We start from the raw sequence: 459045 nt of genomic DNA, 5'->3' as shown, positions 1-459045 counted from the left end.
CTCCGACGCCGGACCTAGGGTCAAGGCGGAGCTTCGGGAACGATCCGCGGCATCCGGTCGAGGGGAGCCGTCCGAGCGGGCGCTGCGGGGCCCCGCCCCGCAGCGGATGGAGCCGGACGACTACCGAGCGGTGTGTGCGTCCGACAGCGTCAGCTCCGCCGGGTTCTCCTGTGCGGATCCGGTCGCGGTGTGCCGGCCGATGAGCTTGTTCATGACCACGGCGATGGCACCGTCCCCGGTCACGTTCGTCGCGGTGCCGAAGGAGTCGATGGCGATGTACGTGGCGATCATCAGGGCCACCGCGGTCTCGTCGAAGCCGAGCATGCCCTGGAGCAGACCCACGGCGGCCATGATCGCGCCGCCGGGAACGCCCGGGGCGGCGACCATCGTGATCCCCAGCATGAGGATGAAGCCCACGTAGGCCACGTCGTCGACGGGGGTGCCGGTGATGGTCATGACGGCCGTCGAGAACAGCACGATCTTCAGCGTGGACCCGGCGAGGTGGATCGTCGCGCTCAGCGGGATCACGAAGCCTGCCACGGACGGACGGACGCCGTTGGCCTCCGCGCACCTCAGGGTGACCGGGATGGTCGCGGCGGAGGACGACGTGCCCAGCGCTGTGGCGTAGGCCGGCAGCATGTTCTTCAGCAGGGTCGCGGGGTTGCGGCCCACGTAGATCCCCGCGACGACGTACTGGGCGACGAGCAGCACGACGGACAGGGCCAGGGCGACGAGCACCACCTTCGAGAAGGTGGCGACGACCACCAGGATCTGTCCGTTCATGGTGAGCCCCATGAACATCCCGAAGATGTAGAGGGGCAGCAGCGGGATGATGACCAGCTCCACGATGCGCATGATGATCCGGCGCAGGTCGTCCATGCTCCGGTGGAGGGTGTCACCCGGTATGAGGGTGATGCCCACCCCCAGGCAGAAGGCCAGGAGAAGCGCTGTCATGACGCCGAACACGGGTTCCATCTCGAGCGTGAAGAAGCCGGCGAGGGCGCTCTCCTCCGGGTTGGCCAGGGCGTCGACGTCTCGCTCCCCGGCCAGCAGCCACGGGTATCCGGCGCGGGCGACGGCGAAGGCCAGCAGACCGGAGAGGACGGTGGAGGCGTACGCGATGGCGGCGGTCACGCCGAGCCACTTGCCGGCCCCTCTGCCGAGGTCGCCGATGGCCGGGGTGACGAGACCGACGATCAGCAGCGGGACGATGAAGCCGAGGAAAGCGCTGAAGAGGCCGTTGAACGTCAGGAAGACTCGGGCGAGCGGTTCGGGAAAGAACAGACCGCAGGCGACGCCCAGGACGATGCCGAGCAGCACGCGCACCAGGAGGTGGGACGTGAGGGGTTTTTTGGACATGAGCCCATCATCCGACGAGGGAGCGGCCGGGGACGAATCGGGACAGAGGGTCGTCGGACCTGCTTATACAATGGGAACGATCATCATGGCGGACCGTTCTCCGGCCACCGCCGACATCCACGAGAGCCGACCGGCACCGCGTCGGCACAGAGGAGCGGTACGTGTCCGAGTCTTTCCAGCACGGGTCCCGGGACGAGCGTCGGAACGGACATTCCGGCGACCGCCGGTCCGGCGGAGGAGCCGGGCGCGAGGGCGACCGGTCCGGCGCCCAGCCCCGACGCCGTTTCGACGAGGGGCAGCGCGGTCCGGCTCGCGACGGCGAAGCGCGCGGACGCAACTCCCAGGACCGCGGAGCCGCCGACCGGCCCGGCCGCGACCGTCAGGACGACCGTCGTGGCGGGTACGCGCCGCGAGGTGACCGGCGTGATGACCGGCCGGGTGAGCGGGGGTCGCGCCGGGAGGGCGAGGGCTACCGCGGTCGCCGCGACGACCGCCAGGACGAGCGTCGTGGCGGGTACGCGCCGCGAGGTGACCGGCGTGATGACCGGCCGGGTGAGCGGGGGTCGCGCCGGGAGGGCGAGGGCTACCGCGGTCGCCGCGACGACCGGCAGGACGACCGTCGCGGTGGCTACGCCCCGCGAGGCGACCGGCGCGATGACCGGCAGGACGAGCGTCGTGGCGGGTACGCCCCGCGCGGTGACCGGCGTGACGACCGGCCGGGTGAGCGGGGGCCGCGTCGTGAGGGCGAGGGCTACCGCGGTCGCCGCGACGACCGCCAGGACGACCGTCGCGGCGGGTACGCGCCGCGAGGTGAACGACGCGGCGGGTTCCCGGACCGCGACGAGGGCTACCGGGGCCGGCGTGACGACCGGGACGACGTCTCGACCCACCGTCACCGGGCGCCCGAGGTGGACGAGGACATCACGGGTCGTGAGCTCGACAAGCCGACCCGTGCCCAGCTGGGGGCGCTCGAGCCGCGCAACGCCGAGGCCGTCGCCAAGCACCTGGTCATGGCCGGGCGCTACCTGTTCGACGTCCCCGAGCTCGCGCTCGAGCACGCGCTGGCGGCGGGACGGCGCGGCGGCCGCATCGCCGCCGTGCGGGAGGCGACCGGCGTCGCGGCGTACGAGGCGGGTGACTACGCACTGGCGCTCAAGGAGCTGCGCACGTTCCGCCGGATGACCGGAGCCGACATCCACCTGCCCCTGATGGTCGACTGCGAGCGGGCCCTCGGACGCCTGGACAAGGCCGTGGAGCTCGCGACGTCCGAGGCCGTGCAGTCGCTCGAGCCCAGCGAGAAGGTGGAGCTGGCCATCGTGCTGGCCGGCATGCGCCGGGACCAGGGGGACGCCCAGGGTGCGGTGGACGCGCTGACCATTCCGCAGCTGGACAAGAACCGGGGCTTCCCCTACAGCCCCCGGCTGTTCCGCGCCTACGCCGAGGCCCTCCGGGGCGTCGGGAGGGACCGCGAGGCCCTGACCTGGGACCGGCAGGCCGTGGTGGCCGAGGCCGCCCTCGGGACGGGGCAGTTCGCCGAGCCGGAGATCGTCGACTTCGACGACGAGGAGGAGACCGAGCAGGTGCCGGCCGGCGGCGTCGTCCTGGCCGACGCCGAGGACACGGCCCAGGACCCGACCTCGGACCCGGCGGACGCACCGGCCGCAGACGCGGTCGAGGCCTCCGGCGACGATCCGGGCCTCGACCCCGACGGCGGGGCGGACGACGAGAGCGAGGACGTGCTCGACGAGGGCACCGAGGAGGAACCGGACCTGGATCCGGACGACGAGGCGGAGGGCTCGGAGCACGACCTGGACCCGGACGACGACTTCGAGGGCGGCTCCGAGGCCGACCTCGACCCGGACGACGACGAGGATCTCACCGACCTCGACGGCGACGACGCGAGTGACGACGAGCGTGACGAGGCGAGCGACGGCACGGACGGCGGCCCGCGGCGTGGCTGAGCGGCTGCTCGACCGGTACGACGCCGTCCTGAGCGATCTGGACGGCGTCGTCTACGCCGGCCCGCACGCCATCCCCGGCGCACCGGAGGTCCTCCGCCGGATCTCCGAGGACGGCGTGCCCGTGGTGTTCGTGACGAACAACGCCTCGCGCTCCGTCGCGACGGTCGCCGAGCACCTGACGGACCTGGGCGTACCCACGGGCCCGGACGGCGTGGTGAGCGCCGCGCAGGCGGGAGCCGAGCTCCTGGCGCAGCGGGTCCCGGCCGGCACCGCGGTGCTCGTCACCGGTTCCCAGGCCCTGGCCGACGTCGTCGCGGAGGCCGGGCTGGTCCCGGTCCGCGCCCAGTCCGACGAGCCCCGCGCCGTGATCCAGGGCTTCGACCCCGGCCTGGGCTGGGCCGAGCTGGCCGAGGCCGCGTACACGCTGGCCGACCCGGACGTGCTGTGGGTCGCGACCAACACCGACCGCACCATTCCGCAGGCCCGCGGTCTGGCGCCCGGCAACGGCACGCTCGTGGCCGCCGTGGCGGCCACGACGGCGCGGCCGCCGGTCGTGGCCGGCAAGCCGGAGGCCCCCATCTTCCGCACCGCCGCCGAGCGGGCGGGCAGCGCCCGGCCCGTGGTGCTGGGGGACCGGCTGGACACCGACATCCGGGGCGGCAACGCCGCCGGCTTCGCGACGATCGCGGTCCTCACCGGGGTGGACACCGTGCACACGATCCTCGCCGCGTGCACTGCGGAGCGCCCGGACCACGTCGTCGGGAGCCTGCACGCGCTCTTCGAGCCGTACCCCGACGTCGAGGTCTCGTCCTCCGCCGGAGCGCACTCCGCGCGCTGCGGAGCGGCGGAGGCCGAGACCGACGGCACGCGGCTGCGGATCCGCGGCGCCCAGGACGACCTCGACGCCTGGCGGGCCGCGTGCGCGGCCTGGTGGGCGGCGCACCCCGACACCGACGTCCCCGTGGTCCCGGACCCCGAGTGGGAGGCGGGCGAGTGACCGGGGGCGCCGGGGCGCAGCGCCCGGCCGGGGACGACGGCGCAGCCCTGCGCCCGACCGGTCACGCCCGGGTGGACGCCGTGCTGGACCGTGCCGGTGAGCTGGAGGCGCTGCCGGTCGCGGAGCACCCCGGCCGCTACGACGAGCTGCACGCGGCACTCGTCGCCGAGCTCGACGCCGAGCCCGGCACGGTCCCCGCCGGCCTCGTGCCGCGACCCGGCACCGGACAGGAGGAGGCGGCGCACCGGTGAGCTCCCGTCTCGACCAGGAGCTGACCGCGCGGGCGCTGGCCCGCTCCCGCACGGTCGCCGCCCGGTGGATCGGCGAGGGCCGTGTCCTCGTGAACGGCCGCCCCGCGACCAAGCCCTCCGTCCGGGTCGGCCCCGAGGACCTGCTGGAGGTCCGGCCCGCGGACGTCCCGGACTACGTCAGCCGGGCCGGGCACAAGCTCGCCGGAGCGCTCGCGGCCTTCCCGGCCATCGGCGTGGGGGGCAAGCGGTGCCTCGACGCCGGCGCCTCGACGGGCGGGTTCACCGACGTGCTGCTGCGACGGGGCGCCCGGGAGGTGGTCGCCGTGGACGTGGGCCACGACCAGCTCGACCCCTCGCTCCGGGCCGACCCCCGGGTGCGGGTGCTGGAGGGCATGAACGTGCGCTGGATGCGCCCCGAGGACATCGGCGGCCCGGCGGAGCTCACGGTCTGCGACCTGTCCTTCATCTCGCTCACCCTGGTCCTGGAGCCGCTGGCGGCGGCCACGGTGCCGGGCGGTGACCTCGTGCTCATGGTCAAGCCGCAGTTCGAGGTCGGTGCCGAGCGCCTCGCGCGCACGGGGGTGGTCACGAGCGAGCAGGAGCGGGCCCGGGCCGTCGAGGCCGTGGCCGCCGCCGCCCGGGCCCACGGACTGTCGGTCCGGGGCCGGGAGCGCAGCCCGCTGCCGGGCCAGGACGGCAACCACGAGTTCTTCCTGTGGTGCCGCCGGGACCAGCCGTCCTGACTGTCCCCGCCCTCGCGTAGGGTGGTGAGCGGTGCCCGGTCCGCGGGCACGGCGTGCGCCACGGGCCGGTCCCGGTCCTGACGACGCCCGCGCGCACCGAGCAGTCGAGAACGGGAGGACCCGGTGAGCAGAAAGATCCTGGTCATGGCCCACATGGGCCGGCAAGAGGCCAAGGACGCCGCCCGCGACTCCTGTCTCCAGCTGCACGAGGCCGGCCTGGTGCCGGTGATCTCGCGGGCGGACCTCGAGGCGCTCCAGGAGGACGCGGAGCCGCTCGCGCCCGTGGAGGTCATCGAGGAGGACGTCTCCCTGCGGGAGATCGAGCTCGTCATGGTGCTCGGCGGGGACGGGTCCATCCTGCGCGCCGCCGAACTGGTGCGCAGCGTTGACACCCCGCTGCTCGGGGTCAACCTGGGCCACGTGGGCTTCCTCGCCGAGAGCGAGCGCTCCGACCTGCGCGAGTCCGTGGAGGCCATCGTGGACGGGCGCTACACGGTGGAGCAGCGCATGACGATCGACGTCACCGTGTGGCAGGGCGAGAAGAAGGTCCTGCACACCTGGGCGCTGAACGAGGCCTCGGTGGAGAAGGGCGACCGCGAGAAGATGGTCGAGGTGGTCATCGAGGTGGACCGCCGGCCGCTGAGCACCTTCGGGTGCGACGGTGTGGTCCTCGCCACCCCGACCGGATCCACCGCCTACGCGTTCTCCGCAGGCGGGCCCGTGGTGTGGCCAGAGGTCGAGGCGCTGCTCATGGTGCCCCTCAGCGCCCACGCCCTGTTCTCCCGGCCCCTGGTCATCTCCCCGAACTCCATGATGGCCGTCGAGGTCCTCACCCGCACCGACGCCCGCGGCGTGCTGTGGTGCGACGGCCGCCGGACCACCGAGCTGCCGCCGGGCTCCCGGATCGAGGTGGTGCGCTCCCCGAAGGCGGTCAATCTCGCGCGGATGCACCTCACCCCCTTCTCGGAGCGGCTCGTGCGGAAGTTCGAGCTGCCCACGAGCGGCTGGCGGGGGCCGGTGCCCCCGCACGAGGCGGCCGCGGCGCGGACCACGGCCCTGCCCGTCGTCCGCGGCGACGAGGCGCAGGAGCAGCAGAAGTCCACCGTCGGGCACGAGATGCCGCACGAGCCGGACGCCCCGGCGCCCACCGCACCCGCGACGAGTCCGGGGAGGCCGGCTGAATGATCGAGGAGATCCGCATCCACGACCTCGGGGTCATCACCGACGCCGTGCTGCCCCTCGGCCCGGGGCTGAGCATCCTCTCCGGTGAGACCGGCGCGGGCAAGACCATGGTGGTGACCGCCCTCGGGATGCTGCTGGGCAACCGCTCCGACGCCGGCGCCGTGCGCTCCGGGGCGCCCAAGGCCGTCGCCGAGGCCGTCGTGCGGGTGCCGGCCGGCCATCCCGCCGCGGTCCTCGTCGAGGACGCCGGCGGCGCGGTCGACGTCGAGGCCGTCGGGGACGCCGAGGAGGCCCTCGTCACCGTCGCGCGGACGGTGACCGCGGAGGGGCGCAGCCGCGCCCACGTCGGTGGCCGCTCCGCTCCCGTGGGCACCCTCTCCGCGGTGGGCCAGACCCTGGTGGCGGTGCACGGCCAGTCCGACCAGCTGCGGCTGAGGTCCCCGGCCGCCCAGCGCCACGCCCTGGACCAGTACGCGGGGGAGGAGCTGGCCGCCGAGCTGCGCCGCTACCGGGAGCGCCTCGCCGAGTACCGCTCCGTGCAGCAGACCCTGCGCGAGGTCACCGAGCACGGCCGCGAACGCGCCCTCGAGGCGCAGAGCCTGCAGGGCGCCCTCGAGGAGATCGACGCCGTGGACCCCCAGCCCGGCGAGGACGAGCGCCTCGACCAGGAGAGCCAGAAGCTGACCAACCTCGAGCAGCTGCGCGCCGCCGCCCTCACGGCCCACGCCGCTCTGAGCGGCGGGGAGTTCGCCGACGCCGACACCCCGGACGCGACCGCCCTCGTGGCGGCGGCGCACCGGGCCCTGGAGCAGGAGGCCGGCTCCGACCGTGATCTCGAGGAGCTGTCGGGGCGGGTCGCCGAGCTGGCCGTGCTCGTCAACGACATCGCCGCGGACCTCTCGGGCTACGCCTCGGGGCTCGACGACGAGGGCCCCGCCCGCCTGGCCGAGGTGGAGTCCCGGCGGGCCAAGCTCAAGTCCCTGACCCGCAAGTACGGCGCCACCGTGGACGAGGTCCTCGACTGGGCGGGGCGCTCGCGGGCGCGCCTCGACGAGCTGACGGACGACCCCGCGCGGGAGCAGGAGCTCCGGGCGCGGCTCGAGCAGCTGCACGCCGAGCTGAGCGAGCTGGCCGCGCGGATGACCGAACGGCGCCGGGACGCCGCCCACCGGCTCTCCGGTGCCGTCAGCTCCGAGCTCACGGCACTGGCCATGCCCAACGCCTCCCTCGTCATCGAGGTCGAGCCCACCGAGGAGTTCTCCGGCCACGGGAGGGACGAGATCTCGTTCCTCCTCAGACCGCACGCCGCCGCCGCGCCCCGGCCCCTCGGCAAGGGCGCCTCCGGCGGTGAGCTGTCCCGCCTCATGCTCGCCATCGAGGTGGTCCTCGCCGCCGTGGACCCCGTGCCCACCTTCGTCTTCGACGAGGTGGACTCGGGGGTGGGCGGCAAGGCCGCCGTGGAGATCGGCCGCCGGCTGAAGATGCTCGCCCAGCACGTCCAGGTCCTCGTGGTGACGCACCTGCCGCAGGTCGCGGCGTTCGCCGACCAGCACATCCTCGTCACCAAGAGCACGGACGCCACGGTCAGCGACGTGCGCGTGCTCGACGCGGAGGAGCGCGTGGTGGAGCTCGCCCGCATGCTCGCCGGCCACGAGGACTCCGCGGCGGCCCGTGAGCACGCCCGGGAGCTCGTCCGCGGCGCGGTGCTCTGAGGTGCCGCCGCCCGGTGATCCCCAGCACGCAACCGACGTCCTGAGCGGACAAGAATGATAGGGTCGAATTCCGTGGTGAATGCAAACGAAGCCGCCCACGAGGCCGGCGCACAGCAGACCGAAAACCAGCGACCGGGCAAGGTGACCCGCCAGATCTTCGTGACGGGCGGCGTGGCCTCCTCCCTCGGCAAGGGCCTGACGGCCTCGTCCCTCGGGATGCTGCTGCGGGCGCGCGGGCTCTCCGTGACGATGCAGAAGCTGGATCCGTACCTCAACGTCGATCCGGGCACCATGAACCCCTTCCAGCACGGCGAGGTCTTCGTGACCGACGACGGGGCGGAGACCGACCTCGACATCGGCCACTACGAGCGGTTCCTCGACGAGAACCTCGACGCCTCGGCGAACGTGACCACCGGACAGGTGTACTCCACGGTCATCGCCAAGGAGCGCCGCGGCGAGTACCTCGGGGACACCGTCCAGGTCATCCCCCACATCACCGACGAGCTGAAGAACCGCATGCGCCGCCGCGCGCAGGGCGACGACCAGCCGGACATCATCATCACCGAGATCGGCGGCACGGTCGGCGACATCGAGTCCCAGCCGTTCCTCGAGGCCGCGCGGCAGGTCCGCCAGGACGTCGGACGCCGCAACGTGTTCTACCTGCACGTCTCCCTGATCCCGTACATCGGTCCCTCGGGCGAGCTGAAGACCAAGCCGACCCAGCACTCCGTGGCGGCGCTGCGCGGGCTCGGCATCCAGCCGGACGCGCTGGTGCTGCGCTCCGACCGGCAGGTGCCGGACACGATGCTGCGCAAGATCGGCAACGCCTGCGACGTCGACCACGACGCCGTGATCTCCTGCCCCGACGCCCCGAGCATCTACGACATCCCCCGGACCCTGCACACCCAGGGGCTCGACACCTACATCCTCGACTACCTGGGGCTGGACTACCGGGACGCGGACCTGGCGCAGTGGGAGCGGCTGCTCAAGGCCGTGCACGAGCCCTCCCACTTCGTCACGGTGGCCATGGTCGGCAAGTACATCGACCTGCCGGACGCCTACCTGTCGGTCTCCGAGGCCCTGCGGGCCGGCGGCTTCGCCAACGACGCCCGCGTGAAGATCAAGTGGGTGGCCTCGGACCTGTGCGAGACGCCGGAGGGCGCCCAGCGCGAGCTCGGCGACGTCGACGCGATCTGCGTCCCCGGGGGCTTCGGCATCCGCGGCATCGAGGGCAAGCTCGGCACCCTGCGCTTCGCCCGGGAGCACCGCATCCCGACCCTCGGGCTGTGCCTGGGCCTGCAGTGCATGGTCATCGAGTTCGCCCGCTCGGAGCTCGGCCTGGCCGGGGCCTCCTCGACCGAGTTCGAGCCGGAGACCGCCCACCCGGTCGTGGCGACCATGGACGAGCAGAAGCAGTTCGTCGAGGGTGCCGGTGACCTGGGCGGCACCATGCGGCTCGGCCTCTACGACGCGCAGCTGCGGCCCGGGTCCGTCGTGGCCGGCGCCTACGGCTCCACCGAGGTCAAGGAGCGCCACCGTCACCGCTACGAGGTCAACAACGAGTACCGCGAGCGCCTCGAGGAGGCGGGGCTCGTGATCTCCGGGACCTCTCCGGGCGGCACCCTCGTGGAGTTCGTGGAGCTGCCCGCCGACGTCCACCCGTACTACGTGGGCACCCAGGCGCACCCCGAGCTCATGTCCCGCCCGACCCGCCCGCACCCGCTGTTCGACGGGCTCGTCAAGGCGGCCCTCGAGCGCCGTCAGGCCGAGGGCCGCTGAGCCCCCGCCCGTCACCGCACGGGCGTCCCGGTGCAGGCGCCGGTCCTCGCGAGGACCGGCGCCTGCACCGTCTCCCCACCCGCACCCCGCCCGCCGCTCCCGTCGCCCCGCGACGGCGGCCGCTCCGAAAGGGACCCCATGGACATCCGCCACCTCGCACCCGAGGAGCTCTCCGACCAGCTCAGCGTCCGCCGCACGGTGGCCTCCGAGACGGTCTACGAGGGCTTCATCTGGGACGTCCGGCGCGACGAGTTCGAGCTCGCCCGGGGGGAGGACCCGCTGCGGCGCGACTACATCACCCACCCCGGCGCGGTGTCCGTGCTCGTGCTCAACGACCGCGACGAGGTGTTCCTGATCAACCAGTACCGCCGGCCGGTCGGGATGACCATGTGGGAGATCCCCGCCGGCCTGCTCGACGTCGAGGGGGAGGACCCCGCCGTGGCGGCCCAGCGGGAGCTCGCGGAGGAGGCCGACCTGCGGGCCGAGCGCTGGGACGTGCTCGTGGACTTCCACAACAGCCCCGGTTCCTCCTCGGAGGCCAACCGGATCTTCCTGGCCCGTGGTCTCAGCGACGTCCCCGACCACGAGCTCCACGAGCGGGACGGCGAGGAGGCGGAGATCCACGGGGCGTGGGTCCCGCTCGACGGAGCGGTGCGGGCGGTGCTGGAGGGCCGGCTGAACTCGCCCGCCGCGGTGATCGGGGTCCTTGCCGCCCACGCCGCCCGGGCGGAGGGCTACCGGTCCCTGCGCCCGGCCGACGCCCCGTGGCCCGGTCACCCCGACCTCCGGTGACCGGCCTCCCCACCGGCGGGACGTCCGGGACCTCGCCCGGCGCCCCGTCCGGTGACCACCCCGGCGACGCGCTCGACCGCGCCCTGGAGCGCTATCTGCAGCACCTGGCCGTCGAACGGGGGCTGGCCGCCAACACGCTGGCCGCCTACCGCCGGGACCTGCGCCGCTACGCCGAGCACCTCCGCGAGCGGACGGACCCGCCCGTGACCACCCCGGAGGGCATCACCACCGGTCACGTGCGCGACTTCCTCCGGGACCTGTCCGCCGGGTCGCAGGACAGCGCGCCCCTGAGCACCCGCAGCGCCGCCCGCACCCTCGTCGCGGTCCGGGGCGCCCACCGGTTCTGGGTCCTCGAGGGGATGACGCGCACGGACCCCGCGGCCCCCGTCCAGCCGCCCACGCCCGGGATGCGCCTGCCCAAGGCCGTCCCGGTCGAGCAGGTCACCGCGCTGCTCGAGTCGACCGGCACCGACACCCCCCAGCAGCTGCGCGACCGGGCGCTGCTGGAGCTGCTCTACTCGACGGGCGCCCGGATCTCGGAGGCGACCGGCCTCGACGTCGACGACCTCTCCCGGGCCGTGCGCCGCAGCGGGGAACCGGAGGAGAGCGGAGCGGGGATGCCCTTCGTGCGGCTGTTCGGCAAGGGCGGCAAGGAACGGATGGTGCCGCTCGGCTCCTGGGCCGTGCGCGCCGTGGACGAGTGGCTCGTGCGGGGCCGGCCCGCGCTCGCCGCCCGGGGACGAGGCACCCCCGCGCTGTTCCTCAACGCCCGGGGCGAGCGGATCAGCCGCCAGACGGCGTGGACCACGGTGAAGAGCGCGGCGGAGCGGGTGGGCCTGGGCGACCGGATCACCCCGCACACGCTGCGCCACTCCTTCGCGACCCACCTCCTCGAGGGCGGCGCCGACCTGCGGGTCGTCCAGGAGCTGCTCGGCCACGCGTCGGTCAGCACCACCCAGGTCTACACCCTGGTGACCGTCGACTCCCTGCGCGAGGTCTACGCCGCAGCCCACCCCCGCGCCCGGTAGCCGGGGCGGGTCACCGGCAGCGCGTCCCGGCGGGGTCACACACGCGCCGGTGCTTTCGGGAAGGCCCGCCGGCGGCCTAGCCTGGACGCACGCCCGAGCGCTCCGCTCGGCGGACGGACGGGGACGTCATGCGCGAGACCACGCGGCACAGCACACGGCAGACCACGCAGCCCAGCACGCGGAGGACCGGGCGGACGGGCCGGACGCTGCTCGTCCTGCTGTTCGCCCTGGGACTGGCCCTCCCGGGACTGATCCTCCCCGGCCTGGTCACCCCGGCGTTCGGGGCCACGGCGATCCAGGCCGAGCACCAGCGGCTCGGGGGAGCGGACGGCCGGCTCGGCCGGGCCCTGGGGGCCGAGCGGTGCGGGCTCGTCCGGGGCGGCTGCTACCAGAAGTTCGAGCGCGGGACCATCCACTGGTCCCCGCGGACCGGGGCCCGTCCCACGTGGGGTGCGATCCGTGCGGCGTGGGCCGCGCAGGACCACGAGCGGGGGCCGCTGGGCTACCCCGTGGGCCGTGAGGTGTGCGGACTGCGCGACGCCGGCTGCCACCAGGCCTTCGAGGGCGGGGTCGTGGTGTGGTCGCGGCCGAGCGGGGCGCATCCCACCGGCGGCGGCATCCGGGCGGCCTGGCTGCGCCACGGCGCGGAGCACGGCGCCCTGGGGTATCCGGTCTCGGCGGAGTCCTGCACGGGCGGCGGCTGCCGTCAGACCTTCCAGCGCGGGTCCGTCAGCTGGGCCCGCGGCGCCGGAACCCGGGTGGTCCGGGAGATCGACCGTGCCGCGTCGGTGTACGTCGTCGTCAACAAGCGCCGCCCCCTCGACCCGGCCGACCACGTGCCGCGCCCCCTCGAGTCCGTGGGCGGGCAGCTCCTGCGGGCGGACGCCGCCGCGGCGTTCCGGCGGATGCAGCGGGCCGCGGCGGCGGACGGGGCGCCCCTGACCGCGGTCAGCGGCTACCGCTCCTACGCCACGCAGGCCGGCCTCTACCGCGACTACGTGGCGCGCTACGGGCAGGCGCAGGCGGACCTGATCTCGGCGAGGCCGGGTCACAGCGAGCACCAGACCGGGCTGGTCATGGACATCGGCGACCCGAGCGGGGAGTGCGGTCTGCAGAGCTGCTTCGAGGGGACCCCGGCCGGGGCGTGGGCGCGCGAGCACGCCCACGAGCACGGCTTCGTCGTGCGGTATCCCCGCGGCCGGACCGCGACCACGGGCTACGCCTACGAGCCGTGGCACCTGCGCTACGTCGGCGTGCACGTGGCCTCCGGCATGGTCGACCAGGACATCCCCACGCTCGAGCACTACATGGGGCTGCCCGCGGCGCCCACCTACTGAGCCCGCCGCGTCCCGCCCCCGCCCGCCCGGCGCGCTACAGGTGCCGCTCGTCCGGGCCGTTGTACTCGGACAGCGGGCGGATCAGGGAGTTGGCGGCCACCTGCTCCATGACGTGCGCGGTCCAGCCGGTGATCCGGGCGGCCACGAACAGCGGGGTGAACGTGGGGATGTCGAAGCCCATGAGCCAGTAGGTGGGACCGGCGGGGTAGTCGAGGTTGGGCTTGATGCCCTTCGCCTGGTCCATGGACCGCTCGAGCCCGTTGTACAGGCCCAGCAGCTCGCCCCGGCCGTAGTGGGCGACCATCGTGTCCAGGGCCGCCTTCATGGTGGGCACCCGCGAGTCACCGTGCTTGTACACGCGGTGGCCGAAGCCCATGACCTTCTTCTTCGCCGCCAGGGCCTCGTCCATCCAGGCCTTGGCGCGGGTCTCGGCCTCGGCCTCGGTCTCCTCCTTGCGGATGCCCAGTTCCACGAACGTCTCCATGACGGCCTCGTTGGCCCCGCCGTGCAGCGGGCCCTTGAGCGCGCCGATGGCGGCCGTGACCGCCGAGTGCAGGTCCGACAGGGTCGAGGTCACCACCCGGGCCGTGAACGTCGAGGCGTTGAAGGAGTGCTCGGCGTAGAGGATCATCGACACGTTGAACGCCTCGACGACCTGGGGGTCGGCCTCCTCGCCGAAGGCCATCCACAGGAAGTTCGCCGAGTAGTCGAGGTCGTCGCGCGGGGCCACCACGTCCTGGCCGCGGCGTCGGCGCTGGTCGTAGCAGACGACGGCGGGCATCGCCGCGAACAGCTTCTGCGCCTTGGCCAGGTTCGCCGCGGGGGAGGAGTCCTCGGCCTGCGGGTCCTGGGCGCCCAGGACGGAGGCCGCGGTGCGGCACACGTCCATGGGGTGGCAGGTGGTCGGCAGGGCGTCGATGATCGCCTTGAGCTCGGGCGTCAGCGCCCGGTGCTCCCGCTCCCGGGCCCGGAACTCCGCCAGCTCCTCGTCCGTGGGCAGCTCCCCGTTCCACAGCAGCAGGGCGACCTGCTCGAAGGAGCAGTTCGCCGCGAGCTCCTGGACGGGATAGCCGCGGTAGAGCAGGGAGTTGGTGTCCGGGTTGACCTTGGAGATGGCCGTGTAGTCGGCGACGACGCCGGCCAGTCCCTTGTGGACCTCGCTCTGGGTCTCGGTCATGGTGGTCTCCTTCACGTGGTCGGTGCGGTGGGTGCGGTCAGTGGTGCAGCCCGGGGACCTCGAAGTCGAAGACCCCGGAGTCGAACTGGTTGTACCCGTTGTAGTCCACCAGTTCGTAGAGCCGGGCGCGAGTGAGCATCTCCGGCACGGCCGCCTCCTGGGTGCCGTCGGTGCGGAGGGTGTCCAGCACGCGCTCCATGGCGCCCAGGGCGGCGCGCATCAGGGTCACCGGGTAGATGATCATGTTCACCCCGGCGTCCTGGAGCTGGTCGGCGGTGAACAGCTGCGACTTCCCGAACTCGGTCATGTTCGCCAGGATCGGCACGTCCACCGCGGCCCGCATCGCCTCGAACTCGGACAGGTCGGCCATGGCCTCGGGGAAGATCGCGTCCGCCCCGGCGTCCACCAGGGCCTTCGCCCGGTCGGTGGCGGCGTCCAGGCCCTCGACGCCGCGGATGTCGGTGCGGGCCATGATCAGGAAGTTCGGGTCCCGGCGGGCCTCGGCGGCGGCCCGGATCCGCTTGACGGCGGTGGCCAGGTCCACGACGTTCTTGCCGTCCAGGTGGCCGCAGCGCTTGGGGTTGAACTGGTCCTCGATGTGGCACCCGGCCAGGCCGGCGTTCTCGAGCTCCTGGACGGTGCGGGCCACGTTCATGGGCTCGCCGAAGCCGGTGTCGGCGTCGACGAGGCACGGCAGGTCGGTCACCCGGGCGATCTGCCCGGCCCGGGCGGCCACCTCGGGCAGGGCGGTGAGCCCGATGTCGGGGAAGCCGAGCTCGTTGGCGAGTACGGCCCCGGAGATGTAGACGCCGTCGAAGCCCTGCTCCTGGATGAGCTTCGTGGACAGCGGGGTGTAGGCGCCGGGGAAGCGGACGGTGGACGGGCCGGCCAGCATCTCGCGCAGGGCGATCCGCTTGGCCTCGGGGGTGGTGGTGGAGAACAGCATGGCTTAGAAGATTCCCTTCGTGCCGGTGCGCAGGGGATGCGAGGCGGTGACGTTGAGGGCGTCGAGCTCGCCGGCGCCCAGGGCCGGGAGGTTCTCGGCGGCGGCGATGAACCGGTCCAGCTCGTCGTCGGCGACGATCCCGGCGGCCAGCGTCCGCAGCTTGGTGACGTACTGCTCGCGGGCGAACGGGCGGGCGCCCAGCGGGTGGGCGTCGGCCACGGCGATCTCGTCGGTGATCACGGTGCCGTCGGTGAGGGTGATCTCCACCGACCCGCCGAAGGCCTTCTCGCTGATGTCCAGGGAGTGGTAGCGGCGGGTCCACTCGGGGTCCTCGGCGGTGGTCACCTTCTGCCACAGCTCGACGGTGTCCGGGCGTCCGGCGCGCTCCGGGGCGTAGGAGTCCACGTGGTGCCAGGTGCCGTCCTGCAGGGCCACGGTGAAGATGTAGGGGATCGAGTGGTCGAGGGTCTCCCGCGATGCGGTGGGGTCGTACTTCTGCGGGTCGTTGGCCCCGGAGCCGATGACGTAGTGGGTGTGGTGGCTGGTGCGGATCACCACCGAGGTCACGTTGTCGGGGTCCTTTGCCTCGGGGTGCTCGCGGTGCAGCTTGCGGGCCAGGTCGATCCAGGCCTGCGCCTGGTACTCCGCCGAGTGCTCCTTGGTGTAGGTGTCCAGGATCGCGGCCTTGGCCTCGCCCGGGGCCGGCAGCGGGACCTCGTAGGCCGCACCCGGGCCGTCCAGCAGCCAGGCGATGACCCCGTCCTCGCCCTCGTAGATGGGGGTGGGGGAGGTCTGCCCGCGCATGGCGCGGTCCACGGCCTCCACGGCCATCTTCCCGGCGAAGGCCGGGGCGTGGGCCTTCCAGGTGGAGATCTCGCCCTTGCGGGACTGGCGGGTGGCGGTGGTGGTGTGCAGGCCCTGGCCGATGGCGTGGAAGACCGTCTCCACGGGCAGGCCGAGCAGGGTGCCGATCCCGGCGGCCGCGGAGGGGCCGAGGTGGGCGACGTGGTCGATCTTGTGGGCGTGCAGGCAGATCGCCTTCACGAGGTCCACCTGCAGCTCGTAGCCGGTGGCAATGCCGCGGACCAGGTCGTGGCCGGTGGCCCCCACGTGCTGGGCCACGGCCAGGATCGGGGGGATGTTGTCGCCGGGGTGGGAGTACTCGGCGGCCAGGAACGTGTCGTGGTAGTCGAGCTCGCGCACGGCCACGCCGTTGGCCCACGCCGCCCACTCGGGGGAGACCTTGCGGGTGGCGGTGTCCACGCCGTAGAGGCCCGAGCCCGTGCCGCCCGGGGTGGGCGCGTGGGCCAGGGCCTGGTCCCGGGCGGAGACGATCGGGTCGCGGTTGAGGGAGGCGATCGCGACCGAGGCGTTGTCCAGGACCCGGTTGATCACCATCTCCGTCACCTCTGGGGTGACCTCGACCGGGTCGGCGGCGACCTCGGCCATCTTCCAGGCCAGCTGCTCCTCGCGGGGCAGGTTGTCCTTGGACGGGTGGACGCGCACGGAATGGAGAACGGTCATGGGAGTTCCTCTCGTGGGGACGGACGACCGCCGGCGGCGGTCGAAGGGGTGTCCGCGCTCAGCCGGCGGCCTCGAGCGGGGGAGCGGGCTGGACCCACTCCCGGACAGGGGTGGTCAGGACGGCCTGCAGCGAGTTGGCCAGGTGCACACGGGTCGCCGCCTCGGCGAGCTCCTCGGAGCCCTCCGCGACGGCGCGGGCGATCTGGGCGTGCTCGGCGGCGGCGCGCGCGAGCCGGTCGGGGTTGGTGCGGGAGAGCTTGCGCACCCGGGCCAGGTGCAGGCGCAGGGAGCGCTGGGCCGCGGTGAGGTACGGATTGGCCGTGGCCTCGTCGATGGCGCGGTCCATGCGCTCCACGAGGTCGTAGTACCCGGCCCGGTCCGTGCCCGGCCCGTGGAGCTGGGCCACGACCGCCTCGAGCTCGGCGGCCAGCTCCTGGAACGCGACGGGGTCGCGGCGCCGGGCGGCCAGCCGGGCCGCCCGGCAGTCGAGGGCCTCCCGCAGCTCGAACAGGGCGCGGACGTCCTCGAGGGAGACCTGGGAGACCACGACGCCGCGGCCCCGGTGCGCCTCCGCGAGACCGTCGGCGGTGAGCCGGCTGAGGGCCTCGCGGATCGGCGTGCGCGAGATGCCGAAGCGCTCCGACTGCTCGACCTCGCCGAGCACCTGGCCCGGGAGCAGCCGCCATTCGACGATGTCCTCGCGCAGGGCCTCGTAGGCGCGGTCGCTGGCTCGCACGGCTCCCTCCTCGCTCTTGTCGCCCGCGACGGGGAGTGCGCCGCGGACTCTGGGTGACAGGCATCACAATGCACGAGCATTGTATACACAGTTCGGTGCAGTTGACGAGGGATTTGGTCCGGATCGGCTCGATCGTGCATCTGTGTATACAGAGGTCTTGTCGTGTGTGACCTGCACCACTAGGGTGTCCGGCAGGACCGCAACCCCTGGGAGGGACCCATGAGCACCGACCACCGAACACCGCCGCCGGCCGAGGGCTACGCGGAGGTCTACCGCCGCAGCGTGCAGGACCCGGAGGAGTTCTGGCTCGACGCCGCCCGCGCCGTGGACTGGGTGCGCGAGCCCACCACCGCCCTCGACGACACCGCAGCCCCGCTCTACCGCTGGTTCCCCGACGGCGAGCTCAACACCTCCTACAACGCCCTCGACCGGCACGTGGAGGCCGGTCACGGCGAGCGCACCGCGCTCGTCTACGACTCCGCGGTGCTGGGGGTCCAGGAGCGGTTCAGCTACGCGCGCCTGCGGGACGACGTCGCCCTGTTCGCCGGGGCGCTCGCCGCCCGGGGGGTGGGCAAGGGCGACCGGGTGCTCGTCTACCTCCCGATGATCCCGCAGGCCGTCGTGGCAATGCTCGCCTGCGCCCGGCTGGGCGCGGTGCACTCGGTGGTCTTCGGCGGGTTCGCCCCGAAGGAGCTCGCCTCCCGCATCGACGACTCCCGGCCGGTCGTGGTGGTGACCACGACCGGCGGGGTGGAGCCGAGGCGGCGGATCGAGTACATCCCGGCCATCGAGGAGGCCCTGCGGCTCGCCGAGCACGCCCCCGGGACGGTGCTGGTGCACGAGCGCCCGGGGTTCGAGACGACGCTCGAGGACGCCCGGGGCCGGGCCGGGGCCGGCGGGCAGCCGGCCGTCGAGTGGCTCGACTGGGCGGAGGCCGTCGAGGGCGCCGAGCCCGCGGCGCCCGTCCCGGTCGCGGCCACCGACCCGCTCTACGTCCTGTACACCTCCGGGACCACCGGGACCCCCAAGGGCGTGGTCCGCGACAACGGCGGGCACGCCGTGGCCCTGACGTGGTCCATGCGCCACATCTACGACGTCGGCCCCGGCGAGGTGATGTGGACCGCGTCCGACGTCGGCTGGGTGGTGGGCCACTCCTACATCGTCTACGGCCCGCTCCTGGCCGGCGCCACGACCGTGCTCTACGAGGGCAAGCCCGTGGGCACCCCGGACGCCGGGGCGTTCTGGCAGCGCGTCGAGGACCACGGCGTCAAGGTGCTGTTCACGGCGCCCACGGCCCTGCGGGCCATCCGCCGGGCGGATCCCGAGGGCGAGCTGGTGCGCCGGCACGACATCGGCTCCCTGCGGGCCCTGTTCGTGGCGGGGGAGCGGCTCGACCCGGAGACGTACCACTGGGCCGCCCGGGTGCTGGGCGTCCCGGTCGTCGACCACTGGTGGCAGACGGAGACGGGGTGGGCCATCTGCGCCAACCCCTTCGGGATCGAGCGGCTGCCCCTGAAGGCCGGCTCGCCGTCCGTGCCGGTGCCGGGCTACCGGGTGGAGATCCTGGACCCGCTGGGCCGGCCGGTGGAGACCGGCGAGGAGGGCAACATCGCCCTGCGCCTCCCGCTGCCGCCGGGCACGCTCCCCACGCTGTGGGGCGACGACCAGCGGTTCGTGGACTCCTACCTCAGCGCGTTCCCCGGCTACTACGCCACGGGCGACTCCGGCCACGTGGACGAGGACGGCTACGTCTACGTCATGGGGCGCACCGACGACGTCATCAACGTCTCCGGGCACCGCCTGTCCACCGGGGCCATGGAGCAGGTCCTCGCCTCCCACCCGGCGGTGGCCGAGTGCGCCGTGATCGGGGTGGGGGACCCGCTGAAGGGCCAGCGGCCGTCCGGGTACGTGGTGCTCAAGACCGGTGCCGACGTCCCGCCGGAGCAGCTCCGGGAGGAGCTCGTGGCGCTCGTGCGCCGGCAGATCGGGGCGGTGGCGGACTTCAAGGACGTGGCCGTGGTGGAGGGGCTCCCCAAGACCCGCTCGGGGAAGATCCTGCGCAAGACCATGCGGCAGATGGCCGACGGCGAGGACTACACCGTGCCCTCGACGATCGAGGACGCCTCCGTGCTGGAGGCCCTCGAGGGCGTGCTGCGCCCGCCGAGCGGTTCGTGACGCTCCGGCGCACGGCACGGGGTCAGCGGCCGGGGGAGACGTCCTGCCCGGCCCAGCCGTACTCGAGCTCGGGCCGCCCGGGGGTGCCGTGGCGCGGGCGGCGCTGCACGAGGCCCCGGGCCGTCAGGTGCTCGAGGTAGCGCCGCGCCGTGACCCGGGACAGCGTGCTGCGCTCGGCGACCTCACCGGCCGAGAGCCACTCCCCGCCCCGGATCAGCGCGGTGACGGACTCGAGGGTCTGCGGGGACAGGCCCTTGGGCGCGTCCGGGCGGGTGGGCGCGCCCAGGGCCGCGAACGCGCGGTCCACCTCCGCCTGGCCCACCGTCCCGGCCGCGCCCAGGGCGGAGCGGTAGCGCCGGTAGGCGTCGAGCTTCTCCTCGAACACGGCGTAGGTGAAGGGCTTGATGAGGTAGCCGACCACGCCCAGGGTGCTCGCGGCCCGGACGGTCGCCACGTCCCGGTGCGCCGTGATCACCAGCAGGTCCACCGTCTCGCCGCGGGCGCGCAGGGTCCGTGCCACGTCGAGACCGGACATGTCCGGCAGGTTCACGTCCAGCAGCACCAGGTCCACGGGTCGCCCCGCCCGCCGGGCGGCCTGCACGGCCTGCACGGCCGTCCGCCCGGACACGGCGGTGGCGGCCGCCTCGAAGCCCGGTGAGCGCTCGACGTACTGGGCGTGGGCGGCGGCGGTGAGCGGCTCGTCGTCGACGACCAGGACGCGGACCGGCGCGCTCACGGGGCCCGCCCCGCCGCGGCGTCGCGGGCCACCGGGACGGTCACCGTGAACACGGCCCCGCCGTCGTTGCGGTGCTCGATCCGCGCGCCCCACCGCTCGACGACCTCCCGCACCAGGTGCAGGCCCACGCCGCGGCCCTCCGGGCCGGCCGGCTTCGTGGTGACGCCGAGCTCGAACACCTCCCGGGAGAGGTCGTCGGGGACCCCCATCCCGGTGTCGGCGACGGTGATCACGACCGCGTCCCGGGCGGGGTCCGCGGCGTCGGGCGCCCGGGCGATCTCGACCTCGACGACCGGGCGGACCCGGTCGGCGTTGGCCGCGGCGGCCTCGACGGCGTTGTCGACGAGGTTGCCGACGAGGGTCACGAGGTCGGCGGGGGAGACGGGGATCCGGGGCGCGTCCGGGTCGACGACGACCTCCAGCTCCACGCCGCGCTCGTGGGCCGCGGCGGTCTTGCCGACCAGCAGGGCCGCGAGGAACGGGTCGTCGAGGTGGGCGAGGAGGTCGTCGGACAGCACCCGGGTGCGCACCATGTCCGCCGAGGCGAAGCCGAGGGCCTCCTCGTCCCGGCCGAGCTCCAGCAGGGAGACGACCGTGTGCATGCGGTTGGCGTGCTCGTGGGTCTGGGCCCGCAGCGCCCCGGCCAGCGTCGCGGTGGCGCGCAGCTGTCCCGAGAGCCGCGAGATCTCGGTGTGGTCCCGCAGGATCACGATCGTGCCGCGCCCCGCGAGCGCTCCGCGGGCCGGGAGGGCCGAGACGATGAGGGTGCGCTCCCCGACCACGAACCACTGCTCCTGCACGGGCGCGCCGGCGCGCAGGAGGACCGCCAGCGCGTCCGGCAGGTCCAGGTCCGCGACGGGGAGGGGTTCGTGCCGGGCCGGTCCCGGGGCCGCCGGCGCCCGGACCCCGAGCAGCTCCCGCGCCCGGGCGTTGAGCACCTGCACCGCGCCGGTCGTGTCCACGAGCAGGAGGCCCTCCGTGGCCTCGTTGAGCACGGCGTCGTGCAGCGCGTGCACCTGGGCGAGCTCCTCCGGCCCCCAGCCGTGGGTGACCCGGCCCAGGTACCGGGAGCCGAGGGCCGCGACCGTCGCCGACGCGGCCAGCAGCAGCAGCCCGACGAGGAGCACCGCCGGCAGCTGGGCGAGCGCCTGCTGCGAGACGGCCTCGAGGAGGACACCGGTGGCCACGAGCGCCACGACCGCGCCGTCCCCGTCCCGGACCGGGGTGATCGTGCGCACGGAGGGGCCGAGGTTGCCGCGCTCCGTGCTGGTCCAGGTCTGCCCGGCGAGCGCGTGCGAGCGGTCCCCGCGGTAGGCCTCGCCGACCGAGGAGGGCAGGGGGTGCGTCCAGCGGGTGCCGTCCGGGGCCATGATCGTGACGAAGTCGAGGTCCGTGTCCGCGAGCAGCCGGTCCGTGAGCGGCTGCAGCACGGCGTGCGGGTCCGGCCCGCCCACCGCCTCGAGCACGTACGGGTCGTCCGCGAGGGCCGTGGCGAGGACCCGGGTCACCGCCTCGGCGCGCTCCACGACCGCGCCGCGCTCGTGGGCGAACAGGACCAGGGAGACGGCGAGGGTCACCAGCGCGACGACGGCGAGCTGCATCAGGAAGAAGCGCCGGGCCAGGGACATGTCCGCTCCTTGATCTCCCGGTCGTCCCTCCCTCTGTTGTGGTGGGCGTCACGACCATTATGACCACAACACGACAGGGCGCCGGGCCGCGGTGAGACTCGTCACATCGGCCCGATCCCGGGTCCCGCGCTCCACCCCACCGCGCTACCCACCCGAACCGGAGGACAAGCATGGCCACCGTCGCCACGGACCCCGTCGACCCGCAGCCGCCCGCCCAGAAGCAGAAGAAGGACAGGACGCACTACCTGTACGTCTTCGTGATCGTCGCCGTCGTCGCCGGCGCCGTCCTGGGCCTCCTGGCCCCCGAATTCGCCCAGACGCTCAAGCCGGTCGGCACCGCGTTCATCGCCCTGATCAAGATGATGATCGCCCCCATCATCTTCTGCACGATCGTCCTGGGCGTCGGCTCCATCGCCAAGGCGGCGACCGTCGGCAAGGTCGGCGGCCTGGCCCTGGCCTACTTCATGGCGATGTCCACCATGGCACTGGGCATCGGCCTGGTGGTGGGCAACCTCATCCACCCGGGCGAGGGCCTGAACATCCAGGGCTCGGAGTACGAGGTCACGGACGCGGGCCACGGCGACGGGGAGGGCGGGACCATCGGGTTCCTGCTCGGCATCATCCCCACGTCCCTGCTGTCCTCCCTGACCGAGGGCAACATCCTGCAGACCCTGTTCGTGGCGCTCATCGTGGGCTTCGCGCTGCAGCAGATGGGCCCGGCCGGCAAGCCCGTGCTCAAGGCCGTCGGCTACGTCCAGGCCCTGGTCTTCCGGATCCTGATCATGGTCATGTGGGTCGCCCCCATCGGGGCGTTCGGCGCGATCGCCGGTGTGGTCGGCGAGACCGGCGTCCAGGCCATCGTCTCGATGGCCACCTTGATGATCGCCTTTTACCTCACCTGCGTCCTGTTCATCGTGGTGGTCCTGGGCGGGCTCCTGAAGGCGGTCACGGGGATCAACATCTTCCGGCTCATGAAGTACCTGGGCCGCGAGTACCTGCTGATCTTCTCGACCTCCTCCTCCGAGGCGGCCCTGCCCCGGCTCATCGCCAAGATGGAGCACGTGGGCGTCTCCAAGCCCGTGGTCGGCGTCACGGTCCCGACCGGCTACTCCTTCAACCTGGACGGCACCGCCATCTACCTGACCATGGCCGCCCTCTTCGTCGCCTCCGCGATGGGCAGCCCGCTGGCCATCGGCGAGCAGATCTCCCTCCTGGTGTTCATGATCATCGCCTCGAAGGGCGCCGCCGGGGTCACCGGCGCCGGCCTGGCCACCCTGGCGGGCGGCCTGCAGTCCCACCGCCCCGACCTGGTCGACGGGGTCGGCATCATCGTCGGCATCGACCGCTTCATGTCCGAGGCCCGCGCCCTGACCAACTTCACCGGCAACGCCGTGGCCACCCTGCTGATCGGCAAGTGGACCCGCGAGATCGACCTCGTCCAGGTGGAGCGCGTGCTCTCCGGCCAGGACCGGTTCGACGAGTCCACCATGGCCGCCCACTCGCACGGCACCGCCGAGGACCGGCCCGCCGCCGAGACCGCTCCCGGGGCCCGGGTGGAGGACTCCGTCGCGGAGAAGCTCGAGGCCGCGGCCGGCGCCGGAGCGCGCTGACCCGTCCCCGCACCGGGACCCGTGTCCGGCCCGCGCCCGCCGCGCCCCCGAGGGGGCGCGGCGGGCGCGGGCCGTCGTCGTCCGCCGGCTCCACCGTGCCCGGGAATTCGGGGCCGCCCGGCGGCGGCGGTACCCTGGTAGCTGATCGAGTCCAGGAAAACCCCAGGTCGGCCCGTCCGGCCCGGGCCACCCCGTGCCCGGGGCCGGTCCGCCCGAGCGCGACCACGAACGAAAGAGCGGTGCCACGAGTGAGCCAGCAGAGCGACGAGAGGAACCCCGGCACGGGCGAGGCCGGGACGGGAACCGTCGGCCTGACCGGCCGTCCCGCACGCGACTTCCCCGAGCCGCCCGAGCTCTCCACCCACGGGCCCGCCCGGATCATCGCGATGGTCAACCAGAAGGGCGGGGTCGGGAAGACCACCTCGACCATCAACCTCGGCGCGGCGCTCGCCGAGCTGGGGCGCAAGGTCCTGCTCGTCGACTTCGATCCGCAGGGCGCCCTCTCCGCCGGCCTCGGCGCCAACCCGCACGAGCTGGAGCTGACGGTCTACAACGTCATGATGGACCGCTCCGTGGACGTCTGGGACGTGGTCCAGGAGACCGACGTCGAGGGCGTCGACCTGCTCCCCGCGAACATCGACCTCTCCGCGGCGGAGGTGCAGCTCGTCACCGAGGTGGCCCGCGAGCAGGTGCTGGCCAGTGCCCTGCGCAAGCTCGAGGAGCACTACGACGTCATCATCATCGACTGCCAGCCCTCGCTGGGGCTGCTGACGGTCAACGCGCTGACCGCCGCGCACGGGGTGGTCATCCCGCTCATCGCGGAGTTCTTCGCCCTGCGCGCCGTGGCGCTGCTCGTGGACTCCATCGAGAAGGTCCAGGACCGGCTCAACCCCCGCCTGCAGATCGACGGGGTGCTCGCCACGATGTTCGACTCCCGGACCCTGCACTCCCGCGAGGTCATGGCCCGGATCGTGGACGCCTTCGGCGACAAGGTCTTCGACACCGTCATCAAGCGCACCGTGAAGTTCCCGGACGCCACGGTGGCCGCCGAGCCCATCCTCTCCTTCGCCACGGCCCACCAGGGCGCCGAGTCCTACCGTCAGCTGGCGCGGGAGCTCATCTCGCGCGGCGGCGCACCCTGATGCACCCCGAGGAGCCGCCGGTCCCCGAGGGTCCCGGCGGCTTCGCGGTGCAGCTGGAGGACTTCGCGGGGCCCTTCGAGGTGCTGCTCTCCCTGATCGCCAAGCACGAGCTGGACATCACCCGGATCGCGCTGGCCACCGTCACGGACGAGTTCCTCCAGTACGTGCGCGCCCTGCACGAGATCGGCTCGCCCCGCGCCCTCGACGAGGCCAGCGAGTTCCTCGTGGTCGCCGCGACGCTCCTGGACCTCAAGGCCGCCCGGCTGCTGCCGCGCGGGGAGGTCGAGGACGAGGAGGACGTGGCCCTGCTGGAGGCGCGGGACCTGCTCTTCGCCCGGCTGCTGCAGTACAAGGCGTTCAAGGAGGTGGCCGTGCTGCTCGACGAGCGGATGCGGGCCGAGTCCACCCGCCTGCCCCGGTCGGTGCCGCTGGACCCGGAGGTGGCGGCCGTGCTGCCCGAGCTCGACTGGCGGACCACGCCGGAGCAGTTCGCCGCGATCGCCCGCTCCGTCTTCGTGCCCCGCCCCGGGGCGCCCGCGGAGGTCGGGGTGGACCACCTGCACGGGGCCGCCGTGACGGTCCGGGACGAGGCGGAGATCCTCGCCGGGCTGCTCGAGGACGGAGCCCCGCGCTCCTTCCGGGTGCTCGTCGCGGACGCCGGGTCCACCCTCGCGGTGGTCGTGCGGTTCCTGGCGCTGCTCGAGATGTACCGGGACGCGGTGCTCGAGCTCGCCCAGGAGCAGCCGCTGGGGGAGCTGACGGTCCGCTGGACCGGGGCGGGCACCGGGTGGACCGCCGACCGGCTGTCCGAGGACGCCGGAGGCCCGGCGGCCGTCGTCGCGGCCCCGGACGGGGTCCCGGCCGTCTCGGGGGCCCCGGCGTGAGCCCCGCGGCCGAGGACGGACCGGACCTCGAGGCGCTGCCCGGCGGGGTGCGGGCCGCCGTCGAGGCGATCCTGATGGTGGCCGACGAGCCCGTCAGCGAGTACGAGATCGCCGCCGCCCTCGTGGTCCCGGTCGCCTCCGTGCAGCGGGTCCTCGACCGGCTCCGCGCGGAGTACGACGGCGTCGCCGCCGATCCGGGGTATGATGGGACGTTGGCGCCGCGCGGGTTCGAGCTGCGCAGCACCGGTGCCGGCTGGCGGATCCACTCGCGCAGCGAGTTCGCCCCCGTCGTCTCCGCGTTCGTCGCGGAGGGACAGACCGCCCGGCTGTCGCAGGCGGCCCTGGAGACCCTGGCCGTCGTGGCCTACCGCCAGCCCGTGAGCCGGGGACGCATCTCCGCGATCCGCGGGGTCAACGTCGACGGCGTCGTCCGCACGCTCGTGCAGCGAGGCCTGATCCGCGAGCTCGAGCGGGACGGCGAGTCCGGCGCCGTGCTCTACGGCACCACCACGTTCTTCCTGGAGAAGATGGGCATCGGCTCGCTCGACGAGCTCCCCGACATCGCCCCTCATCTGCCGGGCATCGACCAGATCGACCACTACGAGGACTGAGACACCACCATGGCCACTTCACGTTCATCATCCGGCCGCCCCGGGCCCGGCGGCCGCCGCGCCCCCGGCTCCCAGGGCGGCCAGAAGCCCCGCACCGGCCAGGGCGGCACGTCGTTCCAGGGCGGGAAGGGCGTTCCCGGCCGCGGCCCCGCCAAGGGTGGCGCAGCCAAGAGTGGCGCAGCCAAGGGGGGCGCCGGCAAGGGTGGCGCAGCCAAGGGCGGGTCCTCGACGGGCACCGGTCAGGACCGCGGGCCCCGCCCGTTCGCGTCCTCCGAGAAGAGCGCCCGGCGGATGCCCGCCACCCCGTACCGCCCGCCGCACCGCAAGCGCCGGCCCAAGAACCCGCCCGTGGACCGGCTCGACCAGCACGACCCGGACGGGGTGCGCCTGCAGAAGCTCATGGCCCAGGCCGGCGTGGCCTCGCGGCGCGTGTGCGAGGAGATGATCGAGGCCGGCCGCGTGCAGGTCAACGGGGAGACCATCACCGAGCTCGGCATCCGCGTGGACCCGGACACCGTCGAGATCCACGTCGACGGCGTCCGCGTGCAGCTCGACGAGAACCTCGTCTACTACGCCTTCAACAAGCCCGAGGGGGTGCTCTCCACCATGGAGGACCCCGAGGGCCGGCCGTGCGTGGCCGACTACCTCAACCAGCAGAAGAACGAGCGCGTCTTCCACGTGGGCCGCCTCGACGTCGAGACCGAGGGCCTCCTGCTGCTGACCAACGACGGCGAGCTGACCAACCGGCTCACCCACCCCTCCTACGAGGTCCCCAAGACCTACCTCGTGCAGGTCCGCGGGCCCATGGAGAAGGGCGTCGGCGCGGCCATGAAGGCCGGCGTCGAGCTCGAGGACGGCATCGCCTCCGTCGACTCCTTCCGGCTCGTGGACTCCACCCCCGGCCACCTGCTCGTCGAGGTCGTCCTGCACTCCGGGCGCAACCGCATCGTGCGCCGGCTCTTCGACGCCGTGGGCCACCCCGTCGAGAAGCTCGTGCGCACCGAGGTCGGCCCCATCCGGATCGGGGACCAGCGCCAGGGCACCATCCGCCGCCTGTCGAAGACCGAGGTCGGGCACCTCCTCGCCTCGGTGGGCATGTAGGGAGCGCCCGTGACGCAGACCCCCACCGCACCGCCGACCCCCGCGGCGACCGCCGGGCCCGTGCTCGTGGTCGGCGCCGGCCTGCTCGGCGCCAGCATCGGCCTGGGCCTGCGCCACCTCGGCGTGGACGTCTGGCTGCAGGACTCCTCGCCCACCGCCGAGGCCGTGGCCCAGGACATCGGCGCCGGCCGCTCCTGCCGCGCGGCGGGGCAGGACCGGGTGCCGGAGCCGGCCCTCGTCGTCGTCGCCACCCCGCCCGACGTCACCGCCGAGACCGTGGTCGAGGCGCTGGGACGCCACCCGGAGGCGGTCGTCCTCGACATCGCCTCCGTGAAGGAGTCCGTGCTGGAGGACGTGCGCGCCCGGGGCGGGGACCTCACCCGCTACGTGGGCACCCACCCCATGGCCGGGCGGGAGAAGTCCGGCCCCGTGGCCGCCCGCGGCGAGCTGTTCACGTCCATGCCCTGGGTCGTGTGCGACTCGGGCCGCTCCGCGCCCGCGGCGCTGGCCGCGGCGAAGAACCTGGCCGTGGACCTCGGGGCGACGGTCACGTTCATGGACGCCCGCGAGCACGACGCGACCGTGGCGCTGATCTCCCACCTGCCGCAGGTGATGTCCTCCCTGCTGGCCTCCCGGCTGCAGGACACCCCGCTGCACCACCTGTCCCTCGCGGGCCAGGGGCTGCGGGACACTACCCGCATCGCCGCCTCCGACCCGGGCCTGTGGGTGCAGATCCTCTCCGCGAACGCCGCTCCCGTGGTGGCGTCCCTGCACGGGGTGCGCGAGGACCTCGACCGGCTCATCGCCACGCTCGAGGCCCCGCGCGCCCCGGGCGCCCGGCTGGACATCGCCCAGCTGATGTCGGAGGGCAACGCCGGCCGGGCCCGGATCCCGGGCAAGCACGGCGGCGCGCCCCGCGCGTTCGCGGCCCTCACCGTGCTCGTCGGGGACGTCCCCGGGCAGATCGCCCGGCTGCTCACCGAGATCGGGGAGATCGGCGTCAACCTCGAGGACCTGCGCCTCGAGCACTCCCCGGGCCAGCCCGTGGGCCTCGTGGAGGTCTCCGTGCTGCCCAACCGCCGCAAGGAACTCGTCGAGGCGCTCCAGGAGCGCGGATGGAAGGTCGTGCAGTGAACACCGGAACGAACACCGCCCGCAGCGCAGCACCCGGCACCGGGACGCCGGCCGCCGCCGGCCGGCAGCTGGTCGTCGCCATCGACGGGCCCTCCGGCTCCGGCAAGTCCAGCGTGTCCAAGGAGGTCGCCCGCCGCTTCGGCCTCGCCTACCTGGACACGGGCGCGATGTACCGCGCGCTGACGTGGTGGTGCCTCGACCGCGGGGTGGACCTCTCCGACGGCGGCGCCGTGGTCGAGGCCGCCCGCTCCTTCCCGCTCGCCCAGGGCACCGACCCCGACCGGGAGCGGGTGTTCGTGGGCGGGACCGACGTGGGCGTCGAGATCCGCGGCGCCCGGGTGACCGAGGCGGTCAGCGCCGTGGCCACCAACCAGGCCGCGCGGGCGGTGCTGGTGGCCCGCCAGCAGGAGCTCATCGCGGACAGCGGCCGGCGGATCGTGGCCGAGGGCCGGGACACCACCACCGTGGTGGCCCCGGACGCCGACGCCCGGATCCTGCTCACCGCCGACGAACGGGCCCGGATGGCCCGGCGCGGCCTGCAGAACGGCGGCGTCGAGGACGCCGAGCAGCTGCGGGCCCGGGTCGTGGGCCGGGACGCCAAGGACGCGACGGTCGTGAACTTCACCGAGGCCGCCGACGGCGTCGTGACGATCGACTCCTCCGAGCTCACCGTGGAGCAGACGGTCCAGGCCGTCATCGACGTGGTCGTCCGGGCCGCGGGCCGCTCCACCTGAACCGTTCCGCACCGCCTCCCCCGACATTTTTCCGCACCCCGACCGGCCGCACCCGGCCCAGCGAAGGACAGCCATGACCGGCAACCCCGAGAACTCCGCGCACGACACCGCCCACGACCCCTACGAGGCCGAGATCCTCGGCGGCACCACGGACGACGTCGCCCAGCGGCTCGCGGCCATCGACGACGACGAGGCCGAGCAGCGCGCGCAGGCGCTGCGGGCCGGGCTCGAGGACTACGAGCTCGACGAGGAGGACGCCGCGCTGCTCGCCGAGTGGGCGGAGGACGGGGACCAGGCCCCCGTGCGCCGGCCCGCCCCGGTGCTCGCCATCGTGGGCCGCCCCAACGTCGGCAAGTCGACCCTCGTCAACCGCATCCTCGGCCGGCGCGAGGCCGTCGTGGAGGACACCCCGGGCGTGACCCGGGACCGCGTCTCCTACCGGGCCACCTGGAACGGGCGCAACTTCACCCTCGTGGACACCGGCGGGTGGGAGTACGACGCCAAGGGCATCAACGCCCGCGTCGCCGAGCAGGCCGAGATGGCCGTGGAGTTCGCCGACGCCGTGCTGCTCGTGCTCGACGCCACCGTGGGCGTCACCGCCGCGGACGAGGCCATCGTGAAGATGCTGCGCAAGGTCCGGAAGCCGGTGATCCTGGTCGCCAACAAGGTGGACTCCCCGCAGCTCGAGGTCGAGGCCACCTACCTGTGGTCCCTCGGCATGGGGGAGCCGCACCCGGTGTCCGCCCTGCACGGGCGCGGCGCCGCCGACGTCCTCGACGCGGTCACGGACCTGCTGCCGGAGTTCTCCGCCGTGGCCGAGACCGAGCTGACCGGCGGGCCCCGCCGCGTGGCGCTCATCGGACGCCCGAACGTGGGCAAGTCCTCGCTGCTCAACAAGCTGGCCGGCTCCGAGCGCGTCGTCGTGGATCCCCTGGCCGGGACCACCCGCGACCCCGTGGACGAGCTCATCGAGCTGGGCGGCAAGCCCTGGCGCTTCATCGACACCGCGGGCATCCGCCGCCGCGTGCACATGGCCCAGGGCGCGGACTTCTACGCGTCCCTGCGCACCCAGGCCGCCCTCGAGCGCGCCGAGGTGGCCGTGGTGCTGCTGGCCGCGGACGAGGTGCTCTCCGAGCAGGACGTCCGCATCCTGCAGCTGGCCGTGGACTCCGGGCGCGCCCTCGTGCTCGCCTTCAACAAGTGGGACCTCATGGACGAGGACCGCCGCTACTACCTGGAGCGGGAGATCGACCGCGACCTCGCGCACGTGGCCTGGGCGCCGCGGGTGAACGTCTCGGCGAAGACCGGCTGGCACAAGGACCGGCTGGTCCCCGCCCTGGAGACCGCCCTGGCCTCGTGGGACACCCGCGTCCCCACCGGGCGGCTCAACGCGTTCCTCGGCGAGATCGTGGCCGCCCACCCGCACCCCGTGCGCGGCGGCAAGCAGCCGCGCATCCTCTTCGGCACCCAGGCCTCCTCCCGGCCGCCGCGCTTCGTGCTGTTCACCACCGGTTTCCTCGACCCCGGGTACCGGCGGTTCATCACCCGCCGCCTCCGCGAGACCTTCGGTTTCGAGGGCACCCCCATCGAGGTGTCCATGCGCGTGCGGGAGAAGCGGAACCGGAAGCGCTGAGGCGCCCGCCGAGATGAATTCCGCCGGAGCTTGCTGTAATGTGATGCGAGTGCTCGGGGCGGGAACGTACTGAGCACTTCGGGCTGTGGCGCAGCTTGGTAGCGCACTTGACTGGGGGTCAAGGGGTCGCAGGTTCAAATCCTGTCAGCCCGACGATTCGAGGCCGGTGGACCGCGGGAACGCGGACCACCGGCCTTCTCTCGTTCCCGGGGACGGCGCCTCCGGCACCCGTGCTGCCTACCGGCGGGCCCGGGAAGCCGACTCCCGCAGCCGGTCCAGGTCGAGGTCCGGCCGGCCGCCGGCGCTGCCGACCACCTCGGCCGCCGCCGCCGCGGCCCACCAGGCGGCGGACTCGGGGCTCTCCCCGCGCAGCAGCGCGACGGTGAGCGCGGCCACGAACGAGTCGCCCGCCCCGGTGGGGTCCACGGGATCCTCGCCCAGGTGGGGCAGGAGCACGTGCCCGCCCGGCCAGGCGACCACGTCGCCCTCGCCGGTGGCCAGGGCGACGACGCGCGGGCCCTCCGCGAGCAGCGACTCCGCGGCCCGCACCGTCCCCGGCACGTCCTGCGGCGCCCAGCCCACCAGTGCCTCCGTCTCGGCGGTGTCCGCGCGCACCACGTCCGCGGTGCCCAGCACCCGCCGGCGCACCGCCCCGTCCGCCGGGGCGCCGTCGGCCACCACGATCGCGCCCCCCGCCGCGGCCGCCTCGAGGGCCTCCGTCACGGCCGCCCCCGGCTGCTGCAGCTGCACCAGCACGGCGTCCGCCGAGCGCAACAGGTCCCGGCTCGCGCGCACGTCCCCGGCGTCCAGCAGCATCCCGGAGTCCACGTCCTCCAGCAGGCGGCGGACCCCGCGCGGCCCCACGAGGTCGACGAGCAGCGCGGTCGGGGCGCCGGCGCGGCGCACCACGGCGCCGACGTCGATCCCGTCGGCCGCGGCCTGGGCGAGCACCTCCGTGCCGGCGGAGTCGGTGCCCACGACCCCCACCAGGGCGACCTCGGCGCCGAGCTGGCGGCACGCCACGGCCTGGTTCGCGCCCTTGCCGCCGAGCAGCTCCTGCCGCTCGAGCACGTCGGCGGAACCGCCCTCCGCCGGCAGCTCCGCCACGGTCAGCACGAGATCCCGTCCCACCTGTCCGACCACCACGACACCGGACATCCGGCACTCCTTCCTCCGAGCGGCTCCGCTCGCGAGCCTAGAGCACTCCGGCCGCGGAGCCGACGGCGGTCGGGCGGTGCGGGGCGACCCGGCAGCGGGGGCGGAGCCCCGCCGCCGACCGCGGCGCATACACTGCACGGGACGTCGAGTGCTCCGGTCCCCGGGGCCGACCGCGAAGGAGCGCCGGAGTTGAACGACCTGCACACCCTGCCCAAGGCGGAGCTGCACCTGCACATCGAGGGCACCCTCGAGCCCGAGCTCGCGTTCGCGCTCGCCGCCAAGAACGGGGTGGAGATGCCCTACGGCTCCGTCGAGGAGCTGCGGCGGCAGTACGACTTCGAGGACCTGTCCTCGTTCCTCGCGCTCTACTACGCCACGATGGCGGTGCTGCGCGACGCCTCCGACTTCGAGGCGCTGACCCGGGCCTACCTCGAGCGCGCGGCGGCGCAGGGCCTGCGGCACGTCGACGTCTTCTTCGACCCGCAGGCGCACACCGCCCGGGGCGTGCCGCTCGGGACGGTGGTCGACGGCATCCGCGCCGCCCTCGACGCCGCCCGGGCCGAGCACGGCCTGACCAGCACGCTGCTGCTGTGCTTCCTGCGGGACCGGCCCGCCGCGGAGGCCGTCGAGCTCTTCGACTCCCTCGGGGACCAGCTGCCGCGCATCGACGGGATCGGCCTCGACTCGGCCGAGGTCGGCCATCCCCCGGCGCTCTTCGAGGAGGTCTACGCGCGGGCGCGGGCGGCCGGACTGCACGTCGTCGCCCACGCGGGGGAGGAGGCGGGTCCCGAGTACGTCCGGGAGGCCCTCGACGTGCTGCGCGTGGAGCGGGTGGACCACGGCATCCAGTGCCTGAGCGACCCGGAGCTCGTGGACCGCCTCGTCGCGGAGCGGGTCCCGCTCACCGTGTGCCCGCTGTCCAACGTGCGGCTGCGCGTGGTCGACACGCTCGCCGACCACCCGATCCTGGACATGCTCGAGCGCGGACTGCTGGTCACGGTCAACTCCGACGACCCGGCCTACTTCGGCGGCTACGTGGGAGACGTCTTCCAGGACCTGCGCGACGCGCTGGGACTGACCGACGAGCAGGCCGTCGCACTGGCCCGCAACTCGGTGGACGCGTCCTTCGCGGGGACGGAGCGCAAGCGGGCGATCCACGCCGAGATCACCGCGTGGGAGGGCCGCTGAGCGGCCGACACCCGCGAGGTCCCGCGCCCTCGGGCCACGGGGACGTCTGTGCCATAATCGAGCCGACCGCACCCGCCGGACCAGGAGCCACCCCATGAGCAACATCCCCGCCGACCTGTCCTACACGGCCGAGCACGAGTGGATCGCGGGCCCCGACGCCGACGGCGCGGTGCGCATCGGGATCACCGACCACGCGCAGGGCGAGCTGGGCGACGTCGTGTTCGTCCAGCTGCCCGAGGTGGGGGAGAGCGTCGAGGCGGGCGCCGCCGTGGGCGAGATCGAGTCCACCAAGTCCGTGAGCGACATCTTCGCCCCCGTCTCCGGCGAGGTCACCGCGGTCAACGAGGCGCTCGAGGCCGAGCCCGGGACCGTGAACTCCGCCCCCTACGCGGAGGGCTGGCTGTTCGCGGTCCGCCCCTCCGGCGAGGACTACCGCTCCGGGCTGCTCGACGCCGAGGGGTACGCCGCCCAGCTCGACTGACCCGCGCAGGACCCGACCACGCGCGAGCCGGGACGTGTCCCGGCCGCCCCTCCGTGTCTCCACCACCCGGTACACTGACAAGCAACCGGGTGGCTCCGGCCGGTCGCCCGGGGACCGCCGGGACAGGAGGTCGCGGGGCAGGGGTCCCACAGGACCCGTCCACCAACACGTCACCAGTCGAGGGAAGAGATGTCCAGAACCCAGAACGGCTCGAACGCACCCCAGGGGGAGCCGGAGACCACGTCGATCCAGATCGTGGCCGAGGTCCTCTCGCACGCGGCTTCGCACAAGCTCTCCCCCGAGGAGAGCTCGGCGGTCTCCGCGCTCCCGCCGCGCAGCGCCCTGCTCGTGGCCCACGACAGCGGCGGCTCCGGGTCACGCTTCCTGCTGGACCGGGACGAGGTCCCCGCCGGCCGCCACCCGTCCTCCGAGATCTTCCTGGACGACGTCACCGTCTCGCGCCGGCACGCGCGGTTCGTCCGGCGCGGCGACTCCTTCGAGATCATCGACTCCGGATCCCTGAACGGCACCTACGTCAACGGCGACCGCGTGGACAGCGCGCAGCTGGACAACGGCGACGAGGTCCAGATCGGGAAGTTCCGGTTCACGTTCTACCGTTCGCTGCGCTCGCAGTCGGACCAGTAGAAGGGAGCCATGACCGACCCCGCGGAGACCGATCCCCACCGGGACGACGTCCAGCACGAGGCCCGGGTGGGCATCAGCGCCGTGCTCAAGGAGCTCGGCGAGGACCACCCCGGCATCACCGCCTCGAAGCTGCGCTTCCTGGAGGACAAGGGCCTGGTCCACCCGGCGCGCACCGCGTCCGGCTACCGCAAGTTCTCGCGCGCGGACGTGGACCGGCTGCGCCGGATCCTGGAGCTCCAGCGCGACCGCTACCTCCCGCTGAAGGTGATCCGGGAGCGGCTGGACGCCGACGAGGACGCCCGCGCCGACGACGCCCGGCGCACCGCGGAGCCCGCCGATCCGGTCACCGCCCCCCTGCCGGTCGTCAGCGCGCCGCGCACCTACAACCTGCGGGAGCTCGCCGCCCGCACGGGCGCCGGCATCCCGCTCGTCCGGGAGCTCGTGAGCTACGGGCTGATCCGGGAGCAGAACGGGGCCTTCGACGACCACGCCCTCGCCATCACCCGGGCGGCCCTCGCGCTGACGGCCCACGGTCTGGAACCGCGCCACCTGCGCCCCTTCAAGGCCGCCGCGGACCGGGAGCTGGGCCTCGTGGAGCGCGCCGTCGCGCCCCTCACCTCCCGCCGGGACGCCGCCTCGAGGGCCCGCGCGGTCGAGCGCGCCCAGGAGATCTCGGGCCTGTGCCTCACCATCCACACCTCGCTCGTGCGCTCGGAGATCGACGCGCTCCAGGAGCGCGCCGCGGTGGAGGGCTGACGTGGCCGTGCACCAGGTCCTGATGGAGATCGCGGGCGTCCGCATGGACGTGCCGTCGGCGCAGCCCGTCGTCGTCCTCCGCGAGGTCGAGGGCGGACGGCACCTGCCGATCTGGATCGGCACGAACGAGGCGACGTCCATCGTCTTCGCCGTGCAGGGGATCGAGCCGCCCCGGCCCCTGACGCACGACCTCGTGCTGTCGGTGGCCACCGCGTTCGGGCGCACGCTCACCCGGGTGCGGATCCACACGGTGGAGGAGGGGGTCTTCCACGCCGCGCTCGAGTTCTCGGACGGCACGGTCGTCGACTCCCGCGCCTCGGACGCGATCGCCCTGGCCGCCCGCACCGACTGCCCCATCCTGTGCACCGAGACCGTCCTCGACGAGGCCGGTCTCGTGATGAGCGGGGACGGGGAGCTGCGGGAGCCGTCCCCCCGCGCGGGGGAGGGGGAGCCGCAGCTGCCCCCGGAGACGCAGGTCGAGCAGTTCCGCGACTTCCTCGACAACGTCGACCCCGAGGACTTCTGAGCCGTCCCCGTCCGCCCGACACGGGGTCCGGGCCCCTGATGTCTTTGACCCCGTCCCCGGGGAGGTCTACCGTCATAAGGTGTACTCGAGGTGTTCCCGGGGGGATCCGGACGTCTCTGTGAGACCATCCACTCCCGGCGCCGCGAGCACCGGGTCCACGAGCGAGGAGGCGGCGTGAGCGAACGCGAGCAGCCCGGCGGCCCTCCGGCGCACGGCACCCAGGGCGTCCTCTTCGACGACTCCGTGATCCGGGACGAGTCCGTCGGCTACCGCGGCCCCACCGCCTGCAAGGCCGCGGGCATCACCTACCGGCAGCTCGACTACTGGGCGCGGACCGGTCTCGTGGAGCCCACCGTGCGCGGCGCCTCCGGGTCCGGCACGCAGCGGCTCTACAGCTTCCGCGACATCCTCGTCCTGAAGATCGTCAAGCGGCTCCTGGACACCGGCGTCTCCCTGCAGCAGATCCGCACCGCCGTGGGGGCGCTGCGCGCCCAGGGCGTGGAGGACCTGGCCCGGCTCACCATGATGAGCGACGGCGCCAGCGTCTACGCGTGCACGTCCCCCCACGAGGTCATCGACCTGGTGCAGGGCGGACAGGGCGTCTTCGGGATCGCCGTGGGCCGGGTGTGGCGCGAGGTCGAGGGGACCCTCGCGGCGCTCCCCGGGGAGCACACCGGAGCGGACCGCGCCCCCGCCCAGGAGCCGTTGCCCGGGGACGAGCTCTCCGAGCGCCGGGCCCGCCGGCAGAGCGCGGGCTGAGCCGGGCGGCTCAGGACGAGCCGTCGAGCAGACCCTGCAGGATCGCCGTGTACCGCCCGGAGATGTCCTGGGCCTCCGCTCCCGGCCAGCGGTGGATCGGCCAGGCCGCGCCCTGCGCCTGCTGCCAGACGGGCAGGTCCGGGATCACCGGGCTGACCAGCAGGGGGCCGAACAGCTCCTGCAGCTCGTCCAGGCGGTGCCGGTGCTCCACCGACGAGTGCTGGACCTTGTTGACCACCACCCCGGCAGCCGGCACGGCCCACGTGCGGCTCTGCTCGAACTGGGCGATCGCCGTCATCGTGCGCTTGGTGCCCGCCACCGAGAACAGCGAGGGCTCCGCCACCGAGAGCACCTTGTCGCTGGCGGCCCACGCCGTGCGGGTCAGCGCGCTCAGGGTGGGCGGGCAGTCGACCAGCACCAGGTCGTACCCCTGGGCGCCGGAGAGCGCGCGCTCCAGCCGGCCGAGGTCCTTCTCCCGGTACTCGGAGCGGTCGAGGTGGGACGAGCGGGCCGAGCCCGGGGCGACGTCGAGGGCCCTGCTGTCCAGGCCGGCCCGCACCGCCCAGGCCGAGGCCACGACCACGCGCTCGAGCGCTCCCCGGCGCGGCCTGCGCAGCACCTCTCCGATGTCGTGACCGCGCTCCGGGTGCACGCCCAGTCCGGTCGTGGCGTCGGCGTGCGGGTCGAGGTCCACCACCAGCGTGGGCACTCCCGCCTGCAGGGCCGCCGAGGCGATCCCCAGGGTCACGGAGGACTTGCCGACACCGCCCTTGAGGCTGCTGACGCTGACGATCTGCACGGAGGGAACACCCTTCGCTCGCGGGGAAACGGGAGGAGCGGCTCCTCGGGTCCGGGATCGGGGGCCGCGGCGAGGAGACGGCTGCGCCCATCGTAGCCGGGCGGGCGCGCTCCGCCCCGCTCCGGCGCGGAGCCGCCCGCGGTCGCCCCGCCCCCGCGCCGCCGCCGTGTACGCTGACCACGACGTCGCTCTGTGACAGCAGTCACAGTGTGCCCCGGGGTGGCGTGGTTCACTGGTCAGGACCGCCCGCGGACGGCCATGCTGACCGTGTGCGCGACGTTGTCCGACCTTCGACGAATCAGTGCCCGGGTGTCCGCCGAACGGCCCCGGGTGCGGAACGGGTGTTGATGTTCTCCAAGATCCTGGTGGCCAATCGCGGCGAGATCGCGATCCGTGCTTTCCGTGCCGCCTACGAGCTGGGCGCCAAGACGGTGGCGGTGTTCCCGTACGAGGACCGCAACTCGATCCACCGGCAGAAGGCCGACGAGGCGTACCGGATCGGGGAGGAGGGCCACCCCGTGCGGGCCTATCTCGACGTCGAGGAGATCGTCCGGGTGGCCAAGGAGTCCGGGGCGGACGCGATCTACCCGGGCTACGGGTTCCTCTCGGAGAACCCGGACCTGGCCCGTGCCGCCGCGCGCGAGGGCATCACCTTCGTCGGCCCGCGGGCCGAGATCCTGGAGCTGGCCGGCAACAAGGTCGCGGCGCTGAAGGCGGCGAAGCGGGCGGGGATCCCGACGCTGGCCTCCACGGAGCCCTCGGCGGACCCCGAGGAGCTGCTGGCGCAGGCGGAGGGCATCGGGTTCCCCATCTTCGTGAAGGCCGTGGCCGGCGGCGGGGGCCGCGGCATGCGCCGGGTGGAGACCCCCGAGGCGCTGCCCGAGGCGCTGGCCGCCGCGATGCGCGAGGCCGACACCGCCTTCGGCGACCCCACCGTGTTCCTGGAGCAGGCCGTGCTCCGGCCCCGCCACATCGAGGTGCAGATCCTCGCCGACAACGAGGGCGGGATGGTGCACCTGTTCGAGCGCGACTGCTCCCTGCAGCGCCGGCACCAGAAGGTCGTGGAGATCGCCCCGGCGCCGAACCTCGACGAGGGGATCCGCCAGGCCCTGCACCGGGACGCGGTGAAGTTCGCGAAGGAGCTCGGCTACGTCAACGCCGGCACCGTGGAGTTCCTGGTGGACACGGCCGGGGAGCGGGCGGGTCAGCACGTGTTCATCGAGATGAACCCGCGCATCCAGGTGGAGCACACGGTGACCGAGGAGATCACCGACGTCGACCTCGTCCAGTCGCAGCTGCGCATCGCCTCCGGGGAGACCCTGGCGGACCTGGGCATCGCCCAGGACGAGCTGGCCGTGCGCGGGGCCGCTCTGCAGTGCCGGATCACCACCGAGGACCCGGCCAACGGGTTCCGCCCCGACGTCGGGAAGATCTCCGCCTACCGCTCGGCCGGCGGCGCGGGGGTGCGCCTGGACGGCGGCACGGTCTACGCCGGGGCGGAGATCTCCCCGCACTTCGACTCGATGCTGGTGAAGCTCACCTGCCGGGGCCGGGACTACGCCACCGCCGTGCACCGGTCCCAGCGTGCCCTGGCCGAGTTCCGGATCCGCGGGGTGTCCACCAACATCCAGTTCCTGCAGGCCGTGCTGGCCGACCCGGAGTTCCTCGCCGGCAACGTGGCCACCGACTTCATCGAGCGCCGCCCCGAGCTGCTCGAGGCCCGCACCTCCGGGGACCGGGCCACCAAGGCGCTGACCTGGCTGGCCGAGGTCACGGTGAACCAGCCCAACGGGGAGCGGGTGGAGGGCATCGACCCGCGCACCAAGCTGCCCCACTACCCGGGCGACAAGCAGGACGAGCCGTTCCGCTCTCCCTTCGACGGACCCTCCGAGCACACCCCGCCGCCGGGGTGGCGGCAGCGGCTCGTCGAGCTCGGCCCCGAGGGGTTCGCCCGGGCCCTGCGGGAGCAGCAGGCGGTGGCGGTGACCTCGACGACGTTCCGGGACGCCCACCAGTCGCTGCTGGCCACCCGGGTGCGCACCCGGGACCTGCTGGCCGCGGCCCCGGCCTACGCCCACACGCTGCCGCAGCTGCTGTCCGTGGAGGCCTGGGGCGGGGCGACCTACGACGTCGCGCTGCGCTTCCTCGGCGAGGACCCGTGGGAGCGGCTGCGGCTGCTGCGGGAGGCGATGCCGAACATCCCGATCCAGATGCTGCTGCGCGGGCGCAACACCGTGGGCTACACCCCGTACCCGACCGAGGTGACGGACGCGTTCGTGGCCGAGGCCGCGGCCACCGGGGTGGACATCTTCCGGATCTTCGACGCCCTCAACGACGTGGAGCAGATGGCCCCGGCCATCGAGGCCGTGCGCAGGACGGGCACCGCGGTCGCCGAGGTCGCCCTGTGCTACACCGGGGACCTGCTCGACCCGGCCGAGGACCTCTACACCCTGGACTACTACCTCGAGCTCGCCCAGCAGTGCGTCGACGCCGGGGCCCACGTGCTGGCGATCAAGGACATGGCGGGGCTCCTGCGCCCCGCGGCGGCGGCGAAGCTGGTGACCGCCCTGCGGGAGCGCTTCGACCTGCCCGTGCACCTGCACACCCACGACACCGCCGGCGGGCAGCTCGCCACGCTGATGGCCGCGATCGACGCGGGCGTGGACGCGGTGGACGTGGCCGAGGCCTCGATGGCCGGCACGACCTCCCAGGTGCCCGCCTCGGCGCTGATCGCCGCCCTGGCCCACACGGACCGGGACACCGGCATCCCCCTGGAGGCCGCGACCGCCCTGGAGCCCTACTGGGAGGTCATCCGCCGGATGTACGCCCCGTTCGAGTCCGGGCTCACCGCCCCGACCGGGCGCGTGTACCGGCACGAGATCCCCGGCGGGCAGCTGTCGAACCTGCGCCAGCAGGCCATCGCGCTGGGACTGGGGGAGCGGTTCGAGGCGATCGAGGACATGTACACCGCCGCCAACGCCATGCTCGGCAGACTGGTCAAGGTCACCCCCTCGTCCAAGGTCGTGGGCGACCTCGCCCTGCAGCTGGTGGGCATGGGCGTGGACCCGGCCGAGTTCGAGGCGAACCCGCAGAAGTTCGACATCCCCGACTCGGTGATCAGCTTCCTCGCCGGGGAGCTCGGCACGCCTCCCGGCGGGTGGCCCGAACCGTTCCGCTCCAAGGCCCTGGAGGGCCGCAACGTGCGTGTCGGGATCACGGAGCTGGCCCCGGAGGACTCCCAGGCCCTGGCCGGGGACTCGGCCACCCGCCGTGCCACGCTGAACCGGCTGCTGTTCGCCGGTCCGACGCGGGACTACGAGACCAGCCGGGCGAAGTACGGCGAGCTGGCGCTGCTGCACACCCGGGACTTCCTCTACGGGCTGACCTCCGACCGGGAGCACGTGATCTCCCTGGGCAAGGGGGTGCGGCTGCTGGTGACCCTGCAGGCCATCTCGGAGCCGGACGACAAGGGCATGCGCACCGTGATGCTCACCCTCAACGGCCAGCCCCGGATGATCGAGGTCCGCGACACCTCGATCACCTCCTCGGTGCCCGAGACCGAGAAGGCCGACCCCACGGACCGCGGCCACGTGGCCGCCCCGTTCGCCGGGGCGGTGACCGTGACGGTGGCCGAGGGCGACACCGTGGAGGCGGGCGGCCAGGTGGCCACCATCGAGGCCATGAAGATGGAGGCCTCCATCACCGCCCCCACGGGCGGCACGGTCGCCCGGGTGGCCCTCAAGGGCGTCACCCAGGTCTCCGGCGGCGACCTCCTGCTGGCGCTCGACACCGCCGGCTGACCCGGCACGCCCGCGCCGGCACCGCGGCCCCCGGGAGGGCCGCGGTGCCGGCGGGGGCCGCCCGGCGGGCGCGCATAGGATGGGTCGCATGCGGAAATTCGACCTCATCATCATCGGCTCCGGCTCGGGCAACTCGATCCTCACCGAGGACTACGAGGGCCTGGACGTCGCCATCATCGACGGCGGGACCTTCGGTGGCACCTGCCTCAACGTCGGCTGCATCCCGACGAAGATGTACGCGTATCCGGCGAGCGTGGCCCGCCGCGCCCAGGAGGCGGACCGGCTCGGCCTCCACGTCTCGGTGGAGGACGTGCGCTGGCGGGAGATGCGGGACCGGATCTTCGGGCGGATCGACGCGATCTCCCACGGCGGGCTCGAGTACCGCCGGACGCTGCCGCACGTGACGGTCTACGAGGAGCACGTGCGCTTCACCGCCCCGCGGACCCTGCGCACCGCCTCGGGGGAGGACCTCACGGCCGACCAGATCGTGGTGGCCTCCGGCTCGCGCCCGGTGCGGCCGGAGATCCCCGGGATCGACCTGCCCCAGGTGCACACCTCGGACACGGTGATGCGCATCGAGGAGATGCCCCGCCGCGTGGTGGTGGTCGGCGGCGGCTACATCGGCGCCGAGTTCGCCCACGTCTTCTCCAGCCTCGGCGCGCGGGTCACCCAGGTCAACCGCTCGCACCGGATCCTGCGCTACCACGACCCGGAGATCGCCGAGCGGTTCGCCCGCGAGGCCTCCCGGCAGTGGAAGCTGGAGACGGGCTGGTCGCTGAGCGAGGTCGAGGAGTGGGACGGCGACGAGTGCGCCGTGATGGTCACCTTCCGCGACCCGCAGGACCCGGAGCTCGTCATGCGCCTGCCCGCGGACGTGGTGCTGGTGGCCACGGGCCGGCAGCCGAACACCGACGTGCTCGACGCCCGGGCGGGCGGGCTGGACGTGCGGCCGGACGGGCTGCTGGCCGTCGACGAGCACCAGCGCGCCCTCTCCGGGGGCCGCCCCGTCGAGGGCGTGTGGGCGCTGGGCGACATCAGCTCGCCCTACCAGCTCAAGCACGTGGCCAACGCCGAGGCCCGCACGGTGCAGCACAACCTCCTGCACCCCGGCGACCTCCGGGCCACCGACCACCGGTTCGTGCCCTCCGCCGTGTTCACCAGCCCGCAGATCGCCTCCGTCGGCATGACGCAGCAGGAGGCCGAGCAGTGGGCGGTCGAGCAGGGCAGCGAGATCACCGTCAAGGTGCAGGACTACGGGGCCACGGCCTACGGGTGGGCCATGGAGGATCGCACGGGGCTGTGCAAGCTGATCGCGGAGAAGGGCACCGGTCGCCTCCTGGGCGCGCACCTGATCGGGGAGGAGGCCTCCCTGCTCATCCAGCCGCTGGTGCAGGCCATGTCCTTCGGCCTCGACGCGCACACGATGGCGCGCGGCCAGTACTGGATCCACCCCGCCCTGAGCGAGGTCGTCGAGAACGCCCTGCTGGGCCTCGACGTCCCCGAGCACTCACCGCTGTCCCCGGGGGCCCTCGTCGGCGGCCGGTGATCCCACCGGCCGCCGGCCGGCCCGGGGTCAGCCGCGGCCCGGCAGGTGCGCGTGGGAGAGCTTCTCCTTGATCCGCTCCGCCGGGGTGGCGGGGGCCGCGGCCGGTTCGGGGGCGGGGCGCGAGTAGATCTCCTCGATCCGGTCCGCGAAGTCCTGGGCGATCCTGGCCCGCTTGATCTTCATGGACGGGGTCAGGTGCCCGGAGGCCTCCGTCCAGTCTACGTCGAGGATCTCGAAGGCCCGGATGCTCTCCGCGCGGGAGACCGCCTGGTTCGCCCGGGTGACGATGTCCTGGACGTGCTCGACGACCTTCGGGTGGCGGGCGGCCTCCGCCACCGGCATCGCGGGGTCCAGGCCCATCAGCTCCAGGCGGGCGGGGAGCACGTCCTGGTCGAGGGTCACGAGGGCGGCCACGAACGGCCGGTCGTCCCCGACCACCATGACCTGGGAGACCAGGGCCGAGGCGCGGATGGGGTCCTCCAGCACGTTGGGGACCACGTTCTTGCCGCCGGCGGTGACGATGATCTCCTTCTTCCGGCCGGTGAGGGTGAGGGCGCCGTCCTCGTCGAGCGAGCCGAGGTCGCCGGTGCGGAACCACCCCTCCTCGAAGGCCTCGGCGGTGAGGTCCTCCCGCCCGTGGTAGCCGCGCATGACGTGGGTGCCCCGGACCAGGACCTCCCCGTCCTCGCCGATCCGCACCTCGTTGCCCGGCAGCGGCAGGCCCACGGTGCCGATCTTGCCGATCTCCGGGGTGTTGACGGCGATCGGGGCCGTGGTCTCCGTGAGCCCGTAGCCCTCCACGACGTACACGCCGATCCCGTTGAAGAAGTGGCCCAGCCGGGTGCCGAGGGCGGCGCCGCCCGAGACGGCGTGCGTGACCTCCCCGCCCATCGCGTCCCGCAGCTTCGAGTACACGAGCCGGTCGTAGAGGGCGTGGCGCGCGCGCAGCAGCGGCGGGACCCGCCCGTCCTGACCGGCCTTCGAGTACGCGACGGCCGTGGTCACCGCGCGCTCGAAGATCAGGGACTTCGCCCCGCCGGCCTTCTCGGCCTTGAGGCGGGCGCTCTGGTAGATCTTCTCGAACACGCGCGGGACGGCCAGGATGAACGTGGGCCGGAAGGCCCCGAGGTCCGCCATCAGGTTCTTCACGTCCGGGGTGTGGGCCAGGACGGTCCCGGAGTAGAGGGCGATCACCTCCACGAAGCGGGCGAAGACGTGGGCCAGCGGCAGGAACAGGAGCGTCCGGGCGCCCGGGTGGATGATGTCCTCGACGACCAGGGTCGTGTTCTCGCACAGCCGCACGAAGTTCCCGTGCGTCAGCTCGCACCCCTTGGGCGGTCCGGTGGTCCCCGAGGTGTAGATGATCGTGGCGACGTCCTCGAGCCCGCGCGACGTGCGGCGGGCCTCGAGCTCCTCGTCCGGCACGTCCGCGCCGGCGCGCGCGAGCTCGTCGAGGCCCGTGCCGGTGCCGTCCAGGCGCCAGACGTTCTCCGCGGCGCGGAACGGCGTCTCCCGCGAGGCGGCGAGCACGGAGTCCTCGAGGGCCTGCGTCTCGACGAACACGGCCTTGGCGTCGGAGTCGCCCATGATCCAGGCGATCTGCTGCACCGAGGACGAGTCGTAGACGGGGACGGGCACGGCGCCGGCGTACCAGATCGCGAGGTCCGCGAGGGTCCACTCGTAGCGCGTCCGGCTGAGGATGCCCACCCGGTCCCCGGGCTCGATCCCCGCGGCCACGAGACCCTTGGCCACACCCTGCACGGCGGCGAGGAACTCCCGGGCGCGCACCTCGCGGGCGGCCCCCTCCGGCCCCAGGACGGTGTACAGGTGCGGATCCTCGTCCTGGCCCGCCTGCATGAGCAGGAAGTCGGTGATGCGGCTGTGGGCCGGTGGGTCCACGAGGGCGTCGGTCGCGACGTGGCGCATGGGGTTCTCCTCGGATCGGGGTCGGTGGGCCGTCCGCTCCAGTCTAGTGAATTGGCTCACGCAAACCCCGTCAAACGCGGGCGCCGTCGTCCAGCTCGTCGCGGTCGTCGGGCAGGGACCGCAGCAGGTGGCCGATGGCCCCGACCACGGCGAGCAGGCCCCCCACGATGGCCCACCACGGCAGGGAGCCGGGCAGGAGGGAGAGCACCACCAGCAGCACGGGCACCCCGACCAGCACGGTCCAGGACAGCAGTGCCCCGCCGCTGAGCCCCTGCGTGACCGGCCCGGGGTCGGGGGAGTAGGGCGCGTCGTCGTCCCCCGCGTCCTCCGGCTCCCCGGCGCCCTCTGCCCCGGCAGCCTCCGCTCCGGCGTCCTCCGCCCCGGAGGACGCGCCCGGCCCGGCGTCCTCGGGGGACCAGTCCCGGGGCCCGGCGAGGTGCCGGTCCCCGGCCCGGCGCACGTCCTCGAGGTCCGACACGATCCGGCTCCACTCGTCCTCGGGGCCGTGCCCGGCGCCGCCCGGCGTCCCCGGGCCCGCACTCATCGCCGGTCCCCCCGGGAGGCGGGGCGCAACGGTCTCGCGGTGACCGGGTTGCGGCCCGCCAGCAGGTCCTCCAGGAAGCGCACGGACCGCGCCGCGACCACGTCCGCCTCCCGGTCCAGGGTGGCCACGTGGAAGCTCTCCGCCAGCCGCACCAGCTCCACGTCCCCGCCGGCCCGGCGCAGCACCTGCAGGTGCGAGGCGTCCGACACCACGTGGTCGTGCTGCGAGCGCAGCACCAGGACCGGGGCGGTGACCGCGGGCAGCATCCTCCGGGTCCGGGTCATGAACCGGCCCAGCTCGGCGACGCCCGCCACGGGCGTGCGCGGGTAGGCGTGCTCGGTGACGCCCGGGAGGCTGATGTCGTCCCCCACGCCCGGCACGGACGGCACCGCGCGGTGCAGGGCCGGGGCGAGCCGGGCCGTGCGGCTGACGAGGGACAGCGCCGGGTTCAGGGCCACGACCCCGTCGACGGGCAGGGTCGCGGCGAGGTGCAGGGCGAGCGCCCCGCCCATGGACAGCCCGCACACCACCACCACGTCGTGCCGGGCCCGCAGCCGCTGCACGTGCTCGGCCGCGTGGTCGCGCCACTGCTCCCAGCGGACGCCGGCGAGGTCCTCCCAGCGGGTGCCGTGGCCGGGCAGCACGGGCCCGACGACGTCGGCGCCCGCCGCGTGCAGCGCCCGGCCCCAGGGGCGGACGCTGAACGGGACGCCGGTGAAGCCGTGCAGCACGAGCGCGCCCGCGGGCCCGTCGGCCGGATGGTGGAAGGGCGCGCCGGGATCGTCCGCGGCGGCGGGCCCGACGGTCGCGGAGGGGGCGGGCAGGTGCTGGTCCTCGACGGGTGGCGTCATGCGTCCATGATGTCAGGGCGGGCGCCGTCGGCGGGCGGACCGGCGCGGGTGCCCGTGCGGACGTGAGAGAATACCGGAGGCCGGACCCGGTCCGAGCGGCACGGACCCTCGCGACATCCCGATCAGCACGAAGGAGTCCCCTCCCACATGGTCTACATGTTTCTGAAGCGCTACGTCGTCGGCCCCCTGATCAACGTCGCCTTCCGTCCCGAGGTGCGCGGCCTGGAGCACGTGCCCGAGGAGGGCCCGGCCATCCTCGCGAGCAACCACCTCTCCGTCTCCGACTCGGTGTTCATGCCCGTGGCCGTGCCCCGGCAGGTGTACTTCCTGGCGAAGTCCGACTACTTCAACAGCCCCGGCGTCAAGGGCCGGGTGATGGCCGCGTTCTTCCGCGCCATCAACCAGATCCCCATGGACCGCTCCGGGGGCCGGGCCAGCGCGAAGTCCCTGAGCAACGGCGGCCGCAAGCTGCTGGAGGGCGAGCTGCTCGGGATCTATCCGGAGGGCACCCGCTCCCCGGACGGCCGCATGTACAAGGGCAAGATCGGGGTGGCCCGGCTCGCGCTCGAGACGGGGGCCCCGGTCGTCCCGATCGCCATGGTCGGCACCGACAAGGTCCAGCCGATCGGGACCAGGCTCCCGCTGCCCCGCCGCAGCGCCCGGGTCACCACGATCTTCGGCGAGCCCCTCGACTTCTCCCGCTACCGGGGCCGGCAGGGTGAGCACGCCCTGCTCCGCGAGGTCACCGACGAGATCATGCACGCGATCCAGGCCCTCTCCGGCCAGGTCTACGTGGACGTCTACGCCTCAGAGCACAAGAAGCGGCTCGCCGAGCAGAAGCGCCAGGAGACCAAGCAGGCCGCGGCGGAGCTCGTGGGCAACGCCAAGGACAAGGCGCGCAGCGCCGCCCACACCGCCCGCCGGACCGCGGACTCCATCGCCCACCGCGACCGTCCCGGGGCCGCGGACGACGACACCCCACGGCCCACCGCACCCTGATCCCGCGCCCGGCCCCGCCCCGGACGAGACATAGGAAGACATGATGCTCGACTTCACCGTTCCCGACAGCCTCCGCAACCTCGCCTCCCCGGTGCCCTCCGCGGCCGACTACCCGGGGCTGGACGACTGGCGCGAGCTGGCCGCCGACCAGCAGCCGACCTGGCGCGACCACCCCGACTTCGCCGCCTCGATCGCCGAGCTCAACGCGGTCCCGCCCCTCGTCTTCGCGGGGGAGGTGGACAAGCTGCGCGACCGTCTGGCCGAGGTCGCCAACGGCCGGGCGTTCTTCCTGCAGGGCGGGGACTGCGCCGAGACCTTCGAGGGCGCCACCGCCGACCGGATCAGCGCCCGGGTCAAGACGCTGCTGCAGATGGCCGTGGTGCTCACCTACGGCGCGTCCATGCCCGTGGTGAAGATGGGCCGGATGGCCGGGCAGTTCTCGAAGCCCCGCTCGTCCAACGACGAGACCCGCGACGGCACGACGCTGCCGACGTTCCGCGGCGAGATGGTCAACGGCTTCGACTTCACCGAGGAGTCCCGGGTCCACGACCCGCGGCGGATGGTGCGCGGCTACCACACCTCGGCCTCAACCCTGAACCTCATCCGGGCCTTCACCACGGGCGGGTTCGCGGACCTGCGCCTCGTGCACGCCTGGAACATGGGTTTCACCACGAACCCGGCCCACGCCCGGTACGAGTCGCTCGCCCGCGAGATCGACCGGGCCGTGAAGTTCATGGACGCGTGCGGCGCGGACTTCGACGCCCTGCGCACCACGGAGTTCTACGCCGGCCACGAGGCCCTGCTGCTGGACTACGAGCGCGCGCTGAGCCGCATCGACTCCCGCACCCACCTCCCGTACGGCACGTCCGGGCACTTCCTGTGGATCGGCGAGCGCACCCGGGAGCTCGACGGCGCCCACGTGGACCTGCTCTCCCGGCTGCGCAACCCGATCGGCGTGAAGCTCGGCCCCAAGACCACCGGGGACGACGCGCTGGCGCTCATCGACAAGCTCGACCCGGAGCGCGAGCCCGGACGGCTCACCTTCATCACCCGCATGGGCGCGAAGAACATCCGGGAGAAGCTGCCCCCGCTCGTCGAGGCCGTGGAGCGCTCCGGCGCCAAGGTCGTGTGGGTCACCGACCCCATGCACGGCAACACCGTGTCCCTGCCGTCCGGGTACAAGACCCGCAACTTCGACGACGTCGTGGACGAGGTCCGCGGCTTCTTCGAGGTGCACGAGGCGATCGGCTCCTTCCCCGGCGGCATCCACGTGGAGATGACGGGCGACGACGTCGCGGAGTGCCTCGGCGGCGCCGACCCCGTCGACGAGTCCTCCTTCCAGGACCGCTACGAGTCGCTGTGCGACCCGCGCCTGAACCACATGCAGTCCCTGGAGATCGCGTTCCTCGTGGCGGGCTACCTCTCCCGCCGCTGAGCGCGGGACCGGCCGACGGGGCCGGGGCCGTTCCTGCCGTCCGCTCAGACGACGGTGAGGACGACCTCGGCCCCGTCCGTCGTCTGGGCCACCACGTAGCCGAAGGGGGCGCCGAGGCTCTCCTCGACCCGCGCCGCGAACCCCGCCTCCGCGAGGAGCCGGACCGCCTCGTCCACGGGCCTGCCAAGCACCCCGGGCGCGGAGTCGGCGCGGGCCCCGAGGGAGACGGCGAGGTCCACCGCCGACCCCTCGGCCACCGCCTCGCCCGCCTCGGGGTGCTGGCCCACGACCGTCCCGGCGGCGGCGGCGTCGGCGACCGGGCTCCGGGTGCCGGCCGCCAGCCCGGCGTCCTCGAGGCGCGCCCGGGCGTCCTCCTCGGACATCCCGGTGACGTCGGGCGCGGTGGTCCGCACGGGACCGGTCGAGACCAGCAGGACGACCTGCTCCGCGGAGCGCACCGTGGCCCCGGCCTCCGGGTCGGTGCCGAGCACGGTGCCGGCGGGGGCCACCGGGTCCGCGGTCTCGTGCACGGCGACGTTGCCCAGACCGGCCCCGGCCAGGTACTGCTCGGCGAGCTCCGGACCCGCTCCCCGCACGTCCGGCACGCTCACGGTCCCGCCCGGACCGGAGCCCAGGAGCCAGCCCAGGAACGCCGCCCCGGCCACCGCGAGCGCGACCAGGGCCAGCGTCCCCGCCGCGTGCAGGGGCCGGGTGGGCCGCAGCTCGACCTCGGGCCGCCAGGGGTCGGAGGAGCCGCTCGAGGTCCGCGCCAGCAGCGGCCGGCCGGAGACCGCCGGGGCCCCGGCCCCGGCCGCTCCCAGGGTCGCGGCGTGCGGACCCGGCACCCCGGTCCGGCCGGCCGCCGGGCCGAACGCCTCCGTGGGAGCGTCCCGGCCGAGGGCCTCGGTGGGGGCGTGCCGGCCGATGGTCTCCGTGGTGCCGCTCGTCCCGAGAGCCTCCGTGGGAGCGCCCCGGCCGAGGGCTTCCGTGGGGGCGCCCGCCCCGAGGGCCGCGGTGGGTCCGACCGCGGGGTCCAGGGCCGCCGTGGCCGCGCCGTCCGGAGCCGGCACGGCCGGGGTGCCGCGGGCGGCGCCGGGTCCCGGGGGGCGGTCGAGCTCCGCGGGCCGCAGACCCGCCCGGACCGACCGGAGCTCGTCGAGGAAGCTGCCGGCGTCGGGCGGACGCCGCTCCGGCTCCCGTGCCGTGGCCCGGGCGACCAGCCGCGCCACACCGGCCGGGAGACCGGGATCGAGGGTGCGGAGGTCCGGGACGGCGCCGTCCGCGTGGGCGCGGGCCACGGCCAGCGGACCGCCCTCGAAGGGACGGCGGCCGGCCAGGAGCTCGAAGAGCAGGATCCCGGCCGAGTACACGTCCGCGCGGGTGTCGACCCGCTGCCCCGTGACGAGCTCCGGCGAGGCGTAGCCGACCGTGCCCAGCACCGTTCCGGTCGCCGTGTGCTGGTCGACGGCGCGGGTGAGACCGAAGTCCGCGACGGTCACCCGGCCGGCGGCGGAGATCAGCACGTTCTCCGGCTTCACGTCGCGGTGCACCAGGCCCTCGCGGTGGGCCGCCGCCAGCCCGTCGAGGACCGGTTCCAGCAGCCCGAGCGCCTCGCCCGGGGGCAGGGCGCCGCGCCGGCGCAGGAGGTCCCGCAGCGTCGAGCCCGCCACGTGCTCCATGACCAGGTACGGCACCCCGTCCGGGGCGTGGCCCTGGTCGAGCACGGAGACCACGTGGGGATGGGACAGCCGCGCCGCCGACCGGGCCTCCCGCACGAACCGGTCCGCCGCGGCCGGGTCCTCGGCCAGGTGGGCGTGCATGAGCTTGACCGCCACGACGCGCTGCAGGCGGGTGTCCACCGCCCGGTACACGGTGGCGGTGCCACCGCGGGCGATCCGCGGACCCAGCTCGTAGCGGCCCTCGAGGACGGTCCCGGTCAGGTGGTCGGGGAGCGCGTGCTGCACGGGATCAGCCTAGGGCGGGGCGCTGTGCGCAGGCTGGGTCGCAGGTCACGGTCCGAACCGCTTGCGGTGGGTCTTGACGCTCTTGACGTACTGCTTGGTGTCGTCGTACATCCCGTACTTCTTCACCCCGTGCAGGCCCTGGTAGTACGCGGCGATGGCCACGTCGGTGCTGGGCGCGGCGCGGCCCAGCTGCCGGATGATGGCCACGCCGGCGGTGACGTTGTCCTGCGGGTCGAGGAGGTCGAGCTCCCGGCCCACGAGTCCCGAGGCCCAGTCCCCGGCGTCCGGGATGACCTGCATGGTGCCCACGGCGTCCGCGGGGGACACGGCCCGGTGGTCGAAGCCCGACTCCTGGTGGGCGTGCGCCAGGGCGAGCGCCGGGTCCACGCCCATCCGCACGGCGGTGTCGTGGACGAGCCGGCGCATCTCCTCGCGCGAGGGCGCGGGGCGGGCGGCGAGCTGCTCGTGGTGGCGGTTGGCGGAGTCCACCACCCCGTCCTCGTACGTGCGGCCCAGGAAGGTGTCGCCGACGGCGCGCTCGGGCGCCGGCCGGGGCTGCTCGGCCCGCGCGGGGGCGGGGGCCTGGGCGGTCCGCACGGTGTCGGGGGCCGGCTCCGTGACCGACAGCCGCTGGCCCGGGCGCAGCAGCGAGTTCACCGTGAGGTCGTTGCCGTCGAGGAGCGACTGGACCGACACCCCGCGCGCCTGCGAGATGCTCCACAGCGAGTCGCCCGAGCGCACCACGTGCTCCGTCCGGGGCGGCTCCGCCGCGGGCGGGGCCGGCTTCTTCGAAGGCTCGGCCGCCGGGGCCGCCCCGCCGGAGAGGCGCAGCTCCTGCCCGGGCAGCAGCAGCGCCGCGCCGGAGAGGTCGTTCCACCGCATGAGCTCGTCCACGGCCACGCCGTGGCGCTGGGCGACCGCCCACAGGGAGTCCCCGGGGGACACGGTGTGCACGGGGGTCTTCGTCGTCTTCTGGCCGGCGAGCAGGGGCGCCGAGGCCACCTGGGCCGTCTGGGCGGGGGCGGCGTGGGCCACGGTGCCCCCGCCCAGAGCGGCGAGGGCGGCGACGGCGGTGACCGCCGACCCCGTCCGGGCGCGGCGCGCCCAGCCGGGGGAGCGGTCGTCCTGCCGCCCGGAGGCCTCGGCGGAGGTCTCGGCAGTGGTCTCGGCGGTGGTGGAGCGCGGTGCGTCGTTCGGGTCGGTCGTGTCGCTGTCGGGGGGATACGGCATGAAGTAACTCTCTGACGCTGATCGGGGAAGGTGCGGAGGTCTCAGCCGGCTCCGCGGGTCGAGCATACCGTGGCGGGCCCGCGTGGCACGGGCACCGGCGGACGTGGCACTCTGGGGGCGTGAAGAACACATCCGGAATCAGCACCGAGGAGTTCGACCGCCTGGACGGTCTCGTCCAGGAGTGGTTGCCCCTGCCCGACGTCGCCGAGCAGCTCGGCCTCGTGGTCACCCGCGTCCACGGCCTCGTCGACGACGGGACGCTCCTCGCCGTCCGCAACCCGCACGACAGCATCCGCCGGGTGCCGGCCGCCTTCCTGCTGGACGGCGCCGTGGTCGACTCGCTGAAGGGCACGGTGGCGGTCCTGCGGGACTCCGGCTTCACCGACGTCGAGGCGATCACGTGGCTGTTCACCGAGGACGAGTCCCTGCCGGGCCGTCCCGTCGACGCGCTGCGGGACGGGCGCAAGACGGAGATCCGCCGCCGGGCGCAGGCCCTGGCCTGGTGACCCGCTCCTGACCGGCGCGCCGGACCGGCCCCGACCGCGGGACCGGCCCGGCGCGCCGGACTCAGGACGAGCGGCGGACCGCAGCCGTCGCGAGGCCGCGCAGCGCGGCCATCGGCACGGCGTCGGCCCCGAGCCGGTCCAGCGCGGTGAACGCCTCCCCGCTGAGCCGTTCGATGAGCTCCTCCGTGGAGCCCAGGGCGCCGCACGCCGTGATGAGCGAGCGGAGCTCCTCGACGTCCTCCTCCGTCAGCTCCGGCCGGCCCAGGGCGTCCTCGAGCCGCGCGATCTGCGCCTCGCTGCCGAGCGTGCGGACGTAGCCGACGAGCACCGTCCGCTTGCCCTCCCGCAGGTCGTCGCCGGCGGGCTTGCCCGTGGCCGCCGGGTCGCCGAACACGCCCAGGACGTCGTCGCGCAGCTGGAACGCCTCGCCCAGGGGCAGCGCGAACGCGGAGCAGCGCTCCAGGACCGGCTCCGGCGCCCCGGCCAGGGCGGCGCCGAGCACCACAGGGTGCTCCACCGAGTACTTCGCCGACTTGTACCGGATGACGTCCAGGGCCCGCTGCACCGCGCCGTCGCGGTCCTGGCCCCCGCCGGCGACCTCGCCCTGCACGTCGAGGTACTGCCCGGCCATCACCTCGGAGCGCATGAGGTCGAAGACCGCCCGTGCGCGGTGGCCGCCGGGCGCCGTGGTGGTGGCCGCGGCGAACGACTGCTCGCTCCAGGACAGGCACAGGTCGCCCGAGAGGATCGCGGCGGCCACGCCGAAGGCCGGACCGTCCAGGGCCCAGCCCCGGTCCGCGTGCACGGACTCGAAGCGGCGGTGCACGCTGGGGGCGCCGCGGCGGGTGTCGGAGCGGTCGATGACGTCGTCGTGGATGAGCGCGGCGGACTGGAAGAGCTCGAGCGCCGCCCCGGCCCGGACCACGGCCGGGTCCTCCGGGTCGCCGCCCGCCGCCCGCCAGCCCCAGTAGCACAGCCGCGCCCGCAGCCGCTTGCCGCCGGCGGAGAGCGCGACGACGGCGTCCAGCAGCGGGAGGGCGTCCGCCGAGATGCCGCCCAGGACCGCTCGCTGCCGGCCGAAGAACTCCTCCAGCTCCGCGTGCAGCTGCGCCACGAACCGCTCGTCCTCGGCGCGGAAGGCGTCCTGGGGCCGGGCCTGCGGCGCGGTGCCGGCGGGGGCGTCGGGGTGGTGCGGGAGGGGCGGGCACGTCATGGGCGGATCGACCTCGGACTCGGGGCGGCGGCGGACGCCCTCTGCCGGCCGTCCGCGATGTCCGCCCCAGCCTATCGAAGGCCCGGTGAGCGGACCGGGGGGCTCCGCCCGGGCCGGGGCCCGCACCGCGGCCGGGATGTCCGCGCCGAGGGCTAAGCTGTGCCGGACCCGGGAGGAGGACGCGGTGACCGAGACGCCGAGGGACCGGCTGGAGCGCTGGCGGCAGTGCGCCGTGCTGCACGTCGACATGGACATGTTCTACGTCGGCGTGGAGCTGCTCGCGGCCCCTGGGCTGCGCGGCAGGCCCGTCATCGTGGCCGGGTCGGGCGGCCGCTCCGTCGTCCTCTCCGCGTCCTACGAGGCCCGGGCGTTCGGCGTCCGCTCCGGCATGCCCCTGGCAAGGGCCCGGGCGATGTGCCCCCGGGCCGTCCTGCTCGAGCCCCACCGGGACGCCTACGACGCCTACTCCCGCCGGGTCATGGCCATGTTCTGGGACATCACCGACCGTGTCGAGCAGATCAGCGTGGACGAGGCCTTCCTCGACGTCGCCGGAGCGGTCCGGCGGCTCGGCCCGCCCGTGGGCATCGCCCGCGGCCTTCGGGCCCGTGTGCGGGACGAGCTGGGACTGACCGCCTCCGTGGGGATCGGCGCCAACAAGACCGTCGCCAAGATCGCCTCCACCCGCTCCAAGCCGGACGGCCTGCTGCTCGTCCAGCCCGAGGACACCGTCGCGTTCCTGGCGGAGCTGCCGGTCTCGGCGCTGTGGGGCGTCGGCGGGCGCACGGCCGAGACGCTCACCGGCGCGGGGCTCAGGAGCGTGGGGGACCTCGCGGCCGCCCCCGTGCCGATGCTGACCCGCCTGGTCGGACGGGCGGCCGGCCACCACTTGCACGAGCTCGCCAACGGACGGGACCCCCGCCCCGTCGAACCGGTCCGCGAGGAGAAGAGCGTGGGCGCGGAGGAGACCTTCCCCCGGGACGTCGCGGACGACCGCGTGCTGCACGAGACCCTCCTGCGGCTCAGCCACCGGACCGCCTCGCGGCTGCGCCGGCAGGGTCTGCGCGCCCGCCGGGTGGGGCTCAAGGTGCGCTGGGCGGACTTCACGACCATCACCCGGTCGCGAACCCTGCAGCATCCCTTCACGTCCGCCCACGACCTCCTCGAGCACGGCGTGGGCCTGCTCGAGGAGCTCGGGGACCGGCCCCAGCCGGTCCGGCTCATCGGCATCCGCGCCGAGCGGCTGGAGCCCGCCACGGACGCCCTGCAGCTGAGCCTGGACGGCCGCGAGGAGGGGTGGGGGGCCGCCGAGCAGGCCATGGACCGGGTGCACGCCCGCTTCGGCGCCGAGCGCCTCGGCCCCGCCCGTCTCCTGCCTCCCGCACCCCGGAGTCCGGAGGGCAACTCGGAGGCTGTTGACAGCCGTGTGCGCGGTGCCAAATCAGCACCCGACGGTCTATCCTGGTAGCAGGCGGCGCCGGAACAGCCGGGGAATCCGCACCCGAAGGATGAGGAGGCATACCGTGCCACTGTCCGAGCACGAGCAACAGCTCCTGGCGCAGCTCGAGAAGCAGCTCCACGCGGACGACCCGAGGTTCGTGACGAACATGGGGTCCCGCGCCGTCAGGGGTGCTTCCACCCGCAACATCGTCCTCGGGATCGTGATCGCCGTCGTCGGCCTGCTCGTCCTCCTGGGCGGGGTCGTCATCGACTCCATCCTGGTCGGGGTCCTGGGCTTCGTGGTGATGGGCGCGGGTGTCTACGTCGCCACGCTGCGCTCCGGCAAGCCGCGCCCCGGCGGGGAGCCCGGCAAGGGCGGCCCGCCCCGCCGCTCGTCGCCCTTCCTGCAGAACCTCGAGGAGCGCTGGGACCAGCGCAACTCCGGGGGCCCGTCCACCTGACCGGCCCCGCCCGGACCCGGAGCCGACCGCAGGGCGCCGCCCGCTCGAACCGACCCGCCCGGCCCCTCCACCTCCCCCCACCCTGCTGCCGCACGGCGGTCTGCAGGGTCCGATCAGCTCCCCGGTGCACCGCCGGGGAGCTTTTGCATGCCCTGGAGGTGCCGCGGCCGCACCCCGGCCGCACCCCGGGAGCGTCCGGGGAGCGTTCCTCCACCGTCCTCCCCGCGGCCCGCACCGCGGCGTCCTCCACTCTCCTCCCCGCACCCCTCCGCCGGCGCCCGGTGCCGCGGGCCGCGGCGTCCTCCACCGCGCTCCCCGACGCCCGGTGCCGGCGCCCCGCACCGCGGGCCCGGGGTGTCCTACACGCTCCTCCCCGCCGCCCTCCGCCGCGGCGCCGCCGTGCCCACCTGGGGCGACGCCCGTCGCGGCGCCCGGGCGCCGCGCCACGCCGCGGCGCCCGGCCCCTGCGTTCGTTGACCGGGGAGTGAAGTGGAGTAAAGTGGGGCGAAGAGATGGATCTGGGAGAACTCTCGGGCTGGAGAGGCGGTGAGCATGTTTCTCGGAACGTACTCACCCCGTCTCGACGAGAAGGGCCGCCTGATCCTGCCGGCGAAGTACCGGGAGGAACTGGCGGAGGGACTCGTGCTGACCCGCGGTCAGGAACGGTGCCTCTACGTGTTCAGCGTCCGCGAGTTCGAGCGGGTCCACGAGCAGCTGAGGGCGGCACCGCTGTCCTCGAAGCAGGCCAGGGACTACATCCGGGTCTTTCTCTCGGGCGCCTCGGACGAGGTCCCGGACAAGCAGGGCCGAGTCACCATACCGCCGCCGTTGCGGGACTACGCCGGGCTGGGCCGGGAGCTCGCCGTCATCGGCGCGGGCACCCGGGCGGAGATCTGGGACGCCCAGGCGTGGAACGACTACCTGAACGAGAAGGAGGCCGTCTTCTCCGAGACCGAGGAGGAAGTGGTGCCCGGGCTCTTCTGAGCGCAGGGCGGCCGAGACCACCGCGGAGCACGCGGAGCCGCTTCCCGGATGAGATCTCCAGCCGCACAGCCGTCACCGTCCTGACTCACCTTCCCCTGAGCCAGGCCGGATTCGAGGGACGGCCAGCGGATGGGGTTCTGATCCTGGAAGGCCCGCCGCCGCACCACGGCGTCGACCCGGCGCCGGCCACCGAAGACCGATCCACCGTCGACCGCCGAAGAGAGGGCCCATGGCGCAACGCCCAGCCGAGCAGCTCCACGTTCCCGTGCTGCTCGAACGGTGCCTGGACCTGATGGCTCCCGCGCTCGGCGAGGACGGCGCCGTGGCGGTGGACGCGACGATGGGCATGGGCGGTCACTCCGAGGCGCTGCTGCGGCGCTTCCCCGGCCTGCAGCTGGTGGCGATCGACCGGGACCCGCAGGCCCACGCACTGGCCGGCGCGCGGCTCGCCCCGTTCGGGGACCGGTTCCACCCCGTGCACACGACCTACGACCGGATCCCGGAGGCCCTCGGCCGGCACGGGTTCGACCACGCGGATGCGGTGCTCTTCGACCTCGGGGTCTCCTCGCTGCAGCTCGACGAGCGCGAGCGCGGCTTCGCCTACTCCTACGACGCGCCCCTGGACATGCGCATGGACTCCACCGCGCCCGTCACCGCCCAGGACGTGGTCAACGACTACAGCGAGGAGGACCTGCGCCGGATCCTGCGGGACTGGGGCGAGGAGCGCTTCGCCGGTCGGATCGCCCGCGCGATCGTGGCGCAGCGGGACAGGACCCCGCTGCGGACCACGGGCGAGCTCGTCGAGGTCGTCCGCGGGGCCGTGCCGCAGGGCGCCCAGCACCGCAAGGGGCACCCCGCGAAGCAGACCTTCCAGGCGCTGCGGATCGAGGTCAACGAGGAGCTCGACGTGCTGCGCCGGGCGATCCCCGCCGCACTGGACGCAGTGCCCGTGGGCGGGCGCGTGGTGGCCATGAGCTACCACTCCCTCGAGGACCGGATCGTCAAGCAGGCCTTCGCCCGCGGAGCCGCCTCGACGGCGCCGAAGGGCTTCCCCGTGGAGCTCGACCAGCACAAGCCCACCCTGCGGGTCCTGACCCGCGGGACGGAGACCCCCACCCCCCGGGAGATCGACGATAACCCCCGTGCCGCCTCCGCGCGCCTGCGCGCGGTGGAGCGCATCCGAGAGCACGTCCCCCCCACAGCACAGAACGCGCAGAGGTACACGGCATGAGCGGAACCGGACTCCAGCGACGCCCCGTCCGCCCGACCTCCCAGCGCACGGGCATCGGCGCCTGGGCCGGGCGGCGCGGGCAGCGTCCGCCGGTGGAGGGCACCTCCGCCCGCCAGCTGAGCGACCCGGCGCCGCCCGCCGAGGAGCGGGCCGGGTCGACCCGGGCCCCGCTGTCCGTGGTCCCGGGCCGGGCACGCCGGCAGCGGTTCTCCACCGTGGTGCTCAGCCTGGTGGCGCTCGTGGTGGCGCTGGCCTCGATCCTGGTGCTGAACATCCAGATCTCCGGGGGCCAGTACCGGCTCGTGGAGCTGCGCGCCCAGGAGCAGGCCCTCAGCCAGCAGAACGAGGCGCTCACCCAGGACCTCGAGTTCTACAACGCCCCGCAGAACCTCGCGGTGATGGCGACGGACCTCGGCATGGTCCCCGCGCAGGACTCGGGCACGGTCGACGTCACGAACGGGACCGTCGAGGGCGACCCCATGCCCGCGCAGCCCCAGGAGAACCACGAGATCCTGGTCGACCACGCCCACCAGACCGGCTCCGAGGCCGCGGACCGTGCCGCCCAGCGCGCCGAGGACCGCGAGCGGGAGAAGGCGGCGCAGGAGCGGGAGGACGCCGAGCGCAGCGCCCGCGAGGACGCCGCGCCGGCCGGCGCCGCGGACGCGGAGGGCGGCTCCCTCGCGGCCCCGCCGCAGCGCACGCCCGGGGAGTGACCGGGCCACCGGCCCCCGCCCCCGCCGGCAGCAGCCCCCCGGACATCTCCCAGTCGCAACCAGGAACGAGGCAGACACGTGGCACGCGCACGCTCGACGTCCGACGCCCCCCGCGCCCGCGGCATCGGACGCAGCCACATCGGCGTGGTCCTCGTGCTCGGCCTGCTCGTGGTCCTCGGGATCCGGCTCGTGTGGGTGCAGGGCTTCGACGTCGCCGGCCGGGCCGAGGCCGCCGCCGGCGAGCGGTCCCGAACGGAGGTGGTGCCCGCGCTGCGCGGTGAGATCCGCGACACCCACGGCAACGTCCTGGCCCGCACGCTCCAGCGCTACGACGTCACGGTCGACCAGTCCCTGGTGCGCGAGTTCGAGCGTCCCCTGGCCGACGGCACCACCGAGACCGTGACCCCCACGCAGGCGGTGTACCAGCTCGCCGACGCCCTCGAACTCGAGGACACCGAGGTCAAGGACGCCCTCGACGGCGACAAGCAGTTCGAGTACGTGGCCCGCGGGGTCACGCCCGAGCAGTGGAACACCGTGCGCGAGCTCGGCCTGCCCTACGTGTACGGGCAGCCGTCCTCCGACCGCATCTACCCCAACGGCCCGGTGGGCGGCAGCGTGGTCGGCTTCATGGGCGGGGACGACGAGGCGCTCGGCGGGATCGAGCAGACCCAGGACGAGCTGCTGCGCGGCACCGACGGGAGCCGGACCTTCGAGATCAGCGCCGACGGCGTGCGGATCCCGGTGGCGCCCCAGGAGGAGAGCCCGGTGGAGGACGGCTCCTCGGTGCAGCTGTCGATCGACAGCGACGTCCAGTTCTTCGCCCAGCAGGCCGTCACCGAGCGCGCCGAGGAGCTGGACGCCGAGTGGGGCACGGCCGTGGTCATGCGGATCGAGGACGGTGCGGTGCTCGCGCTGGCCGACTCCTCGACCGTGGACCCCAACGACATCGGCTCCGCCGAGGCGGAGGACCTGGGGGCGCGGGCCGTCACCCAGGCCGTGGAACCCGGCTCCACCCAGAAGATCCTCACCGCGGCGGCCGCCGTGGAGGAGGGCGTGGCCACGCCCCGCACGGAGATCACTGTGCCCCCGTTCCTGGAGATCGACGGGCAGAAGATCACCGACGCCTTCGACCACGGCGAGCAGCGGCGCACGTTCACCGGGATCATCGCCGACTCGATGAACACCGGCACCGTCCTGGTCGGCGGCAAGCTCGCCCCGGAGCAGCGCCACGAGTGGATGCAGCGCTTCGGCGTCGGCGAGACCACGGGCATCGAGCTGCCCGGTGAGTCGCCCGGCATCCTCACGAGCGCGGACCAGTGGGACGTGCGCCAGCAGTACACCGTGCTCTTCGGCCAGGGCGTCGCCCAGACCCCGCTGCGCACGGCGACGATCTTCCAGGCCATCGGCAACGGCGGGGTCCAGGTGGAGCCCCGGGTCGTCGAGTCCGTCGTCGCCCCCGACGGCACCAGCACCCCGGTCGAGCGGCCCGAGGGCGAGCGGGTCGTCTCCGAGGAGACGGCCGAGCAGGTGCTCGACATGATGGAGGTCACCGTCACCCAGGGCGGCGCCAAGGAGGCCGCCGTGGAGGGCTACCGGGTGGGCGGCAAGACCGGCACCGCCGAGGCCCCCAGCCCGGAGGGCGGCTACGACGGGTACACCACCTCCTTCGTGGGCGTCGCCCCCGTCGAGGACCCCCAGTACCTCGTGGCGGTCACGCTCCAGCGCCCCCAGGGCGACGTCCGCGCGATCGGCACCACCCCCACCTTCAGCAAGATCATGGGCCAGGTGCTGCGCCACTACGACGTCCCGCCCTCCACCACCGAGCCCGTGCGGATCCCGCTGCGCACGGACGATCCGGAGGAGGACGAGAGCGAGCAGACGGCGCCGGTGGACACCCCGCCGGGCGTCGAGGCACCCGAGGACGGCAGCACCGGGGCGGACGCCCCGGCCGACGCCGAGGAGGGGCCCGCCGCCGACACGGAGGCCGGCGCCGGGGTCGACGCCGCGGCCGGGACCGGGGCCGCCGGGACCGGCGGGACCGCCCCGGAGGCGTCCCGGCGGGCCGACGAGGGCGACTAGACTTCCATATCGCCGTGCCCGGCCACCCCCCGGGCCCGCCCCCCGCTCCCGGCGGACCACCCACCCGCCGCCCAGACCACGAAGGACGTTGATGGACGCGACAGCCCAGCAGGGACACGACGCGCAGACGATGCGCCCCGCCCGCCCCCGGCCGCTGAGCCTCGCGGAGACCGCCCGGCTCGCGGGCGGGACGGCGCCGTCCCGCGCGGTGGAGGTCACCGGCATCTCCCTGGACTCCCGGGAACTGCGCCCCGGGGACCTCTACGCGGCGCTGCCCGGCGCCCGGACCCACGGCGCCCGCTTCGCCGCGGCCGCCCAGCGCTCCGGCGCCGCCGCGGTGCTCACCGACGCCGAGGGCGCCGCGATCCTCCGGGACGCCGGCATCGGGCTGCCCGTGGTCGAGGCCCCGGACCCCCGCCGGTCCGTGGGGGCGATCGCCGCACGCGTCTACGGCTCCCGGCCGGAGGACGGGACCGCCCCGGCCCTGTTCGCGGTGACCGGCACCAACGGCAAGACGACCACGACCTACTTCACCAACTCGGTGCTCCGCGCCCTGGGCCGGCGTACGGGCCTGATCGGGACCATCGAGATCCTCGCCGGCGACGAGTCGATCCCCTCCCGGCTCACCACCCCGGAGGCCCCGCACGTGCACGCGCTGCTGGCGCTCATGCGCGAGCGCGGCATCACGGCGGCGTCCATGGAGGTCTCCTCCCACGCCCTGCAGTTCCACCGGGTGGACGGCGTCCGCTTCGACGTCGCCGGGTTCACCAACCTGACCCAGGACCACCTCGACCTGCACGGGTCGATGGACGAGTACTTCGCGGTCAAGGCCCAGCTGCTCACCCCGGAGCGGACCCGCCGGGCCGTCGTCGTGGTCCAGGACGAGGACGACGTCTGGGGCCTGCGGATGGCCGAGCACGCGCGGGAGCGGCTCGGCCCGGACCTCGTCGACACGATCGCCCTGCGCGGCGGCGTGCCGGGGGACCGGGACGCCGGACCGGGCCGGCACGGCGCGGACTGGACGCTGACCAGCCTGACCCGCCGCGGGATCGGGCACTCCTTCGCGCTGCGGCACCGGGACGGCCGCACACTGCGCGTGTCCACGGGCCTGCCGGGCGACTTCAACGTGGCCAACGCCGCGCTCGCCGTGGTCATGGTCGTGGCCTCCGGGGTCGACGTCGCCGACGTGCAGCGCGTCCTCGACGAGGCGGACCCCCTCACCACGGACGTGCCGGGGCGGATGCAGCTCATCGGCACGCAGCCCACCGCCGTCGTCGACTTCGCGCACAACCCGGACGCCCTGCGCCGCGCGCTCGCCGCCGTCGAACCGCCGGACGAGGAGGGCCGCGTGATCGTGGTCTTCGGCGCCACGGGGGAGCGGGACCGCTCCAAGCGCCCGGTCATGGGGGAGATCGCCGCCCGCCACGCGGACGTGGTGATCATCACGGACGACGACCCGCACGACGAGGACGCCGGCGCGATCCGCGCCGAGGTCGCGGCCGGGGCGTTCGCGGCCCGCGACGCCGGCGCCCGGGCCCAGGAGGTGCTCGTGCTCGAGCCCCGCACCGTGGCCATCCGCGCCGCGGTGGCCATGGCGGGGCGCACCGACTCCGTGCTCGTGGCCGGCCGCGGGCACGAGACGGTCCAGGAGATCCGGGGCGTGGACCACCCGCTGGACGACAGGGAAGAGCTGCGGGCCGCGCTGGCCGACGGGCAGCAGGACCGTTGGGAGAACCGATGATCGACCTCACCGCCGCACAGCTCGCGCAGATCACCGGCGGGCGCGCCGTCGGCGCCGCCGCCGCGGCGCCCGTCGTCCGCCACGTCGCGACCGACTCCCGCGAGGCGCGTCCCGGCACGCTGTTCGTCGCCAAACCGGGGGAGGTCACCGACGGCCACGAGTACGTGGGCGCGGCCTTCGCCGCCGGCGCCGTCCTCGCCCTCGTCGAGCACGAGGTCTCCGACGCCGCGGGGGTCACCTACCCGGGCGTGCTGGTCCCCGACGTGGTGGAGGCGATGGGCCGGCTGGCCGCCTGGGTCGTGGCCCAGCTGCGCGCCGACCACGAGGTGAAGGTCATCGCCGTCACCGGATCCGTCGGCAAGACGACCACCAAGGACCTCCTGCGGGGCATCTTCGCCGCGGAGGGTCCCACGGTCGCGCCCCGCGGTTCGTACAACGGGGAGGTCGGCGTGCCGCTGACCGTTTTCGAGGCCGAGCCGGACACCCGGTTCCTCATCATCGAGATGGGCGCCACCCGGATCGGCAACATCGACTACTTGTGCCGGATGGTCCGCCCCGACATCGGGGTGGTGCTGTGCGTGGGCTCCGCCCACGCCGGCGAGTTCGGCGGGGTCGCCAACATCGCCCGCGCCAAGGGCGAGCTCGTCGAGTCCCTGCGGGCCGACGGCGTGGCGGTCCTCAACGACGACGACCCCCTGGTCCGCCAGATGCACCGTCGCACCGCCGCGCCCGTGCTGTTCTTCGGGGAGTCCCCGGCGAACGCGCTGCCCGACGTCCCGGCCGCCCGGGTGCACGCCTCCGAGATCCGGCTCGGGCCCGGCGGCAGCCCGGAGTTCCTCCTGCACCTCCCGGACGGCTCCGCGCACCGGATCGTCTCCCGGCTCATCGGGGAGCACCACGTCTCCAACCTGCTCGCGGCCGCCTCCGCGGCCTTCGTGGCCGGGGTCGCCCCGGAGCGGATCGCGGCCTCGCTCAACGCCCAGGGCGCCGCGAGCCGGTGGCGGATGGAGCGCACCGAGCGGGCCGACGGCGTCACGGTGGTCAACGACGCCTACAACGCCAACCCGCAGTCGATGCGCGCCGCGCTGCAGACCCTGGCCCAGCTGGGCCGCGGCTCCGCCGGGTCCGCGCCCCGCCGCACCTGGGCGGTGCTCGGGGGCATGCTCGAGCTCGGCGACAGCACGATCGAGGAGCACGACGCCCTGGGCCGCATGGTGGTCCGGCTCAACATCTCCAAGCTGATCGCCGTGGGCGACCTCGCCCGCCCGGTCTACGACGCCGCCCAGCTCGAGGGCTCGTGGGGCAACGAGGCCACCTGGGCGGCGACCGCGGAGGACGCCGAGGAGATCCTGCGCCAGGAGCTGGCACCGGGTGACATCGTGCTCTTCAAGTCCTCCAACGCCGCCGGTCTCCGGGTGCTGGGGGACCGGGTCGCGGCCGACGCCGGGGACGGCGCCGGCGGGCCCGCCCCGGGCAACGACGCCCCGGCGCGCGGCGACCACTGGCGCTCGGCCGGTCCCTTCGTCAACGCCTCCCTCGACCCGAGCGGGAGGCCCACCACCCCGGGCCCCTCCGCGGACGGGAACGAGCCGGCATGATCCAGATCCTCATGGCGGCCTGCTTCGCCCTGGTCCTGTCCCTCTTCGGCACCCCGGCCTTCATCAAGTTCCTCGCCCGGCGCGGCTACGGCCAGTTCATCCGGGACGACGGGCCCACCAGCCACCACACCAAGCGCGGGACGCCCACCATGGGCGGCGTGGCGATCCTCGGCTCCGTGGTGGTCGCCTACGCGCTCACGCACCTGATCTCCGGGGTGCTGTGGCCCTCCTACGGGGGCGTCACCCTCTCCGGGCTCTCCGCGCTGCTGCTGATGCTCGGCATGGGCTTCGTCGGGTTCATCGACGACTACAAGAAGATCGCCAAGAAGCAGAACCTCGGGCTCAGCCCCGTGGGCAAGATCGTCCTGCAGGGCCTCATCGGCACCGCCTTCGCCCTGCTCGTGCTGCTCGTGCCCGGTCCGCAGGGCACGACCCCCGCGTCCTCGGCGATCTCCATCACCCGGGACACCGCCCTCGACCTCGCCTTCGCCGGCACCGCGGTCGGGGCCGTCCTCTTCGTGATCTGGGTGAACCTGATCGCCACCGCCACGACCAACGCCGTGAACCTCACCGACGGCCTCGACGGCCTCGCCACCGGGGCGTCCATCCTCGTGTTCAGCGGCTACCTGCTGATCGCCATGTGGCAGAACACCCACCTGTGCGGAGCCGTGGCCGAGGGGGTCTGCTACGAGGTGCGCGACGCCGCCGACCTCGCCCTCACCGCCGCCGCGCTGGTCGGGGCCCTGGTGGGCTTCCTGTGGTGGAACACCTCCCCGGCGAAGATCTTCATGGGCGACACGGGATCGCTGGGCCTCGGCGGCGCGCTCGCCGCGTTCGCGGTGCTCACCCGCACCGAGCTGCTGCTGGTGCTCATCGCCGGGCTGTTCGTGATCATCACGGTCTCCGTCATCCTGCAGGTCGGCTACTTCAAGCTCTCCGGCGGCAAGCGCATCTTCAAGATGGCGCCGCTGCAGCACCACTTCGAGCTCAAGGGCTGGAACGAGGTGACCATCGTGGTCCGCTTCTGGATCATCGCCGGGCTGTTCGTCGCGGCCGCGCTCGGCGTCTTCTACGGCGACTGGCTGCTCTCCCACGGAGGAATGATCCAATGATCCACGCGAGCAACGACAACCCCGTCCTGGACCGGCCGCGCCTGGCCGGGCTCACCACGTGGGACGCCGACTGGGCCGGGCTGCGCGTGGTCGTCGCCGGCATCGGCCTGTCGGGCTTCGCCGCCGCGGACACCCTGATCGAGCTCGGCGCCCGCGTCGTCGTCGTCGACGGGGCGGACACCCCGGAGAACCGGGCGAAGGCCGACACCCTGCGGATCGTGGGCGCCGCCGACGTCCTGCTGGGGGAGGCGGCCCAGGGGGCCGTGCCCGACGTCGAGGGCGAGCGCCCCGACCTGGTCGTCACGTCCCCGGGGCTGCGGCCCGACCACCCCCTGCTCGTCGCCGCGGCCGCCGAGGGCGTCCAGATCTGGGGCGACGTGGAGCTCGCCTGGCGGGTGCGCGAGCGCGCCGGGCGCAGGACCGCCGAGTGGGTGTGCATCACCGGGACCAACGGCAAGACCACCACGGTCGGGATGACCGCGTCGATGCTGCAGGCCGCCGGGCTCACCGCGGCCGCCGTCGGCAACGTGGGCACCCCCATCCTGGACGCGCTGCGCGAGCCGGTCGAGCACGACGTCCTCGCCGTGGAGCTCTCCAGCTTCCAGCTGCACTGGACGTCCTCGATGTCGCCGCTGGCGTCCGTGGTGCTCAACGTGGCCGAGGACCACGTGGACTGGCACGGCGGCTACGAGAACTACGTGGCGGACAAGTCCCGCATCTACGAGCACACCCGGGTGGCGTGCGTCTACAACGCCCAGCAGGCCGAGACCGTGCGCATGGTCGAGGAGGCCGACGTCGAGGAGGGCTGCCGCGCCGTGGGCTTCACCCTCGAGACCCCGGACGTCAGCATGCTCGGCGTCGTGGAGGACCTGCTCGTGGACCGCGCCTTCCTCGACGACCGCCGGGGCTCCGCCCTCGAGCTCGCCTCCATCACCGACACCGGCCCCCTCCCCACGCCCCACGGCGTGGCCAACGCGCTGGCCGCCGCGGCGCTGGCCCGGGCGGCCGGCGCCCCGCCGGAGGCCGTGCGGGAGGGGCTGCGCGCCTGGGAGCCCGGCGACCACCGGATCCAGGCCGTCGCCACGACCCACGGGGTGCTGTGGATCAACGACTCCAAGGCCACCAACCCGCACGCGGCCGACGCCGCCCTGGCCGCGTTCGACTCCGTGGTGTGGATCGCCGGCGGCCTGTCCAAGGGCGTCTCCTACGACCGGCTCGTCGCCCGGCACGCCGGCCGGCTGCGCACCGTGGTGCTCATCGGCACGGACAACGACTCGCTGCTGGCCGCGCTCGCCGCGCACGCCCCCGAGGTCCCCGTCCTGCGGACCGCCGAGCGTCCCGGCCCCGCGGCGGGCGACGCCGTGATGGGCGAGGCGGTGCGGCTCGCCCACGAGGTCGCCCGGAAGGGCGACACGGTGCTGATGGCCCCGGCGTCCGCCTCGATGGACCAGTTCAGCTCCTACGCCCACCGCGGTGACGCGTTCGTCCGGGAGGTCGCGGACCTCGTGGGACGGCTCTCGTGACGCAGCTGCAGGACCGGGCGGGGCTCGCGGAGACGGCCCGCGGCTCCCTGGGCGGGGCGCGCCGCTTCTGGCGTGCCCTCGTGGACGGCCCCCTCATCCACTCCTACTACGCGCTGGCCGGCTCCGTGCTGCTGCTCACGGCCATCGGCATCATGATGGTCCTCTCCGCCTCGGCGGTCGAGTCGATCTCGGCGCAGGAGTCCGCGTACTCGTACTTCGTCAAGCAGGCCACCTTCGGGGGGATCGGCGTGGTCCTGATGTTCGCGCTGTCCTTCGTGCCCACCGCCTGGTACCGCCGGGGCGCCACCGGACTGCTGGTCCTCGCCGTGCTGCTGCTCATGCTCGTCTTCACCCCGCTCGGACAGGAGATCAACGGCAACCGGAACTGGATCGTGGTGGGCGGGCAGACCTTCCAGCCCTCCGAGGCCGCCAAGCTCGCCGTGGCGATCTGGCTGGCCATGGTCCTGGCCCGGCAGGGCGACGCCGTGCGCGACTGGCGCCAGGCCCTGTGGCCGTCCGGGCTGGGCATCGGGATCCCCGCCGCGATGATCGTGCTGGGCGACGACGTCGGCACGGCCCTCGTCTTCGTGCTGATCTACGGGGCCGCCCTGTTCTTCGCCGGGGCGCCGCTGCGGCTGTTCGCGATCGCGGCCGCCGGGGCCGCGCTGGTCGGCACGCTGGCCGTGGTCACCGCGCCCCACCGCGTGGACCGGATCACCGGCTGGCTGTTCGGCGAGTGCGGCGCCACCGACGCCTGCTACCAGTCCCAGCAGGGGCTCAACGCCCTCGCCTCGGGCGGCTGGTGGGGCGTGGGGCTGGGCCAGTCCCGGCTCAAGTACAACTACGTCCCCGAGGCGCACAACGACTACATCTTCTCGATCATCGGCGAGGAGCTGGGCCTGCTGGGCACGGTGCTGATCCTCGCCCTCTTCGCGGTCATGGCCCTGGCGATGGCCCGCGTCATCCTGCGCGCCCGCAGCGGCTTCGTCCGGATCGCCACCGCCTGCATCGTGACCTGGCTGGTCGGCCAGGCGTTCATCAACATCGGCATGGTCACGGGGGTGCTGCCCGTGATCGGCGTCCCCCTCCCGTTCATCAGCTACGGTGGGTCGTCGCTGCTGATGAGCCTCGCGGCCGTCGGCGTCGTGATGTCCTTCACCCGGCTGCCGCGCCGGATCCAGGTCCCCACCCGCACCCCCCGCCCCCGCACCCCGAACGAGGATCGCGCATGACACCGTCCGAACCCACCACCGGAGGCCCCGCGCCGTCGGTCCTGCTGGCCGGCGGGGGCACCGCCGGGCACGTCAGCCCCCTCCTGGCCGTGGCCGCGGCGCTGCGGGAGCAGGCCCCGGAGGCCCGCCTCACGGCGGTGGGCACCGCGTCCGGGATGGAGACCCGGCTCGTCCCGCAGGCCGGGCTCGAGCTCGAGCTCGTCGACCGGGTCCCGCTGCCCCGCCGGCCCTCCGTGGACCTCGTCCGGCTGCCCGGACGGCTCCTCGGCGCCGTGCGGCAGGCCGGGGAGATCCTCGACCGCGTCCGGCCGGACGTGGTGCTGGGCGTCGGGGGCTACGTCTGCACCCCCGTCTACCTCGCCGCCGCCCGGCGCGGGCTGCCCATCGTGGTGCACGAGGCCAACGCCCGCCCCGGTCTGGCCAACCGGGTCGGCGCGCGCTGGGCCAGGACCGTGGCCGCCGCGTTCCCCGGCACCCCGCTGCGCGGAGCCGTCACCGTCGGCATGCCCATGCGCCGGGAGATCTCCCACCTGGACCGGGAGGCGCTGCGCGCCGAGGCCCGCCGGTCCTTCGGGCTCGACCCCGACCTGCCCACCGTCGTGGTCACCGGCGGCTCCTCGGGCGCCCTCGCCATGAACCGCACCGTGGCCGGCGTCGTCGGGGAGGTCGCCGCGCGCGGCTACCAGCTCCTCCACGTCACCGGCCGGGGCAAGCAGCTCACCCGGGACGACGGCGCGCCGCTGAGCGCCCCCGGCTACGTGCAGGTCGAGTACGTGGACGGCATGGAGCGCGTCTACGCCGCCGCGGACCTGCTCGTGGCCCGCGCCGGCGCCGCGACCGTCTCGGAGGTCGCCGCCGTCGGCCTGCCCGCCGTGTTCGTCCCGCTGCCCGTCGGCAACGGCGAGCAGGCGCTCAACGCCGCCTCCCTGGTGGCGGCCGGCGCGGCGCAGCTCGTCGCCGACGACGCGTTCACCCCCGACTGGTACCGCCGGAACGTGCACCCCCTGCTGGCCGACCCCGGCCGCCTCGCCGCGATGGCCGCCGCGAGCCGCGCCCACGGCGTGCGCGACGCCGACACCGTGCTGGCACGGATGATCCTCGAGGAGGTCCCCGTTGAGCGCTGAGCACGAGACCGACCCCGCGCTGCTGGGCCGGGTCCACTTCATCGGGATGGGCGGCGCGGGGATGTCCGCCGTCGCCAAGCTGATGCTCGCCCGCGGGGTCCCGGTCAGCGGCTCCGACCGCCAGGACTCCCCGGCGCTGCGCCAGCTCCAGGACCTGGGCGCCACCGTGCACGTGGGCCAGCGCGCCGAGCACGTGGACGGGGCGCAGACCGTGGTCGTGTCCACCGCGATCCCGCCCGAGGACCCCGAGTACTCCGCCGCCCGGGCCGCGGGGCTGCGCGTGCTGCACCGCTCCGAGGCCCTCGCGGCCGCGATGCACGGCCGCGCGGTCGTGGCGGTGGCCGGCACGCACGGCAAGACGACCACGAGCGCCATGGCCGCGCTCGCGCTGCACACTGCCGGGCTGGAGCCCTCCTGGGCCATCGGCGCGCACGTGGCCGACCTCGGCTCCAACGCGGCCCTCGGCACGGGTCCGTGGTTCGTGGCCGAGGCCGACGAGTCGGACGGCTCCTTCCTCGCGTACGGTCCGCGGATCGCCGTGGTCACGAACATCGAGCCCGACCACCTCGACTACTACGCCTCCCGCGAGGCCTTCTACCGGGCCTTCGACGAGTTCGCCGCGACCCTGCCCGCGGACGGGCTGCTCGTGGCCTGCCAGGACGACCCCGGCTCCCGGGCGCTCGCGGAGCGCCACCGGTCCGCCGGCGGACGGGTGGTCAGCTACGGCACGGACCCGGGCTCCGACGTCCGGGTGCTCCCCGGGGAGGCCGACGGGCTGCGCACCACCAGCACCCTGCTCCTGGGCGAGGGCGCCGACCGCCGGGAGGAGCGGCTCGAGCTCGTGGTGCCGGGCCGGCACAACGTCCTCAACGCGACCGCCGCCTTCTGCGTGGCCGTCGAGGCCGGCGTCCCGCCCGCGGATGCGGTGCGCGGGCTGGCCGGCTTCCACGGCTCCGCCCGGCGCTTCGACCTGCGGGGCGAGGTGGACGGGGTCCGGGTCTTCGACGACTACGCCCACCACCCGACCGAGGTGGTCGCGGCGCTCACGGCCGCGCGGGAGGTCGCGTCCGGGCACCGGGTGATCGCGATCTTCCAGCCGCACCTGTTCTCCCGCACGCGCGAGTTCGCGGCCGAGTTCGCCGACGCCCTGGCGCTGGCCGACGAGGTCCTCGTCATCGACATCTTCGCCGCGCGGGAGCAGCCCGTCGACGGCCTCACGAGCCGGATCGTCACCGACCGCGCCCCCGCCCACGTCCGCTACGTGCCGGACGGCGCCGACGCGGTCGCAGAGGCCGCGGCGGCCGCACGCCCCGGGGACCTGGTGCTCACGGTGGGCGCCGGGGACGTCACCGCCCTCGGGCCCCGGCTCGTGGACCGCCTCGGAGCCCGCTGATGAGCCGGCACGGCCGCCCGCACCAGCCCCGCTTCGGGGACCCGGCCGGGGACTCCGCCGGGGACTCCGGCGTTCCCGGGCCCGCCGGCGGGCCCGTGCCGGAGACCACCGCGGGCCCCGCGCCCGAGCGGGGCGCCGCCCCCGAGCGCGACCCCGGATCGCCGGCCGGCCCCGGGGGCCCGCCGCGGTCAGGGAGCACCGCCTCCGGCGCGGCCGCGCCGGAGGGCGGGCGCGTGCGCGTGCGCGTGAACGACGGGACCAAGGTCACGCCCCTGGCCGACGAGGACGACCTCGAGGAGGTCCCGGCCGCCGGCGGGCGCTTCAGCGCCTGGCGGCGGCACCGGCAGGAGCGCGCCGCCACCCGCACGCTCACCGCCTCCCGGCTCCCCCCGGTGGAGGAGCCCCCGCGGGCCGGTTCCACGGCCGTGGGGGCCACAGCCGTGGGAGCCACGGTGGTGGCCTTTCCCGCCTCACCGGGGGCGCGGCGCCGGCGCCGGCGGATCGGCGCGGTCCTCGGGGTGCTCGCCGCCCTCGCGGTGCTCGCCGGCGTCCTGTTCCTCTCCCCGGCGCTGGCCGTGCGGGACATCACGGTGCGCGGCGCGGAGCTGACGGACCCGGCTCGCGTCGAGTCCGCGCTCGACGCCTACCGGGGCGTCCCGCTGACGCGGATCTCCAAGGACGAGGTGCGGGAGCGGGTGGGGCGGATCCCGCAGGTCCGCTCCATCGAGGTCCTGCTCGAGCCCCCGCACCACCTCGTGGTCGCGCTGCGCGAGCGCGTGCCCGTGGCCGCGATCGAGGACGACGGGGAGTTCGTGGTCGTCGACTCGGAAGGGGTGGAGCTGATGACCGCCGGCTCCGCGGAGGAGGCGGGCGTCCCCGTCGTCACGGGCGGGCGCGACGTGCTCGAGGGCGAACGGTTCGAGGCCATCGCGGACGTGCTGGCCGCCCTCCCGGAGTCCGTCCTCGCCCAGCTGCGCACCGCCTCGGCCGAGTCGCTGTCCTCGGTGGAGCTGGCCTTCACCGACGGCCGCACGGTCGTCTGGGGCACCGCCGAGGACAGCGAGCTCAAGTCGCAGGTCCTCCGGGAGCTCGTCGAGGCGCGCGGCGCCGGCAGCGGCGTCGAGACCTACGACGTGTCGAGCCCGACCCGCCCCGTGGTGCGCTGAGGGGCGACACCGGGCCTCACGTTCCACCAGAGGTCGAGAGTGCGGCCGAAACGCAGCACGACCTGCGGTTTTGGCGAAAAGTGTCGAAAGCGGTATGGCTTGTCGTGCAGGTGGTCCCCGTCGTTGTTAGGCTTGACCCCGACATCGAACCCGCCGGGGAGCAGCTGACGGCATGAGATTCGACCTTCGATAGAAGGTTGAGAAACGGCTCGCCATCCCCGACCCGAACCATCTCCAGTTAGGTACCCATGGACTCCTCCACCCCCCAGAACTACTTGGCCGTCATCAAGGTCGTCGGAATCGGCGGCGGCGGCGTCAACGCCGTCAACCGGATGATCGAGGAGGGGCTGCGCGGCGTCGAGTTCATCGCGATCAACACGGACGCGCAGGCCCTGCTGATGAGCGACGCCGACGTCAAGCTCGACGTCGGGCGCGAGCTCACGCGCGGCCTGGGCGCCGGCGCCAACCCCGATGTCGGCCGCCAGGCGGCGGAGGACCACCACGAGGAGATCGAGGAGGTCCTCAAGGGGGCCGACATGGTCTTCGTGACCGCCGGCGAGGGCGGCGGCACCGGCACCGGCGGCGCCCCCGTGGTCGCCCGCATCGCCCGCTCCCTGGGCGCCCTGACCATCGGTGTCGTCACCCGCCCGTTCACCTTCGAGGGCCGCCGCCGGTCCAACCAGGCGGAGAACGGGATCGAGACGCTGCGCGACGAGGTCGACACCCTCATCGTGATCCCCAACGACCGGCTGCTGTCCATCTCCGACCGCAACGTGTCCATGCTGGACGCCTTCAAGTCCGCGGACCAGGTGCTGCTCTCCGGCGTGCAGGGCATCACGGACCTGATCACCACCCCGGGCCTGATCAACCTCGACTTCGCCGACGTGAAGTCCGTGATGCAGGGCGCCGGCTCGGCGCTCATGGGCATCGGCGCCGCGCAGGGCGAGGACCGTGCCGTGAAGGCGGCCGAGCTGGCGATCGCGTCGCCGCTGCTCGAGGCCTCGATCGACGGTGCCCACGGCGTGCTCCTGTCCATCCAGGGCGGCTCCGACCTCGGGCTGTTCGAGATCAACGAGGCCGCCCGCCTGGTCCAGGAGGTCGCCCACCCCGAGGCGAACATCATCTTCGGCGCGGTCATCGACGACGCCCTGGGCGACCAGGCCCGCGTCACGGTCATCGCCGCGGGCTTCGACTCGGTGAGCCCGGAGACCAACGCGAACAACACCAACGCGGCCGCCCAGCAGGCGGCGACCACGCGCGCGGCCTTCGGGTCCGGAGCCGGTCAGCCCGCCGGCGTGGGCCGTGCCCCGCAGCGCGGCGGGACCCCGTCCTTCGCCCAGCCCTCCACCTCGCAGCGGTGGGCGCAGCCGGTGCAGAACGACGACGTGCCCGACGACGCCGGCTTCGACGTCGACCTGCCCGCCGAGGCGGAGGCCGGCGCCGGGGCGGGCTCCGGGCGCAAGGACTCCCTGGACTTCCCCGACTTCCTGAAGTGAGTCCGGCCCCCTGGGGGCGGACGCGGTGGACCCGCGTCCGCCCCCAGGGCGCGTTAAGCCCCGCCGCCGGTTCCTCCGGCGGCACGACGAGACACGACGAGCAACGACAGGAGGACCCGGTGCTCTGGTGGCAGGACGACGTCGGGCAGGGCGTCCGGGTGGCGTTCACGGACCGCGGCGCGGGCAACCTCGCCCTGCACACGGGCGACGACCCGGAGGCGGTGCGGGCCCGCCGGGCCGCGCTCGAGCGGTCGATCGGCGTGCCCGGGGGCTCCCTGGTGTTCCTCGACCAGGTGCACGGCACCGACGTGGCCGACGCGGACCGGCACGACCGGCCGGCCGTGCCGACCGCGGACGCCGCGGTCACGGCGACGGGCGTGCCGCTGGCCGTGATGGTCGCCGACTGCGTGCCCGTCGTGCTGGTCGGGGAGGGGCCCCGCGGCCCGCTCACGGGCGTGGCGCACGCCGGGCGCCGCGGCCTGCTCGAGGGCGTGCTCGAGCGCGCCGTCGAGCAGCTGCGGGCCCGGGGCGCGAGCGGGCTGTCGGCCTGGCTCGGCCCCTCGATCTGCGGCAGCTGCTACGAAGTGCCGGCCGCCATGCGCGAGGAGTCCGCGGAGCGGATCCCCGCGGTGGCCGCCACGACGTCCTGGGGCACCCCTGCCCTCGACCTGCGCGCCGGGGCCCGGGAGCGGCTGACCGCCCTCGGGGTCGGCGTCGTCGAGCCGTCGGGGGCCGGCCCCTCCTGCACCCTCGAGAACGAGCGGCTGTCCTCGCACCGCAGGGACCCCGGCTCCGGCCGCATCGTCGGCCTCGTCTGGCGCTCGGGTCCCCGCGGGGAGGACGCCGCGTGAGCGCCGACCCGGCCGCCGCCCTCGGCGGCGACGATCCGCGGACCCTGGAGCTCGCCCGGTCCCTCGACCGGGTGCGTGCCCGGATCGCGGCCGCGGCGCGGGGGAGCGGGGCGGCCGAGGAGCCCGTGCTGGTCGCCGTGACGAAGTTCTTCCCGGCCGCGGACGTGGCCCGGCTGCACCGGCTCGGCGTCCGGGACGTGGGGGAGAACCGGGACCAGGAGGCCGCCGCCAAGGCGCGGGAGGTGGCCGGGCTCGTGGACGGACCCCTCACCTGGCACTTCGTGGGCCAGCTCCAGTCCAACAAGGCGAAGTCGGTGGTGCGCTACGCGGGGTGGGTGCACTCCGTGGACCGGGCCTCCCTGGTCACGGCCCTCGGCAAGGCGGTGCAGCGGCACCGGGAGGCCGTGGCGGCCGGGGACGCGGCCCCCGGGCCGTGCGCCGAGCAGGACCTGACGTGCCTCGTCCAGGTGTCCCTGGACGCCGAGGAGCGCCGCGGCGGCGCCCGCCCCGAGGACGTCGTCGGGCTCGCCGAGCAGATCGCCGGCACCGAGGGGCTGCGGGCCGGGGGCCTCATGGCCGTCGCCCCGCTGGGGGCGCCCCCGGGGCCCGCCTTCGACCGCCTCCAGGAGCTCTCGCAGCGGCTGCGGCGGTCCCTCCCGGAGGCCACGGCCGTGTCCGCGGGCATGAGCCAGGACCTCGAGGAGGCGGTCGCCCGGGGAGCCACGCACGTGCGCGTCGGCTCCGATATCCTCGGGCCCCGGGCGCCCGTAGGATAGCTTGGAGGACGGCCCCGCGGGGCCAGGGCCGTACCGCGTTCCGGGCAGCACCACGGGCGCAGGGCGGTCCGAGGATCCCGGAACTCCCCCCACCGCCGATATCCGCACAGACAGTCAAGGAGAGCACCATGGCCGGAGCGTTGCGCCGCACCATGATCTATCTCGGCCTCGCCGAGACGGACGAGGACTACGACGAGCCGACGCCGTCCCGCCAGGAGCACCAGCCCACCGCCGCGGTCCGCGAGGAGCCGCGCGAGGCCCGCGCCCACGAGTCCACCGCAGTGGCCGTGCCGCGCCGGTCGGCCGAGTACCGGGCGCCGGTCACCCCCATCAAACGCGCCCCCTCCAGCTCTCGAGAGGACAGCTCGACCTTGCGCACGATCACCACGGTCCACCCCCGCTCCTACAACGACGCGAAGTCCATCGGCGAGGCCTTCCGCGAGGGCACGCCCGTCATCATGAACGTCAGCGACATGGGCGACGCCGAGGCCAAGCGCCTGGTGGACTTCTCCGCAGGCCTGGTCTTCGCCCTGCACGGCTCCATCGAACGGGTGACCGGCAAGGTCTTCCTGCTCACCCCGTCCTACGTGGAGGTCGTCGGGCACCCCGCCGGCGGCGAGGACGAGACCGACGACCACCAGGAGGACTGAGGCGGACCGATGGACCTGTTGCTCTCCGTGCTGTACCTGGCACTGCACCTCGTGTACGTCGCGCTGCTCGCGCGCCTCGTGCTCGACTGGGTGCAGATGTTCGCCCGCAACTGGCGGCCCCGCGGAGCCGCCCTCGTCGGGGCCTCCGCCGTGTACACCGTCACCGACCCGCCGATGCGGTGGCTCCGGCGGATCGTGCCGCCCCTGCGCTTCGGCGGGGTGTCGCTGGACCTCGGGTTCCTCATCCTCATCTTCGCCGTCAGCATCGTCCAGGGCATCATCGGCTCGATGCTGGTCTGACGCAGTGCCGGTCTGACGCAGTGCCGGTCCGGCCCGGCGCCTGTCGGACCCGGCCCGCCGGGGACCGGCCTGTACGCTGTAACCGCACGACCACCGGGCGCCGGCCACCGCGCCGCCCCGGCCCCGGTCGGACGGATCCCCCGCCGCGGGCCGCGCCCGCGCTCCGCCCACGAAGGAATGCACCCATGGCTCTGACGCCCGAAGACGTCATCAACAAGCGGTTCCAGCCCACCAAGTTCCGGGAGGGCTACGACCAGGACGAGGTCGACGACTTCCTCGACGAGATCGTCGTGGAGCTGCGCCGCCTGAACCAGGAGAACACCGACCTCAAGCAGCAGCTCGAGGCCGCCGGGCAGCCCGTCGCGCCCAAGGACTCCGCGCCGTCGCCCGTCTCCGAGCCCGGCCTCCCGGTCGCCGAGGACACCGCCGGAGAGACCGCTGGGGAGACCGTCGAGGCCCCCGCCCCGGTCGCCGGCGGTGCGCCGCAGGAGGCGGTGGAGCGGACCTCTCCCGCCGCGGCCAGCACCGGAGCCGCCGAGACCGTCCCCGCGGAGACCGCGCCCACCTCCGGCGCGGCGCAGTCCGCGGCCGGAGTCCTGGCGATGGCCCAGAAGCTGCACGACGAGTACGTCGCCGAGGGCACCGCCGAGCGGGACCGGATCGTCGGCGAGGCCCGCGAGCGGGCCGAGGAGCTCGTCACGGACGCCCAGCGCACGCGCGAGGAGACCCTCACGGCCCTCCAGGAGGAGCAGGCCGAGCTGCAGGCCCGCGTCTCGGGGCTGCGCGCCTTCGAGCAGGACTACCGCACCAACCTCAAGGCGTACATCCAGGACCAGCTGCAGGACCTGGACACCACCCCGTCCCTCGAGCCCGCACCGGCCGCGGACGGCGCCGCCGCCCCGGTCCGGTCCGAGCAGGCCTAGCCGCCGCACCGCGACGCGCACCCCGCGGAGGGACCGGCCACGTGCCGGTCCCTCCGTCGTCGTCCGCCCCGGGCCGCCCCTGGAGGGGCGCCCCCGGGGCGGATGGCTCCCGGGCGGACGTGGCACCATGGAACGGGGCCGACGTCCCCGCCGCCCCGCCACCCCGGGGTGAGCCCGATCCCCGCCCCGCCACCCGAGGAGAGCATGAGCGAGTCCCCCGAAGTCCCCGCCGGAGCACCCGACCGCCGGACCCCGCGGGGCGTCCTCCTCCTCGCCGCGGCCGCCGCGCTGCTGGTGTACGCCGCGGACCAGCTCACCAAGTGGTGGGTCGTCGCGACCATGGAGCTCGGCCAGCGGACGCCGGTGGTCGAGGGACTGCTGTGGTGGCAGTTCATCCGCAACCCCGGCGCCGCGTTCTCCCTGGGGGAGAACATCACCTGGGTCTTCACCCTGGTCATGGTGGTCGTCTCCGTCCTCATCGTGCTCACCCTCCGCCGTGTCCGCTCGGCCGCGTGGGCCCTGGCCCTGGGGCTCGTCCTCGGCGGCGCCCTCGGCAACCTGACCGACCGGCTCCTGCGGGAGCCCGGCTCGGGGATGGGCCACGTGGTGGACTTCATCGCCGTGCCGCGCTTCGCGATCTTCAACATCGCCGACTGCGGGGTGGTCGTGGGGGTCTCCCTCGTGGTGCTCCTGACGCTGCTCGGCCGGGAGCTCGACGGCACCCGCACGGGCGCGGGCGCCCCGGACGCGCAGCGGGTCGAGGCCTCGCCGGAGGAGGAGGGCACCCGTGGCTGAGCCCGAGGAGCACGTGCAGGAGCGCTTCACCGTGCCGCCCGAGCTCGAGGGCCAGCGCGCGGACGCCGCCGTGGCCGCCCTCACCGGGCTCTCCCGCTCCGCGGCCGCCGTGCTCTGCGCCGAGGGCCGCGTGCTGCACCGCGACCGGCCCGTCGCCAAGTCCTTCCGGGTCGAGGCCTCGCAGACCCTCACCGTGCACGTGCCCGTCCCCGAGGACCCGGCCCGGATCGTGCCCCAGCTGGTCGAGGACTTCCGCGTGGTGCACCTGGACGACGACATCGTGGTGATCGACAAGCCGCCCGGCGTCGCCGCGCACCCCTCGCCGGGCTGGAAGGGACCGACCGTGGTCGGGGCCCTGGCGGGCGCGGGCGTCACCGTGAGCACTTCCGGCGCCCCCGAACGGGCCGGTGTGGTGCACCGGCTCGACGTCGGCACGTCCGGGCTGATGGTCGTGGCCCGCACCGAGCGCGCGTACACCGCGCTCAAGCGCGCCTTCAAGGACCGGACGGTCACGAAGGTCTACCACACGGTGGTGCAGGGCCTCCCGGACCCGCTGCGCGGGACGATCGACGCGCCGATCGGGCGCCACCCCGGCTACGACTGGCGCTTCGCCGTGGTCGACGGCGGCCGCGCGTCGATCACCCACTACGAGGTCCTGGAGGCCTTCGGCCGGGCGGCGCTCGTGGAGGTGCACCTGGAGACCGGCCGCACCCACCAGATCCGCGTGCACTTCTCCGCGCTGCGCCACCCGTGCTGCGGGGACCTCACCTACGGCGCGGACCCCGCGCTGTCGGCCGGCCTCGGGCTCACCCGGCAGTGGCTGCACGCCAAGCGCCTGGGCTTCGAGCACCCCGGCACGGGGGAGCCCGTCGAGTACGAGAGCCCGTACCCGCCGGACCTCTCCTTCGCCCTCGAGACGCTGCGCGACGGCGGTCCCGCCTGACCCGGCGGAGCGGCCCCGGCCGGGGGAGCCGGCCGTCGCGGGACGGCCCCGGCGGGGCGGAGCGGTCGGTGCGGACCACTACACTGGTCGGGTGACGACGGCGACCGGCAAGAACAGCTTCACCCACCTCCATGTGCACACCGAGTACTCGATGCTCGACGGTGCGGCACGCCTGGACGACCTCTTCGAGGCCTGCCACGAACTGGGGATGTCCTCCCTGGCGACGACCGACCACGGCTTCGTCTTCGGGGCCTTCGACTTCTGGAACAAGGCCCGCAACGCGGGGATCAAGCCCATCATCGGCGTGGAGGCCTACCTGACGCCGGGCACCGCCCGCTCCGACCGCACCCGCGTGAAGTTCGCCGACGGCGGCCGGGACGACGTCTCGGGCGGCGGCGCCTACACGCACATGACGCTGCTCGCGGAGACCACCCAGGGCATGCAGAACCTGTTCCGCGCCTCGTCCCTGGCGTCCCTGGAGGGCCAGCTGTACAAGCCGCGCATGGACCGCGAGCTGCTGAATACCTACGGCAAGGGCCTCATCGCGACCACCGGCTGCCCCTCCGGCGAGGTGCAGACCCGTCTGCGCCTGGGCCAGTACCAGGAGGCGCGGCAGGCCGCGGCGGAGTTCCGCGACATCTTCGGCGCCGAGAACTACTACTGCGAGCTCATGGACCACGGCCTGGGGATCGAGAAGCGGGTCACCGGCGACCTGCTCAAGCTCGCCAAGGACCTGCAGCTGCCGCTCGTGGCCACCAACGACCTGCACTACACCCACGCCGAGGACGCGAAGTCCCACGCCGCCCTGCTGTGCGTGCAGTCCGGCTCGACGCTGGCGGACCCGAAGCGGTTCAAGTTCGACGCCGACGAGTTCTACCTGAAGTCCCCGGCGGAGATGCGGGAGCTGTTCCGGGACTTCCCCGAGGCGTGCGACAACACCCTGGAGATCGCGGAGCGGTGCAACGTCGAGTTCGACACCTCCGCGAACTACATGCCCCGCTTCCCGACCCCCGAGGGCCACGACGAGGAGTCCTGGTTCGTCGAGGAGGTGCAGCGGGGCCTGCACCACCGCTTCCCCGGCGGGATCCCCGAGGACGTCCAGCGGCAGGCGGACTACGAGAAGGGCATCATCCTGCAGATGGGCTTCCCCGGGTACTTCCTGGTGGTGGCCGACTTCATCAACTGGGCCAAGAACAACGGGATCCGGGTGGGCCCGGGCCGCGGCTCCGGGGCCGGCTCGATGGTCGCGTACGCCATGCGCATCACCGAGCTGAACCCGCTGGAGCACGGCCTGATCTTCGAGCGCTTCCTCAACCCGGACCGCGTCTCCATGCCCGACTTCGACGTCGACTTCGACGACCGCCGCCGCTCCGAGGTGATCCACTACGTCACCGAGAAGTACGGCGACGAGCGCGTGGCCATGATCGTCACCTACGGCACCATCAAGGCCAAGCAGGCGCTCAAGGACTCCTCGCGCGTGCTCGGCTACCCCTTCTCGATGGGGGAGAAGCTGACCAAGGCCATGCCGCCGGACGTCATGGGCAAGGGCATCTCCCTCAAGGACGTCTACGACGAGAGCGCCAAGCGCTACGGGGAGGCCGACGAGCTGCGCGAGATCCTCGCCCAGGACCCGGAGGCGAAGAAGATCTTCGACACCGCCGAGGGCCTCGAGGGGCTCAAGCGGCAGTGGGGGGTGCACGCGGCGGGCGTCATCATGTCCTCGGACCCGCTGATCGACATCATCCCGATCATGCGCCGCGAGCAGGACGGGCAGGTCATCACCCAGTTCGACTACCCCACCTCCGAGGGGCTCGGGCTGATCAAGATGGACTTCCTGGGGCTGCGCAACCTCACGATCATCTCCGACGCGATCGAGAACATCACGCTGAACCAGGACGGGTTCGTCCTCGACCTCGAGAACCTCCTGCTCGACGACGCCGAGTCCTACGAGCTGCTGGCCCGCGGCGACACCCTCGGGGTGTTCCAGCTCGACGGCGGGCCCATGCGCCAGTTGCTCAAGCTCATGCGCCCCGACAACTTCGAGGACATCTCCGCGGTCATCGCGCTGTACCGTCCGGGGCCCATGGGCGCGAACTCGCACACGAACTACGCGCTGCGCAAGACCGGCCAGCAGGAGATCACCCCGATCCACCCCGAGCTCGAGGAGCCGCTCGCGGAGATCCTCAACACGACCTACGGCCTGATCGTCTACCAGGAGCAGGTCATGGCGATCGCCCAGAAGGTCGCGGGCTTCACGCTCGGCCAGGCGGACATCCTCCGCCGCGCCATGGGCAAGAAGAAGAAGTCGGAGCTGGACAAGCAGTACGAGGGCTTCCACGGCGGCATGGTGGAGCGCGGCTACTCGGAGGCCGCGATCAAGGCCCTGTGGGACATCCTCCTGCCCTTCTCGGACTACGCGTTCAACAAGGCCCACTCCGCCGCCTACGGCCTCGTCTCCTACTGGACGGCCTACCTCAAGGCGCACTACCCGGCCGAGTACATGGCCGCGCTGCTCACCTCGGTGGGCGACGACAAGGACAAGCTCGCCCTGTACCTCACCGAGTGCCGCCGGATGGGCATCACCGTGCTGCCCCCGGACGTCAACGAGTCCGCGCTGAACTTCACCCCGGTGGGCACCGACATCCGCTTCGGGATGGGCGCGGTGCGCAACGTGGGCGCCAACGTGGTCAGCGCGATGGTCGAGGCCCGGGAGGAGCACGGCGCCTTCACCTCCTTCAACGACTTCCTCGCGAAGGTCCCCGCCGTGGTGTGCAACAAGCGCACCATCGAGTCCCTGGTCAAGGCCGGTGCCTTCGACCGGCTGGGCCACACCCGGCGCGGACTCGTGCTCTGCCACGAGGAGGCCGTGGACGCCACGGTCGCCGTCAAGCGCCAGGAGGCGGCGGGGCAGTTCGACCTCTTCGGGGGCATGGGGCTGGACGACGAGGACCCCTCGACGTCGCTGACCGTCGCGGTGCCGGACGTGCCCGAGTGGGAGCGCAAGGACTTGCTGGCCTTCGAGCGCGAGATGCTCGGCCTGTACGTCTCCGACCACCCGCTGCGCGGCCTCGACGAGGCGCTCGGGCAGTACGCCGACACCTCGATCCAGCCGCTGCTCGGCGAGGACGGCCGGCCCGACGGAGCCGTGGTGACCGTGGCGGGCATGATCACCTCCCTGTCCCGGCGGATCGCCAAGACCTCGGGCAACGCCTACGCGCGGGTGGAGCTCGAGGACCGGACGGGCTCGATCGAGATCATGTTCTTCGGCAAGGCCTACGCCCCCATCGCGGGCGTGCTCGCGGAGGACCTCATCTGTGTGATCAAGGGCCGGCTGCAGCGCCGGGACGACGGGTCGGTGACGATCTCCGCGCAGGAGCTCACCGTGCCGGAGCTCTCGGCGGACGGGCACAGCGGCCCCGTGCTGATCGCCCTGCCCGAGTTCCGCGCCACGGAGGAGACGGTCAAGGAGATCGGCGCGGTGCTGCGCAACCACCGCGGGGACTCCGAGGTGCGCATCCACCTCGAGACCCGCCAGAAGGTGCAGGTCCTGCGCCTGGGCCCCGATCTGCGGGTGAACCCCTCACCGGCGCTGTTCGGGGACCTCAAGGTGCTGCTCGGCCCGACCTGCCTGGAGGTGTAGCCCACCGGGCGGCGGAGCGCAAGGCCCGGCACCCGGCCGGGCGCCGCGGTGGAATACCATGGAGAGCGTGACTACTGCTGAGACGACCACGACTCCCGTCCTGCGAACGATCGACCTGCGCGGCCGGCACCTGTCCTGGTCCGATCTGCGGGCGGCAGTGCCCCGGCAGAGCGCCACGTCGCTCGCCTCGGCGCAGCAGGCCGTGGAGGAGATCATCGCCGCGGTCCGCACCGAGGGCGCCGTCGCCCTGCGCCGCTACGCGCAGCGCTTCGACGGCGTGGCCCAGGACCGGCTGCGCGTCGACCCGGCGGAGATCCGGCGGGCCGTCGACGAGCTGGACCCGGCCGTGCGCCGGGGCCTGGAGACCGCCATCGAGCGCACCCGGGCCTTCGCGCAGGCGCAGCGCCCGGCCGACGCCCGCGTCGAGGTGGCGCCCGGCGCCGTGCTCGTGCACCGGTGGACGCCCCTGCGCCGAGCGGGGCTCTACGTGCCCGGCGGGCTGGCCGTCTACCCCTCGTCCGTGGTCATGAACGTCGTCCCGGCCCAGGCGGCCGGGGTCGGCTCCGTGGTGCTGTGCAGCCCGCCGCAGAAGGAGTTCGGGGGCCTGCCGCACCCCACGATCCTCGCGGCCGCCGGGCTGCTCGGGGTGGACGAGGTCTGGGCCATCGGCGGCGCCCAGTCGCTGGCCGCCATGGCCCACGGGGTCACGGACGGCGACGACGTCCTCGAGCCGGTCGACACCGTGACCGGTCCGGGCAACGTCTACGTCGCCACCGCCAAGCGCCTGCTCCGCTCCGTGGTCGGCGTGGACGCCGAGGCGGGGACCACCGAGATCGCCGTGCTGGCCGACGACACCGCCGTGCCGGCCTACGTGGCCGCCGACCTGATCTCCCAGGCCGAGCACGACCCCGCCGCCGGCGCGGTGCTGATCACCCACTCGCCCGGGCTCGCCGAGCGGGTCGCCGCGGAGCTCGCCGTCCAGGTCCCCGAGGCGAAGCACCGGGAGCGGATCACCACCGCCCTGTCCGGGCCGCAGTCCGGGATCGTGCTCACCGACGACCTCGACTCCTCGATCGCCGTGGCCGACGCCTACGCCGCCGAGCACCTCGAGATCCACACCGCCGACCCGCAGGAGGTCGCCGCCCGGGTGCGCAACGCGGGGGCGATCTTCCTGGGGCCCTACAGCCCCGTCCCGCTCGGCGACTACGCGGCGGGCTCGAACCACGTGCTGCCCACGGGCGGGACGGCGGTGCACGCCCAGGGCCTGTCCACCACCGCCTTCATGAAGGCGGTGCAGATCGTCGAGTACACCCAGGACGCGCTCGCCGTGATCGGGGAGGACATCGTGGCCGTCGCGCGCTCCGAGGACCTGCCCGCGCACGGCCGGGCCATCACGATCCGCACCGGGAGCTGATCCGACCGTGCACTGCCCGTTCTGCCGTCACACCGACTCCCGCGTCGTCGACAGCCGCACCACGGACGACGGGACGGCGATCCGCCGCCGCCGCCAGTGCTCCGAGTGCGGCCGGCGCTTCACCACGCTCGAGACCACGACCATCTCGGTCATCAAGCGCTCGGGCGTCACCGAGCCCTTCGACCGGCAGAAGATCGTCAACGGGGTGCGCAAGGCCTGCCAGGGGCGGCCGGTGAGCGAGGACGACCTCGCGATGCTCGCCCAGGAGGTCGAGGAGACGATCCGGGCGCTGGGCGCCGCGGAGATCGAGGCGCACGAGGTGGGGCTCGCGATCCTGGCCCCGCTCCGCCGGCTGGACGTCGTGGCGTACCTGCGCTTCGCCAGCGTCTACCAGGCCTTCGACGGCCTGGGGGACTTCGAGGAGGCGATCGACCTCCTGCGCCGGCAGCAGGCCGAGCAGACCGGGCAGCAGACCATCCCCGCCACCGTGGAGCCCATCGGCGCCGCCCGGAAGCGCAGCGGCCGGCGGCCGCGGGGCAAGGGCCTCGAGGGCGTGTCCCAGCCGAGGCTGCTCTGACGACCCGCCCGTGCGGTGCACCGGCTCCGGCCGCCACGTCCCGGCGTGTCCCTTGCCGCAGGCCGGATGAGGACCGTAGAGTGGGGTCCACAACAAGCTCCCGCCGGGGGCTGCGGAGGGGAAGCCGCGGCCCCCGGCGGGTTTTTTTCTGCCCCCGGCCGGATCGTTCCCGCCCGGTCACGACGCCGCCCGGTCACCTCCTCGCGAAGGTGACCGGGCGTCGTCGTCGGACCGGGCTCAGCTCTCGGGCGCGTGCGGGATGCCGGCCCACAGGGCGGCGCCCACGATCCCGGCGTTGTTGCGGAGCTCGGCGACCTTCACGGGCGTGCGCAGCTCGATGAAGGGGAGGAACTTCTCCGCCTTCTTCGACACCCCGCCGCCGACCACGAACAGGTTGGGCGAGAACAGGAACTCCACGTGGCTGAAGTAGCGCTGCAGGCGGGTGGTCGCCCACTTCTTCCACGGCATGTCCTCGCGCTCGCGCGCGGCGGCGGACGCCTTCGTCTCGGCGTCGTGGCCGTCGATCTCCAGGTGCCCCAGCTCGGCGTTCGGGACGAGCTTGCCGTTGAGGATCAGGGCGGAGCCGATCCCGGTGCCCAGGGTGATCACGATGACCAGACCCTTGACGCCCCGTCCGGCGCCGTAGACGGCCTCGGCCAGCCCCGCGGCGTCGGCGTCGTTGAGGGCCTCGACCGGACGGCCGAGCCGTTCGGTCATGAGGCCGTCGACGTCCGTGCCGATCCAGGACTTGTCGATGTTCGCCGCGGACAGGGCCACGCCCTCCTTGATGATCGCCGGGAAGACGATGCCCACGGGCGAGTCGGGGGCGGGAGCCTCGGGACGGGACTGCAGCTCCGCGACGATCTGCTGCATCACCTCCGCGACCTTCTCGGGGGTGGCCGGGCGGGGCGTGGCGATCCGGAAGCGCTCGCCGACGAGCTCGCCCGTGTCGAGGTCCACGATCCCGCCCTTGGTCCCGGTGCCGCCGAAGTCGATGCCGATGACGCGGCGGTTCGGGACGGCGGCGACGTCGCGGTCTGGTGTGGTCATGGGGCGGTCCTCTCGTGGGGCCGTGGTCGGATGATCAGTGGGCAGTCTACGGCAGGGCCTACGGAAGGGTGAGGACGTCCACCCCGTCCTCGGTGACGGCCATGGTGTGCTCGAACTGCGCGCTGCGCCGCCGGTCGCGCGTGGTCACGGTCCAGTCGTCGTCCCACTGCTCCCACTGGATCGTGCCCAGGGTCAGCATGGGCTCGATCGTGAAGACCATGCCCGGGACCATCGGGGTGGAGTAGGACGGCGCGGCGTCGTAGTGGGGGACGATCAGCCCGGAGTGGAACTCCCGGCCCACCCCGTGGCCGGTGAAGTCCCGCACCACGCCGTAGTCGAAGCGCCGGGCGTACTTCTCGATGACGCGGCCGATGACATTGATCTCCCGGCCCGGGCGGACGGCCTTGACGGCCCGGTTCAGGGCCTCCTCGGTGCGCTCGACCAGCAGGCGGGACTGCTCGTCGACCTCGCCCACCAGGAACATCCGGTTGGTGTCGCCGTGGAAGCCGTCCTTGTAGGCCGTGACGTCCAGGTTGATGATGTCGCCCTCCTCCAGCACCGTGGAGTCGGGGATGCCGTGGCAGATCACCTCGTTGAGGGACGTGCAGATGGACTTGGGGAAGCCCCGGTACCCCAGGCAGGAGGGGTAGGCCCCGTGGTCGCACAGGTACTCGTGGGCGATCCGGTCGAGCTCGTCCGTGGTCGTGCCCGGCACGGCGGCCCGGCCGGCCTCCTGCAGGGCGCGCGCCGCGATCCGGCCCGCCGCGCGGATGAGCTCGATCTCGTCCGGGGTGTAGACGTCGCCGCCGCGGCCCTCGTCCGGCTCCGCCCGGCCCACGTACTCGGGGCGGGGGATGGACGCCGGCACGGGCCGGCCGGGGGTCACGGCGCCGGGGGCGAGGGCGCCGACGGGGGCGGTGCCGCCGGGGGCGGGAGCGGTGAGGTTGTGCGTGGGCACGGGGGTCTGGACCTCCTGGATCGGGTGGGCCGGCCCCGTCCGGGCCGGTCCGGGCCTAGGATCTACCCTAGCGCGCCGGGCACGGGGCCGGTCCGGTCACCGGGGCCCGGCGGCCGTCGAGAGGAGAGGTCATGGCCGAGTACTGGTTCAACACCTACACCCACCAGGTCGAGGAGGGCCCGCAGTCGGACTACCGCAAGCTGCTCGGGCCCTACGCCACGCGCGAGGAGGCGCAGAACGCGCTGAAGCTCGCCGCGGAGCGCACCCGGCAGTGGGACGAGGAGGACCGCGCCTTCGAGGAGGGCTGATCCGCCGCGGGCGCAGCACCCCGACGGCCGGGGCGCCCCGGAACGGTGCGCCGGGCGCGGCGGCTCAGAAGCCGTGCTCCGGGGCCGGGAAGGCCCCCGAGCGCACGTCCTCGACGTAGCGGCCCACGGCGTCGGAGACCACCCCGTGCAGGTCCGCGTACTGCCGGACGAAGCGCGGCATCCGGCCCCGGCGCAGCCCCAGCATGTCCTGCCACACGAGCACCTGGCCGGTGGTCGCGGGCCCGGCCCCGATGCCCACGGTCGGGATCTCCAGGGCGGCGTCCACGGCCGCGGCGGCCTCCGCCGGGACCATCTCCATCACCAGGCAGAAGGCCCCGGCGGCCTCGAGGGCGCGGGCGTCCTCCACGAGCGTGCGCGCGGCGTCGCCGCGCCCCTGCACCCGGTACCCGCCCAGGGCGTGCTCGCTCTGCGGGGTGAAGCCGATGTGGGCCACGACGGGCACCCCGGCCTGGACCATGGCCCGGACGTGGGGGGCGAACCACGCCCCGCCCTCGAGCTTCACCGCGTGCGCGCCGCCCTCCTTGAGGAAGCGCACCGCGGTGGCCACCGCCTGCTCGGGGGAGGCCTCGTAGGAGCCGAAGGGCAGGTCCACCACCACGAACGCGCGCTCGACGGCGCCGGACACGGCACGGCACATCGGCAGCAGCTCGTCCACGGTGACGGGCAGGGTGCTGGAGTGGCCCAGGACGTTGTTGCCCGCGGAGTCCCCGACCAGCAGCGAGTCGACGCCGGCCGCGTCGAAGATCGCCGCCGTCAGGGCGTCGTAGCACGTGAGCATCGTGAACTTCTCGTCACGGCGCTTGGCCTCGCGCAGGTGGTGCGTGCGCACCCGGCGCACGTCCAGCGCGCCCGGTGCCGGACGGGGTGTCTCCTGGGTCATGGCCCCACCCTATCGGGCGCGCCCGTCCGCGCCGTCCGGTCCGGCGGGCGCGGCGGGACAGCGCGTTAGAGTGGGCGGGACAGCAGGCGTGCCCGGGCGGCACAGCACTCCCGGGCAGGAAGACGAGGAAGACAACCATGGACCGTCAGCAGGAGTTCGTCCTCAGGACCATCGAGGAGCGCGACGTGCGCTTCGTGCGCATGTGGTTCACGGACGTCGTCGGGAGCCTCAAGTCGGTGGCCCTGGCCCCCGCCGAGGTCGAGGCGGCCTTCGAGGAGGGGCTCGGCTTCGACGGCTCCTCCATCGAGGGCCTGTCGCGGGTCTCCGAGGCGGACATGCTCCTGCAGCCGGACCCGTCCACGTTCCAGATCCTGCCCTGGCGCAGCGAGACGGAGCCCACCGCCCGGATGTTCTGCAACATCCTCACCCCGGACGGCGAGCCCTCGTCCTCGGACCCGCGCGGGGTGCTCAAGCGGGTCCTGGAGAAGGCCTCGGACATGGGCTTCACCTGCTACACGGCGCCGGAGATCGAGTTCTACCTGCTGAAGTCCGCGGACCTCGACGCCGAGGGCCGGCCCACGCCCGTGGACCACGAGGGGTACTTCGACCACGTGCCGGGCGGCGTGGTGCAGGACTTCCGGCGCAAGGCCGTGAACATGCTGGAGGCCGTCGGGATCTCCGTTGAGTTCTCCCACCACGAGGCCGGCCCCGGGCAGAACGAGATCGACCTGCGCTACGCCGACGCCCTGCAGACGGCCGACAACATCATGACGTTCCGCACGGTCATCAAGGAGGTCGCGCTCTCGCAGGGGCTGTACGCGACCTTCATGCCCAAGCCGTTCACCGAGCACCCCGGCTCCGGCATGCACACCCACTTCTCGCTCTTCGAGGGGGACACCAACGCCTTCTTCGAGGCCGGGTCCGAGTTCCGCCTCTCCCGCACGGCCGGGCACTTCATCGCCGGCATCCTGCGTCACGCCCCCGAGTTCACGTCGGTGACCAACCAGTTCGTCAACTCCTACAAGCGGCTGTGGGGCGGGGGAGAGGCCCCCTCCTACCAGTCCTGGGGCCACAACAACCGCTCCGCGCTCGTGCGGGTGCCCCTGTCCAAGCCGGACAAGGTGCAGGCCGCGCGCATCGAGTACCGCGGCATCGACTCCGCCACGAACCCCTACCTCTCCTACGCCGCGCTGCTGGCCGCGGGTCTGCGGGGCATCGAGAACGAGTACGAGCTCCCGCCCGTGGAGCTGGACGACGTCGCGGCGATGAGCTCCGCGGAGCGCCGCGCCCTCGGCCACAACCCGCTGCCCTCGAGCCTGTACGACGCCATCCGGGAGACCGAGGAGTCGGAGTTCATGGCCGAGCTGCTCGGGGAGCAGGTCTACGACTACTTCCTGCGCAACAAGCGCCGCGACTGGAACGACTACCGCCGGGTCGTCACGCACTTCGAGCTCAAGAACAACCTCGGCATCCTCTGACCCCGGACGGACCGTCCCATGACACACCCTCCCCAGTCCGCGGCCCCGGCGGGCACCGTCCCGTCCGGCCGTCTCATCAAGGTCGGCTTCGCGGACACGGGCAACGCCCAGCGCTGGCTCGGCTTCCCGGAGCTCGCCGAGGTCGACCTCGACCGGCTGCTGGAGGGTCTGGCCCTGGCGGCCTCGCCCGATGTCGCCCTGCGGCTCACCGTCCGGCTCCTCGAGGGCTCCCCGGAGCTCGCCGAGCGGATCAACGCCGGCCCTGAGGCCTCCGAGGCCATGTTCCGGCTACTGGGCTCCTCCGAGGCGCTCGGGGAGTTCCTGCTCCGGCGCCCCGAGCACCTGGACCTGCTCGCGGAGCCCGCCGCCGCCGAGCCGGCGGAGATCCCCGGCGAGCAGTTCCGCGACGCGCTGCTGACGGCGGTCGGCGCGGACCCCGCCGCCCGGACCCCGGTGGCCTCCGGGACCGGTGACGCCGCCTGCAGCGCCCTGCGCGCGGCCTACCGGCGGGAGCTGACGCGCATCGCGATCCGGGACGTCGGGGCCCTCTACCCCGCCGACCACATGCCCGCGGTGGGCCGCCAGCTCGCCGACCTGGCCGCCGCGGCCCTCGAGGGGGCGCTCGCCGTCTCCCGGGCGGAGGCGGCGGGGACCTGGGCCCCCGAGACCGTCGACCGGGTGCGGCTCGCCGTGATCGGGATGGGCAAGTGCGGCGCCCGGGAGCTCAACTACATCTCCGACGTCGACGTCGTCCACGTCATGGCCGTCGAGGACCCGGACGGCGCGGAGCCCCTGGACGGGGCGGAGGCCACCGTCATCGCCACGGCCCTCGCCACGGGCACCGCCCGGGCGCTCATGGCCCGCGGCGCGGAGCCCCCGCTGTGGGAGGTGGACGCCAACCTCCGGCCCGAGGGCAAGGACGGGCCGCTCGTGCGCACCCTGGACTCGCACGTGCGCTACTACGAACGGTGGGCCGAGTCCTGGGAGTTCCAGGCCCTGCTCAAGGCCCGGCCCGTGGCCGGGGACCCGGAGCTCGGGGCGGCCTACCGCAAGGCCATCGAGCCGTTCGTGTGGCGCAGCTCCGGGCGCGAGGGCTTCGTCGAGTCCGTGCAGGCCATGCGCCGGCGGGTCACCGACAACATCCCGGCCGCCGAGGGCGAGCGCCAGATCAAGCTGGGCCCCGGCGGGCTGCGCGACGTCGAGTTCACCGTCCAGCTCCTCCAGCTGGTGCACGGGCGCACGGACGAGCGGGTCCGGACCCAGGCCACGACCGAGTCCCTGGCCGCGCTCTCCGAGGGCGGCTACATCGGCCGCCGGGACAGCGAGCAGTTCTCCGCCCACTACCGCTGGCTGCGCCTCCTGGAGCACCGCATCCAGCTGTTCCGGCTGCGCCGCACCCACCTCATGCCGCGGGGCGAGCAGGAGCTCACGGTCATTGCCCGCTCCCTGCGCGGCGCCGCGGACACCGCCCGCCCCTCCGGCGACTCGCTGCTCGAGGAGTGGCGCAAGGTCAAGCGCAGCGTCCGGGGGATGCACGAGCGGATCTTCTACCGGCCGCTGCTGGCCGCGCTCGCCCACCTGCCCGAGACCGACACCCAGCTCTCGGCGGAGTCGGTGCGGGACCGGCTCGCCGCGCTCGGCTACCGGGACCCGAAGGCCGCCGTGCGCCACATCGAGGCGCTCACCCGCGGCGTCAGCCGGCGGGCCGAGATCCTGCGCACCCTGCTGCCCGTGCTCCTGGCCTGGCTGGCCGACGGCGTCGACGCCGACGCCGGGCTGCTGGGCTTCCGGCGGCTCTCCGAGTCCCTCGGGACCACCCCATGGTTCCTGCGCCTGCTCCGCGACTCGAACGCCGCCGCCGAACGCCTGTGCCAGATCCTCTCCAGCTCCCGGTACGTCACCGACCTGCTGGAGAACTCTCCGGAGGCGACCGCCTGGCTCGGCCAGGACGACGAGCTGTGCCCGGTGTCCTTCGAGACGCTGTGGAGCGAGATCCGCGCCCAGATGGCCCGTCACCCCGACCCCGGGGAGGCCGTGCGGATGATCCGCCTCATCCGCCGCCGCGAGGAGCTGCGCGTCGCGCTCGCGGACACCTCCGGACTGCTCGACGTCGAGCAGGTCGTGGCGGCGCTGTCCGACATCGACCGGGTCTGCATCCTGGGCGCCCTGCACGTGGCCGAGCGGGAGGTCTACGACCGGGCCGGCCGGCTCGCCGACGTCCTCGTCGTCGCGATGGGCCGGCAGGGCGGGCGGGAGATCGGCTACGGCTCCGACGCCGACGTCATGTACGTCTACGCCCCGGTGGGGGACGCGGACCCCGCCGCGGCCCGGGAGCAGGCCGAGACCCTGCTGCAGCGGATGGTGCAGCTGCTCAAGGCGCCCTGCACGCCGCCCATCGTGGCGGAGCGCGTGCTGGAGATCGACAACGACCTGCGCCCCGAGGGCAAGCAGGGGCCCATGGTGCGCTCCGTCGAGTCCTACGCCGAGTACTACGCCCGGTGGGCGCAGACCTGGGAGTTCCAGGCGCTCACCCGGGCGCTGCCCCTGGCCGGCAGCGACGAGCTGGCCGACGCGTTCCGGCGGGTCGTGGACCCGCTGCGCTACCCGGCGGAGTTCACGGAGCGCCAGCTGCTGGAGATCCGGCGGATGAAGGCCCGCGTGGAGAACGAGCGGATGCCGCGCGGCGCGGACCCGGCCCGGCACCTGAAGCTGGGCCGCGGCGGGCTCTCGGACGTCGAGTGGCTCGTCCAGACGCTGCAGCTCCAGCACGGGCACCGGATCCAGGGGCTGCGGACCACGAACACCTTGTTGGCCCTGCACGCCGCCGAGGAGGCCGGTCTCGTGAGCGCCGAGGACGCCCTGGCCCTGTCCGCCGCGTGGCGGCTGGCCACGGCGGTGCGCAACGGCAACGTCCTGCGGACCGGGCGCCGCTCCGACGCCCTGCCCGCCAAGCGGGCCGACCTCGAGGCGGTGGCCCGCTGGTGCGGGTACCCCCACGGTTGCGCCGGCCGGCTCGAGGAGGACTACCTGCGCACCACCCGCAAGGCCCGCGCCGTGTTCGAGCGGCTCTTCTACGGCCACTGATGACTGCCATCGTCGGCGGCCACCGACGGTGTCGTCGTCGGACTGTCGGCGGCACGGGGAAGGCCCCGGACCCCTTCGTGGGGTCCGGGGCCTTCCCCGTGCAACGGTCGAATCTGTGGCTCAGACGCCGTAGTACATCGAGAACTCCAGCGGGTGCGGGACCACGGACAGCGGCTTGAGCTCGAACTCGCGCTTGTACTCGATCCAGGACTGGATGGTGTCCTCGGTGAAGACGTCACCGGCGAGCAGGAACTCGTGGTCCGCCTCGAGGGCCAGCAGCGCCTCCTCGAGCGAGGCCGGGGCCTTCTTGATGTCCTTGGCCTCCTCGGCGGGCAGCTCGTAGAGGTCCTTGTCGATCGGGTCGGCCGGCTCGATGCGGTTGCGGATGCCGTCGAGGCCCGCCATCAGCTGGGCGGCGAACGCCAGGTACGGGTTGCACGAGGGGTCCGGGGCGCGGAACTCGAGGCGCTTGGCCTTCGGGTTGGTGCCCGTGATCGGGATGCGGATGCCGGCGGAGCGGTTGCCCTGCGAGTACACCATGTTGACCGGCGCCTCGAAGCCCTTGACCAGGCGGCGGTAGGAGTTCACCGTCGGATTGGTGAAGGCTAGCACGGCCGAGGAGTGCTCCAGGAGGCCGCCGATGTACCAGCGGGCGATGTCGGACAGGCCCGCGTAGCCCTTCTCGTCGTAGAACAGCGGCTCGCTGCCCTTCCACAGGGACTGGTGGCAGTGCATCCCGGAGCCGTTGTCGTTGTAGACGGGCTTGGGCATGAACGTGGCCGACTTGCCGAAGGCGTCCGCGGTGTTCTTGATGACGTACTTGAACTTCTGCAGGTCGTCGGCCGCCCGGGTGAGGGTGCTGAACTTGTAGTTGATCTCGGCCTGACCGGGAGCGCCCACCTCGTGGTGGGAGCGCTCGACCTCGAGGCCCACCTCGTCCAGGGCCACGCACATCGCGTCGCGCAGGTCGGCCTGCTTGTCGACCGGGGAGACCGGGAAGTAGCCGCCCTTGGTGGCGGTCTTGTTGCCCAGGTTGCCGCCCTCCTCCTTGCGCCCGGTGTTCCAGGCGGCCTCGTCGGAGTCGATGGCGTAGAAGGAGCCCTGCGGCTGGATGTCGTAGCGGACGTCCTCGAAGATGAAGAACTCGGCCTCGGAGGCGAAGTTGGCGACGTCCGCGATGCCGGTCGACGCCATGTACGCCTCGGCGCGCTCGGCGACGCCGCGGGGGTCGCGGTGGTAGGGCTCCCCGGTGCGGGGGTTCACGATCGAGCAGGTGACCACGAGGGTCTTCTCGACGCGGAACGGGTCCACGAAGGCCGACGTCGGGTCCGGGATGAGCTGCATGTCGGACTCGGCGATGCCCTGGAAGCCCCGGATGGAGGAGCCGTCGAACAGCTGCCCGTGCTCGAAGAAGTCGTCGTCCACGGACTTGGCGGGGAGGTTGAAGTGCTGCTGCACGCCGGGCATGTCCGTGAACCGGACGTCGACGAAGACGATCTCCTCGTCCTTGATGAACGTGAGGACTTCCTCGGGTGTCTGGAACATGTGCTGTTCTCCTTGTTAGGTGGGCTGGACCGCCGTGCCGGGAATGCTCGTGCGGCGTCCGTTTCCGGGGACAACGCTACGGACCGGGCATTAAGGCTCCGTGTCCCGGTTGTTTCCTCGGTGTTACGCGGAGGACCGCCGGGGAGCCACGGTCTCCCGTCAGTCTAGGGGAGTCCCGCCCCGATACCCTGAGGGGATGATCGACAGACGTGACGTGGGCTCGTGGCTCGAGGGGCCGGGGACCGGCCGGCAGCAGTACCCGGGGCAGCGCCTCGGGCGACCGGAGCAGGGGCCGGGCTCCGTGGGACGCGTGGGGCGGCGGATCGTGGCCCTGGTGGTGGACTGGTTCCTGTGCTGGGGCCTCGCCGAGTGGCTCGTGCCCCGGTGGAACGAGCAGGGCCTGATGACCCTGGCGTTCCTGTTCGTGCTCAACGTGCTGCTGGTCGGCGCGACCGGCCACACCCCCGGGCACCTGCTCCTGGGCCTCCAGGTGCAGGCGCTGGCGGGGCGGCCGGCGGGGTTCGCCCGAGCCGCGGTCCGCTCCCTCCTGCTGTGCCTCGTGATCCCGGCGGTCGTGTTCGACCCGGACCAGCGCGGCCTGCACGACCGGGCGGCGGAGACGATCCTCGTCCGCACGCGCTGAGCGCGGCGCCGGGCGCGGCACCGGGCACGACGACGACGGAGCCCCCCGCCTTCCGTGGAAGGCGGGGGGCTCCGTGCGTGTCGTGGTGCGTGCCGTGGGGCCGGCGGCTCAGCGGCCGCGCATGGCCCTGCGGTCCGGGCGGGCGCGCATCGGGTCCACGCCCTTGGGGATCGGCAGGCGGTTGCCCAGGGTGCTGATCCGCTTGTGCACGGTCTGCACCTCCTGCTGGGTGAGCTTCTTGTCGAGCTTCTTCATCCGCTTGGACAGCTCCCGCAGGGGGACCTGTCCCTCGCCCTTGCCGGTCTTGATGACGTGGATCGGCACGTTCTGGATCACGGGGCCGATCCGGCGGCGCTCCTTGGCGACGAGCTTGTCGACCCGCCCCGCGGGGCCCTCGGTCACGAGGACCACCCCGGGCCGGCCGATGGCCCGGAAGATGAGGTCGCGGGTGCGCGGGTCCATGGCGGCCGGCTGGTCCTCGACGATCCAGCCGCGGCGCAGCGCGGACAGCGCGGCGCCGGCGGCCCCGGGCTGGTCCTCGATCCGGGCGAACGCGGCGCGCTCGGCCCGCCGGGACAGGTAGAAGGAGGCGGCCAGCAGGGCGAACGGCAGGCCGATGAGCAGCCCGGTGATCCAGTTGCCGAGGAGCACGCCGATGAGCAGGAAGACCAGCAGGACCCCGAGGCCGATCAGCAGCATCCACCAGCCGATGTTGGGCTCGACCTCGCGGGTCATCTTGAAGACCTGCTTGATCTGGCCGAGGAACCCGGGCCCCTTGGTCGCCTTCCGCTGCTTCTTCGCCTCGCGCTTCTGCGCCCGGGTGGGCTTCCCGGACGGCTTGCCCGCCGGCTTCCCGGGGGAGGTGGATCGCGACGCGGGGCGCGACTTGGCGTGGGAAGGTGACACGGTGAGACCTCGTCCTGTGGTGCGGTGGCGGTGTTCCGGGGGGACCAGCGGCGTCAGGGCGTCAGGGCGCCCGGCCGTGGTCCGTCCTCCAGTTTAGCGGGTGGGCGGGGCCGCGCCCCGCCGGACCTCAGCGGAGTCGCTGGACGAGCGAGGAGGCCTCCTGGGAGGCGCTGCCGGTGTCCTCGATGTGCGCCAGGTGCTCCGGGATCGCCCGGCCCGACTTCTCCATGGCGCGGGCCCACAGCCGGCCGGCGCGGTAGGAGGAGCGGACCATGGGGCCGGCCATGACGCCCAGGAAGCCGATCTCCTCGGCCATCTCGGAGAGCTCCACGAACTCCTCGGGCTTGACCCACCGGTCGATCGGGTGGAACAGCGGGGAAGGGCGCAGGTACTGGGTGAGCGTGATGATGTCGCACCCGGCGTCGTTGAGGTCGCACAGCGCCTCGTAGATCTCCTGGTTCGTCTCGCCCATGCCGAGGATGAGGTTGGACTTGGTGATCATCCCGGCGTCCTTGCCCTGGGTGATGACGTCCAGGGAGCGCTCGTAGGTGAACGCGGGCCGGATCTGGCGGAAGATGCGCGGGACCGTCTCGACGTTGTGCGCGAAGACCTCCGGCGCGGCGTCGATGACCTGCTGCAGCCGGTCCGGCTTGCCCTGGAAGTCGGGGATCAGGATCTCCACACCGGTGTTCGGGTTCAGCGTGTGGATCGCGCGGATCGTCTCCGCGTACAGCCAGGCGCCGCCGTCGTCGAGGTCGTCACGGGCCACGCCCGTCACGGTCGCGTAGCGCAGGCCCAGCTCCTTGACGGACTCGGCCACCTTGCGGGGCTCGGTGACGTCCAGCAGGTCCGGCTTGCCGGTGGCGATGTCGCAGAAGTCGCAGCGGCGGGTGCACTTGGAGCCGCCGATCAGGAACGTGGCCTCCCGGTCCTCCCAGCACTCGTAGATGTTGGGACAGCCCGCCTCCTCGCACACGGTGTGCAGGCCCTTGCCGCGGGCCAGCGACTTCAGCTCCTGGAACTCGGGGCCCATCCGTGCGGTGTTCTTCAGCCAGGACGGCTTCTTCTCGATCGGCGTCTCGGCGTTGCGCGCCTCGACGCGCAGCAGGCGGCGGCCCTCGGGGGCAACGGTCATGGTCGGTCTCCTTGTCGAGATGTCGACGGTGGTGCGCTCACGGTCCCGGCGGTCCCGGGGGCGGCGCGGGTCAGCTGACGGCGGTGGGCCAGGGCAGCGGACCCGGGGTCCCTGACGGGACGAACTGTTCGCACAACTCGTCCCGGCGGGCGGATATTTCCTGCTCCACGCGCGCGACCACCGTCTCCGGGGTCACGAGCCGGCCCGTCTCCTGCGAGAGGCTCGTGACGGAGGCGTCGGTGATGCCGCAGGGGATGATCCTGCCGAACGGCCGCAGGTCGTTGGAGCAGTTCAGGGCGAAGCCGTGCATGGTGGCCCGCTTGGAGACCTGCACGCCGATGGCGGCGATCTTGCGGTCCGGCCCATGCTCGTCCGCGAGCACCCAGGCCCCGGAGCGTCCCGCCACGGTGGTGGCCTCCACCCCGAGGTCCGCGACGACGGCGATGATGATCTCCTCGAGCAGGCGCACGAAGCGCACGACGTCGATGGGCGTGGTCAGCCGGACGACGGGATAGCCCACGAGCATCCCCGGGCCGTGGTAGGTGAGCTTGCCCCCGCGTCCGATCTCCACGACCTCGGTCCCGTCGGTGGGGTACTCGTGGGGCTCGGCGCGCCGTCCAGCCGTGAAGACCGGGGGGTGCTCCAGCAGCAGCACGGTGTTGTCCCGCTCGCCCGCGACGACCTCCCGGTGCACGTTCTTCTGCAGCTCGAGCGCCGAGCGGTAGTCGACGAGGTGCGGGTCGAAGCCGAGCCGTTCGAAGCAGATGGACATGTCCCCAGCCTATCGCGCGGCGGGGACAACGCGCGCCGGGCGGGGGCTGTGGACGGCGCCCACGGCCCGGGGCGACGGGCGGGCATGCTGGGGGCATGGAGCAGCGCCCCGCCGCGCACGGCGGCCACCACGAGCCCTCCCGGGCCCCGTCAGTCTCCGCCCGGACGCGGCTCGCCGCGGCCGTCCGGGACGACGGGGCGGGCCCCCTCCCCGGCACGCGGATCGAGGACACGCCTCCGCGGCTCCCGCCGGAGGACGGCCTGGAGCCGGTGCGCCGCCTGGGCGGCCGATCGTGGCTGGTGCGGGAGGCCCGGTCGGGGGAGCACTTCGTCCTGCGGCCCTGCCCGGAGGAGCCAGGACCGGAGCGCGACCGGTCGAGGGCCGCGCTCCGGTCGCTCGCGGTCGCCCTGGCGGGCCGGGACGAGGCCTGTCTCGTGGCCGTGCGCGGCCTGCTGGGCCCGGCGGCGGCACCGGCCGGGCTGGTCGAGGACTTCCTGCGGGGCGGCTCCCTCGCCGACCGGCTGGCCGAGCGCGGCCGGCTGGCGCCCGCCGAGGCCGCCGCGGTGCTGCGGGACGCCGCGACCGGCCTGGCCGCCCTGCACGCCCTCGGCCGGTGCCACGGGGAGCTCTCCGCCCGGCAGGTCCTGTTCCGCGGCACCGTGGCCCCTCCGGAGAGCCCGGCCGCGGGCCCGGCGGAGAGCACAGGGGAGCGCACGGCGGCCGCGGACGGCGCGGGGCACGTCGCCGCGGTGCGCGCGGGCACCGCGGCGGGGAGCCCGGAGGAGGACGTCCGCGCTCTCGGGGCCCTCGGGTGGGCTGCGCTCACCGGGCGGGCCCCGGCCCGGGAGGCGCGGCGGGCGCCCCTGTCCCTGCTGTGCCCCGGCGCCCCGCCCGGCCTCGTGCGGGCGGTCGAGGCGGCCCTCGACCCCGACGCCTCGGCCCGGCCCACGGCGGCGGAACTGGCCGACCGGTTCGCGCGGGCCCAGGAGCCGGACCCCGGCGGGCGGCGGGTCGCCGCCGCCCGTCCGGAGCCGGTCCGGACGGGCGGCGGCCGCCGGGCCGTGCTCGTCGGGGCGGCGGCGCTGCTGCTGGCCGCCGGGGGCGCGGTCCTGCTCCCCCTGGGCGGGGCCGGCCCGTCGCCGGACCCGGCGGCCGATCCGGCGAACGCGCCGGCGGCCACGACGCCCCCGGCGCGGTTCCCCTCTGCGGCGCGGTCGGGCCCGGTGGCGCCGGGGTCCGTCGTCGACCCGCCGCAGGACGCCGTCGAGCACGCGGACCCCCGGCGGGCGCTGGGAGAGCTGGTGGCGCGGCGGGGAGAGGCCCTGCGCACCGGTGACGCCTGGCTGCTGGACGAGGTGTACGCCCCCGGCGCCCGGGCCGCGGCGGCGGACCGGGACACCATCGCCCGGGCGGACGGCGGTTTTCCCGGCCTCGTCCTCGAGGCCGAGAGCGTCCGCGACGGGCCGGCGGGGTCCGCGCCGCCGGGCGGGGTCGTGCTGGTGGCCGAGGTGCGGGTGGACGGCCACCGCGGCGGGCCGGGCACGGTCCCGTCCGTGGTGCCGGCCGGGGACGGATGGGTGCAGACGGTCCTCGTCGAGCTGGTCCACGGAGAGCAGGGCTGGCGGCTGGCCGAGGTGGAACCTGCGGCGGGGGCGACGGCCCCGCCGGGAACCGGCTCGGACGGGCAGCTGCGGAACGGACGGGGGCCGGACGGGCAGGAGCCGGACGGACCGGAACCGGCACGGCAGGACCCCCGGGGCTGACGGGCAGCGCCGGGGGTCCGGTCCTCGATGGTGCGGTGGCGGGCGGGGCTCACCAGAGGGTGGCGACCGCCATGTTGATCAGCGCCAGCCCGCCCACGGCGTGGGCGAGACCGGTCGAGACCGTCTCCCCGCGCCTGGTCCTCCGCTGGCCCACGAAGGCGGCGACCGCCACGGCGAGGGCGACCAGCAGCTTCACGGCGACCTTGGCGTGGTTGACGTCAGCCTCGCCCATCTCGTAGACCGCCACGAGCAGAAGACCGGTCACCAGGCTCAGCAGCGAGGCGTGGAACTGCCCGGGGGACACCGTCGGTCGCTTCATGGTGTAGATCCAGGTGCCCACGATGATCGCGGCGCCGACGAGGTGCAGGAAGACGAGGAGTCCGGTCAGGAAGGTCATGCCGTCGAGCCTATCGGAGCGCCGCCGGCGGACGCCGAGAGGGCGTGCCCCTGTGACCAGGAACACGCCCTCTCGGCGTCCGCCGACCCTCCGCAGGTGCTCAGCGGGGGCCGTGGACCGGCACGGGGCCGGTCAGAGGCCGACCTCGGACTCGAAGCGGCCCTCCTCCAGGCGCGCCTTGAGCGCCTGGAGGAAGCGGCCGGCGTCCGCGCCGTCGACCAGGCGGTGGTCGTAGGTCAGCGACAGGTAGCACATCTGGCGGATGGCGATGGTGTCGTTGCCGTCGGCGTCGGAGACCACCATGGGGCGCTTCACGATCGATCCCGTGCCGAGGATCGCGACCTGCGGCTGGTTGATGATCGGGGTGTCGAACAGGGCCCCGAACGACCCGAGGTTCGTGATCGTGAAGGTGCCGCCGGTGAGGTCGTCCGGCGTGATGTTGCCGTCCTTGGCCCGGGAGCCGAGGTCCGCGATCTGCTTGGCCAGGCCGCCGAGGTTGAGGTCGCCGGCGTTCTTGATGACCGGCACCAGCAGGCCCTTCGGGGTGTCCACCGCGATGGCGATGTTCTCCGAGCCGTTGTAGACGATCTCCTTCTCGGCCTCCTTGAAGGTGGCGTTGAGCTTCGGGTGGGCCTGCAGGGCCTCCGCCACGGCCTTGGCGAAGAACGGCAGGTAGGTGAGCTTGGCGCCCTCCCGCTCCTGGAACTTCGCCTTCGCCCGGCCGCGCAGCACGGCCACCCGGGTCATGTCGACCTCGGTCACCTGGGTCAGCTGAGCGGCCTCCTGCAGCGACTCGCGCATGCGCTGGGCGATCGTCATCCGGATCCGCGGGGCCTTCTCGGTGGTCCCGCGCTTGGCGTCCGCCTTCGGCGCGGCCGGGGCGGCCTCCTTCGCCGGGGCGGCCGCGGCCGTCTCGGCCGGGGCCTCGGCGGCCGGTGCGGCCGCGCTCTTCTGCTGCTCGGCGGCGGCGAGCACGTCCTGCTTGCGGATGCGGCCGCCCACACCGGTGCCGGTGAGCGCGGAGAGGTCCACGCCCTCCTTCTTGGCGAGCTTGCGCACCAGCGGGGTCACGTAGGACGAGTTGTCGCCCGTCGGCGCCTCCGCGTTCTCGGTGCGGGCGCCGTCGCGCTGGGCGGCGTCCTGCTGCTCGTCCCCGGAGGTGTCGGCCAGCACGGGCTCGTCGGTCTCGACCAGGGCCTCGTCGCGGGACGGCGCCTTCTCCTGCTTCCCGGAGGAGGAACCCTCGTAGCCCTCGCCGCCGGCGGAGGACTGCTTCGCCGGCTTCTCCTCGGCGGAGGTGTCCGCGGCGGGCTTCTCGGCGGGCTTGTCCCCGGACGGGGCGGAGCCGGAGCCGATGACCGCCAGGACCTGGCCGACCTCGGCGTCCTCGTCCTCCTGCACCCGGATCTCCAGCAGGGTCCCGGCCACGGGAGAGGGGACCTCGGTGTCGACCTTGTCGGTGGAGACCTCCAGCAGCGGCTCGTCGACGGCGACCTCGTCACCGACCTGCTTGAGCCACCGGGTCACGGTGCCCTCGGTCACGGACTCGCCCAGGGCGGGCAGGGTGATCTCGCTGCCCTCGCCCGTCTGCTGGGCCTCGGCCTGCGGGGCCTGCTCCTGACCGGAGGACTCCTGGCCGGAGGACTTCTGCTCGGCGGCCTCGTCGGTCGCCTCGGGGGTCTCGGCCTCGGTCGCGGCGTCCTCGGCCTCCTGGGCGGAGGTGTCCGCGGCGGGCTTCTCGGCGGGCTTGTCCCCGGACGGGGCGGAGCCGGAGCCGATGACCGCCAGGACCTGGCCGACCTCGGCGTCCTCGTCCTCCTGCACCCGGATCTCCAGCAGGGTCCCGGCCACGGGGGAGGGGACCTCGGTGTCGACCTTGTCGGTGGAGACCTCCAGCAGCGGCTCGTCGACGGCGACCTCGTCACCGACCTGCTTGAGCCACCGGGTCACGGTGCCCTCGGTCACGGACTCGCCCAGGGCGGGCAGGGTGATCTCGCTGCCCTCGCCCGTCTGCTGGGCCTCGGCCTGCGGGGCCTGCTCCTGACCGGAGGACTCCTGGCCGGAGGACTTCTGCTCGGCGGCCTCGTCGGTCGCCTCGGGGGTCTCGGCCTCGGTCGCGGCGTCCTCGGCCTCCTGGGCGGAGGTGTCCGCGGCGGCCTCGTCCTGGCCGGACCCGCCGCCGGAGCCCGAGCCGTCACCGATGACGACCAGCGGCGCGCCGACCTCGACGTCCTCGTCCTCCTCGACGAGGATCTCCTCGATCACGCCCGCCACGGGGGAGGGGATCTCGGTGTCGACCTTGTCGGTGGAGACCTCGACCAGGGGCTCGTCGACGGCGACCTCGTCACCGACCTGCTTGAGCCACCGGGTCACGGTGCCCTCGGTCACGGATTCGCCCAGTGCGGGCAGGTTTACGGTTTCTGACATGGTCCGACCGTCTCTCTTTCGGTGCCTTCGATGGTGCGGTCCGGGCGCCGGGCCCGGGTCCGGGGTAGTGGGGGAGGCCCCGCCCGGGAGGGGCGGGGCCTCGACGCGGTCAGCCGTGCAGCGGCGTGCCCGCGAGTGCCATGGCGGCCTCGCCGATGGCCTCGTTCTGGGTGGGGTGCGCGTGCACGAACGCGGCGACGTCCTCGGGGTAGGCCTCCCAGTTGACGATGAGCTGGCCCTCGCCGATCTGCTCGCTGATGCGCTTGCCGATGGCGTGGAAGCCGATGATCGGCCCGTCCTTCTCGCGCACCAGCTTGATGATGCCGCCGGTGCCCAGGATCGAGCTCTTGCCGTTGCCGGCGAGGTTGTACTCGGCGACCTCGACGTTGTCCTCGCCGAACTTCTCCTTCGCCTTCGGCTCGGTGTAGCCGACCGAGGCGATCTCCGGCTCGGTGAAGGTCACCTTGGGGATGTTCACGTCGTCGACGACGGCGGGGTTCAGACCGGCGATCTCCTCGGCCACGAACCGCCCCTGCTGGTAGCCGCGGTGGGCGAGCTGGACCCCGGGGACGATGTCGCCGATCGCGTAGATGTTGCCGACGCCGGTGTGCAGGCGCTCGTTCGGGGTGACGAAGCCGCGGTCCATGGGGATGCCCTGCTCCTCGTAGCCCATGTCGGCGGTGTTCGGGCCGCGGCCCACGGCGACCAGCACGATGTCGGCCTCGAAGACCTTGCCGTCGGCCAGGGTGACCTTCGCCCCGTTGTCGTCCTGCTCGACCTTCTCGAAGAAGGTGCCGAGGCTGGACTTGATGCCGCGCTTCTTGAACTCCCGCTCGAGGATCTTGATGAGCGCGGGGTCCTCGTTGGCGACCAGGTGGGGGAGGCCCTCGATCACGGTGACGTCCACGCCGAAGGACTTCCACATGGAGGCGAACTCGCAGCCGATCACGCCGCCGCCGAGGACGATGGCGCTCTTGGGCACGAAGTCGATCTCCAGCGCCTCGGTGGAGGTCATGATCCGTCCGCCGATCTCGACGCCCAGGGTCTTGGAGATCGAGCCGGAGGCCAGCACGATGTGCTTGCCGGTGTAGGTGGTGCCGTCGACCTCGACGGTGTTCTCGCCCGTGAGCTTGCCGACTCCCTCGATGACCTTGATCTTGCGCATCTTCATCAGACCCGTGAGGCCCTTGAACTTGCCGGCGACGATCTTGTCCTTGTACTCCCGCACGGCCGCCATGTCGATGGAGTCCAGCGTGGTGTGGATGCCGTACTTGGAGCTCTCGCGGGCGTCCTCGGCCAGCTCGGCGGAGTGCAGGTACGCCTTGGTCGGGATGCACCCCCAGTGGAGGCACGTGCCCCCGAGCTTGTTCTTCTCCACCAGCGCCACGGTGAAGCCGAGCTGGACGGCCCGCAGCGCGGCGGCGTAGCCGGCACTCCCTCCGCCGAGGACGAGGATGTCGAATTCGTTGTCGGCCACGTGTTTGGCTCCCTTGCGCGTTGACGTCGTTCCGGGTGGGTCGCACCCGTCCCGTGACGGGTTCGTTTCGTACATACCTTAGCCCTACGCCGGAGGGAGCGACCAGGCGGGCGCTCCCTCCGGCGCAGGGGTGTCGCGGGACCTCAGCCGCGGTCGGCGACCGCGTCCTCGAGCAGCCGCACGAGCGTCCGCACGCCCGCGCCCGTGCCCTCAACCGGGGTGTAGCCGTAGGGCGATCCCTCGTTGAAGGAGGGGCCGGCGATGTCCACGTGCGCCCAGGGCACCCGTGCCCCGTCGGCGCCGCCGACGAACTCGCGCAGGAAGATCCCGGCGACGAGCATCCCGCCGTTCTTGTCCCCGATGTTCTTGAGGTCGGCCACCTTGGAGTCCAGGGACGGGCGCAGGTGCTCGGGCAGCGGCATGGGCCAGCCGTCCTCGCCGGCGGCGCGGGCGGCCTCGGCCACGGCGGTGCGCACCGCCTCGTCGCCCATGATCCCGAACGTCCGTGCGCCGAGGGCCACCATCTGCGCGCCGGTCAGCGTGGCGATGTCGACGACGGCGTCCGGGGCCTCCTCGCACGCGGCCACGAGACCGTCGGCCAGCACCAGGCGCCCCTCGGCGTCGGTGTTGAGCACCTCGACGGTGCGGCCGCCGCGGATGGTGATGACGTCGCCGGGGCGGGTGGCGGTCGACGAGGGCAGGTTCTCGGCCAGGCACAGCCACCCCGTGACCTTCACGGGCAGGCCCAGCTCGGCGGCGGTGAGGACGGTCGCGAGCACGGTGGCGGCGCCGGCCATGTCCGACTTCATGGTCATCATCGAGGCCGGGGGCTTGAGGGAGAGGCCGCCCGAGTCGAAGGTGATGCCCTTGCCCACGTAGGCGTAGTGCTTCGCGGCGCGCGCCGGGGCGTACTCCAGCTTGACGAGGCGCGGACCGTGCACGGAGCCCTGTCCCACCCCCAGGAGCCCCCCGTAGCCGCCCTTGGCGAGCTCCTTCTCGGCGAGCACGGTCACGGAGACCTTGGTGCCCCTGGCGGCCCGGCGGGCGTAGTCCGCCACGGCCTCCGGGTACATGACGTTGGGGGAGAGGTCCACGAGGGTGCGGGCCGCGCGGACGCCGCGGCCCAGGGCGGCGGCGCGGTCGAGGCACCGGCCCAGCGCGGCGCGCGCCACGCCCGGGGCGTGCACGACGGCGGAGGCCAGCGGGTCCTGCACGGAACCGGCGGTCGCCGCGCGCTGGTGGGCGAAGGCGAAGGCGCCGAGGGCGGCGCCCTCGGCGACCGCCGCGGCGTCCTGCTCGGAGTCCACGGGCAGGGCGAGCACCGCGGAGTCGGTGCCGGCGAGCCGCCGCACGGCGGCGCCCACGGCCCGGCGCAGCACCTCGGCGCGCTCCGCGGTCCCGGCGGGCAGGGCGCCGACCCCGGTGAGGACCACCACGGTGAACGGGAGCCCGGACGGGGCCGGCACCACGGTCACCTCGTCGGCGGCACCCTTCACGCGCAGCGCCGCCGCGGCCTCCACCACGGGGGCGAGCCGTCGCTGCTCGCCGACGGGGAGCAGGACACGGCCCGAGCCGTCGCCGTCCTGTCCCTTCTCCACCCCGAGCACGAGCGCGTGGGCCGGCGTCCGGCCCAGGGCCTTGTGCGTGGCGGTGAGCTCGATGCCCCGGGGTTCGAGCAGGTCCTGTACGTCGGGCATGGATCGTCCTTTCGCTGAGGTCTGGACCGGCGGGGCCGGCCCGGTCCGCGGTCGGCGGCCCGGCCCGGCCGGCAGGCGTGCTGTCGATCCTATCCCCGGCCGGCGCGCCGCCGGGGCCCGGACGCACGGAGCGGGCCCCGCGGGATCGGCGGGGAATAACGCGGTGCCCGCGGACGGTTGACATGATCCGGGCGCGCCGTCGGAGGCGTGCTCCCACCGGTCTCCCCACGGACGCCCGGAACCGACCCACCCCAGGAGGAAGAGCTGTGCTGGACCCCACCTCGCTGTACCTGAGCAACCCCGCTCTGCTCGAGGACGCCCGGGTTCGCGGACTGCCGCTGATCGTCGCCCTGTCCGGCTACGCGGAGGCGGGGCACGTGGCCGTGCAGATCGAGCACACCATCACCGAGGCCCTCCCGCACGAGGTCGTGGCCCGTTTCGACCTGGACCAGCTCTACGACTACCGGGCCCGCCGCCCGCACGTGAGCTTCGTGGAGGACCACTTCGAGGGCTTCCAGACCCCCGAGCTGTCCCTCCGGCTGGTCACGGACGGTCTGGGGCGCAGCTTCGCGCTGCTGACGGGCCCCGAGCCGGATCTGCAGTGGAACCGGTTCACCGAGGCCGTCGTGGGCCTGGCCCGGCGGATGGACGTGTCCCTCGTGGCCATCGTCTCGGGAATCCCCATGCCCGTCCCGCACACCCGTCCGTTCATCGTCTCGGTGCACGGCAACCGGGCCGACCTGCTGCCCGCCGAGCACGCGTGGAAGCCGGTCGTGGAGATGAGCTCGTCGGCCGCGCAGCTCCTCGAGATCCGGCTGGGCGAGGCGGGGATCGACAACATCGGCTTCACCGTGCACGTCCCGCAGTACCTGGCCGAGGCGCACCTGCCGCACGCCGCCGTGGCCGCCCTCGAGCACATCAGCGCCGTGACCTCTCTGACCCTGCCCTCGGACGAGCTGCGCGAGGCGGCCCGCGAGATCGAGCGCCAGATCGACCAGCAGGTCGGCGCCTCGCCCGAGGTACAGGCGGTCGTGGCAGGACTGGAACAGCGCTACGATGACGTCGTCGACGCCTCGGTCCCGCGCTCCCTGCTGGTGGGGGACGAGTCCGAGCTCCCCGACGCCGACGAGATCGGCGCCGCGGCCGAGGCCTTCCTCGCCGCCCAGGAGGACGACCAGGACTGAGCCCGGCCGGCGCGCGGGGCGGTCCGGCGCCGTCCGGGGCGGTCCCGCCGTCCCGGGTCCCGGCCCGGTCCCGTCCCCCCGAGAGCGAAGTGCATGCCGTCCGACCGGTACCGGGCCCACGAGCCCGGCAAGGACTCCCGCCGCGCCTACCTGGTCTTCGCGATCGGCACCTTCGCCTACTTCAGCGCCGTGGCGCAGCGCACCAGCTTCGGCGTGGCGTCGGTCGACGCGGCCGAGCGCTTCGGCACCGCGGCCTCCGCGCTGTCGATGTTCTCGCTCATGCAGGTCCTCGTCTACGCGGCGCTGCAGATCCCCGTCGGCGTGCTCGTGGACCGCTTCGGCTCCCGCGTCATGGTCGCCGCCGGGGCGCTGCTCATGACGGCCGGGCAGGTCCAGCTGGCCCTGGCCGACACGGTCGGCGAGGGCGTGGCCGCCCGCGTGCTCGTGGGCGCGGGCGACGCGACCACCTTCGTGTGCGTGATGCGCCTGATCCCCGCCTGGTTCTCCGCGCTGCGCGTGCCGCCGCTGACCCAGTTCCTGGGCGTGGTCGGCAACCTCGGCCAGCTGGTGTCCGTCATCCCGTTCGCGTGGCTGCTCGAGCTCACCGGGTGGTTCCCGTCCTTCGCGGCGCTGGCCTCCCTCGCGCTGCTCGCCGCCGTGCTCGCCGCGACCCTGCTGCGCAACGCGCCCCCCGGGGTGGAGGTCCTGAACCCGGCGCTGGGCCTGCGGCGGACCGGCCGGGTGCTCCGGGAGAGCGTGGCCGAGCCCGGCACCCGGCTCGGCTTCTGGGTGCACTTCACCACCCAGTTCGCGGGCAACACGTTCGTGCTGATGTGGGGCTACCCCTATCTCGAGTACGCCCAGGACCTGTCGGACACCACGATCTCCCTGGTGATGACCTCCTTCGTGGTGACCAACCTGGCCGTGGCCCTCGGCCTCGGCGGGCTCTCCGCCCGCCACCCGCACCGCCGGGTGCGGCTGTCGCTGGGGGTGACCGCCGTGATCTTCGCGGCGTGGACGGTCCTGCTGGTCTGGCCCGGGACGGCCCCCGTCCCGGTGGTGCTGGCCGCCGTGTGCGTCATCGCGATCAGCATGCCGGCCTCCATGATCGCCTTCGACATCACCCGCAGCTTCAACCCGGCCCGCCGCTCGGGCACCGCCACGGGCATCGTCAACGTCGGTGGCTTCACGGCCTCGGTGCTGGCCATCTTCGTCACCGGCTTCGTGCTCGACGTGCTCCACGCCGCGGGCTTCCGCGACGAGCTGTACGCTCCCGACGCGTTCCGGGTCGCGATCGCGGCGCAGTTCCTGGTCGCTGCGGCGGGCGCCGCGGGCGTGCTGGCCACCGTCCGGCGGGTGCGCCGGCAGCACGGGCACGACGCCGCCTGACCGGCCGGCCGGTCCCGTCGGCACTGCACCGCGCCGGGCGCCGGGCCCCCGACCCGCCGGCCGTCCACAGACCGCGCCCCGGCGCGTGCCCCTGTACCGGCCGGTGCCCAGGCTGGGCGCATGAGACAGCACCCCATCCGAGACCCCTTCGTCCCCGTCGTCCGGTGCGCGGCCGACCTGCTGGCCGTCGTGCCGCACACGCTCGGCTACTGGCCCGCCGACTCCCTCGTCCTGTTCGCCGCCGGCGGCGGGACGGCAGGGGCGTGCGTGCGCGTCGACCTCCCGGCCGGCCCGTCCGACGAACGCCTCGGGGAGGCCTTCGTCGCCGAGCTCGCCGACCTCGTCGCCCACGACACCCTGAGCGACCGGGTCTTCGTCATCGTGTACACGTCGCCGCCGCCCGGGGACCCGTCCGGGGCCGCGGCGCCACCCGCCGCGGTGGACGGTGTGCTCGCCGTCGTGGACGAGGCCGCCCGACGCGCGGGGCGGGCGGTGGCGGCGCGCTGGATCGTGGCCGGCGACCGCTGGTGGCCGGCCGAGGACCCGGCCGACGTCCAGGACGTCGCGGACATCGAGGACAGCGCCGTCAACGCCGCGCTCGTGGCCTCGGGCAGCTCCTACGCGGCGGCCCCGCGGCTCGCCATGGACCAGGAGTACGGGGCGCTGCCCGCCGGCACCGCCCGTGCCGCCGGGCAGGCCGCGGTCCGCTGGGCACGGGCCGGTGCGGACGCATGGCACCACCTGGACCGCCTCGGGCCCGCACTGTCCGTCTGGACCGACGTGCTCGCCACGGTCCGGGGCGCGCCGGGGGATGCGGTGCCCGCGGTGCTGGACCACGACGACGACCTGCTCGGCTTCCTGGCCGCGAGCCTGGCCGACCCCGTGCTCGCAGACCTGCTCCTGGCCGCCTGCGCCACGGACGACCTCGACGGCGTCCTCGCGGCCGCCGCGATGTGGGCCGAGCTGTGCGACGACGTCGACGACCGGGTGGACGGACCCGACGCCCCGGGCGTTCCGATCGGGCCGACCCGGGCGCCCCTCCCTCCGGGCGTCCCGCCGGTGCCCCGCCGACCGGCGGCCGGTCGCGGCGGCACCGCGTCCGGCCCGGCCGCGGCCCGGGTGCCCGTGCCGGACGCGGGGGAGCTGGTCCGGCTCTCCCGCGTGCTCTCCGGCGAGTGGGCGGAGACCCCGCACTGGTCGCTGCTCGACACCCTCTACCGGGTGCTCCAGGTGCTCGGCTGGCTCCTGGAGCCCACGGGGCTGGGGCCGGGGCCCGGACCGGAGCCCGGTGCGGGGGCGGCAGGCGGAGCGGCCGAGGACTCCGCGGGGACGGGCGACGCGGCGCGGACGGACGACGAGGCGCGGGGCCGGGCCGTGCTCGCGGGCGTGCTGGTCGAGCTCGCGCAGCTCAACCGGTTCCGGGCGCGCGGCTCCCACACCGCGCACTTCGTGCGCCGGGCCTCGGCGCTGCTCCCCGGACACCCGCCCGCGCTGCGCGTGCTGCGCCTCGCCGACGCCCGGCCCGTGCCGCTCTGGGCCCGGGACCGTGCCACCGCCTGGCACTCCTGAGCCCCGTGCGACGAGCTTTTTCGGGTCCGTCCGGTCGAGCGGGAACAAATCCCGCCCACGGGTGGTTCCGGCTGTCAGGACCCTTCAAGCCCGCCGCGCCGGACACTGCCCGGCGCACGGACTTGACAGGGTCATAGGCGTGTTGCCCCGAGGGCGGACGCCGTGACCGCTCAACGAAAGGCTCTCAGTGTCACCTGCCGCCAGCAACAAGACGACGGACACCGCCGCCGAGACCCCGGGCACCGGGGACGCTCGGTCGCCGTCCGGCACCACGGGCACGTCGCCGCGGGCGAAGACCGCCGCTGCGAAGTCGACCGCGACCAAGAAGACCGTGGCCGCGAAGAAGACCACGGCGGCGAAGTCCACCGCCGCGAAGTCCACCGCTCCCAAGAGCGCCACCGCGGCCGCCTCGACGAAGTCCACGGCCGGCCGGTCGACCGCGACCAGGACCGCCGCGAGCAAGCCCCCGGCCGCACCGAAGGCCGCGGGCCGCAAGAAGGCTGCGGCCCCGGCGGACAAGGACGCCCTGGCCGTCGCCGGGGAGCCCGAGGAGGACGTCGTCGTCACCGACGACGCCGACATCGAGACCGCCCTGACCGACGAGGCCGGGGTGATCGAGCCGGACGTGGACGAGGACGCCGACGCGGAGGAGGAGGCCGCGCCCGAGGACGCGCCGGCCGCCCCCGCGCCCAAGGACGAGAAGACCTCCGGCTTCGTCATCACCAACAACGACGACGACGACGCCCCGGCCCAGCAGGTCGTCTCCGCCGGCGCCACCGCCGACCCGGTCAAGGACTACCTCAAGCAGATCGGCAAGGTCGCGCTGCTGAACGCCGAGCAGGAGGTGGACCTGGCGCTGCGGATCGAGGCCGGCCTGTACGCGGAGCACAAGCTCGCGGACGGGAAGGACAGCCTCGACCCGCAGACCCGCAAGGAGCTGCGCTGGGTCATCCACGACGGCAAGCGCGCCAAGAACCACCTGCTCGAGGCCAACCTGCGCCTGGTCGTCTCGCTCGCGAAGCGCTACACCGGTCGCGGCATGCTGTTCCTGGACCTCATCCAGGAGGGCAACCTCGGACTGATCCGCGCGGTCGAGAAGTTCGACTACACCAAGGGCTTCAAGTTCTCCACGTACGCCACCTGGTGGATCCGCCAGGCCATCACCCGTGCCATGGCCGACCAGGCCCGCACCATCCGCATCCCGGTGCACATGGTCGAGGTCATCAACAAGCTCGCCCGCGTCCAGCGCCAGATGCTGCAGGACCTCGGCCGGGAGCCGACCCCGGAGGAGCTGGCGAACGAGCTCGACATGACGCCCGAGAAGGTCGTCGAGGTGCAGAAGTACGGCCGTGAGCCGATCTCGCTGCACACCCCGCTGGGGGAGGACGGCGACTCGGAGTTCGGCGACCTCATCGAGGACTCCGAGGCTGTGGTCCCCGCGGACGCCGTGAGCTTCACGCTCCTGCAGGAGCAGCTGCACTCGGTCCTGGACACCCTCTCCGAGCGGGAGGCGGGGGTCGTGGCGATGCGCTTCGGCCTGACCGACGGCCAGCCCAAGACGCTCGACGAGATCGGCAAGGTCTACGGCGTGACGCGTGAGCGCATCCGGCAGATAGAGTCCAAGACGATGTCCAAGCTGCGCCACCCGTCCCGCTCGCAGGTGCTGCGCGACTACCTCGACTGACCGGCCGTCCCCGCGCCCGGAGATCCTCCGGGCGCGGGGCGACCACGTCCGGGACCCGCGCACCGCTCCGGTGACCGGGGCGAGGACCGGACACGCAGGAGGGCCCCGACACCAGGTGTCGGGGCCCTCCTGCGTCGACCGCCCTGGGCGGTCGCCCGGTCAGGAACCGATGCGCTCGGTCTCGTCCTGCCAGGTGGCGGCCAGCGGCCGCAGCTTCTGCTCGTTCTTGCGCGCGTGGTGAGCGCAGAACAGCAGCTCACCGCCCGTCGACTCGAGGATCACTCGGACGTAGGCCTGGGCGCCGCACGCGTCGCAGCGGTCGGTCGCATTGAGCTCTCGGCTCTCCAATGTTGCGTTCACGGGATCCTCCTCCTGGGTCGTACTCGTTGCACGGGGCACGGGGCCGCCGGTGCGGGTACCCGGGGTCTCGTGGACGCGTCGGGGTACTGCTCTATACAACCACGACCCTCGGACAATCGATTCCGGCGGAGGCCGTTTTTCGCCCCGGGCGTAGGTCACGGTGCCGGCCGGGGTCGCGTCCGCGTGACCCGCGCCCGGGCCTGCGGTGTCCGCCGCCGGGACTACAGTGGTGGGGAATCCCGCCGTCCCCCAGGAGTCGTATCCCCGTGACACCGTCCCGTTCCGAGTACAACGCCCGCCACCTCTCCGTCCTCGAGGGCCTCGAGGCCGTCCGGAAGCGGCCGGGCATGTACATCGGCTCCACCGACTCCCGCGGGCTGATGCACTGCATGTGGGAGATCATCGACAACTCCGTGGACGAGGCCCTCGCCGGCTTCGGCCACCAGATCACGGTGGTCCTGCACGCCGACGGCGCCGTGGAGGTCCACGACGACGGCCGCGGCATCCCCATCGACCTCGAGCCGCGCACCGGGCTGACCGGCGTGGAGGTCGTCTTCACCAAGCTGCACGCGGGCGGGAAGTTCGGCGGCGGCTCCTACAGCGCCTCCGGCGGCCTGCACGGCGTGGGCGCCTCGGTGGTCAACGCGCTCTCCGCCCGCCTGGACGTCCAGGTGGACCGCGGCGGGAAGACCTACCAGATGTCCTTCCGGCACGGCGAGCCCGGCCGTTTCGTGGACCAGGGCCGGCCCTCCCCGCACGCCCGGTTCGAGCCGTTCGTGGAGGGGTCGGTGCTCGACGTCGTCGGCAAGGCCAAGCGGGGTGTCACCGGCACCCGGATCCGGTACTGGGCGGACGAGCAGATCTTCACGGCGGACGCCCGGTTCAGCTACGAGGAGCTCGCCAAGCGCGCCCGCCAGACCTCGTTCCTGATCCCCGGGCTGCGCATCACCGTGCGCGACCAGCGGGGCCTGCCCGGCACGCCGGGGGAGTTCGGGACCCACGAGGAGGTGTTCCAGCACGACGGCGGGATCTCCGAGTTCGTGGAGTACCTCGCCGCCGACAGCTCGGTCACCGACGTGTGGCGGTTCCAGGGCGAGGGCCGGTTCAAGGAGAACGTCCCGGTCCTGGACGAGAACGGCCGCTCCAAGCTCACGGAACTGGACCGCACGTGCGAGGTCGACGTCGCCCTGCGCTGGGGCATCGGCTACGACACGTCCCTGCGCTCGTTCGTGAACATCATCGCGACCCCCAAGGGCGGCACCCACCAGGCCGGCTTCGAGGCGGCCCTGCTGAAGACGTTCCGGAAGCAGATCGAGGCCAACGCCCGCAAGCTCAAGGCCGGCAGCGACAAGATCGAGAAGGACGACGTCCTGGCCGGGCTCACGGCCGTGCTCACGGTGCGGCTGGCGGAGCCGCAGTTCGAGGGCCAGACCAAGGAGGTCCTGGGCACCCCGGCCGTGCGCCAGATCGTGAGCCGGGTGATCGAGAAGGAGCTGACCGCCAAGCTCACGGCCACCGGCCGCCACGACAAGCAGCAGGCCGGGCAGCTGCTCGAGAAGGTCGTGGCGGAGATGAAGTCCCGCATCTCCGCGCGGGTGCACAAGGAGACCCAGCGGCGCAAGAACGCCCTGGAGACCTCCTCGATGCCGGCCAAGCTCGTCGAGTGCCGCTCGAACGACGTGGAGCGCTCCGAGCTGTTCATCGTGGAGGGCGACTCCGCGCTCGGCACGGCGCGGCTGGCCCGGTCCTCCAACTATCAGGCGCTGCTGCCGATCCGCGGCAAGATCCTCAACGTGCAGAAGGCGTCCATCACGGACATGCTCGCCAACACGGAGTGCGCCGCGCTCATCCAGGTCATCGGCGCCGGCTCGGGGCGCACCTTCGACCTCACCGCCGCCCGCTACGGCAAGGTCATCATGATGACGGACGCCGACGTCGACGGCGCGCACATCCGCACCCTGCTGCTCACGCTGTTCTACCGCTACATGCGCCCGCTCGTGGAGGCCGGGCGGGTCTACGCGGCGGTGCCCCCGCTGCACCGGGTGGAGATCGTCAACGCCGGCGGCAAGGCCAACGAGATGGTCTACACGTACTCCGAGCGCGAGCTCACGGACCTGCTCGCCCGGCTCGAGGCGGAGGGGCGGCGGTACAAGGAGCCCATCCAGCGCTACAAGGGCCTGGGCGAGATGGACGCGGACCAGCTCGCGGAGACGACCATGGACGTCCGGCACCGGATGCTGCGCCGGATCCGGGTGGAGGACGCCGAGGCCGCCGAGCACGCCTTCTCCCTGCTCATGGGCTCCGAGGTGGCCCCGCGCAAGGACTTCATCATCGAGGGCGCCACGCACCTGGACCAGGAGCGCATCGACGCCTGAGCGCGCGGGACGGCGGGCGCACCGAGGGCCGGTGCCCTGGTGCGGCCGCTACGCTGGGCAGGGACGAGCGACCGTCCCCGAGGAAGGACCCCGCATGACCGCCACCGGCCCGCACACCCCGTCCCCCGCACCTGGCCGGCCCCGGCCGGTCACCGTTACCGTGACCGGTGCCGCGGGCCAGATCGGCTACGCCACCGTCTTCCGGGCCGCGGCGGGCGACCTCCTCGGTCCCGGCACCCCCGTCCGCCTGCACCTGCTCGAGCTCCCGCAGGCGCGGCGGGCCGCGGAGGGCACCGCCCTGGAGCTGCAGGACGGGGCGTTCCCGCTGCTCGACGGCGTGGAGGTCTTCGAGGACGCGGACGCCGCGTTCGACGGCGCCTCGGTGGGGCTGCTCATCGGGGCCCGCCCCCGGTCCCAGGGCATGGAGCGGGCCGACCTGCTCGAGGCCAACGCCGGGATCTTCTCGGTCCAGGGGCGGGCCGTCAACCGCGGCGCCGCCGAGGACTTCCGGGCCGTGGTGGTCGGCAACCCCGCCAACACCAACGCCTACATCGCCGCCTCGCACGCCCCGGACGTCCCGCGCGAGCGCTTCACCGCCCTCACCCGGCTCGACCACCACCGCGCGCTGGCCCAGCTCGCCGCGGCCACCGGGGCCCGCGTCGACGAGATCGACGGCGTGGCCGTGTGGGGCAACCACTCGGCGAGCCAGTACCCCGACCTGACCCACGCCACGGTCGGGGGCCGGCCGGCGCTCGAGGTGCTGGCCGGGGGAGGCCACGACCTCGCTTGGGTGGACGACACCTTCATCCCCCGGGTGGCGCGCCGCGGCGCGGAGATCATCGACGTGCGCGGCGGCTCCTCGGTGGCCTCGGCGGCCCACGCGGCCCTGTGCCACGTCCGCGACTGGGTCCTGGGCACCCCCGAGGGCACGTGGACGTCCATGGCGGTCGCGTCCGACGGCTCCTACGGCGTGCCGGAGGGACTCGTCAGCTCGTTCCCGGTGGTCTGCCGGGACGGCCGGGCAGCGATCGTGCCGGACCTCGAGCTGGACGAGTTCTCCCGCGCCCGCATCGACCGCTCCGTCCGGGAGCTCGAGGAGGAGCGGGCGGCGGTGGAGCAGATGGGGCTGCTCGGGCCCCGCCGCTGAGCCTCAGCCGTAGGCCGGGCCCACCGCGTCGATCACCTGGTCGGTGGGCACGCCCGAGCCGTCCCGGCGCCCGTGCTCGGTGGGCAGGGCCCGGGCCACGCCCGAGGCCGCGACCGCCTTGGCCGGTCCGTGCCCCACCCAGGCCAGGGCCAGTCCCGTCTCGCCCTTGAGGAACCGGTGCGCGCGCACCCCTCCGGTGGCCCGGCCCTTGGGCGGGTACTCCGAGAACGGGGTGACCTTCACCGAGTACTGCGACATGCCGGGCAGCACCTCGTCGGCGCGGGCGAGGGTCACGACCACGGGCGTCTCGTCCGCGGCGCGGACCGCCCCGAAGAAGACCACGGCGTCCCCCGCGACCAGCTTGACCCCGGCGACGCCGCCCGCGGTCCGGCCCTGGGGGCGCACCGCACCGGCCTCGAAGTGCAGCAGCTTCCCGTCCCGGGTCACGAACACCAGCTCGTCCTCCGCGGCGGCGGACTCGGCGAGGCCGACCACCTCGTCGTCGTCCTTGAGCGTGATGACCTCCCAGTCCTCGCGGTTGAGCGGATACTCGGGGCTGACCCGCTTGACCACGCCGTTGCGGGTGCCCAGGGCCAGCACCGCGTTGAGCGGCGCGAGCCCCACGAGCCGCTCCCCGCGGCCGAGGGTGAGGAAGTCCTTGACCGGGACGCCGTCGCCCAGCTTCGGGGTGCCCTCGAAGGCGGTCAGCACGGGCACGTCCATCACCTGGACGCGCAGCATGCGCCCGGTGGACGTGACCGCCCCGATCTCCCCGCGGGCGGTGGCGCGCACCGCGGAGACCAGGGCGTCGTGCTTGATCCGCCGGGGCGGGTCCACCAGCGGGACCTGGGAGGGCGTGCGGGCGAGCTGGCCCGAGGTGGACAGGAAGACCCAGCAGGGGTCGTCGGCGATCTCGAGCGCGAGCCCGCCCGCCGCCGTCCGCCCCGGTGCGGGGGCCGCCGCCGCGGCGACGGGCGCCGGCAGGGCCTCCGACTCCAGCAGCTCGGTGCGCCGGTCGTCGCCGTGGACCTCCGCGACCTCCGCGAGCTCCGCGGAGACCAGGGCCCGCAGCCGCGAGTCCGAGGCGAGGGTCTCCTCGAGCTCGGCGATCTCCCGGCGCAGCTCCTCCTGCTCCTTCTCGAGCTCGATCCGCGAGTACTTGGTCAGCTGCCGCAGTCGCAGCTCGAGGATGTGGTCGGCCTGCACGCGGCTGAGGTCGTACACGGCCATGAGCCGTTCCCGGGCCACGGCGGTCTCGTCGGAGGAGCGGATGATCTGGATGACCTCGTCGATGTCGACGATCGCCACGAGCAGGCCCTCGACCAGGTGCAGGCGGTCGCGCCGCTTGGCCAGCCGGAAGCCGGTGCGCCGCCGGACCACCGACAGCCGGTGCTCCACGTAGACCCGCAGCAGCTCCAGGAGGCCCATGGTGCGGGGCCGTCCGTCCACGAGGGCAACGTTGTTGATCCCGAAGGAGTCCTCCATGGGCGTGTACTTGTAGAGCTGCTGGAGGACGGCCTGCGGGTTGAAGCCGTTCTTGACCTCGATGACCAGCCGCAGGCCGTTCTTGCGGTCGGTCAGGTCCACGACGTCGGAGACGCCCTGGAGCTTCTTGGCCTGCGCCGCCTCCTTGATCTTCTCGGTGACCTTCTCGGGCCCCACCATGTAGGGCAGCTGGGTGACGACGATGCCCTGCTTGCGGGGGGAGATCTGCTCGACCGAGACCTTCGCGCGGGTCTTGAAGGAGCCGCGCCCGGTCCGGTAGGCGTCCCGGATCCCGTCGAGGCCCACGATCCGCCCGCCCGAGGGCAGGTCCGGGCCCGGGACGAAGCGCATGAGCTCTTCGAGCGTCGCCTCGGGGTGCTCCACGAGGTGCCGGGCGCCCGCGACGACCTCGCGCAGGTTGTGCGGGGCCATGTTCGTGGCCATGCCCACCGCGATGCCGGAGGAGCCGTTGACCAGCAGGTTGGGGAACGCCGCGGGCAGCACGCCCGGCTGGGTGAACTGGTTGTCGTAGTTGGGCACGAAGTCGACGACGTCCTCGTCGAGGTCGGCCGTCAGCGCCAGGGCGGCCGGGGCCATCCGGGCCTCGGTGTAGCGGGAGGCGGCGGGGCCGTCGTCGAGGGAGCCGAAGTTGCCGTGCCCGTCCACGAGCGGCAGGCGCATCGCGAAGGACTGGGCGAGCCGGACCATCGCGTCGTAGATGGCGGAGTCGCCGTGCGGGTGCAACTTGCCCATCACCTCGCCCACGACGCGGGCGCTCTTGACGTGGCCGCGGTCCGGGCGCAGCCCCATCTGGTTCATCATGAACAGGATGCGCCGCTGCACGGGCTTGAGCCCGTCCCGGGCGTCGGGCAGGGCGCGGGAGTAGATGACGGAGTACGAGTACTCGAGGAAGCTCGTCTCCATCTCGGAGGTCACGTCGATGTCGACGATGTTCTCCCGGAAGTCGGGGGGCAGCTCGTCCTCGGCGGACGGGCGGGAGGGCGCACGGCGGCGTGCCATCACAGCGGGGGGTCCTTCGGTCGTGGGTCGGTCCGGGGCGGGCCCGGCGGCTCGGCGTTCGAGATCGTGCGGGGACGCACCGGGACGCACCGTTGACGGTGCAGGTTTGTCTACTAGCCTGAAGTCTATGGTTCCAGAGACCGCGGACACGGACGACGCCGGGCAGTACCCCGAGTACTGGGAGGCCGACGTCATCCTCCGCGACGGCGCGACGGCGCAGCTGCGCCCGATCTCCCCGGAGGACAAGGACGCGCTCCTGGCCTTCCACCAGTCGCAGTCCGAGAACTCCATCTACCTGCGCTTCTTCTCCTACAAGCCCACCCTCTCCGCCCGGGAGCTGGAGCGGTTCACCCGCGTGGACCACCGGGACCGCGTCTGCTTCGTGCTGGTGCTGGCGGACCGGATCATCGGCGTGGGCCGCTACGACCGCACGGACCGGCACGACGACGCCGAGGTCGCGTTCATGATCTCGGACGCCCACCAGGGGCGGGGCATCGGCTCGATCCTGCTGGAGCACCTCGCCGCGGCCGCGCGCGAGAACGGGATCGACCACTTCTCCGCGGAGGTCCTGCCCGAGAACCGCAAGATGCTCCGCGTGTTCGCGGAGGCGGGCTACGAGCTCACCCGCAAGTTCGACGACGGCGTGGTGGTGGTCGGCTTCGACATCGACCCGACCGAGAAGTCGCTGGCCGTGATGGCCGCGCGGGAGCACCGCGCCGAGGCCCTCTCCATGGCCGACCTCCTCTCCCCGTCCTCGATCGCCGTGATCGGGGCGTCGCGGGACCCCGGCCACGCCGGGCACGCGCTGGTCGAGCACCTCGTCGCCTCCGGGTTCGCCGGCCGGCTCAGCGGGGTGAGCCCCACGCCCTTCGAGCGGGAGGGCATGACCCACGCCACCTCGATCGGGGAGGTCCCCGAGCCCGTGGACCTCGCCGTGGTCGCCGTGCCCGTCGACCAGGTGGCCGACGTCGTGGACCAGTGCGGCGCGGCGGGCGTGCGCGCCGTCGTGGTGGTCACGGGCGGGTACGCCGAGGCCGGCGCGGCGGGCCGGGCCCGGCAGACCGAGCTGGTGCGCCGCGCTCGCTCCTACGGGATGCGCGTGGTCGGCCCGGCGAGCCTGGGCCTCTACAGCACGGCCCCGGAGTCCCGCTTCAACGCCTCCATCCTGCCCACCGTGCCGCGGGAGGGCCCGCTGGGGCTGTTCAGCCAGTCCGGGGCCATCGGCATGATGCTCAACGCGGCCGCGCTGCGCCACGACGTGGGCGTGTCCACGTACCTCTCCGCCGGCAACCGGGCCGACGTCTCCGGCAACGACATGATGCAGTACTGGGAGGACGACGCCGCGACCCGCGCGTGCGGGCTCTACCTGCAGTCCGTGGGCAACCCGCGCAAGTTCTCTCGGATCGCCCGCCGGCTGTCCCTGACCAAGCCCGTGATCGTGGCCAAGAGCGAGGTCACCGGTCTCCGGCTGCCGCCCGGCCACACCGGGCGCACCACCCAGGCCCCGCCGGGGGCCCTGGACGCGATGTTCCGGCAGGCCGGCGTGATCCGCGCGGACACGAGCGAGCACCTCATGGACGTGGCTGGGATCCTCGCCGGCCAGCCCCTGCCCGCGGGCGCCCGCACGGCCCTCGTCTCCAACGCGCTGGCCCTGGGCCAGCTCATGGAGGACCGGTGCATGCAGCTGGGGCTGGACGTCGCGGTGACCCAGGCGGGGGTCCGGACCGCGGACGGCGGGGAGGACGCCCTCGAGGCGCTGCGGGCGGCCGTCGACAGCTGCCTCGGCGCCGAGGCCGTCGACTCCGCCGTGGTCACGCTGATGCCGATCCCGGGTGCCACGCCGGAGCGCGTGGCCGAGCTCGTGGGCCGGGTGGGGCGGGAGCACGGCAAGACCGTGGTGGTCGTCTTCACGGGCAGCACCGAGCCCGGAGCGGTCTCCGCCCTGCACCACGCCGAGGACGGACTGGACGTGCCCTGCTTCGACTCCCCGGGGGCGGCCCTGCGCGCGCTCGCCAAGGTCGTGGACTACACCCGGTGGCGCGCCCAGGACCAGGGCAGCCTCGCCGAGCCGAAGGGCATCGACGCGGAGGCGGCGGAGACCTTCGTGGAGAAGATCCTGCCCAGCGTCACCGGCGACGAGCTGCTCGAGCTGGACGGGGACCAGGCGCGGGAGCTGCTGGAGACCTACGGGGTGGGCCTGCTGCCCAGCGAGCGGTTCACCGATCCCGAGGACGCCCTGGCCGCCGCCGACCGGCTCGGCTACCCCGTGGCCCTCAAGACCACCGACCCCAACCTCCGGCACCGCCTGGACCTGGGCGGCGTGCAGCTCAACATCCAGGACGACGCGCAGCTGCGGGCGGCCATCGAGACCATGCACCGGGCGCTCGCCCCCTTCGGCACCTTCGACCTCGAGGTGCAGGCCATGGCCCCCACCGGCCAGTCGGTGGTGCTCCGGGCCATCGAGGACCCCCTGATCGGCCCCGTGGTCTCGTTCGGGATGGCGGGGGACGCGGTGAACCTCCTCGAGGACTGGGCCCACCGGGTCCCGCCGCTCACCGACCAGGACGTGCGGCGGATGGTCCGCGAGCCCAAGGCCTCGCGCAAGCTCTTCGGCCACCAGGGGGTCCCGGCCGCGGACGTCGACCGGCTCGAGGACCTCGTCGCCCGGGTGGCGCTGCTCAAGGACCGGCACCCCGAGATCGCCCGCGTGGAGCTGAACCCCGTGCTCGTCTCCAGCGGCTCCGTGACCGTGCTGGGGGCCTCGGTCGGCATCGGCAACGCCCGGCAGCGGACGGACAGCGCGCGCCGGGCCATGCGCAGCTAGGCGGGCCCGGACTTCGTGGCGGACACCATAGCCGGTCGGTACACCCTCATCGACCCCATCGCGCGCGGCGGCAGCGGCTCCGTGTGGCGGGCCTGGGACGGCCGGCTCCAGCAGCTGTGCGCGGCCAAGGTGCTGCGCCAGCGCGACTCCGCGGACCTGCTGCGCTTCGCGCGGGAGCAGTCGGTGAAGCTGGACCACCCGCACGTGCTCGCCCCTACGGGTGGGCCGCGGAGGACGCGCACGTGGTCATCGCGATGCCCCTCGTGCACGGCGGCACCCTGGAGTCCGCGCTGCTCGACAACGGGGCCGCCTCGGTGGAGCTGACCGAGGAGGTTCTCGCCCAGCTGCTCCAGGCCCTGCAGTTCGTGCACGCCCAGGGCTGGGTGCACCGGGACGTGAAGCCGGGCAACCTCATGCTGGACAGCACCGGGACGGGCCGCCCCCACGTCCTCCTCTCCGACTTCGGCATCGCCGTGCGCGTCCAGGACGCCCGGCTGACCCGGACGGGCACCGTGGTGGGCACGCCCGGCTACCTGCCCCCGGAGGCCTACGAGCTCACCGACCCGAACCCCGCGCAGGACCTCTACGCGGCGGGCATCACCGCGCTGCGGATGCTCGACCCCTCGCTGGAGCCGCAGGAGAGCCTGGGGCCCAACGATGCGCGCGCCGTGGCGGGGGAGCAGGGCGACCTCGCGGAGCACCTCGCCGCCCTCCTCACCCCGGACCCCGCCCAGCGCCGCGACGCGGCCGTCACCGTGCTCCACGAGCTCACCGCGGGAGCGGCGAGACGGCGCTTCGACCCTGCCCGCACCCGGGACGGCGAGCCGTTCGAGGTCTTCGACGTCCTCGAGCCGCTGCCGGAGCCGTGGGCGAGCCGGGTGCTGACCGGGTGGGACGGCACGGAGGGGACGGACGGGACGACCGGCGCCGGGCTCGGCGGCGGAGCCGCCGCGGGCGCGGAGGCCGGCGGCCGGTTCCCGGACGGCCCCGACACCCTGGACGCCGGCTCCGGGAGCACCGACTCCGCCGGCACCGCTCCCGGCAGCACCGGGCAGCGGACGGCCGGGACCACGGTGGGCGGCGGCGGGCTGGCCGACGCCGGCGGCGCCGGCAGCGGGACGACCGGCAGCGGGAGAACCGGTGCCGGGGGAGTCGACACCGGGGGAGTCCACACCGGGTCGGGCGACGACGAGGTGCCGGACCCTGCCGGGTCCGGGCGCGACGGCTCCGGGCACGGCGGGTCCGGCGACGGCGACGGCGGGGGCACCGGGAACGACCCCGGCCGGGACCGGGCGGGCCGCCGGCCCGCCGGGGGGAGGGCCACGGAGGCGCTCCCGCGGCCGGCGCGGACCGGGCGGCGCCGCGGCGGCCGAGCCGTGACCGGCGTGTTCGTGGTCCTCGTGGGGATGACTGCGCTGCTGAGCGGATATCTGCTGCTCGATCCCCTGGGCTCCGCGGAGCGGGTGCCCGGTCCCGGGAGCTCGCCCACGGTCACGCGCAGCGCCGACACGACCCCGAGCCCGGCGCCGGAGGAGAGCCCCGTGGTGCTGGAACGGGTCTGCGAGGACGTGGGCGGCGGGGAGGAGCGGTGCTACTTCCGGGTGCCCTGAGGGCCCGTGTTGGGCACTGGCGCGGCCGTGGGGGAAAATGGCCCCCATGACGTATTCAGGTGAGCGCGGCCAGCGGCTGGTCGAGGACATCAACAAGGCCGGCTTCTACCCGCAGCTGGTGATCGACGTGGTCCAGGACTCCCTGGACGGCCGGTCCCCGGTCTCCCACCTCGTGCAGCTGGAGACCCACATCGACCGGACGGAGGTGCACCGCCACACCACCGTGCTGGTGCTCGCCGAGGACGTGCTGCACGTGACGCACGTGGACGACGAGGAGTTCGACGAGGGCGGCAGGGACGTGGTGGCACGGGTCTCCACGGAGACGGTCGGCATCTCGCAGATCCGCTCGGTCACGCTGAGCTACTCGTACTACCAGCCGGCCAACTACCGGCCGGACAGCCCGATCTCCGAGGTGACGCTCGCCATCGCGTGGACGGGCACCCTGCACGTGGACCTGGCGCCCGCACTGTGCGAGGACCCCCAGTGCCAGGCCGACCACGGCTACACCGGCACGGCCGCCCGGGAGGACATCGTGCTGCGGATCAGCGCGGAGGCCGACGGCCCGACCGCCGTGGAGGGCGCGCGGGAGTTCGCGCGCACACTGCGCCGGGCCAACCTCTCCCCGCTGACCGACGGCGCGCAGATCGCCCAGCCGGCCCACGGGCGCACGCCGGCTCCGCGGCGGGCGGCCGCCGCCACACCGCGCACCCGGTTCACCGACCGGTTCACCGGCCGGGACAGCGGCGCCGCCCGGTGAGGGCGGTGCAGGAGGTCCTGGCCGCGCTGCCCGCCGACCTGCCGGGGCCGCCGCGCTACGGCAGCCGCTCGGTCGCGGAGGTCATGTCCTCGGCCGCGGCGTCCCTGGGCGTGCCCGGCTTCCGGGACGCGCTGGGGCTGCCCGCCGCCCGGAGGGTCGTCGTCGTCATGGTGGACGGCCTGGGACGGGCCCAGCTGCGGGCCCGCGCCGGGCACGCCCCGGGCCTGGCCGGCGCGCAGGGCCTGGCCACCCTGGACGCGGCGTTCCCCACGACCACGGCGGCCTCGCTGGCGTCCCTCGGCACGGGCGCGGCCCCCGGGGCGCACGGACTCGTGGGCTACGACGTGCTGGACCCCGACCGGGACCGGGTCGTGAACCAGCTCGGCGGCTGGGACGCCGCCGTGGACCCCCGGGCGTGGCAGCCGCTGCCCACGGTGCTCGAGCGCGCCGCCGAGCACGTGGACGTGGTCACGGTCAGCCGGCAGCGCTTCGCCGGCTCCGGGCTCACCGACGCGGCCCTGCGCGGGGGCAGGTTCGTGGCCGCGGAGGGGCCGGCCGCGCGGGTCAGCACCGCACTCGACCAGCTCGCGGCGGGACGCGACGCCCTCATGTACTTCTACTGGGACGAGCTCGACCGCACCGGCCACGCCCGGGGCTGGGAGTCCTGGGAGTGGACGGCCCAGCTCGAGGAGCTCGACGCGTCGCTGCGCCGTCTGGTCGCGCGCCTGCCGGCCGGCACCACGGTGCTGGTGACCGGTGACCACGGCATGGTGGACGTCCCGCGGGACGCGCGCGTCGACTTCTCCGAGCTCCCGGGGCTGCTGGACGGTGTCCGGCACACGGCCGGCGAGCCCCGCGCGGTGCAGCTGCACCTGGAGCCGGACGCGACGGCGCAGGACGTCCGGGCGCTCGTGGCCGCCTGGCGGGAGCAGTTCGGGTCCCGCGTGTGGATCCTCTCCCGGGAGGCGGCCCTCGACGCGGGCTACTTCGGCCCGCCGGCGCTCGTGCGCGACGCGGTGCGCGGGCGCATCGGCGACCTCCTCGTGCTGGGGCGGGAGCCCCTGGCGCTGTTCGACCTGGGCCGGGTCCGCCCGAGCGTCCTGTCCATGGTCGGCCAGCACGGCTCGCTGACGCGCGCCGAGCGGGAGGTCCCGCTGCTGCGCCTGGCCTGAGCGCCCGCCCACCGCGAGCCGGCGCAGGGACGCCGCGACCGGGGTGCCGCGGCCGGGTGAGCCGCCTCCGGGGTGCCACGCCGGGTGAGCCGCCACGGGGCCGCCGCGCAGCGCGGCGATCCGGCCGCCGCGCCGGGTGGACCGCGGCCGGGGGATTGCGCTCAGGGTGCCGGCGAGGCGTCCTCGGTCGCGTCCTCCGTGGTGGCCCCCTCGGTCCCCGCCTCTGCGGCGGCCGGGCCGGCGTCCTCCTCGGCCGCGTCCTCCTCGTCCGGGTCGACGTCCTCCGCGCCGGCCTCGTCGTCCTTCGCGGGCGCTCCCGGGGTGGTCGGACCGGGATCCGCCGGGGCCGGTGCGGACGGGGCCGGCGCCGGGGGCGCGGGGACCACGGGCTGCGGCAGGACCGGGGCGGGCACCACGGGTTCGGGCACGACGGGCTCGGGGACCACGGGTGCCGGGGGGACGTACGGCGCCGGGGGCGCCACGGGCCCCGGGGCCGGGGGTGGCGGTGCCGGCTCCTCCGCCGAGGGGCTCGGCGTGGGGGAGGGCGTGCGCGAGCGCGACGGCGTGGGCGACGCGGTGGGCGTGCTGGTGCGCGTGGCGGACGGCGAGCTGGTCACCGCAGGGGCCGGGGTGAACTCGGCCTCCCGGCCGGCGCCGAAGAGGTCGCGACCGACGCCGCCCAGGTAGAGCGCACCCGCGCCGACCAGGACCACGAGCACGACCGCGCCGAGGACCAGCCCGGCGACGAACCGTCCCGGCCCGGAGCCGCGGACCAGCTCGGCCGGCGCCTCCGGAGCGGCGGAGGCGCCGCGGACACCGGGGTCGCCGGGGTCCGCGGCGGCGGCGTCACGCTCGTCGTCCCCGAAGAGGTCGTCCTGGATGGAATTGCCCATGTCGTGCTGCCCCTGACGTGGTGTCGTCCGTCCGGGCCGCGCGCGGGATGGGGGAGCGCACGAGCCCGGAGGGACGGCGCGGAGCCGTCCCCTGCTGCGTGCACTCTAGCGCGTGCCGGGCCGGCGGCGCCGGACGGCGCGCACCGGCGCCGGGGGCTCAGTCGGACGAGCTGCCGAAGACGATCTCGTCCCAGCTGGGCACCGAGGACCGCGCGGGGCGCCGTGCCTTGGCGGTCTTGTTGCGCGGGCGGGGCCGTTCGGGCGCGGTCTCCTCGGCGGGGCCGGAGTCCTCGGGCTCCTCGCCGGGGACCGCGGGGGCCGGGCCGGCGGAGCGGTCGCCCCGGACGTCGTCGTCCCGGGAGCTCCCGGTCGCGGAGTCCTGGGTCGCGGAGCCCTGGGGCGCGGAGTCCTGGGCGGCGGGGTCCCCGGCCGCGGGCGCCTCGTCCCGGGAGGCGGCGGTGTCCGGTCGCGCCGCGGACCGCTCGGTGCCGTCGTCGACGCCCCGCTCCCGTCCGGCCTCCCGGAAGGTCTCCGAAGCCCTCTCCTGAACGGTGTCCCGGGCGCCGGCGCGAGCGGCGGGCGCAGCGGGCGCGGTGGGCTCGACGACGGGATCGTCGGCGGGCTGCACGGTGGCGGGCCCGTCCGTCCGGGGCGCGGGCTCACCGGCCGGTGCCGGCTCCGGTGCGGGACCCGGCTCGGGGAACCGGGTGGCCGGCTGGAAGGGGCGGTCGAAGACGGAGCTGTCCTCGGGTGCGGCCAGGGGGCGGGGCCGCCGCTCGACGTGCCCCATGCCGCGGCCCAGGATCTCGGCGAGGGCGTCGTCCCCCTCGGCGTCCTCCCCGATGCGCTGCCCGCGGCGGGCCTGCAGGACGTCGAGCAGGTCGTCGGCCTCCACGGCGGACCGGCGCAGCTGCGTGAGCTCGGGGTCGAGGCCACCGTCCAGGACGCCGAGGCCCGTGCCGAGCGGCGTGTCCGGGGTGCCGGCCTCCGTGAGGGCCTCCGCCCACGCGTTCGTGGGACGGACGCTCTGGTTCGCCGGGTTGTAGAGCCACTCGGCCAGCGGCTCGTCGTGGGCTGGCGCGGCGGCGCGGTCGACCACGGAGAACCGGGCGACCACCGCCCACAGGTGGTCCTCCCGCTGCCAGGAGTCCCACTCCAGGGAGGAGGGGTCCACCCCGAGGTCGGCGGCCCGGTGGGCGACGGCGCGGCCCAGGGTGAGGGGTTCGCCCTCGAAGACGGAGTGGTAGCCGCGGTGCGCGGAGCGGTCCTCGATCTCGACCTTCTGGGCCTCGGTGGCGATGTGGGCCCGCTCGGCGAGGATCGGCCACTCGTAGCGGCGGACCCGGGAGGCCTCCCACCCGCTCTCGGCCACGATCTCCTCGACCGTGGCCCCGGAGCGGAACCGGGCCTGGATCTCACGCGGCCCGAACTGGCCCGTTCCCCGCTGGCGGGCGCCCGGCAGCCGCCGGGCGCGCTGGACGGCCAGGCGCAGCTCCTGGTCGATCCGCAACAGGTGGCGGGTGCCTGCCTCGTCCTCGACGACCAGGTGCTCACCGTCGTCGTGCACACCTGCCAGGCGCAACTGCTCCATGCTGTCATTCCTCCGGGTGGTTCTCGGGTGCGCTCGGGGTCGTCGAGCGGGCGCTGCGGGGCGGGTCCGTCGGTCGCGGCCGACGTGCCGGCCCGGACCCGCCCCCAATCCTACTGGCCGTCGCGCGCCCCGGCCGGAGGTCGCTCGCGGACGGGCTCGGCCGCGTGTTCGCGGGCCCGGGACGGGGTTGGATTTTTGCCCTCGGATGGTGAACAATCTACGCGACACAGAGCCCGGAGGGCGGCGCACAGCCGTGCCGGAGCCCGCCCTCGGACCCCGCATTGGAGCGAAGACCGGACATGGCCACTGATTACGACGCGCCGCGCAAGCAGGAGGACGAGCTCAAGGAGGACTCGATCGAGGAGCTGCAGACGCGCCGCACCGATGCGCAGTCCGGCACCGTCGACGAGGACGAGGCGGCCGCGGCCGAGAGCTTCGAGCTGCCGGGCGCGGACCTCTCCAACGAGGAGCTGTCCGTCGTCGTGCTGCCGGCCCAGGAGGACGAGTTCACCTGCGGCTCGTGCTTCCTGGTGCGCCACCGCTCCCAGATCGCCGAGGAGCGGGGCGGGGTCAAGTACTGCGTCGAGTGCGTGGGCTGAGCCCCGCAGGGCCGAGCTCGTCCGGAGGACCGGAAGAACCCCGTCGCGACGGTCGTCGCGGCGGGGTTCTTCCGTGCGGTGGCGGCGGGCGCGCTCACGGACGCGCGGACAGCACCTCGACGATCCGCTCCGGGTGCCGGGTGGAGGTGAGCCAGTACGGCGTGGGGTCCACGGGGTCGGTGATCCGGATCCGCACCACCGGGCCCACGGACGCCCGGAAGTTCATGAAGGCCCGCCCGTCCAGCTCGGGGCCGCGGACCCGGCGGACGTCGTCGCCGCGGAAGGCCTCGGCCTCGCCCACGAACCGTCGCTCGATGCGGGCCCGGCCGACCTGCAGGGACTCGTCGGTGACGACGATGGTGGTGCTGGAGGCGACGAGGGCCACGGCCGTGCCGCCGCCGACCACGACGGCCGCCGCTCCGGCCACCCACGGGTCGATGGGGGCGAGCGCGACGAGGGCGACGACGCCGGCGAAGAGCACGAGCAGCCACATCCACCACGCGGGGGTGAGCTTCTCCTGGTAGAGGATCTCGGCGCCGGGCCGCTCGGAGGAGGACCGGCGGGGTTCGCGGGGGCCGTCGGCCGGGGACGCACTGGAGGACGCAGGACGGGACATGCCTCTAGCGTCTCACGACTGCGCCCGGGGTCCGGCGCGTTAGAGTGGGGCACTGTGAACGACCAGTCGACAGGCCACCGGCCGCCGTCGGGCAACGGGCGCCCGCTCAGCATCGCGCTGCAGGCCCTCGACCCGGACCTTCCCCTGCCCGTGTACGCGAAGCCCGGAGACGCGGGCGCCGACCTGCGCTCGCGCGAGGACGTGGTCCTCGGCCCCGGTCAGCGGGCCCTGGTGCCCACGGGGGTGGCGATCGCGCTGCCCGAGGGGTACGCCGGGTTCGTGCACCCCCGCTCGGGGCTGGCGGCCCGGCACGGGATCACGGTGGTCAACGCCCCGGGCACGGTGGACTCCGGCTACCGGGGCGAGATCATGGTCACCCTGCTCAACACGGACGGCGTCGAGCCCTTCACCGTCCGCCGCGGCGACCGCATCGCCCAGCTCGTCGTCCAGCGCGTCGAGCAGGCCGTCTTCGAGCTCGTCGACGTGCTGCCCGGCTCGGCGCGCGGCGGGACGGGGTTCGGCTCCAGCGGCACCGCCTGAATCCACGAGCAGACCCCCCACGAGCTCACGCCACGAGCCGGCACCGCGTGCCGGCGGAGGAGAACGACACCATGTTCGGTCGCAAGAAGAAGAAGGCCGCGGCGCAGGACGCCGCCCCGCAGCAGCCGGAGGCCGCGCCGAGCGCGGAGGACGCCGCGGCGGCGCGGCGGCGCGAGCCGCAGGGCCCGCTCGACGTCTCCCAGGTGGAGGACCGGGACGGCTACCTCGATCTCGGCGCCGTGCTCGTGCGTCCCCGCCCGGGGCTGGGGGTGCGGCTCGAGGTGGACGAGCGCACGCAGCGCCCCCGTGCCGTCGCCCTCGACCTCGACGGCGGCTCGGTCCAGGTCCAGGCGTTCGCCGCGCCCCGCTCCGAGGGGCTGTGGGACGAGGTCCGCCGCGAGCTGGTGCAGTCGCTGCGCTCGAGCAACGGCGAGCCGACGGTCGAGGAGGGCCCGTTCGGGCTCCAGGTCGTCACCCGGTTCCCCGCCACCGCCTCCGACGGGACCCGCGGCTTCCGCCTCGCCCGCTTCGTGGGCGTCGACGGGCCGCGCTGGTTCGTGCGGGCCGTGTTCACGGGCACCGCCGCGGTGACCGCGGAGTCGGCCGCGGCCCTCGACGAGGTCGTGCGCGAGCTCGTGGTGGTGCGCGGCGACCGGCCCATGCCCCCCCCGGGAGCTGCTGACGCTGGTCGTGCCCGAGGACGCGGTCCGTTCCCCCGCCCCGGACACGGAGCCGGAGCCGGCGCCGGAGCCCGTGCGGCCGCCGCGGCGCGGACCCGAGATCACCGAGATCGGCTGAGCCATGACGAGAACAGGCACCGGCGAGTTCCGGCCGACACCGGGAACCGGGTCCATCGACGTGGTCGCCGAGGCGCCCGTGTGCGCGGGCGACCTCGACCCCTCGACCGCCGCCGGGAGCCGGCGCCGGGTGATGGCAACCGGTCTCGTGGTGGAGGTGACCGTGCCCCCGGTGACCGGCGCGCAGAACTACACCGCCCTGCTCGCCCCGGACTGCCCGCAGGCGCCGGGGGACGAGAGCGTGGCCGCCCCCCGGCCGCTGCGCCTCGTGTGGCACGGCCAGCGCACCGTGCCGGGCGTCACCGCGGGGACGCGGCTGCGCTGCGTGGGCGTGGTGAGCTTCCGGGACGGGCGCCCCTCGATGTTCAACCCGCGCTACGAGATCATCGCGAAGCAGGTCAGCAGATGACGGATCCCCAGGAGCCCGGGAGCGCCGCGGACGGGCCGGGGCGCGGCCACGACGTGGAGCGCTCGATGGCCGCCTACGCCGCGCGCTCGGGCATGCGCCGCAAGGACAACGGTCAGCTCGACGTGCTGCACGCCGTCGGCGGCTGGCGCGGTCTGGCCGAGACGATCCTGCCGGGCTTCGTGTTCCTCGCCGTGCTGCTCGTCGGCAACACCCTCGGGGTCGCGCTCGCCGCGTCCCTGGGCACGGCCGCCCTGTTCACCGTGCTGCGCCTGGTCCAGCGCCAGAGCCTGGTCCAGGCCGTGTCCGGGTTCGTGGGCGTGGGCGTCTGCGCGCTGTTCGCGCGGGCCACCGGCGAGGCGCTGGACTACTACGTCCCCGGCTTCTGGATCAACGCGGCCTGGTTCGCGGGCCTGGGCGCGTCCCTGCTCCTGCGCTGGCCGCTGCTCGGCGTCTTCTACGGCTACATCCGCGGGGAGGGCGCGCAGTGGCGCGACGTCCCGGTGCGCCGCCGCGCCTACCAGGTGGCCACGGTCATGCTGATGGCGATGTTCGCGGCCCGCCTGCTCGTGCAGGTGCCCCTGTACTTCGCGGAGAACCTCACCGGCCTGGGCGTGGCGCGGCTGGTCATGGGCGTGCCGCTGTACGCGCTGACCCTGTGGCTCGCCTGGCTCGTCTCCCGGCCCCCGGAGCAGATCACCGCCCAGGAGCAGGACACCCCCTGAGGCCCCGGGCCGCGCTCAGCTCCGGTGCGGCTCGTGCCGGCCGGCCGTCGTGAACATCGCGCGCAGCTGCGCCTCGCCCTCCGTGGTGGAGACGAAGAACAGCTGGTCGGCGCCCTCCACCACGTCGTCCCCCGAGGGGGTGATGGGCACCCCGTCGCGCAGGATGGCCACGAGCGTCACGTCCGGCGGCCACGGCACCTGGGAGACCATCGTGGCGATGATGGGGTGCTCGTGCGGCACCGTGTAGGCGGAGAGGGTCGCCCCGCCCGTCTGCAGGGTCAGCAGCCGCACCACGTCGCCCACCTCGACCGCCTCCTCCACGAGCGCGGTCATCAGCCGCGGCGTGGACACGGCCACGTCCACCCCCCACGCGTCGTCGAAGAGCCACTCGTTCTTCGGGTTGTTGACCCGGCCCACCGTGCGGGGCACGCCGAACTCGCTGCGCGCCAGGAGGGAGACCACCAGGTTCGCCTTGTCGTCGCCCGTGGCGGCGACTACGACGTCGGTCTCCTCCAGCCCGCCCTCCCGCAGCGTGGAGAGCTCGCAGGCGTCACCGATGATCCACTGGGCCCCGCGCAGGTCCGAGCGGCCGATGACCTCGGGCTTCTCGTCGAAGATCACCACCTCGTGCTGGTGGGACAGCAGCTCCCGGGCGATCGAGGCGCCCACGGCGCCCGCGCCCACGATGACCACGCGCATCAGGATCCTCCCCGGGAGGTGTCGTCGGAGCCGGGCACGTCGTCGGACTCCCGGCGCAGGGAGTTGGCGAAGTCGAGCACGTCCGGGCCGGGCGGGCGGGACAGGACGCGGGACACGCCCTCGACGTCGTCGGTGCGCATCATGGCGTGCACCACGTCCCCCTGCTGGTAGCTCATGTCGGGACCCGGCAGCACGCCCTCCCCGAAGCGCGTCACGAACGCGATCCGCACCCCCGTGGCCTCCTGGATCGCGTCCAGGTGCAGCCCGGACCACGAGTCGTCCAGGGACAGCTCGCCCAGCTGCAGCCGTCCCGAGGCCTCGCGGAAGTCGGCCGTGATCGTCTGCTCGGGCAGGATCCGGCGCAGCGCCTGGTCGGCGCTCCAGCGCACGGCGGCGACGGTGGGGATCCCCAGCCGCTGGTAGAACTCCGCCCGGGAGGGGTCGTAGATGCGGGCCACCACGTGGCGGACCTTGAACGTCTCGCGCGCCACGCGCGCCGCGATGATGTTGGAGTTGTCCCCGCTCGAGACGGCCGCGAAGGCGTAGGCCTCCTCGATCCCGGCCCGGCGCAGCACCTCCTGGTCGAAGCCGAGGCCGGTGACCTTCTTGCCCTCGAAGGACTTGCGCAGCCGCCGGAAGGCGCGGTCGTCCTGGTCGATCACCGCCACGGTGTGCCCGGAGTCCTCGAGGGTGTGGGCGACCATCACGCCGACGCGCCCCACTCCCATGATCACGAAATGCGCCATGCCTCTCAGCCTAGGTCACCCCGGAGGGCGCGGCCCGCACGGGGTGCGGCGGACAATCGGTGCGGGACGGACTACCGTGGGGAGCCGTGCAGAGCATTCCCCGGGCGCTGAGGCGAGCCCTCGTCGGCAAGCCCATCCACAACGAGCGGTTCAGCGACGCCGTGCTGCCCAAGCGCACGGCGCTGCCGGTGTTCTCGGCGGACGCCCTCTCCTCGGTGGCCTACGCCCCCGACGAGATCATCCTGACCCTCGCGCTCGCGGGGACCACGGCCGTGGCGGTCTCCCCGTGGGTGGGCCTGGCCGTGCTCGTGGTGCTCACCGTGGTGATCACCGCCTACCGGCAGAACGTGCGCGCCTACCCCTCCGGCGGCGGCGACTACGAGATCGTCTCCAAGAACCTCGGCCGCACCGCGGGGGTGGGCGTGGGCGCGGCCCTGATGGCCGACTACGCCCTCGTCGTGGCGGTGTCCATGGCCACCGCCGCCCAGTACGTCACCGCGGCGCTGCCCGCGCTCGCCGGGCGGCGGGTGGAGCTGGCCGTGGCCGGGATCCTCTTCGTGGGGCTGCTCAACCTGCGCGGGCTGAAGTTCATGGGCCGGGCCGCGGCCGTGCCCACCTACTTCTTCCTCGCGGTCCTGACCGCGCTGCTGCTCGTGGGCCTGGGCCAGGACCTCACCGGCTCCCTGGGGGACGCCCCCAGCGCCGGCCGGGAGGTCCTGCCGGCCGCCGGCTTCGACGCGGGGCTGGCCGGTCTCGCGGGGGCCCTGCTGGTGCTGCGGGCCTTCTCCTCCGGGGCCGTGGCGCTGACCGGCGTGGAGACCATCACCAACTCGGTGCCCTACTTCCGCAAGCCCCGCGCCGCCAACGCCGCGGCCACCCTGGGCGTGCTCGGGGCGATCTCGGCGGCCCTGCTGGCCGGGGTGCTGTACCTCGCGGACCGCACGGACGTCGTGGTCGTCGGCGACCCGGAGGAGCAGCTGCTCGTCGACGGCCGGCTCCCCGGCCCCGACTTCTTCCAGGACCCCGTGCTGGGCCAGCTCGCGAAGACCGTCTTCGGCACCGACTCCCTGTGGTTCTTCGTGCTCGTGGCCGCGACGGTGGGCGTGCTGATCCTCGCCGCGAACACCGCCTTCTCCGGCTTCCCCACGCTGGCGTCCCGGCTGGCGCGGGACGCCTTCCTGCCCCGGCAGCTGCAGGCGCGCGGGGACCGCTTCGCGTTCACCAACGGCATCCTGCTGCTGCTGCTCGTCGCCGTGGTGCTCACCGTGGCGTTCGGGGCCAACGTCAACAGCCTCATCCAGCTCTACATCGTGGGCGTGTTCGTCTCCTTCACGCTCACGCAGGCCGGCATGGTCCGGCACTGGGCGCGCGTCCGGCGGATGCGCCCGCACCCCGGGGTCCGCCGCGAGCTGTTCGTGCGCCGGGCCGTGGCCCTGGTCGCCTTCGTGCTGTGCGCGGCGGTGCTCGTCGTCGTCCTCGTCACCAAGCTCACCCAGGGCGCGTGGATCACCATCGTGGCCATCGTGGTCCTCAGCGCGGTCATGGCGGGGGTCCGGCGGCACTACGACGCCGTGGACGCCGAGCTCGCGCTGCAGCCCGACTCCCCGGTCCGGGCCCTGCCCTCGCGGGTGCACGCCATCATCTACGTCTCCTCCGTCCGCAAGCCCCTCATGCGCGCCCTGGCCTACGCCCGGGCGTCCCGGCCCTCGACCCTCGAGGCCGTCGTCGTGGACACGAACGCCGCCGCCACCCGCCGGATCCTCGACGAGTGGCGCCGCCTCGAGATCCCGGTGCCCGTCACCGTGCTCCACGCGCCCTACCGGGACACCATCGGCCCGGTCCTCGACCACGTGCGCGGAGTGCGCCGCAAGTCGCCCCGGGACCTGGTCGTGGTGTACCTGCCCGAGTACGTCGTGCGGCACCGGTGGGAGCGGCTGCTGCACAACCAGGCCATCCGGCCGCTGCGGGCCCGCCTGCACCAGGAGCGCGGGGTCATGACGGCCTCCGTGCCCTGGCACCTGTCCTCCGCCTCCGGCCAGGACACGGGCCCCGAGTCCGCCCCCGAGCAGAGAGCGTCCCGCCCGTGACCCCGTCCCACCCCCCGGCCCCCGCCGAGCCCGCCGCCCCCGTCGAGCTCGAGCTGCGCCTGGGCCCCGTCGCCCACGGCGGCCACACCGTGGCCCGCACCGGCGAGGGGCGCGTGGTGTTCGTCCGCCACGGCCTGCCCGGCGAGCTCGTCCGCGTCCGCCTCACCGACAGCGGCCCCGAGGCCCGGTTCTGGCGCGGCGACGTCGTCGCCGTCCTCGAGGCGGACCCCCACCGCCGGACCGAGCACGTGTGGGCCCCGGCCGACCCCCTGCTGACCTGGCGGCGCGGCGAGCCGCCCGTCGGCGGCGCGGAGTTCGGCCACGCCGAGCTGGAGGCCCAGCGCGCCCTCAAGGCCGCGGTGGTCACCGAGCAGCTCACCCGACTGGCCGGGCTCGAGACCGAGATCGTCGTCGAGACCATGCCGGGGGAGGACCCGCAGGGCCGCGGCTGGCGCACCCGGGCCCACTTCGCGGTCGACCCCGCGGGGCGGATCGGGATGCACCCCCACCGCAGCGCGGCCGTCGTCCCGGTGGACGGCTTCCCGCTCGTGGTCCCCGCCATCGACGCCCTGCGGCTCGGGCGGCTCGACCTGCGCGGGGCGGAACGGGTCGACGTCGCGGCCCCCGCCGACGGCGGGACGCCGCTGGTGCACCTGAGCCTGGCCGCCGGGGCCGACCCGCACCGGCTGCGCCGCGAGCTGGCACGGCTCACCGCGGACCAGGACGTCTCCGTCACCGCCCGCGCCGAGGGGCAGCGCGAGCCCGAGACGTGGGCGGGCCGGCCGTCGGTCGCCGAACACGTGGGCCCGCACCGGTGGGAGGTCTCCGCCGAGGGGTTCTGGCAGATCCACCGCGCCGCCCCCGCCCTGCTGCACCGGGAGGTGCCCGCGGCCGCCGCGGCGCGCCCCGGGGAGCACGCCCTCGACCTCTACGCCGGCGCCGGACTGTTCACGGCCGCGCTCGCGGACGCCGTGGGGGAGACGGGCACGGTCCTGGCCGTCGAGGGCTCGCCGGTCACCAGCGCCGACGCCCGCCGCGCCTTCGCCGGCCGGCCGGGGGTCCGTGTCGAGCGCGGGAGCGTCGACAAGGTGCTCGCCCGGACCTGGCCGCAGGCGGCGCCGGCCCGTGGCCGCCGGCCGGCGCGGGGCGGCCGCCCGGCCCGGAGCGGCGCGGCCCGCCCCGACGTCGTGGTCCTGGACCCGCCCCGGGCGGGCGCCGGGCGGACCGTCGTGGACCAGCTCGTGGCGCTGGCCCCGCGCCGGATCGTCTACCTCGCGTGCGACCCGGCCACGCTGGCGCGGGACCTGGGCCGGTTCCGCCGCGCCGGGTGGCACGTGCGGTCGGTGCGCGCCTTCGACATGTACCCGAACACCCACCACGTCGAGACGCTGGCGGTCCTGGAGCCCTGACGGACGCCGCCGCCCGCTGCGTGACGGCGACCGCCGGGAGTCGTTCGGAGTCACCGGGCTCACACGGGCTACACTGGCGGATGACTGTTCACGGGAGAACCTCCGGCCCTTCGCCGGTGTCCTCCCGCGGGCGTTTCCAAGACGGTGGCGAGAGGAGTTCCACGCATATGAGCACAGTGGACAGCTTCGGGGCCAAGGGCGTACTCGACGTCAAAGGCACCGAATACGAGATTTTCCGACTGAACACGCTGGAGGGTGCGCAGAAGCTCCCGTACAGCCTGAAGGTTCTGCTCGAGAACCTGTTGCGCACCGAGGACGGCGCCAACATCACCTCCGAGCACATCGAGGCCCTGGCCAACTGGGACCCCACGGCCGAGCCCAGCATCGAGATCCAGTTCACCCCGGGTCGCGTGATCATGCAGGACTTCACGGGCGTGCCCTGCATCGTGGACCTCGCGACGATGCGCGAGGCCATCGCGGACCTCGGCGGCGACCCCGCCCGCGTGAACCCGCTCGCCCCGGCCGAGCTCGTGATCGACCACTCCGTGCAGATCGACTCCTTCGGGACCTCGGACTCGATCGGGATCAACATGGACATCGAGTACCAGCGCAACGGGGAGCGCTACCAGTTCCTGCGCTGGGGCCAGACGGCGTTCGACGACTTCAAGGTCGTCCCCCCGGGCATGGGCATCGTCCACCAGGTCAACATCGAGAACCTGGCGCGCGTCGTGATGACCCGCGAGGTCGACGGCGTGCTGCGCGCCTACCCGGACACCTGCGTGGGCACCGACTCGCACACCACCATGGAGAACGGCCTGGGCGTGCTCGGCTGGGGCGTGGGCGGCATCGAGGCCGAGGCCGCGATGCTCGGCCAGCCCATCTCCATGCTCATCCCGCGCGTGGTCGGCTTCAAGCTGACCGGCCAGATCCCGTCCGGGGCCACCGCCACCGACGTGGTGCTGACCATCACGGAGATGCTCCGCGAGCACGGCGTGGTCGGCAAGTTCGTCGAGTTCTACGGCGAGGGCGTCGGCGCCGTGCCCCTGGCCAACCGCGCCACCATCGGCAACATGAGCCCCGAGTTCGGCTCCACCGCCGCGATCTTCCCGATCGACGACGTCACCCTCGAGTACCTGCGCCTGACCGGCCGCTCCGACGAGCAGATCGACCTCGTCGAGGCGTACGTCAAGGAACAGGGCATGTGGCACGACCCGTCCGAGGAGATCACCTTCTCGGAGTACCTCGAGCTGGACCTCTCCACCGTGGTCCCCTCGATCTCCGGGCCGAAGCGGCCGCAGGACCGCATCTCGCTCACCGACGCGAAGGCGCAGTTCCACGAGGACATCAAGAACTACGCCACGCACGTCGACGACAACGCCTCCGGCGACACCGTGGACGACGTCGCGGCGCAGTCCTTCCCGGCCTCGGACGCCCCCGGCTACACCGCGGACGACCACCAGTCGGAGGCGGACCGCCCGCGCGAGCACCACGCCTTCGCCGAGGACGGCCGCCCGAGCAAGCAGGTCCCCGTGACCATGCCCGACGGCCGCGAGTTCGAGCTCGACCACGGCGCGGTCTCGATCGCGTCGATCACCTCGTGCACCAACACCTCGAACCCGTCGGTCATGATGGCCGCCGCGGTGCTGGCGCGCAACGCCGTCGAGAAGGGGCTCAAGGCCAAGCCCTGGGTCAAGACCTCGATCGCCCCGGGCTCGAAGGTCGTCACCGACTACTACGAGAAGTCCGGTCTGGTGCCGGCGCTCGAGGAGCTCGGCTTCTTCATCGTGGGCTACGGCTGCACCACCTGCATCGGCAACTCCGGTCCCCTCGAGGACGAGATCTCCCAGGCCATTCAGGACAACGACCTGGCCGTGACCTCGGTGCTCTCCGGCAACCGCAACTTCGAGGGCCGCATCAACCCGGACGTGAAGATGAACTACCTGGCGTCCCCGCCGCTGGTCATCGCCTACGCCCTGGCCGGCAACATGGACTTCGACTTCGAGAGCGAGTCCCTGGGCCAGGACGCCGACGGCAACGAGGTGTACCTCAAGGACATCTGGCCGGACCCGGCCGAGGTGCAGAAGATCATCGACGCGTCCATCGACACGGAGATGTTCACCCGCGAGTACGGCACCATCTTCGACGGCGACGAGCGCTGGCAGAACCTGGACACCCCCACCGGAAAGACGTTCGAGTGGAACCCCGAGTCCACCTACGTCCGCAAGCCCCCGTACTTCGAGGGCATGACGATGGAGACGACCCCGGTCGAGGACATCACGGGCGCCCGCGTGCTGCTGAAGCTGGGCGACTCGGTCACGACCGACCACATCTCCCCGGCGGGCTCGTTCAAGTCCGACACCCCGGCCGGCAAGTACCTCATCGAGAACGGGGTCCAGCGCAAGGACTTTAACTCGTACGGCTCCCGCCGCGGCAACCACGAGGTCATGATCCGCGGCACCTTCGCCAACATCCGGATCAAGAACCAGCTCCTGGACGGCGTGGAGGGCGGCTACACCCGCGACTTCACGCAGGAGGGCGGCCCGCAGGCCGCCGTCTACGACGCCTCGATCAACTACCAGGAGGCCGGCGTCCCGCTGGTCGTGCTGGGCGGCAAGGAGTACGGCTCCGGGTCCTCCCGCGACTGGGCCGCGAAGGGCACCTCCCTGCTGGGCGTCAAGGCCGTCATCGCCGAGAGCTACGAGCGCATCCACCGCTCGAACCTCATCGGCATGGGCGTGCTCCCGCTGCAGTACCCGGCCGGGGAGTCCGCGGACTCCCTCGGCCTGGAGGGCACGGAGACCTTCGACATCCAGGGCGTGACCGGGCTCAACGAGGGCACCACCCCGAAGACGCTCAAGGTCACCGCCACGAAGGAGGACGGCTCCACCGTCGAGTTCGACGCGGTCCTGCGCATCGACACGCCGGGCGAGGCGGACTACTACCGCAACGGCGGCATCCTGCAGTACGTGCTCAGGAACATCGCGAAGTCCTGATCCCAGGGCGTTCGCAGCACGCAGGGGCCCGGTCCGGGAACGGACCGGGCCCCTGCGCGTCGTCGGCCCTGTCGGGGCGAACGAGTAGGATCGGGGGAGCGCGCCGCCCCGGCCCCCCGGGACCGACGGCGCGAGCGACCACGACGCCGAGGACTGCGGGAGAAACCATGAGCGTGCTGGAGCGGGTGTCCGGGCCCGAGGACCTCGCGGGACTGAGCCGCGCGGAGCTGGGCCGGCTGGCCGAGGAGATCCGCGAGTTCCTCGTCACCCACGTCTCCGCGACGGGCGGCCACCTGGGACCCAACCTGGGCGTCGTCGAGCTGACCCTCGCGGTGCACCGGGTCTTCGACTCGCCCAAGGACTCCGTCGTCTTCGACACCGGGCACCAGTCCTACGTGCACAAGCTGCTCACCGGCCGCAAGAACTTCGAGACCCTGCGCCAGGAGGGCGGTCTCGCCGGCTACCCGGACCGGCGCGAGTCGGAGCACGACATCGTCGAGTCCTCCCACGCGTCCTCCTCCCTGTCCTGGGCCGACGGCATCTCGCGCGGCTACGCGATGACCGGTCAGCACGACCGGCACACGGTGGTGCTGGTGGGGGACGGGGCGCTCACCGGCGGGATGGCCTGGGAGGCCGTCAACAACATCGCCTCCGACCGCGACCGCAAGGTCGTCATCGTGGTCAACGACAACGGCCGCTCCTACGCCCCGACCGTCGGCGGCTTCGCCAACCACCTCGCGGAGCTCCAGGCCAGCGTGCAGCAGGGCGTGGACGCCGTGCGCACCGACCGCCGCTACGAGCAGACCCTCGAGACCGTGAAGGACCTGCTGAAGCACTCCGGCCCCGTCGGGGAGATGTTCTACCGCGGTCTGCACGGGATGAAGCAGGGCATCAAGGACGTCGTGGTGCCCCAGGGCATCTTCGAGGACCTCGGCATGAAGTACGTCGGCCCCGTCGACGGGCACGACCTCGAGGCCGTCGAGCAGGCCCTGGGCAACGCCAAGAACTACGGCGGACCGGTCATCGTGCACGCGATCACCGAGAAGGGCCACGGCTACGGGCCCGCCACCGCGAACGTGGACGACCAGTTCCACGCCGTGGGCGTCATCGACCCCGTCACCGGCCGCTCCACGGCCACGAGCTCCGAGCGCAGCTGGACGGCCGTGTTCCGCGACGAGATCGCCCGGATCGCCGACGAGCGCGAGGACGTCGTCGGCATCACCGGCGCCATGCTCATCCCCGTGGGGCTGCAGAAGATGCAGGCCGCCCACCCCGACCGGGTCGTGGACGTGGGCATCGCCGAGCAGCACGCCATCGCCATGGCCGCCGGCATGGCCTACGGCGGCCTCCACCCCGTGGTGGCCCTCTACGCGACGTTCCTCAACCGCGGCTTCGACCAGCTCCTCATGGACGTGGCGCTGCACCGGGCCGGCGTCACGGTCGTCCTCGACCGGGCCGGGGTCACAGGCCCGGACGGCCCCAGCCACCACGGCATGTGGGACCTCGCGCTGCTCCAGATCGTGCCCGGGCTGCACCTGGCCGCACCGCGCGACGAGCCCACCCTGACCGAGGAGCTGCGCGAGGCGGTGGCCGTCGACGACGCCCCCACCGTCATCCGGTACCCCAAGGGCGCCGTGGGCGCCCCCGTCCCGGCCGTCGAGCGGCTGGCGGACGGGGTGGACGTGCTCGCGCGCCGCGGCGGCGAGAGCGGGACCGAGGGCGCCCGCCGGGACGTCCTGCTCGTGTCCGTCGGCGCCATGAGCGCTCTGGCGCTGGACGTGGCCGACCGGCTCGAGGCCCACGGCGTCACCTCCACCGTGGTCGACCCCCGCTGGGTGCTGCCCGTGCCGGCCTCGGTCATCGAGCTCGCCGCCCAGCACCGGATCGTGGTGGTCGTCGAGGACGGCGTGCGCGCCGGCGGGATCGGCTCCCGGATCCGCCAGGAGATGCGGGCGGCGGGCGTCGACACCGCCCTCAACGAGGTGGGGCTGCCCACGGAGTTCCTCCTGCACGGCTCCCGCTCCCAGGTCCTCGCGCGGGTCGGCCTGACCGCCCAGCGCGTCGCCCAGGACACGCTGGCCTCCGTGCTCGGCACCCGGGTGCCCTACGCGCGCCCGGTGCAGGGCGCGGCCGCGGGCCAGGGTGCCGTGCCCGACACGGCCGAGGACGCCCGCGGGGCGTCGCTGCCGCGGTCGCACCGGGGCTGAGCCCCGCTCAGCCGAGCAGGATCCGCCCGTCCGCCACGCTCGCGGGGTACGGCTCCAGCCCGGACTCGGCGGGTCCGGCCAGGACCTCGCCGGTCGTGAGGTCGAACTGCGAGGAGTGGCACGGGCAGACGTAGAGCTCCTCCTGCGGGGCCACCATGCACCCCTGGTGCGGGCACACGGGAGAGAACGCGACGACCGTGTCCGGGTCCGGGCGGCTCACGACGGCCTGTACGTCGTCCCGGTCGAACTTCACCGCTGAGCCCACCGGCAGGTCCTCGAGGGCGCCCGCGTCCACGGGGCCGGACGCTGCGGGGGCGGGGCCGCCGCCCGTCGACGGCGGGGCGTCGGCGGCGCACGCGGTGAGCGCCGCGGTCGAGCCGGCCCCGGCCAGGCCGAGGACCGTGCGCCGGGACGGGGCGGACGGGGTGGTCGGGCGCTCGGGCATCGGGGTCCTCTCGACGGCGGGGTGCGGGTCCGCCGTCAGTCTAGGCGCCGGGCCCCACCCCCGGGTGCTGCCTGCCCGAGGGCGCCCCGTGCGGTGATCGCTGTGAGCGGAGCCGCACGGGGCCGGTGTCCGCCGCGCCGGTTCATCAGTAGGATGATGAAGACATCAGTCAGCGGGACGGTCCGTGCACGACCGGCTCGTCCTCGGGCCCGGCCGCCGCGCCGGGACGGACGGAAGGACAGCACCATGATCAAGCGACTCATCTTCGTCACCGGATTCGGGGTCGGCTTCGTGGTCGGCTCGGCCTCGGGCCGCAAGAGCTACGAGGCCCTCAAGCAGAACGCCGTGAAGACGTGGCACGACCCCAAGGTCCAGGAGAAGGTCTCCGAGGGCACCGACTGGGTGAAGTCCGAGGTGCCCGTGGTCGGCGGGAAGCTGGCCGACAGCGCCAAGAAGGCGGCGGACACCGTGGGCACCAAGGCCGCCGACGCCTCCTCGTCCGTCAAGGAGAAGGTCTCCGGGTCCTCGGCCGGCACGGGATCCTCCAGCGGTGCCGCCGCCACGGGGGCTTCGACCGCCGGGACCTCGACCACCGGTTACGCCGACCTGCAGGACGCGAAGCCGGTGACCCCGGAGAGCCCCCTGGACCCGGCCGAGCCGCACCCGGCCCCCGGCGACACGCAGCACTGACCCGCCGGCGCCCGCCCGCAGCACCGCTGCCGCAGGGCGCGGGCCGCGGGGCGAGCGGAGCCCGGCCCGCACAGGAGGAAGGGCCCCGGCCGTCGGCCGGGGCCCTTCCTCCGTCCCCGGAGGGAGCGGCTCACGCTGCGGGCTCGTCCTCGTCCCCGGCCGGCGGCTGGTCGCGCTCCACCTGGCGCGCCGCGCGCTTGCGGGCCCGCAGCTCCCGCCAGGCCGGGCCGAGGACCGGGGCCGTCAGCTCGACCTGCCACCGGCGCGCCCCGAGGTCCCGCAGGCGGTCCGCCACCGCCTGGTCGGTGGTGCTCTTCGGCGGCTGCCAGCAGAAGCGCCGCAGGTGCTCGGGGGTGAGCAGGTTCTCGGTCGGCAGCTCGTGCGCCTCGGCGAGCTCGGCCACGAGCGGCTTCAGGACCCGCAGCCGTGCTGCGGCCTCGGGGCGCTTGACCTCCCACGCCTTCACGGGCGGCAGGGCGTCGGACTTCACGGTGAAGGGGACGAGCTCCGTGGCCGTGCGGGCCTCGGCGATCGCCCGCAGCCACCGGGGCGCCTCCCGCGCCGCGAGCCGGCCGTGGAAGCCGGGGGTGTCGAGGAGCTGCGGCACGGTGCGCGGCATGGCGGCCGCGGCGGCGACCAGGGCGGCGTCGGGCAGCAGCCGGCCGGGGGCGACGTCCTTGTGCTGGGCGAGCCGCTCCCGCTCCTCCCACAGCCCGCGCAGCGCGGTGAGCTGGCGCCGGCCCTTCACCTTGTTGATCCCCGACGTCCGGCGCCACGGGTCCTGGCGCGGGGGAGCGGGCTCGGCGGTGCGCACGGCCTCGAACTCCTGGAGCGCCCAGTCCAGCTTGCCCTTCTCCCGCAGCAGCTCCTCCATGGCCCAGCGGAGCTGGATGAGCATCTCCACGTCGAGCGCGGCGTAGTTCAGCCAGTCCCTCGGCAGGGGCCGCTTCGACCAGTCCACGGCGGAGTGCTCCTTGGCCAGCGTGTAGCCCAGCAGCTCCTCCGTCTCCGCGGCCAGGCCCACGCGCCGGAGCCCGGCGATGCGCCCGCCCAGCTCGGTGTCGAAGAGCCGGTCCGGCTCCATGCCGAGGGCGCGCAGGGAGGGCAGGTCCTGGGTGGCAGCGTGCAGCACCCACTCGACGCCGGAGAGCGCCTCGCCCAGCACGGCCAGCGAACCGGTGGCCTCCGGGTCGATCAGCACGGTGCCCACGCCCTCGCGCCGCAGCTGCACGAGGAAGGCGCGCTGCCCGTAGCGGAAGCCCGACGCCCGCTCGGTGTCGATCGCCGCCGGGCCGGAGCCCGCGGCGACGGCGGCGGCGGCCCGCTCCAGTCCTGCCACGGTGTCGATGATGGGAGGGATCCCGTCGAACGGCGCCGCGAGGTGGACGCTGTCGGGGATCTCGAAGTCCTCGAAGCCGGCGACCACGGGGGTCGAGGGCTCGTCGGGCGCGGATCGGCGGTCGGCTGGGCTGGTCAAGGAGCGTCTTCGATTCTGTGTCGGCCCCGGCGGGGCGCGGTCGGTTCGGTGGTCAGCGGCGCGGGTGCAGCACGGTCACGCCCCGGGGGTACGGCGGCAGGCCCGCGAAGGTGCAGACCGTGTCGGCCCAGGCCGCCAGGTGCGGTGCCACGTCGGAACCGTCGGGCGTCCAGGAGGCCCGCAGCTCGACGTCGGCCCCCTCCTCCTGGTCGCCGAGCAGACCGAAGCCCTCGGCGAGGACCCGGGACGCGGTGCCGCCCTCCCGAGAATATCCGGCCCGGTGGCGTTCCAGGGCCTCGAGGAGCCAGGTCCACGCGTTCGCGCCCGCCGTGTCGTCGCAGCCGATCTCGCGGCTCGCGGCCGCGCGGGCCCAGGTGACGATGCGGAACGGTCCGCCCCACGCCGTCGGCTCGGACGGGTCGTGCAGGAGCACGAAGCGTCCCGTGGCGAGCTCGTCCTCCGGGGCGCCGGGCGCCCGGTCCGGGACGGCGGCCGCGCCGGCGTCCTGCGCCGCTGCCGGGCCGGCCGTGAGGGCCGGGGCGCGGGACGGTGCGGGCGGTCGCCGCACCTCGGCGCGCACCGCGGCCGCGAACGGCGCGAGGTGCGTCGGGGCCGGGATCGCCGTGAGCTCGACGCCCTCCCGGTGGCCGGTGCGGCGCAGCTGCTCGAGGGCGTCCTGGAAGTCCTGGTACACCTCGGTCAGGCCGTTCACCGCGCTCACACTGGAAGGGTAGGCCGTCGGGGCGTCCCGGCCCCTCGTGCCACGCCGCGAGCGCGCGATCGGCGTGGTCCCGGTCACCCCGGTCCCGTCCGGGCGGGACCGCTCAGGAGCCGGCGGGCACGAGGCGGACGGAGACGGAGTTGATGCAGTACCGGAGATCCGTGGGGGTCGGGAAGCCCTCGCCGCCGAAGACGTGGCCCATGTGCGAGTCGCAGGCGGCGCACCGGACCTCCACCCGCTCCATGCCCAGGGCGGTGTCCTTGATGTAGCGGACCCGGTCCTCGGCCAGCGGCGCGTAGAAGGAGGGCCAGCCGCAGTGCGCGTCGAACTTGGTGTCGGAGCGGAAGAGCTCCGCCCCGCACGCGCGGCACTCGTAGACGCCCTCGGCCTTCGTCTCCCAGTACTCGCCGGTGAAGGGCCGCTCCGTGCCCGCCTCGCGCAGCACGTGGTACTCCTCCGGGGACAGGATGGAGCGCCAGTCCTCCTCGGTCCGTCCGGTGGCGTCGGGGCGTTCGCCGTGCCTGGTGGTCTCGCTCATGGTGTGATCCTCCGGGATGTGGTCGGTGCTCCGGGCGGCGGTCCCCGCACGGGGCCCGCCCGGCGGTCCGCACGGGGCGGCGCGGGGCCTGCGGGGCGCGGACCGCCCGGCCAGCACAACGACGCGTCCCTCCCGGTTATGCCCGGGCTGCGTGGAAGACTGGGGGGCATGCCCCGTCGCCCCCTGCCGGTCCCCGCCGCCCCCGAGCCCCAGTCCGCGACGCAGTGGGCGCGCGGCGCCGTGGTGGGCGCGGCCGTCACGGTGGGGGCGGCGTCCCTGTCCTTCGGGCTCTCGAGCGCGGCGGCCGCCTACTTCGCGCGGCAGGTGGTGGTCCCGCCGAAGTACCGCTCCGAGGACCTGCAGATCCTCGGCGTCACCCGTACCGGCGAGGACGGCGACCCGTCCGCGACGACTCTCGTGCGGCTCCCCGCCACGGTGGACACCACCGTGGCGGGGACCTACAGCCTGCGCTTCGACGCGGGCCGCGGTCACGCCCGGATCGGCGCCATCCGCTCCTACTCCCCCCGGGAGGGCACCGTGACCCGGGTGGTCGAGGAGGTCTACTCGGGGGACCTCTCCCGGGCGACCCGCGGCTTCTGGTCCGGGACGGTCTACCCGGACCCCGGGGCGGCGGGCCTGCCGTTCGAGGAGGTGGAGATTCCGATCGAGGTCGGGCCGGCGCCCTGCTGGGTGGTCCCCGCGGAGGGCGGGCCGACCCCGGAGGGTGAGCGGCCCCGGGTGCTCCCGGGTCCGTGGGCGATCATGGTGCACGGGCGCGGCGCCAACCGGATGGAGACGGTCCGTGCCGTGCCGGTGGCGCGGGAGCTCGGGCTGACCTCCCTGCTGATCTCCTACCGCAACGACCGGGAGGCGCCGCCCACGCACGACTTCCGGTACGGGCTGGGCTTCACGGAGTGGAAGGACGTGCAGACGGCGATCAGCTACGCGAAATCCCGCGGCGCCACCCAGATCGTGCTCTTCGGCTGGTCCATGGGCGGGGCGATCTCGCTGCAGACGGCTGACCTGTCCTTCTACCGGGACGACATCGCGGCCCTCGTGCTCACCGGCCCGGTGGTCGACTGGTTCGAGCTGATCGCCCACCACTCCCGCTCCCGCCGGATCCCCTCGGGGATCGGCCGGCTGGCCACGAACCTGATCTCCCACCCGGCGGGGCGGATGCTGACCGGTCTCGCCGCTCCGGTGGACCTCCAGGCCCTCGACTGGCTCTCCCGGTCCGAGCACCTGCGCACGCCCACCCTGGTGCTGCACTCCGTGGACGACGAGTTCGTCCCGGCCGCCAGCTCCCGCCGGCTCGCGGAGCTCAACCGGCTCGTGGAGTTCGTGCCCTTCGCCCGCGCCCGGCACACCAAGGAGTGGAACGTGGACCCGCAGCGCTGGGAGGACGCCGTGCGGCGCTGGCTGCCCGCCCGGCTGGCCCAGGACGCCAGGACCCTCGGGCCCGTGCGCGCGCAGCGGAGCTGAGGTCCGGTCCGGACCGCGGCGCGGGTCAGGAGCGCAGCGCGGCGGTGCGCCCGCCCGTGAGCCGCAGCAGCTCGGCCGGGGGCAGCTCGACGTCGAGCCCGCGCCGCCCGCCGGAGACGAGGACCGTGGGCCATGCCTCCGCGGAGTCGTCGAGCAGGGTGGGGGAGGGTGTCTTCTGCCCGAGGGGCGAGATCCCGCCCACCACGTAGCCGGTGCGCCGCTCCGCGAGCCGGGGCTCGGCCAGGGCGGCCCGCTTCCAGCCCAGGGCGGCCGCGGCCGCGCGCAGGGACAGCCGCGCGGAGACGGGCAGCACCGCGACCGCCCAGTCCCGCTCGTGCACGACCAGCAGCGTCTTGAACACCTGGTCCGGGTCGCGCCCCAGCGCGGCGGCGGCCTCCAGCCCGTAGGACGCGGCCGCAGGGTCGTGGGCGTACTCGTGCACGGTGAAGGCCACGCGCTCCCGCGCCAGGAGCGCGACGGCTGCGGTGGGGCCCGCACCGCGGGACGCCTTCGCCATGCCGGTGCCCCGGGGCCTCAGGCGTCCTGGAGCTCGCGGACGCGCCGCTTGATCCGGGCCAGCATCGCGGACATCCCGCGCATCCGCAGGGGCGAGACCAGCTGGGTGAGCCCGAAGCGCTCCGGCAGGTCGTCGGGGACGTCCAGGACCTGCTGGGCCGGGAGCCCGTCGAGGCCCTCGTGCAGGATCGAGGCGAAGCCGCGGGTGGTCGGGGCCTCCGCCGGGGCGGAGAAGAACAGCCGCACCGGGGCGCCGGGGCCGGGGACGGCGCCCTCCTCCCACTCGACGGTCAGGAACAGCGGCGACTGGCACTCGACCACCTGCTCGAGCTCCTCCGGGTGCTCGCCCAGGCGGTCCGGCAGCGCCGGCAGGGAGCGGGAGAAGTCGAGCAGCAGCTCGAGCTTGTCCTCCTGCGGCACGGCCGTGAAGTCCGCGACGAGCTCCTCGAGCTGGGCGGGCAGGGCCCCGCTCATCGGGCCGACCCCGGGACCTCGCCGGGCTCCTCGCCGCGGACGATCGGCACGCGCACGGAGTTGCCCCACTCGGTCCAGGAGCCGTCGTAGTTGCGTACCCTGTCGTAGCCCAGCAGGTGCTTGAGCACGAACCACGTGTGGCTGGAGCGCTCGCCGATGCGGCAGTACGCGATGATGTCGTCGTCGGGGGAGAGTCCGACCTCGTCGCGGTAGATCGCCTCGAGCTCCTCGCGCGAGCGGAACGTGGCGTCCTCGGCGGCGGCCCGCGCCCACGGCACGGACGCCGCGGTCGGGATGTGCCCGCCGCGCAGCGTGCCCTCCTGGGGGTACTCGGGCATGTGCGTGCGCTCGCCCGTGTACTCCGGCAGGGACCGGACGTCGATCAGCGGCTGCTCGCCCAGGTGGGCCAGCACGTCCTCTTGGAAGGCGCGGATCGGGGCGTCGTCGCGCTCGACCACGGGGTAGTCGGCGCGCTCGGGCACGACCTTCTCCGTGGACAGCTCACGGCCCTCGGCGACCCACTTGTCCCGCCCGCCGTTCATGAGCCGCACGTCCGGGTGGCCGAACAGCTCGAACACCCACAGCGCGTAGGCGGCCCACCAGTTGGACTTGTCCCCGTAGACCACGATCGTGGTGTCGCGGGAGATGCCCTTGCGCGCCATGAGCTCGGCGAACTCCGCGGCGTCGACGTAGTCCCGGGTGTCGGGACGGTTCAGGTCGGTGTGCCAGTCGATCTTCACGGCGCCGGGCACGTGGCCGGTCTCGTAGAGCAGGACGTCCTCGTCCGACTCGACCACGACGACCCCGGGGTCGTCCCGGTGCTCGGCGACCCACTGGGTGGACACGAGTCGTTCGGGGTGCGCGTACTGCGCGAATTCTTCGTTGTTCTCCACGGCAACGCCCATGGGGACTCCTTCCGGGGTGGGGATCAGGGGAACGGGTCCTCGCGGACCGGCTTCCCCTCCAGGGTAGTGGTCCCGGCGGCGGACCGCCCCCGCCGGGGAGCCGCCGGGGCCCCGGCCCGGCCCTGCCGCGACCCCGTCGCGGCGGTGCCGCCGCCCTGATGACGCGGCGGGCGCGTCCCGGGCGACGGGGAGCCGGTAAAATCGCCGGAGCACGCGCGTGCGCCGCTCGGCGCGCCGAACCAGCGAACCGCCGGGCGCGGCGGACAGAGAGGTCTCCCAAGTGAGCATCCAGATCGAACACCTCACCGAGCGGCGCCCCCAGGTGTCGGCCGACGAACTGCTGTCGGCGTTCCGGCCCTCGGAGCGCTTCGGGGAGGTCTCGTTCGACACCTACCGCCCCGACCCGCAGCAGCCGTCCCAGGCGGAGGCGGTGCGGGAACTGCGGAAGTTCGCGGAGTCCGTCAACCGCTCGACCGGCTCCGGCGGCGGGTTCTTCACGAAGCTCTTCGGCGGGGGCCCCCGCAAGGACGAGGTCCGGACGGGGATCTACCTCGACGGCGGCTTCGGGGTGGGCAAGACCCACCTGCTCGCGTCCCTGTGGCACGCGGTCCCCGGTCCCAAGGCGTTCGGCACCTTCGTGGAGTACACCAACCTCGTGGGGGCCCTGACCTTCCGCAAGGCCGTCGACGCCCTGAGCGCCTACAGCCTCGTGTGCATCGACGAGTTCGAGCTCGACGACCCCGGGGACACGGTCCTCATGTCCCGGCTGATGCGCGAGCTCGCCGACTCCGGCGTGCGGATCGCGGCGACGTCCAACACCCTGCCCGGATCGCTCGGCGAGGGCCGCTTCGCCGCGCAGGACTTCCAGCGGGAGATCCAGGTGCTGGCCGACCAGTTCGAGGTGCTGCGCATCGACGGCGAGGACTTCCGCCACCGGGGCCTGCCGCAGGCCCCGGCGCCGCTGTCCGACGGCGAGCTCGACCGGGCCGTGGAGGAGCACTTCCCGGGCCGCGTCGTGGCCGCCGACCGGTTCGCCGACCTCGTGGAGCACCTCGCGAGCGTGCACCCCTCCCGGTACCGCAAGCTCCTCGAGGGGATCGACGCCGTGGTCTGGCGCGACGTGCACACCATCGAGCAGCAGGCCGTCGCCCTGCGCTTCGTGGTGCTGGCGGACCGGCTCTACGACAAGAACCTGCCGATCATCGCCTCCGGCCGGCCCTTCGACGAGGTCTTCACGGCCGAGATGATGGCCGGCGGCTACCAGAAGAAGTACTTCCGCGCCGTCTCCCGCCTCACGGCGCTGGCCCGCGAGGGCATCCTCGGGGACGTCTCCGCGGTCTGAGCGCCCGCACCCCCTCCGGGCGCCGCGGCGCCCGGAGGGACGGGCCCGCGCGTCGTCAGGGCGCACCGACGACGACAGAGGGCCCCGGCTGGAATTCCAGCCGGGGCCCTCTGTGCACTGCTCGTGCGCGATACTGGGTTCGAACCAGTGACCTCTTCGGTGTGAACGAAGCGCGCTACCACTGCGCCAATCGCGCTCACTGCTCGAAAACCATAACCCACATCCCGGCCGCGGGCCAATTCGGGGGCGGGCACGGGCCGCCGGCACCCACCGCGCCGCGGCTCCCCGGGGGATTTGGCGTTTCGGAAAAAGGTCCCGTAAAGTCTCCACCTGTCAGGAACACCGACGGGTTCCGGCGAACGGAGCGGCTGCGAGGCCGCCCGGAACAGCGATCCCGTCGAAATTTGCACGCCCCGGACCGGCGCGAACACCGCCGGAACGGTTGTGCTAGAGTTCCTGATCGGAAGATCGAGAGATCGACCGAAGCAAGACATGCGGACGTAGCTCAGCTGGTAGAGCACCACCTTGCCATGGTGGATGTCGCGGGTTCGACTCCCGTCGTCCGCTCGCAGTGATCGGCATGAACGATGTCGTGACCGACGGCCCTGTCCGCAAGGACCAGGTCCCGGTGGGGTGGCCGAGTGGTTAGGCAGCGGCCTGCAAAGCCGTCTACGCGGGTTCGAATCCCGTCTCCACCTCGGTGCACACCCACCACGCTTGACGGTCTCCCTCGGGAACCGCCGGTCGAGCGCGATTGGCGCAGCGGTAGCGCGCTTCCCTGACACGGAAGAGGTCACTGGTTCGATCCCAGTATCGCGCACCACCTGGAAGGCCCCGGCTCCACGAGCCGGGGCCTTCGTCGTGCCCGGACACGGCACCGCCCGCCGGGCCCCGTGTCCGAGGCGGTCGGTAGCCTGCGGGGCAGGACCCGGAGCACCGGGACCGCCCCGGGCCCCGGGGCGAGGCGAGGGAGAGGCGACGAGCAGCGTGACACAGCCCAGGCTGGCGGAACAGACCGAGTACGGGCGGATGTACGCGAGGTCCGTGGCGGACCAGGCGACCGTCCCCTCCATCACCACGGTCCTCTCCCGGGCCGCCACGGACCTGGACGGGTGGTACGGCTACTCCGCCGCGCAGGCCGCCGTGCGGGACGACCGGCTGCGCGCGGCCCTGGGCTCGCCGGCCCAGCTGCGCGCCGTGGTGCGCGACGCGGCCAAGGCCGCCGAGCGGCACCGCGACGAGGCCGCCGCGCGCGGGGACCGCGTGCACACCTACGCCGAGCAGATCGCCCTGCGGGCCCTCGGCCGGCCCCACCGGGCCGCGGAGGCGCGGGCCGCGCTGGCCGAGCACGGCGAGGAGCGCTTCGCCTCGCGCTTCGACGAGTGGTGGGACCTCTACGCCCCGGAGCCGCTGGCGGTGGAGGTCACGGTGTGGAACTCCACCGTGGGCTACGCGGGGACCCTCGACCTCGTGGCCCGGATCGCGGGCAAGGTGTGCCTGATCGACTACAAGACGAAGGGCACGGACCGGGACGGGCGCGTGAAGTCCCTGGACCCCAAGGTCGTGACCCAGCTCGTGGCCGGGCTCAAGGCGGAGGAGTCCCTCGTGGACGCGGACGCCGGCACCTGGGAGCCGTGGGCGTACGGCGGCGCGGACCTGCTGCTGGGCGTGGCGGTCGGCGAGACGGAGGTCGTGCCCGTGCAGGCCGTCCCGGCGGTGCTCGAGCAGCACTGGTACAAGTTCTGCGCCCTGCACCGGCTGTGGACCCAGGAGACGGCCCTCGCCGCGGCCGGCCCCGCCCTGCGCCCCGTGCCGCCCCCGCCGCTGCGCGAGCAGGCGTAGGCCGGGAGCGCCCCGCGTGCCCGCGGGGGGATGGGCGGCCCGTAGACTTGCCGGGTCGAGAGCGAGGTCCCGCCATGTCCGTCCTGCCCATCCGCACCATCGGTGATCCCGTCCTGCGCACGCGCGCGGAGGAGGTCACGGCCTTCGACGACGCCCTGCGCCGGCTCGTCGCCGACATGCACGAGACGATGCTGGACGTCGGCGGCGTCGGCCTCGCCGCGCCCCAGGTGGGCGTCAGCGTGCGGCTGTTCACCTGGGCGGTCGAGGGCGGCGCGGGACACGTGGTCAACCCGGTCCTGGAGGTGGGCGAGGAGCCCCAGGAGGGCGGCGAGGGCTGTCTCTCCGTCCCGGGCCTGGCCTACGACACCCCGCGCCGGAACTGGGCCCGGGTCACCGGCCTCGACCAGCACGGCGCCCCCGTGACCGTCGAGGGCACCGGCCTGCTGGCGCGCTGCCTGCAGCACGAGACCGACCACCTGGACGGGCGGCTCTACGTCGACCGGCTGACCGGCGCCGAGAAGCGGGACGCGATGCGGGCCATCCGCGCCGCCGGCTACGACGGCGTGGTGCGCGGCGTGGCCGGGCAGCGCGCCGCGCACGTGGGCACCTCCTTCGGCGCCGGCTCCTTCGGCGCCGGCCCGGCCTGAATCCCACCCCCCCCGTCCCCACCCGTCAGGAGAGCCGTGAAGATCCTCTACGCCGGCACGCCGTCCGTCGCCGTGCCGCCCCTGGTCCACCTGGCCGAGCGGCCCGACGTCGAGATCGTGGCCGTCCTCACACGCACCGACGCCCCCGTGGGGCGCAAGAAGGTGCTCACCCCCTCGCCCGTGGCCGAGGAGGCCGGGCGGCGGGGCCTGCCCGTGCTCAAGGCCAACCGGGTGGACGCCGAGCTGGCCGAGCGGATCCGGGACCTGGGCGCGGACGTTGCCGCCGTCGTCGCCTACGGGGCCCTGGTCCCGCAGGCGGCCCTGGACGCCGTGCCGCACGGCTGGATCAACCTGCACTTCTCCCTGCTGCCGCAGTGGCGCGGCGCCGCCCCCGTCCAGCGGGCCCTGATGGCCGGGGACACGGTGGTCGGGGCCAGCACCTTCCTGCTGGAGGCCGGCCTGGACACCGGGCCCGTCCTCGGCACGATGACCGACGAGGTCCGTCCCGACGACACGGCCGGGACGGTCCTGGAGCGCCTGTCCCGCACCGCGGCGCCGCTGCTGGCGGACTCCCTGCGCGCCGTGGTCGACGGCTCCGCCCGCCCGGCCCCGCAGCAGGGCGACGTGACCCACGCCCCGAAGCTCACCGCCGAGGACGGGCGGGTCCGCTGGTCGGACCCCGCCGTGGCCGTGGCCCACCGGGTGCGTGGGGCGACCCCCGAGCCCGGGGCGTGGACCCGGCTCGACGAGCGCCGGCTCAAGCTCGACCTCGTGCTGCCCCGGCCCGACGTCCGGGATCTCGCCCCGGGCCGGTGCGTCCTGCGCGGGGACGCCGTGCTCGTGGGCACGGGCTCGTACGCCGTCCAGCTCACCCGGGTGCAGCCGGCGGGGAAGAAGACCATGGAGGCCACCGCCTGGGCGCGGGGCCGCAGCACGGAAGAGGAAGTGGTGTTCCAGTGAGCGGGCACGAGGACAGGCAGGGCGGAGACCGGCGGGGCGACCGCGACCGGCGACCGGGAGGCCCGCGGCGCAGCGCGAGGGGCCACGAGCGCAACCGGCGGGCGCAGTCCGACCGCGCCTTCTCCTCGTCGGCGCCCGCGGGGCGCACGCGGCGGGCCGATCCGGCCCGGCTGGCGGCGTTCGAGACCCTGCGCGCGGTGTCCGAGGAGGGCGCCTACGGCAACCTCGTGCTCCCCAAGCTGGTCCGGGCCCACCGCCTGGACCGGCGGGACGCGGGCTTCGCCACGGAGCTGGCCTACGGGGCGCTGCGCTGGCAGGGCACCTGGGACGCCGTGCTGGCCCGGTGCGTCGACCGGCCCCTGGGCGAGCTCGACGGGGCGGTGCTGGACGCCCTGCGCCTGGGCACCCACCAGCTGCTCGCGATGCGGGTGCCCGACCACGCGGCCCTCGACCAGACGGTGGGCCTCGTCCGGGCCGTCATCGGCGCGGGCCCCGGCGGGCTCGTCAACGCGGTGCTGCGCAAGGTCGCGGCCCGGGACCTGCCCGCGTGGATCGCGGAGCTGACCGCCGAGGCCGTCGACGAGACCGCCCGCCTGGGCCTGGCCCACGCCCACCCGGCGTGGGTGGTCCGGGCCCTGCGCCAGGCGCTCACCGCCCACGGGCGGGACGCCGCCGAGCTCGAGGCGCTGCTCGAGGCGGACAACGCCGCCCCCGTGGTCAACCTCGTGGCCCTGCCCGGTCTCGGCGACCTCGACGAGGCCCTCGCCGCCGGCGCGGAGCAGGGGACGCTCGTCCCGGGCTCGGCGCTGAGCAGCGGCGGCGACCTGCACCGGCTCGCCTCCGTCCGGGAGGGCGGGGTCCGCGTCCAGGACGCCGGGTCCCAGCTCGTCGCCCGCGCCCTGCTCGCCGCCGGCCAGGACGCCGACGGCGGCGCCGGGGGCGGGCGCTGGCTGGACATGTGCGCCGGCCCGGGCGGGAAGGCGGCCCTGCTGGCGGCGCTCGCCGACCGGCAGGGGGCGCACCTGACGGCCAACGAGGTGGCCCCGCACCGGGCCGAGCTCGTGCGCCGGGCCCTGCGGCCGGTCCCGGAGCGCGCCTGGACGGTGCGCACGGGGGACGGGCGCGCCGCCGACGAGCTGCTCGGAGGCCGCCCCGTCGAGGAGGCCGGCTTCGACCGGGTCCTCGTCGACGCCCCGTGCACCGGCCTCGGGGCGCTGCGCCGCCGCCCGGAGTCGCGCTGGCGGCGCACCCCTCGCGACCTGGCGGAGCTCGGGCCGCTGCAGCGGGAGCTGCTGCACGCCGCCCTGGACGTCGCCCGCCCCGGCGGCCTGGTCGCCTACGCGACCTGCTCCCCGCACGCGGCCGAGACCCTCGCCGTGGTCCAGGACGTGCTGGCCCGCCGCGAGGACGCCGAGCTGGTCGACGCCCTGGCGCCGGTCCGGGCCGCGGCCCTGCCCGGCAGCCTCGACGGGGACCGCGACCCGTCCCGCCCGTGGGCGGGGGAGTCCGGCCCCGCGACCGTCCAGCTGTGGCCGCACGTCCACGGCACGGATGCCATGTTCCTGGCCCTGCTGCGCAAGCGCTGAGCCCCCGACCGCCCGACCACCAGGAGTCCCCGTGCCCCGCACCTGCATCCACCCCTCGATCCTCTCCGCCGACTTCGTCAACCTCGAGACCGAGCTGGGCCGGATCGCCGCCGCCGACGCCGTGCACGTGGACGTCATGGACAACCACTTCGTCCCGAACCTGACGCTGGGCATGCCCCTCGTGGAACGGATCCTCGCCGTCAGCCCCCTCCCGCTGGACGTGCACCTGATGATCGAGGACGCGGACCGCTGGGCCGCGGGCTACGCCGAGCTCGGCTGCGAGTCGGTCACCTTCCACGCCGAGGCCGCGCGCGCCCCGCTGAAGCTGGCCCGCGAGCTGCGCGCCCACGGCGCCCGCGCCGGGATGGCCCTGCGTCCCGCGACCCCCGTGGAGCCGTACCTCGACCTGCTGCCCGAGCTGGACATGCTCCTGGTCATGACGGTGGAGCCCGGCTTCGGCGGCCAGGCCTTCCTCGACGTCACGCTGCCGAAGATCCGCCGGGCCGCCGAGGCGATCCGGGCCGGCGGGGGACGGGTGGCGCTGCAGGTGGACGGCGGGATCACGGAGGAGACCATCGTGCGGGCCGCGGAGGCCGGGGCGGACACGTTCGTGGCGGGCTCCGCCGTCTACGGCGCGGAGGACCCCGGGGCCGCGATCACGGCCCTGCGCGGGGCGGCCCGCTCCGCGCAGTCCTGAGCCGGCCGGCCGCGGGCCGCCGCGGGCACGGCCTGTGACATAATCGGGGCACGAACAACGTGTTCCGGGGTCGGTGGAAGTCCGAACCGGCGGTCACAGTCCGCGAACCGGACGACCACGTCCCTGCGGGCGCCCAGCGCCCGCACCGACGGGTCGCCCGGCCGAACCGGTGGAACTCCGGTACCGACAGTCACAGTCTGGATGGAAGGCAACACGTTCAACGGCCCTCGTGGCGTGCCGTCGACGGCACCCGCCACGGCGCCGTCCGGACCCGTGGGTCCCGACGGCGGCACCGTTGTCCTGCGCCCCGGTTCCGCCCCGGGAAAGGACGACGTGATGGACCCGCAGCACCGGACCGGCGACGACGCCGAGCGCTCGGTCATGCGGACCGCCCTGCACGCGGCGGCGCGCGGCCCGCGCGGGGCCAACCCTCTCGTCGGAGCCGTCCTCGTCGACGCCGAGGGGCGGATCCTGCACGTCGGCCACCACCGCGGGGCGGGCACCGTCCACGCCGAGGTCGACGTCCTGGAGCGCGCCGGGTCCGCCGGCACCGACCTCCGGGGCACCACCATGTACGTCACCCTCGAGCCGTGCAACCACTGGGGCCGCACCGGCCCGTGCGCCGAGGCGATCGTGGAGGCCGGTGTGCCCCGCGTGGTCTACGGCGCCCCCGACCGCACCGCCGCCGCCGCCGGCGGAGCCGCCACCCTGCGCGCCGCGGGCCTCGAGGTCCGCTCGGGGCTGCTGGCCGAGGAGGCCGAGCGGCTCAACGACCGCTGGGGCGAGACCGTGCGCGCCCAGCGCCCGTTCGTGACCCTGAAGGTCGCCCAGAGCCTCGACGCCCGGATCGCCGCCGCGGACGGGACCAGCCGGTGGATCACGTCGTCGTCGGCCCGCGAGCACGGGCACGATTTGCGCGCCCGCGCCGACGCGGTCCTCGTGGGCAGCGGCACGGTCCTGGCCGACGACCCCCGGCTCACCGCCCGTACCGGCGACGGCGGCGTGGTCCCGCGGCAGCCCCTGCGCGTGGCCATGGGCCTGCGCCCCGTGCCCCGGGACGCCGCGATCCGCGGGACCGACGGTCGGTTCCGGCACGTCGCCACCCACGACCCCCACTCCGCCCTGGCCGAGCTCTACGACGCCGGCGTGCGCCACGTGCTGATCGAGGGCGGGGCCACCGTCGCCGCCGGCTTCCTGCGCGCGGGGCTCGTCGACGAGCTCAGCCTCTACCAGGCGCCCCTCGTGCTCGGGGCGGGACGGCCCGCCTTCGAGGAGCTGGGCATCGGCACCCTCGCGGACGCCTCCCGGTGGCGGCTCGACCCCGCCGGCGGCGGGCCCGTGCAGCAGCTCGGCCCCGACCTGTGGATCCACCTGCGGCCCGTCCCGCCGGACTGAGCGGGCCGCCGGCCCCGAAGACCGACCGACAGACAGACAGACAGACAGAGTCAGAGACCAGGACAGAGACAGAGGTAGCACCGCATGTTCACAGGAATCGTCGCCGGCCAGGGCACCGTGCGCTCGGTCGACCCCCGCCCCGACGGCACGAGCGCCCGCCTCCTCGTGGACGCCGGCCCGCTCGTGGCCGACCTGCCGCACGGCGGCTCCCTCGCCGTCAACGGGGTCTGTCTCACGGCCACGCGCACCGAGGAGATCGGCCCCGGGCAGTTCCTGGCCGACGTCATCGGCGAGACGCTCGTGCGCACCAACCTCGGGGCGCTGGCCGCCGGGGACACCGTGAACCTGGAGCGCTGCGTGCCCGCCGGCGGGCGGCTGGACGGGCACGTGGTCCAGGGCCACGTCGACGGCACGGGCACGGTCACGGTCCGCGAGGACCTGGGGGAGTGGGAGCGGGTCCGGGTCGCCGTGCCCGCCGAGCTCGCCCCGTTCCTCGCCGAGAAGGGGTCGGTCGCCGTGGACGGCGTGTCCCTCACGGTGACGGCGGTCAGCGCCCCCGGTGCCGGGGAGCACTGGTTCGAGGTCGGGCTCATCCCGGCCACCCTCGCCGAGACCACCCTCGGACGCCGCCCCGTCGGCGCGTCCGTCAACCTCGAGGTCGACGTCCTCGCGAAGTACGCCCAGCGCCTGCTGGCCTTCGCCCGGACCGACAGCACCCCGGCGCCGGAGACGGCCCGGACCACGGCAGGAGAAGGAGCATGATGCGGACCAGCAGCACCCACGAGGGGACCGGCCGCGGGGGCGACGGGGCGACCGGGGAGATCCGGCTCGACCCCGTGGGGGCGGCCGTCGAGGCCATGGCCCAGGGACGGCCCGTCGTCGTCGTGGACGACGCCGACCGGGAGAACGAGGGCGACATCGTCTTCGCGGCCGAGCACGCCACGCCCGCGCTGATGGGCTTCACCATCCGGCACAGCTCCGGGGTCGTCTGCGTGCCCATGACCGGGGCGCGGGCCGACGCGATGCGGCTGCCCCCGATGGTCGACGTCAACGAGGACTCGAAGGGCACCGCCTACACCGTCACGTGCGACGCCCGCCTCGGGGTGAGCACTGGCATCAGCGCCGCCGACCGCGCGCTCACCGCCCGGGTGCTGGCCGACCCCGCGGCCGGGCCCGGGGACATCACCCGGCCCGGGCACGTGCTGCCCCTCCGGGCCGCCGAGGGCGGGGTCGCCGTGCGCCGCGGGCACACCGAGGCCGCCGTCGAGCTGTGCTCCCTCGCCGGGCTCGAGCCGGTCGGCGTGATCGCCGAGCTCGTCCACGACGAGGGCGAGATGATGCGGCTGCCCGCCCTGCGCGCCTTCGCCGACCGGCACGGCATCCCGCTCGTGAGCATCGAGGACCTGGCGGCGCAGCTGCAGGAGGACCGCCGATGAGGCCGGACGCCCCCTTGGTCAGCTCCGAGCCCGTGGTGGTGCCCACGCCCGAGGGCCGGTTCGAGGTCATCGGCTGGCAGCTGCCGGGCGGGCCCGGGGACGCGGTCGCCGAGCACCTCAGCCTCACCGCGCCCTCCTCGGACCGCGTGCCCGTGGGCCGGCCCCCGCTCGTGCGGCTGCACTCCGAGTGCCTCACGGGGGACGTCTTCGGCTCCTACCGGTGCGACTGCGGGCCCCAGCTGCACCTGGCGCTGCGCCGGATCTCCGACGACGGCGGCACCCTCATCTACCTGCGCAACCACGAGGGCCGGGGGATCGGGCTGGTGAACAAGCTGCGCGCCTACAAGCTCCAGGACGGCGGGGCGGACACGGTCGAGGCGAACGAGCTGCTCGGCCTGCCCGCCGACGCCCGGGACTACACCGCCGCGGCGGCCATCCTGCACCGGCTCGGGCTGACCCGGATCCGGCTGCTGAGCAACAACCCCGCCAAGGCCGAGCGCCTGGCCGACCTGGGGATCGAGGTGGTCGCCATGGTGCCCAACGAGGTGCCGGCCCGCCCGGAGAACCACGACTACCTCGTCACCAAGCGGGACCGCATGCGGCACCGCCTGCGCCACGTCGACGACCCCACCGCCCACCGCGGCCCCGCGGCGGAGCCCGCCAGCCGGACCGACCGCACCACCGACCGCACGACCGACCGTACGTACGACAGCACCACCGACAGCACCACCGACAGCACCACCGACAGCACCACCGACAGCACCACCAACGGCACAGGAGACCACACCCCATGAGCGGACACGGCGCCCCCGACATCGACCTCAGCACCGACGACGCGAGCGGCCTGCGCGTCGCCGTCGTCGCCTCCAGCTGGCACACCGAGATCATGGACGGGCTGGTCGACGGCGCCCGCCGTGCGCTCGCCGACGCCGGCGTGCGGGACGCGCCGGTCGTGCGCGTGCCCGGCAGCTTCGAGCTGCCCGTCGCTGCGGCCCGCCTCGCCCCGGGCCTCGACGCCGTGGTGGCCCTCGGCGTGGTCGTGCGCGGCGGCACCCCGCACTTCGACTACGTGTGCTCGGCGGCCACGCAGGGCCTCACGGACGTGTCGGTGCGCACCGGCGTGCCCGTGGGCTTCGGCGTGCTCACGTGCGACACCGAGCAGCAGGGCCTGGACCGCGCCGGGCTCGAGGGCTCCCACGAGGACAAGGGCTACGAGGCCACGGCCGCCGCGGTGCGCACCGCGCTGCTGCTGCGCTCCCTCGGGGTCTGAGCCCCGTCCCGCGGGGCGTGCGGGCCCGCGCCGGTCCGGAGGCCGTCGCGGACCCATTACCCTGGTAGTCGTGAAAACCTTCGAGACCCTCTTCGCCGAGATCAGCGACAAAGCCGTGACCCGACCGGAGGGCTCCGGCACGGTCCGGGAGCTCGACACCGGCGTGCACGGCATCGGCAAGAAGGTCGTCGAGGAGGCCGCCGAGGTCTGGATGGCCTGCGAGTACGAGACCTCGGAGCAGGCCGCGGAGGAGATCTCGCAGCTGCTCTACCACGTGCAGGTGATGATGGTCGCGAAGGGTCTGCGGCTCGAGGACGTCTACCGCCACCTCTGAGCCCCCCGCCGCACCGTCCGTCCCCGCCCCACCGAACTCCCTGAGCCGAGAAGGAACCCCATGCTGCGTGTCGCAGTGCCCAACAAGGGCGCCCTGTCCGAGTCCTCCGTCACCATGCTCAAGGAGGCCGGCTACCGGCAGCGGCGGGACTCCCGCGAGCTGGTGCTCGTGGACCCCGAGAACAACGTCGAGTTCTTCTACCTGCGCCCCCGGGACATCGCGGTGTACGTGGGCGGGGGCATCCTCGACGTCGGGATCACCGGCCGGGACCTGCTCCTGGACTCCGGGGCCCACGCCGACGAGGACCTCGGGCTGGACTTCGCCCGCTCCACGTTCCGGTTCGCGGGCCCGGCGGGCGAGTTCTCCTCGATCACCGAGCTGGCGGGCCGGCGGATCGCCACGAGCTACGACGGCCTGCTGCGCGACTACCTCGCCGAGCAGGGCGTGGAGGCCTCCGTGGTCCGCCTCGACGGCGCCGTGGAGTCCTCCATCCGGCTGGGCGTGGCGGACGCGATCGCCGACGTCGTGGAGACCGGCAACACCCTGCGCGCCGCGGGCCTGCAGGTCTTCGGCGACCCCATCATGACCTCCGAGGCGCTGCTCATCCGCAGCCGTGCGGCCGGGGAGCCCGAGGGCCTGGCCGTGCTCCGGCGGCGCCTGCAGGGCGTGCTCGTGGCCCGGCAGTACGTGCTGATGGACTACGACGTTGCCGAGGAGTACGTCGAGGCCGCCACCCGGATCACCCCCGGCATGGAGGGGCCCACCATCTCCCGGCTCGGCCGCGGCAACGCCTGGGCCGTGCGCGCCATGGTCCCCAAGTCCGAGACCAACAAGGTCATGGACGCCCTCTACGACGTCGGGGCCCGCGCCATCCTGGTCTCCCCGATCCAGGCCGCCCGGATCTGACCCCCTTCCCGCCCCATCCCCGCAGCCGAGGAGGTGCCGCCCGTGGGCGTTGCCGTACGTGTCATCCCCTGCCTGGACGTCGACGCCGGTCGAGTCGTCAAGGGAGTGAACTTCGAGAACCTGCGCGACGCCGGTGACCCGGTGGAGCTCGCCAAGCGCTACAACGAGGCCGGTGCGGACGAGCTGACGTTCCTCGACGTCACGGCGTCCTCGGCCGCCCGGGCCACGACCTTCGACGTGGTCTCCCGCACGGCCGAGCAGGTCTTCATCCCGCTCACGGTGGGCGGCGGCGTCCGCGCGGTCGCCGACGTCGACCGGCTGCTGCGCTGCGGCGCGGACAAGGCGTCCATCAACACCGCCGCGGTCGCCCGGCCCGGCGTGATCGACGAGATCACCGGGCACTTCGGCAGCCAGGTGCTCGTCCTCTCCCTCGACGCCCGCCGCACGGGCAACACGCCCTCTGGCTTCGAGGTCACGACCCACGGGGGGCGCACGCTGACCGGTCTCGACGCCCTGGACTGGGCGCAGGAGGCCGAGGACCGCGGCGTGGGGGAGATCCTGCTCAACTCCATGGACGCGGACGGCACCCGGGCGGGCTTCGACCTGGAGATGATCCGCGCCGTGCGCGCCCGGGTGCACGTGCCCCTGATCGCCTCCGGCGGCGCGGGCGCCCCCGAGCACTTCCCGCCGGCGGTGGACGCGGGCGCGGACGCCGTGCTCGCCGCCTCGATCTTCCACTTCGGTCCCGTGCACGCGATCGCCGAGGTCAAGGACGCGCTGCGCGCGGCCGGCCACGAGGTCCGCTGAACGGCCCCGTGGTCCGGGACGGCCACCGGGCGTAGAGTCGACAGTGAGCTGACGACAGTCGCTCGACAGGCCGACCCGAAGGAGAGTCCACCGTGGGACTGAACAGCATCATCAGGAGCTTCACCGGACGTGCCGGGGGGACCGCCGGCCGCCCCGCCGGCGGACGCCGGGGCACCCGCGGAATGAACGCCGCCGGACAGGCGGGCGCGGGCAGGAGCGGCCGCGGTCTGGGCGGCATGCTGCGCGGCCTCCTCAACCGCCGATAGCGCACCGCACGCGGGGCGGCCCCGGAACGGGGCCGCCCTGCACATGCCGAGGACATCCATGACCACGACCGAGCCGTCCGCCCCGGGCGAGAACTCCGGCCCCGCGGCGGACCCGGTCCGCCGGACGTCGTTCGCCACGAACGACGCCGACCGGGGCATCGCCGCCATGTCCGAGCTCTACACGGGTCTCGGCATGCGCCCGCCCACCGACGGCTCGTTCGAGTTGCGCATGGCGGCGGCCTCGACGGGCCCGCTCCTGGCGCACCGGTTCCGGCTGTCCACCTCGGAGTCCTCCGGCACGGGCGACGTCTCGGGCACGTACTCGGTCGTGCACGTGCTGACCGGGCGGCTGACGGTCAGCTCCGGGAAGGAGCGCATCGGCACGACCCTGCCGTTCCTGCTGCCCCAGGGTCTGTACGGCGGCCGGTGGGACGGGCTGCTGGAGCTGAGCACCGTGGTCCTGGACGCCCGCTCGGTCGAGGCGATCGCGCGCAACCTGCTCGGCCGGCCGGACTTCGCGCTGCGCGGACACGGGCAGCACGCCCGTGTCCGCGCAGATGACGCGGTACTGGCTGGCCCAGGTCCGGCACTTCCACCGGGACCTGCTGCCCAACGCGGAGGCGCTGCGCACGCCCCTGGTGCGGGCCGAGGCGTTCCGGTCGCTGGCCGGTGCCCTGCTGCACTGCTTCCCGAACACCTTCCTGGCGCAGCCGGCGCCGTCGGAGAGCGCACGGGCGCTGCCGGCGCAGGTGCGCCGGGCGGTCGCCTTCGTCGACGAGCACCTGCACGAGGACGTCGGTCTCGCCGAGATCGCCGCGGCGGCACGGATGAGCCCCCGGGGGCTGCAGGCCGCGTTCCGCCGGGAGCTCGGGCGCACCCCCGTCGGCTACCTGCGGGAGGCCCGCCTGGACGCCGCCCGGCAGGAGCTGCTCCGGGCCGACCCGGCCGGGGGCGTGACGGTCGCGGCCGTCGCCGCCCGCTGGGGCTTCGGCCATCCCGGGCGCTTCGCGACCGCCTACCGGGCCCGGTTCGGGGAGCCGCCCGCCGCCACGCTGCGCCGCTGAGACCTCAGGCTCGGTCGCCGTCCCGGCAGGTCCCCTCCAACCAGTCCCGCACCGGGACGAGCGCCTCGTCGAGCGCCTGCCCGTCGAACCGCGCCGAGGGGTCCTCCGCCAGGTCCTCCCCGTAGGAGTCGACCAGCAGCTGCACCCGCGCGTAGTCCGCGGCCAGCGCCGGAGGAGCGGCCCCGCGCACGGCCTCGACCTCGTCCTCGACGTCCTGCACCTCCGCCACGGTCGGGCCCGCCGAGAGGCCGGCCGGCAGCAGCGCGAGCACCAGGATGTCGTCGGCGACCGCCGCGCACGCCTCCCGGCGGTCCGGATAGGCGCCCCACGTGACGTCCGTGGCGGGAGCGGTCGACGCAGCGGGGGAGGCCGGGGGCGCCGCGGCCGTGGGGGAGCCGGTCGGCGGGCCCGGGGCGCCGGGGCTCCCGCATCCGCACAGCACCGCGACGACGAGCGCGGCCACCGCCGTGCCGGGGGCGGCGCGCCGCCCCGTCGCCGCCCTGGGATGCATCGTCTCGGTCCCGCCCGCCGTCGCCGCTCTGGTCCTGCTCCCACCATAGGCGCCGCCGGCCCGACCCGGCAGGGCCACGGGCGGGCGGGCACGGCCTGCGGGTGCCGGAACTCCTATCCTGGAGCCCAGAGGGCCGGGAGGAGGACGAACGTGCGTGTCGTCGTCGCCGCCGCCCGGGCCTGCGCCCTGGCCGTCGCGGTCTGGGCCCTGGTCTCGCGGGCGGACTGCGCCTTCGTGACGCGCACCTGCCTGGGGTCGAACCTGTTCAGCTACTTCACGGTCCACAGCGCCGTGCTGCTGATCCTGGCCGTGCTGCTGGCGCTCCTGCACACCGCCGCCGGGGCGCAGGAGCCGGGCTGGCTGACCGGGCTCCGGGCGATGGCCACCACCTACACCGTGGTCTCCGGGGCGGTGTTCGGGGTGCTGCTGGCCAACGCGGAGCTGTTCGGCCACCTCTTCCTCGTCCCGCTGTCCTCGCAGGTGCTGCACTTCGTGCTGCCGGTCTACGCCGTGGCCGACTTCCTGCTGTGCCCGGGCCGCCGGCGGCTGCGCTGGGCCGCCACCTGGGCGTCCACCGTGTTCCCGGCGCTGTGGGCCGTGTACACGCTGGTGCGGGGGCAGCTGATGGGCTGGTACCCGTACTTCTTCCTCGACCCCGCCCTGGTGGGCGGCTATCGCGCGGTGGGCACCTACGCCCTCGGGCTGTCCGTGCTGATCCTCGCGGTGTCCTTCCTGACCGTCGCCGCCACCCGTCTGCCCACCGTCCCGGTAGGGTCGGCCCATGGACGACTCCTCTCCCGCCGGCCCGGTCCCTGATCCGGACGACGCCCAGCTCCTGCGCTCGGTCCGGCGCCTGGTGGACCGCCTCGCCGCCCTGCCGCCCGAGCGCGGGGACGAGCCCACGCCGCTCGGGCGGCACCTGTCCGCGGTGCTCGGCGCGGACGTGCGCACCCTGCCGGTGGTCCAGGAGGACTTCGCCCCGCACCGCCTGGCGGACGTCGACATCGCCCTCGCCGAGCTGGCGGGGGACGGGCCGGGCTCCCTCCTCGGCGTCAGCGGCGGCCGGAGCCGCGACGACCTCGGCCTCGCCGAGCTGCTCACGGCCCCGTACTCCGGGGCCGACATCGGCCCCGTCGACTACGCGACCCGGGCCACGGGCCCGGCCACCGAGCGGCAGGTCGTCGCGTTCGGCATCCGGTGCCTCACCGTGGACGGGGTGCCGGTGGCCGTGCTCCAGCGCATGCCCCGGCCCGAGTACGGCCGGTCGCAGGTGGTCCTGGAGGTGCTCGCCGCGGACCCCGCCGTCTGCGGCACGTTCCTCGCCCGGCTGCGGGCGCTGATGCTCGAGCGCAGCGTGCTGCGCGGCCAGGTGCTCTCGTTCGCCGCCACCGAGTACGGCAGCGAGGCCGGGGCCACGTTCCTGCCGCGCCCGCACGTGCCCGCCGACGAGATCGTGCTGGCCCCGGGCCTGCTGGAGCAGGTCGTGGGGCACGTCGTGGGCATCGGGGAGCACCGCGACGCGCTCCGGGCCGCGGGCCAGCACCTCAAGCGCGGGATCCTGCTCCACGGCCCGCCGGGGACCGGCAAGACCCTCACGGTCCGGCACCTGCTCTCCGTCACCCCGGGGACCACGGCGATCCTGCTGACCGGGTCGGGCCTGCACCTCATCGGGGCCGCCGCCGAGGTGGCCCGCACCTTCCAGCCGTCGATCGTGGTGCTCGAGGACGTCGACCTCGTGGCGATGGACCGGGACCTCGGGCCCGGGCCCCAGCCGATGCTCTTCGAGGTGCTCGACGCCCTGGACGGGCTCGACGGCGACGCCGACGTCGCGTTCGTCCTCACGACGAACCGCGTGGCCGTGCTGGAGCGGGCGCTCGCCGAGCGCCCCGGGCGCGTGGACCTCGCGGTCGAGGTGCCGCTGCCGGACGCGGACGCCCGGTCCCGGCTGTTCCGGCGGTACGCGGGGGAGCAGCGGTTCTCCGCCGCCGCCCTCGACGCCGCGGCGGTGCGCGCGGAGGGGACCACCGGCTCCTTCCCGAAGGAGCTGGTCCGCCGGGCCGTCCTCGCGGCGGCGGTCCGGGGCGAGGACGCGGCGGACGCGGACCTGTCCGCCGCCCTCGACGAGCTCCTCTCCGGTCGGGAGGCGCTGACCCGCCGGCTGCTCGGCCACGCGGACACCGGGGGGTCCCCCGACGAGTACGAGGACACGGGCGAAGACACGGGCGAGGACACGGACGGGCTCCGGTGGTGTGCCCGGCCGGAGGCCCCCTGACGGCTCCGGCGGTCCCCGGCGAACGCCGGGGGACGCCGGGGGCCGGGCCGCCCGGACAGGTCGATAGGATGGGTGGCGATGAGCGAGCAGACCCCCGACACTGGAACCGACGTCCTCGACCCCGCCGTGGCCCGGCGGCTCAAGCGCGACCCCTCGGGCCTCGTGGCCGCCGTGGTGCAGCAGCACGACACCCTCGAGGTGCTCATGCTGGGCTGGATGGACGACGAGGCCCTGCGCCGCACCCTCACGGAGGGCCGCGTGACGTTCTGGTCCCGCTCCCGCCAGGAGTACTGGCGCAAGGGCGACACGTCCGGGCACGTCCAGGCCGTGCACAGCGTGAGCCTCGACTGCGACGGCGACGCCCTCCTCGTCCGGGTCGACCAGACCGGGGCGGCCTGCCACACCGGCACCCGCAGCTGCTTCGACGGCCGCGACCTCGGCGCCGTCGCCGCCGTCTGAGCCCCGCCACCCTCCTCCCTCCCGTCCGCCACCAGGAAGTCAGGTCGACACCCATGCAGGACCTGGGCAGCATCAGCCCCACGCTCGAGGAGTTCCGCGCGCTCGCCGCGGAGCGCCGCGTCATCCCCGTCCGCGTCAAGATCCTCGCGGACGCCATGACCCCGATCGGTCTCTACCGGGCCCTCGCCCTCGAGGACGGGGCGGCCCGGGCGGGCACGTTCCTCCTCGAGTCCGCCGCCGAGGGCGGCGTCTGGTCCCGCTACTCCTTCATCGGCGCCAACTCGCGGGCCACGCTCACCGCCCGGGACGGCGAGGCGCACTGGATCGGGCAGGCCCCGGCCGGCGCCCCCACCGGCGGCAATCCCGTCGAGGCGCTGCGGGACACCATGGCGCTGCTGCACACGGAGCGCTTCGAGGACGTCCCCCCGCTGACCTCCGGGCTCGTGGGCTTCGTCGGCTGGGAGGCCGTGCGCCGCTGGGAGAAGCTCCCGCACCCGCCGGAGGACGACCTGCGCATCCCCGAGCTGGCCATGAACCTGGTCTCGGACATCGCTATCCACGACAACACGGACGGCACCGTGATGCTCGTGGCCAACGCGATCAACTTCGACGACACCGACGAGCGCGTCGACGAGGCCTGGGCCGACGCCGTGGACCGGGTGCACGCGATGCTCGAGCGGCTCGCCCGGCCCCTCGGCCACGGCACGGCCTCGACGCTCACCGGCAGCGACGAGATCCGGGGGGACCTCGAGTCCAAGGTCGACCAGAGCTGGGACCGCACCCTGTTCATGAACTCCATCGTGGAGGGCAAGAAGGCCATCGTGGACGGGGACATCTTCCAGGTGGTCGTCTCCCGGCGCTTCGAGACCGAGTGCACGGCCGACTCCCTCGACGTCTACCGCATGCTGCGCGCCATCAACCCCAGCCCGTACATGTACCTGTACAGCTTCGAGGACGCCGGCGGCCGTCCCTTCTCGATCGTCGGCTCCTCCCCGGAGGCGCTCGTGACCGTCACGGGGGACCAGGCGGTGACCCACCCCATCGCCGGGTCCCGCCCGCGCGGGCGCACGGTCGAGGAGGACCTGGCGCTGGAGCGGGACCTGCTCCAGGACGAGAAGGAGCGCTCCGAGCACCTCATGCTCGTGGACCTCGCGCGCAACGACATCTCCAAGATCGCCGTCCCGGGCTCGGTGGAGGTCACGGAGTTCATGGAGGTGGAGCGCTTCAGCCACATCATGCACCTGTGCTCCAACGTCGTCGGCCGGATGCGCCCGGACGCCACCGCCTACGACGTGCTCGCCGCGACGTTCCCCGCCGGCACCCTCTCCGGGGCGCCCAAGCCCCGGGCCCTGCGCCTGCTCGACGAGTACGAGCCCCTGCGCCGCGCCGTCTACGGCGGCGTGGTCGGCTACCTCGACTTCGCGGGGGACATGGACATGGCCATCGCCATCCGCACGGCCCTGCTCGTCGACGGCAAGGCCTACGTCCAGGCCGGCGGCGGGATCGTCGCCGACTCCGACCCCGAGACCGAGGCCCTCGAGTCCCTCAACAAGGCCACCGCACCGCTGCGGGCGGTGCTGCTCGCCGAGCGGCTGCACGCCCTGGACCTCGACCGGGTGGCCGTGCCGGAGACGGGCGCCGGGCGTGCCTGAGGCCCGCGGCTCCCGGCGGGCGGCGCTGTCCCGGCGGTCCACGGTGGTGCTCGCCACCCTGGTCGCCGCCCTGGCCGTGTTCGCCTGCTCGGCCGCCACCTGGGTCTCCGCCACGGTGCAGACCACGCTCGAGCCCGTGACCGTGGACGTCGCCGGGTCCGACGCCGCGCCGGCCGTCACCGCCCTCGGGCTCGTCGCGGCCGCCGGTGCCCTCACCACGGCGATCTCCGGCCGGGTGCTGCGCACCGTGGTGTCCGTGGTGGTCGTGCTCGCCGGCCTCGGCGCACTGGCCGCGTCCGTGGCCGTGCTGGCCGATCCGGCCGGGGCCGCGCAGACCGCCGTGGGCGAGGCCACCGGCATGATCAACGCCGGCGGCGACTTCGCCGTCACCGCCTGGCCCCCGCTCGCGGCGGCCGCCTCGGCGCTCGTGGCGCTGTGCGGCGCCTGGGCCCTCGTGGCCGGCCGCACCTGGACCGCGGCCCGGCGCTACGAGCGCTCCGGGGCGGACGGGCCCCCGGCCGCGACGGCCCGCTCCGGCGACGAGATCGACTCGTGGGACGCCCTCACCGAGGGCCACGACCCCACCGCCTGAGCACCCTGCCCGCCCCGGGGCCCGGGCCCGCCGCGGCGGGGCAGCGGGCGCCCCGGGGCCCCGTGGGGCGTGCGCGGGCGCGGGCCGAGGGGTGGCACAATGGGACGGGACAGACTGTCAGCAACCGCCGCGCCCCGCCGGGGCCGTGCGCGCGGAGCCGGCCGGCTCCGGCAGGGAAATCGGGAGTGCAACAACATGGCAAACGGAAACGAGATCGTCCTCGACCACACCGGCTTCGTGGGGCACGGCAACACGCTGGCCGCGTGGGTGACCGTCGGCATCATGTCGGTGGGCGTCATCGTCGGCGTGGTGGGCTTCACGGTGGGCAGCACCGCCCTGTTGATCGCGGGCATCGTGCTGGTCGTCGTCGGGCTCGTCGCCGGCGCCGTGCTGAGCAGGATGGGCCACGGCAGCGGCTCCGAGCAGCGCAAGCACGAGGCCCGCCAGCACCAGGGCTGAGACCGGGCCGGCCCCGGGAGCGCGGCACGCGCACGGGCCGACCGGCCCCCGGAAGGGACCGGTCGCCGTCCCCGCCCGGTCCGGGCGCGGCCCACGAACGCACCAGCGCGGCCAGCGCCGCCGAGAGGACAGGAAACCATGTCGCAACAGAGCACCGGGACGGTCCTGGACGCCATCATCGAGGGCGTCCGGGCGGATCTCGCGGAGCGCCGTGAGCGCGTCGGCCTCGACGAGCTCCGCCGGGCCGCCGCGCAGCGGCCGCCGGCCCTGGACGCCGAGTCGGCGCTCCGGGGACCCAGCACGGACGCCGTGCAGGTCATCGCCGAGGTCAAGCGCTCGAGCCCCTCCAAGGGCGCGCTGGCCCCGATCGAGGACCCGGCGCGCCTGGCCGCGGCCTACGAGCACGGCGGGGCCTCGGTGATCTCCGTGCTGACGGAGCAGCGACGCTTCAACGGCTCCCTGGCGGACCTCGACGCCGTGCGCGCGGCGGTGGGGGTGCCCGTGCTGCGCAAGGACTTCACGGTCGACGAGTACCAGATCTGGGAGGCGCGCGCCCACGGGGCCGACCTCGTCCTGCTGATCGTCGCCGCCCTCTCCGACGACGAGCTGCGCCGCTTCCTCGCGCTGACCCACGAGCTGGGCATGCACGCCCTGGTGGAGACGCACACGCCCGAGGAGATCGAGCGGGCGGTCGCCGTGGGCGCCCGCATCGTGGGCGTCAACGTCCGCAACCTCAAGACCCTCGACACCGACGTCGAGACCTTCGGCCGGCTCGCCGGCCTCCTGCCCCAGGACGCGGTGATCGTGGCCGAGTCCGGCGTCGAGGGCGAGGAGCAGATCGCCCTCTACGCCTCGCACGGTGCCAAGGCCGTCCTGGTCGGCGAGGCCCTCGTGCGCAGCGCCGAGCCCGCGTCCACCATCGCGGCCTTCCGCGCGGCCGGTGCCGCCGCGCGCGCCCGGCGGCACGTCCCCGAGGCCGAGGCGGAGGCCGTCGCCGCGGAGGCCGCCTCCCTGCGCGAGGCCCCCGGGCCGTACTTCGGGGACTTCGGGGGCCGGTGGATGCCCGAGTCCCTCATCGCCGCGCTCGACGAGCTCACGGACGTGTTCGAGAAGGCGAAGGCCGACCCGGAGTTCACTGCGGAGTTCCAGCGGCTCTCCCGCGACTACTCGAACCGGCCCTCCCTGCTCACCGAGGCCCAGCGCTTCGCCGCCGAGGCCGGGTGCCGGATCTTCCTCAAGCGGGAGGACCTCAACCACACCGGCTCGCACAAGATCAACAACGTGCTCGGCCAGGCCCTGCTGGCGCGCCGGATGGGCAAGACCCGGCTGATCGCCGAGACCGGCGCCGGCCAGCACGGCGTGGCCTCGGCCACCGCCGCCGCCCTGTTCGGCATGGAGTGCGTGGTCTACATGGGCGAGGAGGACACCCGGCGCCAGGCCCTCAACGTCGCGCGCATGGAGCTGCTGGGAGCCACCGTGGTGCCCGTGACCAACGGCTCCCGCACGCTGAAGGACGCGATCAACGAGGCCCTGCGGGACTGGGTCGCCTCCGTCGAGCACACCCACTACCTGCTGGGCACCGCGGCGGGGCCGTACCCGTTCCCCGCGATGGTCCGCTACTTCCACGAGCAGATCGGCGAGGAGACCCGCGAGCAGATCCTGGCCCAGGCCGGGCGCCTCCCGGACGCCGTCGCGGCCTGCGTGGGCGGCGGGTCCAACGCGATCGGCATCTTCCACGGCTTCCTGGACGACCCCTCGGTGGAGCTCTACGGCCTCGAGGCCGGCGGGGACGGCGTGGAGTCCGGACGCCACGCCGCCACGATCTCGCTGGGCCGCCCCGGGGTGCTGCACGGCGCCCGGACCTACCTCATGCAGGACGAGGACGGGCAGACGCTCGAGTCCCACTCGATCTCCGCGGGCCTGGACTACCCGGCCGTGGGCCCCGAGCACTCCTACCTGCACGACATCGGGCGGGCGCGCTACGAGGCGATCACCGACGTGGAGGCGATGGAGTCCTTCCGGCTCCTGTGCCGCACCGAGGGCATCATCCCCGCCATCGAGACCTCCCACGCCCTGGCCGGCGCGCTGAAGATCGGCCGGCGCTGGGTGGAGGAGCTCGGGCCGGAGGCGGCCGCGGAGAAGATCATCGTGGTCTCCCTCTCCGGGCGCGGCGACAAGGACGTGGCGACCGCCGCGGAATGGTTCGGGATGCTCCCGGACGACAGCGCCGAGGCCGAGCTCGGTGAGAAGGGCGAGCGACTGTGAGCACCACCCGACACGAGACCCCCGGGGCGGACCTCGCCTCCCGCCTCCTGCCGCCGGGCCTGAGCGCCGACCCCGGCTCGAGGCTCGCCGCGCGCATCGCCGAGTGCCGGGACCAGGGCCGGCCGGCCCTCGTCGGCTACCTCCCCGCCGGCTTCCCGACCGTCGACGAGTCCATCGAGGCGGCCGTGGCCCTGGGCACCAACGGCGCCGACGTCATCGAGATCGGCATCCCGTACTCGGACCCCGTCATGGACGGGCCGGTGATCCAGCACGCGACCACCACGGCCCTCGCCAACGGGTTCCGGGTGGCCGACGTGTTCCGCGTGGTCCGTGCCGTGGCCGAGCGCACCGACGCGGTGCCCGTGGTGATGACCTACTGGAACCCCGTCCTGCAGATGGGCGTCGACACGTTCGCCCGCCGGCTCGCCGAGGCCGGGGGAGCGGGGATGATCACCCCCGACCTGATCCCCGACGAGGCCCGGGAGTGGTTCGCCGCGTCCCAGGCCCACGGCCTGGACCGGATCTTCCTGGTGGCGCCCTCCTCCTCGCGGGAGCGGCTCGACCTGGTGGTCAAGGCCGCGAGCGGCTTCGTCTACGCGGTCTCCGTGATGGGTGTCACCGGCGCCCGGGACGCCGTCTCCGACGTCGCCGAGAAGCTCGTGGCGGACACCCGCGCCGCCGGGGCCCAGCACGTGTGCGTGGGCCTGGGCGTCTCCCGCCGGGAGCACGTCGAGGAGATCGGGGCCTACGCGGACGGCGTCATCGTGGGCACCGCCCTCGTGCAGGCGCTGGCCGACGGCGGCCCCGAGGCCGTGGGCGCGCTGGCCCGGGAACTGGCCGGGCGCGCCTGATAGCGTGACGTGGCGCCCCGCCCTCCTCCGGGCGGGGCCGCCCGTCCCGACGACCCCACGAGCCGAGGCCCCACCGCATGCTGCTGAGCGCCGTTCCCCCCGTGCCCGCCCTGATGAGCGCCCCGCTCCGGCAGGGCATCCCCTCCCCGGACTGGTCCGGCTTCTCGCTCGGCCCGCTGACCGTGCACGCCTACGCGCTGTGCATCCTCGCGGGCATCGCGGCGGCGCTGTGGCTGACCACGCGCCGCTGGGCGGCCCGGGGGCTGGACCCGGAGATCGTGTGGGACATCGTGATGTGGGCCGTTCCCGCCGGGATCGTGGGCGCCCGCGCCTACCACGTGCTCATCACCGACCCGGCCGGCTACTTCGGCCCGGGCGCCGACCCCGTCGACGCGCTGCGGATCTGGGAGGGAGGCCTCGGGATCATGGGGGCCGTGGCCTTCGGCGCGGCGGCCGCGTGGTGGGTGTGCCGCCGCAACAACGTCTCCCTGGCCGTCTTCGCCGACGCCGCGGCACCCGGCCTGCTCCTCGCGCAGGCGATCGGGCGCTGGGGCAACTGGTTCAACCAGGAGCTCTTCGGCCGGCCCACCACCCTGCCGTGGGGCCTCGAGATCGACCCCGGCAGCCCGAACTTCCCGGCCGGGCTGCCGGCCGACACGCTCTTCCACCCCACGTTCCTCTACGAGTCCCTGTGGAACCTGCTCGGCGTGGTGCTCCTGCTGGCCCTGGACCGGCGGTTCCGCCTGGACGGCGGCCGCCTCTTCGCGCTCTACCTGGTCCACTACGGCCTGGGCCGGATGCTCATCGAGCTGTTCCTGCGGATCGACCCGTCCCTCATGGTGCTGGGCCTGCGCGTGCACGTGTGGACCGCCCTGGGGCTCGTGCTGCTCGGGCTGGCCCTCTTCGCGGCGGCGGTGCTCCGCCGCCGCAGGGCCCGCGGCGCCGCGGTGGAGCCCTCGCGCGCCTGATACCGCACCGGGGGCCGCACCGGGGCTCCTGGCCGGAGAGTTTTCAGAGCTGTAACATCTGAGTGCTAGATTTTTCCAGCGCCTGACGGGCGGACGGGTGAACCACGTCCACCGCTCCGGTGCACGCCACGATCGTCCATCGTCGGACATTCCTGGAACGGGGCCCTTCCGCCGCCCGGCACCTCTTCGACCACTGCTCGAGGACGTCGGCGGCAGCTCACGATCCGGCGGCACCTCCCGACCGGAGCTCTGCCGCGGGGGCCGCTCCTGTTGACCGCATCCCATGGTGAGGAGACGTCAGTCATGACCTCTACCCCGGCCGGCACCCCCGGTGACACTTCCGCCCAGGGCGGCACGGACCCGCGTCCGGCCGATCCCGCCGAGACCGCGCAGGAGCAGCCGGAGTCCCCGTTCGAGCAGTTCTCCAACGCGCCCGAGGAGCAGGGCCTCTACCACCCGGACGAGGAGAAGGACGCGTGCGGCCTCGCCGTGGTCGCGACCCTCAACGGCGCCCCGAGCCACGAGATCGTCGACGCGGCGCTGACGGCACTGCGCAACCTGGAGCACCGCGGCGCCGTGGGCGGCGACGAGGGCACCGGTGACGGCGCCGGGCTGCTGACCCAGCTGCCGGACGCGTTCTTCCGCGCCGTGCTGGACTTCGAGCTGCCGCCCCTGGGCGGCTACGCCGTGGGCACCGCGTTCCTCCCGCACGGCGGGGAGAACGCGGAGCGGATCCAGGGCGCCCTCGAGGATCTCGCGCGCTCCGAGGAGCTGCAGGTCCTCGGCTGGCGGCCCGTCCCGATCGCCGAGTCCGTGGTGGGCCGGTCCGCGCGGGAGGTCATGCCCTACTTCGTGCAGCTCTTCGTGGCCGAGACCACGCCGGCCCCCGAGGACGAGGCCGCCCGGCGGCGCCTGGACCAGAAGGCGTTCCGGCTGCGCAAGCGCGCCCAGAACCGGTCCGGCGTCTACTTCCCCTCGCTGTCCTCGCGCACGATCGTCTACAAGGGCATGCTGACCACCCAGCAGCTCGAGCCCTTCTACCCGGACCTGTCCGACGAGCGGTTCACCACCGAGCTCGCGATCGTGCACTCCCGGTTCTCCACCAACACCTTCCCCTCGTGGCCGCTGGCCCAGCCCATGCGCACGCTCGCGCACAACGGCGAGATCAACACCGTCAAGGGCAACCGGAACTGGATGCGCGCCCGCCAGTCGCAGCTGAAGTCCCCGCTGCTGGGCCGCAACCCCGAGGAGCTGTTCCCGATCTGCTCGGAGGGCGCCTCCGACTCGCAGTCCCTGGACGAGGTCGCCGAGCTGCTCGTGCTCTCCGGCCGCCCGGTCACCCAGGCCATGATGATGATGATCCCGGAGGCCTGGGAGAACCACGAGACCATGGACCCCGCCCGCAAGGCGTTCTACCGCTACCACGCCTCCTTCATGGAGCCGTGGGACGGGCCCGCCGCGGTGGCCTTCACCGACGGCGTGCAGGTCGGGTCCCTGCTGGACCGCAACGGGCTGCGCCCCGGCCGGTTCTGGGTCACGGACGACGGCCTGGTCGTCTTCGCCTCGGAGGTCGGCGTCGTCGACGTCGGGGACCGCAAGATCGTGCGCAAGGGCCGCGTGTCCCCGGGCACGATGTTCCTCGTGGACACCGCGCAGGGCCGGATCGTCGAGGACGCCGAGATCAAGGCCCAGATCGCCTCCGCCGCCCCGTGGGAGGAGTGGGCCGACAGCAACATCGTCGACATCACGGACCTCCCCGAGCGCGAGCACATGATCCACCCGCGCTCCTCCATCACCCTGCGCCAGAAGACCTTCGGGTACACGCAGGAGGAGCTGAAGATGATCGTCGGGCCCATGGCGGCCAAGGGCGCCGAGCCCATCTACGCGATGGGCACCGACACCCCGATCGCCGTGCTCTCCGAGAAGTCCCGCACCCTGTTCGACTACTTCGTGCAGTCCTTCGCCCAGGTCACCAACCCCCCGCTGGACGCCATCCGCGAGGAGCTCGTCACGAGCCTGCGCGGCTCCGTGGGCCCCTCCGGCAACCTGCTGACCACCGAGCGGGTCCGCACCCGCCAGGTCGCGGTGGACTTCCCGGTCATCGACAACGACCAGCTCGACCAGTTCCTGCACCTCGAGGGCGAGGACGGGATGCCCGCGGCCCTCAAGGTGCGGGGCCTGTACCGCCCCGACGGCGGCGCGGAGTCCCTGCGCGCCCGGATCGCGGAGATCTGCGAGAAGGTCTCCGCGGCGGTGGCCCGCGGCGTCGAGTACGTGATCGTCTCCGACCGCGACTCCAACGGCGCGTGGGCCCCGATCCCGTCGCTGCTGCTCACCTCGGCCGTGCACCACCACCTCCTGCGCTCCGCGACCCGCACCAAGGTGGCGCTGGTCGTGGAGGCGGGTGACGTGCGCGAGGTCCACCACGTGGCACTGCTCATCGGCTACGGCGCGTCCGCGGTGAACCCCTACCTGGCGATGGAGTCCGCGGAGGAGCTGGTCCGCTCGGGCGACCTCACCGGGATCACCACCGAGCACGCGGTGCACAACCTGATCAAGGCCCTGGGCAAGGGCGTGCAGAAGATCATGTCCAAGATGGGCATCTCCACGGTCTCCTCCTACTGCGGCGCCCAGGTCTTCGAGGCCCTCGGCCTGTCGCGCGAGCTCGTGGACGACTACTTCACCGGCACCCACACCCAGATCGGCGGCATCGGCCTCGACGTGATCGCGGAGGAGACGGCCTCCCGCCACCGCCGGGCGTACCCGGCGGACGGCGTGACCGAGCCCCACCGGGACCTCGAGACCGGCGGCGAGTACGACTGGCGCCGGGACGGCCCGCCGCACCTGTTCAACCCCCAGACCGTCTTCCGGCTGCAGCACGCCACCCGCACCGGCCGCTACGACATCTTCAAGTCCTACACGAAGCTCGTGGACGACCAGACGAAGAAGCTGCTGACCCTGCGCGGGCTGCTCGGCTTCACCGCGGACCGCAAGCCGGTGCCGCTCGAGGAGGTCGAGCCCGTCAGCTCGATCGTCAAGCGCTTCCAGACCGGGGCGATGAGCTACGGCTCCATCTCCCAGGAGGCGCACGAGACCCTGGCGATCGCGATGAACCGGCTCGGCGCGAAGTCCAACACCGGTGAGGGCGGCGAGGACGTCGACCGGCTGCTCGACCCGCAGCGGCGCTCGGCGATCAAGCAGGTGGCCTCCGGCCGGTTCGGCGTCACGAGCCTGTACCTGACCAACGCCGACGACATCCAGATCAAGATGGCCCAGGGCGCGAAGCCCGGCGAGGGCGGCCAGCTCATGGCCCAGAAGCTGTACCCGTGGATCGCCCGCACGCGCCACTCCACCCCGGGCGTGTCCCTGATCTCGCCGCCGCCGCACCACGACATCTACTCGATCGAGGACCTGGCGCAGCTGATCTACGACCTCAAGCGCTCCAACCCGCAGGCCCGGGTGCACGTCAAGCTGGTCTCCGAGATCGGCATCGGCACCGTGGCCTCGGGCGTCACCAAGGCCAAGGCGGACGTGGTGCTCGTCTCCGGGCACGACGGCGGCACGGGCGCGGCCCCGCTGAACTCCCTCAAGCACGCCGGCGCCCCCTGGGAACTCGGCCTCGCCGAGACCCAGCAGACGCTGATGCTCAACGGGCTGCGGGACCGCGTGGTCGTCCAGGCGGACGGGCAGATGAAGACCGGCCGGGACGTGATCGTCGCCGCGCTGCTCGGCGCGGAGGAGTTCGGCTTCGCCACGGCGCCGCTGATCGTCGAGGGCTGCATCATGATGCGCAAGTGCCACCTGGACACCTGCCCGGTGGGCGTGGCCACCCAGAACCCGGAGCTGCGCAAGCGGTTCACGGGGCGGGCCGAGCACGTGGTGAACTTCTTCGAGTTCATCGCCGAGGAGGTCCGGGAGTACCTGGCCCAGCTCGGGTTCCGCTCGATCGAGGAGGCCGTCGGGCACGCCGAGGTCCTCGAGACCAAGGACGCCATCGACCACTGGAAGGCGCACGGGCTGGACCTCTCGCCGATCCTGCACTCCACGGTGCTCGAGCACCGGGGCGCGGCGGTGCGCAACATGCGCGGCCAGGACCACGAGCTGGAGAAGCACTTCGACAACGAGCTGATCCGGCTCTCCCGGGCCGCCCTGGAGAAGCGCGAGCCCGTGCGGATCCAGCAGCACATCATCAACACGGACCGCGCGGTCGGCACGATGCTCGGCCACGTGGTGACGCGGACGTTCGGCACGGACGTCCTCGCCCACGACACCATCGACGTGACGCTCACGGGCCAGGCCGGCCAGTCCCTCGGCGCGTTCCTCCCGCAGGGCATCACCCTGCGGCTCGAGGGCGACGCCAACGACTACAGCGGCAAGGGCCTGTCCGGGGGGCGGATCATCGTGCGCCCCGAGCGGGACGCGGTGTTCGAGGCCTCCGAGAACGTCATCGCGGGCAACGTGATCGGCTACGGCGCCACGAGCGGGGAGATCTTCCTGCGCGGCACCGTGGGCGAGCGGTTCCTGGTGCGCAACTCGGGCGCCACGGCGGTGGTCGAGGGCATCGGCGACCACGGCTGCGAGTACATGACCGGCGGCACCGCCCTGGTGCTCGGCCGCACGGGGCGCAACTTCGGCGCCGGCATGTCCGGCGGCGTGGCCTACGTCATCGACCTCGCCGAGACCTCGGTCAACAAGCAGGCGCGCGACGGCGGCGAGCTGCAGCTGCTGCCCCTGGACGAGGCGGACGCCGAAGTCGTGCTGGCGCTCATCACGAAGCACGCCGAGGAGACGGGCTCCGAGCTCGCGGACCGGCTCCTGGCCGACCCCGTGGCCACGCTCGGGCGTTTCACCAAGGTCCTGCCGCGGGAGTACGCCGCCGTGCAGGGCATCCGCGAAGAGGCCCGGACCCAGGGGCAGGACCCCGACGGCGACGAGGCCTGGCACAAGATCCTGGAGGTGACGACCCGTGGCTGATCCGCGCGGTTTCATGAAGGTGACCGAGCGCGTCGACCGCCCCAAGCGGCCGGTGCCCGTCCGGATCATGGACTGGAAGGAGGTCCAGGAGGCCCAGGACCGGGGGGTCCTGCAGAAGCAGGCCGGCCGGTGCATGGACTGCGGGATCCCCTTCTGCCACGAGGGCTGCCCCCTCGGCAACCTGATCCCCGAGTGGAACGACCTCGTGTGGCGGGGCCTCGACGCCGAGGCGGTCGAGCGCATGCACGCCACCAACAACTTCCCGGAGTTCACCGGGCGGGTCTGCCCGGCCCCGTGCGAGTCCTCGTGCGTGCTCGGCATCAACCAGCCGGCGGTGACCATCAAGCAGATCGAGTACTCGATCGGGGAAATGGGCTTCGACGAGGGCATCGTCAAGCCGTACGTGCCCCAGCGCCTGGTCGGCAAGACCGTGGCGGTCGTGGGCTCCGGGCCCGGCGGCCTCGCGGTCGCCCAGCAGCTGACCCAGGCCGGGTTCACGGTGGCGGTCTACGAGCGCGACGACCGCATCGGCGGGCTGCTGCGCTACGGCATCCCCGACTTCAAGATGGAGAAGGAGGTCCTCGACCGGCGCCTCGACGTGATGCGCGCCGAGGGCACCCGCTTCCGCCCCGGGGTGGAGATCGGCAAGGACATCACCTGGGACCAGCTCAAGCGCCGCTACGACGCCGTGGTGGTCGCCACCGGCGCCACCCGGCCGCGGGACCTCGAGATCCCGGGCCGGGACCTGGACGGCGTCCACTTCGCGATGGACTACCTGGTGCAGGGCAACCGCGTGGTGGCCGGGGACGAGGTCGAGGACCAGATCTCCGCGGCGGGCAAGCACGTCATCGTCCTGGGCGGCGGCGACACCGGCTCGGACTGCATCGGCACCGCCAACCGCCAGGGCGCGGCGTCGATCACGTCCCTGGCGATCGGGCGCAAGCCCGCCGCGGACCGCTCCGACGCCGACCCGTGGCCCATGATGCCCAAGGTCTTCGAGGTCTCGACCTCCCACGAGGAGGGCGGCGACCGCACCTACATGGCCTCCACCGTGGAGTTCGTGGGGGAGGGCGGCAGGCTCACCGGCCTGAAGGTCGCCGAGACCGAGTACCTGCCCGACGGCCGGCGCGCCCCCAAGGGCGGCACCGAGCGGGTGATCCCGGCGGACCTCGTCTTCCTGGCCCTGGGCTTCACCGGCAACGAGTCCGAGGACATCACCGAGCAGATCGGCGCCGAGCTGGACGGCCGGACCAACCTGGCCCGGGACGACCGGTACATGACCAGCGTGGACGGCGTCTTCGCGTGCGGCGACGCCGGCCGCGGCCAGTCCCTCGTCGTCTGGGCGATCGCCGAGGGCCGCGCCTGCGCGGCCGCCGTCGAACGGTTCCTCATGGGCTCGACCCGTCTGCCCGAGCCCGTGGCCCCGACCGACCGGGCCATCGACCTCACCCTGTAGGACGGCACCGGGCCCCACGGTCCCGCGGCGCGGGCCGCCCCCTTCCGAGAGGGAGGGGGCGGCCCGCGCCGTCGCACGTCCGGGGCGGGCCGACGGGCCGGGCGCCTCGACACCGGCGGCGGCGTTGGTAGGCTGGGAACGACCTCCCGCCCCAGGGCGGACATCCAGGCAGTGCGGCCGGGAGCTGCGTCGTGTCCTGCGCGACGGAGCCCCCGGCCGCAGTGCTGTGCGCGTCCTCCCCGGTGGCATCCCTCGACCCAAGGCGGCACACATGCGACGAGCAAAGATCGTGGCCACGATCGGCCCGGCCATCTCCTCGTACGAGAACCTCTCCCAGGCGATCCGGTCCGGCATGAACGTGGCCCGGCTCAACATGAGCCACGGCGACCACTCCGTGCACGACGCGTCCTACGAGAACCTGCGGCGCGCCTCGGCGGACGCCGGGCAGACGGTCGCGATCCTCGCGGACCTGCAGGGACCGAAGATCCGGCTCGGCCGCTTCGCGGACGGCCCGCACGAGCTGCTCCCCGGCGACGTGTTCTCCATCACCGTCGAGGACGTCGAGGGCACCGCGAGCCTGTGCTCCACCACGCACAAGGCCCTGCCGGGCGACGTCAACGTGGGCGACCCGCTGCTCATCGACGACGGCCGGGTCGCCCTGCGCGCCACCGCCGTCTCCGACACCACCGTCACCACCGAGGTGGTCGTGGGCGGGGCGGTGTCCAACAACAAGGGCATCAACCTTCCCGGCGTGGCCGTGAACGTCCCGGCCCTGTCGGAGAAGGACGAGGACGACCTGCGCTGGGCCCTGCGCCGCGGCGTGGACCTGATCGCCCTGTCCTTCGTGCGCGACGCCAAGGACATCGTGCGGGTGCACGAGATCATGGACGAGGAGGGCCGGCGGCTGCCGGTGATCGCCAAGATCGAGAAGCCGCAGGCGGTGGACGCCCTGCACGAGATCATCGACGCGTTCGACGGCATCATGGTGGCCCGCGGTGACCTGGGCGTGGAGCTGCCGCTGGAGCAGGTCCCGATCGTGCAGAAGCGCGCCATCGAGCTCGCCCGGCGCTGGGCCAAGCCCGTGATCGTCGCGACCCAGGTGCTCGAGTCGATGATCGACAGCCCGCGCCCCACCCGGGCCGAGGCCTCCGACTGCGCCAACGCCGTGCTCGACGGCGCCGACGCGGTCATGCTCTCCGGGGAGACCTCGGTGGGCAAGTACCCGATCGAGACGATCGAGACGATGGCCCGCATCATCGAGGCCATCGAGTCCCAGGCCCTCGAGCGCGTCCCGGCGCTGGGCACGGAGCCCCGAACCCGCGGTGGCGCGGTGACGCGGGCGGCGGTGACCATCGCCCGGCAGCTCGACGTCAGCTACCTCTGCACGTTCACCCAGTCCGGGGACTCCGCCCGCCGGCTCTCCCGGCTGCGCCCGGCCCACCCGATCCTGGCGTTCACCCCGGAGCCCCTCGTCACCGCACTCATGTCCCTGCTGTGGGGCGTGCAGCCGATCCAGGTCGCGAAGGTCGACCACACCGACGAGATGACCCGGCAGGTCGACCTGCACCTCCAGGAGCAGGGCCTCGCGGGCAAGGACGACCTCGTGGTGATCTGCGCCGGCTCGCCCCCCGGGGTCGCCGGCACCACGAACCTCGTCAAGGTGCACCGCGTGGGCGACGTCGCCGACGCCGGGGAGCTGCTGGGCAGCGGTCAGCGGCGCGAGCGCGTGGGACCGTGGCGGGAGGGGTGAGCAGCCCCCCGGCCATGACCCCCGAGGAGCACTCCCGGGACCTGCGCGAGCACGGGGTCCCCGAGGAGCTGCACGCAGCCTTCCCCGGGCACGGGATGGGCGGTCTCGCCCGGGCGATGGGCATCCGGTTCACGGAGCTCACGCCCGGGCGGGCGGTCGCCACGATGCCGGTCGAGCCGAACACGCAGCCGGGCGGGATCCTGCACGGGGGAGCGCACTGCGTCCTCGCCGAGACGCTCGCCTCGACCGCGGCCAGCGTGCACGCCGGTCCGGGGCGGTACGCGGTGGGTGTCGACGTCAACGCGACGCACCAGCGCGGCGTGGCCTCCGGGACGGTCACCGGCACGTGCACGGCGCTGCACCTGGGCGCCACGCTCACCGTCCACGAGGTCGTGATGACCGACGAGCGGGGGCGGCGGCTGTCCACCGCCCGGGTCACCAACCTGGTGCGGGAGCGGGGCGCCGCGGGCTGACGGCACGGGGGTGGGACGAGAAGACCCCGGACCGAGAGGTCCGGGGTGCTGGTGCCCAAGGTGGGACTCGAACCCACACTCCAGGGGAACCGCATTTTGAGTGCGGCGCGTCTGCCAATTCCGCCACTTGGGCCTGCGGTCGCAGTCCGCGCCGCCTCGGGAGGGCGGCTCCTGCGCTCGACCACTCTACAACAGTTATAGGCTGGGGCTGATCGGACGGAATGCGCGGCGCCGGGCAGTCTGGCGCCGCCGGCCCCGCCGCCCGCGCGGCGCGGGCAACGACGCACCAGCAGCCAAGGAGTCAGCGTGACGGAGCAGCCGAACCCCTCCCCGGCGGAGGAGCCCGAGACCCGCGACGACCTGTCCGGCGAGGCGGCGGAGAACGACCTGCGCCCGGCCCGCCGGGTGGTGGTCGCCGAGGACGAGACCCTGATCCGCCTGGACATCGTGGAGATGCTCCAGGATGCGGGCTACGAGGTGGTCGCGGAGGCCGACAACGGCCAGCGCGCCGTGGAGCTCGCCCGCGAGCACCGCCCCGACCTCGTGCTCATGGACGTGAAGATGCCCGTCCTCGACGGGATCACCGCGGCGGAGCAGATCGCCTCGGACCGGATCGCCCCGGTGGTCCTGCTGACGGCCTTCAGCCAGCGGGAGCTCGTGGAGCGGGCCCGCGAGGCGGGGGCCATGGCCTACGTGGTCAAGCCGTTCACGGTGGACGACCTCGTGCCCGCGATCGAGATCGCGATCTCCCGCGCCGAGGAGATCGCCGCGCTCGAGCGCGAGGTCTCGGACATGAAGGAGCAGTTCGCCACCCGCAAGCTCGTGGAGCGCGCGAAGTCGCTGCTGACCACCAAGATGGGCCTCACCGAGCCCGAGGCGTTCCGCTGGATCCAGAAGACCTCCATGGACCGCCGGCTGTCCATGCGGGAGGTCGCCGAGGCCATCATCAACCAGGTCGCCTGAGCGCGCCGTCCGGCCGCGCGGGCTGACCCGCCGGGCCCCGGCGGACCGCCGGTCCCGGCTCCCGCCCGGCCCTAGGATGGGTCCGTGGAGAAAACGACGCAGCACACGCAGACCGACCCGAGCCCCGAGACCGCTGTCCGCACGGTGACCGTCGGGACCGACACCGACCACCCCGTCGACGTCGAGATCCCCTACCCGGTCTCCCGGCCCGAGCGGAAGCTGCTGCTGGTCGACGGCCACTCCCTGGCCTTCCGCGCGTTCTTCGCGCTGTCCCGCGCCGCGGAGTACGGCGGCGGGCCCGCCTTCGTGACCTCCGACGGCCGGCACACCGAGGCCGTCTACGGCTTCGTGAACACGCTCGTGAAGCTGATCCGCGAGCAGAGGCCCACCCACCTGGTGGTCTCCTTCGACCTCGACGGCCCCACCCTGCGCTCCCAGGAGTACGAGGAGTACAAGGGCGGACGGGACGAGACGCCCGAGGAGTTCCACGGGCAGGTCCCGCAGATCCGCCGGATCCTCGACGCCCTGGGCGTGCCCGTGGTCACCGCCGAGGGCCACGAGGCCGACGACGTCCTCGCCACCCTCGCCCGCCGCGGCGCCGAGCAGGACTACGAGGTGCTGGTCTTCTCCGGGGACCGGGACGCCTTCCAGATGATCGACGAGCACGTCACGGTGGTCTACCCCGGGCGCACCCCGTCCGACCTCAAGCACATGGACGCCGCCGCCGTGGTGGAGAAGTACAAGGTGCCGCCCCAGCACTACCCGGACCTCGCGGCCCTGACCGGGGAGCAGGCCGACAACCTCCCCGGGATCCCCGGCGTGGGCGCGGGGTTCGCGGCCAAGTGGATCCTCGCCTACGGCGGCGTCGACGCGATCCTCGCGCACGCGGACCGCGTCAAGGGCAAGAAGGGCGAGGCGCTGCGCGAGCACCGCGCCGACGTCGAGCGCAACCGCCGGCTCAACCGCCTGATCACCGATCTCGCGCTGGACGTCGACCTCGCCGACGCCGGCCTGCCCGAGCCCGACGCCCAGGCGGTGGGGGAGGTCTTCGACGACCTCGAGTTCGGCGACGGCCTGCGCAACCGGCTCTTCGACGCCTTCGGGCGCCCCGCCGAGGAGGCGGCCCCGCCGGCCGACCTCGGCCTGGGCGAGGTGGAGCGCCCCGGCACCGCCGAGGACCTCGAGCAGTGGCTGGCCGGCGGGGAGGGCCCCGTGGTGCTGCACGCCCTGCACCGCGACGACGACCCCGTGCTGCCGGGCGCCCGCGAGCTCTCCGGAGTGGTCCTCGCCCGCGGCGGCCACCAGCCGTCCGCGCTGTTCCTGGACCTCGCGGCCGCCGACTCCGACCTCGAGTCCGCACTGGCCCGCTGGCTGGCCGACGCGGACCGGCCCAAGATCGTGGACGGGCTCAAGGACGTCTGGAAGTCCCTCGCGGTGCGCGGCCTGCCGCTGGCCGGGGTCGTGGACGACCCCCAGCTCTCGGCCTACCTGCTGCAGCCGGCGCGGCGCAGCTACGAGCTCCCCGCGCTGCTCGAGGACCGGCTGGGCCTGGCGGTGGCCCCCGCCGCGGACGGCCCCGCCGCCGAGGGGCAGCAGCAGCTCGCCCTGGACGCCGAGCCCTGGCCCGCCCCGGCGGTGCTCCGGCGGGAGGCGGAGCTGGCGGTCGCCACCGTCCAGCTCTCCGAGCACCTGTTGGAGAAGCTGGCCGAGACCCACCAGACCGCCCTCCTCACGGACCTCGAGCTGCCCCTGGCCGTGGTGCTGGGCCGGATGGAGCTCGCCGGGATCGCCGTGGACCCCGAGGGGGTGCAGGTCCTGCTCGACGACTTCGCCCGGGTGATCGAGCAGGCGCAGCAGGAGGCGCACGCCCAGATCGCGGAGCCCGTGAACCTCGGCTCCACCAAGCAGCTGCAGCAGGTGATGTTCGAGGAGCTGGGGCTGCCGAAGACCAAGAAGATCAAGTCCGGCTTCACCACCGATGCCGACGCCGTGGCGGAGCTGCTCACCCGCACCGACCCGGACTCCAAGGGGCACCGCTTCCTCGCCGGCCTGCTGGCCTACCGGGACGCCAACAAGCTCCGCCAGACCGTCGAGGGCCTGCAGAAGGCCATCGCCGAGGACGGCCGCGTGCACACCACCTACATGCAGAACGTCGCCGCCACCGGCCGGCTGTCCTCCACCAACCCCAACCTGCAGAACATCCCCGTGCGCACCGAGGAGGGCCGCCGCATCCGCGGGCTGTTCGTGGTCGGGCGCCCGGAGGACGGGCGGGCCTACGAGCAGCTGCTCACCGCCGACTACTCCCAGATCGAGATGCGCATCATGGCGCACCTGTCCGGGGACGAGGCGCTGATCGAGGCGTTCCGCAGCGGCGAGGACCTGCACCGCTTCGTCGGCTCGAAGATCTTCGGGGTGGCCCCGGAGGAGGTCACCGCGCCCATGCGCTCCAAGGTCAAGGCCATGAGCTACGGGCTGGTCTACGGGCTGAGCTCCTTCGGGCTCTCCAAGCAGCTGCGGATCCCCGTCGACGAGGCCCGCACCCTGATGAGCGACTACTTCACCCGGTTCGGGGCGGTGCGCGACTACCTGCGCGGCGTCGTGGAGCAGGCCCGCGAGGACGGCTACACGGCCACCATCGACGGACGCCGCCGGTACCTCCCGGACCTCTCCAGCGACAACCGGCAGCTGCGCTCCATGGCCGAGCGCGCCGCCCTCAACGCCCCCATCCAGGGCTCGGCCGCCGACATCATCAAGAAGGCGATGCTCGGGGTGGACCGGCGCTTCACCGACGAGGGCCTCGGCTCCCGGATGCTCCTGCAGGTCCACGACGAGCTCGTGGTGGAGGTCGTGCGCGGGGAGCGCGAGACCGTGGAGCGGGTGCTGCGCGAGGAGATGGGCGGCGCCGCCGAGCTGTCCGTGCCGCTGGAGGTCAACGTCGGCGCGGGCCGCTCCTGGCACGAGGCGGCCCACTGACCGGCCGGACCGGCGCCCCGGCCGGCCCGCTCCCCGACCCCACCGCGAACGAGGAACCCACCATGGACCCCCAGCACGACGCTCCGACGACACCGTCCACCCCCGGCACCGTGACCGAGTCCTACTCGGCCGGCGGGCACGACTACACCTTCGCGGAGTTCGGCGTGGGCCCCGGCGGCGTCGCGGCCAACCCGGCCGCCGTGGAGTGGGTACGGGCCATCCGGCAGGGCTTCCACCAGGCGGAGCCGACCGACGAGACCCTCGAGCGCACTCTGTCCTGGATGCACGCCGAGCGGGTGCGGCTGCGGGCGGCGTACCCGCACGCCGTGCCGGAGGCGGCACTCCCCACCCGGCGGCCCGTGGCGACCTTCACCTCCTGGGAGGGCTCGCTCAACGCGGGCCGCGGCCGGCTGCTGCGGGCCCGGCTCATCTCCGAGGTCACCGTGCGGCCCACGCACAGCCGCCGCGGGCTGCTGCGCCGGCTCATGACGGGAGAGCTCGACCGCGCCCGGCGGGACGGCTACCCCGTGGCGCTGCTGACCGCGACCGAGGCCACCATCTACGGCCGGTTCGGCTTCGGCGCGGCCACGTTCAACCGCGAGGTCACCGTGGACGCCACGACCCGCCTGCAGCTCAAAGCCCCGACCGTGGGCAGCGTGGAGATGGCCGACGGCGAGGCGGTGCGCCAGCTCGCCCCCGTGCTCTTCCAGCGCTTCCACGAGAGCTCCCACGGGTCGGTGAGCCGGGTGGCCTACCACTGGCCCGAGTACACGGGGGAGTACGCCATCACCCCGCAGAAGGCGGACCCCGAGGTGCGCTGCGCCGTGCACTACGACGACGCGATGCGCCCGGACGGCTACGTGACCTACCGGTTCGAGCCCAACACCTCCTACCCGCTGACCCTGACGGTGCTCGACCTCGTGGGCGCCTCCCCGGACGTGTCGATCGCCCTGTGGGAGTTCGTGACCTCCCTGGACCTCGTGGACCAGGTCCGCTTCGGCCGCGCCCCCGTGGAGGACCCGCTGGTGTGGGCGATGGCGGACCGGGCCAAGTACCGCGTCACCGCGGAGTCCGACAAGGTGTGGGTGCGGGTCCTGGACCCCGCCGCCGCGCTGGAGGCCCGCCCGTACACCTACCGCGGGCGGATCGTGATCTCCCTCGTGGACTCGATGGGCTACGCCGACGGCGTCTGGGCGCTGGACACCAGCAGCGGCAAGCCCGTGGTCGAGCGGCTGGGCGACCGGCCCCGCACCGCCGACGACGACGCCGGGCGCTCGGTCCCCGCGGTGGAGCTGCCCGACGGGGCCGACGTGGCGATGCGGGTGGACGTGCTCGGGTCCCTGTACCTCGGGGCGGTGAAGGCGAGCACCCTCGCGCAGGCGGGGCTGATCGTGGCCCGGGACGAGGACGCGCTGCGGGACCTGCAGGACTTCATGGAGACCCCGACCGCCCCGTACGGCGTCACACAGTTCTGAGCCCGCGCGGCGCGGCGGGTCGCGTGTTGCGCCCCTTTTCCTCCGTCCGTAGACTGATCCGGTGCGTGCTCTGCACGTGCCCTGTCCAGCAATCCTTCGGAACGGCCGCGGTCCGGCCGGACAATCTCCGTTCCGACTGATCACAAACTATCCCCATCGGAGCCCCTACTACATGACCACCACCACCCCGCAGGTTGCCGTCAACGACATCGGGTCCGCCGAGGACTTCCTCGCCGCTGTCGACGCGACCATCAAGTACTTCAACGACGGCGACCTCGTCGAGGGCACCGTCGTCAAGGTCGACCGCGACGAGGTCCTTCTCGACATCGGCTACAAGACCGAGGGCGTCATCCCGTCCCGCGAGCTGTCCATCAAGCACGATGTCGACCCGGACGAGGTCGTGACCGTGGGTGATGAGGTCGAGGCTCTGGTCCTCACCAAGGAGGACAAGGAAGGCCGCCTGATCCTGTCCAAGAAGCGGGCTCAGTACGAGCGCGCCTGGGGCGACATCGAGAAGATCAAGGAGGACGACGGCGTCGTCACCGGCACCGTCATCGAGGTCGTCAAGGGTGGCCTCATCCTCGACATCGGCCTGCGCGGCTTCCTCCCCGCCTCCCTCGTCGAGATGCGCCGCGTGCGCGACCTCGCGCCGTACATCGGCCAGCAGATCGAGGCGAAGATCATCGAGCTGGACAAGAACCGCAACAACGTGGTCCTGTCCCGCCGTGCCTGGCTCGAGCAGACCCAGTCCGAGGTCCGCTCCAACTTCCTGCACAAGCTCGAGAAGGGCCAGGTCCGCACGGGCACGGTCTCCTCGATCGTCAACTTCGGTGCCTTCGTGGACCTGGGCGGCGTCGACGGCCTCGTGCACGTCTCCGAGCTGTCCTGGAAGCACATCGACCACCCCTCCGAGGTCGTCGAGGTCGGCCAGGAGGTCACCGTCGAGGTCCTGGACGTCGACATGGACCGCGAGCGCGTCTCCCTGTCGCTGAAGGCGACCCAGGAGGACCCGTGGCAGCTGTTCGCCCGCACCCACGCCCTCGGGCAGGTCGTGCCGGGCAAGGTCACCAAGCTCGTCCCCTTCGGCGCGTTCGTGCGCGTCGAGGACGGCATCGAGGGCCTGGTGCACATCTCCGAGCTGGCCCAGCGCCACGTGGACATGGCCGAGCAGGTCGTCTCCGTGGGCGACGAGCTGTTCGTCAAGGTCATCGACATCGACCTGGACCGCCGCCGCATCTCGCTGTCGCTCAAGCAGGCCAACGAGGGCGTGGACCCGGACTCCACCGAGTTCGACCCGGCCCAGTACGGCATGGCCGCCGAGTACGACGACCAGGGCAACTACAAGTACCCCGAGGGCTTCGATCCCGAGACCAACGAGTGGATCGAGGGCTACGAGACCCAGCGCGCCGCCTGGGAGCAGCAGTACGCCGACGCCCAGTCGCGCTGGGAGGCGCACAAGGAGCAGGTCCGGAAGTCGATCGCCGAGGACGCCGAGGCCGCCGCCGGCGGCACGACGAGCTCCTCGTCCTCGTCCTCCTCGTCCTCCTCCTCGTCCGCGCCGGCCCCGACCAGCTACTCCTCCGAGGCCCCGGCCGCCGACTCCGGCACCCTGGCCTCCGACGAGGCCCTGGCCGCTCTGCGCGAGAAGCTGACCGGAGCCTGATCCGACAGGCACCGCCAGGCCGTTCCGCACGGCGCTGACCACGACGGCCCCCACCCTTCGCAGGGCGGGGGCCGTCGTGCTGTCCCCGGGGCCGCCGGACCGGCCGGGCGCCGCTCAGGGCCGGCTGCCGGTGGGGGTGTCCACCCAGTCCGTGCCGACGGGCCGCAGGACACCGGCGCCGGCGGTCAGCGAGGCCACGCGGGAGTGCAGCGCGGCGACGGCCGCGTCGTCGTCGGGCAGGGCGAGGCCCAGCTCCGCGCCGGCCGCCCCGTAGGCGGTGTCCAGGACCGTGGTCCCGGCCGCGCGCAGCTCGTTCTCGATCCGGCCCGCGTCCGCGTGGGAGGCGGGGAGCCGGTAGAGCCGCTGCCGCCGGCGGACCACCAGGGACGCGCCGTCGAGGGCCTGGGACACGGCCTCGGAGTAGGCCCGGACCAGCCCGCCGGCGCCGAGCAGGGTGCCGCCGAACCAGCGGACCACCACGGCGCTCACGTCCGAGAGGTCGGTGACGTCCCGGCCGGCGGCGTCCGTGGCGGTGCGCCGCAGCACGAGGGCCTCGAGCATCGGCAGGCCCGCGGTGCCGGCGGGCTCGCCGTCGTCGGAGGAGCGCTGCACGTCCCGGTCCGGGCCCAGGACGAACGCCGAGCAGTGGTGGCGGGCGTCGTGGAATCCGCGCCGCAGCTCCTCGGCCAGGGCCCGGGCCTCGGCCTCCGTGGGCGCCCGGCGCAGCACTGCCAGGAAGCGGGAGCGCTTGATCTCCAGCTCGGCCACCGCCTCCGTGCCCGCGGCGAGCGTCGTGTACCGGGTCGCGCGGCTGAGCAGGGGGTCCGGGTCCATGCTCCCCACTCTAGGCCGGGCCCCGCGCGCCCTCGACGGGACCGGGACGGGGTGCTAGACAGGGGAGCAGCCGCGACCGAGGGAGCAGACATGCGCATCGCCGACACCTCCGACCTCTGGTGGAAGCAGGCGGTCGTGTACTGCGTGGACGTCGAGCGGTTCCTGGACACGGACGGCAACGGCGTCGGCGACATCGCCGGGCTGGCCGAGAGGGTGGACTACCTGGCGGAGCTCGGCGTCACCTGCCTGTGGCTCATGCCGTTCTACCCTTCGCCCAACCGGGACGACGGCTACGACATCACCGACTTCTACGGCGTCGACCAGCGGCTGGGCAGCTTCGGCGACCTCGTGGAGCTCGTCCGCACCGCCCAGGACCGCGGTCTGCGGGTCATCGCCGACCTCGTGGTCAACCACACCTCCGACCAGCACCCGTGGTTCCAGGCCGCCCGCTCGAGCACGGACAGCCCGTACCGCGACTACTACGTGTGGCGGGCCGACGAGCCGCCGGACACCTCCGGGAAGGCCGTGTTCCCCGACCAGGAGGGCGGCATCTGGACCCGGGACGAGATCACCGGGCACTGGTATCTGCACCGCTTCTACCGCCACCAGCCGGACCTCAACCTCTCCCACCCCAAGGTGCGGGACGAGATCGCGAAGATCGTCGGGTTCTGGCTGCACCTGGGCCTCGACGGCTTCCGCGTGGACGGGATCCCCCAGCTGCTCACGCTGGCGCAGGGCGACGACTTCGAGAACCAGGGCGGGTTCACGGACCCGCACGGGTTCCTGCGCGCGCTGCGCAGGTTCGCCAACCGCCGCAACGGCCGGGCCGCCCTGCTGGGCGAGGTCAACCTGCCCTACCAGCAGCAGCTCGAGCTGTTCGGCACGGAGGACGCGGGGGAGCTGACCATGATCTTCGACTTCGTGGCCATGCAGAACCTCTACCTCTCGTTGGCCCGCCGGGACGCCGGGCCGCTGGCGACCGCCCTGAAGAACCGGCCCCGCATCCCGCAGGACGCCCAGTGGGCCAACTTCGTGCGCAACCACGACGAGCTCACCCTCGATCAGCTCTCCGCGTCCGAGCGGGAGGAGGTCTTCGCCGCCTTCGGGCCCGAGGAGCGCATGCAGATCTACGGCCGGGGCCTCACCCGGCGGCTGCCGCCCATGCTGGACGGGGACCGGCAGCGCATCCGGATGGTCTACTCGCTGCTCTTCTCCCTGCCGGGCACCCCGGTGCTGTACTACGGCGAGGAGATCGGCATGGGCGAGAATCTCGCCGCCGAGGGCCGCATGGCCGTCCGCACGCCCATGCAGTGGACCTCCGGGCGCAACGGGGGGTTCTCCTCCGCCGGCGCCGAGGACCTCTCCGGTCCCGTCGTCGAGGGAGAGTTCGGCCCCGCGGCCGTGAACGTGGCCGACGCCAAGCGGGACCCGGACTCCCTGCTGAACTTCGTCACCGCCCTGGCCCGCCGCTACCGCGAGTGCACCGAGCTGGCCTGGGGGCCCGCCGAGGTCCTGGACCAGCCGCGGCGGGAGGTCCTCGCCCACCGGTGCTCGTGGGAGGGCTCCGGCATCGTGGCGCTGCACAACTTCTCCGCCGAGCCCACCACGGTGCCGCTGCGGCTGCCGGACGAGGAGGAGGGCACCGAGCTGCTGGACCTGCTGGGCAGCGGGACGTGCACCCTCGACGCCGACTCCTCGGCCGAGCTGGCCCTGGAGGGCTACGGGTACCGCTGGCTGCGGGTGCAGCGGGCGCACGGGCCCGGCACGCTGCCGGACGTCATGACCACCGTGGCCGGGGCCGGGGAGGCCTGAGCGCCCGGCGGGGCGCGGCCGGGACCGACCGATAGCATGGTCCCATGCTGACCATCGGACTCACCGGCGGGATCGCCTCGGGCAAGTCCACGGTCTCCCGGCGGCTCATGGAGCTCGGGGCCACCGTGGTCGACGCCGACGCGATCGCCCGCGCCCTGCAGGAGCCGGGCCGGCCCGGCCTCGAGGGGATCGTGGAGGAGTTCGGACCCTCCGTGCTGACCCCGGACGGCCGCCTGGACCGGGCCGCGCTCGGCGCCCGCGTGTTCGCGGACCCGGAGGCGCGCGCCCGGCTCAACGCGATCATCCACCCCCTCGTCCGGGCGGAGGCCGAACGGCTCGCGGCCGCGGCCGGGGAGGACGCCGTCCTGGTCGAGGACATCCCGCTGCTCGTGGAGACCGGCCAGCACGGGCGCTTCGACCTCGTCCTCACGGTCCAGGCCCCGGCGGAGGAGCGCGTGCGGCGGATGGTCGAGGACCGCGGCATGACGGAGGCCGACGCCCGCGCCCGGATCGCCGCCCAGGCCACCGACGAGGAGCGGGCAGCCGTCTCCAGCACCGTGCTGGTCAACGACGGCACCGTGCAGCGCCTGCGCGACCGCGTGGACGCGTGGTGGGAGTGGCACGTGGAGCCGCGCCTGGCGTCCACGCCGTCCCCGGAGTGAGCCTCCGCCTCAGGACGACCACGCGGTAGGGTCGTAGCAACCAGAACGCACCACCGATCCACACGACCGACGCACACAACCGAGACACGGCGGCCGTCCGCTCGTCCGAGGCCGAGGGCAGCCGGGGAAGCACGGCGATGCTGAACAGACTGCACGACTCCCTGCGACTGCGGACCAGTCCCACCATCTTCTTCGGCTCCGCGCTGGTGATCGCCGCGTTCGTGGTCCTGACGCTGGTGTTCACGGAGTTCATGGACGCTGTCTTCGCGGACGGCTCGACCTGGGTGATCGAACAGCTCGGCTGGTTCTACATCCTGGGTGTGACCGTCTTCCTGCTGTTCCTGATCTACCTCATGGTCAGCCGCTTCGGTCAGGTCCGGCTCGGGGCCGACGACGAACGGCCCCAGCACACCAACTTGTCCTGGTTCTCGATGCTCTTCGCCGCGGGCATCGGCACGATCCTGATGTTCTGGGCCGTCGCCGAACCGGTGAACCACTTCGCGAACCCGCCCCGGCAGGGCGTCGAGCCGGCCTCCATGGAGGCCGCCACCGAGGCGATGGGCTTCACGCTCTACCACTTCGGGCTGCACACCTGGACGATCTTCACCCTCCCGGCACTGGCCTTCGGCTACTTCATGTACAAGCGCAACCTCCCGCCGCGGGTGAGCTCCATGTTCCAGCCGCTGCTGGGGGAGCGCATCCACGGGCCGGTCGGGCGGCTCATCGACATCCTGGCCATCGTCGGCACCCTCTTCGGCGTGGCCGTCTCGATCGGGCTCGGCACCATGCAGATCAACAGCGGCCTGGCACGGCTCTTCGGCATCTCCGAGTCGGCGCTGTCGCAGATCCTCATCATCGCCGCCGTCAGCCTCGTCGCCTCGGTCTCCGTGGCCCTCGGCCTCGACCGGGGCATCAAGCGGCTGTCCAACACCAACATCCTCATCGCGATCGCCCTGCTGGTCTTCATCCTCGTCTCCGGGCCCACCGTGCTGATGCTCAAGGGCATGGTCGAGTCCGCCGGCACGTACCTGTCGATGCTCCCGGCGCTCGCCTTCTGGAACGACTCGCTCGCGGACACCGGGTGGCAGAGCGGCTGGACCGTCTTCTACTGGGCGTGGACCATCACGTGGTCCCCGTTCGTGGGCATCTTCATCGCCCGCATCTCCCGCGGCCGCACCATCCGCCAGTTCGTCTCCGGGGTGCTCGCCTTCCCCACGCTGTTCTCCGTCATCTGGTTCGGGATCTTCGGCATGGGCGTGTTCGACATCGAGCTCAACGGCGGGGGCGGGCTCGTGGAGGCCGTCGTCGACGAGGGCGACATCCCCGGCGCGATGTTCGTCTTCCTCGAGAACTTCCCGTTCTCCACCGTCACCTCCGCCGTGGGCGTGCTCATCGTGGTGCTGTTCTTCATCACCTCGATCGACTCGGCCGCCCTGGTCATGGACACCATGGGCAGCGGCCACGAGGAGGAGTCCCCGGTGCACCAGCGCGTGTTCTGGGTCGTCGCCATCGGCCTCATCGCCGCGATCCTGCTGACCGCCACCGGCGCCACCGGGCTCGCCGCGCTGCAGAACGTGGCGATCCTCATCGGCCTGCCGTTCTTCATGCTCGGGTACGTGATGATCTACTCGCTGCTCCGGGCCCTGCGCGAGGACGCCGGGGAGGTGGGCGTCCTGCCCACCCGCCAGTGGCGCCGGGTGCTGCCGCCCGAGGAGTTCCGCCGCCGCACCTCCACCGGCGCCGAGGTGGACGAGGAGATCGTCGTGGCCCCGGACTACGTGCACGGCTCGGAGCCGGCCAACGCCCCGGCCATCGAGCACCCGGAGCAGCCCGACTACGTGCGGGAGTACCGCACGAGCACCGGCTCCCTCAAGCAGATCCGCGACGTCGAGTAGCCGCCCGGACACCAGGGACCGTACGGGCCCACCGGCGTCACACCCGCCGGTGGGCCCGGTCCTTGCCGGCACCCGGGCGCTAGACTGGTGATCACCATCACAGTCGGCAACGGGGGACGTCATGGCGCGGAACAGGCAGAACACCAACCGGGACGGCGAGCAGCAGCACCGCATCCTCGACCGGCTCAACGCCATCGCGATGCGCGTCTACGGGCCGGGGGACCGGCTGGCCCAGGCGCAGGAGGGCGAGAGGATGAGCGAGGCCGCCCAGACCTGGTACCAGGAGGTCCAGGAACACTTCTACGTGGAGAAGGACGAGCACGGCAACGAGTACCTCTACCACCGGGACGACTCCGGCGAGGGCACGAACACCGGCAGCTCGCGCAACTAGAACTCTCGCGAAGGGCGGGGAGCCTCCGGAGGCTCCCCGCCCTTCTGCGTGCGCTCTCCGGACGGGCGGAGGCGACGGGACGGCGCCGTGTCGGGTCAGCGCCCCGAGCCCTGGTCCCCGATAGGCTCCGAGAGCGCCGGAACACCCCTGCCCGGGACGCACCCGCCCCTGCACCGAGAGCGAGCACCTGTCGTGACACCGGATCCCCACCCCGTCTCCCGGACCGCCGTGACCGGAAGTCCGGTCGTCCACGTCCAGAGCGAGCAGCGGGAGGACCTGTTCTGGCGCGGCGCTGCGGTGGTCGGCCTGTTCTTCGTCGCGGCCATCGTCGCGCTCTTCATCGGCGTCCCCGTCTGGCTGATGATCGCGTTCTGGAACCCGTGGCTGCTGTTCACTCTGGTCTTCGTGGCGGCCGGGGTCCTGCTCCTGGTCAGGACGGTGGACCTGGTGCGCAGGGGAGCCTGGCACGCCCGCCACCGCTCGACCTATACCCTGCGCGAGACCGGCATCGAGACGACCGAGTGGAACACCTTCGGCGCCGACGCACCGGTCCGCCGGGCCATCCCGTGGGAGGCCGTGGCCTCCGTCGTGGCCTCCTACCGGATCCTGCGCCGCACGATCCTCGTCGAGAACGGCGGCGGAACACTGACCGAGACGGCCCCCGTCCTGCACATCCTGTTCGACCAGGACGGGAGCCGCCGGATCACGAGCGTCCCCTTCTCCTCGCACAAGGACCCCGCGGTCGACGTCTGGATCGCGGCGCTGCGGAAGCACGGCGTGGAACTGGGCTACACCGCCCGGCCGCTCTCGTGGAAGGGCGAGGCCTACCTCGGCCCCGAGGCCCAGCTCGAGCACCTCGCGACCACCGAAGAGGTCATCCCGTTCCCCGCCACCGGCGGGTGGCTGGACAACACGATCCGGCTGGAGAACCGCTGGCATCAGAACGCCGCGCAGGTCCAGGAGCAGGCGGAGCGCCGGGACCCCGCGCTGCGGGAGGCGCGTCAGCGGCCCACCGGCCGGCACTGGATCCTCGGTGCATGGTTCGCCGGCATGTACGCCCTGAGCGCCGGCTTCCTGCTGCCCTACCTGGTGCAGCACGGGTGGTTGCCCGCCGCCGTCTGGCCGCTGGAGCTCCTCGTGGTCCTGCCGGCGGCCGCGCTCTTCTTCCTGCCGCTGCGCCGTGGCCTGCGCTGGTTCCACGGGCTGGTGTGCTGGCTTCTGCTGGTGGTCATCTCCTTCTCGGTGCTGGTGGGCAGCGTGGAGATGGGGCCGGCTGCCGAGCGGACCGCGATGGTCGGCTTCGGGCTGACCGTCCTCTCCGCGGCCCTGCTGTGGGCCCCGTACCTGCTCGTGCAGCGCAGCGTGCCCCGGCACGACCTCGTCGGGGGCCCCGTGTAGTCCGTTCATCGGGGGACAGGCGGGGTTCCTGATCGGTGCGGAAGGGCCCCGTCCCGCAAGTGCCGCCTGCCCGGTCCTGGGCCGGAGTGGCGAGGGAGCCGCCTCAGGGGGCAGCGGGGACGGGTGCGGTGCTGGTGCGGGTGACCAGCTGGGCGGGGAGCACCACGTGCTCGCCGGTCACCGCGGTGTTCTCAGCCGTCGCATCCAAGCGGCGCAGCGCCAGGTCCACGGCGGTGTGCGCGAGCAGGCAGGGGTCCTGGGCCAGGGTGGTGAGGTCGAGGTAGGGCAGGGACGCCTGCTCGGAGTCGTCGAAGCCGACCACCGACAGGTCCTCGGGCACGCACCGGCCCAGGACGCGGGCCTGGCTGATCACCCCGACGGCGCAGCGGTCGTTGAAGGCGATGACAGCGGTCGGCGCGGGGTCCTGGGCCAGGAGCCCGGTGATGGCGGTGGCGCCGCCGGCCTCCGAGGCGCCGCCGCGCACGATCAGCATCTCGTCGACCAGGCCCGCGGCGGCCATGGTGTCCTGGTAGCCGGCCCGGCGCCTCGCCCCGCCGGCCTCGCGGTCGGCGTCGATGTAGGCGATCCGCCGGTGCCCCAGGTCGAGGAGGTGCTCCACGGCCAGCACCGCGCCGCGGTGGTCGTCGGTGGCCACGCTGTCGAAGGCCGCCGCGTCGAAAGCCCGGGTGACGGAGACGACCGGCAGGGTCGCACTGATCTGCTCGAGGCGGGTCCGTGGCAGGGCGCTGCCCAGCAGGACCAGGGCCTCGCACCGGTCGCGCAGCAGGGCCTCCACCGCGGCGTCCTCCGCCCGGTGCGGTGTGACGGCCGAGAGCACGACGTCGTAGCCCCGCTGCTGGGCGGCGGTGTGGATACCGTCGAGGATCTCTCCGTGGAAGGGCTGCACGGGCTCGAAGGCCACCCCCAGCAGCCGGGAGCGGCCCTGGCGCAGCAGCCGGGCACGTTCGTCGCGGCGGTAGCCCAGCTCGGCGGCGACCCGCAGGACGTGGGCCCGGGTCTCCTCGCTGGCGCCGGGGGCGTCGCGGAAGACGATGGAGACCAGGGGCTGGGAGACCCCGGCCGCCCGGGCGACGTCGCGCATGGTGACGCGGCGCCCGGACGGGTGGCCGGGGGCTTCCCGCCCCGGGGCGTCCGGGCTCACGGGCGGGGAACGGTGAAGGCGTCCCGGAATCGTCTCAGCGCCAGCTCGGGGTCGGCGGCGGCAAAGGCCTCCATCGCAATCACTCCTTCGTATCCGGCCTCGGCCAGGGCGGTGGCCACCCGGGGGAAGTGGATCTCCCCGGTGCCCGGCTCGCACCGCCCGGGGACGTCGGCCACCTGGATCTCCCCCACGTACGGGAGGGCCCTCCGGCACAGTTCTACCAGGTTCCCCTCCCCGATCTGGGCGTGGTAGAGGTCCAGGTTCAGCCGCAGGTGCGGACTGTCCACCGCCGCGACCAGCGCCAGGGTGTCCTCGGCCGCCCCGAAGGGCACCCCCGGGTGGTCGACGGCGCGGTTGAGGTTCTCCAGGGTGAAGACCCGCCCGTGGCGCTCGCCCAGGACGGCCAGCCGCTCCAGCGTGCGGGCCGCTGCCAGCCAGTCCGCCCCGGTGACCACCTCGTGTGGCACCACGGGGAGCCCCTGGGGGTCCAGGCCGGTGCCGTGGACGTTGAGCCGGGGGCAGTCGAGGACCTCGGCGGCGGCCAGCGAGTCCTCTGCGGTGCGCAGCAGTTCCGCCGCCCCGTCCGGGTCCACGAGGGCCCCGCGCACGTAGCCGGTCATCGACCCGAACCGGGCCCCGGTGGCGGCCAGGGCGGGCAGGTCCTTGGTGGTCCAGTCCCAGATCTCCACCTCGAACCCGGCCTCGTGCAGCCGGCGCACCCGCTGCTCGAACGGCAGGTCGACGAAGACCATCTCCGCGCTCGCCGCCAGGGTGAAGCCGCTCATCGGGTGGCTCCCACCGGGTCCAGGCTCACCGGGGCGCCGGTGCGGCAGGACTCGATGCAGCCCAGGGCGATCCGCAGCGCGTCCCGGGCCGCCTCCACGCCCGGACCCGGCGAGAGGTGTCCGAGGGCGGTGTCGGTGAAGGCCTGCAGCTCCGCGGTGTAGGCGCCGCGCATCGACTGGGTGTCGGCGCGGACGGTCTCGGCGGCGATGCCCTCCGGGCCGTAGTAGCGCATGCTCGAGGCCGCCAGGTCCCCGGCGGTGACCATGCCGGCGGAGCCGAAGGCCTCCGCCCGGGTGTCGTAGCCGTAGGCGGCCGAGAAGCTGGCCTCGGCGGTGGCGATCGCCCCGTTGTCGTAGCGGATGGTGACCACGGCGGTGTCCAGCAGCCCGGCGTCCTTGAAGTCCGGGGCCACGAGGGCGTCGGCCACCGAGTGGACCTGTACCGCCCGGGCGGCGGGGTTGAGGAAGTTCAGGGTGTCGAAGTCGTGGATCAGGGTCTCCAGGAAGATCGTCCACGGGGCCACCGCGCCGGGGTTCGCCAGTCCCGGGTCGCGGGTGGTCGAGCGCAGCAGCTGCGGGGAGCCGATCCGCCCGGCCTCGATGGCCGCCCGGGCCTGCGGGAATCCGTCGGCGAAGCGGCGGTTGAACCCGATCCGGAACAGCATTCCGTGGGTTTCGACGGCCTGGTGGACCCGGTCGATCTCCTCCAGCGTCATCCCGGCCGGCTTCTCGCAGAAGATCGCCTTGCCGGCCGCGGCGACCTGCTCCACCAGCTCGGTGTGGAACCGGGCCGGTGCGGTGATCACCACCGCCTCCACCTCCGGGTCGGCCAGCAGCTCTGCGATGTCGGTGTAGGCCGCAGGCACGTACAACGCCTCCGCCAGGCGTGCCGCGGCGCCCTCGACGGGATCGGCGATCGCGACCAGTCGGGCGTTGGGCACGGTGCGGGTGATCAGCTCGGCATGGCTGGAACCGATCCGGCCGGCGCCGATCAGGCCGATGTTCAGGGTACGGGGCTCGGACACGGGATTCTCCTTCAGGTCAGGGTTGGAGCGCGGAAGGGGATGCCCGGGAACGGTGTCCTCAATATGTCCTGACAAACCCTTGGCAGAAACACTAGTACGTATTAGTGTGATCGCCAACACCTCTGCCGAACAAGTTTCCGGCAGCGCGTCGAAGGGCCGAGGCCCGGCCAGAAGAGGAGACCTTTCATGACCGCAACGCTGTTCCTGCCGATCGACAGGAACTCCCCGGTGCCCCTCTACCACCAACTCGCTCTCCTCCTGGAAGGGGTAATCCACAGCGGGGATCTGGCGCCGGGCACCAAGCTGGACAACGAGCTCGAGCTCGCGTCCCGACTGCGCATTGCCCGGGTCACCGTGCGCAGCGCTCTGCAGCATCTGGTCGAGGCCGGCCTGGTGGTACGCACCCCCGGATCCGGCACGCACGTCACCCCGCCCCACCGGTGGGCGCGCCCTCCGGCGCACTCCACGTCGCAGCAGTCGCTGTAGACGTTTCGCGACCGTCGCACCGGATGTCGGGTGCGGCAACCGACCGGAGAAGCCGCGAGCCCGTCCGGGCGGCGAAGCGCATTCCGCCGGCACGCCCGCCGGCCTTCAGCGGCGTCCTGCCTTCTCGGCCGATCCCCGATCCACCCGCACGAACAACCCACCATCCGACCGGTGCCGCACACGGTTCGACCGTGCTTCACGAGGTCATCACCCAAGGAGTTCCCATGTCCCACCATTCTCCGAGCGACAGCCGGGTCGCCCTCCCGCCGTTGACCCAGGGGCCGCACCGGAAACGGCTCGGACTGATCTCGGTCGTCGCTTGCCTGGGCGGGCTGCTGTTCGGCTACGACACCGGCGTGACGAACGGCGCCGAGGGGCCGATGGCCCAGGACCTGGGACTGAACCTGCTCCAGCTGGGCGTGGTGATCAGCTCCCTCATCTTCGCCGCCGCCGTCGGCGCCCTGGTCTGGGGTCGGGTCTCGGACGCCTGGGGCCGGCGCAGGACGATCATCCTGCTGGCCGTGCTGTTCTTCGCCGGCACCGCCCTGGTGGTCCTCACCCCCACACCTGCTGAGGAGGGAACGTTCTCCCTGACCGGGTACACGGTCCTGGTCTGCGGCCGGATCCTGATCGGCCTCGCCGTCGGCGGAGCCTCCACGGTCGTGCCGGTGTACCTGGCCGAGCTCGCCCCCTACGAGATCCGCGGGTCGATCACCGGCCGCAACGAACTGGCGATCGTGTTCGGACAGCTCTCCGCCTTCGTGATGAACGCGGTCATCGCCGTCACCCTCGGCGACGTCGTGGAGGGCATCTGGCGGATCATGTTCGCCGTCTCCGCGCTGCCGGCGATCGGACTGTTCATCGGGATGCTGCGCATGCCCGAGTCCCCGCGCTGGCTCACCGAGAAGGGCCGGTACGACGAGGCCCTGGCGGTGCTGGAGACGGTCCGCCCGGCCGACCGGGCCAAGGCCGAGCTGCAGGAGATCGAGCGCATCGCCGCCATCGAGGTCCAGGCCCACCAGATCGGGCTGAAAGCGGTCCTGACGAACAAGTGGCTGCTGCGGATCATCCTGGTCGGCATCGGGGTGTCCATGACCCAGCAGCTGACCGGCATCAACTCCGTCATGTACTACGGCACTCGTATTCTGGAGGAGTCCGGGATGACAGCGCAGCAGGCCGTGCTGGCCAACATCGCCTTCGGTGTCGTGGCGGTGATCGGTGGCATCATCGCCCTGTACAACATGGACCGGCTCGACCGGCGCAAGACCTTCATCATCGGTTTGAGCCTCACCACGACCTGCCACCTGCTGATCGGGATCGCCGGCAACCTGCTGCCCGAAGGCAACCCGGCCCGCCCGATCGTGATCCTCATCCTCGTGGTCGCCTTCGTGCTCTCGATGCAGACGTTCCTCAACGTCGCCGTCTGGGTGTGGCTGGCAGAGATCTTCCCGCTGCACATGCGCGGGTTGGGCATCGGCATCTCGGTGTTCTTCGGCTGGACCATGAACGGTTTCCTGGCCCTGTTCTTCCCCTCCCTCGTTGCCGCGGTCGGGATCTCGGGCACGTTCTTCCTCTTCGCCGGCATCGGCGTCCTCGCCCTGATCTTCGTGGCCACCCAGGTCCCCGAGACCCGCAACCGCTCCCTGGAGGACCTCGAGGAGGACGTCTCCACCGGGGCGATCTACCAGGTCGCCAAGCCCGCCGACGCCCACCAGTCCTGAGCCCCACAGCGTGACCCCTCGCACGCCGGGGACAGGTGTCCGAGACAGGACAGGTCGCCGTTCTGCTCCCCGTGCAGGAACACCAGCGGGGTCCTGGTGCCGGTGCGGTGCATGCCGGCGATCTCCAGGCGGGGTCCGCACCGTCGATGATCGGTCCAGCGGTCCCGCGCTGGGGGCAGCCGTTCCGCCGTCGGTGCTCGACCGGGCCCGCGACCTCGTGGACGGGGCGCTGCCGTGCGGCATCTTCGCGAGGTGCCACAGGGATCGGGAGCCATTTTCCGCATGACGCCTGGTCTGCCGGAGATGCTTGTGGTTAGGGCGAGGTGTGGTCGAGCAGCCGGCCCGCAGTGCGCTGCTGTCGATGGAGGAAGCTCCTGTGGACCACACCCTGCTCGTGCCGGCCCAGGCCGCCCGCCGCGATGATGCCTCTGCTGAGGCGACTCCGGGCCGCCTCCGCAGGAACACCCCTGTTCCCGGCATCTTGGCCGATGCGCGGTATGTCCTGCCGCTGAAGTGGTCCGACGACACCGGCCTGGACGAACTCGCCCACTACCTGGCCGAGGTCGTCACGTGGATGCCCGTCACCGTCGTCGACGGTTCCGCCGAGAAGCTCTTCGCAGCTCATCGCACGGCGCTGCCGGAGACGGTCGAGCACGTGCGCCCCGATCGGTGGCAGGGGGCCAACGGCAAGGTGGCGGGGGTGATGACCGGTGTCCGCCGGGCGGCCGAGGAACGGATCGTGGTGGCCGACGACGACGTGCGCCACACCCGGGGCACCCTGGAGCGCATCGTGGGGCTGCTGGGGGAGGCCGAGGTGGTCCGCCCGCAGAACTACTATCTGCAACTTCCCTGGCAGGCCCGCTGGGACACCGGACGGACCCTGCTCAACCGGGCTCTGGGCGGGGACTGGCCCGGCACCCTGGGCGTGCGCCGGTCGGCCCTGCTGGACGCGGGAGGCTACGACGGCTACGTCCTGTTCGAGAACCTCGAGCTCGTGCGCATCGTGCGGGCGGCCGGTGGGAGAGAGATCGTGGCCCTGGACGTGCTGGTGGGGAGGATGCCGCCCACCGTGTCCCACTTCCTCGGCCAGCGCGTCCGTCAGGCCTACGACGACTTCGCCCAACCCGCCCGTCTGCTCGCCGAGCTGTCGCTGCTGCCCCTGCTGGGCTGGGCGGTGCGGCGACCGGGGCGGTGCGCGGCCGGAGCCCTGGCCGTGTGCGGGGTGGCCGAGTTCGGCCGACGCCGGCACGGGGGAGCAGCGGTCTACCCGGGGGGCACGGTGCTGTGGGTTCCGCTGTGGGTGCTGGAGCGGTCGGTGTGCGTGTGGGCGGCCGTGGTCGTCCGGGCGCGCGGCGGGGTGTCCTACGCGGGGTCCCGGCTGCGCACCGCCGGGCACTCCCGGACCGCCCTGCACCGGCGCCTGTGCGGCCAGTATGAGGACTCGCTGCTGGTCGACGCCGGCCCCGGACGGCTGCGGGGGCGACGGTGAGCGTGGGGACGGGGGCGGCGGGTGCGTGCCCGGTCATCGAGATCGCCGAGGACGACCTGTACGGGCTGATCGCGACCCTCACCCACAACGACTGGCAGCCCACGGGCGGGAGCCTGCGGATCAACGTGGTCTACCGCGGCCACGCGGTGGCCGACCGGGACCTGGACACCAGTCTCTTCCGGCTCCAGGGCGCCTCGAGTGGGCAGATCGAGCCCCACATCCTGCGGAACTTCCGCAAGTACGCCGCCCGGGACACCTCCCCGGGGGACTCGGACTGGAACTGGCTGTCCGTGGCCCAGCACCACGGGCTGCCCACAAGACTGCTGGACCGGTCGAACTCTCCCTATGTGGCGCTGCACTTCGCCACCGCGGACCCGCGCTGCTACGACCTCCCCGGAGCGGTGTGGTGCGTGGCCTACTCGGCGGTGCACGATCTGCTGCCGGCACCGCTGCGCGAGGAGATCACCGCGCACGCGGCGGGCCTGTTCACCACCGACATGCTGGGGCGGGTCGCGTACAGCATGGCCGACTTCGACCGGTTCCGGGACCAGCACGGGCGGGCGGTGCCGCTGTTCTTCGAACCTCCGTCGCTGGACGAGCGGATCGTGAACCAGGCCGCGGTGTTCTCCGCCATGTCCGCGGCCACGGCGTCCTTGCACGAATGGCTGGGCGAGCACCCCGAGCTCTGCCGGAAGGTCGTCATCCCGGCGGGTCTGAAGTGGCGGATCCGCGACCACCTCGACCAGGCGAACATGACCGAGCGCGTCCTCTTCCCCGGCCTCGACGGACTGTCCCGCTGGCTGACCCGCTACTACGGGCCGCGCCGGGAGCAGGGCGCCAGGGCAGAGGCCGGCCTCACCGGCGATGGGCGACGAGCCGGAGCCGCTCCCGGGCTCTGCCCCGGCCGGCTGAGGGTGGACTTCTCGACCGGACCCTGGGGTGGGGTCCCGTCGCCGGACCGGTGAGAAGCGGCTCCCCGCCCGTGGTGGGGAGCCGCTTCTCGTTGTTCCGTGGGAACGAACGGTGTCCGTCGGTGGGCCTCAGATGCGGACCCAGCCGGCGGCTATTCCTTCTTGAGCTTGTCCTGGATGCTGCCAGCGGCCTTCTCCATGATGTTGGGCTGTTCGGTGGTGCCGTAGAACCGGGCGTCCGGGTGGGTGGGAGGCGGCATCGGCACCCCCGCCATGGGCTGGTCCTGGTAGCCGAACTGCCCGTTGCCGTCCGGCGTCGGCCCGGAGGCCCAGGACCCCTCCGCGGCGGCCGCGCCGTCGGAGAAGTTGTAGTAGTCGTAGGAGAACTCGGTGGCCTCCTTGGCCTGCGGGAAGTTCGAGGGCACCGGCATCTGCTCCAGCCCGTCGGCCTGCAGCTCCTTGACCGCGGCCATCCACTGGTTCTGGTGCATGGTGTCCCGCGCCAGCAGGAACGACAGCATGTCCCGGATCCCCTTGTCCTCGGTCATGTGGTAGAGCCGGGCGACCTGGGTGCGGCCCTGCATCTCGGCGTTGACGTTGGCAGTCATGTCCGCCAGCAGGTTCCCCGAGGCGGTGACGTAGGACCCGGACCACGGGTTGCCCATCGAGTCCACCGGCCGTGCCCCGGCCCCGGCCACGATCGCGTGCTGCAGGTCGGTGCCGCCGATCACCGCCGCAACCGCCGGGTCGCCCTGCACGGCGTCCTCGGTGATGCCCAGCGGGGCCTTCTCCAACAGCTGGGCGACCATCGTGGCGAGCATCTCGATGTGACCGAACTCTTCGGCGGCGGTTCCGAAGAGCAGGTCCCGGTACTTGCCCGGGATGTGGGCGTTCCAGGCCTGGAAGCTGTACTGCATGGCCACGGTGATCTCCCCGTACTGCCCGCCGATCACCTCCTGGAGCTTGCGCGCGTAGACCGCGTCCGGGGCCTCGGGGGTGGACTTGTACTGGAGCTTCTGCTGGTGCAAGAACATGCTGACCTCCGTCATCGGCTGCTGCGGCCGGCGGTGGCGCGGCACACCGCGCCCGTGATTCCCGGCTCTGATCTCCACGCTAGTGATCCGGCCCCCAAAAGGGAAGCCTGCTTATTGAATGGAGGGGGGTATCAGATGAGCTGAGGCCGGGCACCCTGGGTCGTTCCGCCCCGGGGTCTGCGGGCGGTGCAAGGTGGGAGTGGGGCAGGCCCGTGGGCGCGCAATCCGTTGGGGGTCAGCAGTTCGACCGGGCTGAGGGGTCTCGGGGACCCGGGTCGTCCCTGCTGGTCGTCGTGCCCGGCCTGCGGCGCGGGACGGAGCACGACAACTCCGTCACGAGCATCTAAAGTGGACAGTGTGCTGATCATCGGGGCAGCCCGGTGAGCAGCGCGCGCACCGTCCGGACCACTCGACCACGGAAGGACCACGCCATGAGCTAGCCAGAGCAGCAGCAGGAGGTCCCCGGCATCCAGGCCGCGATGACCCCCGTCCCGGACTGCGGCGAGCACAGCTACCGCGGCTCCGGCAAGCTCGCGGGCAAGGCGGCCATCATCACCGGCGGGGACAGCGGCATCGGCCGTGCCGCCGCGATCGCCTACGCCCGCGAGGGCGCCGACGTCCTGATCGCCTACCTCGAGGAGGACGACGACGCCCAGGACACCGCCCGCTGGATCGAGGAGGCCGGGCGTCGCGCCGTCCTGGTCCGCGGAGACCTCTCGGACCCGGCCCACTGCCGGGCTGTCGTCGACAGGGCCGTGCAGGAGTTCGGTCGGATCGACGTGCTGGTCTCCAATGCCGCCTACCAGATGAGCCGCGACAGCCTCGACGAGATCAGCGACGAGGAGTGGGACTACACGTTCCGGCTCAACATCGGCGCCATGTTCCACCTCACCAAGGCCGCCGTGCCCCACATGCCTCCGGGCTCGGCGATCATCGGCAGCTCCTCGGTGCAGTCCGACCAGCCGTCCCCGCAGCTGGCGCCCTACGCGGCCACCAAGGCGGCGGTCGCGAACTTCTCCGCCGGGCTTGCGCAGATGCTGGGCGAGAAGGGCATCCGGGTCAACAGCGTGGCCCCGGGTCCGATCTGGACGCCGCTGATCCCGGCGACCATGCCCGCGGAGAAGGTGGGAGCCTTCGGCGACGACGTACCCCTGGGCCGTGCCGGCCAGCCCGCCGAGCTCGCGCCCGTCTACGTCCTGCTGGCCTCGGACGACGGCAGCTACATCTCCGGCTCGCGGGTCGCCGTCACCGGCGGCAAGCCGATCCTCTGAGCCCGGGTCCACCGCGGAGCGGACGGCCGTGCCGACGGGATCCACCGGGACCTCGCCCACGACCGAACGGCACACGGGGGTGGGCCCGCCGGCCGGGAACCGGAATCCGCAACGCGGGGCATCCGAACGGGCTCCGGCTCTGAAGTCGACGGACGTCGTGTCGGGGAGCCGCCCCGACGGGTAAGCCGGATGTCGTGCCCGGCGGGAGAGTTCTTCGCCAGCACCGAACCGACCCGACCCGCCCGGGGGCGCTACTGCTGGGTGTCCGGGCGGGGGGAGCGTTCGCGCTCCTCCACCGCGGAGCGCACCTCCGGGTCGTCGGTGTCGTCGACCCAGGGCTCGGTCTGGCGGTGCTCCTCCACGTGGTCGGGTTGGATGCCGGCCACCTCGCCGGCGACCTCGTGCTTCATCTGGTCGTCCAGTTCCGCGCTGTGCTTGGTGTTGCCTCGCTCGGCCATGTCGATCTCCTTGCAGGGATGGGACGGCGTACTTCGGTGGGACGGCCCGTCAGGCGTTCCCGTCCTCCTCGAGCAGACCCCGCTGGGCGCGGTCGGCTGCTTCGGAGGCGTCTTCCGGCAGCGGGTCGGTGGCCGGTGGGACCTGCCCGGGCGCGTAGTCGGTCAGCCCGGCGGCCACCCGCTCCTGTTCGGTGGCTGCGGCCAGTGCCTCGTCGTCGAGATGCTCGGGCATCCCGGCGTGGCCCTGGTAGATGGGGTCGGGCAGGGCGTCGCCCTCGGGCTCGAGGACGTCGTCGAGGTCCGGCGCGTCGTCGTTGTTCGGGGTGGTCATGGAGAACCTCCTGTGCTGAGCCGTGCCTCCCACCTTAGTGACCTGACTCACGGAGCGGAACCACCCTGGGACCTGGGAAAGGGGCCTGTGGAGGTCCCGCACGTGCTCCTCCCGGGCCGCGTTGAGCAGTCGACCGTAGGCTGTTCGTGCGCATCGCCTGCGTGTTCCGAGTCCGCAGGCGCCGATGCGTTCCCCGACATGAGGACTGCCTGATGACTGACGTCGCTCCGGACCGACCGGCGATGCTGCACCCCGTACCAGTCCAGCGTTCGATCGTCGTGATTCCGAGGGTGCACGACGGCTCCGGCGCCCGGACCCGCTACGGGCTGGTGCAGGCCGAACTGCACCCGGGCGGGCAGATGCTGATCTTTCCGCAGGGCCCGGTGGTCGACCCCGACGAACTGCGCGCCGGGGCGGCGGTGCTGCTGGAGGAGGAGTTCGGGCAGGGCATGTCCGCGGCGGTGATCGCTCCGCTGGGGATCCTCTACGCCGATCAGCGCAAGGAGGAGCGGATCGACGTGCTGCTCGCAGTGGCGCGCCGGACCGATGCCGAGTACGGAGAGGCGCTGGAGCCGGCCGGCATCCCCGGGGTGGAGTGGGCCGATGAACAGCAGCTGCTCCAGCACCTGTGCTCCGGGCGGATCACGGACACCACCACCGCCTCGGCCCTGGCACTGCTGCAGGCCTGTGGTGAGTTCACCCGCTGACCGGCTCACCGACCCCGAGCCGCTCCGATGTGGCCAGGGCGCAGCCGGTCCGCCGCCGCAGCGGGTGCACGGACAGCGCCCCGATTCCCGTCCCGTCCCGGCCCGCGGCGCGTTCGTCGTCCATCGGCCATGCCGGGGCCGCACGCGAAGGCAGCGGCCCGTCGGTCCCCCGCTCCCGCAGCGGGACACCACCGTCCTCGACGGTTCTGCGGGTGCGTCCGTTCGACGGTGTCCCTCGTCCGCGGCATCCCGACCGGTGAGGCCTATAGTGTGCAATGGAAAACTTTGGATGACCGTGGAAGGGTCCCCGTGCGGAACAGTGTGTGCTCATCCCTGACAGCCGTCTGCGTCGTGGTGCTTCTGGCAGGGTGCGCCGTCGGGGACGCGGGGAAACCGGGGGAGACCGCCACGCCGTCCACGACCGCGTCCTCGGCCGGCAGGGCGGAGACCGGGTCGGGGTCTGTGGAGCACGGGCTGGCCGCGGTGTCCTTCGAGGACGCCCCGCGGGAACTCACCGCCCTGGAGCGGTCCCTGCTCGTCGAACCCGGACCGCACGCCGAGGACGGGACCGACGATGAGGTGCTGGCCGCCGCCCGCGAGCGTGATCCGCGCACCGCCGGGGAGTGGAGCGCGGCGATCCTCGCGCAGATCCACGGCGACTACGCCGAGGACGTCAAGACGGTGGTGCGCTTCGACCCGGGCACCGGGGAGCGCGGCGCGGAGCCCACCGACGCCGTGACCGGACCGGTGGGCGACCGGAGCGTGGGCACGAACCACTTCGCGCTCGTCCTGGACGCCAGTGACTCGATGGCCGGGGACTCCGGCGACGGCTTGCGGATGGACGCGGCGCGCACGGCGCTGACCGGGTTCGTCGAGGAGCTGCCGGAGGGCAGCACGGTGAGCCTGCGGCTCTACGGGAACGCGGGGGACACTTCTGCGCCGGGGAAGAAGGAGTCGTGCACGACCACCGAGGTCGCCTACTCAGGTGACGCCGACGCCGCGGAGCTCGCGGACGTCCTCGCCGGAGTGCGGCCCACCGGCTACACCCCACTGGCCCGGGCCATCGAGGAGGCCGCCGCCGACTTTCCCGACGACGCGACCGACGGCATCGTCTACGTGGTGACCGACGGCGTGGAGACCTGCGGCGGCGACCCCGTGGCGGCTGCCGAGCGGCTGAGCGGGTCCGGTGTCGAGCCGGTGATCAACGTCATCGGCTTCCAGGCCGGTGACACCGACCAGCGGGCACTGGCCGACATCGCCGCCGCCGGGGGCGGCGAGTACACCCGCGCCGGCTCCCGGGCGGAGCTCGAGACCTACTGGCGGGAGCAGAACACGGCGATGGCCCGGGCCTGGAACGAGTGGCGCAACACCGAACTGCGGGAGATCAACGAGGCGGGCAACGCCAACAAGCGGCTCGCCAATGAGGTCGGCAACCGCATCAAGCGGACCGCCAACGAGGAGGCCAACCAGGGCAAGCGCGTGGCCAACCTGCTCGGCGCCGACGTGGACGAACAGGTGCGCCGCGAGGTCTGGGACTTCTTCGACGAGCGGGGCGCGACGGTCTGGGACTGGGGCGACCGGACCCACCAGGCCAACTGGGGCGCCGCCGACGACCGGCACCAGCAGGACTGGCGGGCCGTCTACGACCGCGGTGAGGCCAAGTGGAGCGAGTACTACGAGCGCCTGCAGAAGGACTGACCCGCCGCGCGGACGGGTCCGGCCGGAGCCGGCCGCGACGGCGTAGGGCGAGAGCGCCGGAGGCGGCCCGGAGCGGCGACGGGCTCAGCTTGCGCCGAGGGCCGCGCACGCGGCCTCGATGGACTCCGGGGACAGGACGTGGTCGATGGCCAGCACCGCCGCCCCCATGACGCCGGCGCGCTCGCCGGCGACCGAGGGCGCCACACTCAGGTGCTCCGTGGCCAGGGGCAGGGACCGCCGGTAGACGACCTCCCGGATGCCGGCCAGCAGGTGCTCCCCGGCCTGGGCGAGGCTGCCGCCGATCACGATCACGGACGGGTTGATGAGGTTCACGCAGGTAGCCAGGACGTCGCCGATGTCCCGCCCCGCCTGGCGGATCGCCTGCACGGCCAGCGGGTCCCCGGAGCGGACGAGGTCGATCACGTCCTGGCTGGTGGACAGCGTGCCGGCGGTCTGCTCGTTGAGCGTCCGCACGAGGGCGGGAGCGCCGGCGAGCGCCTCGAGGCATCCGGTGTTGCCGCAGCGGCAGAGCAGCTCGTCGCCGCGCGGCACCCGGACGTGGCCGAGGTCCCCCGCGGTGCCCTGGGCGCCGCGCTGGAGCGCGCCGCCGGAGATGATCCCCGCGCCGATGCCCGTGGCCACCTTGACGAACATCAGCTCGGTGGTTGCGGGCCAGAAGAGGCTGCGCTCGCCCAGGGCCATGATGTTGACGTCGTTGTCCACCAGCACGGGCACCTCGTAGTGGGCCTGCACGAGGGCGGGGACGTCGACGCGGTCCCACCCCGGCATGATGGGCGGGTTGATCGGCCGGCCCGTCTCGTGCTCCACGGGACCGGGCAGCCCGATGCCGATGGCGGCGAGGTCCGCGGCGGGGCGGTCCGCGCGCTCGAGCAGCGCGGCGACCGTGCGCACGAGCCAGCCCAGGACCGCCTCGGGGCCCTCGCCGATCGCGAGCGCCTGGCGCTCCTCGGCGAGCTCCCGGCCGGAGAGGTCCGCGAGGATCGCCCGGGCGTGCGTCGCCCCGACGTCCGCGCCGACCACCACCCGGGCGCCCGGGTTGAGGGCGAAGAGCGAGGGCGGGCGCCCCCCGGTGGAGGCGGCCCCGCCGTAGGGTGCGACGAGCCCCAGGGTCATGAGGGTGTCCACGCGGGACGCCACGGTGGAGCGGGCCAGCCCGGTCAGCTGGGCGAGCTCCGCCCGGGTCCTCGGGCGGCCGTCGCGCAGCAGCTGGAAGACTTCGCTCGCCCCCGGGGCGGGCGAGTCCGAGGAGCGCGGCGACGGCGCCGACGGAGGACTCTGTAGCACTTTTTTAGTAGAGCACGCCCCCTTGGGGGGGTCAAGCACGTCACAAACGCACAGTGAGGGAACAACTTTTGCAGGACTGTCGACAGAACTCTGTGGTGCGTGTCACAGTGACCGCATGAACGAGCGCACGAGCTCCCCGGTGCTGGACGTCACCGGCCTGTCGAAGTCCTTCTTCGGGGTGCCGGTGCTCGAGGACGTGGACCTCAGGCTGCACGCCGGCGAGGTGCACGGGCTCGTCGGCGAGAACGGCGCCGGCAAGTCCACCCTGATGAAGGTGCTCGCCGGGGTGCACGAGCGGGACGCGGGCACCGTGCAGATCGGCGGCACCCCCGTCGAGTTCCACCACCCCACCCAGGCGCACGTGGCCGGGCTGTCGACGGTGTTCCAGGAGTTCAACCTGCTGCCCGACCGCACCGTGGCCGAGAACGTGTTCCTCGGCCGCGAGCCGCGCCGGGGCCTGCTCGTGGACCGGCGGGCCATGAACGCGAGGACGAGCGAGCTGCTCGAGGACCTGGGCATCACCAGCATTCAGCCGACCACGACCGTGAGCTCGCTGTCCGTGGCCCAGCAGCAGATCGTGGAGATCGCCAAGGCCATCAGCTACGACGCCCGCATCATCTCCATGGACGAGCCGACCGCGGCCCTCGCGGGCCCCGAGGTGGACCTGCTCTACGCGATCGTCCGCCGGCTCCGGGCGCGCGGCACCGCCATCCTGTACGTGTCCCACCGGCTGAAGGAGATCTTCGACCTGTGCGACACCATCACCGTCCTCAAGGACGGCCGCGTGGTGGGCACCGAGCCCGCCTCCGCCATGGACGACGCCGCCCTGGTGCGGATGATGGTGGGCCGCCCGATCTCCGCCTACTTCCCGGAGGCGGTGCCCGGCACCGGGGTGGGGCGGGAGCTCCTGAGGATCGACGGCGGCGGCAACGACCAGCTCGACGACATCGACCTGACGCTGCGCGCCGGGGAGATCGTGGGGGTCGCCGGGCTCCAGGGCTCGGGGCGGACGGAGCTGGTGGAGGCCGTCTTCGGCGTCCACCCCTTCACCCGCGGGTCCATGACGCTGGACGGCAGGCCGTACACGGCCACCTCGCCCCGGCAGGCCGTCCGACAGGGCGTGGCCCTGATCACGGAGGACCGCAAGTCCCAGGGGCTGAGCCTCGACCAGTCCATCCTGGACAACGCCCTGGGCGTGATCCGCTCCGTCTTCCCGCGGCGGACCGCCGCGGCCCGCAAGGACGTCCCCGGGGTCCTCTCCTCGCTGGAGGTCGTGGCCCGGGACCTGGACCAGGAGGTCCAGTACCTCTCGGGCGGAAACCAGCAGAAGGTCGTCCTCGCCAAGTGGCTGGCCGTGGACCCGCGGGTCGTGCTGCTCGACGAGCCCACCCGGGGGATCGACGTGGGCGCCAAGATCGCCGTCTACAACCTCATGCGCATGCTCGCCGCGGAGGGCAGGGCCATCCTCATGGTCTCCAGCGAACTGCCGGAGGTCCTCGGCATGTCCAGCCGGATCGTGGTCCTGCGCGACGGCCGGATCGCCGGTGAGCTCCCGTCGGACAGCACCGAGGAGCAGGTGCTGCGGCTGGCCACCGGCGCCCGCACGGACGGGGCGAGACCGTGAACGCGTTCTCGAGGCTCACGTCCACCCACATCGTCTACCTCGTGGTGCTGCTCACCGTCGTGGTCGGCACGGTGCTCGTGGGCGCCACCGGGCGCAGCTTCGTCAGCGCCGGCAACATCTCCGCGATCCTCACCGGGACCAGCGTCCTCGGCTTCATCGCGATCGGCCAGACGCTCGTGATCCTGGTGGGGAGCCTCGACCTGTCCGTGCCGTACGTCATCAGTCTCGCGAGCCTGCTCTCGGCCGGCCTCATGGCGAACCAGCCCGGGAACATCCTGCCCGGCGTGGCGCTGGCCCTGGTCGTCTCCGCGGGCATCGGCCTGGTCAACGGCCTGGTGGTGTCCGGGCTGAAGGTCCACGGGTTCATCGCCACGCTGGGCACCGGCCTCGTCGTCAGCGGCTACCTCGCCACCAACTACAAGGGCAGCTCGGGGCAGACCCCCGTCACCTTCCGCCTCATCGGGGCCACGGGCATCGGCCCGGTCCCCATCTCCACGCTGATCATGCTGGTCTGCGCGGGCGCGGCGCTGCTCATGCTGACCCGCAGCCGCCTGGGCCACCACATGTACGCGGTCGGCGGGGACATCCGGGTGGCCCGGATGTCCGGGATCCGGACCGCCACCCCGATCGTGGCCGCCCACGTCATCTGCTCCGTCATGGCCGGTCTCGCGGGGCTGCTGCTCGCGGCGCGGCTCGGGGTGGGCAGCCCCACGATCGGGTCCCAGGGCGGGTACGACCTGCTCTCCATCGCCGCCGTGGTCCTGGGCGGGACGCTCCTGGCGGGCGGCAAGGGATCGCTGGTGGGGACGCTGGGCGGGGTCCTCATCTTCGCGATGATCGACAACATCATGAGCGTGATGCAGATCAACCCGTTCCTCAAGGACGTGGTCCGCGGCATCGTCATCGTCGTCGCCGTGGCCGTCTACGCCCGGCGCCGGGTGGTCAGCCGGCCCGCGCGCTTCGACGACCGGAGCGGACGGACCGCGCAGGAGGTCACGGCATGAGCGCCACCGTCACGGACCGCACCGCGGTCCTGCAGCAGAACCGGTCACCGTGGCACGAGCGCGTGCTGCGCGGGCTGCGGACACCCGGCGGGGCCGTCTTCGTGCTCCTCCTGGTGCTGCTGGTCGCGGCCGTCGCCGTCAACCCGTCCTTCGGCGAACCGGGCTCGCTGATCCGGTTCGTCGGCCGCACGGCGCCGATCGCCATCGCGGCCATCGGGCAGTACTTCGTGATCGTCTCCGGGGAGTTCGACCTGTCCATGGGCTCGGTGGTCACCGCCCAGGTGTTCGTGGCCGGCAACCTCATCGGCCAGGACGACAGCCGGACGGTGCCCGTGCTGGTCCTGATGCTCGTCCTCGGCGCCCTCGTGGGCCTGGTCAACGGACTGGTCACCACGCTCCTGAAGGTGCCGAGCTTCATCGTCACCCTCGGCACCATGCTCGCCCTGCTCGGGCTGGTGCTCTACTGGACGGGCGGCGCCGCGACGGGGAACCCCGCCGACAGCTTCCGGCAGATCGGCCGCGGCGGCATCCAGGACGTCCCGGTCCTGGGGATCCTGCCCTACCCGGTGGTCCTGGTGACGGTCGTCGCGCTCGCCGCCCTCTGGCTCATGCGCCGGCCCTACGGCCGCACGCTCGTCGCCGTGGGCGACAACCCCCGGGCCGCCGCGCTGACCGGGGCCCGGGTCTGGTGGGTGCGCACCCGGGCGTTCATGCTCTCCTCCCTGGCCGCCACCGTGGCGGGGATCATCCTCGTCGGCTACGCCGGCGTGCACCCGTCCGTGGGGCGCGGCTACGAGTTCACGGCCATCACCGCCGTGGTCCTCGGCGGGGTCGTGCTGGGCGGCGGGCGCGGCTGGGTGCTCTCCGCGGCCGCCGGCGCCTTCGCCCTCGAGACCCTCTTCGCGCTCCTGAACTTCCTGGGGGTCCAGTCGACCTGGCGGGACACCGTCCAGGGCGCGATCATCATCCTCGCCGTCGCCGCCGGCACCCAGACCTGGAAGCGCCGCCGGCGCGGCCGGACCGCGGCGGCGCAGGAGCCGAGACGTGCCATCGCAGCACCGCCCACCCCGGGCACCGACGAGGAAGGAACATGATGCGCCGAAGCATCCAGTCAAGGATCACCGTGGTGGCAGCGGCAGCGCTGCTGGGACTGACCGCCTGCACCACCGACCAGTCGATGGAGGAGCCGCCGCCCGCCGAGACGGGGGGCGCGGAGGCCGCCGCCACGCCGGCCCCGGAGGGCGGTGACGAGTGGTTCGACCAGGCGGAGTACGACCGGCAGCTCGAGCAGCGCTCCGCCTCCTTCGAGGGGGACCCGGAGCAGCCCTGGACGCAGTACATCGACGGGGAGACGACCGCCACCGGGGAGTTCGCCGCCGACGGCCCGCAGAAGGTGTGCTTCTCCAACGCCTCCATCTCCAACCCCTGGCGCCAGACCGGGTGGATCACCATGAACGAGCAGCTGAAGGTGCTCCAGGACTCCGGGGTGATCTCCGAGATGGAGACCCGCGACGCCCAGGACGACGACAACACGCAGATCGCCGACATCGACTACTTCATCGCCGAGGGCGAGTGCGACGGGTTCATCATCTCGCCGAACTCGACCGCCGCCCTGACGCCCGCCGTGGAGCGCGCCTGCGAGACCGGCAAACCGGTGGTGGTCTTCGACCGCGGGGTGGAGACCGACTGCGCGACGACGTTCATCCACCCCATCGGCGGCTTCGCCTGGGGCATCGACTCGGCGAACTTCCTGGTGGACAACCTGCAGGAGGGTGACAAGGTGGTGGCCCTGCGCATCCTCCCGGGCGTCGACGTCCTGGAGCAGCGCTGGGCCGCGGCCGAGCGGATCTTCGAGGAGAACGGGATCGAGGCGACGGACTACTTCACCGGCGCCGACCCCACCGAGATCAAGAAGATCATCTCCGACGAGCTCGCCACCGGGGACGTGCAGGGCGTGTGGATGGACGCCGGCGACGGCGCCGTCGCGGCCATCGAGGCGTTCGAGGACGCCGGCGCGGACTACCCGGTGATGACCGGAGAGGACGAGATGAGCTACCTGCGCAAGTGGGAGGACACCGGCCTGACCGGCCTCGCCCCGGTGTACTCGAACTTCCAGTGGCGCACCCCGCTGCTGGCGCTCGAGCAGATCTTCGCCGGCGAGGAGGTCCCCGCCGAGTGGGTCCTGCCGCAGGAGCCGATCACCGAGGAGCAGCGGGCGGACTTCCTCGCCGACAACGAGGGGATGCCGGACGGCCACTACGCCAAGTTCGGCGGCGAGGACCTGCCGGGCTACCCCGACGTCTGGCGGGACCGCGTCATCCCCTGACCCGCCCGACCGCGCCCTGCCCGCCACCGGCCCGGCCCCGGGAGACCCCGGCGGCGGGCGGGGCGCCATCCAGCCCACCGCACCGAGAGGAGGCAGACCCGTGCAGCGCCCGATCGCCGTCAACACCTGGGTGTGGGAGTCCCCCCTCACCGACGCGAACCTGCCCCCGCTGCTGGCGAGGATCGCGGACATGGGCTTCGACGCCGTCGAGCTCCCGCTGGAGAACGTCGGCGACCTCTCGGCCGGGGTGGTGCGGGACGCCCTCGGCGGGCTCAGCCCGCTGCTCGTCGGCGCCATGGCGCCCGGGCGCGAGCTCGTCCTGGCGGACGACGCCGTGATCGCCCGCACCCAGCACTATCTCAGCGCCTGCATCCGGCTCGCCCACGACATCGGCGCGCCGGCCGTGTGCGGGCCCTTCTACGCGCACACGGGCCGGGTGTGGCGGATGGACGCGGCGGAGCGCGCGGACGCCTACACGCAGCTGCGGCGCCGTCTCGCCCCGCTGGCCGCCGAGGCCGAGGCCGCCGGGGTGGTCCTCGGCATCGAACCGCTCAACCGCTACGAGACGTCCCTGCTCAACACCACCGCCCAGGCGCTCGAGGCCCTCGGGCCGCTGCTCGGCCACGGCGTGGGGCTGGCCCTGGACACCTACCACCTGAACATCGAGGAGCGCTCCTCCGCCGACGCCGTCCGGGCGGCCGGCCGGCACCTCGTCCACGTCCAGGTCTGCGGCAACGACCGGGGAGCCCCCGGCGGGGACCAGACGGACTGGACGGGCATCTTCGACGCCCTGGACGCCGTCGGCTACACCGGCGCCCTCAGCATCGAGAGCTTCACCGCCCGCAACGCCAGCATCGCCACCGCCGCCTCGATCTGGCGGCCCCTGGCCGAGAGCCAGGACCAGCTCGCCGAGGACGGACTGGCGTTCCTGCGCTCGTGCGCCGCCCGGTCCCCAGGAGGACACCCATGACCACCACCGTGCCCGACCCCGCCGCTCCCCCCGCCCACGGGAGCGCCCTCCTGGGCGTCGCCGTGCTCGGCCACTCCTTCATGGGCAAGGCCCACTCCAACGCCTGGCGCAACGTCAACGCCTTCTACCCCACGCCCCGCGTGGCGCAGAAGGTGCTGGTGGGCCGGAACGCCGGGCACGTGGCCGAGGCCGCCCGGCGGTACGGCTGGGAGGAGAGCGGCACCGACTGGCGGTCGGTGCTGGAACGGGACGACGTCCACGTCGTCGACATCTGCACCCCCGGCCACCTGCACGCCGACATGGCCGTGGCCGCCCTCGAGGCCGGCAAGCACGTGCTCGTGGAGAAGCCGCTGGCCAACACGGTGGCCGAGGCCGAGCGGATGGCGGCCGCCGCGGCCGCCGCCCGGACCCGCGGCGTCCACTCCATGGTGGGCTTCAACTACCGCCGGGTGCCGGCCCTGGCACTGGCCCGGCAGCTGATCGCGGACGGCCGCGTGGGCCTGGTCCGGCAGGTCCGGGTCAGCTACCTGCAGGACTGGCTCGCCGACGAGCACGCGCCCATGACCTGGCGCCTGCGCCGGGAGACCGCCGGGTCCGGGGCGCTCGGCGACCTCGCCTCCCACGCCGTCGACCAGGTGCGCTTCCTCCTGGACTCGCCGGTCACGTCCGTCTCCGGGACGCTCACCACGTTCGTCCCCACCCGGACGGGGGAGGACGGCCCCGAGCCGGTGACGGTCGACGACGCCGCCTGGGCCACCCTGCGCACCGCCTCCGGGGCGGTGGTCGGCCTGGAGGTCTCCCGCTGCGCCACCGGCCGCAAGAACGCCCTCGGGATCGAGGTCTACGGATCGCTGGGCGGGCTGCGCTTCGACCTCGAGCGGCTCAACGAGCTGCACCTGTTCGACGCCACCGCGCCGCCGGACACCCAGGGCAGCAGCCGGATCCTTGTCACCGAGGCCACCCACCCCTACGTGGGGGCGTGGTGGCCGGCCGGGCACGTCCTGGGCTGGGACCACACGTTCACCAGCCAGGCCGCCGAGCTCCTGCGGTCCATCGACACGGGGACCCCGGCCGCCCCCGGGTTCGAGGACGGCCTGGAGGTCCAGCGGGTGCTCGCCGCCGTGACGGACAGCGCGGCGCGCTCCGGCGCCACCGTCCACCTCTGACCCCGGACGAGCGGAGCACCGCTCTCCCCGACCCGAAGGACCGACGATGGGACACCACCCCTACACGCTGTTCACCGGCCAGTGGGCCGACCTCCCGCTCGAGGAGGTCGCCGAGCTGGCGGCCGGCTGGGGCTACGACGGCCTGGAGATCGCCGTCTCCGGCGAGCACCTCGACGCCTGGCGGTGGGACGACGACGCCTACGTCCAGGACCGGCTCGACATCCTCGAGCGCCACGGCCTCGGGGTCTGGGCCATCTCCAACCACCTCAAGGGCCAGGCGGTCTGCGACGACCCGATCGACTTCCGGCACGAGTCCATCGTGGGACCCCGGGTCTGGGGCGACGGCACGCCCGAGGGAGTGCGCACCCGCGCCGCCGAGGAGCTGCAGCACACCGCACGGCTCGCGCGGAAACTGGGCGTGGACACCGTGGTCGGCTTCACCGGGTCCTCCGTCTGGCAGTACGTGGCGATGTTCCCGCCCGTCTCCCAGGACGTGATCGACGCCGGGTACCAGGACTTCGCGGACCGGTGGAACCCCATCCTGGACGTCTTCGACGAGTGCGGGGTGCGCTTCGCCCACGAGGTCCACCCCTCCGAGATCGCCTACGACTACTGGTCCACGCACCGGGCGCTGGAGGCCATCGGCCACCGCCCGGCCTTCGGGCTGAACTGGGACCCCAGCCACTTCCTGTGGCAGCAGATCGACCCGGTGGCGTTCATCTCCGACTTCGCGGACCGGATCTACCACGTGGACTGCAAGGACACGAAGATGCGGACCGGCGGTGGGCGCAACGGCGTCCTGTCCTCGCACCTGCCCTGGGGCGACCCCCGCCGCGGCTGGGACTTCGTCTCGACCGGACGGGGGGACGTGCCGTGGGAGGACAGCTTCCGGGCCCTCACCGCCATCGGCTACGACGGACCGATCTCCGTGGAGTGGGAGGACGCCGGCATGGACCGCCTCCGGGGCGCCCCCGAGGCCCTGGCCTTCCTGAAGCGCTTCGACTTCGCCCCCTCCGGCGCCTCGTTCGACGCCGCCTTCCGGCAGTAGCCGGCCCGGGGCGGCACCCCGGCGGGCCCCGGTCCGGGGCGTACCCCGGTGTCAGCCGAACGGCGTCGTGGACACCGGCGGTCCGCAGGCGCACGATGGAGACCCACACCGCAGGAGGAACCATGGGCGAGGTCGGCCGGCAGGCCACGAGGGCGGCCGACGCCGCGGACGACGCGACGGACTCCCGCGGGTTCGTCCTCGCGGCCCGCGCCGGGTACGTGGCGGCGGGTCTGCTGCACGTCATGATCGGGGTCATCGCGCTGCGCGTGGCCACCGGCGGCTCGGGCTCGGCGGACCAGTCGGGGGCGGTCGCCGCGCTCGCCGGCAGCCCGGGCGGCACCGTCCTGCTGTGGGCGTGCTTCCTCGGCTGCGCGGCGCTCGCCGTCTTCCTGTTCAGCGAGATCTTCTTCGGCGCGACGCAGCGCTCGGACCGGGACCGGCTCAAGCACCGCGTCAAGATGGGCGGCCAGGCGGTCGTCTACGGCGCCATCGGCGCCGTGTTCGGGACCTACGCCCTCGGCGGCACGAGCGACAGCAGCGGGTCCACCCAGTCGCTCAGCGCCCGGCTCATGGCGCACCCGGCCGGCACTGTCCTGCTGATCGCCGTGGGGCTGGGCCTCGTCGTCGCCGGCGCCTTCTTCGTCCACCGGGGCGTGACGAGGTCCTTCCGGGAGAACCTGAAGAGCCTGCCGCCGGGCACGGCCGGCAGGGCGGTCATGTGGCTGGGCACGGCCGGCTACGCGGCCAAGGGCGTGGCCCTGGCGGTGCTCGGGGTGCTCGTCGTCGTCGCCACGGTGCGCAGCGACCCGGAGCAGTCGTCGGGGCTGGACGGTGCGCTCAAGGCCCTCCAGGAGCAGCCCTTCGGGGCGTGGATCCTCGGGGCCGTGGCCCTGGGCCTCATCTGCTACGGGGTCTTCATGGTGGTCCGGGCCAGGTACCAGCGGATGTGACCGCGCCCTCCCGGCACGCCGTCCGGGGTGCCCGGGGCTGCCGGCCGACCGGCCTTCGCGGGGCGCGGCACGAGGAATAGAATGGTCCCATCCGCACCGCGGTCACCTGGGGGACGCCATGTCTGAAGAGCAGCACACCGTCAACGAGGACGCGCCGTCGTCGGGCTACCGCCTCCTGGACCGGTTGAACCAGATCGCGCTCAAGATCTACGGTGCGGCCGATCGCGTGGCGCCGGAGACCCACGGCGCCGGGGAGAGCGAACGGGCCCACGCCTGGTACGAGGAGTGCCAGAAGCACTTCGTGATCGAGCGGGACGAGCACGGCAACGAGTACCTCTACCACCGCGACGACTCCCGCGGCGGCCCCCGGGCCGGGACGTCCCGCAACTGACGGCCCCGCCCGCGGCACGGCGCGTCAGCGCATCGCGCGCAGCGCGTCCACCAGTGCCGTGGTGCGCCGGCCGAGCAGCCGCGACAGGTCCCCGGTGACGAGGTCCAGGGCGCCGTCCTCGATGTTGGCGTCCAGTGCGACCAGGAACCGCGCGGTGCTCTCGTCCACGCCGGTCCGCTCCAGCTCCGCCAGGTGCTGCTCGGGCGTGAGCCGCCGGTAGGTCACCTCCCGGTCCAGGACCTCGGTCAGCGCGGCGGCCAGCTCGTCGAAGCTCCACGCCACGTCCCCCGAGAGCTCGTAGGTCTGCCCCGCGTGGCCGTCCTGGGCGAGGACCGAGGCGATCGCCTCCGCGTAGTCCTCGCGGGTGGCGCTGGCCACCCGGCCGTCCCCGGCACTGGCCAGGACCACGCCGGTGGTCTCCGCGTGCCGCAGGGCCGGCTCGAAGTTCTCGGTGTACCAGCCGTTGCGCAGGATCGTGAACGGGAGCCCGGACGCGGCGATCGCCTCCTCCGTGGCCAGGTGCTCGTCGGCGAGCAGCAGCTTCCCGCGGTCGGCGCCGAGGGCGCTGGTGTAGACGAGGCGGGAGACCCCGGCCCGGACGGCGGCGTCGACCGCGTTCCGGTGCTGGGGAACGCGGATCCCCACCTCGCTGCTGGAGATGAGCAGGACCGTGTCCGCCCCCGCGAACGCCTCGTCGAGGGTCGCGGGCTCGGTGTAGTCGGCCCGGACGGTGGCCAGGCCCAGCTCCCGGAGGGCGCCGAGCTTCTCCTCGTCGCGGCCGGCGGCCACGAGGTCCGGCAGCTGCACGTCCAGGCGCAGCAGGGAGCTGATGACGTGACGGCCCAGCCGGCCGGTCGCGCCGGTGATGACGATGGACACGGTGTTCCTCCCGGTGGTGGCCCGGCCGCTGCCGGCGGGGCCCGCCGGCACCCGCCCGGCGCGGCGGTGTGTCCTGTGCAACGGGCGGCGCCCGCGGCGTATTTCCGGCGTGCGGCCCCGGCGGCCGCGGGGCCGATCGCCTCCGGAGGAACCCGGCCTCCGTGTCCGGGGCGGCGCGTAGCCTGGTGCCATGAGCCTCGCCCAGAAGATCAACCGTGTCGTCGCCCCCTTCGAGGTCATCTCCGACTACGTGCCCGCCGGCGACCAGCCCCGGGCCATCGAGGAGCTCGCCGCGAGGATCGAGGCGGGGGAGAAGGACGTCGTGCTGCTCGGCGCCACCGGCACCGGCAAGTCCGCGACCGCCGCGTGGCTCATCGAGCGCGTCCAGCGGCCCACCCTCGTCATGGTGCAGAACAAGACGCTCGCCGCGCAGCTCGCCAACGAGCTGCGGGAGCTGCTGCCCAACAACGCCGTCGAGTACTTCGTGTCCTACTACGACTACTACCAGCCCGAGGCCTACGTGCCGCAGACGGACACCTTCATCGAGAAGGACTCCTCCATCAACGAGGAGGTCGAGCGGCTGCGGCACTCCGCGACCAACGCGCTGCTGACCCGCCGGGACGTCGTCGTGGTCGCCACCGTGTCCTGCATCTACGGTCTGGGCACCCCCGAGGAGTACGTGGCGCAGATGGTCACGCTGCGCCGGGGGGAGGAGATGGACCGCGACGAGCTGCTGCGCCGGTTCGTGAACATGCAGTACGCGCGCAACGACGTCGACTTCCACCGCGGCACGTTCCGCGTGCGCGGGGACACCGTGGAGATCATCCCGATGTACGAGGAGCACGCGGTCCGGGTGGAGTTCTTCGGCGACGAGATCGAGTCGATCTACACCCTGCACCCGCTCACCGGGGAGATCATCCGGGAGGAGACGGAGATGTACGTCTTCCCCGCCTCCCACTACGTGGCCGGCGCGGACCGGATGGCCACGGCCGTGAAGTCCATCGAGGACGAGCTCGCCGCGCGGCTGAAGGAGCTGGAGTCCCAGAACAAGCTCGTCGAGGCCCAGCGGCTGCGGATGCGCACCACGTACGACCTCGAGATGATGGAGCAGATGGGCTACTGCAACGGCATCGAGAACTACTCGTTGCACATCGACGGCCGCCCCCGCGGCTCCGCCCCGCACTGCCTCATCGACTACTTCCCGGACGACTTCCTGCTGGTGGTCGACGAGTCCCACGTGACGATCCCGCAGATCGGCGGCATGTACGAGGGGGACATGTCCCGCAAGCGCACCCTCGTGGAGCACGGCTTCCGGCTGCCCTCGGCGATGGACAACCGCCCGCTGAAGTGGGACGAGTTCCTGGGGCGCATCGGCCAGACCGTCTACCTCTCGGCCACGCCGGGCAAGTACGAGCTGTCCCAGGCGGACGGCTACGTGGAGCAGATCATCCGGCCCACCGGGCTGATCGACCCCGAGGTGGTCGTCAAGCCGACCAAGGGGCAGATCGACGACCTCCTCGACGAGATCAACGTGCGGGTCGAGCGGGACGAGCGCGTGCTCGTCACGACCCTCACCAAGCGCATGGCCGAGGACCTCACCGAGTACCTCATGGAGCACGGGGTCAGGGTCCAGTACCTGCACTCGGACGTGGACACCCTCCGCCGCGTGGAGCTGCTGCGCGAGCTGCGGATGGGCACGTTCGACGTCCTCGTGGGCATCAACCTGCTGCGCGAGGGCCTGGACCTGCCCGAGGTTTCCCTGGTGGCGATCCTCGACGCCGACAAGGAGGGCTTCCTGCGCTCCACGACGTCCCTCATCCAGACGATCGGCCGTGCCGCCCGCAACGTCTCCGGCCAGGTGCACATGTACGCGGACCGGATCACCGACTCCATGGCCACGGCCATCGAGGAGACGAACCGGCGCCGGGAGATCCAGGTCGCCTACAACACGGAGCACGGGATCGACCCCCAGCCGCTGCGGAAGAAGATCGCGGACATCACCGACCAGCTCCAGCGCGAGGAGGAGGACACCCGGGAGCTGCTCGCCCGCCGTGCCGCCGCCGGGAAGAAGACCGCGCCGACCGGGGCGAAGGGCGGGCGGGACGCCGTGACGGCCGCGGAGGACAAGCTGCGCCGGGACGGGTTCGCGGCCGCGCCGGCGGAGGACCTCACGGACCTCATCGCGCAGATGACGGAGCAGATGCAGGCCGCGGCCGCCGAGCTGCAGTTCGAGCTCGCCGGGCGGATCCGCGACGAGCTCGCGGACCTCAAGAAGGAGCTGCGGCAGATGCAGCAGGCAGGGCACGCCTGAGCCCGCTCCGGCCGGGACCGGGACCCGGGGCCGCGTCCGTTCCCGGCGTTCTCCCAGGTTCGGGTAGAGTGCTCTCCGCGTAGGGGAGTATCCCTCAGCGCTGCGGTCGTCAGCACGCCGGGCAACGGAGCCGGGCCGGTCGCAGCGACCGCACCTCGGCACCCGGGCCTCCAGCCCGCCGGGGGCGGTGGAGAGACTTGCGGCTCATCGTGATGCCCCGGTCCGCCCCGTTCCCCGGACGACGCCGACCCGCGGGCTCACCCATCTCCAAGCGAAAGAACTCGCGTGCACACACAGCTACCCGCGTGGTTCGAGATCGGCTCCTTCGTCGTTCTCGGCTGCATCCTTCTCTTCGACCTGATCATGGTCGCCAAGCGCCCCCACGAGCCCTCCATGAAGGAGGCCGGCATCTGGGTGGGCGTCTACGTGGCCCTCGCCCTGGTCTTCGGCGCCCTGATGTTCGCCTTCGCGGGCGCCGAGCAGGGCACACAGTTCGTGGCGGGCTGGATCACGGAGTACAGCCTCAGCATCGACAACCTGTTCGTGTTCATCGTGATCATGACCCGCTTCGCGGTGCCGCGGAAGTACCAGCAGGAGGTGCTGATGGTGGGCATCATCATCGCGCTGGTCCTGCGCGGGATCTTCATCCTGCTGGGCGCCACGATCATCGCAAACTTCTCCTGGGTCTTCTACCTCTTCGGCGTCTTCCTTCTCTGGACGGCGTACCACCAGGCCAAGGACGACGGCGAGGACGAGTCGGAGGAGAACGGCCTCATCCGCAGGCTGCGCACCGTGGTCCCCATGACGGACCGGTACGACGGCAACAAGCTGCGCACCACCGTGGACGGCAAGAAGCTCTTCACCCCGATGCTCGTCGTCTTCGTGACCATCGGCGTGACCGACCTGATGTTCGCCTTCGACTCCATCCCGGCGATCTTCGGGCTGACCCAGAGCCCGTTCATCGTCTTCACGGCCAACATCTTCGCCCTCATGGGCCTGCGCCAGCTCTACTTCCTGCTCGGCGGGCTCATGGAGCGGCTCATCTACCTCAAGCACGGACTGTCGCTGATCCTGGCGTTCATCGGCGTCAAGCTCATCCTGCACGCCATGCACGAGAACGAGGTGCCCTTCATCAACGGCGGCGAGCACATCGGGTGGGCCCCCGAGATCCCCACCTTCGTGTCCCTCGGCGTGATCGTGGCCATCATCGTGGTCGCCACGGTCGCCTCGATGGTCAGCCCGAAGGGCCGGTCCGCCCACGCCGTCGCCGAGCTGCACCGGGCCATCGAGGTCTACCGGGGCATCCCGGAGGGCACCCCCACCCAGGAGATCCGCATCGTGCAGGCCGAGCTCGTGCAGAAGCACCGTGCGGCCCGCGGCGCCTCGGAACGCTCCGCCGTGGAGCTGCCCGACCTCCACGAGCACACGGGCAAGACCGCGGAGGAGCACCACAGCGAGAGCCGGCACCTGGAGCACGCGGAGCACCGGGAGGCCCGGCACTGAGCACCACCGCAGGCTGAACGCCCGGGACCGTCCTCGACGGCCCGTGCGGGGAGGGGCCCGGTCCGCCGCACGGCGGACCGGGCCCCTGGCCGTGCCGGCCGGGACGTCCGTATAGACTGGGCCGAGCCTAGGGGAGTATCCCTCAGCGCTGTGGACGTCAGCACGTCGGGTGCCACAACCCGGCCGGACGCAGCGGTCGAGCCCAGCACTGGACCGGAACGGTCCGGCGGGAACGACGGAGAGACTTACGGCTGTCCCGTACTCGACCCCGAAAGCAGAACCATGGAAGTCTCACTCACCGTCTGGATCGTCACCATCGCGGCCATCATCGGCCTGCTGCTCTTCGACTACGTGTTCCACGTGCGCAAGGCCCACGAACCGCAGCTCAAGGAAGCCGCGATCTGGTCCGCGATCTACGTGGGCATCGCCCTCCTCTTCGGCCTGTTCGTCCTCGTCCAGTGGGGCGGCCGGTACGCCGGCGAGTACTACGCCGGGTACATCACCGAGAAGGCGCTGTCGGTCGACAACCTCTTCGTCTTCCTCATCATCATCGCGTCCTTCAAGGTCCCGCGCGAGGACCAGCAGAAGGTCCTGCTGTTCGGCATCACGTTCGCCCTGATCGCCCGCACCGCCCTGATCTTCGTGGGCGCCGGGCTGATCAACCAGTTCGCCTGGATCTTCTACCTGTTCGGCCTCATCCTGCTGCTGACGGCCGGCTCCCTGATCAAGGGCGAGCTGTCCGAGTCCGCCCACGACGAGGCGGACAACTTCATCATCCGCACCGCCAAGCGCTTCATGCACACCTCCGACGAGTACGACGGCGACAAGCTGTTCACCATGGAGAACGGCAAGAAGGTCATGACGCCGATGCTGCTCGTGATGGTGGCCATCGGCGGCACCGACGTGCTCTTCGCGCTGGACTCCATCCCCGCGATCTTCGGCCTGACCCAGCAGACCTACCTGGTGTTCACCGCCGTGGCGTTCTCCCTCATGGGCCTGCGCCAGCTCTACTTCCTCATCGACGGTCTCCTGGACCGCCTCATCTACCTCTCCTGGGGCCTGGCGATCATCCTCGGCTTCATCGGCGTCAAGCTCATCCTGCACGCCCTGCACGAGAACAACCTGGGCTTCATCAACAACGGTGAGCACGTGGAGGTCGTCGAGGTCGGCATCAGCCTCTCGCTGACCGTCATCGTGGGGGTGCTGATCATCACCGTCCTGGCCTCCCTCTACAGCCCCAAGGGCCGGGCCCTGCGCGTGCTCAACGGCCTGCAGACCGTCGCCGAGAAGTACGTGACCCTGCCGCAGGACGCCCCCGCCGGGGAGCGCCAGAAGCTGGCGGAGAAGGCCGCGAAGTACCAGCGGCAGATGCCGAAGATCTCCGACAAGCACCGCCAGGAGCTGCTCGAGTCCGAGAAGCAGTTCCACGAGCTCCTGGACCGCGCCCGCGGCAAGCACCGCGAGTTCGAGCGCACCGGGGTGGGCCCGGAGCCGGACGCCGTGCCGGCCCCGGAGGCCGAGGCCCTCTCGGGCGCCCGGGCCGAGACCCAGGAGTCGGCCGGCACCACGACCCCGGACGCCCCCCGCGGCGGCGGCAGCTCCGCCGTCTGAGCCACCCCCTCCCGGTGCCCCGCGCACCGGGAGCAGGAGCCCCCGGCGCGCACCGAGCAGGTGCGCACCGGGGGCTCCGTCGTCGTGGGAGGGACCGCCGGGCGGCCCCGGCTCAGCGGCCCGTCTCGGTGATGGGCCCCACGTTGTCCACGACCACCGCGGGGAAGCCGTCCTCGTCCGAGGCCCGCAGGTCGATGCGGGCGTTGATGCCCCAGTCGTGGTGGCCGTCCGGGTCGTCGAAGACCTGCACCACGGTCCAGAACCCCGGCAGGCCCTCGGGCTGCTCGTCGATCCGGATCAGCCCCGGCCCCCTCGACTGGGGGTCCGTGTAGATGTCCTCGTGCTCGCCGAAGTACGCGTCCATGGCGTCCGCCCACCGGTCCCGGTCCCAGCCGTGCTCGCCGTCGAGGGCGCCCAGGACCTTGTCCTTCTCGTCCGCGAACAGCTCGACGCGCTGGAACAGCGCGTTGCGCACCATGACCCGGAACGCCCGCGGGTTGGACGTGATCACGGGGGGCTGCTCGTCGATGAGCTCCTCGAGGGAGTCCGCGGAGGTGCCCATGGGGGACTCCTCCCCGGCGGCCAGCTTCTCCCACTCGTCGAGCAGCGAGTTGTCGGTCTGCCGGATGAGCTCGCCCAGCCACTCCACGAGGTCCTCGAGGTCCTCCCGGAGCAGGTCCAGGGGCACGGTCTGGCGCAGCGCCTTGTAGGCGTCGGAGAGGTAGCGCAGCAGGATGCCCTCGGAGCGGGCCAGGCCGTAGAACTGCACGTAGTCGCCGAACGTCATGGCGCGCTCGTACATGTCCCGCACCACGCACTTGGGCGTCAGCTCGAACTGCGCCACCCACGGGGCGCCGGTGCGGTACGTCTCGAACGCCTGGGTCAGCAGCTCCTCGAGCGGCTTGGCGTAGCTGACGTCCTCGAGCTCCTTCATCCGCTCGTCGTAGTCGAGGCCCTCGGCCTTCATCGACGCCACGGCCTCCCCGCGGGCCTTCTTCTCCTGCATGTTCAGGACCTGGCGGGGCTTCTCCAGGGTCGCCTCGATCACGGAGACGACGTCCAGGGCGTAGCCCGGGTCCTCCCGGTCCAGCAGGGTGAGGGCGGCGAGGGCGAAGGGGGACAGCGGCTGGTTGAGGGCGAAGTTCTCCTGCAGCTCCACGGTCAGCCGCCAGATGCGGCCCTCCTCGTCGGGCTCCGGGAGCTTCTCGACGACGCCGGCGGCGCGCAGCTCCTTGAGGATGCCGATGGCCTGCTTCAGCAGGGCGCGCTGCCGCGGCCGCGTCTCGTGGTTGTGGGTCAGCAGGTGCCACGCCGCGAGCACCGGGTCCCCGGGGCGCTGCAGGAGGTTGAGCAGCATCGAGTGGGTCACCGTGAAGGACGAGGTCAGCGGTTCCGGATCGGAGGCGACCAGGGTCTCGAACGTCGGCTTCCCCCAGGACACGAAGCCCTGCGGCGGCTTCTTCCGCACCACCTGCCGCAGCTTCTTCTGGTCGTCGCCGAACTTGGCGTGGGCCTTCTTCATGGCCTTGTTGTTCTCGATGACGTGCTCGGGCGCCTGGACCACCACGGTGCCCGCCGTGTCGTAGCCGGCGCGCCCGGCCCGGCCGGCGATCTGGTGGAACTCGCGGGCGTTGAGCCGGCGGGTGCGCTCGCCGTCGAACTTGGACAGCGCCGTGATGACCACGGTGCGGATGGGCACGTTGATGCCGACCCCCAGGGTGTCGGTGCCGCAGATGACCTTGAGCAGCCCCGTCTGGGCGAGCTGCTCCACGAGCCGGCGGTACTTGGGCAGCATCCCGGCGTGGTGGACCCCGATGCCGTGGCGGACCAGGCGGTTGAGGGTCTTGCCGAAGCCGGCCGAGAAGCGGAACCCGGCGATGAGCTCGCCGATGCGCTCCTTCTCCTCCTTGGTCAGCACGTTGACGGACATCAGGTTCTGGGCCTGGTCCATGGCCTGCAGCTGGGAGAAGTGCACCACGTAGACCGGGGCCTGGTTGGTGCTCAGCAGCTCCTCGAGGGCCTCGTGGATGGGATCCTCGGACCAGTAGTGGTGCAGCGGGATGGGCCGCTCCGCGGAGGACACCGTCGTGGTCGGGCGGCCCGTGAGCTCCGTGATCCCCTCCTCGAAGCGGGAGACGTCTCCGAGCGTGGCGCTCATGACCAGGAACTGCGCCTGGGGCAGTTCCAGCAGCGGCACCTGCCACGCCCAGCCGCGCTGCGGGTCGGAGTAGAAGTGGAACTCGTCCATCACCACGGGCCCCACGTCCGCGTCCCGGCCCTCGCGCAGGGCGACGTTGGCGAGGATCTCCGCGGTGCAGCAGATGATGGGGGCCGCGGCGTTGACCGCGGAGTCCCCGGTGACCATGCCGACGTTCTCCGCGCCGAAGATCTCCACGAGCGAGAAGAACTTCTCGGACACGAGCGCCTTGATGGGGGCGGTGTAGTACGAGCGCTGCCCGGCGGCGAGACCCGCGTAGTGCGCCGCGACGGCCACCGTGGACTTCCCGGACCCGGTCGGGGTCGCGAGGATCACGTTGGACCCGCTCGCGAACTCGAGCACGGCCTCGTCCTGGGCGGGGTAGAGCTCCATGTCCCGGGAGGCGATCCAGCCGAGGAACCCCTCGTAGACCTCGTCCCCGGACAGGGCGTTGGTGGCGAAGTCGCCGCGGTAGTACGGGTGGCCCGGGGTGCCGAGCTCGGGGGAGAGGGCTTCGAGGAGTTTCATCGTCCTCCACTGTATCGGGACGGCGCGCCCCGGCCCGTGCCGGTTCCGCGCCGCCGGGGCCTGCGCGAGGACGGCGGGGCACTGGCCGGGACGCCCCGGGTCCAGCAGACTGGCCCCATGACGCACGTCACCGACCCGATGCCCTCGGACCTGGAGATAGCCCAGGCCGCCCGGCCCCGCCCCGTGAGCGAGATCGCGGCGGCCGCCGGGATCGCCGCCGACCGCCTGGAGCCCTACGGGCGCTTCGTGGCGAAGGTCGACCCGCGCCCGGACGAGGTGTCCACCCCCGAGGAGGCCGCCGCGCGCAAGCACGCCCGCGGCGTGCGGTACGTGGTGGTCACGTCGCTGACCCCCACGCCGCTCGGCGAGGGGAAGACGGCCACGGCGGTGGGCCTGGCCCAGGGCATGGCCGCCACCGGCCGCTCCGCCGCCCTGACCCTGCGCCAGCCGTCCATGGGGCCGACGTTCGGGATCAAGGGCGGGGCGGCGGGGGCGGGGTACGCCCAACTGCTGCCGATGGACAAGCTCAACCTGCACCTGACCGGGGACTTCCACGCCGTGACGGCCGCCCACAACCTGCTGGCGGCGATGATCGACAACCACCTGCACCACGGCAACGCCCTGGGCCTGGACGCCCGCTCGATCACGTGGCGGCGGGTCCTCGACGTCAACGACCGGGCGCTGCGCACCGTGGTGGTGGGCCTCGGCGACCACCAGGACGGTGTCCCCCGCCAGACGGGCTTCGACATCACGGCCGCGTCCGAGGTGATGGTGATCCTCTCGCTCGCCACGTCCTTCGCCGACCTGCGCCGGCGCCTGGGCCGGATCGTCGTGGGCGCCACGTACGACGGCGAGCCGGTCTCCGCCGAGGACCTCAAGGCCGCCGGGTCCATGGCGGTGCTGCTGCAGGACGCCTTCCAGCCGAACCTGCTGCAGACCCTCGAGGCGACCCCGGCGCTGGTCCACGCCGGGCCGTTCGGCAACATCGCGACCGGCAACTCCTCCGTGGTCGCCGACTACGTGGCCATGGCCCACGCCGACTACGTCATCACCGAGGCCGGGTTCGGCGCGGACATGGGCCTCGAGCGCCTGGTCAACGTCAAGGCCAGGGCCTCGGGGCTGACCCCGGACGCGGCGGTGCTCGTGACCACGGTGCGGGCGCTGAAGACCCACTCCGGCCGCTACAGCGTGCGCCCGGGCAGGGCGCTGCCGGCGGAGATGCTCCAGGAGAACCCCGGGGACGTGGAGGCGGGGGCGGCGAACCTGCTCCACCACCTGGCGATCGCCCGGTCCTTCGGGATCTCCCCGGTCGTGGCGATCAACGCGTTCCCCGGGGACCACCCCTCGGAGCACGAGGCGATCCGCCGGATCGCCCGGGCGACCGGGGCGGAGGTGGCCGTGTGCACGGCGGTGTCCGAGGGCGGCGCCGGGGCGGCCGAGCTCGCCGACGCCGTGGCCGCGGCGTGCGAGCACCCGGCCGGGTACACCCCGACCTACGGGCTCACCGAGTCCCTCGAGGACAAGCTCACCGCGGTCGCCACCCGGGTCTACGGCGCGGACGGCCTCGAGATCACCCCGGCCGCGGAGCACCAGCTGGCCCGCTACGAGGAGCTCGGCTACGGGGGGCTGCCGGTCGTCATCGCCAAGACCCACCTGTCCACCACGGCGGACCCGGCCCGCAAGGGAGCGCCCACCGGGTGGTCCCTGCCCGTCCGGGAGCTGCGCGCCGCCGTGGGCGCCGGGTACCTCTACGCGATCTGCGGGACGATGCGCACCATGCCGGGACTGGGCACCTCCCCGGCGGCCGAGCGGATCGGGATCGACGACGACGGGCGCGTCACCGGTCTCTTCTGAGGCCTGCCCCTCCGGGACCGGCCTCGTCCGGGACCGGCCTCGTCGCGGACCTGCCCGGTCCGGGACCCGCCCCGTTCCCGACCCGGAGTGGACGGCTCACCGGCGGGGCAGCAGCTCCTCACCGGGGCCGTGCCGCCGCAGCATGCCCTCGGCGGGCGCCCACCACAGGACGGCCGCCCAGGCGTAGGCGGCCCCGGCCACGGCCGCCAGGTCGGTCCACAGCGACCCGGGGCCGCCGGCCCAGGACCACAGCACCCAGGACGCGGCGCCGCCGACGGCCGCCGCGGCCGGGACGACGGCGAGGGCCCAGGCGGGCTGCACCCACCCCGCCAGGAGCAGGGCACCGACCGCCAGCAGCGCCACGGCCAGCACGGCGGCCCGCGCTCCGGCGCCGTCCGGCACGAGCCCCGGGAGCCCGGTCAGGGCCGCCACGGCCCACACCGCCACCGCGGCCGGCACCACGAGGACCGCCCGCCCGATCTCGTCCAGGCCCTCGCGGCTCGGCACGCGCAGCGCGAGCACCGCGCTCAGGCGCTCCAGTGCGAGCACGCCGAGCACCAGCAGCAGGACCGCGCCCGCGCGCCCGGACGGCACGGCCGCCCCGAGCGGGAGCAGCAGGGACAGGGCGGCCGCACCCGCGAGGGCGGACCGCCGCAGCGCGCCGCCGCGGGCGGCGCCGACCTCCGCGGCAGTGACCGCCGGGACGGCCGATCCCGCAGGCTCCCCGGAGGCGGCCCCGGTGCGAGGAGGCGGCCGCTCCCCGGCGGCGTCCCGGACGGCCGACCACCGTCGCAGCGCGCGCCGCCCCGTCCGCAGGAGGGACAGCACGAGCGCCGCGGCGACCGCCGCGAGCAGGGCGGCACCGGGCCAGGACCACGCCCGTGCCTCCGCGGCGACCGGGCCCGCGGCCGGCCACAGCCCGGCCGTCAGCGCCACGGCGGCCAGGGCGGCGCGCACCGGGGTCACCACCGCGGGCACGAGCACGAGCAGGGGCTGGAGCACCAGCAGCACGACCTCCCAGACAGGGCGGGGCAGGTCCGGGGTGCCCGCCAGGGCCCGCCCCAGCACGCGCACCCCGCGCGAGGCCAGCGAGAGGCGGTGCCCCGGGGCCAGCCGGTCCAGCCCGTCGGCGCTCGCGCCGACCACCGCCCGGCCGCGGGCGGGGCGGCCGTGCCCGGCGTCGCGCAGCAGGGCGTCCTGCAGGCCGGCGACGACGGGGTCGGCCGTCGGGCCGTCCCCGGCCGGGGAACCGCTCGGCGCGCCGGGTGGGGCCGTCGGGGTCATCGGGGGCGTCGAGGGTGTCGGGGGAGACGCCGGAGCGGCCGCCGGCAGCCCGCGCAGGAATCCGGCGACCCCGGCCGCCGCGTCGAGGCGTCCCCACCACCAGTCGTGGGCCCGCCAGTCCGCGGCCAGGAACCCCCGGAAGTTCAGCAGTCCCGCACCGGCCAGCTTGGCGCCCGCCGGCATCCGCTCCTCGGCGTCCGTGAGCAGGCGGGCGAGCTCCCGACGATCGGCCCCCGGCGTGTCGAGGGCCTGCTGGAGGCGGTTCCGGGCGAGCGCCGCCCGGAGCGCGGGGAACGCGTCCGGCGCCGTGGGGGCCTGGTCGCCGCGGATCTCCCCGTAGGCCACGGGGGACACCGCGGCGGGGATCCCTGCGGCGGCCAGGAGCGGGGGCAGGTCCGCCGCGCCCGGCGCCCTCTCCCCGGCGGGGATCCTGGACCAGGGTGACGCCTCCCAGACCGCGCGGCGGGCCGCCCGGCCGGGGACGTCGGCGTCCAGGTGCTCGTCCACCGCGGCGCGCAGTCCCCGGAGCCCGTCCACGACCGCGTCGAGCTCGGCCCAGGAGGCGTCCGCCGGCCGGTGCCCCGCGCCGGCCGCGCCGAGCCAGGGGTCCACGGCCCCGGTGAGATCGGCCGCCGGGTCCGCGACGGCGGCCAGCACGGCGTGGAAGCGCCGGTCGCGCTCGTGGCGGGCGCGCGCCAGCACCCGGTAGGCGCGCTCGCGGGCGAGGGACCGGTCGAATCCCCCGGGCGGTCCGGCCGGCCCGTCGAGGCCCAGCTCCTCCAGCACGCGCACCCAGGACAGCACGCAGGCGGCGGCGTCGAACAGGGCCTGTGCCCCGCGCAGCACCGCGGCGGCGGCGGGGTCCTCCAGCGGGCCCCGGGAGAGGGCGTCGTAGCGCCGGAGCAGCTCCGCCCGCAGCGGGTCGAGCGCACGGGGCGGCCGGGCCCGCAGGGCGTCGCGCCGGGCCAGGGTCGAGGTGAGCTGCCACTGCGCCGGGCGGGTCAGGAGGCGGGACAGCAGGTCGGCGTCGGTCCGGGCCCGGTAGCGCAGGTAGGCCCGGCGCCGCTCCTCGAGGGAGGCCTCGTCCCAGCCCCCGATCAGCGCCGCGAGCGGGTGCAGGCGGCCGCCGGCCACGAGCTGGGCGTCCAGGTAGTCGGACAGGGCCAGGACCTCGTCGTCGTCCGACTCCCGCCGCGGCAGCCGGGAGACCGTGGCGGCGAGCGTGCCCACGAGCCGCGGCAGGTCGCGCACGAAGGGCACGGCACGCTCGCGGTGGGGCGGGTCCGGGTCGAGGTACAGCAGGGCCCGGTCGGCGTGCCGCAGGGACGTCCTGGTGCGCGCGGCCTCGAGGGCCCGGTCGATGGGGATGTTGTCGAACACCCCGCCGTCGACCACGTGGTAGGGCAGTTCCGCGGGGTCGCGGTGGGCGCCGAACGCGTGGCTCAGATCCGGGCGCCCGGCCGCCGGGCCCGGGGCGCCCCGCGGGCCCGGGGTCGGGGCGGACCACACCGAGGCCGGCTCGAAGGCGCCGGGGAAGGAGGACGTCGCCCGGGCGGCGTAGGCCAGCCGGGACAGCGCGGCCGCGGCCTGCGCGGGGGCCGTGTCCCGCCCCGGGATGTCGTTGTCCAGGGACGGACCGGGGGAGCCCGGCTCCGGGGAGGAGAAGTGGAAGTCGCTGCGCCCCTCCGCCGACGCGCTGTAGGGCGAGGGGTCGCTGTCCAGGACCGTCGCGGAGAGCTCGACCGTGACGTGCTCGGCCACCAGGTCCGGGTGGTGCTCCGGGCTGCCCCGGAGCGCCAGGAGCGCCTCCAGCAGCCGTGGCCACAGGTAGTCGTCGCCGCGCAGCAGGGAGTCCACGGGGTGCCGTCCGAGCGGGCGCAGCAGCCGGCCGAGGGCGCCGTGCTCCGTCCAGATCCGGCCGAGGGCGTCCAGGTCGGAGCCCGCGCGCTGGGCCACGGCGTGCACCACGCCGTTGAGCCCGCCGGCGCTGGCCCCGGCGAGGAGGTCGATGTCCACCCGGTCGTAGCCGGCGTCCGCGAGCAGCCGCGCGTACACCGCCGCCCGCTCCTCGAGTGCCGGGTCCGGGGTCTCGGCGGGGTGCAGGAGGTAGGCGTGCAGCGCTCCGCGGCCGTCCCGGTGGATCCGGATGCGGCGCAGGAGGTCCAGTTCGGCCACCGCGCCGCCGATCCACACGGCGAGGCTCACGCCGCCGCGCATCGCGAGGGCGAGGCGGAGGGTGCGGCCGAACGCCGGCGCCTGCCCGGCGGTCGCCTCGACCAGCCCCCGGGACGGCGGCAGGAGGGTCAGCGGCAGGCCCGGGGGCTCACCCGACAAGGGCCGCGAACGCCCGCCCCGGCCCGGGCCGGCGGGTCAGGTCGTGCCGGAGGTCCTCGAGCGCCCCCCGCCGCTCGTGGCCGTCGTCGAGCAGCTCGGCCACGGCGTCCCGCACCTCGGCGGTCGACAGGGCGTTGGGGTCGAGCACCGTCCCGAGCCCCGCCGCCTCGAGGGCCGCCGCCCCGGCGAACTGGTCCGTGGACATCGGCAGCAACAGCAGGGGCACCCCGGCGGTGAGCGCCTCGGTCACGCTGTTGTTCCCGCCGTGGGAGACCGCGACGCTCGCGCGGCGCAGCAGGGTGACCTGCGGCAGGGTGCCGCGCACGAGCCAGGACTCCGGGACCGGGCCCAGCTCGGCGGGCCGGGTCGCCCCGGCCGCGAGGGCGACCCGCACGTCCAGGCCGCGGAGGGCCTCCGCGACCCGGGCGAGCACGTCCCCGCGCACGGACAGGAAGCTGCCGAGGCTGATGTAGACGATCGGGCGGTCCGAGCCGGCCAGCCACGCGGCCACCTCCGGGTCCTCGGCCTCCTCCCGGACGGCCGAGCCCAGGAACGTGTGCTCGGGCAGCGCCCGGGTCCGGTGCTCGTCGTGGAGCTCGCCCGGATAGTTGAGCAGGAGGTCGTCGCCGGTCTCCGCGAAGGCGTCGGCGCTCGCCGGGGTCCCGGGGGCGATCTGCTGCAGGGCCTCGTTCCACTGCTCCGTGAACTCGTCCCGCACCGAGGAGCACAGCCGGTGCAGCGCCTCCAGCTCGGCTGGGGACGGGCGCAGCCGGCCGGGCCACGCGGGCGGGTGCCCGTAGACCTCGCCGTCCACCGTCAGGGCCGAGGGGTGGCCCAGGACCACGTCGGCGTGCCTGATCCCGGAGCCGGTCAGGGCCAGGCGCGCCGCGAAGGCCAGGTGGTCCACGACCACCTGGTCCGGCCGGACGCGGTCCACCACGTCCTGCACCCGCCGGGCGGTGCCCAGCGGGTCCCAGAGCAGGTCGTCGCGCCGGGCCCGGGCCTGGAAGGCCAGGGTCTCCGCGGGGCCGCGGCGGGTGGCGGCGAAGAACCCGCGCAGGGCGTCGTCCTCGCCGGGCGGCTGCTCCTCGGCCCGGATGACCCCGGGGTTGGAGCCGCGGCCCAGCGGCAGGATCTCGACCTCGAAGCCGAAGCCCCGGGCGATGGCGGCGGTCGCGGGACCGGTGGCCACGACCACCCGCTCCCCGGCGTCCCGCCACGCGGTGGCCAGGGTCGCGAGGGGGAACAGGTGGGAGGCGTAGTCCGGGCTGATCACGAGCAGGGTCACGGGGTGGGGCTCCTGTCGGCCGTGTGCGCCACGGCGTCGTCGTAGACGGAGGTGAGGGCGGTCGCCATCCCCTCGATGCTGAAGCGGTCGCGGACCATGGCGCGGGCTGCGTCGGCGGTGCGCTCCGCGTCCGGGTGAACCGCCAGGTCGAGGGCCAGATCCACGGCCCGGGCCAGGGCGGCGGGGTCGCCGGTGTCGACGAGGACGCCGGTGACGCCGTCGGCCACGAAGGTGGCCGGCCCGCCGGCGTCGGGCGCCACGACCGGCAGCCCGGTGGCGAGGGCCTCGACCAGCGCCACGCCGAACTCCTCCTTGAGGCTCGCGCAGACGTAGACGCCGCCGGGGGAGGACAGGCCCGGCCGCCCCCGCCGCACCGCGGCGAGCCAGGCGGCCACGGTGGCGTGGGGACGGTGGCCGGCCAGGAGCAGACCGGCGCTCGCGGCCTCGTCCCGGGGGAGGACGGCGTCGATCCGGGTGAGCTGCTCCCGCTCGTCGGCGGAGGGGGAGACGAGGTCCCCGCCCACGACGAGGAGGTTGCAGCGGTCCCGCAGCCCGGCGTCCCGGGCCCACGCCTCGACGAGCGTGGCCGTGCCCTTCACCCGGTGCAGGCGGCCCACCGTGGCCACGAGCGGCAGTCCGCGCCGGGCGGCGGGCAGGGTTGCGAGCACGGTGTCGAGCCCCGCGAGGTGCGCTCCGGCACCGGTGCGCACCTGCGCGGCGGCACGGTCCACGGCACCCAGGTCGATGCCCTCCGGCACCACCGTGCACCGCCCGGGCTCGTCCAGGTCCACGTCGAGCAGCTCGCGGGCGTCCCGGGCCAGGTCCGGGCGGGGGAAGAGCACCAGGTGCTCCGCCCGCGCCGCAAGGTCGGCGAGCAGGCGCACGCGGAACCACAGGTGCTCCACGCGGTCGGCCGCGCCGAAGCCGGCCCGGGTCAGGGTGCCGGCGCGCTCGCGGGCGGCGACGAGCGCGTGCGGATCGGGGGCCATCGTGAGCACCCACGGGATGCCGAGCTCCGCGGCCACCGCCGCGGCCGCCATCGATCCGACGTCGGCCATGCGCAGGTGCAGCACGTCCACGGGGCCGGCCCGGCGCAGCACGCGCCGCAGCCCCCGTTCCGCGGCCACCCGTCGCGGCCAGGCGTCCGCCATGTGCACCGGGGGTCCGGTGAAGGGGACGACGCCGAAGACGTGCCCCGCCCCCGCCGGACGGGCCGTCGCCGCCCGCGCCTCGTCGTGGGTGCCGCGGGACACCGTGAGCACCCGGGCGACGCCGCCGGGGCTGTCCGGGGCGCTGAGGGCGTCGCCCAGCTGGGCGAGCAGCGTGGCGATCCCGCCGTTGTCCCCCCGACCGGAGAAGGTGAGGTCCCGGTCGATCTCCGCGTGGAGGAACGGCTGCAGGACCGTGAGCCCGTCCCGGCCGGTCGCCGGGTCGGGCTCCACGGCGGCGTGGAGGTCGGCGAGGGCGAGCCGGGCCACGGCGGCGAGCGGACCGTCAGCGTGGGCGCACGCCCCGGCGAGGTCCGCCAGGTCGGCCACGGACTCGGCGCCGGTCTGCCGGCGGTCCACCAGGGCCTCGAGGGCGGCCCCGCGGACGTCCTGGTCCTCGCCGGGACTGCCGGCCAGGGCGCGGAGCTGCGCGGCGGGCCCGGCCCCGGGGACGAGCCCCAGGGTCTCGGCGAGCCGTGCGCGGGGTCCTGCGGCGACGGCTCCCGCCAGGGCGTGCTCGAGGGCGGTCCCGACCGCCTCCGGTGCCGCCGGGGCCCAGGCCCGCAGGGTGCGCTGGGCCAGCATGCCGGGGAAGCCGCCGCCGGCCACGAGGTCGGCGAGGTGCGCTGCGGCGCGGGGGAGGGGCGCGCGGTCGGCGAGGGCCCCCGCGGTGTGCTCCCGCAGCCACTGCTCGTCGTCCAGGAGCGCGGTGAGGAGCGTGTCCGCCCGGGACCCGGGCACGGCGGCGAGGGCATGGACGGCGGCGATCGCCGCGACGTGGTCGTCGCGGCGGCGGATCTCCTCCGCGAGCACGGGCAGCGCCCCGGCTGGGTCCTCCCGGGCCGCCTGCAGCAGGTCGTCGGCGCGGCGGATGCCGTCGAGGATCGAGGGGGCGCGGCGGACGGCCTCGAGGGCCTCGTGCGTCGCCGCGCCGGTGCGCTCTGCGCTCGTTGACGGGGCGCGGGGCGCGGCGAAGGTCATGGGCCTCACCGTAGCCGAGGCCCGGTCCCGCGCACAGCGGGTCGGGGGGATTCTCAGGCTCCTGGGAGCCGGCGCGCCGCCCGCGCGTCGGCACGGCGGCAGAGCAGCGCGAACAGGGCGCCCGAGAGGTTGTGCCAGACCGAGAACACCGCGGCGGGCAGGGCCGCGAGGGGGTTCATGTACTGGGCGGCGAGCCCGGCGGCCAGCCCGGAGTTCTGCATGCCCACCTCCACGGCGGTGGTGCGGCGCACGGCGATCGGCTGCCGCGTCACCGCCCCCACGAGGTGGCCGAGGATCAGGCCCAGGACGTTGTGCAGGGCCACGGCCGCGAGCACGAGCAGGCCCGCCTCCACGATCCGGTCGGCGCTGCCCGAGACGACGATGGCCACGATCACGGCGATGGCCGCCACCGACACCCACGGCAGGGCGGGCAGGGCGCGCTCGACCACGCGGGGCGCGAGCAGTCGCACGGCGAGGCCCGCGACGACGGGCAGGAGGACGATCTTGGTGATCGACCAGGCCATTGCCCCGCCGTCCACCGGCAGGTACTGCCCGGCCAGCCACAGGGTGAGCAGCGGGGTCAGCAGCGGTGCAAGCAGCGTGGAGATCGAGGTCATGGCGACGGACAGGGCCACGTCGCCGCGGGCGAGGTAGGCGACCACGTTGGAGGCCGTCCCGCCGGGCGCGCAGCCCACCAGGATCACGCCCGCGGCGAGCTCCGGCGGCAGCCGCAGCAGGAACACCACGAGCAGTGCCACGAGGGGCATGATCACGTACTGGGCCGCGACGCCGAGCAGCACCGGCAGCGGCCGCTTCGCCACGAGCGCGAAGTCCACGGGCCGCAGGGTCAGGCCCATGCCGAACATGACCACGCCCAGCAACGGGTTGATCCACCCGGACAGCCCGCTCACGGCGCCGGGGGCGAGGAAGCCCACGAGCCCGCCCGCGAGGACGAGCACGGGGAACAGCAGGACGGCGGTGTAGGCGCCGCGGTCGGGCGCGGCGGTGACGGCCGCCGCGGGCCCGGGACCTACCACCCGCGGGCCCGCCACTCCTCGAGGTGCGGGCGCTCCGCCCCCAGCGTGGTCGGCTTCCCGTGGCCGGGGTGGACCACGGTGTCGTCGTCGAAGCGCTCGAAGACGCGCTCGGTGACGTCGTCCATCAGCTGCCGGAAGTCCTCGGGGCTGTTCGTCCTGCCCACACCGCCGGGGAAGAGGGAGTCGCCGGAGAAGATGTGCGCCGGTCCCTGCGGGTCGCGGTAGACCAGGGCGATCGAGCCGGGGGTGTGCCCGCGCAGGCCGATGACCTCCAGGTCGAAGCCGTCGAACTCCGCCGTGTCCCCGTCCTCGAAGGTCAGGTCCATGGGCACGGCGATGTCGGACTCGTCGTCGGCGCCGCACGCCGTCATGGCCTCGGAGCGGGAGCGGACCTCCTCCAGGGCGCGGACGTGGTCCCAGTGCGAGTGGGTGGTGATGATGAGCTGGAGATTGCCGTAGGCCTGCGAGCAGTCGCCGTTGCCGGCGCCCACGAGACCGGCGATGGCCCGGGCGTCGTCGGCCGCGTCGATGAGGACCTGCGTGCCCTCGTCCTTGGACGTGAGGAGGTAGACGTTGTTGTCCATCTCGCTCACGGAGATCCGGCGAATCGTGACCTCGGAGAGGTCGGTGACCTCCGTCTTCGTTGCGATCATGAGGACGAAGGTACTCCCGACTCCTGACACTGGCCAATCGCGAGCGCGCCGGGGCGCCGGGCGGTGTGTCCGACGGCACGGGCGCCGGGGTTGGCTTCCCCACACCGTCCGGATAAAGTTGCGTGAGGCAACAAAACATCAGGGCATCGGGTGGCACCACGCCCGCGTCGTCGTCGACGCGGGACCCCGCGAGAAGCGGGGCGTGCGGACCGGGTGCCCCTTCGTCGTTGTCGCCCCGAACATCCCCGATCCCGGAGGAGCCTCCGTTGCCCGTCTCCCACGACACCGCCGTGGAGCTGGTGCGCGACCTGCTCGAGCTGCAGCGCGTCATGAAGCGCGTCACCAAGACCGACGCCGGCCCGCGCCGGCTCAACCCCACGGCGATCGCCCTGCTCTACTACCTCGACGGCAACGGGCCCCGCCGGGCCACCGTGATGGCCGCCGAGACAGGTCTCGGGCCCTCCGGGCTGAGCCGCCAGCTGGCCGTCCTCGAGGAGGAGGGCCACGTGGAGCGCACCCCCGACCCCGACGACGGGCGCGCCGCGCTGGTCGCCATCACCGAACGGGGCCGGGAGCAGGTCCGGGCCGTGCTGGAGCAGGACGCCCAGCGCCTCGCCGCGCGGCTCGAGGGCTGGGACGAGGAGCAGGCCCGCACCAGCCGCGGGGCCATCAACGAGATCACCACCGTCTTCCTGGACTCCCTCGGCGTGGAGCGCACCACGTCCTGCCGGGACCAGCCGGCCCGGGACCACGCAGACCGAGAGCACGCAGACCGAGAGCACGAGGAGCAGACCGCACCATGACGTCACAGCAACCGACCACCGCACCGGGCGGGGGGACCGGCGCCTCCCACCAGGAGGTCATGCGGGCGCTCACGGGGATCCTCTCGGTCTTCTTCATGGCGATGGTCACCCTCACGATCATCGGCACGGCCCTGCCCGTGATCATGGCCGACCTCGGCGGGGACCAGACCTCGCTGTCCTGGACGGTCACCGGCACCCTGCTCGCCAACGCCGCGACCACGCCCGTCTGGGGCAAGCTCGCCGATCTCTTCGACAAGAAGAAGCTGCTGCAGCTGTCCATCGTGATCTTCGTGCTCGGCTCGGCCATGGCCGGGCTGGCCCCGACCATCGAGTTCCTCATCCTGGCCCGCGTGGTCCAGGGCGTGGCCATGGGCGGGATCATGGCCCTGGCCATGACCATCATGGGCACGATCATCCCGCCCCGGGAGCGCGGCCGCTACGCCGGCTACATGGGCGCCGTCATGGCCGTGGCCACCTCCGCCGGCCCGCTGCTCGGCGGGCTCATCGTGGACCTCTTCGGCTGGCGCTGGGTGTTCCTCATCCCCGCCCCGCTGGCGGTCCTGGCGGCCGTGCTCGTCCACCGCACCCTGCACATCCCGCCGCAGGCGCCCCGCAAGGTGAGCATCGACTGGCTCGGCATCGCGCTGCTGATCGTCTCGGCCTCCGCGCTGCTGCTGTGGGTGTCCCTGGCCGGGCAGCCGGGCATGTTCGAGTGGGTCTCGGCGACCTCCGCGGCCCTCGTGGCCACCGCGCTCGTGGGCTCCGTGCTGTTCGTGCTCGTGGAGCAGCGCGCCGCCGAGCCGGTGCTGCCCATCCGGGTGGTCACCGAGCGCACCACCGCGCTGGCCATCCTCGCGGCCATCGCCACCGGCGCGGCCATGTTCGCCTCGACCACCTACCTCGGCCAGTACTTCCAGCTGGGTCAGGGCTTCAGCCCCACCATGGCCGGGATGCTCATGCTCCCGCAGGTCTTCGGCTCCCTCGTGGGCGCCACGGTCGCCGGGCAGCTGATCACCCGCTACGGGCGGTGGAAGATCATCCTGGTGGTCGCCGCCGTGCTGATGTCCACGGGCCTGTTCCTCGCCGCCACGCTCACGCACGACACCGCGCTGTGGGCCGTGAGCGTCTTCATCTTCCTCGTGGGCCTGGGCATCGGCGCGCTGAACCAGAACCTGGTCCTGGCGGTGCAGAACACCGTGGGGCTCAAGGACATGGGCGCGGCGTCCTCCTCGGTGGCCTTCTTCCGCACCATGGGCGGCGCCGTGGCGGTCGCCGTGTTCGGCGCCCTCATGAGCTCCCACCTGGCCCGGCAGCTCGCAGAGAGCACCCGCGCCCGCGGCGGGGACCCCGCCGCGGTGGACAGCTCCACGATGGACCTGGAGTCGCTGCCCGCCTCCGTCGAGGGCGTGGTGCGCGAGGCCTACGGCACGGGCACCGGTCTCGTCTTCCTGGTCGCCGCCGTCGCGTCCCTCGTGACCCTGCTCGCGGTGCTCCTCATCAAGGAGGTGCCGCTGCGGCGCACCGTGGACATCGTGGAGGTGGACCCCGCCACGGGCCGGCTGAAGGTCGTCACCCGCACCCTCGACGCCCGCGAGGTCCGCCGCCGGCAGCAGGAGTCCGCGGCCGGTGCGCACGCCGAGGAGACCGGTCCGGGCGCGGACGGCGCCGCCGGCGGAGCGGCCCGGGACCGGGTCCGCGAGGACACCTCCACCGGCCCCGTGGACCGGGTGTGAACCCGCCCACGGACCCGGCCCCGATGTCCGGGCCCGGTACTAGAGTGGAGGGCGTGTCTGAGCCGATCCCCACGTCCACCCTGGTCCTGAACCCGTCGACCGATTCCTCCGAAGCCCTCGACGGGCCGGTGACCGCCACCGGCGCCCGGAGCGCCCGCCGGTCCGACCTCACCGAGATCGTGGTGCAGGGCGCGCGCGAGCACAACCTCGACAACGTCTCGCTGACCGTGCCGCGGGACGCCATGGTCGTGTTCACGGGGCTCTCCGGCTCCGGGAAGTCGTCGCTGGCCTTCGACACGATCTTCGCCGAGGGCCAGCGCCGCTACGTCGAGTCCCTGTCCTCCTACGCCCGGATGTTCCTGGGCCGGGTGGACAAGCCGGACGTCGACTTCATCGAGGGCCTGTCCCCGGCGGTGTCCATCGACCAGAAGTCCACCTCCCGCAACCCGCGCTCCACCGTGGGCACGATCACCGAGATCTACGACTACATGCGCCTGCTGTGGGCGCGTGTCGGCCACCCGCACTGCCCCGAGTGCGGCGAGGCGATCAAGAAGCAGACCCCGCAGCAGATCGTGGACCAGCTCCTCGAGATGCCGGAGACGACCCGCTTCCAGGTGCTCGCGCCCGTGGTGCGCGAGCGCAAGGGCGAGTTCGTGGACCTCTTCCAGGAGCTCTCCGCGAAGGGCTTCTCCCGCGCCACCGTGGACGGCGAGACGGTCCAGCTCTCGGACCCGCCCAAGCTCAAGAAGCAGTACAAGCACACGATCGAGGTGGTCGTGGACCGGCTCGTGGTCAAGGAGGGCATCCGCCAGCGCCTGACCGACTCCGTCGAGACGGCGCTGGGCCTCGCCGAGGGTCGCGTCGTCGTCGAGCTCGTGCCCCGCTCGGACGAGGAGATCGCCCACCCGCTGGAGCTGCGCCGCCCGTTCTCCGAGAACCTCGCCTGCCCCAACGAGCACCCCCTGCAGGCCGACGAGATCGAGCCCCGCTCCTTCTCCTTCAACGCCCCGTTCGGCGCGTGCCCGGAGTGCGACGGCATCGGCTCGCGGCTCGAGGTCGACGAGGAGCTCGTGGTCCCCAACCCGGACCTCTCCCTCGTGGAGGGCGCGATCGCCCCGTGGTCGCTCGGCAAGGCCACGAGCGAGTACTGGAACCGGCTGCTCGCCGGGCTGGGCCAGGAGCTCGGCTTCGACCTGGTCACCCCGTGGGGCAAGCTGCCCGCCAAGGCGCGCAAGGCGATCCTCGAGGGCAAGGACTACCAGGTCACCGTGGCCTACCGGAACCGGTTCGGCCGGGAGCGCCGCTATACCCAGGGCTTCGAGGGCGTGATCGGCTACATTAAGCGCAAGCACGCGGAGACGGAGTCGGACAACGCCAAGGACCGCTACGAGCAGTACATGCGCCAGGTGGCGTGCCCGGCCTGCGACGGCGCCCGGCTGAACCCGACCATGCTCGCCGTGACCGTGGGCGGGAAGAACATCGCCGAGACCACCCGCATGCCCATGCGGGACGCCCACGCGTTCTTCCGGGACCTGGAGCTCAGCACCCGCGAGACGAAGATCGGCGAGCAGGTGCTCAAGGAGATCCAGGCGCGCCTGACGTTCCTCGTGGACGTGGGCCTGGACTACCTCAACCTGGAGCGCGCCGCCGCGACGCTGTCCGGCGGCGAGGCCCAGCGCATCCGCCTGGCCACCCAGATCGGGGCCGGGCTCGTGGGCGTGCTCTACGTCCTGGACGAGCCCTCGATCGGCCTGCACCAGCGGGACAACCGCCGGCTCATCGGGACCCTCACCAAGCTGCGGGACATGGGCAACACCCTGATCGTCGTCGAGCACGACGAGGACACCATCCGCGAGGCCGACTGGATCGTGGACGTCGGCCCCGGCGCCGGCGAGCGCGGCGGGCGCGTGGTGCACTCCGGGACCTACGCGGAGCTCCTCGCCAACGAGGAGTCCATCACGGCCGACTACCTCTCCGGCCGCCGGGCCATCCGGGTGCCGGCGCAGCGCCGGGCGATCGACCGCAAGCGGATGCTCAAGGTGGTGGGCGCGCGGGAGAACAACCTGCGCGGCATCGACGTCGCCTTCCCGCTCGGGGTGCTGACCGCGGTGACCGGGGTGTCCGGGTCCGGGAAGTCCACGCTGGTCAACGACATCCTCTACACGGCGCTGGCCAACAAGCTCAACGGGGCCAAGCAGGTCCCCGGCCGGCACAAGCGGATCGACGGCGTGGACCAGCTCGACAAGGTGGTGCACGTGGACCAGAGCCCGATCGGGCGGACCCCACGCTCCAACCCCGCCACGTACACGGGCGTGTTCGACCACATCCGCAAGCTCTTCGCCGAGACCCCGGAGGCGAAGGTGCGCGGCTACCAGGCCGGCCGGTTCTCCTTCAACGTCAAGGGCGGGCGCTGCGAGGCGTGCTCGGGCGACGGCACGATCAAGATCGAGATGAACTTCCTGCCGGACGTCTACGTCCCGTGCGAGGTGTGCAAGGGCGCCCGGTACAACCGGGAGACCCTCGAGGTGCACTACAAGGGCAAGACCATCGCCGAGGTCCTGGAGATGCCCATCGAGGAGGCCGCCGAGTTCTTCAAGGCGTTCGGCCCGATCGCCCGGCACCTCAACACCCTCGTGGACGTCGGCCTCGGCTACGTCCGCCTGGGCCAGCCCGCCACGACCCTGTCCGGCGGTGAGGCCCAGCGCGTGAAGCTCGGCGCGGAGCTGCAGAAGCGCTCCAACGGCCGCTCCATCTACGTGCTGGACGAGCCCACCACCGGCCTGCACTTCGAGGACATCCGCAAGCTGCTGCTCGTGCTGCAGGGGCTCGTGGACAAGGGCAACACGGTGATGACCATCGAGCACAACCTGGACGTCATCAAGTCCGCCGACTGGATCGTGGACCTCGGCCCGGACGGCGGCTCCGGCGGCGGGCAGGTCGTGGCCGAGGGCACCCCCGAGCAGGTGGCCCGGAACACGAACAGCCACACCGGCCGGTTCCTGGCGGAGGTGCTCGCCGAGCGCCCCGTCCCGGCGGGGGCCGCCCGATGACCGCCCCCGTGGTGCTCTGGGACCTCGACGGCACCCTCCTGGACCCTGCCGGGGCGATCACCGGCGGCATCGCGCGGGCCCTGGCCGAGCACGGCCACGCCGTGCCCGAGGACCTGCGCCGGTTCGTGGGCCCGCCGGTGGGCTTCTCCCTGCGGACCTTCACCGACGTCCCGGAGGAGGACATCCCGGCGGTGGTCGCCACCTACCGGGCCCGCTACCGCACCGAGGGGCTCGCGCAGACGCGGATCTACCCGGGGGTGGAGGAGCTCCTGGAGCGCCTGCACGGGGCCGGCGTGCGGATGGCCGTGGCCACCCAGAAGCCCGAGCCCACCGCCGTGCTCGCCGTCGAGCGGTTCGGGCTCTCCCGGTGGTTCGAGACCGTCTCGGGGGCCGCCGACGACGCCGCGGCCGCCCCGCGCGACGGACTGGCCCACGACAAGCCCGCGATCATCGCCGAGGCCCTGCGCCGGCTCGGTGTGACCGCCCCGGACCCCGCGCGCACGGTGATGATCGGGGACCGCCGCTACGACGCCGAGGGCGCGCTCGCCCACGGGATCGACTGCCTGGGCGTCGCCTGGGGCTTCGCCGACGAGGACGAGCTGGGGACCGGCTTCGCCGCCGTGGCCCGGGACGCCGCCGAGCTCGGGGAGCTCCTGGCCCGGTACACCGCCCCGGCCCCGACCGGCAGCTGAGGGGACCGGACCGTGGCCGATCCGGAGAGCTACCGCCCCGCCCGCCAGGACATCCCGACCGCCCCGGGCGTCTACCGCTTCCGCGACGAGTACGGGCGCGTGGTCTACGTGGGCAAGGCCAAGAACCTGCGCAACCGGCTGAGCTCCTACTTCGCGCCCCCGCACGCCCTGAGCCCCAAGACCCGCGCCATGGTCACCACCGCGGCCGGGGTCGAGTGGACCGTGGTGGGCAGCGAGCTGGAGTCCCTGCAGCTCGAGTACACGTGGATCAAGGAGTTCAAGCCCCGGTTCAACATCGCCTACCGGGACGACAAGTCCTACCCCTACCTCGCCGTCACGATGGCCGAGTCCGTGCCGCGGGCCCAGGTGGTCCGGGGGGAGAAGAAGAAGGGCAACCGCTACTTCGGCCCCTACTCCCAGGCCTGGGCGATCCGCGAGACCCTCGACGCCCTGCTGCGGGTGTTCCCCGTGCGCACCTGCTCGAAGGGCGTCTACCGGCGCGCCGAGCAGTCCGGGCGCCCGTGCCTGCTGGGCTACATCGACAAGTGCTCCGCCCCGTGCGTGGGGCGGATCTCCGAGGAGGACCACTACGCCCTCGCGGAGGACCTGTGCCGGTTCATGGCCGGGCACGCGACCCCGTTCATCAAGGAGCTGCAGCGGCAGATGCAGGAGGCCGCCGCGGCCATGGACTTCGAAACCGCGGCCGCGCGCCGGGACGACATCGCCGCCCTGGAGAAGGCCTTCGAGCGCAACGCCGTGGTGCTCTCCGACAGCACCGACGCCGACTTCTTCGCGCTCGCCGAGGACGAGCTGGAGGCCGCCGTCCAGGTCTTCCACGTCCGGGGCGGCCGGATCCGCGGCCAGCGCGGCTGGGTCACCGAGAAGGTCGAGGAGGCCGACGGCGGACGCCTGCTGGAGCAGCTGCTCGAGCAGGTCTACGGCGACACCGCCGCGGACGCCGCCGAGAGCGCCCACGCCGCCGCGCCCCCGTCCTCGGGCGGATCGAAGCACCGGCCCTCCGCGGAGCTCGCCTACCGGGAGGACGCCATCCCGCGCACCGTGCTGCTCTCCGAGCCCGCCGACAGCACCGACCGGCTCGAGGAGTGGCTCTCGGGGCTGCGCGGATCGCGCGTGACGATCGCCGTGCCGCAGCGCGGGGAGAAGGCGCACCTGATGGAGACGGTGCAGGAGAACGCCCGGCAGGCACTGAAGCTGCACAAGTCCCGGCGGGCCGGCGACATCACCACCCGCTCCGCGTCCCTGCAGGAGCTGCAGGAGGCCCTCGACATCCCCGTGCCGCTGATGCGCATCGAGTGCTACGACATCTCGCACGTGCAGGGGACCAACGTCGTCGCCTCCATGGTCGTCTTCGAGGACGGGCTGCCCAAGAAGTCGGACTACCGGAAGTTCTCGGTCACCGGCGAGGCCGCCCGGGACGACACCGCGTCCATGCACGACGTCATCTCCCGGCGCTTCCGCCGCCACCTCGAGGAGCAGGCCGAGCGGGAGGCCGCCGGGCCGCGCACCGGGCAGGTGGACGCCGGGGCCGAGGCCCCGGAGCGGGCGCGGTTCGCGTATCCGCCCAGCCTGGTGGTGGTCGACGGCGGGCCCCCGCAGGTCGCCGCCGCCGCCCGGGCGCTGCGCGAGCTCGGGATCGACGACGTCCACGTGGTCGGCCTGGCCAAGCGGCTCGAGGAGGTGTGGGTGCCGGACGACGAGTTCCCCGTGATCCTGCCGCGCGCGAGCCAGGGCCTCTACCTCCTCCAGCGGATCCGCGACGAGGCCCACCGCTTCGCCATCACCTTCCACCGCAAGAAGCGCTCCTCCGCCATGACGGTCTCCGTGCTCGACGAGCTGCCCGGGGTGGGCCCCGCCAAGCAGAAGGCCCTGCTCAAGCACTTCGGCTCCGTCAAGAAGCTCCGGGCGGCCCGGGTCGAGGAGCTGGAGCAGGTCCCCGGCTTCGGGCGGACCCTCGCCGAGAAGGTGGCCGCCGCGCTGCAGGCCTCCGACGACACCACCGCCCCGGCGGTCAACATGACCACCGGTGAGGTGTTGTCCTGAGCCCGGGCGCGCCGCCGGGGTCACGGCGGGGCCCCGCCGACTTCGTTAGGCTGGGGCGGGACCACGGGCGCAGGCCACCACGACGGGAGACGGAGCGGACATGAGCGAGCACACCGCCGGAGCGGACGTCGGGACGGCGGACGGGACCGACCACGCGAAACCGACCAGCTCGGAGCTGCTCGTCGTGACGGGCATGTCCGGGGCCGGGCGCAGCACGGCCGCGAACGCCCTCGAGGACCTCGGCTGGTACGTGGTCGACAACCTGCCGCCGCAGATGCTGCACACCCTCGCCGACCTCGTCTCCCGGACCCCGCAGGCCCTGCCCAAGCTGGCGGTCGTCATCGACGTGCGCGGCAAGGCCCTGTTCAGCGACATGAAGGAGACGCTGGCCGCCCTCGAGGCGTCCGACGTCGACTTCTCGGTGCTCTTCCTGGACGCCGCCGACGAGGTCCTGGTCTCCCGCTACGAGCACCAGCGCCGGCCCCACCCACTGCAGGCCGGCGGCCGGATCCTCGACGGGATCCGCGCCGAGCGCGCCCTGCTGACGGACCTGCGGGAATCGGCCGACGTGGTCCTGGACACCTCCGCGTTCAACGTGCACGCCCTGTCCCGGGCCGTGGCCGACCTGTTCTCCACGAACGGGCCGGTGGTCCTGCGCCTGACCGTGCTCAGCTTCGGCTTCAAGTACGGGGTCCCCGCGGACGCCAACTACGTGGCCGACGTCCGGTTCATCCCCAACCCGCACTGGGTCCCGTCGCTGCGCCCCCGCACCGGCAAGGACGACGAGGTCCGGGACTACGTCTTCCAGGACGACGGCCCCCGGCAGTTCGTGGACCGGTTCGTCGCCATGCTCGAACCCGTCTTCGCGGGATACCGTACGGAGAACAAGCACTACGCCACCATCGCGATCGGCTGCACGGGCGGGAAGCACCGCTCCGTGGCCGTGAGCGAGGAGGTGGCCCGCAGGCTCGCCAAGCTGCCGCTCGTGACGGTCAACATCCAGCACCGGGACATGGGCCGGGAGTGACCGGCTCGCCCTCACCGCGATGGGACCCCCGATGACCCTTCCTCCCACCGGCGCGTTCCCCCGGCTGCCCCTCAGCAGCGGCGCCGATGCCGACCCCCACCATTCGCCCGACCCCTCCGCCCGGCGGCCCGGCGGCGCCAGCCCCTCCGTGGTCGCCCTCGGCGGCGGGCACGGGCTCTCGGCGAACCTCGCCGCGCTGCGCCGGATCACCCCGGTGCTCACGGCGGTCGTGACGGTGGCCGACGACGGCGGCTCCTCCGGCCGGCTGCGCGACGAGCTCGGCGTCCTGCCCCCGGGGGACCTGCGGATGGCGCTCGCCGCGCTGTGCGACGACTCCGAGTGGGGCCGGACGTGGCGCGACGTCATGCAGCACCGGTTCAGCTCCTCGGAGGGGCGTACCACGACCCTCGACAACCACGCGCTGGGCAACCTGCTCATCGTCACGCTGTGGGAGCTGCTGGGGGACCCGGTGGCGGGGCTCGAGTGGGCGGGCGCCCTGCTGGGCGCCCGCGGCCGGGTGCTGCCGATGTCCACGCAGCCGCTGGTCATCGCCGGCGACGTCCCCGGCGCCCTGTCCGGCGGGAGCGCGAGCGGCTGCGCGGGCGAGGCCGGCACGGTCCGCACGATCACCGGGCAGGCGGTCCTGGCGAAGCAGGCCGACGTCTGCAACGTGCGGCTCGTGCCCCCGGACGCCCCGGCCTGCCCGCAGGCGGTCGAGGCGGTCGGGCTCGCCGACTGGGTGATCATGGGGCCGGGCTCGTGGCACACCTCCGTGCTGCCGCACCTGCTGCTACCCGAGCTGCGGCAGGCGATCTGCGGCTCGCCGGCGCGCCGCTGCGTCACCCTGAACCTCTCGCCGGACACCGAGACGCGCGGCAAGACCGCCGCCGACCACCTGCGGGTCCTGCACGACTACTGTCCCGAGCTGACCCTGGACGTGGTCCTCGCCGACCCCTCGGCCACCGAGGACGGCGCCGACCTCGAGGAGGTCGCCCGCGGCCTGGGCGCCGAGGTCTTCTACGCCGACGTCCGGGCGCACCCCGGCACCGCCGTGCACAACACGCTCCGGCTCGCGGCCGCCTACCAGGAGATCTTCGAGCGCCACCGCTGAGCCTGCCGCCCCACCCCCACACACCCCAGCATCCCCAGGAAAGGAACCGCGTGGCCCTGACGTCATCGGTGAAGGAAGAACTGTCCCGCCTCGAGATCAAGAGGTCCTCGGAGCGCCGCGCCGAGCTCTCCGCCCTGCTGCGCTTCGCGGGCGGGCTCCACATCGTCTCGGGACGCATCGTCGTCGAGGCGGAGGTGGACCTCGGCGCCACCGCGCGCCGGGTGCGCCGCGCCGTCCACGAGGTCTTCGGCCACGACAGCGAGATCGTGGTCGTCTCCGGCGGGGGACTGCGGCGCGGGAGCTCCTACGTGGTGCGCGTCGTCGAGGACGGCGAGGCCCTCGCCCGCCAGACGGGACTGCTCGACTCGCGCGGGCGCCCCGTGCGCGGGCTCCCGCCCGCCGTGGTCAACGGGGCCGTGGCCGACGCCGAGGCGGTGCTGCGCGGGGCCTTCCTGGCCCACGGCTCCCTCACGGAGCCCGGCCGCTCCGCCGCGATGGAGTTCACCTGCCCCGGCCCGGAGGCCGCCCTCGCGCTCGTGGGCGCGGCCCGCCGGCTCGGCGTCCTCGCGAAGGCCCGCGAGGTGCGCGGCGTGGACCGGGTGGTCGTGCGGGACGGGGACGCGATCGCCGCGCTGCTCACCCGGATGGGTGCCCACCAGACGCTCCTCCAGTGGGAGGACCGGCGGATGCGCAAGGAGGTGCGCGCCACCGCCAACCGCCTCGCCAACTTCGACGACGCCAACCTCCGCCGCTCCGCGCAGGCCGCCGTGGCCGCCGGCGCCCGGGTGGAGCGCGCCCTGGAGATCCTCGGCGACGAGGTCCCGGAGCACCTGCGGCAGGCGGGGGAGCTGCGGCTGTCCAACAAGCAGGCCAGCCTCGACGAGCTGGGCCGGCTCGCCGACCCCCCGCTCACCAAGGACGCCGTGGCGGGCCGGATCCGCCGGCTGCTGGCCATGGCGGACCGCCGGGCGGAGGAGCTGAACCTCCCGGGCACCGACGCCGGTGTTGCCGCGGAGGCCCTGCCCTCCTGAGCGGGGCGCGCCGGCGCGGTCACTCCGGGGCCGCGCAGGGAGAGGGCTTTGGTCCCGCGTGGGTTTCCGAGGGTCCGCATCCCTCGATGTGGGATTGTGTGGGTTTGGCGATGAATACCGGGTGAATCTTTCACGACCCCAAGACATCCCAGGGATAACCACGTAGAATGGGACCTGGTTCAACGATCCAGACCCCGACCAACACAGGAGTACCCAGTGACCATTCGAGTGGGCATCAACGGTTTCGGACGCATCGGACGCAACTTCCTCCGCGCGGCGCGCGAGCAGGGCGAGAACATCGAGGTCGTGGCCGTGAACGACCTCACGGACCCGGAGGCCCTGGTCCACCTCTTCAAGTACGACTCCATCATGGGCCGGTTCCCCGGCGAGGTGACGCTCAACGGCGACACCATGAGCGTCGACGGCCACGAGGTCAAGTTCCTCGCCGAGCCCGACCCCGCCAAGCTGCCCTGGGGCGAGCTCGGCGTGGACGTCGTCGTCGAGTCGACCGGCCGCTTCACCAACGGCTCCAAGGCCAAGGCCCACCTGGACGGCGGCGCCAAGAAGGTCGTCCTGTCCGCCCCGGGCAAGGAGATCGACGGCACGTTCGTGCCCGGCGTCAACCTCGACACCTACGACGCCGCGTCGATGAACATCGTCTCCGCGGCCTCCTGCACCACGAACTGCCTCGCGCCCATGGCGAAGGTCCTCAACGACGCGTTCGGCATCGAGCGGGGTCTGATGACCACCATCCACGCCTACACCGCGGACCAGAACCTGCAGGACGGCCCGCACAGCGACCTGCGCCGCGCCCGCGCCGCCGCCCTCAACATGGTGCCCACCACCACCGGCGCCGCCGCCGCCGTGGGCCTCGTGCTGCCCGAGCTCAAGGGCAAGCTGGACGGTTTCGCCGTGCGCGTGCCCGTGCCCACCGGCTCCGTCGTGGACCTCACCTTCGACGCCCAGAAGGAGGTCACCGTCGAGTCGGTCAACGCCGCCATGAAGGAGGCCGCCGAGGGCCCCATGAAGGGCATCGTCAAGTACACCGAGGACCCCATCGTCTCCTCGGACATCCAGGGCGACAGCATCTCCACGATCTTCGACGCCCCGCTGACGAAGGTCATCGGCAACCAGGTCAAGGTCATCGCCTGGTACGACAACGAGTGGGGCTACACCTCCCGCCTCGTCAACGTCGTCTCCCACGTCGGCGCGCAGCTCTGAGCCCGTCGCCGCGCGACGCCGCCGGGGTAGGGTGAGTGGCATGGCTCATGCACTTGACGAACTGATCGCCGACGGCGTCGCCGGGCGCCGCGTCCTGGTCCGCTCCGACCTCAACGTCCCCCTGGACGGCTCCACCGTGACCGACGACGGGCGCGTCCGCGCGTCCCTGCCGGTCCTGAAGAAGCTGGCCGATGCCGGGGCCCGCGTCATCGTGATGGCGCACCTCGGCCGGCCCAAGGGGCAGGTCGACCCGAAGTACTCGATCGCGCCCGCCGCGCGGAAGCTGGCCGAGCTGGCCGACTTCCCCGTGGCGGCCGCCTCCGACGTCGTCGGGGAGGACGCCCGGGCCAAGGCCGAGGCCCTCGCCGACGGCGAGGTGCTCGTGATCGAGAACGTCCGCTTCGACCCCCGCGAGACCTCGAAGGACGACGCCGAGCGCGGCGCCTTCGCGGACGAGCTCGCCGCCCTGACGGGCGAGAACGGGGCCTACGTGGACGACGCCTTCGGCGCGGTGCACCGCAAGCACGCCTCCGTGTTCGACATCGCCCACCGGCTCCCGGCCTACCTGGGCGACCTCGTCAAGCGGGAGCTGGACGTGCTCACCAAGGTGGTCTCCGCCCCCGAGCGCCCCTTCGTGGTGGTCATGGGCGGGTCCAAGGTCTCCGACAAGCTCGCCGTGATCGAGAACCTCATCGGCAAGGCCGACTCGCTGCTCATCGGCGGCGGCATGGTCTTCACGTTCCTCGCCGCCCAAGGGCACTCCGTGGGCGGGTCCCTCCTGGAGCAGGACCAGATCGGGACGGTCAAGGACTACCTCGAGAAGGCCTCCGCGGCCGGCACCGAGATCGTCCTCCCCGTGGACATCGTCTACGCGGCGGAGTTCGCCGCGGACGCCGCGCACGAGGTGCGCCCGGTCGACGCCATCGAGGACGGGGAGATCGGCTCCACCGGTCTCGGCCTGGACATCGGCCCCGAGTCCGCGAAGCTGTTCGCCGAGCGGATCCGCGGCGCGAAGACCGTGTTCTGGAACGGCCCCGCGGGCGTGTTCGAGATGGAGGCCTTCGCCGGGGGCACCCGGGCGGTCGCCGAGGCCGTGGTGGCCTCGGACGCGATGAGCGTCATCGGCGGCGGCGACTCCGCCTCGGCCGTGCGCAACCTCGGGTTCTCCGACGACCAGTTCGGGCACATCTCCACCGGCGGCGGCGCCTCCCTCGAGTTCATCGAGGGCAAGGAACTCCCCGGGGTCGTGGCCCTGGGCGCCTGACCCGCACGCTCCCCGCCACGGCGCCGGGGGCGCCCCGGGGCCGCACGGCCCGGGGCGCCCCCGCCGCCCAGCGCACCACTGCCGAACCGCACGACGAGCGGCGCACCCGCCGCGGACAGGAGTCCCCATGACCTCGCAGACCAACGGTCAGTTCGACCGCACGCCGCTGATCGCCGGCAACTGGAAGATGAACATGGACCACGCCCAGGCGATCACCCTGCTGCAGAAGCTGGCGTGGACCCTGGACGACGCCAAGCACGACTACTCCCGCGCCGAGGTGGCCGTCTTCCCGCCGTTCACCGACCTCCGCTCCGTCCAGAGCCTCGTGGACGGTGACGACCTGCGCGTCGTCTACGGCGCCCAGGACCTCTCCGACCAGGACTCCGGCGCCTACACCGGCGACATCTCCGGCCAGTTCCTGGCCAAGCTCGGCTGCACCTACGTGCTCGTGGGCCACTCCGAGCGCCGCACGGTCCACGGCGAGTCCGACGAGCTGTGCAACGCCAAGATCGCCGCCGCCCACCGCCACGGCCTGGTCCCGGTGCTGTGCGTCGGCGAGGGCCTCGAGGTCCGGCAGGCCGGCGAGCACGTCGCCTTCACGCTCGAGCAGCTGCGCGGCTCCATCGCCGGCCTCGAGGCGGACCGGGTGGCCGAGCTCGTGGTGGCCTACGAGCCCGTCTGGGCGATCGGCACCGGCGAGGTCGCCGGTCCCGAGGACGCCCAGGAGATGGCCGCCGCCATCCGCGCCGAGCTGGCCGGGCTCTACGACAACGGGACCGCCGCGAAGACCCGCATCCTCTACGGCGGTTCCGCGAAGGCCGCCAACGCCGGCTCGATCCTCAAGGGCAAGGACGTGGACGGCGTCCTCGTCGGCGGCGCCAGCCTCGACGCCGAGGAGTTTGCTAGCATTGCCAGGTTCGAGCAGCACCTCGTGACCGATTGATCACGACCCCCTGACCGTCCGCGCCCGCCGGGCGCGGCTGCTCGACGGACACCCCCGAGGGAAGGCCCCAGTGGAAATTCTGCAGAACGTGCTCCTGGCGATCATCGTGCTCACGAGCCTCCTGGCCGTTCTCCTCGTCCTGCTCAACAAGGGCAAGGGCGGGGGCCTCTCCGACATGTTCGGCGGCGGCATGACCCAGTCCCTCAACACCTCGGGCGTGGCGCAGAAGAACCTGGTCCGCCTCACCACCACCACGGCCGTGGTCTGGGCCCTGTCCATCGCGGCCTACGCGCTGACCATGCGCTTCGCCGAAGTGGCCGTCTGAGCCGACGGCTGGTCGAACGACCCCCGGCCTCCCCGGCCGACCACGGAAGTCCGTGCTCGGCCGGGGAAGCCGGGGGTCGTCCGCGCTGAGGGGCCGCCGCATGCGCCCGGCGACGTGCGGTCCCCGCGCCCCGGATCAGCGCCCGTACTGGACCCGCAACGAGGCGTCGTCGGGCAGCACCACCACCGTTCCCTCCTCGACGGACCACCCCTCGTGGAGGAAGAAGTACCGTTCCCCGCTGACGGTGAGCAGGCGCAGCCCGTCGTAGCGGTACAGCGGGGCCTCGGCCGTGCCCAGCTCGTGCGTCGTGACCCCCAGGACGTCGAGGCCCAGTGGTTCCTGGCTGTAGACCTGCGCCCGGGGCAGCCACGGCAGGTTCACCTCGAGATCCTCCGCGAGCCCCCGTCCACGGGCCTCCGCGAAGTTCGAGGTTCCCCAGAAGAGCAGCAGCGCTACGAGGACCAGGAGCAGCGTCGCCTCGACGGCCTGCTGCTCGGCGGGCCGTCGAGGGCCCTCCACGGCAGCGGCACAGCGGCGGATGCGGACGGCCCACGCGGCCACGAGCACGCCGGCGGTGACGAGGTACGGGGCGTACAGGGGGCTGTAGACGCGTTCGGCGAAGAGCAGGACGACCATGAGGCCGATCAGGGCCCCTGCACCGAGCAGAGCCGCCCGCGGCAGTGTGGTCGCCCACCTGCCGGCCGCTCCCCGGTCGATGCGTCTCCGCAGCAGCCGGTCCAGCCAGACCCACAGCATCGCCAGCGCGACCAGCAGCAGCAGCGGCAGGTACAGCGCGCTGATGCTCAGCAGCGCGAAGTCCCGCGTGGTGTAGCCGAACAGGTTGACGTGCAGTCCCATCCACTCGGCCTGCGCCTTCGCGCGAGCCCAGCCGAAGTAGAACACCAGGGCCGTGACCACGGTGGCCGGCGGCCCGATGACCGACACGTAGCCCAGGACGTGCGACCACACGGAGCCGGTCGGGGCAGCGGTCTCCGTCATCGTTGCCGCCCGGTACCGCAGCCGCAGCGGCCCGTCAGGAGCCGGGGGCCGGACATGCCGTCGTGCCGGGGGCGTAGTCCAGGGCGACCGTGCTGAGGGCCGGGTCCTCGAGCACGTAGCCGGAGCCCGAGAGGGCCACCGGCAGCGAACCACCCGCCTCCGGGACCGGTGCCGGGGGCGCCACGAAGAACGGTCCGGTCGATGCCCACTGGATCGGCACGGGAGTCGGGCCCACGGTGACGAACTGCACGCTGCCCACGGGCAGGGCCCGGTCCTGCACGTTTCCGCGCAGGTGGACAGGAACGCCTCCGCACGGCGGCACGGGCACGGCGGACTCGCCGGCCTCGTCCGGCGCGGTCGCGAGCCCCGTGATGGACAGGGGGCAGGCGGTGCCCGGCGTGTCGACGAGCACGGGCACGTCCTCGGGGTGGTCCCGGTGGAACTGCACCAGACGCTGCAGCATGGCGACCGCCGCAACGTCGTGACAGCTCTGCGGCAGCGGCGCGGCAGCCAGTGCCGCCGCCCCCTGGGACCAGAGCGCCTCGTCGTTGGTCACGGCCGCCCGGCACAACAGGGAGGCGGCGTCCTGCGCGCTCGCGCCGGCGAGACTGTCGTGGTCGCACGTGCCGGCGCGCAGGGCCACGTACCATCCCGGTTCTCCGGGACCGACGGGTCCGATCGGCAGACCGCCGATCACGGGAGCGACGCGAGGAGGGGCCGGGGTGCTGCCCTCGCCGCCGCTCCCGCCGCCGGGACCCCCACCGCCGTTGCTCCCACCGCCGGGAGCGGCACCGCCGGGAGCGGCACCTTCGGGAGCGGCACCTTCGGGAGCGGCACCTTCGGGAGCGGCACCGTCGGGAGCGGCACCGTCGGGAGCGGCACCGTCGGATCGGCCGCGGGCGGAGCCGTCACGCCCGGGCCCGGCGGCGTCCTCGGAGCCGGGCTCGGCACTCGGAAGGTCCGTGGAGCCGTCCGAGGTCCGCGCGGAAAGGTCCGATTCCGGCTCGGTGGTCTGCTCGGCCGCAGGGGATCCGTTCGCCGGCTCGGCGCCGTCGTCGGGCCCGCCCCGGCCGCACGCCGTGAGCACCACGAGGACGCCGGCGGCCAGGACGGTGCCGGCGCGGACGGGACGTGCCGGGAACACGACCTCACCGGCCGTCCGCGCTCGTCCGGATGTCGCCACAGGTACGCAGGATCTCCATGGTCATGGATCCCGTTCTCTTCGCCAGGCGCTCGGGTGCCGACTCTCATCGGTGAGCATGACGGCACAGGCGTCACTACGGCGTGACTACCGTCCGGTCACTCGGGGTGCTTCGCCCCGGCGGCCCGACGCGTCAGCCGTCGAGGGCGTCCTGCGTGACCAGCAGCAGCGTCTCCTCGGTCCCGCGCACCCCGGCCCCGGGCGTGCGTTCGATCGGGGCGCCGCCGCGGACGGCCGCGACCGCCCCTGCCTTGTCCGCCCCGGCCACGAGGAACCAGACCCGCTCCGCGCTGTTGATCATCGGCAGCGTCATGGTCACCCGCTCCGGCGGGGGCTTGGGGGAGTCCCGCACCCCCAGCACGGTGGCGTCCTGCTCGTGCACGTGCGGCAGCCCCGGGAACAGGGAGGCCACGTGGCCGTCGGGGCCCAGGCCCAGCAGCGAGAGGTCGAACCGGGGGTACGCCTCCGTCCGCTGCTCCGCGTCGGCCGCCGCCGCCAGCTCGCGCCGGTAGTCGAAGGCGGCGTCCTCGGCGGTGGCGAAGTCGTCGGCGCTGCCCATGTAGTGCACCCGGTCCGGGTTCAGGTCCAGGGCCCCGCCCACGGCCTCGACGGCCTGGACGCAGTTGCGCTCGGCGCTGTCGCCGGCCACGAAGCGCTCGTCCGACCACCACACGTCGACCCGGGTCCAGTCGACCTCGTCCCGGCGGGCGGAGGCGGCGAGGGCCGCGAGCACCGCGGTGCCCATGCTCCCGCCGGTGAGCACAAGGCTCGCCTCCCCGCGCTCCTCCTGCGCCGCCGCGACCACGTCGAGGACCCGCTCCGCGGTGTCCGCGGCGAGCGACTGCTTGTCCGGGTGGGCGATGGTCTCCAGCTCGGCGCTCATGCGCGCTCCTCCCCGGGGGCCAGGACGGACGTCTCGGGTGCCGGGACGGATGCCTCGGCGGCCGGGACCGCACCGGAGTCCGGTTCCGCCGGCTCGTCGGCCGGGGCGTCGTCGGGCGTCGTCCGGTCCCGGTCGGGGAGGTGGCCGCCGTGCTCGGCGAGGAACCGTGCGGCGCCGGGGGTGAGCTCGCCGGCGGTGTCCACGATCTGGGCGATCCGCACGTCCCGCAGGCCGGTCGTGATCACCTCGCCGTAGACCTCGTCGGGGTCCAGGCGCCGGAGCTCCTCGGCGATGCAGGCGTTGAGGTCCCGCACGGGCATGGCGATCTGCTGGTCGGGCTGACCCGGCTGCCGCAGCATCGCCACGGACCGGCCCGGGCGCTCGAGCACGATCTCGCCGTCGTCCCGGACGAGGGTCACCCGGTCGAGGCGGCGGGGCCCGGGGCTGTTGACCAGCGTCACGTCGGCGTCGAGCCGGGTGCCCAGCCACGTGCCGAGCAGCACCACGCTGGGGGAGCGGCCGCACCCCTCCACGACGACCTCGCGCACGGGCGCGGGCTCCGCCTGGTCCAGGACCGCGGCCAGCTGGATCCGCCAGTTGGTCACCCGGGTCCAGGCCAGATCCGTGTCGCCGGGGACGTACCGGGTGCTCAGCTCGGCGAGCGCCTCGTAGGCGTCGTCGCTGCGCGCGGAGTCCGTGATCCGGCGGTGGGCGATCCCGGCGATGGACGAGGTGTGCGGCGAGGGCGGCGGCACCGTGTGCGCCCACCAGGCGACGATCGGGGCGTCCGGCAGCAGCAGCGCCGAGAACAGGGTCTCGGTGGGCTCGGCGAGCTCGCCGTAGCCGTGCAGCACGATGACCTCGGAGGCGCCGGCGTCACCGCCCATGCGCAGCTGGGCGTCGAGCCGGGTGCTCTCCGCCTGGGAGTGCGCCACGTGCACGAGGATCCGGCACGGGTGCTCGTGGCTCGCGAAGTTCGCGGCCTCCAGGGCGGCCTCGGAGTGCCCGGCCTGGGCGAGGATCACGAGCGTGAGGACCCGGCCGAGCGTGACGACGCCGTGCTGGTCCCGCAGCTGGCTCAGCTTCTTGTCGATGGCCGAGGTGGTGGTGTTCTCCATCGAAACGATCACGGTCGCCTCCAGACGCGTCCGTCGCGGGCCAGCAGCTCGTCGGCGGCGGCGGGTCCCCAGGACCCGGGCGCGTAGGGCTCCGGCATGATCTCCTGCTCCGACCAGCACTGCTCGAAGGGGTCGAGGATCCGCCAGGACAGCTCGACCTCCTCGTGGTCGGGGAACAGTGGTGGTTCCCCGAGCAGCAGGTCGAGGATCAGGCGCTCGTAGGCCTCCGGGCTGGACTCGGTGAACGAGTGGCCGTAGCCGAAGTCCATCGTGACGTCCCGGATCTCCGACTGGGTCCCGGGCACCTTGGAGCCCAGCCGGATGGTCACGCCCTCGTCGGGCTGGATCCGGACCACGATGACGTTCTGTCCCAGGTCCTCGTGGCCGTTGTCCCCGAACAGCAGGTTGGGGGAGTTCTTGAACTGCACCGCGATCTCGGTCACCCGCCGGCCCAGGCGCTTGCCGGCGCGCAGGTAGAACGGCACGCCCGCCCACCGGCGGTTGTTGATGTCCACGCGCAGCGCCGCGTAGGTCTCGGTGCGGGAGTCGGCGGGGATGTCCTGCTCCTCGAGGAAGCCCCGCACGCGCTCACCGCCCTGCAGACCGGCCTCGTACTGGCCGAGCGCCGAGTGCGCCGCCCGGTCCTCGGGGACGACGACGGAGGCCAGGACCTTCGCCTTCTCGGCGCGCATGTGGTGGGCCTGGAAGGACAGCGGCTCCTCCATGGCCGTGAGGGCCAGCAGCTGCAGCAGGTGGTTCTGGATGACGTCGCGGGCCGCGCCCACGCCGTCGTAGTAGCCGGCGCGGGAGCCGATGCCGATGTCCTCGGCCATGGTGATCTGCACGTGGTCCACGAACTGCGCGTTCCACAGGGGCTCGAACATCTGGTTCGCGAAGCGCAGCGCCAGGATGTTCTGCACCGTCTCCTTGCCCAGGTAGTGGTCGATGCGGAACACCGAGTCCGCCGGGAACACCCGCTCCACGATGGCGTTGAGCTCCTGCGCGGACTCGAGGTCGTGGCCGAAGGGCTTCTCGATGACCACGCGGCGCCACCCGGAGGCGTTCTCGTGCTGGGCCAGGCCGTGGTCGGCGAGCTGCTGGCAGACCGTCTCGAACGCCTTCGGCGGGATCGAGAGGTAGAACGCGTGGTTGCCGCGCGTCCCCGAGTGCACGTCGAGCTCCTTGAGGGTCGACTTGAGCGCCTCGTAGGCCTTGTCCTCGTCGAACTCCCCGCGCACGAACCGGACGCCGGAGGCGAACTGGCGCCACACGTCCTCCTGGAAGGGGGTGCGGGCGTGCGCCTCGACGGACTCGCGCACCACCTCGCGGAACTGCTCGTGGGACCAGTCGCGGCGGCCGAAGCCGACGAGCGCGAAGGACGGCGGCAGCAGACCCCGGTTGACGAGGTCGTACATCGCCGGCAGCAGCTTCTTCTTCGCGAGGTCTCCCGTCACGCCGAAGAGCACGAGCGCCGACGGGGCGGCGACCCGGACGAGCCGCCTGTCCCTCGGGTCCCGCAAGGGATTGCGGGCGTTGTTGTCTGGCAACGGTACTCCTTCACGTCTCTGCGGGGCCGTGGCACCCACGGGGGCCTGCACGCGCAACGGTCGGCGCGGGAACTCCCGCGCCGACCGTGGCGTGCTCCCATTCTAGGTCAGCGGTCCGGTCGTGCCGGCCGGGTCAGCCGCCGAGGGCGTCGACGGCCTGGCGCAGCCGGTCCACGCCGGCGGCGCGGTCCGCGAGCCGCAGCCGCAGCACGGGCCGCCCGTGGTCGGCGAGGACCTGGGCGTCCCCGTCGGCCTGGGCCGAGATCAGCTCGCCGAAGCTGAACGGGCTGTCCGGGATCTCGAGGTCCGTCTCCGAGGCGGCGGTGATCTGCAGGTACACGCCCTCCGCCGGTCCGCCCTTGTGGTACTGGCCGGTGGAGTGCAGGAACCGGGGGCCCCAGCCGAACGTCACGGGCCGGCCGGTGGCCCGGGCGAGGACGGGGCGGACGCTCTCCAGCTCGGCCCACGAGAGCCGGTCGAAGTACGCCTGCACGGACAGGTAGCCGGTCTCCGGCAGCTGCGCGAGCAGCTTGGCGAGCGCGTCCTCGACCGTCTGCGCCCCGTCGAGCAGCTCCTGCGCCCCGCGGATCTCCACGGGCCCGTCCACGACGTCCGCGGCCGTGGGCTGCGGCTTGTCCTCGAGCAGGGCGCGGGTGGCGTTCTTGGCGGACTCCACGTCGGGCTGGTCGTACGGGTTGATGCCGAGCAGCCGCCCGGCCGCCGCGGTGGCGACCTCCCACAGCATGAGCTGGGCGCCGAGGGAGCCGGAGACCCGCACGACGTCGCCCTCGGGGGCCTGCTCCTCGTCCACGCCGACGAGCTCCACGACGAGGACGTCGGAGGCCCCCGAGGAGGCCTCCGGGGCGTCGCCGGCGCCGACGACGACGGGCAGCACGCCCTTGCCCTCCTTGCCCGTGGACTCGGCGATCAGCTGCTCCGCCCAGTCGGCGAACCCGGCGATCCCGGAGCCCAGGTCCCGGAACACGAGCTTGTTGCGCAGCGGTTGCGTGCCGCCGAGCGCCGCGCCCAGGTGCAGGCCGGGGTTGTCCTCGGCGTCCTCGCGCAGCACCTCACCGGCCTCGTCGGCGTCGTCGAGCAGAGCCCCGACGTCCACGCCGGCGAGACCGGAGGGGACCAGGCCGAAGGCGGTGAGCGCCGAGAACCGCCCGCCCACGGTTGGGTCGGCGGTGAAGACCCGGCGGTAGCCGGCCTCCCGTGCGGACGCCTCCATGGGCGAGCCGGGGTCGGTGACCACCACGATGCGCGAGGCGGCGTCGATGCCCGCGTCCTCGAACGCCCGGGCGAAGACCCGTCGCGCCGAGTCGGTCTCCACGGTGGAGCCGGACTTGGAGGAGACCACGATCGCGGTGCGCTCGAGGCGGTCGGCGAGGGCCGCGCCCACCATCTCCGGGTCCGTGGAGTCGAGCACGAACAGCTCGACCCCGGCGGTCCGGGTGATCACCTCGGGGGCCAGGGAGGACCCGCCCATGCCCGCCAGCACGAACCGGTCCACGCCCTCCGCCGCGAACTCCTCCCGCAGCGCGGTGATCTCGGCGACGAGCGGGCGGGAGACCTCGGCGGCCTCCACCCAGCCCAGCCGCTTGGCGGACTCGTCCTCGGCCGCAGCGCCCCACAGGGTGGGGTCCTGGGCGAAGAGCTTGGAGGCGAACCTGTCGCCCACCAGCGCGGGCACGTGCCGGTCGACGGCCTCGCGGGCGGCGCCGGAGGTCTGGACGGACAGGGAGCTCATGGGTTCTCCTTCGGGTGGGGCGGCACGGACGGTGCTCGGGTCAGGACGGGACAGGCTCAGCGGGCGTTGTCGAGGGCGGCGCGCACGGTGTCGAGCAGCTCCGCCCAGGAGTCCTCGAACTTGGTGAGACCCTCCGCCTCGAGCTGGGCGACGACCTCGTCGTAGGAGATCCCCACGCCGGCGATCCGGTCCAGGAGCTCGTTGGACTCCGCGTAGGTGCCGGTGACGGTGTCCCCGGTGACCTCGGCGTGGTCGAACGTGGCCTCCAGGGTCTTCTCCGGCATGGTGTTCACGGTGTTCGGGGCCACCAGCCCGGTCACGTACAGGGTGTCCGGCAGGGACGGGTCCTTGACCCCGGTGGAGGCCCACAGCGGGCGCTGCGGGTTCGCCCCGGCCGAGGCCAGCCGCTCCCAGCGCTCGGTGGCCAGGGCGTCCTCGTAGATCTGGTAGGCGAGCCGGGCGTTGGCCAGACCGGCCTTGCTCTTGAGCGCGGCGGCCTCGTCGGTGCCGATCTCCTCCAGGCGCTTGTCGACCTCGGAGTCCACCCGGGAGACGAAGAAGGACGCCACGGAGTGGATGGTGGAGAGGTCCTTGCCGTTCTCGAGCGCCTGTTCCAGGCCCAGCTGGTAGGCGTTGATGACCGCGCGGTAGCGCTCGAGGGAGAAGATCAGCGTCACGTTGACGGAGATCCCCTCGGCGATGGTCGCGGTGATCGAGGGCAGGCCCGCCTCGGTGGCGGGGATCTTGATCAGCGCGTTGGGGCGGTCGATGGTCTGGGACAGGCGCTGGGCCATGGCGGCGGTCGCCTCGGCGTCCTGGGCCAGGCGCGGGTCCACCTCGATGGACACCCGCCCGTCCTCGCCCTGGGTGGCCTCGGCGATGGGGGCGAAGAGGTCGCAGGCGTCGCGCACGTCGTCGGTGGTGATGGCCAGCACGGCCTCGTCCACGTCCGTGCCGGCGGCGGCGAGCTGCTTGACCTGGTCCTCGTAGGCGTCGTGCTTGGCCAGCGCGGCGGCGAAGATCGTCGGGTTCGTGGTCACGCCCACGACGTCCTTCTCGTCGATCAGCCGCTGCAGCCCGCCGGAGGCAAGGCGTTCGCGGGAGAGGTCGTCGAGCCAGATCGAGACGCCGGCGTCGGAGAGCTTCTGGGTGGGGGTGGTCATGTGTCTGTCACTCCTCGTGCTCGGGGGAAGGTGGTCGGTCGGTGCGCGCCGGGGCTCAGCGGCCCACGGAGGCGGTGGCCTGCGCGGCGGTGAGGGACTCCTGGGCGGCGGCGGTGACGGCCTCGGCGGTGATGCCGAACTCGCGGTAGAGGGTCTCGTAGTCGGCGGACTCCCCGAAGTGCTCCAGGGACACGGCCCGCCCGTGCTCGCCGAGCAGGTCCCGCCAGGACATGGCGATCCCGGCCTCCACCGACACGCGGGCCTTCACGGCCGCCGGCAGTACGGACTCGCGGTACTCGGCGTCCTGGGCGTCGAACCACTCCCGGCACGGCATGGACACCACGCGGGCGGCCACCCCCTGCGCCTTGAGCTGCTCGCGGGCCTCCACGGCCAGGGAGACCTCGGAGCCGGTGCCGATGAGGATCACGTCCGGGGTGGACTCGGTGTCGGCCAGGACGTAGCCGCCGCGGGCCACGCCCTCGGCGGAGGCGAACTTCTCGCCCTCGGCCTCGGGGTGCAGGTCCGTGCGGGCGAAGGTGGGCACGTTCTGGCGGGTCAGGGCGATGCCGGCCGGGCCGTGCCGGTTCTCCAGCATCGTCCGCCACGCGATCGCGGTCTCGTTGGCGTCGGCCGGGCGCACCACGTCCAGGCCGGGGATGGCCCGCAGGGCCGAGAGCTGCTCCACGGGCTGGTGGGTGGGTCCGTCCTCGCCGAGGCCGATGGAGTCGTGGGTCCACACGTAGATCGAGGGGACCTTCATCAGCGCGCCCAGGCGCACGGCGGGGCGCTGGTAGTCGGAGAAGATCAGGAACGTCCCGGAGAACGCCCGGGTCTGGGAGGACATGGTGATGCCGTTGACGATCGCCGCCGCGGCGTGCTCGCGGATGCCGAAGTGCAGCACCCGCCCGTAGGGGTTGCCGGTCCACTTCGCGGTGGAGCGGGCCTCGGGGATGAAGGAGGGCGCGGACTCGATGGTGGTGTTGTTGGAGCCGGCCAGGTCGGCCGAGCCGCCCCACAGCTCGGGGAACGTGTCGGCGATCGCGTTGATCACCTTGCCGGAGGCCGAGCGGGTGGCCACGTCCTTGCCGGCCTCGAAGACGGGGAACGCGTCGGCGTAGTTCTCGGGCAGCTCCTCGGCGCGGATCCGGTCGTAGAGGTCCGCCCGCTCCGGGTTGGCCTCCCGCCAGGCCTGGAACTGCCGCTCCCACTCGTCGCGGACCTGCTTCATGCGGTCCTGGATGCCGCGGGTGTGGGCGATGACCTCGTCCTCCACCACGAAGGACTTCTCGGGGTCGAAGCCGAGGATCTCCTTGGTCGCCGCGACCTCGTCGGCCCCGAGCTTGGAGCCGTGGATGCCGCCGGTGTTCTGCTTTCCCGGCGCGGGCCAGCCGATGATCGTGCGCAGGGCGATCAGCGAGGGCTTGGCGGTCTCGGCCTTCGCCGCGCGGATCGCGGCGTAGAGCTCCTCGACGTCCTCGACGTAGTCCCCGGTCTTCGTCCAGTCCACCCGGGCCACGTCCCAGCCGTAGGCCTCGTAGCGGGCCAGGACGTCCTCGGTGAACGCCACGTCGGTGTCGTCCTCGATCGAGATGTGGTTCTGGTCGTAGATCACCACGAGGTTGCCCAGCTCCTGCACCCCGGCCAGCGAGGACGCCTCGGAGGTCACGCCCTCCTGGAGGTCGCCGTCGGAGGCGATCACGTACACGGTGTGGTCGAACGGGGAGGTCCCGGCGGGGGCCTCGGGGTCGAACAGGCCGCGGGTGTAGCGCTGGGCGTAGGCGAAGCCCACGGCCGAGGCCAGGCCCTGGCCCAGCGGGCCGGTGGTGATCTCCACCCCGGTGGTGTGCCGGTACTCGGGGTGGCCCGGGGTCTTCGAGCCCCAGGTCCGCAGGGACTCGATGTCCTCGAGCTCCATGCCGTAGCCGGAGAGGAACAGCTGCAGGTACAGCGTCAGCGAGGTGTGCCCGGGGGAGAGGATGAAGCGGTCACGGCCCGTCCACCGGTCGTCGGTGGGGTCGTGACGCATCACCTTCTGGAACAGCAGGTACGCCGCGGGGGCCAGGGACATCGCCGTGCCGGGGTGGCCGTTGCCCACCTTCTCCACCGCGTCCGCGGCCAGCACCCGCACCGTGTCCACGGCACGCCGGTCCTGCTCGGTCCAGGTCAGCTTCTGATCGAGTTCGGTCGCCAAGATTCGGTGCCCTTTCCATTGGGGTCCGCTGCCGTGCGCAGCGGGTGCCGGTCGTGGACCGGCGGTTTGGGTCCAGCTTAGGTCACGCGCATTTCGGGCGTGTGACCGACGGCACCGGTTCCCGGGGCCCCGGACGTCTTTCCCGTCATGTCCGGAGCGGGAACGGACGCCGCCACGCGCTATGCTGTATAGGACCTTCTTCCGCGCCCGCGACCACCGCGCCGACCGCTCCTGCGTGCCGGCGACGCACCGTCTCCGGGCCGACCTCGCGCACGGAGCCGGGGGAACACCACCGCAACCGGGAGCAATGATTCTGTGAACTCACTCGAGACGTCGGGACCCGCAGGACGAGCCGTCCTCGGCAACGGGCACACGGGTGATGCGGCGGCCCCCCGCAGCGAGGGACGGATGACGGCCTCCCGGAAGGTGCGGGCCTACGTGGCCCTCATGAAGCCGCGGATCATCGAGCTGCTGCTCGTGGCGACCGTGCCGACCATGATCTTCGCCCAGCAGGGCATGCCGAACCTCTGGCTCATCCTCAACACCCTCGTGGGCGGCACGCTCGCGGCGGGTGCGGCCGGCGCCTTCAACTGCTACATCGACCGGGACGAGGACCGGGTGATGAAGCGCACGGCCAAGCGCCCGCTGGTCACCGGAGAGGTCACCGACCGCGAGGCCCTCGTCTTCGCGTGGGTCCTCACGGCCGTGTCGGTCGCCTGGCTCACGATCGGGGTCAACGTGCTCGCCGGCGCCCTGGGTGCGGCGGCCATCTTCCTCTACGCGGTCTTCTACTCGATCGTGCTCAAGCGCCGCACCGCCCAGAACATCGTCTGGGGCGGGGTCGCCGGGTGCATGCCGGTGCTGATCGGGTGGGCCGCCGTGACGGGCGGCCTCGACTGGCCCGCGCTCGTGCTGTTCCTGTTCATCTTCCTGTGGACCCCGCCGCACTACTGGCCGCTGTCCATGAAGTACGCCGACGACTACTCCCGCGCCGGGGTCCCCATGCTGGGCGCCGTGGCCGGGGCCCGCACCGTGGGCAGCCAGGTGGTCCTCTACGCGTGGGCCACGGTGGTGTGCTCGCTGCTGCTCGTCCCCGTCGGCGGCGCCGGCTGGGTCTACGCCGTGACCGCCCTGGCCTCGGGCGCCTGGTTCGTGGGCCACAGCCACAAGCTGCACGCCCTCGCGGTGGCCGGCCGGCCCACGGACAAGCAGGCGATGCACGTCTTCCACGGCTCGATCGCCTACATCACCTTCGTGTTCCTCGCCCTGGCCGTCGACCCGTTCGTGGGCGGCCCCGTCCTCTGAGCCCGACGGGGCCGGCGGGCCCCGCGGCGCCCGCGTCCGGCCGGGGGACCGGCCGGACCTAGGATGGTCGCATGCTCAGCATGACCTTCACCGGGCTCGTCGCCTACCCGATCACACCCTTCCAGCAGGGTGGCCGCCTGGACCTGGAGTCCTTCGGGCGCTACGTCGGCCGGCTGTCCCGATCGGGCGTGGACGCCCTGGTGGTCCTGGGCAGCTCGGGCAGCTTCGCGTACCTCTCCGGGGAGGAGCGGGCCGAGGTCGTGGGCGTCGCCGTGGAGGCCGCCCGCGGCTCCGGGGTGCCGGTGGGGGCGGGGATCTCCGCGATGACCACCCGCGAGGTCCTCGAGATGGCCTACGCCGCGGAGAACGGCGGGGCGGACGGGCTCGTGCTCAACCCGCTGTCCTACATCCCGCTCGTCTCCCAGGAGATCGCCGACCAGGTGGAGACGGTCTCGGCGGCCGTGTCCCTGCCGCTGTGCATCTACAACAACCCGACGACGACGGGCTTCACGTACCCGGTGGAGCTCGCCGCCGAGCTGTCCTGGCTGGAGAACGTCAGCGCGTTCAAGGACACCGCGGACTCCCCGGCGGACCTCGCCGCACGGCGGCACCGGTTCGCCGAGCTGGCGGAGCCGGGGACGGCCCACGGGGTCAGCGGGGAGCGGCTGCTCCACGAGGCGGCACCGGACGCCGCGGCCTGGCACTCCGGGATCGCCGCGGTGCTCCCGCGCCAGTACGCCGCCTTCCGGGCCGCGGTGGTCTCGGGCGACGACCGCGCGGTGCGCACCTGGCAGGCGGCGCTGACCCCGCTGATGGAGATCCTGCGCCAGGAGCGGCCCCTGAGCTCCCTGTACGCCCTGGCCGAGGTGTGCGGCGTCAGCACGGCCCCGCCGCGGCGGCCGCTGCTGCCGATCCCCTCGGCCAGCCGGCAGCGCCTGGCCCAGGCCGTCGAGGAGCTGCTCGACGAGGCGCCCGACGAGCGGGCCTGAGGGCCTCAGCCGCGGGACGGGGCCTCGGCCGGCTGCGCCCGGTCGGTGCTGCGCAGCACCGGGGCCGGGGTGCGGGTGACCGCGAAGCCCTTCTCCACGGTGCGGGCCGTGGCCCAGATCAGCACCGCGGAGCCCACCAGGTGCAGGGCCACGGCGACGATCGGCACGCCGTTGAAGTACTGGTAGTAGCCGATGAGCGCCTGCAGGACCAGCGCGGCCAGGAGCACGTTGAGGCTCGAGGCCAGCGGCACGGGCCACCGGTGCCGGCGGGCGAGCACGAGGCCGAGCACCACGGCCGCGACGATCAGGTACACGGGGACCGCGTGGGCGCGGGTGACGAGGTAGGCGTCGAACGCGTGCCGGGCGGTGGTGTCGTCCCCGGCGTGCGGGCCGGTGCCCGTGACCAGGGTGCCCAGGTAGAGGATCAGCGCGGTGAGCACCCCCAGGCTCACCATGAGCCCGCGGACGGTCCGCCGCTGCCCGTAGGCCTGGCCGGGGCGCTCGGCGTCCCGCACGGCGGGCAGGGAGCGCCGCCGGGTGCGGTTGACCAGCACCGTGGCCAGCGCGATCATCGCCCCGGAGATGAGGTAGTGGATGCCCACGATCCACGGGTTGAGCCCGGTGAGCACGGTGATCCCGCCGACCACGGCCTGCAGCGGGATGCCGAGACCCAGCAGCAGGGCGATCCGGAAGAGGTCGCGGTGCTCGTGGCGCAGCCGGAGCACGGCCAGGAACGTCAGCACCGCCACGGCGGCCAGCAGGAAGGTCAGCAGCCGGTTGCCGAACTCGATGAGGCCGTGCATGCCCATCTCGGGGGTGTTGGTCCAGGACTCGTCCGTGCACCGGGGCCAGGTGGGGCAGCCCAGGCCCGAGCCGGTCAGCCGGACGAGCCCGCCGGTGAGGATGAGCACGGAGTTCGCCACCAGCGACGCGACGGCGAGCCACCGCACCCACGGGGTGATCCGGCTCGGCAGCAGGCCGCCGCCGTGCTCGCGGACGTCGACGTCGCTGGGGTCGCTGGCGCGGTTCATGAGTTCACTTCCGGACGGGGTCGGTGCGGCGGGGTCTCCGCGCCCAGTTTATCCGCCTCCGCGGCCCCCGGGTCCCGCCGGCCGGGACGGGCCCTCGGGGCCGGGTCCGGACCGGCGGCTCAGCTCCAGCGGAACCAGCGCACGGCTCCGGCCCAGGCGGCGGCGGCCCAGACGAGGAGCACCAGCACCGGCAGCGGCGTGGGCGCCCCGGTGAGGAACGTCTCGCGCAGGGCGGTGCCCAGCGCGCCGGAGGGGAGCACCTCCACCATCCAGGTGAGCCCCGCCGGCAGCGTGCTCGAGGGGAACAGGGTGCCGCCCACGGCGGCGAGCAGCACCCACACGAGGTTGGTGACGGCGAGGGTCGCCTCGGCGCGCACCGTGCCGGCGAGGAGCAGCCCCAGCCCGGTGAACGCCGCGGCGCCGAGCAGCAGCACCGGCACGGAGACGAGCACGACGGCCGCGTCCGGGCGCCAGCCGAGGGCCGCGCCGAGCGCGGCCACCAGCACGTACTGCACCACGAGCACCGCGACGATCGCGAGCAGCTTGCCGGCGATCAGCCCGCCGCGGCCCAGGGGAGTGGTGGAGAGGAAGCGCAGGACCCCGTAGCGGCGGTCGAAGCCGGTCTGGATGCCCTGCCCCGAGAAGGCGTTGGAGAGCACGCACAGCGCCAGCACGCCCGGCACGGCGACGTCCACGCGGGAGGCGCCGGCCGGGACGGCGGCGTCCAGCAGATCGGTGAGGGTCAGGGCCACGAGGGCCATGAGCGGCAGGATGACCAGCAGCAGCAGCTGCTCGCCGTTGCGCAGCACGGCCCGCGTCTCGTAGCGGGCCTGGGCGGCCACCCGGCGGGCCAGGGAGGCGGGCTCCGGGCGGGGGGCGGTGGCGGTGGGCAGGGCGGGGGCGGTCATCGGATCTCCCGTCCGGAGATGTCGAGGAAGACGTCCTCGAGGGTGCGCGGCTGGAGGGACAGGGACTCGGGCAGCGTGCCGGTCGCGGTGAACCACCGGGTCACGGTCTCGAGCATCGGGGGCGTGAGGACGCCGGTGAGGGTCACGGTGCGGTCGGCGCGGTCCGCCCGGACGCCCTCGAACCCGGGGCCGTCCCACGGGAACGGCCCCGCGCGCAGCTGCTCCGGGGCCAGCGTCAGCACGAGCACGGCAGGGGCGTCGGCGCCGGGGGCCACCAGGTCCGCCACGGACCCCTGGGCCATGACCCGGCCGTGGTCCACGATGTAGACCTGGTCGGCGAGACGCTGGGCGTCGTCGAGCAGGTGCGTGGTGAGGATGATGCACACCCCCTCCCGGCGCAGCTGCTGGACGAGGTCGAAGACGATGTTGCGGGACTGCGGGTCCATCCCGGCCGAGGGCTCGTCGAGGAAGAGCACCTCCGGGTTGCCCGCGAGGGCCGCCGCCAGGGCCACGCGCTGGCGCTGGCCGCCGGAGAGCCGGCGGACCACGGTGCGGTCGAAGCTGCTGATGCCGAGCCGCTCCACGAGCTCGTCCATGTCCCGGGGGCTGCGGTAGAGGGACGCCACGTGCCGGAGCAGCTCCAGCGGGCGCACCGCCTGGGGGAGCCCGCCGTCCTGGAGCATCACGCCCACGCGGGCGCGCAGCGCCGGGCTGGCCCGCCACGGGTCCTGCCCCAGCAGCCGGACAGTGCCGCCCGTGGGCCGCTGCAGCCCCTGGGCGCACTCCAGGGTGGTCGTCTTGCCCGCGCCGTTGGGGCCCAGCAGCGCCGTGATCTCGCCGTGCCGCGCGGTGAGGGACAGGCCGTCGACGGCGTGCACCACGTCGGCGCGCGCCGCGCCCGGTCCGGCCGGGCGCCGGGAGCGGCGCCGGCGGACCGGGAACTCCTTCACGAGGCGCTCGATCGAGAGCGCGGGCGAGGACGCGGGGGGACTCTGGGCGGGCACCGGACCAGTGTAGTGCGGGCGCGCCCGCGGCCCGGCCCCCTTGGCCCCACCGCGCCCCGGGGTTATTATGAGTAAGTCGTGATTCTTGGACGGAGCCCGGTAAGGCTCCACTTACTGGTCAGACCGGAATGAATTACGACATACTCCGGTTGTGTATTAGAAGCGTCCCTTGCGGGTCGCGCGCTGCAGCACGAGAGCCTCCACCCCCGAGCAGGAAGCGAACGGTTCACCCATGACTCAGACCACGGACGCCCGGAGCAGGTCCCGCTCCGGCCCGCGGGCGGAGCAGGAGGAGAACACCCGCTCGCGCGTGCTCGGCGCCGTCCTGGAGCACGGTCCCGTCTCCGCCGCGGACCTCGGCGAGATGCTCGAGCTGACCCCGGCCGCCGTGCGCCGGCACCTGGACGCCCTCGAGCAGCAGCACTTCATCGAGGTCACCATGGTCCGCCGCCGCAGCGGGGGTGCCGGCCGCCCCGCGCGGCGCTACGTCGTCGCCCCCGAGGGCCACGCCAAACTCGGCGACGACTACCTCGAGATCGCGACCGACGCGCTGGAGTCCATCCGCCGCATCGCCGGCCCGGACGCCGTGCACGCCTTCATCCAGGAGCGCGTGGACCGCCTGGAGGCCTCCTACCGCCCCGAGGTCGAGGCCGCCGGGGACGACGTCGCCGACCGTCTGCCCGTCCTGGTGCGGCTGCTCAGCCGCGACGGGTTCGCCGCCTCCACCAACGAGGTGGCCGTCGGCCGCGGCGAGTCCCGCACCATCGTCTCGGCGCAGCTGTGCCAGGGGCACTGCCCCGTGCGCGAGCTGGCCGCCCGCTACCCGCAGTTCTGCGAGCTGGAGACCGAGCTCATCGCCCGGCTGCTCGGCACCGACGTCCGCCGGCTCTCGACCCAGGCCGCCGGCGCGCACGTGTGCACCACGCACGTGCCCCTCACGCGGCCGGGACCCGCCGCGGCACCGACTTCCGTGGACCGCACCGCGGCCCGCGCCACAGACCAGACAACAGAGGAAGGCCGTCATGACTGACCAGATCGCCAGCGGCAACGACACTGTCATCGCCGACATCCTGGAGAAGAACCCCGAGCTCGAGGGCATCGGCACCTACGAGTACGGCTGGGCCGACTCGGACGTGGCCGGCGCCTCCGCGCGCCGCGGTGTCGACGAGGACGTCGTCCGGGACATCTCCGCGAAGAAGAGTGAACCGCAGTGGATGACCGACCTGCGGCTGAAGGGCCTGAAGTTCTTCGACCGCAAGCCCATGCCCACGTGGGGTGCGGACCTGTCCGGGATCGACTTCGACAACATCAAGTACTTCGTGCGCTCCACGGAGAAGCAGGCCGCCACCTGGGAGGACCTGCCCGAGGACATCCGCAACACCTACGAGAAGCTCGGCATCCCCGAGGCCGAGCGCGGACGGCTCGTCTCCGGCGTGGCCGCCCAGTACGAGTCCGAGGTCGTCTACCACCAGATCCGCGAGGACCTGGAGGAGCAGGGCGTCATCTTCCTCGACACCGACACCGCGCTCAAGGAGCACCCGGAGCTCTTCGCGGAGTACTTCGGCACGGTCATCCCCGTGGGCGACAACAAGTTCGCCTCCCTGAACACGGCCGTGTGGTCCGGCGGCTCCTTCGTCTACGTCCCCAAGGGCGTGCACGTCGAGATCCCGCTGCAGGCCTACTTCCGCATCAACACGGAGAACATGGGCCAGTTCGAGCGGACGCTCATCATCGCGGACGAGGACTCCTACGTCCACTACATCGAGGGCTGCACCGCGCCGATCTACAAGACCGACTCGCTGCACTCCGCCGTCGTGGAGATCATCGTCAAGAAGAACGCCCGCGTGCGCTACACGACCATCCAGAACTGGTCGAACAACGTGTACAACCTCGTGACCAAGCGCGCGATCGCCCACGAGGGCGCCACCATGGAGTGGATCGACGGCAACATCGGCTCGAAGGTCACCCAGAAGTACCCGGCGGTCTACATGACCGGCGAGCACGCCCGCGGCGAGACCCTCTCGATCGCGTTCGCCGGCGAGGGGCAGCACCAGGACACCGGGTCCAAGATGGTGCACATCGCCCCGAACACGTCGTCGTCGATCGTCTCGAAGTCCGTGGCCCGCAACGGCGGCCGCGCCGCCTACCGCGGTCTCGTGCAGGTGCGCGAGGGCGCCCACGGCTCGAGGTCCAACGTGGTCTGCGACGCCCTGCTGGTGGACACGATCTCCCGCTCCGACACGTACCCGTACGTCGACATCCGCGAGGACGACGTCACCATGGGCCACGAGGCGACCGTCTCGCGCGTCTCCGAGGAGCAGCTGTTCTACCTCATGCAGCGCGGGATGGCCGAGGACGAGGCCATGGCGATGATCGTGCGCGGGTTCGTGGAGCCGATCGCCCGCGAGCTGCCCATGGAGTACGCGCTCGAACTCAACCGCCTCATCGAACTGCAGATGGAAGGATCCGTTGGCTGACATGTCCAAGCTGAACGAAACGATTCGCAACGCCACGGAGGCCGCCGCCTCCGCGGCCACCGCGGTGGCCGACAAGGCCGTCGGCGCGGCCAAGGACGCCTACGGCAACCTGGGCGAGAAGGTCGACGGGGTCCGCACCGGGGAGGGGCGCGTCGCCATCCCGGGCATGGACCTGGAGGGGGAGCGGCTGGCCCGCGACAAGGTCGAGAACGACACCCTGGTGCGGCACACCGCCCACGGCGACATCTCCGGCGTGCCCGACTCCTCGCGGGCCGGGCGGCGCACGTCCTACGACGTCGCCGACTTCCCGAAGCTCACCGGCCGGGAGGAGGACTTCCGGTTCACCCCGCTCAAGCGCCTCAAGGGGCTGCACGCCGACGCCCTGACCGGCCCCGCGCCCGCGGTGACCGTGGACTCGGACGCCGTGCGCGTCGAGACCGTGGGCCGGGACGACGCCCGCATCGGCAGCGCCGGGATCCCCGAGGACCGCGTCTCCGCCAACGCGTGGAGCAGCGTCACCGAGGCCACGGTGCTCACCGTGCCGCAGGAGACCGAGGTCGCCGCGCCCGTGCTCGTCGACATCCACGGCTCGGACGCCACCCCGGCGGCCCAGCACCTCGTGATCGACGCCCAGCCCTTCTCCAAGGCCCTCGTGGTCCTGCGCCACCACGGCAGCGCCGTGCTCTCGCAGAACGTCGAGTTCCGGGTCGCCGACTCCGCGAACCTCACCGTGGTGACCCTCCAGGAGTGGGACGACGACGCCGTGCACGCCTCCTCCCAGCAGGCGCGCCTCGGCCGGTCCGCGACCTTCAAGCACGTGCTCGTCAGCCTCGGCGGCGACCTCGTGCGGGTCACCCCGTCCACCCGCTTCGACGCCCCGGGCGGCTCCGTGGAGATGTACGGGCTGACCTTCGTGGACGCCGGCCAGCACCTGGAGTCCCGGCTGTTCGTGGACCACTCCCAGCCACACTGCACCTCGCGGGTGACCTACAAGTCCGCGCTGCAGGGCGAGAACGCGCACGGCGTGTGGATCGGCGACGTCCTCATCCGCGCCACCGCGGAGGCCACCGACACCTACGAGCTCAACCGGAACCTGATCCTCAACGACGGCCCGCGGATGGACTCCGTGCCGAACCTGGAGATCGAGACCGGCCTCATCACCGGTGCGGGCCACGCCTCCACCACGGGCCAGCTGGACGACGAGCACCTGTACTACCTCATGTCCCGGGGCATCCCCGAGGACGAGGCGCGCCGGCTCGTGGTCCGCGGATTCCTCTTCGAGATCATCCAGCAGATCGGTGTCCCGGACATCGAGGAGCGGCTGCGCGGGTCCGTCCAGGACGAGCTCGCCTCCGCGAACTACTGATCCGCCGCGCCCGCACGCACCCTTCCGACCCCAGACTTTTTCGACCACAGGAGAACCATCCATGGCAACTCTCGAGATCAAGGACCTGCACGCGTCCGTCGTGCTCGACGACGAGACCACCAAGCCGATCCTCAAGGGCGTGAACCTGACCATCACCTCCGGTGAGGTCCACGCGATCATGGGCCCCAACGGCTCCGGCAAGTCCACGCTGGCCTCCACCATCGCCGGGCACCCCAAGTACGTCGTCGACTCCGGCGAGGTCCTCCTCGACGGCCAGAACGTCCTGGAGATGTCCGTGGACGAGCGCGCCCGCGCCGGGCTCTTCCTGGCCATGCAGTACCCGGTGGAGATCCCCGGCGTGACGACCTCCAACTTCCTGCGCACGGCCAAGACCGCGATCGACGGCGAGGCCCCCTCGCTGCGCACGTGGACCAAGGACGTCAAGGCCGCCATGGAGCAGCTGAAGATCAGCCCCGACATGATCCAGCGCAACGTCAACGAGGGCTTCTCCGGCGGCGAGAAGAAGCGCCACGAGATCCTCCAGCTCGAGCTGCTCAAGCCGAAGATCGCCCTGCTGGACGAGACCGACTCCGGGCTCGACGTGGACGCGCTCAAGGTCGTCTCCGAGGGCGTCAACCGCGCCCTGGAGACCAACGACATGGGCGTCATGCTCATCACCCACTACACCCGCATCCTGCGCTACATCAAACCGCAGTTCGTGCACGTGTTCCACGACGGCCGCGTGGTGGACGAGGGCGGTCCCGAGCTCGCCGAGCGGCTCGAGAACGAGGGCTACGACCGCTACCTGGCCCCCGCCAAGTAAGCGGCTCCGACCCCACCAGCTTTCGAAAGGAGGCCAGCGATGGCCGACACCCCTGCTGAGACCACCGCCGACCCCGCGACCGCGGGCCGGCCCTCCGCCGAGGAGGTCGAGGAGGCGCTCAAGAACGTCATCGACCCCGAGCTCGGCGTCAACATCGTGGACCTGGGCCTGCTCTACGGCTCCAAGTGGGCCGAGGACGGCGCCCTGGTCCTCGACATGACCCTGACCACGGCCGCGTGCCCGCTGCAGGACGTCATCGAGGAGCAGTGCGCGCAGAACCTCGACCCCATGGTGGACGAGTGGCGCGTCAACTGGGTCTGGATGCCGCCGTGGGGTCCCGACCGGATCACCGAGGACGGCCGCGACCAGATGCGGGCCCTGGGCTTCAACATCTGAGTCCTCCTCCGCACCGACGCTGCCCCGCCCACCTCGCAGGAGGTGGGCGGGGCGTCGTCGTGCCGCGCCCCGTTCGATAAGTAACCTTGCGAATTGTGGGTGCGCCGACGCCGCGCGCTCCTACACTGCCGTCATGGGCCAGACCTTGCTCTTCGGGATCGTCGCCTCGAGCGCGCTCGTCATCGGGGCGCTGGTCGGCGTGCGCTTCGAGCTCCCCAAACGCCTCCTCGCCATCCTGCTGTCCTTCGCCGCGGGCGCGCTGATCACCGCGCTGGCCTTCGAGCTGTTCGAGGACGCCTACGAGCGGGGCGGAATCTGGCTCGCCGTCATCGGTCTCTTCGCCGGCGCCGTGGTGTTCACGGCGCTCAGCGCCCTCCTGGACCGCTGGGCGCAGCCGGGGCCCGCCTCCGCGGACGCGGAGCAGCAGCAGGGCAGCGTCAAGCTGGACACCGACGCCGCCGCGGACGAGAGGGCGCCGACGGCCGCCTCCACCGGCGGCGCCGCGGGGCTGGCGCTGCTGGCCGCCGTCACCCTGGACGGTGTGCCGGAGAACGTGGCGCTGGGCGTCTCGCTCACCGAGGGCACGGGTGGGCTGGCCCTGCTCGCGGCGATCTTCGTGTCCAACCTGCCCGAGTCCCTGGTCGGCGCGGCGTCCATGCGCGAGCAGGGCATGTCCCGCGGCAAGGCCGTCCTGCTCTGGTCGGTCTGCGCCGTGCTCCTGGTGGTGGCCGTGCTGGTCGGCGCCGGTCCGCTGGCCGGCAGCGACCCCGAGACGATCTCCCTGCCGCTCGCCTTCGCCGCCGGCGCGGTGATCGCGTCCCTGGCCGACACCCTGATGCCGGAGGCCTACGAGCACGGCGGGCCGGCGGTGGCCCTGAGCACGGCGGCGGGCTTCGCCCTGTCCTTCGCCCTGTCCCTGGCCTGAGCACCGCTCGGCGCTCCCCGGGGGGCGTCACGCCGCGCGTCCCGTGCTCCGCTCGAGCCCGGTCCGTGGCAGAGTCGACGCGTGAACACCGACGAAAAGCGCATCGCCCTGCTCATCGACGCCGACAACGCACCGGCGGCCAAGATCGACGTGGTCCTCGCCGAGGTGGCCCGCCACGGCGCCGCGAACGTCCGGCGCGCCTACGGCAACTGGAAGAGCCCGCACCTGCAGCAGTGGGAGGCGGTGCTGCACGCGTACGCGATCCGGCCGATCCAGCAGTTCGCCTACAGCACCGGCAAGAACGCCTCGGACATGGCCATGGTGATCGACGCCATGGACCTCCTCTACGCCGGATCGGTCGACGGCTTCGCGATCGTCTCCAGCGACGCCGACTTCACCCCGCTGGTGATGCGGATCCTCACCGACGGGCACAAGGTCTACGGCTTCGGCCAGCGGCAGACGCCGGAGCCGTTCATCAACGCCTGCTCGCAGTTCACCTACGTGGAGAGCCTGGGCGAGCCCGCCGAGGAGAAGCCTGGGGAGGCGCCGGCGGCCGCGCCGCAGCAGGCGCTGCGCGGGGACGCCCGGCTGGTCAGGATGCTGCGGAGCGCGGTGGACGCCGCCAGCGGCGACGACGGCTGGGCGCACCTCGGCGCCGTCGGCCAGCAGATCGGCAACCAGGCGTCCTTCGACTCCCGCAACTACGGGTACCGCAAGCTCAGCGACCTCATCGAGGCCACCGGCCTCTTCGACGTCCGCCGGCAGAACCCGGGCGTCCAGGTGCGGGACAGCCGCCGCCGCTGACCGACGACGGTGCACCCACCTCGGCAATCTCGCTACTCTTTAAGACACCGTCCACCAGATGAAATCCATATGCGGCGTGTGGTCGGCGGCACAGGCGCGCTTGTTTTGCTATTGTGATTGACAAGTGGAGCCTTCAGGTTCCTTTGTGGCCGATCGCTGTTAAGCGTGAACCGCGTACCGGGCAGGATATGAGCCCGCCGAGTGCGACAAGTCGAGGAATCGTCATGTCGGAATGCTCGAAGATCCATTACGCCAGCCGTCGGACTGCTGTGGTTGCGATGAAGGCAATAGCCCGCGGTTACGCAAATCGCGGCCTCGATGGCCCCAAAGGGGCGTACTTCTGCAGTTCGTGCCGGTGCTGGCATCTGACATCCAAGCCGGGGATGCAGACTCCGCCATGGGAGAGGCCAAAAGTCCGTCGCTGAACGCGGCACGTCCGTGCCACCAGCTTTAGGAACCCCACTAGTCGTCTACCCACCGTAAGCGCCCCAAAACCAAGCCGATGGTGTTGCGACCAAGCGAGACAGACGCTGTCGCATCTGCTCAGTATTCGTCCGGCGTCGACAAGGCTTCGGATTTCCGTGTTGAGGACGGGTCCGCGTGGCCGCGCAGGTTGCTATTGATGTAGGCCCCATGCCACTACTGTGACCCTTAACCGTGCATTTGCATCGAATGGGGGTACCACATGACCGCAGGCGTCGATACGTCCTTCGACTACCACTCAGACACTCCGGCCGGCAAGGATCCTGACTCCTTCAGCTCCACCCTTCGCAAGCATCACCAACTGCTGTGGAGCAAGGAGCTGCCCTCCGGCGCACGCTTCGACCTGGCACCTGAACCCCGCTCTTACCTCGCGCACCGATCCCCTTTGGGGGTCTTTCGTCTTTCCAGCGACGCCATCACCACCCGGCTGCGGAAACGGGCGTCCCGCGTCCTGCGCGACATCCCGGACAACGAGCTGCCTGAGTGGCGCGGCTACACAGCCGGAAGCACCCTGGTGTTCCCGGGTATCAGAATCGGTGGAAAGCAGAACATCAATGGTGCGCGTGGATTCAATGGCAAGATCGCCGACCGCTTCGACCTGACCTTGGAGTGCATTCGGCGTCACTACCTCCGTGAGCCGAGCCCCCTCGCAGATGTCCTGCACAGGTATGCAGATTTCTTCGCCCTGTTCGAGGACTTCTCCGGGTACGTCGAATTCTTCCTGCTTCAGGACCTCGTCGAGGAGGACGGCGAAACTATCCGGTTCTTCCACCGGTTCGAGGACTTCCGCACCCCGGCCGTACCGAAAAACGCTGACGAATACCTCAATTATCTGCGGCTCAGCAACGATTTCATCACCTCCCGTAACCGCAGGATCGACGCACAACCCTAGAGGCGCAACACGTGAACACCGAGCGGTCCGGTCCCTGCGGCGGAACGAGCCCCTCTCGCCGCCGAAGCCCTGCAATTTGAAGTCGTAGCATTTGGGCAAGCCAGGCCAACATGGAAAGAGTCGATGGCGCGCGACCAGCTCGGCAAGCCGAGTCAGGTGTACCGCCATCCGCGGTTCGACCAGTGCCGAGTCCCCACAGAGCTCGCATGTCCCCACCATCGGATTGGGGGTTTGCGATCACTGTGGGGAGTCGGCGCCCCGGGCGGCGCCGGAGTGGGGACTCGGTGTCCTAGGTGGCGTGACGGCCGGGTGTCAGACGGCCGGCGGGGCGTTCAGGTCGCGGGCGCTGAAGGTGTCGCAGGCGTTGATGTCGCCGGTGCGGTAGCCCGCGTAGAACCACAGCTGACGCTGGGCGGAGGCGCCGTGGGTGAAGTTCTCGGGGCTGACCCGTCCCTGGGTGGTCTCCTGGATCCGGTCGTCGCCGATCGCGGAGGCGGCGTCGAGGGCCTGGTCGAGCTCCTCCTGGGAGATGTCGCCCAGGTCCACGGCCCCTGACGTGTCCCCGGCGGCGCCGCCGGCCCACAGCCCGGCGAGGCAGTCGGCCTGCAGCTCCACGCGCACGGCGCCGGACTCGGGGCCCTGCGGGTCCTGCTGGGCGTAGCCGAGGGTGCCGATCTGGTTCTGGATGTGGTGGCCGAACTCGTGGGCGAGCACGTACTCCTCGGCCAGCGGGCCGCCCTCGGCGCCGAACTGGGTCTGCAGCTCGTCGAAGAACGCGATGTCGAGGTAGGCGGTCTCGTCCGCGGGGCAGTAGAACGGGCCCACGGCCGACGACGCCGCGCCGCACCCCGTGTTGGTCTGGCCCTCGAACAGCTCCACGCCGGGCATCACGTACTGCTCGCCCGTGGCCTGCGGCAGGTAGTCCTCCCAGAACTGGTCGAGGCTCTGCGCGGTGGCGATCATCCGGCAGTCGGTGTACCGGTTGGCGTCCTCACCGGTCCGGCACCGCTCCGCCCGCTCCTGCTCCACGGAGGTCTGCGACCCGGTGTCCTGGCCGTCCCCGCCGGTGATCGCGTCGATGCCGTCCTGGCCGAAGAGCAGCCCCACGACGAGCAGCAGCAGTCCGCCGCCCAGTCCACCGCCCACGGCGATCCCGCGTCCCCGCCCGCCGCCGCTGCCGACGCGGGAGGCGTCCAGCTGGGAGCTGTTGTCGAAACTCATGGCTGAAGTGTAAGCCGTCTGATGGTGGCGCGGGTGCCGGCGCTCAGTCGAAGCCGCGGGCGGCGAGGGCCTCACCGGTCCGCTGGGCGTAGGCGACGGCGGAGATCACCGCCGGGGTCACCAGTCGCACGGGGTTCGGGCGCAGCCCACGGGCTCGCACGGCGTCCCGGAGCTCGCCCACGGCGCCCACGATGAAGGGGATCGAGCGCAGCATCAGGGAGATCGCCAGGCCGATGCGCTCGGGGTCCGCCCCGACCAGCCGCACGGGCGAGCACAGCCACACGACGCCGTCGAGGAGCTCCGGCAGGGGCGTGGTGTGCATCAGGACCCGGGTGAGCACGAGGAGGACGACGATCGTCAGCACCACGTCGGCGGCCATGGCCGGTCCCGAGGTCAGGACGTGGTAGACGGCCAGGAGGACCAGCACGGGCAGGGCGGGGGCGAGTCCCCGCCACCACTCGCGGGCGCCGATGCCCGCGGCGGAGCCCGCGACGAGCAGGAGCAGGGTGAGCGCGGCGGGGACCGGCCACGAGGGCGAGAGCACCACGGCCAGGGTCACGGCGACGATGCCGAGCCCCTTGACCCGGAGCGGGGCGCGGTGCAGGGGGCCGGTGCCGGGGGAGTAGCTGCCGAAGAGGTCCGGGCCCCGGCTCACGGGCGCGCCTCCCCGGGGAAGCCGTGCGCGCACCACCGCTCGTAGGCGGGAACGACCTCCTCGGGCGGACCGTCCGCGACCAGGGCGCCCTCGTGCAGGACCAGGACGCGCGGGGCGGTCGCGGCCAGGCCGAGGTCGTGCGTGGAGATCAGCAGCTGGTGCGGGAGCCCGTCGAGCAGCCCCATGAGCCGCCCCCGGTTGCGCAGGTCGAGGAGGGTGGTGGGCTCGTCGAGGACGAGCACCTCGGGCTCCACGGCGAGCACCGCGGCGAACGCCGCCAACTGGCGCTCCCCGCCGGAGAGGTCGTAGATGCTGTGCTCGGCCCGGTGGCCGATGCCCGCGCGCTCGAGCAGCTCGAGGGCGGCGGTCCGTCGTCGGGCCCGGGGCACGCCGGCCCCGCGCAGGGACAGCTCGACGTCCTCGACCGGGGTCGGCATCACCAGCTGGGAGAGCGGGTCGGTGAACACGAAGCCCACCCGCCGCCGGGCCGCGCGCACGTCCCGGGCCACGTCCGTGCCGTGCACCGTGACCGTGCCCGAGGACGGGCGGACGAGGCCGTTGAACAGCCGCAGGAGCGTGGACTTCCCGGATCCGTTGAGCCCGAGCACGGCCACCCGCCGCTCGCCCAGGCTCACGTCGAGGTCGCGCAGCAGGGTCAGCTCACCCGAGGCGGTGGGCACCGTGACGGTCACGCGGGAGCACACGAGGGCCGCGGCCCCGGGGGATCCGGGCACGGCTCAGCGCGTGCCCGCGATCCGGGGGAACGCCTTGTGCACGCCCACGGCGATGACCGCCGCGAGAACCACCTTGAGCAGGTCGCCGGGCCAGAACACGAGGTCGGCCAGGAACGCGTCCTGGAAGGGCAGGCGCGCGTTGACCACCAGGCCGAGGATGCCGCCGATCCGGATCACCACGAAACCGGCCAGGGCCGCGGCCACCAGCCGCAGGGTGTAGGTGCCGGTGCGCTCGTAGCGGGCGTTGGTGGCGCCGCCGTCGTTGGCCCGGCGGGCCGGGATCAGCCACTGGGCCACGTAGCCGGCCGCGGCCGCGGCGAACGGGAAGGCCAGGATGTAGCCCGCCGAGGGCCCGGCGAGCACGCCGAAGCCGCCGCGGAAGCCCGCGAACACCGGCACGCCGATCAGGCCCACCAGGACGTACAGCGCCACGGCCAGGAGCCCGCGGGTGCCGCCCAGGACCAGGCCGGTCAGGAACACGGCGAGGGTCTGCAGGGTCAGCGGCACCCCCGCCGCGCCCAGGGGGATCCCGGGGAGCACGGACAGGGCGGCCGTGAGGGCGGCGAACACGGCGATGTTCGCGAGGTCCTCGGCGGTGATGGTGCGGCGGCGCTCGACGTTGGTCATGGCACCCAGACTAGGGCTTGCGGGCCCCCGGGGCGGAACCGGTGTCCTCGTCCTGCGCGGGCCCCGCGCCGTCGGCGTCGTCGCGCTGCCGGACGGCGTCGCGCTCCGTGGCCCCGAAGCGTCCGCCCAGGGCCTGCTGGTAGCGCATCCGCTGGTACTTCCAGCGCTCGGCCATGGTGGCCTTGGCCTCGACGCGGTCCTTCGGGTTCACCGGGTCCGGGCCGAGCACCGGGTCGTCGCCGACCTGGTAGCGGTTGGACCAGACCTGGATGACGGCCCACGCCACGGCGGTGTACGGCACGGCCAGGATGGCGCCGAAGATGCCGCCGACCAGCGTGCCGACGGTCAGGGCGAGCAGCACCATGAGGGCGTGCAGGCTGAGGGTGCGGCCCATGATGATGGGCTGCAGGATGTTGCCCTCGATCTGGTTCACCGCGACGATCACGACGACCACCGCGAGGGCGATGACCGGCCCGTTGGTGACCAGGGCGACCAGGGCGGCGATGATGCCCGCGATGGTGGCGCCGACCACCGGGATGAACGCGGTGACGAACACGAGGACCGCGAGGGGGATCGCCAGGGGGACGCCCAGGACGAGCAGCGCGCCCCCGATGAGCACGGCGTCCACCGCCGCCACGAACGCCGTTCCGCGGACGTAGCCGCCGAGCACCTGCGCGCTGCGGTCCACGGACTCCGCGAGCTTGGCCCGGCGCTCGCCGCGGAACCAGCGCAGCGTGAAGTTCCACATCTTCTCGCCGTCCTTGAGGCAGAAGAAGAGCACCACGATCATCAGCACCAGGCCGGTCACGAACTCGGTGGCGGCGCCCAGGCCGCTGAGGGCGCCGCCCGCGAAGGAGCCGCTGGTGACGAAGTCCCCGGCCTGCTGGACGGCGGAGTCGATGGCGGCCGTGTCGACGGGGATCGGTCCGGACTGCACGAGGCGCTGCAGCTCCTCCCAGCCCTCCACCGCCGAGGCGGTGAGCGTGTCCCACTCGCTGCGCACGGCGAGCACGATGCCGGTGAGCACCCCGCCGACGAGTGCCAGGATCCCGAGGAAGGCGGCGAGGGTGGCCAGCAGGTTGGACCAGCCCCTGCGCTCGAGCCACTTCACGACCGGTCCCACGGCGGAGGCCAGGATGAGCGCGACGAGCACGGCGATGAGCACGACCTTGACCTGCAGCAGGATCCAGATCAGCCCGACCACCACGGCGGCGACGAGCAGGGTCTGGGCGGCGCGGGAACCGGCCCGGCCGAGGGAGTCCGCCCAGGGGCTGACGGCGGGGGCGAGGGCCTGGGTGGCCTCCTCGAAGCCGGCGGGCTCGACCCCGGGGCCCGTGGCGGGGGCCGCGCTGGTGCCGGGGTCGGCCTGACCGCCGAGGACGCGCTCGGCGTGCAGCGGCGCCGCACTCGAGCCTCCGGACGACGTGCTGTGCTGCTCGGGGCGTGGGGGATTTCCCATGCGGGCGCTCCTCGGGGCGTGGGTGGCGAAGGGAAGACGGGCACCGCGGACGGGACGACGGCGATCGAGCCAACACTAAGGCGACTGTGGAGGGCTGTCCAACGGTGCCCGCGCGCGGGCCGGAGGGCTCAGCGGGGGTCGTCGACGACGAAGACCGCGGTGAGCACGTGCCGGCGCCGCACGACCACGTCCTGCATCAGCGCGGGAGCCTCGTCGAAGGGCACGACGTCGCTGATCAGGTGCTCGCGGATCTCGCCGCCGTGGGCGGCCAGCAGGCGGATGGTCTCCGCGGACAGCCGCTGACGGTCCCAGGTGTGGGCGAGACCGCGGGGGACCCGGCCGATCTGTGCGCAGCGCAGGCTCAGCCCGTTGTGGTGGAACTCCTCGCCCAGCCGCACCGCGTCCGCGCCCGCGGTGTAGAACGCCAGGTCGATGACGCTGCCCTGCGGCCGAACCGCGCGCAGCGCCGCGTGCAGGGCCTCGGGCTTGCCGCGGCACTGGAACACGAGGTCCGCGCCGTGGTCGCCCGGCCCGTGCCGCCAGCGGGTCTTGAGCACCCGGCCGGGGTCGTCGGCGATGTCCAGGGGGAAGAAGCCCAGCCGCTCGGCGAGCGCTCGCCGTCGGGGGTCGGCGTCGGCGACGGCGACCTCGCGCGCGCCGAGGGCGCGGGCGAACAGGGCCGTCATGAGACCCACCGGGCCCGCGCCCGTGACCAGCACGAGCCGCCCGGCGACCCCGTCGCCGAGCCCGCGGACCGGTCCCGCGTCCGCCGCGGCGTGCAGCAGCCCGTTGGCGCAGATGGGGCCGAAGTGGGCGACGAACACGCCGAGCAGGGGGTCCAGCGCCTCCGGCAGCGGCACCAGGTGCTCGGTGAGCGGGTCGGCGACGTGGGCGGTGGCGTGGCCGTAGGCCGTGGCGAGCACGTCGCCGGCCCGGAACGCCGGCGTGCGGGAGCTCGCCACCCGGGCGACCTCCATGTAGCCCAGGCGGCGCACCGGGTAGCCCTGCTCCGCGGCACCGGGCCGGAACAGCCCGAGCTCGGTGTCGTGCCGGGAGTGCAGCCCCGGGTGGTCGCCCTTGACGAAGGCCAGCTCCGTGCCCGCGGACAGCCCCGTGGCGAGGGTCTCCAGCAGCACGCCGCCGTCCGGGACCGCGGGCAGCTCCTCCTCCACGATCTCGATCCGGTGGCGGGCGGGGACGACGAGGTTGCGGCGGGCTCTCACGGCTCACCCGCCGGTCCCACGCGGTCCGGTCCCACGCGGTCCGGGTCCGCCAGGGCGACGGGCCGCCCGGTGCGCGCCGAGTCGGCGATCGCGCACGCGAGCCGGTGGGTGCGCAGCGCCTCGCCGTAGGGTGCGCGGGTGGACTCGCGCTCGCCGCGCACCGCCTCGAGGAACTCCCGGTCGACGGTCACCCTCGGGTCCTCGGCGGGGGTGTGCTCGGAGCGGTCCCGCGTGCCGTAGGCGGTGAGGCCCTGCTCCGAGAGCTCCAGGTAGAGCCCGCGGCTCACGGTGTGCAGGGCGGCGCGGTGCTTGACCGCGAGCGCCGACGTCGCGGCGAGCGTGGCGACGGCCCCGGAGCGGAAGCGCACGGTCGCGGCGGTGGCGTCGTCGACGTCGCCGTAGTCCTGCGGCGCCCCGTCCGGGGCCCTGCGGATCCCGGCGGCGTACACCTCGACGGCCTCGCCCAGCAGGAAGCGCGCGGTGTCCAGCACGTGGGTGAGCTGCTCCACGACCTGGCCGCCCGAGCGGTCCGTCCGCCCCCACCACGGCACGGGCGGGCGCTTGTCCAGCCAGTAGCCGTTGGCCAGCAGCGGGGGCGCCTCGGCGAGGAGCGCCCGGGCCAGCACGGCGGTGTCGAGGCAGCGCCAGTGGTAGCCGGTGCCCGTGACCACCCCGCTCTCCTCGACCCGGGCACCGATCTGCTCGGCGACGTCCAGGCCCAGTCCCACGGGCTTCTCCACGAACAGCGCCTTGCCGCGCTCCAGGGCGGCGAGCTCGGCGGGCCCGTGGGCGAACGGCGGCACGCAGACGTAGACGGCGTCGGCCGCCACGGCGTCGAGGGCCTGCGCGGGGTCGTCGAACGCGGGGACGTCCAGCTCACCGGCCAGGGCGGTGGCGGCGGGCAGGTGCGCGTCCGTCACCCCGACCACGCGCGCCCCGCCGAGCCCGTGCAGCACGTCGACGTGGCGCCGGGCCACGGATCCCGCCCCGACCAGGGTGATGCGCAGCGTCATGTCGGGTTCTCCTCCAGGAGCCGGTGGTACAGGTCCAGGTAGCGCCGGGCCATGCCCGCCGGCGTCCACTGCTCGGCGGCGTCCCGGCAGGTCTGCGGGTCGATGCTGTCCAGGTCCCGCAGGTGCTCGACCAGGTCGTCCTCCGCCGCGGCCAGGAACCCGGTGCGGCCGTGCTCCACCAGGGAGGGCAGCACCCCCAGGGGGGTCCCCACGACGGGCACCCCCCGGGACAGCGCCTCGACGACACCGGTGGCCCCCGGTTCGGCCCAGCGGTTGGGCGTCAGCAGGGCGCGGGCCGAGCGCAGCAGCCGCTCCTTGCGCTCGCCCGCCACCCCGCCCACCCAGGCCACCGACGTCCCGTCGACCAGCGGCCGGACCGACTCGAGCCAGTACCGGACGTCGGGGTGGGAGCGCAGCGCCTCGTCGCCGTCGGCGAGGCGCCGCTCCAGCTCCTCGGGGTCGTCGATGCCGGCCACGGGCCCGGCCAGCACCAGCGGGATCCCCGCCCGCCGGCAGACGCGGGCGGCAGTGTCCTGGCCCTTGTCGGCGGTGATCCGGGCCAGCACCAGCGCGTGCTCGCCCCGGGGCGCGTCCACGGGCAGCCCCGGGGGCGCGGCCAGCGGCACCACCCCCAGCGTCTGCCGCCGCAGGTTGGCCGGCGCCCGCTCGAGCTGGGACGCGGAGACCGCCGCGAACCGCACCCGGCCCCGTCCGTCGAACGCCGAGTAGAACTCGGGGTGCTTGCGGAGATCCCAGTGCAGGGTCTGCAGCACCGGTGGGGCCGCCGTGCCCATCGCGCCCAGCACGGACGGTCCCACGACCTCCAGGTGGTCGTGCACGAGGTCCCACCGCCGCGGTCCCCGCAGCGCGTCCACGAGGCCCTGCATGTGCGCGTGGGCGATGCCCGAAACCCGGTTGTAGGGCATCGCGATGGAGCGGAACGCGGGCTCGGGCAGGGGGCGCAGGTGGTCGTCGGCCTCGAGCGTGCTGGGGCGCACCGTGGCGAGGGTGACGTGCACGCCGGCGCGCCGGAGCTCCGGCACCAGGGTGGCGACCACCGTCTCGATCCCGCCGTAGCCGGACGGGGGCACGGGCAGCCAGGGGCCCGCGTTGACGAGCACCCGCAGCGCGCTCATGCGACGCGGCCGGCCGGCTGCGCCCGGTACTCGGGCACCTGCACCATGGGCGGGCGCTCGCGGACGCTGACGTCGTGGACCTCGGCGAGGAAGCGCTCCCCCTGGCGCAGGAACTGCGTGAGGCGCCCGCTCTCGTCGGCGACGGGGGAGTCGCAGCGCAGCCGCGCCTGGACCGTCAGCCGGATCTGGGCGGCCATGCGGGCCAGGGCGGCGTCGGAGGAGTTCCGGTGGGACCGGACACCCAGGTCCATCTGCGCCATCGCGTCCAGACCCACGGCCTCCAGCACGTCGATGAGCATCGCGATCTCCACCCCGTACCCGGAGACGAACGGCACCCGTTCGAGCAGGCTCCGGCGTCCCGCGTACTCCCCGGCCAGCGGCTGGACCAGCCCCGCCAGCTGCGGCCAGAACAGGTTCAGCAGCGGGCGGGCCACGAGCTCGGTGACGCGCCCACCGCCCGCCGGCATCACCGTGGCGCCGTCGTGCAGCGGGCGGTCGTAGCAGCTCTTGACGAACTGCACCCCCGGCTCGGTCAGCAGCGGCCCCAGCAGCCCCACGGCGAACTGGGGGTCGAACTCCCGCAGGTCCGAGTCCACGAACGCGAGCACGTCCCCGGTGGTCACGGCCAGGGACTTCCACAGCGCCTCGCCCTTGCCGGGGACGTTGCCGTGGGCGGGCAGGATGTCGGCCTGCCGGTGGACCCGGGCCCCGGCCGCCGCGGCGACCGTCCCCGTGCCGTCCGTCGAGTCGGAGTCGATGACGACGAGCTCGTCGATCAGTGCCACGTCCTCCATGAGCGTGCGCCGCAGCGCGGTGACGATCGCGCCCACGGTCTCGGCCTCGTTGCGGGCCGGGAGCACCACACTGACCGTGCTGCCGCGCTTCCGGCGGCAGAGCTGCTCCGCGGACCACTGGCTGCCGTGGTAGCTGCGGGTGGTGAACCACTGCTGGACGTCCTGTCGCATGCTGCCCGCTTCCGACGATGAGAAATACTGGAAGGAGACTGACCAGTTGACGTCGGACACTACCCAGCGACGGCCCCGCCGAGAAGAGCCCGCCCGGAGTCGGGCGATTGTGTCGGGCGAATGTGTCAGCCTCCGGGCCCGGGCCGCGCAGAAGATGCCCCGGAGAAGGCGCCCGTCCGGCACGTGAGCAAGAACGCGGACCCGGCCCGCTGCGCGGGGTGCCGCCGCGGAACGGGGACCGGTAGAATGGACAGGTTGCCCGGTCAGGGCACCCACTCCTCACCACTGCCTCCCGAAAGGTCTCCTCCGTGATCACTGTCCAGAACCTCGAACTGCGTGCCGGTGCGCGGCTGCTCATGGACGAGGTCAACTTCCGGGTGGACAAGGGGGACAAGATCGGCCTGGTCGGGCGCAACGGCGCCGGCAAGACCACGATGACCAAGGTCCTCGCCGGGGAGACCCTGCCCGCGGGCGGGACGGTCACGCGCACCGGGGCCATCGGCTACCTCCCGCAGGACCCCAAGGTCGAGGACATGGAGCAGCTGGCCCGGGACCGCATCCTCTCCGCCCGCAACCTCGCGGGCGTCGTCGCCCGCCTGCGCCAGGCGGAGCAGGACATGGCCTCCGAGGACGACGCCGTGCGCAGCAAGGCCATGCGCGGCTACGACCGGCTCGAGTCGGAGTTCCTCGCCGGCGGCGGCTACGCCGCGGAGTCCGAGGCCGCGACGATCACGTCCAACCTGGACCTGCCCGAGCGGATCCTCGACCAGCCGCTGCGCACCCTCTCCGGCGGGCAGCGCCGTCGCGTGGAGCTGGCCCGCATCCTGTTCTCGGACGCCGACATCATGCTCCTCGACGAGCCCACCAACCACCTGGACGCCGACTCCGTGGTGTGGCTGCGGGACTTCCTGAAGAACTTCCAGGGCGGGCTGCTGGTGATCAGCCACGACGTGGAGCTGATGGAGATGGTGGTCAACAAGGTCCTGTACCTGGACGCCAACCGCTGCGTCATCGACCTGTACAACATGGGCTGGAAGAACTACCTGCTGCAGCGCGAGCAGGACGCCCACCGCCGCAAGCGCGAGTACGCCAACGCGGAGAAGAAGGCCACCGCGCTGATGGACCAGGCCAACAAGATGCGCGCCAAGGCCAGCAAGGCCGTGGCCGCCCAGCAGATGATCAAGCGCGCCGAGCGGCTCATGAACGGCCTCGAGGGCGAGCGCCAGGCGGACAAGGTCGCGAACATCCGCTTCCCGAAGCCCGCCGACTGCGGCAAGACCCCGCTGACCGCCCGAGACCTGTCCAAGTCCTACGGCTCGCTCGAGATCTTCAACGACGTGGACCTGGCCATCGACCGGGGCTCCCGGGTGGTCATCCTCGGGTTCAACGGCGCCGGCAAGACCACGCTGCTGCGGATGCTGGCAGGGGAGGCCCAGCCGGACACCGGTGAGGTGGTCCCGGGGCACGGCCTCAAGCTCGGCTACTTCGCCCAGGAGCACGACACCCTGGACCCGGACCGGACGGTGCTGGAGAACATGCGCTCCGCCGCCCCGGACCTCGCCGACACGGAGGTCCGCAACGTCCTGGGCTCGTTCCTGTTCCAGGGCGACGACGTGTCCAAGCCGGCCGGGGTGCTCTCCGGCGGCGAGAAGACCCGCCTGGCGCTGGCGACCCTCGTGGCCTCCTCCGCCAACGTGCTGCTGCTCGACGAGCCGACCAACAACCTGGACCCGGCCTCCCGCCGGGAGATCCTCAACGCGCTGCGCACCTACGAGGGCGCGGTCGTGCTCGTCTCCCACGACGAGGGCGCGGTCGAGGCGCTGGACCCCGAGCGCGTGGTGATCCTGCCCGACGGCACCGAGGACCTGTGGAGCCAGGAGTACCAGGACCTCATCTCCCTCGCCTGACGGCGGGCGCCCCTCGCGACGTCAGTCGCGGGCGGCGGAGGTGTGCTCGCGCTCCAGGGCGTCCAGCATCGCGTCCTCCTCGTCCTCCCACGTGGGGCCGGAGCGCCGGCGCTGCGGCCGGGGGCGCATGAGCGACTTGAGGTGGGCCGGCATGTCGTCGGCCATCTCGAGCTGGCGGACGACGAGCTCCTCGTCGCCCTCGCCGATGTAGTTGCCGTCCTCGTCGTAGAACCGTGCGAGCCGACGCTCCATCTCCTGGGCGAACTGGCGGTCCCAGGCGTCGTTGCGGGCCTGCTGCCGGGCGGCGTAGCCCCAGGCCACGAAGAACAGCGCCGCGAACGCGTACCACTGCAACGAGTAGGACAGGTGCGGCCCGGAGTCGATCTCCGGCTCCGGAGCCGGCGCGGGGGCCGCCGCGGGGGCCGGGGCCTCGGCGAGGACCTCGCCGTAGGCCGCCGTCCCGATCGGCCGGTCCCAGCGCTCGCGCAGCTCCTCGAGGTCGATCGAGGCAATCTGGCCCGCGGGGGCGCCGCGGCTGACGGACGGCTCCCCGGGCTGGAGCCGGGCGGTGACCGTCACCCGGCCGGCGGGCGGGGCCGGCACCTCGTCCGGCATCCCGTTGGCCGCCTCACCCGTGGGGATCCAGCCGCGGTCGAGGACCACGACGTCCCCGTCCTGCGTGCGGAACGGGACGAGCACCTCGTAGCCGACGCGTCCGTCCTGCGGCCTGTTGCGGACCAGCACCTGGTCCTCGGGCAGGTACTCGCCCGTGAGCTCGACGGGGTGCCAGGTGAGGCGCTCGTCGTGGACGGCGAACTGCTCGGCGGCGGCCGCACCGGTCAGGGGCTCGGCGCGGTAGTTCTGCGTGATCTTGGCGTTCTCGCCGACCAGGTGGTCGTTGCGGTCCATCTGCCAGCCGCCCAGGTACACCGAGACCACGGCGGCGGCGCAGGCGAGAAGGAAGAAGCCGAGCCACTTGCCGCTGAGCAGGAAACGGTAGTCGTTCATCCCCGGCGCTCCTGCGCGGGGCCGGCGTCGGCGAGGGGGACGGTGTCCTTCCAGAAGCCGCGCGCGCCGAGGAACTGCTCGAGGTCGCCGCGGTGCTCGGGGCACGCCAGCCACGTCTTGCGGCGCTCCGGGGCGTGGATGCGCGGGTTGTTCCAGCGGATCTGCCACGCGGCGTCCGCACGGCAGCCCTTGCGGGAGCACTGCGGGGTGTCGGGCCCGACCGGGGGAGCGTCGGCGCCTCGCGGGGACAGCGATCCGAGCAGGTCGAACTCCACGGCGGTCGTGCTCCTCAGGGTCTTCGGCGGATCCCGGTACGGCCCGCGGCGGGCTCAGGCCGCTCCGCGGCGCCGGGTGGTGTCGTCCTCGACAGTAGCGGAGGAAGCCGGGTCCCCGCTGGGAGCGGTCGTGCTCCCGCGGCCGTCCGGGACGGGGTCGTCCTCGCGGTGCCCGGCGACGAACTCGCCCTCGAGCACGAAGTCGATCGCCAGGGGCGCGGCCGGCGGCCGCGGCTCGGGGGCGGCGGCCAGCGCCGGCGCGGCGGGCGGCTCGTAGTACTGGCTCGTCCGGGCGGAGCGGTCGTTGCTGTTGGCCAGCAGCACCGCCATCCACGGCAGCACGGCCACGCCCAGGATCGCGACGCCGCGCACCCAGATGTTGTCGACCGCGACGAACACGATGAGGCACACGATGCGCAGGCCCATCTGGATGCTGTAGACCTTCATCCGGTGGCCCATGTCCTGCGTGTGCGGCTCCGCGGTGGCGGTGATGGAGTGGACGTCGTCCTGGCCGGCGGCCTCGCCGGTCGTGAGATAGCGCTTGCTCATGGTCCTCCCAACAGACGATCAAGTATCTCACCGGGGTCCGACATCGAGAAGGCGGTCCTCCGGGGCTGCCGTCCGGTCGCCCGCGGCGACCGGTACGATTGGGGGGATTTCCCCGCGGGCCGGCGCCGACCGGCGTGCCGCGCACCCGCGACCCACGACCGAAAGGCCCTCTTCCCATGGCAGACGAGCAGCGCAGCCCGGCCCCCCGCACCGTCCTCGTGACCGGCGGCAACCGCGGGATCGGACGGGCCATCGCCCAAGCGTTCCAGGACGCCGGGGACAACGTGGCCGTCACCTACCGCTCCGGCGAGGCGCCCGAGGGCTTCTTCGCGGTGCAGGCCGACGTCACCGACTCCGCGTCGATCGACGCCGCGTACAAGGCCGTCGAGGCCGAGTTCGGCCCGGTCGAGGTCGTCGTGGCCAACGCCGGGATCACCCGGGACACCCTGCTGCTGCGGATGAAGGAGCAGGACTTCCAGGACGTCGTGGACACCAACCTCACCGGCGCGTTCCGCGTGGTGCAGCGCGCCGCCAAGGGATTCATGCGCCTCAAGCGCGGGCGCGTGGTCCTCATCTCCTCCGTGGTCGGGCTCTACGGCTCGCCCGGGCAGGTCAACTACGCCGCGTCCAAGGCCGGCCTGGTCGGCATCGCCCGGTCGATCACCCGGGAGCTGGGCGGGCGCAACGTGACCGCCAACGTCGTCGCCCCCGGGTTCATCAACACGGAGATGACCGCGGCGCTGCCGGAGGACACCCAGAAGAACTACCTCGCCTCGATCCCGGCCGGCCGGTTCGCCGAGCCGGAGGAGGTCGCCGCCGTCGTGCGCTGGATCGCCTCCGACGAGGCGAAGTACATCTCCGGCGCCGTCATCCCCGTGGACGGCGGCCTCGGCATGGGCCACTGAGCCCCGCCGCCCCCTGATCCCCGCACGTTCCACCGAAGGAGCACCATGAGTTCACTTGCAGGCAAGACCGCCGTCGTCACCGGGTCCTCGCGCGGCGTCGGCGCCGACACCGCGAAGCTGCTGGCCGGGGAGGGCGCCAACGTGGTCGTCAACTACCGGCAGAAGGCGCCCCGCGCCAACAAGGTCGTCAAGGAGATCGAGGCGGCCGGCGGGAAGGCCATCGCCGTCCAGGCGGACATGACCGAGCCCGAGGACGTCCGCAACCTGTTCGCCCGCGCCGTGGAGGCCTTCGGCGGGGTGGACGTGCTCGTGCTCAACGCCTCCGGCGGCATGGAGACGGACCTCGGTGAGGACTACGCGCTCAAGCTCAACCGGGACGCGCAGAACGACACCCTCAGCGCCGCGCTGGAGCACCTGCCCGAGGGCGGGCGCGTGGTCTTCGTGACCAGCCACCAGGCGCACTTCATCAACGACGTCGAGACCATGCCGGAGTACGTGGAGGTCGCCAGGTCCAAGCGCGCCGGTGAGGACGCCCTCACCGCCCGCATCCCGGAGTTGACCGGGAAGGGCATCACGTTCGTGGTGGTCTCCGGCGACATGATCGAGGGCACCGTGACCGCGACCCTGCTCAACCGGGCCCGTCCGGGGGCGCTCGAGGAGCGCCGCGAGGCCGCCGGCAAGCTCTACTCCGTGCAGGAGTTCGCCGAGGAGATCGCCCGCATGGTCACCGCGGACGTCCCCACCGGGCACGTCGAGCTCGTCGGCGGCGCTGACGACTTCCTGGCGAAGGCCGGTCGCCGCTAGGCCCACGGCCCCCGACGACGGCGGGGCGGGCGCCCTCCCGGGTGACCGCCCCGCCGCCGTCCCTGCCGCCACCGGAGCCCGCGGCGGCGCGAAACCGTCCGCAATGTGACGCCGTCCGGCCTCCGGGGGTGCTAATCATGGACTCCACGGCACGAGGCCGATCGCGCCTCGGCCAGGAGCACCTCCGCGCGGTGCGGAGCCGAGCGAGGAGCCACCATGACCCCACAGCCCACCGGACGCCTCGACCCCGGCGGTCACCTCGTCCTCACCCGCACGTTCCGCGCCCCCGTCGAGGAGGTCTGGGCCGCGGTGACGGACCCCGCCCGGCTGGCCCGGTGGTACGGGACGTGGAGCGGTGACCCGGCCACCGGGCGCGTCGAGGTGCTGCTGACGGTCGAGGACCTGGACGAGCCCGAGCCCCTGCTGATCCGCCGCTGCGACCCGCCCCGGCACCTGGCGCTCACCCTGGGCACGGCGGCCGACGCCTGGCGCGTGGACCTCGACCTCCAGGACGAGGACGGCACCACCGTCCTGCGGCTCACCCACCGGTACCCGGACCCCGACGAGGTGGAGTCGGTGGGGCCCGGCTGGGAGTACTACCTGGACCGGCTCGTGGCCGCCGAGACCGGCGGGGACCCGGACGCCGTCGACTTCGCCCGGGACTACCACCCTGCGATGTCCGGGCACTACCGGCCGCTCGCCGAGCAGCTCCGGGCCCGGGACTGATCCCCGCCGGACGGGCCTCACCCGGGGTGGGGGCTCGCGATCCGGATGAGGTTGCCGCAGGTGTCGTCGAGCACCGCGGTGGTGTACGGGCCCGAGACCGTGGGCTCCTGGACGAAGTGCACCCCGCGCTCGCGCAGCCGCTCGTACTCCGCCCGCACGTCCTTGACCCCGAAGCTCGTGAACGGGATGCCGTCGGCCACGAGCGCGGCCTTGAACGGCCCCACGGCGGGGTGCTCGGAGGGCTCGAGCACCAGCTCGACGCCCTCGGGCGCCTGGGGCGAGACCAGGGTGAGCCAGCGGGCGCCGCCGGCGGGGACGTCGTGCTTGACCATGAAGCCGAGCTTGCCGGTGTAGAACAGCAGCGCCTGCTGCTGGTCGTCGACGAAGACGCTGGTGTGGGTGATGCGCATGGGACGCTCCTTCTCGGGTCGGGCGGCGCGGGGCGCGTCAGGAGCCGGCGTCGCCGACGCTGAACATCCAGTGGATGCCGAACCGGTCGGTGCACATCCCGAACAGACCGCCCCAGGGGGCCTCCTCGAGCGGCATCGTGACGGTCCCGCCCGCGCCCAGTGCCTCCCACCAGCCGCGCATCACGGACTCGTCGTCCCCGCTCACGGAGACCGAGACGTTGTCGCCGACGGTCAGGTCCATGCTGTTCGGGGTGTCGGCGGCCATCAGGACCATGCCGGTCCCGGTGGTGAGCATCGAGTGCATCACCTTGTCCTGCTCCGCCGGGTCGTCGCTGGCGCCGTACTCGCTGAACCGGCTGACCGACAGCTCCCCGCCGAACACGGAGCGGTAGAAGGTCATCGCCTCCTCGGCCGTGTCCCGGAACGAGAAGTAGGGATTGAGCAGCATGGGCATGGCCGGGCCTTCCGCGTCGATCGGTCGATGCTCCCATCATGACGCCGTCCGCGGCGCGGGGGAAGCAACCCTGGGAAGCCGCCGGAGGGCTGCGTAACCTGGTGCGCATGAGCAGAACGCAGTACTACGTGGCGGCCAGCGCCGACGGGTACATCGCCGACCGGGAGAACCACCTCGACTGGCTGCTGCAGTACGGCTTCGAGGCCTATCAGGAGCACTACGACGCGTTCCTGGCCGACGTCGGCGCGCTCGCGATGGGCGCGAGCACGTACGAGTTCGTCCTCGACCAGGGGGACTGGGCCTACGGGGACCTGCCGGTCTGGGTCTTCACCCACCGCGAGCTGCCGCGGCCGGCGGGAGCGGACCTGACGTTCGTCAGCGGACCGGTCACGATGCACGCCGAGGCCCTGGTCGCCGCCGCGGGCGAGCGGAACCTGTGGGTGGTGGGCGGCGGGAAGCTCGCGGCCCAGTTCGCGGACGCCGGTCTGCTCGACGAGCTGTGGCTGACCTACATGCCGATCGTGCTGGGCGGAGGACATCCCGTCCTGCCGACCGCAGCGGCGCGCGACCTGCGGCTCCAGCGCACCACCCACTTCGAGGGCGGCGCCGTGGAGCTGCGCTACGTCCTGGAGGGCCCGGACCGGCAGGTGTGGCCGGAGTAGCCGCTCTCCGCCGCCGCGCGCGGCAGCCCGTACCAGGCCGCGGCGTTGTCGTGCAGCACGGCCGCCGCGGCGCCGGCGCCCAGGGTCTCGGCGACCAGCGCGACGTCCGCGTCCCGGAACGGGCGCTCCGCCCGGGTGCTCGGCAGATCGGTGCCGAAGAGCAGGGCGGTCGGGTCCACGGCGTGGATCCGGCGCAGCGCGTCCGGCACGTCGAGGTCGACGCGCCCGAACCCCGTGGCCTTGACCTTCACGCCCCGCTCGACGAGCTCGAGCAGCCGCGGCAGCCCCGCCGCGCTCATGCCGAGGTGGTCGACGCCGGCCCGCGGCAGGCGCCGCAGCACGGGGGCGAGGTGCTCCAGCGCGGCGGCGTCCGCGTAGAACTCGGCGTGCCACCCGGCGAGGTCGTGCACCCGCCGGGCGAGCCGCTCGATGCCGGCAGGGTCCGCGTCGGCGCCGCGGCGGAGGGTGAAGCGCACCGCCCGCACCCCGGCCCCGTGGAGCTCGCGCACCTGCTCGTCCGGGACGGCGGGCGGCAGCTGGGTCACGCCGACGAATCCGGGGCCGAGCTCCGCCAGCGCCGAGCGCAGCCACTCCTGGGCGTGGCCCTGGAAGGAGCCGCTGACCACGGCCCCGCCCGCCACGCCCAGTTCCCGGACCCTGCGCCGGTAGTCCCCGACCGTGAAGGTCGGCGGCAGGTACCCCTGGTTGGGTACCAGCGGGAACCGCGGGTCGACCACGTGCAGGTGGGCGTCGATCATGCGGTCATTCTGCCCGAGACCGTGGGGCGGTGCGCGGGGGCGGGCCGGTCCGGCGGCGCGACCGGGGTGGCGCCCACCCTCGTTGCTTCCGCACACATACACTGCATGCCTGTGACCACCACTGTCCTGACCCCCGACCACGTGCTCCAAGCCGCCGAGGAGGCCCTCGACCGGGCCCGGCGCAGCTACGCCCGGAAGCTGCTGCGCCTGGTGGCCGCCGAGCTGGCGCGCCGCCACCCCGACGCGGTGCGCCTGGACGTGCTCGGTCACGACGGTGACCAGGAGTTCTTCGTCGACGCCCTGCGCGACGCCGCGGGCGACTACGTCTGGGGCGACCCGGGCCGGGTCGTGGTGGTGCGCGAGACGGCCGACGACGAGCTCGGCGGCACCGTCACGGTCGCCGCGCGGGACGTGCGCGAGCTCGTGGGCCGCGCCCTGGACGCCTACGCCGGACCGCTGGAGCGGCTGCTGCACCACGACGAGCAGAGCGACACCTACTGGCTGGACCTGACCGCGCCCTGACCGGCCCCGGGACCGTCCCGGCCTGGGCGCGGCGGCCGTGCCCGGGCGGTGCGGATCACTCCTCGTAGGGGGGCCACAGGCTGACCCCCAGCCGCACCTCGAGGCGGGCGATGGTGTACCCGTCCGGCCAGACGTGCCCGTCCAGGATCCGGGACAGCGCCGTGTGGTCGACACCGGTGAGCGCCCCGAGCTCCCGCAGCGTCCGGGACCCCGCGGCCGCCCGTAAATTCAGCGCGAACAGCCTCGCCCGCTCCGCCACCGGGTCGCCGCAGATCTCGTCCGGCCAGGAGAGACACTGGTCCTGTGGTTCCGGTCGCACCCTGCTCGCCATGGCGGGCAGTCTAGGGACCGGCCCTGAGCATGAACCTGGGATCAGGAGGCCGCGGGCCCGTAGCGGTGCTCCGGGCGGCCCGTGCTCCCGTAGCGGAGCTGGATCTCGACCGACCCGTCCTCGGCCAGTGCGGAGAGGTAGCGCTGGGCGGTGGCCCGGGAGATGCCGACCTTCCGGGCGATCTCCGCGGCCGAGAGGGGCACCCCGGCCTCCAGGGCCGCCAGGACCGAGCCCTCCGTCGCGGACCGGGTGCGCTCGCCGGGGGAGGCGGTCTCGCCCGGGTGCAGGGCGTGCAGGGCGCGGTCCACGGTCTCCTGTGTCAGCGCGTCCCGGTCGGTGAGCAGCCGGCGGTACCGGGCGTAGGCCCGCAGGGTGCGCGCCAGCCGCTCGTTCGGGAACGGCTTGATGAGGTAGGCGAGCGCGCCGCGGCGGACGGCGGTCCGCACGGAGGCCGGGTCGGCCGCCGCGGTGAGCATGATGACGTCCACGTCGAGGGCCCGCAGCAGGTCCAGGCCGAGCGCGTCGGGCAGGTAGACGTCCAGCAGCACGAGGTCGGGCTGGTGGGCGTGGACGGTGCGCATCGCCTGCTCGGCGGTGCCCACGGGGGTCAGCGCCGTGAAGCCCGGCACGGCGTTGACGAAGCCGGCGTGCAGCCGTCCCACGTGGAAGTCGTCGTCGACCACGAGGACCACCAGGTCGTCGCTCATCCTGCACCTCCTGATCTGCCGGCGGACCGTTCGCCGCCGACGTCGGCCCCGGGCCCGGGGTCGCGGACCACGGTACCGGGCAGGCGGGCGCAGAAGACGGCTCCCGGCCCGCCGGGGCGTCCGGGATCGGCCACCCACACCTCTCCGCCGCGCCGGCGGGCCAGCTCCCGGCTCAGGGACAGGCCGAAGCCCTGGCCGTGGACGTCGGGCAGCACGGCGAACGGCGCTGCGCCCTCGTCCCCGGATCCGCCGGCGGGAACGGCGGTGGACCAGCCCTGGGCGAAGATCGGCTCGGGGTCCGCCACGGGGAGCCCGTCGCCGGAGTCGGCCACGACGAGGTGCAGGGTGCCCTCCCCGCCGGTCCAGTCGTCGAGCAGCTCGACCTCGACCCAGCGGTCTCCCGCCGCGCCCTGGACGGCGGCGCGGACGGCGTTGTCCACGAGGCTGCCGATCACGGTGGTGACGTCCTGCGGGTCCGTGATGCGGCCGCGGACGAGGGTGTCGGCGCCGATGCGCAGGCTCACGCCGCGCTCGGCGGCCTCGACGCTCTTGGCCCCCAGGAACGCCTGCAGGTAGGGGTCGCGCAGCAGCTGGGCCCCCTCGGCGGGGTAGCTGAGGGGGCCGGTCTCGGTGACCTCGGCCACGTACCGGCGGGCCTCCTCGGCGTCGCCGATCGCGAGCAGCCCCGCGATGGTGTGCAGGCGGTTGGCGAACTCGTGGCGCTGGGCGCGCAGGGCGGTGCTGAGGGCGCCGACGGCGTCGAGCTGGCGGGTCAGGGACTGCAGCTCGGTGCGGTCCCGGATCAGGACCACCCAGCCCAGCGGGGGCAGGCCCGGGCGGTCGGGCCGGACGGCGCGGGCGGAGAGGATCAGCACGTGCCGGCCGACGACCTGCTCCACGGCCGGGGACGCGGGGGTCGCCGCGGCGAGCAGCGCCGCGAAGGACGCCGGCAGGCCCGCCTCGGCCAGCGGGGTCCCCACGAGCCGGGCGGGCTCCGCCACACCCAGCAGCCGTCCCGCCTCGGCGTTGACCACGGTGATGCGGTGCTCGGGGGAGATGCCGATGACGCCTTCGTCGACCCCGCGCAGCACCGCCTCCTGGTCCTGGGCGAGCGTGGCGATCTCCTCGGGCTCCAGGCCGAGGGTGAGGCGCTTGAGCCGGCGCGCGATCGCCGCGGAGGCGGCCGCGCCGAGGCCGAGGGCGCCCACGGCGGTGGCGGCCACGGGGGTGATGTCCTCCCGCAGGGTGGCGAGCATGTCCGTGCGGGAGATCCCCACGCTGACGGCGCCCACCACGGCGGCGTCCGTACCCGGGGCGTACACCGGGACCTTGGCCCGGGCGGAGCGCCCCAGGGTGCCGCGCTCCTGGCTCGTGACCTCCCGCCCGGCCAGGGCCTCGGTGGGGTCCGTGCTGACGGGCCGGCCCAGCTGCTCGGGATTGGGGTGGGAGAGCCGCAGCCCGGTGTCGTCGGTGATCACCACGAAGAGGGACTCCGTGCGGTCGCGGACCTCCTCCGCGGCGGTCTGCAGGGCGCCCCCGGACAGCACCTCCGGGTCGAGGTCCGCGGGACCGGCGTCGAGCAGGTCCGCCACGCCCGCGCGGACGTCGTCGTCGGCGGCGACCGACCGGGCGATGGACAGCGCCTGGCCCTCGGCGTCGCGGCCCAGCCGCTCGTAGGTCAGCCAGGCGTAGACGCCCCCGCACAGGGCGACGACGAGGGTCACCACGGCGAGGTGCAGCAGCATCATCCGGGCCAGGAAGCCGGGGCGCTGCCGGGGCGCACCGGGTGCCGTCACTGTCTCTCCTCGGGGCCGGGCGCGGTCTCGTGCTCGAGGGCCGCGCGTGCTGCATCCCACTCTACGACCCGGGTCGGCCGCCGGGAGCGGGGTCCCGGCGGGGGCGGGGGATCAGAGGTCGGCGAAGAACCGGACCGCGTCGAGGTTCGGCAGGTTGACCTGGGCGTCGGCGGCCGCGCGCAGGGCGGGCTTGGCGTTGTAGGCCACGCCGAGCCCGGCGGCCGTGAGCATGTCGAGGTCGTTGGCGCCGTCGCCCACGGCGATGACGTCCTCGGGGGCGACGTCGAGCTCCTCGGCCCAGGTCCGCAGGCACCGCTCCTTGACGGTGCGGTCCACGACCTCGCCGAGCACCCTGCCGGTGAGCGTGCCGTCGACGACCTCGAGGGTGTTGGCCGCGTGCCGGGTGAGCCGCAGCTGCTCGGCGAGCGGGGTGAGGACGCCCAGGAAGCCGCCGGAGACCGCCGCCACGGCGTGCCCCTCCCGCAGGAAGGCCTTGACGAGCACGTCCGCGCCGGGGGAGAGCCGGACCGCGGCCAGGACCTCGTCGAGCACGGACGCGGGCAGCCCGGCGAGGGTCTCGACGCGCGCGAGCAGGGACTCGGCGAAGTCCAGCTCCCCGAGCATGGCCGCCCGGGTCACGGCGGCGACCTCGGCCTCGCGCCCCGCGTGGGCGGCGAGCATGTCCACCACCTCCTGCTGGATGAGCGTGGAGTCGACGTCCATGATGAGCAGCTTCTTGCGCCCGGGGTCGAAGAGGGTGGTCGGCACCACGTTGACGTCCACGCCCGGCAGCATCTGGGTCAGCGGGTCGGGGCGCAGGGCGGCGAGCAGGGCGGTCGCGTCGGAGCCGTGCACGAGCGCGGTGAAGGCGTTGTAGCCGGGGACCTCCGAGTCCGGCCCGGCCGAACCGGGGCCGGTGACCCGCACCGTGGAGAAGCGCTCGACCTCGGCGCCGGCGTCCTGCACGAGGGTGAGGATGCGCTCACGGGCCTCAGGGTCCGGATTCTGGGCAAACGCGATGACGGCGAGGTCGGTGGTCATGTGCGCCAGCTTATCGGCAGGCGCGGGCAACGGCCGACCGGGGCCCTCACTCGGGGCGGAGCACCGCGACGTCGGAGACGAGCTCGATGTGCTCGGCCATCGCGCGGGCCGCCCGCTCGGGCTCCCGGTCGCGGATGGCGTCCACGATCGTCCGGTGGGACTCCAGGGACCGTTCGGGGCGGCCCTGCTGGCTCAGGGACTCGATGCGGGTCTCCCGCACGAGTCCGGAGATCTCGGTCATCATCCGGGCCAGGACCGAGGAGTGGGCGGCGGCGGTGACCGCGGCGTGGAACAGCTCGTCGCCCTCCAGCCCGCGGCCGCCGCCGGCGATGTCCTGCGCCATGAGCGCCAGGGCGTGCTCGATGGCGGACAGGTCCTCGGGGGTGCGCCGGGCCGCGGCCAGGGCGGCGATCTTGGTCTCCACGGCGCTGCGGGCGTCGACGATGTCCGGCAGCCGATCGGCGTGCTCGCGCAGTCCCCGCAGCACCACGGCGCTGGAGGGCCGGTAGCGCAGCACCGCCCCGCTGCCGTGCTGCACGTCGATCACCCCGAGCACCTCCAGGGCCACCAGGGCCTGGGCGACGGTGGCCCGGGAGACGCCCAGGCTGTCGGCGAGGTCCCGCTCCGGGGGGAGCCGGTCGCCGGTCTCGAGCCGGTCCTGGATGACGTGGTCCAGCAGCCGCTCCACCACCTGCTCGTAGAGTCGAGGGCGTTCCACCCGGTCGATCCTGTTGGGCCCTGCCATGTCCGTCCTCCCCGGTCGCACGGCGCCGGAGCGTCCCGGCGGCGCGGCACCACCCAGTGGCGTCCGGCCCCTATGCTAGCCCAACGATTGACAAGGACCCCTAGTGCCCTATTGGCTAGTCCAAAACTGGCGGTGTGATCCACACCACTGTTCCCGCAGGAGCTCCACCCTCACCGGCGGGACCGTCCTCGTCCGAAGGAAGACCCATGGGCCCAGAAGTGCTCTCCATCATCATCCTGGCCGCGATGTTCGTCGTGGCCACCGTCCTGCCCGTCAACATGGGGGCGCTGGCCTTCGTGGGCGCGTTCGTGCTGGGGGTGTTCGTCCTCGGGATGGACACCGACCAGATCCTCGAGGCGTTCCCCGGCGGGCTGTTCCTCACCATCGTGGGGGTGACCTATCTGTTCGCCATCGCCCAGAAGAACGGCACCGTGGACCTGCTCGTGCAGGCGGCGGTGAAACTGGTGGGCAGCCGGGTCGCGCTGATCCCGTGGATCATGTTCTTCATCACTGCCGTGATCACCGCCGTGGGCGCCCTGTCCCCGGCCGCCGTGGCGATCATCGCCCCGATCGCGCTGAGCTTCGCCGCCAAGTACAAGATCAATCCCCTGATGATGGGCATGATGGTCATCCACGGCGCCCAGGGCGGCGGCTTCTCGCCGATCTCCGTCTACGGAGTGACCGTCAACGGCATCGTCGCCGGGGCCGGCCTGGACGTCAGCCCCATCGCGGTGTTCCTCTCCAGCCTGGTCTTCAACCTGCTGATCGCCGTGGGCCTCTTCGTGACCCTCGGCGGGCGCGGCCTCGTCTCGACCCGTGCCGAGGACTTCGTGGAGCGGGCCTCCGAGGCCCGCCTGTCCCGCAGCCGGGTCGCCGCCGGGCACGCCGGGGACCGGGACGTGGACTTCAAGGGCTTCGGCTCGGGCATGTACGGTCCCCGTGACCCGGCCGGATCCTCCGAGCCCCCGGTCCGGCGCGAGGGCAGGGACGGACTGCTCCCGCAGGCCGCCACCATCCTGGGCCTGGTCGTGCTGGCCGTCGTCGCCCTGGGCTTCGGCGTGGACGTGGGCTTCGTGGCCATCACCGTCGCCGTCGTCCTGGCCCTGGTCTCCCCGAAGGCGCAGAAGGGCGCGGTCAACAAGATCGACTGGTCCACCGTGCTCCTGCTCGGCGGCATGCTCACCTTCGTCGGCGTGCTGCAGGAGGCGGGCACCATCGAGTACGTCTCCAACGGCGTGGCCGGCCTGGGGATGCCGCTGCTGGCGGCGCTGCTGATCTGCTACATCGGCGCCGTCGTCTCCGCCTTCGCCTCCTCGACCGCCATCCTCGCGGCGCTCATCCCCCTGGCCGTGCCCTTCCTGCTCGCGGGCGAGGTCGGGGCCACCGGGCTGATCTGCGCCCTGGCCGTGGCCTCGACCATCGTCGACGTCTCCCCGTTCTCCACCAACGGGGCGCTCGTGCTGGCCAACGCCCCCGCCGACGTGGACCGCGACGTCTTCTACAAGAAGATCCTCGTCTACGCCACCGGCGTCGTCGTCATCGGCCCGCTGCTGGTCTGGGCCGTGATGGTCGCCCCCGGCTGGCTGTAGCCCGCAGCCCCGCCCCGCCGATGCCCACCGACCCGATCCCGGAGGAACCCGCCATGACCGACATCCAGCCCGCCACCGGCACCCCGCCCCGCACCGACCCCCAGGAGCCCTCGCCGTCCGGCGGCCCCCTGGCCGGCACCCTCGTCGTGGACCTGTCCCGTGCCCTCGCCGGCCCGCACGCGGCCATGATGCTCGCCGACCTGGGCGCGCGGGTCGTCAAGATCGAGAGCCCCGGCACGGGTGACGACACCCGCGGGTGGGGCCCGCCCTTCGTGGGACCCGAGGACGACCCGCAGGCCACGTACTTCCTGTCCTGCAACCGCAACAAGGAGTCCGTGGCCCTGGACCTCAAGTCCGAGGACGGCGGGCAGGTGCTCCGGGCGCTCGTGGAGCGCGCCGACGTCCTGGTGGAGAACTTCCGGCCCGGGGTGCTGGACCGGCTCGGCTTCTCCGTCGAGGAGCTGCACCGCCTGAACCCCCGCCTGGTGGTGCTCTCCATCACCGGCTTCGGCCACGACGGACCGGAGTCCCGGCGCTCCGGCTACGACCAGATCGTCCAGGGCGAGGCCGGGCTCATGTCGCTCACCGGTTCCGGCCCGGACGACCCCCAGCGGGTGGGCGTGCCCATCGCCGACCTGCTGGCCGGGATGAACGGCGCCTACGGCGTGCTGGCCGCCCTCTACGAGCGCGAGCGCACCGGGGCCGGGAAGGTCGTGCGCACCTCCCTGCTGTCCTCGGTGGTCGGGGTGCACGCCTTCCAGGGCACCCGCGCCACCGTGGCCCACGAGGTGCCGCGGGCCCAGGGCAACCACCACCCCTCCATCGCGCCCTACGGCCTGTTCGCCTGCCGCGGCGGGAAGGTGCAGATCAGCGTGGGCAGCGAGAAGCTGTGGCGCACCTTCGCCGGGGCCTTCGGGATCGACCCCGACCGGCCGGAGTTCGCGACCAACGCCGACCGCGTCCGCAACCGCCCGGCCGTGATCGCCGCCGTCGAGGAGGCCTTCGCCGCGCACGGTCCCGAGGAGCTGCTGGAGCTGCTGGCCGGGATCGGCATCCCGGCCGGGAAGGTCCGGACCCTGGACGAGGTCTACGCCTGGGAACAGGTGCGCTCGCAGGGGCTGGTCGTGGGCGTCGACCACGAGGTCCTCGGTCCCGTCGAGCTGCCCGGACCCGCGGTGCGGTTCTTCGCCCCCGGCGACACGGACGAGACGACACGGCGGGACCACGCCGCCCCGCCCGTGCTCGACCAGCACGGTGCCTCCGTCCGCGACTGGCTCGCGGGCACCGCGACCGGGGCCGGCCCCACCGGGAACACCACCGACCCGAAGGCGGAAGCCCTCCGATGACCGCTCAGCCCCTCCCCGAGATGTCCACCGGCGCCCTGGAGGTCCGGCGGGAAGGACCCGTGGCCTGGGTGGTCCTCGACCGCCCCGACCGGCGCAACGCGCTGTCCCCGGCGATGTGGGCGGCCCTGCCGGGCGTGCTGGAGAAGCTGGACGCCGACCCCGGCGTGCGGGTGATCGGGCTGCGCGGGGCGGGCGGGGTGTTCTCCGCCGGGGCCGACATCGCCGAGGTGTTCGAGTGCCTGGGGGAGCCCGGCACCGGGCTGCCCCGCGGCGGGCTGCTCACCGAGGCCGAGGCGGCCCTGGCCGCGGTGCACAAGCCCACCGTGGCGGCCCTGGAGGGGTACTGCATGGGCGGGGCCTGGATGCTGGCGGGCGCCTGCGACCTGCGCATCGCCACGGCCTCCCTGCGCATCGGACTGACCCCGGCCCGGATCGGCATCGTGTTCCCGGCCTCCGGGATCCAGCGCCTGGTCCGCCTGGTGGGCCCCGGCACGGCCTCCTACCTGCTGCTCACCGGCGACACCGTCACCGCCGCCGACGCCGAGCGGTGGGGCATGCTCACCCGCGTGGTGGAGGACGCCGGCTTCGAGACGGCCCTGGAGCAGGTGGTCACGGACCTGACGGGGCGGTCCCAGCTCTCCGTGCAGGCCCACAAGCACCTGATCGGGCTGGCCACTCCGGGCGAGGGCGAGGCGGCCGGGCTCGGCGCCGACGAGATCTCCGAGGCCCTGTTCCGGGAAGTCCTCGACGGACCCGACGCCCGCATCGGGCAGCGCGCGTTCCTGGCCAAGGAGACGCCCCGCTTCCGCTGGGCCGGGGAGGACTTCTGGGCCGCCCGCTCCGGCGCCGCCGGGAAGGGCAGGGAGCACCGCGCGTCGATCATCCGTGGGCGGTGGCCGCGCCGCTCCGCCCGTCCCTGACGGGGTGCGTGCCGCACCGGCACGCCGGTGCGGCGCTCCGCGTGTCCTAGAGTGGCGGGTATGAGTGCTGTGGTGGAGATGGTGGACGTCAGCGTGGTCCGCGGACAGAAGACCCTGCTGGATTCCGTGGACTGGGTCGTCAACGAGGGCGAGCGCTGGGTCATCCTCGGCCCCAACGGCGCCGGCAAGACCACCCTGCTGTCCATCGCGGCCGCCCGCCTGCACCCCTCCCGGGGCATGGTCGACATCCTGGACGAGATCCTCGGCGCGGTGGACGTGTTCGAGCTGCGCCCCCGCATCGGGCTGACCTCCGCCGTGCTCGCCACCCAGATCCCCGACGCCGAGTCCGTGCGCAACTGCGTGGTCACCGCCGCGTACGGGGTGACGGGGCGGTGGATCGAGAGCTACGACGACGCCGACGAGGCCCAGGCGCAGGAGCTCATGGCCGCGTGGGGGATCGAGCACCTGGCGGAGCGCCGCTTCGGCTCGCTCTCGGAGGGGGAGCGAAAGCGCGTCCTGATCGCCCGCGCCCTGATGACCGACCCCGAGCTGCTGCTGCTCGACGAGCCCGCCGCCGGCCTGGACGTGGGCGGGCGGGAGGACCTGGTGGCCCGGCTGGACGAGCTGGCCCGCGACGGGGCGTCCCCGGCGATCGTCATGGTCACCCACCACCTCGAAGAGGTGCCCGACGCCTTCACCCACGCACTGCTGCTGCGCGAGGGCCGGGTGGTGGCCGCGGGCCCCGTCCGCACCGTCATGACGCAGAAGAACCTCTCCGAGACCTTCGGCCTCCCGCTGAAGCTGGTGAAGGTCGGCAACCGCTTCGCCGCGTTCGGCCGGTCCTGACCCGACGTGGTGCCCGACACGCTCGCAGCCCTCGCCGCGGACTTCCCGTTCGAGTGGTGGCAGGCCGCCCTCATCCTGCTCGCCGGCGTCGCCGCCGGACTGATCAACACCATCGTCGGCTCGGGCACCCTCGTCACCTTCCCCGTGCTCGTGACCATGGGCGTCCCGCCCGTGACCGCGTCCATGTCCAACGCGATGGGCCTGATCGCCGGCAACCTCACCGGCGCCTGGAACTACCGCCACGAGCTCGCGGGCGTGGAACGGACCCTGCTCAAGCTCATCCCCTGCTCCGCGCTCGGCGGGGTGATCGGCGCGTGGCTGCTGCTGCACCTGCCCGAGGAGGTCTTCGGCTACGCCGCGCCGGGGCTGATCGTCGTCGCCCTCCTGTTCGTGGTCTTCCAGCCGCGGCTCCAGGCTCTGGTGCGCCGGCGCAAGGACGAGCAGGCCGAGGCCGCCGCCGCGGCGGCCCGGGCCCGGGGGGAGACCCCCCGCACCCTCGACCCGGACCGGGCCCCGCAGCCCGCGTCCCTGTACGTCCTGGTGTTCCTGGCCGGGATCTACGGCGGGTACTTCGTGGCCGCCCAGGGCGTGCTGCTGCTCGGCATCCTGGGCGTCTTCCTGCTCGCCTCGCTGCAGGCCGCCAACGCCGTCAAGGTGGTGCTGGTGGCGGCGGTGAACATCGTCGCCGCCGTGTCCTACATCCTCTTCGCGTTCGACCGGATCAACTGGTGGGTGGTGCTGCTCATCGCCCTCAGCTCCACGGTGGGCGCCTGGGCGGGGGCCAAGATCGGCCGCCGGCTCTCCCCGGTCCTGCTGCGCACCGTGATCGTGGTGCTCGGCGTCGTGGCCCTCGTGAGCCTCGTGTCCCAGCTGCTCTGAGACCGGCCGGGCCCCGGACGGGCTCCGGCTACCATTCGGGGCGGACCCCCTCCGCGGCCCCGACCCCGCCCGCCTCGAACCCCGACCCCGAAGAGACCCCCGTGACCGACCTCCCCCAGATGATCCGCCTCGACAGCGCCGACGACCCCCGGGTGGCCGACTACGCCCGCCTGACCGACGTCCGGCTGCGGCGCAAGCTCGAGCCCGAGCGCGGCATGTACATCGCCGAGTCCTCCAAGGTGCTCCGCCGGGCACTCGCGGCCGGGCACACCCCTCGGTCCTTCTTCATGGCGGAGAAGTGGCTGGAGGACCTCGCGGACGTCCTCGCCGAGCACCCGGACGTGCCCCTGTACGTCGGCCCGGACGAGGTGCTCGAGCAGATCACCGGCTTCCACCTGCACCGCGGGGCGATCGCGGCCATGCAGCGCCCGGAGCCGGTGGAGCTGGAGCGGCTCCTGGCGTCGTCGCACCGGGTGGCGGTTCTCGAGGACATCGTCGACCACACCAACGTGGGGGCGATCTTCCGCTCGGCCGCCGCGCTGGACGTCGACGCCGTGCTCGTCACCCCGCGCTGCGCCGATCCCCTGTACCGGCGCTCCATCCGGGTCTCCATGGGCACCGTGTTCCAGGTCCCGTGGACCCGGCTGCAGCACTGGACGGCCGACCTGCAGCGGATCAAGGACGCGGGCTTCACCACTGCGGCGCTCGCCCTGAGCGACGACTCGATCACCCTCCAGGAGCTGTCGGCGCGCCGCGACGAGCGCCTGGCCCTGGTCCTCGGCACCGAGGGGGACGGGCTGAGCGCCGCCGCCGTCCACCACGCGGACCTCACCGTGCGGATCCCGATGTCCCACGGCGTGGACTCCCTCAACGTCGCCGCCGCCTCGGCCGTGGCCTTCTGGGAGACCCGGCCCTGCCGCTGACGCCCCGCCCCATAACGATTGCTGACCCAGTTCACCCTCACCTGGAGACTTAGCATTCGGAAAGGCGGATCATGGGAGCACCCGCTCGAGCCCACCGGGGCCCGAGGGGTCTTGGAGAAGGTGCATCATGAAGAAAGTCATCTCATGGCTGGCGGCACTCGTGCTGGCCATGGGGCTGGGGCTCATCGTCCCCGGCAGCGCGAACGCCGCGGCCCCGTACTGCGGCATCACGTGGGGATCGGGGGCCAAGGCCCGCAGCGGTGAGGCGACCACGCCCCGCTACCCCCACGTCACGGACGTCCGGGCGGGGCAGCACCGCTGCTTCGACCGGATGGTGATCGACCTCGACGGCAGGCTGCGGGGCTACGACGTGCGCTACGCCCGGTTCACGGGCATCGGCTCCGGCGACCCCATCCCCCTGCGGGGGACCGACCTGGTGATCACGGCCAACGCCCCCGCCTACGACGGCAGGGGCAGGCCCACCTACGAGTTCGACGACCGGCGGGAGCTCGTGGACGTCGCCGGCTACCGCACGTTCCGCCAGGTCGCGTGGGGCGGCAGCTACGAGGCCCGGACATCGGTCGGCCTCGGCGTGCGCGCGCGGCTGCCGTTCCGGGTGTTCGTCCTCGACGGGCCGGGCCGGGGGTCGCGGCTCGTCGTGGACGTCGCCCACCGGTGGTGAGGCGCCGCGGCCGGGGCAGCGGCGCGGGGGGGAACGGCAAGCACCGGGCCCCCCCGCGCCGCGGGACGGCGGGTGAATTTCCACCGGCGATCCGGTACGCTGGACCGCTGGTGCCCGATGCCCCCGCCCTTCCCGGACCGCGCGGACGGACGACGACGGCGCACCGCCCACCGAGCGAAACCGTGGCTGGCAAAATCCAGGCACCGACGACAAAGGTTTGAACCCCATGAAGACTGACATCCACCCGGACTACCACCCGGTCCTCTTCCGCGACCTGGCCTCCGGCAAGACGATCCTGACCCGTTCCACCGCCACCTCGAAGAAGACCGAGACGTGGGAGGACGGCAACGAGTACCCGATCATCGAGGTCGAGATCTCCTCGGAGTCCCACCCGTTCTACACCGGCAAGCAGCGCATCATGGACTCCGCCGGCCGCGTGGAGCGCTTCAACGCCCGCTTCAAGAACTTCGGCAAGTCCAGCAGCTGATCTCCGTCCCGCTCGCGGGGCCCCGCACGATCGCCCGCAGGCCCGGACCGCACCGGTCCGGGCCTGCGCCGTGCCCGCGGTCCCCGGCGTAGGCTGACCCGGGACCACCGGCACGGACGAGGGAAGGACACGGATGGCGCAGGAGCGGCGGCACGGGGAGTACAAGGTGCTGGGCGGCAAGCTCGTGGTCGCGGACCTGGACGTGGTCGACGGGCGGCTGGCCGACGTCTCCGTGAACGGGGACTTCTTCCTCGAGCCCGACGAGGCCCTCGAGGACATCAACGCGGCGCTCACCGGGCTCAGCGAGCACGCCTCCCCGCAGGAGATCGTCGCGGCGGTCGAGGCGGCCCTCGCGCCCGACGTCGTGCTGTTCGGCTTCTCCCCGCAGGCGATCGCCACCGCGGTCCGCCGGGCCCTGGCCCACGCCACGACGTGGGACGACCACGCGTGGGAGGTCATCCCGCCCACCGTCCGCCCCACCCTGGAGAACCTCGCGCTCGACGAGGTCCTCGCCCGCGAGGTGGGCGCGGGCCGGCGCCCGCCCGCCCTGCGCCTGTGGGACTGGGAGGAGCCGTCCGTGGTGATCGGGTCCTTCCAGTCCCTGCGCAACGAGGTGGACGCCGAGGGCGCCCGGCGGCACGGCATCTCCGTGGTGCGCCGCGTCTCCGGGGGCGGGGCCATGTTCATGGAGGCGGGCAACTGCATCACCTACTCGCTGTACCTGCCGCAGACGCTCGTGGACGGGCTCAGCTTCTCGGAGTCCTACCCGTTCCTCGACCAGTGGGTCATGCAGGCGTTCCAGGAGATGGGCCTGGAGGCGTTCTACGTCCCGCTCAACGACATCGCCACCGAGCACGGCAAGATCGGCGGAGCGGCGCAGAAGCGCTTCGCGGGCGGCGGGATGGTCCACCACGTGACCATGAGCTACGACATCGACGCGCAGAAGATGACCGAGGTCCTGCGGATCGGCAAGGAGAAGCTCTCCGACAAGGGGCACCGCTCGGCCAAGAAGCGTGTGGACCCGCTGCGCCGGCAGACCGGCATGGCCCGCGCCGACGTCGTGGGCAAGCTCGTGGAGGTCTTCGCGGGCCGCTACGGCGCCGCGGAGGGCACCGTCCGGGACGCCGAGATCGCCGCCGCCCGCGAGCTCGTGCGCACCAAGTTCGCCACCCCGGAGTGGATCGCCCGGGTGCCCTGACCCGCCCGTGGCCCTTCTCCGCCCCCGGCTCTCCCAGCGACCTCCGGGCGACCTCCGAGCAGCGGCGGCCTAGCATGGGCGCACCGACCGGGACAGGTGCCGCGACCGGCGTCCGCCCGACCCACCGAACGGGGAGCCTCTGATGACCGTCCACGACCGCGAATCCGCCCGCGACGCCGACCGTGGTGCCGAGCGCGCGGCGGCCGCCCCGCACCACGGCCCGGTCCGGCGCGTGCTGCTGGTGCTCCTGGGTCTCGTGCTGGTCCTCGCCCTGGTGGCCGCCGCGTTCGTCTGGAACCTGGGACGGACCTTCGACGCCCGCAAGCAGGTCGTGGACGACGCGTTCCCCGCCGAGAGCGGGCGCCCCGCCGCGGGCTCCGCCCAGGACCGGGGCACCACCGTGCTGCTGCTCGGCGCCGACAGCCAGCCCGGCGGGCGGGCGGACGTGGGCGTCGAGGGGGTGCGGGCGGACACCATCATGCTGGTGCACCTCCCCGAGGACGGCGGCGAGGCCTACGTCATCTCCGTGCTGCGGGACACGTGGGTGCCGATCCCCGGGGTGGGGGAGGCGAAGATCAACGCCGCCCTCGATCTCGGCGGCGTCCCGCTGATGGTCGGGACGGTCGAGGACCTCTTCGGCACCCGGGTCGACCAGGTCGCCGAGGTGGACTTCGCCGGCTTCCAGGCCCTCACCGACGCCCTCGGCGGCGTGACCGTCGACGTGCCCCAGGACTTCGTGTCCAACGAGGGCATGACCTTCGAGCAGGGCCCCGAGCACATGGACGGGGAACGGGCGCTCGAGTTCGTCCGGGAGCGCAAGGCCTTCGAGGACGGGGACTTCCAGCGGGTGGAGAACCAGCGCAACTACGTCCAGTCCGCTCTCGAGCGGCTGCTCGGCCCGCAGACGCTGCTCAACCCGGTCCGGCTGCACACCGTGGTCAGCGACTTCTCGCCCTACCTGACGGTGAGCGAGGGGCTCGACGCGGCGTGGATCGCCGGGCTCGCCCCCGACCTGGCCGGTCTCTCCGCCGGGGACCTGCGGATGACCACGGCCCCCGATCAGGGCCTCGGCGTGTCCCCGGACGGGCAGTCCGTGGTCCTGCCCGACCTCGAGGCGATGGCGGGCATCGGCACGGCCGTCGCGGCGGACGATCTGGGCCCATATCTTGCTACGCTGAACCCTGACGATCAGTAGTTCCCCACCGGCCCCCCGACCCGGCGAGAAACGTCTTCCCCCGCCCGCAGCACGCCCCGTGATCGACCGGGACGGCCCCTCTTGACCCCCCGCGAGAAGGCCATGCCGCACACTCCCCGCCCCTTCAGTCCGGACGACGAGCCCGAGGCCTTCTGGCTGCCCGCGGCCCGGCTTCTCCCCGCCGCCGCGGCGCGACCCGCCGCCCGCGCCCTGCTGCGCAGTCCCTGGCCCGAGGCCGGGGCCGCCGTGGTCCGCGCCCTGGGCCCGGACCCGCGCGCGGAGCGGCAGCTCGAGCACCGGCTCGGCCGGGCCCGCCGCCGGCGTCCCGCGCCGGGCGCGGCCCGGCGCCTCGCCGAGGCCGCCCTGTCCGCGGGTCGCGTGGCCGAGGCGGACCGGTTCCTCGCGCTGGTGCCGCCCGGCACCAGCGACCTCGCCGGCACGCGGGCCCGCCGCCACCGTTACGTCGGCCGGATCTCGGAGGCCGTGGTCGAGCTCCGGCGCGCCGTGGCCGCCGGGCGAGCCACGCCGGGGGAGCGCCGCCGGCTGCTCCACTACGAGGACGACCTGCGGCTGCTCTCCGGCTGGCGTCCCGCGCTCACCCCGGTGGTCGGCTACCGGCCGGAGGCCGCCTCCGTGCTGCACGTGCTGGCCGAGGCCCCGCCGCGCGCCCGGGGCCTCCGCGCGCCGCGCCACCACTCCCTGCTGTCCGCGACCGTGGCCCAGGGCTGGACCGTGACCGCTGTGACCCGCCCCGGTCCCGTGCCCGCCGACGGCCGGTCGCACGGGCCGGCGCCCGAGGTGCTCGACGGCGTCTCCTACCACCGGATCCTGCCCGCCCGCCGCGCGCTGCTGCCCACGGCACGACTGCAGCAGGAGGCGCAGGCCCTGCTCGAACTGGCCCTGCGCGCCCGGCCCGCCGTGCTGCACACGACGAGCCGTCCCGGCAACGGCCTCGTGACCCGCGCGGTGGCCGAGGCCCTGGGCATCCCGTGGGTCTACGAGGTGCGCGAGCTGCCTGCCGACCGGTGGGCGGCCTCCCGTCCCGCCGAGGCCGTCACGAGCGAGCGCCACCGGCTCGACTGCGCCCGGGAGGCCGAGGTCCTGGCCGCCGCGGCCGACGTGGTGACCACGAGCCGTGCGATGGGCGAGCGGGTGCGGGCGCTGACGCGGGCCCTGCCGGCCGGCCCGGTCCCGGTCCGCGTGGCGCCCCCCGCCGTGGACGGCCCCTACCTGGCGGATCCCCGTCCCCTGCGGGAGGCGCGCCGGGTGCTCGGGCTGCCGGAGACGGCCCGGGTGGTGGGCGCGGTCGCGGACCTGGTGGAGCACGAGGGCCTCGACGACCTCCTGCGCGCCGCGGCCCTCGTGCGCGCCGACGTGCCGGAGCTGCTCGTGGTGGTCGTGGGCGCGGGCCCGGCGCGGCGGGAGCTCGAGCGCCTGGCCGCGGAGCTCGGCCTGGGCGACCGGGTCCGCTTCACGGGGCGGGTCCCGGACGAGCAGGTCGTGCAGTACCACCAGGCGTTCGACGTGTTCGTGGTCGCCCGCAAGGACCGCCCGGTCACCCGGGCCGCGGCCCCGACCGAGTCCGTCGAGGCCCTGGCCACCGGGACCCCCGTGGTCGCCTCGCGGCTGCCGGTGCTCGCCGAGACCGTGGCCGACGGCATCACCGGGATGCTCACCCCGCCGGAGGAGCCCGAGACCCTCGCCACGGTCCTGCGGATGATGCTCGAGTGCCCCGCCGTGCGCCGCTGCCTCGGCGGCGAGGGCCGGCGCCGGGTCGTGCCGGGACGGACGTGGCACGGCGTGGCCGCGGCGGCCGCGGAGGCCTACGACCACGTCACCGGGCGCGCCGGGACCGAGGAGGCCTCGGCCTGAGCGCGGTGCGCTCTCAGAGCAGGCCGAGGCGAGCGAGGCGGCGGCGCGCGGCCGCCTCGCTCGGCCCCGTCTCCCCGAGGGCGCGGCCGACCACCGCCAGGGTGAGCCCGGCGGCGCTGCGCGTGGGCAGCGGCACGGGGCCCAGCCGCGGACGCTCGAGACCGAGCAGGTCCAGCCGGTCCCCGGGCAGCGAGTCCACGACGGCGGCGAACAGGGCCCGGTAGCCCGGCAGCAGCACGGGGTCCAGGGGCGGGCGGCGCAGGAACGCCACGACGTCGTCCACGCGCGGGCCTCCGGCGAGGCGGGGGCCGAAGGACCGGAGGCGCTCGTCCAGCTCGGCCTCGGAGCGCGGCGGCCGCTCCACGCCCATCAGCCGGCCCGCCACGGCCCACTCCCGCACGTAGGCGTCCGGCCCGCCCGGGATCGTCCCGCCCCACCGCTGGTGGGAGCGCAGGAACGCGTCCGTGAACGCCAGGTGGACCCACTCGGCGAGCTCGGGGTCGTTCGCGCAGTACGGGCGCCGCACGCCGTCGGCCCCGGTGTAGGTGCCGCGCACGCCGTCGTGGATCCGGCGGACGTGCGCCGAGGCCCGGTGCGCGGCGGTGGTGTCCCCGTAGGTGACGGTGAAGATCCACCGGATGGTCCCGGCGAGGCGCCCCAGGGGGTCGCTCCGGTAGTCCGAGTGCTCGACGACGCCGGCCAGCGCCCCCGGGTGCAGGGCCTGGGTGAGCAGGGCGCGCACGCCCGCGGGGATGGTCGCCATCGACCCGTGCACGGCCCACACCGCCGAACCGGGCCGGAAGTGCCCGGCGTCCTGGCCGTCGGCCAGCGCCAGCTCCCACTCCGGCACGCGGTCCGCCTGTCCGGCGAAGGTCGTGCGCAGCCTGTCCTGCAGCGGCGCCATCAGTCCCACGTCGAGCCCCTTCCGTCCCGGTGACCGGTCGGGCCCATCATGGCCGCCGCCTCCGACATCCGCGGCGGCGCGCCGCGCAGGACCGCGCCCGGATCCGCCACCGGGGCGGGGCCGCACCGGGCAGGGCCGGGAGCTCAGGACCCTTCGGAGCCCCCGGGGACCAGTCCGGCCAGGGGCCCGCCCCGGAGGAAGCGCACGAGGGCGGGGGAGCGGGTGACCACCGTCTCCTGGTAGCGGCCCGGCAGCTCGGGGTCCTTGCCGATGACCAGCTGTTCGACGTCGTCGTCCAGGAACATCGCCATGGTGCCCCGCAGCAGCTCCAGCACCGCGTCGTCGCCGAGCAGGGCGCGCACGGCGCCGGGCAGCCGGACGGTGCGCGCGCCGTCGAGGACCAGGTCGGCGAAGTCGGGCGTGTCGCCCTCCGACCACCGGGCCGTGGACGCGGCGGCGACCGCCCCGACGGCCTCGACCGCGAGGGTCACGACGATGGTCGCCTCCGTCAGCGCCGTCCGGACGTCCTCCGCGCGGCCCCGCTCGCGGTTCCGCCGCCAGCGGCTCGGACGGGTGCGGTCCACCACCAGGTACTCCAGCTGCAGCCTGCCCCGGCAGTCCTCCAGGAAGGAGACGGTGACGGTCTCGGCGGGGCAGTCCTCCCGGACGGCGGCGTAGGCCCGGCGCAGCAGGTCCTGCAGGTCGGTGGAGCCGCGTCCGAGCGTGCGCGCCGAGAGGCGCACGGGCCGGCCGTGCTCGTCGAGGCAGCGCACCGTGATCGGGACGCGTGCCACCGTGGTGTCGAGGGGGGAGTCCACGCTGACGTCAGGCCTTCCTGTGCGGTCGGGGAGAGGTCATCAGTCTAGATGCGCAGTCATGATCTGCCCGCGCCCGACCCGTCGCCCGTTGTGGGGACAACCATGCTCTCACCAGCGGCGACGGCCGGGCCGGAGGCGTTTCCGCGGTCCGGTCCGGCCGTCCCTCCGTACGCAGGGCCGATCAGGGCCAGGAGCCCTCCTCGGCGTGGGCGACGAACAGCTCGCGGATCTCGCACCCGCGGGGCTGGCCGAGGGCGAACAGGACGGCGTTCGCGACGTTCTCCGGATCGTTGAGCTGGGAGTCGTCCTGGGGCTTGTACTGCTCGTCCCGGTCGTCGAAGAAGCGCGTCTTCATGCCGCCGGGGATGAGCTGGGTGACGCCGACCTCGCCCTTGAGCTCCGCGGCGAGGGCCTGGGTGAAGCCCAGCACCCCGAACTTGGAGGCGCAGTACGCCGTCGCGTCCGAGACGCCCTTCAGCGCCAGGGTGGAGGCCACGGTGACGACCCGCCCGCGGGACTCCCGCAGGGCGGGCAGCGCCGCACGCACCGTGGACACGGTGCCGAACAGGTTGACCTGCACGACCTTCTCCCACTCGGTGCTCGCCACGTCCTCGAGCCGGCCGCAGCGGTCGATGCCGGCCGCGGTGACGACCGCGTCCAGACCGCCGGCGTCCGCCACGGCCCGGCGCACCGTCTCGGTCACCGCGGCGGTGTCCGCCACGTCGACCTCGTAGGCGGTGACGCCGGTGAGCGTGCTGATGTCCCGGTCCAGGACGATGGGGGTGCCGCCGTTGTCGCGGACCGCCTCCGCCACGGCGGCGCCGAGCCCGGAGGCACCGCCGGTGATCAGCACCCGGCCGGGATTGGTGGGCTGGAGACTCATGCAACTTCCTCTCTGCTGGACACGGCCGCGCCCACGGCCGGTGCCGCGGGCGGGCGTGCTGCTCCTCGTCGGAACAGGGGGCAGGCGCCGCGGGTGCGGCGGCCTGGCCCTGCTACCGTAGCCGCTCCCGAGCCGTTCATCAGTATGCTCATCAGGACGGCCCCCTGGGTGTCCGCGCCCGCACGGCCGGAGGACGCCCGCCCGCACGGAGAAGGAGTTCCATGACCACCGCTGCACCCGCCACCGCCCCGACGACCGAGCTGACCGTGCAGGATCCGCGGGACGGGTCCACGGTCGGCACCCTGGCCGCCGCCACGGAGGAGGAGGTGCGGGCCGCGGTCGAGACCGCCCGCGCCGCCGCCCGGGACTGGGCCCGGACCGCTCCCGAGGAACGCGGGAAGGCCCTGCGCGCGGCCGCCGACCGCCTGGCCGCCCACGCCCAGGAGCTCGCCGCGCTCAACGCCCGCGAGACCGGCAAGCCCGTCGAGGAGTCCCTGGGCGGGGTCATGGCAGGGGTCGGCACACTCCACCAGTACGCCGAGCTCGGCCCGGTGCACCGGGGCCACAGCCTGCGCGGCAGCGTGCTCGCGGCCGACTACACGGTCGCGGAGCCGCGCGGCGTCGTCGTCGCCCTCACCCCCTGGAACGACCCCGTGGCCGTGGCCGCGGGCCTGCTGGGCGCGGCGATCGTCACCGGCAACACCGTGGTGCACAAGCCGAGCGAACGCTGCCCCCACCTCGGAGCCCGCCTCGGGGAGATCCTCGCCGGGGTCCTGCCGGCCGGCGTGCTCGGCACCGTCACCGGCGGCGCCGCCGTGGGGCAGCTGCTCACGGCGCTGCCCGGCGTCGACGTCCTCGCCCACGTCGGCTCCACCGCCACGGGGGAGGCCATCGCCCGCGCGGCGGTCGGCACCGGCGCCCACGTGGTCCGGGAGAACGGCGGCAACGACGCCCTGGTGGTCGACGACGACGTCGACCCCGTCTGGGCCGCCGGGCAGGCCGCCCTCGGCGCGTTCGCGAACTCGGGCCAGATCTGCGTGGCGGTCGAGCGGATCTACGTCCACCGCGGCGTCGCCGAGCCGTTCCTCGAGGCGCTCGCCGAGGAGGCCCGCCGGCGCAACACCGACGGCACGCTCGCGCCGCTGGTCGACGAGCGGCTGCGCGAGGAGGTCCACCGCCAGGTCGCCGAGAGCGTCGCCCAGGGGGCGGTCGTGCTCGAGGGCGCCCAGGTCCCGGAAGGCCCCGGCGCGTTCTACCCGGCCACCGTGCTGCGCGGGTGCACCCCCGCGATGGCCGTGATGACCGAGGAGACGTTCGGGCCCGTGGCGCCGGTCCAGGTCGTCGACAGCTTCGACGAGGGGCTCCGGCTGGCCGCCGCCGACCGCTACGGGCTGGCCGCCACCGTGCTCACCGGCCGGATCGCCCACGCCCAGCGCGCCGTGGCCGAGCTGCCGGTGGGCACGCTCAAGGTCAACAACGTCTTCGGCGGCGCCCCGGGCGGTGCGGCGCAGCCGCGGCGGGCGTCCGGCGCGGGCTTCGGCTACGGCCCCGAGCTCCTCGACGAGATGACCCAGGTGAAGGTCGTGCACCTGGAGATGCCGCCCGCGGCCGGCTGAGCACTGGCCACGGCCCCCGTGGGCCCGGGCCGCGGAACCCGGGTCCTCACCGTCGGCGCCGGGGCTCGAGCAGCCCCCGGACCCGGTCCGAGGGCTGCTCGCCCAGCTCCACCGCGAGGGCCGAGCGGTACTCCTGGAAAGCCCGCCGGGCCTCGGCCTCGTTGCCGAGAGCGAGGTGGGCGCGGAGCAGCAGGCGCACGGCGCTCTCGCGCAGGGGAGCGGCGTCTCGGACCGTCCGGGCCAGCGCGAGGGCGTGGTGGACCTCCCCGCGGACCAGGCAGAGCTCGGCCCGCTCCTCCACGGCGTTGACGTAGAGCTCCTGCAGCCGGGCCTGCTCCTCGACCACCCAGTCGTCGTACCAGCCCGGCAGCAGCGCCACCCGGGGGCGGTCCAGCACCCAGGCGTCGTCCCGCTCGGCGGACCAGGACGCCACGGGGCGCACGACCAGCTCGAGCAGACGGTGCAGGTCCACGTCGACCGCCCCGGAGAGCGCGAGGTCGCCGCCGCGGCCCGCGAGGGCCCCCGGCACGCGCCGGGACAGGGTGAAGACGGCCGCGCGCAGGCTGCCGAGCGCGTGGTCCTCCGGGCACTCCGGCCACAGCAGGCCGGCGAGGTAGTGCCGGGACCGGGGGCCGTGGACCGCCAGCGCCGCCAGGAGCCGCTGCTGCCGCGCCCCGGTGTGCACCGGGGCGCCCTGCACGGCGAGGTCCCAGCTCCCCAGCAGGTGCAGCGTGATCGGCCTCCGCTCGCCCATGATCCCGCTCCCCCCGGCTGACCAGGCACAACGTCCGCGCCCGGGTTCCACCGCCATGCTCTGCCGCGAGGTGGGGGAAGTCAACGGGATGTCGTGCCCCGCCGCGAGTGCGTCCGCGCCGGGTCCCTGCCGGGTCCCCGCGCGGCGGGGGCCCGGCGGGCCGCCCCGCCGGGGCTCAGAAGCGGCGGCGGACCCGGATGGTGTTGGCCAGGCGCCGGACCTTGGGCACGTTGGTGGAGAGCACGAGATAGCCGGTGAGCGTGCCCACGGTGGTCGCGCCGCCGGCGATCAGGGGGGTGTGGAACTTCCGCCACCGCTCCGGGTCGGACGCCAGGATGTGGGCCATGCCGTTGATGGACGCGGCGATCACCGCGCCGGCCACCACCTGGTGGCCGATCTTCTCGCCGCGCTTGAGCAGCGGCTCGAACTCGTCGGCGCGCAGGTGGACGTCGAAGCCGCCGCGCTCCAGCACCACGATGAGCCGCCGGAGGTACTCGGGGGCCTCCACGCCCATCTGCACCGCGTCCTGCAGGATGTCGCGCACCCGCTTGGCCAGGATCTCGGGGGAGAGCCGGTGCAGCACGAACCGCTGGGCGTACGGGGCGAGGACCGAGACGAGGTCGAACTCCGGGTCCAGGCCGGTGCCCACGGACTCCGCCGTGACGAGCATCCGCAGGAACAGGGCGGACTCGCGCGGCAGGTGCATCCGGTAGCGGCGCAGCATCCCGATGAGGTCGCCCATCAGGTGGCCCACCCGCACCTCGTGCAGGGGCTTGTTCGCGTAGCGGCGCAGCAGGATCGCCACGTCCCGCTCGAGGTCCTTCTTGTTGACGTCCAGCTCCTGCGAGGTCAGCCCCAGCAGCCCCGCGGCGACCCGCCGCGGGTTCTCCTGCACCACGCCGAGCATCAGGGTCACCAGGTGGTCCCGGAACTCGTCGGTGAGGGTGCCCATCATCCCGAAGTCGATGATCCCGATCCGCCCGCCGGTCTCCACGAAGAGGTTCCCGGGGTGCGGGTCCGCGTGGAAGAAGCCGTGCTCGAAGATCATCCGGCAGATGGCCTCGGTCGAGTCCACGGCCAGCAGGTGCCGGTCGAGCCCGGCGGCCTCGAGGGCGGGGTAGTCGTTGATCTTGATCCCGCGGATCCGCTCCATCGTGAGGATCCGGGAGGTCGAGGCCTCCCAGAAGATCTCCGGGACGTGCACCCGGGGGTCGCCCCTGAAGTTCTCGGCCATCCGCTGGGCGTTGCGGGCCTCCGTGAGGTAGTCCAGCTCGTCCCGCAGGGACTGGGCGAACTCGTCCGCCAGACCCACGAGGTCGAAGTGCTGCACCGCCGGCCAGTAGGTGGACAGCAGCTTGGCCAGCTCCGCGAGGATCTCGAGGTCGCGGTTGACCTCCTCGACGACGCCGGGGCGGCGCACCTTCACGACGACGTCCACCCCCTTGTAGACGGCCGCGTGCGCCTGGCCGATCGAGCCCGTGGCGAGCGGCACGGGGTCGATCTCGGCGAGGATCTCCTCGGCGGCGGAGTCGGGCTCCGACTCGATCATCGCCCGGATCCGCTCCGGCGGCACCGGGGGCGTGCTGTCCTGCAGCCGGGTCAGCTCCTGCACGTACCGCGGCGGCAGCAGGTCCGGCCGGGTCGAGACCACCTGGCCGAGCTTCACGAACGTGGGACCGAGCTCCTCGAGGGCCTGCCGCAGGTGGACCGGCTGGCTGTAGAGCTTGTCGGGGTCGATGAGCCGGACCCGGGCCAGCGGTGCGCGCCACTCCTCCTTGATCCCGCCGAGGGCGAAGCCGAAGCCGTGCTTCGAGAGGACCTCGAGGATCTGGAGGAAGCGTTCCCGGCGGCTGATCATCGGCGGGCCGCTCCGGTGCTCATCCGGGCGAGGTAGAAGGACATGAAGCCGGTCGCGACGGCCACGATGAAGCACAGCGCGCTCACCAGCGGCTCGATGCCGAGGAAGACCACGCCCACCCCGCCCAGCAGCACGGTCATGGCCAGCAGCGTCCACACGGCCACGTGCACCCGGCCGAGCACGCCGGTCCCCGGGCCGGCGGAGGAGCGCTGAGCGGACACGTCGTCGTCGTGCCCGGCGCGCTCCGCGCCCCCGGACCCCGCCGCGGACACGGCCAGGCCCTTGCGCCACTTCTTCGCGTTGCGCGAGCGGTCGGCCTCGGCCGGGACGTAGGCGTCCGGGACGGGGAAGCTGCCGCCGGGCGGCAGGAGCTCGGGGACGTCGTTGGGCAGCTGCTCGAACCACTCCGCGGGGATGTCCTCCGGACGCGCGGCCTGGAGGGTCATCGAGACCTCGAAGGCCGAGCCGCGGATGGTGCCCCACACCGCGGTGAGCTTCTCCTGCTGGAAGGCGTGGTCGATGATCGGGATGAACTGCTGGGACATCTGGGTGGAGAGCCGGCCCACCTGACGGCGCTCGTAGAGCACGTCGACGATGTCCAGGGTCTGCCCGTGGTGGTTGCGGACCTTGTTCGTCTCCAGGGTCAGCATCACGCGGCCCTCCCCGGACGGGGGGATGACGCTGTGCAGGTACTCGGCGAACTCCTGCTCGTCCAGGACCTTGATCGACGGGCCCTGCGGCAGCACCGCGGCCTGCGCCGGGGGCGTGTTGAGCGGGAACAGCAGGTCCGGGGCCGCGATCGACAGCCGCGCCGCGGCGTCGACCTCCGCCTGCCCGTCCTGGCGCAGCACCGTGGCCTCCAGCTTCAGCGGCGCCACCGGCGTGTAGCCGGACGCGATGACCCGCGCGAGGTAGGGCCAGTACCGCTGCGCGTCCTGCTGGGCGAGGTGGCCGATCTTGTTGGGCCCGATCCGCACCGAGACGGTGTGGGGGTCGAAGGGGTTGTCCGGCTCCGGGACCAGCGCCGCGTTGCCCGTCCAGGTGCGCAGCTTGCCGAAGGACAGACCGCCGAACACCCGCATGATCTCGGTGTCGTAGAAGTTCTCCGTGACGATCTCCAGAGAGCCGCGGTCGTTGAGCGCGTAGTCGGTCATGGTCTCCCTCGATGGAGCTGGGGCATCAAGTCGTCAATAGCTTCTCACGATTCCCGTGACGCCCGGTCCACCGCCGGGCCCGTACGGTGTCCGCGCTGACTGGTGCAATGATGGCCGATCAGGACACCGGGCGGACCCCGGTGACCGCCCGGGACGAGAGCCGGACCGGGACCCCCGAAGGAGGCGCGCGGATGCCCCAGGGCCAGGACCTCCCGCCCGAGCCGGACCGCCCGGCGGTGGACGTCGACGTGCTGCGCACGCTCTTCCTCAGCCCCGGCGACTGGATCCACCGGCGCGTGGAGTCCGTGCTGATGAGCCCCGACGGGGTCACCCGCCGGAAGGTCTCCCTCGACGTCGACCTCGCCGCGCGCGCCCCGTGGCCGGCCGACGCCGCCGGCCGGCTGCTGGTGCCCGTGACCATCCAGGCCAAGCAGCCCCTGCGCAACTTCGACGCCGTCTGCCAGGGCGACCCCGTCCCGGTCCTCAGCACCGAGGACAACGGGGCGCTCGCCGAGCTGCTGCTGCGCGGACTGATCCCGGAGCAGCTGCCGCTGGCCGAGGCGGCCGTCCTGGCGGACGACCACGTCCCGGCGATCGTGCACGCCCCCGAGCTGCTCGTGGAGGACGCCCTCGACGGGTTCTGGGCCTACTGCGAGCACCTGCGCGCCGTCGTCCAGGAGCTCGTCGACCGGGGGCGGCTGCCGGCGGAGGACGCCGAGCACTGGGAGGCCGACCTCGCCCTGTTCACCACCGTGGCCGACCAGCTGGCCCGCGGCTTCCTGCTGACCTTCGCGCTGCCCGCCGAGTTCGCGGGGCGCCGGCTCGTGCTCAAGTACTCGATGGACGAGCAGTACGCCGCCGGCCGGAGACCGCGCGCCCGGGACCGGCTGCGGCACTGCTGGATGCCCTGGGTGGGTCGGGTCGGCCTGCACGACCTCGCGTCCTGCCGCAGCTTCCACCTGGAGCTGACGGTGCCCCCGGAGGTCCGGCTGCACGAGTTCACGGTCCTCTCGCACGAGGGCGGGCGCCCCGGCGGGCCGGGCGGCTCGCACCGGGCGGTGGACCGGGTGCTCGCCGAGGACCGCGCCGTGCGGCGGTGGCCCGGGGCGGTGCGCGGCCACCTGGCGCTGCGGCCCACGTCCCGGTTCGACGACGCCTTCTGCGAGATGGTGATCCTGCCGGCCCGGCAGGGGATCACGGCGTTCGCCTCCGTGGCGGTCAGCCTCATCACCGCGGTCCTGCTGCTCGTGGGGCTCGTCGCCACCGTGCGGGAGCACGTCCTGGGGCCGGGCTGGCAGGTGCCCTCCGCGGCGGCCTCGATCGTGATGTCCGTGGTGGCGGTGCTGCTGTCCTGGATCAACCGGCAGCCCGAGCACGACATCTCCGTGCGCGTGATGCGCCCCCTGCGCTACGCGCTGAACCTGGAGGCGCCGGTCATGCTGATGCTCGCCGGCGCGGCCTCCGTCCCCTTCACCCCGGTGGCGGCCGCGGCGTACTGGTCGGTGCTCGTGCTGCTGCACGTGCTGTCCCTCGTGCTCGTGGCGCGCACCTGGTGGGTGCGGCGGTCCGTGGACCGGGGCTGGTTCACGTCCCGGGCGCGGCGGCACGGCCGATGACCGGCGGCGCTCTGTTCAGTGGGGCGGCGGCCTCCTACACTGGAGGTGTCACGGAAAGGATCCACCATGGCCTATGACGCCCGGACCGGTCCGCAGGCGCCCCAGCCGCGCCGCGAGCACCGCAACGACTCCAAGGTGAACCTGCTGCAGCTGGGCAACTCGTCGATGTCGCTCGGCCAGAGCCTCGACCGGCGGGTCTTCAAGTCCAACGAGGACGCCCAGCGCGCCGTCGACCGCGTGCTGCGCCGCTCGGGGCGCCCCGCCACCTGAGCCCGCGCCGCCCGGAACCGCCGGGTCCCCCGGACCGTCGCAGTCCCCCCGGTGCGCACCGGGGGGACTGCTGTTGCCCGGAGGACCCGGGGCCGGCCTCGGCGTGCGGGGGTCAGGGGCGCGCCGCCGCCTGCGCCCGCAGCGCCCGCAGCAGGTGGTCCCGCTCCTCGACCAGGATCCGGCGCAGGGCGGCGGGCGCCCCGGCGTGGTTGCTCAGCCACAGCTCCGTGCGGGCGAGCACCGGGTGGTGCTCGGGGTCGTGCCCCGGCTCGAGATCGGCGCCGGCGGGGTAGAGCCCCTGCACGATGCGGGTGGCCATCCCGATGGACCGGCGCGCCCACACCTCCTCCAGCATGGCGAAGTACCGCTCCCGGTACGGCTCCACCAGCTCCGCCGGGCCCAGCTGGAAGCCGGCGACCGTGGCGCTCAGCAGGTCGTTGGACAGCTCGTCACCGGTGATCGCGTCCCAGGCCTCCGCCTTGGCCCGGGGGAGCGGGCGGGCGGCGCGGGCCCGGGCCCAGCCGACCTGCCCGGTGCGGGTCCGGTCGGCGGCGCGCTCCCGTTCCAGGGCGGCGTCCAGGACGGGGTCCTCGCCGTGGCCGGTGGCCGCGAGCGCCGTCCACAGCGCCCAGCGCAGGTCCGAGCCCAGCCGCAGCCCGGGCAGCGCGTCCCGCCCGCCCAGGAGGTCGCGCAACCATCCGGCGTGGCTGCCGTCGCGCCGGGCCGTGCGGGCGGTGAGCCGGGCGAGGGCCAGCTGCCGGTCGCTGCCCGGATCCGCCCGGCGCAGCTCCCGGACGGCGGCGTCGAGCAGCCGGCCCCGAAGCCGGGCCCGCCGGGCGGTCGGGGTGAAGCGCTCGACGGCCTCCACGGCGTGGTCCACGGCGGTGGAGAACATTCCGGTCTGCGGCTCGGCGAAGCCGTGGTCCAGGACGGCGCCCACCCAGTCCCCGGGGTCGAGCTCGGCGTCCCGGGTGGCGTTCCACAGCCCCGACCACAGCTGGGCGCGGGCCATGTCGTCCTCCACGGAGGACAGGGAGCTCAGGGCCGTGGTGAGCGAGAGCGGGTCCAGGCGGGTCTTGGCGTAGGTGAGGTCCTCGTCGTTGACCACCAGCAGCGGCGCGGTCGAGCCCACGAGCTCGGGGACCTCCACGGAGGACTCGGCGGGCAGGTCCACGCTGACCGTGCCGGTGCGCACCAGGACGTCCCCGGGACCGCGCTCGTAGCCGCCGAGCAGCAGCCGGTGCGGGCGCAGCACCCCGGCGCCGGGGTCCTGGAGCAGCGCCGCGAAGGTGACGGTGCCGTCGTCGTCCCGGGCGAGGTCCAGGGCCAGCGAGGTGACGCCGGAGGTGCCCAGCCAGGACTCCGCCCAGCCGCGCACGTCCCGCCCGGAGGCCTCCTCGAGCACGGCCAGGAAGTCCTCCAGGGTGGTGGACCCGTAGGCGTGGCGGCGGAAGTAGGCGCGGCACGCGTCGACGAACGGGCCGTAGCCCACGAACGCCACGAGCTGCTTGAGCACCGCGGCGCCCTTGGCGTAGGTGATGCCGTCGAAGTTCTGCCGGGCGGCCTCGAGGTCGTGGATGTCGGCGACCACCGGGTGCGTGGTGGGCAGCTGGTCCTGCCGGTAGGCCCAGGCCTTCCGGCGGTCCGCGAACGCGATCCACGCCTCCTCGAAATCCGTGGCCTGCACCGACGCGTGCGCCCCCATGAACTCGGCGAAGGACTCCTTGAGCCACAGGTCGTCCCACCACGTCATCGTGACGAGGTCCCCGAACCACATGTGGGACATCTCGTGCATGAGGGTGTTCGCCCGCCCCTGGTACTGGGCGCGGGTGGCCCCGTCCGGGAACAGGTACTCCTCGGTGAAGGTCACCAGCCCGGGGTTCTCCATGGCACCCAGGTTGTACTCGGGCACGAACGCCTGCTCGTACTTCCCGAACGGGTACGGGTAGCCGAACAGCTCGGTGAAGAACGTCAGTCCCTGCCGGGTGAGGTCGAACAGCTCGCGGGCGCCGGTGGCCGCGTCGAGGTGCTCGGCCAGCGAGGCGCGGCAGTACAGGGCCAGCGGCACGGACATGCGGCTGCCGTCCTCGAAGGAGTGCCGCCACTCGCCCGCCACCCGGTGGTACGGGCCCACCAGCACCGTGGTGATGTACGTGGAGATCCGCTCCGTGGGGGCGAACTCGTGGCGCACCGCCCCGGGCCGCTCGGCCTCCGGAGCGGGGGACGCCGCCATGCGCACCCCGTTGGAGGAGACCTGCCAGCCGTCCGGGGCCAGGACCGTGAACCGGAAGGACGCCTTGAGGTCCGGCTGCTCGAAGTTCGCGAAGACCCGGCGGGCGTCCGCCGGCTCGTACTGGGTGTACAGGTAGACCCGGCCGTCGGCCGGGTCCACGAACCGGTGCATCCCCTCCCCGGAGCGGGAGTACAGCCCCCGCCCGGCCACCGTGACCTCGTTGGCCGCCTCGAGGGACGGCAGCCGGATCCGGGCGCCCTCCACGACGTCGTCCGGGTCCAGCTCCCGGCCGTTGACCGTCACCGACTCCACGGAGCGGCCGATGAAGTCCAGGAACGTCTGGGCGCCCTCCTCCGCGGCGAAGCGCACCGTGGTCACGGACCGGAACGAGTCCGCCTCCGGGTCCGGCGCGGTGGACAGGTCCAGCAGGACGTCGTAGCTCTCCACGGCGACGAGCTCGGAACGGTCGGCGGTCTCGCGGCGGGTCAGGTTGTCGTTGCGCACCGTGCCATTGAACCACCCGGGCCGGTCCGCCCGCCGGGCCCTGCCGTGCCGGGCCGCGGACAATCCGGGTCTGGACGGCCGGGCCCCGGGCGGCCGTAGGCTGGGTCGCAACCCCGCCCGCCCGCACCAGGAGGACACCATGGCCGACCAGGACCGCCGGACGGTGATCGCCGGCGCGCTGCTGGGGGCGGGCATCGCCGCCTCCGTGGTGGACCTCGCCGTCTTCCACCTGCTCCTGCACTGGCACCACTTCTACGACCTCTCCACCACCGGTGTCGCCCTCGCCTCGGACGGGCTCTTCCACGCCTTCGGCTGGTTCGTCACCGTGGGCTCCCTCTTCCTGCTGGCCGACATCCGCCGCCGCGGCGCCATGTCCTGGGGCCGCTGGACCGGGGGGCTGCTCGCGGGCCTCGGCGCGTTCCAGCTCGTCGACGGCGTGGTCCTGCACAAGGTGCTCAGGATCCACCAGATCCGCTACGACGTGGACCTGCTGGTCTACGACGCCACCTGGATCGGCACGGCCGTGCTCGCGCTCGCCGCGGGACTCCTGCTCCTGCGCCGGACCCGACCGCACCGGACCGACCGCCCGCGCCGATGACGCACGACCACGGGACCACCGGCTGGGCGCTCTTCGACGCGACCGTGCTCGCCCTGCTCGTCCTGGCCGCCGCCGGCTGGGCCGCGGGGCTGTGGGCGGCACGGCACCGCGACCCGTGGCCGGCGCACCGCACGGTGCTGTGGTTCGCGGGACTGCTGTGCGCCGGCACGGCGCTGGTCGGGCCCCTGGCCGGGGCCGCCCGCGCCGGCTTCACCGCCCACATGGCGGGACACCTGCTGCTGGGGATGGCCGCCCCGCTGCTGCTGGTGCTCGCCGCCCCCGTGACCCTGGCGCTGCGCGCGCTGCCCGTGGCCCGGGCCCGCGCCCTGTCCCGTCTCCTGCGCACGCCGCCCGTCCGGGCGGTGACCCGTCCGGTGGTGGCCGGGACGCTCAACGCGGGCGGCCTGTGGGTGCTCTACACCACCGGGCTGTACGGCACGATGCACGCCTCCGTGGCCGTGCACGCGGCGGTGCACCTCCACGTCCTCCTCGCGGGCTGCGTCTTCACCGCCGCCGTGGTCGGGGTGGACCCGGACCCGCACCGGGGCTCCTTCCGCGTGCGGGCGGCGGTGCTGGTCGGCTTCGTGGCGGTCCACTCGGCGCTCGCCAAGCACCTGTACGGGCACCCACCGGACGGGGTCGGGGCGTCGGACGCCCGCACGGGGGCGCAGCTCATGTACTACGGCGGGGACGTGGTGGACGTGGCCCTGATCGTCGTGCTCTTCGCCCAGTGGTACGCCGCCGGGCGGCCCCGCGTCCGGGCGGCCCGGTCCGCCGCCTGAGAAGCGCTCACGCCCCGGGGGCCGCGTCCCGGCGGGCCTCGAGCTCCGCCACGAGCTCCTCGTGGCGGTCCTGGGTGACGGGGTGGGGGCCGTCGGTGTTGAGCAGGTACTCGTGCTCGAGCTGGCAGACCACCCGGCTGTGCAGGACCTGCAGCTCCACGAGGGGGAGCGCGGAGAGCTCCGCGGGGAAGTCGCAGTCCGGGCTCAGGCACGTGCCGCAGTCCCGGGTGCCCCCGGCGCCGGTGCCGGCCGGTGACGTGGCGACGTCGACGCCGCTCACGCCGCCACCCCGCCCGGCTCGGCGCCGTTCCAGCGCGCGGGTGCCGGCGCGGGCGCACCGGCCGTGGGGCGGGCCGCCTCGGCGAGGCCGAACGGCGCGGGCCGGGTGAGCACCCGGACGGCGCCACCGGACTCCGGGAGGGGGTCGTGGTCGAGGGACCACCGCAGCAGGTCCAGACCGCCCGGGTCCACGTGCTGGGCGCCCGTGAGGTCCACGACGACGGCCGCACCGGGCACCAGGGTGCGGGCGCGGGCCACGAGGGGGGTGAGGACGCGGTGGTTGCGCTCGGTGAGATCGCCGGTGACCACCAGGTGCACGCACCGGGTGTCCAGCTCGATCTGCACGACGACGGACAGGGAGTGGTCCATGGAGGGGTCCTTCCACGACAGGACGTCACGGCCGGCTGCTCGACCCGTGCCATCGAGCCTAGACGCCCGTGACGTGGGTCACCAGTTGCTGTGCCGACTCGTTATGGGACGTGACAGTGCTGCTGGTCCGCCCGCCGAGCGGCCGGGGCGACGCCCGGGGGCCGACACGAGATGTATATCAGCCGCCTGATCGTTTTGTGCCATACTCCGGTTCATGAACTACCTGGGCATCAACGCGATTTTTCATGACCCCGCGGCGGCTCTCGTCGTGGACGGCAGAGTGGTGGCGGCGGCGGAGGAGGAGCGCTTCTCCCGCCGAAAGCACGGCAAGCGCCCCGTGCCGTTCTCGGCGTGGGAGCTGCCCGAGCAGGCCATGCACTGGTGCCTCGCCGAGGCCGGGCTCACGCCCGCCGACCTGGACGCCGTCGGCTACTCCTTCGACCCTGCCATCGCCGCCGAGATGCCGGACGACCCGTACGACCCGGTGCGCGTGGACTACGCCCGGCGCGCCGCCGGGTTCCTGGCCGAGGCGCTGCCGGGCCTGGACCGCGACAAGGTCCGGTTCGTGGAGCACCACGTGGCCCACGCCGCCTCCGCCGGGCTCGCCGCCCCCACGCGCACGAGCAGCGTCCTGGTGGTCGACGGCCGCGGCGAGGCGCACTCGCACCTGGCCGGCCGCTACCGGGACGGGGAGCTGGAGATCCTGCACCGCCAGGCCCTGCCCGAGTCCCTCGGCCTGCTCTACGAGTCCCTCACCGACCACCTGGGCTTCCTGCGCTCGAGCGACGAGTTCAAGGTCATGGCGCTCGCCTCCTACGGAGAGCCCCGCTTCCTGCCCGAGCTGCGCGAGATCGTCCGTGCCACGGGCGACGGCGGCTTCCGTGCCCAGGCCCCCGACTGGACCCGCTTCGCGCCCCGCCGGATCGACGACGGCACCTGGGGCGGCGACCACGCCGACCTCGCCGCCTCGGTCCAGGCCGTGGTCGAGGAGGTTCTGGTGGACCTCGCCACCTGGCTGCACGGGCAGACCGGGGACACGGTGCTCACCATGGCCGGCGGCACAGCCCTGAACTGCGTGGCCAACTCCCGGATCTGGCGCGAGACGCCCTTCGAGGAGGTCTGGGTCCAGCCCGCCTCCGGGGACTCCGGGACCGCCCTCGGCGCCGCCCTGCACCTGGCCCAGGAGGCCGGGGACCTCGGCGCGCCCCAGCCCACCGCGGCCCTCGGGCGCAGCTGGTCCGGCGAGGAGCTCGCGCAGTGGCTGAGCACCGCCCAGGTGCCCTTCACCACCCCGGAGGACCTCGCCGGCGAGGTCGCCGACATCCTCGCCGGCAACGGCGTGATCGCCTGGTTCGAGGGCCGCAGCGAGTTCGGGCCCCGGGCGCTGGGCCGCCGGTCCCTCCTGGCGAACCCGATCCACCCCGACAACCTCGAACGGCTCAACGACGTCAAGGGCCGCGAGCAGTTCCGGCCGGTGGCGCCCATGGTCCTCGAGGAGCGCGCCGCCGAGATCTTCGGCGGCGGGCCGCTGCCCAGCCCCTTCATGCTCTTCGTGCACGACGTGGCCCCCGAGTGGCGCGAGCGGATCCCCACGGTCACCCACGTGGACGGCACCGCCCGGATCCAGACGGTCACCGACGAGGACAACGCCGGGATCGCCGCGCTGCTGCGGGCCTTCGACGAGCGCACGGGCGTGCCCGTCGTCGTCAACACCTCGCTCAACACCGCCGGCCGGCCCATGGTCGACGACCCGCGCGACGCCCTCGAGCTCTTCGGCTCCGCTCCGGTGGCCGCGCTTGTGCTCGGCCCGCACCTGGTCCGCCGCGCCGCCTTCTTCGAGGGGGCCGAGTGACGGCCGCGCCCACGACCTACGCCGTGGTCGTCCCCTCGATGGGACGGCCGAGCCTGCAGTGGCTGCTGGACACCCTCGCCGCCCAGGACGTCGACGCGGACCACCCGGGACCGCTCGAGGTCGTGGTGGTGGACGACCGGCCCGGCGACGTGGAGCCGCTGCGGCCCAGCGTGCCCGGCACCGTGGCCTGGACCGTGCGCACCGTCCGCGGCTACGGGCGGGGCCCGGCCGCCGCGCGCAACCGCGGCTGGCGGGTCGCCCGCCGCTCGGGGGCGCAGTGGGTCGCCTTCCTCGACGACGACGTGGAGCTGCCGGCCGGCTGGGCGCAGCGTCTGGCCGAGGACCTCGCCGCGTGCGGCCCGGAGGTCGGCGCGACCCAGGGCCGGATCGACGTCCCCCTCCCGGGCTCCCGCCGGCCCACCGACTGGGAGCGCAACACCGCGTCCCTGCAGGACGCGGACTGGGCGACCGCGGACATGGCCTACCGCACGGCCGCGCTCGAGGCCGTCTCCGGCTTCGACGAGCGCTTCCCCCGGGCCTACCGGGAGGACGCCGACCTCGCGCTGCGCGTGCGCCGGGCCGGGTGGCAGCTGGTGCGCGGGCAGCGCCGGATCACCCACCCCGTGCGTCCCGCCGACGACCTCGTGAGCCTGCGCGTGCAGGCCGGCAACGCCGACGACGCCCTGATGCGCCGGCTGCACGGGCCCGACTGGCGCCGTGCGGCCGAGGCTCCCCCCGGGGGCTTCCGCTGGCACGCCGCGACGGTCGCCGCCCTGGGCGCCACGGGCGCGGGCGCCGGCGCGGCGCTCACCGCCACCGCCCTGGGACACCGGCCCGCCCGGCGCTCCGCCCTGGCCGCGGCCGGCGCCGGCGCCGCGGCGTGGGGCTGGCTGACCGGCCGGTTCGTGCTGCTGCGCACGGTCCCGGGGCCACGTCCCGGCGACCCCGAGTTCCTGCCCGAGCTCAGCCGCATGGTCCGCACCAGCGTCACGATCCCCGTGGCCGCCGTGCGGCACAAGGCGCGTGGCTGGTGGCGGCACCGGGGGACCGGGCCCTGGCCCGTCCCGGTGCGCGCCGTGCTCTTCGACCGGGACGGCACCCTGGTCCACGACGTGCCCTACAACGGCGACCCGGACGCGGTCGAGCTGGTCCCCGGGGCCCGGGAGGCGGTCGACGCCGTGCGCGCGGCCGGGCTGCGGGTGGGCGTGGTGTCCAACCAGTCCGGCATCGGCCGCGGCCTGCTGACCCGCGAGCAGGTCGACGCCGTCAACGCCCGCGTGGCCGAGCTGCTCGGCCCCTTCGACACCTGGCAGCTGTGCCCGCACGCCCCCGAGCAGGACTGCACGTGCCGCAAGCCCCGGCCCGGCATGGTGCTGGCCGCGGCCGCGGAGCTGGGGGTGGACCCCTCCGAGTGCGTGCTCGTCGGCGACATCGGCGCGGACGTGGAGGCCGCCCAGGCCGCCGGCGCGCGCAGCGTCCTGGTCCCCACGCCGGTGACCCGCGAGGAGGAGGTGGCGGCCGCCCCGGTGGTCGCCCGGACCCTGCGCGAGGCCGTCGCCGCCGTCCTGGCCCCCGCGGCGGACGGGGGGACGGCCGCCCGGCCCGACGCCCGCCCGGTCTCGGCCGGGGCCCGGGGCTGATCGTGGGCCGCACCCTCGCCGTCCGCCTCGACTCGGACGGGGACGTCCTGCTGACCGGGCCCGCGGTGCGGGCCCTGGCCCGGCTGGGGAACCCGGTGGACCTGCTGGCCTCCCCGTCCGGTGCCGCGGCCGCCCGCCTGCTGCCGGACGTGGACGAGGTCCTCGAGTACTCGGCGCCGTGGTCGGGCTTCCGGCCCCCGCCCGTGGACCGGGAGACGACCGAGGACCTGGTGGACGCCCTCGCCGCCCGCGGCTACGACCTCGCCGTGGTGTTCACGTCCTTCCACCAGAGCCCCCTGCCCATGGCGCTGCTGGCCCGGCTCGCCGGGATCGACCGCGTGGTCGCCACGAGCGAGGACTACCCCGGGTCGCTGCTGGACGTCCGGCACCGCCGCGCGGACCCGCCCGGCGGGGGCCACGAGGTCGAGGCGGCGTGTGCGCTCGCCGTCGCGGCGGGCGCCCCCGAGCCCGCCGCCGCCGACCTGCGCCTGGCCGTGCGCCGCCCGCTCCCGCAGCTCCCGGCCGAGGTGTCGGCGCTGCCGGACGGGTTCGTGGCGCTGCACCCCGGCGCCTCGGTCCCGTCCCGCGGGCTCACCGCCGAGCACGCCGGGGCCCTCGCGGCGGGACTCGCCGCGGCCGGGCGCCCGGTCGTCCTCACCGGCGGGCCGGGGGAGCGGGAGCTCACCGCGGCTGCCCGCGCCGCGGCCCGGGAGGCCGCCCCGGACGGCACGGTGCTGGACCTCGCCGGCCGGACCGACCTGCCCGGCCTGGCCGCCGTGCTGGACGCCGCCGCGTGCGTCGTCGTCGGCAACACCGGACCCGCGCACCTGGCCGCGGCCGTGGGCACCCCGGTGGTCTCCCTCTTCTCCCCGGTCGTGCCGCCCGAGCGCTGGGCGCCCTGGGGCGTGCCCGTCGTGCTGCTCGGGGACCAGGGCGCGGCCTGCCGCGGCTCCCGCGCCCGCGACTGCCCCGTGCCCGGCCACCCGTGCCTGTCCTCCGTGCCCCCGGCGGCCGTGCTCGCGGCCGTCGAGGAGCTCGTGCACGGCGCTCCCGGGGCCCTCGCCACTGTTCCCGAACCGGAAGGAGGACGCGGGTGCGCATCCTGACCTGGCACGTCCACGGATCGTGGACGACATCGTTCGTGCACGGTCCCCACACCTATCTGCTGCCCGTCGTCGCCGACCGCGGCCCCGACGGCCGCGGCCGGGCCGAGACCTGGGACTGGCCGGCGGCCGCCGTCGAGTGCACGCCCGAGGAGCTGGCCGGCACCGCGTTCGACGTCGTCCTGCTGCAGCGGCCCCACGAGCTGGAGCTGCTCGAGCGGTGGACCGGGCGCCGGGCGGGGAGCGACGTCCCGGCGGTCTACGTGGAGCACGACACCCCGCGCGGGCCCGCCGTGGCCACCCGCCACCCCCTGGCCGGGCGCTCCGACATCCCCGTGGTCCACGTGACGCACTTCAACCGGATGATGTGGGACAACGGGGACGCGCCCACCGAGGTCGTGGAGCACGGCGTCCTGGACCCCGGACCGCTCTACACGGGACGCACGGCCAGCCTGGCCGCCGTGGTCAACGAGCCCGTCCGGCGCGGGCGGATCGCGGGCACCGACCTGCTGACCGCGCTGGCCCGCGAGCTGCCCGTGGACGTGTACGGCATGGGGATGGACCAGCTCGCCGAGCAAGCGCCCCACATGGCCGGGCGGCTGCACGAGAACTATCCTCAGGAGAAGCTGCACGCGGCGCTCGGCGAGCACCGGGCCTACTACCACCCCTACCGGTGGACGAGCCTGGGCCTGGCGCTGCTGGAGGCGATGACCATCGGGATGCCGGTGCTCGGGCTCTCGACCACCGAGGCGCCCCGGGCGGTCCCGCCCGGGGCGGGGCTGCTCTCCAACGACCCGGAGGCCCTCGCCGCCCGCGCCCGGCACTGGCTGGACGATCCCGGTGCGGCGGCCGCCGCGGGCGCCGCCGCCCGCGAGCACGCCCTGGAACACTACGGCGCGGACCGCTTCCTCGCGGAGTGGGACCGCATCCTGGAGAAGGTGACAGCATGAGAATCGCAATGGTCTCCGAGCACGCCAGCCCGCTGGCCGCGCTCGGCGGGGTCGACGCCGGGGGGCAGAACGTCTACGTGGCCGCCCTCGCGGCGGGTCTCGCCCGGCTGGGCCACGACGTCGTCGTGTACACCCGCCGCGACGACGCCCGGCTGCCCGACGTGGTCGAGCTCGCCCCCGGGGCGCAGGTGGTCCACGTCCCGGCGGGCCCCCCGAGCCTCCTGCCCAAGGACGACCTCGCCCCGTACATGGACGAGTTCGGCCGCTGGCTCGCCCGCGACTGGGCCCACCGCGGGGTCCCCGACCTCGTGCACGCCCACTTCTGGATGTCCGGGATCGCGGCCCGCCGCGCCGCGGAGACGATGCAGATCCCGGTGGTGCAGACCTTCCACGCGCTCGGGGCCGTCAAGCGCCGCCACCAGGGCGCGGCCGACACCAGCCCCACCGGCCGGCTCGCGGCCGAGAACGAGCTCGTCGCCGCGGCGGACCTCGTCCTGGCCACCTGCCGGGACGAACAGGCCGAGCTCCTGGCCCTCGGCGGGGACCCCGCACGGATCGACGTGGTCCCGTGCGGCGTGGACCTCGACGCCTTCGTCCCCGTGCCGCCGCCCGCCGGCGACCGGCGGCCCCGGATCGTGGCGCTCGGCCGGCTCGTGGAGCGCAAGGGCGTGGACGTCGTCGTGCGCGCCCTCGCCGAGCTGCCGGACGCGGAGCTCGTCGTGGCCGGCGGCCCCGCCCGCGCCGAGCTGGACCGGGACCCCGAGGCCCTGCGGCTGCGGGCGCTGGCCCGGGAGCTCGGCGTGGCCGAGCGCGTGGAGCTGCTCGGCCGCGTGGACCACGACGACGCCGCCGCGCTGCTCGCCACCGCGGACGTCGTGGCCTGCACCCCCTGGTACGAGCCGTTCGGCATGGTCCCGCTCGAGGCGATGGCGTGCGCCCGCCCCGTGGTGGGCAGCGCCGTGGGCGGGCTGCTCGACAGCATCGAGGACGGCGTGACCGGCCTGCACGTGCCCCCGCGGGACGTCGCCGGGACCGCGGCCGCCCTGCGCACCCTGCTGGCGGACCCCGAGCTGGCCGCCCGCATGGGGCGCGCCGGGCGGGAGCGCGTGGAGCGGCTCTTCGGCTGGCGGCACGTGGCCCAGGAGACCGAGCGGTCCTACGCCCGCGTCGCCGCCCGGCACCGCCGGGAGCACCCGCCGCTGCTCCGGCAGACCGAGAACTGGCTCGGGGCCCACCTGGACGAGCTGTCGGTCGCCGCGGGCGAGGCCGCCCAGCACGCCGGCGTGGTGGACCGGTGGGGCGCCCGCCTGGCCGGGATGCTCACGCACGGCGGACGCGTGCTCGCCGTGGGCAACGGCGGCAGCGCCGCGGAGGCCCAGCACTTCACCGCCGAGCTCGTCGGCCGCTTCGTCGACGACCGGCGGCCGCTGTCCGCCGTGTGCCTGTCCGCGGAGACCTCGAGCCTGACCGCCATCGTCAACGACTACGGCGCGGAGGAGGTGTTCGCCCGCCAGGTCCAGGCGCACGGGCGGGCGGGCGACGTGCTCGTGGTGCTGTCCACCAGCGGCCGCAGCCCCAACGTCCTGGCGGCGGCCGACCGGGCGCGGGAGCACGGCCTGCACGTCTGGGCGCTCACCGGCCCCGGCCCCAATCCGCTGACCGAGCGGGCGGACGAGTCCCTGACCGTCGACGCGTCCAGCACCTCGGTGATCCAGGAGGTCCACCTCATGCTGCTCCACGCCGTGTGCGCCGCGGTCGACGCGCGCCTCGTCCCGCCTCCTGACGCCGGCCCGGCCGTGCGAGGGGCCTCCGGCGCCCGGGCCGACGGGGCGGCCGTCCGGGCGGGGGTCGCATGAGCCCCGTCCGCATCGTCGTGGTCGGCGATGCCCTCCTGGACCGGGACGTCGACGGCACGTCCACGCGCCTGAGCCCGGACGCCCCGGTGCCCGTGGTCGACGTCGGTGACGTCTTCGCGAGCCCCGGCGGCGCCGGCCTGGCGGCGCTGCTGTGCGCCCTGCCGCCCGCTGTGGGCCCCGTCCCGGTGGAGGTCACGGTGACCCTGCTGGCACCCGTGGCCGCCGACGCCGCCGGCCACGAGCTCGCCGCCGCCCTCGGGGAGGTGGCCCTCGAGCGCCTCGGCCACGAGGGCGGGACCCGCACCAAGACCCGCATCCGCAGCGCCGGCCAGACGCTGGTGCGCGTGGACGAGGGCGGGCCCGGCACCCCGGTGGGCGTCTCGGCCTCGCACGTCTCCGCGGTCCTCGCGGGCGCGGACGCCGTCCTTGTGTCCGACTACGGGGGAGGCGTCACCCGCGACCCCGCCGTGCGCGCCGCCCTCGCGGAGCACGCCCGGACGGGCACGGTCGTCTGGGACCCCCACCCGCGCGGCGGGGAGCCGGTCCCCGGCTGCGCCCTGGTCACCCCCAACGCGGCCGAGGCCGCCGCCGCCCTGGGTGCCCCCGCGTCGACCGGCGCCCGCGAGCTCGCGGGCCCCCTGCGCGAGCGGTGGTCGGCCCGTGCCGTGGCGGTGACGGCCGGGGCCGAGGGCGCCCACCTCGCGACCGCCACGGGCACCGAGCTGGTGCCGGCCGCTCCCGTGCGCAACACCGATCCGTGCGGGGCAGGGGACCGCTTCGCCTCGACCGCGGCCCTGGCCCTCGGCGCGGGCACGGACGTGACCACGGCCGTGGAGTCCGCCGTCGAGGCGGCCGGGCAGTGGGTCGCCGCCGGCGGCGCCGCCACCTTCCGCACCCGCCGCGCCCAGGGCGACCAGGGCCGCGCGCGCCTGCACCCCGGTGCCGAGCGGCTGCCCCGGGAGGTCCAGGACCTGCTGGTGGACGTGCGCGCAGCGGGCGGCACGGTCGTGGCCACGGGCGGCTGCTTCGACGTCCTGCACGCCGGACACATCGCCTCCCTCGACGCCGCGCGCCGGCTCGGCGACGCGCTGGTGGTGCTGCTGAACTCCGACGACTCCGTGCGCCGGCTCAAGGGCCCGGGCCGGCCGGTGGTCGGCCAGGAGGACCGCGCCCGCGTGCTGGCCGCCCTGCGCAGCGTCGACGCGGTCGTCGTCTTCGACGAGGACGACCCCCGCGCGGCCCTGTCCGTCCTGCGCCCCGACGTGTGGGTGAAGGGCGGCGACTACACTCCCGAGCAGCTTCCCGAGGCCGTGGACGTGCGCGGCTGGGGCGGGGAGGTCACCGTCCTGCCCTACCTCTCCGGGCGCTCCACCACGGCGATCCTCCAGCGGGCCGGCCGTGAGGGCTGAGCCCCGCGGCCCCCGCACTGTGGACCCGGGCGAGGTCGGACCGGGCGACGTGCTGGTGCTGCGCGCCCTCGGCCTGGGCGACGGCCTGACCGGCGTGGCGCCCCTGCGCGGGGTCCGGCGCATGCTGCCCCGGCACCGGCTGGTGCTGGCCGCGCCCGAGGGCATCGGCACCTGGCTGGCCGAGCTGGGCGTGGTGGACGCGGTCCTGCCCACGTCCGGGCTCGGCCCGCTCCCGCCGCTGTCCGGCGGGCACGTGGCGGTCAACCTGCACGGGCGCGGTCCGCGCAGCCACGAGTTGCTGCTCGCCACCGGCCCGGAGCGGCTCGTCGCCTTCGCCGCCGCCGGGCACGCCGGCCCCGCGTGGCGGGCCGACGAGCACGAGGTGCACCGGTGGTGCCGGCTGGTGCGCACGGCGGGGGGACCCTGCGGCCCCGAGGACCTGCTGCTGCGCGAGCACGCTCCGGCGCCCGACGGTGCCCCCGTGGTGATCCATCCGGGGGCCGCCTCCGGCGCCCGCCGCTGGCCCGCGGCCCGCTGGCGGACCGTGGCGGAGGCCCTGGCCGCGGACGGCCACCGGATCGTGGTCACCGGCTCCGCCGCCGAGGCGGAGCTGGCCGCGACCGTCACCGGCGGGCTTTCCTCGGCGGAGAACCGGTGCGGCCGGCTCTCCCTGCCGGAGCTGGCCGCCACGGTGGGGGGCGCCGCCGCGGTGCTCAGCGGCGACACGGGCGTCGCCCACGTGGCCACCGCTCTGGCCGTGCGCTCCGTGGTCCTCTTCGGCCCGACGCCGCCGGCCCGGTGGGGCCCCGCGGTGGACCCCGGGCTGCACACCGTGCTGTGGCACGGTGACCCGGCGGCCGCGACGTGGGGCGATCCGCACGCGGACGCCCTGGACGCCCGCCTCGCCGCCGTGACGGCCGACGAGGTCCTCGCCGCCGCCCGCGCCCAGCTCGCCCAGGGCGCCGGGGTCCCGGCCCGGCCCTGAGGCCCGCCGCCCACCACCCGGCCCGTTCGCCGAGCCGTTCCCATCCGACCCGATCCGTCAGGAGCACCGTGAATCCCACAACGAACGCGACCACCGCCGCGAGCGCGACCCGTCCGATCCGCCGGGCCGTGGTGACCGGGGGGACCGGCTTCCTGGGCAGCCACCTGTGCACCGAGCTGCGCCGCCGGGAGGTCGAGGTGGTGTGCCTCGACAACTTCCTCACCGGCTCCGCGGCCAACATCGGCCACCTCGTGGGCGACCCCGGCTTCCGGCTCGTCCAGTGCGACGTCACCGACTACGTGCACGTGCCCGGGGACGTGGACCTCGTCCTGCACTTCGCGTCCCCGGCGTCCCCGATCGACTACCTGAAGCTGCCCATCCACACGCTCAAGGTCGGCTCGATCGGCACCCACCACGCCCTGGGCCTGGCCAAGGACAAGGGCGCCCGGTTCGTGCTGGCCTCCACCTCCGAGGTGTACGGCGATCCGCAGGTGCACCCGCAGGCCGAGAGCTACTGGGGTCATGTCAACCCGGTGGGCCCGCGGGGGGTCTACGACGAGGCCAAGCGCTTCGCGGAGGCCCTGACGGTCGCCTATCGCGCCGAGCACGGGGTGGACACGGCCATCGTGCGGATCTTCAACACCTTCGGGCCCCGGATGCGGCCCTTCGACGGCCGGGCGATCCCCACGTTCATCCGCCAGGCCCTGGCCGGTGAGCCCCTCACCGTGGCCGGGGACGGCACCCAGACGCGCTCCGTCTGCTACGTCTCCGACCTCGTCCGCGGCATCCTCGCCCTGGCCGACAGCGGGCACAGCGGGCCCATGAACATCGGCAACCCGCACGAGCTGTCCGTGCTGCAGATCGCCCACGACGTCATCGCCGCGACCGGCACGTCCTCGGGGGTCGAGTTCGTCGAGCGTCCCGTCGACGACCCCATGGTGCGCCGCCCGGACACCACGCTCGCGACCGAGGTCCTGGGCTGGGCCCCGGAGGTCCCGTGGCCGGTGGGGCTGGAGCGCACCGTCGAGTGGTTCCGGGAGGGCGCCGGCCTCCCGGAGACCGCCGTGCGGGCGCGCTGAGCGCGCGGGCCCGGCCGCGGCGGCCCGGCGGGGCGCTCCACCGGCCGCTCCGCCGTCCGGTCCGCCGGGCGCTCAGCTGACGTAGCGGCGCGCGGCGCTGGCGCGCTGCGACTCCTCCAGCGCCCGGAACCGCCGCTCGACGCGCTCGGGCAGGGGCCGCCGCTCGCGCAGCACCCACGGCGCACCGCGCAGGGCGTCGAGCAGGGCCAGCGCCGTGACCCGGTCCCGCGGGGCGGCGCCGACCACGTCCCGGGTCCGGCGCAGGGCCGCGCGCAGCGGGCGGCGCAGCCAGATGAACCACAGGGTGTTGCGCAGTCCGTGCCGGCGCCGCAGGTGCGGGTCCCGGACCGTGGAGGCCTGGTGGTGGACCACCACATCGGGCAGGTGCACGAGCTCCCACCCCGCGGTCGCGAGGTCCGCCGCCAGCAGCTCCTCCTCACCGCCGAGCCACAGCCGCTCGCTGAACCCGCCCACCTCGCGGAACGCGGTCCGGCGGACCACGGAGGCCCCCGCCAGGAAGCTGCCGAGGGCGGGGCCGGGCATCCACGCGGGACCCTCGACGGGCGAGTGCAGCAGCTCCGCGTTGATCGCGTCCTCCCGGGACCCGGGCTCCACGAGGATCCTGCCCGTGACCACGCCCAGCCGCGGGTGAGCCTCCAGCGCGTCGGCCGCCCGGCGCAGGGACCCGGGCTCCCACCAGGTGTCGTCGTCGCAGAAGGCCACGAACGGTGCGTCCACGCGCTCCAGTGCGACGTTGCGGCCCACGGCCCCGAGGTTGACGGGGCTCGCGACGAGCTCCGCCCAGGGGTGCCGCTCGCGGATCGCGTCCGCGGTGCCGTCCCCCGAGCCGTTGTCGACGACCACCACGTGCGGCCGTTCCGGGAGCTCCCGCAGCCGGGCCAGGGCCAGCAGGGCCTCCTCCCGGCGGTTGTAGGTGATCATCACGACCGCCACGCGCGCGTCGGGGCCGGTCGCGGGCGGGGGTGCGGGGGTGGTCTCGGTCACGGGCTCTCCTCCGGTGCGGCGGGATCGGCGGGGGCGGGGCCGTGCAGCAGCGCGAGTGCGGCCTCCGTGGTCGGGGACACCCGGTGCCGGGCGCGCAGCGCGGCCGGGGTGCGGGGGAGGGCGCGGAGCAGACCGCGGCGCCCCGTGCGGCCGCCGCGCAGCGCCTTCCGCAGCTCGTGCGCCACGACCCGCCAGGGCCGGCGCAGGAGCACGGTGAGCAGGTGGCTGCGGACGAGCGCGACCTGCCGGCGCTCGTCCGAGCCCCGGTGCGGCGAGGGGTGGTGGTGGGCGCGGATCTCCGGCACGTAGGACAGCCGCCAGCCGGCGTCGAAGAGGTCGAGGGCGAGGCGCTCCTCCTCGCCGGGGAAGCGCACGACGTCGTCGAAGCCGCCGGCCGCGAGGAACGCCGAGCGGCGCACGATCGCCCCGCACGCGACGAAGCCGAGCAGCGCCGGGCCGGGGGCCCCGGTGGGGATGCCCAGCGGGGACGCGGCGAGCACGGCGTTGAGCGGGTCCGGGCGCTCCTCGGGGCCCACGGCGATGGACCCGGCGATCAGGCCGAGCCGGGGGTGGGCGTCGAAGACGGCCGCGGCGCGGGCGAGCGCCCCGGGGGCCCACCACGAGTCGTCGTCGGCGAAGGCCACGTAGGGGGTGCGGGCGAGCCGGACGCCGACGGTCCGGGCCACGGCCCCGACGTTGCGGGGCAGCTCCAGCACCTGCACGTGGGGGTGGGCGGCGCGCACCGCCTCGGCGGAGCCGTCCGTGGAGGCGTTGTCCACGACGACGACGGGCCCCTCGTGCCGGCCCAGGTGCGCCACGAGCTCCTCCCGGCGGTTGCGGGTGGCCACGACCACCGTGACGCGGCACTGGGGGTCCGGGGCGTCCATCGTGTCCTTCCGTCGGGTCCGCCGCGCCGCGGCGGCGGTCGCGGTTGCGGTCGCGGGCCCGCCTCCCGGCGGACACGCCCTCCCATCGTAGGGGCACGTCCTCCGGCCCTCCGGCGCACGGCGCGTGACACAATCGGGAGGAGCCTCGGCCACCGGGTTACCGCTGCGAAATACGGCCCGTCCATACTGCACACACTGCCCGCCCCGACCCCGAAAGGCATGTGATCGCCCGACATGTCCGACCTGTTCGAGAACTACGCCGCCGACATGGCCGTGGCGGCGGCCTACGACGAGATGTACACGCCGGACCGGCAGGTCCGCCCCGGCTACGACCGCATCGGCGGTGTCCTCGACGACCTCTCGCTCAGCGACGTCAACACCCGCGCCGACTCCATGGCCCGCTCCTTCCTCGACCGGGGCGTGACCTTCGACTTCGCGGGTGAGGAGCGGCCCTTCCCGCTCGACATCGTGCCCCGGGTGATCACCGCCGGGGAGTGGGACGTCATCGAGCGCGGCGTGAAGCAGCGGGTCCGGGCACTGGAGTGCTTCCTCGACGACGTCTACGGGGAGCAGCGGGTCGTGGCCGACGGGATCGTGCCGAAGGCGCTGATCACCTCCTCCGCCCACTTCCACCGGAGCGTGTGGGGCTTCCGGCCCCCGGGCGGCGTCCGGATCCACGTGGCGGGCATCGACGTGGTCCGGGACCAGCAGGGCGTGTTCCGGGTCCTGGAGGACAACGTGCGCGTGCCCTCCGGGGTCTCCTACGTCATCGAGAACCGGCGGGCCATGACCAAGGGCCTCCCGGAGGCCTTCATGTCGCAGCCGATCCGCGCCGTGGAGGCCTATCCCCGGCACCTCTACAAGGCGCTGCGCGCCACGGCCCCGGAGGCCGCCGAGGACCCCGTGGTGGTGGTCCTCACCCCGGGCGTGTTCAACTCCGCCTACTTCGAGCACACCCTGCTGGCCGGGCTCATGGGGGTGGAGCTCGTGGAGGGCCGCGACCTCGTGGTCCGCGGCGACAAGGTCTACATGCGGACCACCGACGGCGAGCAGCGCGTGGACGTGATCTACAAGCGGATCGACGACGAGTTCGTCGACCCCCTGCACTTCCGCTCCGACTCCGCGCTCGGCTGCTCCGGACTCGTCAACGCGGCCCGCGCCGGGAACGTGACCATCGCCAACGCGATCGGCAACGGTGTGGCCGACGACAAGCTCACCTACTCCTACGTCCCCGACCTCATCCGGTACTACCTCGACGAGGAGCCGGTGCTGCCCAACGTGGACACCTACCGGCTGGAGGAGGACGAAGCCCGCGCCTGGGTGCTCGCGCACCTGGACGAGCTGGTCGTCAAGCCCGTGGACGGGTCCGGCGGCAAGGGCCTGGTCATCGGCCCCCAGGCCACCGCGGCGGAGCTCGAGGAGCTGCGGGCGAAGGTGCTGGCGGACCCGCGCGGGTGGATCGCCCAGCCGGTGCTGCAGCTGTCCACCGTGCCCACGTTCGCGGACGGGGAGTTCAGCCCCCGGCACGTGGACCTGCGGCCCTTCGCGGTCAACAGCGGCGAGGAGGTCTACGTGCTGCCCGGCGGGCTGACCCGGGTGGCCATGCAGAAGGGCTCACTGATCGTCAACTCCTCGCAGGGCGGCGGCTCGAAGGACACCTGGGTGCTCGGCCAGCCGCAGACCCAGGACCTCGACCCCGGCCAGGCCCCGCCCCCGGACGTCGACTCCTCGGTGCACACGTGGCCGGTCTCCGCGTCCTGGCAGGACGAGGGCGACAACGGCCAGCAGCAGCAGCAACAGCAACAGGCCGTGACCACCACCGCGGGCACCACCGCGACGACCCGCACCGGAGAGGGGCCCACATGCTGAGCCGCATTGCCGAGTCCCTGTTCTGGATCGGCCGCTACGTCGAGCGGGCCGACGGGGTGGCCCGGATCCTCGACGTCCACCTGGAGCGGATCACCCAGCTGCCCGTGGGCGAGCAGGAGGCCGAGGTGCGCCGGATCATGGCGGTGATGGGCGTGGAGCCCGGGGACGGCGACTACAGCGTCCGGTCGATGATCCACGAGCTCGCGTGGAACAAGGACTGCCTGACCTCCATCTCGGGCTCCCTGCACGCCGCCCGCGAGAACGCCCGCCGCGCCCGGGAGACCGTGTCCTCGGCCATGTGGGAGTCGCTCAACTCCACGTACTACGGCCTGGGCCAGCACCGCCGCGACGTCGTCGGCACCTTCCGCGTCTGCCACTGGACCATCGAGCGGATGGCCACCGTGCGCGGGCAGACCCAGATGACCATGTCCCACGACGAGTCCTGGATGTTCCTGTCCCTGGGCGCGGCGATCGAGCGGGCGGACATGACGTCCCGGCTGCTGTGGACCCGGTCCACGTCCACCTCCGGCATGTCGTGGGTGTCGATCCTGCACTGCGCCGGCGGGTACGAGGCCTTCCTGCGCACCCGCTACGGCACGTTCAGCGACGAGTCCGCGACCGAGTTCCTGCTCCTGGACCGGCTCTTCCCCCGCTCGATCCTGCACGCGCTGACCACGGCGGAGGAGATCCTCGTGGGCCTGGAGCCGGGTCTGCAGCGGGTCGGGTTCAAGGACGACGCCCGGCGGATCATCGGCGAGGCGCGCACGGCGCTGGAGTTCCACCACGCGGAGGACCTCATCGCGGTGCTGCCCGAGCACCTGAACAACGTCCAGGCCGCGTGCGCGAGGGCGTCGGAGGCCGTGAGCACCAAGTACTTCTCGCACGCCGTCGAGGCGTCCTGGTTCGGAGGCATGCTGTGACCCGGCTCAAGATCGACCACGTCACCCGCTACGACTACAACGACAACGTCTCGAAGTCCTACAACGAGGCCCGGATGACGCCCCTCTCGGACGACGAGCAGATTGTGCTCGAGGCGGAGCTGACGCTGAGCCCGGGGACCGCCACGGTCAGCAACTACCGGGACTACTGGGGCACCCGGGTCGCGGCCTTCGACATCCAGGGCCGGCACCGGCACCTGGAGGTCCGCTCCTCGGCCACGGTGGAGGTGCACCGGCGGCCCGGCGACGAGGTCGCCGACGGGCTGAGCTGGGAGGAGCTGGCGACCCCCGAGGTCCTCGACGCGGTCTCCGACCACGTGCCCCAGACCCCGCTCACCCGGCTCGGGCCCGAGTTGGAGAAGGTCGCCGAGGAGATCCGCAAGGAGGCGGCCGACCCGGCCGCGGCGGCCGCGGCGATCTTCCGGGGCATCGCCTCGCACATGCAGTACGTGCCGGGGGTCACCGGGGTGCACACGGACGCCGAGGCCGCCTGGCGGGAGGCCAAGGGCGTGTGCCAGGACCTCGCGCACGTGGCCATCGGCATGATGCGGCACATCGGGATCCCGGCCCGCTACGTCTCCGGGTACCTGCACCCGGACTACGAGGCGGGCATCGGTACGACCGTGCCGGGGGAGTCCCACGCGTGGGTGGAGTGGTGGAACGACCGCTGGTACGCCTACGACCCGACCAACCACACGCGGCTCACCGACTTCCACGTCACCGTGGCCCGGGGTCGCGACTACACCGACGTCACCCCGCTCAAGGGCATGGTCACCGGCGGCGGCGGCACCTCGGGGCTGCAGGTCCAGGTCGAGGTCACGCAGACCGCGTGACGACGGCGGGGCCGCCCACCTCCCCGAGGTGGGCGGCCCCGCCGTGACGGGTGGGACTCCTAGCTCTCGAAGCGGAAGTTCTTCGGGGCGACCGTCAGCCCGGAGGGCGTCACGGTCAGGCCGCGGGCCCGGTCCTGCTCCGCGTCCACGCCGACCTTCACGCCCGGGGGCACCACCACGTTCTTGTCGAGGATGCACCGCTCCACCACGGCACCCTCGCCGATCTGGACGTTGGGCAGCAGGATCGACTGGTTGACGGTGGCGTCGTTGTTGACCAGCACCTTCGGGGAGAGCACCGACTCGGTCACGCGCCCGCCGGTGACCAGGACGCCGCGCGAGAGGATCGAGTCCGTCGCGATGCCGCCCTCGCCCCTCGGGCCGCGCACGAGCTTCGCCGGCGGGGCCTGCATCTCGTTGGTGTAGAGCGGCCAGGCGTAGTTGTACAGGTTGAACACCGGCAGCGGGCGGATCAGGTCCATGTGGGAGTCGTAGTACGAGTCCAGGGTGCCGACGTCGCGCCAGTACTGCCGGTCCCGGTCCGTGGAGCCCGGGACGTCGTTGTTCGTGAAGTCGTAGACGGCGGCCTCGCCGCGGTCCGCGAACCACGGCATGATGTCCCCGCCCATGTCGTGGCTCGTGTCCTCCTTCGCCTCGTCGGCCCGCAGGGCCTCGACGAGCGCGTCGGTGTCGAAGACGTAGTTGCCCATCGAGGCGAAGAAGGCGTTGGGGTCGTCCGGCAGGGGGGCCGTGCTCTGGGGCTTCTCCACGAAGCGGGTGATCTTCGTGACGTCCTCGGGGTCCGTCTCGATCACGCCGAAGGACGTCACCATCTCCATCGGCTGGCGCACGCCCGCCACGGTGGCGCGGGCTCCGGACCGCACGTGGAAGTCCACCATGTCGGAGAAGTCCATCCGGTACACGTGGTCCGCGCCGACCACCACCACGATGTCCGGCTTCTCGTCGTCGATGAGGTTCATCGACTGGAAGATGGCGTTGGCGGAGCCCAGGAACCACTCCTTGCCGCGCCGCTGCTGGGCCGGCACGGTGACCACGTAGTTGCCCAGCTGGGCGGACAGGCGCCAGGTCTGGGTGACGTGCTGGTCCAGGGAGTGCGACTTGTACTGGGTGAGCACCACGACCTGGAGATAGCCGGAGTTCACGATGTTGGACAGCGCGAAGTCGATCAGCCGGTAGCCGCCCGCGAAGGGCACCGCGGGCTTGGCGCGGTCCTCGGTGAGCGGCATCAGGCGCTTGCCCTCGCCTCCGGCCAGGACGATCGCGAGAACCTTCTTACGGTGGGGCATGGGAACCTCTCTGTCTTCTTCGGCAATCGGGCGCAACATCTCCGCCTCGCGGTGCGGAACCACTCGACAGGCGCCTTCATTGTGTCTTAACAGCCGCGCAGGGGAGTGACCGCTCGCACAGGAGTCCTGATGTGTCTCCCGGAACGGCGCGCACGGATCCCGGCGCGCGATTCCCCGTGGCACCGTGCCGATCCTGCAGTACGCTCGGAACCGTGCGAGTAGATATCTTGTCCAAGGAGTTCCCGCCCGAGATCTACGGCGGCGCCGGAGTCCACGTGTCCGAGCTCTCGCGGGTCCTGGCCCCGCTCGTCGACCTGAGGGTGCGGTGCTTCGGTGCTCCGCGCGAGCCCCGGGTCAACGGCGTCGAGGTCCAGGCCTACCCCGTGCCCGCGGACCTGGCCGGCGCCAACGCCGCGATCCAGACGCTGGGGGTGGACCTCGCGATGATCGGCGACATCGCCGGCGCGGACCTGGTGCACTCCCACACCTGGTACGCCAACATGGGCGGGCACCTCGCGTCGCTGATGTACGGCATCCCCCACGTCCTCTCCGCCCACTCCCTCGAGCCCCTGCGCCCGTGGAAGGCCGAGCAGCTCGGCGGCGGGTACGCGGTCTCCTCCTTCGTGGAGAAGACCGCCTACGAGGCCGCCGCGGCGATCATCGCCGTCTCCGACGGGATGCGCCAGGACATCCTCCGGTCCTATCCGGACGTCGACCCCGACCGGGTCCGGACGGTGCACAACGGCATCGACGTGAGCCAGTGGGTGCGCGACGAGGGCACCGACGTGCTCGAGTCCTACGGCATCGACCCGGCCAAGCCCTCCGTGGCGTTCGTGGGCCGTGTCACCCGGCAGAAGGGCGTGCCGTTCCTGCTGCGCGCCGCGGCCCTGCTGCCCGAGGACGTGCAGCTCGTGCTGTGCGCCGGCGCCGCCGACACCCCGGAGCTCGGGGCCGAGGTCAACGCGCTCATCGACGAGCTGAGGGCCACCCGGTCCGGGGTGGTGCTCATCGAGAAGATGCTGCCGCGCCGCGAGATCGTCCAGATCCTCTCCGGCGCCACGGCCTTCGCCTGCCCGTCCGTGTACGAGCCGCTCGGGATCGTCAACCTCGAGGCCATGGCCTGCGGCACCGCCGTGGTCGCCTCGGCCACGGGCGGCATTCCCGAGGTCGTCGTCGACGGGGAGACGGGCCGCCTGGTCGCCATCGAGCAGGCCCAGGACGGCACCGGCACGCCGGTCGATCCCGAGAAGTTCGTGGCCGACTTCGCCGCCGCGCTGACCGAGGTGGTCTCCGACCCGGTGCGCGCCCGGGAGATGGGCGCCGCCGGCCGGCGCCGCGCCGAGGAGCACTTCGCGTGGGAGTCCATCGCCGAGCGGACCCTGGAGGTCTACCGCTCCGTCCTCTGAGTCGCCGCGGCACCGCACGCCCTCGGCGGGCGGTGCCGGCGCCGGACGGTGAGAGGCGGCGGCCACCGTGGTCCCGTGGGAGAACGGGGCGGCGGCGGCCGCCGCCGGCACAGGTGAGGGGGGTCCCCGGCCGTGTCGAGGGTCCCTGGCACCGGCGGGGACGGGGGGCTCCCCGGTGGCGCGAACGCAACCCTCGAACGAGCATCGCCCCAGGTCAGCTGGAGAATCCTGGAGATGCTCAGCCACCATTCAACCGCATGGCGGGGCGCGGTGGAAGCCGGAAGTGCACTTACTCAGGGGTTTTCATCAAAATTTTCGGCGCGGTCGCGCTGCTCCTCCGGACAGCGGCGCCGATGTGAACGGCGGCCGCGCATGTGGTACCTTATTTTCTGTTGCGTTCAGGAGGAACGGCCGGAAACGGCACCACGTTCGCCCTGGATCCACTCGCGCGGGTGGCGGAATAGGCAGACGCGCTAGCTTGAGGTGCTAGTCCTCGTATTAGAGGGTGGGGGTTCAAGTCCCCCCTCGCGCACAGTGCGATGTCTCAGGACATCGGAAACACCCCGGACCTACGGTCCGGGGTGTTTTTGTGTGTCCGGGGTGTTTTTCTGTGTGCGGGGGGTCGGGTGAAGGTCCTCGAGCCGCTGACGGACACCGACCACGGCTCCCCCCAGTTCACGATCCGCGACGGCGGCGGCAACCTGTGGACCATGGGCACCTGCCGCGGCGCATGAGCCGATGAGGACCGGCGCCCCGACTCGTGCTCCCCCCTGAGCCGTCCTGGCCTGCCGCAACGGGCGCTGGGCGTGCGAGCTCACCCCCTGCACCGCAGTCGGACCACCGTCCTGACCATCGAGTCTTTTGACGGAGGCGGTCGGATGGTTCCAGATCCGACGGTGGCCAGTGTCCGGAGCCGGTTCGACAGCCACGAACGGGAGCGGGGACGGTCTCGCCCATAGGGGGCTGGGCGGTTCGCAGCGCGCCCTCCGTGTTTCAGGAACGGTCGGCGGCGGCCTCCAGGTCGGCGATGACGAGCTTGCGCATCGACAACATCGCGGCCATCACCCGCTGCGCCCGGCCCGGATCGGGATCGGCCAGCAGCTCGACGAGCCTGCGGGGCACCATTTGCCAGGACAGCCCGTACTTGTCCTTGAGCCACCCGCACATGCTCTCCTGCCCGCCGTCGGCGGTGAGAGCTTCCCAGTACCGGTCCACCTCCGCCTGATCGGCGCAGTCGATCTGGAACGACACCGCTTCGCTGAAGCTGAACTCGGGCCCGCCATTGAGCGCGGTGAACGGATGACCGTCGAGCTCGAACTCCACGGTCAGCACCATCTCGGCCGGCCGCGGCCCGGCCTCGCCGTAGTAGGTGATGTCGGTGATCCGGGAGTTGGGGAACACCGTGAGATAGAAGTTCGCTGCGTCCTGGGCTTCGGTGTCGAACCACAGGCAGGGCGTGAGAGTAGTCATGGTGGGATTGTCTGCTTCCGCGCCCGGCCTGGGGAAGGTACAGGGAAGACATGACGACGCCTCGTGCAGAAGAAACTCGAGGGGGCCCGAATGTCGACGCCGTACTAATACTGAGCAGATGGAACCATGGCGAGAAACCACCGGTCACCCATGCGACATGAGGCAGTTTGGTTGCGTGACACTTGGGGGTGCGATCGGACTTCCGGGGACCGGTGGTGCGGGAGGTGTGGTGGGTTGCTGACCCCCGTCTCAGGCTCTGCCGGGACATGCCATTGGTCAAGCCCCGAGAAGTGGTGTAGCGATCTTTCGTAGGGGTCAGGCAGTGAGGGCGGTCAGGGGGTCGGGGATCACCTCGCTTCCGGTGCGGGCCACGGGGGTGAGCCGGCAACGGGTGAGGACCTCGAGTCCGAGGTAGCGGCGGCCCTCGGCCCACTCATCGGTCTGCTCGGCCAGCACCGCGCCCACGAGGCGAACGATGGCGGCTCGGTTGGGGAAGATCCCGACCGCGTCGGTGCGCCGGCGGATCTCCTTGTTCAGCCTCTCGGCGGGGTTGTTGGACCAGATCTGCATCCACACGTCTTTCGGGAAGCCGGTGAAGGCCAGCAGGTCCTCCCGGGCGTCGGCCAGGTGCTCAGCCACCTCGGGCAGCTTCTCGGCGACGTAGTCGATCAGCCGGTCGAACTGGGCGTTCACCGCGGCGGCATCGGGCTGGTCATAGACCGAGTGCAGCATCGCCTTCACGGCCGGCCACATGCTCTTCGGGCAGATCGACATGAGATTGGCCGCGTAGTGGGTGCGGCACCGCTGCCAGGACGCCCCGGGCAGGTGCGCGGCGATCGCGTCCTTGAGACCGGCGTGGGCGTCACTGGTGACCAGGCGGACTCCGCCCAGGCCCCGGGCCACCAGGTCGGCGAAGAACTCGTTCCACGCCGCCCCGGTCTCGGCCGTGGCCACCCGCATGCCCAGGACCTCCCGGTGGCCGTCGCCGTTGACCCCGGTGGCCAGCAGCACGACCGCGTTGACCACCCGCCCGCCCTCTCGGACTTTCATGGTCAGCGCGTCGGCGGCGACGAACGTGAAAGGGCCGGCCTCGTCCAGGGGCCGGTGGCGGAAGGACTCCACGTGCTCGTCGAGGTCGGTGGCCATGCGCGAGACCTGGGACTTCGACAGGGAGTTGATGCCCAGGGTCTTCACCAGCTTGTCCATCCGACGGGTCGAGACCCCGGCGAGGTAACAGTCGGCGACCACGGTGATCAGCGCGGACTCAGCCCGTTTGCGCCGCTCCAGCAACCACTCGGGGAAGTAGGTGCCGGTGCGCAGCTTCGGCACGGCGACGTCGATCGTGCCGATGCGGGTGTCGAGCTCACGGTGCCGGTAGCCGTTGCGCTGCGCAGACCGGGTCGGGGTGGGCTTGCCCCATTCGGCGCCGACCACCGCCTCGGCATCAGCAGACAAGAGAGCGTTGATCACCGTCTGCAACAAGCTGCGCATCAGATCCGGGGACGCGTCGGACAGGGCTTCGCCGAGCAGGCCAGCAGGGTCGACAATATGAGGAGCGGTCATCGTGATGATGTCCTTTCGAGGGTGCTGTGAGAGGTGAACTCGAAAGATCTCACGGTGGCCGCGCTCTCGTCGGCAACGACGAGCAAGACCACCGCGCTACACCACTATCGGGGGCTCAACTATGCCATTGCCCGGCTCACTACGCTTGAAGCATCACATTGGGGCCTCGGTCGCGCCGGGGTGACGGCGGTGGACCTGCAGCGGTTGGTGGTCTGGCTCTGGGATGTGCGGGGATCGGGGGGGCGTTGAGGTGCCAGCTGTGGTGGAGATCCGTTTTCGTTCCGAGGGTGCGGTGCTGGCCGGTCGTTTGTTCCTGCCTCCCGCGGCTGCGCCGGGGCCGGTGGTGGTCATGGCTCACGGCTTTTCCGCCACTGCTCACGGGATGGTCGCTGACCGCTACGCCCAGGCGTTCGCTGATCACGGTGTCGCGGCTTTCCTCTACGACCACCGAGGTGTGGGTCGAAGTCGGGGTGAGCCCCGAGGAGAGATCAATCCGTGGATCCAGGCCCGGGGCTATCGGGACGCCCTCGATGCCGTCTCTGCTTGTGACCGGGTGGACCCCCAGCGGGTGGCGTTGTGGGGGGACTCCTACAGCGCTGCCCAGGTGTTGGCGGTGGCCTGCGTGGACGAGCGGGTGCGCGCGGTGGTGGCTCAGACGCCGGCCTGCGGCCGGCATCCGGCGCCGCCGGACCCGGACGGGGCCCTGTATCGGGGAATGCGGGCCCGGCTCCTGGGCGGATCCGTGCGGGCCGAGCCGGAGCGGTGGCGCGGGCCGATGCCGGTGGTCTCCGCCGACCAGCTCTCGGCGCCTTCGGCGCTGAAGCCGTTGACCGCGCTGCGGTGGTTCCTGGAGTACGGGGCGCGATTCGGCACCGGGTGGGAGAACCAGGTGGTCCTCACCGCCCCGGAGGAACCGATGTGGCTACCGGTGCTGTGGGCCCAACATGTGCTGGTCCCGACCTGTTTTCTGCTGGCCCGTGACGATGAGATGCCCGGCTCGACGACGGCCGTGGCCAGGCAGGCCTTCGCCGCGCTGGGCGGTCCCAAGGAGGTGCACGAGCTCGAAGGCGGGCACTTCGGCCTGCTGTATCACCACGAGCCCGTCTTCGAGCGCTCCGTCGCGATCCAGACCCGGTTTCTGAGTTCGTGGCTGCATGACAGCGAGAGGCCCGGTGACCGCTACTGAGACCCCCGAGGGATCGAGTCGGTGCTGCTTCCCCGCGCTGGGCGTCCCGCCTCTGCCTTGCACCTCAGCGGCAGCACCACCGTAGTCGGTGACGGAATCGGGTGGAGTGCGTAGGGCGCCCGCGCTCCTGAGGCCGTGGACGCGAGACTTTCCGCCGGGGACGGATCCTATGATCGCCGCGGCGGGGTGTGACGGGGGCGGGGCGGCCCCCCGGCCACCCCGCCCCAGTTGCTTCTGCGCGGACCAGTCATCTGGCCAGCACCTCGGATCCCCCCGGAACCACGGTGCGGCCGGTCGACGCGCCAGAAGCTGGAGGATGGTCTGATGCAGATCACCTGTCCCCCTGATACGCCACGATGCTCGCTCCCGCCCCGTCCGGCAATTCCGGGGGTGTGTTGGGGTTCACAACATGACACATCCATGTGCGGTTGCTAATAGGGGTGTTCCGGAGTGGGTGGCTGGTGCGAGAAAGGCTGGTCCGTGTACAGGATCAGCCGCAGACGTTTGAGATTTCGCCGTCGAGATCGTCGAGCACCCACTCCGAGAGCTGTCCGGCGGGCACGAGGAACGTGTCCTCGCCCAGCAGCTGCGCCTCCTGAGCCGAGAGGGGTTCCTTGACGGCCTCGCTGTCGTGGACTGCCAGTGCAGCTGCGTAGCCGGCGGCCAGCTCGGCGGCCCACTCCCGGTGGCCGGCGTAGCAGGGGTGCTCGGGATCGGGGCTGCACGCCTCGAGCCACCGTGCCGGCTCCCGCGGAACGGAGGCGGCGGGCATCGGGTGCTGGTGCAGGTCCCAGGTGACCTCGGCCCAGCGACCCACGGGAGTGGCCACCATGGGGTAGTAGGTGGCAACCCACTGGGTGGGAGTGAGGGGGTGCAGCTCAACGGCCAGAGCCCCAGAGACGGAGATGGTCATGCCTTCTTCCTGTTCGCAGGTGACGGATCGTCTGGCGGTGGCGGCCTGAGGCGCGGTCGCATCGCCGAGTCTGGGGGGCCCGATGGTGATGGCCCAGGGTAAGCACGGGGCCGACAACTATGGAAGCAGGCTGAGCAATGTGACAGCAGGCCGCCTTTCAAGCCCGGGGATGCCAGGCCTCTCACCTGGTCCGGATCCTGGCTGGAGGTCGCCGGTGGGCTGGGTCGGTGTCATGGCCCCGGGTGTGTCTGCTGTTCGGGTCTTTCGTCGCGGCCGTGGGTGACGTTGCGGAGCTCAGCAGAGGAGGGGGCGGTTGGTGTCGGGAGGGTTGCCGCCAGGTGCGGTGCGATGCGGGCCAGACGATCGAGGTATCCGTGGCCCTCAAGCTCGGTCAGCACCACGGGAACACGGATTTTGGGGGTACTGGATCGGGCGGCGAGATCAGCCAGGGCCAGTGCGTTCCCGGCTCCGGTGCAGGCCACGGCCCGCAGAACACGTCGTGCCTCGGCGCTGAGCCGGGGATCAGCGGCGGCCTCAAGAGTGAGAGCCTCCAGCGCCGGGCGCAATGCCTGGAAGACGGCGGCGCGGGCCGCTGGGCCCAGGGTGGAGGCGCCTGAGGTGTGGCGGGGTTGCTCAGTGTCCATCTGCTGCTCCTCCGGTCGCGGCCGGAGGGACGTCGTGGATTCACCAGGACGGTCATCGTCAGGGGCGTGTTGGCCACTGCCTGCTGCGGCTCATCCGTCCCTACCGGTGCGCCGGCCCCCTCGATGACCCAGTCCGTGACCTGTGGGACCGGCCACGTGCACCACCGAAGAGTTCTTGGACCCGGTCACCGTGAAGGAGAGCTGCCGCGCCCTGGCAAGCAGAAGAGACGTCCCCCGACGACTGATCACATGGTCACAGGACTTCTGCCCACCAAGGCGGCGGCATGATCACCGCCGAGGAGCCAGCCCCCCGACTGGCCTCCCTGGCGTGCTCCACGCCGGGCCGACCGGCCCCCCGACCGGCGGCCCTGCGTGATACCCCGAACCTACTCTCTAGTAGGAAGAAGATCCATCTTCATGTTGTCCCCATTTGCGCCACTATTCAGAGCCGCGTGAAGGGCCATGGGGTCCGAGGCGACGATGGTGTGGAAGGGACCTGCGAGGGGGGCATGCCCTGCGGGGCTTCCTGACCGATGCGGCGTCTCTTCTCGGGGGTGTATTGAGGATCCCCGCGGGCATGCGCAAGGCCGGGCCATGCGCCCGGCCTTACGGGTGGGAAATGTCTTTCACCACGAAGACAGTGTGGTCCTGGCGGTAGCCGTTGGCGAGAGGTTTGAGGATGTGGCGCTGGACGGGGCTGACGTGCTTGGTGTCGGAGCACTTCCTCCCCGCAGTCACAGGCCGCGAACCGATCCGACCCATGACCTTGCCGATACCAAGCAGAGCAGCCTGAAGATTGAGGATGACAGTGGATCGCACGGCATGGGATGCCAGACGTCTCGTCGGGAAAATTTGCGTCCGCATGTTTCCGCGGTCGGGCATGTCTCGTATCTATGTACTTTATCAAGGTCTCCAAAAATCGAGTACTCAACGTTAGTTACGAGACAGATGGGTGGACGTGGGCAAGCTGATTGGGTACGCGCGAGTTTCGACGCGGCAACAGGACGCAGACTGTCAAGTGCATGACCTCCTGGCCGCCGGCGTGCGGCGCGCTGATGTCTACATCGACCATGGAGTGTCTGGAGGACGCGCGTCACGCCCGCAGTTCGACCGTGCTGTGGTTGCGCTGGAGAAGGGCGACACATTGGTGATTACCACGCTGGATCGCCTGGGCCGGTCGACGCAGAACATGCTGACCTTCGCCGAGGCGCTGCGGGGGAGGGGTGCCGGTCTGCGGGTGCTCAACCTCGGTGGGGGAGACGTGGACACCGCGACACCGATGGGCTCCATGGTCTTTACCGTCATGGCCGCGCTGGTCCAAATGGAACTGGAGATCAAGCGAGAGCGGATCACCGACTCGGTGGCCAAGCGTCGGGCCGCCGGCAAGGACTTCGGCGGACGGCCCCAGACCTTCACCGACTCCCAGATCCGCAACGCCCTGCGCCTGATCGACGGCGGGGAGCCGGCGACCCAGGTCGCCCGGGACCTTGGGATGTCCCGCGCCACGCTCTACCGGCGGATCCGGGAGCTGCCGGTGCCGACCACCTTGTGAGCGAGCGGTCGTCAACGACTTGAATGCGGCGGAGGTCAGGTTGATGTGCACCGTAGGGTTCGCAGAATCTTATGGAACCTACAGGCTTTCGCAACGGCAACGACAGGTGCAGCAGAGATCCTGAGCACAGGATGGTCCCGGCGGCTGGGGCCGTAAACCCGGGTCCGCTCCGGAGATCGAGGCAATCATGAGTTGGACATCCAGAACGGAGGGGCCCGCCCTGGCGGGTGCCGCCGACGGTGCCCGCAGGTCCTCGAGATGGTGGGACGGCATCGACGCGGCCCGCGGGCTAGCGCTGCTCGGGTTGCTGGCGGTGCCTTTTATGCCCGCCGATGACCACGAGATCCAGGAGTCGACCTGGTCGGGCCTGCTCCTGTCGGGGGCTCCGGTGGCACTGTTTGTCCTGCTGGCCGGGGTGGGACTCGCCTTCGACTCCGGGGGACGATTTCCACACCGAGGCAGGTGGCTGGCCGCTGATCGGATGGGGATGGCCGTGCAGGCGATCCTCATGGCCGCTGTAGGCCTGGGGGCCGGGGCACTGATGCCCGAAGGTGCCCCGGCGGACAACATCTTGATCTACTACGCGGTTTTTCTCGTGCTGGCGATTCCGTTTCTGCACCTGTCGGCGACGGCGTTGTTCGTTTGCGCGGCACTCATGTGGATCGTGGGCCCGCTGCTGATGCAGGCCATGACCGAAGTCATGCCCGCGTATGCCCCCTCCACCCCCACCTCCGTCGACGGGGTGAGCGGGGCCGCGGGCAGGATCTCCCACCTGCTGTTCACCGGCAGTCACCCGATCCTGTCGTACATGACCTGTCTGCTGGTCGGGCTGGGCTTGGGGCGGATGCGACTGCGTGACACGGGGGTCCAGGTCCGGGTGCTGGTGGTGGGAGCATTACTGGTGATCTGCGCCCAGGCGGCCTTCGTGGTGTCCAACGCCTTCGACGGGTACGACCGATTGCTGACCAGCAACCGGACCAGCATGGAGGTGCGGGTGTGGGGCCCGGAGGTGTTGCCCACCGACTCGCCCTGGTGGCCGGCGCTCATTCCCGCGCCCACTGGCACCGCGTGGACGATCGCGGCCGGCCTGGGCGTGGGACTGCTGGTGCTGGGGAGCTTGCTGCTGGCCACCAGGAAGTTCGGGGCGTGGTTGCTGCCGCTGTCGGCACTGGGCGCGATGGGTCTTACCCTGTACACCGCCCACCTGGTGGCGCTGTCCTTCCAGGCCCACTACGACCAGCCTTCTCTGTGGTACCTCCTGCCCTTGGTAGTCGTAGCGCTGGTTGCCCGGACCTGGCAACGAGCAACACTCGGTCCGGGGCCGCTGGAGCGGGTAGTCAGCACCAGCGTGGAGGCGACCCGCCGTGCTGTGCTCCACCGCTCCCACCACAGGTGAACACCAGTCAGGGAAGACCTCCACTACGCCAGGCTTTACTTGGGGCCCGGTTAGCGGCGAACCGTGCTGCGGTAGAAGTTCCTGCTTGCGCTGGGATTCCGCCCGGCGAGTCGGGTGGCAAGGGGGCCTGGAGGCCGATGTTAGGCTTCGCGAACTCAATGGAAGTGATGTCATGCACACCAAAGTCCGAGTCGCAGCGATCGTCGTTCTCCTTCTCGCACTGGGCCTGTTCGCCATTACTGAATGGCTGCCCGCCCTCCTCTTTCTCCCCGCGGCAGGAGGTGCACTCCTGCTGAATGAGTCCGGGATGCTCACACCTGGGCGGCCCCGTAACGACAGGGACCGATCACGCTTCTAATCGTCGCGGGTGCATGGGCATCGGCACGTGCAGTTGAGGTTCCCCTTTTGTGCGTCGTGGTTCCCGCCCGAACCGGCCGGTAGCGTCGTGAGCGTGACGAGTAGCGGCGACGCGGGGGCTCACGCCCGGCTGATGGACGGCTCTGCAGCGCCGACGGTGGGTCAGCTGGCAGTGCGCTCCATACCGGCTTCCTTGGTCGCTGTGGCCGGTCCTCCGCTGGTGGCTGTGGTCCTGCCTGGCGGAACGGGGGACGGATGGTGGTTCCTGGTCGTCTTCTTGCTCTTTGCGTTGGCCGGGCTGGTCCAGTATCTCGTGCAGCCGTCGCAGCCTCGACTGGACAAGCGGGTCAGTCAGGAGCGGTGGAAGTGGGCGCTTTCGTCGGTCATCAAGACCAGGGAGGTGCCGGTGGATCCGGGGGTGCGGGCTACCGCGGCGGCGGTTGCCTGCACCGAGCTCCAGATGTTCGTGGTGCTCATCTTCTTCGTCCTGGGAGTCGTCCTGGGCATGCTCATCCGTCCGGAAGCGCCGTGGTCGAGCTTTCTCGGTGCCCCGATAGGCATGGCGCTGGTGTCTGCCTTCCGGCTCCGCCGAAGCCTGATCTATCTCACGGTGCTGCACGCTCAGGCACGACCCGGCGGGCAGCAGTTTCAGCGTCAGTAGTTGAGGAAGCAGTGCGATACGAGGAGCGTCGCGGAGGCTGCCGCGGTTTCGATGATCTACGGGGTCCGCCGCCTTGGATGTGCGGTTCTTGATCTGGAGGGAGCGCTATTCGTCTCTCAAGCGCTGCTTCAGGCGTTCCAAGCGCTCTTGGTACTCCCGGTCTTGTTTCTTCATTCCTCGCCACACGATGACGAACATCGCGAAAGTGGTCAGAGCACTCACCACGGTGTTCCAAGAGCTTCCGCTGACGACGGTGATCATCACGGTGGTCGCCGCCAGGAGGCCACAGGCGATCGCGAGGGTGCCGCTGATCGGAGCTTTTCCGGTGACCATGGTGCCTCCTGTCGGGTTTCCCTGTCAGCTTCAGGGGTGGGCTTGAGACGTGGCGTGCCGCCGGCGGACCCAGCGTGCAGTGGCCGCTGCCGCTGCGGCGGCGCCAGCAACGACCGCTGATGCCAGCAGCGCCAACACGCTCAGGAAGACGACCGTGCCGGCGATGTCGCGCAGGGCCTGTCCGGGCGGCAGGGCTCCCGGGGTGAACCAGCCGTTGTTCCACACCAGCACCGGGGTGCCCAGCAACGCGGCCAGCAGGTAGGCGGCCGGCCAGAACGCATACGTCTCCACCCGGTGCCCCTCACGCCAGCCGCGCACGAGAGCCCAGGGGACGCTGAGCAGCAACGGCCCGAGCATGGCGACGAGAGGGGCACCGATCACGGCCCCTCCACCCTTGGGGGCGGTGACGATGATCAGCCACAGGCCCGCGGCGAAAGCCAGCGCCAGCACCACCGCCCACAGCAGGATGCGCAGACCCAACCACAGCACCGCCCTAGGCCCGGGGCGCGGGGCAACCGGTGGCCGTGGGTGCTCAGATGCGTGCTCGTTCATCGGTTCTCCCCTCGTGGATGAAGTGGGCCACCGCCAGCAGGGCCGCAATGTCCGTCATGGGCGCGGAGTCCTCTCACAATCCCTAATGGGCTCAGCCACGGCGAAGTCCGTGCCCCCGGCCGGGATCGTGGGGTCGTTCCTCGGCGTGTAGGAGGGTGAGGAAGACCCAGCTGCGGCGGGCCCTGCTGATGAGAACGAGGGCGAACACGGTCAGCAGCCCGGCGATGAACCCCCAGAAGGACGACCAGCGCAGCACCCCGGTGAGGGCGAACGCCACCGCGGCATAAAAGACGAACGCCGCGAGTTCGATCCGCCAGATGGCCACCGCGCCAGCGGCGGCCCGCAACTGGGGGTCCTGCGGCACGGTGACGGTCGAGGAGGCACTGCCGAGGATCCACCCCACCCGATCACGGGCCACGTACTGGGTGGGACGCGGACCCGGTACGTGCGTGCGCCGGGAGACCGAGTTCACCAGCAGGATGTAGGCCAGGGACACGGCCGAGGTCCACAGGCCGCGTTGGTCCTCGCGCAGGACTCCGAACTGCCACCAGACCAGCAACGGCAGACCGACCACCAACAGAGCACCCACCCAGAGGCTGCCCCGAAGAACCCGCAAAGCCGAGGGGATCGGGGTGCTGTCGACCTGTGGAGACGCCCCCTCCTTCGTACGCCCGTCCTGGTCCATGGTGCCGAAGCTACCGCCTGGCACAGCCGGACGTCTCGACACAGAAGAGGGGGCCAGCCTCCGCAGTCGGGCGGATTCCTCACCGGAGGGCCGGCCGCAGAGCGCACAGCGGCGAGCTCGTCGTGCTTCCAAGCTGAGGCCACAGTTGCCGCGCCGGCGGCGAACCAGACGGTCAGGAGGGCGCCGTCGCCTCTCTAAATATGGCTGGCTACCAATCACTTCTCGGAAGTTCGGCGTTGCAGCGGGGGTTCATATGCCCGCCGCGCTGGTTCCCGTTGCGGACGCAGGTGTCTGCAGCGGTTCACGGCGGGATCGGTCGTCGTTTGGCGCTGAGGGGCCGAGCGCAGCGTCTTGGCGGACTCCGTCTGCGTCGTCTGTATGGTTTGGACGGTTTCGGTCTTGACACCGCAGCGACAGAATTTCAAGGTGGCGTCAGACCGTTGCGACGTCGGTGGAGTCGCGCATCTGGGGGATGCCATGCACAGCCATCCATCCGAGAACCACCCCGGTGATTCCGGGGCCCAGCCAGGGGGTACTCCTGAGTGGTTGGCGGAGGCGGTGATGACCATGATGCGCACCGGGCGCATCCCGGGACTGTCCCTGGTCGTGGTCGACTCACAGCGGTCGTTGTACGCCGGCGGGTTCGGAACTGCTGACCTGGCCACGGAGGCGCCCGCGACTCCGGCCACGGTGTATCTGTGGTTCTCCATGACCAAGATCGTGACCGCCACGGCCGCCATGACCCTGGTCGAGGACGGTCGCCTCGAGCTGGACGCCCCGGTGGCCGACTACGTGGACTGTCTGCGCGCCCCGCGTGCCTCCCAGCCCACGGTAGGGCAGCTGCTGACCCACACCGCGGGGTTGTCCAATCCTCTGCCGCTGCGATGGGTGCACCCGGCCGAGCAGGAGCCGCCGGCGGCCGAGGACCTGCTGCGGTCCGTGATGAGGCGACCGCGCGCCTACCGCCACGCCCCGGGGCACAGGGCCCGATACACCAACGTCGGCTATCTTGCGCTGGTTCAGATCATCGAAGCCGTGAGCGGTATGCCGGTGACGTCCTATCTGCGGCAAGCCGTGCTGGATCCGGTGGGCATGACCAGCACCGGGTTCACCTACCGCCCGGAGGCACCAGCCGCAACCGGTTGTGTGCGCGCCCCGCGCGCCGCCGATCCGCTGCTGCGCCGTCTGCTCCCACCCGGGGTGGCCGGGACGCGTCACGGCGCCTACCTGGGCCTGCGGCCCTTCTACGTCGACGGAGCCGCCTACGGCGGTCTGGTCGCCGACGTGACGGATGCCGGACGGTTTCTGCGGCTGCACCTGGGTGATGGCCAGATCGACGGGCACCGCATCCTGTCCGCTGAGACGGCCCGATCCATGCGAGTGATCGAGCACCCGGGGAAGCCCTTCGACCACGGCATCGGCTGGTTCCGCCGCCCCACCCAGGAAACGGGGCAGTGGGTCGAGCACTTCGGGGCCGGCGCCGGATTCTGGAACGTCATGCGTCTCTACCCAGAACACGGCCTGGGCATCGTGGTCATGACCAACAGCACCACGAGCTACGACTTCGAGCCTCTCTTCGGCCTCCTCACGACCGCCTCCTGGTCGTAGCAGGCCCGGGGTATGTCCGTGAGGGGGGGCGTGGGCGTCCGTCGTGCGGCGGCGCCCGGCTCCCACGATCCGTGCGGGCGGACGGCGAGCGGCACCGTGACCGCTCAGGGGTTCGTGGTGATGTCCCCGCCGAGCTCGTCCCGGAGCTGCTGCAGCGGGGCCGCGTCCCTCGAGATGACGACCCAGTTGTCCGCGTGCAGGAAGGAGGCGCCCTGCTCGCTGCTGAGGGTGTTCAACAGCCCCTCCATGCGCTCCTCGGAGTCCGTGACGGCCATGGCCATGCGTCCGTTGGCGCAGTCCAGGTAGGTGGTCTCCGGGTCGGCCGGGGCGCGCAGCTGGTCCGTGCCCGGGCAGTCGATGCCGGCCCCGACGACGTCGTCGCGCAGCGCCGTCGCGTCCTCGTAGGCGGCCCCGCCGGCCACCATCGCCTGGATGTCGTCGGCGGTCGGCGCGCAGCCGGTCAGGGCGAGGGCGGAGAGAGCGAGCAGAGCGGGAACGGGTCGGCGCATGGGACGTCCTGTCGTCGAGGGGATCGGGTGGCGTGCTGGGGCGGGCGTGCGGACGGGGGCGGGCCCGGGTCCGGTGCGCGGTGCGCCGTCCGGCGGCGCCGCGCTCACGGGGCGGCCCCCTGCTCCGGACGGTGGTGCTCGTCGAGGACACGGGTGAGGACCCGGCCCGGGGTGTGCCGGTACTCGGGGTCGATGCGCTCGAGCACGGCGACGATCGCCTCGACGTCGTAGACCACGGACGGGTCACCGCCGTGGTGGCTCCAGCGGCGCTCGGCCACCCACGCCCACACGTGCACGGGCCGGCACCGCCGGCAGGTCCCGTGCTCCGCGGTGAGACAGTCGGGCCCCACCGGCTGGTTGAGCCCGGCGATCTCCGCGGGAGTGCGCCGGTGGCGCTCCACCACGACCCAGAATCTCTCGTCGGGGATCCGGGAGAGGTCCGAGCTCAGACCGGCCAGGGCTTCTCGCGCCCGGACCACGTCGTAGTAGAAGTCCGGCCTCGACCAGGGCGGGACGCGGTGCCGGGCGCGCAGCGCCTCGACCACAGCCGCCTCCTGCGCCGCGGCGATCTCGGCCGCCGTCCGCGGCGACGGGTCCGCGGCCGAGCGCCAGAGGCCGTCGAACAGGGCGGCGCCCTCGGTGCAGGCCTGACGGACCAGCAGCGTGCCGACGTCCGGGGAGCGCCGCTGGGACCAGAGCGCCCCGGAGAGCCGCTCGTAGACCTGTCCGTCGTCCAGGGTGAAGCTCCTCCGGTCGGCGGCCACGACCACACGGCGGGTGGTGGGCTCCCCGGTGGCTCCGGTGCGGGCGGGGATGACCACCGCGCGCGCACCGGGGTACACGGCACCGCCCTGGTTCAGCCTCCGCCGCTCGTCCACCGTCCGGTGACCCCGGCTCAGCGGGCCGGCCGGCGCGGCCGGCTGCGGGACCCGGTCTCACCGCGGCCCGGGGCGGTGGAGACGGCCGGGGCACCGAACGGCACGAGGACCGGGTCGGTCTGCCGGGCGACGGGCTCAGCGGCCATGGTGGTGCTCCTCGTGGAGTCGGAGTCGGGGTCGACGGGCGACGCGGGCGTCCGGTGCCTGCTGGGGGAACCGTAACAGCCGCCGCGCCCGGGGCGGCGGAGGTCGTCAGGCAACGGGCCGGCGGTCCTCCCCGGCGAGGGCGCTCATGCGGTCCCCGGCGGCGTCCATGCCCAGCGAGGCGAGCACCGCGAGCGCGGCCATCCACCGGCGCGGATGGGCCGCCCCGCGGGCGACCAGCCACCGCTCGAGCATCGCGTCGATCCGCAGCGAGGCGGCCTGGACCCCGCACGTCGCCGCGCCGAGACCCAGCAGCAGCGCCGCCCGCGCCGCCACCGGCAGCCGCTGCGCCGCGACGGGGCTCCCGTCGGCCAGGGTCCCGGCCTCGGTGCCGACGTCGACGGAGTCCTCCCCGCCGGTGTTCCGGGAGAGCACCCACGCTCCTGCGCCGGCGACCAGGACTCCCGGCACCACGACGTACGCGGCGCGCACCCGGGGCGACCAGCCGGACGGGGAGACCAGCGTCAGCGCTCCGGCGGCCGCGGAGCTGGTCAGGGACAGCACGAGATTGTTCATGGTTCTACGCTACGTCCCGCGTCCCCGGTCGTCACCCGGTCCGGCCGGTCGTCACCCGGTCCGGCCGGTCGTCACCCGGTCCGGCCGGTCGTCGGCCTACGCTGGGGGCAGGACCGAGAGGGAGGCGGAGATGCGGATTCTCGTCGCACATGCCAGCGCACACGGGTCGACGGCGGAGATCGCCCGGCGGATCGCCGACGTGCTCCGGGACGAGGGCTCGTCGGTCGACGTCGGGCCCATGGAACAGCAGGACGGTCTCGGCGACTACGACGCCGTCGTGCTCGGCAGTGCCATCCACGACCAGGACTGGCTGCCGGTGGCCACCGCGTTCGTCCACCGCCACCAGGCCGTGCTGCGGACCCGGCCGGTGTGGCTGTTCAGCGTGGGGATGTCCGCGGCCCTGCCCCGGATCCTTCGCGGACCGGCCCGCCGCGCCCAGAACCGGCGGCTGGCCGCGTCCCTGCGGGAGGTGGTGCACCCGCGCGGGCACCTGCTGCTGTCCGGGGTGGCGCAGGCCGAGCAGCTGCCGGGCTGGGCCGGACTCCTCCTCCGGGGGACAGGGGGGCGCTTCGGCGACCACCGGGACTGGCCCCGGATCGAGGCCTGGACCCGCGACATCGCCGGGACGCTGAGGACGGCCACCCGCGCCGGGTGATCCGCGGCCGTGCCCGCGACCTCCACCCTGGTGGAGAAGGATGTGCCCCCGAGGCCAGTGTTCCGATCGTCCCCGTCGCAGGGCGGGTGGGCCCCGGTACCCGGGGTCCCAGCCCTCGTCGAGGGGAGCGGTCGGCTCGACCGCAGCCCCGGGCGTCAGCGGCCCGGTCACGGGCACCCGTTCCCAGGAGGTCGTCGTGCCGGCAGCCGCAGCCGCGGGTCTCCCGATCGCGGTGGGACTGCTCGCCGCCTCCCTGCCCGTCGCCGTGATCATGCTGATGCTCGTCACCAGCGGGACCCGGGGCGCGGTCACCGCGTTCCTGTCCGGCTGGATCGCCGGGATCGCCGTCGTGACCGCCCTCACCGTGCTGGTCGTCGACACGACCCTGCCCCGCGACGATCCCGCGCCCTGGGTCGGCGTCCTGCGGGTCGTGCTCGGCGGCACCCTGCTGCTGCTGGGGGTCAAGCAGTGGCGGAGCCGGTCGCTCGAGGGGTCGCAGCCGGCGCGGTGGATGACCGCGGTCGACACGATGACGCCCCCGAAGGCCCTGGCCGTGGCCTTCCTGCTGGTCACGGTGAACCCGAAGAACGCGGTGCTGGTCGTCACGGGGGCGGCCGCGATCGCGACGGCCACGGCGTCCGTGGCGCACCAGGTGCTCGCGCTCCTGCTGTTCACGGGGGTCGCCAGCGCCGCGGTCGCCGCCCCGGTGCTGCTCCACGTGGTCCTGGGGGACCGGGCCGCCACGGTGCTGGCGGCCGCGAAGGGGTGGATGACCGCCAACGGTTCCTGGGTGATGACCGTCGTGCTGGTCGTCATCGGCGCGGTGCTCCTCGGCAACGGTGTGAGCGGACTGCGGTCCGGCTGACCGTGACCGTGCCCCGGCCCACCCGCGGCGGCTGGGGGGCGCCCGCAGGCCCGCCGGGCCCGCGGCGCTCGCGGCGCTCGCGGCGCCGGCCCAGCTCGTGGGCGCTCACCGCCACGAGGGTCATCACGACCAGGGGCAGCACGAACGAGACCATCACGGAGCTGAACCCCTCCAGGGCGTCGTGCTCGGTGGCCGCCAGTAGCACGTACCCGGTGTAGGCGAAGTACAGGACCAGGAACAGACCGCCCTCCCAGCGGGCCACGGCGAACCCGGTGAAGGCGATGGGCAGCAGCGCCACCACGGCGGCCGGCATCCCCGGGATGTCCAGGGCCACGGCCGCCGCCGGTACCGGCAGGCCGCCGTCGACGAGGATCGCCGGCACCCCGAGCACCAGTCCGAGGTTCAGCAGGCAGTTGCCCACGACGTTGCCGATGGCGAGATCCCGCTGTCCCCGGCGGACCGCGACGACGGACGCGGCCAGTTCGGGCCGGGACGTCCCGAGGGCGACCACCGTGAGCCCGACGACGAGGCCGCTGACGCCCAGGGCCGTGGCGACGTCGACCGCCCCCTCGACGAGGACCGTGGCCCCGGCCACGAGAAGCCCCACCCCCACCACGACGAGCACGATCGAGACACCGGCCGAGGCCTCCCCGGCCGGTGGCCCGTCGACATCGGGTGCGGCGGGCGGCCGGTCCGGCTGAGGGTCCGGCGCCCCGGCGGGGGAGGCGGCGTCCCGGCGGCCGATCAGCACCGTCAGGACCCCGTGGACGAGCACCGCTGCGAACAGCACCGTGCCGTCCGTGCCGCTGACCCGACCGTCCAGGGACACGAGCGCAACGTCATGCCGAGCACGATGCGCCCCACGTCCAGGACCGTCATGGGCGCCGGTCCAGAACTGCCGCCCGGGAGGACAGGGGCAGTGCGCGGGATCCGTCACGGCTCGGGTGCCGCGTGGATGCGGACAGGATCTGTCCGCCACGGGGAGGACACTGGACCTGTCACCGGACGCTGCGCCGGAGGCGCCCCGATCAGGAGGGAACCGCCATGACCGACCTCGACGTCGCCGCCTGTGCCGCCGACCAGATCGACCGGCACTGGACCCACCAGCTGCGGCCCCGCCTCGCCGGCCTGACCGACGAGGAGTACTTCTTCGACCCCACCGGCGGGTCCGCGTGGACGGTCCATCCCCGGGCCGAGGAACGCACCCCGATGCAGACGGGCCGCGGGGAGCTCGTGCTGGACTTCGCCTTCCCCGAACCGGTGCCCGCGCCGTTCACGACCATCGCCTGGCGGCTGGCGCACGTCGTCGTCGGGGTCCTCGCCGCGCGCAGCCACGGGCACTTCGCCGGCCCCGAGGCGTCCTACCAGAGCTGGGCGTACGCCGGGACCGCGGAGGAGGCGCTGGCCCAGCTCGACCGCGAGTTCGCCCGCTGGACGGCCGGGGTGCACTCGCTGACGGACGCGGACCTGGCGCGCCCGTGCGGCCCGGCGGAGGGCCCGTACGCGGACCTGCCGATGCTCGCCCTGGTGCTGCACATCAACCGCGAGCTGATCCACCACGGGGCGGAGCTCGCCCTGCTGCGCGACCTGTACGCCCACACCCGCTGAGCCCCGCGCCGCACGACACCTCAGGAGCCCACCGTGCCCTTCCTCACTCCCACCGTCACCGACGAGCGCGACGCCCTGGCGGCCTTCGCGAGCCAGCAGATCCGCCAGGTCGCCACCACCCTCCAGGGCCTCGACGCCGAGCAGCTGCGGGCGACCCCCTCGGCGAGCGCCATGAGCCTGGGCGCGCTGGCCCGGCACGTCCTGTTCATCGGCGGGCACGGTCCGTTCGCAGTGCTCACGGACCCCCACCGGACCTCCGGGGAGCCGCTGGACGACGCCGGCTGGGCCGCCGGGGCGATCCTGCCGGAGGCCGTGCAGCCGGAGGACACCGCCGAGTCCCTGGGCGCGGCCCTGTACTCGCTGGCCGACCGCGTCGAGGCGGGCCTGCGCACCGCGGACCCGGAGGCCCGCATCCCCGTCCCGGACGCCCCGTGGTTCCCAAAGGACCTGGGGACGTGGCCCGCCCGGTGGGTGGCGCTGCACATGGTCGAGGAGAACGCCCGGCACGCCGGGCACGCCGACATCCTGCGCGAGTCCCTCGACGGGCGGACCGCCTACGAGCTCAACGCCCTGGCGGACGGGGAGCCGTGGAGCCCGCAGGACTGACCGGCCCGAGGGGTCTACTCGTCGTCCGGTGGGCGCCTGGTCCCCGCCTCCGGGTCCTCCGGCGGCGGGGCGTCGTCCTCCGCCTCCTCGGGGGGAGCGTCCGCGCGCCGGTTGCTCTCGTCGGTGGTGGCGGTCAGCCACGTCTCGTCGCGGACGCCCAGTCCCTCCTGGCTCGTCTCCGCCCAGGCCTCGTCGCGGTCCGCGGGCTCGGGGTAGCGGTTCATCTCCGGCTCCTGTCCTGCTCGACGGTGATGGCCCGATCCTATGCCCGGGCCCGGCATCCCGCGCACGGCGTCCTGCGCCCGGCCGGGGATCTCCTCAGCCGCCCTCGAGGAGCCGGCGCAGCGTCAGGGCGTTGCGCACGGCGTGGCCGTCGCCGTCGTTGTTGAAGTACGCGTAGACCTCGCGGCCGCCGTGGTGCCACTCCCGGATCCGGTCCGCCCACCAGGCCAGGTCCTCGTCCGAGTAGGAGCCGGCGTAGAGGTGGTGGTGGTCGGGGCCGTGGAAGCGGACGTAGACGAAGGGGGCAGTGGCCTCGAGGACGCAGGGCAGCCCGGCCCCGCTCATCACGCAGTACGCCGCGCCGTGGCGCCGGAGCAGCTCGAAGACCTCCGGGTGCACCCAGCTGTCGTGGCGGAACTCCACGGCGACGGGCAGCCAGTCCGGCAGCCCGGCCAGGAACCAGTCGAGGCGAGCGTCGCCGCGGGCCTGCGCCGGCGCGAGCTGGACGAGCAGCACGCCGCGCCGGTCCCGCAGCTCGTGCCAGGACTCGGCGATCCGCCGGCTCCAGTTCTCGGGCGCGTAGAGCTTCTTCGCGTGCGTCAGTCCGCGGGGGGCCTTCACCGTCATCCGGAAGCCCTCCGGCAGGCGCCGGTTCCAGCCGGCGAAGGTGCTGCTGCGCGGCCAGCGGTAGAAGCTCGCGTTGAGCTCCACGGTGGAGAAGGCCCGGGTGTAGATCTCCAGGCGCTTGGCCGGGGCCGTGCCGGGGGGATAGAGGACGTCCTCCCAGTGGTCGTAGCTCCACCCGGAGGTGCCGATGTGCCAGCCCATGGGCTCCAGGGTAGCTGCGGAGGGCGCCGGGTCCGGCCGTCGCGCCGGGCGCCGGCCGGCCGCGCGGCGGACGTAGGGTGTTCACCGGCACGCACGGCGCCCCCGCCGAGCACCCCGCACGACCCCAGGAGAACGCTCATGACCACCCTCGCCCCCCGGCCCGCCGGGACCCGCTGATGGCGAAGCTCTACTTCCGGCACGGGGCGATGAACTCCGGCAAGTCCACCGTGCTGATCCAGGCCGCGCACAACTACGAGGAGCGCGACCAGACGGTCCTCGTCGCCAAGCCCGCGATCGACTCGAAGGGCGCGGACACCGTGGTCTCACGGCTGGGGGAGTCCCGGCGGGTCGACCTGCTGCTGGCCCCGGAGGACGGGGCGCGCGAGCGCTTCCGGGCCGCCGTGCGGGAGTGCGGACCGGTGCACTGCCTGCTGGTGGACGAGGCGCAGTTCCTCGCCCCGGCCCAGGTCGACGACCTGCTGCGCATCGCGGTGCTCGACGGCGTCCCGGTGCTGGCCTACGGGCTGCGCACCGACTTCCGCACGGAGGCGTTCCCGGGCGCGGCGCGCCTGCTGGCCGTGGCCCACACGGTCGAGGAGCTGCGCACGATCTGCCGCTGCGGGTCCAAGGCGATGTTCAACGCCCGCACGGTGGACGGGGAGCCGGTCTTCGAGGGCGACCAGGTGGCCATCGACGGTGCGGCCGTGTCCTACGAGTCGATGTGCGCCGGCTGCTACCTGCGGCACTCGGACGGGCGCCTGGGCTGAGCCGGGGACCGGCGCGCCGGTCCCGAAACGGCGTCAGGGGGTGACGTCCCGGTCGTCCTCGCGGCCGTGCCGGTCGACGACCGCCCAGAACAGGTCCTCGGGGATCGCCTCGAGGTCGGGGTGCAGGGCGGCGAGCTCGTCGATGATGGCGGCCACGTCGTAGTGGGCGTGCACGTCGCCGCGCCGGGCGAGCCGGTTCGAGGCGATCAGGCCCTCGACGTAGGCGGTGTGGTCGGAGTCGGTGAACGTGCTCAGGACCGCGTCCGCCCACAGCTGCTCGAAGGCCGGGTGGCCCTCGGTGACGAGCCGGACCGGGGCGTGCGCGCCGTCGGGCTCGGCGGGGTCGGCCTCCGGGGCGTCCCGCACCGGTCCGGTGGTCTTGGCGAACCGGGTGCCGTCGTCGACCGTGACGGTCCGGTCGGTCTCGTCGACGACGGTGTGCCGCTCGGTGCGCAGGACGGGCCCGCCGCGGACCACCACGGCGCGGGTGCCGACGCCGGTGGCTCCGCCGACGTGGTGGTGCTGGCTCACGGCGACCTCCTGGGGTCTGCGCTGCGGGGGCGGCCGATCCGCCGAGTGCCTGATGCGCAGAACCTAGCAGGCGGCGCCGACCGCCGAAAGTTTCCGGGAACGCGGACGGCGCCGCCGGAGGGGCTCCGGCGGCGCCGAGGGCGCGGGGTGGACCGGGGCTCAGCCGCCGAGCAGCACCGCGCGGACCAGGTCGAAGAACATGCCGAGGATGGCCGTGAAGTTGGGGTTGAAGAACGCGTCGAACTCGCCGACCAGTCTGATCATGACAGTTCCTTCCGAGGGGGGTGGGTGGGGCCCGGGCCGGGCGCGGATCCGGCCCGGGCCCGAGCCTACCGGGGGTGTTCACAGAAGCACATGGCCTTTCGGCCAGTTCCCGCTCCGGGCCGGCCGGACGCCGGGACCCGTCAGGGGGCGGGAGTGCCGGTGGAGGACGCTCGGCGCGCGTCGTCGTGCGCCGCGGTCTCCTGCGCCGCGGCCTCCATCGCGGCGGCCTTCTTCGCTGCGGCCTCGTGCGCGGCGGCCTCCGCGCCGCCGATGGCCTCGCCGCGGGCCACCATGCCGGCGGTGTCGGAGAGGGGGATCTGCTTGAGGAACACCGCGAGGACGAAGGCCAGCAGCATGAAGGGGATGAGGTACCAGAACACCGGGGCGAGGGAGTCTGCGTACGCGGTGACGATGCCCTCGCGGACGGGCTCGGGCAGCTGCGCCAGGGTCTGCGGGTCCAGGGTGGCGGTCGCCTCCCCGGCCTGGGCGGCGGAGGCGCCGGCGCCGGTGAAGACGGCCGTGAGCTGCTCCGAGAGGTTGTTGGTGAAGATCGCCCCGAAGATCGCCACGCCGAGGGCCGCGCCGACCTCGCGGAAGTAGTTGTTGGTGCTGGTGGCGGTGCCCACCATGGACGGGTCCACGGCGTTCTGCACCACGAGGACGATGACCTGCATGATCAGGCCCAGGCCCGCGCCGAGCACGAGGAGGTAGACGCAGATCAGCCAGATGGGCGTCTCGGCCGCCAGCGTGGTCATGGCGAGCATGGCCGAGGCCGTGACGAGCGTGCCCGCCAGCGGGTAGCCCTTGTACCGGCCGGTGCGGGAGATCCTGAGGCCGGACCAGATCGAGGTGCCCATCATCCCGACCATCATGGGGACCATGAGCAGCCCGGACTCCGCCGCCGAGGTGCCGGAGGACATCTGCAGGAACGTGGGCACGAACGCGATGGCGGCGAACATCCCCAGCCCCAGGGTGAGGCCGATCGCGGTGGCGTTGACGAACACCGGGTTGCGGAACAGGCCCAGGGGGATGATCGGGTCCTCGGCCCGGGTCTCGTTCCAGATGAACAGCGCCGTGGCCACGACCATGCCGCCCGCCCAGGCCCAGGTGGCGGCCGCGCCCCAGCCGTGCTCGGCGTTGCCGCCGAACTCGGTGAAGAAGATGAGACAGGTCGTCGCCACGGACAGCAGCAGGACGCCGGCCACGTCGATCCTGCGGGTCGCGCGCTTGTGCGGGAGGGTCAGGGTGAACCACGCGATGGCGAAGGCGGCGATGCCGATGGGGATGTTGATGTAGAAGGCCCACTGCCAGGTGAGGTGGTCCACGAAGTAGCCGCCGAGCAGCGGCCCCGCCACGGCGGAGAGCCCGAAGATGCCGCCGAGCGGGCCCATGTACTTGCCGCGCTCGGAGGCCGGGACGATGTCCGCGATGATCGCCTGGGAGAGGATCATCAGTCCTCCGCCGCCGAGCCCCTGCAGCGCGCGGAAGGTCACGAACTGCCAGAACCCGGTGGCCAGGGCGCAGCCCACCGACGCGAGCGTGAAGAGGGCGATGGCGACCAGGAAGAGGTTGCGCCGGCCCAGGACGTCGCCGAACTTGCCGTAGACCGGCATCACGATGGTGGTGGCCAGCAGATAGGCCGTGGTGATCCAGGCCTGGTGCTCCACGCCGCCCAGCTCCCCGACGATGGTCGGCATGGCGGTGGAGACGATCGTCTGGTCGAGGCTGGCGAGCATCATCCCGGCGATGAGGGCGGAGAAGATGATCCAGATCCGCTTCTGGGTCAGCACCAGCAGCGGGGCGTCCTGCGCGACCGCGGGCGGGGTGGTGGTCATGGGCTTCCTTCGGTGTCCGGGGGCGGGTCAGAGGTGTCGGGGGGAGTGGCTGAGGGGGTGTCCGCGGCGGCGTCCGGCGTCGTCGGCGGGGCGGTGGCGCCGGGGGAGAACAGGGCCCCGGCGAGGCGGACGTTGCGGGCCAGCAGCTCCGCGAACTCCTCCAGGGGCGGGGACTCGTCCGGGTCGGCGCCGGCCGGCTGGGTCTCGAGGAGCTCGTGGACGGTGTGCCCGGCGAGGTGGGAGACGACGGCGGCGGCCACGCCGGGGAACGGGTCCCGCTCCCCGCAGCCCTGCCGGCGCGCGATGAGCTCCGTCAGCTCGGCCAGCCGGCGTTCCATGGTCTCGGTGAGCCGCTGGAGCAGCACGGGCTCGCGGCGCAGGACGTCCAGCAGCAGGGTCCGGTCGTGGGGGCCCTCCAGCAGGGCGAAAGAGCGCACGACCAGCTCCTGCAGGGCGCTCAGCAGCGGGGCTCCGTCCGGGGCGGAGCCTCCGGCCACGAACTGCTCGCCGAAGGCCTCGAGCGGGTCCCGGACCGGGGTGCCCAGCACGGCGTCGTCCTTGGAGGCGAAGTAGTTGAAGAAGCTCCGCCGGGAGATCCCGACCTCCGCGCAGAGCTCGTCCACGGTGAACCCCGCCAGCCCGCGCTCGGCGGTCAACCGGCGCGCACCGGCGATGAGGGAGCGGCGGGTCCGGCGCATGCGCTGCTCCCGTGCGCCCGCCGTCACCGGAGGCGCCCGAGGTCGAATAGATGTTGCACTCACGACATCATAGTGCAACTTTGCGGCGGGTGGTGCCCCGTGCGCCGTCGTGCCCCCGTCCGTACGCTGGACCACGTCGGCGCACGACCGGAGGAGACCCGTCATGGCCCAGGAACCGGACCCCCGCCCGCGGCTGATCGGGCTGCACGGGCGCAAGCAGTCGGGCAAGGACACGTGCGGCGACCGCCTCGTGGACGCGCACGGCTACGCACGGGTGGCCTTCGCGGACCCGCTGCGGCTGTTCCTCACCGAGCTGGACCCCCTCGTGGGCGTCCGGGACGGCCGGCTCGTGCGGCTCGCCACGGTGCTGTCGGAGGCCGGCGGGGACTGGGGTCTGCTCAAGGACGAGGCGCGGGACCCGGTGCACCGGGAGATCCGGACGCTGCTGCAGAAGGTCGGCAACGAGGCCGGCAAGGCCGTCTTCGGGGAGACGGTGTGGGCGGACCGCGGGCTGGAGACCGCCCGCCGGCTGGGCGGGCCGGTCGTGTTCACGGACGTGCGCTTCGACGTCGAGGCCCAGGCCATCACGGCCGCCGGGGGCCGGGTGGTGCACGTGGTGCGCCCCGGGGCTCCCGCCGCGGAGGACCCGCACCCCTCGGAGGCCGGCATCGACCCGCGCTGGATCACCGCCGTCCTCGTCAACGACGGGACGGTCGAGCAGCTCTGGGCGAAGGTCGACGCGCTGGTGCTCAGCCGGCCGGGTGCCCCGGGGTGAGCCCCACCAGCTCGGCGCTGCGCCGCCACAGGGCGTCCGCGAGCGCGTCGTCGGCCGCGCGGGACGGGGCACGGGCGGGCCGCCTCTTCTCGAAGTAGCCCCCGGAGCGCCAGTCCTCGCCGGCGGCGCCCTCCGCCAGCCACACCAGGGTCTCCGCGCCCCGTTCCGGGGTGATCATGAGCCGGCGGCCCAGGCGCGTGCGGTACAGGAACCGCAGGGGGGTGGTGGTGCCCGAGGCGAAGTTCGTCGCGACGCCCCCGGGGTGGAACGCCGCGGCGGCGAGGCCGTGCGGCCCGTGCCGGCGGTCGAGGCCGCGGGTGAAGAGGATGTTGGCGAGCTTCGTGTCCCCGTAGGCCCCCTGCGGGGACCAGCGCCGGTCGTCGACGAGGACCTCCGGCGAGAGCCGGCCGATCCGGGCCGCGACGCTGGACGTGCTGAGCACCGCCGCGCCGTCCGCCACGAGCCGATCGAGCAGCAGGTGGGTGAGCAGGAAGGGCGCCAGGTGGTTGACCTGCCACGTCATCTCGTGCCCGTCGGGCGTCAGCTCGCGGCGGTCGAAGATCCCGCCGGCGTTGTTGACCAGGACGTCGATCCGCGGCACGGACTCCTGCAGCACCCGGGCGAGCCGGCGCACGTCGTCGAGCCGCGCGAAGTCCGCGGTGAAGTGCCGGAGCCCGAGGGGCCCGGCCACCGCCGCGGTCTTCGCGCCCGATCGCCCGACGACGACGACGTCGTGACCCCGTCCCGCCAGCTCGCGGACGGCGGCGGCCCCGATGCCGTCGCTCGCGCCGGTGATCATCACCGTGCGCCGCCCCCTGCGCCGGTGGGCGTGCTGCTCGCGGTGCTGGTCCTCGTCGTGCTGGTCCATGGTGACCTCCTCGGTCGAGCCGGAATCCCGGTCAGCATAGCGACGCCTCCTGGGCCGCGGGACGGAATAAGCGCGCGGGCGGAGCCGTTGCGGCACGCACGACGGAAAACACCCGGACAGGCACCACAGCTGAGGAGCTGACCATCATGGCCCGTGTTCTGATGATCGTCTCGGCGGCCGACTCCCTCACCATGCGGGACGGCACCGAGCACCCCACCGGCTTCTGGGCGGAGGAGCTCGTCGTCGCCCACCGGGCGCTGCGCCGGGCCGGGCACACCGTCGACATCGCCACCCCCGGCGGGCGCCGGCCCACCGTGGACCGGGTCAGCCTCTCCCCGGACGTCACCGGGGGCCAGGAGCGGGCCGACGAGTTCCGCACCTACCTGGAGGAGATCGACGCCGAGCTCGCCGCCCCCCGCGTCCTGGCCGAGGCCGACGAGCACGACTACGACGCCGTGGTCCTGCCCGGCGGCCACGGCCCCATGGCCGACCTCGCCCACGACCCCTCGCTCGGCCGGATCCTGGCCTCCTCGGACCGGACCGGCCGGCTCATCGCCCCCTTCTGCCACGGCCCCGCAGCCCTGCTCAGCGCCCAGGACGACGGGACGTTCCTCTTCGCGGGCCGCAGGCTGACCGCCTTCACCAACGAGGAGGAGCTCGGCGGCGGCACCGGGGAGAACACCCCCTGGTTCCTGGAGACCGTGCTCCGGGAGAAGGGGGCCGTCGTGGAGACCGGCCCCGCGTGGTCCAGCCACGTCATCCGTGACGCCAACCTGATCACCGGCCAGAACCCCCAGTCGAGCCAGGCCGTCGCCGACGTCCTAGTGGAGGCGCTCGCCGAGTGACCCCCGGCCGCAGAGGCACCGGCGGCGGTGGGAGCCGCCGGGCTCAGGCGCTGACGGGCGTCCTCCCGGCCAGGGCGAGGCCGCGGGCGGCGACCACCGCGTCCCGGAACGCCGGGAACGTGCGGCGGACGGGGCAGCTGCCGTCGGCGGGCACGAAGGTCATGGCCCACCGGTTCCGGCGGAGCCGGTGGAAGGGCACGGCGACGATCTCCACGGAGGGCAGGGCATCGGGGCGCTGAGCGTTCACAGCGGGACCTTTCGGGGGGTTCAGGTCGGGGGCGGACGGGGCCTGCTCCGGGCGGACCGGGGGGATCCGCGGACCGGGGCCCTGCGTGGGGCCCATGGTACCGGGGGCACCGCCCGGCAGGGCGGACGCCTGGCCGGTGCCGACGCCCGGCAGGTACGATCAGCACACTGATCGAGTGAGGAGACCCATGTTCACCCCCGAAGTGGCCGACGGCGTCCACCGCATCACCCACGCCCACGTCAACTGCTACCTGGTCGAGGACGAGGACGGCGTCACGCTCGTGGACGCCGGCCTGCCGAGCATGTGGCCCATGCTGCTGGCGGGACTCGAGGAGCGCGGGCGGCGCCCCGACGAGGTCAGGGCGCTGGTGCTCACGCACGCGCACTTCGACCACGTGGGCTTCGCCCGGCGGGCGCAGGAGGAGTGGCGGCTGCCCGTGCACGGGCACCCGGCGGACGCGCGGCTGGCCGCCCACCCGTACCGGTACCGGCCCGAGCGCAACCGGTTCCTCTACCCCTTCACCCACCCGCGGTCCCTGCCGCTGCTCGGCCGCATGGCGGCGGCCGGGGCCCTCGCGGTCCGGGGCGTGCGGGAGCTGCGCCCGCTCGAGGCCGGGGCCGTCCTGCCGGTCCCGGGCCGGCCGGTGGTGGTCCACACCCCCGGCCACACGGACGGGCACTGCGTCCTGGACCTGCCCGGCCGGGGGACCGTGCTCAGCGGTGACGCGCTCGTGACGCTGGACCCCTACACCGGCCGGCGCGGCCCGCAGATCGTCGCCGGGGCCGCGACCCACGACTCCGCCGTGGCCCTCGCCTCCCTCGACGCGGTGGCCGCCACCGGGGCGCGCACCGTGCTGCCCGGTCACGGGGAGCGGTGGACGCAGGGCGCCGAGGCCGCGGCACGGCACGCCCGCGCGGTGGGCGCCCACTGAGCGAGCCCGGCAGGGTCCGCGGATCGGGCCGGGAGCGGCCGTGGCCGTCGCGACCCCGCCCCACCGGGCATCCGAAGCGTGCTGATGACACTCCCGGGGGCGGCGGCTATCGTGGGCGGCGACCGACGACCCCACAGCGCCTGGAGGACCACCCGTGAAGCAACTGACCGTCTCCGCCCCCGGCGGCCTGGACCGGCTCGAGCTCGGGGAGGCCCCCGACCCGGGCGCGCCGGGCCCCGGCGAGGTCCGCGTCCGCGTGCACGCCAGCTCCCTGAACTACCACGACTACCTCGTGGTCTCCGGCGGGACGCGGACCGAGGACGGGAGGATCCCGCTGGCGGACGGCGCGGGCGTCGTCGAGGCCGTGGGGGAGGGCGTCGACGACCTCGCGGAGGGCGACGCTGTGGTCTCCTGCTTCTTCCCGCTCTGGCAGGACGGACCCCCCGTGGACGGGAACTTCCGGCGCGTCCCGGGAGACGGGCTCGACGGCTACGCCCGGGAGGCGGTGGTGCGTCCCGCCACGTGGTTCACGCGCGCCCCGGCCGGGTGGTCCCACGCCGAGGCCGCGACCATCACCACGGCCGGCGTCACCGCCTGGCGGGCGCTTGTGGTGGACGGCGGGCTCCGTGCGGGGGACGTGGTCCTGGCCCTGGGCACCGGCGGCGTCTCGGTCTACGCCACGCAGCTCGCCAAGGCCGTGGGCGCCACCGTGGTGGTCACGTCCTCCTCCGACGAGAAGCTCGAGCGCGTCCGGCGGCTCGGCGCGGACCACGTCATCAACTACCGCGAGACCCCCGAGTGGGGCCGCGCCGTCCAGGAGCTCACGGACGGGCGCGGCGCCGACCACGTGATCGAGGTCGGCGGCCCGGGCACCCTGGCGCAGTCGATCCGCGCCGTGCGGGTCGGCGGCCACATCTCCCTGATCGGCGTGCTCACCGGGGCGGCGGGCGACGTCCCCACGGCGCTGCTCATGGCGCGCCAGGCGCGCCTCCAAGGACTGCTGGTGGGCAGCCGCCGGGACCAGGCCGACTTCGTGCGCGCGCTCGAGGCGACCGGGCTGCGGCCGGTGATCGACCGCCGCCGCCCCCTCGCCGAGGCCGCCGACGCGTTCCGGGAGATGGAGTCGGCCCGGCACTTCGGCAAGATCGTGCTCGAGCACTGAGCCCGGCCGGTGCCCCGGGGGGCGCGCCCCGGGGCACCCGGGTCACCAGCCGGTGACCCACACCTGACCGGTGGCCGGGGACCAGTTCACCCTGTACCCGTTCGAGAAGCGCTGGTAGACGGTGGCCCCGGTGCGGATCTCGTCGGTGACCGGGTAGCCGTAGCCCCGCTCGAAGCCGGCGGCCTTCCAGGCGCGGCCGATGGCGCCGGTCTCGTGCACCGCACGCGCGCCGTGGGCCCGGGTCCACAGCACCTTGGTGAGCGCCCCGTCCCGGGAGAAGACCTGGTAGGAGGACCCGTCGGCCAGCCGGCGCTCCTCCGTGGTCGGGAAGCCGTAGCCGTTCTCCCGCCCCCCGGCCACGAACTTCTGGCCGATGACCGTGGCGTTCTCCACCCGGTGGGCGCCCGTGGCCGGGCTCCAGTACAGGGTGGACTTGCGCCCGTTCAGGGAGAACTCCTGGTAGACGCCTCCGGCGCGCAGCCCGCCGCGCTCCGCCGTCACGGGCTGACCGACGACCGCGGCGCCGCCCAGGGCGTGGTACTTCGCGCCGATGGCGCCGGCCACGCCGTAGCCTGCCGGGGGCTGGACGGGCGTCGACGTCTCGTAGGTGTAGGCCGGGGCCCCGTTCACGCGCGTAGAGGCGTCCGCGGGCGCGCCGCCGTTGGCGTACCCGTAGAGGTTGACGGTGGAGAGCACCTGCCAGGGCTGCCCGGAGTTCTCGAGCCGGCCGTCCGCGTAGGTGAGGCCGATGCCGATCACCTCGTGGCGCGGGTCCTTGATCGCCTTGTCGTGGGCGGCCGAGGACTTCCACCACGCCACCAGGGCGCGCACGTCCCGGTGGTGTTCCAGGGCGATCACCTCGTTGGCGCTGGTCCAGGGCCCGGTGCGCGGATCGGTGAGGAAGGTGGTGCTGTGCGAGAACTTCTCCTCGACGATCTGCCGGTCGGACTCCTTCTGCACCACCTGGGACAGCGTGGCGGAGTACTTGAGCGGCTTCACGCCGAGGGACTCGCGGTAGCGGTTGATCTCGTCGAGGATCAGCTGGGCGTCGGCCTGACGCGTGGCGGCGTCCACCGCGACGATGTCCTGCGCGGCGGCGTGGGCCGCCGGACCGGCCAGCAGCGAGGTGCCGGCGAGCGTGGTGACGCCGATGCCGGCGGAGAGGGCCAGAGCGGCCATGCGGCCGTGACGGCGCGCGGGGGCGCAGCGATGTTTCGCCATGGGTGCTTCTGCTTCCTGGTCTGTCTGCACGCACGGAGGAACTGGGGGGTTCCGTGCGGCGGGGGGCTATCGTCGTCCGGCCGGACGACGAGACAGATTGGGCTGGGGAAGGCGCCCAGGGAAAGGCTAGGGAATTCCCATTGCAAATAGGAAGTGTGTGAAATTGTTTCGTCTATCACAGGAGAATAACGACGACATCACGGAATGAACCGGACGGCCGGAATTCCCGTGGTTATGGTGAGCGGTTCTCGTCCCGTCCGCGCGGCGAACGCACCGGTGCCGGTGACGATAGGCTGGGAGCGCACGCCCGGAGAAGGAGCCCGATGACCGTCCACGCCACCCGCGCCACCGGCGTCCGGGCCCCGTTGCGGCTGTGCCTCGTCCTCGCCGCCGCCGTCGGCCTGACCGGGTGCGGCCCCGACCTCGGGACGCCCGAGGGCACCACCCGGGCGTTCGTCGACGCGATGGCCGAGCGCGACTGGGACGGCGCCTGCGAGCTGCTGTCCCACGACTTCGTGCACCGGGTCACGGAGGGCAGCTCCCAGTACTGCGGGGTCCACCTCGAGCGGTGGCACCCGGACACCTCCCGCTACGAGACGCTCGCCGTCCAGGGCGAGGCCGTCGAGACCGCCGAGGGGTACCGGCTGGAGGTCGCCCCCGAGGACGCTCCCGGGGAGACTGAGGAGGTCGTCGTGGTCGAGGAGTCCGGACGCCTCGTGCTGCTGAGCTACCCCGGCCGCGACACCGCCGTCCGCTGAACCCCACCCGCCCACCAGGAACCCCAGGAAGGACCGCCATGACCGATCCTCAGACCGTTCCCGCCGCGGCGGCCGCGGCGTCGTCGCCCGAGGGCGAGACCGTCGAGATCTGCCGCAACCTCATCCGCATCGACACCTCCAACTACGGCAGCGGCGACGCCAAGGGGGAGCGGCGGGCCGCCGAGTACGTGGCCGGGCTGATCGAGGAGGTCGGTCTCGCCACGACCGTCCTGGAGTCGGCGCCCGGCCGCGCCAACGTCTTCGCCCGGATCGAGGGCACCGACCCCTCCGCCGACGCCCTGCTGGTGCACGGCCACCTGGACGTGGTGCCCGCGGTTGCCGCGGACTGGTCCGTGGACCCGTTCGGGGGTGAGATCCGGGACGGCATGATCTGGGGCCGCGGCGCCGTGGACATGAAGGACATGGACGCCATGATGATCTCGGTGCTGCGCCACATGGTGCGCACCGGGGACCGGCCGCGGCGGGACATCGTCTTCGGCTTCTTCGCCGACGAGGAGGCCGGCATGGTGTACGGCTCCCACTGGATCGCGGAGCACCACCGCGGTCTCTTCGACGGCGTCACCGACGCCATCAGCGAGGTCGGCGGGTACTCGGCCACCATCGGCGGCCGGCGGGCCTACCTGCTGCAGACGGCGGAGAAGGGCCTCATGTGGCTGCGCCTCAACGCGCAGGGCACGGCCGGGCACGGCTCCCAGATCAACGACGACAACCCGGTCACCCGGCTCTCGAGGGCGCTGACCAACATCGGCGAGCACCAGTGGCCCGTGGAGCTCACCAAGACCACCCGGGCGTTCCTGGACTCGGTCACCGAGCTGACGGGCGTGGAGTTCGACCCCCAGAACCCCCAGCGGCTGCTCGCCGAGCTCGGCTCCGTGGCACGGTTCGTGGGCGCGACCCTGCAGACCACCGCGAACCCGACGATGCTCGAGGCGGGCTACAAGGTCAACGTCATCCCCGGCTCCGCCCAGGCGGGGCTGGACGTGCGCTACCTGCCGGGCCAGCGCGAGATCGTGCTGGCGAAGCTCGCGGAGCTCGCCGGGGACGGGGTGTCCTTCGAGTTCGAGTCGGACGACATCGCCCTCGAGGTGCCGTTCTCCGGCACCGTGGTCGACGCCATGGTCGACGCGCTGCACGCCGAGGACCCCGAGGCGGTCGTGCTGCCGTACATGCTCTCCGGCGGGACGGACAACAAGTCCCTGGACCCGCTCGGCATCACCGGCTACGGGTTCGTGCCGCTGCGCCTGCCCGACGAGCTCGACTTCCCGTCCATGTTCCACGGCGTGGACGAGCGCGTGCCCACGGACTCCCTGGAGTTCGGCTCCCGCGTGCTGCACCGGCTGCTGACCCGGTACTGACCGGCCACCGGCCCCTCCCGCCCCGGTCCGCCCGACCGCCGGAGCACCCACGACCCCGACGACCGCCGACAGGAGCGAGATGCACCCCGCCACCGGACCGCAGCCCGCGACCGCACGACCCGCACCCGCATCTGCCGGAGCCGAGGCCCCCGAGGACAGGGCGGCCGGGGACCTGGTGCCCGAGACCCTGCTCCCGGACGACCTGCTGGCGACGTTCCGCGAGCGCGCCGCCGGCTACGACCGGGAGAACCGGTTCTTCGACGAGGACTTCGCGGACCTGGTGCGGATCGGCTATCCGCTGATGCTGGTGCCGCGGGACCGGGGCGGCCTGGGGTTCACGCTGCAGCAGGCGGTCGCCGCGCAGCGGCGGCTCGCGGCGGCCGCCCCCGCCACGGCGCTGGGCATCAACATGCACCACGTCCTGGTGGGCGTGGCGCACACTCTGCGCCTGCGCGGGGACGCCCGGGCCGAGCGGATCTTCGAGCTGGCCGCGGACGGGGAGATCTTCGCCTTCGGCATCTCCGAGGCCGGCAACGACTCCGTGCTCTTCGACTCCGACACCAGCGCCGTGGCCGTGGCGAACGGCTACCGGATCACGGGCACCAAGATCTTCACCTCGCTTTCCCCCGTGTGGACCCGGCTGATCGTGCACGCCCGCGACGACGCCGAGGAGGGCACGCCGCTGGTGTTCGGCCTCCTGGACCGGGCGGCGGAGGGCATCGAGGTCCTCGACGACTGGGACACCATGGGCATGCGAGCCTCGCAGTCCCGGACCACGGTGCTGCGCTCGGTGCCGATGCCCGCGGAGCAGGTGCTCACCCGCACCCCGGTGGGCCCGAACCCGGACCCGGTGGTGTGGGGCGTCTTCGGCTGCTTCGAGCTGCTGCTGGCCGCCGTCTACACCGGGATCGCGGACCGTGCGGTGGAGCTGGCCGTGGAGATCGCCGGCACCCGGCGGTCCCGCGGCGGGGGAGCGCCCCGTGCCGAGCGCCCCGACGTCCGCCGGCGGATCGCCGAGGCCGCGCTGCTGCGGGACGGGGTGGAGCTGCAGCTGCTCCGGCTGGCCGCGGACGTGGACGCCCTCGGCACCGCCGGCGCCCCGGACCACGGTCCCCGCTGGTTCCTGCTGTTCTCCGGGGTCAAGCACCGGGCCACCGAGGCGGCCCGCGGGGTCGTCGACCTCGCGATGCGCAGCTCGGGCGGGGCCCAGTACTCCCGGGGCGGGGAGCTGGAGCGGCTGTACCGGGACGTGCTCGCCGGGATCTACCACCCGTCCGACGACGAGTCCGTGCACGCGGCCGTGGCCAAGGCGCTGCTGGGCCCGATCGGGGGCTGAGCCCCGCCGGCAGGGGTGGGTCCCGGGCTCAGACGGTGCGCTCCACGCGCATCACCCGGCGGCGCAGCCAGTACTTGCGGGTCCCGCCGTAGAGCAGCACGGAACGGGTCAGCTCCCACTTGCCGTACTCGGCGTGCTCGCTGAGCCGGGCCCGCGCGTCGCCGAGCGGTTCGTGCGGCGCCACGGTCAGCAGGAGGTACTCGTAGCGCTGGTCGGCGTCCCTCGTGAGGGTGGCCGAGCTGGTCCGGACTTGTTCTCTCATCGGTCCCCATTCTGCACGGAATAGCGCTAACGTCTACTCCATGAGCAATGACCCTCGTGCCGCGTTGCAGGCCCTCGTGAGCGCCTTCGAAGAACACCTCGTCGCCGCGTCCAACCGGCGCAGCGACGACGACCCGGCCGTCGACGGCGCCTACATCGCCATCGCCGACGCCTTCGACGCCTACGAGGAGGCGCTCTACGACGCCTACGACGAGGTCACCCCGCTGACCGTCTTCGCGGAGGAGGACGACTCGGACGACGACTCCGACGACGACGACGACTCCGACGAGGACGACTCGGAGGACGACGAGGAGCTCCTGGAGGACAACGAGATGCTCGACGAGGACCTCGTCGACGAGGAGGACTACGAGGACCTCGACGACGCCGACGGGGCGCGCTCGGCCCGCTGAGCCCCGTCCTCCGCACCGCACCCGCAGGAACGGCCCGCACGGCGGGCCGTTCCTGCCGCGTCCGGGCCTGTCCCGCCGTCCCCGGCGCGGAGCGTGCCGTAGGGTGGCCGGGTGAATTGGATCGAAACCATCATTCTCGGCCTCGTCCAGGGCCTGACCGAGTTCCTCCCGGTGTCCTCCTCGGCGCACCTGCGCATCGTGGGCGAGCTGCTGCCCAACAGCGCCGACCCCGGCGCCGCGTTCACGGCCATCACCCAGCTGGGCACCGAGACCGCCGTGATCATCTACTTCTGGCGGGACATCGTCCGGATCCTCAAGCAGTGGACCCTGTCCCTGGTGGGCCGCGTGGAGCGCTCGGACCCCGACGCCCGGATGGGGTGGCTGATCATCCTGGGCTCCCTGCCCATCGGCGTGCTCGGGCTGCTGCTGGAGGACTACATCGACACGGAGTTCCGCTCCCTGTGGATCACGGCCACGATGCTGGTGGTCTTCGGCGTGATCCTGGCGGTCGCGGACCGGGTGGGCCGGCAGGCCCGGCACCTGGACGACCTCACCGTCAAGCACGGCGTGCTCTTCGGGCTGGCGCAGGCGCTGGCCCTGATCCCGGGGGTCTCGCGGTCCGGCGGCACGATCACGGCGGGACTGCTGATGGGCTACACGCGCGAGGCCGCGGCCCGCTACGCGTTCCTGCTGGCCATCCCCGCGGTGTTCGCCTCGGGGCTGTACAAGCTGGCGCAGTCCGTGGGACAGCCGCAGGCGGGGCCCTACGGCATGACCGAGACGCTCGTGGCCACGGGCATCGCGTTCGTGGTGGCGTACGTGATCATCGGCTGGTTCATGCACTACATCTCCAACCGCAGCTACACGATCTTCGTCTGGTACCGCATCGCCCTGGGCCTGGCCATCTTCGTGCTCCTGGGCCTCGGGGTGATCAGCGCCTGAGCCCTGCGTCACCTCCGGATCGGGGGCGGCGGCCGGTCCGGTAGGTTGGGTGAGGCCCCGCGGCCGTCGTCCGATCCCCGAACCACCCGAGGTGAGCATGAAAGCCTGGTCCGCCCGACCCGTTCCCGACCTCCCCGGCGAGGCGGCCCTGCCCGTCGTGCAGGACACCCGGCTGCGGCGGCGGGTGGAGCTGCCCCGGCAGGAGCGGGCGAGCCTCTACGTGTGCGGGATCACCCCGTACGACGCCACCCACATGGGGCACGCCGCCACGTACGTGGCCTTCGACCTGCTGCACCGCGCCTGGCTGGACGCGGGGACCCCGGTGGACTACGTGCAGAACGTCACCGACGTGGACGACCCGCTGCTCGAGCGGGCCACGGCCACCGGCGTGGACTGGCGTGACCTGGCCGCCGAGCAGACCGAGCTGTTCCGCACCGACATGAGCGCGCTGAACGTCCTCCCGCCCCAGCACTACGTGGGCGCGACCGAGGCCGTCGGCTGGATCGTGCCGGCCGTCGAGCGCCTCGTGGCCCGCGACCTCGCCTACCGGGTGGCGGGCCGGGACGGCGAGCCGGACGGGGACGTCTACTTCGACGTGGAGGCCGCGGGCGCGCTGCCCACCGACGACGACGACGCGTGGGTGCTCGGCGACGTCTCCCACCTGACCCCCGAGCAGATGCTGCCGCTGTTCGCCGAGCGCGGCGGGGACCCCGAGCGCCCGGGCAAGCGGCACCGGCTGGATCCGCTGCTGTGGCGTGCGGAGCGCCCCGGAGAGCCTGCCTGGGACGGCGCGTCGCTGGGCCCGGGGCGGCCCGGCTGGCACATCGAGTGCTCGCTCATCGCCCTGGAGCACCTGCCCGCCCCGTTCACCGTCCAGGGCGGCGGCTCGGACCTCGTCTTCCCGCACCACGAGATGGGCGCCGGCCACTGCTGGGCGCTGACCGGCAGGCCCATGGCCCGGCACTTCCTGCACACCGGGATGGTCGGCCTCGACGGGGAGAAGATGTCCAAGTCCAAGGGCAACCTGGTGCTCGTCTCCGCGCTGCGGGCCCAGGGGGTCGATCCCGCCGTGATCCGCACCGCGATCCTCGCCCACCGCTACACCGACGACTGGTTCTGGACCGACCTCGTGCTGGCCGGCGCCGTCGCCCGCGTGGACGCGTGGCGCCGCGCCCTGGCTGTGGCCCCGGAGGGCAGCGCGGCCCCGCTGCTGCAAGCCGTGCGCACCGCCCTGTCCGACGACCTGGACGCCCCCGCGGCGCTGGCGGCGCTGGACGCGTGGGCCGCCGATGCCCTGACCACCGGGACCCCGGGGCCCTGCGGGGCGGACGCCCGGCTGGTCCGGGACCTGGTGGACGCCCGGCTCGGCATCGAGCTCTGAGCCGGCCGGCGGGCCAGGTCCCGCCGGCCGGCGCAGGAACGACACGGCGCAGGAACGACGGAGGGGCGGCACCCGGGACCGGGTGCCGCCCCTCCGCCGTCCTTGCGCCGTCGGCCCCCGTCACCGGGTGCCGGCGGCGCTCACTTCTCGTCGCGGCGGCGGCGCAGGTAGCGCTCGAACTCCTTGGCGATCGCGTCCCCGGTGGCCTCGGGCAGGTCCGTGGTGTCCTTGGCCTCCTCGAGCTGCTGGACGTAGGCGGCGATCTCGGGGTCGTCGGAGGCCAGCTCGTTGACCCCGCGCTCCCACGCCTCGGCGTCCTCGGCGATGGCGTCCAGCGGGAGCGTGATGCTGAGCAGCTCCTCGAGCTCCCGCAGCAGGGCCAGTCCGGCCTTCGGGGAGGGGGACTGCGCCACGTAGTGGGGCACCGCCGCCCACAGGCTGACCGTGGGGAACCCGCCCAGGGAGGCCATGTGGGAGAGCAGCCCCACGATCCCGGTGGGTCCCTCGTACTGGGAGGAGTCGATGCCCAGCTCGTCCTGGAGCTCAGCGGTGTCCGAGGTCTTGGTCACCGGGATGGGCCGGGTGTGCGGCACGTCCGCGAGCAGCGCCCCGACCATCACCACGAAGTCGACGTCGAGCAGGGTCGCCTGCTCGAGCAGCTCCGCGGTGAAGGAGCGCCACCGGTAGGAGGGCTCCCAGCCGTGCAGCAGCACGAGGTCGAGGTTCGTGCCGGGCACGGTGGCGGTGGAGAGCCGGGTCGTGGGCCAGACGATCTTCACGTCGCCGGTCGCCCCCCGCCGCACGAGGGGCCGGGAGAACTGGTAGTCGTAGTAGTCGTCCGAGGTCACCTCGAAGACGTCCTTCGCCCCGTAGTGGGTGGCCAGGAACTGCACGGCGTCCGTGGCGGCGTCCCCGGCGTCGTTCCACCCCTCGAACGCGGCCACCAGCACGGTCACGCGCTCCTGGTCACCGTCCTCGCGGACCACGCCGAACGGCCCCGCCTGGGGGCGGGGGAACGTCTCGTCGAAGTTGTTGCTCACGGAACCCACACTACGCGCCGGGACATCGACGGCAAGAGGCCCCGGCACGAGGGGCCCCGTGTTGCGGCCACTACGATGGAGGCCATGTCCAGCCTCCCGTCCGCGTCCCCCGACGACCTCCTGCCCACCGCCGTGCTGTTCGACATGGACGGGACCCTGGTGGACACCGAGCCGTACTGGATCGAGGCCGAGATCGAGCTGGTCCGCTCCCACGGGGGCACCTGGACCGAGGCCGACGCCCTGGCCATGGTCGGCACCGGGCTGGAGGACGCCGCCGCCGTGTTCCAGCGGCAGGGGGTGCGCTTAGGTGTTCGGGAGATCGTGGACCGGCTCATCGGCCGGGTCGCGGCCCGCACCCGGGAGCGGGTCGTCTACAAGGAGGGGGCGCCGGAGCTGGTCGCCGCCCTGCGCGAGCGCGGCGTGCCCCTGGCCCTGGTCACCAGCAGCGAGGCGCCACTGGCCGAGGTCGTCCTCGACGCCTTCGGCGGCCCGGGCGTCTTCGACGTCGTCGTCACCGGCGACCTCGGCCACCCGGCGAAGCCGGCCCCCGACCCCTACCGGATCGGCGCCGCCGGTCTCGCCGAGCGCGCCGGCCGGCCGCTGGCGCGCGCCGGCATGGTGGCCGTCGAGGACTCCCGCACGGGCATCCGCTCCGCGACCGCCGCGGGGATCTTCACCGTGGGCGTGCCCAACATGGTCCCGCTCGACGACGCCGGCGCCGACCTCGTGCTGCCGAGCCTCGCCGGCGTGGGCCCCGAGGACCTCGGCCGCATCGTGGCCGGGGCCCGCGCGTGAGCCGCCCCCGCAGCGAGGGCATCCCTCTGGGCCGGATCGGCGGGGTGCCCATCACGCTCTCCTGGTCGTGGTTCGTGATCGCCGCGGTCACCGTGCTCCTCTACACCCCCGTGCTGATGACCGCCTACCCGCGGCTCGGCGCGCTCAACTACGCCGCGTCCCTGGGCTTCGCCCTGACCCTGGCCCTGTCCGTGCTGCTGCACGAACTGGCCCACGCCTGGACGGGCCGGGCCTTCGGCTGGCCCACCGGCCGGATCGTGCTCAGCCTGCTCGGCGGCCACACCCACTTCGGGGACGTGCGCAGCACCCCGCTGGCCTCCGCCGCGGTCTCGCTGGCCGGACCGGCCGTGAACCTCGCGCTCGGCCTGGCCGGCTGGACGCTGCTGCGCACCGGGGAGCCGTCGCCCACGCTCGGCTGGGTGCTGCTCGACCTCACCACGTGGGCGAACCTCATCGTCGGCGTCTTCAACGTGCTGCCGGGCCTGCCTCTGGACGGCGGCAGGGTGGTGGAGGCCCTGGTCTGGGCGGTCACCGGCCGGGAGCACCACGGCACGGTGGTGGCCGCCTGGACGGGCCGGCTGCTCGCCGTGGGCCTCGTCGTCGGGGCCGGGGTCACGGGCCTGTGGAACCAGCCCGTCGCCCTCGTGCTCGTCGTCCTCATCGCCGGCTTCATGTGGCAGGGCGCCGGGGCGTCCCTGCGCGGGGCGGCGGTCCTGTCCCGCGTGCACGGCGTCAGCGCCGCCGCGCTGGCCGAGCCCGCCGTGGCGGTGCCGGAGGGCGTCTCCCTGGCCCACACCGACCGGCTGGTCACCGACCACCTCGCCCGCGCCGCCGCCCCGGGCGGCCCGGTCCCGCACGTGCTGGCCGTCTCCCCGGACCGGCAGGTCGTCGGTCTGCTCCTGCCGGCCGCGGCCGACGCCGTGCCCCCGGCCCGGCGGGCCGACACCCCGCTGACGTCCGTGCTCCAGCACCTGCCCGCCGACGCCGTGCTCGACGCCGGGCTGCGCGAGGAGTCCCTGCTGCGGGCCGTCGCCGCCCGGGAGTACCCCCACTACGTGGTGACGGGACCCGACGGCGCCCTCGTGGGCGTGCTGCGCACCGCCGCCCTCGAGCGCCTGCTCGCCGGCTGACGCCGGGCCCCGCCCCGGCCCCCCGCGCCGCGGTGACACAATGGGGGAGGACCCCGGGCCGGCGGAGCCTCCGCCGGCCCCCGCACGACCAGACCAGACCACGCCCTGCCCCGAGAGTGAGCCGATGACCGGAACCGCTGACCACACCGCCGCCCCCGCCCCCGCGTCCCCGCGGGGCGCCGCCAACCGGCGCGGGCCCTTCCGGGCCGGGGAGCGCGTGCAGCTGACCGACGAGCGCGGCCGGATGAACACGGTCACGCTCGCGGACGACGGCGAGTTCCACTCCCACCGCGGCGTGCTCAGCCACGGCGAGCTCATCGGCCGCCCGGAGGGCACCGTGGTCGAGAACTCCGCCGGGTTCCGGTACCAGGCCCTGCGCCCGCTGCTCAAGGACTTCGTGCTGTCCATGCCGCGCGGCGCCGCGGTGGTCTACCCCAAGGACGCCGGCCAGATCGTCACGATGGCCGACATCTTCCCGGGCGCCCGGGTGGTCGAGGCCGGTGTCGGCTCCGGCGCGCTGTCCATCTCTCTGCTGCGCGCGGTGGGGGACGAGGGCCGGCTGCACTCCTTCGAACGGCGGGCGGAGTTCGCCGACATCGCCCGCGGCAACGTGGAGACCATGTTCGGCGGCCCGCACCCCGCGTGGCAGATCAGCATCGGGGACCTCGCCGAGGAGCTCGGCGAGCACGAGGCGCCCGGCTCCGTGGACCGTGTGGTCCTCGACATGCTCGCCCCGTGGGAGTGCCTCGACGCCGTGGCCACGGCCCTGACCCCCGGCGGGGTCGTCATGTGCTACGTCGCGACCGTCACCCAGCTCTCCCGCACCGCCGAGGCGATGCGCGCCGACGGCCGCTTCACCGAGCCCGACGCCTCCGAGACCATGGTCCGCGGCTGGCACGTCGAGGGCCTGGCCGTGCGCCCGGACCACCGCATGGTCGCCCACACCGGCTTCCTGCTCTCCGCCCGCCGGCTGGCCGACGGCTCCGAGCGGCTGGCGCCCAAGCGGCGGGCCTCCAAGTCCGAGTACAGCGAGGAGGACCTGCAGGCCTGGACCCCCGTGGCCCTCGGCGAGCGGGACGTCACCGACAAGAAGCTGCGCCGCGCCGGCCGCGACGCCCTGGGCCTGGCCGAGCGCGCCGCCGGCGCGACCCCGCCGGCCGACGCCCCCGCCCGGGCCACGACACCGGCGGCCGCTCCGGCGGACCCCGCACCCGACGCCGCGTCCGAGCAGCCCCACGAGGAGCGCCCGTGAACGAGACCTCCCCGCAGCAGACCACCGGACCGGCCGGCACCGGACCGTCGGACGCCGAGCAGACCCGCCGGGCCCTGACGAACGCCCAGCGGCAGGTCAACATCCTGCGCGACCAGAAGCGCGCCCTCGACAAGCAGCTCGCCGCCGCCGGCACCCAGAACCAGAAGCTCGTCCGGCTCCTCGACGCGACCCGCACCGAGATCGCCCAGCTCAAGCGCGCCCTCGAGAACGACCTGGTCCCGCCGCTGAGCCAGGGCACCGTGCTGCAGGTCAACCCCGGGCGCACCCCGGTCGGCGAGCAGACGGGCAGCGGTCCCGCCGTCACCGACCGCACCCTCGACGTCCTCGTGGCCGGGCGCCGCATGCGCGTGGCCCTCAGCCCGCTCGTGAGCTTCGCCGCCTGCGAACCGGGCCGCCAGGTCCTCCTCGACCAGAACTACACCGTCGGCGCCGTCCTCGACTACGAGCAGACCGGCGAGATCGCCACCGTCAAGGAGATCGTCGACCACGACCGCGTCCTCACCGTGGGACGCTCCGACGAGGAGCGCGTCCTGCTGCTCTCCGGGCTCCTGCGCCGGAGCCGCCCGGAGATCGGCGACGCGGTCTCCATCGACCACCGCACCGGCTTCGCCCTCGAGCCCATCGAGCGCTCCGACGTGGAGCAGCTCGTCCTCGAGGAGGTCCCCGCCGTCTCTTACGACGACATCGGCGGCCTCGGCCCCCAGATCGAGCAGATCCGCGACGCCGTCGAGCTGCCCTTCGTGCACCCCGAGCTCTACCGCGAGCACGGGCTCACCCCGCCCAAGGGCATCCTGCTCTACGGGCCCCCGGGCAACGGCAAGACGCTCATCGCGAAGGCCGTGGCCCGCTCCCTCGCCGAGCGCGCCGCGGACCGCGCCGGGCGCGGGAAGGCCCTGGGCTACTTCCTCAACATCAAGGGCCCCGAGCTGCTGGACAAGTACGTGGGGGAGACCGAGCGCCAGATCCGCTCCATCTTCCTGCGCGCCCGCGAGCAGGCGGCCCGCGGCATCCCCGTGGTCGTGTTCTTCGACGAGATGGACTCCCTGTTCCGCACCCGCGGCTCCGGGCTGTCCTCGGACGTGGAGACCACCATCGTCCCGCAGCTGCTCACCGAGATCGACGGCGTGGAGCGCCTGGACAACGTCATCGTCGTCGGCGCCACGAACCGCGAGGACATGATCGACCCCGCCGTGCTGCGCCCGGGCCGGCTCGACGTGAAGATCCGCATCGACCGCCCGGACGCCGAGGGCGCCGCCGAGATCCTGCGGCTCTACGTCACCGAGGACCTGCCGCTGCGCCAGGACGAGGTCGACGCCGCCGGCTCCCGCGCCGGGGCCGTCGCCGCCCTCGTGGACGCCGCCGTGGCCCGGATGTACGAGAAGAGCCCCGGCACCCGGTTCCTGCACCTGAGCTACCGGGACGGCACCGAGGAGACCCTCCACTTCAGCGACTTCACCTCCGGGGCGGTCATCCGCAACGTGGTGGACCGGGCCAAGAAGCAGGCCATCAAGGACCTGCTCACCACCGGGGTCCGCGGCCTGGGCCGCGACCACCTGGTCCGCGCGGTGGACGAGGAGTTCCACGAGCAGCAGGACCTGCCCAACACCTCCAACCCGGAGGACTGGGCCCGCATCTCGGGCCGCCGCGGCGACACCATCACCGACCTGCGCGTGGTCCTGCACCGCGACCCGCACCCGGCCGGCCCCGGCGGGCGCCACGCCCCGGCGCCGACCGGACCGACGCCGGCCGGGCCGGTCCCGGGGGAGGGGCCCGCGTGAGCGTCCGCCGCGTCATGGGCGCCGAGACCGAGTTCGGCGTGCTCGCCACCGGCAACCCGCACGCCAACGCCACCGTGCTCTCCAGTCAGGTGGTCACCACCTACGCCGCCCTCGTGCGGCGCCGCCTCGGCGCGTCCCGGACCGCCGCCGGGTGGGACTACCACGGCGAGACCCCCTCGAGGACGCCCGCGGCTTCACCGTCCCCCGCGACCAGGCCGACCCCTCGCAGCTCACCGACGTCGCGCCCGTGCTCACGGCCGAGGAGGTCGCCGCCGAGGCCCTCCGGGAGATCGGGTCCCACGCCGAGTCCCTGGACTGGCGGCAGGTCGTGATGAACACCGTCCTGCCCAACGGCGCCCGCCTCTACGTGGACCACTCGCACCCCGAGTACTCCTCCCCGGAGGTCACCACCCCCCGCGACGCCGTCCTCTGGGACGCCGCCGGGGACCGGGTGGCCCTCGACGCGGTCCGGGCGATCGCCGCGAGCGCCGCCACGACCGGCCTCGACGTCGTGAACCTCTACAAGAACAACACCGACAACAAGTCCGTCTCCTACGGCGCCCACGAGAACTACCTCGTGCCCCGCGCCGTGCCCTTCGCCGCCCTCGCCGCCGGGCTGCTGCCCTTCTTCGCCTCCCGCCAGGTGGTGTGCGGCGCCGGTCGCGTCGGCATCGGGGACCGCGGCGGGCGCCCGGGCTTCCAGATCAGCCAGCGCGCCGACTTCTTCGAGCGCGAGGTCGGCCTCGAGACCACCGTCCACCGGCCCATCGTCAACACCCGCGACGAGCCCCACGCCGAGCGCACCCGCCACCGGCGCCTGCACGTCATCATCGGCGACGCCAACCTCTCCCACACCTCGAGCCTGCTGAAGTTCGGCACCACCTCCCTGGTCCTCGGGCTGATCGAGGCCGGTGCCGCCCCGGACGTCGCCCTCGCCGATCCGGTGGCGGCCCTGCAGGCGATCAGCCACGACCCGGGGCTGACCACCACCGTCCTGCTCCGGGACGGCCGGCGGCTCACGGGCGTCCAGCTGCAGCGGCTCTACCTCGAGGCCGCCCGGGCGCACGAGCACGCGACCGGTGGCCCCGACCCGGACACCCGCGAGGTGCTCGAGCTGTGGGCGGAGGTCCTCGACGCCCTGGAGACGGACCCCCTGTCCCTCGCGGACCGCCTGGACTGGGTCGCCAAGCACGCCCTGCTGCTGGGCTACCGGGAGCGCGACGGTCTGGCGTGGGACGACCCGCGCCTGACGCTCATCGACCTGCAGTACGCGGACGTGCGCCCGGAGAAGGGCCTGCACCACCGGCTGGTCGCGGCCGGCCGGATGCGCACCCTCTTCACCGCCGAGGAGGTGGAGCGCGCCGCCGGCCTGCCCCCCGCCGATACCCGGGCGTGGTTCCGCGGCCGGCTGATGACCCGCTTCCCCGACGACGTCCTCACGGCCAACTGGGACTCGGTCTCGCTCACCCTGCCCGGCGTCCGCCGCGGCGCGCGGATCGCGATGCCCGAGCCGCTCGAGCTGACCCGCGAGGACGTCGACCCCCTGCTGAGCGCGGCACCCGACGCCGAGCACCTCGTCCGCGCCCTCGCCACCGCCCGACCCGCCCTCGTGCACACCGGCTCCCTCGGCTGAGCACCCCGACCACCATCCCCAGGAGGAACCCCGTCATGGCCCAGGAACGCATCTTCGGCACCGGCGCCCAGCGCCGCGAGGAGTCCGAGCTCCCCGAGCCCGGAGCCCCCGCCCCCACGGCACCCACCGCCCAGTCCCGGACCAGCGCTACCAGCGCCGACGACCTGCTCGCCGAGATCGACGGCGTGCTCGAGTCCAACGCCGAGGAGTTCGTGAAGGGCTTCGTCCAGAAGGGCGGCCAGTAGCCCCCATGGACCGCAGGATCTACGGGGTCGAGACCGAGTTCGGCCTCACCCACAGCGCCCCGGGCGCCCGTCCGCTCAGCCCGGAGGAGGCCGCGCGCACCCTCTTCCGCCCCGTGGTGGCCTGGGGCCGGTCCTCGAACGTGTTCCTGCCCAACGGCGGGCGCCTCTACCTGGACGTGGGCTCCCACCCCGAGTACGCCACCGCGGAGTGCGCCACGCTCGAGGACCTCGTCGCCCAGGACAAGGCCGGCGAGCTGATCGTCGACGACCTCCGGCGGCAGGCCCAGGACGCCCTGGCGGAGCAGGGGGTGGGCGGGCAGCTGTACCTGTTCAAGAACAACGTGGACTCGCGCGGCAACTCCTACGGCTCGCACGAGAACTACCTGATCTCCCGGCGCACCGAGTTCGCCCGGCTCGTGCAGATCCTCATCCCGTTCCTGGTCACCCGCCAGCTGCTCGTCGGCGCCGGCAGGGTGCACCCCGCCGGGCCCGAGGACTTCGGCGCCGTCCGGATGGGCGACGACGCCGGGACGCCCAGCTACTCGTTCTCCCAGCGCGCCGACCACATCTGGGAGGGCTCCTCCTCGGCCACGACGCGCTCCCGGCCCCTCATCAACACCCGGGACGAGCCGCACGCCGACGCCGAGCACTACCGCCGGCTGCACGTCATCGTGGGCGACTCGACGATGTCCCAGACCACCACGGCGCTGCGGATCGGGACCACCGACCTCGTGCTGCGGATGATCGAGGCCGGGCAGATCCTGCCCGACCGCACCATGGCGGACCCCGTCCGGTCCCTGCGGGAGGTCTCCCACGACCTCACCGGCACCCGCCCGGTCCTGCTCGCCGACGGCACGCGCCGCTCCGCCCTGGACCTGCAGCACGAGCACCTGGAGTCCGTGCGCCGGTTCGTGGACCGGGAGGGGGCCCACCACGACCGCGTGCCGTGGGTGCTCGACCTGTGGGAGCGGGCCCTGGACGCCGTGGCCCGCCAGGACACCTCCGCGATCGACACCGAGATCGACTGGGCGATCAAGAAGAAGCTCCTCGACGGCTACGCCGCCCGCGACGGCCTGGACCTCTCCGCGCCCCGGATGGCGCAGCTGGACCTCGCCTACCACGACACCGCCCCGGAGCGGGGGCTCTTCAACCTCCTGCAGCGCCGGGGACGGGCCGCGACCTTCGTCCCCGACGAGCGGGTCCAGGAGGCCGCCCGCACCCCGCCCGCCACGCGGGCCGCCGTGCGCGGCCGGTTCATCGAGGCGGTGCTCGCGTCCGGGCACGAGTACACCGTCGACTGGGTGCACCTGAAGGTCAACGACCGCGGCCGGCGCACGGTGCTGTGCAAGGACCCGTTCGCCGTGGCGCACCCGGAGGCCGACGCCCTGATCGCCGCCCTCGGCGAGCGCGACACCGTGGGGCGGGCCCACGGGGACGCCCCCGTGGTCTGAGCCGCGCCGCGGGCGCGCCCCGTCCAGTCAACGCCCAGCGCCCTGCACTAGGCTGGCCGCCGTCCCGGCCCGAGCCGTCCGACCCCACCGCCCCCACCCGGCCCGACCCCTGAGGAAGACACCCGTGCGAAAGACCCTGACCACCTCCGGCGCCGCCCTGTCCCTGGCGCTCGTCCTCACGGGCTGCTCCGGGCCCGGCGTCGACTCCGTGGAGCTCAGCAACGAACCGGACCCGGGCACGGCCCCGTCCGTCACGTTCGAGACCCCGCTCAACGCCGAGGAGGCCGGCGCGAAGGAGCTGCGCGAGGGCGACGGGGAGGAGCTCGCCGAGGGCGACACCATCCTCCTGCAGGCGGCGCTCTTCAAGGGCTCCGACGGCACGTCCATCGGCGAGACCTACTCCCGCGGCGCCGGCCAGGTGCTCCAGCTCGAGCAGGGCCTCCAGGAGTCGATCCCGGAGATGTACGACGCGCTCGTGGGCGCCAAGGAGGGCGCGATCATCGCCTACTCCTCCCCGGAGACCTCCGGGGCCGCCGGCGACGAGTCGACCTCCGTGGAGGTCTACGAGGTCGTCCGGAAGATCCCCACCGAGATCGAGGGCGACATGCAGGACAGCCCCCGGGGCCTGCCGGAGATCACCGAGAACGACGAGGGCGTGCCGGCCGTGGCGAAGCCGGAGGGCAGGGCCCCGAAGAAGCTCGTCTCCGAGTACCTCATCGAGGGCGACGGCGAGGAGGTCGCCGAGGGCGACACCGTCATCGCGAACTACGTGGGCGTCAAGTGGTCCGACGGCGAGACCTTCGACTCCTCCTACGAGAACGGCGCCCCCGCGTCCTTCCCGCTCGACAACGTCATCGAGGGCTGGCAGGAGGGCCTCGAGGGCAAGAAGGAGGGCTCCCGCGTGATCCTCTCCGTGCCCGTCGGCCAGGCCTACGGCACGGAGAAGGACCTGGGCGAGGACTCCGACTACCCGGCCGGCAGCCTGCTCTTCGTCGTCGACATCCTGGCGGCCGTGGACACCCCCGAGGCCCCGGCCGAGGACGAGGCCTCCGCCTCGCCGTCCCCCTCCGCGACCGAGGAGTAGCCCCCGGTCGGCTAAGGTGGCCCGGTGGGCCCCCGAGGCCCCTCCGATCCCGACGACCACCCGTCGACGACCCGACGAACAGGAGCACCCATGTCCTTCGGAGAGCGCAAGCTCGACCGCAGCAAGCCCGAGATCGACTTCCCCGAGGGGGAGGCCCCGACCGAGCTCGTCAGCACCGACCTCGTGGAGGGCACCGGCGCCGAGGCGACCCCCGGCAAGCAGATCTCCTGCCACTACGTGGGCGTGACGTTCTCCGCCGGCGAGGAGTTCGACGCCTCCTGGAACCGCGGCCAGCCCCTCGACTTCACCGTGGGCATCGGCCAGGTCATCGAGGGCTGGGACAAGGGCCTGCTGGGCATGAAGGTCGGCGGCCGCCGCCGGCTGGAGATCCCTGCGGACCAGGCCTACGGCTCCAGGGGCGCCGGCGGGGTCATCGGCCCGGACGAGGCCCTGATCTTCGTGGTGGACCTCCTGGACGTGCGCTGAGGACCCACCGGATGGCAGCCCGATCGACGGAGCGGCTCCTCAACCTGCTCATCGCCCTGGTCTCCCGCGAACGCGGGTACACCCGCGCCGAGCTCCGGGAGGCCGTTCCGTCGTACGCGGAGTCCGCGTCCGACGAGGCGTTCGAGCGCATGTTCGAGCGCGACAAGGCGGAGCTGCGCGACCTCGGCTACCCCATCGAGGAGGTCTCCGAGGACCCCCTGTTCCCGGACGACACGCACGGCCACCGCTACCGGATCCCGCGCGGGTCCTTCACGCTGCCGCCGCTGCAGTTCACGGCGGAGGAGTCCGCGGTGCTCGCCCTGGCGGCCAACGCCTGGACGGACGCCTCCCTCGGGGAGCTCGCCCGCCGGGCCCTGCGCAAGCTCGAGCCCGCCATCGGCGGTCTGCCGGAGGACGACGCCCCGCCGCTGCTGCAGCCCACCCTCACCGCCCACGAGCCGTCCTTCGAGCCGCTGCTCTCGGCCGTGGTGCGACACCGCGAGGTCCGCTTCGACTACCTCGCCCGCAGCACCGACCAGCTCACCACCCGGCGGCTGCGGCCGTGGGGCATCGGCTCCCGCTACGGCAACTGGTACGTGGTCGGCTGGGACCTGGACCGCAAGGACTCCCGCACGTTCCGGCTGTCGCGGATCATGTCCGACGTCACGGTCACCCGCAAGGAGTTCGACCCGCCCGAGGGCTTCTCCATGAACGAGTCCCTGTCCCAGATGGTCTCCCACGCCCCCGCGCGCACCGTGGAGGTGCTGGCCCGGCCCGGCCACGCGCACATGCTGCGCCGGATGGCCGCCCGGCAGGAGCCCGGCGTCGGCGCCGGGGACGGCGTGGACCGGTGGGACCGGCTGCACATCCCCTTCGCGGAGACCGAGATCCTCGCCGAGGAGATCGCCGCGGCGGGCCCCGGCGTCGTCGTGCCCCGCGACGGGGACGGCACCGCCCCCACCATGCAGGCCGAGGTGCGCGCCGCGGTGGTGCGCCGGCTGCGGAGCGCCGAGTCCGCCGTGGCACGGTTCCGCGGCGTGCAGGTCGACTGGAACAACAAGTCCCGCAAGGGCACGCGCAACAAGCTCTCCACCGCGGACCACCTCTCGCGGCTGCTCGAGATCGTCCGCTGGGTCTACGCCCACCAGGGCGCGGAGCTCGAGGAGACCGCCCGCCGGTTCGGGATCACCGACCAGGAGCTGATCGCGGACCTCAACACCCTGTTCGTGTGCGGCAAGCCCGGGCACATGCCGGACCAGCTGATCGACGCGTCCTGGGACGACGGCCACGTCTACCTGTCCAACGCGGACGAGCTCTCCGACCCCGTGCGCCTCACGCAGCCGGAGGCCTCCGCGCTGCTCGTGGGCCTGCAGACGCTGCGCACCGTGCCCGGCGGGGACTCCGAGGCGGTCGCGTCCACGATCGCGAAGGTCGCCGGCGCCGCGGGGGACGCCGGGGTGCTCGCCAACGCGGTGGGCGCCCGCCCCATCACGGACACGCCCGCGCCCGCCCTCGCCGACGTCATGTCCGCGGTGCGCCGCGCCGTGGAGCAGCGCCGCCGGATCCGGATCGGCTACGTGGTCCCGTCCCGCGACGAGCTCACCGAGCGGGTCGTGGACCCGGTCCAGGTGTTCTCCTCCAACACCCACTGGTACGTGCGCGCCTGGTGCCTCGGCTCCGAGGGGATGCGCAACTTCCGGCTGGACCGGATCTCCGCCGTCGAGGACGCCGGGCCGGCGGGGGAGCGCCCCGCCGCCCAGGAGGCCGCCGCCGCGTCCCCGCCCGCCCCCGGCACCCCGGACACCGTGGAGGTCGTGCTCGTCACCGACCGGCGCAGCCGGTGGATCGCCGACCAGTACCACGCCACCCGCACGGCCGTGGTCCGGGTCCCCGGCGGGGCCCGCACCGGGCCGGCGGCCGACCACGAGGCCGCGCTCATCGGGTTCCAGACGGCCGAGGCCGTGTGCGCGCTCGTCACCCGCTACGGCGGCCAGCTCGCGGTCATCGGACCCGACGACGTCGTGGCGCAGGTGGAACTCTGGGTGAACTCTGCGCTCGGCGCCTACGGGGCGTCCGAGCCGGCCTGATCCGCCCGCCTATACTGGAGGGCATGCTCTGGTGGTCCTGGGTCCTGCTGTGGACGGTCCTCGTCCTGCTCGGCGCGGCGTTCCTCGGACTGATGCTGTGGCGGCTGGTGAAGACCTTCTTCGTCCTGCTCCGGGACACCGAGACGGTGGCCGGGGAGTTCGCCCAGCGGTGGGACGACGCGGCCGCCGGGGTGCAGCGCCCTGTCCGGGCCGCCCCGGACCCGGCCCTGTTCACACCGGTGGGGCAAGCCGTGGCCGACTACCGGGTCGGCCGTGACCAACGAGAAACCGCCCGTCTGAGACGCCGCATCGAGCGCAAGGACCGGATGGGCCAGCCGCAGCGGATCAGCGACCTCCGCCGGGCTGAACGGAAAGGAATGTTCCATGGGTAGGCTCTTCGACAGCCCCTTCATGATCCTGATCATCCTGCTGGTGATCCTGCTGCTGTTCGGCGCGCCCAAGCTCCCGGGCATGGCCCGCAGCCTCGGCCAGTCGCTGCGCATCTTCAAGTCCGAGGTCAAGGAGATGAAGAAGGACGACCAGCCGGACGGCTCGGACGTGGTCATCGACGGCAAGGCCGTGGCGCCCGGCCGGGACGGCAGCACCGACCGTGACCCCGGTGCCACCGGCACCGCCTCCGGCACGGACACCCCGCGCGACCCCGAGCAGCACCCCGGCCGCCCTCCGGCCTGACCCCTCGCCCCCTCTCCCGGCGTCCGCCGCCGCCCCGATCCGCCGCACCGGCCGGTCCGCGCCCCCGCCCGGGGAGCGGGCCGCCCGACCGGCCCCGCCGCCCCGGGCGGGCCCCGAGTCCCGAAGGTCCCCATGTCCTCGCAGTCCCCCCGCGGTCCGAAGAAGCGCCGGACCGCGCGCAAGGCCAATCCGCAGGCGCAGATGGCCCTGGCCGAGCACCTGCGGGAGCTGCGCAACCGGCTGATCAAGTCCGCGGTCGCCACCGTGGTGGGCATGGTCGGCGGGTTCTTCCTGTACATCCCGTTCATGGCCTACATCACGGAGCCCCTGCAGCGGCTGGCCTCCGCGGAGGGCAGCGAGGCCTCCATCAACTACTCCGCGGTGGGCTCGTCCTTCAACATCATGGTGGAGGTCTCCCTGGTGCTCGGCCTGGTCCTGGCCAGCCCCGTGTGGCTCTACCAGCTCTGGGCGTTCGTGACCCCGGCCCTGCACCGGACCGAACGGCGCTACGCGGTCGGCTTCCTGGCCGCGGCCGTCCCGCTCTTCCTGAGCGGGATCGCGGTCGCCGTACTCACCCTGCCCACCGCCGTCTACGCCCTCACCGCGTTCACCCCGGCGGGCGGGACCAACTTCATCTCCGCGGACGTGTACCTGCGGTTCTTCCTCCAGCTGATCCTGACCTTCGGCGTCGCCTTCGTGCTGCCCGTGTTCCTGGTGGGCCTGAACATGCTGGGCGTGCTCTCCGGGCGCACGGTGCTCAAGAGCTGGCGGATCGTCGTGGTCCTCGTGATGGTGGTCTCCGCGATGGCCGCCCCGGGCCCCGACCCGATGACCATGTTCTACCTCGCCGTGCCGCTGCTCACGCTCTTCTTCGTGGCCGTCGGGCTGTGCCTGCTCCTCGACCGCCGGCGGGCCCGGAAGGAGGCCCGCCTCGCGGCGGGCACGGGGGCGTCGGCCGACGTCGCGACCCCCGCCGACGAGCTCGGCCGCCTCGGCCACGACCCCGAGGGCGGGTTCCGCACCTGACCCGCTCGGCCCGTCGCGAACGGGCCCCCGGTGGACCCGGCCACGTCCGGGTCGAGCAGTAGGCTGGACGCATGTCCTCCTACGCCGACCGATACCTGGCCGCCAAGCAGCGGGCCGCCCACGCGAGGACCGAGCTCGCCGTGTTCCAGCACCGGCTCGAGTTCGAGATGGACGACTTCCAGACGACCGCCTGCGGGGCCCTCGAGGAGGGCCGCGGGGTGCTCGTCGCCGCGCCGACCGGCGCCGGCAAGACCGTAGTGGGGGAGTTCGCCGTCCACCTGGCCCTGTCCCGCGGGCAGAAGGCCTTCTACACCACGCCCATCAAGGCGCTCAGCAACCAGAAGTTCCACGAGTTCTCCCGGGCCTTCGGCGCCGAGCGGGTCGGCCTGCTCACCGGCGACACCTCGGTGAACTCCGAGGCGGACGTGGTGGTGATGACCACCGAGGTCCTGCGCAACATGCTGTACGCGGACTCGCCCACCCTGCTGAACCTGGGCTTCGTGATCATGGACGAGGTGCACTACCTCGCCGACCGCTTCCGGGGCGCCGTGTGGGAGGAGGTCATCATCCACCTGCCGGACAGCGTCCAGCTGGTCTCCCTGTCCGCGACCGTCTCCAACGCCGAGGAGTTCGGGGCCTGGCTGGACACGGTGCGCGGCGACACGGACGTGGTGGTCTCCGAGCACCGGCCCGTGCCGCTGTGGCAGCACGTCCAGGTGGGCGGGCGGCTGCTCGACCTGTTCCTGGACGACACCACGGTGGAGGAGGCCGCCGAGCGGCTCGAGGGCCCCGGCAGCGACGAGCCCGACGTCAACCCCGAGCTGCTCCAGCTCGCCCGCGCCGAGCACCCCCGCGGGGGCCGCCGGGGCGGCCGCGGGCCCGGGGGACGCTCCCGGGACCGGTTCTCCCGCCGCAACGGCGGCGAGGGCTTCCGGCCCAGCCCCGAGACGCGCCGGGTGTCCCGCCCGCAGCTGATCCGCCGCCTCGACGCCGAGGGCCTGCTGCCCGTCATCACCTTCATCTTCTCCCGGGTCGGGTGCGACGCCGCCGTGCAGCAGTGCGTCGCCGCGGACATCCGGCTGACCGGCGAGAAGGAGCAGCAGACCATCCGCGCCCGGGTGGCCGAGACCGCCGCCTCGCTCGAGGCCGCGGACCTCAACGTCCTCGGCTTCTACGAGTGGCGCGACGGCCTGCTGCGCGGCGTGGCCGCCCACCACGCGGGGATGCTGCCGGCGTTCAAGGAGCTCGTGGAGGAGCTGTTCGCCGAGGGGCTCGTCAAGGCCGTCTTCGCCACGGAGACCCTGGCCCTGGGCATCAACATGCCGGCCCGCTCCGTGGTGCTCGAGAAGCTCGACAAGTTCAACGGCGAGTCCCGGGTGGACATCACGCCGGGGGAGTACACCCAGCTCACCGGGCGCGCGGGGCGCCGGCGGATCGACGTCGAGGGCCACGCCGTGGTGCTGTGGCAGCCCGGGATGGACCCGCACGCAGTCGCCGGTCTCGCCTCCAAGCGCACCTACCCGCTGAACTCGAGCTTCCGGCCCACCTACAACATGTCCGTGAACCTGGTGGCCCAGTTCGGCGCCCACCGCTCCCGCAAGATCCTCGAGTCCTCCTTCGCCCAGTTCCAGGCGGACCGCTCCGTGGTGGGCCTGGCGCGCCGGGTCCGCTCCCAGGAGGAGTCCCTCAAGGGCTACGAGGAGGCCATGACCTGCCACCTCGGGGACTTCTCCGAGTACGCCGCCCTGCGCCGCGAGCTCAAGGACCTGGAGCGTGCCGAGGAGAAGGCCGGCTCCCGGCAGCGGCGCTCGGACGCCGTCGCGTCCCTGCACGACCTGCTGCCCGGGGACGTCGTGGAGATCCCGCGGGGGCGCAACGCCGGCTACGCCGTGATCCTGTCCACCGACCCCAACCGGGACGACCCCCGCCCCTCCATCCTCACCCTCGACCACCAGCTGCGCCGGGTGGGGGCCCAGGACCTGGACGGGCCGCTCGAGCCGGTCTCGCGGATCCGGATCCCCAAGCAGTTCACGGGCCGGACGCCCAAGGAGCGGCGCGACCTCGCCTCGTCCGTGCGCAACGCCCTGCACGAGCACCGGCCCCCGCGCGGCGGCGGCCGCGGGCACACCATCCAGTTCGACCGCGGCACCAGCGCCGCCGAGCGGCGCATCACGGAGGTCCGCAAGGCCCTGCGCGGCCACCCCTGCCACGGCTGCTCGGACCGCGAGAGCCACGCCCGCTGGGCCGAGCGCTGGTGGGCGCTGCGCCGGGACACCGACGGGTTGCTGCGCCAGATCGAGAGCCGCACCAACACGATCGCCAAGACCTTCGACCGCGTCTCCGAGGTGCTGGGCTCCTTCGGCTACCTGGAGACCCTCCCGGACGGGGAGGTCCGGCCGACCCGCGCCGGCGAGCAGCTGCGGCGGATCTACGGGGACCGGGACCTGCTCCTCGCCCTGAGCCTGCGCGACGGCTTCCTCGACGACCTCGACCCCGCCGCCACCGCGGGGCTCGTGACCCTGCTCGTCTACCAGGCCAAGCGCGAGGAGCAGGGGATCCAGCCGGTCCTGCCGACCGCCGCCATGGACCGGGCCGCACAGACCGTGGTGCGCAACTGGTCCCTGCTCACCGACCGCGAGCAGGAGCACCACCTCCCGGCCACCGCGGAGCCGGAGTTCGGGCTCGTGGAGGCCATGCACCTCTGGGCGCGCGGGGCGACCCTGAGCGCGGCCCTGTCCGGCACGGAGCTCGCCGCCGGCGACTTCGTGCGCTGGGCCAAGCAGGTGATCGACATGCTCGACCAGCTCGCCAAGATCGATCTCCTCGACGCCGGCACGCGCGCCCAGTGCCAGCGCGCGATCGCGCTGGTGCGCCGCGGCGTGGTGGCCCACTCCGCGTTCGAGGACTGAGCCGCGCCCTCCCGCCCCGCGCCGCCCCGTCCACCGGCACGACCGCCCCGCACGACCCCCGCGCACCACCGCCCCCGAACAGGAGACCCGTGAGCACCACCGTCCCCGCCCGTCCCGTCCTCTACCGCAACGGCTCCGTCTACAGCCCCGCGGACCCGTTCGCCACAGCCCTGCTGGTCGACGGCACCCGCGTGGCCTGGGTCGGCTCCGAGGAGGCGGCGCAGTCCCTGCAGGACTCCTCCATGGACGTGGTCGACCTCGACGGGCGGCTGCTGGCCCCGGGGTTCGTGGACTCCCACGTGCACGTGACCGAGACCGCCCTGGCGCTGTCCACCCTGGACCTCACGGCGGCCGGATCCCTGCACGAGGTGCTCGACGCCGTGGCCGGCGCCGCCCGCACGAGCACGGGCCCGGTCCTGGGCTCCGGCTGGGACGAGTCCGTGTGGCCGGAGCGCCGGGCGCCGACGGCGGAGGAGCTCGACCGGGCCGCCGGCGGGCGCGAGGTCTACCTGACCCGCATCGACGTCCACTCCGGGGTGGTGTCCTCGTCCCTGGCCCGGCGGCTGGGCCTGGCCGGGACCGACGGGTGGCTCGGCGACGGCCGCGTGGAGAACCTGGCCCACGACCGGGTGCGCGCGGCGGCCCTCGACTTCGACGCCGGGCGCCGCGCCGAGCTGCACCGGCTCGCCCTGCGGCACGCCGCGGCCCAGGGCTACGTGGCCCTCGTCGAGGCCAACGCCGAGCAGGTCGCCCCCTTCGAGGACCTCGTGCGGCTGACGGCCCTCGCCAACCACGGGGTCGGCGCCGAGGGCGCCACTCCTCGCGTGCTGCCCTACCGGGGGGAGCTCGTGGCCACGGCCCAGGAGGCGCTGGCGGTGGCGGAGCGGTTCGACACCGCCCTGGCGGACCTGCTCGGACGCCCCGTGGAGCGGCGGGAGTCGCTCGTGGGGCTCGCCGGGGACCTGTGCGTCGACGGCGCCCTGGGCTCCCGCACCGCCGCGCTGCGCGCCCCCTACGCCGACGCCCCCGGCGACCTGGGGGACCGCTACCTGGACGCCGCGGCCGTGGCCGCCCACCTCGCCGCGACCACGGAGGCCGGTCTGCAGGGCGGCTTCCACGTCATCGGGGACGCCGGGATGGACATCGTCCTCGACGGCCTCGACCGCGCCGAGGCGCTCGTGGGGGAGCGGGCCCTGCACAGCGCCGGCCACCGCCTGGAGCACGCCGAGATGATCGACCCGGAGGGCATCGAGCGGCTCGCCCACCACGCCGTGACCGTGTCCGTGCAACCGGGCTTCGACGCCGCCTGGGGCGGACCGGGCGGGCTCTACGAGCAGCGCCTCGGGGCCGACCGGGCGGCCGCGATGAACCCGATGGCCTCCTTCTACCGCGCCGGGGTCCCGGTGGCCCTCGGCAGCGACGCCCCCGTGGTGCCGCTGTCCCCGTGGGAGACCGTCCGCGCCTGCCTCCAGCACCACGACCCGGAGCAGCGGATCTCCGCGCGGGCCGCGTTCCTCGCCTCCACCCGGGGCGCGTGGCGGGCCGCCCGGCACCCCGACCCCATGCAGGGCCAGCTCGCGCCCGGCACCCCGGCCACGTTCGCCGTCTGGGACGTCGAGGCCCTCATGGTGCAGCAGGCCGAGGGGACCGGCTCCGCCTGGAGCACCGACCCGCGCGCCCGCACCCCCCTGCTCCCGGCGCTCGACGGCGCGTCCCTGCCCGTGTGCCGCCAGACCGTGCTCGACGGCGTCGAGCTGTACCGCTCCGCCGGGTTCTGAGCCGCGGGGCGTCCGGCCACCCCGCGGCGTTCGGATCTTGGTCGCAGGCGCGGGGCAGGTTAGGCTGGACAACTGCTGCCGGGTGGGCTCGCTCGTCCTTAGAAAACAGGCCGGCATCCCCTCAGGGCCGGACTGGTCCGAAGACGAGGGAGCCTGCCCTGTGGTGCGGCAGGCAGACCTCGAAAGGAACCACCCGGTGCGCGTACTGACCGTCATCCCCACCTACAACGAACACGAGTCCCTCCCGACCGTGATGGACCGGCTCCGCCAGGCCGTCCCGGACGGGCACGTGCTGGTGGTGGACGACAACAGCCCGGACGGGACCGGCCGTCTCGCCGACGAGATGGCCGCCGCGGACGAGAACATCCACGTCCTGCACCGCACCAGCAAGGAGGGCCTCGGCGCCGCGTACATCGCCGGCTTCCGCTGGGGCCTGGCCCGGGACTACGACGTCCTGGTCGAGATGGACGCCGACTGCTCCCACCAGCCCGAGCAGCTCCCGCTGCTGCTGGACGCCGTGGGGCGCGGCGCCGACCTGGCCATCGGCTCCCGCTATGTCCCCGGCGGGCGCACCGTGAACTGGCCCCTGCAGCGCCAGCTGCTCTCGCGCGGCGGCAACCTCTACGCCCGGACGCTCCTGGGCTCCCGGATCCACGACATCACCGCCGGCTACCGCGCCTTCCGCCGCGAGACCCTCGAGCGGATCGGTCTCGAGACCGTCGACTCCAAGGGCTACTGCTTCCAGATCGATCTCGGCTGGCGCACCGAGCGGGCCGGCCTGAGCGTCGTCGAAGTGCCGATCACCTTCGTGGAGCGCGCCGAGGGCGAGTCCAAGATGAGCCCGGACGTGACCCGGGAGGCCGTCGTGCGCGTGGCCCAGTGGGGGCTCACCGCCCGCGCCAGGACCCTGGCGGGCAAGCTCACCCGCCGCTGAGCCTCTGACCGGCGCGCTGCCCGGCACATGCGGAGGGCCCCACCCGAACCGGGTGGGGCCCTCCGCATGTGCCGGGCGACAGGATCAGATCGCGTGCTTCTCCCGGTAGAACTCGACGCGCTGGGCCAGGATCTCCTCGAGCTCGTCCGTGCTGCGCCGCTCCAGGAGCATGTCCCAGTGCGTGCGCTGGTGCTTCTCGTTGGGGTTCACCGGCTTCTCGCCGTTGACGATGATCGCTTCCTTGCCGGTCTTCGACACCCACACCGGCGGGATCTCGGCCTCCGCCGCGAAGGTGACGGTGACCTTCTCGCCGTCCGCGGTGCGGTACTCGACGCGCTGGCGCGGGGCCGGCTCGACACCGGCCTCGGTCTCCATGGACTGGGAGCCCAGACGCATTCCCCTGAGGCTGCGGTCGCTCATTGTGGTGGTTCCTCCATAACTGACGGTGGCCACGGCAGTGGCGCACGCTCGGGCTGACGGCGGGTCGCACGGACCCGGGATCCGCTGGGTGCAACGCACGGGCTCCCGGGGTTGTTCCCCGGGGCCCGGGTCCGCCGCGTCAGCGGGCGGCCGGGCCGTCCTGCGGCGGCATCGGGTCGTCGAGGCGCACGGGGGCCTCCGGGTCGATGGTCGAGGGCCGGGGGATGGTGAACTCGTCCGGGTCGACGGTGGTGCGCTCCAGGTTGGGCTGCAGGTCCTCCTCCGTCACCCGGACGGCGTCCGGCTTCACGAGGGGCTCGTCCGCGGACTCGGGCTCCGGCATCTCGTCCCCGTCCGACCAGGTCCGGTCCGGGCCGTCCTCGTCCGGCCTGGAGAGGAAGTCGCCCACGCCCCGCAGGGCGTCGCCGAGCTCGGCGGGGATCATCCACACCTTGTTGGCGCTGCCCTCGGCGACCTTGGGCAGGGTCTGGATGTACTGGTAGGCCAGCAGCTTCTGGGTCGGCCGGGCCCGGTGGATCGAGTCGAAGACCTTCCGGATGGCCTGGGCCTCACCGTCCGCGCGCAGGATCGCGGCCTTCGCCTCGCCCTCCGCGGACAGGATGGCCGCCTGCCGCTGGCCCTCGGCCATGAGGATCCGCGACTGCTTGTCGCCCTCGGCCGTGAGGATCACCGCGCGGCGCTCCCGCTCGGCGCGCATCTGCTTCTCCATCGAGTCCTGGATGGACGGCGGGGGAGTGATCTCCTTGATGTCCACCCGCGACACCCGGATGCCCCAGCGCCCCGTGGTGGAGTCCAGGACCCCGCGCAGCTCGGCGTTGATCTTGTCGCGGGAGGTCAGCGCCTCCTCGAGGTTCAGACCGCCCACCACGTTGCGCAGGGTCGCCGACGTCAGCTGGTCGGCGGCCTGGATGTAGTCGACGATCTCGTAGGTGGCGGCACGCGGATCCATGACCTGGAAGTAGACGACCGTGTCGATGCCGACCACCAGGTTGTCCTCCGTGATCACGGACTGCGCCGGGAAGGACTGGACCTGCTCGCGCAGGTCGATGAGGGGCAGGAGACGGTCCACGAACGGGATGAGGAAGTGCAGACCGGGGGTGAGGGTGCTCTGGTACTTGCCGAGTCGCTCGACGATCCCGGCCCGGGCCTGCGGGATGATCCGCACCGACCTCAGCAGGATGATGAAGACCAGGACGACCAGGATGGCGAGCAGGACGATGACGGCTAGGTCCACGGGTGCCTCTCTCGGTGGTGCCGCTCCGGGCGGCGTTCCCGCCGGGCCGGTGCGGTCTTGGGGGTCAGAAGGACGGGCGCGGCGCCGGCCCGCCGTCGGCGGCCGGCGCGGGGTACGGGGCCACGAGGACGGTGGCGCCCTCGATGTCGTGGACGAAGACGTCGGTGCCGGGGGGCAGCTGCTCGCCGGTGACCGAGCGGGCGCTCCAGGTGTCGCCCTCCCGGCGCACCAGCCCGCTGCGGCCGGTCACGGGGTCCAGGACCTGGCACGGGAGGCCGATGAGCCGGGCGGCGTTGGACGCGGTCCCGGGCGTGGACCGGTTGAGGCGGCGCAGGGCCACCGGCCGCACCGCGAAGATGAGCAGCACCGAGGCGAGGGCGAACGTCACCACCTGGAGCACGAAGTTGTCCGTCACCCAGCTCACCCCGAACGCCAGCAGCGCGGCGGCGGACATCATCAGGAAGAGGAAGTCCAGGGTGAGCATCTCGACGGCGGCCAGAGCGATCACGATGATCAGCCACAGGACCCACGAGTTCTCGACCAGCCACTCCCACATGTCCGTCCCCGGCCTTCCGAATCCGCGTCCGCGAGGGCACCCTCGCCTTGAGCCCATTCTGCCCCACGGGCCTGACAGGACGCTGGAGCGGCGTGGCGGCAGGGCCGTGGCCGGCGTCCCCGGAATAGGCGCTGTTCCGGGGGCGTTGGGATCTCTACCGTGGTCGCACCGGACTCTCCCGGGACCGCGGGACGCCACCGTCCGTCGGTCCGGCCCGGTGCCGGTCCGCCCCACAGACCCCGGCACGCGGGAGGAGGAGATCCATGAAACTCATCACCTCGTTGGCGGTCTCCGCCGCCGGCGCCTGGCTCGCCGGGACGGCGACCGCCGTGGTCGGCCTCTCCGCGCTGCAGTCCCGGCTGCCCGCCCTGATCGCGCGGGGCGTTCCCGCCGAGCCCGACTTCGAGCCCGCGTTCGTCCTGCTCGGCACGGGCCGCTGCGCGCCCGGCGACGACCGGGCGGAGGTGCTGCGGGCCCGGCTCGAGGAGTCCTGCGGCCGGCCCGTCGTCTACGTGGACCTCACCGTCGCACCGGAGGCCTCCGCGCGCCGGGCCGCCCGCGCCCGGGAGCTGGCCCGGGACTTCCACGCCGACCTCGTGCTGGACCACGACGTCGAGGACCCGGCCGGTCGGTCCTGAACGGCGCCGGTCACCCGCCGGTGGTCGTCACCGGCAGCGGCGCGGTGGCGTCGAGCAGGTGGAAGGCCTCCGCGCTGAAGTCGATGGCCACCTCGTCCCCGGCGGCCGCCTCCGGCACCTCGGACAGGTCGAGGGTCAGGACCGTGCCGTGGTCGAGCAGCACCGGGACCTGCTTGCCGCCGACCGTGTAGGTCAGCTCGTTCTCCCGGGACGGGATGTGGTTGACGAGACCCACCTTCTTGGGCTCGGTGGTCGGCTCGGTGCACCCGTAGTCGATGCACCAGCCCGCGGGGAGCGTCTTGACCTGGCTCAGCTCCGTGGTCCAGGAGTAGAGGGTCGTCTCCGGCGGGCTGCTGGCGAAGAACATGCCGCCGACCCGCAGCAGGTCGTAGTAGAGGGAGTCGATCTCCTGGTCCAGCACGTCGCTGGCCCCCGCGTGGATCAGGGCGTCCTGCCCGAGGCCGGCGTCCCGGATCGCGGCCACCGCTCCGTCGAAGCGGTTCTTCTGGGCCACCGTGGTGTTGGCCGTGTCGTTGCGCTCGATGGCGTCCTTGTCCTCCGCCGTGACGGTGGAGAAGTGCGTGGCGATGCCGGCGAGCTCCAGGTGCGGGGCGTCCTCGACGGCTCGGGCCAGGGGGAGCGCCTCCTCGGGCACGACGCCCTCGCGCCCCATCCCCGTGTCGACCCACAGGTGGACCTTCAGCGTCCCTCCCGTGGTGGACAGCACCTGTTCCGCCGCCTCGACCCAGGCGGGGTCCGTGGCGGCGACCTCCACGTCGTAGTGCATCAGCAGCGGGATGTCCTCGATCTGGGCGACGTAGAGCACCGCGATCTTCGCCTCGACGCCGGCCTCGCGCAGGGCGATGGCGTCGTCGAGCTTCGGCACGAAGATGTAGTCGACCTCGGCGGCGTCCTCGATGACCTTGCCGAACACGTCCACGGGCTCGCCGTTCTTGAGCACGGCGCCGAGCTGGACGTTCGACGGGAAGTCGGCCCGGATCGCCTCGGCGTTGCTGCGCACGGTCTCCGTGTTCACCGTGAGGAGGGGGACGTCCTGCGTGCCCTGCGTCGTGTAGGTGTAGGCGGTCTTCTCCCCGACGTCGCTCCCGCCGGACGCGAAGGAGACCTCCACCGTGCCCGGGGTCCCGCGGGCCGGGGCCACGCAGGCGTGGCGCGCGGAGCGGTCGTCGAACTCGCACTCGACCTCCGTCTCGCCGAAGCGGACGGTGACCGGGCCGTCGGTGCCCCCGCCGGTGTCCGCCAGGACCAGGTTCCCGCCCTGCAGGCCGCCGTGCGAGGGGGAGAGGGCGACCGATCCGGAGGCGGTCGCGGGGGGCGCGTCCGAGCCGTCGTCCTGTCCGCAGCCGGCCAGGGCCAGCACCGACAGGGCCAGCACGGAGGTCACCAGCCGGCGCCCCCGGCCGTCCGTCACGATCACAGTGTTCCGTCGTCCCACGGATGTCCTCCCCTTGAACCAAGAATTTGCCGACGCGAATTCAGGTCGGCCACGGCGAGCGTATCGGCGGCCGGCCCCCGAGGCCGGGTCGACGGGGGAATCCCCCCACAAGTGGCCACAAAAGGAGGGCCGGGCGGCGCAACACGAGGACATCGGCTTGCTGACGGCGTCGACAGGGGAGAGGCGCCGGTCTGTTCGGAGCGGGACGGCCGGTCCGCCGTGTCGTAACGGTGCTGCGAGCATCGGCGCGACGACGACGAGCGCGGGCTCGGTGCCAGTGTCCTGTCGGACGACTGTCAGGACGGGCGCGACCGAGCCCAGCACGAGCCCGGCGGCGGAGAGGCCCACGGCCCACCGTTCCGTCGTCGTCCGGGATCTCACGGCGGGTCGCTCCTGCCGGCCCCGGAGCCGCGCGATGAATCCGCGCTGCAGGACGGGGTCGTGTCGTCACGGCAGAGCCGAGCGTCCGGAGCTCACCGGAACAGCCGGAACGACGGCGTGCGCGGACACGGATGCTGAGCGCTGCCCCCCGGACAGCCTGCTCCGCAAAGCGCCGATAATCTGCATTATGTAAAGTAGCGTGGAGCGAAGGCTCCCCTCCGGCCCGTTCCACCCGCTATGTACCACTCCCGAGCATCCCCTGTCGCACACACCTCCGCCGCTCGTCGCACCGACCGCTCCACCGGGACGCCGCGCCGCACCGCACGAGGATGTGGTACTCCTCAGCCACCCCGCCGTCCCGCATTCCGTCACGAGTCCGGCACCCGAGGCGGCCCGGCGGCCCTCCCTGGCCTCCGGGCCCGGACCATCGACCCCTGGTGGAAGGTTGAGACTTTTTTCGCCCGCAGCCCTCAACTCTCAAGGTGCACCTGAGGCTTCGGGAGTCCCGGATCGCGACCAGCGGACGCCGCACTAGACTGCCAGCATGCACACGTCCGCCCCCCTCACCGCCCGCCCCGAGGAACGCACCACGCACCCCGACCCCTGGGCCGCGGCGCTGACCGTGGACGTGCTGCTCGTCCTGCTGTTCGCCGGCCTGGGCCGCAGCACCCACGCCCTGGACGCGGCCGGCCTCCTGATCACGGCGTGGCCGTTCCTGGCCGGGCTCCTGCTGGGCTGGATCGGGTGGCGGGTGCACCGCGCCCCGTTCGCCGTCTGGCCGCGGGGCGTCGCGCTGTGGTCGACGACCGTGGCCGTGGGCATGGCTCTGCGCCTGCTCGTCGGCGAGGGCGCGGCACCGAGCTTCGTCCTCGTCACGCTCGCAGTGCTCGGCGTCTTCCTGCTGGGCCCCCGCGCCCTGGTCTCGGGGCTGCGCGCGGCCCGCTCCCGCCGCCCGCGCTGACCCCTCCGTCCCGCCGGTCCTGCCGGCCCCGCTCCCGCGAAAGGTGCTCCATGCTCACCGCCATCGTCCTCATCAAGACCTCCGCCGACCGGATCCCCGAGGTCGCCGAGCAGATCTCGGACATCCCCGGGATCAGCGAGGTGTACTCCGTGACCGGCGACTGGGACCTCATCGCCATGGTGCGCGTGCACCGGCACGAGGACCTCGCGGACGTCATCGCCGACCGGCTCTCCAAGGTCGAGGGCGTCGTGGGCACGAACACCAACATCGCGTTCCGGACCTACAGCAAGCACGACCTGGAGGCGGCCTTCTCGCTCGGCATCGACTGACGGCCACCCGCCGTCCGGCCTCGTGCCACCCGGCCGGAGCCCGCGCGGCGGTCGGGCGCACGGACAGCAGGAGGCCGGCGGGGGAACGCCCCGCCGGCCTCCGTCGTCGTCGGCCCTCCGCCGGCGCGGCGCCTCAGCGTGCGGTGTGGGCGATCCAGCGGTCCAGGACGGCGCGGGCCGCGCCGCTGTCCACCGACTCCTCCGCGCGCCGCACCGCCGCGGCCATCCGGTCCTGGAAGGACCCCTCGGCACCGGTGTCGAAGGCCACGAGGCCGGCGGCGGAGTTGAGCAGCACGGCGTTGCGCACGTGCCCCTTCTCCCCCGCCAGGACCCGCTCGACCACGCCCGCGTTGTACCGGGCGTCCTGGCCCCGGAGGTCCTCGATCGTGGCCCGGGGCATGCCGAGGTCGAGCGGCTCGAGGTCGTGGTGGTCGACCCGCCCGTCCCGGACCTCCCAGACCTCGGAGGGCGCCGTCACGGTGAGCTCGTCGAGGCCGTCGCCGCCCCGGAAGACGAGGGCCCGGTCGCCGCGGGCCGCGAAAACGCCCGCGATCAGCGGCGCCAGCGAGCGGTCGGCCACACCGACGGCCGAGGCCTCGACCCGCGCCGGGTTCGTGATCGGCCCCAGGAAGTTGAAGGCGGTGGCCACGCGCAGCTGCGCCCGGGCCGCCGCGGCGAAGCGCATCGACGGGTGGAAGGTCTGGGCGAAGAGGAACGTGATGCCCACGTGCCGGGCCGCGGACTCCACCATCTCGACCGGCAGGTCCAGCCGCACCCCGAGCGCCTCCAGGACGTCGGCGGAGCCGGACTTCGAGGACGACGCGCGGTTGCCGTGCTTGACGACCTTCGCCCCGGCGCCCGCGCACACGAGGGCGGACATCGTGGAGATGTTGACGCTGGAGAGCCGGTCGCCGCCGGTCCCGACGATGTCCAGGGCCGGGCCGGGGATGTCGACCGGCCGGGCGTTGCCCACCATGGCGTCGGCCAGCCCGGTCAGCTCCTCGACCGTCTCCCCCTTCGCCCGCAGGGCCACGAGGAAACCGGCGATGACGACGTCGGACACCTCGCCCGACATGATCGTGTCCATGGCCCAGTAGGCCTGGTCACGGGTCAGATCGGTGCCGGAGATCAGGGCGGTGATCAGGTCCGGCCACTCGAAGTGCGGTGCGGTCGTCGGTGTCGTCGTGTTCACGTCCCCGATCGTATCGCCCGCCGCCGGACCGGCCCGAACAGGCTCCCGGGCGTGGGATGTCCCTCGCCGAGGACTTGTGACACGGATCACATCAGGGTCCCGGAGGCCCCCGGATCCCCGGCCTCCCGCGCCCGGACGCGCGGGGAGACGGCGCGCCTCGTCAGCGGGGGCCCTCGGCGCCCGGACACGCGAACCGCCCGACCCCGCCCCTGGTTGGTCCACCGGGAGTTTTGGCGACATAATGTCTCTGTGACGACTGCAACCCATACCCCAGCCAAGCCGGTAGGCGGGTCGATCAACCGACCCAACCTCACCTCAGTGGGCACCATCGTGTGGCTCGCCTCCGAGGTCATGTTCTTCGCCGGCCTCTTTGCCATGTACTTCACCCTGCGCTCCACCGCACCGGAGCTCTGGGCCGAGGAGTCCGCCAAGCTCAACGTCCCGCTGGCCCTCGCCAACACCATCGTCCTGGTGCTCAGCTCGGTGACCTGCCAGTTCGGCGTCTTCGCGGCCGAGCGCCTCCAGCCCCGCCGGGCCGGCGGCCTGTTCGACGTCCGCCGGTGGGGCATGGTCGAGTGGTTCGCCCTGACCTTCCTCATGGGCGCGATCTTCGTGGCGGTGCAGTCCTTCGAGTACGCCGAGCTGGTCGCCCACGGCATCAGCATCCCGGCCAACTCCTACGGCTCCGCCTTCTACATCACCACGGGCTTCCACGCCCTGCACGTGACGGGCGGTCTCATCGCGTTCCTGTTCATCATGGGGCGTGCCTTCATCGCCAAGCGCTTCGGGCACTTCGAGGCCACCTCGGCGATCGTCGTGTCCTACTACTGGCACTTCGTGGACGTCGTCTGGATCGTGCTGTTCCTCGTGGTCTACTTCCTCCGGTAGGCCGCGCCGTCCGGAGGACGCACCAAGCAAACCAACACCGAGTTAAAGGAACGTTTGACGTGAAGGCACTTTCGCAGCAGCGACGCCACCCTCTGGCCGTCCTGGTCCTGATGGTCCTGGCCCTGCTCCTCAGCGGTGGGCTCTACGCAGTCGCCACCACCACCAACGAGGCCAAGGCCCAGACCGAGTCCTACACCGCGCAGGACATCGAGGAGGGCGAGAAGCTGTTCGTCGCGAACTGCTCCACCTGCCACGGCCTCGACGGCGCCGGGACCCCCTCCGGCCCGTCGCTCGTCGGCGTCGGTGCGGCCGCCGTCGACTTCCAGGTCGGCACCGGCCGCATGCCCATGCAGGCCAACGGTCCCCAGGCCGAGCAGAAGGCGGTCCAGTTCAACGACGAGCAGGTCCGTCAGTTCGCCGCCTACGTGGCGACCCTCGGCGCCGGCCCGGGCATCCCCGAGGAGCAGTACCTGGACGTCTCCCAGGGCAACGCCGCCAACGGTGCGAAGGTGTTCCTCGCGAACTGCGCCATGTGCCACAACGCCGCCGGTGCCGGCGGTGCGCTGACCCGCGGCAAGTACGCCCCCTCGGTGATGGACGTCGAGGAGAAGCACATCTACGAGGCCATGCAGACCGGCCCGCAGAACATGCCGGTGTTCAACGACGCGAACATCACCCCCGAGGAGAAGCGGGACGTCATCACCTACCTGAAGACCCTCGAGGACAACCCCAACCCCGGCGGCTTCGGGCTCGGCGCCCTCGGCCCGGTGTCGGAGGGCCTGTTCGTCTGGACCATCGGGCTCGCCGTCATCATCGGGTTCACCGTCTGGCTCACCTCGCGCTCCGCCTGACGGGCCGTGCCGGCAGCGGATGTCGGACCCCGAAGCTACGATCAACTGCACCAAGAGAAGAATGAGGGACCACATGGGAAGCCACAGTGACGGCACTCCCCACCAGTCGGGAACCGTTGCCACCACGGGCACCACGGCAATGGAGCGTTTCCCCGACCCCGGACTGCCCCCGCACCGCCCGCGCCTGACGGACATCGACTCCACGGCCGCCAAGCGCGCCGAACGGCAGGTCGTCCTGCTGTTCCTGATCTCGATCATCGGATCGATCCTGTTCTTCGTCGGGTACTTCGGCGTCCGCGTCGACGGACCCATCTACGACGTCACGAACACCGCGCCCACGCAGGCCCTCCAGCTGCAGAACCTGCTGCTCGGCCTCGGCGTCGCCCTGGGCATGTTCGGCATCGGTCTCGGCGTGGTCCACTGGGCCCGCACGCTCATGCCGGACCACGAGCTGGTCGAGAACCGGCACGCGGTGCGCACGGAGGAGCAGCGCGCCGAGGCGCAGAGCATCCTGACCACGATCTACGACGAGTCCGGGATCAAGCGCCGGCCGCTGCTGCGCAACACCCTCATCGGCGCGGCCGTGCTCGCTCCCCTGCCGTTCGTCGGCATGCTGCGGGACCTCGGCCCGACCGATCTGGACGTCCTCAAGGAGACCATCTGGGACGAGGGTATCCGTCTGGTGCGCGATCCCTCCGGCACGCCCATCAAGGCCTCGGACGTCACCCTCGGCTCCACGTTCCACGTGGTCCCCGAGAACCTGAGCGCCATCGGGCACAACGAGGGCTATCTCGACGAGAAGGCCAAGGCCGTGGTGCTGCTCATGCGCCTCGACCCGGACACCGTCAACGTCTCGCCCGAGCGGGCCGACTGGAACGTCGACGGCATCTTCGCCTACTCGAAGGTCTGCACCCACGTCGGCTGCCCGGTCGCGCTCTACGAGCAGCAGACCCACCACCTGCTGTGCCCGTGCCACCAGTCCACGTTCGACCTCACGAACGAGTGTGAGGTCATCTTCGGGCCGGCTGCCCGGCCCCTTCCCCAGCTGCCGATCACTGTGGACGACGAGGGCTACCTCGTGGCCCGCAGCGACTTCCAGGAGCCGGTCGGTCCGACCTACTCGCAGCGCGGTACCCATGTCGAGGAGATGCAGGGTGAGGCGAACTGATGTCCACGTCCACTGATTACGAGTACAAGCCCCAGACGGGCACCGGCCGGATCGCGAACTTCGTCGACACCCGTGTCGGCATGTCACCGATCGTCAAGGAGTTCGGCCGGAAGATCTTCCCGGACCACTGGTCCTTCATGTTCGGGGAGGTGGCGCTGTACACCTTCGTCATCCTGCTGCTCTCCGGCACGTTCCTGGCCCTGTGGTTCGAGCCGTCGATGGCGGCCCTGGAGTACGAGGGCTCCTACGTCCCGATGCAGGGCGTCGAGATGTCCGCGGCCTACGCCTCCTCGCTCGACATCTCGTTCGACATCCGCGGCGGTCTCTTCCTGCGCCAGATCCACCACTGGTCCGCGCTGGTCTTCGCCGCCGCCGTGTCCGTGCACATGCTGCGCGTGTTCTTCACGGGGGCCTTCCGCCGCCCGCGCGAGCTCAACTGGCTCGTCGGCGTCGCGCTCTTCCTGCTCGCGATCGTGGCCGGCTTCACCGGCTACTCGCTCCCCGACGACGTGCTCTCCGGCAACGGGCTGCGCATCGCCGACGCGATCCTGAAGGCACTCCCCATCGTGGGCGCCTACCTGTCGATGTTCCTGTTCGGCGGCGAGTTCCCCGGCCACGACATCATCGCGCGCCTCTACATCCTCCACGTGCTCGTGATCCCGGCGATCATCCTGATGCTGATCGTCGTCCACCTGTTCATGGTCGTGGTGCACAAGCACACCCAGTTCCCCGGCCCGGGCCGCACCGAGAACAACGTCGTCGGCTTCCCCGTGGGACCGATCTACGCGGCGAAGGCCGGTGGGTTCTTCTTCATCGTGTTCGGCATCATGGCCCTGATGGCGGGCACCACCACCATCAACGCGATCTGGAACTACGGTCCGTACGATCCCTCCCCGGTGCAGGCCGGTTCCCAGCCCGACTGGTACATGGGCTTCACCGACGGCGCCGTGCGCCTCATGCCCGGCACCTGGCCGTTCAACTGGGAGTGGACGTTCTGGGGCATGTCGATCCCGATGAACGTGCTGCTGCCGATGGCGCCGCTCGCGGTGCTCTTCGGGCTCATGGCCGCGTGGCCCTGGATCGAGCGCTGGGTCACGAAGGACGACCGGGAGCACCACATCCTCGACCGTCCCCGGAACGCTCCGTTCCGGACCGCCATGGGCGCCGCCGGCGTGACGTTCTACACGATCATGCTCATCGCGGCCAGCGGCGACCTCATCGCCACGCACTTCAACCTGGCCGTCAACGACGTCCTGTACTGGCTGCGCGCCCTGTACTTCCTGGGCCCGATCCTGGCCTTCATGATCACCCGCCGGATCTGCCTGGCGTTGCAGCGCAAGGACCGGGAGATCGTCCTCCACGGCCGGGAGACCGGACGGGTGCAGCAGCTCCCCCACGGTGAGTTCATCGAGGTGCACGAGCCCCTCGACGAGTACAAGCGGTACCGTCTGGTCAACATGCCCGACTACCAGGTCGAGCCGGCCCAGCCGAACGCCAAGGGCAAGATCACGGCCACGGAGAAGACGCGCGAGCGGATCAGCCGCTTCTTCTTCGAGGACCGTGTCGCCCCCGTCACCCCCGCCGAGCTCGAGGCGGCGCACCACCACCACGAGGCCGACGCCCTCACCACGGGTTCCCAGGACCGGGAGCTCGTGCGCTGAGCCGGCAGCACGCCTGACAGGGCCCCGAGAGGATCACTCCTCTCGGGGCCCTGTCGCATCTGTGGATCCGTCGTCGGCGCTCGGACACAGCTGAGACATGACCGCATGACTCCTCCGACGGCCCTCAGCGCCGTTCTGTCGGGACAGGACCTGCGAACCGCATTCTCCCGGGTCTGCTGCCCCGGAGGCCCGCAGGACCGCGTCCACGCCCTCCTGGCGGGACGCTGCGGCCGCAAGCGACCGGTACCAGCCCGGGACCGTCGGAGCCCGCCCTCGGACCGGCACCGGTCGATGCACCGGGCCGGGCGTGGAGATGCGCGATGGCCACCGCGCGGTCGTTGAGAGCCCGTGCCGGGGCGGCCCGGACGACCGGGGGCGGTTGTCGCCGCCGTGCTCGCCGGCGTCTGTCAACGACGGTCGAAAAGTGAGCAGTAGCGACGGTCGAAAAGTGAGCAGTAGCGACGGCCCAAAAGTGAGCAGTAGCGACGGCCCAAAAGTGAGCAGTGGATGTCGCTAGTTGGCTTGGTGGGTGGTGCTGGGCAGGGAGTCGGTGCCCAGGGTCTTGAGCCGGTAGCTGGCGCCTTTGAGGGTGTGGACCTCGGTGTGGTGGACGATGCGGTCGATCATGGCCGCGGCGATGGTGACGTCGCCGAAGACCTCGCCCCAGCGGGCGAAAGGCAAGTTGCTGGTGAGGATCAGCGAGGCCTTCTCGTAGCGGGTCGAGACGAGCTGGAAGAACAGGTTCGCGGCCTCTTGCTCGAAGGGCAGGTAGCCGACCTCGTCGATGATGATCAGCCGGTACCGGCCCAGCTTGCGCAGCTCTGCGTCCAGGCGCCCGGTGTCGTGGGCGCCCTTGAGCCGGTGGATCCAGTCCACGGCGGTGGCGTAGAGCACCCGGTGGCCCTGCTGGCAGGCGGTGATGCCCAGGGCCGTGGCCAGGTGGGTCTTGCCCGTGCCCGGGGGCCCGAGCAGCACGATGTTGCCGGCCTCGGCCAGGTACCGGCCCGAGGCCATCGCGGCGTAGTCGGTGTGGGTGATCGCCGTCTGGGCAGTGAAGTCGAAGTCCTCGGCGGTCTTGATCGCGGGGAACCCTGCGGCAGTGATCCGCAGCCGGGCCCCGGAGGCATTGCGGGCGCCGACCTCGCGCTCGAGCACGGCGGCCAGGTACTCCTCGTAGGACCAGTGCCCCGCACGGGCAGTGTCGGCGATCCGGGCGGCGGCCTCACGGATCCTCGGCGCCTTCAGCGAGGTCGTGAGGTAGTCCAGGGTCTTGGTCGTCTCAGCGGGTGTGGTGGCCATCAGGCGACCTCGATCCCGAACGCGCGGTCGTAGTCGGCCAGATCCCGCACCAGCGGATCCGGCTCGGCAACCGGGTGGGGGTGTTGTTGGTAGGCCCGGCGCAGCACCGCAGCGGTAGCCACGTGCGCCGGGTCGGTGACCGTGGTCGCTGACGCCCAGCAGCGCGCGTGCTCGGCCACGACCCGGCCCTGGTGACGCACGAGCACCCGATCCAGGTCGGCGGTGACCTCGACCATGGCCCCGATCACGGTCGGGTCCACGGAGTAGTCGTTGCCGGCGACCCGCACGTAGTAGTCCCGACCCAGCCGCACCCACCAGCGGTGCCCGATCGCCGGGGCGACCGGCGGCACAGGGAGCATCGCGGCCCGATCAGCGGCGATCAGCTCCGCCGGCCGGGCGGCGATGGCCCGCACCCGCCGGGTGTTGGCACCCACCAGCCACTGGCGCAGTTGGGCGTTGAAGTCGGCCGGGGAAGCGAAACTGCGTCCGGGCAGGAACGAGGTCTCGAGATAGCCGTTGGCCCTCTCCACGATGCCCTTGGACTCCGGGTCGTAGGGCTTGAGCTGCACCAGGGTTGCCGCCATCGTGCCCATGAACGCGGCCACCCCCTCGGCCGGGCGGCCCCCGCGACCGATGCCGGACTCGTTGTCCCAGACCCACCGCCGCGGCACGCCCTGGATCTGCTCGACCACCAGGTGCCACATCCCGGCCAGCAGATCACCGGTGGTGCGCGAGGGAATCATCACCGCGGTGACGAACCGCGAGGAGGAACAGACCATCACCAGCACCGGCGGTGATCCCTGCTGAGCGTCACCCAGCGGGATCCGTGCCGGCGGGAACCACAGATCGCACTGGACCTGGTCCCCCGGCCGGTAGGACAACCGGTCCGCCGGATCGGGCGGGGCGTACTCGCTGCGGATGGCTCGGAGATTGTCCCGGAACCAGGTGATGGACCCCGACCACCCCACCCGCTCGGCCAGCACCGTGGCCGGTGCTAGCGGACATGCCAATCTCCCTGTAGGCGGACACGTACCTCCCTGCTGACGGACAGCTGATCTCCCTGTTCTCAGCCCCGGGGCCAGGCTCGTGTCGGTCCCCATGCAGACGTCCCTCCGGGGGTTCGCTCGAGGTCTCTGACCACCTTGAGCCATCACCCGCCGGAGGGACGCATGAAGAAGTCTGACAGGGAGATCATGGAAATTCTCGAAGCATATGACGCCACCGGCTCCGCGCACTCGGCCGCGGCCCTGGCCGGGGTGGATCCGAAGACGGTCCGCCGTTACGCCGCCGCCCGGGACGCGGGCCGGCCGGTGACCGGCCCGGGCCGTCGTCCTCGGATGATCGACGCCTACCTGCCGAAGATCGAGGAGTGGGTCGAGCGCAGCCAGGGCACAGTCCGCGCCGACGTCGTCCACGCCCGCCTGGTCGCGGTGGGGTTCCCGGGGACCGAGCGCACCACCCGCCGGGCCGTGGCGCAGGTGAAGGCGGTATGGCGGGCCGGGCACCGGCGCACCTACCGGCCCTGGATCACCGAGCCGGGTCTGTGGCTGCAGTTCGACTGGGGCGAAGGCCCGAAGGTGCCCGGCGCGGACGGGGTGCCGCGGCGCACGTGGCTGTTCTGCGCCTGGCTGGCGTGGTCACGGTTCCGGGTGGTGATCCCTGTATGGGACCAGACCCTCCCGACGCTGATCGGGTGCCTGGATGCGACTCTGGCCCTCATCGGCGGGGTGCCGACCTATGTGCTCACCGACAACCCGAGAACCGTGACCGTCGATCACGTGGCCGGGGTTGCGGTGCGCCACCCGCAGATCGTGGAAGCCGGCCGGCACTACGGCACGCAGGTGCACACCTGCGTGCCGTATGACCCCGAGTCCAAGGGCGGGTCGGAGTCCACGGTGCGCATCGCCAAGGCCGATCTGGTGCCCACCGAGGCGAACCTGCGCGCAGCTTACGGCTCCTTCGCCGCACTCGAGGCCGCCTGCGCGGCGTTCTGCGCCAAGGTCAACGGGCGCACCCACCGGGAGACGGCCAAGATCCCGGAGCACGCTTTGGCCGAGGAACAACGACGGTTGCACGTGCTGCCGGCCGCCCCGCACACCACCGCCCTGGGGGTGACCCGCACGGTGGGCACCGACCAGACCATCCGGTTCGGCTCGGTGCGCTACTCCACCCCACCGGGCCTGGTCGGGGCCGAGGTGTGGGTGCGGGTCGCAGCCGAGGAGCTGGTGGTCGTCGCCGACCTCGACACCCTTCCGGTGGCCCCGGGGTGGGCGGCCGGGCGTGCCGGGCTCACCGAGGTCGCCCGCCACCGCCTCTCGACCCCGGGCAATCCGCGGATCGACCTGGCCCACTACCCCGACCACCCCCAAGACCCCACTGGTGCCCCACGCCCGCCCCGGCCACGAGCCCGCAGCGCGGCGGAGAAGGACTTCCTGGCCCTGGGCGCCGGGGCGCACACCTGGCTGATCGAGGCCTCCGCGGCCGGGGCTACCCGGATCCGGGCGAAGATGGCCGCCGCGGTTGAGCTCGCCGCCCTCATCGGGGCCGGGCCCGTGGACGCCGCCCTCGGGATCGCCGCGGCCGCCGGGCGCTTCAGCGAAGGGGATCTGACCGCGATCTGCGATCACCAGGCCACCGGGGCCACCGCCGCCGGACTCGTGGCCGCCGACGAGACCCACTCCGCCCAGCCCGGCACCGCCGCCTGGGCCACCTTCGGCGCCACCACGACAACCAGCACAACCACCACAACCGAGGAGACCGCTCGATGAACACGGCCACCACCGCCCCGGCAGCACCGCCGCTGCCCGAAGACCTCGCCGCGGTGCTCAAGCGGATGCGGATGCCCTATCTGCGCGCGGCCGCCCCCGAGGTGTTGGCCACCGCCCGTTCCCAACGGTGGGACCCCACCGAGGTCCTGCGGGTGCTGCTGGCCGAAGAGGCCCGCGGGCGTGATGAGGCCACTCGGGCCGCACGCCGCAAAGCCGCCGGACTGCCCGCCGGGAAGACCTTCGCCTCCTGGCGCGAAGCCGATTCCTCGATCCCGGTCCCGACCCAGTCGGCCCTGGCCACCCTGGAGTGGGTGGGGCGGGCGGAGAACCTCGCGATCTCGGGGCCTTCGGGCACGGGCAAGACCCATTTCGTCGAGGCCCTGGCCCATCAGGTCATCGACGCCGGGATGCGGGTCTCCTGGTTCACCCTCGAGTCGCTGACCGCCGCGATCGGCCGCGCCGGGGCGGACGGCTCGATCGGCAAGACCATCGCCCGGATCACCCGGGCCGAGCTCATCGTCGTGGACGACATCGGGATGCTGCCCTCGGGCCAGGCCGCCGCCGAGGCCTTCTACCGCCTCGTCGATGCGACTTATGAACGCCGCAGCCTCGCGGTGACCTCGAACATCCACCCGGCCGGGTTCGACACGATCATGCCCAAGACCCTGGCCACCGCCGCCGTGGACCGGCTCCTGCACCACGCCCACGTGATCATCACCGAGGGCACCTCGCTGCGGCTCACCGAGGCCACCGCCGGACGCGGGGTGGTCCCACTGAACTGACCGGCAGGGAGGTCAACTGACCGCGGACAGGGAGATCAGCTGTCCGCAGACGGGGAGATCACCTGACCGCCTACCGGGAAGTCCCGCTGACCGTTGACAGCCGGCATGGACGGGTGCTCGGCCAGCAGCGCCCGCACGACCGGCTCGACATCGGTGAACGCGTTGGGCCCCGCAGACCTCTCGTAGCGCGGTGGCCGGGAGGCGGCCACGGCCTTGGCGACCGTGTTCCGCGAGATCCCCAGCCGCGAGGCGATCTGGGACTTCGGCACCCCCTCGGCATGCAGCCGACGGATCAACGCCCAATCTTCCACAGTGATCACACTCCAATCGTTGAGTGCTCACTTTTCGACCGTCGCATCTGCTCAGTATTCGTCCGGCGTCGACAGGCGTCTCCGAGGCGTCTCCGGCGGCCCCCAGGCCCGGCGGGCTGGTCCGGCACCGGACGGACGCGGGAGGACGCTCCGTGTCCTCTGGCATCGCGGAGCCTGCGGCGCGGCGGTGACGACCCGGTCAGCGTCGAGAACGGTCCCGCGCGGAACACCGAGCCGCTCGAGGCGCACCATGACCAGGCAGAGGACGCAGTACGGACGGTCGCCAGGGTGCACCGCCCGGGGATGACCCTGCGCCTCGACCTTCGACCGGTGCAACAGGTGCCACCCGGCATCGTCCGTCCGGTCGCGCCGGAACCCCTGAACGACGCGCCGGGCCGCTCGGAGCGGAGGCGCTGGCCGCTGCCCCGGACCGCGTCGTTGAGGCCGCGGACGGCAGTCGGCGCCGGTTCCCAAGGACCCTGGCTGCACCCCGGCCTCTGGAGCACCAGGTACCCCTCACACCGAGCGTCATCGCCGGCCACCCCGGGGCCTTGCAGCGGCAGCGGCTGCCCCGCCGTCGGCCCCCGTTCCCAGGGCCCGCTGTGGCTGGCCAGGTCTCTCCCGTCGTCAGCCCCGTCCCCCGGGATCGCTGTGGCCGCCCCGGTCTCCCCTGAGCTGCGGGCGACGGCCGGCCGCCCGCAGCACGAGGATGCGCAAGGCCCCGGACACCTGGGGTGTCCGGGGCCTTGTCGACGGTCGGCGTTCAGCCGCCCGTGTCAGTGGGCGTGGTCGCCGCGGGAGTACTCGAAGATCAGACCCACCAGGCCGAGCACCGCCAGCGGGGCGGCGAGGCCGAGGATCCACCAGCCCATGGCCAGCGCCGTGAACGCGAGGGCGCAGCCGGTGCCGAGCAGCAGGGGCCACCAGCTCCACGGGGAGAAGTGTCCGTACTCGCCGGCGGACTCGACGATCTCGCCGTCGAGCTTGTCCTCGGGGAGGACGCCACCGGTGTTGCGGTTCACGAGCCACAGGTAGACGGCCAGCATGAAGGACATGGCGCCGACGGCCAGCAGCGCCGGGAACCCGACGAGCTCGTCGAACCGCGTGAGGAAGCCGTAGACCACGGCCACCAGGAGGCTGAAGCCCCCGATGAGGATGAACAGTTTGATGGAGAGTTTCATGCTCAGCCCTTCCGCGTGGCGATGGCGCCGTCGTCGACCGGGGACTGCTGCGGGGACTCCGCGGCCAGCTCCGGGTGGTGCAGGTCCAGCGCCGGCCGCTCGGACCGGATGCGCGGCAGCGAGGTGAAGTTGTGCCGCGGCGGCGGGCAGGATGTGGCCCACTCCAGCGATCCGCCGAAGCCCCAGGGGTCGTCGACCTCGACCTTCGTGCCGTTGCGCCAGGTCGTGTAGACGTTCCAGAACCACGGGATCATCGAGACGCCGAGGAGCATCGCCCCGACCGTGGAGATCTGGTTCATCCAGGTGAAGTTGTCCTCCGGCAGGTAGTCCGCGTAGCGGCGCGGCATGCCGTCCACGCCCAGCCAGTGCTGGATCAGGAAGGTCATGTGGAAGCCCAGGAACAGCAGCCAGAAGTGGATCTTGCCGATCCGCTCGTTGAGCATCTTGCCGGTGAACTTGGGCCACCAGAAGTAGAACCCGGCGAACATGCCGAACACCACGGTGCCGAAGATGACGTAGTGGAAGTGGGCGACCACGAAGTACGAGTCGGAGACGTGGAAGTCCAGCGGCGGGGTGGCCAGGATGACGCCGGTCAGGCCGCCGAAGAGGAACGTGAACATGAAGCCCAGCACCCACAGCATCGGCGTCTCGAAGGTGATCGAGCCCTGCCACATCGTGCCGATCCAGTTGAAGAACTTCACGCCGGTGGGCACCGCGATCATCATGGTCATGAACGCGAAGAAGCTCAGCATCACGGCCCCGGTGACGTACATGTGGTGGGCCCACACGGTCACCGACAGGGCGGCGATCGCGATGGTCGCGAACACGAGGCCCTTGTAGCCGAACAGCGGCTTGCGGGAGAACACCGGGATGATCTCGGAGACGATGCCGAAGAACGGCAGCGCGAGCACGTACACCTCGGGGTGGCCGAAGAACCAGAAGAGGTGCTGCCACAGCACCGCTCCCCCGTTGGCCGGGTCGAAGATGTGCCCGCCCAGGGTCCGGTCCATGCCCAGTGCGAACAGCGCGGCGGCCAGCGGCGGGAACACCATGATCACGAGCAGCGAGGTGATGAGCGTGTTCCAGGTGAACAGGCCCATCCGCCACACGGTCATGCCGGGGGCGCGCATCGCGATGATCGTGGTGATGAAGTTGACGCCGCCCATGATCGTGCCGAAGCCGGACAGGGCGAGGCCGAAGACCCAGAGGTCACCACCGGCGCCGGGCGAGAACGAGGAGTTGCTCAACGGCGTGTACGCGAACCAGCCGAAGGAGGCCGCGCCCTGGGGGGTGAGGAACCCGGCGGTGGCGATCAGCGAGCCGAACAGGAAGAACCAGAACGCCAGGGCGTTGAGCCGCGGGAACGCGACGTCGGGGGCGCCGATCTGCAGCGGGACGATGACGTTGGCGAAGCCGACGAACAGCGGGGTGCCGAACATCAGCAGCATCAGCGTGCCGTGCATGGTGAACAGCTGGTTGTACTGCTCCTTGGTCTCCAGGATCTGCATGCCCGGCTCGAAGAGCTCGGCGCGGATCAGCAGCGCCATGACGCCGGCGATGCAGAAGAAGGCGAACGAGGAGATCAGGTACATGTACCCGATCGTCTTGTGGTCGGTGGACGTGATCCAGTTGACGACCATCCGTCCCTTGGACCGGGGCACCACGCGCGGAGCGACAGTGGCTGCCTCGTCCCGTGAATACTCGAGTGTGGACACCGGTACTCCTTAGTTGTTAAAAGATTCTTGCTGCTGGTCGTCCGCGCCCGGGTAGGAGTCGCGGCTGTACTCCTCGCCCAGGGCCCCGGTCTGGCCGGCGTCGCGCAAGGACTGGATGTGGGCGTCGTACTCGGCCTGGCTGACCACGTTGACGTTGAACAGCATCTCGGAGTGGTACTCGCCGCAGAACTCGGCGCACTTGCCGAAGTACTCGCCCTCCTGCCCCGTGGTGATGCTGATGGTGTTGGTGCGGCCCGGGAACATGTCCCGCTTCTCGAGGAACGCGGGGACCCAGAAGGAGTGGATGACGTCGCGGGAGGTGACCTGCAGCTCGACGTCGCTGTCGACGGGCAGGTACAGGGTGGGCACCCGCTCGGGGACGCCCTCCTCGCCGTCGAGGTGGCCCTGGATGCCGGTGTCCCAGACGTCGTCGGTCAGGTAGTTGAAGTCCCAGGCCCACTGCTTGCCGTAGACCTGGACGGTCACGTCCGGGTTGTCGTCCGGGGCGGTGATCTCGGCCTGGGTCCGCTCGGTGAAGAAGAACAGGGACATGATCAGGGCGATCGGGACGATCGTGTAGAAGACCTCGAGCGGGGCGTGGTACGCCACCTGGCGCGGGTAGCCGGTCTCGTTCTTGCGCCGGCGGTAGGCGATCATGCACCAGAGCATGAGGCCCCAGGTCACCAGTCCCACGACGAGGGCCGCGATCCAGGAGCCGACCCACAGGTCGAGGATCATGTCGGCGTTGTCGGTGGTGCCACGCTCGGTGGGCATCCAGCCGAGCTTCGCCTCTTCCGAGCATCCCGTCAGCGCGGTTGCTGCCAGGACTGCTACCGCAGACACCTTCGCCGTGCGGCGCCGGAGGCTGTCGGTTCGTGTGTGCGAACTCACAGACGGCCCTTCCTCTTCTTCTCGTGCTCGTCGTCTGCGCGCCGAAGGCCCCGATTTGAAGAGCCCGGACACAGTCAGGTGGAATGTTTCTCTCCGAGCTTACCCCGTGTCGCTGACATCTGGTGACACAGTGTCAGCTTCCGCGCGGCGCTCGGAGACCCCTCCTGGAGCGGTCCGCGGGGCCTCCTGGGAACGCCGGGAGGCCCGCCGTCCGGACGGACGACGGGCCTCTCGGGAGGAGCGGACGGACTCAGTGGAAGGAGTCGCCGCAGGCGCAGGAACCCCCCGCGTTGGGGTTGTCGATCGAGAACCCCTGCTTGGAGATCGTGTCCTCGAAGTCGACCGTGGAGCCCTCGAGGTAGGGCACGCTCATCTTGTCCACGATGACCTCGACGCCGCCGAAGTCCCGCACGGAGTCCCCGTCCAGGATGCGCTCGTCGAAGTACAGCTGGTAGATGAGGCCCGAGCAGCCGCCGGGCTGGACCGCCACGCGCAGCCGGAGGTCGGTGCGGCCCTCCTGCTCGAGCAGGGCGCGGACCTTCTGGGACGCGACGTCGGTCAGCTGGACGCCGTGGGTGGGCAGGCCGTCCACTGCGGCGCCGTTCTCGGTCGTGACGCTCATGATGCTCACTTTCTGTGGAGGGGTGCCGCACGGGGTCGGACCGGCGGCGGGTCTGTCACGGGCACAACGGATGGGCGATCGGGTTCATTCCCGGATCCGCCGCCCGGGGCGGGCGGCGTCGTCGAGGGCGAGCAGCATCAGCGTCTCCGCGACCACCGCGCGCTCGAACTCCGCCAGGTGCAGCGACTCGTTGGCGCTGTGCGCCCGGGAGTCCGGGTCCTCGACGCCCGTGATGAGGATGCCGGCCTCAGGACAGACCTCCAGGAGGTCCGCGGTGAAGGGGATGGAGCCGCCGATCCCCGTCTCCACGGCGGGCCGGCCCCACGCCTCCCCCAGCGCCCACCGGGCGATCCGCGCGGACTCCGAGCTCATGTCGGTGCGGAAGGACTGTCCCGTCTCCTCGAGCTCGATGCGCACGTGCGCCCCGAACGGGGCGTGCTCCTCCACGTGGCGCCGGAGGGCCTCCGCGGCCTCGGCGGGGTCCTGGCCCGGCGCCGTGCGCAGGCTCAGCTTCGCGCGGGCGGATGCGGCGATGGTGTTGGCGGCGGTATCCACGGGCGTGACGTCCATGCCCGTGACCGACAGCGCGGGCTGCGTCCAGAGCCGGGAGGCGATCGAACCGCGCCCGGCCAGCCGGACGCCCTTCAGGACCGCCGCGTCGGCCCGGAACCGCTCCTCGTCGTAGACCAGGTCGGTGCGGTCCTCGGCGAGCAGCCCCTCGACGGCGACCGCGCCGTCGTCGTCGTGCAGGGTCGCGATGAGCCGGGCCAGCAGCGTGGGCGCGTCCAGGACCGGGCCGCCGTACATGCCCGAGTGCACAGCGTGCTCGAGCACGGACAGCTCCACGACGGCGCCGACCATCCCGCGCAGGCTCGTGGTCAGGGCGGGCACGCCGACCTCCCAGTTGGCGGAGTCCGCGATGACGATGACGTCCGCGGCCAGCCGTTCCCGGTGGGCCTCCAGGAAGTCCCGGAAGGACGGGGAGCCGGCCTCCTCCTCCCCCTCCACGAAGACGGTCACGCCGAGGCCGAAGTCGTCGCCGCGGTGGGCGGTCGCGGCGCGCAGGGCGGCGGCGTGGGCCATCACCCCGGCCTTGTCGTCGGCCGCGCCCCGCCCGTACAGGCGGCCGTCGCGCTCCTCGGCGACGAACGGTTCGGAGTCCCACAGCTCGCGCCGGCCCGGGGGCTGGACGTCGTGGTGGGCGTAGAGCAGCACGGTCGGCCGGCCGGGCGCGGGCCGGCGGTGGGCGACGACGGCGGGGTGTCCCGGCCCGTCACCCAGGGGCACGCGCAGGATCTCCACCTCCTCCAGGCCGGCGTCCGCGAGCACGCCGGCCACGGCCACCGCACTGCGCTCGAGCTGCGCGGCGTCGAAGGACTCCCAGGCGATGCCGGGGATCGCGACCAGCTCGACGAGCTGCTCGAGGGTCCGCGGCATGTCCGCGCGCACGGCCGCGCGCACGGTGTCGACGGGGACGGGGACGGTCGGGGCACAGGGCTCGCTCATGGCACCCACCCTATGTCCGGGGCCCGGCGGGGGCCGGCAGGTCCGTCGGCTATCCTTGACGGGTGTTTGGACGCAAGAAGGAAGCAGACCGCGCAGGGTCCACGTCGGTGACCGCTGCGGCCGCCCCCACGGAACCGGTGGCCGCCCCGCGGCAGACCCCGGGCAAGGGCCGGCCCACGCCCAGCCGCCGGCAGCAGGAGGCGGCCCGGCGCCGGCCCCTGGTCCCGGAGGACCGCAAGGCCGCGAAGGCGCAGTCCCGCGACGCCGCGCGCGAGCAGCGGATGCGGGCGCAGGCCGGCATGGCGGCCGGGGACGAACGGTTCCTCGGGCCGCGGGACCGCGGCCCGCAGCGCCGGTTCGCGCGGGACTGGGTGGACTCCCGGATCAACGTGGGCGAGTACCTCATGGTTGTCGCGCTGCTCGCGCTCGTCATCCTGTTCTTCCCCGTCCAGGACGTGGCCACCTACGGCGTCTACCTCATCTGGGCGCTGATGATCCTGGGCATCGTGGACGCCGTGCTGTCGACGGCCCGGATGAAGAAGGCCATGCAGGCGAAGTTCGGGACCGTGGAGCGCGGCGTGCGCTGGTACGCCGCGATGCGCTCCTTCACGATGCGCCGCCTCCGCCTGCCCAAGCCCCAGGTCGCCCGCGGGGAGCGCCCCTCCTGAGCCCCGGTCGGCCCGCGCCCGGCGCAGGGCCCGGCCGCGACAGGACTGCCCCCGGACCGCACGGTCCGGGGGCAGTCCTGTGCCCGCCGACGGGGCGGCGGTCGGCGGCGCCCCGTCGTAACGGGAGCCGTCAGCCCCGGTGAGCCGTCAGCTCCAGGCGCGGCCCGCCCGGCGCGCCAGGCCCTGGTTGATGCGGCGCGCCCAGAAGGGACCCTCGTAGAGGAAAGCGGTGTAGCCCTGCACGAGAGTCGCGCCGGCGTCGAGGCGCTCCTGGACGTCCTCCGCCGTGGTCACCCCGCCCACGGAGACCAGCACCAGCCGGTCCCCCACGCGCTCGCGCAGCAGCCGCAGCACCTCGAGGGAGCGCCGCCGCAGCGGGGCCCCGGAGAGCCCGCCGGCCCCATGGGCCTCGATCTCGGCGGGGTCGGAGACCAGCCCCAGCCCGGTCCGGGCGATGGTCGTGTTGGTGGCCACGATGCCGTCCAGGCCCAGGTCGAGGGCCAGGTCCGCGACGGCCAGCACGTCCTCGTCAGACAGGTCCGGGGCGATCTTCACGAGCAGCGGGACGTGCCGGTCCGCGGCCTCGTCGGCCGCGCGGCCCACCGCGCCGAGCAGCGGCCGCAGGCTCTCGATCTCCTGCAGCTGGCGCAGGCCCGGGGTGTTGGGCGAGGACACGTTGACCACGAGGTAGTCCGCGAGGGGGGCGAGGACCCGGGCGCTCTGCAGGTAGTCGTCCACCGCGTCCTCCAGCGGCACCGCCTTGGTCTTGCCGATGTTGACGCCGAGCACCGGACGGGCGCGGCCGCGGTGGTCCGCCTCGAGCTCGCGGCGCGCCTGCGCGAGGCGCGGGGCCACGGCCGCCGCACCCTCGTTGTTGAAGCCCATCCGGTTGATCACGGCCCGGTCCCGGACGAGCCGGAACAGACGGGGCCGGGGGTTGCCCGGCTGCGCCTGGGCGGTCACGGTGCCGATCTCGACGTGCCCGAAGCCGAGGTCGGTGAGGGCGCCGATCCCCTCGCCGCCCTTGTCGAAACCGGCCGCCAGCCCGAACGGGGACGGGAACCGCAGGCCCAGCGCCTCCACCTCGAGCGCGGGATCGGGCCGGGTGTAGACCCGCAGCGCGGTGCTGATCCGGGCGGCGCGCGCCGCCCGGATCCCGAGGAACCCCACCCGGTGGGCCCGTTCGGGGTCCATCCGGGAGAAGACAGCCGTGAAGAACGTAGGGTAGAAGCGCATGGTCCCAGTCTTCCACAGGGCACTCCTCCGGCCGGGCGGCCGCGGAGGGGCTTGACGGACCGGCGCCCCGACGGGCCGCCCGCACGAGGTGAGGGCATGGGTGCTCCCCCGGACCCGTGGGTCCCCGACGTGCTGGGACCCGGCTTCCGCGCGCGGACCGTGGACCTGGACCCCGGCTCCGCCCCCCACTCCACCGCCACGGTGGTCCGCTACCGGCCGGGGGACGTCCCGCTCGTGCCGGGCCGACTGCGCGGGGCCGTGCTGTACCTGCACGGCTGGTCCGACTACTTCTTCAACGCCGAGCTGGCCCGGACGTGCGCGGCCGCGGGCTACGCGTTCTACGCCCTGGACCTGCACGGCTACGGCCGGAACCTCACCGACGAGGTGCTCGCCGTGGAGGAGGGCCGCCCGGGCCACACCACGGACCTCGCGGACTACGACGACGACATCGCCGCGGCGCTCGGCGTGATGGCCGAGGACGGTCTGCCCGGTCCGCGGGGGCGGCTCGTGCTGATGGGCCACTCGACCGGGGGGCTCACCGCGGCGATGTGGGCCTCACGGCACCCCGACCGGCTCGACGGACTGGCCCTCAACGCCCCCTGGATCGGCAGCCACGGCTCCGACGCCGTGGGCGCCGTCCTGCGCCCCCTGGTGGCCCGGCTCGCCGAGCAGCGCCCGGACGTCCCGGTGCGGGCCCGGCTGCGCAGCCACTACTACCGGGTAATCAGCGAGCACGCGGAGGGCGAGTGGCCGATCGACGCCCGGTGGCGGCCCGAGACCAGCTTCGACATCACCCCGGGGTGGCTCAACGCTGTCCTTCAGGCTCAGGGTGAAGTGGCGAAGGGTTTGAACCTTCACCTTCCAGTGCTGGTGCAGACCTCGGCCCGCTCGTGCATCCGCCCCTGGTGGAGCGAGCGGATGCGCTCGGCCGACACCGTGCTGGACGTCCGGCAGATCCGCCGGCACGCGCCCGATCTGGGCACCGACGTGACGCTGCGCTCCTACGAGGGCGCCGTCCACGACGTGCACCTCTCCCGGCAGGCCGTGCGCCGGGCCGCGCAGAGGGATCTCGCCGCCTGGCTGCGCGGTCTGCGACGGCGCCGGCCTCAGGCGGAGGCGCCGGGGCCGGCGACGCGGTCGACGGCTCCGCCGTAGCGCCGGTCCCGCCGGGCGTAGACCTCCACGGCCTCCCACAGGGTGCGGCGGTCGACGTCCGGCCAGAGCACGTCCTGGAAGACGAGCTCGGCGTAGGCGGACTGCCACAGGAGGAAGTTGGAGATCCGCTGCTCCCCGGAGGAGCGCAGGAAGAGGTCGACGTCCGGCAGGTCGGGCTCGTCGAGGTAGCGCTGGACGGTCTTCTCGTCGATGCTGCGCGGGTTCAGGACGCCCGCCCGGGCGTCGGCGGCGATGGCGGCCGCGGCGTCGGCGATCTCGGCCCGCCCCCCGTAGTTCACGCACATGGTGAGGGTGACGACGTCGTTGTCGCGGGTGGCCCGCTCGGCCTCCTCCAGGCGGTTGATGACCGAGCGCCACAGGCGGGGCTTGCGCCCGGCCCACCGGATCCGGATGCCCCACTCCTGGAAGGTGGGCAGCTGGCGCTCCATGACGTCGGCGGTGTAGTTCATCAGGAACGTCACCTCGTCCAGGGAGCGCTTCCAGTTCTCGGTGGAGAACGCGTAGGCGCTGACGTACGGGATGTCCATCTCGATGGCCCCGGCCATCACCTCGATCAGGGCCGCCTCCCCCGCCTTATGGCCCTCGTTGCGCGGCAGCCCGCGCTGGTTCGCCCAGCGCCCGTTCCCGTCCATGACCACGGCCACGTGCTGCGGCACGAACTGCCGCGGGATCGGCGGGGCGCTGGCGCCGCTGGGATGGGCGGGCGGGGCGGCAAAGCCGGGCATGGTCAGCTCCGTTCCACGAGGTTCAGGGACCGGACGGCCCTCTCCAGGTGCCACTGTACGTAGGTGGCCACGATCCCGGCGGCGGCCCGGGCCGTGCGGGGCTCCACGGCGTCGATCCGCTCCCACGCCCCGGTGAGCAGGGCGGAGAGGTGCTCGACGGTCGCGGGGTCGGGGGCGGCGGCCCCCGGCGGGCGGCAGGCCGGGCAGACGGCGCCGCCGAGCGGGGCCGAGAACGCCTCGTGCGGTCCGGGGGCGCCGCACCGGGCGCAGTCGGTGAAGCTCGGGGCCCACCCGGCCGTGGACACGGCGCGCAGCAGGTAGGAGTCCAGGACGGCCCCGGGTTCGTGCAGCCCGCGGGCCAGGGCGGACAGGGCGCCGACGAGCAGCCGGTACTGCTGGGCCGCGGACTCGTCGTCGTTCTCCGTGAACTTCTCCGCGGCCTCGGTCATGGCCGCGGCGGCGGTGTACTTGGCGTAGTCGGCGGCGATGACCGACCCGTAGCCGCGCTTGCCCAGCGCCTGGGAGATGATGTCGAGGTTGCGACCGGTGACCAGCTGCAGCTCGGCGACGTTGAACGGCTCGAGCCGGGAGCCGAAGCGGGAGGTCGTGCGCCGCACGCCCTTGGCCACGGCCCGGACCTGCCCGTGGTCCCGGGTCAGGAGCACGACGATCCGGTCGGCCTCGCCGAGCTTGTAGGTGCGCAGCACGACGGCGTCGTCCCGGTAGCTGCGTGATGCGAACGTCGTCCTGGCCACCGCATCATTGTCCCACGCGGGGCGGACGGCGCAGGCCGACGGCGCAGCGGGACGGGCCGGGCGGGACGACGACGGCGGGCCGCCCCACGTCCGGGGCGGCCCGCCGTCGCACGGTGCGCCGGGCGCTCAGCCCTGGGCGTCCCGCACGGCCCGGTTGACCGCCGAGACGAGGGCCTTCAGGGACGCGCGGGTGGTGTTCGCGTCGATGCCGACGCCCCACAGGACGCGGTCCCCCACGGCGGCCTCGACGTAGCTGGCCGCCTGGGCGTCGCCGCCGGCCGAGAGGGCGTGCTCGCTGTAGTCGAGCACGCGCACGTCCACGCCCTCGGACGCGAGGATCGTCTGCAGCGCCTCGATGGGGCCGTTGCCCTGCGCCGTGCGGTGGTGCTGGACGCCGTCGACGTCCAGGCCGATCTCGAGGGTGCTCTCCCCGTCCTCCTCGGAGGTCGTGGTGATGTTGGTGATCCGGTACCGGCCCCAGCGCCCGGCGTCCCCGTCCTGGACGGTGGGCAGGTACTCGTCCGCGAACACCTTCCACAGCTCCGCGCCGGAGACCTCCCCGCCGGAGGTGTCGGTGTGCTCCTGCACCACGCGGGAGAACTCGATCTGCGCCCGCCGCGGCAGGTCCAGCCCGTGCTCGTTGGCGAGCAGGTAGGCGACCCCGCCCTTGCCGGACTGCGAGTTCACCCGGATGACGGCCTCGTAGGTGCGGCCCAGGTCCTTGGGGTCGATGGGCAGGTAGGGCACGGCCCACACCAGCTCGTCGACGCCCCGGCCCTGCTCCTGCGCGTCCCGGGCCATCCGGTCGAAGCCCTTCTTGATGGCGTCCTGGTGGGAGCCGGAGAACGCCGTGAACACGAGGTCCCCGCCGTAGGGGGCCCGCTCGGGGACGGGCAGCTGGTTGCAGTACTCGACGGTCCGGCGGATGTCGTCGATGTCGGAGAAGTCGATCTGCGGGTCCACGCCCTGGGTCAGCAGGTTCAGGCCCAGGGTCACCAGGTCCACGTTGCCGGTCCGCTCACCGTTGCCGAACAGGCAGCCCTCGATGCGGTCGGCGCCGGCCAGGTAGCCCAGCTCGGCCGCCGCCACGCCGGTGCCGCGGTCGTTGTGGGGGTGCAGGGAGACCACGGTGGCGTCCCGGTTGTAGAGGTTGCGGCACATCCACTCGATGGAGTCGGCGTAGACGTTGGGGGTGGCCATCTCCACGGTGGCGGGCAGGTTGAGGATCATCTCCCGGTCCCCGCCGATCTCGAAGGTCTCGGCCACGGCGTTGGCGATGCGCGCCGCGAACTCGAGCTCGGTGCCGGTGTAGGACTCCGGGGAGTACTCGTAGGTCACGGACGTGTTCTTCAGCTGCTCCTCGTACTTCAGGCACAGCCGCGCCCCCGTGAGGGCGATGTCCACGATCCCGTCCATGTCCTGGTCGAAGACCACGCGCCGCTGCAGGGTGGAGGTCGCGTTGTAGAGATGCACGATCGCCTTGTCGGCGCCGTCGATGGCCTCGTAGGTGCGCTCGATGAGGTGCTCGCGGGACTGGGTCAGGACCTGGATCGTGACGTCGTCGGGGATCCGGTCCTCCTCGATGAGCCGGCGCACGAAGTCGAAGTCGGTCTGGGAGGCGGAGGGGAACCCGACCTCGATCTCCTTGTAGCCCATCCGCACGAGCAGCTCGAACATCTTGAGCTTGCGGTCGGAGTTCATGGGGTCGATCAGCGCCTGGTTGCCGTCCCGCAGGTCCACGGCGCACCACCGGGGCGCCTCGGTGATCACCCGGTCCGGCCAGGTGCGGTCGGAGAGGTCGAACGGGAACTGCTGCTGGTACGGCACGTACTTGTGGATCGGCATGCCGGAGGGCTGCTGGTAGTTGCGCATGGAAGGGGCCTGTTCTGCTCGAGACGTCTGCGGGTGGCCGGGCATCAGGAACTCCGCAACGGGAGGCCGGCCATCCAGTCCTCGGGTCAGGCCCCGTTGCGGCACGTAAGGAGGAGGAGCGTCCCGGTCCGCATGTGTTCAACCTATCACGGGGTGTCCGGCGCGCCGGGTCGCGTTCTCACCAGTCGCCGGCCGCCTGCTGGCAGGTGTACTGCTCCGCGGTCTGACCGTTGAGGTCCCCGGGCAGCCCCGCCCCGAGCTCGAGCCGGTCCCCCTCGCGGAAGTCCTGGCCCACCGACACGAACACCCCCACCACGTCGGTGGTCGGCACGATCTGCGAGGAGGGGACGCCGAGCAGCTCGGCGACCTCGACGGCCGCCTCGTACCACCCCGCGCCGAAGAAGATCTGCGTGCCCGGCAGCTCGGTGGCCTGCGGGCCGGACTCGACGGCCGTGTAGCCCTCGTCCTCGAGCACGTCCGCGATGTCCGCGTCCCGGCCGTCGACGCCGGAGACGTTGGCGACCGTGAGCGGGACCGTGGCCGGGTCGACCGTGGGGGCCGGGACGGCGGCGTCGGGCGACGGGGTCGCGGAGGAGGTCGGCTCGTCGGCCGGCTCCGCGGAGGGCGACGTGAGCGGCCGGTCCTCGCGCAGCGCCTCGAAGAGGTGCTCGGCCGGGTCCGCGTCGAGCTGGAGCCGGTTGGGGTCCAGCGCGTAGGGCTCGGTGGGCGCCGTCACGAAGACCATGCTGCCCAGGTCGATCCCCCGGACCGCCGTGCCGAGGCCGACCACCGTCGGGACGGAGCCGAGCCCCTCGTCGACGTGCAGGTTGCGGGTGGCGACGTCGGCGATCTCGTAGAGCTTCGGCAGGTCCGACAGCGTCCCCTCGTCCTTGATCTTGCGGGCCATGGACGCGAGGAACGACTGCTGGGAGCGGATCCGGCTCGTGTCCCCGCCGTCGCCGAAGGCGGCGCGGCTGCGCAGGAACGCCAGGGCCTGCTCGCCCTCCACGGAGGAGACGCCGGCGGGCAGCTCCAGCCCCGACTTCGGGTCGTCGACGGCCTCGTTGACGCACACCTCGACGCCGCCCACGGTCGAGGACAGCTCCTTGACGGCGTTGAAGTCGGCGAGCATGAAGTGGTCGATCTTGAGGCCGGTCATCTGGTTGACGGTGGCGACCGTGCACCCGGGGCCGCCGTTGGCGATCGCCGAGTTCAGCATCGCGTCCTCCTCCGCCGGGTGGACCTCGCCGGACTCGGGGTCCGTGCAGCGCGGGATGTCCGCGACCAGGTCGCGCGGCAGGGACACCACGGTCACGCCGCTGCGGTCCTCGCTCACGTGCACCAGCATCATGACGTCGGTCAGGCCGGCGCCGGCGCTGTCCTCGTCGTCGCCGTACCGGTCGTTGCCCTCGCCGTCACGGGTGTCGGTGCCCATCACGAGGATGTCCAGCGGGCCGGCCTCGGGGCCGGTCCCGTCGCCGAGGTCGAGCGGGGAGGTGTCCAGGTTGGACTGCAGCCGCCAGGTCGCGGCCACGCCGGCCCCGAGGACCGCGAGCAGGACGACGACCAGCGCGACGGCGGCCCAGCGCTTCCGGGACCATCGGCGGGCGCGGTGGCGTCCGTGGGCGGCGGGGGGCGTAGAGGACACGGTGACTCTCTCCTGGCAGACCCCGGGCGCGGGGCCCGGGGTCGGGGGGACGGCGCCCGGCCGGGGCGCCGGGTGTCATGCTAGTCGCCCGCCCCGGGACTCGGGGCGGGCGACGCGGCGGGGTGGGGGCGCGATCCGGGGGCCCCGGGTGGCTCAGAAGCCCAGGCGGGACAGCTGCTTGGGGTCGCGCTGCCACTCCTTGGCGATCTTCACGTGCAGGTCGAGGTAGACCTTCGTGCCCAGCAGCGCCTCGATGGCGGTCCGGGACCGGGTGCCGATCTCGCGCAGCCGCGCGCCGCCCTTGCCGATGATGATGGCCTTCTGCGACGACCGCTCGACGTAGACGTTGACCCGCACGTCGAGCAGCGGCCGGTCCGCGGGGCGGCCCTCGCGGGGCACCATCTCCTCGACCACGACCGCGAGGGAGTGCGGCAGCTCGTCCCGCACCCCCTCGAGGGCGGCCTCCCGGACGAGCTCGGCGACCATCGTCATCTCGGGCTCGTCGGTCAGCTCGCCGTCGGGGTACAGGGCCGGGGACTCCGGCATCCTGCCGATGAGCAGCCCGGCGAGGGCGTCGACCTGGAAGCCGTCCACGGCGGAGACGGGGATGACGTCGGCCCAGCCCGGGTCGTCGGCGTCGGGCCGGGGCGCGTGCGCGGCCGCGGAGCGGTGGCGGGGCTTGCGGGCGGCCCGTTCGGCGCGCTCGGCGCGGACCCGGTGCTCGGCCTCCATGACGGAGCGGCCCAGCTCGGTGACCGCCAGCAGCTGCTCGGCGAGCTCGGCGCGGGAGACGGTGTCCGTCTTCGTGACGATCGCCACGACCGGCTTGTTGCCGGAGGCCGCGAGCTGCTGGGCGATGAACCGGTCCCCGGGGCCGATCTTCTCGTCGGCGGGCACGCAGAAGCCGATGACGTCGACCTCCGCGAGGGTGTCCGCCACGAGGTCGTTGAGCCGCTCGCCGAGCAGCGTCCGCGGCCGGTGCAGGCCCGGGGTGTCCACGAGCACGAGCTGGCCCTCGGGCCGGTGCACGATGCCCCGGATGGTGTGCCGCGTGGTCTGCGGCCGGCTCGAGGTGATCGCGACCTTCTGCCCGACCAGGGCGTTGGTGAGCGTGGACTTCCCGGCGTTGGGGCGGCCGACCAGCACGGCGAAGCCGGCGCGGAACGGGACCGGCTCCCCGGTGGTGGAATCGCCGGCCCGAGGGGGCACGGCGGGTGTGGGCTCAGACATGGTGGTGGGTCTCCTCCTCGGACTCCTGGGCGGCGGGCTCCACGGCCGTGGAGCCCGGGGGGACCCAGTCGGGGTCCCGGCGGACCTCGAGCTGGCCCACCCGGTTGCGCCGGCCCTCCAGGGTGACGGCCTCGAGGACGATGCCCTCGACGGTGGCGCGGGAGCCCACGATGGGCACCCGGCCGGTGGACTTGGCGAGCAGGCCGCCGGCCGTGTCCACCTCGTCGTCCTCGAGGTCGAGGCCGAACAGGTCGCCCAGGTCCTCGACGCTGAGCCGGGCGGAGATGCGGTAGCGGCCGTCGCCGAGCTCGGCGACCTCGGGCTTCTCCCGGTCGTACTCGTCGACGATCTCGCCGAGCAGCTCCTCGATGAGGTCCTCGAGGGTCACCAGCCCGGCGGTGCCGCCGTACTCGTCGACGACGATCGCCACGTGGATCGACTCGAGCTGCATCTCGCGCAGCAGCTCGTTGACCTTCTTCGACTCGGGCACGTAGCGGACCTCGCGGGCGAGCTCGGAGAGCCCGGTGAGCCGCAGCCCGGTGCCCAGCCGGTGCACCCGCTCGGCGAGGTCCTTCTGGTACAGGATGCCGAGGACGTCGTCGGCGCTCTCGCCGATCACCGGGATGCGGGAGTAGCCGGAGCGGAAGAAGAGGTTCAGGGCGTTGTCCACGGTGTCGTCGTCGTCGACGGAGACCATGTCGGTGCGGGGCACCATGACGGCCCGGACGTTGGTGTCGTCGAGGTCGAAGACCGAGTGCAGCAGCTCCGCCTCGTTGTCCTCGATGAGGGCCTGGCCCGTGGACCGGTCCACGAACTCGAGCAGCTCCTCCTCGGTGAGGTAGCCGGGGGCGATGTTCCCCGCGTCCCGGGTGCCCGAGGAGCCCAGCCGCACGAGCATCCCGGGGACCGGCCCGAGCACGATGCGCAGCAGGCGCACCAGGCCGGCGGTGGCCCGGAGGGTGCCGGCGGCGTGGCTGCGCCCGACCTGGCGCGGGGAGACCCCGGTGAGGACGAAGCCCACGGCGGCCATCACCACGGTGGCCAGGAGGCCGGCGAGCCAGACGTCGTCGAGGCCGTCGAACATCGCGAGGGCCACCGCCACGGCGGAGGCCGTCTCGAACCACACGCTCCAGAAGCGCAGGGCCTGCAGGTGCGCGGTGGGGGTGGCCAGGATCCTGGCGGCGGAGGAGTCGGGGGCGTCCCGGGCGATGGCCTCGGCGTCCGCGCGGGGCAGGTAGGTGAGGCCCGTCTCGGCGGCCGTGAGGACGAACGCCGTGCCCAGGAACACGATCGCCGCGACGACCAGGACGGCAGTGGTCATCATGGGGCGCTACTCCATGGTCTCGACCGGCGCGGGCCGGCCGAGGAAGTCGGTGAGCAGGTCCCGCTGGAGGGCGAACATGATCTGCCGCTCCTCGGGCTCGGCGTGGTCGTGCCCCAGCAGGTGCAGGATCCCGTGGGTGGTGAGCAGGCACAGCTCGTCCGCGACGGAGTGACCGCCGGCCTCGGCCTGCCGGCGGGCGACCGGGGGGCACAGGACGATGTCGCCCAGGGTGCCCTCCGCGGGCTCCTCCGGGGTCCCGGGGCGCATCTCGTCCATGGGGAAGGAGAGCACGTCCGTGGGGCCGGGCAGGTCCATCCACTCGACGTGCAGGCGGGCCATCTCGTCCTCGTCGACCACCGCGATGGACAGCTCCGCGTCGGGGTGGACGTGCAGGCGCTCCAGGACGTGGTCCGCGAGCCGGCCCAGCAGCTCGACGTCGACCGCCTCCCAGGCCGCGCGCTCCCCGGCGGGGACGTCCTGCGGGTCGACCTGCAGATCGAACTCGACGGCCATCAGGCCTCCGCCCCGTCCGCGTCCGGGGCCGCCGGCGCGGCGTCGCGGGCGGCACGGGCGTCGTCCTTGCGCCGGCGCCGTTCGTTGCGGTGCCGGTTGGTCGTGTCGAAGGCGTCGTAGGCGCTGACGATCCGGCCCACCAGCTCGTGGCGCACCACGTCCTCCGCGGTCATCTCCGTGAACGCGACGTCCGGGACGCCGCTGAGCACGTGCTGGACCTGGCGCAGACCGGAGGACGCGCTGCCCGGCAGGTCCACCTGGGTGACGTCCCCGGTGACGACCATCTTGGAGCCGAAGCCGAGCCGGGTGAGGAACATCTTCATCTGCTCGGGCGTGGTGTTCTGCGCCTCGTCGAGGATGATGAACGCGTCGTTGAGGGTGCGGCCGCGCATGTAGGCGAGGGGGGCGACCTCGATGGTGCCCGCCTCCAGGAGGCGGGGGATCGAGTCCGGGTCCATCATGTCGTGCAGCGCGTCGTAGAGCGGGCGCAGGTACGGGTCGATCTTCTCGCTGAGCGTCCCGGGCAGGAAGCCCAGCCGCTCCCCCGCCTCCACGGCGGGGCGCGTGAGGATGATCCGGGAGACTTCCTTGGCCTGCAGCGCCTGGACGGCCTTCGCCATGGCCAGGTAGGTCTTGCCGGTGCCGGCGGGACCGATGCCGAAGACCACGGTGTGCTCGTCGATGGCATCCACGTAGGTCTTCTGGTGCAGCGTCTTGGGACGGATCTTGCGGCCGCGGCCGGAGAGGATGTTCTGGGTCAGGGCGCCGCTGGGGCGGGCGGTGAGGTCCCTGCCGATCAGCTCGAGCAGCTGGGTGATGACCTGCGGGGTGACCGCGGTCTCGCGGCCGGCCAGGACCTTCAGCTCGTCGAAGAGGGTGGCGACGATCTGCACGGGCCCGCTGGGGCCCTCGATGCCGAGCTCGAGACCGCGCGGGCTGGTCGTGAGGCCGGGGAACGCCGTCTCCACCTGGCGCAGGGTGTCGTCCCCGGAGCCGAGGCACCGGACCATCGTCTCGCGGTCGGGGAAGGTGATGACGGTGCGGGCCGTCAGGGGGTGCGTGGTGCCGGGCAGCGTCTCAGTCATGGGTCCGGCCGCGCGGGCCGTGCTCTCGCTCTCTCGTGGGTCGCCGTGGTAGGGACGGCGGACGGGACTCGTCCTCACCCCAGGGTACCGCGCGGCTCCGGCACCGGAGGTCGCCCGCCGCACATTGCGATTTGGTATCGGTCACGCCCGCCGGGGCTCCTCGGCTGGGGGCGTCCACGGGCCCTGTGCTGGAATGGTCCGGTCCTCCGGCAGGGGGACGGGTGCGGCCTCCCCCGGTGCCGGCACCGCCCCACCCGATCCCGGAAAGCCGAGGTGCGCGTCCCCCCATGGCCACTGCCCGTTCCCGGCCCCGGTCCGCCCGCGGCCGGCTCCCCGTGCTCGCCCTGTCCGCCGCGGGCGCCCTGGTCCTCGGCGCGTGCGGCACCGGCCCGGAGCCCGCCCTCGAGGGCACGGTCAGCGCGTCGGGCGCCGCGCCGGCCGCGTCCACCACGGCGAGCACCGCGGACGGCCGGGTGGCCACCACGAAGCTGCCCGTCTACTGGGTGGGCCGCGCGGACGGCGAGGAGCGGCTGTTCCGCGAGTTCCGGGACGCCTCCGAGGCGGCCGCGGCCGTGGACCCCATCGCGGCGGCGGCGGCGCTGATGACCGGGGCGACCCCGGAGGACCCGGACTACCGGACGCTGTGGTCCCCGGTGGACCGGGTGGGCGCCTCGACGTCCCCGGGCGGGACCATCACCGTGGACCTGCCGTCCGAGGCCTTCCGCCCGGACCTGGACGACCGCGAGGTCCGGCTGGCCCTCCAGCAGCTCGCGCACACCGTGACCGCCACGGCGGCCACGGCGGGTCTGCTGCCGGAGGGCTCCGCGGCCGAGGTCGTGGTGCTCGTGGACGGCCGGCCCGACGAGGAGGTCTTCGGGTCCGTGCGCCTCGACGGCCCCCTCCGCCCCGACGAGGCGCTGGAGGCCCCGCTCTGGCTCGACGAGCCCCGGCAGGACGAACGGTCCGAGGGGACCCTCACCCTCTCGGGACGGGCGCTGGACGAGGTGCGGGACTGCCGGTGGACCGTGGCCGGACCGGACGGGGAGCGCGTCTCGAGCGGCACGGCGGACGAGGTCCCGCGGGGCGACGGGACCGCCGGGTTCCGGGCCGAGCTCGAGCTGGCGCCGGGCCCCTACGTGGTGACGGTCGTCGGCCGGGACGCCGAGGGCGGGACCGTGCGCGACGACAAGGACGTGGAGGTCGTCCCCGGCTGAACCGGACGTCCGGGGCTCAGGGGGTCCCGGACGCCCAGCGGCCGAGTGCGGCGCTGAGCACCGCCAGCGCGGCCGGTCCGGCGGTGGAGCTGCGCAGCACCTCCGGGCCGAGCCGGACCGCGAGGGCCCCCGCCCCGGCCAGGACCTCGAGCTCCGCCGGCGCGACGCCCCCCTCGGGGCCCACCACCAGGACGATCCGCTCGGCGCCCGCCCACGGGGCACCGGGGGTGCCGGCGGCGCCGGCCAGGTCGGCGAGGGACTCGTGCGCCTCCTCGTGCAGGACGAGGCCGCGGGTCCCCGGCTCCCCGAGCAGGCGGGCGAGCTCAGGGGTGGCGGACAGGGGCAGCACCTCGGGCCAGGCGGCCCGCCGCGACTGCTTGGCGGCCGCCGCGACGGTGTGCACCCACTTCTCGTGGCTCTTGGCGGCGCGCTCCTTCTTCCACCGCACGATCGAGCGGTCGGCCTGCCAGGGCACCACGGCGTCGACGCCCAGCTCGGTGGCCGTCTCCACGGCCAGCAGGTCCCGGTCGCCCTTCGCGAGGGCCTGGACGAGGACCAGCCGGGGCGTGCGGGCGGGCTCGGTGGTCACCGAGACCACGCCGACCTCCATGCTGTCCCGGTCCCCCGCGCGCAGCTCCCCGGTGGCCCGGGTCCCCGCACCGTCGACGAGCTCGAGCCGCTCACCGGGCGCGAGCCGGCGCACGGTGACGGCGTGCCGGGCCTCCGGGCCGGTGACGGTGAGCGCCGCCCCGGGACCGAGACCGGCGAGCCGGCCCGGCTCGACCTTGAAGACCGGCAGGCTCACAGGTCGGAGAACCGGTCCTTGAGCCGGGAGAAGAAGCCGCCGGAGCCGGCCGGGGAGTTCAGGGTGGTGCCGGTGGACTGGTCCTCGCCGCGCAGCCGGGACAGCTGCTCGAGCAGCTCGCGCTGCTCGTCGTCGAGCGCCGTGGGGGTCTCGACCTCGAGGTGGACGAACAGCTCGCCCCGGCCGCCGCCGCGCAGCCGGGTGGCCCCGAGCTCGTGCAGGGTCACGGTGTGGCCGGTCTGCGTGCCGGGGCCGACGGGCACCTCGCGCTCGCCGTCGAAGGTCTCGAGGGTCACAGTGGTGCCGAGGGCCGCGGAGGTCATGGGCACCCGGACGCGGGCGTGCAGGTCGTCGCCCTGGCGCTCGAACGTGGGGTCGGGATCGACCTTGAGCTCGACGTAGAGGTCGCCGTTCGGCCCGCCTGCGGTGCCGGCCTCGCCCTGACCCGAGAGGCGGATCCGGTTGCCGGTCGAGACGCCGGCGGGGATCTTGACGGTCAGCGGGCGGCGGTCGCGCACGCGGCCCTCGCCGTAGCACTCGTGGCACGGGTGCTTGATGACCGTGCCGAAGCCCTGGCAGGTGGCGCACGGCGCCGCCGTGACCACGGTCCCGAGGATCGACTGGACCTGGCGCTGCACCTGGCCGGATCCGTGGCAGACGTCGCAGGTCTCGGGCTGGGTGCCCGCCTGGCAGCAGGTGCCGTCGCAGGTGGGACAGACCACGGCGGTGTCCACGGTGATCTTCTTCTCCGTGCCGAAGACCGCGTCCCGGAGGGTGACCCGGACGTTGATCAGGGCGTCCTGGCCCTGGCGGGTGCGGGACGCGGGTCCGCGCCGGCCGGAGCCGGCGCCGCCGGCGCCCTGGAAGAAGGTGTCGAAGATGTCGGCGAAGCCGAACCCCGTGCCGGGGAAGCCCCCGCCGAAGCCGGTGTCGGTGCCGTTCTCGTTGCCGGTCGCATCGTAGACGCGCCGCTTCTCGGGGTCGGAGAGGACGTCGTTGGCGTGGGAGAGGCGCTTGAAGTCCTCGGCGGCCTCCGGGCCGGGGTTGACGTCGGGGTGCAGCCGGCGGGCCTTCTTGCGGTAGGCCTTCTTGATCTCTTCCTGGCTGGCGTCCCGGGACACGCCCAGGGTCTCGTAGTGATCGCTCACCGTGGTCCGTTCTGTCGAGAGGTCTGTGGTGGGTTTCGCTGGTGGGCCCCGGGGACGGGGCCCGCGGGGGCTCAGCCCCCGAGGATACGGGAGAGGTAGCGGGCGACGGCGCGCACGGCGGCCATCGTGGACGGGTAGTCCATGCGCATGGGGCCCACGACCCCCACCTTGGACTGCGGCCCGTAGCCGGTGGCGACGACGGCGGCCTCGGACAGGGGGCCCTCGGCGTTCTCCGTGCCGATCCGCACGGCCACCCCGCGGGCGTCCTGCTCCATCTCGGAGAGCAGCCGGAGCATCACCACCTGCTCCTCGAGGGCCTCGAGGACCGGGCCGATGCTCAGGTGGAAGTCCCCGGTGGAGCGGGCGAGGTTGGCGGTGCCGGCCATGACCATGCGGTGCTCGGCCCCGCCCGCCGCGAGGGCGCCGACGGCCTCCGCCACGGCGGCGGCGGCCGACTGCAGCGGCGGGGCGGTGGCCGCGGTCATCACGGCGAGGGCGTCCGGCACCGCGGTCAGGGAGCGCCCGACCACGGCGGCCAGCACCCGGGCGCGCAGCTCGAGCAGCTGGGACTCCTCGAGCGGCGCCCGCAGCACGGCGACGCGCTGCGCCACCCGGCCGTTGGTCGGGATGAGCACCACCAGCACCCGGCCGGCGCCGAGGTCCACGACCTCGACGTGGCGCACGGTGACCCCGGAGGCGTGCGGGTACTGCACGACCGCGACCTGCTGGGTGAGCTGCGCGAGCAGCCGCACGGTGCGCTCCATGACGTCGTCGATGTCCGCGGCGTCGTCCAGCAGCCGCTGGATGGCCCGCCGTTCCGGGCCCGAGAGCGGCTTGACGGCCGCGATCTGGTCGACGAACGTGCGGTAGCCCTTGTCCGTGGGGATCCGGCCCGAGCTCGTGTGGGGGGCCGTGATCAGGCCCTCCTCCTCGAGCGCGGCCATGTCGTTGCGCACGGTGGCCGACGAGACGCCGAGCCGGTGCCGGTCCACGAGGGCCTTGGAGCCGACCGGCTCGCGGAAGTGCACGTAGTCCTCCACGATGGCCTGCAGGATCTGCAGTCGTCTCGGATGGTTCACGTCGCTCCTCCCCGGTTCGTCCACGCCCCCGAAGATGCCCTGGCACTCGGGTGGCCACAGTGCCAACGGCGTCCAGTGTAGCCCCCGTGTCCGACGGCCGGTCGCCCCCGCGGTTTGGTACGCTTCCGGCTGATCCGCGCCGGACGCGCGGCACCGCGACCCGGGAGGACGACCATGAGCCACCACGGCTGGGGGCCGCGCAGCCTCGACGACGACGCCCTCGCCCGCCGCCGGCCGGTCTCCGCGGAGGTCCCGGTCGCCCCGGGGATGATCCTGGAGGACGTCGCGACCGGCTGGGTCGGCGCGGTCGTGTCCCTGGAGACCATCGGCGGGATGCGCGTGCTGGGACTCGAGGACCGGAGGGGGCGGGTCAAGGCGTTCCCCCTGGGACCGGGGTTCCTGCTCGAGGGCGAGCCCGTGGTCGTCGTCGAGCCCCGCCGGGCCCCCGCGGCGCGCAAGCCCTCCCGCACGCGCTCGGGCTCCGTGGCCGTCGAAGGGCTGCGCGCGAGCACCGCCAAGGCCTCCCGGGTGTGGGTCGAGGGCTACCACGACGCCGAACTGGTGGCCAAGGTGTGGGGCCACGACCTGGCGGTCGAGGGCATCGTCGTGGAGCCGCTGCACGGCATCGACGACCTGCCCGCCGCCGTGCGGGAGTTCGGGCCGGGCCCCGGGCGGCGGCTCGGCATCCTCGTCGACCACCTCGTGGCCGGCTCCAAGGAGTCGAGGATCGCCGCGGAGACCATGCGCCTGCCCGGCGCAGCGGGCAACGTCCTGGTGCTGGGCCACCCGTACGTCGACATCTGGCAGGCGGTCAGGCCGCGCACCCTCGGCATCGACGCCTGGCCCGTGGTCCCGCGGGGCACGGACTGGAAGACCGGCACCGCCGCCGCCCTCGGGTGGCCGCACCGCACCCCCGGCGACCTCGGCCGGGCCTGGCAGCACATCCTGTCCCGCGTGGACAGCTACGCCGACCTCGAGCCGTCCCTGCTGGGCCGGGTCGAGGAGCTCATCGACTTCCTCACCGCCCCCGGGGCCTGACCCGGCGCCCCGCGTGCACGGGCAACGCCCAGCAGATCGTCACAAAGGCACACGTGCGCGGGGCCGATCCTCCGCCCTCCGGGCCGGTCGGTAGGATGGTCGTGTCCCACCCACCGTCCGCGGCCCCGCCGCGGTCCCACCGCCGAAGGACATCCGTGCCCGTGCAGACCGACCCCCGACCGAGCCGCGACGACGCCGGGGCCCCGTTCGAGGGCCTCTCCCCCGTGGCCCAGCCGCTGACCGTCACCGAGGACCACCAGTGGGCGACCCTGGCGCACTTCGGCGGCGTCATCGGCTTCCTCCCCTCGTTCCTCGTCCACCGCGTCTTCCGCGGGCGCGGCCCGTTCACGGAGCAGGAGTCGATGGAGGCCATGAACTTCACCCTGCTGCCGACCCTCGTGGTGGTCACCGGGATCCTGCTCGCCCCGGTGCCGTTCATCGGCTGGTTCTTCGCGCTCGCCGCCGCCGCCGCGTGGCTGCTGCTCGCCGTCGGCTCCCTGATCGGCGGGGTCCGGGTCAACCGCGGCGAACCGCACCTCTACCGCTTCAACACCCGGCTCTACGACCGGCTCGTCGAGCGCCTCCGCGAGCGGTCCCGGGGGCGCGCCGCGCGCGGCTGATCCCGGTCCGCGCCGGGGACGTCCCTGACGGACGCATCCGTTCCCGACGGGTGCGTCCGTTCCTCGTGCGGGCGCCCCGGCCGGGGTGCCCCCGTCAGGCGAGCAGCCGCCGCACCACGGCGTCGCCGAGGAGCCGGCCCCGCAGGGTCAGCACCAGCGAGCCGCGCAGCGCCGCCGCGGGCTCCACCAGCCCGTCGGCGATCAGCCCGGCCACCGCGGTCCGCCCGCCGCCGGCCAGGGCGGTCGTGGGCAGGCCGTCGCGGATCCTGGCCTCCAGCATCACCCGCTCGAGGTGGCGGGTGTCCGCGTCGAGGATCTCGCGCCCGGCCGCCGGCGACTGCCCGGCGCGCACCCGGTTCGTGTAGGGCACGGGGTGCTTGAGGTTCCACCAGCGCGTCCCGCCCACGTGCGAGTGCGCCCCGGGCCCGATCCCCCACCAGTCCTGGTTGCGCCAGTAGGCGAGGTTGTGCCGGCTGCGGTGGGCACCGGCGTCCGCGCCCTCGGCGGGCCGGGCCCAGTTGCTCACCTCGTACCACTCGAAGCCGGCCTCGGCGAGGACCCGGTCCGCGAGCTCGTACTTGTCGGCCTGGTCGTCCTCGTCGATCGGCGGGACCTCCCCGCGCCGCATCCGCGCCGCGAGCTTCGTGCCGTGCTCGATGATCAGCGAGTACGCGGAGACGTGGTCGGGCTCGTAGCCCACCGCCGTGCGCACCGAGTGCTCCCAGTCGGCCAGGGACTCCCCCGGGGTGCCGTAGATGAGGTCCACGCTGACGCCCAGGCCGGCCTCGCGCGCCCACCGCACGGCCCGCGGCACGTTGTCCGGGTCGTGCGTGCGGTCCAGGACGGCGAGCACGTGCGGGACGGCCGACTGCATCCCGAAGGACACCCGGGTCACCCCCGCCGCCGCGAGCACCGCGAGGGACTCCGGCGTCACGGAGTCCGGGTTGGCCTCGGTGGTCACCTCCGCGCCCGCCGCGAGCCCGAAGCTCTCCGCGGCCTGCGCCAGGACCGCGGCGAGGTCCTCGGCGGGCAGCAGCGTGGGGGTGCCGCCGCCGAAGAACACGCTGTGCAGCGGGCGGGGGGCCACCCCGGAGTCCTCCAGCACCCGGCGCGCCCAGCGGACCTCCGCCGCGGCGTCCCCGGCGTAGGCGTCCTGGGACACCCCCGCCCCGAGCTCCACGGCCGTGTAGGTGTTGAAGTCGCAGTAGCCGCACCGGACCGCGCAGAACGGCACGTGCACGTAGAGGCTGAGCGTGCGGTCGGCGGAGCCCACCGCGGCGGAGGGCGGCAGCAGTCCGTCGAGCGGGCCCGGCAGGCCCTCCGGCTGGGCGGGGGCCACTACTTCTTCTTGTCCTTCGCCCCGGACTCGTCGGAGGACAGCGCCGCGACGAACGCCTCCTGGGGGACCTCCACCCGGCCGACCATCTTCATCCGCTTCTTGCCCTCCTTCTGCTTCTCGAGCAGCTTGCGCTTGCGCGAGATGTCGCCGCCGTAGCACTTGGAGAGCACGTCCTTGCGGATCGCCCGGATGTTCTCGCGGGCGATCACCCGGGAGCCGATGGCCGCCTGGATGGGCACCTCGAACTGCTGCCGCGGGATGAGCTCGCGCAGCTTGCCGGTCATCATCACCCCGTAGGCGTACGCCTTGTCCCGGTGGGTGATCGCGCTGAAGGCGTCCACCGGCTCGCCCTGCAGGAGGATGTCGACCTTCACGAGGTCCGCGGCCTCCTCGCCCTCGGCCTTCCAGTCCAGGGACGCGTAGCCCTTGGTGCGGGACTTGAGCTGGTCGAAGAAGTCGAAGACGATCTCGGCCAGGGGCAGCCGGTAGCGCAGCTCCACCCGGTCCTCGGAGAGGTAGTCCATGCCCTTGAGCTGACCGCGCTTGGACTGGCACAGCTCCATGATCGCGCCGATGAACTCGGACGGGGCCAGCACCGTCGCGGCCACCATGGGCTCGCGGATCTCGGCGATCTTGCCCTCGGGGAACTCGGAGGGGTTCGTGACGGCGCGCTCGGAGCGGTCCTCGAGGGTGACGTTGTAGCTCACGGAGGGCGCCGTGGAGATCAGGTCCAGGTTGAACTCGCGCTCGAGGCGCTCCCGGACGATCTCGAGGTGGAGCAGGCCCAGGAACCCGCACCGGAAGCCGAAGCCCAGGGCCGCGGAGTTCTCGGGCTCGTAGACCAGGGCGGCGTCGTTGAGCTGGAGCTTGTCCAGGGCGTCGCGCAGGACCGGGTAGTCGGAGCCGTCGATGGGGAACAGCCCCGAGAAAACCATCGGCTTGGGGTCCTCGTAGCCGCCCAGGTTCTCGGCCGCCGGCCGCTGGTGGTTGGTCACGGTGTCCCCCACCCGGGACTGGCGCACGTCCTTGACCCCGGTGATGAGGTAGCCCACCTCGCCCACGCCGAGCCCCTCCGTGGGCTTCGGCTCGGGCGAGATGACCCCGATCTCCAGCAGCTCGTGCTGCGCGCCGGTGGACATCATCCGGATCCGCTCCCGCGGGGTCAGCTTGCCGTCGACCACGCGGATGTAGGTGACCACGCCGCGGTAGGTGTCGTAGACGGAGTCGAAGATCATGGCCCGCGAGGGCGCGTCCGCGTCCCCCTGCGGGGCGGGGACCAGCTCCACGATCCGGTCGAGCAGCGCCTCGACGCCCTCACCGGTCTTCCCGGAGACCCGCAGCACGTCCTCGGGGTCCACGCCGATGAGGTTGCCGAGCTCCTGGGCGTACTTCTCCGGCTGGGCCGCGGGCAGGTCGATCTTGTTCAGCACCGGGATGATCGTGAGGTCGTTCTCCATGGCCAGGTACAGGTTCGCCAGGGTCTGCGCCTCGATGCCCTGCGCGGCGTCCACCAGCAGCAGCGCGCCCTCGCAGGCGGCCAGGGACCGGGAGACCTCGTAGGTGAAGTCCACGTGGCCCGGGGTGTCGATCATGTTCAGCGCGTAGTCCGTGCCCCCCACGTTCCAGGGCATCCGCACCGCCTGGGACTTGATGGTGATCCCGCGCTCGCGCTCGATGTCCATCCGGTCCAGGTACTGGGCCTTCATCTCCCGCGTGGTGACCACGCCGGTGGCCTGCAGCATCCGGTCCGCGAGCGTGGACTTCCCGTGGTCGATGTGGGCGATGATGCAGAAGTTTCGGAGGATCGACGGGTCGGTCGAGGCGGGAACCGGGGCATTGACGGCCAGCGGTGACACGGGCGGTCCTTTCTCCGGGAGAACGTCGCTTCCGGCAGGTCCTGGGGCTACCGGCGGGTGGACCGCGCCGGGGATTCAACTGTCCAGTTTCCCACGTTCGGTCATGGAGAGCCATTTCGGCCCGCGGGGGCCCCGGCCGCGCCGGAGGGTCCCTGGCTAGAGTGGTCGCATGAAGCTCAACCTCGGCACCCTGACCCGGCTCGCCGCCCGCGCCGTGGACGCCTACCAGCGCTCCGGGCGGCGCCGCCCGGAGCCCTCCCGGCCGGGCCGGCGCACCGCCTCGCCGTCCGCGCGGCCCCGGCCCACCGTGCCGTCCCGGGCCGGCGACGGCCTCCCCGCGGGGCTCTCGCGCCCCTACCCCGGGGACTGGACGGGTCCGGTGCGGCCCGTCTACCGGCCGCTGTCCGACGGCGAGGCCGATCCCGGCGAGATCGTGTGGACCTGGGTGCCCTTCGAGGAGGACCACCGCCGCGGCAAGGACCGGCCCGTGCTGGTCGTGGACCGGGCCGGGGACCACCTGCTGTGCCTGATGCTCACCTCCCGGGACCGCAGCAATGGGCTGGAGCAGGACCCGGACTACGTGGACGTCGGGACGGGGCCGTGGGACCCGCGGGGCCGGCCGTCCGAGGTCAAGCTCGACCGCGTGGTCCAGGTGCTGCCCGCCGACGTCCGGCGCGAGGGCGCGGTCCTGCCCGAGCCCCTCTTCGACCGGGTGGCCGGGCGGCTCCACCGCCTGCGCGGCTGAGCCGGCGGCTCAGGACCGCCCGTGTCGGCGCCGCCCGGCGGCGGGGCGCGGTCTGCTAGACTTTTCTGCTGTGTGTCCGCGCTGGTCGTCGGGCACTGCAGGACGGTCGCCACACGGGCGTCCCCACTCCCACTCAGTCACATGGCTGTCCTGTTTGCCCTCACTGACCGAATTCCGCACCCATCGCCAAGGAGTTATACGTGGCCAACATCAAGTCCCAGAAGAAGCGCAACCTCACCAACGAGAAGTCGCGCCTGCGCAACAACGCGTACAAGTCCGAGCTGAAGACGCTGGTCCGCCGCGTCGACGAGGCCGTCGGCGCCTCCGACAAGGAGACCGCCCAGGACGCCCTGCGCGTCGTCTCCCGCAAGCTCGACAAGGCCGTCAGCAAGGGCGTCCTGCACAAGAACAACGCGGCCAACAAGAAGTCCGGCCTGGCCAAGCTGGTCGCCAAGATCTGATCCCGGTTCCCCGCGAACCGCGCCCGCCGCTCCGGCGGGCCGCACGGAGGCCCCGTCCCGCTCAGGGACGGGGCCTCCGTCGTCCCCGGGCCCGTCCGGCCCGGGGACCGCCGCTCAGCGGCGGCCGGACAGGGCGATGGTGGTGATCGCCCGCTCCACCGCGTAGGCGGGGTCCCGCCCCTCGCCCTTGACCTGGGCGTCGGCCTCGGCCAGCGCCCGCAGCGCCCGCACGAGGTCCTCCTCGGAGAAGCGCCGGGACTCCTCCTGCGCCCGCTCCACCATCCACGGGGCCGCCCCGATCCGCTGGGCGAGCTGACCCGCGCCGCCGCGGGTCCCGTGCACCTGGGCGATCGTGCGCAGCTTCGCGGCCAGCGCCCCGACCATCGGGACGGGGTCCACCCCGGTGTCGAGGGCCTGGCGCCACAGCTTGAGGGCGCTCTCGGCGCGTCCGGCCAGCGCGGCGTCCGCGACCTTGAACGCGGTGGCCTCCACGCGCCCGCCGTAGTACTTCTCCACGTCGTCGAAGCTGATGCTCTCGGGCCCGTCGGACAGCAACTGGGCGCACGCGGCGGCCAGCTCGGCCGTGCTGCTGCCCACGGCGGCGGCGAGCGCGCGGGCGGCGTCGGGGTCGATGCGGCGCCGGTGGGTGCGGAACTCGGTGACGATGAAGTCGGTCTTGTCGCGGTCGTTCTTGAGGGGCTTGCACTCCACGACGGCGGCGCCGGCGGCCTTGAGGGCGTCGAGGAGCTTCTTGCCGCGGTTGCCGCCGCTGTGCTCCCAGAGCACGACGACGTCCGGGTCGGGGGCCTGGACGTAGGCGAGGCCGTCGGTGAGGCAGTCGTCGTTCATGGCGGCGAGGTTGCTGACGTGGATGAGCTTCGCGTCGTCGAACAGGGAGGGGCTGGCGAGCGCGGCGAGCTGTCCGGGGGCGTAGGCGGCGGCGTCGACGGTGGAGAGCTCGACGGGGCCGCGCCGGTCCTTGAGGGCGGTGCGGACGCGGTCGCGGGCGCGGGCGGCGAGGTAGTCCTCGGGGCCGGTGAGCAGGATGAGCGGGGTGGGCTCGACGTCGCGCCAGGTGGGTCCGGCGGTGGGTGCGGGGCGCCTCGGTGGGGTCATGGCCGCGTCCTCCTGTGGTGGCGGCCGGACGGGGCCGCCTGCTGGGTGGGGTGGTCTCCAGCTTCCCACGTCCGGGCGACATGTGGTGGCGTGGTCCCGGGTGGTGGGGTCATGATCGTGGCATGCGGAGGGGTCGCGGGGAACGGGTGGCCGGGCGGGTGCTGACGGGGGCCGCCGTCGTGTTCCTGGTGGCGTGGGCGTGGCCCATCCTGGATCCGGGGCTGGAGCCGCGGCTCGTGCTGGTGTGCCGGGTGGTGCTGGGCGCGGTGTGGCGCTGTTCGTCGGGGACTACGTGGTGCGCCTGGTGCGGGCCGGGGACCGGCGGGAGTTCGTCTCCCGCCATCTGCTGGACCTGCTGGTGCTGGTCTTCCCGGTGCTCCGGCAGCTGGAGCTGGTGCGGCTGGTCGCCCTGGTGCTCGTCGTCAACCGGCGGGCCTCGGCGGACCTGCGGGGGCGGGTGGCCGTGCACCTGGCCGGCGGGGCGCTGCTGCTGGGCGTGGTCGGCTCGCTGGCCGTGCTGGACGCCGAGCGGGGCGCTCCCGGGGCGGGCATCACGAGCTTCGGGGACGCCGCCTGGTGGACGGTCACGACCATGAGCACGGTGGGCTACGGGGACCTGTACCCGGTCACCGTGCTGGGCCGGGGTGTGGCGGTGGTCCTGATGCTGGGCGGTGTGGGGGTGCTGGGCCTGGTCACGGCCCTTCTGGCCTCCTGGCTGGTGGAGGCGGTGGCCGCCCGCGGGGGCCGTGACCCGGCCGCGGAGGTCGCGGCGCTGCGGGCGCAGGTGGCGGAGCTGACCGAGCAGCTGCGCCGGCGGGAGGAGCGCGGGCCGGGTCCCCCGGACCGGGGGGCGGGGGGCGAGGACCCGCCGGGGCCCGGGACGGTGGTCCGGGGGCCGGCGGACTAAGGCTCGGCGGGGACGGCACGGATTCGGCCCCCCTCGCGCAGGATATAGGCGCTGCCGTGCTCGTCCGTGCGCACGAGGGGGATCCCCCGGGTGCGCAGGTGGTCGAGGATCCGGGGGTGGGGGTGGCCGTAGTCGTTGTCCCGGCCGGCGGAGACGACGGCCAGCCGGGGTCCGGCCGCGTCGATGACGGCGGTGCCGCCGTTGCGGGCGCCGTGGTGGGAGACCTTGAGCACGTCGACGTCGACGAGCGGCCCGGCGGTGCGCAGGAGGGCGCGTGCGCCCTCCTCCTCGAGGTCCCCGGTGAGCAGCCAGGAGGTGGACCCGCCGTCCTCGCCGGTGAGCTCGGCGCGCAGCACGAGGGAGGCGTTGTTCTCGTCGGCGGAGGACGGGTCGCTCCAGCGCCCCGGCGCGGTCGGTGCCGGGGCGAGGACGGTCAGGCGCAGTCCGCCCAGCGTCCGGGTATCCCCCGGGGCCGGCCGGCGGGCCGGGGTGCCGGGCAGCGCGTCGGTCAGCCCGTCCGGCGGTGCCGCGGCCGCCGTGGCGTACCAGACCTCGCCGATCCGCCCGTGCCGGGCGAGGGCGGGCAGGCCTCCGGTGTGGTCGGCGTGGGCGTGGCTGAGGACCACGAGGTCCAGGTGCTCCACCCCGCTGCGCCGCAGGCACCGTGCCAGGGCCTGCGGGTCAGGACCGGTGTCCACGAGGACGGCACGGCCCGGCGCGGTGCGCAGGAGGACGGCGTCCCCCTGGCCCACGTCGCACAGCACGGCCTCCCAAGCCGGCGGCGGACGTCGGGCGTCCACGGCGGCGCGCAGGGCCAGCGCCGCGAGGACGAGCAGCACGGCCGCGGCGGCCGCGATCCGCCGCCGCCGGCGCCGGCGGGACCGCTCCCGCCAGTGCCCCTCCGGGACGGGGACCGGCGCGGGGCCCTCGTGCACGGTCCCGGACGTCGACCGGGGGCGCCGGCGGCGCACGTCGAGGGCGTGCACGGCGAGCAGGAGCGCCGCGCTCGCCAGGGTCATCAGCAGCACGCCCGGCAGGCCCTGGGGCCACGGGGCCAGTGCCCCGGGGGCCCCGGCCAGCACCCTGGCGGTGCCGGCGACGACACGCGCCCCCAGTGCGCCGACGCCCAGGGGCAGCACGGCCGCCGCGGCGCCCGCCCCGTCGGGCAGGTTCAGCAGCAGCAGTCCCGCGAGGCCGCAGACGGTCACCACCGGCACCAGCGGGGCGGCGAGGACGTTGGCCGGCAGCGAGTACACGGGCACGGCGGGCTGGAGGAGCACGAGCACCGGGGCGCACCACAGCTGGGCGGCCGCGGGGATCGCGACCGCCACGGCGAGCACCTCCGGGACCCGGGTGCCCAGCCACCGGGTCAGGGGCCGCCCGCTCACCACGATCCCCGCGGTGGCCAGCACCGAGAGGACGAAGCCGTACTCGGCGGCGAGCGCCGGCCGGACGACGACGAGGGCGATCACGGCGCCCGAGAGGGTGGCCAGGGAGACGGCGGTGCGCCCCGTGAGGAGGCTGAGGGCGGCGAGTCCGCCCATCACGGCGGCGCGCAGCACGGACGGGTCGGGACCGACGAGGATCACGAACGCCGCCAGGGCGCCGAGGCCGGCGGCCAGGCAGGTGCGCCGCCCCGCGCCGAGGGACAGCGCGGCGTGCCCGGCCAGGGCCGTGACGAGGGCGCAGTTGGCGCCGGAGACGGCCGTCAGGTGGGTCAGTCCGGTGTCCCGCATGGCCTGGTCGAGCTCCGGGCCAATCCCGGAGCGCTCGCCGAAGGTCATCCCGGGCAGCAGCCCCGCGGCGTCGGGGCCCAGTCCTGCGGTGCCGGCCACGAAGCGCTCCCGGACCTGCTCCCGCCGGCCGGGCTCCCGTGCCGGGAGGTCCGCCGGCGGGGCGGCGGCGCGCAGCACCGGGGGTCCGGGGGACGGGGGCCCGGCGGCGAGCACGGCGGTGATCCGCTGCCCCGGGACCAGCCCGGCCCAGGCGGGCCCGTCCGCGAAGACCGTGACGTCGACGTCGGCGGGTCCGCCGCGGCCCTCGTGGGTGACCTGTTCGAGGCGCAGCCCGAGGACCACGCCGGTGCGGTCCTCGTCCTCGTGGCCGGTCCCGGGGGCGGGCGCCGTCCACCGCCGGGGCGGCTCGACCACCTCCGCCGTGACGGCCACGGTCCCGGCCCCGGCGAGTGCCGCCCCGAGCGGGCCGTGGGCGGTCTCGCGCTGGGCGGCCGTGGTGCTCAGCAGCACGGCCGTGACGGCGAGGGCGCTCAGGGCCACGGCCGACCACGGCAGGGCCCGCCACAGCCCGGGGGCGCGGGGCCGCCCGGGCGGGGGCTCCTCCCGCCGGAGGGTGCGGGCCACGACGAGGACCAGGGCGGCGCCGAGCACCAGCGCCGCCAGGTAGAGGGCCCCGGCGGCCGCGACCCGTGCCGGGGGCAGGTGCGCGGCGAGCAGACCGGTGAGCCACGCGCCCAGCGCGGCGGGGACGAGCCGCAGGTCCCAGGTGCGGCCCGGCGCGCGGGCGTCGCGGTGCTCCTGGTGCTCCAGGGCCCCGGCCCACCACTCGGCGGGGCGCCTCACACGCTCACCAGCGGGCCGAGCGACTCCATCAGGGCGGGGCCGATCCCCGGCACGGCGTCGAGGTCGGCGACGGCGGCGAATCCGCCGTGTTGCTGCCGGAACTCCACGATCCGTCCGGCCAGCACGGGCCCGACCCGCGGGAGGGTCTCGAGCTCGGCCGCGGTGGCCGTGTTGAGGTTCAGCGTCCCGCCCGGGGCGGCGCCCTCCGGTGCCCCGGTCCCGGGCGGTGCTCCCGGGACCCCGGGCGGCGCCGCCGCTCCCGGCGCCGCTGCGGCTCCGGGCGCCGGACCGCCGGGAGCAGGGGGTGCGGTCTCGGTGTCCGGGACGAGCACCTGCTGGCCGTCCGTGACGGGGGCGGCCAGGTTCACGGACTCCGTCACGGCGGCATCGGTGAGGCCTCCGGCGGCCTCGACCGCGTCGACGACCCGGGCCCCGGCCTCGAGGGACACGACGCCGGGGCGGGCCACCTCCCCGGTCACGTGCACGTGCAGCGTCGACCCCGCCGCAGGCGGCTGGGCCGCGGCGGACCCCGGCGGGCCCGTCCCGGGTCCGGTCGCCGTGCCCGCACCGGCCACGGCTCCGTCCCCGGCCCCTCGCCCGGTGTCGCCCCCGCCGTCCTGCCCGAGGTCCTGCCCGGGCTCGCCGCCCAGCTCCGCCTCGGCGAGGACGGGCCGCCCGGCGGTCTCCGGGACCTCCCCGCCGTCCCTCCCGGGCCCCAGCACCGTCCAGCTCAGCCATGCGAGCGCGGCCAGGACGATCAGCAGCAGCGAGGCCGGAACCCGGGTCCGGGCGGCGACCGGCCGGCGGTGGGCGGGAGCGGCCACCGGTGCCCCGTCCCGGGGCGACGGCGCCCGGCCGGAACCGGTGGCCTCGCCCCGGGCCTCGGCCAGCAGCGACGCCAGCCGTTCGGCGGGCGGCGGGGCACCGGGCGTGGGAGCACTGCCGGGCCCGGTCCCGGCAGCCGTCGCGCCGGGCGCGGAAGGCGCTGGCGGGACGACGGGCGCGGGCGGGGTGGGGTTCGCTCGCCGTCGGGCGCGCGGCACGGTACCGGTCATGGCCCCAGCCCACCCCGGTCGGCCGCTCCCGCGCGCCGGACGGGGCCCCGCTGGGGACGCGCGCGGGCCGGAGGAGGCCTGTGGAGCCCGGACACCGGCCCGAACACCGGCCCGGCCCCCGGTCCGGGCACCGGCTCCCAGGTGCGGGGCGGGGGCTCGGGCCGGGGGCCGGGGGCGGCGGGGCGTCGTCGTCGTGCTCCCGTGCGGGAGCGGCGGCTCAGGCCACGATGTTGACGAGCTTGGGCGCGCGCACGATCACCTTGCGGATCTCGGCGTCACCCAGCTGGCGGCGGATCGTCTCCGAGCCCAGGGCGAGCTCGCGCAGGGCGTCCTCGCCGATGTCGGCGGGCACCTCGAGCCGGTCCCGGACCTTGCCCTTGATCTGCACCACGGCGGTGACGGTGTCGTCCACCAGCAGCTCCGGGTCGACCGCGGGCCAGCCGGCGACGACGACGGAGCCCTCGTGGCCCAGCGCGTGCCACATGTCCTCGGCCGTGTACGGGGCGACCAGCGACAGCAGGACCGCGACCGCCTCGACGGCCTCGCGCACGGCGGGGTCGGCGGGCCCGCAGCCGGAGTCGATGGCCTTGCGGACCACGTTCACCAGCTCCATGGTCTTGGCGATCACCACGTTGAACTTCGCGGCGTCGAGCAGCTGGGCGGCGTCGTCGACGGCCCGGTGGGTGGCCCGGCGCACGGTCAGGTCCCCGTCGGCCGGGTCGGCCCCGGGGTCGCCGGTCACGTCCTGGGCCAGGCGCCAGGCCCGGGCCAGGAACTTCTGGGAGCCCTGCGGGGAGACGTCGGCCCAGTCCACGTCGTCCTCCGGCGGGGAGGCGAAGACCATGGTCAGGCGCACGGCGTCCACGCCGAACCGGTCGAGCTGCTCGCCCAGGTCCACGCCGTTGCCCAGGGACTTGGACATCGCCCGGCCCCCGTTGAGCACCTGGCCCTGGTTCAGCAGCGCCTTGAACGGCTCGGTGAAGTCCACGAGCCCCAGGTCGAAGAGCACCTTGGTGAAGAACCGGGAGTAGAGCAGGTGCAGGATCGCGTGCTCCACGCCGCCCACGTACTGGTCCACGGGCAGCCACTTGCGGGTCTGCTCGAGGTCGAACGCCGCGGTCTCGTCGTTCGGGGAGGCGAAGCGCAGGTAGTACCAGGAGGAGTCCACGAACGTGTCCATGGTGTCGGTGTCGCGCAGGGCGGGGCCGTCGCAGGAGGGGCAGTTCACGTGCACCCAGGACTCGGCCGCCGCGAGAGGGGACCGGCCCTTGGGCGCGAGCTGCTCGCCGCGCAGGTCGTCGGGCAGCCGCACCGGCAGCTGCTCCTCGGGCACCGGCACCTCGCCGCAGGCCCCGCAGTGCACGATCGGGATGGGCGCCCCCCAGAAGCGCTGGCGGGACAGCAGCCAGTCGCGCAGCCGGAAGTTGACCTGGCGGTTGCCCGTCACGGCGGCCTCGACCAGGCCGATGGCGCGCTCGATGGCCTCGGTCTTCTCCAGCCCGGAGAGCTCGCCCGAGTTGATCAGGGTGCCCTCGCCCGTGGTGGCGGTCCCGGTGACGGCGGGGTCCTCCTCGCCGGTGTCGAGCACCGCGCGCACGGGCAGGTCGAAGGTGCGGGCGAAGTCGAGGTCGCGCTGGTCGTGGGCGGGCACGGCCATGATCGCGCCCGTGCCGTAGTCGGCCAGCACGTAGTCCGCGGCCCACACGGGCAGCTTCTCGCCGTTGAGCGGGTTGACGGCGTGGCGGCCCAGGAACACCCCGGTCTTCTGCCGGTCGGTGGCCTGGCGCTCGATGTCGGACAGCGCCTTGACCTGCTCCCGGTAGGCGGCCAGCTCCGCCGCGTGCTCCGGGGCGACGATCTGCCCGGCCAGCTCGGCGTCCGCGGCGACCACGAAGAACGTGGCGCCGTAGAGCGTGTCGGGGCGGGTCGTGAACACGGTGACCTCGCGGTCCGTGCCGCCCTCGCCGGCGCCCTCGATGGCGAAGCGCACGTGGGCTCCCTCGGAGCGCCCGATCCAGTTGCGCTGCATGGCCAGCACCCGCTCGGGCCAGTGGCCCTCGAGCGCGGCCATGTCGTCGAGCAGCCGGTCGGCGTAGTCGGTGATCTTGAAGTACCACTGGTTCAGGGCCTTCTTCGTCACCGGGGTGTGGCAGCGCTCGCACGCCCCGTTGACGACCTGCTCGTTGGCCAGCACCGTCTGGTCCTTGGGGCACCAGTTGACCGGCGAGTTCTTCCGGTACGCCAGGCCCTTGCGGTGGAACTGCAGGAACAGCCACTGCGTCCACCGGTAGTACTCGGGGTCGGAGGTGTGGATCTCCCGGGACCAGTCCGCGCTGATCGCGTAGCGCTGGAAGGAGGCCTTCTGCGTCTCGATGTTGGCGTAGGTCCACTGCGCCGGGTGGGCGTCGCGCTTGATCGCCGCGTTCTCCGCCGGCAGCCCGAAGGAGTCCCAGCCGATCGGGTGCAGCACGTCGTAGCCGCGCTGGCGCCAGTACCGGGCCACCACGTCCCCCATCGCGAAGGCCTCCGCGTGCCCCATGTGCAGGTCGCCCGAGGGGTAGGGGAACATGTCCAGGACGTAGCGGCGCTCCCGCGAGCCGTCGTCGACGGGCGCGTAGACCTGCTGCTCCGCCCAGAACGACGGCCACGCCGCCTCGATGGCACGGAAGTCGTACCCGGTGGTCTCGGTCGTGTGCTGCTGTTCGGTCACGGTCCTCGCCTTCGCGGTCGTGGACCGCCGCCGGCCCCGGAACGGGCGGCGCGCGGTCGCGTGTGCGGCACCCGGGCATCACGGATGCCCGGCGGTGCGCCGACGGTGGTGGAATCCGTCCCATCCTAGCCCAGCGCCGCCCGGCCCCCCGGCCCGCAGGGGCTAGCATCGACAGCGGGCCGGGACGCACCGGGCGCCTGCCGGGCCCGCAGGGAGGAACCATGGCGGCAGCGGCCGGCGCACGGCACGGCGCGGCGGACGGCGGCGGGCCCACCGGCACGGGCCGCGACGCCGACGTTCCGGGCAGCGCGGTGCAGAACCCCTGGGCCGAGCGGCGCAGCATGGTCCTGGACGGGCACAAGGTGCGCTACTGGTTCTACGACGTCGACCGGGCCCCCAAGCCGCTGCTCGTGCTGGTCCACGGCTTCCGCGGCGACCACCACGGCCTGCAGCTGGTCGCCGACCGGCTCCGCGAGCGCTACCACGTGGTCGTCCCCGATCTGCCCGGCTTCGGCCGCTCCGAGCCCTTCCCCGACCGGCCCCACGACATCGCCGGGTACGCGGAGTTCCTGCGCGGCTTCGTGGAGACCCTCACCGACGGCGCGGTGCACGACGGCGCCCCGCACGGGGTCGCCGTGCTGGGCCACTCCTTCGGCTCGGTGGTCGCCGCGCACTTCTCCGCCGCGCACCCGGCGATGGTCGAGCGGCTGGTGCTCGTCAACCCGATCTGCGAACCCGCGCTGGAGGGCGAGCAGGCGCTGCTGAGCCGCCTGACGGTGGGCTACTACCGGCTGGGCCGGGCTCTGCCCCGGCGGCTGGGCCGGCGGCTGCTCTCCAGCTGGCTCGTCACGGACGCGATGAGCGGGGTGATGACCAAGTCGCAGGACCCCCGGGTGCGCGGCTACGTGCGCCACCAGCACCGCGCCTACTTCTCGTCCTTCGCGGACCGGGACGTGCTGCTGGAGGCCTACGAGGCCTCCGTCTCGCACACCGTCGCGGAGGTCGCGATGCAGCTGAGCATGCCGACCCTGCTGGTCGTGGGCGCCCAGGACGAGCTGGGCTCGCTCGCCGCGCAGCGGACCATGGCCTCCTGGATCCCCCGGCACCGCCTCGAGGTCCTCGACGGCGTGGGCCACCTCATCCACTACGAGGCCCCCGGGCGCACCGCCGAGCTCGTCCACGACTTCCTCTCCTCCCCCGCCCCCGAGCCGGTCCCCGGCCCGCCCCCCGGACCGGACGGCGGGCCGCCCGCGCTGCACGCGCAGGCGCCCCCCGCCGACGCCCCCGCCCCCGACACCGCCCCGTTCACCGGTCTGCAGCGCATCGTGCGCCGCGGGCACCGGGCCCGCCGGGACCAGCAGGCAGGACGCCGCCGGTGAGACTGCTCCTGGACGCCCGCTACACCCGTCTCGACCGCCACGACGGGATCAGCCGCTACGGGGCGAGCCTGGCCGAGGCCGTGGCCGGTCTCGCCGGCGCGACCCCAGGGCTGGACGTGGCCCTGCTCGTCAGCGACCCCCGCCAGCTCGCCCTGCTGCCGGGGCTCCCCCACGTCACCGGGCCCTCCCCCGTGTCGGCCGCCGAGGCCGCCACGGCGCTGGTGCTCAACCGGTACGCGCCCGACGTCGTGTTCTCCCCCATGCAGACCATGGGCTCCGCGGGCCGCCGGCACGGGCTGATCCTCACCCTGCACGACCTCATCTACTACGACCACCCCCAGCCGCCCGGGGACCTGCCCGCCGCCGTGCGCGCGGGCTGGCGGCTCTACCACCGGGCCTGGTGGCCCCAGCGGGTCCTGCTGGACCGCGCCGACGCCGTGGTGACCGTCTCGGACACCACCCGCGAGCTGATCGCCGCCCACCGGCTTACCCGCCGCCCCGTGCACGTGGTGCCCAACGCCCCCCAGCCCGGGTCCGTGCTCCCCACCGGGCAGGCCCTGGCACGGCTGCCCCGGCGCGGCCGGAAGCTGCTCTACATGGGCTCCTTCCTGCCGTACAAGAACGTGGAGACCCTGCTGCGCGCGGCCGGGCGGCTCCCGGACCACGAGCTGCACCTGCTCTCCCGGATCTCCCCGGCCCGCCGCGCCCAGCTGGAGGCCCTCGTCCCGGACGGGGCGCGGGTCGTCTTCCACGACGGGGTGGACGAGACCGAGTACGCCGCCCTGCTCGCCGAAGCGGCCGCCCTGGTGCACGCGTCCCGGGCCGAGGGCTACGGGCTGCCGCTCGTGGAGGCGCTCGCTGCGGGCACGCCCGTCGTGTGCAGCGACCTGCCGATCTTCCGGGAGGTCGCCGGGGGCGCCGCCGGCTACGCCGCGCCCGACGACGACGCCGGGTTCGCCGCCGCCGTGCGCGCCCTCGAGGACCCTGCCCGGGCCCGCGCCCGGGTGCTGGCCGGGCTCGAGCGGGCCCGGGCCTACTCGTGGGATGACTCCGCGCGCGAGCTGCTGGCGGTCGCCCGCGGCGTCCACGAGTCCCGCTCCCGGCACCGCTCCCCCTGACCGGACCGTCCTAACGGAGTCCACGAGCCCCCGCGGGTCCTCCGTCCCGCGGCTACGCTGGACCGGTGGAGACGAGACAGCTGGAGGCCTTCCTCGCGGTGGTGGGGACCGGCACCTTCGCCGGTGCGGCCGACGAACTGGGCACGGTGCAGTCGAGCGTCAGCACCAGGGTCCGGGCCCTGGAGCAGGATCTCGGCGTCCGGCTGTTCGACCGGTCCCGCCGCACCGCCCGGCTGACCACGGCCGGGCTGGTGCTCGCCGAGGAGGCGCCGGCCTGGCTGCACCTCGGACAGGACCTGCGCCAGCACGTGCTCGAGGCCGACGGCGGCCGGCGCGGCTCCTTGCGGATCGGCACGATCAACCCCATCAGCCATCTGGACCTGCCGGGGATGCTGGCCGGGTTCTCCGCCGAGCACCCGCACGTGCAGGTCTCGCTGAGAACCGATCCGGCCGGCTCCGAGGGGCTGCTGACGCGGCTGCGGGCCCACGAGCTGGACCTCGCCGTGGTGTCCCTGCCCGCCCGTGCCGTGGTGCACGACCTGGTGACCGCCCCGCTGGCCTCGGGCGCGCTCGTGCTCATCACGCCCTCCGGGCACCCCCTGGCCGCGGACGCCGCCTCCCCGCCCACCCTGGCCGAGCTGAGCGAGCACCCCTGGATCGACACGGCGGCGGGCCAGGCCGTGCGGCACATCGTCGACAGCGCCTTCTCCGCCGCGGGACTGGTCCGCCGGCGGGCGGTGGAGCTCTCGGACCTGACGGCCGTGCCGGACTTCGTGGCCTCCGGCAGCGGCATCGCCATGGTTCCCCGCTTCGTCGTGACCGGCCGATCGGACGTGCGGATCGTGGACTACACCGGTCCCCGCCTGGAGTGGAGCACGGTCCTGGTCCACCGCCGGGGCCGGATCTCCCAGGTCGCCCAGCGGTTCTGGGACCACAGCCTGCAGCACCCCGCTCCCGCCTGACCCTTCCGGGCCGCCGCGCGGACCCAGGGGCCCGCCGTCGTTCCATCGCGGTTGCCGATGATGTCGATCGCCTCTGATCGTTGGACGCGCGGGGACCTCGGCGGGCATCCTGGGGGCACGCCCCATGCCGACCCGGAGGACCTCCCGGGCCCGCTCCCCTCGCCGTGCTCCGGCGCGCCGCCCCGACCGACCCCGGGCGGCCCCGGCGGACGGGAAGCGCCCCGTGGCCTCTGAGCGCACCTCCCGCGGCGACCCGGCACGACGACGGCGCCACGGCCCGCACCGTTGCCGGCCACGGCACCACGCCGGACCGGGCACCCTCCGCAGCCGGCGGACCCCGAACCCGGGGG

General features: G+C 73.5%; 401 protein-coding genes, 7 tRNA genes, 5 pseudogenes and 1 riboswitch. Of the genes and pseudogenes, 256 read left to right on the top strand and 157 right to left on the bottom strand.

The window, feature by feature from the left end; translation table 11 throughout:
* Window positions 1-120 precede the first annotated feature (120 nt).
* The gene (locus EQG70_RS11520) at window positions 121-1359 is read right to left on the bottom strand and encodes a dicarboxylate/amino acid:cation symporter (RefSeq protein ID WP_109223005.1); all 1239 of its coding nucleotides are present in this window, start codon (window positions 1357-1359) and stop codon (window positions 121-123) included.
* 83 nt (window positions 1360-1442) lie between these two features.
* Window positions 1443-2249: a hypothetical protein gene (locus EQG70_RS11515; RefSeq protein WP_138976471.1), complete on the bottom strand. Its 807-nt coding sequence runs from the start codon at window positions 2247-2249 to the stop codon at window positions 1443-1445.
* A gap of 18 nt (window positions 2250-2267) precedes the next feature.
* Here EQG70_RS11515 and EQG70_RS18330 point away from each other — a divergent pair, with 18 nt between their 5' ends.
* The 10 genes from EQG70_RS18330 to EQG70_RS11465 all read left to right on the top strand — a co-directional run bounded on the left by EQG70_RS18330 (window position 2268) and on the right by EQG70_RS11465 (window position 13141).
* On the top strand, window positions 2268-3320 hold the full coding sequence (locus tag EQG70_RS18330; RefSeq protein ID WP_197723073.1) for an ICP22 family protein: 1053 nt from the start codon (window positions 2268-2270) through the stop codon (window positions 3318-3320).
* On the top strand, window positions 3313-4317 hold the full coding sequence (locus tag EQG70_RS11505) for an HAD-IIA family hydrolase (protein ID WP_109268731.1): 1005 nt from the start codon (window positions 3313-3315) through the stop codon (window positions 4315-4317). Before EQG70_RS18330 ends, EQG70_RS11505 begins: the two co-directional genes overlap by 8 nt.
* Window positions 4314-4568 (top strand): hypothetical protein, encoded by a 255-nt coding sequence (locus EQG70_RS11500; RefSeq protein WP_109244423.1) that lies wholly within the window; start codon window positions 4314-4316, stop codon window positions 4566-4568. The genes EQG70_RS11505 and EQG70_RS11500 overlap by 4 nt, the downstream gene beginning before the upstream one ends.
* Window positions 4565-5311 carry a TlyA family RNA methyltransferase gene (locus tag EQG70_RS11495; protein ID WP_109244424.1) on the top strand — a complete coding sequence of 249 codons (747 nt, stop codon included), beginning with the start codon at window positions 4565-4567 and terminating at the stop codon, window positions 5309-5311. The genes EQG70_RS11500 and EQG70_RS11495 overlap by 4 nt, the downstream gene beginning before the upstream one ends.
* A gap of 123 nt (window positions 5312-5434) precedes the next feature.
* Window positions 5435-6496, top strand: a complete 1062-nt coding sequence (locus EQG70_RS11490) for an NAD kinase (protein ID WP_081994162.1) — start codon at window positions 5435-5437, stop codon at window positions 6494-6496.
* Window positions 6493-8205: a DNA repair protein RecN gene (gene recN, locus EQG70_RS11485; RefSeq protein WP_035924075.1), complete on the top strand. Its 1713-nt coding sequence runs from the start codon at window positions 6493-6495 to the stop codon at window positions 8203-8205. Before EQG70_RS11490 ends, recN begins: the two co-directional genes overlap by 4 nt.
* A gap of 54 nt (window positions 8206-8259) precedes the next feature.
* Complete coding sequence (locus tag EQG70_RS11480; RefSeq protein WP_280115151.1) at window positions 8260-9984, top strand: CTP synthase; 1725 nt, start codon at window positions 8260-8262, stop codon at window positions 9982-9984.
* Between the two features lie 138 nt (window positions 9985-10122).
* Window positions 10123-10776 (top strand): NUDIX domain-containing protein, encoded by a 654-nt coding sequence (locus EQG70_RS11475; protein WP_109268733.1) that lies wholly within the window; start codon window positions 10123-10125, stop codon window positions 10774-10776.
* On the top strand, window positions 10773-11804 hold the full coding sequence (locus tag EQG70_RS11470) for a site-specific tyrosine recombinase XerD (RefSeq protein ID WP_109268734.1): 1032 nt from the start codon (window positions 10773-10775) through the stop codon (window positions 11802-11804). Before EQG70_RS11475 ends, EQG70_RS11470 begins: the two co-directional genes overlap by 4 nt.
* 128 nt (window positions 11805-11932) lie before the next feature.
* Window positions 11933-13141 (top strand): D-alanyl-D-alanine carboxypeptidase family protein, encoded by a 1209-nt coding sequence (locus tag EQG70_RS11465; protein WP_109268735.1) that lies wholly within the window; start codon window positions 11933-11935, stop codon window positions 13139-13141.
* 34 nt (window positions 13142-13175) lie between these two features.
* Here the strand turns inward: EQG70_RS11465 and EQG70_RS11460 are convergent, their stop codons facing one another.
* The 4 genes from EQG70_RS11460 to EQG70_RS11445 are packed head-to-tail and all read right to left on the bottom strand — an operon-like array spanning window position 13176 to window position 17524.
* The gene (locus tag EQG70_RS11460; protein WP_109223012.1) at window positions 13176-14318 is read right to left on the bottom strand and encodes a bifunctional 2-methylcitrate synthase/citrate synthase; all 1143 of its coding nucleotides are present in this window, start codon (window positions 14316-14318) and stop codon (window positions 13176-13178) included.
* 37 nt (window positions 14319-14355) lie between these two features.
* Window positions 14356-15264 carry a methylisocitrate lyase gene (gene prpB / locus EQG70_RS11455; protein WP_035924072.1) on the bottom strand — a complete coding sequence of 303 codons (909 nt, stop codon included), beginning with the start codon at window positions 15262-15264 and terminating at the stop codon, window positions 14356-14358.
* 3 nt (window positions 15265-15267) lie between these two features.
* A complete protein-coding gene (locus EQG70_RS11450) occupies window positions 15268-16788 on the bottom strand; it encodes an MmgE/PrpD family protein (RefSeq protein WP_095651629.1) in 1521 nt (506 codons plus the stop codon).
* A gap of 58 nt (window positions 16789-16846) precedes the next feature.
* Window positions 16847-17524, bottom strand: coding sequence for a GntR family transcriptional regulator (locus EQG70_RS11445; RefSeq protein ID WP_017834267.1), 678 nt, complete (start codon window positions 17522-17524; stop codon window positions 16847-16849).
* A 219-nt stretch (window positions 17525-17743) separates the two neighbouring features.
* Here EQG70_RS11445 and EQG70_RS11440 point away from each other — a divergent pair, with 219 nt between their 5' ends.
* A complete protein-coding gene (locus tag EQG70_RS11440) occupies window positions 17744-19699 on the top strand; it encodes an AMP-binding protein (RefSeq protein WP_109268736.1) in 1956 nt (651 codons plus the stop codon).
* A gap of 22 nt (window positions 19700-19721) precedes the next feature.
* Here the strand turns inward: EQG70_RS11440 and EQG70_RS11435 are convergent, their stop codons facing one another.
* The gene (locus EQG70_RS11435) at window positions 19722-20435 is read right to left on the bottom strand and encodes a response regulator (protein WP_017834265.1); all 714 of its coding nucleotides are present in this window, start codon (window positions 20433-20435) and stop codon (window positions 19722-19724) included.
* Window positions 20432-22063: a sensor histidine kinase gene (locus EQG70_RS11430; protein ID WP_109268737.1), complete on the bottom strand. Its 1632-nt coding sequence runs from the start codon at window positions 22061-22063 to the stop codon at window positions 20432-20434. The genes EQG70_RS11435 and EQG70_RS11430 overlap by 4 nt, the downstream gene beginning before the upstream one ends.
* A gap of 170 nt (window positions 22064-22233) precedes the next feature.
* On the opposite strand from EQG70_RS11430, the gene EQG70_RS11425 reads away from it, so the two are divergent.
* The 9 genes from EQG70_RS11425 to EQG70_RS11385 all read left to right on the top strand — a co-directional run bounded on the left by EQG70_RS11425 (window position 22234) and on the right by EQG70_RS11385 (window position 31065).
* A complete protein-coding gene (locus EQG70_RS11425) occupies window positions 22234-23673 on the top strand; it encodes a C4-dicarboxylate transporter DctA (protein ID WP_017834263.1) in 1440 nt (479 codons plus the stop codon).
* A 248-nt stretch (window positions 23674-23921) separates the two neighbouring features.
* Window positions 23922-24815, top strand: coding sequence for a ParA family protein (locus EQG70_RS11420; RefSeq protein WP_017833723.1), 894 nt, complete (start codon window positions 23922-23924; stop codon window positions 24813-24815).
* Window positions 24815-25699: a segregation and condensation protein A gene (locus tag EQG70_RS11415; RefSeq protein WP_109268738.1), complete on the top strand. Its 885-nt coding sequence runs from the start codon at window positions 24815-24817 to the stop codon at window positions 25697-25699. Before EQG70_RS11420 ends, EQG70_RS11415 begins: the two co-directional genes overlap by 1 nt.
* Window positions 25696-26310, top strand: a complete 615-nt coding sequence (gene scpB, locus EQG70_RS11410) for an SMC-Scp complex subunit ScpB (protein WP_109268739.1) — start codon at window positions 25696-25698, stop codon at window positions 26308-26310. The genes EQG70_RS11415 and scpB overlap by 4 nt, the downstream gene beginning before the upstream one ends.
* 9 nt (window positions 26311-26319) lie before the next feature.
* Window positions 26320-27411, top strand: coding sequence for a pseudouridine synthase (locus EQG70_RS11405; RefSeq protein ID WP_109268740.1), 1092 nt, complete (start codon window positions 26320-26322; stop codon window positions 27409-27411).
* Between the two features lie 9 nt (window positions 27412-27420).
* Window positions 27421-28545, top strand: a complete 1125-nt coding sequence (locus EQG70_RS11400) for a prephenate dehydrogenase (protein ID WP_109268741.1) — start codon at window positions 27421-27423, stop codon at window positions 28543-28545.
* Window positions 28542-29279: a (d)CMP kinase gene (cmk, locus tag EQG70_RS11395; RefSeq protein ID WP_419095466.1), complete on the top strand. Its 738-nt coding sequence runs from the start codon at window positions 28542-28544 to the stop codon at window positions 29277-29279. The genes EQG70_RS11400 and cmk overlap by 4 nt, the downstream gene beginning before the upstream one ends.
* Before the next feature lie 73 nt (window positions 29280-29352).
* The gene (gene der, locus EQG70_RS11390) at window positions 29353-30912 is read left to right on the top strand and encodes a ribosome biogenesis GTPase Der (RefSeq protein WP_017833717.1); all 1560 of its coding nucleotides are present in this window, start codon (window positions 29353-29355) and stop codon (window positions 30910-30912) included.
* A gap of 79 nt (window positions 30913-30991) precedes the next feature.
* Window positions 30992-31065, top strand: a tRNA-Pro gene (locus tag EQG70_RS11385).
* 84 nt (window positions 31066-31149) lie between these two features.
* On the opposite strand, the gene EQG70_RS11380 is transcribed toward EQG70_RS11385, so the two are convergent.
* Window positions 31150-32070 (bottom strand): PfkB family carbohydrate kinase, encoded by a 921-nt coding sequence (locus tag EQG70_RS11380; RefSeq protein ID WP_109268742.1) that lies wholly within the window; start codon window positions 32068-32070, stop codon window positions 31150-31152.
* A gap of 189 nt (window positions 32071-32259) precedes the next feature.
* Between EQG70_RS11380 and EQG70_RS11375 the strand changes: the two genes are divergently transcribed.
* The 6 genes from EQG70_RS11375 (at window position 32260) to EQG70_RS11350 (ending at window position 36425) form a co-directional block, all read left to right on the top strand.
* Window positions 32260-33258, top strand: coding sequence for an adenosine deaminase (locus EQG70_RS11375; RefSeq protein ID WP_109268743.1), 999 nt, complete (start codon window positions 32260-32262; stop codon window positions 33256-33258).
* Window positions 33259-33352: 94 nt separating this feature from the next.
* Complete coding sequence (gene gcvH, locus EQG70_RS11370) at window positions 33353-33739, top strand: glycine cleavage system protein GcvH (RefSeq protein WP_017833714.1); 387 nt, start codon at window positions 33353-33355, stop codon at window positions 33737-33739.
* A gap of 189 nt (window positions 33740-33928) precedes the next feature.
* Window positions 33929-34384 (top strand): FHA domain-containing protein, encoded by a 456-nt coding sequence (locus tag EQG70_RS11365; RefSeq protein ID WP_017833713.1) that lies wholly within the window; start codon window positions 33929-33931, stop codon window positions 34382-34384.
* A 9-nt stretch (window positions 34385-34393) separates the two neighbouring features.
* On the top strand, window positions 34394-35140 hold the full coding sequence (gene ftsR, locus EQG70_RS11360) for a transcriptional regulator FtsR (protein ID WP_232035314.1): 747 nt from the start codon (window positions 34394-34396) through the stop codon (window positions 35138-35140).
* A 1-nt stretch (window position 35141) separates the two neighbouring features.
* Window positions 35142-35666, top strand: coding sequence for a bifunctional nuclease family protein (locus EQG70_RS11355; RefSeq protein ID WP_017833711.1), 525 nt, complete (start codon window positions 35142-35144; stop codon window positions 35664-35666).
* A 174-nt stretch (window positions 35667-35840) separates the two neighbouring features.
* Entirely contained in the window at window positions 35841-36425 is a 585-nt protein-coding gene (locus EQG70_RS11350) for a MerR family transcriptional regulator (protein WP_017833710.1), read from the top strand.
* A gap of 10 nt (window positions 36426-36435) precedes the next feature.
* On the opposite strand, the gene EQG70_RS11345 is transcribed toward EQG70_RS11350, so the two are convergent.
* On the bottom strand, window positions 36436-37224 hold the full coding sequence (locus EQG70_RS11345; RefSeq protein ID WP_017833709.1) for a ParA family protein: 789 nt from the start codon (window positions 37222-37224) through the stop codon (window positions 36436-36438).
* Window positions 37225-37571: 347 nt separating this feature from the next.
* Here EQG70_RS11345 and EQG70_RS11340 point away from each other — a divergent pair, with 347 nt between their 5' ends.
* Together EQG70_RS11340 and EQG70_RS11335 are read left to right on the top strand one after the other, a co-directional pair.
* Window positions 37572-41024 (top strand): pyruvate carboxylase, encoded by a 3453-nt coding sequence (locus EQG70_RS11340; RefSeq protein WP_109268744.1) that lies wholly within the window; start codon window positions 37572-37574, stop codon window positions 41022-41024.
* A gap of 88 nt (window positions 41025-41112) precedes the next feature.
* Window positions 41113-42570, top strand: a complete 1458-nt coding sequence (locus tag EQG70_RS11335) for a mycothione reductase (RefSeq protein WP_017833707.1) — start codon at window positions 41113-41115, stop codon at window positions 42568-42570.
* Window positions 42571-42597: 27 nt separating this feature from the next.
* Here the strand turns inward: EQG70_RS11335 and EQG70_RS11330 are convergent, their stop codons facing one another.
* The 3 genes from EQG70_RS11330 to EQG70_RS11320 all read right to left on the bottom strand — a co-directional run bounded on the left by EQG70_RS11330 (window position 42598) and on the right by EQG70_RS11320 (window position 45891).
* Entirely contained in the window at window positions 42598-44496 is a 1899-nt protein-coding gene (locus EQG70_RS11330) for an AMP-dependent synthetase/ligase (RefSeq protein ID WP_109268745.1), read from the bottom strand.
* A gap of 70 nt (window positions 44497-44566) precedes the next feature.
* The gene (locus EQG70_RS11325) at window positions 44567-45040 is read right to left on the bottom strand and encodes a hypothetical protein (protein ID WP_109268746.1); all 474 of its coding nucleotides are present in this window, start codon (window positions 45038-45040) and stop codon (window positions 44567-44569) included.
* The gene (locus EQG70_RS11320; protein ID WP_017833704.1) at window positions 45037-45891 is read right to left on the bottom strand and encodes an alpha/beta hydrolase; all 855 of its coding nucleotides are present in this window, start codon (window positions 45889-45891) and stop codon (window positions 45037-45039) included. Before EQG70_RS11320 ends, EQG70_RS11325 begins: the two co-directional genes overlap by 4 nt.
* A 147-nt stretch (window positions 45892-46038) precedes the next feature.
* Between EQG70_RS11320 and EQG70_RS11315 the strand changes: the two genes are divergently transcribed.
* Complete coding sequence (locus tag EQG70_RS11315) at window positions 46039-46890, top strand: lysophospholipid acyltransferase family protein (protein ID WP_017833703.1); 852 nt, start codon at window positions 46039-46041, stop codon at window positions 46888-46890.
* A gap of 40 nt (window positions 46891-46930) precedes the next feature.
* Window positions 46931-48325: a class II 3-deoxy-7-phosphoheptulonate synthase gene (locus tag EQG70_RS11310; RefSeq protein WP_017833702.1), complete on the top strand. Its 1395-nt coding sequence runs from the start codon at window positions 46931-46933 to the stop codon at window positions 48323-48325.
* Window positions 48326-48369: 44 nt separating this feature from the next.
* Here the strand turns inward: EQG70_RS11310 and EQG70_RS11305 are convergent, their stop codons facing one another.
* Together EQG70_RS11305 and EQG70_RS11300 are read right to left on the bottom strand one after the other, a co-directional pair.
* Window positions 48370-50289: a protein kinase domain-containing protein gene (locus EQG70_RS11305; RefSeq protein ID WP_109268747.1), complete on the bottom strand. Its 1920-nt coding sequence runs from the start codon at window positions 50287-50289 to the stop codon at window positions 48370-48372.
* A 45-nt stretch (window positions 50290-50334) separates the two neighbouring features.
* Window positions 50335-51519, bottom strand: coding sequence for a lytic transglycosylase domain-containing protein (locus tag EQG70_RS11300; RefSeq protein ID WP_109268748.1), 1185 nt, complete (start codon window positions 51517-51519; stop codon window positions 50335-50337).
* A gap of 119 nt (window positions 51520-51638) precedes the next feature.
* Between EQG70_RS11300 and EQG70_RS11295 the strand changes: the two genes are divergently transcribed.
* Window positions 51639-52025 (top strand): Rv2175c family DNA-binding protein, encoded by a 387-nt coding sequence (locus tag EQG70_RS11295; RefSeq protein WP_017833699.1) that lies wholly within the window; start codon window positions 51639-51641, stop codon window positions 52023-52025.
* Between the two features lie 61 nt (window positions 52026-52086).
* Here the strand turns inward: EQG70_RS11295 and EQG70_RS11290 are convergent, their stop codons facing one another.
* A complete protein-coding gene (locus EQG70_RS11290; RefSeq protein WP_109268749.1) occupies window positions 52087-53238 on the bottom strand; it encodes a polyprenyl synthetase family protein in 1152 nt (383 codons plus the stop codon).
* A 184-nt stretch (window positions 53239-53422) separates the two neighbouring features.
* Between EQG70_RS11290 and dinB the strand changes: the two genes are divergently transcribed.
* The 25 genes from dinB to nrdR all read left to right on the top strand — a co-directional run bounded on the left by dinB (window position 53423) and on the right by nrdR (window position 83397).
* Window positions 53423-54703: a DNA polymerase IV gene (gene dinB, locus EQG70_RS11285; protein WP_109268750.1), complete on the top strand. Its 1281-nt coding sequence runs from the start codon at window positions 53423-53425 to the stop codon at window positions 54701-54703.
* 55 nt (window positions 54704-54758) lie between these two features.
* Window positions 54759-55136, top strand: coding sequence for a DUF3040 domain-containing protein (locus EQG70_RS11280; protein ID WP_017833696.1), 378 nt, complete (start codon window positions 54759-54761; stop codon window positions 55134-55136).
* 552 nt (window positions 55137-55688) lie between these two features.
* Window positions 55689-56120, top strand: a complete 432-nt coding sequence (gene mraZ / locus EQG70_RS11275; protein ID WP_031283112.1) for a division/cell wall cluster transcriptional repressor MraZ — start codon at window positions 55689-55691, stop codon at window positions 56118-56120.
* A 229-nt stretch (window positions 56121-56349) separates the two neighbouring features.
* Window positions 56350-57351 carry a 16S rRNA (cytosine(1402)-N(4))-methyltransferase RsmH gene (gene rsmH, locus EQG70_RS11270; RefSeq protein ID WP_109268751.1) on the top strand — a complete coding sequence of 334 codons (1002 nt, stop codon included), beginning with the start codon at window positions 56350-56352 and terminating at the stop codon, window positions 57349-57351.
* A complete protein-coding gene (ftsL, locus tag EQG70_RS11265) occupies window positions 57348-58064 on the top strand; it encodes a cell division protein FtsL (RefSeq protein WP_241482804.1) in 717 nt (238 codons plus the stop codon). Before rsmH ends, ftsL begins: the two co-directional genes overlap by 4 nt.
* Window positions 58065-58142: 78 nt before the next feature.
* A complete protein-coding gene (locus EQG70_RS11260; protein ID WP_017833692.1) occupies window positions 58143-60143 on the top strand; it encodes a peptidoglycan D,D-transpeptidase FtsI family protein in 2001 nt (666 codons plus the stop codon).
* A 91-nt stretch (window positions 60144-60234) separates the two neighbouring features.
* Window positions 60235-61884: a UDP-N-acetylmuramoyl-L-alanyl-D-glutamate--2,6-diaminopimelate ligase gene (locus EQG70_RS11255; RefSeq protein WP_109222577.1), complete on the top strand. Its 1650-nt coding sequence runs from the start codon at window positions 60235-60237 to the stop codon at window positions 61882-61884.
* Window positions 61881-63482, top strand: coding sequence for a UDP-N-acetylmuramoyl-tripeptide--D-alanyl-D-alanine ligase (locus EQG70_RS11250; protein WP_035924055.1), 1602 nt, complete (start codon window positions 61881-61883; stop codon window positions 63480-63482). Before EQG70_RS11255 ends, EQG70_RS11250 begins: the two co-directional genes overlap by 4 nt.
* Window positions 63479-64594 carry a phospho-N-acetylmuramoyl-pentapeptide-transferase gene (gene mraY / locus EQG70_RS11245; protein ID WP_017833689.1) on the top strand — a complete coding sequence of 372 codons (1116 nt, stop codon included), beginning with the start codon at window positions 63479-63481 and terminating at the stop codon, window positions 64592-64594. The genes EQG70_RS11250 and mraY overlap by 4 nt, the downstream gene beginning before the upstream one ends.
* Window positions 64591-66117: a UDP-N-acetylmuramoyl-L-alanine--D-glutamate ligase gene (gene murD / locus EQG70_RS11240; RefSeq protein WP_052132735.1), complete on the top strand. Its 1527-nt coding sequence runs from the start codon at window positions 64591-64593 to the stop codon at window positions 66115-66117. The genes mraY and murD overlap by 4 nt, the downstream gene beginning before the upstream one ends.
* Complete coding sequence (ftsW, locus tag EQG70_RS11235) at window positions 66114-67349, top strand: putative lipid II flippase FtsW (RefSeq protein WP_017833687.1); 1236 nt, start codon at window positions 66114-66116, stop codon at window positions 67347-67349. The genes murD and ftsW overlap by 4 nt, the downstream gene beginning before the upstream one ends.
* The gene (gene murG, locus EQG70_RS11230; protein WP_109268752.1) at window positions 67346-68473 is read left to right on the top strand and encodes an undecaprenyldiphospho-muramoylpentapeptide beta-N-acetylglucosaminyltransferase; all 1128 of its coding nucleotides are present in this window, start codon (window positions 67346-67348) and stop codon (window positions 68471-68473) included. Before ftsW ends, murG begins: the two co-directional genes overlap by 4 nt.
* Complete coding sequence (gene murC, locus EQG70_RS11225) at window positions 68463-69866, top strand: UDP-N-acetylmuramate--L-alanine ligase (protein ID WP_109268753.1); 1404 nt, start codon at window positions 68463-68465, stop codon at window positions 69864-69866. The genes murG and murC overlap by 11 nt, the downstream gene beginning before the upstream one ends.
* Complete coding sequence (locus EQG70_RS11220) at window positions 69866-71032, top strand: cell division protein FtsQ/DivIB (RefSeq protein WP_095651550.1); 1167 nt, start codon at window positions 69866-69868, stop codon at window positions 71030-71032. The genes murC and EQG70_RS11220 overlap by 1 nt, the downstream gene beginning before the upstream one ends.
* A gap of 248 nt (window positions 71033-71280) precedes the next feature.
* Window positions 71281-72528 carry a cell division protein FtsZ gene (gene ftsZ / locus EQG70_RS11215; protein WP_035924051.1) on the top strand — a complete coding sequence of 416 codons (1248 nt, stop codon included), beginning with the start codon at window positions 71281-71283 and terminating at the stop codon, window positions 72526-72528.
* Window positions 72529-72647: 119 nt separating this feature from the next.
* On the top strand, window positions 72648-73379 hold the full coding sequence (locus EQG70_RS11210; protein ID WP_109268754.1) for a purine nucleoside phosphorylase YfiH/LACC1 family protein: 732 nt from the start codon (window positions 72648-72650) through the stop codon (window positions 73377-73379).
* A complete protein-coding gene (locus EQG70_RS11205) occupies window positions 73376-74155 on the top strand; it encodes a YggS family pyridoxal phosphate-dependent enzyme (RefSeq protein WP_109268755.1) in 780 nt (259 codons plus the stop codon). The genes EQG70_RS11210 and EQG70_RS11205 overlap by 4 nt, the downstream gene beginning before the upstream one ends.
* Before the next feature lie 128 nt (window positions 74156-74283).
* Window positions 74284-74805, top strand: a complete 522-nt coding sequence (locus EQG70_RS11200) for a cell division protein SepF (RefSeq protein ID WP_017833680.1) — start codon at window positions 74284-74286, stop codon at window positions 74803-74805.
* 9 nt (window positions 74806-74814) lie between these two features.
* The gene (locus tag EQG70_RS11195) at window positions 74815-75105 is read left to right on the top strand and encodes a YggT family protein (protein WP_017833679.1); all 291 of its coding nucleotides are present in this window, start codon (window positions 74815-74817) and stop codon (window positions 75103-75105) included.
* Between the two features lie 185 nt (window positions 75106-75290).
* A complete protein-coding gene (locus tag EQG70_RS11190; protein WP_109268756.1) occupies window positions 75291-76028 on the top strand; it encodes a DivIVA domain-containing protein in 738 nt (245 codons plus the stop codon).
* Between the two features lie 204 nt (window positions 76029-76232).
* Entirely contained in the window at window positions 76233-76823 is a 591-nt protein-coding gene (gene lspA, locus EQG70_RS11185; protein WP_017833677.1) for a signal peptidase II, read from the top strand.
* Window positions 76816-77766, top strand: coding sequence for an RluA family pseudouridine synthase (locus EQG70_RS11180; protein ID WP_017833676.1), 951 nt, complete (start codon window positions 76816-76818; stop codon window positions 77764-77766). Before lspA ends, EQG70_RS11180 begins: the two co-directional genes overlap by 8 nt.
* A gap of 91 nt (window positions 77767-77857) precedes the next feature.
* Entirely contained in the window at window positions 77858-81406 is a 3549-nt protein-coding gene (gene dnaE / locus EQG70_RS11175; protein ID WP_017833675.1) for a DNA polymerase III subunit alpha, read from the top strand.
* 58 nt (window positions 81407-81464) lie between these two features.
* Window positions 81465-82820: a histidinol dehydrogenase gene (gene hisD, locus EQG70_RS11170; RefSeq protein ID WP_109268757.1), complete on the top strand. Its 1356-nt coding sequence runs from the start codon at window positions 81465-81467 to the stop codon at window positions 82818-82820.
* A gap of 7 nt (window positions 82821-82827) precedes the next feature.
* Window positions 82828-83397, top strand: a complete 570-nt coding sequence (nrdR, locus tag EQG70_RS11165) for a transcriptional regulator NrdR (RefSeq protein WP_081994156.1) — start codon at window positions 82828-82830, stop codon at window positions 83395-83397.
* A 237-nt stretch (window positions 83398-83634) separates the two neighbouring features.
* Here the strand turns inward: nrdR and ppgK are convergent, their stop codons facing one another.
* Both ppgK and map read right to left on the bottom strand, forming a co-directional pair.
* Window positions 83635-84447 carry a polyphosphate--glucose phosphotransferase gene (gene ppgK / locus EQG70_RS11160; protein ID WP_017834143.1) on the bottom strand — a complete coding sequence of 271 codons (813 nt, stop codon included), beginning with the start codon at window positions 84445-84447 and terminating at the stop codon, window positions 83635-83637.
* A gap of 58 nt (window positions 84448-84505) precedes the next feature.
* On the bottom strand, window positions 84506-85405 hold the full coding sequence (gene map, locus EQG70_RS11155; RefSeq protein WP_109268758.1) for a type I methionyl aminopeptidase: 900 nt from the start codon (window positions 85403-85405) through the stop codon (window positions 84506-84508).
* A 131-nt stretch (window positions 85406-85536) separates the two neighbouring features.
* Between map and EQG70_RS11150 the strand changes: the two genes are divergently transcribed.
* Window positions 85537-85713 carry an SPOR domain-containing protein gene (locus EQG70_RS11150; protein ID WP_017834145.1) on the top strand — a complete coding sequence of 59 codons (177 nt, stop codon included), beginning with the start codon at window positions 85537-85539 and terminating at the stop codon, window positions 85711-85713.
* Between the two features lie 64 nt (window positions 85714-85777).
* Here the strand turns inward: EQG70_RS11150 and panB are convergent, their stop codons facing one another.
* Window positions 85778-86614, bottom strand: a complete 837-nt coding sequence (panB, locus tag EQG70_RS11145; protein WP_095651555.1) for a 3-methyl-2-oxobutanoate hydroxymethyltransferase — start codon at window positions 86612-86614, stop codon at window positions 85778-85780.
* A gap of 137 nt (window positions 86615-86751) precedes the next feature.
* On the opposite strand from panB, the gene glnA (EQG70_RS11140) reads away from it, so the two are divergent.
* The gene (gene glnA / locus EQG70_RS11140; protein WP_017834147.1) at window positions 86752-88092 is read left to right on the top strand and encodes a type I glutamate--ammonia ligase; all 1341 of its coding nucleotides are present in this window, start codon (window positions 86752-86754) and stop codon (window positions 88090-88092) included.
* 18 nt (window positions 88093-88110) lie between these two features.
* A complete protein-coding gene (locus tag EQG70_RS11135; protein WP_109268759.1) occupies window positions 88111-91176 on the top strand; it encodes a bifunctional [glutamine synthetase] adenylyltransferase/[glutamine synthetase]-adenylyl-L-tyrosine phosphorylase in 3066 nt (1021 codons plus the stop codon).
* A 120-nt stretch (window positions 91177-91296) separates the two neighbouring features.
* Here the strand turns inward: EQG70_RS11135 and glnA (EQG70_RS11130) are convergent, their stop codons facing one another.
* Window positions 91297-92721: a type I glutamate--ammonia ligase gene (gene glnA / locus EQG70_RS11130; protein ID WP_017834149.1), complete on the bottom strand. Its 1425-nt coding sequence runs from the start codon at window positions 92719-92721 to the stop codon at window positions 91297-91299.
* Window positions 92722-92917: 196 nt separating this feature from the next.
* On the opposite strand from glnA (EQG70_RS11130), the gene EQG70_RS11125 reads away from it, so the two are divergent.
* Entirely contained in the window at window positions 92918-93364 is a 447-nt protein-coding gene (locus tag EQG70_RS11125; RefSeq protein ID WP_109268760.1) for an RDD family protein, read from the top strand.
* Between the two features lie 108 nt (window positions 93365-93472).
* Here the strand turns inward: EQG70_RS11125 and EQG70_RS11120 are convergent, their stop codons facing one another.
* The 3 genes from EQG70_RS11120 to lipB form a co-directional block, all read right to left on the bottom strand.
* Complete coding sequence (locus EQG70_RS11120; protein WP_109268761.1) at window positions 93473-94270, bottom strand: DUF4191 domain-containing protein; 798 nt, start codon at window positions 94268-94270, stop codon at window positions 93473-93475.
* Between the two features lie 127 nt (window positions 94271-94397).
* Complete coding sequence (gene lipA / locus EQG70_RS11115) at window positions 94398-95405, bottom strand: lipoyl synthase (protein WP_017834152.1); 1008 nt, start codon at window positions 95403-95405, stop codon at window positions 94398-94400.
* A 70-nt stretch (window positions 95406-95475) separates the two neighbouring features.
* The gene (lipB, locus tag EQG70_RS11110) at window positions 95476-96177 is read right to left on the bottom strand and encodes a lipoyl(octanoyl) transferase LipB (RefSeq protein ID WP_109268762.1); all 702 of its coding nucleotides are present in this window, start codon (window positions 96175-96177) and stop codon (window positions 95476-95478) included.
* 95 nt (window positions 96178-96272) lie between these two features.
* On the opposite strand from lipB, the gene EQG70_RS11105 reads away from it, so the two are divergent.
* Window positions 96273-97940, top strand: a complete 1668-nt coding sequence (locus EQG70_RS11105; protein ID WP_109268763.1) for a serine/threonine-protein kinase — start codon at window positions 96273-96275, stop codon at window positions 97938-97940.
* Between the two features lie 49 nt (window positions 97941-97989).
* On the opposite strand, the gene EQG70_RS11100 is transcribed toward EQG70_RS11105, so the two are convergent.
* The 4 genes from EQG70_RS11100 to EQG70_RS11085 all read right to left on the bottom strand — a co-directional run bounded on the left by EQG70_RS11100 (window position 97990) and on the right by EQG70_RS11085 (window position 103938).
* Window positions 97990-98337: a hypothetical protein gene (locus EQG70_RS11100; protein WP_017834155.1), complete on the bottom strand. Its 348-nt coding sequence runs from the start codon at window positions 98335-98337 to the stop codon at window positions 97990-97992.
* Between the two features lie 132 nt (window positions 98338-98469).
* Entirely contained in the window at window positions 98470-100764 is a 2295-nt protein-coding gene (gene sucB / locus EQG70_RS11095) for a 2-oxoglutarate dehydrogenase, E2 component, dihydrolipoamide succinyltransferase (RefSeq protein ID WP_109268764.1), read from the bottom strand.
* 109 nt (window positions 100765-100873) lie between these two features.
* Window positions 100874-102241, bottom strand: coding sequence for a dihydrolipoyl dehydrogenase (lpdA, locus tag EQG70_RS11090; protein WP_017834157.1), 1368 nt, complete (start codon window positions 102239-102241; stop codon window positions 100874-100876).
* A 143-nt stretch (window positions 102242-102384) separates the two neighbouring features.
* Window positions 102385-103938, bottom strand: coding sequence for a leucyl aminopeptidase (locus EQG70_RS11085; RefSeq protein WP_109268765.1), 1554 nt, complete (start codon window positions 103936-103938; stop codon window positions 102385-102387).
* 266 nt (window positions 103939-104204) lie between these two features.
* Between EQG70_RS11085 and EQG70_RS11080 the strand changes: the two genes are divergently transcribed.
* The 4 genes from EQG70_RS11080 (at window position 104205) to EQG70_RS11065 (ending at window position 109764) form a co-directional block, all read left to right on the top strand.
* Window positions 104205-105122 carry a proteasome assembly chaperone family protein gene (locus tag EQG70_RS11080; RefSeq protein WP_017834159.1) on the top strand — a complete coding sequence of 306 codons (918 nt, stop codon included), beginning with the start codon at window positions 104205-104207 and terminating at the stop codon, window positions 105120-105122.
* Between the two features lie 93 nt (window positions 105123-105215).
* A complete protein-coding gene (locus EQG70_RS11075) occupies window positions 105216-106511 on the top strand; it encodes an MFS transporter (RefSeq protein ID WP_017834160.1) in 1296 nt (431 codons plus the stop codon).
* 120 nt (window positions 106512-106631) lie between these two features.
* Window positions 106632-108080, top strand: coding sequence for a DUF4192 family protein (locus EQG70_RS11070; RefSeq protein WP_109268766.1), 1449 nt, complete (start codon window positions 106632-106634; stop codon window positions 108078-108080).
* A gap of 187 nt (window positions 108081-108267) precedes the next feature.
* Window positions 108268-109764, top strand: a complete 1497-nt coding sequence (locus tag EQG70_RS11065; protein WP_109268767.1) for an RNA polymerase sigma factor — start codon at window positions 108268-108270, stop codon at window positions 109762-109764.
* A 159-nt stretch (window positions 109765-109923) separates the two neighbouring features.
* Here the strand turns inward: EQG70_RS11065 and EQG70_RS11060 are convergent, their stop codons facing one another.
* Window positions 109924-110124 carry a DUF7455 domain-containing protein gene (locus EQG70_RS11060; protein WP_017834164.1) on the bottom strand — a complete coding sequence of 67 codons (201 nt, stop codon included), beginning with the start codon at window positions 110122-110124 and terminating at the stop codon, window positions 109924-109926.
* 266 nt (window positions 110125-110390) lie between these two features.
* Between EQG70_RS11060 and EQG70_RS11055 the strand changes: the two genes are divergently transcribed.
* Together EQG70_RS11055 and EQG70_RS11050 are read left to right on the top strand one after the other, a co-directional pair.
* The gene (locus EQG70_RS11055; protein ID WP_095651741.1) at window positions 110391-112499 is read left to right on the top strand and encodes a DNA gyrase/topoisomerase IV subunit B; all 2109 of its coding nucleotides are present in this window, start codon (window positions 110391-110393) and stop codon (window positions 112497-112499) included.
* A 94-nt stretch (window positions 112500-112593) separates the two neighbouring features.
* Window positions 112594-113646, top strand: a complete 1053-nt coding sequence (locus EQG70_RS11050; protein WP_017834166.1) for a malate dehydrogenase — start codon at window positions 112594-112596, stop codon at window positions 113644-113646.
* Window positions 113647-113649: 3 nt separating this feature from the next.
* Here EQG70_RS11050 and EQG70_RS11045 read toward each other — a convergent pair whose 3' ends face one another.
* Window positions 113650-116151, bottom strand: a complete 2502-nt coding sequence (locus EQG70_RS11045; protein ID WP_017834167.1) for a DNA gyrase/topoisomerase IV subunit A — start codon at window positions 116149-116151, stop codon at window positions 113650-113652.
* 127 nt (window positions 116152-116278) lie between these two features.
* Between EQG70_RS11045 and EQG70_RS11040 the strand changes: the two genes are divergently transcribed.
* From EQG70_RS11040 to EQG70_RS11025, 4 genes are all read left to right on the top strand, one after another.
* Window positions 116279-118975, top strand: a complete 2697-nt coding sequence (locus EQG70_RS11040; protein WP_017834168.1) for a bifunctional acetate--CoA ligase family protein/GNAT family N-acetyltransferase — start codon at window positions 116279-116281, stop codon at window positions 118973-118975.
* Window positions 118976-119217: 242 nt separating this feature from the next.
* Window positions 119218-120585, top strand: a complete 1368-nt coding sequence (locus EQG70_RS18775; RefSeq protein WP_109268769.1) for a protein kinase domain-containing protein — start codon at window positions 119218-119220, stop codon at window positions 120583-120585.
* Window positions 120586-120631: 46 nt separating this feature from the next.
* A complete protein-coding gene (locus EQG70_RS11030; protein WP_035924032.1) occupies window positions 120632-121342 on the top strand; it encodes a DUF5998 family protein in 711 nt (236 codons plus the stop codon).
* Window positions 121343-121347: 5 nt separating this feature from the next.
* Complete coding sequence (locus EQG70_RS11025) at window positions 121348-122514, top strand: alkaline phosphatase family protein (RefSeq protein WP_109268770.1); 1167 nt, start codon at window positions 121348-121350, stop codon at window positions 122512-122514.
* A 161-nt stretch (window positions 122515-122675) separates the two neighbouring features.
* Here the strand turns inward: EQG70_RS11025 and EQG70_RS18325 are convergent, their stop codons facing one another.
* Entirely contained in the window at window positions 122676-123407 is a 732-nt protein-coding gene (locus EQG70_RS18325; RefSeq protein ID WP_208746200.1) for a hypothetical protein, read from the bottom strand.
* 157 nt (window positions 123408-123564) lie between these two features.
* Window positions 123565-124998, bottom strand: coding sequence for a septation protein SepH (sepH, locus tag EQG70_RS11015; RefSeq protein ID WP_095651738.1), 1434 nt, complete (start codon window positions 124996-124998; stop codon window positions 123565-123567).
* Between the two features lie 299 nt (window positions 124999-125297).
* Between sepH and EQG70_RS11010 the strand changes: the two genes are divergently transcribed.
* Entirely contained in the window at window positions 125298-125597 is a 300-nt protein-coding gene (locus EQG70_RS11010) for a DUF4193 domain-containing protein (RefSeq protein WP_017834172.1), read from the top strand.
* A gap of 94 nt (window positions 125598-125691) precedes the next feature.
* Here EQG70_RS11010 and EQG70_RS11005 read toward each other — a convergent pair whose 3' ends face one another.
* Window positions 125692-126213 (bottom strand): DUF3093 domain-containing protein, encoded by a 522-nt coding sequence (locus EQG70_RS11005; protein WP_017834173.1) that lies wholly within the window; start codon window positions 126211-126213, stop codon window positions 125692-125694.
* A gap of 111 nt (window positions 126214-126324) precedes the next feature.
* On the opposite strand from EQG70_RS11005, the gene dut reads away from it, so the two are divergent.
* The 4 genes and pseudogenes from dut to EQG70_RS10985 all read left to right on the top strand — a co-directional run bounded on the left by dut (window position 126325) and on the right by EQG70_RS10985 (window position 128681).
* A complete protein-coding gene (gene dut / locus EQG70_RS11000) occupies window positions 126325-126753 on the top strand; it encodes a dUTP diphosphatase (protein ID WP_370658557.1) in 429 nt (142 codons plus the stop codon).
* Window positions 126754-126824: 71 nt separating this feature from the next.
* A pseudogene (locus EQG70_RS10995) lies at window positions 126825-127361 on the top strand (DUF3710 domain-containing protein); the annotation flags it as partial.
* Window positions 127362-127554: 193 nt separating this feature from the next.
* Window positions 127555-127959 carry a single stranded DNA-binding domain-containing protein gene (locus tag EQG70_RS10990; RefSeq protein ID WP_051063802.1) on the top strand — a complete coding sequence of 135 codons (405 nt, stop codon included), beginning with the start codon at window positions 127555-127557 and terminating at the stop codon, window positions 127957-127959.
* Window positions 127956-128681, top strand: a complete 726-nt coding sequence (locus tag EQG70_RS10985) for a DUF3159 domain-containing protein (protein WP_109268772.1) — start codon at window positions 127956-127958, stop codon at window positions 128679-128681. The genes EQG70_RS10990 and EQG70_RS10985 overlap by 4 nt, the downstream gene beginning before the upstream one ends.
* Before the next feature lie 15 nt (window positions 128682-128696).
* Here EQG70_RS10985 and EQG70_RS10980 read toward each other — a convergent pair whose 3' ends face one another.
* Together EQG70_RS10980 and EQG70_RS10975 are read right to left on the bottom strand one after the other, a co-directional pair.
* Window positions 128697-129380 (bottom strand): potassium channel family protein, encoded by a 684-nt coding sequence (locus EQG70_RS10980; RefSeq protein WP_017834178.1) that lies wholly within the window; start codon window positions 129378-129380, stop codon window positions 128697-128699.
* Window positions 129380-130126: a potassium channel family protein gene (locus EQG70_RS10975; RefSeq protein ID WP_109268773.1), complete on the bottom strand. Its 747-nt coding sequence runs from the start codon at window positions 130124-130126 to the stop codon at window positions 129380-129382. Before EQG70_RS10975 ends, EQG70_RS10980 begins: the two co-directional genes overlap by 1 nt.
* Window positions 130127-130212: 86 nt before the next feature.
* Between EQG70_RS10975 and EQG70_RS10970 the strand changes: the two genes are divergently transcribed.
* The 4 genes from EQG70_RS10970 (at window position 130213) to dxs (ending at window position 138822) form a co-directional block, all read left to right on the top strand.
* Window positions 130213-132213, top strand: coding sequence for an APC family permease (locus EQG70_RS10970; protein WP_017834180.1), 2001 nt, complete (start codon window positions 130213-130215; stop codon window positions 132211-132213).
* A complete protein-coding gene (locus tag EQG70_RS10965) occupies window positions 132210-133622 on the top strand; it encodes a class I SAM-dependent RNA methyltransferase (protein ID WP_109268774.1) in 1413 nt (470 codons plus the stop codon). The genes EQG70_RS10970 and EQG70_RS10965 overlap by 4 nt, the downstream gene beginning before the upstream one ends.
* Window positions 133623-133789: 167 nt before the next feature.
* Window positions 133790-136615: an aconitate hydratase gene (locus EQG70_RS10960; protein ID WP_017834182.1), complete on the top strand. Its 2826-nt coding sequence runs from the start codon at window positions 133790-133792 to the stop codon at window positions 136613-136615.
* A 167-nt stretch (window positions 136616-136782) separates the two neighbouring features.
* Window positions 136783-138822, top strand: coding sequence for a 1-deoxy-D-xylulose-5-phosphate synthase (gene dxs, locus EQG70_RS10955; protein ID WP_017834183.1), 2040 nt, complete (start codon window positions 136783-136785; stop codon window positions 138820-138822).
* 7 nt (window positions 138823-138829) lie between these two features.
* On the opposite strand, the gene EQG70_RS10950 is transcribed toward dxs, so the two are convergent.
* A complete protein-coding gene (locus EQG70_RS10950; RefSeq protein ID WP_017834184.1) occupies window positions 138830-139267 on the bottom strand; it encodes a Rieske (2Fe-2S) protein in 438 nt (145 codons plus the stop codon).
* Window positions 139268-139513: 246 nt separating this feature from the next.
* On the opposite strand from EQG70_RS10950, the gene EQG70_RS18545 reads away from it, so the two are divergent.
* A complete protein-coding gene (locus EQG70_RS18545) occupies window positions 139514-139957 on the top strand; it encodes a hypothetical protein (RefSeq protein WP_017834185.1) in 444 nt (147 codons plus the stop codon).
* A 130-nt stretch (window positions 139958-140087) separates the two neighbouring features.
* Here EQG70_RS18545 and EQG70_RS10940 read toward each other — a convergent pair whose 3' ends face one another.
* The 3 genes from EQG70_RS10940 to msrB all read right to left on the bottom strand — a co-directional run bounded on the left by EQG70_RS10940 (window position 140088) and on the right by msrB (window position 142693).
* The gene (locus EQG70_RS10940) at window positions 140088-141434 is read right to left on the bottom strand and encodes an HRDC domain-containing protein (protein WP_373419177.1); all 1347 of its coding nucleotides are present in this window, start codon (window positions 141432-141434) and stop codon (window positions 140088-140090) included.
* A gap of 52 nt (window positions 141435-141486) precedes the next feature.
* Window positions 141487-142155, bottom strand: coding sequence for a DUF3000 family protein (locus tag EQG70_RS10935; RefSeq protein WP_017834187.1), 669 nt, complete (start codon window positions 142153-142155; stop codon window positions 141487-141489).
* Between the two features lie 103 nt (window positions 142156-142258).
* On the bottom strand, window positions 142259-142693 hold the full coding sequence (gene msrB, locus EQG70_RS10930) for a peptide-methionine (R)-S-oxide reductase MsrB (protein ID WP_109268775.1): 435 nt from the start codon (window positions 142691-142693) through the stop codon (window positions 142259-142261).
* Between the two features lie 168 nt (window positions 142694-142861).
* On the opposite strand from msrB, the gene EQG70_RS10925 reads away from it, so the two are divergent.
* Window positions 142862-144175, top strand: coding sequence for an alpha/beta hydrolase family protein (locus EQG70_RS10925; protein WP_035924021.1), 1314 nt, complete (start codon window positions 142862-142864; stop codon window positions 144173-144175).
* 25 nt (window positions 144176-144200) lie between these two features.
* On the opposite strand, the gene ybaK is transcribed toward EQG70_RS10925, so the two are convergent.
* From ybaK to EQG70_RS10910, 3 genes are read right to left on the bottom strand one after another with little or no spacing between them, the layout of a single operon-like run.
* Window positions 144201-144692 (bottom strand): Cys-tRNA(Pro) deacylase, encoded by a 492-nt coding sequence (gene ybaK / locus EQG70_RS10920; protein ID WP_035924020.1) that lies wholly within the window; start codon window positions 144690-144692, stop codon window positions 144201-144203.
* A 17-nt stretch (window positions 144693-144709) separates the two neighbouring features.
* Entirely contained in the window at window positions 144710-145165 is a 456-nt protein-coding gene (locus EQG70_RS10915) for a SufE family protein (RefSeq protein ID WP_035924019.1), read from the bottom strand.
* Window positions 145162-146070 (bottom strand): sulfurtransferase, encoded by a 909-nt coding sequence (locus EQG70_RS10910; RefSeq protein ID WP_017834192.1) that lies wholly within the window; start codon window positions 146068-146070, stop codon window positions 145162-145164. Before EQG70_RS10910 ends, EQG70_RS10915 begins: the two co-directional genes overlap by 4 nt.
* 280 nt (window positions 146071-146350) lie before the next feature.
* Between EQG70_RS10910 and zapE the strand changes: the two genes are divergently transcribed.
* A complete protein-coding gene (gene zapE, locus EQG70_RS10905; RefSeq protein ID WP_017834193.1) occupies window positions 146351-147412 on the top strand; it encodes a cell division protein ZapE in 1062 nt (353 codons plus the stop codon).
* 124 nt (window positions 147413-147536) lie between these two features.
* On the opposite strand, the gene EQG70_RS10900 is transcribed toward zapE, so the two are convergent.
* Window positions 147537-147608: transfer RNA gene (locus tag EQG70_RS10900), tRNA-Val, on the bottom strand.
* Window positions 147609-147906: 298 nt separating this feature from the next.
* On the opposite strand from EQG70_RS10900, the gene EQG70_RS10895 reads away from it, so the two are divergent.
* The 16 genes from EQG70_RS10895 to hisF all read left to right on the top strand — a co-directional run bounded on the left by EQG70_RS10895 (window position 147907) and on the right by hisF (window position 159292).
* Window positions 147907-147979: transfer RNA gene (locus EQG70_RS10895), tRNA-Gly, on the top strand.
* A 60-nt stretch (window positions 147980-148039) separates the two neighbouring features.
* Window positions 148040-148110, top strand: a tRNA-Cys gene (locus EQG70_RS10890).
* 50 nt (window positions 148111-148160) lie between these two features.
* A tRNA-Val gene (locus EQG70_RS10885) sits at window positions 148161-148235 on the top strand.
* Between the two features lie 164 nt (window positions 148236-148399).
* Window positions 148400-149254, top strand: coding sequence for a hypothetical protein (locus EQG70_RS10880; RefSeq protein ID WP_035924018.1), 855 nt, complete (start codon window positions 148400-148402; stop codon window positions 149252-149254).
* Window positions 149255-149328: 74 nt separating this feature from the next.
* A complete protein-coding gene (gene def / locus EQG70_RS10875; protein WP_035924017.1) occupies window positions 149329-149901 on the top strand; it encodes a peptide deformylase in 573 nt (190 codons plus the stop codon).
* A gap of 36 nt (window positions 149902-149937) precedes the next feature.
* Window positions 149938-150861 (top strand): methionyl-tRNA formyltransferase, encoded by a 924-nt coding sequence (fmt, locus tag EQG70_RS10870; protein WP_035924016.1) that lies wholly within the window; start codon window positions 149938-149940, stop codon window positions 150859-150861.
* Window positions 150858-152447: an RsmB/NOP family class I SAM-dependent RNA methyltransferase gene (locus EQG70_RS10865; protein ID WP_109268776.1), complete on the top strand. Its 1590-nt coding sequence runs from the start codon at window positions 150858-150860 to the stop codon at window positions 152445-152447. Before fmt ends, EQG70_RS10865 begins: the two co-directional genes overlap by 4 nt.
* A 31-nt stretch (window positions 152448-152478) precedes the next feature.
* Window positions 152479-153144, top strand: a complete 666-nt coding sequence (gene rpe, locus EQG70_RS10860) for a ribulose-phosphate 3-epimerase (protein WP_017833942.1) — start codon at window positions 152479-152481, stop codon at window positions 153142-153144.
* A gap of 55 nt (window positions 153145-153199) precedes the next feature.
* Window positions 153200-153363, top strand: a riboswitch (FMN riboswitch).
* Window positions 153364-153480: 117 nt separating this feature from the next.
* Window positions 153481-154539, top strand: coding sequence for a bifunctional diaminohydroxyphosphoribosylaminopyrimidine deaminase/5-amino-6-(5-phosphoribosylamino)uracil reductase RibD (gene ribD, locus EQG70_RS10855; protein WP_109268777.1), 1059 nt, complete (start codon window positions 153481-153483; stop codon window positions 154537-154539).
* 84 nt (window positions 154540-154623) lie between these two features.
* Entirely contained in the window at window positions 154624-155301 is a 678-nt protein-coding gene (locus EQG70_RS10850; protein WP_095651012.1) for a riboflavin synthase, read from the top strand.
* Window positions 155301-155975 carry a 3,4-dihydroxy-2-butanone-4-phosphate synthase gene (gene ribB, locus EQG70_RS10845; RefSeq protein ID WP_126347014.1) on the top strand — a complete coding sequence of 225 codons (675 nt, stop codon included), beginning with the start codon at window positions 155301-155303 and terminating at the stop codon, window positions 155973-155975. Before EQG70_RS10850 ends, ribB begins: the two co-directional genes overlap by 1 nt.
* On the top strand, window positions 155972-156769 hold the full coding sequence (locus EQG70_RS10840; protein ID WP_109268778.1) for a GTP cyclohydrolase II: 798 nt from the start codon (window positions 155972-155974) through the stop codon (window positions 156767-156769). The genes ribB and EQG70_RS10840 overlap by 4 nt, the downstream gene beginning before the upstream one ends.
* Window positions 156766-157245 carry a 6,7-dimethyl-8-ribityllumazine synthase gene (gene ribH, locus EQG70_RS10835; protein ID WP_109222602.1) on the top strand — a complete coding sequence of 160 codons (480 nt, stop codon included), beginning with the start codon at window positions 156766-156768 and terminating at the stop codon, window positions 157243-157245. The genes EQG70_RS10840 and ribH overlap by 4 nt, the downstream gene beginning before the upstream one ends.
* A 70-nt stretch (window positions 157246-157315) precedes the next feature.
* Window positions 157316-157579 carry a phosphoribosyl-ATP diphosphatase gene (locus EQG70_RS10830; RefSeq protein WP_017833948.1) on the top strand — a complete coding sequence of 88 codons (264 nt, stop codon included), beginning with the start codon at window positions 157316-157318 and terminating at the stop codon, window positions 157577-157579.
* Between the two features lie 60 nt (window positions 157580-157639).
* Window positions 157640-158485, top strand: coding sequence for an ATP phosphoribosyltransferase (gene hisG, locus EQG70_RS10825; protein ID WP_095651010.1), 846 nt, complete (start codon window positions 157640-157642; stop codon window positions 158483-158485).
* Between the two features lie 42 nt (window positions 158486-158527).
* A complete protein-coding gene (hisF, locus tag EQG70_RS10820) occupies window positions 158528-159292 on the top strand; it encodes an imidazole glycerol phosphate synthase subunit HisF (RefSeq protein ID WP_095651009.1) in 765 nt (254 codons plus the stop codon).
* 443 nt (window positions 159293-159735) lie between these two features.
* On the opposite strand, the gene EQG70_RS10815 is transcribed toward hisF, so the two are convergent.
* On the bottom strand, window positions 159736-159942 hold the full coding sequence (locus EQG70_RS10815) for a hypothetical protein (RefSeq protein ID WP_109268779.1): 207 nt from the start codon (window positions 159940-159942) through the stop codon (window positions 159736-159738).
* Window positions 159943-160103: 161 nt separating this feature from the next.
* On the opposite strand from EQG70_RS10815, the gene EQG70_RS10810 reads away from it, so the two are divergent.
* Window positions 160104-160622, top strand: a complete 519-nt coding sequence (locus EQG70_RS10810; protein WP_208746198.1) for a helix-turn-helix domain-containing protein — start codon at window positions 160104-160106, stop codon at window positions 160620-160622.
* Between the two features lie 4 nt (window positions 160623-160626).
* Here EQG70_RS10810 and EQG70_RS10805 read toward each other — a convergent pair whose 3' ends face one another.
* Window positions 160627-161133, bottom strand: a complete 507-nt coding sequence (locus EQG70_RS10805) for a hypothetical protein (protein ID WP_109243818.1) — start codon at window positions 161131-161133, stop codon at window positions 160627-160629.
* A gap of 150 nt (window positions 161134-161283) precedes the next feature.
* Between EQG70_RS10805 and EQG70_RS10800 the strand changes: the two genes are divergently transcribed.
* The 13 genes from EQG70_RS10800 (at window position 161284) to EQG70_RS10740 (ending at window position 179304) form a co-directional block, all read left to right on the top strand.
* The gene (locus tag EQG70_RS10800) at window positions 161284-161949 is read left to right on the top strand and encodes a Pr6Pr family membrane protein (RefSeq protein WP_109243819.1); all 666 of its coding nucleotides are present in this window, start codon (window positions 161284-161286) and stop codon (window positions 161947-161949) included.
* A complete protein-coding gene (locus tag EQG70_RS10795) occupies window positions 161915-163405 on the top strand; it encodes an AAA family ATPase (RefSeq protein WP_109268780.1) in 1491 nt (496 codons plus the stop codon). The genes EQG70_RS10800 and EQG70_RS10795 overlap by 35 nt, the downstream gene beginning before the upstream one ends.
* Before the next feature lie 78 nt (window positions 163406-163483).
* Window positions 163484-163864, top strand: coding sequence for a phosphoribosyl-AMP cyclohydrolase (gene hisI / locus EQG70_RS10790; RefSeq protein ID WP_017833956.1), 381 nt, complete (start codon window positions 163484-163486; stop codon window positions 163862-163864).
* Between the two features lie 53 nt (window positions 163865-163917).
* Entirely contained in the window at window positions 163918-165516 is a 1599-nt protein-coding gene (locus EQG70_RS10785; RefSeq protein WP_109268781.1) for an anthranilate synthase component I, read from the top strand.
* The gene (locus tag EQG70_RS10780; RefSeq protein ID WP_095651006.1) at window positions 165509-166108 is read left to right on the top strand and encodes a Trp biosynthesis-associated membrane protein; all 600 of its coding nucleotides are present in this window, start codon (window positions 165509-165511) and stop codon (window positions 166106-166108) included. Before EQG70_RS10785 ends, EQG70_RS10780 begins: the two co-directional genes overlap by 8 nt.
* Window positions 166109-166303: 195 nt before the next feature.
* The gene (locus EQG70_RS10775) at window positions 166304-166567 is read left to right on the top strand and encodes an HGxxPAAW family protein (RefSeq protein WP_017833959.1); all 264 of its coding nucleotides are present in this window, start codon (window positions 166304-166306) and stop codon (window positions 166565-166567) included.
* Between the two features lie 138 nt (window positions 166568-166705).
* The gene (gene trpB, locus EQG70_RS10770) at window positions 166706-168832 is read left to right on the top strand and encodes a tryptophan synthase subunit beta (RefSeq protein ID WP_095651005.1); all 2127 of its coding nucleotides are present in this window, start codon (window positions 166706-166708) and stop codon (window positions 168830-168832) included.
* Window positions 168833-168879: 47 nt separating this feature from the next.
* Window positions 168880-169683: a tryptophan synthase subunit alpha gene (gene trpA, locus EQG70_RS10765; RefSeq protein ID WP_052132747.1), complete on the top strand. Its 804-nt coding sequence runs from the start codon at window positions 168880-168882 to the stop codon at window positions 169681-169683.
* A gap of 77 nt (window positions 169684-169760) precedes the next feature.
* A complete protein-coding gene (gene lgt, locus EQG70_RS10760; RefSeq protein WP_095651004.1) occupies window positions 169761-170651 on the top strand; it encodes a prolipoprotein diacylglyceryl transferase in 891 nt (296 codons plus the stop codon).
* A 303-nt stretch (window positions 170652-170954) separates the two neighbouring features.
* A complete protein-coding gene (gltB, locus tag EQG70_RS10755) occupies window positions 170955-175625 on the top strand; it encodes a glutamate synthase large subunit (RefSeq protein ID WP_109243823.1) in 4671 nt (1556 codons plus the stop codon).
* Window positions 175618-177081 (top strand): glutamate synthase subunit beta, encoded by a 1464-nt coding sequence (locus EQG70_RS10750; RefSeq protein WP_031283259.1) that lies wholly within the window; start codon window positions 175618-175620, stop codon window positions 177079-177081. The genes gltB and EQG70_RS10750 overlap by 8 nt, the downstream gene beginning before the upstream one ends.
* Before the next feature lie 271 nt (window positions 177082-177352).
* Window positions 177353-178831, top strand: a complete 1479-nt coding sequence (gene pyk / locus EQG70_RS10745) for a pyruvate kinase (protein ID WP_109268782.1) — start codon at window positions 177353-177355, stop codon at window positions 178829-178831.
* A complete protein-coding gene (locus EQG70_RS10740; RefSeq protein WP_017832866.1) occupies window positions 178828-179304 on the top strand; it encodes a PaaI family thioesterase in 477 nt (158 codons plus the stop codon). Before pyk ends, EQG70_RS10740 begins: the two co-directional genes overlap by 4 nt.
* 49 nt (window positions 179305-179353) lie before the next feature.
* Here the strand turns inward: EQG70_RS10740 and EQG70_RS10735 are convergent.
* Window positions 179354-179437 (bottom strand) — tRNA-Leu (locus EQG70_RS10735).
* A 227-nt stretch (window positions 179438-179664) separates the two neighbouring features.
* Here EQG70_RS10735 and EQG70_RS10730 point away from each other — a divergent pair.
* The 4 genes from EQG70_RS10730 to rpsA all read left to right on the top strand — a co-directional run bounded on the left by EQG70_RS10730 (window position 179665) and on the right by rpsA (window position 186378).
* Window positions 179665-180267 carry an ANTAR domain-containing response regulator gene (locus tag EQG70_RS10730; RefSeq protein ID WP_031282683.1) on the top strand — a complete coding sequence of 201 codons (603 nt, stop codon included), beginning with the start codon at window positions 179665-179667 and terminating at the stop codon, window positions 180265-180267.
* Window positions 180268-180351: 84 nt separating this feature from the next.
* Window positions 180352-183240 (top strand): DNA polymerase I, encoded by a 2889-nt coding sequence (gene polA, locus EQG70_RS10725; RefSeq protein ID WP_109268783.1) that lies wholly within the window; start codon window positions 180352-180354, stop codon window positions 183238-183240.
* Between the two features lie 62 nt (window positions 183241-183302).
* Window positions 183303-184715 (top strand): GNAT family N-acetyltransferase, encoded by a 1413-nt coding sequence (locus EQG70_RS10720; protein ID WP_109268784.1) that lies wholly within the window; start codon window positions 183303-183305, stop codon window positions 184713-184715.
* 172 nt (window positions 184716-184887) lie between these two features.
* Entirely contained in the window at window positions 184888-186378 is a 1491-nt protein-coding gene (rpsA, locus tag EQG70_RS10715) for a 30S ribosomal protein S1 (protein WP_035924005.1), read from the top strand.
* A 114-nt stretch (window positions 186379-186492) separates the two neighbouring features.
* On the opposite strand, the gene EQG70_RS10710 is transcribed toward rpsA, so the two are convergent.
* Window positions 186493-187212, bottom strand: coding sequence for an IMPACT family protein (locus EQG70_RS10710; RefSeq protein WP_109268785.1), 720 nt, complete (start codon window positions 187210-187212; stop codon window positions 186493-186495).
* A 90-nt stretch (window positions 187213-187302) separates the two neighbouring features.
* On the opposite strand from EQG70_RS10710, the gene EQG70_RS10705 reads away from it, so the two are divergent.
* The 5 genes from EQG70_RS10705 to EQG70_RS10685 all read left to right on the top strand — a co-directional run bounded on the left by EQG70_RS10705 (window position 187303) and on the right by EQG70_RS10685 (window position 193370).
* Window positions 187303-189024 (top strand): alpha-amylase family protein, encoded by a 1722-nt coding sequence (locus EQG70_RS10705; protein WP_109268786.1) that lies wholly within the window; start codon window positions 187303-187305, stop codon window positions 189022-189024.
* Between the two features lie 44 nt (window positions 189025-189068).
* Window positions 189069-189686 carry a dephospho-CoA kinase gene (coaE, locus tag EQG70_RS10700; protein ID WP_035924002.1) on the top strand — a complete coding sequence of 206 codons (618 nt, stop codon included), beginning with the start codon at window positions 189069-189071 and terminating at the stop codon, window positions 189684-189686.
* Window positions 189687-189823: 137 nt separating this feature from the next.
* On the top strand, window positions 189824-191581 hold the full coding sequence (locus EQG70_RS10695; RefSeq protein WP_109268787.1) for a BCCT family transporter: 1758 nt from the start codon (window positions 189824-189826) through the stop codon (window positions 191579-191581).
* A 121-nt stretch (window positions 191582-191702) separates the two neighbouring features.
* A complete protein-coding gene (locus EQG70_RS10690) occupies window positions 191703-191972 on the top strand; it encodes a hypothetical protein (protein WP_017832857.1) in 270 nt (89 codons plus the stop codon).
* 228 nt (window positions 191973-192200) lie between these two features.
* Window positions 192201-193370: a hypothetical protein gene (locus EQG70_RS10685; protein ID WP_109268788.1), complete on the top strand. Its 1170-nt coding sequence runs from the start codon at window positions 192201-192203 to the stop codon at window positions 193368-193370.
* Between the two features lie 103 nt (window positions 193371-193473).
* Here EQG70_RS10685 and EQG70_RS10680 read toward each other — a convergent pair whose 3' ends face one another.
* From EQG70_RS10680 to EQG70_RS10670, 3 genes are read right to left on the bottom strand one after another with little or no spacing between them, the layout of a single operon-like run.
* Window positions 193474-194532 carry a LacI family DNA-binding transcriptional regulator gene (locus EQG70_RS10680; RefSeq protein WP_208746196.1) on the bottom strand — a complete coding sequence of 353 codons (1059 nt, stop codon included), beginning with the start codon at window positions 194530-194532 and terminating at the stop codon, window positions 193474-193476.
* Window positions 194529-195317, bottom strand: a complete 789-nt coding sequence (locus EQG70_RS10675) for a TIM barrel protein (RefSeq protein WP_109268789.1) — start codon at window positions 195315-195317, stop codon at window positions 194529-194531. The genes EQG70_RS10680 and EQG70_RS10675 overlap by 4 nt, the downstream gene beginning before the upstream one ends.
* Window positions 195314-196342, bottom strand: coding sequence for a Gfo/Idh/MocA family oxidoreductase (locus EQG70_RS10670; RefSeq protein ID WP_109268790.1), 1029 nt, complete (start codon window positions 196340-196342; stop codon window positions 195314-195316). Before EQG70_RS10670 ends, EQG70_RS10675 begins: the two co-directional genes overlap by 4 nt.
* Window positions 196343-196528: 186 nt before the next feature.
* On the opposite strand from EQG70_RS10670, the gene EQG70_RS10665 reads away from it, so the two are divergent.
* The 4 genes from EQG70_RS10665 to EQG70_RS10650 all read left to right on the top strand — a co-directional run bounded on the left by EQG70_RS10665 (window position 196529) and on the right by EQG70_RS10650 (window position 201003).
* The gene (locus tag EQG70_RS10665) at window positions 196529-196828 is read left to right on the top strand and encodes a GntR family transcriptional regulator (RefSeq protein ID WP_052132726.1); all 300 of its coding nucleotides are present in this window, start codon (window positions 196529-196531) and stop codon (window positions 196826-196828) included.
* Between the two features lie 224 nt (window positions 196829-197052).
* The gene (locus tag EQG70_RS10660) at window positions 197053-198549 is read left to right on the top strand and encodes a sugar porter family MFS transporter (protein WP_138976470.1); all 1497 of its coding nucleotides are present in this window, start codon (window positions 197053-197055) and stop codon (window positions 198547-198549) included.
* 376 nt (window positions 198550-198925) lie between these two features.
* The gene (locus EQG70_RS10655; protein WP_109268913.1) at window positions 198926-200038 is read left to right on the top strand and encodes a glycosyltransferase family 2 protein; all 1113 of its coding nucleotides are present in this window, start codon (window positions 198926-198928) and stop codon (window positions 200036-200038) included.
* The gene (locus EQG70_RS10650; RefSeq protein WP_109268914.1) at window positions 200035-201003 is read left to right on the top strand and encodes an FRG domain-containing protein; all 969 of its coding nucleotides are present in this window, start codon (window positions 200035-200037) and stop codon (window positions 201001-201003) included. The genes EQG70_RS10655 and EQG70_RS10650 overlap by 4 nt, the downstream gene beginning before the upstream one ends.
* Before the next feature lie 98 nt (window positions 201004-201101).
* Here the strand turns inward: EQG70_RS10650 and EQG70_RS10645 are convergent, their stop codons facing one another.
* Window positions 201102-201983, bottom strand: coding sequence for a manganese catalase (locus EQG70_RS10645; protein WP_031282674.1), 882 nt, complete (start codon window positions 201981-201983; stop codon window positions 201102-201104).
* 479 nt (window positions 201984-202462) lie between these two features.
* Here EQG70_RS10645 and EQG70_RS10640 point away from each other — a divergent pair, with 479 nt between their 5' ends.
* The gene (locus EQG70_RS10640) at window positions 202463-203254 is read left to right on the top strand and encodes an SDR family oxidoreductase (protein WP_109268915.1); all 792 of its coding nucleotides are present in this window, start codon (window positions 202463-202465) and stop codon (window positions 203252-203254) included.
* A gap of 251 nt (window positions 203255-203505) precedes the next feature.
* On the opposite strand, the gene EQG70_RS10635 is transcribed toward EQG70_RS10640, so the two are convergent.
* On the bottom strand, window positions 203506-203712 hold the full coding sequence (locus tag EQG70_RS10635; RefSeq protein WP_109268916.1) for a hypothetical protein: 207 nt from the start codon (window positions 203710-203712) through the stop codon (window positions 203506-203508).
* A gap of 49 nt (window positions 203713-203761) precedes the next feature.
* Window positions 203762-204043, bottom strand: coding sequence for a hypothetical protein (locus EQG70_RS10630; protein ID WP_109268917.1), 282 nt, complete (start codon window positions 204041-204043; stop codon window positions 203762-203764).
* A gap of 212 nt (window positions 204044-204255) precedes the next feature.
* Between EQG70_RS10630 and EQG70_RS10625 the strand changes: the two genes are divergently transcribed.
* The gene (locus EQG70_RS10625; RefSeq protein WP_109243940.1) at window positions 204256-204750 is read left to right on the top strand and encodes an NUDIX hydrolase; all 495 of its coding nucleotides are present in this window, start codon (window positions 204256-204258) and stop codon (window positions 204748-204750) included.
* Here the strand turns inward: EQG70_RS10625 and EQG70_RS18770 are convergent.
* Window positions 204740-204874 carry a hypothetical protein gene (locus tag EQG70_RS18770; RefSeq protein WP_258299876.1) on the bottom strand — a complete coding sequence of 45 codons (135 nt, stop codon included), beginning with the start codon at window positions 204872-204874 and terminating at the stop codon, window positions 204740-204742. The genes EQG70_RS10625 and EQG70_RS18770 overlap by 11 nt on opposite strands.
* Before the next feature lie 338 nt (window positions 204875-205212).
* On the opposite strand from EQG70_RS18770, the gene EQG70_RS10620 reads away from it, so the two are divergent.
* The gene (locus tag EQG70_RS10620; protein ID WP_115162605.1) at window positions 205213-206448 is read left to right on the top strand and encodes a vWA domain-containing protein; all 1236 of its coding nucleotides are present in this window, start codon (window positions 205213-205215) and stop codon (window positions 206446-206448) included.
* Between the two features lie 84 nt (window positions 206449-206532).
* On the opposite strand, the gene EQG70_RS10615 is transcribed toward EQG70_RS10620, so the two are convergent.
* Window positions 206533-207753, bottom strand: coding sequence for an ROK family transcriptional regulator (locus EQG70_RS10615; protein WP_035923990.1), 1221 nt, complete (start codon window positions 207751-207753; stop codon window positions 206533-206535).
* A 115-nt stretch (window positions 207754-207868) separates the two neighbouring features.
* On the opposite strand from EQG70_RS10615, the gene EQG70_RS10610 reads away from it, so the two are divergent.
* From EQG70_RS10610 to EQG70_RS10570, 9 genes are all read left to right on the top strand, one after another.
* On the top strand, window positions 207869-209377 hold the full coding sequence (locus tag EQG70_RS10610; protein ID WP_109268919.1) for a sugar ABC transporter ATP-binding protein: 1509 nt from the start codon (window positions 207869-207871) through the stop codon (window positions 209375-209377).
* Entirely contained in the window at window positions 209374-210381 is a 1008-nt protein-coding gene (locus tag EQG70_RS10605; protein ID WP_109268920.1) for an ABC transporter permease, read from the top strand. Before EQG70_RS10610 ends, EQG70_RS10605 begins: the two co-directional genes overlap by 4 nt.
* Window positions 210378-211475 carry an ABC transporter permease gene (locus EQG70_RS10600; RefSeq protein WP_017832833.1) on the top strand — a complete coding sequence of 366 codons (1098 nt, stop codon included), beginning with the start codon at window positions 210378-210380 and terminating at the stop codon, window positions 211473-211475. Before EQG70_RS10605 ends, EQG70_RS10600 begins: the two co-directional genes overlap by 4 nt.
* Window positions 211475-212707, top strand: coding sequence for a substrate-binding domain-containing protein (locus tag EQG70_RS10595; RefSeq protein ID WP_109268921.1), 1233 nt, complete (start codon window positions 211475-211477; stop codon window positions 212705-212707). Before EQG70_RS10600 ends, EQG70_RS10595 begins: the two co-directional genes overlap by 1 nt.
* Before the next feature lie 100 nt (window positions 212708-212807).
* The gene (locus EQG70_RS10590) at window positions 212808-213677 is read left to right on the top strand and encodes a sugar phosphate isomerase/epimerase family protein (protein WP_109268922.1); all 870 of its coding nucleotides are present in this window, start codon (window positions 212808-212810) and stop codon (window positions 213675-213677) included.
* Window positions 213674-214843, top strand: a complete 1170-nt coding sequence (locus tag EQG70_RS10585) for a Gfo/Idh/MocA family protein (protein WP_017832830.1) — start codon at window positions 213674-213676, stop codon at window positions 214841-214843. Before EQG70_RS10590 ends, EQG70_RS10585 begins: the two co-directional genes overlap by 4 nt.
* Window positions 214844-214889: 46 nt before the next feature.
* Window positions 214890-215891: a sugar phosphate isomerase/epimerase family protein gene (locus EQG70_RS10580; RefSeq protein ID WP_017832829.1), complete on the top strand. Its 1002-nt coding sequence runs from the start codon at window positions 214890-214892 to the stop codon at window positions 215889-215891.
* A gap of 122 nt (window positions 215892-216013) precedes the next feature.
* Window positions 216014-216841: a DUF1206 domain-containing protein gene (locus EQG70_RS10575; RefSeq protein WP_109268923.1), complete on the top strand. Its 828-nt coding sequence runs from the start codon at window positions 216014-216016 to the stop codon at window positions 216839-216841.
* Between the two features lie 118 nt (window positions 216842-216959).
* The gene (locus EQG70_RS10570) at window positions 216960-217232 is read left to right on the top strand and encodes a hypothetical protein (RefSeq protein ID WP_017832827.1); all 273 of its coding nucleotides are present in this window, start codon (window positions 216960-216962) and stop codon (window positions 217230-217232) included.
* A gap of 24 nt (window positions 217233-217256) precedes the next feature.
* Here the strand turns inward: EQG70_RS10570 and EQG70_RS10565 are convergent, their stop codons facing one another.
* Window positions 217257-218111 carry an SDR family oxidoreductase gene (locus EQG70_RS10565; protein ID WP_109268971.1) on the bottom strand — a complete coding sequence of 285 codons (855 nt, stop codon included), beginning with the start codon at window positions 218109-218111 and terminating at the stop codon, window positions 217257-217259.
* Between the two features lie 190 nt (window positions 218112-218301).
* Between EQG70_RS10565 and uvrB the strand changes: the two genes are divergently transcribed.
* The 3 genes and pseudogenes from uvrB (at window position 218302) to EQG70_RS10550 (ending at window position 223536) form a co-directional block, all read left to right on the top strand.
* A complete protein-coding gene (gene uvrB, locus EQG70_RS10560) occupies window positions 218302-220422 on the top strand; it encodes an excinuclease ABC subunit UvrB (RefSeq protein WP_017832825.1) in 2121 nt (706 codons plus the stop codon).
* Window positions 220423-220707: 285 nt separating this feature from the next.
* Window positions 220708-221697, top strand: a pseudogene (locus EQG70_RS10555) (TerC family protein); the annotation flags it as partial.
* 510 nt (window positions 221698-222207) lie between these two features.
* On the top strand, window positions 222208-223536 hold the full coding sequence (locus EQG70_RS10550) for a TerC family protein (RefSeq protein WP_017832823.1): 1329 nt from the start codon (window positions 222208-222210) through the stop codon (window positions 223534-223536).
* Between the two features lie 112 nt (window positions 223537-223648).
* Here EQG70_RS10550 and EQG70_RS10545 read toward each other — a convergent pair whose 3' ends face one another.
* Complete coding sequence (locus EQG70_RS10545; protein ID WP_109268924.1) at window positions 223649-226261, bottom strand: DEAD/DEAH box helicase; 2613 nt, start codon at window positions 226259-226261, stop codon at window positions 223649-223651.
* Between the two features lie 117 nt (window positions 226262-226378).
* On the opposite strand from EQG70_RS10545, the gene EQG70_RS10540 reads away from it, so the two are divergent.
* Window positions 226379-228115 carry a formate--tetrahydrofolate ligase gene (locus EQG70_RS10540; protein WP_017832821.1) on the top strand — a complete coding sequence of 579 codons (1737 nt, stop codon included), beginning with the start codon at window positions 226379-226381 and terminating at the stop codon, window positions 228113-228115.
* A gap of 96 nt (window positions 228116-228211) precedes the next feature.
* Here EQG70_RS10540 and EQG70_RS18765 read toward each other — a convergent pair whose 3' ends face one another.
* From EQG70_RS18765 to EQG70_RS10515, 5 genes are read right to left on the bottom strand one after another with little or no spacing between them, the layout of a single operon-like run.
* Window positions 228212-231733: a DUF3376 domain-containing protein gene (locus EQG70_RS18765; protein WP_109268925.1), complete on the bottom strand. Its 3522-nt coding sequence runs from the start codon at window positions 231731-231733 to the stop codon at window positions 228212-228214.
* Complete coding sequence (locus tag EQG70_RS10530) at window positions 231723-233021, bottom strand: glycosyltransferase (RefSeq protein WP_109268926.1); 1299 nt, start codon at window positions 233019-233021, stop codon at window positions 231723-231725. Before EQG70_RS10530 ends, EQG70_RS18765 begins: the two co-directional genes overlap by 11 nt.
* Entirely contained in the window at window positions 233018-235210 is a 2193-nt protein-coding gene (locus EQG70_RS18760) for a glycosyltransferase (RefSeq protein ID WP_109268927.1), read from the bottom strand. The genes EQG70_RS10530 and EQG70_RS18760 overlap by 4 nt, the downstream gene beginning before the upstream one ends.
* 53 nt (window positions 235211-235263) lie before the next feature.
* Window positions 235264-236247, bottom strand: coding sequence for a bile acid:sodium symporter family protein (locus EQG70_RS10520; protein ID WP_244296546.1), 984 nt, complete (start codon window positions 236245-236247; stop codon window positions 235264-235266).
* The gene (locus tag EQG70_RS10515; protein WP_109268929.1) at window positions 236241-236900 is read right to left on the bottom strand and encodes an MBL fold metallo-hydrolase; all 660 of its coding nucleotides are present in this window, start codon (window positions 236898-236900) and stop codon (window positions 236241-236243) included. Before EQG70_RS10515 ends, EQG70_RS10520 begins: the two co-directional genes overlap by 7 nt.
* Before the next feature lie 266 nt (window positions 236901-237166).
* Here EQG70_RS10515 and EQG70_RS10510 point away from each other — a divergent pair, with 266 nt between their 5' ends.
* The 12 genes from EQG70_RS10510 to secG all read left to right on the top strand — a co-directional run bounded on the left by EQG70_RS10510 (window position 237167) and on the right by secG (window position 252161).
* Window positions 237167-237703, top strand: coding sequence for a MarR family winged helix-turn-helix transcriptional regulator (locus EQG70_RS10510; protein ID WP_109268930.1), 537 nt, complete (start codon window positions 237167-237169; stop codon window positions 237701-237703).
* Entirely contained in the window at window positions 237700-239436 is a 1737-nt protein-coding gene (locus tag EQG70_RS10505) for an MDR family MFS transporter (RefSeq protein ID WP_109268931.1), read from the top strand. The genes EQG70_RS10510 and EQG70_RS10505 overlap by 4 nt, the downstream gene beginning before the upstream one ends.
* Window positions 239437-239480: 44 nt before the next feature.
* Window positions 239481-242486: an excinuclease ABC subunit UvrA gene (uvrA, locus tag EQG70_RS10500; RefSeq protein ID WP_244296725.1), complete on the top strand. Its 3006-nt coding sequence runs from the start codon at window positions 239481-239483 to the stop codon at window positions 242484-242486.
* Window positions 242483-243178 carry an HAD hydrolase-like protein gene (locus EQG70_RS10495; protein ID WP_244296544.1) on the top strand — a complete coding sequence of 232 codons (696 nt, stop codon included), beginning with the start codon at window positions 242483-242485 and terminating at the stop codon, window positions 243176-243178. The genes uvrA and EQG70_RS10495 overlap by 4 nt, the downstream gene beginning before the upstream one ends.
* A 12-nt stretch (window positions 243179-243190) precedes the next feature.
* Window positions 243191-245239 (top strand): excinuclease ABC subunit UvrC, encoded by a 2049-nt coding sequence (uvrC, locus tag EQG70_RS10490; RefSeq protein WP_109268933.1) that lies wholly within the window; start codon window positions 243191-243193, stop codon window positions 245237-245239.
* 100 nt (window positions 245240-245339) lie between these two features.
* Complete coding sequence (gene rapZ, locus EQG70_RS10485) at window positions 245340-246266, top strand: RNase adapter RapZ (RefSeq protein ID WP_095651779.1); 927 nt, start codon at window positions 245340-245342, stop codon at window positions 246264-246266.
* 31 nt (window positions 246267-246297) lie between these two features.
* Window positions 246298-247377 (top strand): gluconeogenesis factor YvcK family protein, encoded by a 1080-nt coding sequence (locus EQG70_RS10480; RefSeq protein ID WP_017832808.1) that lies wholly within the window; start codon window positions 246298-246300, stop codon window positions 247375-247377.
* 50 nt (window positions 247378-247427) lie between these two features.
* Complete coding sequence (whiA, locus tag EQG70_RS10475; RefSeq protein WP_031282663.1) at window positions 247428-248408, top strand: DNA-binding protein WhiA; 981 nt, start codon at window positions 247428-247430, stop codon at window positions 248406-248408.
* 216 nt (window positions 248409-248624) lie between these two features.
* Window positions 248625-249629 carry a type I glyceraldehyde-3-phosphate dehydrogenase gene (gene gap, locus EQG70_RS10470; protein WP_031282661.1) on the top strand — a complete coding sequence of 335 codons (1005 nt, stop codon included), beginning with the start codon at window positions 248625-248627 and terminating at the stop codon, window positions 249627-249629.
* Between the two features lie 40 nt (window positions 249630-249669).
* The gene (locus tag EQG70_RS10465) at window positions 249670-250893 is read left to right on the top strand and encodes a phosphoglycerate kinase (protein ID WP_109268934.1); all 1224 of its coding nucleotides are present in this window, start codon (window positions 249670-249672) and stop codon (window positions 250891-250893) included.
* A gap of 127 nt (window positions 250894-251020) precedes the next feature.
* On the top strand, window positions 251021-251836 hold the full coding sequence (gene tpiA / locus EQG70_RS10460) for a triose-phosphate isomerase (RefSeq protein WP_109268935.1): 816 nt from the start codon (window positions 251021-251023) through the stop codon (window positions 251834-251836).
* Window positions 251837-251906: 70 nt separating this feature from the next.
* Window positions 251907-252161 carry a preprotein translocase subunit SecG gene (gene secG / locus EQG70_RS10455; RefSeq protein WP_035923973.1) on the top strand — a complete coding sequence of 85 codons (255 nt, stop codon included), beginning with the start codon at window positions 251907-251909 and terminating at the stop codon, window positions 252159-252161.
* Between the two features lie 135 nt (window positions 252162-252296).
* Here the strand turns inward: secG and EQG70_RS10450 are convergent, their stop codons facing one another.
* The 8 genes from EQG70_RS10450 to tkt all read right to left on the bottom strand — a co-directional run bounded on the left by EQG70_RS10450 (window position 252297) and on the right by tkt (window position 263013).
* Window positions 252297-253160, bottom strand: a complete 864-nt coding sequence (locus tag EQG70_RS10450) for a hypothetical protein (RefSeq protein ID WP_109268936.1) — start codon at window positions 253158-253160, stop codon at window positions 252297-252299.
* A 34-nt stretch (window positions 253161-253194) separates the two neighbouring features.
* On the bottom strand, window positions 253195-253803 hold the full coding sequence (locus EQG70_RS18140; protein WP_126346344.1) for a hypothetical protein: 609 nt from the start codon (window positions 253801-253803) through the stop codon (window positions 253195-253197).
* A gap of 691 nt (window positions 253804-254494) precedes the next feature.
* The gene (gene pgl / locus EQG70_RS10440) at window positions 254495-255244 is read right to left on the bottom strand and encodes a 6-phosphogluconolactonase (protein WP_109268938.1); all 750 of its coding nucleotides are present in this window, start codon (window positions 255242-255244) and stop codon (window positions 254495-254497) included.
* Entirely contained in the window at window positions 255241-256374 is a 1134-nt protein-coding gene (locus EQG70_RS10435; RefSeq protein ID WP_109268939.1) for a glucose-6-phosphate dehydrogenase assembly protein OpcA, read from the bottom strand. The genes pgl and EQG70_RS10435 overlap by 4 nt, the downstream gene beginning before the upstream one ends.
* Complete coding sequence (zwf, locus tag EQG70_RS10430; RefSeq protein WP_017832799.1) at window positions 256371-257882, bottom strand: glucose-6-phosphate dehydrogenase; 1512 nt, start codon at window positions 257880-257882, stop codon at window positions 256371-256373. Before zwf ends, EQG70_RS10435 begins: the two co-directional genes overlap by 4 nt.
* A gap of 160 nt (window positions 257883-258042) precedes the next feature.
* Window positions 258043-259659 (bottom strand): glucose-6-phosphate isomerase, encoded by a 1617-nt coding sequence (locus EQG70_RS10425; protein WP_109268940.1) that lies wholly within the window; start codon window positions 259657-259659, stop codon window positions 258043-258045.
* Window positions 259660-259715: 56 nt separating this feature from the next.
* Window positions 259716-260822 (bottom strand): transaldolase, encoded by a 1107-nt coding sequence (gene tal / locus EQG70_RS10420; RefSeq protein WP_109268941.1) that lies wholly within the window; start codon window positions 260820-260822, stop codon window positions 259716-259718.
* Between the two features lie 55 nt (window positions 260823-260877).
* Window positions 260878-263013 carry a transketolase gene (gene tkt / locus EQG70_RS10415; protein ID WP_109268942.1) on the bottom strand — a complete coding sequence of 712 codons (2136 nt, stop codon included), beginning with the start codon at window positions 263011-263013 and terminating at the stop codon, window positions 260878-260880.
* Between the two features lie 408 nt (window positions 263014-263421).
* Between tkt and EQG70_RS10410 the strand changes: the two genes are divergently transcribed.
* Together EQG70_RS10410 and EQG70_RS10405 are read left to right on the top strand one after the other, a co-directional pair.
* Complete coding sequence (locus tag EQG70_RS10410; RefSeq protein ID WP_017832795.1) at window positions 263422-264318, top strand: heme o synthase; 897 nt, start codon at window positions 263422-263424, stop codon at window positions 264316-264318.
* Window positions 264319-264389: 71 nt separating this feature from the next.
* Window positions 264390-265307 carry a dihydrodipicolinate synthase family protein gene (locus EQG70_RS10405; RefSeq protein ID WP_017832794.1) on the top strand — a complete coding sequence of 306 codons (918 nt, stop codon included), beginning with the start codon at window positions 264390-264392 and terminating at the stop codon, window positions 265305-265307.
* A gap of 5 nt (window positions 265308-265312) precedes the next feature.
* Here EQG70_RS10405 and EQG70_RS10400 read toward each other — a convergent pair whose 3' ends face one another.
* The 3 genes from EQG70_RS10400 to EQG70_RS10390 all read right to left on the bottom strand — a co-directional run bounded on the left by EQG70_RS10400 (window position 265313) and on the right by EQG70_RS10390 (window position 268250).
* Complete coding sequence (locus EQG70_RS10400) at window positions 265313-266338, bottom strand: COX15/CtaA family protein (protein ID WP_109268943.1); 1026 nt, start codon at window positions 266336-266338, stop codon at window positions 265313-265315.
* Window positions 266339-266457: 119 nt separating this feature from the next.
* Window positions 266458-267246: an ABC transporter permease gene (locus tag EQG70_RS10395; protein ID WP_109268944.1), complete on the bottom strand. Its 789-nt coding sequence runs from the start codon at window positions 267244-267246 to the stop codon at window positions 266458-266460.
* Window positions 267243-268250: an ABC transporter ATP-binding protein gene (locus EQG70_RS10390; RefSeq protein ID WP_109268945.1), complete on the bottom strand. Its 1008-nt coding sequence runs from the start codon at window positions 268248-268250 to the stop codon at window positions 267243-267245. The genes EQG70_RS10395 and EQG70_RS10390 overlap by 4 nt, the downstream gene beginning before the upstream one ends.
* 232 nt (window positions 268251-268482) lie before the next feature.
* On the opposite strand from EQG70_RS10390, the gene EQG70_RS10385 reads away from it, so the two are divergent.
* The 8 genes from EQG70_RS10385 to EQG70_RS10350 all read left to right on the top strand — a co-directional run bounded on the left by EQG70_RS10385 (window position 268483) and on the right by EQG70_RS10350 (window position 276416).
* On the top strand, window positions 268483-269280 hold the full coding sequence (locus tag EQG70_RS10385; protein ID WP_017832790.1) for a helix-turn-helix transcriptional regulator: 798 nt from the start codon (window positions 268483-268485) through the stop codon (window positions 269278-269280).
* Window positions 269273-270727, top strand: coding sequence for a Fe-S cluster assembly protein SufB (sufB, locus tag EQG70_RS10380; protein ID WP_035923965.1), 1455 nt, complete (start codon window positions 269273-269275; stop codon window positions 270725-270727). Before EQG70_RS10385 ends, sufB begins: the two co-directional genes overlap by 8 nt.
* Before the next feature lie 166 nt (window positions 270728-270893).
* Window positions 270894-272093, top strand: coding sequence for a Fe-S cluster assembly protein SufD (gene sufD / locus EQG70_RS10375; protein WP_043739415.1), 1200 nt, complete (start codon window positions 270894-270896; stop codon window positions 272091-272093).
* A 61-nt stretch (window positions 272094-272154) separates the two neighbouring features.
* On the top strand, window positions 272155-272916 hold the full coding sequence (gene sufC, locus EQG70_RS10370) for a Fe-S cluster assembly ATPase SufC (RefSeq protein WP_017834303.1): 762 nt from the start codon (window positions 272155-272157) through the stop codon (window positions 272914-272916).
* Between the two features lie 39 nt (window positions 272917-272955).
* Complete coding sequence (locus tag EQG70_RS10365; RefSeq protein WP_035923963.1) at window positions 272956-273312, top strand: metal-sulfur cluster assembly factor; 357 nt, start codon at window positions 272956-272958, stop codon at window positions 273310-273312.
* 133 nt (window positions 273313-273445) lie between these two features.
* Window positions 273446-274237, top strand: a complete 792-nt coding sequence (locus EQG70_RS10360; RefSeq protein ID WP_109268946.1) for a ZIP family metal transporter — start codon at window positions 273446-273448, stop codon at window positions 274235-274237.
* 81 nt (window positions 274238-274318) lie between these two features.
* Window positions 274319-275041: an NYN domain-containing protein gene (locus EQG70_RS10355; protein WP_017834300.1), complete on the top strand. Its 723-nt coding sequence runs from the start codon at window positions 274319-274321 to the stop codon at window positions 275039-275041.
* 685 nt (window positions 275042-275726) lie between these two features.
* A complete protein-coding gene (locus tag EQG70_RS10350) occupies window positions 275727-276416 on the top strand; it encodes a DUF6994 family protein (protein ID WP_017834299.1) in 690 nt (229 codons plus the stop codon).
* Window positions 276417-276728: 312 nt separating this feature from the next.
* Here EQG70_RS10350 and ypfJ read toward each other — a convergent pair whose 3' ends face one another.
* From ypfJ to EQG70_RS10305, 9 genes are all read right to left on the bottom strand, one after another.
* Complete coding sequence (gene ypfJ / locus EQG70_RS10345; protein WP_109268947.1) at window positions 276729-277637, bottom strand: KPN_02809 family neutral zinc metallopeptidase; 909 nt, start codon at window positions 277635-277637, stop codon at window positions 276729-276731.
* A 43-nt stretch (window positions 277638-277680) separates the two neighbouring features.
* Window positions 277681-278292 (bottom strand): energy-coupling factor transporter transmembrane component T family protein, encoded by a 612-nt coding sequence (locus EQG70_RS10340; RefSeq protein ID WP_035924101.1) that lies wholly within the window; start codon window positions 278290-278292, stop codon window positions 277681-277683.
* Window positions 278289-279026: an energy-coupling factor ABC transporter ATP-binding protein gene (locus EQG70_RS10335; RefSeq protein ID WP_109268948.1), complete on the bottom strand. Its 738-nt coding sequence runs from the start codon at window positions 279024-279026 to the stop codon at window positions 278289-278291. Before EQG70_RS10335 ends, EQG70_RS10340 begins: the two co-directional genes overlap by 4 nt.
* Window positions 279027-279029: 3 nt before the next feature.
* Window positions 279030-279653, bottom strand: coding sequence for a biotin transporter BioY (locus EQG70_RS10330; protein WP_017834295.1), 624 nt, complete (start codon window positions 279651-279653; stop codon window positions 279030-279032).
* A 10-nt stretch (window positions 279654-279663) separates the two neighbouring features.
* Entirely contained in the window at window positions 279664-281112 is a 1449-nt protein-coding gene (locus EQG70_RS10325; protein ID WP_035923960.1) for an AI-2E family transporter, read from the bottom strand.
* A 128-nt stretch (window positions 281113-281240) separates the two neighbouring features.
* On the bottom strand, window positions 281241-282335 hold the full coding sequence (locus EQG70_RS10320) for a zinc-dependent alcohol dehydrogenase (RefSeq protein WP_035923959.1): 1095 nt from the start codon (window positions 282333-282335) through the stop codon (window positions 281241-281243).
* On the bottom strand, window positions 282332-283348 hold the full coding sequence (locus EQG70_RS10315; RefSeq protein ID WP_109268949.1) for a Gfo/Idh/MocA family protein: 1017 nt from the start codon (window positions 283346-283348) through the stop codon (window positions 282332-282334). Before EQG70_RS10315 ends, EQG70_RS10320 begins: the two co-directional genes overlap by 4 nt.
* A complete protein-coding gene (locus EQG70_RS10310) occupies window positions 283345-284484 on the bottom strand; it encodes a glycosyltransferase (RefSeq protein WP_109268950.1) in 1140 nt (379 codons plus the stop codon). The genes EQG70_RS10315 and EQG70_RS10310 overlap by 4 nt, the downstream gene beginning before the upstream one ends.
* Window positions 284481-285449, bottom strand: coding sequence for a glucosyl-3-phosphoglycerate synthase (locus EQG70_RS10305; RefSeq protein ID WP_109268951.1), 969 nt, complete (start codon window positions 285447-285449; stop codon window positions 284481-284483). Before EQG70_RS10305 ends, EQG70_RS10310 begins: the two co-directional genes overlap by 4 nt.
* Before the next feature lie 308 nt (window positions 285450-285757).
* Between EQG70_RS10305 and abc-f the strand changes: the two genes are divergently transcribed.
* Window positions 285758-287356: a ribosomal protection-like ABC-F family protein gene (gene abc-f, locus EQG70_RS10300; protein ID WP_017834289.1), complete on the top strand. Its 1599-nt coding sequence runs from the start codon at window positions 285758-285760 to the stop codon at window positions 287354-287356.
* 21 nt (window positions 287357-287377) lie between these two features.
* Here abc-f and EQG70_RS10295 read toward each other — a convergent pair whose 3' ends face one another.
* Genes EQG70_RS10295 through EQG70_RS10285 form a run of 3 tightly spaced genes read right to left on the bottom strand, consistent with a single transcriptional unit; the run spans window position 287378 to window position 289188 of the window.
* Entirely contained in the window at window positions 287378-288364 is a 987-nt protein-coding gene (locus tag EQG70_RS10295) for an SURF1 family cytochrome oxidase biogenesis protein (RefSeq protein WP_109268952.1), read from the bottom strand.
* Window positions 288361-288639 carry a hypothetical protein gene (locus tag EQG70_RS10290; RefSeq protein WP_109268953.1) on the bottom strand — a complete coding sequence of 93 codons (279 nt, stop codon included), beginning with the start codon at window positions 288637-288639 and terminating at the stop codon, window positions 288361-288363. Before EQG70_RS10290 ends, EQG70_RS10295 begins: the two co-directional genes overlap by 4 nt.
* A gap of 54 nt (window positions 288640-288693) precedes the next feature.
* Window positions 288694-289188 carry a DUF3099 domain-containing protein gene (locus EQG70_RS10285; protein WP_052132716.1) on the bottom strand — a complete coding sequence of 165 codons (495 nt, stop codon included), beginning with the start codon at window positions 289186-289188 and terminating at the stop codon, window positions 288694-288696.
* Window positions 289189-289364: 176 nt separating this feature from the next.
* Here EQG70_RS10285 and EQG70_RS10280 point away from each other — a divergent pair, with 176 nt between their 5' ends.
* The 3 genes from EQG70_RS10280 to EQG70_RS10270 all read left to right on the top strand — a co-directional run bounded on the left by EQG70_RS10280 (window position 289365) and on the right by EQG70_RS10270 (window position 291623).
* The gene (locus tag EQG70_RS10280) at window positions 289365-290093 is read left to right on the top strand and encodes a beta-ketoacyl-ACP reductase (protein WP_017834285.1); all 729 of its coding nucleotides are present in this window, start codon (window positions 289365-289367) and stop codon (window positions 290091-290093) included.
* Window positions 290094-290138: 45 nt separating this feature from the next.
* Window positions 290139-290897 carry an SDR family oxidoreductase gene (locus EQG70_RS10275; protein WP_109268954.1) on the top strand — a complete coding sequence of 253 codons (759 nt, stop codon included), beginning with the start codon at window positions 290139-290141 and terminating at the stop codon, window positions 290895-290897.
* Between the two features lie 216 nt (window positions 290898-291113).
* Window positions 291114-291623, top strand: a complete 510-nt coding sequence (locus EQG70_RS10270) for an SRPBCC family protein (RefSeq protein ID WP_109244224.1) — start codon at window positions 291114-291116, stop codon at window positions 291621-291623.
* 17 nt (window positions 291624-291640) lie between these two features.
* Here EQG70_RS10270 and EQG70_RS10265 read toward each other — a convergent pair whose 3' ends face one another.
* Both EQG70_RS10265 and EQG70_RS10260 read right to left on the bottom strand, forming a co-directional pair.
* Window positions 291641-292033 (bottom strand): VOC family protein, encoded by a 393-nt coding sequence (locus EQG70_RS10265; RefSeq protein ID WP_109244223.1) that lies wholly within the window; start codon window positions 292031-292033, stop codon window positions 291641-291643.
* A gap of 37 nt (window positions 292034-292070) precedes the next feature.
* Window positions 292071-292487, bottom strand: coding sequence for a VOC family protein (locus EQG70_RS10260; protein ID WP_109268955.1), 417 nt, complete (start codon window positions 292485-292487; stop codon window positions 292071-292073).
* 107 nt (window positions 292488-292594) lie between these two features.
* On the opposite strand from EQG70_RS10260, the gene EQG70_RS10255 reads away from it, so the two are divergent.
* A complete protein-coding gene (locus EQG70_RS10255; RefSeq protein WP_244296542.1) occupies window positions 292595-293149 on the top strand; it encodes a dihydrofolate reductase family protein in 555 nt (184 codons plus the stop codon).
* Here the strand turns inward: EQG70_RS10255 and EQG70_RS10250 are convergent.
* Complete coding sequence (locus EQG70_RS10250) at window positions 293107-293907, bottom strand: amidohydrolase family protein (protein ID WP_017834356.1); 801 nt, start codon at window positions 293905-293907, stop codon at window positions 293107-293109. The genes EQG70_RS10255 and EQG70_RS10250 overlap by 43 nt on opposite strands.
* A 111-nt stretch (window positions 293908-294018) precedes the next feature.
* Between EQG70_RS10250 and EQG70_RS10245 the strand changes: the two genes are divergently transcribed.
* The gene (locus EQG70_RS10245; protein ID WP_017834355.1) at window positions 294019-294429 is read left to right on the top strand and encodes a hypothetical protein; all 411 of its coding nucleotides are present in this window, start codon (window positions 294019-294021) and stop codon (window positions 294427-294429) included.
* 55 nt (window positions 294430-294484) lie between these two features.
* Here the strand turns inward: EQG70_RS10245 and EQG70_RS10240 are convergent, their stop codons facing one another.
* The 5 genes from EQG70_RS10240 to EQG70_RS10220 form a co-directional block, all read right to left on the bottom strand.
* A complete protein-coding gene (locus EQG70_RS10240) occupies window positions 294485-294760 on the bottom strand; it encodes a helix-turn-helix domain-containing protein (RefSeq protein ID WP_095651514.1) in 276 nt (91 codons plus the stop codon).
* Window positions 294761-294801: 41 nt separating this feature from the next.
* Entirely contained in the window at window positions 294802-295467 is a 666-nt protein-coding gene (locus EQG70_RS10235) for a response regulator (RefSeq protein WP_017834353.1), read from the bottom strand.
* The gene (locus EQG70_RS10230; protein ID WP_109268956.1) at window positions 295464-297263 is read right to left on the bottom strand and encodes a sensor histidine kinase; all 1800 of its coding nucleotides are present in this window, start codon (window positions 297261-297263) and stop codon (window positions 295464-295466) included. Before EQG70_RS10230 ends, EQG70_RS10235 begins: the two co-directional genes overlap by 4 nt.
* A gap of 111 nt (window positions 297264-297374) precedes the next feature.
* Window positions 297375-298304, bottom strand: a complete 930-nt coding sequence (gene serB / locus EQG70_RS10225; RefSeq protein WP_017834351.1) for a phosphoserine phosphatase SerB — start codon at window positions 298302-298304, stop codon at window positions 297375-297377.
* A 46-nt stretch (window positions 298305-298350) separates the two neighbouring features.
* The gene (locus EQG70_RS10220) at window positions 298351-299049 is read right to left on the bottom strand and encodes a FadR/GntR family transcriptional regulator (protein WP_017834350.1); all 699 of its coding nucleotides are present in this window, start codon (window positions 299047-299049) and stop codon (window positions 298351-298353) included.
* A gap of 206 nt (window positions 299050-299255) precedes the next feature.
* Between EQG70_RS10220 and EQG70_RS10215 the strand changes: the two genes are divergently transcribed.
* From EQG70_RS10215 to EQG70_RS10165, 11 genes are all read left to right on the top strand, one after another.
* Window positions 299256-300638: an SLC13 family permease gene (locus EQG70_RS10215; protein WP_109244218.1), complete on the top strand. Its 1383-nt coding sequence runs from the start codon at window positions 299256-299258 to the stop codon at window positions 300636-300638.
* 53 nt (window positions 300639-300691) lie between these two features.
* Complete coding sequence (locus EQG70_RS10210; RefSeq protein WP_017834348.1) at window positions 300692-301984, top strand: CaiB/BaiF CoA transferase family protein; 1293 nt, start codon at window positions 300692-300694, stop codon at window positions 301982-301984.
* Window positions 301981-302904: an enoyl-CoA hydratase/isomerase family protein gene (locus tag EQG70_RS10205; RefSeq protein WP_109268957.1), complete on the top strand. Its 924-nt coding sequence runs from the start codon at window positions 301981-301983 to the stop codon at window positions 302902-302904. The genes EQG70_RS10210 and EQG70_RS10205 overlap by 4 nt, the downstream gene beginning before the upstream one ends.
* A gap of 60 nt (window positions 302905-302964) precedes the next feature.
* Complete coding sequence (locus EQG70_RS10200; protein WP_031283465.1) at window positions 302965-303750, top strand: ABC transporter ATP-binding protein; 786 nt, start codon at window positions 302965-302967, stop codon at window positions 303748-303750.
* 9 nt (window positions 303751-303759) lie between these two features.
* The gene (locus EQG70_RS10195) at window positions 303760-304629 is read left to right on the top strand and encodes a sulfite exporter TauE/SafE family protein (protein WP_051063812.1); all 870 of its coding nucleotides are present in this window, start codon (window positions 303760-303762) and stop codon (window positions 304627-304629) included.
* Between the two features lie 119 nt (window positions 304630-304748).
* Window positions 304749-305552: a TrmH family RNA methyltransferase gene (locus EQG70_RS10190; protein WP_109268975.1), complete on the top strand. Its 804-nt coding sequence runs from the start codon at window positions 304749-304751 to the stop codon at window positions 305550-305552.
* Between the two features lie 127 nt (window positions 305553-305679).
* Window positions 305680-306234 carry an AMIN-like domain-containing (lipo)protein gene (locus EQG70_RS10185; protein WP_167508885.1) on the top strand — a complete coding sequence of 185 codons (555 nt, stop codon included), beginning with the start codon at window positions 305680-305682 and terminating at the stop codon, window positions 306232-306234.
* Window positions 306235-306460: 226 nt separating this feature from the next.
* Window positions 306461-306721: a type B 50S ribosomal protein L31 gene (locus EQG70_RS10180; RefSeq protein ID WP_017834341.1), complete on the top strand. Its 261-nt coding sequence runs from the start codon at window positions 306461-306463 to the stop codon at window positions 306719-306721.
* Between the two features lie 133 nt (window positions 306722-306854).
* Window positions 306855-307919 carry a lipoate-protein ligase LplAB gene (locus EQG70_RS10175; protein ID WP_109268958.1) on the top strand — a complete coding sequence of 355 codons (1065 nt, stop codon included), beginning with the start codon at window positions 306855-306857 and terminating at the stop codon, window positions 307917-307919.
* 142 nt (window positions 307920-308061) lie between these two features.
* Window positions 308062-309114, top strand: a complete 1053-nt coding sequence (locus EQG70_RS10170) for an LCP family protein (protein ID WP_109268959.1) — start codon at window positions 308062-308064, stop codon at window positions 309112-309114.
* A gap of 102 nt (window positions 309115-309216) precedes the next feature.
* The gene (locus EQG70_RS10165; RefSeq protein WP_126346325.1) at window positions 309217-310986 is read left to right on the top strand and encodes a glycosyltransferase family 4 protein; all 1770 of its coding nucleotides are present in this window, start codon (window positions 309217-309219) and stop codon (window positions 310984-310986) included.
* 13 nt (window positions 310987-310999) lie between these two features.
* On the opposite strand, the gene EQG70_RS10160 is transcribed toward EQG70_RS10165, so the two are convergent.
* The 3 genes from EQG70_RS10160 to EQG70_RS10150 all read right to left on the bottom strand — a co-directional run bounded on the left by EQG70_RS10160 (window position 311000) and on the right by EQG70_RS10150 (window position 313591).
* Window positions 311000-311890 carry an oxygenase MpaB family protein gene (locus tag EQG70_RS10160; RefSeq protein ID WP_031283456.1) on the bottom strand — a complete coding sequence of 297 codons (891 nt, stop codon included), beginning with the start codon at window positions 311888-311890 and terminating at the stop codon, window positions 311000-311002.
* A gap of 143 nt (window positions 311891-312033) precedes the next feature.
* Complete coding sequence (locus tag EQG70_RS10155; protein WP_109268961.1) at window positions 312034-312708, bottom strand: hypothetical protein; 675 nt, start codon at window positions 312706-312708, stop codon at window positions 312034-312036.
* 181 nt (window positions 312709-312889) lie between these two features.
* Window positions 312890-313591 carry an SDR family oxidoreductase gene (locus EQG70_RS10150; RefSeq protein ID WP_109268962.1) on the bottom strand — a complete coding sequence of 234 codons (702 nt, stop codon included), beginning with the start codon at window positions 313589-313591 and terminating at the stop codon, window positions 312890-312892.
* A gap of 221 nt (window positions 313592-313812) precedes the next feature.
* On the opposite strand from EQG70_RS10150, the gene EQG70_RS10145 reads away from it, so the two are divergent.
* Window positions 313813-315207, top strand: a complete 1395-nt coding sequence (locus EQG70_RS10145) for an aldehyde dehydrogenase family protein (protein WP_109222741.1) — start codon at window positions 313813-313815, stop codon at window positions 315205-315207.
* 46 nt (window positions 315208-315253) lie between these two features.
* Here the strand turns inward: EQG70_RS10145 and EQG70_RS10140 are convergent, their stop codons facing one another.
* The 3 genes from EQG70_RS10140 to EQG70_RS10130 all read right to left on the bottom strand — a co-directional run bounded on the left by EQG70_RS10140 (window position 315254) and on the right by EQG70_RS10130 (window position 318973).
* Entirely contained in the window at window positions 315254-315961 is a 708-nt protein-coding gene (locus EQG70_RS10140; RefSeq protein WP_167508884.1) for an AfsR/SARP family transcriptional regulator, read from the bottom strand.
* Between the two features lie 175 nt (window positions 315962-316136).
* Entirely contained in the window at window positions 316137-317819 is a 1683-nt protein-coding gene (locus tag EQG70_RS10135) for an ABC1 kinase family protein (RefSeq protein WP_017834333.1), read from the bottom strand.
* Window positions 317816-318973 (bottom strand): hypothetical protein, encoded by a 1158-nt coding sequence (locus EQG70_RS10130; protein WP_017834332.1) that lies wholly within the window; start codon window positions 318971-318973, stop codon window positions 317816-317818. Before EQG70_RS10130 ends, EQG70_RS10135 begins: the two co-directional genes overlap by 4 nt.
* 191 nt (window positions 318974-319164) lie before the next feature.
* Between EQG70_RS10130 and EQG70_RS10125 the strand changes: the two genes are divergently transcribed.
* Both EQG70_RS10125 and EQG70_RS10120 read left to right on the top strand, forming a co-directional pair.
* Window positions 319165-320589 carry a hypothetical protein gene (locus EQG70_RS10125; protein WP_138976469.1) on the top strand — a complete coding sequence of 475 codons (1425 nt, stop codon included), beginning with the start codon at window positions 319165-319167 and terminating at the stop codon, window positions 320587-320589.
* A gap of 66 nt (window positions 320590-320655) precedes the next feature.
* Window positions 320656-320859, top strand: coding sequence for a hypothetical protein (locus EQG70_RS10120; RefSeq protein WP_017834330.1), 204 nt, complete (start codon window positions 320656-320658; stop codon window positions 320857-320859).
* Window positions 320860-320971: 112 nt separating this feature from the next.
* Here the strand turns inward: EQG70_RS10120 and pepN are convergent, their stop codons facing one another.
* Entirely contained in the window at window positions 320972-323596 is a 2625-nt protein-coding gene (gene pepN / locus EQG70_RS10115) for an aminopeptidase N (RefSeq protein WP_167508883.1), read from the bottom strand.
* 139 nt (window positions 323597-323735) lie between these two features.
* Between pepN and EQG70_RS10110 the strand changes: the two genes are divergently transcribed.
* Together EQG70_RS10110 and EQG70_RS10105 are read left to right on the top strand one after the other, a co-directional pair.
* On the top strand, window positions 323736-324194 hold the full coding sequence (locus EQG70_RS10110) for a DUF2243 domain-containing protein (RefSeq protein WP_035923945.1): 459 nt from the start codon (window positions 323736-323738) through the stop codon (window positions 324192-324194).
* Entirely contained in the window at window positions 324191-324976 is a 786-nt protein-coding gene (locus EQG70_RS10105) for a cytochrome c oxidase assembly protein (RefSeq protein WP_109222735.1), read from the top strand. The genes EQG70_RS10110 and EQG70_RS10105 overlap by 4 nt, the downstream gene beginning before the upstream one ends.
* Before the next feature lie 7 nt (window positions 324977-324983).
* Here EQG70_RS10105 and EQG70_RS10100 read toward each other — a convergent pair whose 3' ends face one another.
* Window positions 324984-325256: a hypothetical protein gene (locus tag EQG70_RS10100; RefSeq protein ID WP_052132711.1), complete on the bottom strand. Its 273-nt coding sequence runs from the start codon at window positions 325254-325256 to the stop codon at window positions 324984-324986.
* Window positions 325253-325624: a hypothetical protein gene (locus EQG70_RS10095; RefSeq protein WP_035923943.1), complete on the bottom strand. Its 372-nt coding sequence runs from the start codon at window positions 325622-325624 to the stop codon at window positions 325253-325255. The genes EQG70_RS10100 and EQG70_RS10095 overlap by 4 nt, the downstream gene beginning before the upstream one ends.
* Before the next feature lie 214 nt (window positions 325625-325838).
* On the opposite strand from EQG70_RS10095, the gene EQG70_RS10090 reads away from it, so the two are divergent.
* The 9 genes and pseudogenes from EQG70_RS10090 to EQG70_RS10055 all read left to right on the top strand — a co-directional run bounded on the left by EQG70_RS10090 (window position 325839) and on the right by EQG70_RS10055 (window position 336498).
* Entirely contained in the window at window positions 325839-327476 is a 1638-nt protein-coding gene (locus EQG70_RS10090) for a carbamoyltransferase family protein (RefSeq protein ID WP_109268965.1), read from the top strand.
* Window positions 327473-329116 (top strand): HAD-IIIA family hydrolase, encoded by a 1644-nt coding sequence (locus EQG70_RS10085; RefSeq protein ID WP_172604867.1) that lies wholly within the window; start codon window positions 327473-327475, stop codon window positions 329114-329116. The genes EQG70_RS10090 and EQG70_RS10085 overlap by 4 nt, the downstream gene beginning before the upstream one ends.
* 2 nt (window positions 329117-329118) lie before the next feature.
* A complete protein-coding gene (locus EQG70_RS10080; RefSeq protein WP_109268966.1) occupies window positions 329119-330222 on the top strand; it encodes a glycosyltransferase family 9 protein in 1104 nt (367 codons plus the stop codon).
* Window positions 330210-331169 (top strand): glycosyltransferase, encoded by a 960-nt coding sequence (locus EQG70_RS10075; RefSeq protein ID WP_109268967.1) that lies wholly within the window; start codon window positions 330210-330212, stop codon window positions 331167-331169. The genes EQG70_RS10080 and EQG70_RS10075 overlap by 13 nt, the downstream gene beginning before the upstream one ends.
* Window positions 331166-332344, top strand: a pseudogene (locus EQG70_RS18905) (glycosyltransferase); the annotation flags it as partial. The gene EQG70_RS10075 and the pseudogene EQG70_RS18905, both read left to right, overlap by 4 nt.
* 141 nt (window positions 332345-332485) lie before the next feature.
* Window positions 332486-333025, top strand: a complete 540-nt coding sequence (locus EQG70_RS18900) for a D-sedoheptulose-7-phosphate isomerase (RefSeq protein WP_410200000.1) — start codon at window positions 332486-332488, stop codon at window positions 333023-333025.
* A complete protein-coding gene (locus EQG70_RS10065; RefSeq protein WP_109268968.1) occupies window positions 333022-334434 on the top strand; it encodes a PfkB family carbohydrate kinase in 1413 nt (470 codons plus the stop codon). The genes EQG70_RS18900 and EQG70_RS10065 overlap by 4 nt, the downstream gene beginning before the upstream one ends.
* Complete coding sequence (locus tag EQG70_RS10060) at window positions 334424-335419, top strand: glycosyltransferase family 9 protein (RefSeq protein WP_232035305.1); 996 nt, start codon at window positions 334424-334426, stop codon at window positions 335417-335419. The genes EQG70_RS10065 and EQG70_RS10060 overlap by 11 nt, the downstream gene beginning before the upstream one ends.
* Window positions 335420-335487: 68 nt before the next feature.
* Window positions 335488-336498 (top strand): NAD-dependent epimerase/dehydratase family protein, encoded by a 1011-nt coding sequence (locus EQG70_RS10055; protein ID WP_017834317.1) that lies wholly within the window; start codon window positions 335488-335490, stop codon window positions 336496-336498.
* Window positions 336499-336570: 72 nt separating this feature from the next.
* Here EQG70_RS10055 and EQG70_RS10050 read toward each other — a convergent pair whose 3' ends face one another.
* Window positions 336571-337503: a glycosyltransferase family 2 protein gene (locus EQG70_RS10050; RefSeq protein ID WP_109268969.1), complete on the bottom strand. Its 933-nt coding sequence runs from the start codon at window positions 337501-337503 to the stop codon at window positions 336571-336573.
* A complete protein-coding gene (locus EQG70_RS10045; RefSeq protein WP_109268970.1) occupies window positions 337500-338390 on the bottom strand; it encodes a glycosyltransferase family 2 protein in 891 nt (296 codons plus the stop codon). Before EQG70_RS10045 ends, EQG70_RS10050 begins: the two co-directional genes overlap by 4 nt.
* A gap of 234 nt (window positions 338391-338624) precedes the next feature.
* Here EQG70_RS10045 and EQG70_RS10040 point away from each other — a divergent pair, with 234 nt between their 5' ends.
* The 3 genes from EQG70_RS10040 to EQG70_RS10030 are packed head-to-tail and all read left to right on the top strand — an operon-like array spanning window position 338625 to window position 342030.
* Window positions 338625-340259: a circularly permuted type 2 ATP-grasp protein gene (locus EQG70_RS10040; RefSeq protein ID WP_017834314.1), complete on the top strand. Its 1635-nt coding sequence runs from the start codon at window positions 338625-338627 to the stop codon at window positions 340257-340259.
* Window positions 340253-341179: an alpha-E domain-containing protein gene (locus EQG70_RS10035; RefSeq protein WP_017834313.1), complete on the top strand. Its 927-nt coding sequence runs from the start codon at window positions 340253-340255 to the stop codon at window positions 341177-341179. The genes EQG70_RS10040 and EQG70_RS10035 overlap by 7 nt, the downstream gene beginning before the upstream one ends.
* The gene (locus tag EQG70_RS10030) at window positions 341176-342030 is read left to right on the top strand and encodes a transglutaminase family protein (protein WP_017834312.1); all 855 of its coding nucleotides are present in this window, start codon (window positions 341176-341178) and stop codon (window positions 342028-342030) included. Before EQG70_RS10035 ends, EQG70_RS10030 begins: the two co-directional genes overlap by 4 nt.
* A 59-nt stretch (window positions 342031-342089) precedes the next feature.
* Here the strand turns inward: EQG70_RS10030 and glgC are convergent, their stop codons facing one another.
* Window positions 342090-343334, bottom strand: a complete 1245-nt coding sequence (gene glgC, locus EQG70_RS10025; RefSeq protein ID WP_017834311.1) for a glucose-1-phosphate adenylyltransferase — start codon at window positions 343332-343334, stop codon at window positions 342090-342092.
* 212 nt (window positions 343335-343546) lie between these two features.
* Between glgC and glgA the strand changes: the two genes are divergently transcribed.
* On the top strand, window positions 343547-344740 hold the full coding sequence (gene glgA / locus EQG70_RS10020; protein ID WP_031283439.1) for a glycogen synthase: 1194 nt from the start codon (window positions 343547-343549) through the stop codon (window positions 344738-344740).
* Between the two features lie 446 nt (window positions 344741-345186).
* Window positions 345187-345272: transfer RNA gene (locus tag EQG70_RS10015), tRNA-Leu, on the top strand.
* Between the two features lie 461 nt (window positions 345273-345733).
* Here the strand turns inward: EQG70_RS10015 and EQG70_RS10010 are convergent.
* Complete coding sequence (locus EQG70_RS10010; RefSeq protein WP_017834308.1) at window positions 345734-346210, bottom strand: VOC family protein; 477 nt, start codon at window positions 346208-346210, stop codon at window positions 345734-345736.
* 315 nt (window positions 346211-346525) lie between these two features.
* Window positions 346526-347773, bottom strand: a complete 1248-nt coding sequence (locus tag EQG70_RS10005; protein WP_109269546.1) for an IS256 family transposase — start codon at window positions 347771-347773, stop codon at window positions 346526-346528.
* A gap of 259 nt (window positions 347774-348032) precedes the next feature.
* Between EQG70_RS10005 and EQG70_RS10000 the strand changes: the two genes are divergently transcribed.
* Entirely contained in the window at window positions 348033-348959 is a 927-nt protein-coding gene (locus EQG70_RS10000) for an alpha/beta hydrolase (RefSeq protein ID WP_158279225.1), read from the top strand.
* A 490-nt stretch (window positions 348960-349449) separates the two neighbouring features.
* Here the strand turns inward: EQG70_RS10000 and EQG70_RS09995 are convergent, their stop codons facing one another.
* Window positions 349450-349872: a hypothetical protein gene (locus tag EQG70_RS09995; protein ID WP_095651125.1), complete on the bottom strand. Its 423-nt coding sequence runs from the start codon at window positions 349870-349872 to the stop codon at window positions 349450-349452.
* Between the two features lie 230 nt (window positions 349873-350102).
* On the bottom strand, window positions 350103-350516 hold the full coding sequence (locus EQG70_RS09990; RefSeq protein WP_126346323.1) for a hypothetical protein: 414 nt from the start codon (window positions 350514-350516) through the stop codon (window positions 350103-350105).
* A 958-nt stretch (window positions 350517-351474) separates the two neighbouring features.
* On the opposite strand from EQG70_RS09990, the gene EQG70_RS09985 reads away from it, so the two are divergent.
* From EQG70_RS09985 to EQG70_RS09975, 3 genes are all read left to right on the top strand, one after another.
* On the top strand, window positions 351475-352068 hold the full coding sequence (locus EQG70_RS09985) for a recombinase family protein (protein ID WP_095651130.1): 594 nt from the start codon (window positions 351475-351477) through the stop codon (window positions 352066-352068).
* Window positions 352069-352255: 187 nt separating this feature from the next.
* A complete protein-coding gene (locus EQG70_RS09980; protein WP_229586405.1) occupies window positions 352256-353464 on the top strand; it encodes a heparan-alpha-glucosaminide N-acetyltransferase domain-containing protein in 1209 nt (402 codons plus the stop codon).
* A gap of 451 nt (window positions 353465-353915) precedes the next feature.
* Window positions 353916-354482 carry a hypothetical protein gene (locus tag EQG70_RS09975; RefSeq protein ID WP_126346322.1) on the top strand — a complete coding sequence of 189 codons (567 nt, stop codon included), beginning with the start codon at window positions 353916-353918 and terminating at the stop codon, window positions 354480-354482.
* A gap of 105 nt (window positions 354483-354587) precedes the next feature.
* On the opposite strand, the gene EQG70_RS09970 is transcribed toward EQG70_RS09975, so the two are convergent.
* The 3 genes from EQG70_RS09970 to EQG70_RS09960 form a co-directional block, all read right to left on the bottom strand.
* The gene (locus EQG70_RS09970) at window positions 354588-354815 is read right to left on the bottom strand and encodes a hypothetical protein (RefSeq protein WP_109269357.1); all 228 of its coding nucleotides are present in this window, start codon (window positions 354813-354815) and stop codon (window positions 354588-354590) included.
* Between the two features lie 30 nt (window positions 354816-354845).
* On the bottom strand, window positions 354846-355295 hold the full coding sequence (locus tag EQG70_RS09965; RefSeq protein WP_109269358.1) for a hypothetical protein: 450 nt from the start codon (window positions 355293-355295) through the stop codon (window positions 354846-354848).
* A 163-nt stretch (window positions 355296-355458) separates the two neighbouring features.
* Window positions 355459-355956, bottom strand: a complete 498-nt coding sequence (locus tag EQG70_RS09960) for a hypothetical protein (protein ID WP_126346321.1) — start codon at window positions 355954-355956, stop codon at window positions 355459-355461.
* Between the two features lie 657 nt (window positions 355957-356613).
* Here EQG70_RS09960 and EQG70_RS09955 point away from each other — a divergent pair.
* On the top strand, window positions 356614-357660 hold the full coding sequence (locus EQG70_RS09955) for a serine hydrolase domain-containing protein (protein ID WP_109269359.1): 1047 nt from the start codon (window positions 356614-356616) through the stop codon (window positions 357658-357660).
* A 104-nt stretch (window positions 357661-357764) separates the two neighbouring features.
* Here EQG70_RS09955 and EQG70_RS09950 read toward each other — a convergent pair whose 3' ends face one another.
* The 4 genes from EQG70_RS09950 to EQG70_RS09940 all read right to left on the bottom strand — a co-directional run bounded on the left by EQG70_RS09950 (window position 357765) and on the right by EQG70_RS09940 (window position 359767).
* Window positions 357765-358169 carry a hypothetical protein gene (locus EQG70_RS09950; protein ID WP_095651118.1) on the bottom strand — a complete coding sequence of 135 codons (405 nt, stop codon included), beginning with the start codon at window positions 358167-358169 and terminating at the stop codon, window positions 357765-357767.
* A 104-nt stretch (window positions 358170-358273) separates the two neighbouring features.
* The gene (locus EQG70_RS09945) at window positions 358274-359011 is read right to left on the bottom strand and encodes a hypothetical protein (RefSeq protein ID WP_126346320.1); all 738 of its coding nucleotides are present in this window, start codon (window positions 359009-359011) and stop codon (window positions 358274-358276) included.
* A gap of 53 nt (window positions 359012-359064) precedes the next feature.
* Window positions 359065-359193: a hypothetical protein gene (locus tag EQG70_RS18755; RefSeq protein WP_017833789.1), complete on the bottom strand. Its 129-nt coding sequence runs from the start codon at window positions 359191-359193 to the stop codon at window positions 359065-359067.
* A 106-nt stretch (window positions 359194-359299) separates the two neighbouring features.
* Window positions 359300-359767 (bottom strand): hypothetical protein, encoded by a 468-nt coding sequence (locus tag EQG70_RS09940; RefSeq protein WP_017833790.1) that lies wholly within the window; start codon window positions 359765-359767, stop codon window positions 359300-359302.
* A 130-nt stretch (window positions 359768-359897) separates the two neighbouring features.
* Here EQG70_RS09940 and EQG70_RS09935 point away from each other — a divergent pair, with 130 nt between their 5' ends.
* A complete protein-coding gene (locus EQG70_RS09935) occupies window positions 359898-360422 on the top strand; it encodes a flavodoxin domain-containing protein (RefSeq protein WP_109244196.1) in 525 nt (174 codons plus the stop codon).
* A 196-nt stretch (window positions 360423-360618) separates the two neighbouring features.
* On the top strand, window positions 360619-361287 hold the full coding sequence (locus tag EQG70_RS09930; protein WP_017833792.1) for a GAP family protein: 669 nt from the start codon (window positions 360619-360621) through the stop codon (window positions 361285-361287).
* On the opposite strand, the gene EQG70_RS09925 is transcribed toward EQG70_RS09930, so the two are convergent.
* The gene (locus EQG70_RS09925; protein ID WP_232035304.1) at window positions 361235-362116 is read right to left on the bottom strand and encodes a sodium:calcium antiporter; all 882 of its coding nucleotides are present in this window, start codon (window positions 362114-362116) and stop codon (window positions 361235-361237) included. The two genes, EQG70_RS09930 and EQG70_RS09925, sit on opposite strands and share 53 nt — an antisense overlap.
* Window positions 362117-362331: 215 nt before the next feature.
* On the opposite strand from EQG70_RS09925, the gene EQG70_RS09920 reads away from it, so the two are divergent.
* A complete protein-coding gene (locus tag EQG70_RS09920; RefSeq protein WP_109269360.1) occupies window positions 362332-362895 on the top strand; it encodes a DinB family protein in 564 nt (187 codons plus the stop codon).
* A gap of 33 nt (window positions 362896-362928) precedes the next feature.
* Window positions 362929-363501, top strand: coding sequence for a mycothiol transferase (locus EQG70_RS09915; protein WP_109269361.1), 573 nt, complete (start codon window positions 362929-362931; stop codon window positions 363499-363501).
* Window positions 363502-363515: 14 nt separating this feature from the next.
* Here the strand turns inward: EQG70_RS09915 and EQG70_RS09910 are convergent, their stop codons facing one another.
* Both EQG70_RS09910 and EQG70_RS09905 read right to left on the bottom strand, forming a co-directional pair.
* The gene (locus EQG70_RS09910; protein ID WP_109269362.1) at window positions 363516-363725 is read right to left on the bottom strand and encodes a hypothetical protein; all 210 of its coding nucleotides are present in this window, start codon (window positions 363723-363725) and stop codon (window positions 363516-363518) included.
* 94 nt (window positions 363726-363819) lie between these two features.
* Window positions 363820-364551, bottom strand: a complete 732-nt coding sequence (locus EQG70_RS09905; protein WP_109269363.1) for a DUF72 domain-containing protein — start codon at window positions 364549-364551, stop codon at window positions 363820-363822.
* A gap of 176 nt (window positions 364552-364727) precedes the next feature.
* On the opposite strand from EQG70_RS09905, the gene EQG70_RS09900 reads away from it, so the two are divergent.
* Window positions 364728-365318 (top strand): thymidine kinase, encoded by a 591-nt coding sequence (locus EQG70_RS09900; RefSeq protein WP_109269364.1) that lies wholly within the window; start codon window positions 364728-364730, stop codon window positions 365316-365318.
* Between the two features lie 33 nt (window positions 365319-365351).
* Here EQG70_RS09900 and EQG70_RS09895 read toward each other — a convergent pair whose 3' ends face one another.
* The 3 genes from EQG70_RS09895 to EQG70_RS18320 form a co-directional block, all read right to left on the bottom strand.
* Window positions 365352-365849, bottom strand: a complete 498-nt coding sequence (locus EQG70_RS09895; protein WP_017833799.1) for a hypothetical protein — start codon at window positions 365847-365849, stop codon at window positions 365352-365354.
* 404 nt (window positions 365850-366253) lie between these two features.
* Window positions 366254-367948, bottom strand: a complete 1695-nt coding sequence (locus EQG70_RS09890) for an MDR family MFS transporter (protein WP_109269365.1) — start codon at window positions 367946-367948, stop codon at window positions 366254-366256.
* Window positions 367945-368646, bottom strand: coding sequence for a TetR/AcrR family transcriptional regulator (locus tag EQG70_RS18320; RefSeq protein WP_197723072.1), 702 nt, complete (start codon window positions 368644-368646; stop codon window positions 367945-367947). Before EQG70_RS18320 ends, EQG70_RS09890 begins: the two co-directional genes overlap by 4 nt.
* A gap of 163 nt (window positions 368647-368809) precedes the next feature.
* Here EQG70_RS18320 and EQG70_RS09880 point away from each other — a divergent pair, with 163 nt between their 5' ends.
* Window positions 368810-369421 carry a deoxynucleotide monophosphate kinase family protein gene (locus EQG70_RS09880; protein ID WP_109244320.1) on the top strand — a complete coding sequence of 204 codons (612 nt, stop codon included), beginning with the start codon at window positions 368810-368812 and terminating at the stop codon, window positions 369419-369421.
* On the opposite strand, the gene EQG70_RS09875 is transcribed toward EQG70_RS09880, so the two are convergent.
* A complete protein-coding gene (locus tag EQG70_RS09875) occupies window positions 369396-370289 on the bottom strand; it encodes an SDR family NAD(P)-dependent oxidoreductase (protein WP_109269366.1) in 894 nt (297 codons plus the stop codon). The genes EQG70_RS09880 and EQG70_RS09875 overlap by 26 nt on opposite strands.
* Window positions 370290-370435: 146 nt before the next feature.
* Between EQG70_RS09875 and EQG70_RS09870 the strand changes: the two genes are divergently transcribed.
* A complete protein-coding gene (locus tag EQG70_RS09870; RefSeq protein WP_109269367.1) occupies window positions 370436-371134 on the top strand; it encodes a type 1 glutamine amidotransferase domain-containing protein in 699 nt (232 codons plus the stop codon).
* A gap of 43 nt (window positions 371135-371177) precedes the next feature.
* Here EQG70_RS09870 and EQG70_RS09865 read toward each other — a convergent pair whose 3' ends face one another.
* Entirely contained in the window at window positions 371178-371381 is a 204-nt protein-coding gene (locus tag EQG70_RS09865) for a hypothetical protein (RefSeq protein ID WP_109269368.1), read from the bottom strand.
* A 187-nt stretch (window positions 371382-371568) separates the two neighbouring features.
* Here EQG70_RS09865 and EQG70_RS09860 point away from each other — a divergent pair, with 187 nt between their 5' ends.
* Window positions 371569-372312, top strand: coding sequence for an MBL fold metallo-hydrolase (locus EQG70_RS09860; RefSeq protein WP_035923923.1), 744 nt, complete (start codon window positions 371569-371571; stop codon window positions 372310-372312).
* 154 nt (window positions 372313-372466) lie between these two features.
* A complete protein-coding gene (locus EQG70_RS09855) occupies window positions 372467-373474 on the top strand; it encodes a zinc-dependent alcohol dehydrogenase family protein (protein ID WP_017833808.1) in 1008 nt (335 codons plus the stop codon).
* Between the two features lie 42 nt (window positions 373475-373516).
* Here EQG70_RS09855 and EQG70_RS09850 read toward each other — a convergent pair whose 3' ends face one another.
* A complete protein-coding gene (locus EQG70_RS09850) occupies window positions 373517-374653 on the bottom strand; it encodes a CAP domain-containing protein (RefSeq protein WP_017833809.1) in 1137 nt (378 codons plus the stop codon).
* Between the two features lie 365 nt (window positions 374654-375018).
* Between EQG70_RS09850 and EQG70_RS09845 the strand changes: the two genes are divergently transcribed.
* From EQG70_RS09845 to EQG70_RS09835, 3 genes are all read left to right on the top strand, one after another.
* On the top strand, window positions 375019-375453 hold the full coding sequence (locus EQG70_RS09845) for a hypothetical protein (protein ID WP_035923921.1): 435 nt from the start codon (window positions 375019-375021) through the stop codon (window positions 375451-375453).
* Between the two features lie 38 nt (window positions 375454-375491).
* Window positions 375492-376829, top strand: coding sequence for a M20/M25/M40 family metallo-hydrolase (locus EQG70_RS09840; protein WP_109244324.1), 1338 nt, complete (start codon window positions 375492-375494; stop codon window positions 376827-376829).
* A gap of 79 nt (window positions 376830-376908) precedes the next feature.
* Complete coding sequence (locus tag EQG70_RS09835; RefSeq protein ID WP_232035303.1) at window positions 376909-378165, top strand: acyl-CoA dehydrogenase family protein; 1257 nt, start codon at window positions 376909-376911, stop codon at window positions 378163-378165.
* A 28-nt stretch (window positions 378166-378193) separates the two neighbouring features.
* On the opposite strand, the gene EQG70_RS09830 is transcribed toward EQG70_RS09835, so the two are convergent.
* Entirely contained in the window at window positions 378194-378427 is a 234-nt protein-coding gene (locus EQG70_RS09830) for a DUF5703 family protein (RefSeq protein ID WP_035923920.1), read from the bottom strand.
* A 40-nt stretch (window positions 378428-378467) separates the two neighbouring features.
* Between EQG70_RS09830 and EQG70_RS18135 the strand changes: the two genes are divergently transcribed.
* The 3 genes from EQG70_RS18135 to mshC all read left to right on the top strand — a co-directional run bounded on the left by EQG70_RS18135 (window position 378468) and on the right by mshC (window position 381159).
* Entirely contained in the window at window positions 378468-378836 is a 369-nt protein-coding gene (locus EQG70_RS18135; RefSeq protein ID WP_167508882.1) for a primosomal protein, read from the top strand.
* A gap of 111 nt (window positions 378837-378947) precedes the next feature.
* Entirely contained in the window at window positions 378948-379778 is an 831-nt protein-coding gene (locus tag EQG70_RS09820) for an undecaprenyl-diphosphate phosphatase (RefSeq protein ID WP_017833502.1), read from the top strand.
* A 97-nt stretch (window positions 379779-379875) separates the two neighbouring features.
* A complete protein-coding gene (gene mshC, locus EQG70_RS09815) occupies window positions 379876-381159 on the top strand; it encodes a cysteine--1-D-myo-inosityl 2-amino-2-deoxy-alpha-D-glucopyranoside ligase (RefSeq protein WP_109269369.1) in 1284 nt (427 codons plus the stop codon).
* Window positions 381160-381299: 140 nt separating this feature from the next.
* Here the strand turns inward: mshC and EQG70_RS09810 are convergent, their stop codons facing one another.
* A complete protein-coding gene (locus EQG70_RS09810; RefSeq protein WP_109269370.1) occupies window positions 381300-382208 on the bottom strand; it encodes a PAC2 family protein in 909 nt (302 codons plus the stop codon).
* Window positions 382209-382283: 75 nt separating this feature from the next.
* Here EQG70_RS09810 and EQG70_RS09805 point away from each other — a divergent pair, with 75 nt between their 5' ends.
* From EQG70_RS09805 to EQG70_RS09730, 16 genes and pseudogenes are all read left to right on the top strand, one after another.
* The gene (locus EQG70_RS09805; protein WP_017833505.1) at window positions 382284-382994 is read left to right on the top strand and encodes an HAD family hydrolase; all 711 of its coding nucleotides are present in this window, start codon (window positions 382284-382286) and stop codon (window positions 382992-382994) included.
* Window positions 382991-384124, top strand: a complete 1134-nt coding sequence (locus EQG70_RS09800) for a site-2 protease family protein (protein ID WP_109269371.1) — start codon at window positions 382991-382993, stop codon at window positions 384122-384124. Before EQG70_RS09805 ends, EQG70_RS09800 begins: the two co-directional genes overlap by 4 nt.
* 124 nt (window positions 384125-384248) lie before the next feature.
* Complete coding sequence (locus tag EQG70_RS09795; RefSeq protein WP_109269372.1) at window positions 384249-385376, top strand: tRNA (adenine-N1)-methyltransferase; 1128 nt, start codon at window positions 384249-384251, stop codon at window positions 385374-385376.
* Complete coding sequence (gene arc, locus EQG70_RS09790) at window positions 385373-387175, top strand: proteasome ATPase (RefSeq protein WP_109269373.1); 1803 nt, start codon at window positions 385373-385375, stop codon at window positions 387173-387175. The genes EQG70_RS09795 and arc overlap by 4 nt, the downstream gene beginning before the upstream one ends.
* A pseudogene (gene dop, locus EQG70_RS09785) lies at window positions 387172-388808 on the top strand (depupylase/deamidase Dop). Before arc ends, dop begins: the two are co-directional and overlap by 4 nt.
* Before the next feature lie 35 nt (window positions 388809-388843).
* Window positions 388844-389053, top strand: a complete 210-nt coding sequence (locus EQG70_RS09780; protein ID WP_017833510.1) for a ubiquitin-like protein Pup — start codon at window positions 388844-388846, stop codon at window positions 389051-389053.
* A 5-nt stretch (window positions 389054-389058) separates the two neighbouring features.
* On the top strand, window positions 389059-390504 hold the full coding sequence (gene pafA / locus EQG70_RS09775; RefSeq protein ID WP_109269374.1) for a Pup--protein ligase: 1446 nt from the start codon (window positions 389059-389061) through the stop codon (window positions 390502-390504).
* Between the two features lie 124 nt (window positions 390505-390628).
* Window positions 390629-391588: an FKBP-type peptidyl-prolyl cis-trans isomerase gene (locus EQG70_RS09770; protein WP_109269375.1), complete on the top strand. Its 960-nt coding sequence runs from the start codon at window positions 390629-390631 to the stop codon at window positions 391586-391588.
* Window positions 391589-391678: 90 nt separating this feature from the next.
* Window positions 391679-392074, top strand: a complete 396-nt coding sequence (locus tag EQG70_RS09765) for an FKBP-type peptidyl-prolyl cis-trans isomerase (RefSeq protein ID WP_017833513.1) — start codon at window positions 391679-391681, stop codon at window positions 392072-392074.
* Between the two features lie 11 nt (window positions 392075-392085).
* Window positions 392086-394161, top strand: coding sequence for a helix-turn-helix transcriptional regulator (locus EQG70_RS09760; RefSeq protein WP_017833514.1), 2076 nt, complete (start codon window positions 392086-392088; stop codon window positions 394159-394161).
* Between the two features lie 23 nt (window positions 394162-394184).
* Window positions 394185-394553 carry a hypothetical protein gene (locus EQG70_RS09755; RefSeq protein ID WP_017833515.1) on the top strand — a complete coding sequence of 123 codons (369 nt, stop codon included), beginning with the start codon at window positions 394185-394187 and terminating at the stop codon, window positions 394551-394553.
* Window positions 394546-394854 (top strand): Sec-independent protein translocase subunit TatA, encoded by a 309-nt coding sequence (tatA, locus tag EQG70_RS09750; protein ID WP_017833516.1) that lies wholly within the window; start codon window positions 394546-394548, stop codon window positions 394852-394854. The genes EQG70_RS09755 and tatA overlap by 8 nt, the downstream gene beginning before the upstream one ends.
* A gap of 132 nt (window positions 394855-394986) precedes the next feature.
* Window positions 394987-395880, top strand: a complete 894-nt coding sequence (gene tatC / locus EQG70_RS09745; protein WP_052132708.1) for a twin-arginine translocase subunit TatC — start codon at window positions 394987-394989, stop codon at window positions 395878-395880.
* A 71-nt stretch (window positions 395881-395951) separates the two neighbouring features.
* Entirely contained in the window at window positions 395952-398789 is a 2838-nt protein-coding gene (locus tag EQG70_RS09740) for a DEAD/DEAH box helicase (protein WP_109269376.1), read from the top strand.
* An 89-nt stretch (window positions 398790-398878) separates the two neighbouring features.
* Entirely contained in the window at window positions 398879-400567 is a 1689-nt protein-coding gene (locus EQG70_RS09735) for an amidohydrolase (RefSeq protein ID WP_109244334.1), read from the top strand.
* A gap of 196 nt (window positions 400568-400763) precedes the next feature.
* Window positions 400764-401501, top strand: coding sequence for a polyprenol monophosphomannose synthase (locus tag EQG70_RS09730; RefSeq protein WP_109269377.1), 738 nt, complete (start codon window positions 400764-400766; stop codon window positions 401499-401501).
* Window positions 401502-401585: 84 nt separating this feature from the next.
* Here the strand turns inward: EQG70_RS09730 and EQG70_RS09725 are convergent, their stop codons facing one another.
* The 3 genes from EQG70_RS09725 to EQG70_RS09715 all read right to left on the bottom strand — a co-directional run bounded on the left by EQG70_RS09725 (window position 401586) and on the right by EQG70_RS09715 (window position 403732).
* Window positions 401586-401921 carry an RNA polymerase-binding protein RbpA gene (locus EQG70_RS09725; protein ID WP_031283042.1) on the bottom strand — a complete coding sequence of 112 codons (336 nt, stop codon included), beginning with the start codon at window positions 401919-401921 and terminating at the stop codon, window positions 401586-401588.
* Between the two features lie 139 nt (window positions 401922-402060).
* Complete coding sequence (locus EQG70_RS09720) at window positions 402061-403176, bottom strand: SPFH domain-containing protein (protein WP_035930382.1); 1116 nt, start codon at window positions 403174-403176, stop codon at window positions 402061-402063.
* A gap of 64 nt (window positions 403177-403240) precedes the next feature.
* A complete protein-coding gene (locus tag EQG70_RS09715; protein WP_109269378.1) occupies window positions 403241-403732 on the bottom strand; it encodes an NfeD family protein in 492 nt (163 codons plus the stop codon).
* Between the two features lie 263 nt (window positions 403733-403995).
* On the opposite strand from EQG70_RS09715, the gene EQG70_RS09710 reads away from it, so the two are divergent.
* Window positions 403996-404370: a hypothetical protein gene (locus EQG70_RS09710; RefSeq protein ID WP_109269379.1), complete on the top strand. Its 375-nt coding sequence runs from the start codon at window positions 403996-403998 to the stop codon at window positions 404368-404370.
* 10 nt (window positions 404371-404380) lie between these two features.
* Here EQG70_RS09710 and EQG70_RS09705 read toward each other — a convergent pair whose 3' ends face one another.
* The gene (locus EQG70_RS09705) at window positions 404381-405802 is read right to left on the bottom strand and encodes an alanine racemase (RefSeq protein ID WP_244296540.1); all 1422 of its coding nucleotides are present in this window, start codon (window positions 405800-405802) and stop codon (window positions 404381-404383) included.
* Between the two features lie 949 nt (window positions 405803-406751).
* Between EQG70_RS09705 and EQG70_RS09700 the strand changes: the two genes are divergently transcribed.
* Both EQG70_RS09700 and EQG70_RS09695 read left to right on the top strand, forming a co-directional pair.
* On the top strand, window positions 406752-407168 hold the full coding sequence (locus EQG70_RS09700) for a DUF3054 domain-containing protein (protein ID WP_109269381.1): 417 nt from the start codon (window positions 406752-406754) through the stop codon (window positions 407166-407168).
* 50 nt (window positions 407169-407218) lie between these two features.
* A complete protein-coding gene (locus EQG70_RS09695) occupies window positions 407219-407497 on the top strand; it encodes an Lrp/AsnC family transcriptional regulator (RefSeq protein WP_017833527.1) in 279 nt (92 codons plus the stop codon).
* A gap of 133 nt (window positions 407498-407630) precedes the next feature.
* On the opposite strand, the gene trpD is transcribed toward EQG70_RS09695, so the two are convergent.
* Window positions 407631-408689, bottom strand: coding sequence for an anthranilate phosphoribosyltransferase (trpD, locus tag EQG70_RS09690; RefSeq protein WP_109269382.1), 1059 nt, complete (start codon window positions 408687-408689; stop codon window positions 407631-407633).
* Window positions 408690-408938: 249 nt separating this feature from the next.
* Here trpD and ctaE point away from each other — a divergent pair, with 249 nt between their 5' ends.
* From ctaE to qcrB, 4 genes are all read left to right on the top strand, one after another.
* Window positions 408939-409577 (top strand): aa3-type cytochrome oxidase subunit III, encoded by a 639-nt coding sequence (gene ctaE, locus EQG70_RS09685; RefSeq protein WP_109269383.1) that lies wholly within the window; start codon window positions 408939-408941, stop codon window positions 409575-409577.
* Between the two features lie 59 nt (window positions 409578-409636).
* Window positions 409637-410428, top strand: a complete 792-nt coding sequence (gene qcrC, locus EQG70_RS09680; RefSeq protein ID WP_017833530.1) for a cytochrome bc1 complex diheme cytochrome c subunit — start codon at window positions 409637-409639, stop codon at window positions 410426-410428.
* Window positions 410429-410501: 73 nt separating this feature from the next.
* The gene (qcrA, locus tag EQG70_RS09675; RefSeq protein WP_242630432.1) at window positions 410502-411596 is read left to right on the top strand and encodes a cytochrome bc1 complex Rieske iron-sulfur subunit; all 1095 of its coding nucleotides are present in this window, start codon (window positions 410502-410504) and stop codon (window positions 411594-411596) included.
* The gene (gene qcrB, locus EQG70_RS09670) at window positions 411596-413257 is read left to right on the top strand and encodes a cytochrome bc1 complex cytochrome b subunit (protein WP_017833532.1); all 1662 of its coding nucleotides are present in this window, start codon (window positions 411596-411598) and stop codon (window positions 413255-413257) included. Before qcrA ends, qcrB begins: the two co-directional genes overlap by 1 nt.
* A 513-nt stretch (window positions 413258-413770) precedes the next feature.
* Here the strand turns inward: qcrB and istB (EQG70_RS09665) are convergent.
* Entirely contained in the window at window positions 413771-414556 is a 786-nt protein-coding gene (gene istB, locus EQG70_RS09665) for an IS21-like element helper ATPase IstB (protein WP_017834561.1), read from the bottom strand.
* Window positions 414556-415539, bottom strand: coding sequence for a Mu transposase domain-containing protein (locus EQG70_RS09660; RefSeq protein WP_208746194.1), 984 nt, complete (start codon window positions 415537-415539; stop codon window positions 414556-414558). Before EQG70_RS09660 ends, istB (EQG70_RS09665) begins: the two co-directional genes overlap by 1 nt.
* Before the next feature lie 186 nt (window positions 415540-415725).
* Here EQG70_RS09660 and istA point away from each other — a divergent pair, with 186 nt between their 5' ends.
* Entirely contained in the window at window positions 415726-417324 is a 1599-nt protein-coding gene (gene istA / locus EQG70_RS09655; RefSeq protein ID WP_208746193.1) for an IS21 family transposase, read from the top strand.
* Window positions 417321-418106 (top strand): IS21-like element helper ATPase IstB, encoded by a 786-nt coding sequence (gene istB / locus EQG70_RS09650; protein WP_109269538.1) that lies wholly within the window; start codon window positions 417321-417323, stop codon window positions 418104-418106. The genes istA and istB (EQG70_RS09650) overlap by 4 nt, the downstream gene beginning before the upstream one ends.
* Window positions 418107-418204: 98 nt before the next feature.
* Here the strand turns inward: istB (EQG70_RS09650) and EQG70_RS09645 are convergent.
* From EQG70_RS09645 to EQG70_RS09620, 6 genes and pseudogenes are all read right to left on the bottom strand, one after another.
* Window positions 418205-418426 (bottom strand): annotated as a pseudogene (locus EQG70_RS09645) (helix-turn-helix domain-containing protein); the annotation flags it as partial.
* Window positions 418427-419193: 767 nt separating this feature from the next.
* Complete coding sequence (locus EQG70_RS09640) at window positions 419194-419598, bottom strand: cytochrome c oxidase subunit 4 (protein WP_017834559.1); 405 nt, start codon at window positions 419596-419598, stop codon at window positions 419194-419196.
* A gap of 2 nt (window positions 419599-419600) precedes the next feature.
* Entirely contained in the window at window positions 419601-421313 is a 1713-nt protein-coding gene (gene ctaD / locus EQG70_RS09635) for an aa3-type cytochrome oxidase subunit I (protein WP_095651087.1), read from the bottom strand.
* A 9-nt stretch (window positions 421314-421322) separates the two neighbouring features.
* A complete protein-coding gene (gene ctaC, locus EQG70_RS09630) occupies window positions 421323-422204 on the bottom strand; it encodes an aa3-type cytochrome oxidase subunit II (protein WP_109222621.1) in 882 nt (293 codons plus the stop codon).
* 250 nt (window positions 422205-422454) lie between these two features.
* Window positions 422455-422826: a HesB/IscA family protein gene (locus tag EQG70_RS09625; protein WP_017833990.1), complete on the bottom strand. Its 372-nt coding sequence runs from the start codon at window positions 422824-422826 to the stop codon at window positions 422455-422457.
* Between the two features lie 84 nt (window positions 422827-422910).
* Window positions 422911-424332 (bottom strand): dipeptidase, encoded by a 1422-nt coding sequence (locus tag EQG70_RS09620; RefSeq protein WP_109269175.1) that lies wholly within the window; start codon window positions 424330-424332, stop codon window positions 422911-422913.
* A 62-nt stretch (window positions 424333-424394) separates the two neighbouring features.
* Between EQG70_RS09620 and EQG70_RS09615 the strand changes: the two genes are divergently transcribed.
* Window positions 424395-425000 (top strand): DUF3043 domain-containing protein, encoded by a 606-nt coding sequence (locus EQG70_RS09615; RefSeq protein ID WP_031283270.1) that lies wholly within the window; start codon window positions 424395-424397, stop codon window positions 424998-425000.
* Between the two features lie 147 nt (window positions 425001-425147).
* On the opposite strand, the gene EQG70_RS09610 is transcribed toward EQG70_RS09615, so the two are convergent.
* Complete coding sequence (locus EQG70_RS09610; RefSeq protein ID WP_109269174.1) at window positions 425148-426236, bottom strand: quinone-dependent dihydroorotate dehydrogenase; 1089 nt, start codon at window positions 426234-426236, stop codon at window positions 425148-425150.
* Between the two features lie 96 nt (window positions 426237-426332).
* Between EQG70_RS09610 and EQG70_RS09605 the strand changes: the two genes are divergently transcribed.
* Window positions 426333-427391 (top strand): alpha/beta hydrolase, encoded by a 1059-nt coding sequence (locus EQG70_RS09605; protein WP_017833986.1) that lies wholly within the window; start codon window positions 426333-426335, stop codon window positions 427389-427391.
* Here EQG70_RS09605 and EQG70_RS09600 read toward each other — a convergent pair.
* From EQG70_RS09600 to EQG70_RS09565, 8 genes are all read right to left on the bottom strand, one after another.
* Entirely contained in the window at window positions 427343-428137 is a 795-nt protein-coding gene (locus EQG70_RS09600; RefSeq protein WP_109269173.1) for an isoprenyl transferase, read from the bottom strand. The two genes, EQG70_RS09605 and EQG70_RS09600, sit on opposite strands and share 49 nt — an antisense overlap.
* Window positions 428138-428139: 2 nt before the next feature.
* On the bottom strand, window positions 428140-428892 hold the full coding sequence (gene recO / locus EQG70_RS09595; protein WP_109269172.1) for a DNA repair protein RecO: 753 nt from the start codon (window positions 428890-428892) through the stop codon (window positions 428140-428142).
* A 126-nt stretch (window positions 428893-429018) separates the two neighbouring features.
* Window positions 429019-430764: a 2-isopropylmalate synthase gene (gene leuA, locus EQG70_RS09590; RefSeq protein ID WP_017833983.1), complete on the bottom strand. Its 1746-nt coding sequence runs from the start codon at window positions 430762-430764 to the stop codon at window positions 429019-429021.
* A gap of 178 nt (window positions 430765-430942) precedes the next feature.
* Window positions 430943-432412, bottom strand: coding sequence for an LCP family protein (locus tag EQG70_RS09585; protein WP_109269171.1), 1470 nt, complete (start codon window positions 432410-432412; stop codon window positions 430943-430945).
* 153 nt (window positions 432413-432565) lie between these two features.
* Complete coding sequence (locus EQG70_RS09580; RefSeq protein WP_232035302.1) at window positions 432566-433642, bottom strand: GTPase Era; 1077 nt, start codon at window positions 433640-433642, stop codon at window positions 432566-432568.
* Window positions 433635-434963, bottom strand: coding sequence for a hemolysin family protein (locus tag EQG70_RS09575; protein ID WP_370658534.1), 1329 nt, complete (start codon window positions 434961-434963; stop codon window positions 433635-433637). Before EQG70_RS09575 ends, EQG70_RS09580 begins: the two co-directional genes overlap by 8 nt.
* Before the next feature lie 9 nt (window positions 434964-434972).
* Entirely contained in the window at window positions 434973-435479 is a 507-nt protein-coding gene (gene ybeY, locus EQG70_RS09570) for an rRNA maturation RNase YbeY (RefSeq protein ID WP_017833979.1), read from the bottom strand.
* Complete coding sequence (locus EQG70_RS09565; RefSeq protein ID WP_017833978.1) at window positions 435479-436564, bottom strand: PhoH family protein; 1086 nt, start codon at window positions 436562-436564, stop codon at window positions 435479-435481. The genes ybeY and EQG70_RS09565 overlap by 1 nt, the downstream gene beginning before the upstream one ends.
* Window positions 436565-436851: 287 nt before the next feature.
* Between EQG70_RS09565 and EQG70_RS09560 the strand changes: the two genes are divergently transcribed.
* Window positions 436852-437778, top strand: a complete 927-nt coding sequence (locus EQG70_RS09560; protein ID WP_109269168.1) for a GerMN domain-containing protein — start codon at window positions 436852-436854, stop codon at window positions 437776-437778.
* A gap of 16 nt (window positions 437779-437794) precedes the next feature.
* On the opposite strand, the gene EQG70_RS09555 is transcribed toward EQG70_RS09560, so the two are convergent.
* From EQG70_RS09555 to hrcA, 3 genes are all read right to left on the bottom strand, one after another.
* Window positions 437795-438583, bottom strand: a complete 789-nt coding sequence (locus EQG70_RS09555) for a 16S rRNA (uracil(1498)-N(3))-methyltransferase (protein WP_109269167.1) — start codon at window positions 438581-438583, stop codon at window positions 437795-437797.
* Window positions 438580-439731, bottom strand: a complete 1152-nt coding sequence (gene dnaJ / locus EQG70_RS09550; protein WP_035928454.1) for a molecular chaperone DnaJ — start codon at window positions 439729-439731, stop codon at window positions 438580-438582. Before dnaJ ends, EQG70_RS09555 begins: the two co-directional genes overlap by 4 nt.
* A gap of 71 nt (window positions 439732-439802) precedes the next feature.
* Window positions 439803-440810 carry a heat-inducible transcriptional repressor HrcA gene (gene hrcA / locus EQG70_RS09545; protein ID WP_109222630.1) on the bottom strand — a complete coding sequence of 336 codons (1008 nt, stop codon included), beginning with the start codon at window positions 440808-440810 and terminating at the stop codon, window positions 439803-439805.
* A 174-nt stretch (window positions 440811-440984) separates the two neighbouring features.
* On the opposite strand from hrcA, the gene EQG70_RS09540 reads away from it, so the two are divergent.
* Together EQG70_RS09540 and EQG70_RS09535 are read left to right on the top strand one after the other, a co-directional pair.
* Window positions 440985-441848 (top strand): DUF3097 domain-containing protein, encoded by an 864-nt coding sequence (locus EQG70_RS09540; RefSeq protein ID WP_109222631.1) that lies wholly within the window; start codon window positions 440985-440987, stop codon window positions 441846-441848.
* Between the two features lie 155 nt (window positions 441849-442003).
* Window positions 442004-442468, top strand: coding sequence for a DUF4870 domain-containing protein (locus tag EQG70_RS09535; protein WP_109269166.1), 465 nt, complete (start codon window positions 442004-442006; stop codon window positions 442466-442468).
* Between the two features lie 94 nt (window positions 442469-442562).
* On the opposite strand, the gene hemW is transcribed toward EQG70_RS09535, so the two are convergent.
* Window positions 442563-443807, bottom strand: a complete 1245-nt coding sequence (hemW, locus tag EQG70_RS09530; protein ID WP_109244397.1) for a radical SAM family heme chaperone HemW — start codon at window positions 443805-443807, stop codon at window positions 442563-442565.
* Window positions 443807-445663, bottom strand: coding sequence for a translation elongation factor 4 (gene lepA / locus EQG70_RS09525; RefSeq protein ID WP_017833970.1), 1857 nt, complete (start codon window positions 445661-445663; stop codon window positions 443807-443809). Before lepA ends, hemW begins: the two co-directional genes overlap by 1 nt.
* 169 nt (window positions 445664-445832) lie before the next feature.
* Here lepA and EQG70_RS09520 point away from each other — a divergent pair, with 169 nt between their 5' ends.
* Together EQG70_RS09520 and rpsT are read left to right on the top strand one after the other, a co-directional pair.
* A complete protein-coding gene (locus EQG70_RS09520) occupies window positions 445833-446408 on the top strand; it encodes a type II toxin-antitoxin system PemK/MazF family toxin (protein WP_109269165.1) in 576 nt (191 codons plus the stop codon).
* A gap of 200 nt (window positions 446409-446608) precedes the next feature.
* Window positions 446609-446869 carry a 30S ribosomal protein S20 gene (rpsT, locus tag EQG70_RS09515; protein WP_017833968.1) on the top strand — a complete coding sequence of 87 codons (261 nt, stop codon included), beginning with the start codon at window positions 446609-446611 and terminating at the stop codon, window positions 446867-446869.
* 114 nt (window positions 446870-446983) lie between these two features.
* On the opposite strand, the gene holA is transcribed toward rpsT, so the two are convergent.
* The gene (holA, locus tag EQG70_RS09510; RefSeq protein WP_109269164.1) at window positions 446984-447985 is read right to left on the bottom strand and encodes a DNA polymerase III subunit delta; all 1002 of its coding nucleotides are present in this window, start codon (window positions 447983-447985) and stop codon (window positions 446984-446986) included.
* 268 nt (window positions 447986-448253) lie between these two features.
* On the opposite strand from holA, the gene EQG70_RS09505 reads away from it, so the two are divergent.
* On the top strand, window positions 448254-448892 hold the full coding sequence (locus EQG70_RS09505) for a potassium channel family protein (RefSeq protein WP_197722631.1): 639 nt from the start codon (window positions 448254-448256) through the stop codon (window positions 448890-448892).
* On the opposite strand, the gene EQG70_RS09500 is transcribed toward EQG70_RS09505, so the two are convergent.
* The 3 genes from EQG70_RS09500 to leuS form a co-directional block, all read right to left on the bottom strand.
* Window positions 448889-451471: a ComEC/Rec2 family competence protein gene (locus tag EQG70_RS09500; RefSeq protein ID WP_167508880.1), complete on the bottom strand. Its 2583-nt coding sequence runs from the start codon at window positions 451469-451471 to the stop codon at window positions 448889-448891. The two genes, EQG70_RS09505 and EQG70_RS09500, sit on opposite strands and share 4 nt — an antisense overlap.
* The gene (locus EQG70_RS09495; RefSeq protein WP_170122265.1) at window positions 451468-452295 is read right to left on the bottom strand and encodes a ComEA family DNA-binding protein; all 828 of its coding nucleotides are present in this window, start codon (window positions 452293-452295) and stop codon (window positions 451468-451470) included. The genes EQG70_RS09500 and EQG70_RS09495 overlap by 4 nt, the downstream gene beginning before the upstream one ends.
* A gap of 448 nt (window positions 452296-452743) precedes the next feature.
* Window positions 452744-455236 carry a leucine--tRNA ligase gene (gene leuS, locus EQG70_RS09490; protein WP_109269162.1) on the bottom strand — a complete coding sequence of 831 codons (2493 nt, stop codon included), beginning with the start codon at window positions 455234-455236 and terminating at the stop codon, window positions 452744-452746.
* 221 nt (window positions 455237-455457) lie between these two features.
* Here leuS and EQG70_RS09485 point away from each other — a divergent pair, with 221 nt between their 5' ends.
* From EQG70_RS09485 to EQG70_RS09475, 3 genes are all read left to right on the top strand, one after another.
* A complete protein-coding gene (locus EQG70_RS09485; RefSeq protein WP_109244393.1) occupies window positions 455458-456615 on the top strand; it encodes an alpha/beta fold hydrolase in 1158 nt (385 codons plus the stop codon).
* Window positions 456612-457733, top strand: a complete 1122-nt coding sequence (locus tag EQG70_RS09480; protein ID WP_109269161.1) for a glycosyltransferase family 4 protein — start codon at window positions 456612-456614, stop codon at window positions 457731-457733. Before EQG70_RS09485 ends, EQG70_RS09480 begins: the two co-directional genes overlap by 4 nt.
* 65 nt (window positions 457734-457798) lie before the next feature.
* Entirely contained in the window at window positions 457799-458695 is an 897-nt protein-coding gene (locus EQG70_RS09475; RefSeq protein ID WP_017832314.1) for a LysR family transcriptional regulator, read from the top strand.
* Window positions 458696-459045: the final 350 nt, after the last annotated feature.

This window comes from Kocuria rosea (genome assembly GCF_006094695.1).
Classification (GTDB): domain Bacteria; phylum Actinomycetota; class Actinomycetes; order Actinomycetales; family Micrococcaceae; genus Kocuria; species Kocuria rosea.
This window is presented reverse-complemented; position numbering and strand designations above follow the sequence as displayed.

Bases quoted from the DNA above. Each gene is read 5' to 3' on its own strand.
- ybaK (WP_035924020.1), bottom strand. From the start codon at position 144,692: ATGGCGAAGGCGTCCCGCGGTGCGGGCCCCACCGCAGCCGTCGCGCTC.
- EQG70_RS09860 (WP_035923923.1), top strand. From the start codon at position 371,569: ATGTTCACCCCCGAAGTGGCCGACGGCGTCCACCGCATCACCCACGCC.
- EQG70_RS09980 (WP_229586405.1), top strand. From the start codon at position 352,256: ATGAGTTGGACATCCAGAACGGAGGGGCCCGCCCTGGCGGGTGCCGCC.
- EQG70_RS09610 (WP_109269174.1), bottom strand. From the start codon at position 426,236: ATGCGCTTCTACCCTACGTTCTTCACGGCTGTCTTCTCCCGGATGGAC.
- EQG70_RS09835 (WP_232035303.1), top strand. From the start codon at position 376,909: ATGCACCCCGCCACCGGACCGCAGCCCGCGACCGCACGACCCGCACCC.
- EQG70_RS10170 (WP_109268959.1), top strand. From the start codon at position 308,062: ATGACCGTCCACGACCGCGAATCCGCCCGCGACGCCGACCGTGGTGCC.
- EQG70_RS10795 (WP_109268780.1), top strand. From the start codon at position 161,915: ATGGACGACTCCTCTCCCGCCGGCCCGGTCCCTGATCCGGACGACGCC.
- EQG70_RS09950 (WP_095651118.1), bottom strand. From the start codon at position 358,169: ATGCGCCGACCCGTTCCCGCTCTGCTCGCTCTCTCCGCCCTCGCCCTG.
- EQG70_RS10145 (WP_109222741.1), top strand. From the start codon at position 313,813: ATGACCACCGCTGCACCCGCCACCGCCCCGACGACCGAGCTGACCGTG.
- EQG70_RS10010 (WP_017834308.1), bottom strand. From the start codon at position 346,210: ATGACTACTCTCACGCCCTGCCTGTGGTTCGACACCGAAGCCCAGGAC.
- EQG70_RS11475 (WP_109268733.1), top strand. From the start codon at position 10,123: ATGGACATCCGCCACCTCGCACCCGAGGAGCTCTCCGACCAGCTCAGC.
- EQG70_RS09850 (WP_017833809.1), bottom strand. From the start codon at position 374,653: ATGGCCGCTCTGGCCCTCTCCGCCGGCATCGGCGTCACCACGCTCGCC.
- EQG70_RS11425 (WP_017834263.1), top strand. From the start codon at position 22,234: ATGGCCACCGTCGCCACGGACCCCGTCGACCCGCAGCCGCCCGCCCAG.
- prpB (WP_035924072.1), bottom strand. From the start codon at position 15,264: ATGCTGTTCTCCACCACCACCCCCGAGGCCAAGCGGATCGCCCTGCGC.
- murD (WP_052132735.1), top strand. From the start codon at position 64,591: ATGATCCACGCGAGCAACGACAACCCCGTCCTGGACCGGCCGCGCCTG.
- msrB (WP_109268775.1), bottom strand. From the start codon at position 142,693: ATGAGCGAGACCACCAGGCACGGCGAACGCCCCGACGCCACCGGACGG.
- EQG70_RS10610 (WP_109268919.1), top strand. From the start codon at position 207,869: ATGAACGAGCGCACGAGCTCCCCGGTGCTGGACGTCACCGGCCTGTCG.
- EQG70_RS09880 (WP_109244320.1), top strand. From the start codon at position 368,810: ATGGCCCAGGAACCGGACCCCCGCCCGCGGCTGATCGGGCTGCACGGG.
- ribH (WP_109222602.1), top strand. From the start codon at position 156,766: ATGAGCGGACACGGCGCCCCCGACATCGACCTCAGCACCGACGACGCG.
- ftsR (WP_232035314.1), top strand. From the start codon at position 34,394: ATGACCGACCCCGCGGAGACCGATCCCCACCGGGACGACGTCCAGCAC.
- istB (WP_017834561.1), bottom strand. From the start codon at position 414,556: ATGGCCACCACACCCGCTGAGACGACCAAGACCCTGGACTACCTCACG.
- EQG70_RS10805 (WP_109243818.1), bottom strand. From the start codon at position 161,133: ATGCATCCCAGGGCGGCGACGGGGCGGCGCGCCGCCCCCGGCACGGCG.
- EQG70_RS09780 (WP_017833510.1), top strand. From the start codon at position 388,844: ATGGCCCAGGAACGCATCTTCGGCACCGGCGCCCAGCGCCGCGAGGAG.
- EQG70_RS10255 (WP_244296542.1), top strand. From the start codon at position 292,595: ATGAGCAGAACGCAGTACTACGTGGCGGCCAGCGCCGACGGGTACATC.
- glnA (WP_017834147.1), top strand. From the start codon at position 86,752: ATGGACCGTCAGCAGGAGTTCGTCCTCAGGACCATCGAGGAGCGCGAC.
- EQG70_RS18135 (WP_167508882.1), top strand. From the start codon at position 378,468: ATGAGCAATGACCCTCGTGCCGCGTTGCAGGCCCTCGTGAGCGCCTTC.
- EQG70_RS10600 (WP_017832833.1), top strand. From the start codon at position 210,378: ATGAGCGCCACCGTCACGGACCGCACCGCGGTCCTGCAGCAGAACCGG.
- coaE (WP_035924002.1), top strand. From the start codon at position 189,069: ATGCTGACCATCGGACTCACCGGCGGGATCGCCTCGGGCAAGTCCACG.
- der (WP_017833717.1), top strand. From the start codon at position 29,353: ATGACCGGCAACCCCGAGAACTCCGCGCACGACACCGCCCACGACCCC.
- EQG70_RS11040 (WP_017834168.1), top strand. From the start codon at position 116,279: ATGGTTCCAGAGACCGCGGACACGGACGACGCCGGGCAGTACCCCGAG.
- lipB (WP_109268762.1), bottom strand. From the start codon at position 96,177: ATGTCCATCTGCTTCGAACGGCTCGGCTTCGACCCGCACCTCGTCGAC.
- EQG70_RS10990 (WP_051063802.1), top strand. From the start codon at position 127,555: ATGACGAGAACAGGCACCGGCGAGTTCCGGCCGACACCGGGAACCGGG.
- EQG70_RS10950 (WP_017834184.1), bottom strand. From the start codon at position 139,267: ATGCCCGAGCGCCCGACCACCCCGTCCGCCCCGTCCCGGCGCACGGTC.
- EQG70_RS10165 (WP_126346325.1), top strand. From the start codon at position 309,217: ATGCCGCACACTCCCCGCCCCTTCAGTCCGGACGACGAGCCCGAGGCC.
- EQG70_RS18755 (WP_017833789.1), bottom strand. From the start codon at position 359,193: ATGGCCGCTGAGCCCGTCGCCCGGCAGACCGACCCGGTCCTCGTGCCG.
- EQG70_RS10660 (WP_138976470.1), top strand. From the start codon at position 197,053: ATGTCCCACCATTCTCCGAGCGACAGCCGGGTCGCCCTCCCGCCGTTG.
- EQG70_RS10135 (WP_017834333.1), bottom strand. From the start codon at position 317,819: ATGATCAGCCGCCGGGAACGCTTCCTCCAGATCCTCGAGGTCCTCTCG.
- EQG70_RS10325 (WP_035923960.1), bottom strand. From the start codon at position 281,112: ATGGGAAATCCCCCACGCCCCGAGCAGCACAGCACGTCGTCCGGAGGC.
- trpB (WP_095651005.1), top strand. From the start codon at position 166,706: ATGTCGCAACAGAGCACCGGGACGGTCCTGGACGCCATCATCGAGGGC.
- sufC (WP_017834303.1), top strand. From the start codon at position 272,155: ATGGCAACTCTCGAGATCAAGGACCTGCACGCGTCCGTCGTGCTCGAC.
- pgl (WP_109268938.1), bottom strand. From the start codon at position 255,244: ATGAGCGCCGAGCTGGAGACCATCGCCCACCCGGACAAGCAGTCGCTC.
- EQG70_RS18320 (WP_197723072.1), bottom strand. From the start codon at position 368,646: ATGCGCCGGACCCGCCGCTCCCTCATCGCCGGTGCGCGCCGGTTGACC.
- EQG70_RS10625 (WP_109243940.1), top strand. From the start codon at position 204,256: ATGACTGACGTCGCTCCGGACCGACCGGCGATGCTGCACCCCGTACCA.
- EQG70_RS10235 (WP_017834353.1), bottom strand. From the start codon at position 295,467: ATGAGCGACGACCTGGTGGTCCTCGTGGTCGACGACGACTTCCACGTG.
- EQG70_RS09605 (WP_017833986.1), top strand. From the start codon at position 426,333: ATGGGTGCTCCCCCGGACCCGTGGGTCCCCGACGTGCTGGGACCCGGC.
- EQG70_RS11465 (WP_109268735.1), top strand. From the start codon at position 11,933: ATGCGCGAGACCACGCGGCACAGCACACGGCAGACCACGCAGCCCAGC.
- EQG70_RS10090 (WP_109268965.1), top strand. From the start codon at position 325,839: ATGAACTACCTGGGCATCAACGCGATTTTTCATGACCCCGCGGCGGCT.
- EQG70_RS10350 (WP_017834299.1), top strand. From the start codon at position 275,727: ATGACCGCAGGCGTCGATACGTCCTTCGACTACCACTCAGACACTCCG.
- EQG70_RS10675 (WP_109268789.1), bottom strand. From the start codon at position 195,317: ATGAGCGGCTTCACCCTGGCGGCGAGCGCGGAGATGGTCTTCGTCGAC.
- EQG70_RS09540 (WP_109222631.1), top strand. From the start codon at position 440,985: ATGAGCCACCACGGCTGGGGGCCGCGCAGCCTCGACGACGACGCCCTC.
- EQG70_RS10190 (WP_109268975.1), top strand. From the start codon at position 304,749: ATGATCCGCCTCGACAGCGCCGACGACCCCCGGGTGGCCGACTACGCC.
- EQG70_RS11005 (WP_017834173.1), bottom strand. From the start codon at position 126,213: ATGTCCCGTCCTGCGTCCTCCAGTGCGTCCCCGGCCGACGGCCCCCGC.
- EQG70_RS10180 (WP_017834341.1), top strand. From the start codon at position 306,461: ATGAAGACTGACATCCACCCGGACTACCACCCGGTCCTCTTCCGCGAC.
- istB (WP_109269538.1), top strand. From the start codon at position 417,321: ATGAACACGGCCACCACCGCCCCGGCAGCACCGCCGCTGCCCGAAGAC.
- EQG70_RS10690 (WP_017832857.1), top strand. From the start codon at position 191,703: ATGGCGCGGAACAGGCAGAACACCAACCGGGACGGCGAGCAGCAGCAC.
- holA (WP_109269164.1), bottom strand. From the start codon at position 447,985: ATGACCCCACCGAGGCGCCCCGCACCCACCGCCGGACCCACCTGGCGC.
- EQG70_RS11450 (WP_095651629.1), bottom strand. From the start codon at position 16,788: ATGACCGTTCTCCATTCCGTGCGCGTCCACCCGTCCAAGGACAACCTG.
- EQG70_RS10185 (WP_167508885.1), top strand. From the start codon at position 305,680: ATGAAGAAAGTCATCTCATGGCTGGCGGCACTCGTGCTGGCCATGGGG.
- EQG70_RS18545 (WP_017834185.1), top strand. From the start codon at position 139,514: ATGATCAAGCGACTCATCTTCGTCACCGGATTCGGGGTCGGCTTCGTG.
- ppgK (WP_017834143.1), bottom strand. From the start codon at position 84,447: ATGACCACACCAGACCGCGACGTCGCCGCCGTCCCGAACCGCCGCGTC.
- uvrB (WP_017832825.1), top strand. From the start codon at position 218,302: ATGAGCCTCGCCCAGAAGATCAACCGTGTCGTCGCCCCCTTCGAGGTC.
- EQG70_RS11290 (WP_109268749.1), bottom strand. From the start codon at position 53,238: ATGACGTGCCCGCCCCTCCCGCACCACCCCGACGCCCCCGCCGGCACC.
- EQG70_RS11380 (WP_109268742.1), bottom strand. From the start codon at position 32,070: ATGTCCGGTGTCGTGGTGGTCGGACAGGTGGGACGGGATCTCGTGCTG.
- EQG70_RS11030 (WP_035924032.1), top strand. From the start codon at position 120,632: ATGACGTATTCAGGTGAGCGCGGCCAGCGGCTGGTCGAGGACATCAAC.
- EQG70_RS11430 (WP_109268737.1), bottom strand. From the start codon at position 22,063: ATGTCCCTGGCCCGGCGCTTCTTCCTGATGCAGCTCGCCGTCGTCGCG.
- EQG70_RS10910 (WP_017834192.1), bottom strand. From the start codon at position 146,070: ATGGGCGTTGCCGTGGAGAACAACGAAGAATTCGCGCAGTACGCGCAC.
- EQG70_RS10110 (WP_035923945.1), top strand. From the start codon at position 323,736: ATGGCCGACCAGGACCGCCGGACGGTGATCGCCGGCGCGCTGCTGGGG.
- EQG70_RS09700 (WP_109269381.1), top strand. From the start codon at position 406,752: ATGCACACGTCCGCCCCCCTCACCGCCCGCCCCGAGGAACGCACCACG.
- EQG70_RS10140 (WP_167508884.1), bottom strand. From the start codon at position 315,961: ATGGGCGAGCGGAGGCCGATCACGCTGCACCTGCTGGGGAGCTGGGAC.
- EQG70_RS10695 (WP_109268787.1), top strand. From the start codon at position 189,824: ATGCTGAACAGACTGCACGACTCCCTGCGACTGCGGACCAGTCCCACC.
- EQG70_RS10635 (WP_109268916.1), bottom strand. From the start codon at position 203,712: ATGGCCGAGCGAGGCAACACCAAGCACAGCGCGGAACTGGACGACCAG.
- EQG70_RS09910 (WP_109269362.1), bottom strand. From the start codon at position 363,725: ATGAACCGCTACCCCGAGCCCGCGGACCGCGACGAGGCCTGGGCGGAG.
- EQG70_RS10585 (WP_017832830.1), top strand. From the start codon at position 213,674: ATGACCACCACCGTGCCCGACCCCGCCGCTCCCCCCGCCCACGGGAGC.
- EQG70_RS10775 (WP_017833959.1), top strand. From the start codon at position 166,304: ATGGCAAACGGAAACGAGATCGTCCTCGACCACACCGGCTTCGTGGGG.
- EQG70_RS10575 (WP_109268923.1), top strand. From the start codon at position 216,014: ATGGGCGAGGTCGGCCGGCAGGCCACGAGGGCGGCCGACGCCGCGGAC.
- EQG70_RS11085 (WP_109268765.1), bottom strand. From the start codon at position 103,938: ATGCCCGACGTACAGGACCTGCTCGAACCCCGGGGCATCGAGCTCACC.
- EQG70_RS10065 (WP_109268968.1), top strand. From the start codon at position 333,022: ATGAGCCCCGTCCGCATCGTCGTGGTCGGCGATGCCCTCCTGGACCGG.
- mshC (WP_109269369.1), top strand. From the start codon at position 379,876: ATGAAAGCCTGGTCCGCCCGACCCGTTCCCGACCTCCCCGGCGAGGCG.
- hisG (WP_095651010.1), top strand. From the start codon at position 157,640: ATGCTGCGTGTCGCAGTGCCCAACAAGGGCGCCCTGTCCGAGTCCTCC.
- EQG70_RS11190 (WP_109268756.1), top strand. From the start codon at position 75,291: ATGGCTCTGACGCCCGAAGACGTCATCAACAAGCGGTTCCAGCCCACC.
- EQG70_RS11325 (WP_109268746.1), bottom strand. From the start codon at position 45,040: ATGAGTGCGGGCCCGGGGACGCCGGGCGGCGCCGGGCACGGCCCCGAG.
- EQG70_RS09575 (WP_370658534.1), bottom strand. From the start codon at position 434,963: ATGACCACTGCCGTCCTGGTCGTCGCGGCGATCGTGTTCCTGGGCACG.
- EQG70_RS09995 (WP_095651125.1), bottom strand. From the start codon at position 349,872: ATGACCATCTCCGTCTCTGGGGCTCTGGCCGTTGAGCTGCACCCCCTC.
- lgt (WP_095651004.1), top strand. From the start codon at position 169,761: ATGCTGCTGAGCGCCGTTCCCCCCGTGCCCGCCCTGATGAGCGCCCCG.
- EQG70_RS11135 (WP_109268759.1), top strand. From the start codon at position 88,111: ATGACACACCCTCCCCAGTCCGCGGCCCCGGCGGGCACCGTCCCGTCC.
- EQG70_RS10640 (WP_109268915.1), top strand. From the start codon at position 202,463: ATGACCCCCGTCCCGGACTGCGGCGAGCACAGCTACCGCGGCTCCGGC.
- EQG70_RS10785 (WP_109268781.1), top strand. From the start codon at position 163,918: ATGCAGGACCTGGGCAGCATCAGCCCCACGCTCGAGGAGTTCCGCGCG.
- EQG70_RS10175 (WP_109268958.1), top strand. From the start codon at position 306,855: ATGGCGCAGGAGCGGCGGCACGGGGAGTACAAGGTGCTGGGCGGCAAG.
- EQG70_RS10425 (WP_109268940.1), bottom strand. From the start codon at position 259,659: ATGAGCTCCCTGTCCGTCCAGACCTCCGGCGCCGCCCGCGAGGCCGTC.
- ribD (WP_109268777.1), top strand. From the start codon at position 153,481: ATGGACCCGCAGCACCGGACCGGCGACGACGCCGAGCGCTCGGTCATG.
- EQG70_RS09805 (WP_017833505.1), top strand. From the start codon at position 382,284: ATGTCCAGCCTCCCGTCCGCGTCCCCCGACGACCTCCTGCCCACCGCC.
- EQG70_RS09840 (WP_109244324.1), top strand. From the start codon at position 375,492: ATGACCGATCCTCAGACCGTTCCCGCCGCGGCGGCCGCGGCGTCGTCG.
- EQG70_RS10570 (WP_017832827.1), top strand. From the start codon at position 216,960: ATGTCTGAAGAGCAGCACACCGTCAACGAGGACGCGCCGTCGTCGGGC.
- EQG70_RS10330 (WP_017834295.1), bottom strand. From the start codon at position 279,653: ATGACCAACGTCGAGCGCCGCCGCACCATCACCGCCGAGGACCTCGCG.
- EQG70_RS10465 (WP_109268934.1), top strand. From the start codon at position 249,670: ATGGCTCATGCACTTGACGAACTGATCGCCGACGGCGTCGCCGGGCGC.
- EQG70_RS09715 (WP_109269378.1), bottom strand. From the start codon at position 403,732: ATGTGGGAGTGGCTGGTCGAGAACTCGTGGGTCCTGTGGCTGATCATC.
- EQG70_RS11195 (WP_017833679.1), top strand. From the start codon at position 74,815: ATGGACCTGTTGCTCTCCGTGCTGTACCTGGCACTGCACCTCGTGTAC.
- EQG70_RS10400 (WP_109268943.1), bottom strand. From the start codon at position 266,338: ATGAACCGCGCCAGCGACCCCAGCGACGTCGACGTCCGCGAGCACGGC.
- EQG70_RS09625 (WP_017833990.1), bottom strand. From the start codon at position 422,826: ATGAGCGTCACGACCGAGAACGGCGCCGCAGTGGACGGCCTGCCCACC.
- EQG70_RS10285 (WP_052132716.1), bottom strand. From the start codon at position 289,188: ATGAGCAAGCGCTATCTCACGACCGGCGAGGCCGCCGGCCAGGACGAC.
- EQG70_RS09765 (WP_017833513.1), top strand. From the start codon at position 391,679: ATGTCCTTCGGAGAGCGCAAGCTCGACCGCAGCAAGCCCGAGATCGAC.
- pafA (WP_109269374.1), top strand. From the start codon at position 389,059: ATGGACCGCAGGATCTACGGGGTCGAGACCGAGTTCGGCCTCACCCAC.
- EQG70_RS11520 (WP_109223005.1), bottom strand. From the start codon at position 1,359: ATGTCCAAAAAACCCCTCACGTCCCACCTCCTGGTGCGCGTGCTGCTC.
- gcvH (WP_017833714.1), top strand. From the start codon at position 33,353: ATGAGCAACATCCCCGCCGACCTGTCCTACACGGCCGAGCACGAGTGG.
- EQG70_RS18770 (WP_258299876.1), bottom strand. From the start codon at position 204,874: ATGGACGACGAACGCGCCGCGGGCCGGGACGGGACGGGAATCGGGGCG.
- EQG70_RS10450 (WP_109268936.1), bottom strand. From the start codon at position 253,160: ATGACGGAGACCGCTGCCCCGACCGGCTCCGTGTGGTCGCACGTCCTG.
- EQG70_RS09560 (WP_109269168.1), top strand. From the start codon at position 436,852: ATGGCCACTGCCCGTTCCCGGCCCCGGTCCGCCCGCGGCCGGCTCCCC.
- EQG70_RS10295 (WP_109268952.1), bottom strand. From the start codon at position 288,364: ATGAACGACTACCGTTTCCTGCTCAGCGGCAAGTGGCTCGGCTTCTTC.
- EQG70_RS10035 (WP_017834313.1), top strand. From the start codon at position 340,253: ATGCTGAGCCGCATTGCCGAGTCCCTGTTCTGGATCGGCCGCTACGTC.
- EQG70_RS09710 (WP_109269379.1), top strand. From the start codon at position 403,996: ATGAAACTCATCACCTCGTTGGCGGTCTCCGCCGCCGGCGCCTGGCTC.
- EQG70_RS11320 (WP_017833704.1), bottom strand. From the start codon at position 45,891: ATGACGCCACCCGTCGAGGACCAGCACCTGCCCGCCCCCTCCGCGACC.
- recN (WP_035924075.1), top strand. From the start codon at position 6,493: ATGATCGAGGAGATCCGCATCCACGACCTCGGGGTCATCACCGACGCC.
- EQG70_RS09875 (WP_109269366.1), bottom strand. From the start codon at position 370,289: ATGGACCAGCACGACGAGGACCAGCACCGCGAGCAGCACGCCCACCGG.
- EQG70_RS10265 (WP_109244223.1), bottom strand. From the start codon at position 292,033: ATGCGCATCACCCACACCAGCGTCTTCGTCGACGACCAGCAGCAGGCG.
- istA (WP_208746193.1), top strand. From the start codon at position 415,726: ATGAAGAAGTCTGACAGGGAGATCATGGAAATTCTCGAAGCATATGAC.
- EQG70_RS09640 (WP_017834559.1), bottom strand. From the start codon at position 419,598: ATGAAACTCTCCATCAAACTGTTCATCCTCATCGGGGGCTTCAGCCTC.
- EQG70_RS10960 (WP_017834182.1), top strand. From the start codon at position 133,790: ATGAGCACAGTGGACAGCTTCGGGGCCAAGGGCGTACTCGACGTCAAA.
- EQG70_RS10040 (WP_017834314.1), top strand. From the start codon at position 338,625: ATGTCCGACCTGTTCGAGAACTACGCCGCCGACATGGCCGTGGCGGCG.
- EQG70_RS11220 (WP_095651550.1), top strand. From the start codon at position 69,866: ATGAGCCGGCACGGCCGCCCGCACCAGCCCCGCTTCGGGGACCCGGCC.
- EQG70_RS10360 (WP_109268946.1), top strand. From the start codon at position 273,446: ATGGGCCAGACCTTGCTCTTCGGGATCGTCGCCTCGAGCGCGCTCGTC.
- EQG70_RS11100 (WP_017834155.1), bottom strand. From the start codon at position 98,337: ATGACCTTCCTGACCGGACTCCTCGTCTTCCTGCACCTCGTCGGCGCC.
- EQG70_RS10210 (WP_017834348.1), top strand. From the start codon at position 300,692: ATGACCGACATCCAGCCCGCCACCGGCACCCCGCCCCGCACCGACCCC.
- EQG70_RS09940 (WP_017833790.1), bottom strand. From the start codon at position 359,767: ATGAACAATCTCGTGCTGTCCCTGACCAGCTCCGCGGCCGCCGGAGCG.
- EQG70_RS11405 (WP_109268740.1), top strand. From the start codon at position 26,320: ATGGCCACTTCACGTTCATCATCCGGCCGCCCCGGGCCCGGCGGCCGC.
- EQG70_RS10120 (WP_017834330.1), top strand. From the start codon at position 320,656: ATGGCCTATGACGCCCGGACCGGTCCGCAGGCGCCCCAGCCGCGCCGC.
- sepH (WP_095651738.1), bottom strand. From the start codon at position 124,998: ATGGAGCAGTTGCGCCTGGCAGGTGTGCACGACGACGGTGAGCACCTG.
- EQG70_RS09725 (WP_031283042.1), bottom strand. From the start codon at position 401,921: ATGAGCGACCGCAGCCTCAGGGGAATGCGTCTGGGCTCCCAGTCCATG.
- dxs (WP_017834183.1), top strand. From the start codon at position 136,783: ATGAGCGTGCTGGAGCGGGTGTCCGGGCCCGAGGACCTCGCGGGACTG.
- EQG70_RS09990 (WP_126346323.1), bottom strand. From the start codon at position 350,516: ATGGACACTGAGCAACCCCGCCACACCTCAGGCGCCTCCACCCTGGGC.
- EQG70_RS10310 (WP_109268950.1), bottom strand. From the start codon at position 284,484: ATGAGCGCGCTGCGGGTGCTCGTCAACGCGGGCCCCTGGCTGCCCGTG.
- EQG70_RS10220 (WP_017834350.1), bottom strand. From the start codon at position 299,049: ATGGCAGGGCCCAACAGGATCGACCGGGTGGAACGCCCTCGACTCTAC.
- EQG70_RS09935 (WP_109244196.1), top strand. From the start codon at position 359,898: ATGCGGATTCTCGTCGCACATGCCAGCGCACACGGGTCGACGGCGGAG.
- EQG70_RS10495 (WP_244296544.1), top strand. From the start codon at position 242,483: ATGACCGCCCCCGTGGTGCTCTGGGACCTCGACGGCACCCTCCTGGAC.
- EQG70_RS10240 (WP_095651514.1), bottom strand. From the start codon at position 294,760: ATGGCGAGCAGGGTGCGACCGGAACCACAGGACCAGTGTCTCTCCTGG.
- EQG70_RS10275 (WP_109268954.1), top strand. From the start codon at position 290,139: ATGAGTTCACTTGCAGGCAAGACCGCCGTCGTCACCGGGTCCTCGCGC.
- lipA (WP_017834152.1), bottom strand. From the start codon at position 95,405: ATGACCGTTGCCCCCGAGGGCCGCCGCCTGCTGCGCGTCGAGGCGCGC.
- EQG70_RS10280 (WP_017834285.1), top strand. From the start codon at position 289,365: ATGGCAGACGAGCAGCGCAGCCCGGCCCCCCGCACCGTCCTCGTGACC.
- EQG70_RS10205 (WP_109268957.1), top strand. From the start codon at position 301,981: ATGACCGCTCAGCCCCTCCCCGAGATGTCCACCGGCGCCCTGGAGGTC.
- EQG70_RS11460 (WP_109223012.1), bottom strand. From the start codon at position 14,318: ATGACCGAGACCCAGAGCGAGGTCCACAAGGGACTGGCCGGCGTCGTC.
- EQG70_RS09600 (WP_109269173.1), bottom strand. From the start codon at position 428,137: ATGCCCGGCTTTGCCGCCCCGCCCGCCCATCCCAGCGGCGCCAGCGCC.
- rsmH (WP_109268751.1), top strand. From the start codon at position 56,350: ATGGCGCAACGCCCAGCCGAGCAGCTCCACGTTCCCGTGCTGCTCGAA.
- ftsL (WP_241482804.1), top strand. From the start codon at position 57,348: ATGAGCGGAACCGGACTCCAGCGACGCCCCGTCCGCCCGACCTCCCAG.
- EQG70_RS10705 (WP_109268786.1), top strand. From the start codon at position 187,303: ATGCGCATCGCCGACACCTCCGACCTCTGGTGGAAGCAGGCGGTCGTG.
- EQG70_RS09890 (WP_109269365.1), bottom strand. From the start codon at position 367,948: ATGACCACCACCCCGCCCGCGGTCGCGCAGGACGCCCCGCTGCTGGTG.
- EQG70_RS10260 (WP_109268955.1), bottom strand. From the start codon at position 292,487: ATGCCCATGCTGCTCAATCCCTACTTCTCGTTCCGGGACACGGCCGAG.
- EQG70_RS09905 (WP_109269363.1), bottom strand. From the start codon at position 364,551: ATGGGCTGGCACATCGGCACCTCCGGGTGGAGCTACGACCACTGGGAG.
- hisI (WP_017833956.1), top strand. From the start codon at position 163,484: ATGAGCGAGCAGACCCCCGACACTGGAACCGACGTCCTCGACCCCGCC.
- EQG70_RS10095 (WP_035923943.1), bottom strand. From the start codon at position 325,624: ATGGACCACTCCCTGTCCGTCGTCGTGCAGATCGAGCTGGACACCCGG.
- EQG70_RS11105 (WP_109268763.1), top strand. From the start codon at position 96,273: ATGGAGCAGCGCCCCGCCGCGCACGGCGGCCACCACGAGCCCTCCCGG.
- def (WP_035924017.1), top strand. From the start codon at position 149,329: ATGTCCGTCCTGCCCATCCGCACCATCGGTGATCCCGTCCTGCGCACG.
- EQG70_RS09920 (WP_109269360.1), top strand. From the start codon at position 362,332: ATGACCGACCTCGACGTCGCCGCCTGTGCCGCCGACCAGATCGACCGG.
- EQG70_RS10985 (WP_109268772.1), top strand. From the start codon at position 127,956: ATGACGGATCCCCAGGAGCCCGGGAGCGCCGCGGACGGGCCGGGGCGC.
- panB (WP_095651555.1), bottom strand. From the start codon at position 86,614: ATGACCCAGGAGACACCCCGTCCGGCACCGGGCGCGCTGGACGTGCGC.
- mraZ (WP_031283112.1), top strand. From the start codon at position 55,689: ATGTTTCTCGGAACGTACTCACCCCGTCTCGACGAGAAGGGCCGCCTG.
- lspA (WP_017833677.1), top strand. From the start codon at position 76,233: ATGAGCGAGTCCCCCGAAGTCCCCGCCGGAGCACCCGACCGCCGGACC.
- EQG70_RS10925 (WP_035924021.1), top strand. From the start codon at position 142,862: ATGCCCCGTCGCCCCCTGCCGGTCCCCGCCGCCCCCGAGCCCCAGTCC.
- EQG70_RS10125 (WP_138976469.1), top strand. From the start codon at position 319,165: ATGCCCCAGGGCCAGGACCTCCCGCCCGAGCCGGACCGCCCGGCGGTG.
- EQG70_RS10580 (WP_017832829.1), top strand. From the start codon at position 214,890: ATGGGACACCACCCCTACACGCTGTTCACCGGCCAGTGGGCCGACCTC.
- ribB (WP_126347014.1), top strand. From the start codon at position 155,301: ATGCGGACCAGCAGCACCCACGAGGGGACCGGCCGCGGGGGCGACGGG.
- EQG70_RS10395 (WP_109268944.1), bottom strand. From the start codon at position 267,246: ATGACCGCCCCCGCCCTGCCCACCGCCACCGCCCCCCGCCCGGAGCCC.
- EQG70_RS11255 (WP_109222577.1), top strand. From the start codon at position 60,235: ATGGACGCGACAGCCCAGCAGGGACACGACGCGCAGACGATGCGCCCC.
- ypfJ (WP_109268947.1), bottom strand. From the start codon at position 277,637: ATGAGTTTCGACAACAGCTCCCAGCTGGACGCCTCCCGCGTCGGCAGC.
- EQG70_RS11125 (WP_109268760.1), top strand. From the start codon at position 92,918: ATGATCGACAGACGTGACGTGGGCTCGTGGCTCGAGGGGCCGGGGACC.
- glnA (WP_017834149.1), bottom strand. From the start codon at position 92,721: ATGTTCCAGACACCCGAGGAAGTCCTCACGTTCATCAAGGACGAGGAG.
- EQG70_RS11365 (WP_017833713.1), top strand. From the start codon at position 33,929: ATGTCCAGAACCCAGAACGGCTCGAACGCACCCCAGGGGGAGCCGGAG.
- EQG70_RS09955 (WP_109269359.1), top strand. From the start codon at position 356,614: ATGACCATGATGCGCACCGGGCGCATCCCGGGACTGTCCCTGGTCGTG.
- EQG70_RS10850 (WP_095651012.1), top strand. From the start codon at position 154,624: ATGTTCACAGGAATCGTCGCCGGCCAGGGCACCGTGCGCTCGGTCGAC.
- EQG70_RS09970 (WP_109269357.1), bottom strand. From the start codon at position 354,815: ATGGTCACCGGAAAAGCTCCGATCAGCGGCACCCTCGCGATCGCCTGT.
- hisD (WP_109268757.1), top strand. From the start codon at position 81,465: ATGGAGAGCGTGACTACTGCTGAGACGACCACGACTCCCGTCCTGCGA.
- EQG70_RS11440 (WP_109268736.1), top strand. From the start codon at position 17,744: ATGAGCACCGACCACCGAACACCGCCGCCGGCCGAGGGCTACGCGGAG.
- leuA (WP_017833983.1), bottom strand. From the start codon at position 430,764: ATGCGCAACTACCAGCAGCCCTCCGGCATGCCGATCCACAAGTACGTG.
- EQG70_RS11250 (WP_035924055.1), top strand. From the start codon at position 61,881: ATGATCGACCTCACCGCCGCACAGCTCGCGCAGATCACCGGCGGGCGC.
- EQG70_RS10270 (WP_109244224.1), top strand. From the start codon at position 291,114: ATGACCCCACAGCCCACCGGACGCCTCGACCCCGGCGGTCACCTCGTC.
- EQG70_RS10365 (WP_035923963.1), top strand. From the start codon at position 272,956: ATGGCCGACACCCCTGCTGAGACCACCGCCGACCCCGCGACCGCGGGC.
- pyk (WP_109268782.1), top strand. From the start codon at position 177,353: ATGCGACGAGCAAAGATCGTGGCCACGATCGGCCCGGCCATCTCCTCG.
- qcrB (WP_017833532.1), top strand. From the start codon at position 411,596: ATGTCCACGTCCACTGATTACGAGTACAAGCCCCAGACGGGCACCGGC.
- EQG70_RS10215 (WP_109244218.1), top strand. From the start codon at position 299,256: ATGGGCCCAGAAGTGCTCTCCATCATCATCCTGGCCGCGATGTTCGTC.
- qcrA (WP_242630432.1), top strand. From the start codon at position 410,502: ATGGGAAGCCACAGTGACGGCACTCCCCACCAGTCGGGAACCGTTGCC.
- EQG70_RS09695 (WP_017833527.1), top strand. From the start codon at position 407,219: ATGCTCACCGCCATCGTCCTCATCAAGACCTCCGCCGACCGGATCCCC.
- EQG70_RS10975 (WP_109268773.1), bottom strand. From the start codon at position 130,126: ATGGCGCATTTCGTGATCATGGGAGTGGGGCGCGTCGGCGTGATGGTC.
- EQG70_RS11045 (WP_017834167.1), bottom strand. From the start codon at position 116,151: ATGGCACGCCGCCGTGCGCCCTCCCGCCCGTCCGCCGAGGACGAGCTG.
- EQG70_RS10710 (WP_109268785.1), bottom strand. From the start codon at position 187,212: ATGGACCCGGACCCCCTGCTCAGCCGCGCGACCCGGTACACGACGCTC.
- EQG70_RS10980 (WP_017834178.1), bottom strand. From the start codon at position 129,380: ATGCGCGTGGTCATCGTGGGCGCGGGCGCCGTGGGCGCCTCGATCGCC.
- EQG70_RS11315 (WP_017833703.1), top strand. From the start codon at position 46,039: ATGGTCTACATGTTTCTGAAGCGCTACGTCGTCGGCCCCCTGATCAAC.
- EQG70_RS09870 (WP_109269367.1), top strand. From the start codon at position 370,436: ATGGCCCGTGTTCTGATGATCGTCTCGGCGGCCGACTCCCTCACCATG.
- EQG70_RS11335 (WP_017833707.1), top strand. From the start codon at position 41,113: ATGCGGAAATTCGACCTCATCATCATCGGCTCCGGCTCGGGCAACTCG.
- EQG70_RS10840 (WP_109268778.1), top strand. From the start codon at position 155,972: ATGAGGCCGGACGCCCCCTTGGTCAGCTCCGAGCCCGTGGTGGTGCCC.
- EQG70_RS10915 (WP_035924019.1), bottom strand. From the start codon at position 145,165: ATGAGCGGGGCCCTGCCCGCCCAGCTCGAGGAGCTCGTCGCGGACTTC.
- EQG70_RS11150 (WP_017834145.1), top strand. From the start codon at position 85,537: ATGGCCGAGTACTGGTTCAACACCTACACCCACCAGGTCGAGGAGGGC.
- EQG70_RS09845 (WP_035923921.1), top strand. From the start codon at position 375,019: ATGACCGTCCACGCCACCCGCGCCACCGGCGTCCGGGCCCCGTTGCGG.
- EQG70_RS09900 (WP_109269364.1), top strand. From the start codon at position 364,728: ATGGCGAAGCTCTACTTCCGGCACGGGGCGATGAACTCCGGCAAGTCC.
- EQG70_RS10505 (WP_109268931.1), top strand. From the start codon at position 237,700: ATGACGTCACAGCAACCGACCACCGCACCGGGCGGGGGGACCGGCGCC.
- EQG70_RS10250 (WP_017834356.1), bottom strand. From the start codon at position 293,907: ATGATCGACGCCCACCTGCACGTGGTCGACCCGCGGTTCCCGCTGGTA.
- EQG70_RS10405 (WP_017832794.1), top strand. From the start codon at position 264,390: ATGCTCAGCATGACCTTCACCGGGCTCGTCGCCTACCCGATCACACCC.
- EQG70_RS10105 (WP_109222735.1), top strand. From the start codon at position 324,191: ATGACGCACGACCACGGGACCACCGGCTGGGCGCTCTTCGACGCGACC.
- EQG70_RS10160 (WP_031283456.1), bottom strand. From the start codon at position 311,890: ATGGCGCCGCTGCAGGACAGGCTGCGCACGACCTTCGCCGGACAGGCG.
- EQG70_RS09580 (WP_232035302.1), bottom strand. From the start codon at position 433,642: ATGTCTGAGCCCACACCCGCCGTGCCCCCTCGGGCCGGCGATTCCACC.
- EQG70_RS10720 (WP_109268784.1), top strand. From the start codon at position 183,303: ATGGACCCCCAGCACGACGCTCCGACGACACCGTCCACCCCCGGCACC.
- EQG70_RS10130 (WP_017834332.1), bottom strand. From the start codon at position 318,973: ATGACCGACTACGCGCTCAACGACCGCGGCTCTCTGGAGATCGTCACG.
- gltB (WP_109243823.1), top strand. From the start codon at position 170,955: ATGACCTCTACCCCGGCCGGCACCCCCGGTGACACTTCCGCCCAGGGC.
- EQG70_RS11200 (WP_017833680.1), top strand. From the start codon at position 74,284: ATGGCCGGAGCGTTGCGCCGCACCATGATCTATCTCGGCCTCGCCGAG.
- EQG70_RS10315 (WP_109268949.1), bottom strand. From the start codon at position 283,348: ATGACGCTGCGCATCACCCTGGTCGGGGCGGGATCCGTGGCCCGGCGC.
- EQG70_RS09755 (WP_017833515.1), top strand. From the start codon at position 394,185: ATGCTCTGGTGGTCCTGGGTCCTGCTGTGGACGGTCCTCGTCCTGCTC.
- sucB (WP_109268764.1), bottom strand. From the start codon at position 100,764: ATGTCAGAAACCGTAAACCTGCCCGCACTGGGCGAATCCGTGACCGAG.
- EQG70_RS09520 (WP_109269165.1), top strand. From the start codon at position 445,833: ATGAAGCTCAACCTCGGCACCCTGACCCGGCTCGCCGCCCGCGCCGTG.
- EQG70_RS18325 (WP_208746200.1), bottom strand. From the start codon at position 123,407: ATGGGCAATTCCATCCAGGACGACCTCTTCGGGGACGACGAGCGTGAC.
- EQG70_RS10665 (WP_052132726.1), top strand. From the start codon at position 196,529: ATGACCGCAACGCTGTTCCTGCCGATCGACAGGAACTCCCCGGTGCCC.
- EQG70_RS09565 (WP_017833978.1), bottom strand. From the start codon at position 436,564: ATGACTGAGACGCTGCCCGGCACCACGCACCCCCTGACGGCCCGCACC.
- EQG70_RS11050 (WP_017834166.1), top strand. From the start codon at position 112,594: ATGACCGCCACCGGCCCGCACACCCCGTCCCCCGCACCTGGCCGGCCC.
- EQG70_RS11300 (WP_109268748.1), bottom strand. From the start codon at position 51,519: ATGCCGTATCCCCCCGACAGCGACACGACCGACCCGAACGACGCACCG.
- rpsA (WP_035924005.1), top strand. From the start codon at position 184,888: ATGACCACCACCACCCCGCAGGTTGCCGTCAACGACATCGGGTCCGCC.
- EQG70_RS18900 (WP_410200000.1), top strand. From the start codon at position 332,486: ATGCTCACGCACGGCGGACGCGTGCTCGCCGTGGGCAACGGCGGCAGC.
- EQG70_RS09740 (WP_109269376.1), top strand. From the start codon at position 395,952: ATGTCCTCCTACGCCGACCGATACCTGGCCGCCAAGCAGCGGGCCGCC.
- rapZ (WP_095651779.1), top strand. From the start codon at position 245,340: ATGAGCGAGCACACCGCCGGAGCGGACGTCGGGACGGCGGACGGGACC.
- EQG70_RS11330 (WP_109268745.1), bottom strand. From the start codon at position 44,496: ATGCGCCACGTCGCGACCGACGCCCTCGTGGACCCACCGGCCCACAGC.
- EQG70_RS10200 (WP_031283465.1), top strand. From the start codon at position 302,965: ATGAGTGCTGTGGTGGAGATGGTGGACGTCAGCGTGGTCCGCGGACAG.
- tpiA (WP_109268935.1), top strand. From the start codon at position 251,021: ATGACCTCGCAGACCAACGGTCAGTTCGACCGCACGCCGCTGATCGCC.
- EQG70_RS09830 (WP_035923920.1), bottom strand. From the start codon at position 378,427: ATGAGAGAACAAGTCCGGACCAGCTCGGCCACCCTCACGAGGGACGCC.
- EQG70_RS09620 (WP_109269175.1), bottom strand. From the start codon at position 424,332: ATGAGCGAGCCCTGTGCCCCGACCGTCCCCGTCCCCGTCGACACCGTG.
- EQG70_RS10550 (WP_017832823.1), top strand. From the start codon at position 222,208: ATGGAAGTCTCACTCACCGTCTGGATCGTCACCATCGCGGCCATCATC.
- EQG70_RS10385 (WP_017832790.1), top strand. From the start codon at position 268,483: ATGACTCAGACCACGGACGCCCGGAGCAGGTCCCGCTCCGGCCCGCGG.
- ftsZ (WP_035924051.1), top strand. From the start codon at position 71,281: ATGGACTCCTCCACCCCCCAGAACTACTTGGCCGTCATCAAGGTCGTC.
- glgC (WP_017834311.1), bottom strand. From the start codon at position 343,334: ATGCCCCACCGTAAGAAGGTTCTCGCGATCGTCCTGGCCGGAGGCGAG.
- EQG70_RS10630 (WP_109268917.1), bottom strand. From the start codon at position 204,043: ATGACCACCCCGAACAACGACGACGCGCCGGACCTCGACGACGTCCTC.
- EQG70_RS10515 (WP_109268929.1), bottom strand. From the start codon at position 236,900: ATGATCGCAACGAAGACGGAGGTCACCGACCTCTCCGAGGTCACGATT.
- murG (WP_109268752.1), top strand. From the start codon at position 67,346: ATGACACCGTCCGAACCCACCACCGGAGGCCCCGCGCCGTCGGTCCTG.
- EQG70_RS09795 (WP_109269372.1), top strand. From the start codon at position 384,249: ATGACCGGAACCGCTGACCACACCGCCGCCCCCGCCCCCGCGTCCCCG.
- EQG70_RS11310 (WP_017833702.1), top strand. From the start codon at position 46,931: ATGATGCTCGACTTCACCGTTCCCGACAGCCTCCGCAACCTCGCCTCC.
- sufB (WP_035923965.1), top strand. From the start codon at position 269,273: ATGACTGACCAGATCGCCAGCGGCAACGACACTGTCATCGCCGACATC.
- EQG70_RS10545 (WP_109268924.1), bottom strand. From the start codon at position 226,261: ATGAAACTCCTCGAAGCCCTCTCCCCCGAGCTCGGCACCCCGGGCCAC.
- EQG70_RS18760 (WP_109268927.1), bottom strand. From the start codon at position 235,210: ATGACCTTCGCCGCGCCCCGCGCCCCGTCAACGAGCGCAGAGCGCACC.
- serB (WP_017834351.1), bottom strand. From the start codon at position 298,304: ATGACCACCGACCTCGCCGTCATCGCGTTTGCCCAGAATCCGGACCCT.
- EQG70_RS10005 (WP_109269546.1), bottom strand. From the start codon at position 347,773: ATGACCGCTCCTCATATTGTCGACCCTGCTGGCCTGCTCGGCGAAGCC.
- tal (WP_109268941.1), bottom strand. From the start codon at position 260,822: ATGACCACCCCCACCCAGAAGCTCTCCGACGCCGGCGTCTCGATCTGG.
- EQG70_RS11340 (WP_109268744.1), top strand. From the start codon at position 37,572: ATGTTCTCCAAGATCCTGGTGGCCAATCGCGGCGAGATCGCGATCCGT.
- EQG70_RS11480 (WP_280115151.1), top strand. From the start codon at position 8,260: ATGATAGGGTCGAATTCCGTGGTGAATGCAAACGAAGCCGCCCACGAG.
- EQG70_RS11415 (WP_109268738.1), top strand. From the start codon at position 24,815: ATGCACCCCGAGGAGCCGCCGGTCCCCGAGGGTCCCGGCGGCTTCGCG.
- EQG70_RS10305 (WP_109268951.1), bottom strand. From the start codon at position 285,449: ATGCGACAGGACGTCCAGCAGTGGTTCACCACCCGCAGCTACCACGGC.
- ybeY (WP_017833979.1), bottom strand. From the start codon at position 435,479: ATGGCCGTCGAGTTCGATCTGCAGGTCGACCCGCAGGACGTCCCCGCC.
- EQG70_RS09485 (WP_109244393.1), top strand. From the start codon at position 455,458: ATGGCGGCAGCGGCCGGCGCACGGCACGGCGCGGCGGACGGCGGCGGG.
- sufD (WP_043739415.1), top strand. From the start codon at position 270,894: ATGGACCTGGAGGGGGAGCGGCTGGCCCGCGACAAGGTCGAGAACGAC.
- EQG70_RS11070 (WP_109268766.1), top strand. From the start codon at position 106,632: ATGAGACAGCACCCCATCCGAGACCCCTTCGTCCCCGTCGTCCGGTGC.
- EQG70_RS10595 (WP_109268921.1), top strand. From the start codon at position 211,475: ATGCGCCGAAGCATCCAGTCAAGGATCACCGTGGTGGCAGCGGCAGCG.
- EQG70_RS09760 (WP_017833514.1), top strand. From the start codon at position 392,086: ATGGCAGCCCGATCGACGGAGCGGCTCCTCAACCTGCTCATCGCCCTG.
- EQG70_RS10480 (WP_017832808.1), top strand. From the start codon at position 246,298: ATGACCCTTCCTCCCACCGGCGCGTTCCCCCGGCTGCCCCTCAGCAGC.
- mraY (WP_017833689.1), top strand. From the start codon at position 63,479: ATGATCCAGATCCTCATGGCGGCCTGCTTCGCCCTGGTCCTGTCCCTC.
- EQG70_RS11075 (WP_017834160.1), top strand. From the start codon at position 105,216: ATGCCGTCCGACCGGTACCGGGCCCACGAGCCCGGCAAGGACTCCCGC.
- EQG70_RS10645 (WP_031282674.1), bottom strand. From the start codon at position 201,983: ATGTTCTTGCACCAGCAGAAGCTCCAGTACAAGTCCACCCCCGAGGCC.
- EQG70_RS10410 (WP_017832795.1), top strand. From the start codon at position 263,422: ATGACGGCCTCCCGGAAGGTGCGGGCCTACGTGGCCCTCATGAAGCCG.
- EQG70_RS10045 (WP_109268970.1), bottom strand. From the start codon at position 338,390: ATGGACGCCCCGGACCCCCAGTGCCGCGTCACGGTGGTCGTGGCCACC.
- EQG70_RS10150 (WP_109268962.1), bottom strand. From the start codon at position 313,591: ATGAGTCTCCAGCCCACCAATCCCGGCCGGGTGCTGATCACCGGCGGT.
- tatA (WP_017833516.1), top strand. From the start codon at position 394,546: ATGGGTAGGCTCTTCGACAGCCCCTTCATGATCCTGATCATCCTGCTG.
- EQG70_RS11010 (WP_017834172.1), top strand. From the start codon at position 125,298: ATGGCCACTGATTACGACGCGCCGCGCAAGCAGGAGGACGAGCTCAAG.
- EQG70_RS10540 (WP_017832821.1), top strand. From the start codon at position 226,379: ATGACGCACGTCACCGACCCGATGCCCTCGGACCTGGAGATAGCCCAG.
- tatC (WP_052132708.1), top strand. From the start codon at position 394,987: ATGTCCTCGCAGTCCCCCCGCGGTCCGAAGAAGCGCCGGACCGCGCGC.